The sequence below is a fragment of the Pseudomonas fragariae (ex Marin et al. 2024) genome, assembly GCF_059621105.1.
On record NZ_CM184369.1, the window covers coordinates 2,348,991 to 2,810,363 of the forward strand.

A 461,373-nucleotide genomic window follows, 5' to 3' on the forward strand; every position below is an offset into this window, starting at 1 on the left:
GGTAAAGCGCGACGAGATGCTGGTCGATATCGAGACTGACAAGGTTGTCCTCGAAGTGCTGGCCGAAGCTGACGGCGTGATGGGAACGATCACCAAGGAAGAGGGTGCCATCGTCCTGTCCAACGAAGTGCTTGGGACATTGAATGACGGTGCTACAGCATCTGCAGCTCCGGCACCTGCTGCTGCGCCTGCCGCGGCACCTGCTTCGGCACCCGCCGCTGCACCGGCTGCAACTGCTGGCGAAGAAGACCCGATTGCTGCGCCTGCTGCGCGTCAACTGGCTGAAGAAAACGGCATCAACCTGGCCAGCGTCAAGGGCACTGGTAAAGACGGCCGTATCACCAAGGAAGACATCGTTGCTGCCGTTGAAGCGAAGAAATCCGCTCCGGCCGCTGCGCCTGCTGCCAAGCCTGCTGCTGCCGCTGCTCCTGTCGTCGCCGCTGGCGATCGCACCGAGAAGCGTGTACCGATGACTCGCGTGCGTGCAACGGTTGCCAAGCGTCTGGTCGAAGCCCAGTCGAACATGGCGATGCTGACCACGTTCAACGAAGTCGACATGACCGAAGTCATGGCACTGCGTTCCAAGTACAAGGACCTGTTCGAGAAGTCGCACAACGGCGTACGCCTGGGCTTCATGTCGTTCTTCGTCAAGGCTGCCACCGAGGCGCTGAAACGCTTCCCGGCCGTCAACGCGTCGATCGACGGTTCCGATATCGTTTACCACGGCTATGCCGACGTCGGTGTCGCGGTTTCCAGCGATCGCGGTCTGGTCGTACCGGTCCTGCGTAACGCAGAGCACATGAGCCTGGCTGAAATCGAAGGCGGCATCGCCACCTTCGGCAAGAAAGCCCGTGACGGTAAACTGTCCATCGACGAGATGACCGGCGGTACGTTCACCATCACCAATGGTGGTACTTTCGGTTCGATGATGTCGACGCCGATCGTCAACCCGCCACAGGCTGCAATTCTGGGCATGCACAACATTCTGCAGCGTCCGATGGCAGTCAATGGTCAGGTTGTGATTCGCCCGATGATGTATCTGGCGTTGTCCTACGATCATCGTTTGATCGACGGCAAGGAAGCGGTAACCTTCCTCGTGACCATCAAGAACCTGCTGGAAGATCCTGCTCGTCTGCTGCTGGATATCTGATGGAGTAGCCTCGAGCTGCAAGCTTCAAGCTTCAAGTCAGAAGCGAAAGGCGAGCAGTCGGGGCTGATGTGTTTCACCTAATTCAATAGGTCGCAAGTCGGCCTCGCGATGAAACGCGGACTGACTTGCAGCTTGCAGCTAAAAGCTCGCAGCTATAGAGGAATTCTTTTTTATGTCCCAGAAATTCGACGTGGTAGTGATTGGCGCAGGCCCTGGCGGTTATGTTGCCGCCATCAAGGCTGCGCAACTTGGTCTCAAGACTGCCTGCATCGAGAAGTATCAGGACAAAGAGGGCAAACTGGCCCTCGGCGGTACCTGCCTGAACGTGGGTTGCATTCCTTCCAAGGCACTGCTCGACAGCTCCTGGAAATTCTATGAAGCCAAGAACGGTTTCAGCGTACATGGCATCTCCACCTCCGACGTGAGCATCGACGTTCCGGCGATGATCGGCCGCAAGTCGACCATCGTCAAAGGCCTGACCGGCGGCGTTGCCAGCCTGTTCAAGGCCAACGGCGTGACCACGCTGCAGGGCCACGGCAAACTGCTGGCCGGCAAGAAAGTCGAGCTGACCGCTGCCGACGGCACTGTCGAAATCATCGAAGCGGACCATGTGATCCTGGCTTCGGGTTCGCGTCCTATCGACATTCCACCCGCTCCGGTTGATCAGAAAATCATCGTCGACTCGACCGGTGCTCTTGAATTCCAGCAGGTTCCACAGCGTCTGGGCGTCATCGGCGCTGGCGTGATCGGTCTGGAACTGGGTTCCGTGTGGGCTCGCCTGGGTGCTCAGGTCACCGTTCTGGAAGCGCTGGACAAGTTCATCCCGGCAGCCGACGAAGCGGTTTCCAAGGAAGCACTGAAAACCTTCAACAAGCAGGGCCTGGACATCAAGCTGGGCGCTCGCGTGACCGGTTCCAAGGTCGAAGGCGAACAGGTTGTGGTCAGCTACACCGACGCTGCCGGCGAACAGTCGATCACCTTCGATCGTCTGATCGTTGCCGTGGGCCGTCGTCCGGTTACCACTGACCTGCTGGCTTCGGACAGCGGTGTCGATCTGGACGAGCGCGGTTTCATCTACGTCGATGACTACTGCACCACCAGCGTACCGGGCGTATACGCCATCGGTGACGTGGTTCGCGGTCTGATGCTGGCGCACAAGGCCTCGGAAGAGGGCATCATGGTTGTCGAGCGCATCAAGGGCCACAAGGCCCAGATGAACTACAACCTGGTCCCGTCGGTTATCTACACCCACCCGGAAATCGCCTGGGTAGGCAAGACCGAACAGACCCTCAAGGCCGAAGGCGTTGAAGTCAATGTCGGTACGTTCCCGTTCGCAGCCAGTGGCCGTGCCATGGCAGCCAACGACACCGGCGGTTTCGTCAAGATCATTGCCGACGCCAAGACCGACCGTGTTCTGGGTGTTCATGTGATTGGCCCGAGCGCTGCCGAACTGGTACAGCAGGGCGCAATCGCGATGGAGTTCGGCACCAGTGCAGAGGACATCGGCATGATGGTCTTCTCGCACCCGACCCTGTCCGAAGCGCTGCATGAAGCTGCACTGGCTGTGAATGGCGGCGCCATCCATATCCAGAATCGCAAGAAACGCTAAGACAACAAGAGAAACCACGGCGCAGTGCCCGTCGTTGGCCTTGCAAGCAGGGCTTACCGCGGAATCTGCGCCGGACTCGACCTCTCAGGCGGCTTCATGAGTGTCCCACGGCATTTGCGGAGTCCACCCGGAGTAGCGGTCACAGGTGGTGCGGCACGCTGACGTGCAGCACCGAATGCGCAGTACCTAAACGAAGACGGTAATAAGCATGAATCTTCACGAGTATCAGGGTAAGCAGCTGTTCGCTGAGTACGGCCTGCCAGTATCCAAGGGTTACGCGGTAGACACCCCGGAAGCAGCAGCAGAAGCCTGCGACAAGATCGGCGGGACCGAGTGGGTCGTCAAAGCCCAGGTTCACGCAGGTGGTCGCGGTAAAGCGGGCGGCGTAAAGCTGGTTCGCAGCAAGGAAGACGCTGCAGCGTTCGCTCAACAGTGGTTGGGCAAGCGCCTGGTGACTTACCAGACTGACGCCAACGGTCAGCCAGTGACCAAGATCCTGGTCGAGTCCTGCACCGACATCGCCAAAGAGCTGTATCTGGGCGCTGTGGTCGATCGTTCCAGCCGTCGTATCGTGTTCATGGCTTCCACTGAAGGTGGCGTGGACATCGAGAAGATCGCTCACGACACTCCTGAAAAGATTCTCAAGGCCACCATCGATCCACTGGTCGGCGCTCAGCCGTTCCAGGGTCGCGATCTGGCATTCCAGCTGGGTCTGGAAGGCAAGCAGGTCACTCAGTTCGCCAAGATCTTCACCGGTCTGGCCAAGCTGTTCCAGGACCATGACCTGGCATTGCTGGAAGTGAACCCGCTGGTGATCAAGGCTGACGGCGATCTGCACTGCCTGGACGCCAAGATCAACATCGACGCCAACGCCATGTACCGTCAGCCAAAGCTGAAGGGCTTCCACGATCCTTCGCAGGACGATCCTCGCGAAGCTCACGCAGCCAAGTTCGAACTGAACTACGTTGCGCTGGAAGGCAACATCGGCTGCATGGTCAACGGTGCCGGCCTGGCCATGGGTACCATGGACATCGTCAACCTGCATGGCGGCAAGCCTGCAAACTTCCTTGACGTTGGCGGCGGTGCCACCAAGGAACGCGTTACCGAAGCGTTCAAGATCATCCTGTCCGACGCCAACGTCGCTGCAGTACTGGTCAACATCTTCGGCGGCATCGTTCGTTGCGACATGATTGCCGAAGGCATCATCGGTGCAGTGAAAGAAGTCGGCGTTAAAATCCCGGTTGTTGTGCGCCTTGAGGGCAACAACGCTGAGCTGGGCGCTAAAGTACTGGCAGAAAGCGGTTTGAACATCATCGCTGCTACCAGCCTGACCGACGCTGCTCAACAAGTTGTCAAAGCCGCGGAGGGCAAGTAATGAGCGTCCTGATCAATAAAGACACCAAGGTTATCTGCCAGGGTTTCACTGGTTCGCAAGGTACCTTCCACTCCGAGCAAGCCATTGCCTACGGCACCAAGATGGTGGGCGGCGTGACACCAGGCAAGGGCGGCACCACGCACCTGAACCTGCCCGTGTTCAACACTGTTAAAGAAGCAGTAGACACCACTGGCGCAACCGCCAGCGTGATCTACGTTCCGGCTCCTTTCTGCAAGGATTCCATCCTTGAAGCAGCGTTCGGCGGCATCAAGCTGATCGTTTGCATCACCGAAGGCATCCCGACCATCGACATGCTGGAAGCCAAGGTCAAGTGCGACGAGCTGGGTGTGGTCCTGATCGGTCCTAACTGCCCAGGCGTCATCACTCCGGGCGAGTGCAAGATCGGCATCATGCCAGGTCACATTCACTTGCCAGGCAAGGTCGGCATCGTGTCGCGTTCCGGCACCCTGACTTACGAAGCTGTGAAGCAGACCACTGACGCCGGTTTCGGTCAGTCCACCTGTGTTGGTATCGGCGGTGACCCGATCCCTGGCTCGAACTTCATCGACATCCTGAAGCTGTTCCAGGAAGATCCTAAGACCGAAGCGATCGTCATGATCGGTGAGATCGGCGGTTCGGCTGAAGAAGAAGCGGCTGCCTACATCAAGGCACACGTGACCAAGCCGGTTGTTTCCTACATCGCTGGTGTGACTGCTCCTCCGGGCAAGCGCATGGGCCATGCCGGTGCAATCATCTCGGGTGGTAAAGGTACTGCAGACGAGAAATTCGCTGCACTGCAGGACGCTGGCGTGAAAACCGTGCGTTCCCTGGCAGACATCGGCAAGGCCCTGGCCGAGCTGACCGGTTGGCCGACCAAGTAAGCCTCGCTTGCTTTTCGGGTAATCGACAAAAGCCACCTTCGGGTGGCTTTTGTTTGGGCGGGTGAAAAGGTGGCGGGGCGTCCTGGTCCTGTTTTCGTCTATCGATTGTTATTCATCTGCCATTCCTGACGGGTCAACTCCCATATCTGCTCCTGTGTGGTTCCGCAGACAAACTGCGCTTCCTGAACGGTCACAAGGCGCATGCCTTCGCGCCGCGACAGGCGGCACGACGCTTCATTCAAGGCCGATTTGGCCACGCGCAACACGGGGCGTTTGAGGGTTTCAAACCAGAAACGGTCGATGGCCACGCAGACCTCCGACATCAGGCCCAGCCCCTGATAAGGTGGGGATAGCCAGAACCCGCGATTGTTGTCCTCTTCATCCATCATGCACGCGGCACCGATCAGATGATCCTGTTCGCCGCGAAGGCGAATCGACCAGTGCCATTCCTCACCGTTCTGCATGGCCGGCAAGGCGTCCTCGCGGATATAACGCAGCGCTTCTCCGTCCGGATAAGGCCAGGGCACGTGGTGAGTCAGATAACGCACCACTTCCCACTGGTTGAACAGGCTTTGCATCGCTGCGGCGTCGTCAAGCTGCAAGGGCTGCAGGACCAGGCGCGGCGTGAACAGGGTCGGTGTGGGTATCGCGCTCAGATGGGTGATGTCAGGCATGGAAATAAGCTGCCGGGTATAGAGAGGAGGCCCAATCTATCCGTTAGGAAACGGCTGGTCTGTCAGGCATTTCTGGTTTTACAGCGGCTTTTGCAATTGCCAGTTCAAGGTGCGTCGTCGGGTGGCTCGCCCTGAGACAGTGCATTTTCCAGCGAAGTTGGCTACCCTGTCCGCCGTTTTTGCGTTGCCCTCACGAGGGGCGTTTCGCAAGGTACTGCCACGTCTTACGCCGACGGGCTGCGTCTGCCCCATTCATGGGTGACGTCCCATCCCTTATTTCGATTCCGTGTGGTCCCTCGTAATGAAAGTGTTGAAAGGCCAGGACATCCTGGCACTCGGTTTTATGACATTTGCCCTGTTCGTCGGGGCTGGCAACATCATCTTTCCCCCCATAGTGGGTCTGCAGGCCGGGCCGCATGTATGGATGGCGGCGCTGGGCTTTCTGGTCACCGCGGTTGGCTTGCCGGTCATTACCGTGATCGCTCTGGCCAGGGTCGGGGGCGCGATGGATGCCCTGAGCAGTCCGATTGGCAAGATCGCCGGCGGGGCGCTCGCTGCCGTCTGCTACCTGGCGGTCGGCCCTTTGTTCGCCACTCCGCGTACCGCTACGGTCTCGTTCGAAGTCGGTCTGGCGCCGCTGACCGGCGACACCCCGATGGCATTGTTCCTCTACAGTCTGGTGTATTTTCTGGTGGTGTTCTGGGTTTCGCTGTACCCGGGGCGCTTGCTCGATACCGTCGGACGCTTTCTGGCGCCGCTCAAGATCATCGCGCTGGCAGTGCTGGGCATCGCGGCATTCGCCTTGCCGGCAGGCGGAATAGGGGAGGCGGAGCCCGCGTACGCCGTAGCACCGTTTTCCCAGGGCTTCATCAATGGTTACCTGACCATGGATACGCTGGGGGCGCTGGTCTTCGGTATCGTCATCGTCAACGCGATCCGCTCTCGCGGTGTCGAATCGCCCCGTCTGATCACGCGTTACGCGATCATTGCCGGGCTGATTGCCGGAGTCGGGCTGGCGCTGGTGTATGTCAGCCTGTTTCGCCTCGGTTCCGGCAGCCACGCCGTGGCGGCAGGTGCCAGCAACGGCGCGGCGGTTCTGCATGCCTACGTACAGCACACCTTCGGTTCGCTGGGCAGCGGATTCCTGGCCGTGCTGATTTCCCTGGCGTGTCTGGTCACTGCGGTAGGCCTGACCTGTGCCTGCGCCGAATACTTTGCCAAGGTGCTGCCGCTGTCCTACAGAACGCTGGTGATCATCCTCGCCGTGTTCTCGTTGCTGGTGTCCAATCTCGGGTTGACCAAACTGATCCAGTTTTCGATTCCGGTGCTCACGGCGATTTACCCGCCGTGCATCGTTCTGGTCGCGCTGAGCTTCTGCAAGGAGCTCTGGCAGAGCCAGGGACGCGTGGTGGCGCCTGTGATGCTGGTTTCGCTGGTGTTCGGCCTGATCGATGCGCTGAAGGGCGCCGGTTTCGGCGACGCGCTGCCCGATGTTCTGAGCCATCTGCCGCTGGGTGATCAGGGGCTTGCATGGCTGGTGCCCGCTGTTGTCACGCTGGCAGTTGCTGTGGTGGTAGACAGGGTCATGGGCAAGCGCAGCGAGGCGCTGGCTTGAAGGCCGTGCTTTAGACGATTGCGCAGGAAAAAAACGTGTTGCATGAAGAGGCCCGCTATAAGCGGGCCTCTTTAGTTCTGAGAGCGTCTCAGCCTTACTTGGTGGCTGGTGCTGCTTCTGGCGCCTTGTTGGCGTTTTCATTGGTGCGCTGCTGAGCGGCTTCAGCGTTCTTCTGAGCGGCTTCCTGGCTTTCCTTGGCCGCGTCATTCACTTTTTCCTGAGCCTTTTCCATCGACTCCTGGGATTGCTGAGCTGCCTTGTTGGCATCTTGCTGGGTGTTTTCGGACTTTTTGTCACAGGCGGCAAGGCCCAGGGTGGCAGAAAGCATCAAGGCATAGGCTAAAGATTTACGCATGGGGTGTTTCTCCTTATTGATTATTCACGAGCCTAAGAGCCTGCCCCCGAGGGTTAAGTTCCACCGGTGACGACAATAATGGAGGGCGTTGTTTCACGGTCGTTACAGGCTGATCAAAGCGCGCCGGTCATGAGCCGTTCCGGCAAGCTCCGAGCAGGCTGGTTCGCCTCGTGCCCGATGCACGAAACACGCTCCAGGCATCATTGGCTCTTGAAATCCCCGACCCAGCCCCCACCTTGATGACTACCCGCTGTCACACAGGCTGCTGCCTGACCGTGACGGCTTATACCATCCAGATCGGAGTTTGATGATTATGAGTGTGGAAACTCAAAAGGAAACCCTGGGCTTCCAGACCGAGGTAAAGCAACTGCTGCACCTCATGATCCATTCGCTGTATTCCAACAAGGAAATTTTCCTTCGCGAACTGATCTCGAACGCGTCTGACGCGGTCGACAAATTGCGTTTTGAAGCGTTGTCCAAGCCCGAGTTGCTGGAAGGCGGCGCGGAGCTGAAAATTCGTGTGAGCTTCGACAAGGACGCGAAGACCGTTACGCTTGAAGACAACGGCATCGGTATGAGCCGTGAAGACGTGATCACCCACCTGGGCACGATCGCCAAGTCCGGCACCGCCGATTTCATGAAAAACCTGTCGGGCGACCAGAAGAAGGACTCGCACCTGATCGGTCAGTTCGGTGTGGGCTTCTACTCGGCGTTCATCGTTGCTGATCAGGTCGAAGTGTTCAGCCGTCGTGCCGGCACGCCAGCGAGCGAAGGTGTGCACTGGTCTTCCAAGGGCGAAGGCGAGTTCGAAGTCGCCACCGTCGACAAGGCTGATCGTGGCACCCGTATTGTTCTGCACCTGAAAAACGGTGAAGAGGAATTCGCTGACGGCTACCGCCTGCGCAACATCATCAAGAAATACTCCGACCATATCGCCTTGCCGATCGAGCTGCCCAAAGAGCAGGCTCCGGCAGCCGAAGGCGAGGAGCCTGCGGCGCTGGAATGGGAAACCGTCAACCGCGCCAGCGCGCTCTGGACCCGTCCGCGCACCGAGGTGAAGGACGAGGAGTACCAGGAGTTCTACAAGCACGTCGCGCACGACTACGAGAACCCGCTGAGCTGGAGCCATAACAAGGTCGAAGGCAAGCTGGAATACACCTCGCTGCTGTACGTGCCTGCGCGTGCGCCGTTTGATCTGTATCAGCGCGAAGCACCGCGTGGTCTCAAGCTCTACGTGCAGCGCGTGTTCGTGATGGATCAGGCCGAGTCGTTCCTGCCGCTGTACATGCGCTTCGTCAAGGGCGTGGTCGACTCCAATGACCTGTCGCTGAACGTTTCCCGCGAAATCCTGCAGAAAGACCCGATCATCGACTCGATGAAGTCGGCGCTGACCAAGCGCGTGCTGGACATGCTGGAGAAGCTGGCGAAAAACGAGCCCGAGAAGTACAAGGGCTTCTGGAAAAACTTCGGTCAGGTCCTCAAGGAAGGTCCGGCAGAAGACTTCGCCAACAAGGAAAAAATCGCCGGTCTGCTGCGTTTCGCGTCGACGTCCGACGACAGCGGCGAACAGAGCGTTTCCCTGGCCGAGTACCTGGCGCGCGCCAAGGAAGGTCAGGACAAGATTTACTACCTCACTGGCGAATCCTACGCACAGGTCAAGAACAGCCCGCACCTTGAGGTCTTCCGCAAGAAAGGCATTGAAGTGCTGTTGCTCACCGATCGTATCGACGAGTGGCTGATGAGCTACCTGAGCGATTTCGATGGCAAGGGCTTTGTGGATGTGGCGCGTGGTGACCTGGACCTGGGCAATCTCGACTCCGAAGAGGACAAGAAGGCTCAGGAAGAGATCGCCAAGGACAAGGAAGGCCTGATCGAGCGTCTGAAAGCCGCCTTGGGTGAGTCGGTAAGCGAAGTGCGGGTTTCCCATCGCCTGACCGATTCGCCTGCAATTCTGGCCATTGGCGAGCAGGATATGGGTCTGCAGATGCGTCAGATTCTGGAAGCCAGCGGGCAAAAGGTGCCGGATTCCAAGCCTATCTTCGAATTCAACCCTGCCCACCCGTTGATCGGCAAGCTCGATGCCGAACAGAGCGAAGACCGCTTCGGCGATCTGTCGCACATCCTGTTCGATCAGGCTGCGCTGGCCGCTGGTGACAGCCTCAAGGATCCGGCCGCTTACGTGCGTCGTCTGAACAAGTTGCTGGTAGAACTGTCGGTTTGATAGCCGGTTGACAAGAAACCCGCCTCGGCGGGTTTTTTGTTTCAGTTCCCGCGACACGTCTTTCATCTCTCCAACGATCAGGAGTCAGTAATGAGCAGCACTATCGAAATTCGTTCTGTGGTCTATCAGATTGATGGTCAATCTTATGAAAGCCGCCTGGTATACGACACAAAAGCGACTGCTGCACAGCCAGGTCTGTTGATGGCGCCCAACTGGATGGGTGTCAGCCAGGGTGCCGAAGACATTGCCAAAGCCGTGGCCGAGAAGGGCTACGTGGTATTGCTGGCTGATCTTTATGGCCAGCAGATTCGCCCGAGTAACAATGACGAAGCAGGCGCCGCCATGACGCCGCTGAAGAACGACCGTGGTTTGTTGCGCAAGCGCATGCAGGCAGGTCTCGATCAGTTGCTGAGTCAGGCGGATGTTTCGCTGGATGTAAGCAGAATCGCAACGTTCGGCTTCTGCTTTGGCGGCTGCTGCTCGCTGGAGCTGGCGCGTACCGGTGCCGAGCTGAAAGCCGCGATCTCCTTCCACGGCACGCTGGACACACCCAATCCGGCTGACGCCAAAAACATCAAGGGCTCGGTGCTGGTCCTGCACGGTGCTTCTGACCCGTTGGTGCCGAAAGAGCAACTGCCGGCTTTCGAAGATGAAATGAACGCCGCTGGCGTGGACTGGCAGCTATACAGCTACGGCGGCGCATTCCATTCCTTCACCGATCCGCACGCCAACGTGCCGGGGATGATGATGTACGATCCCAAAGTGTCGAGTCGCGCGTTCAAGTCCATGCATGACCTGCTGAACGAAGTGTTCGGCTGAAGGAACACTGTCCCCGCAGGCGTGCTGGAGAACACTGTCGTGCCCATGCCCCGCGTGGACATGCCGTTCTGGACGCTCTGCGTCCTCTGCTGCATTCCCACGCTGGAGCGTGAGGAACGAGAGGTGTTCGGAAGATCCATCTCTCGCAGGCGCGCCGGAGAACACTATCGTGCCCATGCTCCCCGTGGGCATGCCGTTCTGGACGCTCTGCGTCCTCTGCTGCATTCCCATACTGGAGCATGAGCAGCGAGAGATGTTCTGAAGATCCATTGTCCCCGTAGATATACCGAAGAACACTAGCCACTTTGCCCGACTCACAAAAAAGGCGCCTCGAAAGGCGCCTTCTTTGTTTGCGACAAAAGCAGTATTACTTGCCCGCCCAGCGTTTCAACACCAGCGTGGCGTTGGTGCCGCCGAAGCCGAAGCTGTTGCTCATGACCAGATCGAGCTTCGCATCTTCCTGGGTCTTGAGCAGGATAGGCATGTCGGCAACCACCGGGTCCAGCTCGTCGATGTTGGCCGAACCTGCGATGAAGTTGTTCTCCATCATCAGCAGGCAGTAGATCGCTTCGTGGACACCTGCGGCGCCCAGCGAGTGGCCCGACAGGCTCTTGGTGGAGCTGATCGCCGGAGCGTTGGCGCCGAATACTTCGCGCACGCCCTCCATTTCCTTGGCGTCGCCGACCGGGGTCGAGGTGCCATGGGTGTTGATGTAGTCAATGGCACCGGAGTCGATATCGCCCAGCGCCATCTTCATGCAACGAATGGCACCTTCACCGCTGGGTGCGACCATGTCGTAGCCATCGGAGGTCGCGCCGTAACCGACGATTTCTGCGTAGATCTTCGCGCCACGCGCCAGAGCGTGTTCGAGTTCTTCGACAACCACCATGCCGCCACCACCGGCAATGACGAAACCGTCACGCTTGGCATCGTAGGCACGCGAGGCTTTTTCCGGCGTCTCGTTGTACTGGGTGGACAGCGCGCCCATCGCGTCGAACAGGAACGACTGGCTCCAGTGCTCTTCTTCGCCGCCACCGGCAAAGACGATGTCCTGCTTGCCCAGCTGGATCTGCTCGACAGCGTTGCCGATGCAGTGTGCGCTGGTGGCGCAGGCGGACGAGATGGAGTAGTTCACACCCTTGATCTTGAACGGCGTGGCCAGGCAGGCCGAAACGGTGCTGCCCATGGTCCGCGTGACGCGGTAAGGGCCGACACGCTTGACGCCTTTTTCACGCAGGGTATCCAGCGCTTCCATCTGGTTCAGGGTCGAGGCGCCGCCGCTGCCGGCGATCAGACCGGTACGCACGTTGGAAACCTGCTCGTCGGTCAGGCCCGAATCGGTAATGGCGTCTTTCATCGCCAGATAGGCATAGGCTGCCGCATGGCCGACGAAGCGGAAGATCTTGCGATCGATCAGTTCTTCCAGATTCAGGTCGATGGAGCCGGAAACCTGGCTACGCAGACCCATTTCGGCATATTCCGGGTTGAAGCGGATGCCAGGGCGGTTAGCACGCAGGTTAGCGGTGACGGTGTCTTTGTCATTGCCCAAGCAGGAAACAATACCCAGACCAGTGATAACGACGCGGCGCATGCGAGTACCCTTAGAAATTTTCAGTGGAAGTGAACACGCCGACCCGGAGGCCTTCGGCGGTATAGATTTCGCGACCGTCGACACTCACCGAACCGTCGGCGATGGCCAGGTTCAGCTTGCCCTTCAGGACGCGCTTGATATGGATGTTGTAAGTGACTTTTTTGGCGGTAGGCAGAACCTGACCGAAAAACTTCACTTCGCCTGAACCCAGGGCGCGGCCACGGCCGGGGTTGCCCTGCCAGCCAAGATAGAAGCCAACCAGCTGCCACATGGCGTCGAGGCCCAGGCATCCGGGCATGACCGGATCACCTTCGAAGTGGCAGGCAAAGAACCACAGGTCCGGATTGATATCCAGTTCGGCGACCAACTCACCCTTGCCGAACTTGCCGCCCTCGTCGCTGATGTGCGTGATGCGATCAACCATCAGCATGTTGGGGGCGGGCAGTTGCGCATTACCTGGGCCGAACAGCTCGCCACGACTGCAGCGCAGCAGGTCTTCCCGGGTAAAGGCGTGTTGTTTGGTCATGCGAGCTCCTCAATAATCTTGTGCGGCAGGTTGTGGCGCCACTGGCCCGAACGCCAGTCCTGGCGCGATAATTTCGCCAGGACCCTGTCCGGCAGCCTACTCATAGACTGTTGCGTTGTAATGAAAGTCACAGCGCAGGTGAAATCAAGGTACACCTGTACACTGAATTTTGTCATTCAGCCGATTTTGCTGGCCGATCTGGATGCCAAGACTGCCGTAATTTAACATTTATCGCCAGTCGCAGGTGCTTCAAAGGACAGCCAGCGCTGTAAAACCTGCTGTAAATCAGCATGTTTGAAGGGCTTTGGCAGGTAATCATCCATTCCTGCCTGCAAACAGGCGTCCCGGTCCCCCTGTAACGCGTTGGCTGTCAGGGCAATGATTGGGATTCGTTCCAGCCCGGAAAGTTGCCTGATTCGACGGGTGGCCTCGTAGCCATCCATGACCGGCAGTCGGCAATCCATGAGAATCAGCGCGTGGTTGCCTGCACGTGCCTTCATCACCGCTTCGGCCCCGTCGACGGCGATATCGACCTCACATCCCAGATTACGCAACATGGCCTGCACCACCGTGCGGTTCACCGGGTTGTCTTCGACCAGCAGGATACTGCGCTCCCGGCCATGTGCATCGAGTATCGACAGCGGTTTGGCAATAGCCACCGAGGCATCGCGCGAGAGGGGCAGGGGGATCTGCAGCGTGAACAACGAGCCCGAACCTTCCTTGCTCTCGGCGTACAAGGTGCCGCCCATGCGTTCGGCCAGGGTCCGTGCAATCGGCAGCCCCAGCCCCGTGCCGCCGTAACGCCTGGAAATGGAGCTATCGGCCTGCTTGAACGCATCGAACATCGATTCCAGTCGCTCGGCGTCGATACCGATGCCGCTGTCCTGTACCGCACAGGTAAAGTGCAGCCGCTCATCGTCGAGCATTGCCCACCTGGCGTCCACGCAGACCTTGCCTCGCTCGGTGAATTTAAGTGCGTTGCCGATCAGGTTCACCAGAATCTGGCGAATGCGGGTCGGATCGCCTATGACGTTCATGGTCTCCAGGCCTGGCTGAATGTGCAGCTCCAGCAGCAGGTTGCGTTGCGCGGCGCTGTGGTTGAAGGCGTGGGTCGAGGCGCTGACCAGCTCAGCCAGGTTGAACGGTATGCCTTCCATTTGCAGGGCATCGCGCTCAATGCGGGAAAAGTCGAGGATGTCGTTGATGACCCGCAGCAGATGCTCGGTGGATTCGGTCGCCAGCGTCGCGTACTCGCTCTGCTCATGGGTCATGTGCGTGGTTTCCAGCAACTGCAGCATGCCCAGTACGCCGTTCATGGGGGTACGCAGCTCATGACTCATCATGGCCAGAAAATCCGATTTGGCGCGGTTGGCCTGTTCGGCTTCTTCCCGCGTCTGGATCAGTTGTGCCACCGAGCGCTGCTGCTCGAGGCTGGCGCGATGCAGGTTCTCTGCCAGGTTGTTGATGTGCCGCGCCAGCGCGCCCAGCTCGGCGTCATCGCTGACCGGCATGGGCGTGTGGTAATCGCCCTGTTGAATCGCCTTGAGGGCTTCGCCCATATCGCTGATGGGTCTGGACAGGCTCAAGGCCAGGCTGCGCGCCAGCAGAAAGGCGAACAACAAGGCGACCATCGCCAGGACGCCGGCCTTGAGCAGTATCTCCTGCTGACGTCGGCTGAATGCTTCGCTGGACATGCCCACCAGAACCCGCCCCAGATAACTCTGTGAAGCGCCCTGCGCGGGTTGGCCTTTTCCTGCGGCCGGCGCGCCGGGATTGCCGTGAATGGTGGTGCGCTGCGGTTGGACGGGGGCGAGGAAGACTTCCATCTGCCGGGTCTGCTGCTCGTTTTCACGCGGCTGGTCTATGTAGATCACGGCGGTATTGGAGCTGTCCTGAATTTCCACATAGCGAACGCTGGGCATGGACAGGGTGGCGCGCATCAACGCCTTGAGCCCCTCGATATCGCCCGTGGTCACGCCCGGCTCGACCGCGGTCGCCAGTTGATTGGCGATCAGTTGCCCGGTGTGATTGAGCTCCTGACGCAGGTCCTGAATACGTACGAAGGTAAAAAAGCTGATCAGCAAAGCCGTCAGCAACAGGGCAGGGCCAAGGCTGATGATCTGCGTGCGGGTATTGATGTCCCAGTGCCGAAACTTCATCGGCTGTGCGCCTCGCGCGCAAGGCACGGCGGAGGTAGTTCGATTGATGCGTCCATGCCTGTTCGCCCGGTGGTCGCGAATCGGTCCGGCTGCACAAGGCAGTCCGACCATCGCGATGATTCATGCTGTGCGCGCATGTTAACCGAGATGGCGCGTGTTTCCAGCGAACTTGTTGAATGATGACGTACGGAGTGCGTAACCGAACAGCTTTGTCGCTGGCCGATAACGTGTTGCTCCGTATAATGACGGCATCGCCACTTGAATGGCTCTGGATGGATAGTTTTATGACCACACAGCAACCCGTCGCGGTGCTTGGCGGTGGCAGCTTCGGTACGGCCATTGCCAATCTGCTGGCCGAGAACGGCCATCAGGTTCGTCAGTGGATGCGCGATCCGGAGCAGGCTGAGGCCATTCGCGTCAATCGTGAAAACCCCCGCTACCTCAAGGGCATCAAGATTCGTCCTGAAGTCGAGCCGGTCACCGACCTGACGGCGGTGCTCGACGCCAGCGAACTGATCTTCGTCGCCTTGCCATCGAGTGCCTTGCGCTCGGTGTTGTCGCCTCATGTCGCGCGCCTGAATGGCAAGATGCTGGTGAGCCTGACCAAGGGTATCGAAGCGCAGAGCTTCAAGCTCATGAGTCAGATCCTCGAAGAGATCGTCCCGCAGGCGCGTATCGGCGTGTTGTCCGGGCCCAATCTGGCGCGGGAAATCGCCGAACATGCGCTGACCGCAACAGTGGTTGCCAGCGAAGACGAGGCACTGTGTCAGGAGGTTCAGGCTGCATTGCACGGGCGAACCTTTCGCGTCTATGCCAGCAATGACCGGTTTGGTGTCGAACTGGGCGGGGCCCTGAAGAACGTCTACGCGATTATTGCCGGCATGGCGGTGGCGCTGGACATGGGCGAAAACACCAAAAGCATGCTGATCACCCGGGCGCTGGCGGAAATGACCCGGTTTGCGGTCAGCCAGGGCGCCAACCCGATGACCTTTCTGGGCCTGGCCGGGGTGGGCGATCTCATCGTCACCTGTTCCTCGCCGAAAAGCCGCAACTATCAGGTCGGTTTTGCGCTGGGCCAGGGGCTGACGCTGGATGAAGCGGTCACGCGTTTGGGCGAGGTGGCCGAGGGTGTGAACACCCTCAAGGTGCTTAAGGTCAAAGCGCAGGAAGTGCAGGTCTATATGCCATTGGTCGCGGGGCTGCATGCGATTCTTTTTGAAGGCCGTACGCTCAGCCAGGTCATTGAGGCGCTGATGCGGGCCGAGCCCAAGACGGACGTCGATTTCATTTCGATTACCGGCTTTAATTGAATTCAGTCTGATCAGGAGAAGGTCTTGAACGAGTCGAAAATCCAGCACAACGAATCGATCCTGCTGCGCATTCTGTGGATGCTGCTGTTTCTGGGGGTATGGCACGTCGCCCAGATCATCCTGGCGGGCGTGGTGCTGGTGCAATTGGTCTATCGCCTGATTTACGGCGCGCCGAATGGCGGCCTGATGAACTTCGGCGACAGCATCAGCCAGTACCTGGCGCAGATCGGTCGTTTCGGGACGTTTCACAGCGACCACAAACCCTGGCCTTTCGGCGACTGGCCAGCGCCGCGTGCGCCCGAAGGCGAGGTGGCCCATCATGTCCCGCCAGCGGCACAGCCGGTGCGCAATGAGGCGCCAAAGCCATGAAGGTCTGGGTATTGCGTCATGGCGAAGCGCAGTCGCGGGCGCGCAGTGATGCCGAGCGCGAGTTGACTGCACATGGGCGTGAGGAAGTGCTGAAAAGTGCGCTGCACCTGACAGACAAGCCCGTGCAACGGATCATTGCCAGCCCCTACGTGCGTGCACAACAGACTGCCGAGCTGGTGCGTCAGTCGTTGGCATTCGATGGCTCGATCGTCACCGCGCCCTGGCTTACCCCCGACAGCAGCCCGCGTGAGGTGCTGGCGCAACTGGACAAGCTGGGTGTCGATGAAGTACTGCTGGTCAGCCATCAGCCTTTGGTGGGCGAACTGATCGGGGTACTGGCGCATGGCAGTCCGCAACAGGCCGAGCCGATGAGCACGGCCAGTCTTGCCGAACTGGAAGGCGAGTTCGTAGTGGCAGGCGGCATGCGCCTCAACAGCGTCAGGCACGTCTGAACAGCCTGTACGCGCAATGAATGACCGCCGCGAATGCGGCTCTCCCGGGAAAAGGATTCAGCATGAGCATATGGCGTCAGGCTCCCGATATCGAAGCCCTTATGGCGGCTCAAAAAAACACCATCGGCGAAGTGCTGGATATTCGCTTCGAAGCATTCACCGATGATTCTCTGACGGCCAGCATGGTGGTCGATCAACGTACCCATCAGCCTTTCGGGCTGCTGCACGGCGGTGCCTCCGTGGTCCTGGCCGAGTCGCTGGGCTCGATGGCCAGTTACCTGATCGTCGACCCGAGCAAGTATTTCTGCGTCGGGCTGGAGGTCAACGCCAACCATTTGCGTGGTGTGCGTAGCGGGCGTGTCACCGGTGTGGTCAGGCCTGTGCACATAGGCCGGACCACTCATGTATGGGACATCCGCATCAGCAACGACGAAGGCAAGCCAAGCTGCATTTCGCGCCTGACGGTTGCCGTCCTAGCGCATGGCAAAGAGCCTCCAGTCAATTGAGTGTTCTCAGCTATTAATCCCTCTGCTTAAGCCAAGGCTCTCTTCAGGCAGTCTTTTGGTTTTCAGGTCGCCTATATAAAGGCTTGCCTGGACCGGTTCACCCAGGCTTTATAGGCCTTCATGCTGCTCCGACCGCCGTATCGGGTCATCCTGATGGCCGGAGTGACACCTGCGATGGCGGTTCCAGTCATTGCCGATCTGCGAAGCAACTTGGCACAATCGTGACTCGCCCGCTCATGGAAGTATCGGCATGTCGCAACCGGTGTTTTTTGCTCACGCCAATGGCTTCCCTTCGGCGACGTACAGCAAGCTGTTTTGCGCGCTGGCACCGGAGTATTCGGTGACTCATCTTGAGCAGCATGCCCATGACCCGCGTTTTCCGGTGGATGACAATTGGCTGAGTCTGGTCGATGAGCTGATCCACCATCTGCGTGAGCAGCCGGGCCCGGTGTGGGGGGTAGGGCACTCGCTCGGTGGCGTGTTGCACCTGCATGCCGCATTGCGCTGCCCGGAACTCTACCGGGGCGTGGTGATGCTCGATTCGCCGGTGCTGGGGCTGGCTGACCAGTTGTTCATACGCGCCGCCAAGCGGCTGGGCTTTATCGACCGCATCACGCCAGCGGGTCGCACCCTGGGCCGACGTGAGGCGTTTGACGATCTGCCGTCGGCACGCGCCTACTTCGCGGGCAAGACCCTGTTCAGCCGCTTCGATCCCGACTGTCTGACCGCTTACCTGCAACACGGTCTGCGCGAGGAGGGCGGGCAGTGGCGTCTGCGCTTCGACCCGGCGACCGAGATCAGCATCTACCGCAGCATCCCGCACACCAGCCCGGTGCCGTCACGGCAACTCAAGGTGCCGCTGGCCATGGTGCGCGGCAAACACAGCCGGGTGATCATGCCTCATCATGGTTATCTGGCCCGACGCATGCGCGAAGGCGAATACCTGTCCATGCCCGGAGGGCACATGTTTCCCCTTGAACGACCGGATGAAACCGCATGGCTGCTCAAAACGCTGCTGGCTCGCTGGGACGCGCGTAGCGCCTCAAGGTTGACGGCGTGACGTTTAGCGTGGAGGAAGTGCGTTTCAATCTGGGGCATATCGAACTGGCTGCCCATCTTTACGGCCCCGAGGACGGCCGGCCGGTGATTGCCGTGCACGGCTGGCTCGACAATGCCAACAGCTTTGCCCGCCTGGCGCCGCAACTGGATGGCCTGCGCATCGTGGCGCTCGATCTGGCCGGGCATGGTCATTCAGCGCATCGGCCTGCCGGGGCGTCCTATGCGCTGGCCGACTACGTGTTCGACGTGCTGCAGGTCGCCGAGCAATTGGGCTGGCAGCGCTTTGCCCTGATGGGCCATTCACTGGGCGCGATCATTTCGGTATTGCTGGCCGGGTCGTTGCCGGAGCGTGTCACGCGGCTGGCACTGATCGACGGTTTGATTCCCTTGACCGGCGACCCCGAATCCGCCGCCGAGCGGATGGGCTCCGCGCTGCAGGCGCAGCTCAGGCTGTCGGGCAAGAAAAAGCCGGTTTACGAGGATCAGCAACGCGCTGTTCAGGCGCGTATGAAAGGCGTCGTCCCGGTCAGTCGCGAGGCTGCCGAATTACTCGCGCAACGCGGCCTGATGCCGGTACCCGGCGGCTATACCTGGCGCAGCGACAGCCGCCTGACGCTGCCATCTGCGATACGTCTTACACATCAGCAGGCGATGTCTTTCGTCAACGCTATCCGTTGCCCGACGCAACTGCTGGTCGCTACAGGCGGCATGCTGACGAAAAATCAGCTCATGCTGTCCGGGCTGCCTTTCGACGTCGTGCAGCTTGAAGGCGGTCATCATCTGCACCTGGACGACGAGCAGGGCGCGAGCGCTGTTGCACACTGTATCAATCGCTTCTTCGCTGCTTCTTGACTTGAGCCCGGCAACTGCCGACGCTGGGCAGGTTGAAACAGGAGTCAACCGTGATGGATCAATCCGCAGCCTCTGGTGACCGCCTCGCTGGCGATCTTTTATATTTTCGTTCCCTGCTTGCCTGCCAATGAGAGCACTCATGCGTTTATCAAGTGTTCCCGTTGTCGCCTTGTGCCTGTCGATGTTCAGCGCTGTGCTGTGCGCCGCCGATGTAACAGGCAGCAGCGATCTGCAGATTCTGCCGCGTCTGGCCGACACGGAAATCGTGGATTATCGTCCGGCTGCCGAGCTCGAGCGGGTCTACCCGATGGGCTCGATCCGCAAGATCAGCGGCCAGTTGCGTTTCGACGGCCAGGTCAGTGCGCGCGGCAATCTGACGTCTGTCACCTATCAATTACCTGCCGAGCGCACTGCCGACGACGCTTTTACTGCGGCGCGCGAAGCCTTGCAGCAGCAGGGTGCCGAGCTGCTGTTCTGGTGTCAGGCGCGCGACTGCGGAGAGAGCAGCCTGTGGGCCAACGAAGTATTCGGCAACGCCAAGCTGTACGGCGCGGATGACCGCCAGGCTTACCTGTTGCTGCGTCTGGCAGAACCGCGCAATGACACGCTGGTAGCGCTCTACAGCATCACCCGTGGCAACCGCCGTGCCTACCTGCACGTCGAGCAGTTTGAATCCGCTGCGCCACTGGGCGAACTGCTGCCGACCTCGGCCACCTTGCTGCGCCAATTGCGAAGCACCGGCACGCTGGAACTTCCGCGCCTGGGCGGCGAGCCACAGGATGCCTGGGTTACTCTGGTTTCCCGCGCCCTTAACCAGGACAGTGGCCTGCGCGCCACGGTGTCCGGACCCAGTGCCGGCGCCTGGCTTGACGCCCTGATCACCAAAGGCGTTCGCGCTGCCCGGCTCGAGGCTGGCGTCACTGAAGGCAAGGGGCTCAAGATCGAGGTTATCCGCTAGAACAGCGATGGCGGACTGGCAGGTTCGCCATTATGCTCGCTCTCTCCGATCCTTTTTAGTGAATAGCGCATGTTCAACAATGACCGTCTGTTGGTGCAGATTCTGCTGCTGGCGCTGTTTGGTGCCTGCCTCTGGGTGATGGCGCCGTTCTGGTCGGCGCTGGTCTGGGGCGCGGTGCTGGCCTTCGCCAGCTGGCCGCTGATGCGTTTGCTGACCCGCTGGTTCAAGGGCCGCGAGTCGTTGGCCGCGTTGGTGATGTGCTTGTGCTGGATGCTGCTGGTTGCGGCACCGCTGGTGTGGCTGGGCTTCAATCTCGCCGACCATGTGCGTGACGCCACGGGCCTGATCAAGGACATTCAGGTCGACGGCTTGCCCGATCCACCGCAATGGCTGGCGGGTATTCCGCTGGTGGGCGAAAGACTGGTAGCGCTGTGGACCACCATCGATCAGCAAGGCGCGGCATTCATGGCGACGCTCAAGCCGCATCTGGGTCAGGTCGGTAACTGGATTCTGGCACGCAGTGCGCAGATCGGCAGCGGGATTCTGGAGCTGACTCTGAGCATCGTCTTCGCCTTCTTCTTCTACAGGGACGGTCCGCGGCTGGCCGCCTTCGTGCTCAGCCTGCTGGAACGCCTGATCGGGGAGCGCGCCCAGTATTATCTGGATCTGGTCGCCGGCACCGTGCAACGCGTAGTCAACGGGGTCATCGGTACGGCAGCGGCCCAGGCGGTGCTGGCGCTGATCGGCTTCCTGATCGCGGGCATTCCCGGTGCACTGGTGCTGGGGATTCTGACCTTTCTGTTCAGTCTGATTCCGATGGGCCCGCCCTTGGTCTGGCTGCCTGCCACTGCCTGGCTGGTCTGGCAGGGCGAGTACGGCATGGCGATATTTCTGGGCATCTGGGGGATGTTCATCATCAGTGGCGTGGACAACGTGCTCAAGCCATACCTGATCAGCAGGGGCGGCAATCTACCGCTGGTGATTGTCTTGCTGGGTGTGTTCGGAGGCTTACTGGCCTTTGGCTTCATCGGCCTGTTCATCGGCCCGACGCTGCTGGCAGTCGCTTACAGCCTGTTGACCGACTGGGTCGGCAGCGAGCGTGCCCGCAGCCGCTGACGGCGAAAGTTTCCGCCGCGCCCTGACGCGCGGCGGAGCCTCGCCTTACGCAGCGGTGTCCAGGTACTTGCCGACTGGCTTGCTGCTCTGGGTGTCATATTTTTCGCTGAGTGCGGCGATCATCTTGTTCAAGGCCTGAGTGGCGATCTGGTCGGTATTGCCCTGATCAATGGTGCTGTCACTCTGCTTCAATGCGGCAGACAACTCGGAAGCGCTGATACTGTCGTCGCTATTGCTGTCCAGCGTACTGAACAGGCTGGTGCTTTCAGTGGCACTGGAAGTGCTCACCTGCGCAGACGACATACCGGCAGAAGGCTGTTGCGGCTGCATGCCGGCGACCAGCTCTTCAAGGCTGACTGTGCCGTCTTCGTCAGTGTCCAGTGCATCGAACACCTGGTTGCTGTTTGCCGTGCTGCCCGTATTGCTCAGCCCCGTGGTCAGCTCGTCGCTGCTGATTGCGCCGTCGCCATCGCTGTCCAGCGCGCCGAGCAGGTCTTCTGCCTGCTCGTCGACCGACTGCATGGGCGGCGGCGGAGGTGGTGTCATGGCGGCCAGCTCGTCGGCATCCAGGCTGTCATCGTCATTGCTGTCCAGGTCGCTGAACGCCTTGCTCAGGCTCACCGTGACACCATCCTTGCTGTTCGACGACAGGGCCGAGCTCAGCTCGTTCTTGCCAATGCTGCCGTCGCCGTCGGTATCCAGCTTGGCCAACAGCTCTTCCTGAAACTTCTTGTTGCTGGTGCTGGAGGTTGCACTGGTCGAACTGGTGTAGCTGGAGAAACTGCTGCTTATTCCACTGATCATTGGTCTCACTCCCCTGAGATGAATGTGCCCGATAACGGTGTACCGGCTTTTGCAGCCTCGGGGCGTCAGTTGTCGAGGGAATGTAAGCTTTGTACGTGGCGTGATACAGAATATGTCAGAGGCGTGGCAGGACCAGTATTGCCGTCAGGCCGCCGCCCGGGGTTTGCGCAAGCGACAGCTCGCCGCCGATACGCCGCGCCGCTTCCCGGGCGATACTCATGCCCATGCCGATTCCGCCGGAGTTGCGATTGCGCGAGCTTTCCAGGCGAAAGAACGGTTCGAATACTGTCTCGTGAAACTCGGGCGCAATCCCTGGTCCGTGATCAACGACGGATATGCGCACGTGATCGGCGCTGTCCTCAATCACAATGCGCGCGCTGCCGGCATAACGCAGAGCGTTGTCGACCAGATTCTGCAGGCACGAGCGCAGTGCCATCGGCTGCGTCTTGAGCGGCTTGCACTGGCCTTCGTATTGCACGTCGTCGCCATTGTCCTGGGCATTCTCGGCCTGCGACTCGATCAGCGCCTGCAGGTCGAACTGCTGCAGGCCTTCGCTGCGCCGGTGCTCATTGAGGTAGGCAAGCGTGGCGTCGAGCATGCTGATCATGTCATTGAGGTCCTGAGTCATCTGGCCGTGCAGCCTGGGCTCCTCGATCTGTTCGACACGCAGCTTGAGCCGCGAAAGGGGCGTGCGCAGATCATGGGAGACCGCAGCCAGCATGCGCCCGCGCTGCTGCATCTGTTCGCGGATCTTGCGCTGCATCAGATTGAACGTCTGCGCAGCCTGTCGGGCTTCCTGCGGGCCGCTGATTTCCAGTGGCGGGCTGTCGAGGTCTTCACTCAGGCGTTCGGCGGCTTCGCTCAGGCTCCGCACGGGACGGCTGAGGGCCTTGGCGCCATACCACGCGGCAATGATCAGGGTGATGAACTGGAAGAACAGCAATATGAGCGGGCCACCGAGGATCGGCGGTCTGTGCATGGGCCGCTGATCGAATTGCCCATGCTCGGCGTTGAACTCGTTGGGCGTTGGCGGCGGGGGGCGCATGCCGTACTGGGTGAACCAGATGAAAGCCAGCAGGTGCGCCAGCAGGATAGCCAACAGAGCGCCACCAAACAGTCGCGCGAACAGCGTATCGAATCTGCGGATCAACCCAGCTCCCTGGCATCGAACAGATAGCCTTCACCGCGCACGGTCTTGATCAGTTGCGGATTCTTCGGGTCATCGCCGAGCTTCTGGCGCAGACGCGAGACCAGCAAATCGATACTGCGGTCAAACGCCTCGATCGAGCGGCCTCGGGCTGCATCGAGCAACTGTTCACGGCTCAGCACCCGGTGTGGCCGTTCGAGAAACACGCGTAACAAACGAAACTCGGCGTTGGACAGCGGCACCACCAGACCATCGGCCGCGGTCAACTGACGCAGGACGCTGTTCAGGCGCCAGGCGTCAAAACGAATGGTGGTGCGCTGATCGCTGCGCTCGTCACGGACCCGGCGCAGAATAGTCTGGATGCGCGCGACCAGTTCGCGCGGCTCGAACGGTTTGGCCATGTAATCGTCGGCACCCAGTTCCAGGCCGATGATCCGGTCAGTCGGTTCGCAGCGGGCGGTCAGCATCAGGATCGGGATGTCCGACGTACTGCGCAGCCAGCGGCACAGTGACAGGCCGTCTTCACCGGGCAGCATCAGGTCCAGCACCACCACGTCGAAGGTTTCGTCGGTCAGTGCCTGACGCATCTGCGTGCCATCGGTGACGCCACGGGCGTTGATATTGAAGCGCGTCAGGTAGTCGCAGAGCAGTTCGCGAATGGCCACATCGTCATCGACGATCAGCGCACGAACGCTCCAGCGCTGATCGGTCGATGTGGCATCCAGGGTAGTGTCGGGAAGTGCTTGCATAATGCGTCTGTCGCCTGCTTGTGCCGCCATGGACTGGCTGCTGTTGAAGATCAACGCTGCCCCTCATGCTACTTCGCCCGGAGGCTCGGCGGTAGGGTGGCGCGACCGAATGTCGGGGGCATGTCATAAATGTATCGAGATTGATACGAGACGCCTGTCGAGCGTGCCCTGCGAAGCGCGCCCCTGGTAGTTCTGACAGTATCCAGTGTCGCGCAACTACCGTTTAATCGAACGGGCTACTGGCCTGGATGGCTGGTTCTGGCAGACAAACTTTTGTCGAGAAGGTCAGGGTCTGTTGCCGTTTCATCGCGGCTCGGGATGAAATGGCAGCAGGCCCTGGGCGCATTATCAATCCGCCCGCACGTTTTCTACATAAACAGGGCGGCAATCGGATAGCGAGGGAGTGCTGATGATGGTCGATTCAAAAACAACAGCAACGTTGGATGACAAAAAAAAAGCGCGTATCGCCTACCGGCTGGCGCGCAGTCAACGCGGTTCAGGGCTCGACGCAGACCTTGCCCCGGCACAGGTGGCGGGCATTGTGGACCCGGCCGATGGAACGCTGAACAAGGATGTCCTGGCTGGCGAATTTCTCGAGGTCACCCTGCCTCAGTGGGCAGGACTGGTCACTGACCCGGGTGACTTCGATACGTTTTCAATAGAGTGGGCCATCGGTACGGCGCCAGATGACGACAAGTTTACCGTGGTGTTTACCGATACCGTTACGGCACCGGTGGCCCCTGGTACCTTTCCCAAGAAGATCGAGATTCCGTTGAGCAGTTTTCTGCCCGGCTTCGACAAGCCTGCAGACGGTGCTTACAGTCTGCGCTACCGAATCAGACAGCCGAATGATCAAGAGACCGTCAGCCCATCGATCAACCTGATCGTCGATACCACGCCGCCAGGCGGACATCTTGAGCCTGGACAGATGATTCTGAATACAGATCAGTTGACCCAGGCGTTTCTGGATGATAATCCGGGTGGTCTGGTCGGCACGCTGCCTGACTATGACGACTGGAAACCCGGCGACATGGTAGCCTTTTATTGGGTCGGCACACCGTTGCCAGACGATCCCGCAGATCTGCCAGCTCCGGTGGATTTCGTTGAAGTGGAACGCTCGACGAATAATACGGTGACATACCCCGTTTCGGCCATTGACTCGTCCAGGGACGAGCCCTATTACGTGGCTTACTTCCTCAGGGACAAAGCCACCAACCGTAGCCCGCTCTCCAACTACAAGCGCATAGACGTGGCGCTGGGGCCATTGGCCGACAACCTGCAAGACCCCGAAGTGCCATTGGCAGAGCCACCAGAAAAGTTGATCAACCTGCCTGATGCGAGACTCGGGGTCGAAGTGTTGATCCACTCGTTCGATAACTGGAAGCCGACCGACCGTATCGAAGTCACCTGGGGCACTGAACCGCTACGATCTGAGGAAGTCGGCAGCTTCCCGGAGTTTCCGGTGTCGATCAGGGTCCCTGATCCGGTTCTGCGTGATCAATACAATCAAGTGACTGGCGGCGTCCAGGCCACCGATGTGAGTTATCGAATCCTGCGTGGCGTCGTTCCGTCCGAAGTGAAAAGCACCAGCGTCAATGTCAATTTCGCCACTATCGGACCCGACCCGATCACCGATCCTGAGTGGCCGGATCCGGTCAACGACGCATTACTGCCGGTCGAAGTCCGTGGCCAGACGTCCAATTTAGTGAACGTCCTGACAGCCGCGGACAACAACCAGGCTGCCAAGGTCACTTTCAAACTGTATGAAAAGCTTCAGCCGGGAGAAATTATCGATTTCTACTGGGGCACGAGCCATGTAGCAGAGGCGCAATACACCGTGGCTGTTTCTGACACGGCAGGCTCCGCGCGTGAGGTTGAAATACCCTGGAGTTATATCGATTATGAAGGCAATCGCGCTGATTTGCCGGTTCATTACCGCATCCACGCGTCCGATTCAGAAAACACGACACACTCGCCGGACACGCTGGTCAACGTAAGTGCCATTGTCATCACCCCGGACGCACCGCTCTTTGAGGGCACCAGTTCAAACGGCTGGTTGAACTGCGACTCACTCTTTGCCGATGGCATCGGGAATCCTGGCCCGGATGAACCGGGTATACGGGTTCGCGTTCCAGATCTTTCGAAATATCTGTCGGACGGTGAAACCGTCACTTTGCACTGGTATGGCTCCGGGGGACCTACAGGCGACGATCCTATTGACGGTACCGAAAAAGACGAGGTTATCTCGCTGGGAGCCAGCCATCCTGTCACCGGTTTCACCTGGCTGGTCACCCCCTACGATAAACACATTCTGCCCATCTACGATCCTTCAGGCAGCAGCCCGAACGGGAGCGCGAGGATCAAGTACTCCTTCAGCATGGGAGGCGAAACCATTACCTCGCTGGAAACCACCGCCCGGGTAGGGATGTACGACGCAACCGGGCCTTGTCCTATCGTGCTCAAAACAGGTCAACCAGCGAAAAACTAAGGAGGGTCACCGGCAGAGGGTGCCTGCGGCCTGCCGCAGTCACCCTGCCGGGTATAAGCAGGCTCAGGTTGCTCCCAAACGGTTTAGGAATGTCGGTGCGTACCGGGTCATGTCACCTACGCTTATCGGTATTTTCCCCGACGATCCTCTGCTGTCAGAACCTCCCTACGTTTACCTAGGAAACGTCCTACAGAGCATTCGGTTGGATCCCCGTAGTCTTTCGGCCTCTTTCCCGAGACCGCTTTCGGGCCGTCGTCACGGGGTTCAACCAGGTTTACCTCAAGGTAATGCATCGTCATGAATGCTCCATTCGTGCTGCGTCCGCTTTCATGGACATTGAAAACCGTTATTTTTCTCTCTCCCTTGCTGCCTGGCAGTCATGCCTTTGCGCAAATACTTGTCAATGCGCCGCAGACCATCGATGCAACAGGCCCGCTGGACAGTTATCGGGTTGTCAGCACCGGAAATCTGACAGCCAACGGCGCGACTACCCTGCAAATATCCACGATCACCGGCGCGAAGCTGACGCTCACTGGCAGTCAGGTCAGTGCGGGCACCAGCTCTTCAGCCGTATCGTTGACAGGGGCAGATGCGTTGATTGTCGGTAGCGTGCTGACAGGTGGCGCGGATGGCCTGGGGATGGGCAATGAAAGTGCACGACTGGTCGGTTCCACGGCCACCGTCATCGGCAGCACGATCACGGCCACGAATCGCGGGATAAACGCCGGCTCGCTCAGCAACCTGACCCTGGAAGGTACTTCAGTAACGGCCACTGGCGCCAATGGCAGAGGCATGGAGATGTGGGACTCCACGGTGAAGGCGTCCGGCAGCACCATTACCGGGCAGCAATATGGCGTGCGCTTGCGCGCTGACCCGGCAGTACCCTCAAGCAATCTGTTGGTCCTGGACGGAACCCGGGTCGAAGGCATCACGGGGTCGGCGCTGACCGTCGGAACGCCCACCGGCGCGCCCGCGACTGCCGATATCCAGGTCAACAATGGTTCTACGCTGACCGGCGGCAATGGCAAGATACTGGAGTTGATCAACGGTTCAACGGCGCACATGACCGTGGACAACAGCCATCTGCTGGGCGATGTATCGGCGGATGCGGGCAGTACCGCCAGCCTGTCACTGCAAAATAACGCGACCCTGACCGGGCGCCTGGAGAACGTCTCCAGCCTGTCGCTCAGTAGTCAGGGCCAGTGGGTGATGGTCGAGAACGGTCAGGTGAATGCATTGGCCATGGACGGTGGGTCGGTCAGGTTTGGCGACGCGGCCTCGTTTTACACGTTGTCACTCGCAAGCCTGTCAGGGAGCGGTACGTTCATGATGGACGTGGATTTCGCTGGCAAGGCCAATGACTTTCTTGACATCACGGGCAGCGCGACCGGCAGTCATACCTTGCTTGTCGGTAGCACGGGTGTCGATCCGCTCAGCGATACCAGCCTGCACGTCGTGCATGCGGCAGCCGGCGATGCCAGCTTCTCGCTCGCAGGCGGCGCAGTGGATCTGGGCGCCTGGTCCTATGACCTGATCAAGCAGGGCGACAATGACTGGTATCTGGATACCGCCACCCGAACCATCAGCCCCGGCGCACAGACTGTCATGGCGTTGTTCAACACTGCGCCGACTGTCTGGTATGGGGAGTTGAGTACGTTACGTTCGCGCATGGGCGAGTTGCGCATGGATGAGGCCCGTTCTGGCGGCTGGATACGTACCTACGGCAACAAATTCAATGTGGCCGACGCCTCAGGCTTCGGATATCAGCAGGTTCAGAGTGGTGTCGCGCTCGGCGCAGATGGCAAGCTGCCTGTGGGGGCGGGGCAATGGCTGGCGGGTGTGATGATCGGGCAGAGCACCTCTGACCTCAGTCTGGATCACGGTGCCAGTGGCAAGGTCGACAGCTATTCGCTGGGCGCTTACAGCACCTGGCTGGACAGCGAGAGCGGCTACTACATCGATGGCGTGATCAAACTCAATCAGTTCAAAAACAAGGCCAGAGTCAATCTCAGCGATGGTTCCCGCACGCGCGGCAACTACGACAATCTGGGGGTTGGCGCATCGCTGGAGCTGGGGCGGCACATCAAACTGGACAGCGGTTATTTTCTCGAACCCTACACCCAGCTGGCGGGCCTGGTCGTTCAGGGCAAGGACTACGCACTGGACAACGGTATGCGTGCTGAAGGTGACCGCAGCCGATCGCTGCTCGGCAAGGTCGGTACGACGGCGGGGCGCAGTTTCGACCTGGGCAAAGGACGTACGCTGCAACCTTATGTGCGGGTTGCCGTGGCTCACGAATTCGTCAACAGGAACGAGGTCAAGGTCAATGACAACGTGTTCAACAACGACCTCTCCGGTTCCCGTGGCGAATTGGGGACGGGCGTTTCGGTGTCGCTGTCTGACAACCTGCAGTTGCATGCTGATTTCGATTACAGCAATGGCGATGCCATCGAACAGCCGTGGGGCGCCAGTGCAGGCTTGCGTTACAGCTGGTAGCGACAGCGAAGCGGGGCGGATGATGTCTGATCGCTGGACGCTGATGCGCCAACGGTCCTATCACTTGTGCCAGTATCCGCAGAAAAAAGCAGGGTGTTAACTGATGGGCACGGCGGTCGGCAAACGGGTCGGCCACCGCTTCCTCATGCTGGAGGCCCGGCTCATGTCTGTTATTTCAAAGTGGATCGAACGGATCAGAATCCTGTTCTGGCCGGTTTCAAGGCGCAAGAGCATGTTGCTTGCGCCGCCGATGGTCGCCGAACTTCTTCCTGACATACCTGGCGGTGAGCCTAATTTGCTCCCCAGCAGCGCCTGGCTCGTGCCGTTGCGGGTCGATTTTCCCATGTGGCAAAACTCCGAGCCTACCCCGGGCAATCCCGAGTATCTGCGCGTGTACTGGAATGACGTGCTGCTGGAGGAGAAGACCTGGACCGGACCTGTACAGCCTGTCGATCTGTTCATCATGATCGCGCAGCAATACCTGATCGAAGGCCGGCATCGACTCCGTTATCGCGTCGAGACCTCCAATCAGGTGCAGACCGAATCCGAAACACTGGTCTTTGTCATTGATAAAACGGCACCGGTATTCGAAGACGAAGGGGCGCTGATTTTTCCGGAAGAAATCATCAGGGATGGTCTCACGGCGGCCTGGCTGGATACTCATGGCGATACCGTGCTGGCCGAGGTGCCCGCGTATTTTTCGCCGGGCGCCGGGGACCTCATTATCTGGTACTGGAGCAGCATGCCGACGGGGTCGGAGCACACCGGAACCCTGACGCTTGAAGCGTCCGATATCGGTGGCGCGATCAACATCGGCTTTGACCGGCAAGTGGTTCTCGAGAGCGGCGATGGCATTCGTTATGTGTCCTACAGGCTGAAGGATCGCTCGGGGAATGCCGGGCCTCGTGCGCTGGCTGTTGCGCTGCTGGTGTGCGCTCAGCCAGTGCCGCGTGTGTTGCCACCCCCTCGTGTTCAGAAGGCTGCAGGCTCGGCAAGTGCCAGCAGGCTTGATCCGGTCGATGCCTTTCAGGGCGCAGTGGTATCGATACCGGAGGATGCCGTGATTCTTCCCGGTGAAACCGTCCGCGTCCAATGGGCCGAGCCAGGCAGTGTGGGCTCTTTTCTTACGGAAATCGCAGACTCGAGACTGTTCAGCGTTCCTTCCACAAAAATTGCCCCGCATTTCAGCAAGTCCATCCCGGTGTACTACGAGGTGTTCGAAAATAGCGTCGACTCACCCCATCTTTCGGACCGGCATACGTTGAGTATCCTGGGAATGACAGGCTTTCCGGTCGTGCAGTGTGACAAGGTATCCGGAGGGCGTCTGAGCCTGCAGAGCATTGCCGAGGGAGACTACGCGCGGTTCACGCTCGACAGTTGGTCTTTCATGGGCACTGACCAGTTTGTCAGCGTCGAGGTGCACGGCGTCGGCAGTGCTGATAATGAGTCGTTAGTGGTTAGCGTGCTGGACGACTACCCGGTACCGCTGGTGGGCGATAACATCGACGCCGGTCGTATCAGCAAAACGGATTTGACTAGATTTCTGATCGGCACTCAGCTGGATGTGCGGGTGCGTGTGAGTTTCGACCAGACACTCTCGTGGCAGCCTTTCCCTTCACTGAGACCAACGTTGTATGCCTGAGGAAATCATGGACCGCCAGGTTGGCAGTCCATGGTGCATTGCTACTTGTAGGTCATCGTGAAGCTGAGCGCCCCTTTGGCCTTGCCCGGCCGGATCGCGCTGCTGTCCTGAGTCTGATAGAAGCGGGCGTAGAAGTTCAGCACAACGTTGCCGGGTGTGATCGCGATCAGTGGCACTTCGGTCTGCAACTCCATGGGCGTGACGCCATCACCCTTGAGGACCTGAATCCCCATGCCCTTGGCGTCCGAGTCGCTGGTCAGGCTGAAAACCCCGCTGCCGACGGGGCCCTCGGGAACCGAGCCTTCGACACCATCGAGCTGGATATGCGCCGTGGCCACGAAGCCTGCGCCCGTGTAGGTCTCGCAGTTACTCAACGCAATACTGAATGGCACCGCAGGTGTGGTGAAGCCGGGACCGGTGAAGTCAGCGCTGTCCCACTCACCCAGCTGCACCGGGTCGGCACTGACCGGATCTGCACCGACGCTGCACTGTGCCTGAAGTATCGTGCCGGTTAGCCCGAACTTCATGATCCTGCCAAGCGTTGTCACGCTTGCGGAGAACAGTTCACTGCCATTGAGCACATTGGGTCCGGAGGGAATCGGTCCGGTCTTGACCAGCGTGACGTAGTTGTTCAAATGAAGGAAAGGCAGGCTTGTGAGCATTTTCTGGTGGTCGTTGAGGCCGATGAACGGAACGGAGGCGCTGCCACCTACAGGTGTGAAGCAATTGGGGCAGTTCCTGTCATACGGATACTCCAGTCTTACCCGCACCCCGACGCCCGGAATATTGGTTTGCAGTATCTTGCCGGTGAGGTCTTCCCCGTTTATAGGCTCCACCGTGCCGGAAAAGATCGGAGCCGTTGCCGTTGCGTTGAATTCCAGAAGAGCCGTGCCGTCATTTCTGCAGGCCGCCTCCAGGCCTGCCTGATCTGGTGTGGCGTGAAGCATATCTATGCTGCCGATAAAGGTGCCCACTGCAGCGTCTTTCGGGACGTAGAGCGTGCCGATGTCGCGTCGGTAGTCCTTTATTCCCGGAGAGGAAACCCAGTAGCAATCGTTGCTCGGTGTGTCATCCGGTACGTCGGAATAAGCCGCAGCACTATGGCTGGCTCCCAACAGGATCAGACTGGGGAGCAGGGCATTCAATGCAGTGTTCATGGGTGATTCCTGAAATAACAATGTCGCGGATGGCTCAGACCTGATGTCACTGGGTACACGTCATGTCCTGTATTCGGTAGCCCTGGGCCAAAGGCATGCCAGCGGGGTCTATGTGCAGACGACACTGAGGGTCGCTTTTCTCTCCCCAGTGGACATCGAGGGTTTGTGCCTGCATGTCGGTGGACAGCAAAATCTGCCCGCCCTGGCCTGCGATGCCCAGGATGTTGCCCTGCGCGTCGCTGACCCGGGCGCCGAATGGCAGCGGCTTGCCACTGGGAGTGGTTGCATTGATGACCAGGCGTGTCACCGTGCGTGCAGCGAAGGTGGTCTTGATCACGGCACCCCTGGCAGGCACCACTTGAGCACTGGCGTTATCGATTTCCACCTCGGGGCCAAGCCGGTCGGTCTGCAAGGCGATCGGGTTATAGCGGTAGGGGCGCAGATAGGGCATCAATGCGTAGCCACGACTATTGGTCCTGACACCGGTCGCGTTCTGTATGCCCACGCCTGGTGTATCGGGCACTTCGACCAGGGCGATGGTGTCACCCAGATTCGGGCCGAACTCGATGCCGTCGGCATGCAGCAACAAGGCGCCACTGGCATTGACTGATGTACTTCGATAATCATTGCCCTGAGTTACACCGGCGCCGAGGCTGGCGAAGGGCGCCTGATAGCCCGCCGCAAGGCTGGCACTTTGCTGCTTGCCGTCATCGTTGCTCAGGCTGGCGTGATAATTGACCCGGTTTTCGTAGAGGCTGCCGCTCAGGCTGCCCCGTTGACTGTGGCGATTGGCGCTGCTCTGCAGGTCGAGTGTGGCATTGCTCGAATGGCCGGTGTCGAGGGGCATCGAGATGCTCAGGCCGAACTGCCGGTCGTTGCCGCGGTTACTGGCTACGCTCAGCGACTGTGAGGCGTAGAAGTTATAGGTTATCCCGGCACGATGGGTGTTGAAGTTGAACTGAAATTGTCGTTGCTCGATATCGCTCCCCCAGTAATTCTGTTGCGACAGCGTAAGACCGACGCTGCTGCGTGCGCCGATTCTCTGATGAATCGAAGCCTCCAGTCGGCTTCGGCGGCTACCCCTGAACGCATCGTCGTTGCTGCGCTGACTGACGGCTTCGTCGAAATCCCGATAGCCTGCGGTGGAGTAGCGATAACCTGCGAAGCGCAGATTGGTATGGGTAGTGAACGCCTTGCCGTACTTGATGGCGTAACTCATGCCCTGCACGCTGGACTGACCGGGCTGATCGATGCCGGCGCGTGACCGTGTCACATCGAACGCCATCGCTCCCAGCATACCCATGTCCCGTGACACGCCCAGCGCTGCGGCATGGTAGAAGTCGCTGGTCATCAGTCCGCCATAAAGTGTCGAGTTCCAGCCTGTGCCAACGGCCAGCGTGCCTTGCCATAGCCAGGGATGCTCGGTGGCGTAGGCACCGTTGAAGCGGCCCAGGGCTGCGCTGTATTTCCAGACGCCTTCGCGCAACAGGTTACTCATGGTCGAGTAAGGTTGGGTAAAGCGCCGCACCTGACCATCGGCCTCGGTCAGCACGATCTCCAGTTCGCCGCTGCCCGCCGTGTTCAGGTCATCTATTTCATAGGGGCCGGCACTGACATACGTGGAGTAGATCGGGTATCCGTTCTGCAGGACTTCCAGTTTGGCCCTGCTTTGCGCAACGCCACGGATCACCGGTGCGTAACCCTGCAGGGAATCGGGGAGCATCTCCTGATCGGTTTTGATCAACCCGCCCTTGATCGGCACGCTCCGGAAGACATCGCCGCCGGTGTAGGTTTCACCGAGGGTCAGGTTAGCGTGGGTGCCGGGCAGGTCGCGCTGTGCATAAGCGTAGGCTCTGGTCCACTCGCGATGTCCCTGTGCATCCTGACGCACGCTTTGATTGCTGCGCAACCGCCATGACCCCAGGTTGATACCGGTGTTGAGGTACAGGTCTGCGCTGCTGCTGGTGCCTGTTTCCCTATGGGTCGTCTGTTGCGCCGAGGTCTGGTAATTGATGAAGGCGGCGTTGATGCCGTAATCCCAAAGCGCCGGGTCCACTCGCCCGTTGGCGTCGCGGCGCATGGCGATCTGCGGTATCGAGATCGACAGTTGCAGTCTGCCGCCGTCCAGTACGACCTTGGCGTCCGGAATCAATTGCCCCAGCGCGACACAAGCGACTTGCAACAAGGCCGGGTCGGCCAGACTGTCGAGGCGTACGCCGATCTGCTCCAGCAGTTCCCGCGACAGGCAGGGCAGCAGGCCGTTGCCTTGTGGGTCGGCATCGAAACGGATCTGCCGTTGGCCGAAATGGCGCATATTGACGTGGATTTCTACCCAGTGATCGCCTGGCCCGAGGTTTTCGACAACTGACAACTGGCTCAGCACGCTGGCCGCGGCCTCACTGTCATAGTCCTGGCCCTGACGCAGGAAGCCGGACTGGAACTTGACAGGGGTTGCCGCCTTGGTCAGTTCCAGCGGTACGGTAACGCTGCCGCACACAATCAGCACCTGCATAAAGCGCAGGCGCACTGGTATGAACCCGGAATCGGGTAATAGGGTCATGTTCAATGTCCTGGGGATGAAACGGGCCAGCGCTGTTTCAGTCAGTCAGCGTGGCTGTAGCTGTCAGCGGCGTGCTGTAGCCGCCGTAATCGTTGATCGCGGAAAACACCACCTGCAGGCCCGGTACCGCTTTCGTTTCACTGAGCTCGTAATGGCGAGAGCTGAACGGGCCAAGCATGGCGACTTCCCTGACTTTTTCAGTTCTGCCACCGCCGGAGACGTCGAGGCGAATGAACGACACGTGAAAGGGTGTCGGATTCATCGCGGTCAGTTCTGCCTTGCCCGCAATCTGCCTGACCGACCATTGCAGGTCCTTGAGGCGGGCAATGGGGTTATCAGTCAGCAGCACCGGGCGATAAAACAGTTTGATACGGGTACGCAGGGCAATATTCAGTACGTTGCCCTGCGAAGGGTCGGCTTGAGGTATTTCCTGCACGTTGAAGTAGAACAATGATTCACGATCAGAGGGCAGTTCGTGGGGCAGGCCATTGATCTGTACCTGTTGTTCCTTGCCCGGATTAAGGCGGAAAAGTGGCGGCGAAGGTGCGAACGGAACGACGGTGACAGTGTCGTCTGCCTCCGTATTTACCCAGGTCTGTACCGCGAACGGGCGATCACTTGGATTGGATATGACCACCGACGTACTGCGCTTGTCGCCGTCGAACACGATGCGAGTTGCGTTGACCGTCAGTGCTGCCTGACTGGCTGGTATATAAGCTGCGCACATGAATAACAGCATGCACCCCGCGAGGGCAGGTCTTTTGAAAGCCTGTTGGCAAATCATGGAAAGTTACCTTGTACGTTCAGATCCGAAACGGACCTGAACGTATTGAAGATGCTTCACGTGAAAAGACTATTGATTCTTACACTGTGAGCGAATGGGTCGATGTATCAGTTGATTGCGACAACAAACTGTACATCCGCCGAAGCAGCACCGGCTTGAACGGTAGCCGCTGTCGAACGGTAGTAGGCGTTGAACACCATGTCGGTGGCACCGCCCTCAATCAGTGCATAAGGTGCCGATTGGCTGCCTGGTTTGATGGACGTCAAGGTCTGGTCCTTGATGACAATCGCGACGCCCTTTGCCCCGTCGGCAGTAGGGGTGACAGCGAAGTAGTCGCCGCTGCTGTCAGCGTTACCGATGAAGGTGACTTTGGCCGAATTCGGGTCGCCAGCCGTAAGGCCGCAACTGCCGTCGTCATTGACGCGCAGGGCAAAGCTCTTGCCAGAGAGTTCCTGACCGATGCCGGTAAAGCGGTTGGCCTCGATAGAGCCCATGTTCACCACGTTGCCGATAGAGCCATCGCCCGGATTGACTACTTCGATAGGGCAGGTGGTAGCGGTGATCTTGCCTTCGAAACGAATCGTGCCGGGGCCGGGGTTGGCGGATACGACAGTGCCGGTGAGTGTAGTCGCCAGAGCAAGGCCCAGTACGGATAGCATTTTGTTCACGATGAAAACCCTATTAAAGTTACAGAAGTAAAAATGTAACTATTTATGGTGTCTTGAGAGACGGTTTGTGTTGTGTGTCATGACGGGGCGGGAGTTTACAGCAGGTGAGTTAGTTGCAAAGTCTCTGGAGGGCTTTGGTTAATGGCGGGCGGTGTAGGATATTTCCTAAACTAACGTGATACGTCTGGAGCCTTGAGTTTTAATGTTGTTTCGGGTTTTTACTGGGCGGTGCGTTGTTTATTCAGGCAGAGAATCCAAAAAGGGAAAATGTAAAGGTTGGAGCAGTAAAAACGTCGATCAAAATGCCGCCGACAGCGATGAGCCTTTGTCGGCGGCGGAAAGTCCAGCCTTATCACCGGCGAGGCATGTATTTAAGCACGAAGACGTTTTCCCCGAGTTTGCGAAGCCGTACTAAAAAACCCGTTCTGCCCGCAAACCGTGACGGACCGCTGGACGGTGCTGCTGCAGGGTCATCTGTCGGTGTCCGCGCGCGCCTGGCGAAAGGGCCGCTCTCCGGCCGAGGGTTCGGTGTAGGTGGTTCAGGCCTGTTCACCCGCACTCTTGGAATCCTCACACCCCCAACAGGCCCGGGTGCGTCCATACTCGCTGGAGCAGATCCACGCCGCGTACCCGTTACAGAATCGACCGGTGAATCGTCAATCGTCCCGACTGAAACTCTACTCGCTGTCTCGGAAACTCGCCGGCTGGAAGCCTTGGACGCAGCCTTGATCGCGCTTTTAACCGCACTTCTGAATACCCCCCCAGCGATGTCTAAAGGTATCGCGGCATAGGCCAGGTATTCCCCTAACCGAAAGGCTGTCTCGTTTCCCTTCACCGCACCATAAGTAGTGGCAGCCGTTGATGCAGCCCCCAGAACGGTCCCTGCCGCCAGCAACCCTGTTGCGACGTAGGCCGCCGTCTGTGCGGTCATCGTCATACCCAGGACCGTTACAGGAACCGAGCCGGGCGCGGCCAATCCAAACGATGCAACTGTTGCGTAGGCACCCACTGCCGTGAACACTACGCCAACCGCGAGCATGATCCAGGTCTGTATTCCGATGCCCCCCGGCATCTCTGCAGGTATCGCATCCTCATCGGGCCTTCGCAGCCGGCCGCTCTGGGAGCTGGCGTCATGCCCGGTGGGGTCGCGCCAGGCAATGGGATTGCCCAGGCAATAGGTATAGGGATTGACCCCGCCTGCGCCAAAGGGGCTCAAGGAATCAGGGCTGTGAAAACGCATCATGCCGGGGTTGTAGGCTCTGTAGCCATTGCCCAGCAGGTACCAGCCTGTGTCTTTTTCGCATATTTCGCCGTTGAACCCTGCGACGCTGAGCAGCGCGTCATCGCTGTGACGTTCTCCGTAGGCGCTGTAGACCGCTGTTCGCAGCTTGTCCTGCTGGAACTCAGCGAGCACGCTCTGGTTCGCATCCGTCAGCAACAGCAGGGTTTCTGCCGGTTCTCCGATGGTCTGCTGGCCGACGGGTTGCTCTTCTATGTACAGAAACTGAGTACGTCGGTCGTCCTGCACCGTGCTGCTCAACTGCTGGTCCTGATAAAAACGCAGTATTTCGCTGTGACTGCCATTGCGGGTGGTGGCCAGATGATCATGGCCGTCGTAAGCGTATGTGCTGATCGGCTCACCCGCCGGTTTTTCCACCCGTAAAAGGCGGCTCTGGCTGTCGTAGTACAACCGGTTGCCATGTTCGTCATCGAGCTGATTGCCGTTGGCGTCATAGCGGAACGTCGGGTCCGGTGTGCCCCGTGGAGGCCTGTAGGTGATGCCGAGCAACTGGCATCGGTCCCTGGAGAGGGGATCGGGGTCATCCTCTTTGCCATAATGGAAAACGGCCATCTCAGTGCTGGCGTCAGCAAATTCGGTAGTGGTCAGGGTCATGTTGTCCAGCGCGTCGAAGATGAACGTCTGCTTGAGTATCGCCCTGCCGGATGCGTGCACTGGCAATTTGCTGCCCGAGTAGGTGACGCCGGTCAGACGACCTCGAGCGTCATACTTGAATGTTTCCAGCAGCAGCGTGCTGCCCGCTTCCTGCAAGTGACGGCTTTGCATGAGCCCGTCGGTTTGCCATTGCTGTTCCAGCGTACGTACCGGATGATTGCCTGCAATCTGCGTCCTGAGAATTTCCTGTCCCTGGTCGTCATATTTCAGGCGGTTTACCAGGCGGGTTCCGGCGGCCTGGTCACAGGTTGTCATCTCGCTGGGCTGACCCAGGGTGTCATACAGGATTGTCACCTCCACGTTGCCCTGCACAACGTTTTCGAGTCGGCCGAAATCGTCGTACCGGTAAATCGTTTCCACGCCTTTGACGCCACCTTTGATGCGGCCCTTGACTACGCCTTTAACCGAGTTTTTGACGTCTTTTTGTTCGACGTCGGTGCGATACATCGCACGGCCCTGCAAGGATGTCCGATGCACGGTTTTCCAGGTCCGGCCTTGTAGATCTTTCCAGGTCTCTTTGGTCAACTGGTTGTGCGCGTCATAAGCATAAACGCGCTTGCCCTGCTGATTGGTGGCAGAGGTCAGGCGGGCGCTGACGTTGTCATAGCCAAAACCGACGGTGTCATCCGGTGCAGTACTGGAGACGATCTGGTCGGTGAGTGCCAGGTTGTAGGTGTAGCTGATGTCATCGCCCTTGGCGGTTTTGCGGGTTTTGACCTGCCTGTGACCGTCCTCATACTCGTACTGCTCGATACGTTGCCCTGCCTGCGACAGTGTCAGACGACCCAGCCCGTCGAACGCCTGTTTGCCTGCCAGAGTGTTGGTAATGCCGTCCGAATGCATCATTTTCAGGCCGATCGGCAGCTCGGTGTTGCTGTGCGGTGCATAATCACGGTGCGCCTCGCTTTTATCCGGCAAGCGTGTTGTGACCATGCGCGACCAGGCGTCATAACTGAACAGGGTTGTGTGGTTTGACGCGTCGGTCTGCTCCGTGCAGCGCCCCAGTCCGTCATAGAGGAAGGTTTGTGAACCCAGATCTTTTTTTCCATCTGCGCTCTGGGTCTTGATCTTGTCCGGCTTGCCGAACATGTTCAGCCAGGTCTCGCTGCGACCACTGATCAGCGGTTCTGCTTCACTGCTTTGCACCCAGGTCTTCTGAACAGGGCCTTTATGTTCTTCATTGCCGATGGGGTCGTAGTACTGGTGGGTCTGTACGCCGTGATCCGAGGTAATGACACACTGGACGTTCCAGTCGTCATAGGCGTAAGTGTTTCGCGTGGCGAACCGTTGCTGGCTGGCGAACCAGTCATAATCCGTTTCGTGTTGCACATTGTTCCAAGCGTTGTATTGCGCGGTATGGATTATGCGCATCGCTTGCAGATCGTTGCTGTCGATGTGGTTCCGCTCCTCGAGTATTGCCCGGCCCAGGCCGTCCAGAACAGAGCGGGTCTTGACCTTGCGGGCGTCGATCAGCACTTGTTCTGCCTGCTGCCCCGCAGCGGAACACAGGGTGTACAGATACTCGCGACTGGCTTCATCACTTGAGTCCGGTGCGATCGTTTCCTTGGTCAGCCGGTTCAGCACGTCATAGACATAGCGGGTCTCCACGCCTTCTTCCAGGGTCAGCAGCACCTGACCGGTCAACAGCGACTGTTGTTGCTGCTTGCTTATGCGGGCGTTGTCGAAGCCGATCGTGGTGATGTCTATGAGTTGTACCGGGACCTCCAGTTGCCTGCTCTTGCTCTTGCTGTACTCGTAGACGGTAACGGTGTCGTTTCCATTCAGGGACTCGATATTTTTCCCGGTTCGACCATGCTGGAATGGCGCATCCGGCTGGTTGATGTACTCCAGCAGGACCTTCTGCAACTCTACACAGGTTCCATCGCTTTCAAGCTGCAGCAGCGTTTCGCTTTCCGGCACGATCCAGTCGGGTAACTCGCTGTCGGCTAGTGCAGGCAATGTCTGGTAGCGATAACGTGTGGCCAGGGTCGGGGCCCCGGGCTGCGACGATGGAGCGGGCTTGACCACTTTTTCTTTCAGTCGGGAGACAAACCCTTCCGCGTCGGCCGGGCAACCGTCGCCACCGGCGGCCGGGTACCAGCTGCTGACTTCTTCGATCCCGTCGGCGCGGGTATGCACCAGCAGGTTGCCGTAACTGTCATAGGTATCGGTGACGGTCTCTGTGCGGGTCCGCTCAGGCGCGTCCAGCCGTTGCCAGCGGGTGGTGATTTCGCTGGGTAGCTGACAATCGTTGGGCTGTCTGGAGTAATGCTCGCCCTGCAGGATGTTGTAGGCGGTCGTGACCGTTAGCTGGTTTTTGTTCTGGGTGGTGACTTCAAGGGTCTGCAAGTGGAAGCGGTTGAAGGTCCGCTCTATGCTGCGCACGGCCTTGTTGTCGACCCACAGGCTTTCGGTACAGACATAGTTGTAGTCCTGCAAATATTTATAGAGATTGTCCAGGCCGTTGTCCTCCCAGGCGATGGGCAACCCTGCACCGAGAAAGTTTCGTGAGCGTTGCTGGCCGTCCTTGTAGGTATATCGCACATCGATCTCTGCCTGATTCAGGCCGGGATCGATGACGTGCTTTGTCACCCTGGGCACGGGCATGCGACCGGCGCTGGATGGAAACGCATGGCCCTCGTCCTGGTAGTAAACGTTTTCGCTGCTTCCAGCAGGTGTCTCCACATGCCTGACGCATAATTGATTGCCGTTCTCCAGGCCATATTCGAAGCGCCACGACGCTTTGTTTTCGGTGGGCAGGGTGATGCGCGATACGCGTTTGTCGCTGCCTGCGAGGGTCATTAGAAAGCGCGCCAGCGGAGTATCGCCGGTGCCTTCGTCCGGATGCAGATCCAGCTCGACGGAGGTGGTGCTGCGGGCAATTTTCAGCAGCGTCTTACCCAGGTCGTCAGTGATTGAAGCAAGCCTGTAGGTGCTGCTGTTGAACACCGTGTGCTTGAGCGCAATGCTGTGCCCCGACGGCGCGATGATTTTCACCGGCCAGGCCATTCTCTTATTGCCGCTGCTGTGCAGCTCGAGGATTTCCACCAGACCTGATTTGTGCGCCACCCGGTAAGACTCATCGTCCAGTTTGTAGAAGTGAAAGGTGTCGAGCTTCTTTTCCGTCATCGTCAGTTGGCCGTTGCTGCTGGTGCCGTCGACCCGGAAGGTCTCGCCTGTGCTGAGGGACAGGATCTGAGTGGCAGGGTCGTACTGCGACAACTGCATGTTCCAGCCCAGGCCATAGCCGCTGTCCAGCGTATTGAGCTGGCTGTAGGACAGGTCGAGTCGGAACCCTGGCCCGCGCAGGTCATTGCTTTGCAGATCGGGCAAGCTGATCGATATGTTGTATAGCCCGGTGCGTGGGTCAACGCCGCTTTTCAGACAACTCATGAAATTGAGCGCGTTGGAGTGCACGGAAGTAGAAGCAGCCATGGAGCGGACCTCGCTGATTGATGCGTGACAAGCGCAGCGGTGCCTGACGATTGTGCAGTCCTTGCGCTCTGGTCATTGACGACCCCCAAGCCTGAACGCCCGAAGACGTTCGTGTGGCTGGAGGTCTTGCCTAACCCTAACAGTCCGTACCCGGGCAACAACCTAGCAGTAGTGCTAGTGGGCAACTGATGTGCATCGGCGTAAAAAAATCCTATCCGCATTCTCAGGGGCAACCCTTGCGATATACCCATTTCAGGCGGAAACGAGAAAGGAGTCTCACTCATGGCGCTGGATCTTCCCGCCCCCAAGGTGCCCGACCTGCAGCAGCCCGGGAACTACCTCGATCTTGATCAGTTGGGCGGTGCCGACCTGACCACCTGGATCGACTATCCAGGTATCAAGAACGGCGATCGGTTCATGCCCAACTGGCGAGGTTGCGGTGCCCTGGGCGCAGTGGAGGACTATGTCGGCGATGTTATCGAGGTCGTCGGGTTGCAGCCCGAAGGCATGCCCCTGTTGATCAATAATCCGTTGCTGATGAGGCTTGATAAGGGGTGGGTGTTTTACTCGTACATCGTCGAAGGTCGCCCTGATGAATCCCTGCGCCTGTTCTTCTATGTCGGTAAGCCACCGTCAACGGCCGCCGGGCTGGGGGTGCTGCAATGCAAGGAGTCTCACGATCTGAAGCTTGATCCTGACCTGCTGTGGCAAATCAGTGAAGTGTTGTTCGTGGCGCCGCCGTATCAGGCGATGCGCGTGGGCGACAGGGTGACCCTCACACTGGATCTTTATTTCGATGAAAGCACTTTCTGGTACTCGTTGGTCCGGTCCCGGGAATTGACGGTGAAAGAGGTGGGCCAGCCTCTGCAGTGGCCGATAGGGTCCAACGAACTTGCGCCAATCAGAGATGGCTTCGCTCTGATGAGCTACCGCATCGAGTATGCCGATTCCACATTGACAACGGTTTCGGCCACTCAGTCGCTGGCTTTCGTCGCACCGTCAACGGCGTTATTGCCCGCCTTGACCATCAAGGATTTCAACGGTGGCTCACTGGATCCGGAAGCCTTTCCTGACGGCGTCACCCTGCTGGTCGATCCTTTCGGCATGCAGATCGATGACGATGTCGTGGTTTATGTCTCCAGCGGCAATCGGCTGGTGCAGACCCTGCGGGCCGACCTCTCCAATCTCGACAGTGGCGTACTGCAGTTCTCGCTGGCTCAGGCCTGGCTTTCTGCCAATAACGGCAAGGAAATCGAGCTGGTGTATCAGTACGCGCGACCGGGCAACGCAGCCAGCTCGTTACCGCGCAAGGTCATTCTGAGTCGACCGCTCGATCTACCTGCGCCCGTTATCGAAGACGCCATCATTGACGGCTCCGGTGAAGGGACCGTCACGGGCTATATCTTTGCCTCGCAGCTGCAGAGCGGGGTGACGATTCGCATACCGAAAGAAGCGTTTATCGGCGACGATTACACGGTACAGATGCATTGGGAGGGGTACACAAGCACGGGCAGCTTTATCGCTGATCCGTCGCCGGGCGATCCGCGCCTGTTCGTCATCCCGCCCACAGCGGTCCCGGCCAATATGGGCAAGTGGGTCGCCGTGTACTACAAGGTCGTCTCAGCGTCGCAATCAGGCACTTCGCAAGTATTCAATCTGGAAGTCAGAGCCCTGGGCTCCGTCTGGCCGTACATCCAGATCATGCGACCACGCGTTACCGATGCCCTGCTTGACCTCACCAGGGTCCCGCCAGAAGGTGCAGGTCTGGACCTGGAATCCTGGGCCTACATGGCTCCCAGGCAACGGGTACGCATTAAGGCCACTGGCTTGCTGTCGTCGGGCCTGGAGCAAACGGTCGGGCTACGTACCGGCGCTGCAGAACCGGTCAGCGAGGCGGAACACCAGGCCAGGCAGCTGTCGGTAATCATCCCGAGGGGGTTTCTGGAAAGTCTGCAAAGAAACAGACCGACCAACACCGTGACGGTTGAAGTCAGCTTTGATGAAGGGGCGAATTACACACAGTTTCCGTCTATCGATTTCACGGTGCTGGACGATGTTTTTTCACGGGCCGGCGGGCTGGCGCAGGACGCAACGGTCACCGGCATGACCCCACACTTACACGGACGTAATCCTATGGCTACTAACACGCTGAACAACCTGACCGAGTGGATGAAAGACCCCGCCAATAATGTGATGTGGGGCTGGGATTCCATCGCGGCAATGGCCCGAGGCAAGGTGAATAACCTGTTGCTTCAGGAGTACATCGCGCGTTTTTCGTCGAACGCCTATCTGCAGCCTGTGAGCGGAGAGGTGGCACTGAGCGACGGGTTTAAAGAAAATATTCACAATTTCATTCTGGATGCGCCCAGGCTGGCGTTCACGAACGATAACCTCGGTCAGTCGCATGCGACATTGACCTGTTCGGTTCTGGGCGGAACCCAATTGACGATGAAGAATAACGTCGACAATTGGGAAGCCTACAGAATTATCCATATCGATGCGCTGCAAGGTCCGAAACTGACACTGGATCTCGCGCTGGAAAGGGTCCCGGGTGATGTCCAGAGCGATGGCCGGGTGCGGCTCGACCTCAAGGACAGTGATAATTTCATTCTGACCTTCGCGGTTGACAGGGCTGACCGGGCACTTGGCGGGGATTTCTTCAAAGCCCTGTTCAGTGCGTTGCCGGACGAACAGCGCGTATGGACGCTGGGCGTGATCAAGCATGGCAGCAATAATCTGATGCACCCCCAGTCGTTCAAACTGCGCACCCAGACCAATCCTGCCGCGCCTCTCGACCCGCAGGCCGCCAACTACGGCGACGGGGCCGTGCTGGTGTTCATTCGCCTGGCGGGCAGTCAGGAAGGTGGCGACATCCCGGTAGAGTACCAATACCTGATACCGGATGATGCCGGGAAAGATTATTCGGCCACGGTGTTGTTCAGTGCGGAGCGTACGTTCAAGGCGGCACTGTTCATTGGCGAAGTGACCAAGACCATTGCTTCGATTATTGAAAACGGGGTGTTCAACAGTGTTCATGACGGCTCCGGCCGCTTGATCAAGGCGACGGCCACGTCGGGCAGGCTGACGACGTCCGAAGCGAGCAGCCAGGACGTCAAGGTTGACATCAATGGCGTGGCGGTCTTCGCAAATGTCTACAAAGCCGGGACCTGGCTTGATGTGTCAGGGAGCACGCCTTTGTCTGTGGAGCTCATTGGCGATGGCACGGTGGCACTGACCTGGAAGTCCAAAGCCACCCCCAGCGTTGTGCTTACGTTGCCAGGCCATGGGACGCTACTGGTCATGAGCAAGGTCGTCACGGTCGATGTACGGTGCATTTATACCTTTGCCGAAGAAAACAACGACCTCGTTCTGATCCCCGGTCTCACGATAAACACCACCATCGATGACCTGACTTCCGTGGAGAACCCTCCACCCGCAAACAGCTTTTCATTACTGTTGTTAATAACGTCGGTAAAAAGCAATTTCGAGAAGCTGAACAAGGATCCGTTCGAGTCCGACATCAAAGCCGTACTGGCACGCAAACTCGCTACTCGTGTGCCGATCAGCGCGTTCATCCGGGACAGTATCGATCTCAATTTCAACGAAGCCATTGTGCCTGACGTACTTCGTGCACCCAGAGATATAGCCGCCTTCGGCCGCATCAACAGTTCCGGGGCAGACTTTGTCGTCAGCCCGGCGGAGCACCTGATGGTCGTCGACAGTTCCACCACCTTCTCCATTCAACCGCCGGGTGCGAATGTGACGTGGAGTGTCGAACGTCTGCAAGGTGATGCGCAGAACTTCGGTGCCGTCAACGGCACCGGCCGGTATTACGCGCCGGAATCCTCTTTGACCGAGCTTGCGTTCACGCGTGTTCGGGTAACAGCCACTGACCTGAAATCGAACGATCGAAGTTCGGCCCTGGTCACGATCGTCACCAACCCGATCACCCTCAATCCATTGATTCAGGTGTGTGACGCCGGGCAGACCGTGGAACTGCAGGCAGGTTCGCTAGGCACCGAAGAAATGGACTGGTCGCTCAAGGATCCGGTGGCTGGCGAAAGCGGTGTTCTGGAGCCCAGCGCACTGGCCGATGGTGATCATCGTTACGTCGCGGCGCCAAAGGTGACCGGTAAAACCTATGTTCTGGATCAGATCGTCGTGACCAGCCAGCAGGCGAGTGTTTCGTCGTGGGTACTGGTAAAGCACCAAGTCCCACTGTTAACCGTAAAAGTCGTAAAAACCGTGGAGGTTTCTGAAGTTCTGGACGTTGAGAAAGTCGGGGAGCACGTGGACGTTGTGAACATTCGTGCCGATCAGGTTCAACTGCAAGCGTTTGCCAATGGCCTTACGCCGCCCGGCGTCAAATGGAGAGTGGGCGCCGGGCGCGGGCGCATCGACGACGGCCTGTACACCCCCGACGTAGCGTCAACTGACCGGTTTGTGCTGATTTTTGCCGAGGCCCCGAATGCAATCCTTGGCGTCATAGAAGGGCATATCGTCTTGCCACTACCACTGGACCGGTTTGCCACGGATCTGGAATTGATGAAAGGCAAAAAAGCACAGGCGTTCTAAGCGGACGTGCGCGACGTCTTATCTATATCAACATCACAGGAGGTGATGTCATGGCTGGTTATTCAGCGGAAAGTCTGCTGGCATGGATGAAAAATACCACGCGTCTCAGAGGCTGGGACGCGATCATTGCTCTGGATGGCGACAAGGTCAACGAGCTGCTGGAACATGTTTACCAACAGGGTGTGGCTCAGGGGCTGTCGCGTCCGGTGCCGGACGGAAGTATCACGATTCCCGATACGCATGATGCTCATTTTTTCTCGGGTTGTGTTCTCGGGGCGCCGACCTTGTCGTTCAAGGACAGTGTTCTGGGACATTCCCTGCTGGCCTGGCGCCTGCCAGTTATCGCCGGCATGCATACCGTGGTAGAGAGCGCTCAGGGACAGCACAATGTTCACAGAATCGCTGCCTACGATCCGCTGAACGCGCCGGACCTGGATTTCGATCTGGAACTGAATAGTCAAAGCGCGGATCTGGTGGTAGAGCTTGGCCTGGCTAAAAACCTTTCGCTGGATTTTCCGGGCGGTGCTACTGAACGCAGCAAGATCGGCGAGTTTTTTCAAGGTTGGTTGAGCAACCCTGAAAATCAGGAGCAGAGGTTAAGGCTGGGTATTTTCAATGAGCAGAGCAACGAATTGCTCAACGTGCGCAGAATTGATGTGCGGTCACAGCTTGAAAGCCCCGATGCTGTATCGGTCCATAAAAAAGGCGCCTTGTTGCTGTTCACGACCCTGGAGTACGGGGTGACGGGCGGGATTCCGGATGGCGATTCTGACTTTCGTTACCTGATTCCCAACGATGCTCAGCATTCGTACTCGGCGACCGCCGTGTTTTCCTCCCACGCGCTGCACCGCGCTGCCTTTGGTGGTGCGGTGATACAAATGCTGCAAGCGCCCGACTTCAGCTTCATCGTTCCGGAGGATAAACCGCTGCAGCGAATGGTCGCTCAGGCCGGTACTTTTGCAGTACCGGCCGGAGACTACCGGAGCGCAGAATTTGTCTTCGAATCCGAACCTTTCAGTGTCCAGGCCTTCAACGCCCAGCATCCCCTGACCATTGATTTCGAGTACGCCCAGACTACGCAGACCTGGGAATTCCCCTGCACGCTGGGTTTTCGCTACAGGGCGCTGGACAGCGATCAATGGCAATCGCACAACGCCACCTTCAACATCAGCCTCAAGCACGAGTTTCATCTGATTGAAAGTGAGTCAGATGATCAGGCAGTGGAAGGGCATCTTTATGCACCTTACCTCTTCGACCATGAAGTCAGCGCCGCTCCAGGAACGCTGGACAACCTGAGTGCCAGAGAACTTGAGCAGATCAACGGCTTCGTGGCCTATACCGTCAAACACGCCTTGCTTCAAGGGTTGAGCAAAACCCTGGATGCCACCGGCGCCGAGCGCTTTCTGGCCGGCTGGTCATTGCCTGACGAGCAAGTGCTGCAACCCGTACTCAAACGTCTGCCTTATGACCTCGCGTTGTTCGGTCGTATCGATCCCGCTGCGTCCACGTTCAGTATCGTCGAGCAACAGGCACTGATCAGTACAGGCGAAACGCTGCAATTGACCACCCGGCCTGCGCGCCCGGGCATCGTCTGGTCGCTGGCAAATCCATTGGATGGCGGTACTGACGGTCTGGGGGAAATTGATGCGCAGGGTCGGTATGTGGCTCCCGCAGCACTGCCCGTGAGGCAGGGTTTTCAGCGTGTACTGATCAAGGCGATGGACCCCGTGTCGGGGCATGGCAGTACCGCAGTGTTGACGGTGCTCACCAGCAGCGTCAGCGTCAGCCCGTTGATTCAGGTGTGTAATTACGGTCAACGGATAGCGCTTTCAGCACGCAGTTCGCGCGCAGGCAACCTGAAATGGACGGTGGTCGATCCGGTGCCCGGACAAAGCGGGACGCTTGAGGATGGCGTCGATGCGCCGCATGAAAAATTTTACGTCGCCGGTGCAGGGGGGGCAGGGAATACCTATGTCCTTGACACAATAACGGTCAGCGATGACCAGCACACCGAATCAATCCAGGTACTGGTTCTTCGCCACTCACCGATGCTGCCCATCACGCTTGCCAGCGTCAATGACCAGCGTGCCGAGCTGACAGTCGTCGTCAATGGCCACAAGCTTCCAGTCACCTGGCGTCTGAGCGGGCCGGGCTCCATAGACGCCGCGGGTGTGTACAGCAGCGATTCCAACGCACCCGAACGCTTCGTTGTCGTGTTCGCAGAAATTATGGACGAGTACCTTGGCACGATGGCCGGACACCTGATTCTGCCGCTGCCATTGAGTGGCTCCTCCGGTGTATTGCAGGCACTGACCGGCCCCGCGCTGGGCACGGCGGGTAATACAATGCCCCGTTCACTGAGCGCTATTGTGCAGCAAGCCGGTGCAGGTACCTTGACCCAGGGCTGGGGAGCCGTCGCGGCGGTCAGTCGCAGCGATCTCAACCGGCATATCGAGCAGCAATACATCGAGCGCTATCGGGAGCTGGCCTTCTTGCCGTTGTTCACCGGTGAAATTGTGGTGGATGAGCGACAAGGCGACACTGTTCGTCTGAAGCAGGTCGTACTGGGTGTGCCGGTTCTGTCGTTTGTGGCTGACTCGGCGGGCTCCAGCAGTGTTCTTGTCACGATGAACATCGTGTCGGGCCGTTACAGCGGCTTGCATCAGCCGCAGGGCAGCGCAACCACCGTGTCCGGCAGCTTCATCATCAGCGAGCCCATGGGCTTCAGGCTGGCGATGACGGTCGATCTCTTCGTGGGAGAGGAGGGGCATGTGCTGCTCGATCTGGCTGACGGGGCTGGCGTTGCCTGTAATCTGGGCGGCGTCGATGATGCGATCAATCAGGCACTGGCAGATTTCTTTGCCCGGGAGTTCAAGCAGATTGCGCTTCATTGCCGGGTTTTCTCAGTCCTGCAGGCACAGCTCAATCGTTATCATGTTCAGACGCCAACCCGCTTGCGGCTCCTTACCCGCGCCGCGCCGCGTTCAAGCGACGCGCGCATGGACAACGCGGGTGATGGCGCGCTTATGCTGTTCATGCAAGCGCAGGATAGCGAAGCTGAAGGCTTGTTTCCGTCGGCAGATAATTTCGTTTATCCGATACCTGATGATCGCGGGGCAGACAGTCAGCCAGCATACGGCACGGTGTTGATGCTCTCGCAAGAGACTCAGTCGATGATCGAGCGTGAACGCTTGCAGGTGCTGGACAGCCTGAAGTTCAGCGGTGGACGAGTATTTGAACCGCTTGAGCGACACTGCCCGCACGACCTGTTGTTGTTTGGCAGCCTTCGTTCAACACAGGCCAGCATTACACCGCTGTTCTCGACTGTAACGGCCGGGCAGACCCAGCGCTTTGTCCTGCACAACCCGCAAGGCGAAGAAATACCGGCCACCAGCTGGAGTGCATTAAGCATTCAAAGCCACGTGGCTGCCGGAAGCGGCAGCATCTCTTCCAGCGGCGTTTACACGGCGGCGGGCCTTGAGGCTATCGGCCATGACGCGCTGCGCGTCGTGATCACTGCCGTCTATCAAGAGTCAGGCGCTGTCGTCAAGGTCTCGGCGCTGGTGAGTGTGGTATCGCGGAGCCTGGAGTTGGCGCCACGTGTAACGGTGGTGCCAGGGGGGACTGCGCTGCAACCGGTCTCGCTGGCGGCTTCGACGCATGACGGCAGCCCGGTGAGCTGGGCGCTGCTGGGGGCGGAGCTTGGCAGGTTGAGTGAGGTCGGCAAGGGCGCGCTCTTCAGTCCGGATGCCAGGTCCGGTAAAAGAGCGCTGGCCGTGCAACAGATAGAGGCGTCGGGCAATGACCTTGGCATCGCTACGGTGCTTGTCGCCAACGGGCAGCAAATGCTGCACATCGAGCCGGCTTTTGTACCCAGAGCACGACCAAAGGTAGCGGTGCAGTTACAGGATGACCGCTCACTGCTGCCCGGGCTTGAGCGACGCTGGAAGGTGGTGGGTGGGGCCGGCACTGTTGATCGGCAGGGGCTTTTCATGCCGCCCGACCAGGCGCTTGTCGCCAGTAGCGTGGTGAGCTGTGAAGTGGTGAACAACGGGGTGGTTCTGGCGTGTGGCTATAGCGTCATCGAATTGTCCGAAGTCATCGATGAAGGTACTTGGACCGAACTGTCGATGTTTACCATCACGGTCCCCGGCTCGCCATCGACTGAAAATAATACGGGTATTCTGTACCCCAATGGCTATCAGCAACTCAGGCTGCAGATCAAGACCCAGGTGATGCCGGTCGACGGTGTCGATTACGAGCTGAGCCCCGCCGAAAGGCTCACCATGCGCCTGGTAGACGATGGCACCCAGCAAGAAATCGAGACAGTAGCCCTCCATCTCGATGGCATGTCTGAAGATGATGAGCAGACGTGGCGCGTGCGTAGTCAACATAACCGCTTCGAGTTGTCCGGGGCCGGCGTTTTCGCTGCTGAGCCGGGCCTGGATGCGTCACGGCCAGTCGTGCAGGACTTCTATCTGCACAGTCGACAGGAATCGGGTTCAGTCAGCGTCTTCTACGCGAGATTTCAGGATGCCAACGACAATTGGTGGAACTCTGTGCGGTATGAAGAAGTGAACAGCACGGTCGAAATCACCCCGCGACGCTTGCCCTCGTTCGATAACCAGAATTACAACTTCATTCCGCAGCGTGCCGAGGGGTTAGGCGGAAATCCTCCGGCCGAGCCGCCTGCGGAAGGGGCTCCGGATGACCCTTTCGACTTCAATCTCAACACCATCGATTACTGGAAGCTGAGTGCCGTCAACCCCGATACCCAGCAATGGGTAGGTTTCGAGAGGCTGAAGTTTATGCCCTCCAAGCCTGGCAGTGACGTGATCAATACCTCGATCATTCTCTGGGAGAGCGAACAGGTAGAAGAAAAAATGTTCAGTTGGACGGGTTTTATCTTCGACGACCCGGCTGATGACGGCGATGTGAGCAAGGTGCACTTTGACGAAGCGCTCAAAGACGTGATGGGGGCCGATCACTCGTTGGACATCGACGTCAATATGCAGCTATTCGAGACCGGCAAACTGATCATCAGCCTGCACCGCCTCCGGGGTCTTAAATTCATCCCGAAAGGTCATCCTGCACGCGACAAGTTGACGGGAACATTAGCCGTCCTGTTGATCGATAAGCAGGGCAATGCCCATAAACGGCGAATCAGTTTTCTGGCCGAGGGCCCCGGCAGGCGCAACCGTCTCATGCATACCTTCTATTCGGCAACTCGGTCCGAATGAGGCATTGATGCAACAAACTGACAGGGAGTCATTATCATGAATGCGCTAAGTAAAACCTTTGCCTGCATGGCGCTTGCAGGTTTGACAGGCTGTACGTTCGCCCCGTTCCAAAGGGAGGAGGCTGCGCCCCCGGCACAGGCGATCCGACTCATCATGCTCTCACAAGAAAAAGATGGCGGAGGCAAGAACTGCACCTTTACCGCCCAGGACGACGTGGTTTATCTCAACAGGGGCGATCATGCGTGCACGAACGATCAGATGAGTTATTACAAGCTGGATAACGTGCGCTCCGCAGTAAAAATCCGCCTGGAGTCCAGGGATTGTGATGAAGAGGGAGGCTGGGTATTTGAACTCGAGACCTACATTGACCCCGTTACAACACTCTGGCTCTCCATCGACCAGCTCAGAGGCAAACCGGTCGGCACCTTCATCAGTCGCGGCATTATTTTGACCCAGGCATATAGCGGTGATGAAAACATAAAAGGCAAGTTGTCCTGCGTCCGTGTCGATGTATCGGATTAGTCCTCGGTAACACTGGACCTGTCAAGCCTGCTTGACCGTCACCCGCACGGGGTGACGGTTATCCCACTCTATAAAGTTCGAGGTTCATGGATCATGACAGCATCGACTTCCGTACACTCCAACGCGTTCAACTTCCTGAGTTATGTACAGAGCGGCGTTGACCCCCGTACCGGGCAATACACGGTGGCGATCACCCTGCCCGATGTCAAGACCAACGGATTGCGTGGCCCGGGTATGCCACTGGCACTTAACTACAACCCTCTCAACCGCCAGGACAGCGGCTTTGGTCTGGGCTGGAACCTGCAGTTGTCGCAGTACGATCCGGGTAACCAGATCGTGTCGCTGAGCAGCGGCGAGACATTCAAGGTCGATGGCACCAGCGACGACCAGATGCTGATGTCGGAAAAGAAAATCGACAGTTTTCACTTGTACAAGGAGGACGAGACCCATTTCAGGGTGATGCACAAGTCCGGTCTGGTGGAGCTGCTCGAACTGCGTGGCAGCGGGGCCAACAGGGTCGCACTGCCGGTGCGCGTATTCGCCCCGGAAGGTCACAGTGTCACGCTGGATTACGCCTCTTTCGGCGGGTATCAGATGCTCAGCGAAGTAACGGATGACTCGGGTCAGCTTCTGCTCGGCATCAGCCGCGAAGACACGGCGGTGACGCTGCGCATGACCACTGGCGAAGGCCCGGATGCGACATTCAAGATGGTGCTGGGCGGATCGGATCACCGTGTCAACCGTATCGAGCTGCCGACCGACAATGCTGCCTCGTGGCGTTTTGTATACAGCCTGATCCGTGAGCATCTATGCATGACGTCGGTAGAAACACCCGTTGGCGGTCGGGAAGAGATCTTTTATACCGACGGCGGCCATCAGTTTCCTGCCAGGGCGGCACGTCCCCCTCTGCCCAGAGTCACGCGCCATCGCACGACGCCGGGCTTGGGGCAGGCGCAAATGGACGTTTTTTACAGTTACCAGGACAGCGCCGGGCGCGAGCGCAACTTCCTGGGCGCGGGGCTGGATATCGCCTGGGAAGACAATGGTCTGGACAATCTGTATCGCTATCTCGGGGCGGAGCTGTACGAATATTCGTCGACCGAGACATTGCGTGTCCAGGTCGCGGGCAAGCCTGATGCCGAGCGCAGTATCGAACGGACCTTCAACCAGTTTCACCTGCTCACTCGGGAAACCACGCGCAAGAACCTTACCGTCATGCAGGTGGACACTCGGTACTACATCGTGCCGGGACAACCCTTTTTTACTCAGCCTGCCTACTGTCAATTACCCAAGGAGGTCCAGACCACCTGGCGGCTGTCGTCAGACGGCAGTGTGCCGCGCAGTGAAATGGTCAGCAGCGCCTATGACAAAGACGGCAATCTGCTCACTCAGACTCAGGCCAACGGTATGGTCGAGGTCAGTGAGTGGTATCCGGCCGCCGGCGAGGATGGCTGCCCGCCAGACCCTGAAGGCTTCGTCCGCTGGATGAAAAGCAGCAAGATCATCCCGGCGGCGTCCGACTACGGTAATGCACCGGTCCTGATTACCCGCTATCGCTACACGGCGTTGCCTGCTGTGGATGGCGGTCAGCTACAGCAATGGCTTGCACCGCAAAGCGAGACGTTACTGATGCAGGCCCCTGAAGATGAGTACGAGCAGCGCCTCACGACCTATGAATATTTCGATGAGCCGAACAACGCACTTCTGCACGGTCGGCTCAAACTGCAACGGGTGATCATGGGCGAGAATGCAACCAGCACAGAGTATGCCTACAGCACCCCTGACAGCGAGATTTATGGCAAGACTGTGCTGCAAACCGTACAGACCGTGACCGGCTTCGATGGCGCGAAGAAGGTCATTACCCTGGAGGATTCTCTGCTCAACGGCGAACCCTTGCTCAATCGCGACGACAACAACGTGGAAATCCGTTATGTCTACGACAGCCTGCGGCGTGTACTGAGTGAAACGGTGGCGCCCAATGATGATATCTACCAGGCGACCAGAAGTTATGAGTATCAGCTCTGTGCCAAGGCCACCGATCAGGCCACGCAGACGCTCATCGACGTCAAGGGGGTCAAAACCTGCAGTCACTTTGATGGCCTCAACCGAGTCATCCATGAGGAGCGGGATGACGCAGATAAACCTGCGCGCGTCGACAAACCTCGACAGACCTACGCTGCCGTTTACGACGCATGGGGGCTCATGGTCAACGAGACCGAGTTTGACTGGCTTGGTCAGCAGGATCTGGCGCTGAAGAGCGTCTACGAATATGACGATTGGGGCGAACAGCGCTGCGTCACCGGCCCGGATAATATCAAGACGTTCGAAGAGACCGACCCCATTGGTACGGCGCAATCGCAAGGCCCTGTTCAGCGTAGCTGGATCGAAGGCACCGATGGCAAAGGGAAAAGCGAGTTCACCGAGACCTGGATGAACCTGTTCGAACAGCCGACCCGTAGCGAGCGACAGGATAAGGCCGGCACCTCGGTCAGTCTGAGCCAGTACCATTACGATGGCCTTGGCCGCCGTGTCGAGGAAATTGTCGGGGTGGTAAACAGAAGGCGGCGCACTACCTATGTCTACGACGTCTTTGATCGGGTGATCGAGTCCACATTGCCAAGCGAGGCCATCGTGCGTCGCAGCTATGCAAGCCACAGCAGCGAAGACTTGCCCATCAGTATCGGCATCGAGCACAACGGCAAAAGCATTGTGTTGGGAGAGCAGTCGTTCGACGGGCTGGATCGTCTGGTCAGTTCTGTCACCGGCGGGCGTAAACGTACGCTTGTTTACGACGTCGGTCTGCTGCAACCCAGAACGGTAACCCTGCCCAGCAAGCGGAAAATCGATTACGAATACAAGCCCCAGGTAGGCGACGAGCCGTGGCGCCGGGTGCAGTCCGAAGCTGAGCCCGAACCTGACACCACCCGCGAAGTTGATCCGCTGAAAGAATCCGGGCCTGGGGCAGCGCCTGCCCGGACCGCGGAGCCGGGTGTGGCTGCCGATTACACGTACGATAAGCAGAATGCTCGTCTGATTCATTCCGAGGAGCAGGGTGAGATACTGGATCGCGAGTATTACAGTACCGGCTCGCTGAAAAGCGAGAAGCGCACCTCAGCAGGCAAAACCTACGACATGTTCTACAGCTACAGCCGACAGGGCCTGCTGCTGTCTTACACCGATGTACTGGGACAGGAACAGGTCAATCGCTATGACACCTGCGGTCGTCTCGAGGAAACCCGGCTGGGTGAGGTTTATTCAACGTTTGCCTATGACGTTGTGTTTGGTCGTCTCGCGAAAATCACCACCACCGACCAAACCGACAGCAGCCGCGAAAGAACCGTCGCGATCAGCCTTGAATATGATGATCTGGGGCGAGAAGTAAAGCGTACGTTTGACCTCGATGGTGTCGAGCAGCAGATGGTTCAGGTCTATGACGATGTGGATGACATGGTCCAGCGCACCCTTAGCGAAGGCACGGAAATACTCCGTGACGAACACTACAACTACGATACGTCCGGTCGCCTGACTCAATACCAGTGCACGGGGACTCAACGGCCGGTGGACCCTTATGGCAGGACCCTCCTCGGGCAGAACTTCATTTTCGATGGCGCTAACAACCTGACGTTCGTCACCACCCGCTTCGATGGCGGCAGCAACAATGCCAGGTATTTTTACGAGGGTGACGATCCCGTGCAGTTGAGCCGGGTAACGAACACCAACCACGCGTACTACCCGCCTGAAATCAACCTCCGCTATGACCCGGACGGCAATCTGGACATCGACGAAGCCGGGCGCACGCTCAAATACGATCCCCTCGGCCGCCTGATCGAAGTAGGCACGCTCTCAGCCGGCATTCATTACCAGTATGACCCCCAGGACCAACTGACCGGGGAGACCCGTGGCGGCGACAGGGACCTGCGCTTCTATCGCGACGGAGAGCTGGCCAATCAACTCGGCAGCCAGGGCCAGAGCACCTTCATGCGTGGCGACGACTACCTGCTGGCCGAGCAGCAGGGTGACCGGACGCTGCTGCTTGCCACCAGCGCCAGCGATAGCGTGCTGGGCGAGGTGGCTGCCGACGGGGTCAACCGGAGGTGGTATACGGCATACGGCCACGCCAGCGGTGAAGATCCACCGCACGGCAGACTGGGGTTCAACGGCGAACTGAGCGAGGCGGATACCGGCTGGCAAATGCTGGGCAATGGCTATCGGGCCTACAGCCCGGTGTTGATGCGCTTCAACAGTCCTGATAGCTGGAGTCCGTTTGGCGAGGGCGGGGTGAATGGGTATGCGTATGTCGAGGGGAATCCGGTGGGTAGGCGGGATCCGACGGGGCATACTCCCTGGGGGTTTTTTCTAAGACTTGCAACTGCGCCCCTCAGTTCGAATGTCAAGAATGTTCCCAAGGCTCTTATCCGTACTTTCGATGGCGCACCAGAACATCTGAGAAGGATTAGGCGCAAAGATGTTGTGAGGTTAGAAGCGCATGTGCAGAGGCATAAGGAAAGCGCGGATAAAGCGTACAATAACCTTATTACGAGTAAGAGCGCTTTGGATGACGCTGTTGATAGCGGGCTTGATAGCTCTGCGCTTCGCAGCACGTACGATACCGCAAAGAAAAACTACGACTGGTATGACGATCTAGAAAAATCTCTTAAATTTGCTCGGGAAAACCCTAAGGCACGGGCAATAACCCCGTACGCTAGATCCACTTTCAAAAAATCGGAAGAGCATGTGCGCGTTAACAAAAAACTCTATGCTGACAATCAGAACATCAACCTCAGGAACAATAATAAGATAAATAGAGTTCAAAGGCCGGCAGGTGAAATTAGAGGTTATCTGGGAGAAGGCATGTAGCGAGAATGTGCAGTGGTCTTGCAAAAACCGGGTAACGATCTAGTTATCTTATCGTCGCCCGGTCTTGATTTTAATCACTCCACCAAAATAACCCCCTGCCTGATCGCCATCACCAGCGCCGCCTTCAGCGACGTCACCCCGAACTTGCGGCGGATATTGCTGGTATGAAAGTGCACGGTCGCTTCCGAACACCCTTGTATCCGTGATATTTCCCAGGCGGATTTGCCGAGCGCCACCCATTCCAGGACTTGTCGTTCCTTGGCAGTCAGCTGGACAGTGGCGGGTGTGGTCTGGGAGGGCGGCGTGGTGCCGGGCGGTTTTCCATTGTCGCGAAGCATGGTGAAGTCCTTTCCCTGAAGATCGCCGCACCACGATACCCCTGCAACCCCTAACGCGAACCTGACATAAATGACAGCGCCGCAGGACCGTGAAGGCCTTGCGCCGTCAAGGCTGTAGCGCTTTTTTACAGCTTCTTTACGCCCCGGCCAGCCTGTCGATCTCGCGCCTTTACACCCTGCCTGCGGACAATCACCCCACGCGGCCTGCGCCGTACCGGTGTTGCCTGATGGGGGAAATTTCAATGAGCGTTATGGATGGTATCTCTCTGTTGATGGGAGTCGGGCTGTTCATCTATCTGCTGGTGGCGCTGTTGCGCGCCGACCAGAGTCAGGAGTGATCATGCACAGTTACGATTATCTGTTGATCCTGGCCTTTCTGGTCCTGCTGCTGGCCCCCGCGCCGTGGCTGGGGCGTTTCTATTACCGGGTCATGGAAGGCGAGCGTACCTGGCTGAGCCCGTTGCTGGGGCCGGTCGAGCGCGCCTGCTACCGGATCTCCGGCGTCGACCCGAAAACCGAGCAATCCTGGCAGCAATACGCCTGGGCCTTGCTGGCGTTCAACCTGGCGGGCTTTGTCGTGCTGTTCGCCATCCTCATGCTGCAAGGCGTGCTGCCGCTCAACCCGCAGCAACTGCCGGGCATGGAATGGTCGCTGGCCTTCAACACCACCATGAGCTTTGTCGCCAACACCAACTGGCAGGCCTACAGCGGCGAAGCGTCGCTCAGCTACCTGAGCCAGATGGTCGGCCTGACCGTGCAGAACTTCGTCAGCGCCGCGACCGGCCTGGCAGTACTGGTGGCACTGTGTCGCGGCATCAGTCGTCGCTCATCGCAGAGCCTGGGTAACTTCTGGGCCGACATGACCCGCGCCACGCTCTACGGCCTGTTGCCGATCAGTATCGTGCTGGCGGTGTTTCTGGTCTGGCAGGGCGTGCCACAGAACTTCGGCCACTACATCGACGCGCTGACCCTGCAGGGTGCTGATCAGAGCCTGCCCATGGGCCCTGCGGCCAGTCAGATTTCCATCAAGCAACTGGGCACCAATGGTGGCGGCTTCTTCGGCGTCAACTCGGCGCATCCATTCGAGAACCCGACCGCCTGGAGCAACCTGTTCGAACTGGTGTCGATCCTGCTGATCCCGGCTGCACTGGTGTTCACCTTCGGCCATTACGTCAAGGACATGCGCCAGAGCCGCGCGATCCTCGGCTGCATGCTGGCATTGCTGCTGATCGGCGGTGCGGTCTCGCTGTGGGCCGAGTACCAGCCTAACCCGGCGCTGAACATCGCCGGTGTCGAGCAGACCGCACCGCTGGAAGGCAAGGAAACCCGCTTCGGCACCACCGGCACGGTGCTCTGGTCAGTCGCTACCACTGCGGCGTCCAACGGCTCGGTCAACGGCATGCATGACAGCCTCAACCCGCTGACCGGCATGGTCGCGCTGGTCAACATGATGGTCGGCGAAGTGATCTTCGGCGGCGTCGGTGTCGGCCTCAACGGCATGCTGCTCAACGTGCTGATCGCCGTGTTCCTCGCGGGCCTGATGATTGGCCGCACCCCGGAATACCTGGGCAAGAAGCTGCAGGCGCAGGAAGTCCGGCTGCTGGTCGCGACCTTGCTGGTGATGCCGGTCGGCGTGCTGGTGCTGGGCGCGATTGCCGCGAGCCTGCCCGGCCCGGCCGGTGCCGTCAGCAACCCCGGCCCGCATGGCTTCAGTCAGTTGCTGTACGCCTACACCTCGGCCACGGCCAACAACGGTTCGGCGTTCGGCGGTTTCAGTGCCAACACCGTGTTCCACAACCTGATGCTCAGCCTGGCGATTTTCATCGGCCGCTTCGGCTACATCCTGCCGGTGCTGGCCCTGGCCGGTAGCCTGGCCATGAAGAAGGCCGCGCCGCAGGGCCAGAACAGCTTCCCGACCCATGGCCTGCTGTTCGTCACCCTGCTGACCGTCACGATTCTGCTGGTGGGTGGCTTGACCTTCCTGCCGACCCTGGCACTGGGGCCGATTGCCGAACACCTGAGCCTGGGTTTCTGAGGAACCGATCATGAACTTACCTATTAATCCTGCAAAAAATGCTGCTGCGAAATCTACTGAATCGCAGGCCACCGAGTCGGCAAAAACCGGCATCGCCGCCCTGTGGCGTCCGGCGCTGGTGCAGGCGTTCGTCAAGCTCGACCCGCGTCAGCTCAAGCGTTCGCCGGTCATGCTGGTGGTGGAACTGACCGCCATTCTGACCACCGTGTTGTGCGTGATCCCCAACCCGCAGGTGCCGACTTCGGTTTGCGTGCAGATCGCCCTGTGGCTGTGGTTCACCGTGCTGTTCGCCAACTTCGCCGAAGCGCTGGCCGAGGGCCGTGGCAAGGCCCGCGCCGACAGCCTCAAGGCGGGCAGCGAAGGGCTCAAGGCACGTATCAGGGACGACAACGGCAACCTGCGCATCATCAATGCCAGCGAGTTGCGCAAGGGTGATGTGGTGCGCGTCGAGATCGGCGAAATGATTCCCGGTGATGGCGAAGTCATCGAGGGCATCGCGGCGGTCAACGAGGCTGCGATTACCGGCGAATCCGCGCCAGTGATCCGCGAATCCGGTGGTGACCGCTCGGCCGTGACCGGTAACACCCGGCTGGTCTCCGACTGGCTGCTGATCCGCATCAGCGCCAACCCCGGCGAGTCGACACTGGACCGCATGATCGCGCTGGTCGAAGGCGCCAAGCGGCAAAAGACCCCCAATGAGGTCGCGCTGGATATTCTGCTGATCGGCCTGACCCTGATCTTTCTGCTGGTGGTCATCACCTTGCAGCCGTTCGCCCACTTTGCCGGTGGCAGCCTGCCGCTGGTGTTTCTGGTGGCGTTGCTGGTCACGCTGATCCCGACCACCATTGGCGGTCTGCTGTCGGCCATCGGCATTGCCGGCATGGACCGCCTGGTGCGCCTCAATGTGATTGCCAAGTCCGGTCGCGCCGTGGAAGCCGCGGGCGATGTGCATGTGCTGCTGCTGGACAAGACCGGCACCATCACCTTCGGCAACCGTCGCTGCGCCGCGGTCTACGCTGCACCGGGCGTGACCGCCAAGGAACTGGGTGAGGGTGCCTTGCTGGCCTCGCTGGCCGACGACACGGCAGAAGGCAAATCCATCGTCGAGTTCCTGCGCAACCTGCACCCGATGAACGAGCCGACCCTGAGCTCGGTGACGGCTGTGCCGTTCAGCGCTGATACGCGTCTGTCCGGCGTTGATTATCAGGGCCACGTGTACCGCAAGGGTGCAGTGGATTCGCTGTTGGCCTTCATCGACATGCAGCGCAGCGAGCTGCCGCCTGTACTGGCCCGTGAAGTCGACAAGATTGCCAAGACCGGCGGCACGCCGCTGCTGGTCTGCGCCAACGGTCGGTTGCTGGGCGCGATCCATCTCAAGGACGTGGTCAAGCCGGGTATTCGCGAACGCTTCGAAGAGCTGCGCAAACTGGGTATCCGTACCGTGATGGTCACCGGCGATAACCCGTTGACTGCCGCAGCGATTGCCGCCGAGGCCGGTGTCGACGACGTTCTGGCTGAAGCCACACCGGAGAAAAAACTGGAGCGGATTCGCCAGGAGCAGGGAGAAGGGCGGCTGGTGGCGATGTGCGGCGACGGTGCCAACGATGCGCCCGCACTGGCCCAGGCCGATGTCGGCATGGCGATGAACGACGGCACTCAGGCGGCACGCGAAGCGGCGAACATGGTTGACCTCGACAGCGACCCGACCAAGTTGCTGGACGTGGTGCAGATCGGCAAGGAGTTGCTGGTCACCCGCGGTGCGCTGACCACCTTTTCGATTGCCAACGACGTGGCCAAGTACTTCGCGGTACTGCCTGCGCTGTTTGCCTCGATCTACCCGCAACTGGGTGTGCTCAACGTCATGAAGCTGACCAGCCCGCAGAGCGCGATTGTCTCGGCGATCGTCTTCAACGCGCTGATCATCGTCGTGCTGATCCCGCTGGCCCTGCGCGGCGTGCGTGTACAGGCGGCCAGCGCGGCTCACTTGTTGCGTCGCAACCTGCTGATCTACGGCCTGGGCGGCATCGTTGTGCCGTTTATCGGCATCAAGCTGATCGACATGCTGCTGGTCGCACTCGGCCTTGTTTGAAGCCTGTGCTGCATGCCGGTCGGCGTGCAGCCTCACCTGATTGAGGATGTGCAGATGTCCAATGTATTGCGTCCGGCCTTGAGCCTGATCGTGTTGATGAGCCTGATTACCGGTGTGGCGTATCCGCTGGTGGTCACCGGAGTGGCACAAGTGGCGTTTCCGGCCCAGGCCAATGGCAGCCTGGTGTATGACGCGTCGGGCAAGGTGCGCGGCTCGGCGCTGATCGCCCAGTCATTCACCGGCGATGAGTGGTTTCAGTCGCGTCCTTCGGCTGGCGCATTCGCGACCGTGGCCAGTGGCGCAAGCAACTTCGCACCGAGCAACCCGGCGCTGGCGACACGCGTGAAAGAGGATGCCGCGAAACTGGCCAACGCCTCGCAGGAACCGATACCAATGGCCTTGCTGACCACCTCCGGCAGCGGCCTTGACCCGCACCTCTCGCCTGAAGCGGTGGCCTGGCAGGCCGGTCGCGTTGCAGCGGCCCGCCAATTGCCGCTGGACAAAGTGCAGGCACTGATCGACGCCAATACCCAGCGTCCGCTGATCGGCCCACCCGTGGTTAACGTATTGGCCTTGAATATGAGCCTGAATCAGTTACCGTCTGCACCGCGCAACGCGCAGCTGTAACAAAGTACGCCATGTACGCAGCAGATTCACTAAGCTGTAGCTGATCAGAAAGAGGGTGGTAACCAACGTGAGTGATTCCGGTCGAGCTGACGCACTGCTGGCCCAGCTGCCCCGCGAGGGGCGCGGAAGGCTGAAGGTTTTTCTCGGCGCCGCGCCAGGGGTGGGCAAGACTTACGCCATGCTCCAGGCGGCTCATGCGCAACTGCGCCAGGGCGTTAAGGTGCTGGCGGGCGTGGTCGAAACCCACGGCCGCGCAGAAACCGAAGCGCTGCTCAACGGTCTGCCGCAACAGCCCTTGCTGCGCACTGATTATCGCGGCATGACCCTCGAAGAAATGGACCTCGACGCGCTGCTCAAGGCTGCTCCGAGCCTGGTACTGGTCGACGAACTGGCGCACACCAACGCGCCCGGCAGTCGCCACACCAAGCGCTGGCAGGACATTCAGGAACTGCTCGCCGCCGGTATCGATGTGTATACCACGGTCAACGTCCAGCATCTGGAAAGCCTTAATGACCATGTCCGCGGCATCACCGGCGTGCAGGTGCGTGAAACCCTGCCGGACTGGGTGCTGCAGGAAGCCTTTGAACTGGTGCTGATCGACCTGCCGCCCCGCGAACTGCTGGAGCGCCTGCGCGACGGCAAGGTCTACGTGCCGGAGCAGGCGCGCGCGGCCATCGATGCCTTTTTTACCCAGACCAACCTCACCGCGTTGCGCGAAATGGCCATGCAGACAGCGGCGGCGCAGGTCGATAACGATCTGGCGCAGGGCTACCGGCAATTGGGCCAGTCGGCCCCGGCGGTTCGCGGGCGGATGCTGGTGGGCATCGATGGCGATATCCATGCCGAGCGCCTGGTGCGTCATGCCAGTCGGGTTGCCCAGCGTCGCCATCTGCCATGGAGCGCCGTGCATGTGGACGATGGGCAAACCCTCGACGAGCAGTCACGCGCGCGCCTGCAAAGCGCTCAGCAACTGGCCGAGCGGCTGGGCGGCGAGGCGGTTTCATTGCGTGCCGGGGAGGTTGCCAGAACGCTGGTTCAGCATGCCATCGAACGACGTGCCAGCGTGGTGCTGGTCGGCCAGTCGCGTCGGCATTGGCGTCGCCGCGTGTTTGGTGGCGGCGTCGCGGCGCGCTTGTTGCGTGAAGGGCATGGGCTGGAAATCTCGGTGCTCGACGACAGCGAGGAACTGCCCGATCAGCCGCCGCGTGCGCGCCCGGCCCGCGAAGTCGTGTGGTTCGATTACGGTCTGGCGTTCGTCGCCACGTTGATCGCCAGTCTGGTCGCCTGGGGCGTTGCAGGCGTGCTGGCGCTGCCGAACATTTCCCTGATCTTTCTCGCTGCGGTATTGCTGGTCGCCGTGCGCAGCAGCATGGGCCCGGCGCTGGCCTGTGCCGGGTTATCGTTCCTGGCCTATGATTTTCTGTTCATTCCGCCGAGCTTTTCCCTGAACATCCAGCGCGAAGAAGACGTGCTGACGCTGTTGTTCTTCCTGCTGATGTCGGCCCTGACCGGCAAGCTCGCAGCACGCCAGCGCAGGCAGTTGCAGGCATTGCGCGATACCCAGGAACAGACCAGCGAACTGCTCGACCTGTCGCGCAAGATGACCGCCGCCACCGACCGCAAGGCGGTATTCAGCGCCGCCGAGCAGCATTTTTCCGGCTGGAAGGAACTGCACTTGTGCCTGGTCGGCCGCGACGGAGAGGGCGGCAGGGTGGTCGAAACCGGTGGGCCGCTGACCTTCTCGGAAGCCGAGCGTGCTGCCGCCGACTGGGCCTGGAAGCACGATCAACCTGCGGGCAGTGGCACTGGCACCTTGCCGTCCGGACGCTGGTGGTGGTGGCCGATCACCGCAGAAGAAGGGCCGCTGGCTCTACTTGGGGTCTGCGCGCGGGAAGGCCAGTCGTTCACCGCGCAGCATCGACGTCTGCTGGCGGCACTGACCCAGCCACTGGCGCAGGCGCTGGCCCGTGCGCAACTGGCGCAAGAGCTTGAGGCGGCGCGCCTGCACGGTGAAACCGAGCAACTGCGCAGTGCCTTGCTGGCCTCGGTGTCCCACGACCTGCGTACCCCGCTGACCTCGATGCGCGGCAGCATCGACAGCCTGCTGGCCCTGGGTGAAGCCATTCCACTGGAGGATCGCCGCGAGCTGCTGGAAGGCACCCGCGATGAAGCCGAGCGCCTGGACCGCTATATCCAGAACCTGCTGGACATGACGCGTCTGGGGCACGGTGCGCTGAAGCTGGCCCGCGACTGGGTGTCGCCCGCCGATATCGTCGGTAGCGCGCTCAACCGGCTGCGTGCCGTACTGGCGCCATTGCAGGTCAGCACCCAGGTGACTGGCGAGCTGCCGCTGCTGTACGTGCACGCAGCGCTGATCGAGCAGGCGCTAGTCAATGTGCTTGAGAACGCTGCGCGCTTTTCACCCGTCGATGGACGCCTGCAGGTGGCGGCCGGTGTGGTCGACAGTGAACTGTTTTTCTCGGTCAGTGACGAAGGCCCCGGCATTCCCGAAGACGAACGAGCGAAGATTTTCGACATGTTCTACACCGCCGCCCGCGGCGATCGTGGCGGGCAGGGCACCGGGCTGGGGCTGGCGATCTGTCAGGGCATGATCGGCGCGCATGGCGGACGGCTTTCGGTCGAGGAGGGTATTGATGGGCTGGGTACGCGCATCACGCTGTTTCTGCCGCTGCAGGCGCAGCCGGATGTGGAACTGGAGGAGTCCGCTTGAGCCAGGCGACCACCATTCTGGTCATCGACGACGAGCCGCAGATTCGCAAGTTTCTGCGCATCAGTCTGGTCTCGCAGGGCTACAAGGTGCTGGAAGCCGCCACGGGCGCCGAGGGTCTGGCTCAGGCTGCCTTGAACAAACCCGATTTGCTGGTGCTTGACCTTGGGCTGCCGGACATGGACGGTCAGCAGGTGTTGAGCGAGTTTCGCGAGTGGTCGGCGGTGCCGGTGCTGGTGCTTTCGGTACGCGCCAGTGAGGCACAGAAAGTCCAGGCGCTGGACGCCGGCGCCAACGACTACGTGACCAAGCCGTTTGGCATTCAGGAGTTTCTGGCCCGGGTCAGGGCGCTGCTCAGGCAGGCGTCGGGCAGCGATAAGCCCGAATCTGCGCTTGAGTTCGGACCGCTCACCGTCGACCTGGCCTATCGGCGCGTGCTGCTCGACGGTCTCGAAGTGGCGCTGACCCGCAAGGAATACGCGGTGCTGGCGCAGTTGGCGCGGCATCCTGGGCGGGTCATTACCCAGCAGCAATTGCTCAAGGATATCTGGGGGCCTACGCACACCGAAGACAGTCACTATCTGCGTATCGTGGTGGGGCATTTGCGGCAGAAGCTGGCGGACGATCCGACCGCTCCGCGGTTCATCCTCACCGAGCCTGGAATAGGGTATCGTCTGCTCGCTGATCACTAGATGAAAAAAGCGAGCAGAGCCCCGTGCTGCGGCACTTTTACTGCCGCGCACCGTCAAAGCCGCACACTCCCTGTTCTCTCTTGAGGTAACACCCGCATGAAAGCCCTTATCTGTCTGCCATTGCTTGTTTTGGTTCTTGCAGGTTGTGCTGGCAAGACCGGATATCGCGACAGCTGCGCCACTCAGCTCGACGCGGCCTGGCATGAGCTGGATCTGGCCAAGGCTGAAGGCTTCGCCGGAACGGTCAGTTACTCGAAGGCCTTGTCGCTGTTGACGGGTGCCAAGACTCAGCAGCAGTTCGAGGCGTTTGAAGGCTGCACCGAGAAGTCCGAAAAGGCCCGCTTCTATATCCGTGAGTCCCGCGCTGGCCGTTGATAGCTGACGATACACAGGTCTGCTCTTGATTCTGGCTGAAGGCCGTGGGAGCGAGCTTGCTCGCGAAGAGGCCAGTAAAGCCCCTGAAAATGGGGCGTCTGGACAATGACTATCGTGCTAATGAGTTGGCATGCAGTTCGTGACGCTCTGCGTCACACGGCGGTTTTTCTTTTTCAGGTGGATTGGGGTTCGACTCAGGTCACCTTTTCGCCCCTCGGCGACCTACTTTGATGGGGCCAAAGTAGGCAAACCCCTTGGCTCTGTTTCCGGCCCGACTTCGTCGGGTTCCTTCGCCCTGATACTGATCCGGGGCTCAGCCGTCACTTACGTCGCACTCTGCGTCGTCAGTACCATCGTGTTCGAAAAGCACTTTAGAGTAGTCGGGCTAGAGGGACGGCCCGGAGCCTGATGACTATCGTTCCTCACGCTCCGCGTGGGAGTGCAGTTCGTGACGCTCTGCGTCACACAGCTGTTCTGTGATGCCAGGTAGATTGAGGTTCGACTCAGGTCACCTTTTCGCCCCTCGGCGAGTCACTTTGAAGGGGCCAAAGTGACCAAAGCCCCTGGCTCCGTTTCCGGCCCGACTTCGTCGGGTTCCTTCGCCCTGACACTGATCCAGGGGTCGCCGCAACGGACCATCCATGGTCCGGTGCGGCTAGCCTGGCGTCCTGCCAGGCTACCCCCGGATCAGCGCCAGGCCTCAGCCGTCACTTACGTCGCACTCTGCGTCGTCAGTGCCATCGCGGTTGAAAAGCGCTTCAGAGCAATTTGGCTAAAGGCACGGCCCGGAAACTGATGACTATCGTTCCTCACGCTCCAGCGTGGGAATGCAGTTCGTGACGCTCTGCGTCACACGGCGGTTCTGCGATATCAGTGATGTTTGTTTCTGGCTCAAGTCACCTTTTCGCCCCTCGGCGACCTACTTTGATGGGGCCAAAGTAGGCAAACCCCCTCGCTCCTGTTTCCGGCCCGACTTCGTCGGGTTCCTTCGCCCTGTCACTGATCCGGGGGTCGCCGCAACGGACCATCCATGGTCCGGTGCGGCTAGCCTGGCGTCCTGCCAGGCTACCCCCAGATCAGCGCCAGGCCTCAGCCGTCACTTACGTCGCACTCTGCGTCGTCAGTACCATCGTGGTTGAAAAGAACTTTTGCGGCAGTGGCTGCGGGTAAGGCATGAGATTGTTTTGGCTATCGTGCCGACGCTCCGCGTCGGCATGCCGTTCGTGACGCTCTGCGTCACAAATCTTCAGCCTGTCGAGACAGTAGGCCTAACCAACTCTGGCGAAACGGCCTACGCTCACTTTAAAGTGTTCGGACATTAGCATCGCTTGCAGTCCCACAGTCATGAAGCAGTTGCCGGAAGGGGCTTTCGATGGGTAGAAAACTCGATGCATGCCTGAGCGCGATCAATGAGGTGGTGCTGGGCAAGGAGGCGCAGGTACGCCTGGCGATGACGTGTCTGGTCGGCGGCGGGCATTTGTTGATCGAGGACTTGCCGGGGATGGGCAAGACTACCCTCAGTCATGCGCTGGCGAAAATTCTTGGTCTGAGTTATCAGCGCATTCAGTTCACCTCTGACCTGCTGCCAGGTGACATCCTGGGGACCTCGGTATTTGATCGGGACAGTGGGCAGTTCACCTTTCATCCGGGGCCGATTTTCGCTGAGCTGGTGCTCGCCGACGAGATCAACCGCGCCACGCCCAAGAGCCAGAGCGCGTTGCTGGAAGCGATGGAAGAAGGGCAGGTGTCGATCGAAGGCGCGACGCGTCTGTTGCCCGATCCATTCTTTGTGATCGCGACCCAGAACCCGTTCAGCTCCGGCGGCACTTTTGCCTTGCCCGAGTCGCAACTGGACAGGTTCATGATGCGCATTTCCATGGGCTACCCGGCCAGAGCCGCAGAGAAAGCCCTGCTGCTGGGCGAGTCGCGCCGCGAGCTGTTGCCGCGTCTGCAACCGATTCTGGATCACGCCCTGCTTGGCCAGCTCCAGGCGCAGGCGCGGCAGGTGCGTGCCAGTGATGCCTTGGTTGATTATGTCCTGCGACTGGTCGAGGCGACGCGCAGCCAGCCGCAGTTCGCCTACGGACTTTCACCCAGGGCGAGCCTGGCGATTCTGGCCGCAGCACGGGCCTGGGCGATGTTACTGGGCCGTGAGTATGTGATTCCCGAGGACGTGCAGGCGGTGCTGCCATCGGTGATCGGCCACCGGCTGCGTGAACGCAGCGATCCGACCGGACACGGCGGCGGTGCGCTGGTGCAGTGGCTGTTGCGCGAGGTGCCCGTGCTTTGATCGAACCGCTCAAACCACTCTGGCAACGCTGGCTGTCGAGGCGAATTCCTCCAGCGTCACGCATTACCCTCGACCACCGGCGCATTTTCATCATGCCGACACGCACCGGCATGATTTACGCGCTAGTGCTGGTGCTCATGCTGCTGGTGGCGATCAATTACCAGAACAGTCTGGCCTACGGGTTGACCTTTCTGTTGCTGTCGATAGGCGTGCTGGCCATCCTGCACACCTACCGCAACGTCAGCGGTCTGGTTCTGAGTGCAGGCGTGGCGCGTTCGGTATTTGTCGGCGAGCCGGTGCAATTGCGCCTGCGCCTGGAAAGTGCCGGGCAGGCTCACCACGCATTGGGCTTGGGCTGGAGCGCGACAGCGTTGCAGTCAGGCGATGTGCTACCCCGAGTGCTGACCGACCTGGAGCTGACCCTGCCCGCCGAAAAGCGCGGTTGGCTGCATGCACCAAGGCTGAGGATCGAGAGTGTGTTTCCGCTGGGCATTTTTCGCGCCTGGAGCTGGCTCGATCTGGAGCAGAGCGCCTTGATCTATCCTCGACCCTTGTCCGGGACCCTGCCGCTGCTCAAGGGCGTGCAGCCGCATGCCGAGGACGATGGCCATGCCACCCAGGGGGCCGGTGTCGATGATTATCAGGGCCTGCGCAGCTATCAGCCGGGCGACAATCGCAGTCGCCTGCACTGGAAGGCGTATTCACGCGGGCAGGGGCTGTTGATCAAGGACTTCACCGACCTCAGTGGCCATGACCTGTGCCTGGACTTCATGGCACTGGGCGGAGATAACGAGGAGCGCCTGTCGCGCCTGTGTTATTGGGTGCTGGAGCTGTCGCAGCGGCACCAGCCGTTTGCCCTGCGGTTACCGGGCTTTCTGTCAGCGGTGGACAGCGGTGATGCACACCGCGAAGTCTGCCTGCGCGCCCTTGCGCTGTACGGCCATCGCTCATGAACGACAAGGTCAAGGCAGTTCCCGCCGCGCCCATTCCGCGTGTCAGCCTCACCTGGCTGCTGGTGGCGCAGGCACTGGTGGTGTTGCCGTTCGCGTTGCATGTCCCGGTGTCGATCATGATCCTCTGGCTGGGCTGCACGGTGTGGCGCGTTCAAGCGTTCCGCATGCGCGTGCGCTTGCCTGGCACCTGGGTCAAGTCCGGGCTGCTGGTGGGCACCGCCGGTGGCGTTTATCTGGCGCGCGGCAGCCTGGTCGGGCTGGATGCCGGGGCTGCGTTACTGGTGGCTGCATTCGTTCTGAAAATGCTGGAAATGAACAATCGCCGTGACGCGCGGGTGCTGATTTTCCTTGGCTTCTTCTGCGTGGCGGTCGGCTATCTGTTCGAAGACAACCTGCTGTGGGCGCTCTTCAGTCTGCTGCCGGTCAGCGCGCTGCTGGCTGCGTTGATCGGCCTGCAACACTCGGACCTGGCCGGCAGGTCGGCCGACACGCTCAAGCTGGCGTTCAAGCTGATGGCGCAGGCGCTGCCGTTGATGCTCTTGCTGTTTCTGTTCTTTCCGCGTCTGGACCCGCTCTGGTCGCTGCCGCAGCCGAGCAACAAAGGCGTCACCGGCCTGTCGGACAACATGGCACCCGGCGACATGGCGGAGTTGAGCAAATCGCCCGCGCTGGTGTTTCGCGCCAGTTTCGAAGGGCCGGTCCCGGCGCGCAATCAGCTGTACTGGCGCGGTCTGACCCTTGAGCAGTTCGATGGGCGTCGCTGGTCGCAGTCGGCCCGCGCCCAGACCGTACAGATTGCGCAGTGGGAGAAACGCGGCGAGCCGCTGGCCTACAGCGTTGTCATGGAAGCCAGCGGCCGGCCCTGGCTGCCCAGCCTCGACGTGGCAGAAACCACGTTGCCGGACGTGCGGCAGATGAGCGACTTCCGCCTGCAGCGCAGACGCCCCGTCGAACAGTCGCTGCTCTACGCCGTCAACTCATGGCCACAGAGCGTCCGTGATCCGCTGTCCAGCGAGCAGATCCAGCGTCAGGACCTGCAGTTGCCTGCCAAGGGCAATGATCAGGCGCGGCAATGGGCCGATGAACTGCGCCGCCGCTACACCACACCGGACGCCATGGTCGCGGCGCTGCTCGGTTACTTCAGCGATCAGCCGTTTCACTACACCCTCAAGCCGGTGCCATTGGGCAATGACAGCATCGATGAATTCCTGTTTGCCAGTCGTCAGGGGTTTTGCGCCCACTATGCCGGTGCCATGACCTTTGTCCTGCGCGCGGCGGGCATCCCGGCGCGGGTGGTGGCCGGGTATCAGGGCGGCGAACTGAACCCCGACGGGCAGTACCTGACTGTTCGCCAGTTCGACGCGCATGCCTGGGTGGAATACTGGCAGCCGGGCGTGGGCTGGCGCAGCGTCGACCCGACTGCAGCCGTGGCGCCGCAACGTATCGAGCAAGGTCTGGAGCAGGCGCTGGCGGCGGACGAAGCGTTTCTGCAGGACTCGCCCTATTCAGCGTTGCGCTACCGCAACGTGCCTTGGGTCAACGCCCTGCGCCTCAGTTGGGATAACCTCAATTACGGCTGGCAGCGCTGGGTGCTGGGCTATCAGGGACAACAGCAGTTACAAATTCTCGGTCGCTGGTTTTCAGGGTTCCAGGCGCCGGTTTTTGTCTTGGGAAGCCTGTTTTCACTGGGCCTGGTGGCGTTATGGCTGTTCAAACCCTGGCAACGCGAAAGCGACTCGCAACTGCGCGTGTTCAACGCATTTGAACGCTTGCTCGCCCGCCATGGTCTGCGTCGTATGCCGGGTGAAGGCGCTGACGCATTCTGCCGCAGGGCGGTGCTCTATTTTCCGCAGCATACCGAGGCCATTGAAGGTTTCGTCCGCGAATTTCAAGCGCAGCGCTATGCTGGGCGGCTGGCTTCGGCAAGCCGCTTGAGGCAGGCGCTGAGCACGCTGCGCCGTGGTTTGCCATGGAGGCTGTCAGCCGTCAGGGACAGGCATTCATGAATCAGTTTGTCGAAGGGGAATTGCATGTCTTCAATGGTGGATCATCTGGTCGCCGAAGTGCTGGCGCTGGATGTCAAATTGCTCGCGTGTCAGGCACGTCTCGCCGTTTCGACTGACAGCGAAGCGCTGCACGATTTACGTACCACGGTGCGCCGTCTGCGCAGCGTACTGCGGCCCCTGCGGGAAAACCCGAGTGCGGCAGAGCTGGAAGAGGCGGCCAGGGCGGTCGGCCAACTGACCACGCCGCTGCGTGACATTCAGGTGCTCGCCGGGTTTCTTGAAGAGCAGGGTTTGAACGAGGCCGCATTCACACGCAACCGTTACCTGGAAAGCGCCTGCCCAAAGGTCGCCAGCTCGCCCGAGTTGACCCGCCTGCTCAAGCTGATTGACCGGTTCCCGGAAATGCTGCGCCTGCAACAGCGCCAGGGCATGTTGCGTGGCTTGCGCAAGACCATCGAAAAGCGCATGGACAAGCAATGGCACAAGTTGCGTGTGGCCATCGCCGAGCCCGGTCATGACCGTCATGACCTGCGCCTGCTGATCAAGCGCGTACGTTACGCTGCCGAAGCCTATCCGCAACTCAGCCACCAGCCGAAAAACATGCAGGCGCGGCTCAAGTCCGCACAAGGCGAACTGGGCGACTGGCACGATCATCTGCAATGGCTGGCGCAGGCGGCAGAGCAACCGGATCTGGCTCCCTGCGTGCCGGGCTGGCAGATCGGCATAGTAGGCGCCGAGCGCAAGGCCGAAGCATCGCTCAAACGCTTGGCCAAAGCCTGTTTCTGATCCTGTGATTTGTCGAGAGGCAGGTCATTCAGGCCGCAAAAATGGCCATTATGCGGCCTGTCGTTAACTAAGAGGATGGTTATCATCCATCCACTTGTGTGTTGACGTGTGGAGTGAGCATGACCTTTTCTGAACTGATCGATGCGCTGCGTCGCGATCCGCGCTCTGTCACGATCCCTGCCGAATGGTCTCAAGGGCGTGCCTGCTTCGGCGGGCTGATGGCTGCGCTGACCTACGAAGCGATGCGTGCAGAGGTGCCGGAAGGGCGGCCGGTTCGTTCGTTGGCGATCACCTTTGTCGGGCCGGCCGCGCCCGGTGTGCCGATTGCTTTCGAGGTCGACACCCTGCGCCATGGCAAGGCAGTCAGTCAGGTGCTGGGACGCGCCATGCAGAACGGTCAGGTCATGACCCTGATACAAGGCAGCTTCGGTGCCCCTCGGGAATCGATGATCACCGTTGCCGCAGAGGCCGCGCCGGTCCTTAAACCGGTTGATCAATGTCCGGAGCTGCCGTTCGCCAGCGGCGTGATGCCTGATTACCTGCGCTTCATGGACATTCGCTGGGCGTTGGGCGGCATGCCATTCAGTAATACCCGATCACCGGCGATTGGCGGCTACGTGCGCTTTCGCGATACGCCGCACGCCACGCCCATGGGCGAAGCGCACATTCTGGCGCTGGTGGACACCTGGCCGCCTGCGGTACTGCCGCACCTGGACAAACCGGCCCCCGGCAGCTCACTGACCTGGACCATTGAGTTCGTCCAGCCCCAGCCGTCGCTCGATACCCTGCAGTGGTGCAGCTACCGCGCAGTCATCGAGCATGCCCGCGATGGCTATGGCCATACCGCCGCGGCATTGTGGAGCCCCGACGGCGAGCTGATCGCAATCAGCCGCCAGACGGTTACCGTATTTGGCTGACCGGCAACCGGATCAAGGTTTGCGAGCGGCCCGGGCGGCGTCCTGGCGCTGAAACCCCAGCGCCGCCACCAGGCCGATCACCCCGATGGCAACCGATGAAAGGCTTTCGGAAAACAGCCCGTTGAGGATCAGCAGGGCCGCCAGAATGAACAGCGGCACGGCGATCAGGTACAGAGCCAGACTGGCCGAGTGCTCCTGACTGTCGTTGCTGTCACGCCATTGATTCAACTGCAGATCGGAAAGTGGTTTGTTCATGATGCGGTCCTCTTCAGGTAACGCGTAAAGCGTCGTTCAATGCCTCAAGGATAGGCCCGCGCGCCGATGGCTGACGAGTCAAGCCTGTCTATCGCGGCGATAGCCTGTTACAGCTTGAGCTGGCCAATGGCGGCATTCAGTTCGCCTGCCAGCGTGGCCAGTTCGTCACTGGTGCTGGCCGAGTCAACCGTCTGAATCACCGTGCGTTCGGTGACATCGCGGATACTCACCACCGCACGGTTCATCTCCTCGGCGACCTGACTTTGCTGCTGGGCGGCGACGGCGATCTGCGTGTTGCTTTCGCGCATCTGTGCCACGGCACCGGCAATTGCCGCCAGCGCATCACCCGCTTCCCGGGCCTGCTGCACGCATTCGTCAGCCTTGGACGAGCTTTCCTGCATGAAGTCCACGGCATCGCGAGTGCCGCTTTGCAGGGTCGAGACCATCGTGGTGATTTCATCGGTGGAGGTCTGCACCCGTTTCGCCAGATTACGTACCTCGTCGGCGACCACGGCAAACCCCCGACCCATTTCCCCGGCGCGTGCGGCCTCGATGGCTGCGTTGAGGGCGAGCAGGTTGGTCTGTTCGGCAATGCTGTGGATCACGTTGACCACACCGTTGATCTTCTGGCTGTCTTCGGCCAGACGCTGGATCATTTCCGCCGTTTGCTGCACGCCGCTGGAAAGCCCGGCGATGGACACTTGCACGCGGTCGACCACCACCTTGCCACTGCCCGCCAGTGCGTCGGCGGTCTGCGACTGATCACGGGTGGCCGTGGCGTGCTGGGCAATGTGATGGACCGTGGCAGTCATCTCGTTGATGGCCGTGGCCACTTGGTCGGTTTCGCTTTGCTGGCCGAGCATGCCCTGGCGCACCTCCTTCATGCCTGCCGCCAGATGCGCGGCGCCCTGATCGAGGCGCCCGGCAGTTTGCGAAACGGTGTTGACCACCCGCTGGTAACCGGCCTGCATGGCATTGAAGGCCTTGGCCATTTGTCCGACCTCATCGTCACTGCGGTTGGGAACACGGGCCGCCAGGTCGCCGCTTTTTTCGACGTGCAGCATCACATCCTTGAGCGCGTTGAGCTGGCTGAGCAGAAAGCGGATCAGCAGCTGCGAGGCACAGAGCATCAACAGCATCAGCACGAAAACCGCCATCGCGTAGTGCGTGAAGCGATCCAGCAGGATTTGCATGAAGGTCGGGGTGAATGCCAGTAGCGCAATCCGTTGCTCGGCGCCTCGGGTGATGATCTGCGCACCGCTCAGCCATTGACCGCCAGCGGGCTTGTCCAGCGTCACCCAGTCGCGGGCGTCAGCCAGTTCCGGCAGCGCAAGGCCATCGACGACCGGTGTCTGACCCTGGCGGTACGTCAGCAATGTATCGCTGGAGGGCAGCGCTGTGTCGACGGGCCATGCGGCCAGCAGGCGCGCCTGCGCTTGTGCTGCCTGACGCGACGCATCCGTGCGCGCGTGTTGTTCAGTTTGCATGGCGTACAGCACCAGCAACAGGGTGGTGACGAAAGCGACCGCGTTGACGGCCCAGAACTTATATTTCAGTGACAGGTTGCCAAGCCATGAGCCCATGAGTGGTCTTCTTCGGTGATCGGTTGAGATAGCAGCAAGATGCCATCACTGTGCCTCAGCCAACGAAGAGAGCCTTGATGCGGGTCAACAAAGCTGCAGATTTTCATCCTCTGAGGTGTTCTTCAGCACTGGCAAGGCAAAAAACTGCCGTGCGCAATCTGTGCTGTGGCGTGCGAGGTCTTCCTGCGTTTCGCCCCGGTGCAAGGCTACTTCGCGCAAGACTTCCGGCAGGTAAGCCGGCTCGTTGCGACCGTTTTTCGGCTTGGGACGCAGGCTGCGTGGCAGCAGGTAGGGCGCATCGCTTTCCAGCATCAGCCGGCCGCGAGGGATGTTGCCCACCAGTGCGTGCAGGTGGGTGCCGCGTCGCTCGTCGCAGATCCAGCCGGTGATGCCGATATGCAGATCAAGGTCCAGGTAACTGAACAGCGCGGCGCGCTCACCGGTGAAACAGTGCACGACTGCCGCGGGCAGGCGGTCGCGGTAATCGCGCAGAATTTCCAGCAGCCGCTGGTTGGCATCGCGCTCGTGGAGGAACACCGGTAATTGCAGTTCCACGGCCATGGCCAGGTGCGCCTCCAGGACCTTTTCCTGTTGGGGGCGAGGCGAGAAATCGCGATTGTAATCCAGGCCGCATTCACCCACGGCGCGAACGCGATTTTCCTTGAGCAGGGCATGCAACTGTTTCTCGGTGTCACCGGTCCAATCGCTCGCCGAATGCGGATGGATACCTGCCGTGCAGAACAGGCGTTGCGCGCTTTCATCCCGCTCGTGACACAGCTGCAGGGCGTGTTCGCTGCCCTCGACACTGGTGCCGGTCACCACCAGTTGTTCGACGCCTGCGGCATAGGCGCGGTCGAGTACCGCCTGTCGCTGCGAGGCGAAGCTTGCGTTGGTCAGATTGACGCCGATGTCGATGAGTTGCATGGTGCTACCTCCAGCTGAAGGCTGCCGAGCATACCAGAGCTCTGGCCACAACAAGAAAACGCTGGGTATTCAAGCGATTGAACCTCAAGGTTCAACGATTTCCTTCGCTGTTCGATGCTGCTGCGTGACCTCAAGATTTCCTTTTTCCTGTTTCTTTCCGGCATTGCCCTGGGGAAGTGAATGATCCGATCCGCGCTTGTGTCTTTGATCTGCCTGTTACCGCTGCTGCCCTTGCAGGTTTCTGCTCGGCAGACCGGTCCCGAGGTCGTGCAGCACACGGTGCAGGTGCGCGATTTGCCGGCGATTCGCAGCAGCAAGGTGCTGCGCGTGCTGGTCAATCAGAGCCGTAACAGCTCCGGCGACGTCAAGGGGCAGGAAATCGGCGTCGAATACCATCGTCTGCAAGCTTTCGAGCAGTACCTCAACAGCCATTCCCGTGCCGGGCAGAAGGTCACGATCAAGGTCATCCCCAAGGCCAAGAACCAGCTGCTGACGGCCTTGCAGCGCGGAGAAGGCGACATGATCGCGCCCGGCGAGCTGCTCGATGTCAGCGACGCCAAGGGCATTCAGGCCAGCGCACCGATCGTGCACGACGTGCCTCTGGTGCTGGTCGGCGTTCGTGGTCAGCGCAGTGTGCGCCGTGTGGATCAATTGTCCGGAAAGACCCTGAGCCTGCCCACCGGCAGTGCCGCCGATGAAGCCCTGCATCAGGTCAATCGACAACTGGAGCTGCGCAAGCTGCCCTTGGCGAAAATCGAATGGGTCGACCCCAGTCTGGCCGTCGAGGATGTGCTGGAAATGGTTCAGGCCGGGATTTACCCGATGACGCTGGTCGAGCAGCCGATTGCCGAGCGCTGGGCGAGGATCATGCCCAAACTGCGCATCGAACGCGGCCTGACCTTGCAGACCCACGGGGATATCAGCTGGTTCGTTCGTGACAATGCCACCCAGCTGCGGGCCAGTGTCGACGATTTCCTTAAAGACTATAAGCCGTCGGCCCAGCAGGATCAGGTGTTCGCCAACGCGTACAAGAACACCTACAAGGTCAACAACCCGTTGGTGCGCAACAACCTGCAGCGTCTGGAACAACTGCGTCCGATGTTGCAACGCCATGCCGATGCACAGGGCATGGACTGGCTTGATCTGGCAGCCCTCGCGTTCAAGGAATCCAAGCTAGACCCGTCTGCCAAGGGCAGTGGCGGCGCGACAGGGCTGTTGCAGATCACGCCGTCGGCAGCAAAAAGCGTTGGCGTGCCGAGCATCCAGAGCGCTGACGACAACATCCGTGCCGGGTCGCGCTACATGGCGCTGATCCAGCGCAAGTATTTCTCCAGTAACCGGGTCAACGAACGCGAGCGCATGGCATTCGTGATGGCCGCCTATAACCTGGGGCCTGAGCGCGTGCAGGGCATGCGCGAGGAAGCGCGGCGTCGCGGGCTGAACCCGAACCAGTGGTTCTTCCAGACCGAGCGTGTGGCGATGGAACAGGGCGGTGCCAATGTCGTGGCGTTCGTGAACAGCGTCAACAAGTACTACCTGGCCTTCGACCGCGAGCGTGACTCGCTGGAAAAGAGCGGGCCCAAACCTGCGGTAAAACGCTAAAGATCGATTTATTCGATTTGTATGCGCCGTTATTTGCGGTTTTTACATGAGTGAATTTGATTATCATGGCGCCACTCGCTGTTAATCACCCATCACTCACGGAAAGTCTCGCATGAACACATTGATCAAGTCGGTCCTCACCACTCGCGCCGGTTACGGCCTGACTGTCCTGCGCGTCATCGTCGGTATCGCGTTCATCGCGCACGGCAGCCAGAAACTGTTCGGCGCCTTCGGTGGTTATGGCCTCGAAGGCACTGCGCAGTACATGGAAAGCCTGGGCCTGACGCCGGGTTACCTGATGGCGCTGATGTCGGGCAGCGCCGAATTCTTTGGCGGCCTGGGCCTGCTGCTGGGGCTGCTGGCTCGTCCCGCTGCGGTCGTGGTGATCCTGTTGTTGCTGGTGGCGATCTTCACCGTGCATATCCACAACGGCTTCTTCATGGCCAACAACGGCTACGAGTACGCGCTGGCACTGCTCGGCGGTGCCGTGGCAGTACTCATCGAAGGTGCAGGCAAGTTGTCGCTGGACCGTATCATCGGCCGATAACCGGCTACGCTTGCTGTGCAAGGCCCGCTCTTGTAGCGGGCCTTGTGCGTTTGCAGGCTCCTGCCATGAATGGCAATTGACAACGAATGGGACGTTTCTCTAGGATGCGTGCTCAAGCGCCGATTTAACAACTACTTGCGGGGCGCCTGGCAAGGCTGAAGTCTTGTCGAAATACCGCTAAAACGTTGGTTCGGTGTTGCCTCTCACCGCTGCCCAGCGGATCTTGCGAGGCAGAGAAACCACCATGAACAACCTGCGCCCCCTCATTCGTCTTTCCCCGATCAGCACGGTCTTGTCACGCAAGAATCCGAAAATCCTCCTCAGTGGCTCCCATCAGCCCACGCTGTTGCGCTATCTCGATGGCTGGCCACGTCGGCGTGGCGGTTCCTGTGCGTTTCTGATTCAGTTTGCCGAGACCCACCAGTCGCTGAGCCATTTTGCTGACGATCAATTCGACCTCGCCGTGGTGCAATCGCCGCAGGCAGACGATGTCGGGCAGGTGATTCGAGACCTGACCCGCATCGCCCGGCAGGGCCTGATCACGCTGGGTTGAATCGCCTGATTCAGCCAATTGGCAGAGAAGGCATATTGCTGGCCCCCGGCGCGTGAGCGGACAGGCAAAATCGCCGCCTTATCAAAGGATTAGGTGGTTTTCGCATGCGTTTGGTCTATTGTGCTCTGGCGTGCCTGACGCTTTCCGGGCTGGCTTTTTCCGTTCAGGCCAGAAACGCCACGGAAAACGAGCGTTACCTGTGTCGTTGGGGCTCGGCCATTGCTGGCGGTGCGCAGGCCTCCAAGCTGTCAGGCGTGACTCGCTATGGCGCGCGGCAGAAGCTGCAGGCGCGCAAGTTTGCCAAACAATGGATGCGGCCCATGGCATTGCGTATCACGGAGCAGACTTACGACAGCGAGTCGCGGCTCAAGCCTGATGCGGTGACCAAGGTCTATTACGACGGCTGCATCCAGCATGAGGTGGCGCGACGTTGAGTCTTTATTGCCTGTCGAACTGATTTTTTCAGGGCCGGAGAAACCTCTTGAGTACAAAGATCATCACCCGTGACGGGCATGAAGCCCTGAAGAAAGAGCTCGACTACCTGTGGCGAGAGCACCGGCCGGACATTACGCAAAAGGTCGCCTGGGCGGCATCGCTCGGGGATCGCAGCGAGAACGCCGATTACCAGTACAACAAGAAGCTGCTGCGCGAGATCGACCGACGCGTGCGCTACCTGCGCAAGCGCCTCGAAGACATGCGTGTCGTGCAGTATTCGCCGGAGCAGGAAGGGCGGGTGTTCTTCGGTGCCTGGGTCGAGATCGAGAACGAAGCGGGCGATCTCAAGAGGTTTCGCATTGTCGGCTATGACGAAATCTATGGGCGCAACGACTACATCTCCATCGACTCGCCCATGGCTCGCGCCTTGCTGAAGAAGGAAGTCGGCGACGAGGTGCTGGTCAATACGCCTGAAGGCGAGAAACTCTGGTTCGTGAATTCGATTGATTACGAGAAGTGAGGCCGGACGCAGAGCGTCCGGAATTGCATTCTCACGCGGAGCGCTGATCGCTATACACAACTAGCTCGCTCCCACTGGATTTGTGAGTAGCCTCAACCCTCGCGCAGCACGGTCAGCGGGCTGACGTTCAGTGCGCGGCGGGTGCCGAATACACCGGCACCACCGACCAGCAGGGCGCCGATCACCGGGAGCAGCAGTAGCCACGGATGCGGTTGCCATTCCAGCGAAAAGGCGTAGCGGTACAGCACGAAGCTCACCAGCTCACAACCCAGTGCCGCCAGCACACCGCTCGCGGCCCCCAGCAAACCGAATTCGATACGTCGCGACTTGATCAGCAGCGCTCGCTCTGCGCCCAGTGCGCGCAGCAGTGCGCCTTGCCGTATGCGTTCGTCCAGCGTGGCCTGCAATCCGGAAAACAGCACGGCGATACCTGCGGCCAGCACGAACAGCAGGACGAACTGCACAGCCAGGGTGACCTGATCAAGAATGCTGCGTACCTGCGCCAGCAGAGCCTCTACCCCCAGAATGCTGATGGAAGGGTAGGCGCGCGACAGCTCGACGATCTGCTTGTCCTGGCCGGGTGGCAGGTAAAAGCTGGTCAGGTAAGTGGTCGGCAAGTCGGCGAGGGTGCCGGGTTGGAAAATCATGAAGAAGTTGGGCTGGAAGGTATCCCAGTTCACGTCCCTGAGGCTGGTGACCACGGCTTCGCGGGTCAGTCCGCCGACGATGAAGCTCAGGCGGTCGCCCAGTCTGATTTTCAGGCTGTCGGCCAGTTTGGCCTCGATCGAGACACCGGGCGTCGCGTCGCTCTGCGCGGACGCAGGCAACGCTTTCCACCAACTGCCTGCAGTCAGGGTATTGCCCTCGGGAAGCTCGGCGGCCCAGGTCAGGCTCAGGTCGCGACGCGTGGCATTTTCACCGCGCGAATCCTTGGTCACGAAGTTGCTGACCGGTTCACCGTTGATGCTGGTCAGGCGTCCAGGCACCACCGGGTAAAGGGGCGCCGCGTGAGTGGACAGCTTGCTCAGGGTCTGGGCGAAGTTTTCTTTATCGGCTGGCAGTACGTTGAGCACGAAATAGTTCGGTGCATCCTTGGGCAACTGATTTTGCCAGGTGTCGAGCAGCTCACCGCGCAGCAGCGCGATCAAGCCCATCGACAGCAGAATCAGGCCGAAAGCCAGTGATTGGCCGGCAGCTGCCAGCGGGTAACGCAGCAGTTGTCCCAAACCCAGTCGCCAGGGCAGCGAGGCGCCGGACAGCAGGCGGCGCAGGCTGTTGAGCGCCAGCAGCAACAGGCTGCCGAGCAGCAGCGCGGCTACGATGCCGCCGCCCAGCAGGGCGAAGGTCAGCACCAGGTCCAGGCTCAGACGCCACATGATCAGGCCCAGCGCGAGCAGCGCTGCGCCATACACGAGCCAGGAACTGGCGGGGATCGGCAGCATGTCGCGACGCAACACGCGCAACGGCGGCACGCGACCCAGTGCAGCCAGCGGCGGCAGGGCAAAACCGGCCAGCGCTACCAACCCGGTGCCCATGCCGGCCAGCGCAGGCAGCACGCCCCCCGGCGGAACGGTCGCCGGGAGCAGATTTTGCAGCAGCGCGAACAGTCCGAGTTGTGCAAGCCAGCCCAGCAAGGCACCGCTCAGGCTGGCCAGCAAGCCGATGATCGCCAGTTGCAGGCTGAACAGGGTCATCGCCTCACCGCGCGACAGCCCCAGGCAGCGCAGCAGGGCACTGGCATCGAAGCGCCGTGCGGCGAATCGGGATGCCGACAGCGCGACAGCAACGCCCGCCAGCAAGACGGCGACCAGACTGGCCATATTCAGATAACGTTCGGCCTTGCCCAGTGCGCCGCCGATCTGCTGGCTACCATCGCGGGCGTCCTTGATTTCCTGGTGCGGCTCAAGACCCGGTTCGATGGCTTTGCGATAGGCCGCCAGTGCTTCCGGCGGGCCGCTCCACATCTCTCGATAGCTGACCCGGCTGCCCGGCTGCACCACGCTGGTGGCAGCGAGGTCCTGCAGGTTGATCATCACGCGTGGGGTCAGGCTGTAGAAGTTGCCTGCCCGATCTGGCTCGTAAGTCAGTATGCGGGTCAGTTTCAAGGTTTTGGAGCCGACGTCGAGGTCGTCTCCGACCTTCAGATCGACCGCAGGAAGCAGGCGTGCCTCGACCCAGGCTTCACCCGGATGCGGACCGCTGCCGGCCTGTTCCGGTTGGTACAGGTCTGCGGCGCTTTTCAGTTCGCCGCGCAATGGGTAAGCGTCGTCCACCGCCTTGATGCTCGACAGCTGGATACCTGCGTCGGTCGCGATCACGCTGGAAAACACCACGATCTGCGCATGCTTGAGTTGCAGGCGTTTGCCTGCTTCGACCTGCTCGGCACGCGCCGGGCTCGAGCCTTCGAGGATCAGATCGGCACCCAGGAACTCGGTCGCCCGCAGCAGCATCGCGCCGTTCAGACGGGTGCCGAAATAACCGATGGCGGTGCTCGCCGCCACGGCGACCAGAAGGGCAAAGAACAGTACTCGCAACTCTCCTGCGCGCGCATCACGCATCAGTTGGCGGACAGCGAGGCTCAGCAGGCGGGCAAAAGGCAAACGTGCCATCAAGGCTCCAGCGGGGCGACCAGTCGGCCCCCTTCAAGGCGGATCAGGCGACGGCAGCGATGCGCCAGACGCTCATCGTGAGTGACCAGCACCAGCGTGGTGTTGCGCTCCTTGTTCAGTTCGAAGAGCAGGTCGCTGATGCGTTCGCCGGTGTGGCTGTCAAGGTTGCCGGTGGGTTCGTCGGCAAACAGCACGTCGGGGTCGGCAGCGAAGGCGCGGGCAATGGCGACCCGCTGCTGTTCGCCACCCGACAACTGACGCGGCGTGTGGGTCAGGCGCTGGCCAAGGCCCACCCGTTCCAGCAGGTCACGGGCTTTTTCGCGGGCGTCTTTGCGGCCTTCGAGCTCCATCGGCAGCATGACGTTTTCCAGCGCGTTCAGGCTGTCGAGCAACTGGAACGACTGAAACACGAACCCGACGTGCTCGGCACGCACTCTGGCGCGCTGGTCTTCATCCAGTTCGCTGAGGTTGCGGCCCGAAAGGATGACCGAACCGGCGCTGGGCAGGTCCAGCCCGGCCAGCAAACCGAGCAGGGTGGATTTGCCCGAACCGGAGGCACCGACGATGGCCAGCGTGTCGCCCTTGTTTAGTTCCAGGGAGAGTTCGTGCAGGATGGTCAGGTCACCTTCGGTGCTGGGGACTACTTTGCTGAGGCTTTGGGCACTGAGAATACTTTCACTCATGGAGAATCCGATGCGTGCGTTGTTTTTAAGTGCTGGCCTGGGGTTACTGCTGCTGTCACAGGGCGCGTTGGCGGGCACGGTATTGATCGTTGGAGATAGTATCAGTGCGGCTTTCGGGCTGGATACCCGCGTGGGGTGGGTCAGTTTGCTGGAACAGCGTCTGAGCAAGGAGGGATTCGACGACAAGGTGGTCAATGCGTCGATCAGTGGCGACACCAGTGCAGGCGGCCAGGCGCGTTTGCCTGCGCTGCTTGCAGAGCATAAGCCGGAGCTGGTTATTCTGGAATTGGGCGGCAACGACGGCCTGCGCGGCCAGCAGCCTGCTCAATTGCAACAAAACCTTTCATCGATGATCGACCGCTCGCAGGCGGCAGGTGCCAAAGTACTGTTGCTGGGCATGCGCATCCCGCCCAACTACGGGCCACGCTACACCAAGGCCTTTGAAGAGGTTTACAGCAACCTGGCCCAGGAAAAAAAGGTCCCCTTCGTGCCATTCTTTCTGGAAGGTGTAGGCGGGGTGCCCGAGCTGATGCAGGCCGATGGTCTGCATCCGGCGGCGGCCGCTCAGGGCAAGTTGCTGGAAAATGTCTGGCCGAGCCTGAAACCGCTGCTTTGAGGCTTTCCCGGGCGGGGGCTTTCGGCTAATGTGGCGCCCCCGATCTGGAGCCCCCCATGCCGCGTCCCGCCTGGTCCCTGTATGCCTATCAAATGCTTGAACCCGATGAGCAGCTGGATCTGTTCGCCTGTCAGGAAGTGCGCGTCCATCTGATCGCTCGCCAATTGGAGCTGGGCGGCTCGATCGACCGTACATTATGCGGCACTTTATTGCCGGCCCAGCCGCAAATGCGCGCCGTCGAACTGCAGGCCATGCGTGATGAGCGTCTGTGCCCCTTGTGCAAGGCCATCATGGATGCGCAACGCAGGGGCATGAATCCGATCTGGCCTGAACTCTAGCTGTCATGACTGCCGGAAGGTCGGCCGCAGATATCCCCGATCCGGCAAGGGCCGGTGTACACTTCAGTTCTTGTTTCCATCTCTTTAGTCGTTACCCGAAGGATCTCCCGGATGTTGTCGCGCATTCCAGCCGTTACCCGCTGTCTGTCGCTTGCTGCTCTGTGCGCGGCGAGCTCTGTCCATGCACTGGAGTTTCCGTTGCCGCCGCCCGGCGAAGACATCGTGGGGCAGGTGCAGGTCATCAAGGCCAAATACGAAGACACCTTCGCCGATCTGGGCACCCGATACGATCTGGGCTATCTGGAAATGATCGCTGCCAACCCTGGCGTCGATCCCTGGTTGCCGGGGGCGGGCAAGGACATCGTGCTGCCGACCCGCTTCATTCTGCCGCCGGGTCCGCGCGAAGGGATCGTCATCAACCTTGCCGAGTACCGCATGTATTACTACCCCAAGGGGCAGAATGTCGTGCACACCTATCCACTGGGTGTCGGTCGTGAAGGCTGGGGGTCGCCGATCGGCGTGACCAAGGTGACGGCCAAGACGCCGAACCCGACCTGGACACCGCCGGCCTCGATCAAGGCCGAGCATGCGGCCGATGGCGATCCGCTGCCTGACGTGGTGCCGGCCGGTCCGGACAACCCGCTGGGGCCGTTCAAATTCGGCCTGGGGCTTTCCGGCTACCTGATCCACGGCTCGAACAAGAAGTTCGGCATTGGCATGCGCACCAGCCACGGCTGTTTCCGCATGTACAACAATAACGTGCTGGAACTGGCCGACATGGCCCCGGTCGGCACGACCGTGCGCATCATCAGCGAGCCCTACAAGTTCGGCATCAGTGGCGGCAAGGTTTACCTGGAAGCGCACACGCCGGTTGATGACCTGGGCAACCCGTCGGTGGTCGACAAGCACACGGCGGTGATCAACGCGCTGCTCAAGCGTGACGACCTGGCCAACAATCTGCGCATGAACTGGGACGTGGTACGTGATGTGGTCGCGGCCGAAGACGGCATGCCGGTGGAGATCGCAGAACCGGGCAAAGCGCCTGCGAATGCTGAAGAGCCGGTGATTTTTCAGTAAATCGTCGCCAGCAATTGCTCTCGTGCCAATGCGGAGCGTTGGCATGCGGTTCGTGACGCTCCGCGTCACAAGTCTTCAGCTCAACACACCGTCATGCCGCGCCCGCAGGAGGCCGCCATACGCGCTTTTCGATCACGATGGCACAGACGACGCAGAGTGCGACGTAAGTGACGGCTGAGTCCTGGCGCTGATCCGGGGGTAGCCTGGCAGGACGCCAGGCTAGCCGCACCGGACCATGGATGGTCCGTTGCGGCGACCCCCGGATCAGTGACAGGGCGAAGGAACCCGACGAAGTCGGGCCGGAAACCGGAGCGAGGGGGTTTGCCTACTTTGGCCCCATCAAAGTAGGTCGCCGAGGGGCGAAAAGGTGACCTGAGCCGAACCTCAATCCACCTGACAACGAAAAACCGTCAAAAGAGAGTCATAGGGTCTTGGCCCTGTTCCTGGAGTCATTCAGGCTATTGCACAGGCAATCACCGAGCCAGAAAACAGGCAAAAAAAAGCCGACCCGTTGCCGGGTCGGCTTTCAATAATCCCGAGGGATTATTACTTGCGGCTGGCTTTGTCCAACATGCGCAGAGCGCGCTCGTTGGCTTCGTCAGCAGTTTGCTGAGCTTTTTGAGCAGCAGCCATAGCTTCGTCAGCCTTGCGGTAGGCTTCGTCGGCACGTGCTTGCGAACGAGCTGCTGCGTCTTCGGTAGCGGTCAGACGAGCTTCGGTTTCTTTGGATACGCTGCTGCAACCGGTAGCCAGAACTGCGGCCAGAGCCAGAGCAGAGAATTTCAGAACGTTGTTCATCGTGTTCACCTTCAAGGAATTTTTTTTCAAATTAGTCATCTCTCGAAAATGAGAAAACGACCGGCGTACATAGTACCCATTGTTTGTAGTAAGTAAACGGACCCGGCGCAAGAAGCTGCTAAAATTCCTCGCTTTGAAAGCGTTCCGCGTTACTTCTCAAGCGTTCTGTACAAAAACTATCCACTTTAACGGGACCCCTGCCGTGCTGAAGCGTTCCGGACAGTTCATGCAAGACCATTCCTGATTGACTGTCGGTCGGCACATGAGCGTTTCCGGGTATTTTTACATCGAGCGCGCTTGAGCATAGTCGCTAATGGCGCCTACTATCTCAATGTGATGTCCGTCGAGATCGGCAGTGCCCTACCGGTGTCGAAAACAGGCACTGGGTGGCGTAGATGTTCCTTCGCCTGAAAAAGACCGGTAAGGTAGGGGTCAAATTCCAAGACCCGCGAGGAGTAGCGATGAGCGAGGCGTTGTCCATCCACCATGACGAAGTCGGCCACCATTTCGAAATCATTATCGACGGCCACCGTGCCTATCTGACCTATATGGATCTAGGCAAGCAGACCCTGGACTTCTATCGGACCTTTGTACCGGACGCCTTGCGGGGTCGCGGAATTGCTGCGGCGCTGACCAAGGAGGCGCTCGATTATGCCGACAGCATGGGCTATTCGGTCATACCGTCCTGCTCTTATGTCGAGCGCTACATGGAGCTCCATGATCTGCAGTCGCAGGCGGCCAAGCTCTGACGACCTGTAGCTACCGACAGTCAGCATAAAAAAACGCCGAGCATTTGCTCGGCGTTTTCGTTATTGCAGTGCAGTCGGTCAGGCAATTACTTGCGCTTGCGAGCTGGCAGCACATCCTTGAGTTTCGCGTGCATGCTGCGCAGGGTCTTTTCAGTGCTTTGCCAATCGATGCAGGCATCGGTAATCGACACGCCGTACTGCAATTCCGACAGGTCCTTGGGAATCGCCTGGCAGCCCCAGTTCAAATGGCTCTCGACCATCAGGCCGATGATCGATTCGTTGCCTTCCAGGATCTGGTTGGCGACGTTTTCCATCACCAGCGGTTGCAGGGCCGGGTCCTTGTTGGAGTTGGCATGGCTGCAGTCGACCATGATGTTCGGGCGAATGCCGGACTTGTTCAGCGCCTGCTCGCAGAGCGCAACGCTGACCGAGTCATAGTTGGGCTTGCCGTTGCCGCCGCGCAGCACCACATGACCGTAGGCGTTGCCTTTGGTGGTCACGATCGACACGCCGCCTTCCTGGTTGATACCCAGGAAACGATGCGGGCTCGACACCGATTGCAAGGCGTTGATGGCAACCGTCAGGCCGCCATCGGTGCCGTTCTTGAAGCCGACTGCCGAGGACAGGCCCGAAGCCATCTCGCGGTGAGTCTGGGATTCTGTGGTGCGCGCGCCGATGGCCGACCAGCTGATCAGGTCCTGCAGATACTGCGGGGAGATCGGGTCCAGGGCTTCGGTGGCGGTGGGCAGACCCATCTCGGCCAGATCCAGCAACAACTGGCGACCGATGTGCAGGCCATCCTGGATCTTGAACGAGTCATCCAGGTACGGGTCGTTGATCAGGCCTTTCCAGCCTACCGTGGTGCGTGGCTTCTCGAAGTAGACGCGCATCACCAGATACAGCGTGTCAGACACTTCCGCCGCCAGCGCCTTGAGACGCTCTGCGTACTCCTTGGCTGCCTTGAGGTCGTGGATCGAGCACGGGCCGATCACGATGAACAGGCGGTGGTCATGGCCATCGAGAATGTTGCGAATCACTTCGCGGCCCTGGCTGACGGTCTGCAGGGCAGCATCGGTCAGGGGGATGTCGCGCTTGAGCTGATCCGGAGTGATCAGAGTCTCGTTGGAGGCAACGTTGAGGTCGTCAATCGGTAAATCAGCCATCGTGTTACTCATCAGGTCGCGGGTACTGGCCGCCAACGGTCCCCCGTGCGGCGGTGTCCAGCTGGTTTGAGCGCAGCGGGGAGCCGAACCTTAGCGCGTTATCGCGCTGTTCGACAATAAGTAAACGAGGTATTGGCCAGGTCGTTGCCCGGGATGCGCTGCCTTATTGCAAGACAATCCGCTGCGACGGATAGTGTACGGCCGCAAATAGCGAGACAGTCAAGGGAGAGGTCATGAGTGTTGATTCCCGTGGTCCGCGCGTCGGCATCATTGGTACGGGTGCCATCGGTGGCTTTTACGGACTGATGCTGGCGCGTGCCGGATACGATGTGCATTTTCTGCTGCGCAGCGAGTTTGACACGGTGGCGCGCGAAGGTTTGCAGGTCAAAAGCGCCGTGCACGGCGAGCTGTCCCTCAAGCCCGTTCAGGCGTATCGCTCGGCGGCTGAAATGCCGCCTTGTGACTGGCTGCTGGTCGGCACCAAGAGCACCGGCAATGCCGCGCTCGGTCCGATCATCCTTCAGGTGGCTGCGCCGAATGCCAGCGTGTTGCTGTTGCAAAACGGCCTGGCTGTCGAAGACCAACTGCGTAACGTCCTGCCCGACAGCCTGCACATACTCGGCGGGTTGTGTTTCGTCTGCGTCAACCGGGTTGCGCCCGGCGTCGTCGCCCATGAAGCCTTCGGTGCGGTCAGTGTCGGCTATCACAGCGGCCCGGCGGACGATGAGGCGAGCCGCATGGCGGTCGTCGAAGCCTGCGCGGCCCTGTTCAAGACGGCCGGCATCGACGCGCCGGTCATGGCCAATCTGCAGCAGGCCCGCTGGCAGAAGCTGGTCTGGAATGTGCCCTATAACGGGCTGTCGGCCTTGTTGCAGACCAGTACCGGTCGATTGATGGCCGATCCTGACAGTCAGGCCTTGATCCGGGCGCTGATGGACGAGGTCGTGCAGGGGGCCGAGGCCTGCGGGCACACCTTGCCGCCGGGTTTCGCGCAGCATCTGTTTACAGTGACCGAAAACATGCCGGATTACAGGCCCAGCATGTACCACGACCTGGCCGAAAGACGCCCGCTGGAGCTGGACGCCATTTATGCCCGGCCCCTTGCGGCGGCGCTTGCCGCCGGGTTTGACATGCCTCGCGTGCGGGTGCTTTATCAGGCACTGGCGTTCATCGATCGGGGCAACCGCCCGGCAAGCAAGGAGTGATTCATGACAGAAGCTGAAGACCATAAGCTGGTACTGGCGATTTCATCGCGCGCACTGTTCGATCTGCGCGACAGTCATGAGGTGTACATGGCCGATGGCGTCGAGGCCTACCGCAAGTATCAGATCGAGCATGAGGACGAAATTCTCGCGCAGGGCGATGCGTTCCCGCTGGTGGAAAAACTGCTGAGCCTCAATGCCAGCCTGGAGAAGGCGCGCGTCGAAGTGGTGCTGGTATCGCGCAACAGTGCCGATACCGGCCTGCGGGTCTTCAACTCGATTCAGCATTACGGCCTCGACATCAGTCGCGCCGCCTTTGCCGGCGGGCGCAGTCCTTACCCGTATCTCGCAGCGTTTGGCTGCCACCTGTTTCTCTCCACCCATGCCAAGGATGTACGCAGCGCCCTGGATGCCGGGTTCGCGGCCGCGACCATCCTTTCGGGTGGCGCACGGCGTGCAGCCAGTGCCGAGTTGCGGATTGCCTTCGATGGCGACGCGGTATTGTTTTCCGACGAATCGGAGCGGGTGTACCAGAGCGGCGGGCTGGCGGCCTTTCAGGCCAGCGAGCGTGAGTGGGCTCGCGAGCCGTTGCGCGGCGGGCCTTTCAAGCCGTTTCTCGCCGCACTCAATCAACTGCAGCGCGAGTTTCCCGACGCGAGCTGCCCGATTCGCACCGCGCTGGTCACGGCTCGCTCGGCACCTGCCCATGAGCGCGTGATCCGCACCTTGCGCGAATGGGACATTCGTCTGGACGAGTCGCTGTTTCTCGGTGGTTTGCAGAAATCGGCCTTCCTTGAAGCGTTCGCCGCCGATGTGTTCTTCGACGATCAGCCCGGCCACTGCGAGAAGGCGCGTGATGTAGTGGCGACGGGGCACGTTCCACACGGCATCAGCAACGAAATAGTGCCGCTTGCCGACGGGGGCTGAGAAGTCCGCCGTCGCAGCCGATGATGCGCTGCTACGCTGAGTCAATCTCCGCCATTCGGGTTGTTCGGGAGGTTGTATGGTTCGTTCGATGCTGTATGCCGCAGACCTCGGTCTGTACGCGCCTTATGTAACGCAGCACGCGCTGGCGCTGGCTCGAACGTTCAACGCCGAGCTGTACGTCATCCATGTCGTCGAGCCTCTGGGCCTGTTCGCCGAGTCGGTGCTGCAGAGTTACCTGGGCGAGGAAGCGTTGAAAGAGCTTCGCGGCAAAGGTGTGAATGCATTTTTGAGTGGAATAGAGCAACGAATGCTCGACGGGTTTCGTGAAGAGTTGGGCGAAGGGCACTCGGACCTTTCCCTGATTCGTACGGTGCGCGTCGTGCAGGGCGAGCCTGCCAGCGTGATTCTCGAACAGGCGCACAAGCTGGATGTGGATTTGCTTGTGGTCGGCAGTCACAGCCGCAGCATGGAAGAGGGCTCCTCCATAGGCCGGACGGCTGCCAGGGTTCTGCAGTTTTCCGCTGTGCCGGTCTACATGGTTCCGATGATGTTGAAAAAGGTGCGGGGGTAGGGGAAAGGTCCAATTGGTGGTTTTAATGAAATCGAGCGTGCGATCACCTTACAAAGGTGATAAAAAGTTCTAGAATTATTCGTCTCACCATTAATCCAGTTATATACCGTCGCCGATACCCATAGGGTTTATCTGCTTTGAGGGATACATATGAAGCTCCAACAACTGCGCTACATTTGGGAAGTGGCGCACCACGACCTCAACGTTTCCGCGACGGCCCAGAGCCTTTACACCTCCCAGCCCGGCATCAGCAAGCAGATCCGTCTGCTTGAAGATGAACTGGGCGTCGAGGTTTTCGCCCGCAGCGGCAAGCACCTGACGCGTGTGACACCTGCAGGCGAGCGCATCATCACGACAGCGGGCGAGATCCTGCGCAAGGTCGAGAGCATCAAGCAGATTGCCCAGGAGTTCTCCAACGAGAAGAAGGGCACGCTGTCGATCGCCACCACCCACACCCAGGCGCGCTATGCCTTGCCGTCGGTGATCAGCAACTTCATCAAGCAATACCCTGATGTTGCGCTGCACATGCACCAGGGCTCACCGATGCAGATCGCCGAAATGGCCGCTGACGGGACGGTCGATTTCGCTATCGCCACCGAGGCGCTCGAGCAGTTCAGCGATCTGGTGATGATGCCGTGCTATCGCTGGAACCGTTGCGTTGTCGTGCCACAGGGCCACCCGTTGACCAAGGCACCCAAGCTGACCCTGGAACTGCTGGCCGAATACCCGATCGTGACTTACGTCTTCGGTTTCACCGGTCGTTCCAAGCTGGATGAGGCGTTCAGCCATCGCGGGCTGGTGCCCAAGGTGGTGTTTACGGCGGCGGACGCCGACGTGATCAAGACCTACGTCAGGCTGAATCTGGGTGTGGGTATCGTGGCGAGAATGGCGGTAGACGAGGAAGTGGACAGCGACCTGGTGGTGCTCGATGCCAGTGATCTGTTCGAGTCCAGCGTTACAAAAATCGCTTTCCGTCGCGGCACTTTCCTGCGGGGCTTCATGTGCGATTTCATCGAGAAATTCGCGCCGCACCTGACCCGCGAAGTCATGGCCAAGGCGATTCAGTGCCATAACAAGCAGGAAATGGAAGAGCTGTTTGCCAATGTCGAGCTGCCGGTGCATTAGACGCAGTTTTGAGCTACAAGCTGCAAGCTGCAAGTAAAAGCGCGCAGGCTCTAGCTTGTAGCTTGTAGCTTGTAGCTTGTAGCTTGTAGCTTGTAGCTTGTAGCTTGTAGCTTGAAGCTTGCCGCTCGCGACATTAGTCGCGCACTATCAGATTGCCCGCATGCAGCCCGCATTCCTTCTGCGTGGCTTCTTCCCACCACCAGCGACCTTCGCGCTCGTGCTGGTTCGGCAATACCGGGCGGGTGCAGGGTTCGCAGCCGATGCTGATGAAGCCGCGCTCGTGCAGGCTGTTGTAGGGCAGCTCCAGCATGCGGATGTAGCCCCAGATTTCCTCGCTGCTCATTTGTGCCAACGGGTTGAATTTGTACAGCGTGCGCTCGGCTGTCGAAAAAGCGCTGTCGATTTCCACTGCAGCAACGGCGCTGCGGGTGCCGGGGCTCTGATCACGGCGCTGGCCGGTTGCCCAGGCGCTGACGCCAGACAGTTTGCGACGCAGTGGCTCGATCTTGCGGATGCCGCAGCATTCGCCATGGCCGTCCCGGTAAAAGCTGAACAGGCCCTTTTCCTTGACGAAAGGTTCAAGCGTGCTGTGATCGGGCGAAACGATCTCGATCTCGATCTTGTAGTGCTCGCGGACCTGCTCGATGAAGCGATAGGTTTGCGCATGCAGGCGCCCTGTATCCAGGCTGAAGACCTTGACGTTCTTGTTCAGCTTCCAGGCCATGTCGACCAGAACCACGTCCTCGGCACCGCTGAAAGAGATCCACAGGTCGTCGCCGAAGTGCTCGAAGGCCAGTTTCAGAATGTCTTGTGCAGATTTGGTCGCATAGGTCGTCGCCAGTTCAGCGACGTCGAAAGGTTGGCTCATCAGGCGGCTTCCTAAAATGCAAGAGTGGCGCTTAAGCGCTCGTGATGGCGGCAATGGTAACAAAATCCGCTGTTCAGTGGCCGTTGCCAGCGGCTAGAGTGGCACTTGCGTCGAGAATGAATGGTTTGAGGAGTGTGCTGTGGAAATTGCCTGCCTGGACCTGGAGGGTGTGCTAGTCCCGGAAATCTGGATCGCCTTTGCCGAGAAAACCGGCATCGAATCGCTGCGTGCCACCACTCGGGACATTCCCGATTACGACGTGCTGATGAAGCAACGCCTGCGGATTCTTGATGAACACGGTCTGAAGCTGGCGGATATTCAGGAAGTGATCGGTACTCTCAAGCCGCTGGAGGGCGCCGTGGAGTTCGTCAACTGGCTGCGCGAGCGGTTTCAGGTAGTGATTCTTTCGGACACGTTCTACGAGTTCTCTCAGCCACTGATGCGACAATTGGGTTTTCCGACCCTGCTGTGTCATCGCCTGATCACTGACGAGACCGACCGGGTGATCGGTTACCAGTTGCGTCAGAAAGATCCCAAGCGTCAGTCGGTGCTGGCCTTCAAGAGCCTGTATTACCGGATCATCGCTGCCGGTGATTCGTACAACGACACGACCATGCTGGGCGAGGCCGACGCCGGTATCCTGTTCCACGCTCCTGACAACGTGATCCGCTAATTCCCGCAGTTTCCGGCGGTGCATACTTTCGATGACCTGAAAAAGGAGTTCATCAAGGCCTCGAATCGGGATTTGATGCTTTGAGGGCAAAGCCTCGGTTGCGCGCGACTGGAGACAGGTGACGCAGAGCGTCACGAAATGATCTGGCTATCGTGCCGACGCTCTGCGTCGGTATGCCGTTCTGGACGCTCTGCGTCCTCTTTGCGACGCAGAGCGTTTCAGAGTGCTTCAAGCGTCTCCAGCAGTACACGGACTTTGGTGAAGGTTTCCTGATATTCCGCCTCGCAGTCCGAGTCGGCGACGATGCCGCCACCGCCCCAGCAGGAAATCTGTCCGTCCTTGACCAGCAGGCTGCGGATGGCGATCGAGCTGTCCATTTCGCCACGCACGTCCAGATATATCAGAGAGCCGCAATACAGGCTGCGGCGGGTCGGCTCCAGTTCGTCGATGATCTGCATGGCGCGGATCTTCGGCGCGCCCGTGATGGATCCGCCAGGAAAGCTGCCGCCGATCAGGTCCAGTGCATCGTTGCCGGCGGCCAGCTCCCCGGTCACGCTGCTGACCAGATGGTGCACGTTGGGGTAGCTTTCCAGGCTGAACAGCTCGGGGACTTTCACCGAGCCGATGCGGCAGCTGCGGCCCAGGTCGTTGCGCAGCAGGTCGACGATCATCAGGTTTTCTGCGCGGTCCTTCTCGCTGGCCAGCAGTTCGGCGGCCAAGGCGGCATCCTGCGCCGGGTCCGCGCTACGCGGCCGTGTGCCTTTGATCGGGCGGGTTTCTACCTGCCGGGTGCTGACCCGCACAAAGCGCTCGGGAGAAAGACTCAGCATTGCATCGGCCCCCGGCAGGCTCAGGTAGCCGGCGAATGGCGTCGGACAAGCCGCTCGCAGCGCACGATAGGCGGCCCATGGGTCACCGACGCACTGCGCCTGAAAGCGTTGTGCAAAGTTGACCTGGTAGCAGTCACCGGCCTGGATGTAGGCCTGAATGCGTTCGAACGCCTGGCGATAGTTATCCGCGCTGATACTTGCCTGAAACGGCTGGCTGAGACGGAACTCCGTGCGCGGCTCAGGGATATCGACAGAGAACAGCTCAATCAGCCGTTCGCGTTCGCTTGCGGCCAGGGACGGGTGAAAAATCAGCTGGCTGGTCTGCTCCTGGTGATCACTGATCAGCGCCCAGGCGTAGAGCCCCAGACGGGCCTCGGGCAGTTGCAGGTCATCAATGGCCTGATCCGGCAAAGGCTCCAGGCGTCGACCAAACTCATAGCTCAGATAACCGATCAGGCCGCCAGCGAAGGGCAGCTCGCACCCGTCAGGCAGCTGTGCTGGGCCGAGGGTCTTGAGACTGTCGCGCAAGCGCTGGAGATAGGTCGCTCCGTTCTCACCATCGGCGACGGTCAGTTCCTGCAACGGCCATGCACTGAGCAGGTCATGTCGGCCCCGCACGGCTGCCGGCCTGCCGCTGTCGAGCAGCACCGCACCCGGCGCTTCGCGGATTCGCGCGAAGAACGCGATCGGGTCGGCGCTGTAGGGCAGGGGGTGTATCGAGCAGATCGGCATCGTCGAATATCGGCCTTGGAAACGCGGCTGGCGATTGTAGCCTTGCCGATGCGGCAGTCCTAGCGGTATGTCGGTTCAGACGCCGGGCACATGACCGAACAGGTCCTGAACAAAGTCGACCCGCTCCTGCGCCGATTCCTGACGTCCTTCGAGAGCCAGTTGCTCCAGACGCGCCTCGACGGCCTGAGTGCGATGGGTCAGGCCACTGTCGTTGGCGATCTGAATGTTCAGGCCGGGACGGGCGTTGAGCTCCAGAATCAGCGGGCCTTTGTCCTGGTCCAGCACCATGTCGACGCCGATGTAGCCGAGGCCGCACAATTCGTAGCACTCGGCGGCAAGCTTCATGAAGCCGTCCCAGTTAGGCAGCTGCACGCCATCCACCGAGTGGGTGGTGTCCGGGTGCTTGCTGATGATGTTGTTCAGCCAGGTGCCTTGCAGGGTAACGCCGGTGGCCAGGTCCACACCCACGCCGATAGCGCCCTGGTGCAGGTTGGCCTTGCCGCCTGATTGCCGGGTAGGCAAGCGCAGCATGGCCATCACCGGATAACCCATCAGCACGATGATGCGGATGTCCGGTACGCCTTCGTAGCTGATGCTTTTGAAGATCGGGTCCGGCACGACCCGGTACTCGATCAGCGCGCGGTCGCGGTGGCCACCCAGTGAATAAAGGCCGGTGAGGATGCTGGACACCTGATGCTCGATTTCCGAGTGGCTGATGATGCGTCCCGAGACGGTACGAAAGCGCTCCTCGAAACGGTCGGCGATCACCAGAATGCCATCGCCGCCTGCGCCCTGTGCGGGTTTGATCACGAAGTCGCTGTGCGCGCCGATGATCTCGTCGAGCCTGTCGATTTCCTTTTCCGTGGAAATCACGCCGTACATCTCCGGCACATGAATGCCTGCGGCGATGGCCCGCTCCTTGGTGATGATCTTGTCATCGACGATCGGATAGAGGCTGCGCTTGTTGTACTTGAGCACGTAGTCGGCGTTACGTCGATTGATGCCCATGATGCCGCGGGCTTCGAGCGCCTTCCAGGTTTTCCACCAGCCGATCACTTGGCCTTTTCCTCTTTCAGGAATGCCTTGAAGCGCACCAGTTCGGTCAGCCGGTAGCCACGGTATCTGCCCATCGCCAGCATGAAGCCGACCAGTATCAGCAGCACTGCCGGGAAGGTGAAGACGAAATAGGTCAGTTCCGGCACGCTCATGATCAGGTGTGCCAGCGACGCGGCGAACAGCGTACCGATGGCGACCTTCATGGCATGGCTGCCGCCACGCTCTTCCCAGGTGATCGACAGGCGTTCGATGGTCATGGTCAGAATCACCATCGGGAACAGCGCAACCGACAGGCCGCGTTCCAGCCCGAGCTTGTGGCTGAACAGGCTGATGGCAGCGATCAGCACCACGACGAAGGTCAGTACCACCGACAGGCGCGGCAGCATTTGCAGTTTCAGGTGCTCCAGATACGAGCGCAGTGACAGGCCCAGCGCGGTGATCACGGTAAACAGGGCGATGCCGAAGCCCAGTTGTGTCTCCCGGAATGCCAGCGCGATCAGCACCGGGGTGAAGGTGCCCAGGGTCTGCAGGCCGATCAGGTTGCGCAGGATCAGGATGACCAGCACGCCAATCGGGATCATGACCATGATCATGAAGGTCTGCTGGGTCTGCAGCGGCAAGCCGTACAGCGAATAGGCCAGGAAGTCCGAATCGGTGCTGGCGTCGGTCAGTTTGGCGAGACGCATGGCGTTCATTTCACTGTTGTTGAGGCTGAACGTGACTTGCACCTTCTTGCCGCCCTCGACGCTGACCAGGCCTTCCTCGCCGGTCCACCAGAGCAGGCGATCGTCCGGCAGGCCGGCTTCGCCGGTGTCGGGATTGAAGTACAGCCATTCCTTGCCGTTGAAGCTGCGCAGCCAGAGTTCCGGTGTCTGCTGCTCGGCATCCAGGCGAATGGTGTGGGCTTTTTCCAGCGGTACGTGGGCGATCGACAGCAGCAGCTCGGTGACCCGGGCCTTGTTGGACGCCGAGTTATCACCGGCCAGCAGCAGTTTGACGTTATCGTCATTCAGGTTGTTGACGCGCTTGATGGCCTCGGTGATGAAGGTCTCAACGTCCGCCGAATGCTGGCGAATGGGTGCCAGCAACGCTTCGGCTGCGACCTTTTCCGGGCCTTCGACGGTCATGCTGTCGCGAAAGATAGGCCCTTTGACCTTGGGTTTTTCACCGCTGTAGCGCTTGGTCAGCACCAGTCGGTAGTACAGGGTCTGGTTGCCGGTGGCGCGACGGGCCGACCAGGTGACCTTGCGGTTGCCGTCGGCGCGGTTGACGCTGACGCCGTAATTGTTCGAGATGAAGCTTTCATTGAGGCTGATGTAGTCGTGGGCCAGCGGCGGCACGAACATCTGCACCTTCACCGAATCCTTGGGATTGGCGACGAATTCGACTTTGGCGTCGATGTTCCACAGATCATCGGTTTCGTCTTCGCTGACGGGTATGCCGAGCGCCAGTATCTGATAGGCCGTGATCGCGATGCCGAGAGTCACCAGGGCAGTGATCAGGATCTTCAGATGGAGTGTAAGAGAGCGCATGGATTTACTCTGCGTTTTGAGCGACGGAAGCGCAGCCGGGCTTCCCTGCCGCATATTTAAGACTTGGATCGACCAGCGCATCAAAGCGTTTCAAGGCTTCGGAGCCGATCAAAAGCGGGTATTGGAAAGCACTTCGGTCAGTCAAGTTCACTTCTATGGTGCGCAAAGATTCGCCCATGCAGATATCGAGGCTGATCACCGGGCGTGACGAATACCGATTGTCGTCATCCGGGTCGAGATCGTCGGCACGCCGCTTGATCTTGCTGACCCGCGCCAGAGGGCGCTCGATGGGGTGTACATGCTTGCTGTCGCTGGCCAGATAGAAGCGCACCCAGCTTTCGCCATCGCGCTTGAAATGTTTGATGTCGCGCGCGCTCAGCGAGGCGGTCTTGGCGCCGGTGTCGAGCTTGGCGGCAATCTCGATATCGATTTCGATCAGCCTGGCGTATTCGTTGAGGCCATAGACCGTCTTGTTGGCGGCCAGGGTCAGGCCGGGCAAAAGCAGAAGGCCGAGCAGTGTGGGGAGGGTAGTCAGTCTCATAAATCCTGGCGCGATGAGCGAACAACTTCAGGGTCAGGGCGCAAATGGAATTGACCTGATGATGGTAGGGCAGGCGGTTCGCAGGCGCTGGCTCCGCTGCGGAGCGCGCTGTACGGACGCGACGCATTCTAGCATGAAGCCCTGCGGCTGCCAGTGATCAACCTGCCTGGCTGTTCAGGTTGGTCTGTCGTGCAAGGGGTGCGCGTTTTGGCTGATTGTCGACAATGCAGGGTTTTGTTTTGACTGAGTGGCGAAATATGACTAGATTTAAGCGCATATGGTCATGAGGTGTCGACAATGCTGAAGATGGTCGAAAAAACCATGACGGTTGCGGACGACTCGGAAACGCTCTCCGAGAACGTTTTTCGACGTATTCAATCGGCCATCGTGAAAGGCGAGATTGCTCCCGGCAGCAAGATTTCCGAGCCGGAACTGGCTCGCACCTATGGCATCAGTCGCGGGCCGCTGCGCGAAGCGATTCACCGGCTCGAAGGGCAGCGACTGGTGGTTCGCGTGCCGCATGTGGGCGCCCGGGTGGTCTCGCTCAGTCATGCCGAACTGATCGAACTCTATGAAATTCGCGAGTCACTGGAGGGGATGGCCTGTCGTCTGGCCGCCGAACGCATGACGCAGGCCGAAATCGATGAGCTGCGCGGCGTTCTGGATACCCACGAGCGCGATGCCGCCTTTCAGGCAGGTATCGGCTATTACCAGCAGGAGGGTGATTTCGACTTTCACTACCGCATCATTCAGGGCAGCGGCAATCGCACCCTCAGCCAGATGCTCTGCGGCGAGCTCTACCAGTTGGTGCGCATGTACCGCATTCAGTATTCCACCACGCCCAACCGGCCTCGTCAGGCCTTTGCCGAACATCACCGCATTCTCGACGCCATCGCCGACCGCGACGGTGAGCTGGCTGAATTGTTGATGCGCCGCCATATCGGCGCGTCCAGACGCAACATCGAACGCCACTATCAGGCGGCTTCCCAGACGACTTCCGACCGAGGTAAACAATGAGTCATGACAACAGCACTCCCGGCCAGCGTTTCCGCGATGCAGTTACCAGCGAGCAGCCGCTGCAAGTGGTCGGCGCGATCAATGCCAACCACGCACTGCTCGCCAGGCGTGCCGGGTTCAAGGCTATTTATCTGTCGGGTGGCGGAGTCGCTGCAGGATCTCTGGGCATTCCGGACCTGGGAATCACTGGGCTTGAAGACGTACTGATCGATGTGCGGCGCATCACCGACGTCTGCGATCTGCCGTTGCTGGTGGACGTCGACACCGGTTTCGGCTCTTCGGCTTTCAATGTGGCGCGTACCGTGCGCTCGATGATCAAGGCCGGGGCGGCGGCGATTCACATCGAGGATCAGGTGGGCGCCAAGCGTTGCGGGCACCGTCCCAACAAGGAAATCGTTTCTCAGCAGGAAATGGTCGACCGGATCAAGGCTGCCGTGGATGCCCGGACTGACGACAGCTTCGTGATCATGGCGCGTACCGATGCGCTGGCGGTTGAAGGGCTGGAGTCGGCCCTGGAGCGTGCCGCTGCCTGTATTGAAGCCGGTGCGGACATGGTGTTTCCAGAGGCCATCACCGAACTGGCGATGTACAAGCAATTCGCCAACCGCGCAGGCGTGCCGATCCTCGCCAACATTACCGAGTTTGGCGCCACGCCGTTGTTTACGGTCGATGAGCTGCGCGAGGCGGACGTCTCGCTGGTGCTGTATCCGCTTTCCGCATTCCGCGCGATGAACAAGGCTGCAGAAAATGTCTACGGCGCAATCCGCCGTGACGGCAGCCAGAAAAACGTGATCGACAGCATGCAGACGCGCATGGAGCTGTATGACGCGATCGATTACCACACATTCGAACAGAAGCTGGATGCGCTGTTTGCGCAGAAGAAGGGTTGATGCCTGTGAAATACCGGGCTTCTGGCCGCAGGCCGTAGGAGCGAACTTGTTCGCGAAAGGGTTGTTATATTCTCTGATAATGCAACGTTGGAATCACTATCTTCGCTAACAAGAGAAGCCTCGCTCCGTCCCATCACACAAGAACAAAATTGGAGAACACCATGGCTGAAGCAAAAGTATTGAGTGGTGCCGGGCTGCGCGGGCAGGTTGCCGGGCAGACGGCGTTGTCGACGGTGGGCATGGCCGGTGCCGGGCTGACCTATCGCGGCTATGACGTGCGCGATTTGGCTGCCGAGGCGCGTTTTGAAGAAGTGGCCTACCTGCTGCTGTGCGGCGAACTGCCCAATCAGGCCGAATTGTCTGCCTATATGGACAAGCTCAAGCGCCTGCGCGATCTGCCGCAGGCCCTGAAAGAAGTGCTGGAGCGCATACCCGCCGACACTCATCCGATGGATGTCATGCGCACCGGTGCTTCCATGCTCGGCACCCTGGAGCCGGAGCGCAGTTTCGATCAGCAGCGCGACTCGACCGACCGTTTGCTCGCAGCGTTCCCGGCGATCATGTGCTACTGGTATCGCTTCAGTCACGACGGCAAGCGTATCGACTGCACCTCGGCCGAAGACTCCATCGGCGGGCATTTTCTGCACCTGCTGCTCGACAAGGCGCCCAGCGAACTGCACCGCAAGGTCATGGACGTATCGCTGATTCTCTACGCCGAACACGAATTCAATGCCTCGACCTTCACTGCCCGCGTCTGCGCGTCGACCCTGTCGGACCTGTATTCCTGCGTCACGGCAGCCATCGGCACCTTGCGCGGCCCGCTGCACGGCGGTGCCAACGAGGCTGCAATGGAAATGATTCAGCGTTTCGCCTCGGCTGAAGAGGCAACCAAAGGCACGCTGGGCATGCTGGAGCGCAAGGAAAAGATCATGGGCTTTGGCCATGCGATCTACAAGGAGTCCGACCCGCGCAACGAGGTGATCAAGGGCTGGTCGAAGAAACTCGCCGACGAAGTGGGCGATACGGTGCTGTTCCCGGTCTCCGAGGCCATCGACAAGGTCATGTGGGAGCAGAAGAAACTGTTCCCCAACGCCGACTTCTACCATGCGTCGGCGTATCACTTCATGGGCATCCCGACCAAGCTGTTTACGCCGATCTTCGTCTGCTCACGCCTGACCGGCTGGGCCGCGCACGTTTTCGAGCAGCGCGCCAACAACCGCATCATTCGCCCGAGCGCCGAATACATCGGCGTCGAACAGCGCGCGTTCGTACCCCTGGAACAGCGCTAAAAGGGGGCAGGGGAGCCGCCGACGAGCTCCCCACCCGTATTCCGAACACTCCGTGATCGAGTCCTGCAATGAACAGTGAATTTCGCAAACCGCTCCCTGGCACCCGACTGGATTACTTCGACGCTCGGGCAGCCGTCGAGGCGCTCAAGCCCGGTGCCTATGCCACGCTGCCCTACACCTCGCGGGTGCTGGCCGAGAACCTGGTGCGTCGTTGTGATCCGGCGACCTTGAATGCCTCGTTGATGCAGCTCATCGAGCGCAAGCGTGATCTGGATTTTCCCTGGTTCCCGGCACGCGTGGTCTGCCACGACATTCTGGGTCAGACCGCGCTGGTCGACCTTGCCGGGCTGCGTGACGCGATCGCTGCGCAGGGCGGCGATCCTGCGCTGGTCAACCCGGTGGTTCCGGTGCAACTGATCGTCGACCACTCGCTGGCAGTGGAGTCCGACGGTAACGACCCGCAGGCGTTCGCAAAGAACCGCGCCATTGAAGACCGTCGCAACGAAGACCGTTTTCACTTCATTGACTGGACCAAGCAGGCGTTCAAGAACGTCGAAGTCATCCCGCCGGGCAACGGCATCATGCACCAGATCAATCTGGAGAAAATGTCACCGGTGGTGCAGGTGCTCGATGGCGTGGCCTTTCCCGACACACTGGTGGGCACGGACAGCCACACGCCGCATGTCGACGCCCTGGGCGTGATTGCCATTGGCGTCGGTGGGCTCGAGGCCGAGAACGTCATGCTCGGGCGCGCCTCGTGGATGCGCCTGCCGGACATCATCGGCGTCGAACTGACCGGGCGCCATCAGCCAGGCATCACTGCCACCGACCTGGTGCTCGCGCTTACCGAGTACCTGCGTCAACAGAAGGTGGTCGGCGCCTACCTGGAGTTTTACGGCGCAGGTGCGTCGAGTCTGACCCTGGGCGACCGGGCGACGATCTCCAACATGGCGCCTGAATACGGCGCGACGGCGGCGATGTTCTCCATTGACTCGCAAACCATCGACTACCTGCGTTTGACGGGACGTGAGGACGAGCAGGTCAAGCTGGTCGAGCTGTACGCCCGGCACACCGGTCTCTGGTCGGACAGCCTGAGCGAGGTGCGCTACGAGCGGGTGCTGAGTTTCGATCTGTCCAGTGTAGTGCGCAACATGGCCGGGCCCTCCAACCCCCATGCGCGGGTCGCCACCGCTGATCTGGCGGCCAGAGGGATTGCCGGGCAATGGGATGAGGTGCCGGGGCAGATGCCCGACGGCGCGGTGATCATCGCCGCGATCACCAGTTGCACCAACACCAGCAACCCGCGCAACGTCATTGCCGCCGGTCTGCTGGCCCGCAACGCCAACCGTCTGGGGCTGCTGCGCAAACCCTGGGTCAAGTCATCGCTGGCACCCGGATCGAAAACCGTGGCGCTGTACCTGGATGCAGCAGGGCTGACCTCGGAGCTGGAGCAACTGGGTTTTGGCGTCGTGGCTTTTGCCTGCACCACCTGCAACGGCATGTCCGGCGCGCTCGATCCGCTGATCCAGCAGGAAATCATCGACCGCGACCTGTACGCCACGGCGGTCTTGTCCGGTAACCGCAACTTCGACGGGCGTATTCATCCCTATGCCAAGCAGGCCTTTCTGGCCTCGCCGCCCCTGGTGGTGGCGTATGCCATTGCCGGGACCATCCGCTTCGATATTGAAAACGATGTGCTGGGCATCGCCGAGGGCCGGGAAATCCGTCTCAAGGATATCTGGTCGAGTGATGAAGAGATTGATGCCGTTGTGCAGGCATCGGTCAAGCCGGAGCAGTTCCGCCAGGTCTATATCCCGATGTTTGCCATCGAAGAACACACCGGGCCGAAGGTCGAACCGCTCTACGACTGGCGTCCGATGAGCACCTACATCCGTCGCCCGCCCTACTGGGAAGGCGCGCTGGCCGGAGAACGCACGCTCAAGGGCATGCGGGCGCTGGCCGTACTGCCGGACAACATCACCACTGATCACCTGTCGCCGTCCAACGCGATCATGCTCGACAGTGCGGCGGGCGAGTACCTGGCGAAAATGGGCCTGCCGGAGGAAGACTTCAACTCCTACGCGACCCATCGCGGCGACCACCTGACTGCCCAGCGCGCGACCTTTGCCAACCCGCAACTGGTCAACGAGATGGCAGTGGTCGATGGCAAGGTCATAAAGGGCTCGCTGACCCGCATCGAACCCGAAGGCGTGGTCACGCGCATGTGGGAAGCCATCGAAACCTACATGGCGCGCAAGCAGCCGTTGATCATCATTGCCGGTGCCGACTATGGGCAGGGCTCGTCCCGTGACTGGGCGGCCAAAGGCGTCAGGCTGGCGGGCGTCGAAGCGATTGCTGCAGAAGGGTTCGAGCGTATTCACCGCACCAACCTGGTCGGCATGGGTGTGCTGCCGCTGGAGTTCAAGCCCGGCACCAGCCGTCTGACCCTGAGCATCGACGGCAGCGAAACCTTCGATGTGATCGGCCAGCGCACGCCGCGCGCGACATTGACGCTGGTGATTCAGCGCCGTAACGGCGAGCGCGTCGAGGTGCCGGTGACCTGTCGTCTGGACACCGCCGAAGAGCTCTCTATTTATGAGGCGGGTGGCGTGTTGCAGCGTTTTGCTCAGGATTTTCTGGAGGCCGCTGCATCGTAGTTACGCTGGAGCGTGAGGAACGCCAAGCGTGCGCAAGAGCACTATCGTGCCCATGCTCCGCGTGGGCATGCAGTTCTGGACGCTCTGCGTCCGATTTTGAGCGCGCAGCGCGCTCTTTGAACAGGACAACGAATTCATGGCTCACCCACCACAGATCCGCATCCCCGCCACTTACATGCGTGGCGGCACCAGCAAGGGGGTGTTTTTCAGGCTGACTGATCTGCCCGAAGCTGCACAGGTTCCGGGCGCGGCGCGGGATGCGCTGCTGTTGCGGGTCATCGGCAGCCCTGACCCCTATGAAAAGCAGATCGACGGCATGGGCGGGGCGACGTCGAGTACCAGCAAGAGCGTGATTGTGTCGCGCAGCAGCAGGCCCGACCACGATGTCGATTACCTGTTCGGCCAGGTGTCCATCGACAAGCCGTTTGTCGACTGGAGCGGCAATTGCGGCAACCTGTCAGCGGCCGTGGGGCCATTCGCGATCGCGAATGGTCTGGTCGACCCTGACCGCGTTCCGCAGGATGGCGTGGCGGTGGTGCGCATCTGGCAGGCCAACATCGGCAAGACCATCATCGCTCACGTGCCGGTCAGCAACGGCGCGGTGCAGGAAACCGGCGACTTCGAGCTGGATGGCGTGACCTTCCCGGCAGCTGAAGTGCCACTGGAGTTTCTTGACCCGGCGGCGGACGAAGAGGGCGCGGGCGGCTCGATGTTTCCCACCGGCAATCTGGTGGATGATCTGCAGGTGCCCGGCATCGGCATTCTGAAAGCGACCATGATCAATGCCGGCATTCCGACGATTTTCGTCAACGCTGCCGACATCGGTTACTCCGGCACTGAGCTGCAGGGAGATATCAACAGTGATCCGCAGGCGCTGGCCCGTCTGGAAGCCATTCGCGCCTACGGTGCTGTACGCATGGGCCTGATCGGCAACATCGATGAAGCTGCCGCACGCCAGCACACGCCCAAAGTGGCCTTTGTCGCTGCGCCCGCCGATTACGTGGCGTCGAGTGGCAAGCCTGTCGCTGCGCAGGATATCGAGCTGCTGGTCCGCGCCGTGTCGATGGGCAAGCTGCACCACGCGATGATGGGCACGGCTGCGGTGGCCATCGGCACAGCGGCGGCCATCCCGGGCACGCTGGTCAATCTGGCCGCTGGTGGTCAGGCGCGCAGCGCAGTCAGCTTTGGCCACCCCTCCGGCACACTGCGGGTCGGCGCCCAGGCCGTTCAGGAGGGCGGTGACTGGAAAGTCACCAAGGCCCTGATGAGCCGCAGCGCCCGCGTGCTGATGGACGGCTGGGTGCGGGTGCCGCAGCCAGGCGTCTGAGTCGTCGGTTTGACGGAATGACAGCAGCGTCTACTTGAAACGTCGCTCCACGCCTTTTTCGACCAGCACCTTGGCGGAGATTTCTTCCACCGAAAAATGCGTGGAGTTGATGTGTGCAATGTTCTCGCGGCGGAACAGGCTTTCCACCTCGCGCACCTCGAATTCGCACTGCGCGTAGCTGGAGTAGCGGCTGTTGGGCTTGCGCTCGTGGCGGATCGCGGTGAGGCGGTCCGGGTCGATGGTCAGGCCGAACAGTTTTTCGCGATGCTGCTTGAGCGCTGCAGGCAGTTGCAGCCTTTCCATATCATCTTCGGTCAGCGGATAGTTGGCGGCGCGGATACCGAACTGCATGGCCATGTACAGACAGGTCGGGGTTTTGCCGCAGCGCGAGACGCCGACGAGGATGATGTCGGCCTTGTCGTAATAATGCGTCCGCGCGCCGTCATCGTTGTCCAGCGCGAAGTTGACCGCCTCGATGCGCTCCATGTAATTGGAGTTATGCCCGATCGAATGCGATTTACCCACGGAGTAGGACGAGTGTGAACTAAGCTCCTGCTCCAGCGGGGCCAGGAAGGTCGAAAAGATATCGATCATGAAGCCATTGGACGTTGCCAGAATCTCGCGAATGTCCTGATTGACGATGGTATCGAAGATGATCGGCCGCACATCGTCCTTGTCGGCGGCATTATTGATTTGTTGTACCATCGCCCGCGCCTTCTCGACGCTGTCGATATAGGGCCTGGTGAACTTGTTGAAGGTAATGTTTTCAAATTGTGCCAACAGGCTCTGGCCCAGGGTTTCGGCGGTGATACCCGTGCCGTCCGAGATGAAGAAAGCGGATCGTTTCATTTTTGCCCCAGGCCTTAAGCAGTTGACGAATTCTGGCTATCATAGGCGTGCTGGCCGGTCCTGAGAGCCCGCAGTTCAGCTTTTTTGCACGCATGCTTTTCGAACACTCGGTTTTGCACGCCCGATCTGTACGTCCGGGCAGACACGCCTGAAGCCACACCGCATTTGGCACAGGTGAATGAGCTTTTCCCAACAACAAACACAGTTAGTGGAGAGATCACCTTGGTAGAGTACGTAGTTTCCCTCGATAAGCTCGGCGTCCATGATGTAGAGCACGTGGGGGGCAAAAACTCGTCCCTCGGCGAGATGATCAGCAACCTCGCAGGTGCTGGTGTTTCGGTGCCCGGCGGCTTCGCGACTACCGCCCAGGCTTACCGTGACTTTCTCGAGCTCAGCGGCCTGAACGAGCAGATCCATGCGGCGCTGGACGCCCTTGACGTCGATGATGTCAACGCGTTGGCCCGCACCGGTGCGCAGATTCGTCAGTGGATCATGGAGGCCGAGTTCCCCGAGCAGCTCAACGCCCAGATCCGTACTGCGTTTGCCGAACTGTCTGCCGGTAATCCGAACCTGGCCGTGGCCGTGCGTTCCTCCGCAACGGCCGAAGACTTGCCGGATGCCTCGTTCGCCGGCCAGCAGGAGACCTTCCTGAACATCCGCGGCGTCGAGAACGTGATCCGTGCCGCCAAGGAAGTCTTCGCTTCACTGTTCAACGACCGTGCGATTTCCTACCGCGTACACCAGGGCTTCGACCACAAGCTGGTCGCGCTGTCTGCGGGCGTGCAGCGCATGGTGCGCTCCGAAACCGGTACGGCCGGTGTCATGTTCACCCTCGACACCGAGTCCGGTTTCCGCGATGTGGTGTTCATCACCGGTGCCTACGGTCTGGGCGAGACGGTCGTGCAGGGCGCCGTCAACCCCGACGAATTCTACGTGCACAAGGACACGCTGGCGGCTGGTCGCCCGGCGATCCTGCGTCGCAATCTGGGCAGCAAGGCGATCAAGATGATTTACGGCGAAGAAGCCAAGGCCGGTCGTTCGGTCAAGGTGATCGACGTCGAGCCTGCCGATCGTGCACGTTTCTGTCTGAGCGATGCCGAAGTGTCCGAACTGGCCAAACAGGCGATGATCATCGAGAAGCACTACAAGTGCCCGATGGACATCGAGTGGGCCAAGGACGGTGACGACGGCAAGCTGTACATCGTCCAGGCACGTCCGGAAACGGTGAAGAGCCGTGCGTCGGCCAACGTCATGGAACGTTATCTGCTCAAGGAGACCGGCAAGGTGCTGGTCGAAGGCCGTGCCATCGGTCAGCGCATCGGCGCGGGCAAGGTGCGCATCATCAAGGACGTGTCCGAGATGGACAAGGTCCAGCCCGGTGACGTGCTGGTGTCGGACATGACCGACCCGGACTGGGAACCGGTCATGAAGCGCGCCAGCGCAATCGTCACCAACCGTGGCGGTCGTACCTGCCACGCCGCGATCATCGCCCGTGAGCTGGGCATCCCGGCAGTGGTCGGCTGCGGCAACGCCACGCATACCCTTCAGGATGGCCAGGGTGTCACGGTTTCCTGCGCCGAGGGCGACACCGGTTATATCTTCGAAGGCGAGCTGGGCTTCGACATCAAGACCAACTCGGTCGATGCGATGCCTGATCTGCCGTTCAAGATCATGATGAACGTCGGCAACCCGGACCGTGCCTTTGATTTCGCCCAGTTGCCCAATGCCGGTGTCGGCCTGGCGCGTCTGGAGTTCATTATCAACCGCATGATCGGCGTGCACCCCAAGGCGCTGCTCAACTATTCGGTGCTGCCACCGGAAATCAAGGAAAGCGTCGACAAGCGCATCGCCGGTTACGACGATCCGGTCGGTTTCTATGTCGACAAGCTGGTCGAGGGTATCAGCACTCTGGCCGCCGCGTTCACGCCGAAAAAAGTCATCGTGCGCCTCTCGGACTTCAAGTCCAACGAGTACGCGAACCTGATCGGCGGCAAGCTCTACGAGCCCGAAGAAGAAAACCCGATGCTGGGCTTCCGCGGTGCGTCGCGCTATATCAGCGAGAACTTCCGTGACTGCTTCGAGCTGGAGTGCCGTGCGCTCAAGCGTGTGCGCGAGGAGATGGGCCTGACCAACGTCGAGATCATGGTGCCGTTCGTCCGCACCCTGGGCGAGGCGAGCCAGGTGATCGATCTGCTGGCCGCCAACGGCCTGAAGCGTGGCGAAAACGGCCTGCGCATCATCATGATGTGCGAGCTGCCGTCCAACGCGATTCTGGCGGAAGAGTTCCTTGAGTATTTCGACGGCTTCTCCATCGGCTCCAACGACCTGACTCAGCTGACGCTCGGTCTCGACCGTGACTCCGGTGTGATCGCTCACCTGTTCGACGAGCGTAACCCGGCCGTCAAGAAGCTGCTGTCCAACGCCATTCAGGCGTGCAACAAGGCCGGCAAGTACATCGGCATCTGCGGGCAGGGGCCTTCCGATCATCCGGATCTGGCGCGCTGGCTGATGGATCAGGGCATCGAGAGTGTCTCGCTCAACCCCGATTCGGTACTGGAGACCTGGTTCTTCCTCGCCGAGGCACAGGCGCCTGTCTGACAGGCGGCGGCTCGCCTGAGGCGCATTCCTCGCAACACCGGGCTGCCGTGTGACGCGAACGCGGCCTGAGCCGTCATGTGGTTCAGGTGTTTGAATGAGGCGGTTTCTTCGGAAGCCGCCTTTTTTATGGCGCACCGCGAGACCCCGGAGCGCGTGGTTTCATCCCGTCTGTCAAACCAGATAAAGAGTGATATGCAGAGCAGCAGCCAGCTTTTTCCCGTGGCCCTGATCAGCGCCGAGCGTCGTGGCGATCTGGTCGAGGACGTCTACCGTCTCAAACCGGCCAATAGCCCCGACGCCAGTGTCGAACTGGCGGTGACCCGGCTGGGGTGCGTCGATCAGCCCGACGTGCGTGGTACTCCGGTGATACTGCTGCATGGCAGTTTTTCCAACCGGCGTTTCTGGTATTCGCCCAAGGGCATCGGTCTGGGCGCGTATCTGGCGCGTGCCGGTTATGACGTGTGGATTCCTGAAATGCGCGGCCATGGCCTGTCGGCTCGCAACCTGAGTTACCGCAGCAATTGCGTGGCGGACTACGCGCGTTTCGATTTGCCAGCCATTGCCGCGTTCGTCATCGAACAAAGTGGTCAGATACCGCACTGGATCGGCCATTCGCTGGGCGGCACGAGCCTGGCGGCAGCCTTGGGCGGTCAGTACCTGGGGGCTGATACTGCGGCGTCCGTGGCGCTGTTCGGCAGCCAGGTCAGCCGCACTTACTGGCCGCTGAAAGTCCCGCCCCTGCAATGGTCTGCGAAGTGGCTGCTGAGGTCCTTCGAGCATATCTCCGGACCGCGCTTCAAGCGTGGTCCGGAAGACGAGCCGATCGGTCTGGTTCTGGAAAGCATGCGCTGGCACGGGCTGTTCGGACGTTTCGGTGAGCGTGACAACAACTGGTGGGCAGGGTTGAGCGCGGTTCAGGTGCCGGTTCTGGCTGTCGCTGCGGCCGGCGACCATCAGGATCCGGTGTGGGCTTGCCGTGAACTGTTCGAGCAGATCGGCAGCGCACACAGGCAATTCCTCTGCCTGGGCCGCGAACACGGCTTCAGCGAGGATTTCGGCCATGTGCAGATGCTGGTCAGCAAGGCTGCGCAGCAGCAGGTCTGGCCGCGGGTGATCGAGTGGCTGGGCGAGCGGTCCGTTCCTGAACAGGTTGCAGAGTTTCAGGTCGCGGTGGGCAGTTAGCCGTTAAAGTCGCTATGGTTACCGTCAGCCGGTCGTGTCTATTTCAATGTCTGTATCAAGCGCGACCTCATAGCCGATGACAGGAGTTGCCCCCATGCATTACCTCACCCCCGATCTGTGTGACGCCTATCCGGACCTGATTCAGGTCGTGGAGCCGATGTTCAGCAATTTTGGCGGCCGCGATTCGTTTGGTGGCCAGATCGTCACGCTGAAATGTTTCGAGGACAACTCCAAGGTCAGGGAGCAAGTCGAGCTCGACGGCAAGGGCAAGGTGCTGGTCGTCGACGGCGGCGGTTCGCTGCGTTGCGCGCTGCTGGGTGACATGCTGGCAGACAAGGCTGCAAAGAACGGCTGGGAAGGCATGTTGATCTACGGCTGCATCCGCGACGTGGATGTCATCGCCCAGACCGACCTGGGTGTCCAGGCGCTCGCCAGTCATCCGAAGAAAACCGAGAAGCGCGGCATAGGCGAGCTGAATGTGCCGGTGACCTTTGGCGGCGTGACGTTCCGCCCGGGTGAGTACCTGTACGCCGACAACAATGGCGTCATCATTTCCCCATCAACCCTGACCATGCCGGAATAAGCGAAGTATCCATGTTCGATGAAGCAAACGCGCAGTGGGGGCTGGTTCATGCCCTCGTTTTGGACGGTAAGGGTGGGGCGCGTTTCATCGCTCGAACCGAATTGCAGGACCTTGCGTTGCAGCCAGAGGAAAGCCTCTGGCTGCATTGGGACCGCAGCCACCCGCAGACACATGCCTGGCTGCGCACCGGCAGCGGTCTGAGCGAGTTTGCCTGCGACCTGTTGCTGGAAGAGAACACCCGGCCGCGCTTGCTGCCGTTGCCGGAGCAGGAGCTGCTGCTGTTTCTGCGCGGTGTGAATCTGAATCCCGGTGCCGAGCCGGAAGACATGGTCTCGGTGCGTATCTTCGCCGCCGCGCAGCGGGTGATCTCGCTGCGCCTGCGTCCGCTGCGTGCCACCGAGGAACTGATTGAGCTACTGGGGCAGGGCAAAGGCCCGAAGGGCGCCTCGGAGCTGATCCTGCACCTGGCGCAGCACCTCACTGACAAGGTTCAGGATCTGGTGGGTGAACTGACCGAAATGGTCGATGAAGAGGAAGAAAAGAACGACGCCGACGAACGGTACAATCCCGAGCATGGCAAGCTGCTGCACATCCGTCGACGCGCTGCCGGCCTGCGTCGGTTCCTTGGGCCGCAGCGAGATATTTATGGTCAGCTTTCACGCATCAAGCTGTCCTGGTTTGCCCATGACGACGCTGATTACTGGAATGAGCTGAACAACAGCCTGACCCGTTATCTGGAAGAGCTCGAGCTGACCCGCGAGCGGGTGGGGCTGCTGCTGGAGTCCGAGGACCGGCGCCTGCGCGAGCACATGAACCGCACCATGTACCGCTTCGGGATCATTACCTGTATCTTTCTGCCGATGAGTTTTCTCACCGGTCTGCTGGGTATCAACGTTGGCGGCATTCCGGGTTCGGCCAGTTCGTACGGCTTTCTGGTGGCCTGTCTGCTGATCGTCGCACTGGGCGCAGGGCAGTGGTGGCTGTTCCGCCGTTTGCGTTGGGTATAGGGCGAGCCTGGATGGTTATTTGGCGAGCCTGTGTGACTTGTTGTTTTCGCGTCTCGTCTTTGAATGACATTACGTGAGGTGCCTGATGCACGATCCGTTTGAAGAATCTTTACGCGACATGCTCAATTCTTCATCCTCCAGCCGGGATGATGATGCATGTCTGGGACGCGTCCTGAAGACCGCCAATCGCCAGGTCGGCGCTGGTGTGTTGTTCGGGCTGCTGGGCCGCTGGTCAGAGGCGCTTATGATTGCCGTGAACAACGGCTCGGCCCACGTCTCTCCCGTTTCTCGTCGCACCACGAGTGGTGCGCGTTCTATCGATAAGGCTGATTGAGCATGGAATTGAATCTCTGGACCCAGAGCCTTCTTGCTGCAATGACTGCATTGTGGACCAAAGTCGCAAACTTCATTCCCAACCTGTTCGGCGCCCTGGTTGTGGTGCTGCTCGGTTTTGTCGTCGCCAAGCTGCTCGACGCACTGCTCTCCAAATTGCTGGCCAAGCTGGGCCTTGATCGTCTCGTCGGCGGTACCGGCCTGACCAAGATTATCGGCCGCGCTGGCGTCAAGGTGCCGGTCTCCACGCTGATCGGCAAGGTCGTCTACTGGTTCGTTCTGCTTATATTTCTCGTATCGGCCGCTGAATCATTGGGCCTGCAGAGGGTCTCAGCCACGCTGGACATGCTGGCGCTGTATTTGCCCAAGGTATTTGGTGCCGCGCTGGTGCTGCTGGTCGGAGTGCTGCTGGCGCAACTGGTCAATGGCCTGGTGCGCGGCGCTGCTGAAGGCGTAGGGATCGATTACTCTGCCGGCCTGGGGCGAATTGCCCAGGGGCTGGTCATCATCATCAGTATTTCGGTTGCCATCAGCCAGCTCGAGGTCAAAACCGACCTGCTGAACCACGTTATCGTGATTGCGCTGATTACCGTTGGTCTGACAGTGGCGCTTGCCCTGGGCCTCGGCAGTCGCGAAATTGCCGGGCAGATCATTGCCGGAATCTACGTCCGTGAACTGTTTCAGGTCGGGCAGCAGGTCCAGATAGGGGATACAGAAGGGCAGATCGAGGAAATCGGTACGGTCAAGACAACGCTACTGACAGACGAGGGGGAGCTGGTGTCGTTTTCCAATCGCATCCTGCTCGAGCAGAGAGTAAGCAGCCGTTAAGCGGTTAACCTGCTAATGTATGCCGCCAGGTTGCCGATACAGGCCATGGCGGACATTGACCTGACTGTCGGCAAGATTTGTTTTGAATAAACCTCAACCGTTTTCGACGCGCTATGATCCACACGAGCTCTCAGACGAGGAGCTGGTTGCGCGCGCCCACGTTGAGCTGTTCAATGTGACGCGGGCCTACGAAGAATTGATGCGCCGTTACCAGAGAACACTTTTTAACGTCTGTGCACGTTATCTGGGGAACGATCGCGACGCTGACGATGTCTGTCAGGAGGTGATGCTTAAAGTGTTGTATGGGTTGAAAAATTTTGAAGGTAAATCTAAATTTAAAACCTGGCTGTACAGCATCACCTACAATGAATGCATCACGCAGTACAGGAAGGAACGGCGTAAGCGTCGCTTGATGGACGCGCTGAGTCTGGATCCACTTGAGGAAGCGTCGGAAGAAAAGGCGCCCAAACCTGAAGAACGGGGCGGACTTGATCGCTGGCTTGTGTATGTGAACCCGATCGATCGGGAGATTCTGGTCCTGCGGTTTGTTGCAGAACTTGAATTCCAGGAAATCGCTGACATCATGCACATGGGCTTGAGCGCAACGAAAATGCGTTACAAGCGGGCTTTAGATAAATTACGAGAGAAATTTGCGGGAATCGCCGAAACTTAATACGGTGCAAATATCTCTAACAAACTGGCAAGGTCTGGTAGACTTGCCGCTGAGTTGTCCCCCTGTGTGGGACTGCTTAATAATCATCAGATGGGGATTTAACGGATGAAACTGAAAAACACCTTGGGCTTGGCCATTGGTACTATTGTTGCCGCAACTTCGTTCGGCGCGCTGGCTCAAGGCCAAGGCGCGGTCGAAATCGAAGGCTTCGCCAAGAAAGAGTACTACGACAGCGATCGTAACTTCAAAAACGACGGCAACCTGTTCGGCGGCTCCGTTGGCTACTTCCTGACTGACGATGTTGAGCTGCGTCTGGGCTACGACGAAGTCCACAACGTTCGTAGCGACAGCGGCAAGAACATCAAGGGCGCAGACACTGCTCTGGACGCTCTGTACCACTTCAACAACCCAGGCGACATGCTGCGTCCATACGTATCTGCCGGCTTCTCTGACCAGAGCATCGGTCAAGACGCTCGCCGTGGCCGTGACGGCTCCACCTTCGCCAACATCGGCGGCGGCGCCAAGCTGTACTTCACTGACAACTTCTATGCCCGTGCAGGCGTTGAAGCTCAGTACAACATCGACCAAGGCAACACCGAGTGGGCGCCTAGCGTCGGTATCGGTGTAAACTTCGGCGGCGGCAGCAAGAAAGTTGAAGCGGCTCCAGCTCCAGTAGCTGAAGTGTGCTCCGACAGCGACAACGACGGCGTGTGCGACAACGTCGACAAGTGCCCGGACACCCCAGCCAACGTTACCGTTGACGCTGATGGCTGCCCAGCAGTTGCCGAAGTGGTTCGTGTTGAGCTGGACGTGAAGTTCGATTTCGACAAATCCGTAGTCAAGCCTAGCAGCTACGGCGACATCAAGAACCTCGCTGACTTCATGCAGCAGTACCCACAGACCACCACCACTGTTGAAGGTCACACTGACTCCGTCGGTCCTGACGCTTACAACCAGAAACTGTCCGAGCGTCGTGCAAACGCCGTTAAACAGGTTCTGGTTAACCAGTACGGTGTTGGCGCCAGCCGCGTAAACTCGGTTGGTTACGGCGAAACCAAGCCAGTTGCTGACAACGCAACTGAAGCAGGTCGCGCAGTTAACCGTCGCGTAGAAGCAGAAGTAGAAGCTCAAGCTAAGTAATTAGCCGCTTGTACTGAAAAGCCCGGCTCAGGCCGGGCTTTTCTTTGCCTGCGATTTGGCAGGGTGCTTGCTCAGACGGGCCTGGTGTCAGCCGGCATTCAGCTGCGCGTGGTCCATCAGGGTTTGATTCAGCAGCTCATTGCTGTAAGCCGCAACCGCGCCGATCACCAGAATGGCGGGGCTCTTCAGCTGGAAAGCGGCTGCGTCCTGTTGCATGGCATTCAGGGTGCTACGGCATTCGCGCTGCCATGGCAGCGAAGCGTTCTCGATCATCGCCACCGGCATCTCGCCACTCATTCCGCCTGCCAGCAGGCTCTCGCGAATTTCCGCCAGTTTCGCCACGCCCATGTAAACCACCAGGGTGGTTCCGCCTTGCGCGAGCGCTTGCCAGTTGAGCGTGCTGTCATCCTGAGTGTGGGCGGTGACCAGTGTCACGCCACGGCTTATACCGCGCAGGGTCAGCGAAATGCCGCACTGTGTTGCACCAGCAAGACCCGCTGTAATGCCGTTGACCAGCTCCACGGCCACACCGTGTTCCTGCAGCCATTGAGCCTCTTCACCACCACGTCCGAAGATGCACGGATCGCCGCCTTTGAGGCGGACCACACATTTGCCCTGACGGACGTAGCGCAGCATCAGGCGATGGATAAACGCTTGCGGCGTCGAGCGGCAACCGCCGCGCTTGCCGACCGCGATCACCCGCGCCCCCGGACAATGCTCCAGCACTGCGGGGTTGACCAGATCGTCGATCAGCACCACGTCGGCTTCATGCAAGGCGCGTACTGCCTTGAGGGTCAGCAATTCCGGGTCGCCGGGGCCCGCGCCTACCAGCCATACTTTTGCGCTCATGCCGCATTCCTCATTCTGTAACCGCCACGGTATGGATCAGTCTTCTTATTTCCGGCACGCAGGAGCCGCACTGGGTGCCGCAGCCCAACTGTGTCTTGAGTTGATTCAGGTTCAGCCCACGCTCGATAGCGCTCATGACTGCGTTCTGGCTGACATTCATGCAGTTGCACAAGGTCTTGTCGCGAGTCTGTGTCGAGTCTTTGCCCGGTTCGCTGCTCAACGGTGCCAACAGCCAGCGTCGCAACGAAGCCTCAACGCGCTCTTCCAGCCACAACGTCTGCAACCAATGCCGGGCAAGTGTTTCGCCGGCCAGGCGAATAGCGGTAATACGATCATCGTCAATCCGTACCCGCTTGCCGATCGAGCGTTTGGGGTCGTCATACGCCATGACCGGTCCCTCATCCAGGCCCAGTACACGATCAATCTGCTGCAGCAGCGCTGAATCGGGTGCTTCTGCGCTGGCGGCGCGTATTACCAGAGCCGGTCGCCCGCGTCCGGCAAGGCCCATGCTCAGGTAAGTGAAGGTGTCACACAAGGCGCGCAGCGTTTCCATCCGTTGCTGCACGTTGCCCTCGACCAGCGCAAAGAACTGCCAGGGCAGGTGGGCTTTTTCGATCCTGACGCCGGCGTGCTTGAGTTCCGGTTGTTTCGAGATCGGATCGAAGGCCGGCTGGGTGAGAACGTTGACACCCCCCTTGAGGAACCTGTCGCCCCAATGCATCGGCACAAAGGCCTGGCCGACTGCAACGCTGTCCTCACTGCTGACCGGCAACAGCAGCTCGCCGCGCCGGCTGATCAGTTTGACCAGATCGCCGGGCTGCAGGTCATGGCTGAGCATGTCCTGCGGATTGATGCTCAACACAGCTTCGCTGACATGCCCGAACAAGCGCGCAGCGGTGCCGGTGCGGCTCATGCCGTGCCATTGATCACGCAGCCTGCCGGTATTGAGCGTCAGTGGGTAGTCGGCATCGCGCAATTCCCTGGCGGCGATGTAAGGCTCGGACAGAAACTGCGCGCGGCCTGAATCGGTGGGAAAGATACCCTCGCTGTACAGGCGCTGTGTGCCGCTGCTGGCGCCACGCGGGAAGGGCCATTGCTGCGGGCCCTGCTGGTCGATGAGCTCGCGGTCGATCCCGGACATGTCCAGATCGCGCCCGACTGTCAGGCCCTTGAACTCATCGAACAAGGCTTTGGGTGTCGCGAAATCGAACAGCGCGGGGGCGTCGGGTTGCAGGCGTTGTTGCAGGCGCTGGGCGAAATCCACCGTGATTGCCCAGTCGGAGCGCGCTTCGCCGGGCGCCTGGATGGCCTTGCGCACGTTGGAGATGCGCCGTTCGGAGTTGGTCACCGTGCCTTCTTTCTCGCCCCAGCTGGCAGCAGGCAGCAACAGATCGGCGTAACGCGCAGTTTCGGTGGTTTTGAACGCTTCCTGGAGTACCACGAACGGGCAGGTTTCCAGCGCTTGCCTGATGCGGTTCTGGTCGGGCAGTGACTGTGCCGGGTTGGTGCAGGCAATCCACAGGGCTTTGATTGTCCCGTTTTGCAATTGCTCGAACAGTTCGATGGCGGAAAGGCCGGGGCTGGCGGGCAGACTGTCGACGCCCCAGTAATCTGCAACCTCCTGACGATGCTGAGGATTTGCCGCGTCGCGATGGCCAGGCAACAGGTTGGACAGGCTGCCGGTTTCGCGTCCGCCCATGGCGTTGGGCTGGCCGGTGAGCGAGAAGGGACCTGCGCCAGGTTTGCCAATCTGGCCGGTCGCCAGGTGCAGGTTGATCAGCGCGCTGTTTTTCGCACTGCCGGCCGTAGACTGATTCAGCCCCATGCACCACAGCGACAGAAAAGCCGGCGCTTCGCCCACCCAACGGGCGCAGGTGTGCAGCTGTTCCAGAGTAATGCCGCAGAGGGCGGCCACGTGCTCAGGCGGGTAATCATGGACCAGCGTGGCCAGTTCCTCATAGCCCTGCGTGTGCGCGGCAATGAACGCCGGGTCGATCAGCCGTTCGCTCATCAATATATGCAGGATGCCGTGAAACAGCGCGACGTCTGTGCCGGGCTGAATCGCCAGGTGCAGGTCGGCCAGTTCGCAGGTGTCGGTGCGCCGTGGGTCGATGACGATGAGTTTCATCTGCGGACGATGGTTTTTTGCTTCTTCCAGACGACGAAACAGAATCGGGTGCGCGTACGCCATGTTACTGCCGACGATCATCACGCAGTCGCTCAGTTCGATATCTTCGTAGCTGCAGGGCGGTGCATCGGCACCCAGGCTGCGCTTATAGCCAGCCACGGCGGAGGACATGCACAGCCGTGAGTTGCTGTCGATATTGTTGGTGCCGATCAGGGCGCGCGCCAGCTTGTTGAACGCGTAGTAGTCTTCGGTCAGCAACTGGCCGGAAATGTAGAAGGCAACGCTGTCCGGGCCGTGTTCGCGAATGGTCTCGGCAAACACATTGGCCGCGTGTTCCAGTGCGGTATCCCAATGGGTGACGCTGCGCGCCAGGCCTTTGCTCAGGCGCAGTTCCGGGTACAGCGCGCGGGCTTCGATGTCGCCGGTCAGGTGCAGGCTCGAGCCTTTGCTGCACAGCTTGCCGAAGTTGGCCGGGTGCTTCGGATCGCCGCTGACGCCGAGAACATGCTCGCCGTCATGTTCGATCAGTACGCCGCAGCCCACGCCGCAATAGCAGCAGGTCGATGCCGTGATCCGAGGGGTGTGAAGGGCAAGGCTGTTCATGCGCAGGCCGCCTGCGCAGCAGCGGGTTTGCCGAACATCAGATGATCGCGTATGGCGTCGATTCCCTGGCCATCACGGATCTGCTGCAAGTACCAGTTGCCGTCGGCGGTGTCGCCGTACAGGCAGGCGCCGACCAGTACGTCGTTCTTGATCACCAGCTTCTTGTAGACGCCGCCAATGGGATCGGAAAGGGTGATGCTTTCAGTGCCTTCACCGCCGAGGAAATCCCCGGCGGAAAACAGGTCGATGCCGGTGACTTTAAGCTTGGTCGAGGTGACCGAACCCGGATAACGCGCGAAGCCCAGTTGCGCAAGGTGATTGGCGCAGACCCGCGCCTGCTCGAACAGCGGCGCCACCAGCCCATAGGCAATGCCGCGGTGGCTGACGCATTCGCCAATCGCGTAGATGCGCGGGTCGTAGGTCTGCAAGGTGTCATTGACCAGAATGCCGCGGTTACAGGGCAGGCCGGCTTGCTCGGCCAATTCGGTATTGGGCCGTATGCCTGCGGCCATGACCACCAGATCGGCATCGATCCTGTCGCCGTTGTTGAATTGCACCGCGGTTACGCGGCCCTGATCATCGCCGAGCAGGGCGTTGGTCTGTTCGTCGAGGCGAAAGCTCAGGCCGCGCTTTTCCAGTGCCGCTTGCAGCATCCGTCCGCTGGTCTTGTCCAGTTGGCGCTCCAGCAGCGTCTGGCCATTATGAATAACCGTGACTTGCATGCCGCGCAGGCTCAAGCCGTTGGCCGCTTCCAGGCCGAGCAGGCCGCCGCCGATGACGACTGCGCGTTTGTGCGTGACGGCGGTGTCGATCATCTGCCGCGTGTGGCTGATGTCGCGATAGCCGATGACGCCGTTCAGCGTGTTGCCGGGGATCGGCAGTATGAACGGCCGCGAACCGGTGGCAATCAGCAGCCGATCATAATGGGCCTGGGTGCCGTCATCGGCGATCACCAGGCGTTTGATGCGATCGATCTTCACCACGCGGCGGTTGAGCAACAACTCGATTCCGTTGCGTTGGTACCAGTCGAGATCGTTGAGCACGATGTCTTCGAAATTCTGTTCACCAGCCAGCACCGGCGACAGCAGGATGCGATTGTAATTGGGGTGTGGCTCGGCGCCGAAGACCGTGATGTGGTAAAGGTCTTCGCTCAGTTTCAGCAACTCTTCGAGTGTGCGCACGCCGGCCATGCCGTTGCCGATCATCACCAGTTTGAGTTTGGTCATCTTGCCTCCGAGTCACTGCAGCGCGTGCTCGACACGTTTCGCGCAAACAAAAAAAGGCGTCCCGTCAGTGGCCTGACGAGGACGCCTTTGTCCGGTCCCGTTCTCTCGGGAGACGCAGCCTTCATCGTTGAGGGCTGCGTGTTATGAATTATCTGCAAGAGACCATGCAGTGCTTGTGCCAACTCGCATCTGCCGGCCTGTGCGGCCTGCAGTCGATAACCCAGGCCTTTTCTGCACTGCGTTGAGGCGCGTTGCACAGAAGCGGGGCGCAAGGGCTCAGTGGCGGCCCAGCAGCACGATCACCAGCACCAGATTGAACAGCAGGGAGAGTAGCGCCAGTGTTCGCCAGACTTTCAGTGGTTCACGTTCCAGCAGCGGACGCGGTTTTGTCACCAACGGACGATGCTCGGCTTGCTCCAGTTCCAGCAACCACTGTTCAGCGGTTTCGTAACGCTGGTTCGGGTCGGCGTGCAGTGCTTTGTCAAGGCTGTGGCTGAGCCACTGCGGCAGATCCGGCCGATAACGGCTGGCAGGTATCGGTGCGCCGAAGCGACGGTGCTGAAAGGCTTCGATCTCGCCGTAAGGGTATTGCCCTGTCAGCAGGTAATACAAGGTGACGCCCGCCGCGTAGAGGTCCTGCTGTGGATGCGGTTCGGCACCGTTGAAGGCCTCCGGTGCTATATAGCTCGGTGTGCCGGGCAGGTCTTCGGTGTTGACCGCCGAAAGGCCCGGGCAGAACGCCAGGCCAAAATCCAGCAGGCGCAACTCGCCGTCGTCGGCCAGCAGCAGGTTTTCCGGTTTGATATCGCGATGGATGATGTTGCGTCGATGCAGCAGGCCCGTGGCCCGTAGCAGTCGGGTGGCGAGGTCCTGCCACTGGGCCAGCGGCAACGGCCCGTTGCCAGTGAATAGCTCGGCCAGCGTGTGCCCGCGATACTCGCGCATCACGTAATACAGATGCTGGCGGTCTGGCAGCGGGTGTATCTCGGGAAAGAAGCGCCCGGCGACCCGGCGCAGAAACCACTCCTCCAGCAGCAAACCCTGACCGGCGCCGGTTTCGTCATGGCGACTGGCCGGCAGGGTTTTCAACAGCCAGGGTTGCTCATGGATATCGGTGACCCGATATACGATGGACTGGCGCGATTGCGCCACGACGTTGCCGACTTTCCAGCCCTCGAATGCCTGATCGGCCTTGAGCGCGGGTGGCAGCGGCCATTGTTGCAACTGCAGCAACGCGTCCCCCAGATCATCCTCGCCGAGCGTGTCGACCTGAATCAGCAGGGCGCTGGCATTGTCCTGACTGCCGGCCAGGTGTGCCGCGCTGACCAGGGTTTTCACCGCCGCGTCGAGGTCGTGCTGTTCGCTCAGAATCGAGCGGATACTCGCATCGCCCAGCGTCGCCCAGACCCCGTCGCTGACCAGCAGCAGGCGCTCGCCTTCACACAGTTCGCCGTCCAGGTAATCCATGACCACGTACTGATCCAGGCCCAGGGCACGCTTGAGCACATGCTGCATGTCGGCCTGTTCCCAGACGTGATCTTCACTGATGCGTTTGAGCGTCCCGGTTTGCCAGCGATAAGCCCGGCAGTCGCCGACATGGGCGAGGGTGAAGCGCCGACCGCGCAGTACCAGAGCGCTGAGGGTGGTCAACAGGCCGTTGGCCAGCAGCCAGCGATTCTGCGCCAGCAGCAGGCGATCAAGGGACTGCGCCACGCCCCAGGTTTCCGGCGTGGCGTAATAGTCGAGGGCCAGCGCCTGGAGGGTGGACTGCGCGGCCAGTGCGCCGTCGGCACACTGGCTGACGCCGTCGGCAAGGGCGAACAGATAGCCTTTGCTGGCCGCCAGCGCCGGGACTGGCGTGACCAGGCGCACGGCGTCCTGATTCTCCGCTCGCGGTCCGCTGGCGCTGAATTGCGCGAACTGCAGTTGCAGGGTCATCGGCGCTTCAGACCCGAGCCGCCGTGACTGCGGCCGAACCCCAGGTGGTTCTCCAGCGACGCTTGACGTTCAGCAGGCCGAACCAGGCCAGTACCGCCAGGCCGGCGAACAGCCACAGGCCCAGCTGGTAGTCGCCGGTGTTCTGTTTGATGGTGCCCAGGCCGGCTGCCAGCAGGAAACCACCGATGCCACCCGCCATGCCGATCAGGCCGGTCATGACCCCGATTTCCTTGCGGAAGCGCTGCGGTACCAGCTGGAATACCGCGCCGTTGCCGGCTCCCAGGCCCAGCATGGCGGCCACGAACAGCGCCAGTGCTGCCCACGAACTTGGCAGGTTGAAGCCCACGGCGGCGATGCCGATGGCGGCAACCGCATACATCACGGTCAGCGTGCGAATCCCGCCGAAACGGTCGGCCAGCGCGCCACCCAGCGGACGCATCAGGCTGCCGCCGAAGACGCAGGCAGCGGTGTAGTAACCGGCAGTGATCGGGCTCAAACCGTATTGGTCGTTGAAATAGCCGGGCAGGGCGCTGGCCAGGCCAATGAAACCACCGAACGTCACGCTGTAGAAAAACATGAACCACCAGCTGTCACGATCACCCAGCGCCTTGAGGTAGTCCGCCATGGATTTGGGTTTGCTGCGTTGCGGGGCGTTGCGTGCCATCAGGGTGAAGGCGATCAGGGTCAGGACCAGCGGGATCAGCGCCAGGCCGAAGACGTTGCTCCAACCGAAACTGGCGGCCAGCACCGGCGCGATCAGCGCGGCCAGTACAGTGCCGGAATTGCCCGCACCGGCGATGCCCATGGCCTTGCCCTGATGCTGCGCTGGATACCATTGCGACGCCAGGGGCAGCGCGACGGCGAACGAAGCACCGGCCATACCGAGGAACACACCCAGCACCAGCACCTGGCCGTAGGTGTGAATGCCCAGTTGCCAGGCAGCCAGCAGCGCGCCGATGACTATCACTTGGCCGATGATTCCGGCGGTCTTGGGCGACAGCTGGTCGGCCAGCAGGCCCATGAAGAAGCGCAGCACCGCACCCGCCAGAATCGGTGTGGCGACCATCAGGCCACGTTGCTGAGTGGTCAGCTGCAGGTCAGTGGCAATCTGCACCGCCAGCGGACCAAGCAGGTACCAGACCATGAAACTCAGGTCGAAATAGAGAAAGGCCGCGAACAGGGTCGGTTTGTGGCCTGCCTTCCAGAAGCTTGTATCCATGTGCACACCTCATCATCTGCTAGTTAGTCAGTCGGGCCATGACCACGACACGGGTTATTCAGACGCTGTGGTGGAGTGTTCCGAATGACGGCGACTCCACCGGCCCCTGCGCCGGGGCCAAAACGCAAAAAACGTCGCCTCTCTGTCCACTGGCGTGGAAAGGGATGAGCGACGTCTTTGTCGTAAAAGGTGATAGCCGCCGTTGGCTACCGGTGCGATTGCTTTAGCAATAGACGGGCCAAGGGCCGTGCAAGCGCGCCGGCCGCACGTTGCAGGCAGGTTGTAGGGTCTTCAGCGGTTGGGTGGTGAGTTGATGTATGACCTTGAACCGGGCGTCGGCCAGCAGACGCGCTGCAAAAAAGGGCATGGCGGCGAAAAGCCAGATAAACATTTGCGCAGTCCGTATCAAGCAACAGGCACGGGCATGTTAATAAAATCAGGATTGGTTCATTAACATTGGAGTTATTTAATATTATTTAATGTGCCATCGGTTTTAGGCGTAAGTACTGTCATTGTGATGCTGTTTCAATGCGTCTCTATGACGGCCTTAATATATATGAATTAATACGCGGCCCGTCGCGGTTGTACGATAACAGCGCCTTAAATATTTAATTTACTTTGTGGAGTATCTCTGAGAGCATCGCTTCTGTCGCAACGTGTGACGCTTGATCAACATAAAGTGTTTTCACTTTTCAATCCGGTAATCTGTAGTTGCAGTTTGCCAGTCAATTTCGATAAATGCTTACTGTGTAAGAAGTTATCGGCTACTCGCTCTTTTCTCGGTTTCCGGTTGTCCTCGACACCTGAATGCCCGACACACTCTGCACCTCGGCATTGCACCCATGCCTGCCGTGTTGTCTTCCTATACGCGCTGCTTGTACAGGCGCCTGCAAAGGACATCATCATCATGAGTAACATCAATTACGCCCCTACCGTCTGGTCCCGTGCCGATGCGTTGAAGGTCAATGAAAATGACCCGACCACCACGCAGCCGCTGGTAAAACCGGACTTCCCGGTCATGAGTGATAAGGTCTTCATCTGGGACACCATGCCGTTGCGCGAGCTTGACGGCACGGTGGTCTCAGTCAACGGCTGGTCGGTCATCGTCACGCTGACAGCTGATCGCCACCCCGACGACCCGCAGTATCTCGGCGCCAACGGCCGCTACGACATCAAGCGCGACTGGGAAGATCGTCACGGGCGGGCGCGCATGTGCTACTGGTATTCGCGTACCGGCAAGAACTGGATCTTCGGTGGCCGGGTCATGGCCGAAGGCGTGTCGCCCACCACTCGTGAGTGGGCGGGCACGCCGGTACTGTTGAATGACAAGGGTGATATCGATCTTTACTACACCTGCGTGACACCGGGGGCGACGATTGCCAAAGTACGCGGCCGTATCGTGACCTCCGATCAGGGCGTGGAGTTGAAAGACTTTACCCAGGTCAAGAAACTGTTCGAGGCCGATGGCACTTATTATCAAACCGAAGCGCAGAACTCGACATGGAACTTCCGCGACCCGAGTCCGTTTATTGATCCCAATGATGGCAGGTTGTATATGGTCTTTGAAGGTAATGTTGCCGGCGAACGCGGTACGCATACCGTTGGTGCTGCAGAACTTGGCCCGGTGCCAACCGGCCATGAAGAAGTTGGGGGTGCGCGTTTTCAAGTGGGCTGTATCGGTCTGGCGGTTGCGAAAGATCTCAGCGGTGAAGAATGGGAAATATTACCGCCACTGGTGACTGCGGTGGGTGTCAATGATCAGACCGAACGTCCGCATTATGTCTTTCAGGACGGCAAGTATTATTTGTTCACCATTAGTCACAAGTTTACGTATGCCGACGGTGTGACCGGGCCGGATGGCGTTTACGGTTTTGTGGGCGAGCATTTGTTCGGGCCTTACCGGCCGATGAATGCATCCGGACTGGTGCTGGGCAATCCGCCTGCACAGCCTTTCCAGACGTACTCCCACTGCGTGATGCCGAACGGTCTGGTGACATCGTTCATCGACAGCGTGCCCACCACCGGCGATGACTACCGTATCGGCGGCACCGAGGCGCCGACGGTCAGGATCCTGTTGAAAGGCGACCGCTCGTTCGTGCAGGAAGAGTATGACTACGGCTACGTGCCGGCGATGAAGGATGTGCAACTGAGCTGACAGGCTGCGCCCCTGTAACCTGTGAAGAACGCCTGTACGTACAGGCGTTCTTCCTGGCTTCAGCCCAGCAGTTCGCTCATCGCGATAATCTGCTCGGCCACCTGAATCAGCTTCTGCTGGCGGCTCATCGCCTGACGCCGCATCAGCGTGTAAGCGTCTTCTTCGTTGCAATCCTTCATCTTCATCAGCAGCCCCTTGGCCAGTTCGATGCGCTTGCGCTCGGCCAGTTGCTGATCGCGTGCATGCAGTTGCGCGCGCAGCGCCTGATCGCTTTCAAAGCGCGCCATCGCCACATCCAGAATCGGTTGCAGCCGTTGCGCCTGGATACCCTCTACGATATAAGCGCTGACTCCGGACTTGATCGCCTGGCGCATCACGCCCGGATCGTGCTCGTCGGTGAACATCACTATGGGCCGTGGCTGGTCGCGGCTGACCAGCACCACTTGCTCCATCACGTCGCGACCAGGTGATTCAGTGTCGATCAGGATGACGTCCGGGCGCACGGCTTCAACGCGCGCGGGCAGGTCGATGATCAGTCCGGATTCGTCGATCACGTCGAAACCGGCCTCTATCAAGGCTGACCTGAGGCGGCCGACCTTTTTGGCGGTGTCATTGATAAGCAGGATACGCAGCATGGTTACGTTCTCCGTCAACGACTGGCCACAGCGGGCACGTCGTCGGCCAGCGAGTGGAGCTTGAAGCTACGCGCGTAGCCCGCCGGATCGCTGCCGTCCCAGACCCTGCCATCGATCAGCTGGCTGCTGCGCAAGGTTGCGGCGGGTACGTCGATACCCAGCGCACTGGCTGCCTGACGGTACAGGTCGAGTTGCTGAACGCGGCTGGCCACCGCCAGGTAATCCGGGTCTTCGCGCAACAGGCCCCAGCGTCGGAACTGGGTCATGAACCACATGCCGTCGGACAGCCAGGGGTAGTTGACCTGTCCCTGGGCATGGAAGCTGACCGCGTGAGGGTCTTGCCAGTGATTGCCGAGACCGTCGCTGTACTGGCCGAGCAAACGCGGCTCGATGCAGTCCACTGAGGTGTCCAGGTAATCGGCACCGCTTAGGAGTTGTGCGGTGCTGCGCCGGTTATGATCGTTTTCCTCGATGAAGCGGCTCGCTTCCAGTACGGCCATGATCAGCGCTCTGGCGGTGTTGGGGTTCTGCTCGACAAACTCTCGGGTACAGCCGAGCACCTTGCCCGGGTGATCCGGCCAGATCGACTGGCTGGTCGCCATGGTGAAGCCCAGTTGCTGCTGTACGGCGCCGGCGCCCCAGGGTTCGCCGACGCAGAAACCGTCGATGCGCCCGGCCTGCAGGTGTTGCGCCATTTGCGTGGGCGGCACCACGACACTGTTCACATCATCGAGCGGATGAATGCCCTGACTGGCCAGCCAGTAGTAGAGCCACATGGCATGGTTGCCGGTGGGAAAGGTCTGCGCGAAGGTCAGCTTTGAGCCGCTTTGGTGCGCGTGCTTGTCCAGTGCTTCAGGAGTGATCACGCCGGCCTGCTGCAACTCGCGGGACAGGTTGATGCACTGCCCGTTCTGGTTGAGTCCCATGAGGATGGCCATGTCGGTCGCCGGGCCACCGCTGATGCCCAGTTCCACCGCGTAGATCAGGCCGTACAGGCTGTGTGCCGCCTGCAGCTGCCCGCTGACCAGTCTGTCGCGCAGCCCGGCCCAGGAGGTCTGACGCTCGAGGTTCAGGCTCAGGCCGTAAGGCTGGGCGAAACCCTGCGTGGCCGCGACCACCAGCGGGGCACAGTCGGTCAATGCCATGAAGCCCACGTCCAGGCTGTTCATTTCCGGAGCGTCGCTACCGGCCACCCAGTCCAGCGCATTACCGGTTTGTTCGTTCATCGCGCGTGCTTCATCAAAGGTCCGTCCAGAAAAAAGGCGTCGTCCGACCCGATGCCGAGTCGCCCTTCGTTATATACAAGTCTGTTTTTGATTCTGGCCGGAGGCGGTAGGAGCGAACTTGTTCGCGAAAGGGCCGGTACAATCGCTGAAAATCTATCGTCTGAAACACGGTCTTCGCGAACAAGTTCGCTCCTACGCCCTTCTGGCAGAAGCGTGAAAAACCCTGTAATTCGGGCTTTCCAGGGCTGTATATAACGCTGAGTGCCAGTGCAAGGGGCTAAAGCGACGCCGTTGTCCATGCACCGCTCCGCCGTTGGAGTGAGTGCCGATAGCGGTTTCAAGCAAGGCATATGCCATCGCCGGGGGAGGGCGAGCAACAAGTTTGTCGCGCGCCTCGCCTGACAGGCCCGCACACGTCTATAATCGCCAGCCTGAATTCAGCTGCTCACGAGCCCATCCCGCCATGTATAACCTGGCCCGCCAGTTACTGTTCAAACTTTCCCCGGAAACCTCTCATGACCTGTCGCTGGACCTGATCGGTGCAGGCGGGCGGCTGGGCCTCAACGGCCTGCTGAGCAAGTCCCCGGCGAAGTTGCCGGTCAGTGTGATGGGCCTTGAGTTTCCCAACCCCGTGGGGCTGGCAGCCGGCCTGGACAAGAATGGTGCGGCCATTGATGGCTTCGCGCAACTGGGCTTCGGTTTCGTCGAGATCGGCACGGTGACGCCACGTCCGCAGCCGGGCAATCCCAAGCCGCGTATTTTCCGCCTGCCCAACGCCGAGGCGATCATCAATCGCATGGGCTTCAACAATCTGGGTGTCGACAACCTGGTGTCCCGTGTCGAAGCGGCAAAGTATCGCGGCGTTCTGGGCATCAATATCGGCAAGAACTTCGACACGCCGGTCGAGCGCGCGGTCGACGATTACCTGATCTGCCTGGACAAGGTCTATGCCCATGCCAGCTACGTCACGGTCAACGTCAGTTCGCCCAACACGCCGGGGCTGCGCAGCCTGCAGTTCGGCGATTCGCTCAAGCAACTGCTCCAGGCCCTGAGCCTGCGCCAGCAGGAACTGACGCAACGGCATGGCAGGCGTGTGCCGCTGGCGATCAAGATTGCCCCGGACATGACCGACGAAGAGACCGTGCTGGTGGCCGCAGCGCTGATCGAATCGGGGATGGACGCAGTCATTGCCACCAACACCACGCTGAGCCGCCAAGGCGTCGAAGGCCTTCCGCATGCTGATCAGGCGGGCGGCTTATCGGGAGCGCCGGTTCGGGAAAAAAGCACGCACATCGTCAAGGTTCTGGCCGGTGAGCTCGCGGGTCGTCTGCCGATCATCGCCGCCGGAGGGATCACCGAAGGCCGGCATGCCGCCGAGAAGATCGCGGCGGGTGCCAGTCTGGTGCAGATCTATTCGGGGTTCATCTACAAGGGCCCTGCGCTGATTCGCGAGTCGGTGGATGCCATTGCGGCAATGCCTCGCGCCGCACGCTGAACCCGGGGTAAAAAAAGGGGCTCTGCAAGAGAGCCCCTGGGCGTTGGCCCGCCGCCCGGGTCGGGCGTGCATGGTGCAGGTGTGAATCAGTCAGTCATGTATGGCCCGACAGAGGCCTGAAAGTCTTTGATGTGAATCGCCTCATCCGACCGCGTGAAGTTCGTTGAGTCTGTGGATGCCCGCAGTGCCGGTCATACCGTCCCAGTTGTCGCCGCGTCCTTCGCGCCAGCCATTGATCCATGCCTGGCGTACTGACGGTAGAGTAAAAGGGCAAAGCTCACGGGATTTACCATGAACGCCGTATTGATAACCGCGTAAAAATGCTCTTTCCAACGGATCACGCTTAAGTCTTCTCATAGGGTAATGCCCTCGTCTGTTGACTGTAATATCCCTGAGACCCCGTGTTGAGGTCGGGCAGAATCTTCTGCCGTTGGGGCCCGCTGCCGGCGTCGCGGGCCTTGATGCCATCACCATTGCAGCGATGACCTGAGACGATTTCTAACCAAAGCGCAGGGCGGTGTGAATGATCGTTTTGTCATAAGCACGTCACATTCAGGTCTGTCGAGCAATAAGCGCAGACCTGTTTCAACCCTGATTTTTTCTGCAGCCCCGTGAACATGGGGTGTTGCGAGCCCATTGAGATCGCTTATCAGGCTCATATACTGGCTCAATGCCTTGGCAGCTTAAGCGACGAAGGGTCATAAAGAGGCTGCAAAAATGTGACTTTTCAAAACACGACTTTTGATTGCGTGCTTTTATTGCCGACGTCGCCCTGCCTGATATCTGTTCTAATACGCGCCAAAACTGCCGCAATGACATGACAGGATCATGCGGTGGACCGGCACACATCACGTGCCACGCAGGCGTTCTCTATGAAAGACGCCTGTTCAAATCTGGCAGGGCAATGCGTTGCCCGCCGCAGACGGCTCAGGCCCTGGAATACACATGTCGGATCGCTACGAACTTTTCCTCACTTGCCCCAAAGGCCTTGAAGGCCTGCTTGCCGAGGAAGCCACTGCGCTGGGTCTGCAAGAGACCCGTGAACACACCTCAGCCATTCGCGGCTCGGCGGACATGGAGACCGCTTACCGGCTGTGTCTCTGGTCGCGCCTGGCCAACCGCGTGTTGCTGGTGCTCAAGCGCTTCCCGATGAAGGATGCCGAAGACCTGTACCACGGCGTACTGGATGTCGAGTGGCAGGATCATCTCGAATCCGACGGCACCATTGCGGTGGAATTCAGTGGTCATGGTTCGGGCATAGACAACACCCATTTCGGTGCACTGAAGGTCAAGGATGCGATCGTCGACAAGCTGCGCACCCCGGATGGCGAGCGTCCGTCGGTCGACAAGATCAACCCCGATCTGCGCGTGCACCTGCGTCTGGATCGCGGCGAGGCCATTCTGTCCCTCGACCTTTCCGGGCACAGCCTGCACCAGCGCGGTTACCGTCTGCAGCAGGGCGCTGCGCCGCTGAAGGAAAACCTCGCCGCCGCCATCCTGATCCGCGCTGGCTGGCCGCGTATTGCTGCCGAGGGCGGCGCGCTGGCTGACCCGATGTGCGGTGTCGGTACCTTCCTGGTCGAGGCCGGGATGATCGCCGCCGACATCGCGCCGAACATCAAGCGTGAACGCTGGGGCTTCTCGGCCTGGCTGGGCCATGTCCCGGCGCTGTGGCGCAAGCTGCACGACGAAGCGCTGGCCCGCGCCGAGGCCGGGTTGGCCAAAACACCTTCGTGGATTCGCGGTTACGAAGCCGATCCACGGCTGATCCAGCCGGGACGCAACAACATCGAACGTGCCGGCCTGAGCGACTGGATCAAGGTCTATCAGGGCGAAGTCGCGACCTTCGAGCCGCGTCCCGACCAGAACCAGAAAGGCCTGGTGATCTGCAACCCTCCGTACGGCGAGCGTCTGGGAGATGAAGCCAGTCTGCTGTATCTCTACCAGAACCTTGGCGAGCGCCTGCGTCAGGCGTGCCTTAACTGGGAAGCTGCGGTGTTCACCGGCGCGCCGGACCTGGGCAAGCGCATGGGCATTCGCAGCCACAAACAGTATTCGTTCTGGAACGGCGCCTTGCCGTGCAAACTGCTGCTGATCAAGGTCACGCCTGATCAGTTCGTGACCGGCGAGCGACGCACCCCCGAGCAGCGTCAGATCGAACGCGAAAACCCTGTCGAGGTTGAAGTCGTTGAGCGCAAACTCAACAAGAACGGCAACCCGATCAAGCCGGAACCGGTGGTGGTCGAACAGGCGCGCCTGAGCGAAGGCGGGCAGATGTTTGCCAATCGCCTGCAAAAGAACCTCAAGCTGATGGGCAAGTGGGTGCGTCGCGAAGGGATCGATTGCTACCGCGTGTATGACGCCGACATGCCTGAATACTCGCTGGCGATCGATCTGTATCACGACTGGGTGCATGTTCAGGAATACGCAGCACCCAAGTCCATTGATCCGGAAAAGGCGTCAGCGCGGCTGTTCGATGCGCTGGCGGCCATTCCGCAAGCACTGAACATCGACAAGAGCCGCGTGGTGATCAAGCGTCGCGAGCGTCAGAGCGGCACCAAACAGTACGAGCGCCAGAGTGCTCAGGGCCAGTTTCTGGAAGTCAGCGAAGGCGGCGTCAAGCTGCTGGTCAATCTGACCGACTACCTGGACACCGGGCTGTTTCTCGATCACCGGCCGATGCGCATGCGTATTCAGCGCGAGGCGTCCGGCAAGCGCTTCCTGAACCTGTTTGCCTATACGGCGACGGCCAGTGTGCATGCTGCCAAGGGCGGTGCGCGCAGCACCACCAGCGTCGACCTGTCGCGGACCTATCTGGACTGGGCGCGTCGTAACCTGTCGCTGAACGGTTTCTCCGACAAGAATCGTCTGGAGCAGGGCGACGTGATGGCCTGGCTGCAGGCCAACCGCGACGAGTACGACCTGATCTTCATCGACCCGCCGACGTTCTCCAACTCCAAGCGCATGGAAGGCATTTTTGATGTCCAGCGTGATCAGGTCGAGCTGATCGATCTGGCCATGGCGCGTCTGGCGCCGGGTGGCGTGTTGTACTTCTCCAACAACTTCCGCAAGTTTGTGCTCGATGAAAACCTGAGTCAGCGTTATGCGGTCGAGGACATTACCGCGCACACCATCGACCAGGACTTTGCCCGTAACGGCAAGATCCACCGCGCCTGGAAAATCATGGCGCGTAGCTGATCCGGTGCGCGATGAACCGATCGGTAACGGTCCGGTCATCGCGCCTCGCGACACTTCCTGCACTCGTTTGCATGCCCGTGTGCTCAAACGCGTTTGAGCCCTGGGCAAATGCCCGATTTGTGGTTGCGTATAAACGGCATATTAATCAATAAGTTGATGTGAAAAGCCTGAGCGTATGGACTTTGATGAAAATTATTTCACAAAGGCTGAAGCTTTTGCATTGCACGGAGTTGCGCGGTGTTATACTCGTGATATCAGATGGCTATACAACTTTTAGTTGTTAGTATTTAGATCGTAATCCTACGGTTATGCAATTGCTGTCTTATTGCATCTCTTGTCTGTTTTCGTTTCCTCGGATTGTGCACTTTTATTCCCGATATGATTTCCTCGGGAAAGCGGTATATCGAATTTCAATTGTCGACCTCTTGAGTGACGTCCCTGTTCAATCGGGCGACTGAAGGTATCGACTGTGTTCCGAGATTGTCCACGCCGTACCCACCTCCGAAGGTAACAAGATGAGAAACGTCAAGGTCGCTGTTCGTGCCGGGATGAGCTTTATGCTGATCACCTGCCTGCTCATCGCGCTGGGAGGGATCGCGCTATGGAAAATGGGCGAGTTACGGGCCAGCATGGAATCGCTGGAAAAGGACGCGATGGCCAGCATCATACAGGCTAACAAAATAAGCAGCGCCACGCTGCGTTTGCGACTGGATGCCCGGCGATTGATTGCACAGACTGACCCGCAGGCTCAGACAATTACCGTGACTCGATTGAAAGCTGCGCGAGAAGACATGCTCAAACAATCTGCTGCATATGCGCCGCTGGCAAGCGCTGCCGATGAGGCAAGTCTCTATCAAACCGTCACTGCGTCCGCCCAGAAGTTTGCGTCACTTCTGGATACGGTGCTCGAATTGATTCAGAAAGGTGCCAACGCTGATGCGGTGACGTTTACCGACACCAATATAGTGCCCGTCACCGGTGAGTTGCAGACCGCCATCGATGCGTTGGTGCAGATGAATATTGATCAGGCCGATCAACTGAGTGTGCGTGCAGAAGCCGCCTATGAAAGTGGTTTTATGTTCACAGTGGTTATTATTATAGTGTCATTGATTATTACCATATTTCTCGCGATTCTGTTGACGCGCAGTATTGTCACGCCTTTGAAATCATTGTTGTCGGTCAATGAGCGTATTGCCAGCGGTGATCTTCGTGGTGATATTCCGGTCACCGGTGACGATGAGTTTTCCGAACTGCAACGCGCGACACTGGCCATGCAGAAGAACCTGCGACAAACCATTGGCCTGATCGGCAACTCGTCACAGCAACTGGCTTCCGCTGCCGAAGAAATGAACTCCATCACCGTGCAGTCCAGCACCGGGTTGGGGCGTCAGAATCAGGAGATCGAGCAGGCCGCCACGGCGGTCAACGAAATGACCGCAGCGGTCGATGAGGTCGCACGCAACGCAGCAGCTGCGTCTGACGCAGCGAAAGAATCCAACGCCTCCACCGTGCGCGGGGCTGAGCGAGTGGCCAGTACCGTCACCGCGATCGAAAAACTGAGCGCCACGGTGCTTGCCACCAGTGCTGACGTGCAGCGTCTGGCCGGACAATCCAACGACATCAGCAAAGTCCTCGCGGTGATTCGTACCATCGCCGAGCAAACCAACCTGCTTGCTCTCAACGCCGCTATTGAAGCCGCTCGTGCCGGCGAGCAGGGGCGCGGTTTTGCGGTGGTGGCGGATGAGGTCCGGGCACTGGCGCATCGCACCCAGCAGTCCACCCAGGAAATCGAGCGAATGATCGGCGCCGTTCTAGAGGGCTCCGAACAAGCCACCCGGTCGATGCAGGAAAGTTGCATGGGCGCGCAGGATACTCTGGGGGTTGCACATGAGGCCGGTGCAGCGCTTGACGATATTGCCCGGCGTATCGAAGAAATCAATGACATGAACACGCTGATCGCCACAGCTTCCGAAGAGCAGGCGCAGGTGGCTCGTTCCATCGACCACAATCTGATCAGTATTCGCGACCTGTCCGTGCAGAGTACCGAGGGCGCCAATCAGACTTCCCTTGCCAGTGGCGAACTGTCGAGACTGGCCATTGAAATGAATGGCGTCGTTACACGATTCAAGATGTAACTTGATTGGCTGTCCGCAAGGCGAGGCCATGTCTTCAAGCTTGCGGACAGACCAACGGATCGTCCTGAAACAGGCATAAGCCTATGAAAATTATTGGCGAATAGCTATAACAGAAGTCATAGCCAGCCTGACGCTTCCGTATGTTGGCGTCATGAGTTTGTGTGTATGACAGTGAAACGGTTCAAGCTCAGAGTTCTGAGTTTCATCAATGGCCAGCTTTCAGCGTGGCTTATCGCTGTCGTGGCATTGCTGGTCGGTGTGGCACTTACGATCATGCTGGCGCTGGCCGACAACGAGTTGTATCAGCGCCAGTTGCGTCAGCGTTTCGATACTGTTGCCGCGGAGCGCTTCAGTCGCCTGCAGGAGCGTCTGGACCGGCAGACTACCCGGCTCGACACCCTCGCTCGCTTCTTTATCTACTCCCATCAGGTTGAACTGTCCGAATTCAACGGCTTTGTCGCGCCGTTACTGATTGGTACCCAGGCGTATGCCTGGAACCCTAGAGTGTCGCAGGCCGAACGGACGGCTTTTGAAAGACAGTTGCGTGAGGAAGGCTCAGCCGCGTATGCCATAAGCGAAATGGATGAAAACGGCGCCTTGAAAGCCGCCGCCGTGCGAAATGAGTATTTCCCGGTTCGATTCATCCAGACGCTCAGTGACATTCCGACGCCAGCAGGGTTCGATATCGCCTCGGAGCCGGTACGCCGTGCCGCGCTGGAGCGTGCGCGGTTGCTGAAACGAACCGTCGCAACGCCTCGTATCCGCCTGCTTTCCCTGGAGCCGTCGGACACGTATGGCATTCTGCTGGTCGCGCCGGTGTTCTCGACTGGCCAGCCGGTTCCACCGTTGCGGGGCTATGTCACCGCCGTGATCAGCCTGACGCAATTGATGAATGTGCGCACCGCAGAGCAGGACAATCTTGCCGTGACCATGCTCGACCTCAGTTCGCCGGAAAAGCCCGAGCAGGTTTATCAGTCGCCGCTCCCTGCGATACACAATCAGTTGTATGCCAGCAGCCTGCTGAACCTGGGTGACAGGGATTATCTGGTCGAGGTTCGCCCTACGCAGATTTTCAGCCTGAACAACCAGATCATGATGCCCGGCCGGGTGTTGTGGCTTGGAGGGCTTTTGAGCCTGATGCTCAGCGCCTTGCTCTACAGTCTGATCAGCCAGCGTCAGCGCGCCTTGCAACGGGTGGCGCAGCGCACCCGCGAGCTGCGCCAGCGCGAGCACCAATTGAGGGCCGCGCATGGGCAGTTGCGCAGTGTGCTGGACGCGGCGACCGAAGTGGCGATCATCGCCACCGATCTGGACGGGCTGATCAAGACGTTCAACGTCGGAGCACAGAAAATGCTCGGCTATGCGCAAGAGGATGTGCTGGGCAGGTTCCGGCTGATGGACTTTTATCAGTCTGCCGATCTGGAGGCCCGCGCGAGCCGCATGAGCAAGAGCCGCGGGCAACCCATCAGCGCCTCGCAGCTGATGTTTCTCGATGCTGTGCAGGATGGTAATCACCCTTCGCAGGAGTGGACCCTGCAGCGCAGCGATGGCAGCACGCTGGTGGTGAACATGCTGGTCACTGCGGTGCGTGACGATCAGGGGCTGTGGACCGGGTATCTGGCGGTATGCATCGACGTCACCGAGCACAAGCGCGTCAACCAGGCCCTTGCCGAGCAGGGACAGTTGTTGAAAAAGCTCGGCTCGCAAGTGCCTGGCGGCATTTACCAGTACCACCTGGCCGTCGATGGCAGCGCATGTTTCAGGTACGCCAGCGCCGGCATGTGCGAGCTGTTCGAGGTGGACGAAGAGCAGTTGCTGGGCGATTCCGAAACTATCCTGCAACGCATACAGCCGCTGGACCTGGCACGGGTCAGAAGCTCCATTCTGATCAGCGCCACACACCTGACACCGTGGAGCCAGGAGTACCGCGTCAATCTGCCACGCAAGGGGCAGCGCTGGTTACGCTCGGCCTCAACGCCTGAGCGCCTGGCCGATGGCAGCGTGCTGTGGCATGGCTTTGTGTCCGATATCACCGACCTCAAACGCGTCGAGCAGGAGTTGCGTGCGCTGTCGGTCACCGACGTGCTGACCGGCGCCTATAATCGTCGCTACTTTCAGGACCGGATGCAGGCCGAGCTGAAAAGAATCGACCGGCACGGCGGTAACCTGTCGATCATCATGCTCGATATCGATCACTTCAAGCGGATCAATGACCGCTTCGGGCATGCCGCAGGCGATCAGGTGCTCAAGGCCATCTCGGAAAAGATCAGCCAGCGGCTGCGCAGCGACGATGTGTTCTGCCGTCTGGGTGGCGAAGAGTTTATGGTGATCTGTCCGGGAACGCGGGGTGCCCAGGCCTATCAACTGGCACTGAGCCTGCGCGAGGAACTGCGCAATCAGGCTATCGAAGGCGTCGACCAAGTGGTCACAGGCAGCTTCGGGATCGCCAGCTGGCGAGAGGGTGAGGGGATCGACGAGATGTTGCTGCGTGCCGACTCGGGCGTCTACGCCGCCAAACAGGCCGGTCGCGACCGGGTCGAGCCCGAGCAGGGTTGATGCAGACAGACCCGCTGCGATAGCGGGTCTGCCGATGGCCGGTATCGGCTGGTTATTGCTGGATCGAGACGGTGGTGTTGGTCAGCTTGGGCTGCCGGTACAGATCGACCAGTACTTCGTCGAGTATCGAGGATGCGCCGAACGGACGCGGGTCGTTGAGGATCGCCACGACGGCCCAGGTGTTGCCGTTGCTGTCGCGGCTGAAGCCGGCAATCGCGCGCACGGTATTCAGGGTGCCGGTCTTGATGTGCGCCTCGCCGAGCAGCGGAGTGCGCTTGAGTCGCTTGCGCATGGTTCCGTCGAGACCGGCCAGCGGCATCGAGCTCATGAATTCCGCAGCATAGGGGCTGCGCCAGGCCGCTTGCAGGATCACCGCCATCTCGCGCGCGCTGACACGCTCGGCCCGCGACAGCCCGGAGCCATTCTCCATGACCAGATGCGGCGCGGTGATGCCTTTCTTCGCCAGCCACTGACGGATGACACGCTGGGCGGCCTTGCCGTCGTCACCGTCAGCTTCGTTGCGGAACTCTTCGCCCAGGCTCAGGAACAGTTGCTGAGCCATGGTGTTGTTGCTGAATTTGTTGATGTCACGAATGACTTCCACCAGGTCCGGAGAAAAGGCCTTGGCCAACAGCTTGGCATTGCCGGGCAGCACGCCAACGCGATCTTTGCCTTGAATGGTACCGCCCAGTTCCTGCCAGATGGCTCGCACTGCGCCGGCCGCATAGGTAGGGTGGTCCAGCAGTGACAGGTAGGTCTGTGAGTTGCAGCCATTGCCCAGCTGGCCGGTGACCGTCACGTTGACGCTGCCATCCGCCTGGGTGACCGGGTTGTAGCGCACATCCCCGGTGCATTGTTTCGAGGCGCTTGCCTTGACCTGATTATCAATGCGAATGCTGGCAATCGGCGGCTCGACCGAGACCAGAATCCTGCCGTCATCATTGCGGGTCACGAAGCGTAGCGCCTTGAGGTTGACCATCAGCGCGTCGGGCTTGACCAGAAACGGCTTGTTGTCGTCATTGCCGTCATCGTTGAACACCGGCAATTGCGGTTGCACAAAATGACTGCGGTCGAGAACCAGATCGCCGGTCACCTGCTGTACACCATTGGCGCGCAGGTCACGCATCAGCAGCCAGAGCTTTTCCATATTCAGCTTGGGATCGCCGCCGCCCTTGAGGTACAGGTTGCCGCGCAGCACGCCGTTGCTCAGGGTGCCGTCGGTGAAGAATTCGGTTTTCCACTGGTGGGTCGGGCCGAGCATTTCAAGGGCCGCGTAGGTGGTAATCAGCTTCATGGTAGACGCCGGATTGACCGATACGTCGGCGTTGAACACGGTCGGTGTACCTGGGCCGTTGAGCGGCAGCATCACCAGCGAGAGTGCGTCATCGCCGAGTTTGCTGGCTTTCAGGGCCTGTTGAACCTTGGGGGGCAGCGTGGTGTTGATGACGGCAGCGTAGGAGGGTAGGGCCAGGGGCAAAAGGAGTGACGCGAGCAACAATGGACGTAGCGACTTGATCATTGACTAAAACCCTACTGCAAAGAGGGAAACGAAAAAGAGGGCATGGATGAATTCCCTCGGTAACTATTGCAAATGTAGATTCGATTTCGATAACTATAGTAGTGAATGCGCGGCGGGCTTTTTTTGTAACACAGAATGCCACGCATGATACGAGCCGCATTATGCCCCAAGCGGGGCAGGCTTGTGACCGGGGGGCAAGCCGGTAAATGCTATTTTTTATTGATTCGGTATCCATGGCCGTCGCAAGGCCGGATATCCACTCCACGCCGCAATTGTCGGGCTTTTAAATCGCCAAGCTGGTAAAGTGCCGCCCGATATTTATTGATGAGGATTGTCCCATGGCCACTAACCGCTCCCGCCGTCTGCGCAAAAAACTGTGTGTGGACGAGTTCCAGGAATTGGGTTTTGAACTGAACCTGGACTTCAAGCAAGAGCTGGACGACAAGGCAATCGATGCTTTCCTTGACGCTTTCCTGAAAGAAGCAATGGAAGCCAACGGTCTTGGCTATGTGGGCGGCGACGACTTCGGTCTGGTTTGCCTGAGCAAGCGTGGCTCGGTCAGCGAAGAGCAGCGTGCTGCTGTCGAAGCCTGGCTCAAGGGCCGCAGCGAACTGACAGAAGTCACTGTCAGCCCGCTGATCGACGTCTGGTACCCGGAAAAGGAAATCAATCCGGCCGCCTGATGTAACGGGAAGCAGGCCAGCGCCTGCTTCCCTTGCCTGTTCCCGCACGTCCCCTCGTACACCCCCTCGCTATACCGTCTTTAACGCTCAGTCAGGCTTGGCCTGCTGCAGCATCAGCGCGTCCTCAAGCTCGATCATGGCCAGTTCGACGGTCTGCTGGCAGGTGTAGAACTGCTCATCCGGTGTGTCCGGTTCGCAGGCCAGTTCAAGCGCATCACAGGCATCAACCACCCTTGAAGCTGTGATGATCCGTGCCGCGCCCTTGATCCTGTGCGCCAGATCGCGGGTTTTCTGGCGATTGTTCTCCGGCATCAGTCTGGCCAGTAATAGCCGGTCTTCGTGGTTGCTGTGCAGCAGTTGCGCGAGCAGGCGTTCAACCATTTCAGGACGGTCACCGGTCAGGTTGCTGACGCTGTCGAGGCTGAAGGGCAGGGCACGTGCGGGCGCCAGCGGGGCAATGGCTGTCAGCCGTTCGCTGAGCATCGAGAGGCTGATGGGTTTGAACAGGCAATCGTCCATGCCCGCCGCCCGGCAGCGCTCGATTTCGTCAGGCTGCGCGTTGGCCGTGAAGCCCCAGACAGGGCAGCGTTGGCGTTCGCAGGCGCGCTCCTGTTCGCGGATAGCAGCGGTCATGTCGTAGCCGTTCATGATCGGCATGTTGCAATCGGGAACACCACGATGGTGTAACTGATTGATTTTAAAGGGAGTAAAATCCTCCCCAAAACTCCCCCAATAGATCCCTAAAACGAATCACGCGACGTCAATCCACTCCGACCCGCGACCATCCTTATACATTTCAGTCATCGCTGCGTTGCGGTGACCCAGCAGCTTCTGAGGATCGCGGCCTTCTAACGCATGAAGGCGTGCGGCCAACGATCGCATTTCATGGAAGCTGGGCGGGTTCGCGCCTAAGTCAATGCCAAGAGCTGCCGCACCCTTGTCCCTGGCTTCGGCGAACGCAAGCGTCAGAGTGTTCAGCTTTACTGGGGTGCCTGCTTTTGCGACGGCGACCGTTCTTGTGTGATGTACCAGGTGCTTGGACAGGACTCGGTCTCTGCACGCTTTGATTACGCTTGATAGATCAAGGTCTATTGCTTCAAGTCTCAGGCTGGTGCTGATCCGCAGCCGAGCGCCAGTTTTCGACTGGATGACATGCAGGAAGCCGTCGTGCTCATCCTTGAACAGCATCGACCCGATGTCGTCTCTGCGCTGCCCTGTGAGAAGTGCAAGTTCCATCGCCCGCTTCAGCCAGGGCCTGTCAGTCGCTGCATGAGCTGCCTTCCAAAGCTCGAGACTTAGGCGTCCACGTTTCACTTTTGACCGCGCCGCCTTTGTCGCGTCGACTGGGTTCAGGTCACACCAGCCAGCTGCAATGGCTTCGGTGAAGACATCCCGTAGCAGCGACCGAAGTGCTTTTGACATGGGCGCTTTACCGGCTTTGGAAAATGTGGCGAGGAACGTCGCGATATCCATCGTTCGAATACTGCGTATGCCTTTGCCGCCGAAAGCATTGTTGAGGGTCTTGAGTCTGCTTTTGATGCTTCTGGCCGTGTGCGCGCTCAAGCCTCGTTCTGTGTAGATCAGGTCGTACTCGTCCAGCCAGTCAGCAAATGTGCGGTCATCCACTGCTACTGGCTCTGCGATCCGTTGCGTCAATGTCGGCTTCAGCACGTCTGCATGATTGGCTGCGACAGCCTCCATGATCGCTGCCGCCTTATCCTTGCCCAGGCCGAACATTCGACCGGTCACCGGGTCACGATACGTGTAGTAGGTGTGCCCGTTACGCTTGTCGGTCTTCCGATACAAGTTAGGAGGGAGGTCTTTTGACCCGGCGTTACGCGGCCTTGGAACCATTACGTGCACTCTCTATTCGGCTGATCAGGCTTCCGCCCGTAATACGGACAATCGGTTTTTCGGGTTCGCTGTATTGCGCCTCGGCTTCGACATAGTAGCTCCGGCCATGCTTAACGGGGGCTGGCGCTATTCGGCCTTCGCGAGCCCACTTGCGCAACGTGTTCAGGCTGGGCGGCGTCCGGAACTGGTCGGCCGCCCACTCGTCGAGGGTAACTTTGCTCATGATATTGCTCCGGGCCGCGCTTGGCGGCGGAAGTAGTTTTAAGGCGGGTTTTGCTGTTCACTGCTATGGTCCACGCAGCCAGCAGGAGCTGGGACGGCACCAAGGAGAGGTCATGGAATGCACCACAACGGCGGATGAGGTTTATGGCCCGCGCAATGCCAGGCTCGGCAAGCGGGCGGTGGACGGCAATATCTGGTCAGGCACCACGATGATTTTCAGAATCATCGATGACCGGGTCTACTCAATGCACGAGCAGTACCTGGGCAGGCTCGAGTACGGGATGGCGATGACTGACAGGGGAGAGCTGATTTTCATGGTGCGGTAGGGTCACGGTGTAACGCGCTTGAACTCGACGACCCAGACCCACGGGTTGGCGTTCCAGTTGTCGGCGCCATTGATCGATACCCACAACTCACGCCACGCGTCGAAAGGATCGGTCCAGTTGCCTGGGCCCGGTTCATTCTTGAAAGGGTGAAAGTAATAATCACCGTCACCGTGGTGGATGCGGTGAATACCTTCGGCAACGTAGCGGCTTTCGAACGCTGTTTCGCCGTCGCCCTGCTGCAAGCGCTCGACCCGCACGTCGGTTATCTCCAACAGGATGCGGCTGGCCCAGCGCGGGATATGGATGGACGGGCGCCACCGGCCTTCTTTGCCGCCGAGCAAATCTTCTGACCAGCAGGCAAATTGGTAGGGCTTCGAGCGCGGATCGTCGTAGTTGAATGCGCCGTCCTCATCGAGGAAGCTGGCATCTTCCATCAAGTCGCGCACGTCGCCGTCTGCTCGATACGCGATGCCTGGTGCGCCCTGCAAATTCACGTCTGACCACGTCTCTCGCACCCATAGCCGGTCGCCGCCCTTGCCGTATGGACATAGGTCGGCGTTGCCAGGCAGTACCAGAAAGGCAGGCTCGAAACCGGCAGCCAGACAATCCAGCGCGGCTGACTTCTTCACCTCGCGCCGCGTGACTGTCTTCCGGCCTTCCAGGATGGCGCGCACCATCGGCGCGCTGAACAGGATCGGTCTTTCCTTGGCCTGGTTCATGGCGTCACCAGCCGCCGTGCCCACCAGCAGACTGGGCCGTCGTCGGTGTCATGAATTGACAGGCAGAACCAGCCTTCGCCGTTCGGGCGATCTGGCTCCCAGTAGCTGCAATCAGGGGCGCCCGCTTCGAAGTAGCGATCGGCCACAGCTTGGTCGCTTGCATATTCAAGTTCGACCTTGCGCACCTCTAGAGCCTGCTCAGCGACCCACGCTTTGCATTTTTCGCCGTCGCCCTCATCGAAGGCCGGCATATCAGGGTGTTCAAAGAAGCCGTTTTCGTCACGAATGACCGGCGCTGGCTGGATGAACACGATCTTTTGTTCGGGCATGACTTCGTCCTTGCCGCAGATGCGGCTGACATTGAATTGATTGAGAGGGGGTGGTTACTGCGGGGTGTTCGGGCGCACCGGGCAAAAGTGAGGCCCTGTCAAACCCTTGGAGAAGCGCTTTATGAGTTCAAGTATCGGCTTTTCGGCGGTGATACTCGGTTGTTTCGGCACTGCCTGGGCCGCTGCGCGCCAGCAGGTTGGCCTGTTGGTCATGATTTCAGAATCTCTTCCGGGTCATATCCGAAACGCAGGCACAGCGCAGTGCCGACGCCAGAGCCGCATCCGAACGCATCACGCACCAGTGCCCAGCGCGGCATAGTGTTGCGTCGGCTGCCGCCAACTGCGCGCACCGCTCGCCTGAGTAGATCGTCTTCTGTGAATTCGCAACCAGAGAGCTTTATGGTGCGGCTTGGAATCTCCCGAGGTTTTGCCTGCTCACTCTCGGCTGGCCTGGAGAGGGCAGCCCTTATTCTGCGTTTCAAGGGCGTGCCCAAATCAAACGGCCATACGTCATGCAGCAGCTCTTCCAGCTCGTAACGCTGCGCCATCAGATTTTCAATCATTGATTCCTGAGACATGGATGTTTCGGACAATTGCTCCGCCTCGGCCTTGAGCTGGTCGCGCTCTTTTTCAGTTCCGGTTAGCTCATTGCGAAGTCGTTCGATCTTTTTGATTGCGTTGTCACGGTAAGTCGTAACCTCGCGCACGTTGTCTTTCAGCCGCTCAAGCTCGGCCTGTAGCGGGTCGAGGTGGGCCTGCAAGATTGCTTCAAGCTCGCTTACCCGCAAATGCACAGCGTCTGTGCCGAACGCTGGCACAGTCTCACAACGGTCGCGAATCATCAGGCTTGCCAACTCCCCGCCGAGCGCTGGCGGTTGAGGGGCTGCGCCAGACATACGTGCTTCGATAGCCTTCCATGCTGGCTCGTACTCGGGCCAGTCGCTTTCTATGACCAGGCACTCACGGTTCGGCAGGTGTGCGAGCAAGGAGAACATCGGATCAACCAAGTGGCTGCGATAAGACGCCGGCACCTTCTTCAGGTCGCTGCGTTTTATGACGATGTAGCGGTCTTCACGCTGGAACTCGCCGACCGGTTTGCGGCAGTTTTCTAGATGCTTGCGAAGTTCGTTGCTCATGTTATGGCTCCGCATGGGCGTCAGCCTTTCGAGGCGCGCCGTGAATTGCGTGATGGGTAGTCTTGGGTCAGGCGCTGGCAGAAAGGGCTGGTGCATGCTCGGTGCCATTGGCCAAGCCTGCATGCAAGTCGACCTTTGTACCGGCGAGCATCCCGGCGATCTGGGCGTTGAGGTCGAGCTCTGCCTCTCTGGCCTTCCTGGCTTTGCCGATCTGCTTGTCTGCGAGGTAGCTATCGATCAGCGCTTGGTGCTGGGCTTCTACTGCCACCAGCCCGTGTCCTGCGCTTTGGTGTTCTGGCGTTGTCGGGTCTTCGCCACGCGGCACAAGCTCTTGCAACTTGCTCTCAACCGCGAACACCCAAGCTATGGCGAAGTGATCGCCGGCAGTGGGGGCGGAATAGCAGCTCCGGTACTTGCCGGCACGCACCCCGGAAACATATGCGTTCCGAGCCTGCGTCAGCTTCGCAAGAAGAGTTTCGTAGGCGTAGAGAGCGATGTGCTGGGCAGGGCTCACCCCCACAAACTTCGCACGCTCGACGCGATTCTTTTTGGTCTCGCACCAATGGGTGTAACGCAGGGCCTTGACGTTGAACACCTTGGCCACGACGGCGCTCAGTTGTTGATCCCATAATGGGCGACGTGCAGCTCGCGACATCGAGGATTCGGCCTCGCCAACGTCGCTGACCTTTACGTCCGTTTCGCTGAGGTGGTATTCACGCATCAGCGCCTGCGCCTGGCGCATTGCTGTAGCCGCTTCGTTCTCGTTCGAGCTTTGCGAAAGCGCCAGGCAATGCTTGATCTTGCGGATAGCCCGCTCAAGCTTTTTCGGATCGATCTGTTTTTCGGACATGGTTCATCCTCGCCGGGGTGGCGTGAGTCTGTGAGTTTTAGATAATACGTTTGGGCAGTTGAATGGTGCTTTATAGTCCTCGCACTAAATGCCTGGATTTTTTCAAAAATATATTGTCTTATATAAGCTCAAGTCATGGAGGAAAAGAAGGTCATGAGCAGTCAGTTAGAACTACGACCCTACGAACCATTGGTCGAGAGCTTGAGTAAGTACATAGGGCTGTTTGGGCTTTTTATAGGGTGTTCGTTTATATATGGATATTTTTATCAATTGTTTTTCTTCATTCAATTCGATGCGGGTTGGGTGGTGTCGATGTATGCAACTGAAGCTTTAGTTAGGGTTGGGATTCCCTGGACTTTAACGCTCGCAGCAATAGCGCTCGCTTTGTTTTATGTCTTTCCTAAGGCTGAATCATATAATCTAGGGATTTTGGCTATTGCTCTTGTAGGTGTCATTATTGAGTTGTCTCTGACGTCTGTCTTACAGTATTTTGGAACTGACATTGCTAGCTCGTCGGTATTTTCTATAATGGAGTTTGTTTTTTACGCGTTCTGCGGCGTAAGCTTTATACCTTGGGGGCTAAAGAAGTATAGAGAAAAACACAGTGCTGCATCAGTAGCGTCAGATTTGATTATCGGCGTGGGTTTTTCATGCGTATTCGTTCCTTTTATGACGTCATCTTCCGAAGCTACCGACATAAAATATTTGTTCAGTAAAACACCACTTGTATGGTCCGATGGTAAGGCTGCTGGAGTACTGTTGGGTATAGCGGATTCAAAGTTTATAGCCCTGTCGTGCTCTGATATGAAAACTATTAAGATCTATGAACCCTCTGATCAACACTCTGTAGCTAAGAAAAAGCCGTCAGAAGACTGTCAAGGTAGGCGTTGAGGGTCTGCACGTCATGAGTTGCGCCGTAATCGGCCAGGGCCAGTTTCGTGGCCACCGCCGAGGCAGCACCGCAGCTGAACTGGCAGACGATGCGCGGTAAATGATCAGGCATGGTTCATCCTCGCCGGGGTGGCGTGAGTCGTTGAAGTGGGTGGGCTGTTGCTTTACTGGGCTAGTGCGTGAGAGTAGAGTGCGTGCACCCTGGCGCTCCCTATAGACAGAGCTAAAGTCATCCGTGCTGGTCGTATCTGCATGGTGGACCGATGATCGTATGTACTAGATCAACGTCGCGGGCCGAACGTGATCACGTCATGTTCGAACCCATACCTTGTCTCGTCATTCGGAGGTTCTCATGCAAATCGAGATCGTTATCAGGCTAGACCTGACAGCGCTGATCATGCTGCTAAAAGCTGCATTCTTAGGCCTGTAAGTGTCGCCCCGGGTAGGAGAGACCCTCCCGGGTTCTATTTATCAAGACCTGTGAGCCAAGTTAGTCACCGCAGAAGCACGCTATGGCTTCGTCGTGATCCGCGAACATGTCGAACTGGGTGTCGGAGTAGTCGAGCATCTGCTGATAGCTCGGCCGGTCGAAGCGGAACAGCGCACCGTCTGTTGTGGCGGCGCTGCTCTGGGTGGCGGTGCGTTCCATCCGAGCCCACCAGTCTGCCTTGCTCCGGTCGCTGGCTATGATCGAGTAGACCTGCTTTGCACCTTTGAGAAAGCACAGGTCGCAGTTGCCCTCCAGAGTGCGGCCATTGATCGTCGGTAGTTCCAGATCAAACGGCTGCACCTTCCAGAACTCTCCGATCTGCTGCACGCCGACGCCTGCATCTGCCAGCGGCATCACCATCGTGGCGTGTTTGCTCTCTGTCGTGGTCTTGCGATGCCGTATCTTGGCGACCCGGCGCGGTTCATCAGCTCGGATGCCGGTCATCATGTCGACCGGTGTTTCCTCTGTGGAGCATCCAACCATCCGCAGGTACTTGTGGATCACCCTGATTTTGAGGTCAATGGTGCAGAACCGTGTGACCGGATTCGGCAGGTAGCTGCGTTTCCTGATCAGCGCTTCGAACGGCTCGCCGTACCTGCTGGCGGTTTCGTAGGTAACGATGGCGAAGCCTCGATCATCATCGCGGTACTCCAGCCAGACAATGGGCACCTGCCAGCGCCGCGCGCACTCGTTCACAAAGTCGAGGGTGGCGGGGTGTTCCTTGCCGGTGTTGGCGAACGTGACGATCAGATCGTCCAGATCATCGTTGGCGTCCAGCACCTGGCGCAGCATGTAGGCGCTGGACCGGCCACCGGAAAAGCTGACAACCGTCGTCCCGGACATTTTGTAGGGAGACATGGGGATTCCTCGCCGGGGTGGCGTGAGTCGTTGAAGTGAGAAGGGGATTCCGGCTTAAGCGGCCGGTACCGAGTCGCGAAATACGTCCATCTGCGCAGCGCCATCCAGCCAGGCCGCGTCGATCCGGGCGCGTGCCAGGGCCGCGTACTCTGGGTTCAGTTCACAGATGATTGACCGGCGACCTTCCTGCATCGAAACCAGTGACGTGGTGCCGGCACCGCCGAATGGGTCCAGCACCACACCACCGCGCGGTGCCCCGGCCAGGATGCAGGGCCTGATCAGGTCGGGCGGGAAGGTGGCGAAGTGGGCGCCCTTGAATCCCTGTGTTGGAACCGTCCACACGCTGCGCTTGTTCCGCATATCCAGCGGGTAGTCGCTGTCAGTTCGATCAGGTCGATGAGTTCCGACTGTCTGGCCTGGAATCACCTGCTCGCGCTTCGAGTCTTCCCGCTTGAAGCTGTCCCGCCTGCTGCGCACTGCCTTCATTGGCCCGTTCGACTTGCCCGGCACCCGATCACTGCCATGTTGTTGCTCGAGATCCTGAGCCATTCGCACGATCGAGCTGAGTGCTACAGGTTCCTTGATCGCATTCTGGTCGTAGTAATAGCGAGGCGACTTGCTCAGCAGGAACAGGTATTCGTGAGCTTTGGTGCAGCGGTCGCGCGTCGACTCCGGCATAGGGTTTGGCTTGTGCCAGATGATGTCCTGCCGGAGATACCAGCCGTCGTCTTGCAGCGCGAAGGCAAGACGCCAGGGCATGCCCATCAAGTCCTTGTGTTTAAAGCCAGCGGGTGCTGATCGCCAGCCCGTTGCGCTACCTTTTCCCTTCCAGGCTGCGTCACCACGCTCTGCCATGTAGCTTCCGCCCCCGCCACGCCCGCCAGTGGCATAGCTGTCGCCCATGTTCACCCAGATCGTGCCGTCAGCGCGCAGCACCCGGCGGACTTCCCGAAACACGTCGACCAATCGAGCGATGAACTCGGCAGGGGTTTCCTCAAGGCCGATCTGGCCGTCTACGCCATAGTCACGCAGACCGTAGTAGGGCGGGCTGGTCACGCACGTATGCACGCTTTCATCTGGCAGCGTGCGCATCATGTCGATGCAGTCGCCTACCAGTATCTGGTGGAGCTGGCTCATATCGAATTCCAGGCATGCGCCTGCCGAGGCGTTTAGCGCAATAGGTGAGGGTGGGTGTTAAGGGTGGTTGTCCGTGCCGCAGTTTTGGCAATCGGCCAAGTAGCAATCAGCGACCGCAATGAATCGCCCGCAGCCTTGGCAGTTGAATACCTGTTTGCGGATGCGGCGCGGCTTGGGTGGCGTGATACCGGTGCCGCGCAGAGCTTGTTTAAGGTCCACATCTTGCCGATGCACCAAACGCCTGGCGCGCGCGACGATGTAATCCAGCGGCCAGATGATCAGCTCATCGTCGCCGATAGCGGTGGCCGCTTCCAGGGTCAGCCTGTGCGCGCGCTCAAGCCGGTCAGTGCCGCCGATGGGCCACTTGGCAAAGAAAATGTCGTTGCCGTTCCATTGCTGCTGGATCTGCAAAACGCACTGGCATCCCTCAGTCGGCTGCGCTGCCGGGTCGGTCTTGCTGATGTACTGATGATCGACGCCCAGATGCGCGCGCTCGTCGATATAGGATTTTGGCCACGGGATATCGGTGTCGCGGTGCCTGGTTGCCTGCTCTGCGGTGAACAGCTCGGCTTTGTCCAGGTTGGTCGTATAACCGCCGCCCAGCGCCCAGAACGTCAGGCCGTCGCCAACGTAGCTTCGGCTGTCCTGCAGGTAGAACTGGCTCATGGCGTTTCTCCATGCATGCGCCGCCCTCCGTGTCCGGTGGTGGCAAATTGGTTGGGGGTGAGCTATAGATGATGACCGGCATAGGGCCGGGTCGTGGAGCTTTAGAAATGAGCAATCAGGCGCAAACGGATGCACTGGAACACTTATTGATCGCTGTTTTGAACAGCACTTCAGGGGCGCCAAAAGAATCTCTGATAAAAAAGGCCGAAATTACGCTGTTAGGACGTGACGGTCCTCTCGGGCCAGACCAGAAGTCTGAGGCGGTGAAGTACCTTGAATACATTGCCTCGCGCTTACGCTGATTGATGACCTACGTGTCCGGCGATGGCTATGACGATTTCGTTGAATTCTGTTTATATGACGCGTCAGTTCCAAGCATTCGATCCTGCTCGGCAGCGCTGGCGCGCATGAAGTACAGCCCCAGGTTCTGCCAAGCTTCCTGCGGGCTGTTGATTCCGTTGCGCTTCATCGCCGCTGACATGCCGGCCTTCACGCCAAACGCCAAGCTGATGGTTACCTTCTCAATCCCGAGCCTTTCCGCTTCGGCTTTCTTGCGGTCCCGATAGTCCTTTGAGTGCTGCGCCTGGGTCTTTGGCGGACGCTTCATTTCGGGCTTGGCCCTTGCAGCGGGTAGTCGATGTTGAAGTCACGAATCAGCCGATTGATCATCGTGTTGCTCAGTCCGAGCTCTCTGACAGCTGCCTTCTGCGATATGCCGCGATCGCGTGCGGCTTTGATCCGGACCACGTTCAATGCGTCAGCCACCGGATCGTGTTGATAAGGAATGAGGTTCGAAGCCGGGCTGAACGCTTTGTATTCGAAGCCATGCACGCGGGCCATTTTCCGAAGCCTGTAGATGCTCAGGCTGGTTTCGCGCATGACATCGGTGATCGTCATCGTCTCGGCCAGCTTGCGGACGACTTCAACCTGTTCAGAGCGAGCGTGGCAGCGGTCTTGGATGGCGTTTTGAGGGGCGGCGGCGCGCATAGCTTCCTTTGTGCGGCGTCGTGGTGCGGGCTGGGGAGCACTTGGCGCGATCATGCGGCCGTATGGCTTCGGCTCCGGCCTGACCGGGAAGCCTTTGAGCGTCCCGATCACGCCGCCGCGCTTGAGGAACGCAGCCACCTCAGCCTCGAGGATGGCGGACCGCTCTTTGTTGCGCTGAATCGTGCTCAGCTCTGGACTGATCATCAGCTGGCACCGTACAGGGCGAACAGTGCCAGGCCGGTGGCGATGGCAGCAGTCCAGCGCAGCATGTGAGTGGCGAACGACCGCTGACGTGCAGGCTGGGCTTCCAGTTGCTCAGCGATTTTGCACGCCGCGCAGTGGCCTCGATGCACGCCACGTACATTGCCGGTCGAGCGCTCGACGATGCCGAACTCGTTATTGCCGTTTGGCACGACCGTGAAACGCGGCAGAGCTGCCGGGTTCTTGCGGCCGACCTTGTCGTAAAACTCGGCAGTGGAAAGGGTGCAGCGTTGGCGCAGGCCTTCGTAGATTGCACGACGCTGGCTGATTGTCTGATGCATATGAGGCTCCTTGACCGCATTGGCCAGATGCCAGGCACGGGTGACTAAACCCAGCCGTGAGACTGGCCTGGCACCTGCCGATGCGGACGTTTGATTTAGGGGAGGGGGTACTACAGGCTTGAAGCTGCATTGGAATGTCGGGCCGCACCATTTTTTGCAATCGACGTCCGGGCTTCGCCACAATCTGATTGCTCTGGAGACGCTTTTTTCATGTCCCGCCGACATTCCGATGCAGCCTCATTGGAGGCGATCGGGCCGTTCTTTCATTCCGACTGGCAGCTGTACGCAGCTTGCTCGCGAGTGGTTTCCTGACGTAAAGGACGTTCAGCTACCACCAAAGCCACCACCTTTCGTTTTGGCTCGCGCCATGTTTTTTGTAGAGTTTTCAGCAGCAGTTTTCGCAATAACAACTGACGTTCTACCGCTCCGGGGTACGATCCCCGCTTGGGTCATACAACATTTGGACCCTTACCTTTTTTGTTGACCCGGTTATGGTTGCGCAATCTGTCCGGGGGTGCAGGGGGCCGCTTTCGCGGTGTGTACTCATCCGCATCGGGGTGTGATCTGTCGTCCGGTCTGGGCTGCCCGGCTTACTGGCTTTCGCCTCCCACATTCCGCCGCTCCGGTTCCCATCACGGGGCCGTCCATTGCAGGGCAAACAGATCACACTCCGATGCAGCCTGGCGCTATGACAGGGTTCGGGCAGTTTGCGTCAAGCTGACGTCGGTTCCGGTTGTGGCCAGAACCAAATGGTTGAGTCCGGCTTTAATGCCGAGCCTCGCTCTCATTCGTGGAGCGAGCCGACTGCAGAAGTTTTTCTTGAGCTTTTGACCTTTCTACTCGCGCCCCGCCAAGGGTAGTAAGCGCCAGCTCAAGAGCGGTGCTTGCTTCCTCGTAGGCTCGCTGTGCCTCGTCTTCTTGTTTCGCTGCTGCCGCCAGTTCGTTGAACGCGGCTAATTGGGCCTCTGTCATTGCGGTTCCTCCGGTTGATTTCCAGTCTGGCTCTGTCGCCAAGGCCAGCCCTTTAATTTGCTGCTCAGCAGATCGCTGCCACTGGCCGAATCTTGTCCGAGCCCTTACGGCTGATCTTCTGTTCGTACCCGCCCCGGCGTGACTCGGGGGCTCTGCGCTCGCGCCTCATCGATTCATCGCCCAGCACTGCGTGCAGAACGATCACCGACATGAACAACATGCAGAGCGGGGAAATGATCTGCCGGCGCATGGCCTCGGCGATCATCGCTGTCTGGCGATTCACGCCCAGCTTGAACATAGCGACCGACAGCCGTTTGACCACGGTGCCCGGCGCGATGCCGAACGTGCGGGCGATTTCCTTGGCTGTGCAGCCTTGGGCGGCTGACAACAAATACTGCAACTCTCGCGGCGCAAGACCACGGCCGAGGTGGCCTCTCCATGCCCCACATACGATGGTGGTGTCCATTACGTTTTACTCGGTGGTTGTCATCCCAAAGCACCCGGCAAGCCAGGTGCTTTGGTGATGATGTGCACCGCGACCCGCTACTGGCGTCGGTCGCGGCTTGCTGCGTTAGCGATGTTGGTCAGTTGCCCGCTGTTGATTGCAGGGCTAACCGGTCGTTTTCGTAGGTTGGCGGTGAGCTTCCTCCCCAGGGCGTCAATCAACATCTGTATCTGTTCGCCGTGGATCACAGGTCCCTACAACATGCACGCTGCAGCTCGTTTGCCCGGTTAGGTGGGCAGGGTGCATGAGGTCCGGCACCCCTCATCGCCGAAGCTCGGGGGGCTAATTCAAATCTGGTGATGCTCACTCCAAGAAGCCTATAGATGCCCTTTTTGCTGGACCTTTCAGGGAGAGTTCTTGAAGTGCGCCTTTCGGCTTTGCTCGCGTGGCTGATCCTGTATTGCTGGTCGGCTGACGTTTGCTCGGCTTCGAGTCGGCGGGTTCTCCCGCAATAGCCAGTTCCAGAGCTGGCATGGAGATCGAAATTTATTACTCGCGCTTTGCCGTTTCCGGGATCGATCTGCGAGGGTTCTGGGTTTTTAAAGAGCGGTGTCGTAGCGGTTGATCGCTGTGATGGATTAAAATTACCTTACGGTAATACATATGGTCAATACCATTTGGTAATAAATGTTCCGGAGGCGCAAAAAAAACCTGCTCGCGGCAGGTTTTATTTATCGCTTGGCGGTATTTCGAGGGGCTAGGGGGTCTCGCCTGTCGTGATCAGGCTTAGGAATTCGTCGGCGTCAATTATGAATGATCCGGCATCCAGCGCCTTCTCTACCTTGCTCGGCCCTGCGTTCTCGCCGTAACAGAGAAAGGTGAGGTGCTTGCCAGGAGTTTTCATGACCTTCAGGCCGAATTGCACGGCCTTTGCCTCAAGATCTGCTCTAGACGCTGCGCTAAAGCCAGTAAAAAGGATCTGATTTTGACCGCCAGATGGGAGTATTGGGATCTTCCGTTCTGCCAGAGCAGCGGCTCGAGCTAGTTGATCTGGCGTCACTTTTGGTAATGGGGGCGGGGGTGCTGCTTCGTTCAGCAGGTGTTCTGTCCCTGACAGAAACTCAATGATTCGATCCTTCTTGAAGGTCTTTGGAAATGTGTCTTGCGTTGATCGACCCTGAATGTAGAGTGACGTCTCGGACCACCGAATTAGCTCTCGCTCGGTTTCGTCGCCTTTCGCATCGCGGTAAAGAAATCTCAATATCTTCAAAATGCTTACTTCCTTGTCGTCGTTACGAATCCAACATCAGCTAAATCAAGGTGAGTCAGAGGTGTCCGAGTATTTTGCTCGGTGCAAGAATTGTCCCCACGTAATCAATGCGCTCAATCTCAGCCCAGGCGAGTGTTGTGCGCTCGCCATAAGCGGAATTTACCGACATGAGGCTCACGCCATCCTCGGTTTCGAACAGCAGCTCTTTGACCATGCTTTGACCGTCACGTAGCGTCACCATGACGTATTCGCCAGGCACGAGCCTATGACTGGGCTCGCAAACCGCGACCCATCCGCTTCTGATGGCTGGTGCCATCGAGTCACCCTTCAAGCGAAGAGCGTATGCATCTTCATCCCGTGACCATGTTTCGACCCACCCATCGGTAGTGTCCAGCCCTGCCCAGTAACCGTTAGGACCAAGCTGCGCTGTACCCACGATTGCGATCCTTCGAGTAGGTGAGGTGATAGGTGGCCCGACCTCGACGTTGTTACTGAAGTTCTCCGGGATATCAGATCCCTCCAAAGCGTCCAGGGAATACCTTGGAAGCTTGAAAGCCTTCTCCACCTCTCGTGCAAAATCTTCGCCTATCGTCTTTGCGCCCGCTTTCTCTGGTGACGAAAGGTATCTAGAAAGCAGGTTTTGGGGCTTCCCCAGCATTTCTGCAAGACGCGATTGGGCGCCACGTACACCGGTGCCGAATTTCGAATCCATAAGCTTCTGCAGGTTGAGCCTGCGCACTTCACGTATGTCCATGTGGCGATTCTCTTTCGACTATTACTTCTTGGTAAATGACCGGGTGGTATTGATTTAGCTATTACCGATGGGTAATACTTTGACTTCGAAGAGGAGATTCGTGATGCGAATCAAAAACACAGAGATGCTGGACTGGCTTAAGAGCACTCCAGATGAAGTCATTTCCCGGACGGGCACGACTCGCGGTTACCTGCGACAGATCGCCTACGGAAACAAACAGGCCTCAGCAACAGTCGCGTCCGTCCTGGAGCGAGAGACTGAAGGTCTGCTGACAAGAAAGTCACTGCGCCCGGACGACTGGCATGTGATTTGGCCAGAGCTGGCAGAGGCCGCTTGATACGAATTATCCGCTCAGGCGGGAAGGGCAGGTAGTACAGCGGTTGGGCTGTTGATTCATCCAGTATCAAATCCCAGACGAAAAAAAGCCGGTGGCTAGACCGGCTTCTTCAACAACAAACAACGTGAGGTAGCTGGATTATGCACACCACACCACTCCCATGCAATACCGGCCATGGTGCGGCCCCTGGATCTGTCGAGCAACAAAACCTGACGCGCCAGTTAATGTCGTCGCGTGAAATTGCAGAACTGACTGGCAAGCAACACAAGAACGTCAAGCGCGACGTCGCCGCCATGCTCGCCGAGTTGAAGATAGGTGCGCTCAATTTTGAGCACACCTATCTGGACGGGCAGAACCGTAAGCAGACCGAGTACCTCCTTGATCGCGAGCACACTGACTGCTTGCTAACCGGGTACAGCGCCGAGTTGCGAATGAAGGTGATCTTGCGCTGGCGGGAGTTAGAGGGTCAGCTGATCGGCCGACTGCGTATACCGACTTCATTCGCCGAAGCTCTGCGGCTGGCTGCCGACCAAGTCGAACAGAACCGGAAACTGCAATTCGTCATCGACAAACAGGCTCCGAAGGTCGCAGCCATCAATCGCCTGGCCAACGCCGGCGGCGCCATCTGTATCAGCGATGCGGCCAAGCAACTGCAACTTGCCCCGTCAGCGCTATTTGCGTGGCTGCACCAGCACCGATGGATATTCCGGCGCGGTGGCTCTGGTCGTTGGACTGCGTACCAACCCCGCATCACAACTGGCTTGATGGTGCACAAAGTCACTGCGCTCAAGCCCGATCCAGAAACAGGCGCAGACCGCGCTGCATTTGATCCTCTCATCACAACCAAAGGCTTGGCATTGCTGGCTGAACAAAATATTGGAGCGTCTTCGTGAGCGTTCAGGCAATGGCGTGGGCGCTACAGATCCCGCGCGTGACCCTTTCTGATTCCAGCGCCCGGCACGTCCTGCTTTGCCTGGCCAACTACGCCGGTACGGACGGACGCGGGGCGTTCCCTTCGGCCACTACCCTGAGCGAAGACACTGGCCTTTCCGAGCGCACAGTTCGTTCCAAGCTTGAGCTGTTGAGGGCGTCTGAACTGATCGTTCCAGGCAACCAAGCGCTGGCCGCCGTGTACATCGAACGTCATGACCGACGCCCAGTCGTCTATGACTTGCCGATAAAGCGGGGTGCAAATACCGCACCCCGCACTGAACGGGGTGCAGATGACGGCACGGGGTGCAAATTACAGCAGAACGGGGTGCAGAATTCGGCAGAACGGGGTGCGAAATCTGCACCCAATACGTCACTTAACCATCAATTAACCGAACAGCAGCAGCCGCGCGAGATTTCGGACGTTATCGATCAGCAGGACAAGCAGGCCCTGGAGTCGACCGATGATCGCCAGCGCTTCGCCATGTTCGCCGACTGGGCACCGGACAGCCGTTACCTGATCGCCCAGGCTCAGATTGCTGGCGTCAAGCCTGCCGATATCCCTGACGCACTGATCCGCAGCTTCATCGGCTGGTTTGTGGCCAAGCAGAACACCGTAGACACATCCGCCGGTTGGTGTAACCGCTTGGTGGGTTGGTACGTGAAAGAGCGTGCCAAAGGCTCACTGTCAGCCGATGAAGAATCGGCAGTCGGCGGCGACTGGGCGTCCAAGGGGGTGATCCTGTGAATGGGCCTGTTCGAGCTGGTTATCTGGTCCAGAATCGGCGAACCGATCCGACCTACACCCCATCGCCTGCGGTCTCTGTCGAGATCGACCCGGCCACCCGCCAAGTGATCGACGAATTGTTTCTGCGGCTGCGCGGAGCTTGCGGCGCATGGAGGCAGTCTTGGCCGACCGAGGAGGTGATGAACGCCGCAAAGCTGGAGTGGCTGGCGGAATTCATGCGCTCTGGGATCAACTCAATGGATCAACTGCGCCACGGTATGCGCATGGTCAGCGCGAGCAAATCGGCATTCGTGCCGGCGCCTGGCGTGTTCGTGAGCTGGTGTTTTGCTCCAGAGGGTCTTGGCCTGCCCAGCGTCGAGGTCGCGTATTCCCAAGCTCTGCGTAACTCACACCCAGGCATGGAAGGGCGCGGTAAGTGGTTTCACCCGGCGATCTACCACGCCACTGCTGCCGCTGGATTCCTGAGCCTGCAAACGCTTCCTCGCGACTTGGGTATGACCCGCTTTGAGCAGAAATACCTCGAGCAGTGCCGCAAGATCTGGCGGGGCGAAGAGTTGCCGCCAGTGCCTGTTGCGCAGCTCGCCGCGCCCGGCAAATCAATCACTCCCGAAGTGGGTAACAAGGCGTTGGCCGAACTCCGTGCCAAGCGCAGCGGAGACACGAAATGAGCAAACTCACCAACGCAGCGCGTGACCGCGAATGCCAGATCCGTTACCCAGGATGCTCGAGCGAATCCTCGACCACCGTGCTCGCCCATTACCGACTGGCTGGTACTTGCGGCATGGGCATCAAGCCAAACGACCTGCAGGCCGCTTGGGCGTGTGCGTACTGCCACGACATCGCCGATGGCCGCCTGAGCGCCCCGGCGGTTCTGAGCCGCAATGAAGTCCGCCTGTTCCACGCCGAGGGTGTCATGCGTACTCAGGACGCGCTCATTCGTGAAGGGAAGGTGTCACCGTGAAGCCCGCCGAAATGACGTTGTTCAAACCGAAGCGCACCCGCGCCAAGTCCGTCGACCGTGAAGGCCTGGAGCAGGCAGCGCTGCTGCGCGAGCTCAAGCTGCGTATGCCTCTGGTGGCGGCGCTGATCTACCACGTTCCCAACGGTGGCCATCGGCACAAGCTGGTTGCGATCAAGCTGAAAGAGCAGGGCGTGCGTGCTGGTGTTCCCGATCTGGTGCTGCCCATGGCCCGAGGTGGTTACTTCGGCCTTTACATCGAGTTCAAGGCCACACCACCGCACGACGCCGCTGTATCGGGCAGCCAGTACGAGTGGATACGCCAACTCGGCGAGCAAGGCTATCTGGCGATCGTCTGCCGTGGGCACTTCGACGCGATGGAGCAAATCCGCGCATACCTCCGACTTCCTCAGACCGTGGTGGCTGCATGAGAAATTTCTACATTCGCTGGGCAATGAGCACTTGGTTCGGCTTGGTCCAACTGTACAAGTACTGCCCTGAGTGGGATGCGGCATTGAATCGCCTTATCGACAAACACTGGCAAACGGTTTCGATTGAAGGATGCACAGCCAGGTTCGGCACGGTCGACGTATGGATTGCGAACCGGTATTACGCGTTCGGGCATGAATGGGGCAGTGGCCAACACTTCAGGCCGTCAGTTCACACTATGCGTCGACTGGCTTCCTTGATCAGCCATTTGGAAGGTCTGCAACTGGAGAAGGAAAAAGAAACCCGCCGCAAGAGAATGGAGCGCTACTGATGAGCAATCAATTCAAGCCTGGTGATCTGGCTATCATCGTTGGTGCCAACTCGCTGACCCAAAACATCGGCAAGCAGTGTGAGCTGCGCGAATTCGTTACCAGCGGCGACTTTTACGTGGCCCCGAACGGCGAGGTTTATCGCCATGACGACGTCCCGTGCTGGACGCTGGTGGGTGACGGATTGGTTGCGGTGGTTGAGGGCGAGGTTGTGGACCTTGATTTAGGCATTCACGAGCCGCGGCACCTGATGCCCCTACGCGACGACTTTGCCTCGGAGCAGCAGAAGGTCAAGGAGGCGCAGCCAGCATGACGGCCGCCGTTCGCATCACCGACGCCGAAATCAAGCGCCAGGCTGCTGGCACCGAGCGGGACCTGCGCGACGTGGAGAACCGTGGCCTGTACCTGCGCTTCACCCGGGACCGTGCGCGGGCGTCGTGGTATTTGGTCAGCAAGGGCAAATGGAACCTGGTCGGACGCTTTCCCGATCTGTCAGCGAAACAGGTCGTTGCGGCTCTTCCTGGCATTCGCCTTCGCATTGATGCCGGTGACAACTCCACGCTATCCAAATGGGCAACGACAGGCGAGCTGCTGGGCTGGTTCGCCGAGCGGTATTCGCTCGACCGAAGCCTGTCGAAGAAACGCAAGGACACCAGTGCGTCGATGCTCAGGTGTCACCTCATACCATGCTTGGGGGACGTTGCGCTGGCCAGCATCGACAAAGCCACGCTGGACAGCCAGCTGATTTGGCCGATGCAGCAGACCGTTGAAATCGACTACGTCCGATCCGCCTTCCAGCTGCTTGCCTTGGCGTTCCGGCAGGCATTCAAACTGCGGTTGATATCGGCCAACCCGATGCAGGACATCAAGTTCAAAGACTTCTCAACAGCCAAGGTCGGCATTAAGGCGTCCAGGCTTCGCGGCACTCAGTTGCAGGACCTGCTCCACCATTTGGCCGAGGTCATAGAGTGCAATCCGCTCGACGGCATGTTGGCCGTGATGATGCTCTGCCACGGCACCCGCATTGGCGAGACGCGGCAAGCGCGCTGGTCGCACATCAGCCTGGCAGAGCGCGAGTGGTTCATTCCAGGCGAGAACACCAAGACAGGCGTCGAGCATCATCTGCCTCTCACAGATCAGGTGCGGCAGTTGCTGATCTGGTATCGCGACAGGCAACAGGCTGCCGGGTATGACGGACAGTTCCTGTTCCCGGGGCGCGCAGGTGAAGGACTCAGCGAGGGCCGCGCCAGCGCGGTATTTGCTCGGATAGGGAAGGGCGATTGGACCAGCCACGATCTGCGCAAACTGGCTCGCACCTGCTGGGCAGACATCGGTATCGACCACCTGATCGGTGAGCTGCTGATCAACCACGCCATGGGCCACAACGTGAAGGTTTACGTTCAGTCGGGCGTGATGGCGCGCAAGCGGGATGCACTGGAGAAGTGGAACGCCCATCTAGACGGAAAGGGCTTTGGCCGCATTCACGCATTGACCGGCTTTAGATTCGAAGATTCTGATAATCGCCTACAGACCACGGATGACGTGGCTTGCAGCGCAGATGCCAACACCACCATAGGCGAGGTTTAAAAATGATGATTTCGCACGATAGCGCCTTGGCTTTGGCATATGCGCTTCAGAAAACCGATACAGGAATTTCCTCTCCGTCGACCTTCCGTCGCGAGTTCGACCGCTCAAAAGTCTTCATGGTGATGAAGCAGAACGTCGACGACTTCACCCGGCTGACGGTCGTAATGGATGGCGGTCACCGTTTCGATATCGACAGCGACAAGGTCACGTTCAATATCGACCTCGCTGCCGATTGGCTGGTTGGTGAAGGATGAGGAAGAGTCACGGGCCTGACCTGCGTCGTCGAGTGATCCCACTAAAGACTTGCGATATGTGTCGTGGTCGCGCAGTCATCAAAGGCGTTTTCCACGATCTTGACTGCATCGCCTGCAATGCATCGGGCTGGGTACGGCAAGACAACGGCGAAGCGTTGGAGGCTCAGGAATTGATTACTCAACTGAGCTTCAATCTTCAGAAAGCCATGAAACAGCTTGCCCAGTTCGTTGACCTTAATCAGACCGTCGATGCCGCTACCGCCAGGCATTACCAACAGAACAACCGTCTGGGTGCAGGCGGAACACATTACACAGGGGATTGACCATGAAAAAGCGTACATACGTCGACAAGCCATTGGGCGACACCGAATACCTGCTGGAAAACTGGGGCTCCTGGCGGATGTCTGGCATGGGCGTGCCGCGCTATGTCTCCCCACTGGCAGCGTTGAGGAACCAGTGCTGCCCAGAGCCGAGCGCAATGACTTATGTCATCACCGACGACACGGCAATGCTTGTGGATTCCGCTATCGCAAGGCTGATCGCGCGCAACCAGCAGATGGGTGATTTCATCTGGTGGTATTTCGGTTCGAAGTGGACGATGGTCCGTATCGCTGAGACTCACAAGATGTCGGAGCGGTCAGCACGCGAAATCATCCGTCAAGGGGTGGCATGGCTTGACGGTGCTTTGGGGAATTTTTGCGAGGCAGCGTAAAAAGTTCTTTCAGGCCTGATAAACACCTGTTTTGATGGCACGGTGTTTAGCTGTTCCAGCGCGGCACCCACCCAATTCCAAAGGCTCGCCATATCGGCGGGCCTTTTTCATTTCTGGAGTAACGATGGACCCGACCGACCTCGGCCCAGGCACAGCTACCTGGCTGGGCGGAACGGGCACCATTCTGCTGGGTGGCTTCCTGTGGTTGAGGAAGTTCCTCTCAAGGGATGCGACCGATCGCGCCATGGACAACGCCGATATCGGCACCGTCCGCAGGCTTAACGAACTGCTCGACTCGGAGCGCCAGGCCCGCAAAGAAGCCGAGGCCCGAGCCGATCAGTTCGCCAAAGAACGCAACGAGCTGGCTGCCGCTGTTGGCCGTATGGAAGGGAAGATCGAAGCCCTGACCGGCCAGGTTGCCCAGCTCACTGACAAGGTGACCAGCCAAAGCGCTGAGATAGCACGTCTGCGTTCACAGCTCGGAGGTATCAACTGATGGAAAGATGCGTTAGAGACTTCATCGCCCGGCGGTGGTGGCGTCGCCTTGAAGTATGGGTGATTGCCTCGCTGCTGGTGACTGGATCGTTTGCTCTGGGCTTCGGCGCGTCGCAATGGTCGCTTGCCAGTTGGTACAGCGCCCAGGTCGCCGAGGTGCGCAGGGGTTACGACGAGGCCACGGTGCAGCGCGACATGCGCCTGAACAAGTTGGCCAAGACCGCGACCGATGCAGCCGTAAAGGTTGAGGGTGCAGCAGGGAAGGCCACGGAGGCGGCAGAGGTGGCCAGCAAGGCGGCCGACAAGGTCAACGAGGCGGTAGAGCGGCAGACGCCTTAGCGCGCCACAGATTCAGACACTGCCATTTCGTGGCGCGAACGACAGAGGAAAAATCATGGATAACCAGCACAAGAAAATCACCGGCTACCGCGACCTGAGCCAGTCGGAGATCGATGGTATGAACTCGATCAAGGTCTTGGAGGCTGACACCGGCGAGCTGTTCAAGCAGATCGGCCAGATTGAAGGCGTTGATCCTCGATTGCTAGCTTTAGCCAAGACGAACCTGCAACAGGGCTTCATGTGGTTTGTGCGATCCATCGCCAAGCCTGCTGACCCGTTCAGTTGAAGAAGTCTTGGCTCGTCCATGCGCCTGGCTACCCACCTTTCCCAATGATCCCCATGGGTTCAGCACTCACTCATGCCGAGGCACTGGCATGCGCCCGGGTGATCTGGCCGACCGCAACCGTAGAGTGAGTAGATATGAAGAGTTCCACCCAAAGCAATCTCAGCTACCTGCTGTCGTCCCGGCCACTGGTCGTGAAGCGCAGCGGCCAGCATGTGTGCCTGCATGACGCTTTCAGTGGCGAGGTGCTGGGTGGGCAGAGCAGCGTCAAGCTAATCCAGAATCCTGGCGAAGCAACCCGTCTGGTCGTTGAGTTCGTCTGCGATGGCACCCATGTGCGCATGGATGGTGAGTGATGGCATGTGGTGGATGCGCAGCCCGGCGCGAGTGGATCAAGAAGTGGAGCAAGGTGGCATATGAACGAGCACAGCAACTCATTGCTAAGCCAGATACAAAAGCTGACACCGAGCAAGGGCGATCTGCTGGTGATCTACCCAGAGAAACCTATGACAATCCTCCAGCACGAACGAGTGACCAAGAGCCTTGAGCCATTTGCTAAGCGGATTGGGTGCAACCTGCTGGTAAGTCAACCTGGCATTCAGGTGGTTCTGCAGCCGAACGGTGCTGCGATCCTTGAAGAGATGCGCAAGCAAACTGAATTACTTCGGCTGATGACAGAGCAACAGATGCTTCTGATCAACGCCCTGAGTGAAGAAGAGCCAGAAGACCCTGATGCACCGGCCCACACTTACCTGGACGGCACACCATGCCTTTGAGGCCGCAGAAGCCATGCAATGCCCAAGGCTGCAACACATTGACCCGCAACCCTCGGTACTGTGACGCCCACAAGGATGTAAGCAAGCAGTTCGAAGTGAAGCAGCGTGAGAAGCAGCGCGAGACCAGCAGCCAGCGCGGCTACAGCTATAAGTGGCAGCAGGCACGTAAGTCCTACCTTGCCAAACATCCGCTGTGCGCTGAGTGCGAACGCCAAGGATTGGTAGTCGTGGCAACTGACCTCGATCACATCGTGCCTCACGGCGGTGACAAGGATGCCTTCTGGGTTCGATCCAACTGGCAAGGCCTGTGCCACGCATGTCATAGCAGGAAGACGGCGGCAGAGGACGGCGGATGGGGCAACCCCCAGGCTGTCCGGCCCCGATGAGCGAAACGAGAACGATTCTCGTCAGATTTCACGAAAACGCACCGATATGGTGCGTGCACCAGTCTGGTGCGGTGGGGGAGGGTCATAAGTCTGGTGCCTTTGGCTTCTAGACCGCGCCCTCAGTCGTTTTTTTACACCCGCGAAATTAAAAATTCTGGAGTTGCGCGATGGGAGGTACCGCCACGGTCGCCGGCCGTGGTCGCAAACCCAAGCCGACCGCCAAGAAAGCACTAGCCGGAAATCCCGGCAAACGCGCGCTGAATAAGGCCGAGCCCGCTTTTTCGAAGATCACAAATGTTGATCCGCCCGAATGGCTCAGCGACCGCGCTTCGCAGATGTGGAAGATGATTGTTCCCGAGCTTCTGCGCGAAAACGTGGTTGCGATAACTGATTTACACAACGTCGAAGCGTTCTGCGTTGCATACGACAACTGGCGAATGGCGCAGCAGTCAGTCCAGGCCCACGGCATCGTGGTTACCGGTGCCACCGGCGGACCGATGAAAAACCCGGCACTGACCGCGGCGAACGAAACGATGCGGCAAATGGTTACGTTCGGGTCGATGCTCGGCCTTGATCCAGCCAGCCGCACACGTCTGATCGGAGGAAACAAGGAAAAAGAGACCAACGAATTCGCCGAACTATTGAGATCCTGAATGGCCAAGTCCGCCCACCCCAACGTTGATAAAGCGATGGTGTGGGGTAGGTCTCTGCTGCGTGGGAAAGTGCCAGCTTGTCGCTACATCCATCAAGCAGTGCAGCGCCATTTCGATGACATGGCAGCCAGCCGCAAGCGCGGGTTCAGATTCAAGTTCGATCCAGCGAAGGCTGAGAAAAAACTCAAGCTGATTCAGCTATTGCCGCATACCAAGGGTGAATGGGCGTTCAAGCGTCAGCGAATCAGCCTTGAGCCATGGCAGCTTTTCGGTCTCGCCGTCACCTTCGGCTGGGTCAAGAAGAAGGGCGGGTACCGCCGGTTTCGTGAGAGCTACTGGGAGATTCCCCGCAAGAACGGAAAGTCGGTAGTTGCGGCCGGTGTCGGCATCAGCATGTTCGTTGCGGATGGTGAGTACGGCGCCGAGGTGTACGCAGGTGCCACCACTGAGAAGCAGGCTTGGGAGGTTTTCCGCCCTGCGAAACTGATGGTGGCCAAGTCACCGATGCTGGTCCAGGCGGCGGGCATTGAGGTCAACGCCTCGAACATGAATATTCCGTCCGACTTCAGTCGCTTCGAGCCACTTATTGGCGACCCTGGTGACGGCGCATCACCCAGTTGCGCGATCGTGGACGAATATCATGAGCACCGCACCTCGGCCCAGTACGACACCATGCTCACCGGTATGGGCGCCCGCCGGCAACCGCTGATGTTCATCATCACCACTTCCGGCGCCGATATCGAGGGGCCTTGCTACGACAAGCGTCGCCAGGTCATTGAGATGCTGGAGGGCACTGTCCCAGACGATGAACTGTTCGGCTGGATCTGGACGCTTGATGAGGGCGACGATTGGACCGACCCCAAGATGTTGGCCAAGGCCAACCCCAACCACGGCGTGTCAGTGTTCCAGGAATACCTGGAAAGCCAGCAGGCGCGGGCGATCCGCTCGGCTCGGTTCACCAACACCTTCAAAACGAAGCACCTCAACCTTTGGGTGAGCGCCAAGTCTGGCTTCTTCAACATGCAGGACTGGAAGTCCTGCGAGGACACCTCCCTTACGCTCGATCGATTCGAGGGGCAAGAGTGGATCGCCGGTTTCGACCTTGCGCGAAAGCTGGACATGAACTCGAGGGCGCGCCTGTTTTGGAAGGTGATCGACGGAAAGACTCACTACTACAGCGTGGCTCCCAAGTTTTGGGTGCCATACGACACCGCTTATGACAGCGACAACAAGCGCATGTCCGAGCGCTTCCAGGCCTGGCTGAACTCGAAACACCTTGAGGTCACCGATGGAGCCGAGATCGATTACCGCGAAATCCTCGAAGACACCAAAGAGGCAAACAAACACGCACCGCTGCGCGAGTCGCCGATTGACCCACACGGTGCTACTGGGTTGAGCCATGACCTCGACGACGAGGGTTTCAACCCGGTCACCATCACCCAGAACTACACCAACATGTCCGACGCCATGAAAGAGCTGGAAGCGGCTATCACCGCTGGAAGGTTCCACCATGACGGCAATCCGATCATGACCTGGTGTATCGGCAACGTGATCGGCAAAAACATGCCCGGTAACGACGACGTAGTACGGCCCATCAAACAGGGCGATGACAACAAGATCGATGGCGCTGTTGCACTGATCATGTCGGTCGGGCGGGCGATGATGCAAGTCGTTGCCGGCGATGGCGGCGTGGACCGATTCATGGATTCAATCCGGGACCCAATATTCGAATGAACACAGCATCAATTATTTACCTGCTGACTGCAGTGCTGGGCTTTGCCCTTGCTGTGGCAGGCGTTTACGTGCTGCTTGGCGTGGGCTGGGCGCTCCTTGCCGCCGCTTCGTCGTGCTTCGTAGCGGCAGCTTTCATTCGAAGGGGGCTGACCGGTGGCTAAGTCTTTCAAATCCGTCTTGAGCGGTGCAATCAACGCGCCTCGGTCATCGATAATCGATTGGGTGGGCAGGTCTCTCTCCGGCAGCGCGTCCGGAATTTGGGCTCAAACCGTGGGCAGCACATCCGCCAACGGCAAAACCGTGACGATCAACAAAGCCATGCGCCTGGCCGCTTGCTGGTCTTGCGTGCGCCTCATCTCCGAAACGATCGCAACGCTGCCGCTCGGCCTATACCGGCGCATGCCTGATGGCGGTCGTGAGGTGGCCGGTGACAATGACCTGCACTGGATTCTCAACACCAACCCGAACAGTCGCATGACTGCTGTGCAGTTTTGGGAGGCCGTAGTAGCTTCGATGCTGCTGCGGGGTAACGCTTTTGTCGAGATCATACGTATAAGCGGCCGGATCGTAGCGCTTGAGTTTCTGCTACCCAACCGCATGGATTTGGATGTCGCGGACAACGGCGAGATTCTTTACCGGTACCGGGAAAAAAACGGGCAGCTCCGCGATATTGCTGGCAGCAACATGATGCATATTCCGGCGTTCTCTCTGGATGGACAAATCGGGCTCTCACCCATCGCCTACGGCGCAGACGTGTTCGGCGCGGCAATGTCGGCCGAGGACGTTGCAAGCTCCACGTTCAAAAACGGCATGCACCAAACCGTGGCCTTTGAGGTGGATGCAACGCTGAACAAGCAGCAGCGCGACGATTTTCGCGACTATGTTCAACGCATCAGCGGGGCGATGAATGCCGGCAAATCACCGGTGCTGGAAAAGGGTGTATCCGCCAAGGTGATTGGTATTAATCCAGTGGACGCTCAGCTGTTGGAGTCTCGAGAGTACAGCGCCGAGGAGATCTGTCGCTTTTACATGGTGGACCCGACGCTGGTCGGTTACAGCGATAAGGCATCGAATTGGGGGACAGGCCTTGAGCAGAAACTGCTTCGATTCCTGACCTTCACGCTGCGCAGCTACATGCGCCGCATCGAGGAAGGTATCAGTCGCAGTTTGCTGGCGCCTGCGCAGCGCCGTCAGATTTACCCCGAGTTTTCCATCGAAGGCTTGATGCGGGCCGATAGCGCCGCACGAGCAGCGCTGTATTCGGGCATGGTGCAGAACGGCATTTACACGCGCGACGAATGCCGCATGAAAGAGAACCTGCCCAAAATGGGCGGAAATGCCGGTGTGCTAACTGTGCAAACCAACCTTTCGCCGATCGACAAACTGGGTCAGGGCGATGACGGGCAAGCCGCAAGGGCTGCTCTACAGAACTGGCTAGATCAGCCGGCAAACTCGAAGGAATAAGCCATGCAACCAAAATCCAAGGCTGGCAGTTTTAACTGCGAGCTGAGCCCGCGCGCGCTCGACAAATGGAATCCCGCCATCAAAGCGGCCGTGGAGTCCACCAGCGATACCATCACCATCTACGGCGTTATCGGCCAGGACTGGTATGGGGAAGGCGTTACCGTCTCGCGCATCGACGCGGCCCTTCGCTCAATCGGCGACAAGCCCGCCACCGTGTACATCAATTCGCCAGGTGGCGACATGTTCGAAGGCCTGGCCATCTACAACCGGCTCCGAGAGCACAGCCAAGCGATCACCACCAAGGTTCTGGGCTTGGCCGCATCGGCTGCATCGGTGATTTACATGGCCGGCGCCAAACGGGAAGTGGCCAGCAGCGGGTTTCTCATGATCCACAACTGCTGGACGCTTGCAGTCGGCAACCGCCATGACTTGCGCGATGTCGCGAACACCATGGAAGAGTTCGACGCTGCGATGGCAGACCTTTACTCGGAAGGCAGCGGCCAGGCCGTTGCTGACATTGCCGAGATGATGGATGACGAGACGTTCATACGCGGCCGACGAGCAGTTGAGCTCGGCTTTGCAACTGCCGTTCTCTCTTCTGACGAAATCACCGAGCGTGAAGACGAGCAGTCCCAGCAGAGTAACGCGCTGAAAGCCATGGATATCGCTTTGGCAAAAGCCGGAATGGCCCGCAGCGAACGCCGCGAACTCTTCGCCAATTTCAAGTCCAGCACGCCGCGCGCTGCTGGCGGGGGTACGCAATACGCTGCCTCGTCCGATAAGCCCCGCGCTGTCGAGCTGGACCTGTCACCCCTGCCAAAACTCAACTTTTCCTTTCCCGTATGAGGCTTCACACAATGATGAAATTTCGTCTGTCCCCGGCATTCTTGATGGCTGTGTTGTCCATCGCTGCCTTGATCCCGCTGACCTTCGGTGCCACGCCCCAAGCAGTTATGGGTTCGCTTTTGCTGGTGGGTGTTTCCACTGCGCTCGTAAAACGTGGAACCTCTCAATATCGCGGCTGGAATGCTCAGATGGGGAAAATCGGTGAGGATGACATCGAAACCCAGTACAAGCAGACCCAGGCCAACCTCAAGGACATCGGTGATCAGCTCAAGGCACATGCCGAGCAGGCGCAGAAGAATGTCGATCGCCATGAGGGCCTGAGCAAAGAAACGTCGGCCAAGGTTGACGAGTTGCTGATGAAGCAGGGCGAACTGCAGGCTCGCGTGCTGGAAGCCGAGCAAAAGCTTGTCAATGCCAATCGCGACACACAGCGTAACGAGTCCCCGAAGTCCGCTGGCGAGTTGGTTGTTACCAGTGAACACATGGAAGGCGTCAATTCGTCTTTCCGTGGCTCCCGTCGTGTTTCCGTGCCTCGCGCCGCTATCACCACCACATCCGCCGGTGGCTTAGCGGCCACGGAGCGCCTGGACACTGTCGCGCTGCCGGGCATGCGTCGGGCCACCATTCGCGATCTGGTTGCCCCCGGCCAGACCGAAGCTGGCTCGCTTGAGTACGTCCGCGAGACAGGCTTTACAAACAATGCCGCGACCGTAGCGGAGGGCTCTGCAAAGCCGTATTCCGAAATCACGACTGCCTTGGTAACGGCATCGGTTCGTACTATCGCCCACCTGTTCAAAGCGTCGCGTCAGATTCTGGATGACGCGAAGGCTTTGCAGAGCTACATCGATGCGCGCGCTCGCTATGGCTTGCTGCTCACTGAAGAGTCGCAGTTGCTGTACGGCAGCGGTGCCGGTGCAAATCTGCAAGGTCTCGTTCCGGTTGCAAACGAATACGCGTCTCCAGCTGGCTGGACCGTAACCGGCGAGCAGCGCATCGATCGGCTTCGCCTGGCCCTTCTGCAAGCCGAGCTGGCAGAGTTCCCTTCGGATGGCATCGTGCTCAACCCAACTGACTGGGCTCTGATCGAGTTGATCAAAGACAGCCAGGGTCGCTATCTGATCGGTCAACCGCAGGAAGGCACTGCGGCTCGTCTGTGGAATCGCCCTGTAGTCGCAACCCAAGCGATGAAGCAAAACGACTTCCTGGTGGGGGCCTTCAAACTCGGCGCGCAGATCTTCGACCGGATGGAAGTTGAAGTATTGATTTCCACGGAGAATGACAAGGACTTCGAGAACAACATGGTCACGCTTCGCGCTGAAGAGCGCTTGGCGTTTGCCATCTACCGTACCGAAGCCTTCGTCACTGGCAAGCTCACGGCTGCGGCCGCTGCGGCTTAAGCTGCCCCAACCCCTAAAGTGGCCGGCACCCCCGGCCCACCGAGGTGAGACATGTCAGATGTATTGATCAAGCCGCTGCGGGCTTACGAGGACCGCGGCACCATCCGTGACACCGACAACGAGCCTTATGCCGCGCCTGTATGGCTGGCCAAGGAGCTGGAGCAACTCAAGCTTTGCAAGATCGTAGGCGAGGCTGGCGCAGCGCTGACCAACAATTCCAGTGACCGCTCGGCGCTGACGATTGCCAAGAAGGGGCAGCGCTGGATTATCGTCGACGCTGAGGGCGCTCAGGTCGGTGACTTTATCGGCAAGAAAGAAGAAGCCGAAAGCGAGTTGGCCAAACTTTTGACCTCCACCACACCGGATCCCGTTGGCAATCCTGAACCTGATGTTCCTAGCGAAGGACCGCCGGTTCAGGACGAGAATTCGCCTCCACAAACCGAGCAGAACCAACCGCCTCAGGAGTGATACATGCCCGTCATCAGCATAGAAACGGCCATGCATCACCTGCATGCAGAATCCGAGGATCAGCCGCTCGTGGAGGAATTTCTGGGCGCCGCGGAGGAAGCTGTTATGCAGTTTTTGCAGCGCCGGTTCTATGCCGATCAGGCTGATGTGGATAAGGCGAAGGCTGACACCATTCAGCGAACTCAAGCCGCGAGAGCTGCATACCGGGCTGCGCTGGAGTTGGCCGACGACCCAGAAAACTCTGATATTCGCTGCCGTCTTCGCGAGCGCGCTCGCCAATCATTGTCTGAAAGCTTTGAGCAGATCGATATGGACGACTTCGGCATCGTGATCAACAAGGCCATACAGGCAGCATGCCTGCTCAAGCTAGGCAACCTCTTCGCCAACCGCGAGGAAGTGGTGATCGGCACGATTGCCGCGGAGCTGCCGCTGGCCTCCAAGTCGCTGCTTATGCCATACCGCATCGGGATGGGCGTGTAATGCGTGCCGGTCGACTTCGTCATCGCATCACGTTCCAGGCGTTGGGCAGACTGCAGGACCCTAAAACCGGTGAAGAGCTGGAGAGCTGGCAAACGGTTTGGGACAAGGTGCCCGCAGCGGTCGAGCCGCTGAGCGCCAGGGATTTTATTGCTGCGCAGGCCAGCCAGTCGGAGGCGACCGCGCGTATGGTGATTCGCTACCGAGCCGGCGTGCTGCCGACGATGAGGATCCTTTACCGAGGGGATGTCTACGACATCAAAGGCCCGGCGCTGCCCGATCCCGATTCAGGTCTGGACTATCTCACCATCTTGGTGGCCAAGGGGGTCAATGATGGCTGACTCAGTGGATTTCCAGCTGGAGGGGATTGACTCTCTCGTTGGAAAACTCGAATCGATCACTCAGGACATGAAGCGTAAGGGCGGGCGGTCGGCGCTGCGTAAGGCTGCCCAGCTGGTGGCCAACAAGATGAAAGAAGGCGCGCAGCGGATAGACGACCCTGAAACAGGCCGATCTATCGCGGACAACGTCGCGCTTCGCTGGAACGGGAAATTGTTCAAGTCGAGCGGGGACCTGGGTTTCCGGGTTGGTGTTCTGCAAGGCGCCGTCCTCAAGAAGGGCGGCGACAAATCTGCGAACGCTGCGACGCCTCATTGGCGCCTGATCGAATTCGGTACATCCAAAATGCGTGCAGATCCATTCGCGCGAAAAGCCTTGGCCGACAACATAGCCGAGGCAACTAATACATTCATCACCGAATACGAGAAGGCCATTGACCGCGCGATTAAACGAGCGGCCAAGGCTTCAGGGGGGGCGTGATGCCATATGCACCCATATTCGCCGTATGCGCTGCTGACGAAGGGGTAACGGCACTACTGGGCGTCAGCCCCACCAGGCTTTATCCGTTCGATGATGCACCCGAAGGCGTGGCGAAGCCGTATGCAGTCTGGCAACTCATCACCGGCAGTCCAGAAAACTACCTCGCAGGCCGTCCTGATGCTGACAGCTTCACGCTGCAAGTCGACGTGTATGCCGCCACGGGCAGCGACGCGAGGGCTGTGACAGCTGCAATCAGCAACGCCATTGAGCTGCAAGCTTACGTGGTCCGCTGGGGTGGCGAGAGCAAAGACGCCGAAACAAAGTTGTACCGGTCGAGCTTCGATGTCGACTGGATAGTGCTCAGGTAGTCCCAACCAACTTTTCAGCCCGCCATGTGCGGGTTTTTTATGCCCGTCATTTGGAGAAAATTATGGCGATTTTGACTCAAGGCACACAGCTATTTGGGCTGATGCCAACCATCGCAGACCCAACGAAGCTGGAAGTAGTGGAAGTTGAATGCATCACTGCGTTCAATCCAGGCGGCAACCCGGCGGATCAAATCGAGGTTTCGTGTCTCAGCAAGAAAAGCCGGGAATATCTGCGCGGCATGCGCACTCCCGGACAGGCATCCTTTTCGTTGGATGCTGACCCCCGGAATCTGTCGCATGTCCGCTTGTATGACCTTTCGGAAAATGACGATATCGAAAGCACTGCATGGGCACTTGGCTGGGCTGACGGTAAAAGCACGCCAACCCTGAATGCGGCCGGCGATGATTTCGAGCTTCCGGCTGATCGCACCTGGTTCTTGATCGACGGCTACGTCTCGGACTTCCCGTTCGACTTCGGGGGCAACTCTGTCGTCAAAACCGCCGGCACCATTCAGCGCTCCGGCGGCTCTGTCTGGGTTCGCAAAACCACTGCTCCAGCAGCGTAAGGGATTCCTATGAAACTCAGCCTTGAAAGCTTGAGGGGCGTCGGTGCGTTCACCGGTCGCCCGGTCGAGAAAGAAATCAAATGGCAGCAGGGCGAAGAAGAAATCGTCGCCACGGTCTACGTCAGGCCGCTGGGGTTTCAAACGGCGGTCAACGATGTGCTTTCCGCAGCAGGCAGGCTTGAGATTCATGCCGGCCGGATCGCCGCCAGCATCTGCAATGAAGAGGGCAAGCCTGTCTTCACAGTCGATGACATCACCGGTGAGGCCGATCCCGAGCGCGGCGCGCTGGACGGCAACCTGACCATGGCGCTGATGAAGGTCATTGCCGAGGTCAACAACCTGGGAAAGACGAAGCCCTCTCCGACGACGAAGAGTTCTGGCACGAGCTCGTCCTCGCCGGCATCGGTGGGCGCACCATCGCGGAAGCGAAGGAAACCCTCAGCCTGAACGAGTTCAGGTCCTGGCTGAAGTACCGGGCGCTACGTGGCTCTCTGAACATCGGCATGCGGGTAGAACGCGGATCGGCATTGCTCGCAATGATGTACGCCAACGTGAATTACAAGGACGGTCCGTACAAGATGTTCGACTTCATGCCGCATGAGGCTGAGCAACCCATCAGTCTCGAGCAGGCTATGGAAAGCTGGGCATAGGCTTTGTCGGAATGTTGCGTACTGATACTCTGTGCCTCACTGACCAAGAGGGATCACGTATGCGCAGGACGGCGATAATGTTTATTTCAGCTTTGGCTCTATCCGGTTGCGGACAGCCAAAGCTCGATGGAAGCTCAGACGAAGCTCTTCAAAAGTCGATTACAAAAGTTTCAGAAAGTCTGTCTGGAGAAAAAAAGGAGCAATTTAAAAGTGATGTGCAATTAGTTGCATTAAGCCAGCTGGACCTCGGTCGCATGCTTAAAGGCGAAACTAATGCTACGACAGCAAGAATGAATATGCTGTCCGTATTGGATGGGAAAACCGCTGATGAGGTCGCTGCGGAAGCGAGGCGTATAACTGAAGAGCGTGAGGCTAGGGAACGCACGCAAGCGGTTGCAGAAATAAACGATCTGACAGATAAAAATAAAAAGTCGGAAGCGGCGAAATCGCAGCTTGCAAAGTTTACAGTCGTGAAGTCTCGTTTTTATCTGCAAGAAGAAAAGTATTCGTATAAGCCGAAGCCTTATATAGAGCTTACAGTCAGAAATGATACTGATAAGGCCATTTCGCGAGCTTATTTCAAGGGTACGATTGCTTCGCCAGGTAGGTCGGTTCCATGGTACGTAGATGATTTTAACTACGAGATCAGCGGAGGCCTGGAGCCCGGCGAAACTGCTGATTGGGTGCTAGCTCCTAACATGTTCAGCGACTGGGCCAAGGTGAGAGCGACTGATGATGCTGTGTTTACAGTTGAAGTTACCCGGCTTGACGGGGCAGACAAAAAAGCTTTGTACGATGCCACAGGGTTGACTGAGCGCGAACAGAAAAGACTGCAAGAGCTTAAAACCAAATATGCTGGGGGCTGACTCCATCATTTAAGAAACCCGCTCCGGCGGGTTTTTTTTCGTCTGGAGATAATTGAATGAGCAAATCACTGGGCACGCTTACACTGGATTTGGTGGCCAGGATTGGATCGTTCACCGGGCCACTGGACCGGGCTAGTCAAGAGGCCAAGAAGCGCAACGCGGAAATCGCCAAATCCTTTGAAAGCCTGGCCAAAGGCGTGGGGGTTGCCATCGCTGGCGTCCCTGCAGCTCTGACAGGGCTGGTTGCCTACACCGCCGGCAGCGCTAAGGAAATCTCTAACCTTGCAGCGCTGGCCGGTCTCGGAACAACTGAATTCCAGAAGTACGCTGCGGGCGCGAAAACCGTTGGCGTTGAGCAGGACAAACTCGCGGACATCTTCAAGGATACCAACGACAAACTGGGCGACTTCTTCAACACCGGCGGCGGCGAGCTGAAAGACTTCTTTGAGGTCATCGCGCCGAAGGTTGGCGTGACAGCGGAGAGTTTCAAAAAGCTGAATAGTGCCGAAGCACTTCAACTTTATGTATCCAGTCTAGAAAAGGCCAATGTCTCCCAGGCGGAAATGACTTTCTATATGGAAGGTATTGCCGACGAGGCTAGTGCACTCGTTCCTTTGTTGCGGAACGGTGGAAAGCAATTCAAGGATCTTGGTGAGGCGGCAGAGTCCGCTGGCGCTATCCTCAGCGTTCAAACTATAGCCATCTCGAAAGAGTTCTCGAGCGAGCTCGCTGGGCTAATCCAGAACCTGCAGGGTGCAAAAAATAAGATAGCCGATGACTTCATGCCCGTGGTTCAGCAGATGACCAAGGATCTTAATGACTCTGTTAAGGCGGGCGGGGGCGTGACGAAGGTTGTGGGAGAAATTGGTGAGTCAATGGTGACCGCCACAGCGTTCGTTGTCAGCGCAGGCGACGGCGTTGTCCGAGTTTTTAAAATCGTATCTGACACGCTGATAGGGATGTTCTCGACTGCTGTGGGATACATTCAAAGGCTCGACTCTTCCGGGCAGGCAGCCCTTTCGCAACTCAGCTTTGGTGATGTCTCTAAGGAATTCGCGGCCAATGCCAAAGAGATGGAAGAGGCAGCCAGGATAAGCTTTGGTGTTGCCGCACAGGCTGCGTCAGGGCTTAAGGAGACGATAGAGGCTCCAATGGCAGGAGAGGCGATTAAAAAGTACATCTCCGATGCTCGTGGTGCGGCAGCCGAGTACCAGCGGCTTTTCGGCGGCACCGGTTTTAGTAATGAGGGTGGCAAAGGCAGCAATGTAGATCGTAAAGCGTTGGACGCGGCTAAGCAGGCTGCAAAAGACGCTGCGGCTGCAGCGAAGAAACTGAGCGATACCTTCAAGGGTTCAGAGACCGACCTGCAGCGCCAGATCGCGCTGATCAATACCAGCGCGGATGCGCAGAAAAACGCCACGGAAGTGGACAAGATCCGCTTCGAAGTTGCATCGGGCAAGCTGGTCGGGATCAACGCTGTTCAGCAGAAGCGCCTCGAGGGTCTGGCATCTGAACTGGATGCCCTCCAAAAACTCAAAGTCGCGAACGAGGAAGAGGCCAAGGCCGTCAGCTTCCTTGCGACCCTCAAGGATGATAACGCTGCCACTCGCGGCGGCTTCGATATGGAGCTTGCTGGCGCAGGGATGGGCGACAAGGCCCGGGACCGCCTGAAGCAGGATATGGCCATTCAGGAGGATTATGCGCGCAAGGCTGCGGACCTCCAGGCGCAGCGCAACTCCGGGGATATCAGCGCCGAGCTGTACGCCAAAGAGACAGGCATGCTCTCCGAGGCGCTGGCCGAACGAATGGTCATCCAGCAGGATTATTACAATCGGATTGACGAGGCCCAGTCCAACTGGATGGCGGGCGTGAGCGATGCCTGGCAGAACTACGTTGATGCGGCCGAAGACTACTCGGCGATCGCGGCCGATTTCGTGTCCGGCAGCCTGAATGATTTGACCGGCGGCCTGGGCAACGTGTTCTCCGACGTGGTCACCGGTGCAGAGGACGCTGGAGACGCTATCGCTGACTTCGCTGGGAACATGTCCAAGTCGGTTATCAATGCTCTGAGCGACATGGCGGCGCAGTGGCTGATCTATCAGGGCATTCAACTGCTCGTTGGTAAAAGCGGGCAATCGGCGGCGGCCACCGGCTTGATCGCCAACGCACAGGCAGCGTCTGCGCAGGCAGCGCTGAACGCTTACGCATCGACCGCCGGTATTCCGCTGATCGGCCCTGAGCTTGCGCCTGCCGCAGCTCTCGCTGCTACTGCGGCAACCACGCCAATGGTCGCCGCCGTATCCGCATCGGCACTCGCCGGTATGGCCCACAACGGTATGGACAACATCCCGAAGGAAGGCACCTGGCTGCTCGATGGCGGGGAGCGCGTGCTCAACCCGAACCAGAACCGGGACCTGACCAAGTACCTGGCTGACAAGTCTGGCAGCGGTGGTGGAGGTGCATCTACGCCAATCAGCATCACCGTGCCGGTGACCGTCCAAGGCCAGCCGGGCATGAGCGATGCTGAGGCAGCCAGCCAGGGACGGGCAATAGGTGACAGTGCTGCCGCGCAGGTTCGTCAGGTTCTCCAGCAGGAGATGAGACAGGGCGGCTTGCTCTGGAGGCGCACGTAATGGCTGAGACATTCGATTTTGACGTACAGGTCGGCGCGTCCGGCGACGTGAAGCAGCGCACTTGGTCGAACGACTTCGGCGACGGCTACACCCAGGCAGGTGGCGTAGGCATCAACACCAAGTCGCAGGCCTGGGACGTGACAGTCACCGGAAGGTTCGGCGCTGGCCAGAAGCTCCAGCAGGTGCAGGACTTTCTGGACCGGCATGAGGGCTTCAAGTCATTTATCTGGACGCCGCCTGGCAGCGGACAAGGCCGATACACCGCCAACGGCTACAAGTTGTCGACCCTCGGCAACGGTCTGCACTCGTTGTCCACGAACTTCAAACAAACATTCAAACCATGAAACAAAATTATGCGGCATGGCCGCAGGAGCGCGCATGTCTAATAAAGAAGTGAACCATACATCAGTTGAAACACCATTCTTTATCGGAGGCGATGGTCGGCTGTATATACGAGAGAAAATCGTAGAACAGTCGACCCTCACCAAGGGCAAACTTACTTGCCCTGTTCGCCAAACCTCTTAGCGTACTCTTCATCCGACAAAGCTATAGGGAGAGGCTTTCCTGGGAAAACCTTTTCAAATATCTGCAGCGAATAGGTGTCGCCGTATCCTTGATTGCGGCCTGCAATGACTGCGGCTCCGAGTCTTGCAAGTGTAAGGTCTGGCTGCTGCGCTGCTTGTGTGTGGGCAAGAGCGAGCACAACGGTTGTGAGTTGGTTTATGGCGTCGACGATGCTTGTGTTTTCTGACATTTGACCTCCTAGGTCACTTGATACCCCGGTCCGTGGGTTTGTAGGCAACGGACCGAGGCGGTTCGTTGGAGGCGCAAAGCTACTACGTGATCAGCAGCTCGCGTTACTGGCCTTTTGTCCACGCTGTACAACCGATCAGCTGCCGTCCAATCCCTGACCCTGCCAAGTGCGGGGTTTTTCGTAGGTAACCACCATGATTTACAGCGCGGACATCCAGAAGCTGGAGCCCGGCAACCAGATTCGCCTGTACGAACTGGATGCGACGAGGCTGGGAGCCACGCTCTGGCGCTTCCACGGGCATGAGCATGAGGGCGACATCATCTGGCAGGGCCAGCTGTATTCGCCTATCCAGATCGAGGTCACCGGTTTAGACATCCGTGGTGATGGCCGCCCAGCCACACCCAAGCTCAGGCTGGCCAACGAGCTGTCGGGTATTCCGCGAGCTGTTTCTGCTCTCTGCCTGCAGTTCAAGGATCTGGCCGGGGCAAGCTTCAAGGTGATCGAAACGTTCAAGCACTTCCTGGATGCCGCGAACTTCGACGGGGGCAACCCAGATGCCGCAGATCAAAGCCGCACCAGCCTTTGGAGGATCGAGCAGAAGACCGAAGAGAACTTTTCGGCGGTCGGCTTTGAGCTTTCCAGCCCCATCGACATGGAAGGCCAGCAGTTGCCGTCCCAGCAGATCACCAAGTTATGCCGCTGGGCGATGCGCGGCCAGTACCGGCAGGAGGCCTGCGCCTACACAGGCACCGCCTATTTCGACAAGAAGAACGAACCCACCGACAACCCTGCGCTTGACCGCTGCGGGGGCTGGTGGAGCAGTTGCAAATTGCGCGGCAATACCCGCCGGTTCGGCGGCTCAATGGGCGCAAGCCTGATCGCCAAGGGGTAACCATGCGAATCAATCAAAAGCTTCAGGACGCCATGCGGGCGCACGCCGAGCAGTCACACCCGGCCGAGGCCTGCGGGCTGCTGATCAAGACCGAGGCAGGGCGTGAGTACGTGCCGTGCGGCAACGTGGCCACCAACCCGCTTCAGCACTTCCTGATCGACAAGCACGACGCTGCGGCGGCAGAAGACAGGGGCGAGGTGCTGGCCATCGTGCACAGCCACCCGGACCGCGCCGCAACACCGAGCATGACCGATCTGGTTAGCTGCGAGCTGCATGAGTTGCCCTGGGCGATTGTGGGCTGGCCTGGTGGTGACATTCAGTGGTTCAAGCCGAGCGGCTTCCAGGCACCCTTGCTGGGCCGGGACTTCTCGCATGGCCTGCTCGATTGCTGGTCGGCCTGCCGCGACTGGTACGCCCGCGAGGCCTTACTGCCGCTGCCGAATTTCGAGCGAAAGGAACTGTGGTGGGAGGATCCGGAAAGCCCGAGCCATTATGAAGAGAACTTCGAGGCCTGTGGCTTCGTTCGGGTTGAGCAGGCCCAACGCGGCGACCTGCTGGTGTTCCAGATCCCGACAGTGGGCAGGCCTTGCCACTTCCCGAACCACGCCGCGATCTACCTCGGCGCCGATGCCAGCCTGCACAGCGAGGACGCGCCGGCACTCGGCGGGTCTGGTCCGTTCATCTATCACCACATGCCCGGTCGCCTGGCTGCCCGTGAGGTCTACGGCTGGTCGATGGCTAACCGCGTGAAACTGATCCTGCGCCACAAGGAATACACCCCATGACCATGCGCACCATCGTGCTCTACGGCGTTCTGCGCAAGCATTTCGGCCGGGAGTACCGCATCGATGTACACAGCGTGCGCGATGCCGTGAATGCCCTTTGCGCGATGAAGCCTGGCTTCGAGAAGTTTCTGCGGACCGGCGAAGAGCGGGGCTTGGTGTTCAGCGTCTTCTGCGGCAAGCGCAACGCCGGCGAGGCCGAGTTCGATATGCAGGGAAGCGACAACACCGATATCCGCATCGTGCCGCTGATCCAAGGCAGCAAGCAGGCTGGCCTGTTCCAGGTGGTGCTGGGCGTCGCGCTGGTTGTGGGCGGCCTTGTCTCCGGCGGTACGAGTACAGCGCTCGGCCTGGGCCTGCTCGGCGCGGGTGCGGCCACAGGTCTTGGCGGCGTGGTGCAGATGCTTTCACCGACGACCACCGCCAGCGTCGGCAGCAACAATGACGACGGAAACAACCCCAGCTATGGCTTTGGGGGCGCGGTGACCACCGTTGCCCAGGGCAACCCCTATCCCGTGCTCTACGGCGAACGAGAGATCGGCGGTGCCGTCGAGTCGGGCGGCATTTACACACAAGATCAGATTTGATCATCAGGTAATACCAGACCCGCTTCGGCGGGTTTTCTTTTTTCTGGGGGCGGTATGGGAAGTGCGGTAGCAGCGCGAAGCATTCGCGGGAGCAAGGGCGGCGAGGCCACGCAGAAGCAGCCGACGATTGCGTTAAACAGCACAGCTTCCATTGCCACCGCGCGCATCGTCTACCTGTGGAGCTGGGGGCCGATCGTCGGCCCAGTGGACGGCCTGCGCTCGGTAAAGCTCGACGGTACGCCGTTGGTGGCCGAGGACGGAACGGTCAATTTCCCAGGCGTGAAGTGGCAGTTCCGCAATGGCGAGCTGAACCAGCAGCGTCTTGAGGGCATTGCCGAGTCCAGCAACGAAGTCGACGTAAACCAGCAGTTGCTCAGCACCACGCCTTACCTGCGCACCGTGAATAACCCGGTGCTGGATGCGCTTCGCATCCGGTTCAGCTGGCCACAACTCCAGTCGCAGGACCAGAGCGGCAACATCAACGGCGTGCGAATCGATTACGCGATCGACCTGGCCACTGACGGCGGGCCGTTCGTTCAGATCCTGGCGGACTACGTAGACCGAAAGAACGTCACCAAGTACGAACGCAGTCACCGCATAAACCTGCCTGCGGGCAGCCGCTGGACTATGCGCGTACGCCGGATCACGCCCGAGGCCAACAGCTCGCTGATTCAGGACAGCATGTTTATCGAGGCGGTCGCAGAGGTCGTAGACAGCGATCAGGAATTTCCGCTCACCGCCGTGGGCTGTGTGGAATATGACGCCCAGCAGTTCGGTGGAGATATCGCCAAGATCGCGGTGCTGATGCGCGGCCGCATCGTGCGCGTGCCGACCAACTACGACCCCGAGACGCGGACCTATGCAACGTCCGGCGCGGGCACCAGCAACGGGATATGGGACGGTACGTTCAAAGAGGCCTACACGAACAACCCGGCCTGGGTGTGCTACGACATTGCGCTGAACCCGTATTACGGCCTCGGACACCGGATCGATGCCACGATGGTGGACCGCTGGAACCTGTACCGCATTGCGCAGTATTGCGACCAGATGTTGCCAAACGGCATGGGCGGTATGCACCCCCGGATGACTTGCAATATCTACCTGCAAAAGCAGGCGGATGCCTACGCGGTGCTGCAGGACCTGTCGGCCATCTTCCACGGCATGAGCACCTGGGATGGCAGCCAGATCACGTTCAACGCCGACATGCCAGGCGACCCGGTCTACACCTACAACCCGTCGCAGATCCTGAACAACGGTGAAATCCAGTATTCGGGCACCCGGGCGCGCGACCGCCACAACCTGGCAATGGTGACGTGGGACAACCCGGACCAGAGTTTTGCGACGGACAAAGAGCCGGTCTTTGATGACGTGGCGATGGCCGAATCTGGATCGGTCAACGAGCTGTCGGTGGACGCCTACGGCTGCACTTCACTCGGGCAGGCGCAGCGCGCAGGCCAATACGCTCTGATCACCGAACAGACGCAGACAAGGCCCGCGACCTTCCGGGTAGGCCTGGATGGTGGCATTCCGAAGACAGGGCAGATCATTGCCGTGGCTGACCCCATGTTGGCCGGTCGTGCGAACGGCGGGCGGATCAGCGCGGTGGCGGGGCGCGTCATTACCGTTGACCGCGACATCGATCTGTCGACCGGTGCCAAGCTGCGGGTGAACTTGCCCAGCGGCAAGACCGAGGCGCGCGTTATCACCTCGCTCACCGGCCGACGGGTAACTGTGGCGGCCAGCTTCAGCGAAGTGCCAGAAGCCGAATGTGGCTGGATACTTGAATACGAAGACCTGAAAACCATGCAGTTTCTGGTGCGCAACATCACGCGCCCGGAATGGCACCAGTACCAGCTCGAGTGCATCCAGCACGAACCGAGCAAGTTTGACGCCATCGACTTCGGCGCCGTCGTGGATATCCGCCCAATCAGCGGCATTCCAGTGGGCGTGCAGCCTGCGCCGGGCGCAGTGTTCGTGACGCAACACGTGGTGATCGAGCAGGGCATCGCGGTTACCAACATGACCATCAGTTGGGACGCTGCGCCAGGCGCGGTTGCGTATGACGTGGAATGGCGCTGGGGCTCGCGCGAGTGGGTCAAGGTGCCGCGCACTGGCGAGCAGTCTGTGGATGTGCCGGGTATCTACTCCGGTCAGTACATGGCCAGGGTGCGCGCTGTCAGCGCCTTGAACGTTTCGTCCTTGCCGGCCACCTCGCTGCTCACGAACTTGCAGGGCAAGACCAGCTTGCCACCTGCCGTCACGTCGCTGACTGCCGCGTCGCTGATCTTCGGCATTAAGCTGAAATGGACTTTTCCGCCGGGCGCAGAGGACACGCAGCGCACGGAAATCTGGTACGGGCCGACGACCGACCTGGCCAAGGCCACGAAGCTCAGCGACCTGGCGTATCCCCAATCGGAATACGTCATGCAGGGCCTGCTCGCGGGTGTGACGTTCTTCTTCTGGGCGCGGCTGGTGGATCGGACCGGCAACGTGGGGCCGTGGTATCCGACTGGCGTGGGTGTCATGGGGCAGACCAGCAGTGATGCTGGGGCGATCCTTGAAATGATTGCCGACCAGATATCGGAAACGGAGTTGGCCAAGCGACTGTTGGACCGGATCGACCTCATCGATGGCGACGGAGCTGGCTCAGTCAATGAGCGCCTGGAAGAGCTGAAGGCCAACATCGGAGAGATCACCGACGCGCTGGTATATGTGCCGATCGATGCCTACGTGCGCGACAACACCGTGCGCGTGGGCGACAACCTCTGGACGGCCATTGCGGCGGTGCCAGCGGCTGCCAACGGGTCGAATGGTCCGCCGAACCCGACGTACTGGGTCAACACCGGTCAGTCGATTCGGTCGGCCAACGCGCAGGCGGCGCAGGTAAGCAAGAACACCGCCGATATCTCGACGGTCGACGGCAAGACCAGTGCAAACGCGAGTCAGCTTCAGGCAGTGCAGGCTCAGTACCGCGCCGACAGCGGGGAGGGCGATCTGCTGGATGCACTCAAGGGCTGGGACAGCACAGCCAGTGTGGCGCAGGAAGTGAAGGTCAGGACGGAGCAGGACTTCGCCCTGGCTCAGCGTACAACCCTGCTGGATGCTCGAGTCGGCGGCAACGAGTCGAAAATCAGCATTGTTGAAACTACGCAGGCCACGGATAGGGAGGCCACCGCCCAGCAGATCACGAACCTGACGGCAACGGTCACCACAAACCAGACAACGGTTCAGTCGGCTATTCAGTCTGAAGCTACCACTCGCGCAAATGCGGACGGGGCTCTGTCGACGACGCTATCCCAGGTTCAGGCAACAGCCAACAACGCGAGCGCAGCGGTTCAGACAGTTAGTTCGGCTCAGGCGACCACGGACGGCAAGTTGACGGCGATGTATACCGTCAAATTGCAAGTCAACTCCAACGGACAGTACGTAATGGCCGGGATCGGCGCTGGCATTGAGAACGTTGGCGGTGTGCTGCAAAGCCAGATCCTCATGTCGGCCGACCGGTTCGCACTGGTGAACACGCTGGCGGGCGGTGCGATATCGACGCCGTTCGTTGCCCAGAACGGCCAGTTGTTCCTTGGCCCTACGTTCATTCAAGACGGCACGATTACCAACGCCAAGATCGGTAGCTATATCAGCTCAACAAACTATATAGCTGGTCAGTCTGGGTGGATTTTGAGCAAGGACGGTACGTTTGAAATCAACTCGCCGCTTGCCGGAGGTGGTAGGCAAGTCATTAACGGCCAAGGCGGCAAAGTTTATGACGAGAGAGGCCAGCTTCGTTACCAATGGGGGAATTTGGCCGCATGAGTTACGGAGCCAGAGTTTGGGATGAAAACGGGAACCTGGTCATGGATACGACCACGTTCACTTATCAGGTGATTTGGCAGGGGGTGATTGATTTCAGTGACACGTCCGGATCAACGGCAAAGGTAATCACGCTGAGCATCCCTGCCTTTGATCCGGCGAACTGCGTCTTCATGGTCATACCCACAAGGGCGCAGGACATTCAGTCAGCTGAAGGCGATGCCACCGGCAACACCAAGTCCTACCCCTACGTTACAACATCGGCCGGTCAAGTTGTTTTGAGGTCGGCCAATCCGTCCGCAAATCTGGGCAACACCAACCAGACTCGCATTGTCGCGAAAGGCTTCGCAGTGAGGTTCAAGACATGAGTTTTGGCGTCATAAGCATCAACGACAGCTCTTTCGTGCAGATTGATTCGGAAACACCTCGGCTTTGCGTGCTCACGAAGGGCGGCTATTCAGGCACCACAAATGCGAATGTGACATTCCCGCGCGCAGTAACAAGCGCAGATCCGCCCATCGTGTTCATCAGGCCTGACCAGAACGGCATCGTCCAGGTGCCTATATCGGTGTGGTTCACTGGTGGGCCGGGTAACTGGACAGGCTTCGCAATGAAGGCTTCAAACGTCCAGAGCACGCTGAGCGGTCAATACTTCATTGCCGCATGGGCGTCTATGGGTACGGCTTCTTTCGGAATGCGTATTTGGGGGGCTGGCGGCGAGCTTGTATATGACAGCGGGGCACCGCCAGTCGTCGTCACGTTCGCTGCTGGTAACTGGACATATGTGGGCAGTGAACAACTAAGCGTTGGCCAGCGCTATAGGTGGAGCATCGACAAAGCGCTTGGAGTAGGGGAGTTCATATCCATAAACTCGTTTGCATTTCATTGCCACAACGGCGCGAACGGTGGTGGGTGTGGCATCGCCGTGGATTACGCGAACTCGAAAATCATGCTGTACAGCCTCGCAACAACGGCGTGGACCGATCAAGGTCATCGCCCATTTCTTTGTGCAAAACTTACCGCCTAAATCAAGGCGCTTAGATTAGGAGTTTTAAATGCCTTGGCTTAGAGGTGGGACTGTATCCGTAACAAACGGATCAACAGCTGTGACTGGCGTGAACGCCGCATTTGACGCAAATGCACGAGTGGGTGATGCCTTTGTGGGGCCTGACGGCCTCAATTACGAGATCGCCAACGTAGCCAGCCCCACGGTTATCTCCATTCTGCCACCCTACAAGGGCGCGACAGTCAGCGGAGCCGCATACGCAATCATGCCCGTGCAAGGCTACGATAAAATGCTGCGCGACGCTTTCAACCAACTGCGGGTGCAGTTTGGCGACAAAATGGCCGCACTCGGCACCACTGGCAACTACGACACGCTGCCACTGGCGAAAGGAGGAACAGGTCGCACTGACGGAAGGGCGCTGTTCTCAGAGGTAGGGGTGCAGCAGGCCAGCGCGCTTTACAATGTCCAAGGCTTGTATCTGGGCTGGAACGCCTCTGGCACCGGCGAAGGACATTTCATCGTCAACCGTGGTGGCGGCACCGGCGGATTCACTTGGCGCTCTGTCAACGGGGCAAACACCGCGACCGGGCCGAGCATGAGCTACAGCTACGACGGGTTGTTGTCGGTCCCATCAATCACTGTGACGGCTGCGCCTATCGCAATTGCTTCCGGCGGCACTGGTGGTAACACTCAGGCCACAGCGCGTAATTCGTTAGGTATCGGCCCGGCCTCTGCTCCCACGTTTGCGGGCTTGGAACTCAGCAACAACGCTCCCTATATCGACTTTCATTACAACAACACTGCAGCAGACTATGACGTCAGGCTGATCAACCAAGCAGGGGGCGTGCTGACACTACAGGGTGCGATGCAGATCACAGGGCGACTTGAGTCAGCAGGAACCTGGTGCAGGGCAGGGCTGAGCGCCGGTCGTGGCGGGACTGTCTACAACTACAACTGGACCGGCTCTAACGTCGACGTCTGGATCGACAACACCTACGTCGGGACCATGACGCTGTTCGGGTCTGACTACCGGTTCAAGAAGTACATCGCCAACGCGAAAGTGCCGTCGTACCTTGATCGAATCGACGCTTACAGGATCGTCACCTACCAGCGCAAGATTTTCGGCGCGGTCTTTAGCGGCGATGGCACCACCTACCAGGGCCTGATTGCCCATGAGGCCCAAGAGGTAAACCCGCTAGCCGTTACGGGTGTGAAGGATGGGACTGACGAGAGCGGCAACGCACGTATCCAGCAGCTCGACCCGATGGCCTTGATCACCGACCTGATGGGAGCCGTCAAGGAACTGCGCGCCGAGGTTATAGCGCTCAAGGCTGCTGCACAGCCAGCGCCCGAACCTGCCGCCGCGTAACACCTGCACAGCAACACCCGCACCCCGCCATCGAGCGGGTATTTTTTTGCCTGGAGAAACACTGATGCCTATCACTGCGCAGCAACTATTGCAGATCCTCCCGAACGCCGGCCAGAAAGCCGGCGTTTTTGCACCCGTCCTCAATACGGCGATGAGCAAGTACCAGATCGTGACCCCGGTGCGCATCGCGGCGTTCATCGCCCAGGTCGGCCATGAGTCCGGTCAGCTGCGTTATGTCCGCGAGATTTGGGGGCCGACTCCGCAGCAGTTGGGGTACGAGGGGCGCAAAGACCTAGGCAATACCGTGCCGGGCGATGGCTCCAAATACCGTGGGCGCGGCCTGATCCAGATCACTGGTCGGGCGAACTATGCCGAGTGCGCCGAAGCGCTGGGCCTGGATCTGATCAACCATCCCGAATTGCTCGAGCTGCCGCAGCACGCAGCGATGTCGGCGGGGTGGTTCTGGCACCGGGCCGCGCTCAACACGCTGGCGGACAAGGGCGATTTCCTGACGATCACCCGTCGCATCAACGGCGGCACGAATGGCCTGGCTGATCGGCAGGCGCTGTATGCCCGAGCGCTTGAGGTGCTGGCGTGAAGGCCCTGCCGTGGAAGGCAGTCGGTCTGCTGCTGATCCTGCTGTCGCTGGCCGGTGCGTTGTACGGGGCATACCTGCACGGCGTGACCGTCACCGATCTGGCCTGGAAGGCGAAGTGGGCCGAGGAAGCCAGCACCCAATCCGAAGCGGTGGCCACCACGACCACCGAATACCGAACCGAAGAGCAACGCCGCCAGAAGGCGGCCAACCAGGTGGCGAACGATGCAAGACAAGAACAGACCGCTGCGCTTACTGATGCTGCTGTCGCTGACGCTGCTGGCGACCGGCTGCGCGTCGAAGCAGGAAAGCTGGCAGCCACGGCAAGTTGTGTGCCCGGCGATACCGGAGCTGCCAAACGAGGCAAGGCAGCCACCCGCGCCGCGATGGTGCTCTCCGACCTGCTCGGCCGGGCTGACGCGCGAGCGGGAGAGCTGGCAAAGGCTTATGACGAATCCCGAGTAGCCGGGCTGGCGTGTAACCGCTTTGTCGAAGAGCTATCCAACACCACCAATTCAGCCAGGCCGTAGGCCGCCGGGGAAGCACTGTGCAGACAGCAACGAAGCAAGAAACCTACGACCGCACGATGAAAGTGACGTTGGCAGTGAAGGCGAACGGTGGGTCCGTGACGGTCCAGATCCAGGCCGGTGATAACTGGATCACCACCGACACGTTCTGGAAAGACGGTGCCTATCAGTTGAGCATTCCGCCCGCGACGATCCGCTACGTGCCAACTGGTGGCGCTGCATTTGAGGTATACGCATGAGCCTTCTGGTCAATCCGGTTCCGCGCCGCCAACCGATCCGGCGTGGTCTGGGCCTGCTCGGCGACAGCTTCTCGGGCAACTGCCATACCATCGCCGCGACAGCATTCGGCACCGAGGCCTACGGCTATGCGGCCTGGATCGCGGCGCGCACCGGGCTGTTTCCCAGCTACGTCGACAACCAGGGCAAGCTCGGCGACCACACCGGGCAGTTCCTGGCCAGGCTTCCGGCCTGCATTGCGTCGGCCACTGCCGACCTGTGGCTGCTGCTGTCGCGCACCAATGACAGCACCACGGCAGGTATGAGCCTGGCTGACACGAAAGCCAACGTGATGAAGATCGTCACCGCGTTCCTGAACACGCCCGGCAAGTACCTGATCGTCGGCACTGGTACGCCGCGCTTCGGTAGCAGGGCGTTGACCGGGCAGGCGCTGGCCGATGCGATCGCTTACAAAGACTGGGTGTTGAACTACGTCAGCCAGTTCGTGCCGGTCGTGAACATCTGGGACGGCTTCACCGAAGCGATGACAGTCGAGGGCCTGCATCCCAACATCCTGGGCGCCGAGTTCATCAGTTCGCGGGTGGTGCCGATCATCACCGCCAACTTCGAATTCCCCGGCATCCCGCTGCCCACTGACGCTGGCGACGTTTACTCGGCCATACGCCCGTTCGGCTGCCTCAATGCCAACCCTCTACTGGTGGGCACTGGCGGCGCGCTACCGGCGGGCGTGAACGCTGTGGCCGGGTCAGTGCTGGCGGACGGCTACAAGGCCGTTGGCTCTGGCCTGACCGGGATCACCACGCGGTGGTACAAGGAGCCTGCCGCTTATGGTGATGCGCAGTGCATCGAACTGCGTGGCAACATGGCGGCGGCGGGCGGCTACATCTACGTGCAACCCACGGCCAACGTAGTACAGACCAACCTGGCGGCCGGCGACGTTATCGAAATGGTGTCGGCGGCGGAAATCATGGGGTCGTCGCGCGGCATCCTGGCCTGGGAGGCTGAGTTGACCGTCACCAAGACGGTCAACGGCGCGTCGTCCACGTTTTACTATCGGTCAATGGACAAGTACCAAGAGTCGTTCACCATGCCGGCCAGCTTTGCCGGGGCGTTGGAAACGCAGCGCGGCACGATTGACCTGAGTGAAACCGTGATCACCTCGCGCATGGGCCTGTACCTGGCTGCAGGCGTGCAGCAGGACTCGACGGTCAAAGCCGCGCAGTTCGGAATACGCAAGGTGTAGATGGGGGAGACGGCGCTCCGCTACTCTGTCGGAACGCCCCGTTGGCGGCTGAGTGAATGCGGCAGCTTGTTCGGGCAGTGCGGGTCTTCGATAAAGCCTCGCCCGTCACAGTGCGTGCAATCGTCACGCACTGCGAATCCATCCAAGCAGTGAAGACATCTTATAAATATCGAGTAGCTATGACGCTCCCATAGCGAAACGTAGGCGTTGAAATCGCCTTGGTCGAGGGCCACCGCTGAGGCGTCGACGAGCGCTCGATATTGATCCTCATCGCTCAGGCGTTGATAGCTCACACCGTTGATCTGCCTGGATTGCTCAACCAGTGTCAGCGTCTGGCCGGTTTCGGTATAGATGTAGCGACCCTCGAGCACGCCGTACTTCTTGTAGTCCCGCATGATGAGGTCGTTTTTCTCGTTGAGAAAAGCGAAGTGGGCGGCGTGATAGGGCGACTGGTCGGCCTCATGAAGCACGTATCGGGAGTTCAGCAGGCTGCCGACTACGATGCCGCCCTTGTTGTAGGCCAGATAGTCCGACGCCTGATGCCGCCATTCATGGTTGCCTTCCTCGGTGAAATGGCAGAAGGCAGCGCTGGCCAGTTCGAATAGCTCAAAGCGCTCCAATGGATCGATCAGCCCGCCGGCCTGCATGTCTTCGGCCATACGCGCCAGAAATCGGTAGGTGACTGCAGGGTTCGTCCATTGCCTCCTGTCGTTGAGCCTTTTGTGCCATTCGGCCAAGGCGTCTGAGCTGTTGCTCTCGTTCATGGGGGTGATTCTCAATTGCTGTATGGGCATACAGTAGTTGAGTCTTTCAGATTTGGGGAGTGGTGTTCGTCGGCAGGACGCCGGGGGAGGGACAGTTGCGTGCGCTTTCCTTCTAAATCTTCCCCAAAACGCAACCATAAACATCTGATTTCATTGGGATAGGAAAGTTGGGAAAGCACGGTTAAAAATATAGCGTTTTTCGATTTAACTGTTTGATTTAAAAAGGATATTTGGGATTTATTGGGGCATTCCAATCGGCGACGACCAGATCGAAGGCATCGTTTTTCCAGCGATCGAGCCCTTGCGCGCCGTTTTCGGCCATTTCGCAGTGATGGCCGAGAAACCTCAGTTGCTGGCAAAGCAGCAGTCGATTGGCAGGATGATCGTCGACGATCAGGATTCTGAGGGTCTGATGAACGACGGCTGCCGGTTGCGCAACGACGGGCTGCCCGGTCAGCGGTTCAAGTGTGGTCAGCACCAGGTTCATGCTGATCCGGGTGCCGTGCCCTGGCGTGCTGTCGAGCGAAAGGTTGCCGCCCATCATCATGCACAGGCTGCGGCAGATCACCAGCCCGAGTCCGGCGCCGGTACGCGCCATTTGTCCGGTGTTATCGGCCTGGGCGAACGGCTCGAACAAACGTTGCTGGTCTTCGACACTGATGCCGATGCCGCTGTCCTGAACGGTGATGTGCAGATGCAGCAGTTGCGGGTCCGGACTTTCGGCTGCCAGCAGTACGACCTTGATCCGCCCCATCGGGGTGAACTTGATGGCGTTGCTGACCAGATTGGACAGTATCTGTTTGAAGCGCAACGGGTCGATCAGTACGTCGGCGTTGATCCTGCTGTCCAGTTCGAGCACCAGCTCGAGGTCCTTCTGCCGCGCCAGACCGTCGAATACCCGGAGCACCGCCTCCACCAGCCGACGCAGATTCGCACGCTCGGGGTTGAGTGACAGCCGCCCGGATTCGATGCGGGCGATGTCGAGGATGTCGCCGATCAGGTCCAGCAGGTCATTGGCCGAACTGTAGGCGACTTCGATGGCGGAGCGATCCAGTTCGCCATGATCGGCACGTTTGAGCGCCAGTTCCAGCATGCCGATCACCGCATTCATGGGCGTGCGGATTTCATGGCTCATGGTGGCCAGGAAGGTGCTCTTGGCCCGGCTGGCGGCGTCGGCCTGTTCCTTGGCAGCCTGCAAGTCTTCGATGAGCTGGCGACGCTCGCTGATGTCGATCCAGCCGCCGATGATGCCCTGTACTTCGCCCAGAGAGTCACGAAACGGCAGGATCCAGTGGTAGATGGTCAGCCGTCGATCGCCAATGCGCAGAGGGCGGTCGAGGATCAGCGCGGTATTGCTGGCCATGACCCGCTGATAGTCGGCAGCGTATTCCCGGGCTTCGAAGGCATTGCCCAGTACCCCTTCGGTAGCGCTCTTGCCGATGATGTCTTCCCGTTTCGCGGAGAACACCCTGAGGTAGCTGTCATTGCACATGCGCAGCATACCTTCGCGATCCCGAACATAGATCGGATGCGGCGTACCCTCGACCAGGGCGCGCATGAATTCGAACTGATCGCCCAGCGCCCGCTCCGCAGCTTCGCGCTGACGTATCTGCCGCCGCATCCACGCATTCCAGGCCAGCAGGCCCAGCAGCAACAGGCCTGCACCCACCACAATCTGATAGATCAGCCGTTCATAGTCGTGCCAGTTGGCGCGTGAAGGGGTATAGACGCGCCAGCGGTTGTTGATCGCTGCCAGATCCTGCGGCGCGATGCTCGCCAGCGCCTTGTCGAGAATCGAGCTCAGCTCGATGGCGTTGCGTGAGGTCGCCATGGAAATCAGCGCCGGATCCTCGCCGACGGTGGCGGTCATCTGCAAACGCTCCTCGAAGATCCCGGACGACAGGAAATAGTCTGCGCTGAGCAGCGAGATGACCGCACCTTCCGCTCTGCCCAGTGACAACATGTCCAGCGCCTGGAACGGGTTGTCGATTTCCAGCGGCACCACCCTGGGGTATTTGCGGCTTAGCCAGTCGAGCACCGGGCTGCCCTGGGTAATTGCCAGACGCTTGCCGTCCATCTGCTCCAGATAGCTGGGGGCGCCCGGTTCCTTGCGGGTGACCAGCACGAACGAATTGTCGATGTAGGGACGGGTGAAGCTCAATCGGTCCTCGCGTGCATCACTGGACACCAGCGCACCGATCATGTCTGCCTGGCCTTCGCTGACCTGATTCAACATGTCGGTCAGGCTGGGCGAGCGTTTGACGTCGAACCTGAGCCCGGTACGCAGACGTACCAGTTCGAGCAAGTCTGCGGTGATGCCGCGAAAGTTCCCCTTGGCATCGAAGAATGTCAGCGGTGCATACGCTTCGTTGACGACTACGCGCACGGTAGGGTGCTGAGCGATCCAGCGCTCCTCGCGTTGCGTCAGTTGCAGCTTCTGGTCGGTGAGCATCAAGTCGCTGCCCGTGCTCCAGCGTCTGGAGATATTGACGCGTTCATCAACCGGGATCGCCTTAAGCGTCTGATTGATGATGCCCAGCAGTTGCGGGTTTTCACTGCTGACCGCGAAGCTGAAGCCGTTGGGCTCGTGCTTGCCGAAATTCGACATCTGCACGTTGTTCAGATACCCCTTATTGATGATGTATTGGGTGGAAATCGTATCGCCCAGGAACACATCCGCCTGATTGAAGGCGACTGCATTGATGGCGTTCTGAAAAGAGGGATAGGTCTTCAGTGTCGCGCCGGGATAGGACGCTTCGACCTCGGCAGGCGGCAGGTAGTGATAGACCATGCTCAGCCGCATGCCTTTCAGGCCCTCGTTCAGGGGGCGGTTGTCTCCGACCCGGGTGACCAGGACGGGCTGGTCCACCGAGTAGGGCTGTGAAAGCCTGATGGTGCGATCGACTGCTTCAAAACCGTTTGCGGTGCCCAGCAGATCGATCTGGCCTGCGCCGAGGGCCTTGATTGCAGCATCACGGGTTTCGAAACGCTGAACCCTGATCGGCAGGTCCAGCGCATCCGAGATGATCCCTGCGTAATCGGCAGTGATGCCTTCGTAATCGTTACCCGACATCGTGATATCGAAGGGTGGGTAATCAGGGTTGGAGGTGCCGAGAATCAGTTCGCGTTGCCCGCGCACCCACTGCCACTGGTTATTGTCCAGTTTCACGTCCATGTGCGCCGGACTCGAGCGACCGAGCAGGGTATAGTGATCGGCCGCATGAACACCGGCCTCAGCACCCCAGCCTATGCACAGGCTTGTGGCCAGTATTAATAATTGTCTGAAGCGCTTGGACATCCGTTTTCTCACACTAGCGCGTTGCGTTTTGCCATCTCGATAAGTTCTACCAAGGTTCTGGTTTTCAGTTTTTGCATAAGCCGCGTTTTGTAAGTACTGACGGTTTTGTTACTGAGAAACATGCCCTTGGCTATTTCCTTGTTGGAACGGCCCTGGGCAAATAACTGCAATACCATCAGTTCACGGTCATTGACCAACTTGAACAGCTCCAGCTCGTCGGTCTGGCCATCTTCACGAACTGCGCACGTCAACGCCTGACTGGGAAAGTAATTGTAGCCGGATAATACCGCTTTCACCGAACTGAGCAGTTCACTGAGGTCTTCCTGTTTGCACACATAACCCGAGGCGCCCGATTGCATGCAGCGAATGGCAAACAGGTTGGGGGTCTGCGACGTCAGCACCAGAATCTTGGAGGGCAGCCCCATCGTATTGAAGCGGGCCAGCACCTCGAGGCCGTCGAGCTTGGGAATGCTGATGTCGAGGATGATCAGGTCGGGCATGCACTCACGCACCATTTGCATGGCGTCGACACCGTTATCGGTCTCGCCGACCACCTCATAATTTTCGTTCTCCAGAAGCATTCTTACCGCCATCCGGATGACCGGATGGTCGTCGATGATAAAAACTGAGTTCATATTCCATTCCATAACAAGCAGTGAAGAAAGCGCGCACCTTAGCTCAGATGTTCGGGCAGGCACATAAAGAGACTTGCTCGGCAGGCATATATAGGAAAAGTCCTACAAAAATTAGCGTATCGGAGTACGTAAAAGCCTACGTAGAACATAAGTGTGTTTAAACGTTAACGCTTATTTCAATGTGTGTTTGGCGAGTGCTGCCCCGAATGTTTATTACTTTCTGGAATCATCATTCATGTTGACTGATGATTTCCTACGGGTCTGAACGTCGAATTAATCAATCCAGTTTGCCGGCGTCTGGCATGTACCTGTTTTTGCCCGGCATATTTGAAGCCGAATAAAGCCGGCTGGCCGACGTCAGTCAACGAGGTTCCCCAGCAGGCGGCTGAGGTCGGGCCCGTGCAGGGGTTTGCTCAGGCAACCGAGCAGGGGGAGATCGCGCTGCAGGGCGAGTTGCTGCAGGTTTTCAAGCTGTGTATCAGGCAAGCCGCTGAGCAGAATGGCCTGGCGCAGCCAGCCGTGTCGGGCGGCCTCGTCGATCAGGTCGAGGCCTGACATGTCCGGCAGGCACTGATCGCACAGCACAAGCCCGTAGGGTTCCGCGCTGCGTTGCATGGCGGCCATGGCCTCGGCCGCCGTCAGCACGGGAGTCAGCAGGAAGTAGCCATGGTTGTTGAGCAGCACCTGAGTGGCGATCAGTTGAAACGGGTGATCTTCCACCAGAAGGATGCGCAGGCTATGTGTGGACATGAGCGTTCCGGAAAGGCCCTGGCGAAGCGTTCAGGCATCGGCAGGCGGCGTGCGGACCCGTGAGTATCGCAGGCGGATGGATGATGTGCCGGATGGCAGTTGAAGTGGCTGGAATTATTGAGGGATGCAAGAAAAGCTGCGATAGGACCCGTCTGACATGCATGTAGGGCCTGTCTGAGTTTTGCGAGGCAATCAGTCTGACCAGCCTTTTGCCTGCACCCATTCAGGCAGCGGGCTGGTCGATGGAAGCTATATCTGTCCGGAGCGGCCGGTCATTTCCCGGGCCATTTCGCTGGCGTAGCTGTCGGTCATCCCGGCGATGAAATCGATCATGCGCAGGAACGAGGCATGCAGCGGTGCCTTGGGATCGGGCGCGCTGTTACCCAGCAAGTCGAGGATGCGTCGATGCTTGAACGAGGGTGTCCTGCCGCCAAACTGTTCGACGGCCGCGCCGCAGAACGCGTTGAGGAGGATTTCCAGCGTGGTGTAGGCACCGATTTCATGCAGTGTCTTGCGCTTGTCCTGAAAGATTTTCTTGCGCGCCATGTCCTTGGCGTTGAGCACACAGCGTTTGGCCGGACCGTGCATGTGCTCGACCAGGTCTCCAGGCAGGGTGCCGGCCAGCAAGGCGTCCTGCTGCTCGACGAAGGCTCTGGCGGCCGCGTTGGTCAAGTGCTCGATAGCCTTGCCACGCAGGATTGCCAGTTTGCGCCGTCGTGAGTCGCCCGGGCCCAACTGTCGGTAGGTTTCCGGCAGATCATCGCCGACCAGCCCGAGCAAAAGCGATTCCACTTCCGCGTAATTGAGCAGGTCCATCTCCAGACCGTCTTCCAGATCGATCAGGGCGTAACAGATGTCGTCGGCGGCTTCCATCAGATAAACCAGCGGATGACGCGCCCAGCGCTGATCTTCGAGCTGCGGCAAACCCAGCTTGCCGGCGATCTGCTCAAGGATTGGCAGTTCGCTCTGATAGCAGCCGAACTTGTGCTTCTTGTAGCCCAGCGAGTCCGCATGGCGGGCGGTCCACGGGTATTTGAGGTAAGTGCCCAATGTGGCGTAGGTCAGGCGGGTGCCGCCGTCGAACTGGTGGTATTCCAGCTGCGTCAGCACCCGGAACCCTTGGGCATTGCCTTCGAAATTGAGGAAGTCATTGCGCTCGGTCTCGCTCATCGCGTCGAGCCAGCCACGCCCGGCCGCCTGATTGAACCAGTTGCGAATCGCATCTTCGCCCGAGTGACCGAACGGCGGATTGCCGATGTCGTGCGCCAGACAGGCCGACTGCACGACCATGCCCAGGTCGCTCGGATCGCACCAGTCGGGCAGGGCAGAGCGCAGCGTTTCGCCGACGCGCATCCCCAGCGAGCGGCCGACACAACTGACTTCCAGCGAATGGGTCAGGCGCGTATGGATATGATCGTTGCTGGACACCGGATGCACCTGGGTCTTGCGTCCCAGGCGGCGGAAGGCCCCGGAAAAGATGATCCGGTCATGGTCCTTGTGAAACGGACTGCGCCCCAGTTCCTCGGGGCTGTGCAGGGTCTTGCCCAGTCGTTCGCGGTTAAGCAGTGTTTGCCAATCCAATGCGTTCACTCCGTCAATAATAGGGGCGTAGCTTCCCGGTTCGACACGCCTGCCGCAAGGGCCGCATTGATGAAATCAGGCCCCGTAGAAAAACAAATGCCTGCTCCGGAATACCGGAGCAGGCATTTACATTCAGGCCGGGAGATTCGAGCCTGGGTCACGCGAGACGCAGGGTGCAATCAGACTTTGCGATTGCGATTCTGCAGGGTGCGTGCTTGCATGGCGACCTTGACCAGGGGCGTCAAGGTGATGCCCAGCTTCAACAGGCGTCCCAGCAGGCTGGTACGTCCGGTTTTGGCACGTTTACCGCTCAGGAAGCCCAGCAGGGCCACCGAGCCCACGCCCCAGAGCGGCGCGTGGCGAAAGCCCAGCGCGCTTTTCCAGTCATGGCGGATGCCGCGAAAGCGTTGCAACGGCTGCATCAGTTGCGTCGATTCGTGGCGAATTTCCTGGCGGTGCATTTCCATGCGCAAGCGAATCAATGCCTTGCGCAGTTCTCGACGGGTATTGCTCTGGTGCGACTTGGGTTCACTCATGGCATCAATCGCTCACGGTCATTGGCCAGTTCTTCGAGGGTCGCATGGAAAGGCGAGGACTCGTCGAAGATCGCTGCCTTGAGGCGCAATCCACAGAAGATCGCGGCCAGCAGGTAAAACGTACACAGGCCGACGATGCCCGCCAGACGATAGCTGTCCCACAGAACGATCAGCAGCAAGGCCGAGAGCCCGGTGAGCAGCAGCAGGCCGAAAACCAGGGCCAGACCGGCGAACAGCAGCAGGCTGACGGTTCGCGCTTTCTGTTCCTGCAATTCGATGCCGAACAGCTCGACGTGAGTGTGCAACAGGCCAAGGAATGCAGCGCCCAGGCGCCGCGGTGAAGAGCCCGGAGTTCCCTCGGGCGGTGCTGATTCCGTTCCCAGAGTCATGATGTTAGCGCCTTGTAGCCAGCAGACCGATCAGAAAGCCGACACCTGCGGCGATACCGACGGACTGCCAGGGGTTGTTCTGAACGTAATCTTCGGTGGCGACCACTGCGGCTTCGCCGCGCTCGCGCAGCGAGTCTTCGGTGGTCTTCAGGGTTTCCTTGGCACGCAGCAGACTTTCACGGATCTGGGCGCGCAGTTCATCGGCCTGATCACCCGCCAGAGAGGCGGTATGCGCCAGCAATTTCTCAGTGTCGGCAACCAGTACCTGGAAGTCGGCTCTCAGGATTTCCTGAGCATTCTGTGCAGTTTCGCGGGCCATGATGTTCTCCGTTTGGTGGGCGTATGAATGTTTCGAGTACAGGTGATTCCTGAAGGTTCACTTCGATTGCCGTATCGTGTTCGATCAGGCTTTACGCTGCCGCTGCACCTTACTCCAAAACTATCTGCCAGGAAAAACCGCAAGCACTGGAAGATTGGGGTTCCGTATTTCTGGCCATTGGCTATGCTCCACACGCGTGACCACGGGATGGCCTGGCGCGCGCGACATCCGTTGAATGGAGAGAGGCATGGAGCGGCTGTATTCCCTGCAGGGGCTCAGGGGCGTAGCGGTCCTTGGCGTTGTGTTGTTTCACATGATGTCGGTAGAGAGCAAGTTTTCCGGTGGCGATATCCTTCTGCCGCCCTGGCTCGATTTTTTTCAGCTGGGCGTCGATCTGTTTTTCGTCATCAGCGGATTCGTCATGGTGATTGTCAGCCGTGGACGTTTTCAGAGCGCAATCGAGGCTCAGCGCTTTCTGTTCAATCGAGTATCGCGGATCTATCCCACGTACTGGCTGTACTTTTTCATCACCCTGGCGGTTTATCTGGTGCAGCCGGGCATGGTCAACAGCGGGCATGGCTCGTCCAACCTGATCATGTCGTTCCTGTTGTTGCCCAACGACAAGGTGCTGCTGGTGATGGTCGCCTGGTCGCTGCTGTTCGAGTTGTGGTTCTACGTGGTGTTCTCCGGCTTCCTGCTGTTTCGCGAGCGCAGTCTGCCGTTTCTGCTTGGCGGCTGGGGCGTGATCATCGTGGTGTTCAATACGCTGGCAGACTGGCAGGACTATTCCTCGGCAGTGAAGATCATCCTGCATCCCTATGCCCTCGAGTTCATGCTGGGCGCCGCGCTGGCCCTGTTCTTTTACGGTCGCCACAGTGCCCGCGTACCGACGGCTGCGGTCTGGTTACTGCTCGGTGTCGCGCTGTTGGCGGCGGTGCCCCTGATCGGCTATTACCGGTTGTATGAAAGTCAGGGCCTGCTGCGCATGCTCATGGTCGGGGGCTCGTTCGGCGTGCTGGTCCTGACGCTGGCCTTGCTCGAACGACGCCGACACCTGCTGGTGCCCGGGTTTCTGGTTGCCGTGGGCGATATGTCCTACACGATCTATCTGTCTCATCTGCTGGTGCTGGGGGTGATCGGCAGGGTCTGGAGCCTGGTGGGGGCCTGGCCCGAAAGCTATCTGGACAACCTGTTTTTCGCGCTGCTGATGCTGGCTGCGGCGGTGTGCTATGGCTGGGTAGGTTATCGTTACTTCGAGAAACCGGTACTGGACCGCGCCAACGCATTCAGCAAGGCGCATTTCCGGGTGTCGACGTGATCCCGGTGCGCGCCTAGAATAATTTCCGCTCACCGAGGATTCGCCGAGGATTGACTCATGCCCCCCGAATGCCAGCTGTTCAGCACCCTGGGATGTCCGCTGTGCGAGGTTGCCGAAGCGGTTTTACTGCCGTTTGCCATTGAGCACGGCCTGCTGGTTGAGCTGGTCGACATCTGCGAGGATGAGCAACTGCTTGAACGCTACGAGTTGCGCGTTCCTGTGTTGCGTCGAGTCGACACCGGTGACGAGCTGGACTGGCCATTTGACGCGCCTCAAGTGGCGTCGTTTCTGAGTCGCTGAGCTGTCTTGTCGTTGAGTTGCATTCCCTTTCATTTACCGGACACGACGCGCAGTGAATATCGATACACGCATCAAATTTCGCCATCTGGTCTGCTTTCTCGAAGTGGCCCGGCAGGGCAGTCTGGCGCGTGCCTCCGACGTTCTGGCGATCAGTCAGCCTGCGTTGTCGAAAAGTCTCAAAGAGCTGGAAACCCTGCTCGACACCACGTTGTTCGTGCGCAGCAAGAGCGGTGCGGCACTTACCGAAGCGGGTGTGGCGTTCATGCGCTTTGCCGGGCCGAGCGTTCAGGCCCTGCGCGAGGGTGTCAGCAGCCTGAGATCCGGTGAACATGACACCGTTACTGCACGGCTGGGCGTACTGTCGACGGCCGAAAGCCTGCTGGTGCCTGAGGTCGTTCATCGCCTGCACCAGCGGCACCCGGCGCTGATCGTCAGCGTGATGACCGGGCCCAGTGCCTATCTGCTGTCGCAATTGAGGGTAGGGGAGCTGGATCTGGTGGTCGGGCGCATGACTGACAGCCCGCAGATTCAGGGCCTGACGTTCGAGCACCTGTACAACGAGTCGATGACACTGGTGGTGCGCAGCGATCACCCGCTGCTGGCTGCGCCGCTCAAGCCCGAAAGCCTGGAGCAATTCCCGCTGGTGTTGCCGCTGGCAGGCACGACCATCCGCAAGTTTGCCGACAGCCTGTTCGTGCAGTGCGGTATTCGCATGCCGCGGCAACGCCTGGAAACCCTCTCGCTTACCCTCAGTCGGCGCTATGTGCAATGCAGCGATGCGGTGTGGATCGCGCCACTGGATGCCGTGTCGCTGGAGTTGAAAGGTGGCACGCTGGTCGAACTGGACATGGGTATTCGTGAGCCGGGCGGCTCGGTCGGTTTGTGCAGCAACCCGGCCTTGCCACTCACACGCGCAGCACAGTGGTGCGTGGACGAGCTGCGCAGTCTTGGAGAAGCCTGTCGCAAAGTCTAGCATCCATAACCAAATGGTTATGGATCATGGGGTTTATTTCAGTTCTCTATAAGCATGGATCGCGCGACACTTCGCCGCAGCCTGTAGCGCATGTGATCGACGCCTGCGCGCCCCATAAGAAAGAAAAAAGAGGAGAACGCCATGTCTGCCGCGGACAACAGTCGCTTCGTCATTCGTGACCGAAACTGGCATCCAAAAGCGCTCACACCTGATTACAAGACCTCGATCCTGCGCTCGCCGCGCCAGGCGCTGGTCAGTATCCCGCAGTCCATTTCCGAAACCACCGGCCCGGATTTCTCGCATTTGAAATTCGGCCAGCACGATAACGACCTGCTGCTCAATTTCAACAACGGTGGGCTGCCCATCGGTGAGCGTATTCTGCTGGCCGGGCGGGTCTGCGATCAGTATGGAAAGCCGATCCCGCATACCCTGGTGGAGATCTGGCAGGCCAACGCCGGCGGGCGTTATCGCCACAAGCGCGATGCCTATCTGGCGCCCATCGATCCCAATTTCGGCGGCGTCGGACGTGCGTTGACCGACAGCGAAGGCAATTACAGCTTCCGTACCGTCAAGCCAGGGCCTTACCCATGGCGCAACGGTCCCAACGACTGGCGCCCGGCACACATTCATGTGTCGATCAGCGGGCCGTCGATTGCCACACGGCTGATCACCCAGTTGTATTTCGAAGGCGATCCGCTGATTCCGATCTGCCCGATCGTCAAGGCCATCGCCAACCCGGACGCCGTGCAGAGCCTGATTGCCAGGCTCGACCTGGGCATGGGCAATCCAATGGATTGCCTGGCGTATCGCTTTGATATCGTGTTGCGCGGCCAGCGCAAGACTCACTTCGAAAACTGCTGAGGAGGCCCGACATGCCCGTTCAATTGCTGCAGGAAACCCCTTCGCAAACCGCTGGCCCCTACGTCCACATCGGTCTTGCACCGCAGGTGGCCGGCAACCCGACCCGCGAGCTGGAAATCTGGAACGAGATGGCCAGGCCCGAGGCGCCCGGCGAGCACATCGTGTTGCTGGGCAACGTCTTCGACGGCAACGGCCATCTGATCCGCGATGCCTACCTGGAATTCTGGCAGGCGGATCATCAGGGCGCGTATCACAGCGAATTCCACCCGGACAGGCCGTTCAACGGCTTTGGTCGCACGGCAACCGCGGACGATGGCCAGTGGATCCTGAAGACCATCAAGCCAGGCTCTGCGCGCAATGCGGCGGGTGTGCCGATGGCGGCGCACATCAATGTTTCGCTGTTTGCGCGTGGCATCAATATTCATCTGCAGACGCGGTTGTATTTCGACGACGAAGCCCAGGCGAATGCGCAGGACCCGGTGCTCAATCTGATCGAGCAGCCCCCGCGTCGCGAAACCCTGGTGGCGCGCCGCTGCACGTACGAGGGGCAGACGGCCTATCGTTTTGATATCCGTGTGCAGGGTGAAGGCGAGACAGTGTTCTTCGATTTCTGAATCGCTTGTCGATTGCGAAATCAATGTGCGTGCGATTCAAGGCGCCTGCATCGGCAGGCGACCCTATAAAAATAAAAGGACACCTCCATGACGCTTTCCGCCGGCAGCCCCACGCCGAGTACGCTCGACGTTCAGGCCTTCATCAATGCGCAGCCGCTATCCGGGTATCAATGGCGAGTGGTTGCGCTGTGTTTTCTGATCGTGTTTCTCGACGGCCTCGATACTGCTGCAATGGGCTTCATTGCCCCCGCGCTCAGCCAGGATTGGGGGATTGATCGGGCCAGTCTGGGGCCGGTGATGAGCGCTGCGCTGATCGGCATGGTGTTCGGCGCGCTGGGTTCCGGCCCGCTGGCGGACCGCTTCGGACGCAAGGTGGTGCTGGTGGTCGCGGTGCTGCTGTTCGGTCTATTCAGCCTGGCATCAGCCTACAGCAGCAACATCGATCAATTGCTGGTTCTGCGCCTGTTGACCGGGCTCGGGCTTGGCGCAGCGATGCCCAACGCCACCACGTTGCTGTCGGAATACACCCCCGAACGGCTCAAGTCGTTGCTGGTGACGAGCATGTTCTGCGGTTTCAATCTGGGCATGGCCTGCGGCGGTTTTGTGTCGGCCAAGCTGATCCCCAGCATGGGCTGGCACAGCCTGCTGATGCTGGGCGGTATCCTGCCCCTCCTGCTGGGGTTGGTGCTGATGGTCTGGCTGCCGGAGTCGGCGCGGTTTCTGGTGGTTCGCAATCGCGGTGCGGAGCGGATCCGCAAGGTACTGGCACCGATCGCGCCGAAGGCACTGGCCGGCATCACTGACTTCAGCGTTCCCGAACAGAAAACGGTCAGCAGCCGCAACGTGCTGAAAGTGATTTTTTCCGGCACCTACAGCGCCGGCACGCTGTTGCTGTGGCTGACGTATTTCATGGGCCTGGTCATCGTCTACCTGCTGACCAGCTGGCTGCCGACGCTGATGCGCGAGAGCGGCGCGAGCATGGAACAGTCGGCTTTCATCGGCGCGCTGTTTCAGTTCGGCGGCGTGTTGAGCGCTGTGGGCGTGGGCTGGGCGATGGATCGTTACAACCCGCACAAGGTCATTGGTTGTGCCTATGCGCTGGCGGGTGTGTTCGCCTGGCTGGTCGGGCAGAGTCTGGGTAACGTCGCGCTGTTGGCGACACTGGTGCTGCTGGCCGGTATGTGCATCAACGGCGCGCAGTCGGCGATGCCGTCACTGGCAGCGCGTTTTTACCCCACCCAGGGGCGTGCCACGGGGGTGTCGTGGATGCTCGGGATCGGCCGTTTCGGCGCCATTCTCGGCGCCTGGGCCGGTGCCACGCTGCTGGGCCTGGGCTGGACGTTCGAGCAGGTGCTGACCGCGCTGGTGATTCCGGCGGCGCTGGCCGCGATTGCGGTGCTGATCAAGGGCTGGGTCAGTCATTCGGACGCTACCTGAAACCTTTCAATCTGGAGTGGTGATGTGAACAGAGCGAGCAATCAACTTTTCGATGCCTACTTCATGCAACCCGAAATGCGCGAGATTTTTTCCGACGAAGGTCGGGTGCAGGGCATGCTCGATTTCGAGGCTGCGCTGGCGCGGGCGCAGGCACGGGTCGGCCTGATCCCGCCTGAAGTGGTCGCCGACATCGAGCTGAGCTGCGACGCACGGCTGTTCGATTTCGACGCGCTGGCAATCGCCATCGGCAGTGCCGGCAATTCGGCGATTCCGCTGGTCAAGGCGCTGGGCAAACAGATTGCCGCACGCAGTGCTGAAGCCGAGCGCTACGTGCACATGGGCGCGACCAGTCAGGATGTGATGGACAGCGGGCTGATCCTGCAACTGCGTCGAGCCATCGTGCTGCTTGAGCATGACCTTACCCGACTGGCCGATGCGATGGCTGAGCAGGCGCAGCATCATGCTGGCACGCCGCTGGCCGGACGCACCTGGCTGCAGCAGGCCACGCCGGTCACCCTGGGGATGAAAATCGCCGGCTGGCTGGGCGCGGTCACTCGCCATCGACAGCGTTTGAACGAGATCAAACCGCGCCTGCTGTGCCTGCAGTTCGGCGGCGCTTCCGGCAGCCTCGCGGCGCTGGGCGATCAGGCCTTTTCGGTGGCCGAAGCGCTGGCCGGTGAACTGCAGCTGGAGTTGCCCGAGCAGCCCTGGCACACCCAGCGCGACCGACTGGTGGAGTTTGCCAGCCTGCTGGGCCTGATCGCCGGCAGTCTCGGCAAACTCGGGCGCGACGTGAGCCTGCTGATGCAGACCGAAGTGGGCGAGGTCTTCGAGCCTTCGGCACCGGGCAAGGGCGGGTCTTCGACCATGCCGCACAAACGCAACCCGGTCGGCGCTGCGGTCATGATCAGCACTGCCACCCGCGCACCGGGGCTGGTGGCCACGATGCTGGCGGCCATGCCGCAGGAACATGAACGCAGTCTGGGCCTGTGGCATGCCGAGTGGGAGACCTTGCCGGAGCTGTGCTGTCTGGTCTCCGGTTCGCTGCAGCAGGCATTGCAGGTGATACCCGGTCTGCAGGTCGATGCCGAGCGCATGGCGGTCAATCTGCAATCCACCAAAGGCCTGGTTCTTGCCGAGGCAGTGAGCATTGCGCTGGCTCAGCGCATCGGGCGCGATGCAGCCCACCATCTGGTTGAACAGTGCTGCCGGCGTGCGGTGGAGCAGGGCGCGCATTTGCGTCAGGTGCTCGGCGAAACCCCGCAGGTCAGCGAGCAGTTTTCTTCTGACGAGCTGGATCGTCTGCTCGATCCGGCCCATTACCTTGGCCAGGCTCGCCATTGGGTCGAGCGCGCCGTGGCCGAACACACAAGGATTTCCCGATGACCGAAGACGAACGTTACGAAGCCGGCATGCAAGTGCGCCGCGCGGTGCTGGGCGACGCGCATGTCGATAACAGCCTGAGCAAACTGACGCCGTTCAATGAAGAATTCCAGGAGATGATCACCCGTCACGCCTGGGGTGATATCTGGACGCGTCCGGGGTTGCCGCGCCATACGCGCAGCCTGATCACCATCGCGATGCTGATCGGCATGAATCGCGAAGGCGAGTTGCGCCTGCACCTCAAGGCCGCGAAAAACAACGGGGTGACCCGTGAGGAAATCAAGGAAGTGCTGATGCAGAGCGCGATCTACTGCGGCATTCCAGCGGCCAATGCGACATTCCACCTGGCGGAGGCAGTGTGGGATGAAATGGGCGTGGAGTCATTGCAGGACAATTGAGAGCGCTGATCGAGAACGCCGCCGCAGCGCCCTCGGCCACGGCGGCGTCCTGTCTGGGTCAGAGCAGCGACAACGGGTAGCTGACGATCAGGCGGTTTTCGTCGAACTGGTTGGTGCTGTAGTCGCGACGCATGGTGGAGTTGCGCCATTTGACCGACAGGCTTTTGAACGCGCCGTTCTGGAACACATAAGCCAGCTCGGTTTCCCGTGCCCACTCTTCGCCGTCGGTGATGGCCCCGGTATGCACGTTGTCGCCGCTGATGTAGCGGTTCATCAGGGTCAGGCCGGGAACGCCCAGGGCTGCGAAGTCATAGTCGTGGCGCAGCTGCCAGGATTTTTCCCTGGCGTTGTCGAAGCTGGAGTTGTAACTGTCGTTGGCCAGGGTTCCGCCGCTGGTGCCGTTGACGCGCATCCAGGCGCTGTCGCCGCTGACTTTCTGCAGGCCCAGGTAAAAGGTGTTGCCACCGTGCCGTGCCGAAAGCAGCGCTGACCAGGTCTTGTTGTCCAGATCGCCGGCCAGCGACTGACCGTCGTCCTTGCCCTGGAAGTAGCCAAGGTTGGCCCCCAGCGTCCAGCTGCCCAGCGGCTGGCTGTGCAGCAGGTTGAAATATTGCTGGTGGTAGATGTCTTCAAGCTCGGCGTACCACACGCCGACCTGGGTGCGATTTTGGTTGAACACGTATTCGCCGCCGCCAAAGTTGAAGCGGTCGGAAGTGAACGCGGTGCGGCCATTCAGGGACATGTCTTCCATGCTGGCGTCGTTGCGCGGGCTGTTGCCACGGAACTGGCCACCGTAGAGGGTCAGGCCGTCGATCTCCTTGGAGGTGATCTGCCCGCCCTGAAAGGTTTGCGGCAGCGAGCGGCCGTCATCCGAGCGCAGGATCGGCAGCACTGGCATCCACTCGCCGACCTTCAATTCGGTCTTCGAGAAGCGCGCCTTGCCGGCCACCGCCAGTCGGCCGAAGTCGTCGGCCGGGCGTCCATCGCCATGGATGGGCAGCAATTGCGTACCGCCGGTACCCTTGCCGCCGTCGAGCTTGAGCGAGTAGAGGCCAAGCGCGTCGACACCGAAGCCGACGGTGCCCTGGGTGAAGCCGGAGCGGGCGTCGAGAATGAAGTTTTGCGTCCACTCCTCGGCGTAGTTCTGCGCGTTGGCCGGGTCGACGAAGTTGCGGTTGATGTAGAAGTTGCGTAGGTTCAGATTGACCTTGGCGTCTTCGACAAATCCGGCGCTGTGGCCGCTGATGGGCGCCAGACTTGCAGCGACGGCCGCCGACAGACCGCAAAGGAGTTTGCAGGGAGAATTCACGCGCATGGAACAGACCTTTTTTGTAGTTATTGAGTCGTTTAGCTGGCTGCGATAGTGAAATGCCGGAACGCGGTGTGCAATTGTGAAACAGTTGTTTTGGGCGATTATCGAACGTTAATGAACCGGTTCGAACATTTTCTGCGAGAAGCCGCAAACGTGTGTGCGATGCTCACGGGTAACTATGGGTAGAGAGCGTGTTCGGCCACGGTGTCGGCTGCTGAAACTTGAACAAGGAAGCGTAATGAGCACTGCCAGCACGCCGTCGTCCGGCGTCAATCAACCTCTCAAAGGTATAGGCTTCATTCTTCTGGCGACCTTCCTGTTTGCCAGTCACGACACCCTGTCCAAGTACCTGTCCGGCTTCTATCCGATCATTCTGGTGGTTTGGGCGCGCTATCTGGTGCACACGCTGTTGATGGCCTGCATTTTCATGCCTTCAGCGGGGTTGCGAGTGTTGCGCACCAAAAGGCCCGGCCTGCAGGTCTTGCGCGCACTGGCGCTGCTGGGCACCAGTCTGCTGTTTACCAGCAGCCTGATGTTCATCCCGCAGGCAGAGGCGACCGCGGTCAACTTTCTTGCGCCGTTGCTGGTCACCGCGTTATCGGTGCCGCTGCTGCACGAGCGTGTAACGCGCGGCCAGTGGATTGCGGTGGTGGTAGGGTTTGTCGGGGTGATGATCATCATTCATCCGGGCGGCGAGCTGTTTACCCCGGCAATTCTGCTGCCGCTGTCGTCAGCCTTGTGTTTTGCGCTGTATCAACTCCTGACGCGGCTGGTCAGCCCGTTCGACAGCCCGACCACCAGCAACTTTTTCGCCGGGCTGTTCAATACCCTGTTGATGAGTGCGCTGGTGCCGTTCTTCTGGGAAGTGCCAGCGCTCAAGCACCTGCCGTTTCTGCTGGCGCTCGGCGCGTGTGGCATGTCGGCGCATTTGCTGCTGACCCAGGCCTTCCGCTTCGCCGCCCCGGCCATGCTTGCGCCGTTCAGTTATTGCCAGATCGTGTTTGCCGGACTGCTGGGCTACCTGGTCTTCGACCACACCCCGTCCCCGACCGCGCAGGCCGGCATCGCCATCATCTGCCTCAGCGGTCTGGCAGCAGCGTGGCAACAGCGACGTAAGGGTGGGTAACTACCGGAGCTGAAGATCCGATTGACGCGTATGCCGATGTTCAGTTGGCATGTTTTTCCTGACGCCCTGCGTCGCAGCACAATGTCATGCTGCGTCTGCAGGAGGCCGCCATACGTGCTTTTCGATCACGGTGGCACTGACGACGCAGAGTGCGACGTTAGTGACGGCTGAGTCCTGGCGCTGATCCGGGGGTAGCCTGGCAGGACGCCAGGCTAGCCGCACCGCGCCATGGATGGCGCGTTGCGGCGACCCCCGGATCAGTGCCAGGGCGAAGGAACCCGACGAAGTCGGGCCGGAAACAGGAGCGGGGACTTTGCTCACTTTGGTCCCTCAAAGTGAGTCGCCGAGGGGCGAAAAGGTGACCTGAGCCGAACGCCAATCCACCTGACAAAGAAAACCCGCTGTGTGACGCTGGGTTTTCGGGCTGCGTCAGACGATTACTCGCTGAGCGTCGGAACCTTGCGAGGGGCCATGAAGTACATCCAGATCAGGGCAATGAAATACATCGCCGGGATCATCGTGAACAACACGTTGTAGTTGTTATTGGTGGCGGTCAGCACCGCACCCACGATCTGCGTCATGAACATACCGCCGATGGCCGCACACATGCCGCCGAAGCCGAACACGGTACTCATCATGTGCTTGGGGGTGTAGTCCATCACCAGGCTCCAGATATTCGCCGTCCAGGCCTGATGCGCACCCACGGCAAGCGAAATGGCCAGTACCGCTACCCACAGCCCGCTGGCATTGGCGGCGAACACCACGCTGCAGATCGTGATGGCAAAGATCAGCATCGACAACAGCCGCGCAGTCGTCGCACGCATGCCACGACCAATCAGCCAGGACGACAGGATACCGCCACCGACACTGCCGAAATCGGCCGTCAGCCAGATCAGAATCAGCGGAACACCCATCTGCGTCACGCTGATCCCCAGGTTGTATTGCTGATTGAGGAACGGCGGCAGCCAGTACAGGTAAAACCAGAACACCGGAGCAGTGATCGCATACGCCAGCGCGAACGCCCATGTGCCACGCATCTTCAGAATGCCGGTGAATGGCACCTTGACCGGAGCCGGTTCGACTTCCTGATTGATGTAATCCAGCTCGGTCTTGCTGACGGTCGGATGTTCTTCGGGGTTGTAGTACTTCAGGCGCCAGGTGATAGCCCAGAGCAGCCCCAGCGAACCCATCGCCACGAAGGCGGCCTGCCAGCCCCAGACCGTGAGGATCACCGGCAGCAGGGCCGGGGTCAGCATGGCACCAACGTTGGTGCCGGCGTTGAAGATACCGGTGGCCACCGCGCGCTCACCGGCAGGGAACCACAGCCGCGTGGTCTTCACACAGGCCGGGTAATTGGCGGCTTCGGTCAGGCCCAGAATGAAGCGGCAGACCATGAAGCCCACGGCGGAAGTGGCCAGGCCGTGAGCACCGGTCGCCAGGCTCCACAGCAGCACCGCGAGGAAGAATGCACGCTTCACGCCGACCTTGTCGATGAAGCGGCCCTGCAGCACAAAGCCGACCGCGTAACCCACCTGAAACCAGAAGTTGATGTTGGCGTAGTCCATCGCCGTCCAGCTCATTTCCTTGGCAAGGATGGGCTGCATGACGCCGAGCGCGGCACGGTCGATGTAGTTCAGCGTAGTGGCGAAGAACACCAGGGCGAGCATGCCCCAGCGAGTCTTGCCGACGGCGAGTGCGCCGCGGATCTTTTCGCCCATCCCGGCACGGGCGGCCTGGGCGACAGGGTTGGTCTGGGTGTTAAGCATGATGTTCTAACCATCCGTTCCAGGACTGTGCTGCTGGCAACAGTCGGACTGAGAAGTCCACTCGATGCAGGCGTTGTGCAGGTAAAGTGAAGTCGTAGAACCGCGATTCGACTGGCCTCTAGACTCAGGCTGTCCTCGAAACGATCCGTCGGGCCGACAATTTACAGGTTGAGCCGCGTAAGTGTGTTGGAATGTTTCAGGCGACGCGGACCCAGACCGGGCTTTTGGCCGGGTGGGTTCGTCGAACATGTCGTCTGATAAGACGGACGGGCGATCGGGCGAGCAAAGCGAGAAGGGTGCACATGAGCAATGTTCCTGTTTTTTGAATTGTTATGGGTTTGCTGCTGATGAAGCGAAGATCAAAATGTTTGGCTGCGGGTCTATCCTGCAATGTGATGCTGATGTTGAGCATTGCGAGATACAGCGTCAATTGAGTAAAACGGCTTTTGTTCGATAATCGAACGTAAAACTAACCGGTTCGTACACTTTATGTTGCTGTAGTATTTTCACAGGCAAATACTTTACTCGCACCTCTGAATAAGGCCGGGAAAGGCCAGGAATGCGGTGCTGTCCAGTCGCGATCCAAGCAGGTCGCGTTCATCCAGGAGCTGAAAAGCATGCAGCGTTCAATTGCTACCGTATCCTTGAGCGGTACTCTGCCCGAAAAGCTCGAAGCCATCGCCGCAGCCGGCTTTGACGGCGTCGAGATTTTCGAAAACGACTTGTTGTATTACGACGGCAGCCCACGCAACATCAGGCAAATGTGTGCCGACCTGGGCATCGCCATCACCCTGTTCCAGCCGTTCCGCGATTTCGAAGGCTGCCGCCGTGATCGTCTGCAGCGCAATATCGACCGTGCCGAACGCAAATTCGATCTGATGCAGGAGCTGGGCACCGATCTGGTGCTGGTCTGCAGCAATGCGTCTGCCGATTCGGTGGGCGACGAAAACATTCTGCTCGATGACCTGGGCCTGCTCGCCGAGCGCGCGGGTGCCCGTCACCTGCGCGTCGGTTATGAAGCGCTGGCCTGGGGCAAGCACGTGAACACCTGGCAACAGGTCTGGAACCTGGTGCGTCAGGTTGACCACCCGGCACTAGGCGTGTTGCTCGACAGTTTTCATACCCTGTCACTGAAGGGCGATCCGAGCGCCATCGCGCAGATCCCGGGCGACAAGATCTTCTTCGTGCAGATGGCCGACGCGCCGCTTCTGGCGATGGATGTACTGGAGTGGAGCCGCCATTTCCGCTGCTTCCCGGGTCAGGGTGAATTCGATCTGGCCGGCTTCCTCGCGCCGATCCTGCGCAGTGGCTATACCGGGCCTTTGTCGCTGGAAGTGTTCAACGATGGCTTCCGTGCAGCGCCGACACGCGCCAATGCCGCGGACGGTCTGCGTTCGCTGCTTTATCTGGAAGAGAAAACCCGCCAGCTGATGGCGCGTGACGAGCCGGCCGCGGTTCCCGAAATCCTCTTCAATCCGCCTGCGGCCAGTACCTACAATGGCGTCGAGTTCCTCGAGTTTTCCGTTGACGAGAGCCACGGCGCTCGCCTGTCGGGCTGGCTGCAACGGCTGGGCTTTGCCAAGCTGGGTCAGCATCGCTCCAAGGCGGTCAGTCTGCTGGGGCAGGGCGATATCAGGATTGTGCTCAATGCCGAACCCTATTCCTTCGCCCACAGTTTTTTCGAGGCGCACGGCCCTTCGTTGTGCGCCACCGCCTTGCGCGTCGACGACGGTCATCAGTCGCTGGAACGCGCGCGTGCTTTCAAGGGCCAGCCCTATCGTGGCCTGGTCGGTCCCAATGAACGGGAGATTCCGTCGGTCCGCGCGCCCGACGGCAGCCTGATCTATCTGGTGGATAACGCCGCACCGGGAGAATCGATTTACGACAGCGATTTTGTCGTCGATCCGCAAGCCGTCGCCAAGGGCGGGTTGCAGCGTATCGACCACATGGCCATGGCGCTGCCGGCCGACAGTCTGGACAGCTGGGTTTTGTTCTACAAAAGCATTCTGGATTTCGAGGCTGACGACGAAGTGGTCTTGCCCGACCCCTACGGCCTGGTCAAGAGCCGGGCGCTGCGCAGCCGTTGCAGCACCGTGCGCTTGCCGTTGAATATTTCCGAAAATCGCAACACGGCCATTTCCCATGCGCTGTCGAGCTATCGCGGCTCGGGTGTGCACCACATCGCATTTTCCTGCGAAGACATCTTTGCCGAGGTAAGCCGCGCCAAGGAAGCGGGCGTACCGTTGCTGGACATCCCGCTCAACTACTACGATGACCTGGCGGCGCGCTTCGATTTCGACGAGGAGTTTCTCAGCGAACTGGCGTATTACAACGTGCTCTATGACCGCGATGCGCAGGGTGGCGAGTTGTTCCACGTCTACACCGATGCGTTCGACGGGCGCTTCTTCTTCGAAATCCTGCAGCGCAAGAACGGTTACGCAGGGTATGGCGCTGCCAACGTCCCGGTGCGTCTGGCTGCGATGGCCAAGGCGCGCAATGTGGCAGCACGTCAGGCGCGTCTGTAAGGCGAATCCGATTGCAGGGCCGCTGCGAGGGTTCGACGCCCTCGCGGCTTCCCTCGGTTGCCGGTCGGCTTCATACTCCGCGCATCACTCGTGGTCATGAGCCAACAATGAAAACAACTGACGACTCCGTTGCCGTTGCGTCGAAAGGGCGCAAGAACAATCCGGAAAAGACCCGCGAAGACATTCTGCAGGCCGCCGTTGCCGAGTTTGTCGCCCATGGCCTGTCGGGTGCGCGTGTCGATGCCATTGCCGAGCGCACCAAGACCTCGAAACGGATGATCTATTACTACTTCGGCAGCAAGGAGCAGCTGTACGTCGAAGTGCTGGAAAAACTCTACGGCGCGATTCGCAACACCGAGAGCCAGCTCAATCTGTCCGAACTCGAGCCTGTGGAAGCGATTCATCGCGTGGTCGAGTTCACCTTCGATCACCACGACAGCAATGTCGATTTCGTGCGCATCGTGTGCATCGAAAACATCCATAACGGCGAGAACGTCAAACAGTCCGAGTCGATTCAGGCCAAGAGCCAGAACATCATCAGGGCGCTCGACGGCATCCTGCGTCGTGGTGAAGCCAGCGGCCTGTTTCGTGACGGCGTTCATCCGGTTGACCTGCACCTGATGATCAGCTCGTTCTGCTTTTACCGGATCTCCAACCGCCATACCTTCAGCGAAATCTTTCAGATCGAGCTGTGGAGCGAGGAGGTCAAACAGCGTCACAAGGCAATGATCTGCGACGCTGTGTTGCGTTATCTCAAGCGCTGATGTTTACAACGTGTGGAAGTGCGCCATCATCCGCTCTGCATCGGCGGACTGGCCACTGAACAGTTCGAAGGCCTTGACCGCCTGAAACACCGCCATGGTGCTGCCATCCAGGGTGCGGCAGCCCAGTGCGCGGGCATGCCTGAGCAGTTCGGTTTCCAGCGGAAAGTAAATGATTTCCGCCACCCACAGTTCAGGCCGCAGCAACTCGACCGGCAACGGCGTACCCGGCAGTTTGGTCATGCCGACCGGCGTGGTATTGACCAGTCCGTCGGCTTCGGCCATCGCCGCAGGCAGGTCGGTACCCACCTGCGCGCGTCCGGCACCGAAGTGCTGGTTGAGGTTGTCCACCAGCCCCTGGGCGCGTTGCGGCTCGACCTCGAACACGCTGAGGCGCTCGACGCCTGCGCTCAGCAGCGCATGAGCCACGGCAGCGCCCGCGCCACCTGCACCCATCTGCACTACCTGTTGGCGTGGGGCCTTGTCCAGGCCGCGCTGAAAGCCTTCGGCAAAGCCCAGGCAGTCGGTGTTGTGACCGATGCGCTTGCCGTCCTTGAACACCACCGTATTCACCGCGCCGATACCGCGCGCTTCGTCGGACAGCTCGTCCAGTAACGGGATGACCGCCTGCTTGCAGGGGAAGGTGATATTCAGGCCGGTGAAGCCGCACTGCCTGGCACCTTCCAGCAGTTGGGGCAGGGCATGGATGTCCAGTTGCAGGGCGTCGATATCGATCAGCCGATACAGATAGCGCATGCCTTGTGCATCGCCTTCATGCTCGTGCATGGCAGGTGTCCGCGAGGCCTGGATGCCCGAGCCGATCAGGCCGGCGAGGATGGAGGGTTTTTCAGCATGAGTCATAAAAATACGTCTCTTGTTTTTGTGTCACTGCCCGGTTGGCGGCAGGTGTTAAACAGAATGTACCAGATGGTTAATAGTGCCGCAGGCAGGAGTCGATTACCACGCAGCGATGTTGTGCGGTGATCGCACTAATCAGTGATAATCCACGGCCAGCCGCTTCAGGCTTACACGAGTTCGAGTCCCCGCATGTCCGAGTCCGTCTTCAGCGCCGCACAGCAGCAAGCCAGTACGTTGTACCTGCCACCCGGCTCGTGGGCCACGGTGCTCGATTGCCTGTGCGCGAAATTTCCGGCCATCAGTCGTGAACAATGGCTGGATCGTTTTGCTCGCGGCCGGGTGCTGGACGAAAACGGCAAGGCCATCGCGCCTGATCTGGCGTACCGGGAAGGGCTGCGGGTTCACTACTTTCGTGAGGTTGCCAACGAAACGCCGATTCCCGTAGTTGAAACGATCCTCTACGCCGACGAGCATCTGGTGGTGGCTGACAAGCCGCACTTCCTCCCGGTGACACCCGCAGGCGAGTACGTCGAACAAACCTTGCTGCGCCGCTTGATCCATCGCCTGGACAATCCTGATCTGGTGCCGCTGCACCGCATCGACCGGCACACCGCAGGGCTGGTGCTGTTTTCCGCCAACCGGCAGACGCGCTCGGCTTATCAGGCCTTGTTTCCCACCCGGCGCATCGACAAGTTTTACCAAGCCATTGCGCCAGCGCTGCCGGGGCTGGCGTTTCCGCGTCTGCACGAGAGCCGTCTGGTCGAGGGCGAACCGTTCTTTCGCATGCAGGAAGGTATCGGCGCGAGCAACACCCGCACGCAGATCGAGGTGCTCGAACGGCAGGATAAATTGTGGCGTTACGGGCTTTACCCGGTGACCGGCAAAAAGCATCAGCTGCGTGTACACATGGCTGCACTGGGTGCTGCCATCTGCAACGACCCGTTTTACCCGGACGTGGTGAAAGACCCGGTGGACGACTATCAAAATCCTTTGAAGCTGCTGGCCAGCAGCTTGCGCTTCGTCGATCCGCTCAGTGGCGAGCAGCGCCACTTCGAGAGCCTGTTGACGCTCGACTGGTAGTACAGGGACAGTGAAATGACAGGCAAAAAAACCCGCACTCGGCGGGTTTTTTCAAATCAGTAACGCGACGCCCGGATCACAGATCCTTGACGGTACGTACCTGATCCTTGTTGATGCGGGTCTGCTTGCCGTCAAGTTGCTTGAACTCGTAGAAGCCCGAGTCTTCATCGTACTTCGGCGTGTCGACAGCCTGGATTTCACGACCATCATTCAAGGTGATCACAGTGGGCGATGCGCAGCCGGCGAGGGAGGCAATGCTCAGTGCAAGCAGGAAGGCAGCGGGAAGGGTCCGTTGTTTCATTACTGTGTCTCCAGATGGATTCTTGATTTGCTGAACTCTCAGACGGATACACCGTCAGCAAGTTCCGTATACACCCGCAGCAACTTCAATGACCAGTCACTTGTTGCGGTTTTCACTGATCCCGGTCAACAGACAGGGAGTGTTCAGGTTGGCCAGGCGTGGATCGCCGGCTTCCAGTTGCAGGGCGACCGGTTGCAGCGGCTCCAGAGCCCGTCTCGGGCTGCGCTCGCCCGCCTGCCATGCGGCTTCCAGCGTTGCGGCGTGAGCGACAGGGATCATACCTAAAAGCGGCTGCCAGTGCTGACCTTCACGCACCATTATCGGTCGCTCCGGGTATTCAGAGGCTTTTTCACGCAATGCGTGCAGCAACGCTGCATCGACCAAAGGTACGTCGCAGGGCAGGATCAGCAACCATAGATGTCGCGCCAGAGGCAGCGCGGCACGTATTCCGGCCAGAGGCCCGTTGAAATCGGTATCGTCGTCCTGCACCAGTCGATCGGCGTAACGCGCATAGCGATCGATATTGCGATTGCAGGAAATGATCAGGTCGTCGGTCAGCGGTCGGGTCAGCCGGTGCAGGTGCTCGATCAGCGCAGTGCCCTGCCATTCGATCAGGCCCTTGTCACGCCCGCCCATGCGCTGTCCCCGGCCTCCGGCCAGCAGCAGAATAGAGCAGGGCGGCAGTGGGGCAGGAACATTCATCGAACACTCGTCGGGCAGTCAAAAGGAGGGCTGTGATATAACACCCGCCTGTTTTCTTAACAACTGGATGAGGCCATGAAAGCCAAGGCTGACACACCGTTCGTAGCCCTTAATATCGCCGTACTGACCGTCAGCGATACCCGCACCCGTGAAACCGATACCTCGGGCCAGATGTTCGTCGATCGCCTGACCGACGCAGGCCACGGCCTGATCGAGCGCGTGCTGCTCAAGGATGACCTGTACAAGATCCGCGCGCAGGTAGCGACCTGGATTGCCGACGATCAGGTGCAGGTGGTGCTGATCACCGGTGGCACCGGCTTCACCGGCCGTGACAGCACGCCTGAAGCCGTGGCCTGCCTGCTGGACAAGCAGGTCGATGGTTTCGGTGAGCTGTTCCGGCAGATATCGGTGCCGGATATCGGCACCTCGACCATTCAGTCCCGCGCGCTGGCCGGCCTGTCCAACGGCACGCTGGTGTGCTGCCTGCCGGGCTCCACCAATGCGGTGCGCACGGCATGGGACGGCATTCTTGCCCAGCAACTGGATTCGCGCTTCCGGCCTTGCAACTTTGTGCCTCACCTCAAGCAGGCCGAGCCCTGTGCGACCCGTGGTTGAGTGCTCATGAGCCACGAGCCGAAAACCCTGCTGCCTGTTGAAGATGCCATTGCACGGCTGCTGAAGATGGCCGAAGCCACGCCGATCACCGAGCGCCAACGCGTCTCGCTGGCCGATGCCGAGGGCCGGGTACTGGCAGTCGATCTGGTCTCCACGCTGGATCTGCCGCCCTGGCCGAACAGCGCCATGGACGGTTATGCCTTGCGCGCGGCGGACTGGCGCGGCGAGCCGTTGAGCGTCAGTCAGCGCATCTTCGCCGGTCAGGCCCCCGAGCCTCTGGCCCCTGGCACCTGTGCGCGTATCTTCACCGGCGCGCCGATGCCTGAAGGCGCTGACTGCGTCGAGATGCAGGAAAACGCCGAGGTGCAGGCGGATCAGCGTGTGCGCTTCAACGAGCCGCTGGGCGCCGGGCAGAATATTCGTCCGCAAGGCCAGGAAACCCGGGTCGGCGATACCGTGCTGGCCGCCGGCACGCGGCTGGGTCCGATCGAACTGGGTCTGGCGGCCTCGCTGGGCCTCGCCGAGCTGGAGGTCATTCGTCGCGTGCGGGTCGCGGTGTTGTCCACGGGCGACGAGTTGATTGAGCCCGGTCAGCCATTGGGGCCGGGGCAGATCTACAACAGCAACCGGGTGTTGCTGTGCAGCTGGTTGAAACGACTGGAATGCGAGGTCGTGGATGCAGGCATCCTGCCTGATGATCTGGACAAGACTCGCGCTGCGCTGGCGAATCTGCAGGGCGTCGATCTGATTCTCTCAACAGGCGGAGTGTCCGTGGGCGAAGCGGATTTCCTCGGCCACGCATTGCGTGAAGAGGGCGAACTGACCCTCTGGAAGCTGGCGATCAAGCCTGGCAAGCCGCTGACCTTCGGGCATTTCCGGGGTGTGCCGGTGATCGGTCTGCCTGGCAATCCGGCCTCTACGCTGGTCACCTTCGCCTTGCTGGCCAGGGCTTACCTGCTGCGTCGCCAGGGCGTGATCGACGTCGCCCCCTTGCAGTTTCCGGTGCCTGCCGGGTTTGTCTGGACGCGTCCTGGCAATCGCCGCGAGTACCTGCGCGGCCGTCTGGAGCAGGGCCGGGCCGTGGCTTATCGCAATCAGAGTTCGGGCGTATTGCGCAGCGCTGCATGGGCCGATGGTCTGATTGAAGTCCGCGAAGGCTCGACCGTGGCCGAAGGCGACTGGGTCAACTTCATTCCGTTGAGTGAAGTGCTCGGCTGAGTGCATTCGAATGGTGGGGCGGGTACGCATGAGCTACTCTCAACAACGCTGACACAGTGGGCAACCGGACTTCGCCCTGGAGTATTGTTATGGCGCCATTGAGAGTGGCTTGTGTGATCCCGACCTACAACGGACGCAAGGATCTGGAACGTCTGCTGGATTCACTGGCTGCGCAGACTGCCAGCTTCGATACGCTGATCGTGGACTCCAGTTCCTCGGATGGCACGCTGGAGCTGGCGCAAGCGCGATGTGCCAATGTGCTGCGCATCGACAGCAAGGATTTCAACCACGGCGGCACCCGGCAGATGATGGTCGATCTGCATCCCGACTATGACGTGTATGTCTTCATGACCCAGGATGCGTACGTTGAAGACATCAATGCCATTGCCAACATTCTGTTGCCCTTCGCCGACCCGAAGGTCGGTGCTGTGTGCGGGCGACAGCTGCCGCACAAGGATGCCAACCTGCTGGCCCAGCATGCACGGTTGTTCAATTACCCGCCGACCTCGCAGATCAAAACGCTGGCCGATGCCGGTACGCTGGGCATCAAGACGCCATTCATGTCCAACTCGTTTGCGGCCTATCGGGGCGAAGCGTTGCGGGCCATTGGCGGTTTCCCGCGGCATGTGATTCTTTCGGAAGACATGTACGTCACCGCGAAAATGCTCATCGATGGCTGGAAAGCGGCTTACGAAGGCTCGGCGGTCTGCCGTCACTCCCACAATTACAGCCTGCGCGAAGAGTTTCGCCGTTACTTTGATATCGGCGTGTTCCAGGCCCGCGAAGCGTGGATCTACGAAACCTTTGGCGGCATTGGTGGCGAGGGCATGCGTTACGTCAAGTCCGAGCTGAAATTCCTCGGTCCCCGGCGAATCCTCTGGTGGCCTGTGTCGTTCGTGCGTAATGCGCTGAAGCTGCTGGCCTACAAGCTGAGCCGGCAGGAAAAACGCTTGCCCCGCGGCGTGAAGAAGAAGCTCGGCATGTACGCGCGTTACTGGGACAGCCCCTACGCCTGAGTTGCGCCGCAGACCAGCCTGCGGCGCATGAGCAGGTCAGCTTTTCGCGGCTTCTTCGTCCAGACGGTCTGCCTCGAACAGTTGCGCGAGGTCGGCCCTGGCTTCGCGGGCGGTCTGCAGGACCTTGGCGTCGTCGTCATACACCTCATGCTGAGCGGCCAGCACCTGTTCGTCGTGACGTTTGAAGCGACTGATGCGTGCGTCGGCCTGTGTTTCGCTGAGGCCCAGGCCCATGAGGGTCTGGCGACTCATTTCCAGGCTTGAATAGAACGTTTCGCGAACCGCGTGAGCGCCCAGGTCCATCAACCGATGAACATGCTGGCGGTTACGTGCGCGGGCAATGATCTTCATGTGCGGATACAGCTTGCGGATCAGCTCGGCAGTCTTGATGTTGGTGTCAGGATCATCGGTCGCGATGACGAAGTATTCGGCCTCATCGACTTTGGCGGCACGCAGTATTTCCGGGCGCAACGGGTCGCCATAGAAGACCGGTACATTGCCAAAGCTACGGGAGAACTCGATGGACTCGACGGCGGTATCCAGGGCGATGAAAGGAATCTTCTGCGCGCGCAGGATACGCGCGACAATCTGTCCCATACGGCCCATGCCGGCAATGACGACGCGTGGTTTGTCGGTCTGGATATCGCGGTATTCCTCCGGCACCTCGACAGGCTTGACCTTGGGTTTGATCCAGCGCGCCAGAGCAATGAACAGCAACGGCGTGACCGCCATCGACAAGGTGATGGTCAACACCAGCATGTCGTATAGCCCGGCCTCGAACAGCCCCTGAGCGCTGCCGATCTTGAACACCACAAAGGCAAACTCGCCGCCTGCGGCCAGTACCAGACCCAGCTGCAGCGCGCTGCGGTTGTTGAGTTCGCCAAGGGTGCGACCGATCAGGAACAGCATCGGCAGCTTGATTGCGATCAGCAACAGCGTCAGGCCCAGCACGATCAGCGGCGAGCTGAGCAACAGGCCAACGTTGGCGCCCATGCCGACACTGATGAAGAACAGCCCCAGCAATAACCCTTTGAACGGTTCGATCTGTGCTTCCAGTTCGTGACGGTATTCGGAGTCGGCCAGCAACAGGCCAGCAAGAAACGCGCCCAGCGCCATGGACACTCCCACCAGTTCCATCAGCCACGCTGTGCCTATCACCACCAGCAAGGCCGTGGCGGTCGAAACTTCCTGGATTTTGGTCTTGGCGACGATCCGGAACACCGGGCGCAGCAAATAGCGCCCGCCAATCACCACAATGGCAATGCTGCCCAGCACGCGCAGACCGTGGTTGATGCTTTCGCCGGTGTCCATCGCGTGGTCAGCCCCGGCCAGAAACGGCACCATGGCAATCAGCGGGATCGCCGCAATGTCCTGAAACAGCAGAATCGCGAACGCCATCCTGCCGTGCGGGCTGTTCAGCTGTTTGCGTTCCGCCAGGCTCTGCAGGCCGAAGGCCGTGGACGACAGGGCAAGGCCCAGGCCCAGAATGGCCGCGGTGTTCAGCGACTGGCCGAAGGCAGCGAAGGCGACCCCGCCGATGATCAGGCCGGTCAGCAGTACCTGCGCCATGCCTACGCCAAACACGGATTTGCGCATGACCCATAAACGTTTGGGCGAAAGCTCCAGGCCAATGATGAACAGCAGCAGTACCACGCCAAGTTCGGAAATATGGCTGACGCTCTCGGTATCACCGATCAGGCCCAATACCGAAGGGCCGATGACCACGCCGGCGAACAAATAGCCGATCACCGCGCCCAGCTTCAACCGCTTGGCCAGCGGCACAGTCAGCACGGCGGCGAGCAGGAATACCACTGCGACCTGCAGCAGGCTGCCTTCATGGGGCATGTAAAACTCCTTGGTAATAATTGAACACACTGTTGAAGCAGGGGCGGTATTAAAGCATGGGAGTTTTACACGGCAACGCGCATCGCAGCATGACGATAATCAACGTCGTTGATAGAACCTGCAGGAAAGGGCGCGCGTGAGGGGGGGACAAGGCGCGCGACGATGCCATCTGTCGCGCATCGGCGTAAGATATGCCCGCAAACAGGCAGCGTCAGTTGCCTGCTCATGAGCATTCAGGAAACCGTTATGACCAACAAGCAGCGTTTGATTTACTCGATTCTGATCGCCCTCGGCGTTCTGGCGATCATGCTGGGCTTGTCGCATCTGCAAAACAGCGGTGCCATCACCGAAAAGACCTTTCAGTACATTGCAATCAGCGTGGCGGTGCTGGTGGTGATCCTCAACGGCATCATGCGTCGCAAGGTCAAGCGCTAAGCGCTGGTGACCGGTGCGGTTACCGGGCGCTGTCCTTGCCAATTTCTCCCAGCCATTCCCGGGCGCGGGGGTGCAGGCTGTAGGTCTTGTCGTCGTTGAGGTCGATCACGCCCTCGTCGCACAGACGCTTGAGCACCTCGCGCACGCTCAGAAACGATAGCGGCACATCGAGCCTGAGCAACTGGCTGTGTACGCCGCGCACTCCCAGAGGGTGGCCTTCTTCACTCGAGACCATTAGCGCGTCGAGCACCTTGAGCCTGACCAGGCTGGTGCGCAGGCCGAAGCTTTTCAGGAGCATCCGGATGTGCTCGTTTCCGGGCCGCTCGGTCTCCAGAGCGGGCGACTGTGCCTGCGCAGCCACTGCGGTTTGCCGCAGCAGGGTGCGAGTCGTGATTCCTTGGCGATTGAACATCCGCAAACTCCTTTTCAGGCTTTTTAAACACTCTCAATTACTAAGACGAACGAGCTCGGCAAAACCTCAGTTATCAGTGGAAAAAAATACGCCGCCCAGCCTGTACAGGCTCGCTGCAGTGAGGTGCGCTTGAGGTTAGATGAAGAATCGACGGGCGCGAGAAGAGATCGTTCCGACGATGGGCGCAGCCGAAATTACCGCGCGTCAGCAAGACCGCGAGTGCGATCAGCCTTTCGGAGCGTCGGCGGTGCGACGGTTGAGTACCGGGTTGCCGTTCTGATTCTGCGTCACATACACCGGCAACACCTTGGGCAGAGAGCCCAGCAGGCTCGACAGGTCGTGAGTGTTGTAACTGCCGCCCAGGCGCATGGCTCCGGTTGCACTGTCCGCCAGCAGAATGGGGGTTTGCAGGTAGCGATTGATCAACGGCAGTGCCTGGCTGAGCGGCAGGTCATTGAAGATCAGCTTGCCATTGCGCCACGCCAGGCTGGTATCGCGTGCTTCGGTCTGGCTGATCAGTGGAGCGTCGTCGCCTGCCTTGTAACTGGCCTGCATGCCGGGGGCCAGGGCGTGGCTCGAAGAAGGATGTGCACGATCACTGTTGATCTGAACCGAACCCTCGACCAGCGTCACGCGTACCTGATCCTGATACATCCATACGTTGAAGCGTGTGCCGGTGACCCTGATGCTGCCTGCGCCGGCATCGACCACAAAAGGGTGCGAGCTGTCGTGGCTGACCTCAAAGAACGCCTCGCCCTTTGTCAGCGTGACGCTGCGTCGATCCCGGTAATTGGCGTAGGTCAGCTCGGTACCCAGGTTCAGCTCGGCGCGGCTGCCGTCTTCCAGCATGACCAGGCGTGTGGCGGTGTCGGCGTTGTAGGTTTCGTAGGCGTCAGGCAGCCAGCCCTGATGCCAGCCGACATACCCGGCGATCGGCAGTGCCAGAGCAACGACCGCTGCGGCTGTGGCCAGTTTTGCCCAGCGGCGACCGCGACGAGGCCGAACGTGATCGGGCAGGGCAGCCTGGGTTTGGCGCGCAGGTGGCGGGTTGAGCGGTTCGATTTGTCCGGTGATGTCCCAGACTTCCAGCATTGCGTTGTATTCGATCGCATGCAGGGGGTGGGCCTTCAGCCATTGCTCGAATTCTTTCCGTTCTGCTGCGGTACAGTCTTCTGCATGCAGGCGCATGCACCAATGCGCAGCGGCATCGGTGATCGCGTCGTGTTCTGCCTTGCTGAAAAGAGGGTCGCTCATGGGCGCTCCAGCCTATACCTTCGGCGCATTCTACCCTTTGATTTCAAGCAGAGAGAACATTTGCAGGCCATTGCCCATGAAGGTGCTGCGTATTTTCTGGTGAATGCAAGCGGCTCTCATTGAAAACTCCCCGTCGCATCCTGAGTGCTATTGCCCGGGGAGTGTCCTTGCAGCGTCCGCAGCGCTACTCTCGGGGCTTGCATTCGCCTTGTCGTTCTCGCTAGCGTTCTCGATCTACCGCCATGAACAGGAGTTCCAAATGCGCGCCAATCCTGCCGATCAGTCGACCCGGGCCGTTTCCCTTGAGCAACTGACAGATTTGTTGCGCCGAATCTTCCTCGCCCATGGCACCAGTGCGGAAGTTGCCGGCGTGCTTGCCGAGAACTGCGCCAGCGCCCAGCGTGATGGCTCGCACAGCCATGGCATCTTTCGCATTCCCGGCTATCTCTCATCGCTGGCCAGCGGTTGGGTGGATGGCAAGGCTGTGCCGGTGGTCGAGGATGTCGGCGCTGCGTTTGTCCGGGTCGACGCCGGAGGCGGCTTTGCCCAGCCTGCACTGGCGGCGGCCAGAGCCTTGTTGATCGACAAGGCGCGCAGTGCCGGGATTGCGGTACTGGCCATTCGCAACTCTCATCACTTCGCTGCGTTATGGCCGGATGTCGAGCCTTTCGCCGAACAGGGGCTGGTCGCCCTGAGCATGGTCAACAGCATGACCTGCGTTGTGCCGCATGGCGCGCGTCAGCCCCTGTTCGGCACCAACCCGATTGCTTTCGCTGCACCCCGTGCAGGCGGCGAGCCTGTGGTTTTCGATCTGGCGACCAGCGCCGTTGCCCACGGTGATGTGCAGATCGCCGCACGCGAAGGTCGATTGCTGCCAGCAGGCATGGGCGTCGATCGCGACGGCCAGCCCACTGAAGAGCCCCGCGCCATTCTCGAGGGTGGCGCGTTGTTGCCCTTCGGCGGGCACAAGGGCTCAGCACTGTCGATGATGGTCGAACTGCTGGCCGCAGGGCTGACTGGGGGCAATTTCTCATTCGAATTCGACTGGTCGAAGCATCCCGGGGCACAGACACCCTGGACCGGTCAGTTGCTGATCGTCATCGATCCTGACAAGGGCAGTGGTCAGTCGTTTGCGCAGCGCAGCGAGGAGCTGGTACGACAGCTCCATGGGGCAGGGCAGGAGCGTCTGCCGGGGGATCGGCGTTATAGCGAACGCGCGCGATCAATGGCACACGGTATCAGCATCGCCCAGACTGACCTGGAGCGCCTGCAAGCACTGGCGGGTCATTGAGGCATTTACAAATTCACTGACCATTCGTCGCGACCAGTCTTGTATCAGCGCGCTGTTCAAAATACTGTATGCATGAACAGTAAAAAACGAATGAGGTCTGTCATGTCCCTTAAGTCAGCGCAAAGTCCGATTGCTCAACAACATCGTACGCTCTCTGCAGTCAACGAAATGCAGCGCGAGGATTTTCTCCGGCTGGCGGCCGCACTGCGCCAGTTCAATGCCTACGAGCCGGAGGTGTCGATAGTCATCGCGGCCGCCCGCGCGGGCGGTGAATACCGCCAGGCCAGCGCGATGGAGTAAAGCGGCTGAATGCAGCCACGGCACGTCTCGGGTTGATTGTGAGTATACGTAACGTATATGCTTCATATATTCAACTTGAGGTGAATCATGGGTCTGGTAAAAATTTCCGAAAACATGCACGCCAATCTGCGCTCTGCCAGCGTTGCGCTCAGCCGTTCCATCAATGCGCAGGCCGAGCACTGGATGCGTGTCGGTATGCTCGCTGAACTGCACCCGGCGCTGGATTACAGCGAGATCTGCCAGATGCTGATCCGTCTCGAAAATGCCGGTGAGACCGTGTTGACCGCTTCGAACTTCAACGTCTCGGAGCTTGCAGCTTCCAGCCTGTCCAAGGCGGCCTCATGAGCAGCGCTATCGGTATCAAGACCGAACAGGACCTCGTGCAGTTGCGCATAGCCGGCAGGCTGGCTGCCGATGTGCTCGCGATGATCACGCCTTACGTCAAGGCTGGCGTCAGCACCGAAGCGCTCGACGACATCTGCAATGAATACATCGTCAAAGAGCTGAAAGTGATTCCCGCGAATGTGGGTTATCACGGTTTTACCAAGACCACCTGCATCTCCCCGAATGCCGTAGTGTGCCATGGCATACCTTCTGCCACCGATATCCTCAAGGAAGGCGATATCGTCAATATCGACGTTGCAGTGATCAAAGACGGCTGGTACGGCGATACCAGCCGTATGTACCTGGTGGGTGAGGTCAGCCCGCTGGCCAGGCGTCTGGTCGAGACGACCTATGAGGCAACTCGCGCCGGTATTCATGCCGTGCGTCCGGGGGCAACCCTGGGTGATATCGGTTACGCCATCCAGAGCGTCGCTCATCGCGAAGGCTTCAGCGTGGTACGTGAGTATTGCGGGCACGGTATCGGGCGCAAGTACCATGAAGAACCGCAGGTTCTGCACTATGGTGCGCAGGGCAAAGGCCTCAGGCTCAAACCGGGCATGGTGTTCACCATCGAGCCGATGATCAATGCGGGCAGGGCGGGCACCCGGACGTTGCCGGATGGCTGGACGGTTCTGACCAGCGACCTCTCACTGTCTGCGCAGTGGGAGCATATGGTTGCCGTCACCTCGACCGGTTTCGAGCTGCTGACGCCGTGGCCTGACGGTACGGGTGATTACCCGGCCATCTGATCCAGTAGGGTCTGGCAATGTATATGAACAATGGCCTTTTCGAAGGCCATTGCTTTGTTGGAAAGGGCGATGCCTCAGGCTTGTAGCGAAGACCTTCTCCAATGCACCTGCGTCACGCCAAAACGCTTGGCCTGCAAGGTTGCGACGCCTATCGGGCCTGCGGATATATTGCCGCTCACTGTCCCGACACCTGCATGCAGGGTCGCACAATGCAATGCATCGCTCTGGCACAGTTGCTTTGCATGATGCAGAAAGCAGTAAGGTTGGCCATTGAACTGATAGTGAATTTCAAATTCCGTTTGATGATTCATCTTCCCTGCCTGCGAACGTGATGATTAGCCTGGCTGTTTTGACGTATGCACGAGAAGGATCGTCCCCGACTACGCCCTTGTTTTCAAAGAGTAGAACGAAAATCATTCTGCTTATGGGCTAGTTAACAGTTGACCGATGAGTGGTTTTGGATTCACTCAGATGCATTCATCAATGGCCGAGCAATCATCCGTATGAGGGCTCGGCCTTTGATCAACTTCGTTATTTACACGACTTCAGGTCTACCGGGCCTACAAAATCATTGCCACGCCCCATGACACAGGCGACCTGCTGGTTACGCTGGCGCTCCCATGCCTGGGGCGGATAGGTTTTGTCCCAGGCTTGATAAAGCTGTTGGTCCTGGCGCGAGAGACGCAAGTTGTATTGTTTGCTCATGTAGAAGTAGGTGCGCGCAATCATGCCGCGTATCGAGGGGCGGGGCATGACCTTTTTGGCCTTGAAATCCACTTGCGTCAGGCAAGAACCGTACTGACCCTTTTGTTCGGGTATCCAGCCAAAACTGAAATTGCTGCGGTCGCCGTTGACCTCGCCGATGCTGGGCACCAGATTATGCAGGTCCGCCTCGGCGCGTTTGTAGACCGGGTCGGTTTTTGTGCAGTTCTTGCGCCCGCCGTTCTGCCAGCATTGGCGCAGGTGGCCGATCTGCCAGGCAGGCACAATGTGCTCCCATTCAATACGACTGGCGCGTTTGGCGCTCTTGCGCGGGACGTAGCCGCAGCCAGCGAGATCGACTCGATTGCCGGTGTATTTGCAGCCGCAGTAAAACTCGGTCGACTGCGGCGCATACAAGCCCCAGGCAACTTTCTTGGCTTCGCTGAAGGTGCGCGGGGCTTGTGCCTGGGCGGCGAACGATGCGGTGATGAGCAGGGCGGTGCAAAGCAGTTTAGAGAATCGAAACGTCATGCCGTCAATCTTCCTTCGGCAACGTCCAGAAGATTTGCACGCCACCGTCGTCGCGCCAGGCGAGGGTGACATTATCGTTCTCGGCTATTTCTTCAAGCAGTTGCGCCCAGTCGTCTTCTGCCTCGTCCGGCTGACGAAAGAGCAGGGCAGCCCTGGATTTCTGCGCGGTGGGCGAGTTGATGATCTTCTGTACCCGCATGCCCATGCGCTCGTAAGGGCCGGGAGTGGAGGGGGTCGCTGCGCTTTGTTTTGCCACGGAAAAAGGTCCCTGAATATTGCTGTACGGGCATACAGTATTTGAGTGTCGGATCTTTCGCAACATCTATGTAAGATAAAGCCTTCCAAATGGCACACTGTTGCCTTGAAAAAAACCTGACGTTTCCGGAGTCACGCATGAATATCAAGTCACTGGCATTTCCGTTACTGGCCTCGGCAGTTGTGCTGCTGGCAGGCTGTTCCACGCCCTCGGTCGTCACGCTGCAAAACGGTACTCAGTACGTGACCAAAGATATGCCCAAGACCAAGACGCGCGACGGTTTCTACGAGTTCGAGGATATCTCCGGCAAGACCATCCGGATCAAGGCCGATGATGTGGCGACGGTCAAACCCGAGGAGTGAAACCCTGCTCATCGTGACGCCCGCTCCCTGCGTTAGCGGGGACGGGCAGCTCGGGCATATTTAATTTCCGGTGGATTGACAAAGGCTGCAGCTTTTTCCATAGTTCGCTCCTCGCAAACGTTTGCGCGACGATGCCCGGCATCGATTCTGCGCCGTTCGCCCGAACAATAATCACAAGATCGGAGATGAACTCATGAAGCTGCCATTCGCTGGACGCCTTCTCGCTGTCGCCATGTTTGCTGCCGTTACGGCAGTCATGCCCCTCTCTGCGGCTTACGCCCAGACGCCTGAAAAACCCAAGGTCGCACTGGTCATGAAGTCGTTGGCCAACGAGTTCTTCCTGACCATGGAAGACGGTGCCAAGGCCTACCAGAAAGAACATGCCACCGAATTCGACCTGATCTCCAACGGGATCAAGGATGAGTCCGACACGTCGGCGCAGATCCGCATCGTCGAACAGATGATCGCCTCCAACGTGAATGCGCTGGTGATCGCGCCAGCCGACTCCAAGGCGCTGGTGCCGGTGCTCAAGAAAGCCACCGATGCCGGAATCAAGGTCGTCAACATCGACAACCAGCTCGATGTCGACGTGCTCAAAAGCAAGAACCTGCAAATCCCCTTCGTAGGGCCTGACAACCGCAAGGGTGCCAAGCTGGTGGGCGACTATCTGGCCGGGAAACTGACCGCTGGCGACGAGGTGGGCATCATCGAAGGGGTGTCGACCACCAACAATGCTCAGCAACGCACCGCCGGGTTCAAGGACGCCATGGACGAAGCGAAAATGAAAGTGGTGTCCACGCAGTCCGGTAACTGGGAAATCGACAAGGGCAACGCTGTGGCCTCGGCGATGCTCAACGAATACCCGAATCTGAAAGCCTTGCTGGCCGGTAATGACAGCATGGCGCTGGGCGCCGTCTCTGCAGTGCGTGCGGCAGGCAAGGCTGGCAAGGTCATGGTTGTGGGCTACGACAACATCAATGCGATCAAGCCGATGCTCAAGGATGGCCGGGTTCTGGCCACGGCCGATCAGTACGCAGCCAAGCAGGCGGTCTTCGGCATCGAAGCTGCGCTCAAGCTGGTCAAAGGCGAGAAGGTCGATACCAACGACAAGGGCGTGATCGAAACGCCGGTACAGCTCGTTACTCAACCTTGATCCACGCCGTGTAAAGGTGCCCGTCCGCAGAGGACGGGCGCTGGGAGAAATGTATGTCAGCGTCTGCTCAGACAGCTGTTCTTTCGGTCAGTGGCATCGGCAAAACCTACGCACAGCCCGTACTCGGTGACGTCGACCTGACGTTGATGCGCGGCGAAGTGCTGGCGCTGACCGGGGAAAACGGTGCCGGTAAAAGCACCTTGTCGAAAATCATCGGCGGGCTGGTAACGCCTACCACCGGAAACATGGAATTCCAGGGCCAGCCTTATCAGCCTGCAAGTCGTACCCAGGCCGAAAAGCTCGGCATTCGCATGGTCATGCAGGAACTCAACCTGCTGCCGACCCTGACCGTGGCCGAAAACCTGTTTCTTCACGACCTGCCCCGCAGGGCCGGCTGGATCGACCGCAAGCGCTTGCGCGAAAACGCGACCGATGCCATGGCCCAAGTGGGGCTCGACGCCATTGATCCCGATACGCTGGTCGGCGAGTTGGGGATTGGCCACCAACAGATGGTCGAGATCGCCCGCAATCTGATCGGCGACTGTCACGTACTGATTCTCGACGAACCCACTGCCATGCTCACCTCGCGCGAAGTGGAAATGCTCTTCGAGCAGATCACACGGCTGCAGGCGCGGGGCGTCTCGATCATCTACATCTCCCACCGGCTTGAAGAGCTGGCCAGGGTGTCCCAGCGCATCGCCGTGCTGCGCGACGGCAAGCTGGTGTGTGTCGAGCCGATTGCCCGCTACAACAGTGAGCAACTGGTGACCCTGATGGTCGGCCGTGAGCTCGGCGAGCATATCGACATGGGCGCCCGGCAGATTGGCGAGGTGGCGCTGTCAGTCAAGGGGCTCAGTCGCGCCGGCAAGGTTCAGGATGTGTCCTTCGACGTGCGTCGAGGTGAAATCTTCGGTATTTCCGGACTGATCGGTGCCGGGCGTACCGAGTTGTTGCGTTTGATTTACGGTGCAGACGTTGCCGACAGCGGTGACATCGAAGTCGGAAGTCCGCTGCAAAAAGTCAGCATTCGCTCGCCAGCCGACGCGGTGGCGCAGGGTATCGCGCTGATCACGGAAGACCGAAAGAGCGAAGGCCTGCTGATGTCGCAATCGATCAGCGCCAACATTGCGCTGGGCAACATGCATTCGATTTCCAGCGCGGGCGTGGTCAACAGCGAAGATGAGCTGAAACTGGCGCAGCGCCAGGTGGCGGCCATGCGCATTCGCAGCTCCAGTCCGGGCCAGCTGGTCTCCGAGTTGTCGGGTGGCAATCAGCAGAAGGTGGTGATCGGTCGCTGGCTGGAACGTGACTGCACGGTGATGCTGTTCGACGAGCCGACACGGGGCATCGACATCGGTGCCAAGTTCGATATCTACGCGCTGCTGGCCGAATTGACCCGTCAGGGCAGGGCGCTGGTGGTGGTGTCCAGCGATCTGCGCGAACTGATGCTTATCTGTGATCGTATCGGCGTGCTGTCTGCCGGTCGCCTGATCGACACGTTCGAGCGCGATAGCTGGACCCAGGACCAATTGCTGGCCGCTGCCTTCGCCGGTTATCAGAAACGTGACGCGCTGCTCAATGATGCGGCGCCCAGGAACAACTCATGAAAAATACTCCTTCTCCGACGCTGACTGTGCCAGTCCGTCGCGGCGGCAACTACTTTGGCCTGGGTACCTACATCGGGCTGGCCGGTGCGTTGCTGGTGATGATCGTGCTGTTCTCGCTGCTCAGCGATCACTTCCTGTCCTACCAGACCTTCAGCATGCTCGCCAACCAGATCCCGGACCTGATGGTGCTGTCGGTCGGCATGACGCTGATCCTCATCATCGGCGGCATCGACCTGTCGGTCGGCTCGGTGCTGGCGCTGGCTGCTTCGGCGGTCAGTGTGGCAATCCTCGGCTGGGGCTGGAGCGTGTTTCCGGCGGCGTTGCTGGGCATTGCCTGTGCGACGCTGGCGGGTACGATCACCGGCTCGATTACGGTTGCCTGGCGCATCCCTTCGTTCATCGTGTCTCTGGGCGTGCTGGAAATGGCTCGTGGTGCGGCCTATCAGATGACCAATTCGCGTACCGCCTACATCGGTGATTCGTTCGCCTGGCTGTCCGATCCGATTGCCTTTGGCATTGCGCCGTCTTTCATCATCGCGTTGCTGATCATCTTCGTCGCTCAGGCGGTACTGACCCGGACCGTTTTCGGTCGCTACCTGATCGGCATCGGCACCAATGAAGAGGCCGTGCGTCTGGCGGGTATCAATCCCAAGCCTTACAAGATTCTGGTGTTCTCGCTGATGGGGCTGCTGGCCGGTGTCGCGGCACTGTTTCAGATATCCAGGCTGGAAGCGGCCGATCCGAATGCCGGTGCCGGGCTTGAGCTGCAGGTCATTGCGGCAGTGGTGATTGGCGGTACCAGCCTGATGGGCGGACGCGGTTCGATCATCAGCACCTTTTTCGGTGTGCTGATCATTTCCGTGCTGGCCGCGGGCCTGGCGCAGATCGGTGCGACCGAGCCGACCAAGCGGATCATCACCGGTGCGGTGATCGTGATTGCTGTGGTGCTGGACACCTACCGCAGCCACCGGGCTCGGCGCCAGGGCTGATATGGCAACCATCAAGGATGTCGCGGCCCTGGCGGGGATCTCGTACACCACGGTCTCCCACGTGCTGAACAAGACCCGGCCGGTGAGCGAGCCGGTCAGGCTCAAGGTCGAAGCCGCCATTGCACAGCTCGATTATGTGCCCAGTGCAGTGGCGCGTTCGCTGAAGGCCAAGACCACCTCGACCATCGGCCTGTTGATTCCCAACGGCATGAACCCGTATTTCGCCGAGTTGGCGCGGGGCATCGAGGATTACTGCGAGCGTAATGGCTTTTGCGTGATCCTCTGCAACTCCGATGACAATCCGGAGAAACAGCGTGGCTATCTGCGCGTGCTGCTGGAAAAGCGCGTGGACGGTCTGATTGTTTCTTCGGTGGGTGGCGACGCGGGTATTGCAGGCGGCCTTGCCGAGGTACGTACGCCGCTGGTGATCGTTGACCGGGAGCTGGACGGTATCGATGCCGACATGGTCCGTATCGACCATGAACAGGGTGCTTATCTGGCAACCCGGCACTTGCTGGACCTGGGACATCGCGCCATTGCCTGTATTGGTGGGCCATTTCACAGCACAGTGGCCGAGATGCGTCTGGCGGGTTATAGGCGCGCCTTGCAACAGGCGTCCGTTCAGGTCCGTGCCGAATGGGCGCTGCACAGTGAGTTCACCAGCTCTGCCGGTCATGAGGCAGCGTGTCAGCTTCTGGCAGCGCATCCGCCGACCGCGATTTTTGCTGGCAACGACGTCATCGCCATCGGTGTGCTGCGTGCCGCCGCCGAGCGCTTGATTCGTGTGCCTCAGGACCTGTCGGTGATCGGTTTCGATGATATCCAGATGAGTCGCTACGTTTATCCGGCGCTGACCACCGTGGGGCAGTCGATCATGCAACTGGGCGAAACCGCTGCAGAAATGCTGCTGAGCAGAATCGCCACACCCCATGCGCTTCCTGCCGAAAAAAGACTCGTGACGCCCAGCGTCGTGGTGCGCGAGTCTACGGCAGCGCCAAACACTTTATCCAACGAATGACGCGCAAGCACAGCAACGGATTAATCAGCCATGCAAGCAAAAATAGTGATAGTAGGCAGTCTGAACATGGATCTGGTCATCCGCGCCCAGCGTCTGCCACGTCCTGGCGAGACCTTGAGCGGGGAGACATTCGACACCGTACCTGGCGGCAAGGGTGCGAATCAGGCGGTCGCTGCGGCACGTCTTGGCGCCAGTGTGGCAATGATCGGTTGTGTCGGGGCGGATGCCTACGGCGAACAACTGCGTGCAGCGCTGCTGGCCGAGCAGATCGATTGTCAGGCGGTGACCGTCGTTGAGGGAGTGTCCACCGGGATCGCCTCGATCGTGGTCGACGCCAACAGCCAGAACGCCATTGTCATCGTGGCCGGTGGCAATGGTCGGCTCAGTCCGGCATTGATCGAGCGCTTCGACGCGCTGCTGGCAGATTCGCAAATCGTCATCTGCCAGCTCGAAGTGCCGACCGAAACCGTTTTCCACACCCTGGCCCGCGCCCGTGCGCTGGGCAAGACCGTCATTCTCAATCCTGCCCCGGCCAGCGAGCCCTTGCCGGCAAGCTGGTATGCCCTGATCGACTACCTGATCCCCAATGAAAGCGAAGCGCAGACCCTGACCGGTGTGAACGTCGACTCGCCGGCCGCCGCTGAAAATGCGGCATCGGTCATGCTGGCGGCCGGCGCGCGCAACGTGATCATTACCCTCGGCGAGCGCGGAACCCTGTTCGCCAGTGCGTCTGGCATGGAGCATATTCCAGCGCGTCGTGTGCAGGCCGTGGACACCACCGCTGCAGGTGATACCTTTGTCGGCGGTTTTGCGGCGGCGCTGTCCGCAGGCCATGGCGAATTGCAGGCAATTCGTTTCGGTCAGGCTGCGGCGGCCATCTCCGTCACCCGAGCAGGTGCCCAGCCGTCCATCCCGACGTTCGAGGAAGTACAGGAATTCAATTCGCTATGAAAAAGACCCCGCTACTCAATATTGCCCTGTCCCGCGTGATCGCATCGCTGGGCCACGGCGACATCCTGATGATCGTCGACGCCGGCATGCCAGTACCGGCAGGCGTCGAACTGATCGACCTCGCGCTGACCCGCGGTGTGCCGGATTTCATCAGTGTGCTGGATGTCGTGCTGAGTGAAATGCAGGTTGAAAGCCACGTATTGGCCAATGAGATGGCCGAGGTCAAACCGCCTGCGTTGCAGGTGATCGAAAGCCTGAATCTCGACGACCAGTTGGGGCAACAACGCTGGATAAGCCACGAAGACCTCAAGGTCTTGAGTCGCAAGGCCAAGGCAATCATCCGTACCGGAGAATGTCAGCCGTACAGTAATGTGGCGCTGGTGTCCGGAGTCGTCTTCTAATAATTCAATAAAGGGAGTTTCATATGACATTGATACAGTTTTCCAGACAGTTCATTCGTGGAGCGTTGCTCTTGTCCATTCTCGGTACTGCTGCTGTCCATGCGGCTGAAAAGCGTGATCTGATCATCGATACGGATCCAGGTGCGGACGATGTCGTTGCGCTGTTACTGGCGCTGGCGTCACCTGAAGAGCTCAACGTGATGGCTATCACCACGGTGGCCGGCAATGTGCGGCTCGACAAGACCTCGCGTAATGCCAGGCTGGCGCGTGAGTGGGCCGGGCGCGAAGAGGTGCCTGTGTATGCCGGTGCGCCCAAGCCGTTGGTGCGTACCCCGATCTATGCCGAGAACGTTCACGGTCAGGAAGGTCTGCCGGGCGTGCCCGTGCACGAGCCCGCCAAGGGCCTTGCCGAAGGCAATGCCGTCGATTACCTGATCCGCACCCTGAGCAAGGCCAAGCCGCATAGCATCACCATCGCCATGCTCGGCCCGCAGACCAACCTGGCGCTGGCCTTGGTACAGGCTCCGGAAATCACTCAGGGCATCAAGGAAGTGGTGGTCATGGGTGGCGCGCATTTCAACGGCGGCAATATCACCCCGGTTGCCGAATTCAATCTGTTCGCCGACCCGCATGCCGCGCAGATCGTTCTGGCCAGCGGTGTGAAGCTGACGTATGTGCCGCTGGATGTGACCCACAAGATTCTCACCAGTGAACAACGCCTCAAGCAGATCGCCGCACTGGGCAACAATGCTGGCAAGCTGGTCGACGGCATTCTCAATGAATACGTCAAGCTGGACATGGAGCATTACGGTTTGCCCGGCGGGCCGGTACACGACGCCAGCGTGATTGCCTGGCTGCTCAAGCCCGAGCTGTTTTCCGGGCGGCAGATCAACGTGACCGTGGACACGCGTGAGGGCATCGGTTTTGGTCAGACAGTGGCCGACTGGTACGGCACGCTCAAGCAGCCGCAGAATGTATTCTGGGTCGAGAACGGCGACGCTCAGGGGTTCTTCGATCTGCTGACCGAGCGTCTGGCGCGTCTCAAGTAAGTACGCAACCTGAGGCCGCGTATCAGGCGGGCAGTCCGGCCGCGGCATAGCGGCTCAGCACCTGGCTGATGAAGGCACGGGCACCCTCGGTGCCCAGTTCCTTGATCAGCAGGTCGACTGCGATGATCATCAGTTCTTCCGGATTCCCGGGGCTGTGCGAGCAGTGCCCCTGAGGCCATCTGGCCTTGATGTCCGCGTCTAGGGTTATGGCTGTCATGTCTGTCTGATCTCCACTGAAGGGTCACGCACACGCTGCTCGCTTCCCGGCGTTTGTGTCCCTGGCAGTAAACCATCCCGCGCGCATTTTGACACTTCTACTTAGATATGATCCTGATAGCCCGATTCAATGAGCTGCGGCGATAAACGTTTTGTGACGATTTCCTCGCACGCCCTGTTTCATGCCAAGGCAGACTCCCGTTCCAGGCAGATCAACAGGTTACACAAGGCATGTCGGTCGGACCGTGCAACCAACGCGCCTGAGCGCGGTCGGACAGGTCTGGAAATGTTCATTGGCAGAGGAGGGTGTATGCCCCGGAAATTCGCAACATTGGGTTTTATGGTCGTGGCTTCATTGATGGCAGGCTGCAGCAGTACGGCGTCTGATAGCAGTGCCAGTGCTGAAGCGCCCGTCAAGGCCGACGCGCCAGCCAGCAACGCGATACCTGGGCGCTGTGATGCAGGGCTTGCCCAGTTCGCCATTGGCAAGCAGGCGTCCATCGACCTCCTTTCTCAAGTCCGCGCCCGTTCCGGTTCGCAGGATGCGCGCATTCTCGGCCCTGACGACATGGTTACGCTGGAATACCGATCCGAGCGGGTAAACGTCAACACCGACGCGTCGGGGAAGGTGACCCGTATCAATTGCGGCTGAGCCGGTACTTTCTTTTGCGCATAAAAAAACCCCGTCAGTGACGGGGTTTTTTTTGTGTCAGGTGAATCAGGCCACCTGAACTTCTTCTGCCTGCATGCCTTTCTGGCCTTTAGCAGCAACAAAAGTAACGGTCTGGCCTTCTTTCAGGCTTTTGAAACCGTCGCTCTGGATTGCTTTGAAGTGTACGAACAGGTCGTCACCGCCACCTTGTGGAGTGATAAAGCCGAAGCCTTTTTCATCGTTGAACCATTTTACGGTGCCGGTTTGGCGATTAGACATGGTGTATCTCCAGAAACATAATTTTCAGTAACGTGCTGCTCAGGCCAACTGGGCACACCGGGCTATCATAGTCGAAATGGGCAAAAAAACAGCTATTAAGGTGGGCCCTTTGCGTAAAGGTACCGTATATGCAGTTCACCATACTCTGCAAACCGCCCTCAGAGGTGCCAGGCTCAGCGCAGAACGGGCCGTATCAATAGCGCTTAAAGCCATGATTTTCATGGCTTTCAGAAGTGCCGGGGCCAACTGCTATCAGTGCTTGGCACGTGCATTTTACCCCGGCTGAAAAAAATGATTATTTTGTCGCTGTGCAGTTCTCTGCGACCAGTTTTTGCAGTTTTGCCGTCAATGCAGCGGGTGGCGCTGCCTTGGTATCCTTGAGCGAGGCTATTTCCTTGTTGGTGAAGTGACTGTCCACCTGTTGTGCTCCGCATTCGCAGTGAGTCGTTGCGGTCTTGTCATTCAGCCCCTGTTTCTTGGCCGCAGCCACGCATTCCTGACTGAAGGTGGTGCGTGTCGCTCCATCCATCGCAGCGTGAGCACCCAGCGGGATGAGGGCGGCGCTGCAGACGAGGAGGCTGGTCAGGCGTGAAAACTTCATGGTGTTCTCCTTATTGCTGGAAAAAACGTACGGGGTCTTGCTGGTTTCTGACGCCCATGAAGCCAGCCAGTTCAGGCGGCGTGCCAATTCCATTTCATTTGCGTGGATGTGCATCCCGGCCGGCCTGGCTGTGTTAGGATGCGCGTCCTGTTATTTTCCAGCGCCCCATGGCCAATGGCTTTCGGTGCCGCGCAGGCAGGTTTTTTCGTACATTCCAGTCATCTGGTCCGGTTCAAGGTTGGCCCCAAGGCTCCTGCCACTGTGAGGCAGGCATACCACCGGATCACGTACTGGCTCATCCCAACCCACGTGACCTTTGGTAGGGGTCACCACTAGGAGAGGAGGCGCCATGCCAACTATTACTCTTCCCGACGGCAGTCAACGTTCATTCGATCAGGCGGTTTCCGTAGCCGATGTCGCGCTTTCAATCGGTGCCGGTCTGGCCAAGGCCACCGTCGCCGGCAAGGTCGACGGCAAGCTCGTCGACGCCTGCGACCTGATCGAAAACGATGCCAGCCTGCAGATCATCACCCCCAAGGATCAGGAAGGACTGGAAATCATCCGTCACTCCTGCGCGCACCTGGTAGGGCACGCGGTCAAGCAGTTGTATCCGACTGCAAAAATGGTCATCGGCCCGGTGATCGACGACGGCTTCTATTACGATATCGCCTACGAGCGCCCGTTCACGCCTGACGATATGGTGGCGATCGAACAGCGCATGCAGCAGTTGATCGAAAAAGATTACGACGTCATCAAGAAAGTCACGCCGCGCGCTGAAGTGATCGAGGTGTTCACCGCCCGTCACGAAGATTACAAGCTGCGTCTGGTCGAAGACATGCCGAACGAGCAGGCCATGGGCCTGTATTACCACGAAGAATACGTCGACATGTGCCGCGGTCCGCACGTGCCGAACACGCGCTTCCTGAAGTCATTCAAGCTGACCAAACTGTCTGGCGCTTACTGGCGCGGCGACGCCAAGAACGAGCAATTGCAGCGCGTCTACGGCACTGCCTGGGCCGACAAGAAACAACTGGCAGCCTACATCCAGCGCATCGAAGAAGCCGAAAAACGCGACCATCGCAAGATCGGCAAGCGTCTTGGCCTGTTCCATACCCAGGAAGAAGCGCCGGGCATGGTTTTCTGGCACCCGCAGGGCTGGACCCTGTATCAGGTGCTTGAGCAGTACATGCGTAAAGTGCAGCGTGAGAATGGCTACCTCGAGATCAAGACCCCGCAAGTGGTCGATCGCTCGCTCTGGGAAAAATCCGGGCACTGGGCCAACTACGCCGACAACATGTTCACCACCGAGTCCGAAAGCCGCGACTACGCGATCAAGCCGATGAACTGCCCTTGCCACGTGCAGGTGTTCAATCAGGGCCTGAAGAGCTACCGCGAGCTGCCGATGCGTCTGGCCGAGTTCGGTGCCTGTCACCGTAACGAGCCGTCGGGTGCCTTGCACGGCATCATGCGCGTGCGTGGCTTCACCCAGGACGATGCGCACATCTTCTGTACCGAAGACCAGATGCAGGCCGAGTCTGCCGCGTTCATCAAGCTCACGCTGGATGTCTACGCCGATTTCGGTTTCAAGGATATCGAACTCAAATTGTCCACTCGCCCTGAAAAGCGTGTAGGCTCCGACGAGCTTTGGGACCGTGCCGAATCGGCGCTGGCTTCCGCACTCGACAGCGCAGGTCTGCCTTACGACCTGCAGCCGGGCGAGGGCGCGTTCTACGGTCCGAAAATCGAGTTCTCCCTCAAGGATTGTCTCGGTCGGGTATGGCAGTGCGGCACCTTGCAGCTGGACTTCAATCTGCCGATCCGCTTGAGTGCCGAGTACGTTTCGGAAGACAACAGTCGCAAGAATCCGGTCATGTTGCACCGCGCAATTCTTGGGTCCTTCGAGCGGTTCATCGGAATTCTGATCGAGCATTACGAAGGCGCGTTTCCGGCCTGGCTGTCGCCTACCCAGGCAGTGATCATGAATATCACTGACAAACAGGCCGATTTTGCCCTCGAAGTGGAAAAAACTCTGGCTCAAAGCGGGTTTCGTGCCAAGTCCGACTTGAGAAATGAAAAGATCGGCTTTAAAATCCGTGAGCATACTTTGCTCAAGGTTCCTTATCTCCTCGTGATTGGAGATCGGGAGGTTGAAATGCAAACTGTCGCTGTGCGTACACGTGAAGGCGCTGACCTTGGCTCGATGCCGGTCGCCCAATTCGCTGAATTCCTCGCACAAGCGGTTTCCCGGCGTGGTCGCCAAGATACGGAGTAATTATTATTAAGCGTGAAATGAGACAAGATAAACGAGCTGCACCCAAGGCCCCGATCAATGAAAATATCTCGGCCCGCGAGGTTCGTTTAATTGGCGCTGACGGCGAGCAGATTGGCATCGTCTCGATTGATGAAGCGCTTCGTATTGCCGAAGAGGCGAAGCTGGATCTGGTAGAGATTTCTGCCGACGCAGTCCCTCCGGTCTGCCGTGTGATGGATTACGGCAAATCGATCTTCGAGAAGAAGAAGCAGGTTGCTGCAGCGAAGAAGAACCAGAAGCAGATCCAGGTTAAAGAAATCAAGTTTCGTCCAGGGACGGAGGAAGGGGATTACCAGGTAAAACTACGCAACCTGGTACGTTTCCTGAGTGACGGGGACAGGGCCAAGGTATCGTTGAGATTCCGCGGTCGTGAGATGGCCCACCAGGAGCTGGGTATGGAGCTGTTGAAGCGGGTTGAAGGTGACCTGCTCGAATACGGTTCCGTCGAACAGCATCCTAAGATGGAAGGACGCCAGCTGATCATGGTCATCGCCCCGAAAAAGAAGAAATAACCACCAGGGCACGGCAGGCCTTGCGGTTATATTTATCAACTGAATGCGGAGTATCCGAACATGCCAAAGATGAAGACTAAAAGTGGTGCAGCTAAGCGGTTTTTGAAAACCGCCAACGGCATCAAGCACAAGCACGCTTTCAAGAGCCACATCCTGACCAAAATGTCGACAAAGCGTAAGCGTCAATTGCGCGGTAGCAGCTTGCTGCATCCGTCTGACGTGGCAAAAGTCGAGCGCATGCTGCGCCTTCGTTAATTTTGATCAAGATATAGAGGAAGTAACTCATGGCTCGTGTAAAGCGTGGCGTCATTGCCCGTAAGCGTCACAAAAAAATTCTGAAACTTGCAAAAGGCTACTACGGCGCGCGTTCACGCGTATTCCGTGTTGCCAAGCAAGCGGTAATCAAGGCAGGCCAATACGCCTACCGTGACCGTCGTCAGAAAAAACGTCAGTTCCGCGCTCTGTGGATCGCTCGTATCAACGCTGGTGCTCGTGTTAACGGTCTGTCCTACAGCCGTTTCATTGCCGGCCTGAAAAAAGCGTCCATCGAGATCGACCGTAAGGTTCTGGCTGATCTGGCAGTGAACGAAAAAGCGGCGTTTGCTGCGATTGTCGAGAAAGCTAAAGCCACCTTGGCCTAAGTCCCCGACAATCACTTGCCCCGGTTCTCCGGGGTCGGTGTTAAACGTCATAAATAGGGGAAGAGCCTTCAGCTCTTCCCCTATTTTGTATCTGGAGTCTGTACATGGAAAACCTGGACGCGCTGGTCTCTCAAGCTCTTGAGGCTGTGCAAAGCGCCGAAGATATCAATGCCCTGGAGCAAATCCGGGTTCACTACCTCGGCAAGAAAGGCGAGTTGACTCAGGTGATGAAGACCCTGGGGAACCTGCCAGCTGAAGAGCGTCCGCAAGTCGGTGCGCTGATCAACGTTGCCAAGGAACGTGTCACAGAGGTTCTCAATGCACGCAAGGCATCGTTTGAGCAGGCAGAACTGACTGCCAGGCTCGCAGCCGAATGCATCGATGTGACCCTGCCGGGCCGCGGTCAGACCTCAGGTGGTCTGCACCCGATTACCCGTACTCTGGAACGTATCGAACAATTCTTCACGCACATCGGCTACGGCATCGCCGAAGGCCCTGAAGTGGAAGACGATTACCACAACTTCGAGGCGCTCAACATCCCAGGCCACCACCCGGCCCGGTCGATGCACGACACCTTCTATTTCAACGCGAACATGCTGCTGCGCACCCACACCTCGCCGGTACAGGTACGCACCATGGAATCGCAGCAGCCGCCGATCCGCATCGTCTGCCCAGGCCGTGTGTACCGTAGCGACTCGGATATCACCCACTCGCCGATGTTCCACCAGATCGAAGGTCTGCTGGTCGATCGCGACATCAATTTTGCCGATCTGAAAGGCACCATCGAAGAATTCCTGCGTGTGTTCTTCGAGAAAGAGCTGGCCGTGCGCTTCCGTCCTTCGTATTTCCCGTTCACCGAGCCCTCGGCGGAAGTGGATATGGAATGCGTGATGTGCAGTGGCAAGGGCTGCCGCGTCTGCAAACAGACCGGCTGGCTTGAAGTCATGGGGTGCGGCATGGTCCACCCGAACGTGCTGCGCATGTCCGGCATCGATCCTGAAGAGTTTCAGGGCTTTGCGTTCGGCATGGGCGTAGAGCGTCTGGCCATGCTGCGTTACGGCGTCAATGATTTGCGCCTGTTCTTCGACAACGATTTGCGGTTCCTCGCGCAATTTCGCTAAGTCGTACGAACCCATCAGGAGAGCAGGATGAAATTCAGTGAACAATGGCTGCGCGGCTGGGTAAGCCCGCAGGTTTCCCGCGACGAGCTGGTTGCTCGTCTGTCGATGGCCGGTCTTGAGGTTGACAGCGTGACGCTGGCCGCCGGCGTTTTCAGCGGCGTGGTAGTGGGGGAGGTGCTGAGCACCGAGCAACACCCCGATGCCGACAAGTTGCGTGTGTGTCAGGTCAGCAATGGCAGCGAAACCTTTCAGGTCGTCTGTGGCGCGCCAAACGTGCGTCCGGGCCTGAAAATTCCATTCGCCATGATCGGCGCCGAGCTTCCGGGCGACTTCAAGATCAAGAAAGCCAAGCTGCGCGGCGTCGAGTCCAACGGCATGTTGTGTTCGGCTGCCGAGTTGCAGGCCGGCGAGGGCAATGATGGCTTGATGGAGCTGGCAGCCGATGCGCCAGTCGGTCAGGACATTCGTGTCTATCTGAGCCTGGACGATGCCAGCATCGAGGTCGACCTGACCCCGAACCGTGGCGACTGCCTGTCGGTGGCCGGTCTGGCGCGTGAAGTCGGTGCGCTTTACGCCGCTGAGGTCACCCGTCCGCAGGTCGCTGCTGTCAGCGCTGTACACGATGAAGTGCGCCCGGTCGAAGTGCTGGCGCCGGCTGCATGCCCGCGCTACCTGGGCCGTGTGATCCGCAACGTCGACCTGTCGCGTCCGACCCCGCTGTGGATGGTCGAGCGTCTGCGTCGTTCCGACGTGCGCAGCATCGATGCCGCTGTCGACATCACCAACTACGTGATGCTGGAACTGGGTCAGCCTCTGCATGCGTTCGATCTGGCCGAAATCAACGGCGGGATTCGTGTGCGTATGGCCGAGGAGGGCGAGAAGCTCGTTCTGCTCGACGGCCAGGAAGTCAGCCTGCGTGCCGACACGCTGGTCATTGCCGATCACCAGCGCGCGCTGGCAATCGCCGGTGTCATGGGTGGCGAGCACAGCGGTGTGACTGCCGGTACTCGCGATATTTTCCTGGAAAGCGCGTTCTTCGACACCATTTCGGTGGCCGGCAAGGCGCGTTCCTATGGCTTGCATACCGACGCTTCGCACCGCTACGAGCGTGGTGTGGACTGGCAACTTGCCCGTGAAGCCATGGAGCGGGCCACTGGCCTGCTGCTGGATATCACCGGTGGCGAAGCCGGCCCCGTGATCGAAGTGGTCAGCGAGCAGCATTTGCCGTCGATCGCCCCGGTTACGCTGCGCGCCAGCCGCGTCGAGCAGATGCTCGGTCTGGTGATCGAAAACGCTGAAATCGAACGCCTGCTGAAAGGTCTCGGTCTGGCTGTGACTGCCGAAGCCGATGGGCAATGGCGTGTCGAAGTGCCAAGTCATCGTTTCGACATCAGCCTTGAAGTCGACCTGATCGAAGAGCTGGCACGTCTTTACGGCTACAACCGTCTGCCGGTCCGCTACCCGCAGGCCCGTCTGGCTCCTCAGGCCAAGGCCGAAGCCAGGGGCGATCTGCCTGAGCTGCGCCGCCTGCTGGTTGCCCGCGGTTATCAGGAAGCGATCACCTACAGCTTCATCGACCCGAAATGGTTCGAGCTGTTCACGCCGGGCGTCAAGCCGTTGTTGCTGGCCAACCCGATCTCCAATGACATGGCGGCCATGCGCGCCTCGTTGTGGCCGGGTCTGGTCAAGGCGCTGCAGCACAACCTCAACCGCCAGCAGGATCGCGTACGCATGTTCGAAAGCGGCCTGCGCTTCGTCGGTCAGCTCGACGGCTTGAAGCAGGAGCCCATGCTGGCGGGCGTTGTCTGCGGCAGCCGCCTGCCGGAAGGCTGGGCGCAAGGTCGTGATGCAGTCGATTTCTTCGACGTCAAGGCTGACGTTGAAGCGGTTCTGGGCTTTGCCGGTGCACTGGGCGAGTTCACCTTCACGCCCGGTCAGCATCCTGCCTTGCACCCAGGCCAGACGGCGCGCATCGAGCGTGATGGCCGTGAGGTCGGTTTCCTGGGCGCCATTCACCCGGAACTGTCGAAAACCCTGGGTCTGGATCGTCCGGTGTTTGTTTTCGAGCTGGTTCTGGCGGAAGTGTCGACCGGCCGTCTGCCGAAATTCCACGAGCTGTCGCGCTTCCCTGAAGTGCGCCGCGACCTGGCACTGCTGGCTGATCGGGATGTTTCGGCCAGTGCGGTTCTGGACGTTATTCGTGAAAATGCAGGCGAGTGGCTCACAGACCTCAGGTTATTTGATGTTTACCAGGGTAAAGGCATTGATCCGCATAGAAAAAGCCTTGCAGTCGGCTTGACCTGGCAGCATCCATCACGCACTCTTAATGACGATGAGGTAAACGCAACGACACTTGCTATCCTCACCTCGCTTGAGGAGAGGTTAAACGCCACGTTAAGGAAGTAGCGTATGGGGGCTCTGACGAAAGCTGAGATGGCCGAACGTCTGTACGAAGAGCTGGGCCTGAATAAACGGGAAGCCAAGGAACTGGTCGAACTGTTTTTTGAAGAAATCAGGCACGCTCTGGAAGATAACGAGCAGGTGAAGTTGTCAGGTTTCGGCAACTTCGACCTTCGAGACAAGCGCCAGCGGCCTGGGAGAAATCCCAAGACCGGTGAAGAGATTCCGATTACGGCGCGCCGTGTGGTCACCTTTCGTCCAGGGCAGAAGCTGAAGGCCCGAGTTGAGGCATATGCTGGAACCAAGTCATAACGACGAGCTGCCGCCGATCCCCGGCAAACGCTACTTCACCATTGGTGAGGTCAGCGAGCTCTGCGCGGTAAAACCGCACGTTCTGCGTTATTGGGAGCAGGAGTTTCCTCAACTCAACCCCGTCAAGCGACGCGGAAACCGTCGGTATTATCAGCGCCAGGACGTGCTGATGATCCGCCAGATCCGCGGCCTGCTATACGATCAGGGCTTCACCATCGGTGGCGCCCGACTTCGTCTTACCGCCGGTGAACCAAAGGATGACACCCAGCAGTACAAGCAGATGATTCGCGAGATGATTGCGGAGCTGGAAGACGTACTCGTCATGCTCAAGGCGTAATTGAGCAGTCAGGATACTTCCAAAATTCAAATGCTTAGGGTATATTCCTCAACGTTTTCGCACGTTGCAAAACAGATACACGCCTAGTCGGGGCGTAGCGCAGTCCGGTAGCGCACTAGCATGGGGTGCTAGGGGTCGAGTGTTCGAATCACTCCGTCCCGACCATATTTTTCAATGAGTTAGCCCGATCTGAGAAGATTGGGCTTTTTCATGTGCGTGAGTTTTGAGTGACTCGCTGTCTCTCGATGGTTTTCAACTTTTCCAAAATGTCACAAACGGCCCGTGTGATCATTTTCTGACACCCTCTTTGCTGCCTACATCAGATATCCAGGTCCGAGCACTAGTCCCGTCCTAAACCATCTCATGGATCAATAGGTGATGCCGTCAGGCCCCAGTCAATCCTGTTTCCTTGCTGATCTGACGCTCCCACTTTTCACGCATTGGCGTGAGGTGGCCCCGCCGCTGAGGCTGAGTTAGAGAGGGCTATTGGAGCTTTGCGATTCGGTTCAGCTACTATCGCGTATCGCGCGAATCAATTTACGTATGGATGCACTGATGCTCAACGATTCCGATACCGTGGGAAGTGCTTTCAAGCGTGCCTTTTACCGGGTTGACGGTATAACGATGTATGCGTGTTGGATGGTGTGGGCGGGGATACTGATCTGGGACCTGCTTGGTTCGGAAAGCTCAGGTATCCACACGGTTGTCCTGATTCTGATAGGCCTTTTAAATCCTTTCCTGTTTCTGCTGCTTGGCCTTTGGCGTTTACCCGGTTTGCTGACGGCGTTGATTATCATCGGTATCAATATCAGGTTTTTATTCGCTTGGCTTTGGGCCTGACGATCTATGTAAGACGCAGTATTGACGTCTGAAACCTTCTCCCGCGCCAACGCTTTACCCGTAGGCCCGCGACACGAGCTCCCGCTGAGCACCCACGGTCTCCAAAAAACAATTTGACATATGTTATTTGTGATCACATATTCGCTTCATAAGAAAGCCAATATGAGTCACTCCCCATGACAGACCGTCCCATCCTCCTGCCGCCCATGCGCCAGGTCTCTCGCGATACCCTCCAGGACCAGGTCTACCGGCAGATCCGTGAAGCACTGATGAGCGGGCGCTTTCAGCCGGGTCAGAAGCTGACGATTCGTGGTCTTGCCGAGGCGCTAGGCTCCAGTCCGATGCCGGTGCGCGAGGCGTTGAATCGTCTTAGCGCCGAGAACGCCTTCGAAGTCACCGAAACCGCCCGGCTGCGTGTGCCCATGATGACCCCGGAGCGGCTGCGCGAGATTCGCGACGCGCGGGTGGCGCTGGAAGGTCTGTTGGCCGAGAAAGCGGTGGTTCTGATCAACGACGCCGATCTTGCCGACATCAGCCAGCTCTGCGGGCAGATGCAGAAGGCTGCCGACAGCGTTGATGTCGCGCTCTATCTGTGGACCAACTTTGCCTTTCACCGGCGCATTTACGCGGTGGCCAAGGCTGAGCTGATCGTTGCGGCAGTAGAGAATTTCTGGCTGCACATCGGCCCGTGTTTCGCGCTGGTTGCGCCTGACCGGGCGCACCTTCAGCGTTCGATGGAAGCACACAACCGTATCGTCGAGGCTCTGGCGGCGCGTGATGGGGCGGCGGCTCGTGCAGCTGTCACCGACGACATCATGCAGGCTGCCGACTCTCTGACGCGCCTGATCGCAAAGAGCGACCGCTCCAGGTCGCGTGTCTCGGGAGGGAAAAAAGCATGAGTGTTCTCAATCGGCTGGTTCCCTATGCAGGGCTGCGTGTCCTGATTTCCGGCGGTGCAGCCGGGATCGGTGAGGTGTTGGCGGCGGCTTACCTGGAAGCGGGGGCAAAGGTACACGTGTGCGATGTCAGCGAGGCGGCCATTGCGGCATTCCTCGATCGCCATTCAGGCAGCGTCGCCACCCACGCAGACGTCGCTGATCCGGCGCAGATCGAAGCGGTATTCAGGGTGCAGCGGGCACGCTTCGATGGTCTTGATGTGCTGATCAACAACGCCGGGATCGCCGGTCCGACGGCAGGGATCGATGCCATTAGCGAAGAAGAGTGGCAGCGCACCATCGACATCAATCTCACCGGGCAGTACCGCTTCGCTCATCACGCTGTGCCGTTGCTCAAGGCCTCACCCAACGCTCACCTGATTCATATCGCCTCGGTCGCCGGTCGCCTGGGCTATGCCTGGCGCACCCCGTATGCCGCGACCAAGTGGGCGATTGTCGGGCTGATGAAGTCGCTGGCGTCCGAGTTGGGTGAAAGTGATATCCGCGTCAATGCCTTGCTGCCCGGTATCGTCGAAGGCCCGCGCATGGACGGAGTGATCCGGGCCCGTGCGCAACAAATGAACGTGCCGGAGGAGGAGATGCGCGAGGAGTACCTGAAAAAGATCTCGCTCAAGCGCATGGTCACCGCCGAAGACGTCGCCGCGATGGCGCTCTTTTTATGCTCGCCGGCCGCCCGCAACGTCACGGGGCAGGCCATCAGTGTGGATGGCAACGTCGAGTACCTCTGAGGATTCGCCCGATAGCAACGATGACCGGACCTCGTCCGAGTCATGTTCCACATCAGACTTCTCGCCAACAACAAGAATGGAGAATGCTCATGCCCAAAAAACGTCCGGTCATCATTACCTGCGCCGTAACGGGTGCAATTCACACGCCGTCGATGTCGCCTCATTTGCCGATCACGCCGCAGGAAATCGCCGATGCAGCCATCGGTGCCGCCGAGGCCGGGGCCTCGATCGTTCATTTGCACGCCCGCGACCCGCAGGACGGAAGGCCCAGTCAGGATGTCGACCTGTTTCGGCAGTTCCTGCCGCAGATCAAGGCCAAGAGCGACGTGGTGATCAATATCACCACGGGCGGCGCGCCGACCATGGGCGTGGAAGAGCGCTTGCAACCGGTGGCGCAGCTCAAGCCGGAACTGGCCTCGTTGAACATGGGGTCAATGAACTTCGGTCTGTATGAAATGCTGGATCGCTACAGCGAATTCAAGCACGACTGGGAGCGGCCCTATCTGGCCGAGAGCGACGACCGGATTTTCCGCAACACCTTCCGCGACATCGCGCACATTCTCAATACCTGTGCCGAGAACCGTACACGCTTTGAAATTGAATGCTATGACATCGGCCATCTGTATACCGCAGCACACTTCCTGCAGCGTGGGTTGCTCAAGGCGCCGATTTTCATCCAGTCTGTATTCGGTTTGCGCGGCGGGATCGGCGGGCACCCTGAAGACCTGGCGCACATGCGCCGTACGGCTGACCGCCTGTTTGGCGATGCCTATCAATGGTCGATCCTGGGTGCCGGTCGCAATCAGATTCCGCTGGGCACCATGGGCCTGTCGATGGGCAGCCATGTACGGGTCGGTCTGGAGGATTCGCTGTGGGACGGGCCGGGCAAACTGGCGGCGTCCAATGCCGATCAGGTCAAGCGTATCCGCACGGTGATCGAAGCGCTGGGCGGGCAGGTGGCAACGCCGGACGAAGCCCGTGAAATGCTCGATCTGAAGGGGCAGGACAAGGTTGATTTCTAGTCGCCGCAAAAATGTGTCATCTCAATAACAACAAGACAGAGGTGAAAAATGCGTATCGAAATCGTTGTCGACGTGAAGACTACGCTGGGCGAAGGCCCGGTCTGGGATGTCGAGCAACAGCGCCTGTACTGGATCGATAGCTTCGACGGCCGTGTCCTGCGCTGCACGGACGACGGGCGCGAACTGCGCGCTTGGGAGGTCGGCCAGAAAATCGGTTCCATGGCCTTGCGCAAGCACGGTGACGCGGCGCTTGTGGCGCTGCAGACGGGCATCTATAACCTCGACCTGCCGAGCGGCGATCTGGAGCTGATCGTCGACCCTGAGCCCGGTTTGCCGAACAATCGGCTCAATGATGGCAAGGTCGATCGGCAGGGCCGGTTCATTGTGGGGTCGATGGACACGCAGGAAGATCAGGCCAGCGCGAAGCTGTATCGCCTCGATCCTGACCTGAGCCTGCACACACTGGATGAAGGCATTATCGTGTCCAACGGTCCTTGCTGGAGTCCGGGCGGGGACACCTTTTATTTCGCCGACACCTGGTCCGGGGAGATCTGGACCTACGATTACGACAACGCCAGCGGCGCAGTCGCCAACAGACGCACCTTTGCCAAGGTCGATACCTCAACGGGAGGCGCGGCGGATGGCTGCACCGTGGACGCCGAAGGCTGTCTGTGGCAAGCGCTGGTGTATGCCGGAAAACTGGTGCGTTACACCCCCGACGGCCAGGTGGATCGCATCATTGACATGCCCGTAAAGAAAGTGACCAGTCTGACCTTCGGCGGCCCGAATCTGGACACACTGTTCGTCACCTCCATGGCCAAGCCGCCGTTGCCGCGCTTTCCTGACGATGGCCAGCAGCGCGGTGCCTTGTTCGCCATCACCGGGCTGGGTGTGAAAGGCATCGCCGAGCGGCGCTTTGCCAGTTAACCCTTCTACAGACCGACCCTGAACGTTAAGGACGACTGAACCCTTTCTCGCTGGGGCGTGTGCGGCACGCCTGGAGATTTCCCATGCCAAATAACAAAAATGCATCGCTGGGCAAGATTCATCGTTTTTCGTGGGTGTCGTTGCTGGTCTGCTGGATGATCTGGATTTTGAATGCCTATGACCGCGAGATCGTCTTGCGTCTGGGGCCGACGATTTCCAAGCATTTCGACCTGTCTGCAGACCAGTGGGGCACGGTGGCCACGGTTGTCATGCTGGCGCTGGCCGTTCTCGATATTCCTGGCTCCATCTGGAGTGATCGCTACGGCGGAGGGTGGAAGAGGGCGCGCTTTCAGGTGCCGTTGGTACTGGGTTATACCGCGCTGTCCTTTCTGTCGGGTTTCAAGGCATTGAGTGGCAGTCTTGCCAGTTTCATCGCCTTGCGCGTTGGGGTGAATCTGGGCGCTGGCTGGGGTGAGCCGGTCGGCGTCAGCAACACGGCCGAGTGGTGGCCAGTAGAACGTCGTGGTTTTGCCTTGGGCGCGCACCATACCGGTTACCCCATCGGCGCGATGCTCAGCGGCATTGTCGCCAGTTTCGTAATCAGCACTTACGGAGAGGAAAACTGGCGTTATGTGTTCTTCTTCGCCTTCGTGGTAGCACTGCCATTGATGATCTTCTGGGCGCGCTACTCGACGGCCGAGCGCATCACCCAGCTGTACGTGGACATTGCTGCCAAAGGCATGACCCCGCCGGACAGCACGCCGTCGACCAATGTAAAAGGCCAGGTCTGGAAGTCGGTGAAGGCGACGCTGAGCAACCGCAATATCGCCCTGACTGCCGGTAACACCCTGCTCACGCAAGTGGTGTACATGGGCGTCAACATTGTCCTGCCGGCCTACCTGTACAACATCCTCAACCTGTCGCTGGCCGAGTCTGCGGGAATGAGCGTGGTGTTCACACTGACCGGCATCCTCGGGCAACTGATCTGGCCGTCGCTGTCGGACATCATCGGCCGGCGCATCACCCTGATCATCTGTGGCATATGGATGGCGGTCAGTGTCGGGGCCTTTTACTTCGCCAACACCATCCTGATCGTCATCGCCGTACAGTTGCTTTTCGGCCTGGTCGCCAATGCCGTCTGGCCCATCTACTACGCGGTCGCCTCCGACTCGGCGCAACCTTCGGCGACCTCCACAGCCAACGGGATCATCACCACGGTGATGTTCATCGGCGGCGGCGTTGCCCCGGTACTGATGGGGACGCTGATTTCCATGGGCGGCGGCTGGACCAGCCTCAGCGGTTATACCGTGTGCTTTTTCGTCATGGCCGGTTGCGCGTTGGGCGGGGCGTTCCTGCAGCTGTTTTCTCACCGTCCCGAAGGATTGGCGGTGCAGGGGAGCGTGTGATGCCGGCATTCTGAAGAAAGTTGCCAGAGTGAGCAGAGTGTCCGATCTCCACCGTCAAGACGCTTGATGACGCGGGGGCCCCTGCGTTGCCGTGAGCGGCGACATCACTCTGGCACTAATTGGTCTGCTCTCATCTCGTTGCTCCAGCGTATTTCAAGCATTGAAAGCCCAGGCATGCATTCTGTAATGTGTTCAGTAGCAGAATCGTCGATTTGAATGAACTAACTACAGAAAGCCTAAACCCTGGAACAGTAAGGACACGTCATGGACTCGAACAATCTTCTGTACGGATTCTTCTTCGCCGGCACGGTGACCGGCTTGAGCATGCTGGCTTCACTCAGTCATGCCGATACGGCTTTTAACCCGGCTACTGCGTCTGTCCAGATGTTTCACTGGCGGTGGAATGATGTGGCCAAAGAATGTTCAAGCGCAATAGGGCCAATAGGTTATGGGGCGGTACAAATATCTCCGCCTCAGGCATCCAAGGTGGCGGGACACTGGTGGGATATTTATCAGCCGGTTAACTTTAACTCATTAGACAGCCGCATGGGGACGGAGTCAGAGTTAAAGGAAATGATCAGTGCCTGTCACGCTGCCGGGGTCAGGGTCTATGCAGATATCGTTATTAACCAGGTAGCGGGGGATTCGAGCGCAACCTTTAAAAGCACCGATGGTTCTGCATGGGATGCCCAGTCATTGGCCTACCCGCAGTTTAGCCAAAATGACTTCCATAGCCTCTGTTATATAGAGTCTGCTGATTATCAGAGTAATGCAGCGAAGGTAAGAGACTGCAGGCTCAACAACCTTCCTGACTTGAATCAGTCCAGCAGCTATGTACAGGGCGTGGCGGCGAATTACATGAAGAAGTTACTCTCGCTCGGGATCGATGGGTTTCGACTGGATGCTGCGAAACATCAAAATTCCGACGACATAAACAAGATTCTGGCGGCGGTAAAAACAGCCTATCCCACGACCGTTTCCGGAGAAAAAATCTGGGTCACGCAGGAGATAATCCCCGACGGCAGCTCCAGTCGCTCAGACTACTATAAGAACGGAACGGTGAATGAGTTCAATTACACCACAGCCCTTCTTAAAGCCTTTCGGCAAAAAGACGGATTTAACCTGGCCTCCATTCCGGCGATGATAGGGATATTCGGAAACTGGGGCGGGTCTTTTCGCCTGATGCCGCCAGAACGATCTACGGTGTTCGTTAATAACTGGGACACCGAGCGAAATCAAGACGCATCCTTGAATGCCAGCAATCAGTCGTATAACGACAGGTATAATTCCAAGCGCTATGACCTCGCGAATGTGTTCATGTTGGCATTGCCCTATGGTGAGGCTCAGGTTCACTCGGGATTCAATTTCAGTGACCCTGAAGCGGATGCCCCCGCAGCAAGCCCATTAGACGCAAGCGGCAATCCCAATAACAGCTCAGGGTGGGACTTCATACACCGTGCGAGTGCAATTGCGAGCATGGTCAAGTTTCGCAGTGCCACTGACGGGCAGGACGTGAATAACTGGGTTACGGGCTCTGGCAATCAGATCGCATTCAGTAGAGGCAATGTCGGGTTTGTTGCCCTGAACAACAGTGCCTCTGCATGGCTAAAGACGTTCAATACAGGGCTTCCAGAAGGGATTTATTGTGATGTCATCACAAAAAAACTCTCTACCCCCAACGAAATGTGCACTAATAAAATCGCCGTTGACGGGAAAGGGAATGCAAGCCTGACGGTGCCGGGTGATAGTGGAAGTGTTGTGCCGGCAATTGCCATTTATTCAGGTTCTAAACTCTAGCGAGACCGGGGTAGGCGTCATGGACGACGCTTATCCTGCTACTTGACTGCGCCTTCCTGACATCCCGGGCTAATGGCGCATCAGCGTGATCTCGCAAAGCGTCTCCTCCATTGCCGGGTCGCTCATCGAAAACCGGTTCTGCAGCAGATGGATGCGCAGCATGGTTTCCAACGGTTTCGGTCCACGCCTGCCGCCAGCTACCTGTTGTGGTGGGAGATGAGTCACTTCAGTACAGGGTAGGGTGGGCAGTGAGCGCAGATTTGATCGGTGAACCCTTAGGCTCTGTACGAAAAGTGGCTGCGCTCGGTGAGGCTGCGTTGAAAACGGGCTAGAGCGCGAGTCCGATCGGAATACTCATTGACAACACGCAGAGTCGAACGCGGCCCCGGCCGTTCCTCGCCTGTTTTTTGCCTTGCCTGACCTTCGCTCGCCGACTTTTCGTACTGACCCCAGGACACTAGTGTTTTCATTACTAATGAATGGCGCTAGTTGCGCTATTTCAGGTGTCGCAAACGGATAAGTTATGAATATGACAGACAATAATTTGACAGTCTATTCGTCAGACTTTTGGAGTTTTCGCTCTCCGAGACGTTTGAATGCCAACTGTAATTAAAAATTTTTATCCTTTAAGATCATATACTTAGACAGTTTTAGGGCTTTTACTCAGTGTCGAGGCAGTTGGGGCCACTAAAGTTACTGCGCAGGCGGGCGACATGAGTGGTATCTCAATGACATCATTCGTATGAAGTGGGTTAAACCATTTTTGCAAGTGATAGCGCCCACCATGCAAGCCACGGAACGGCTATGTTCAGGATCGACATCATGTTCAGCAAGCTCAGCATCTCGCAAAAGCTGTACTTCAGCTTTGCCGCGATCATCCTATTTATCGCCGTTCTGGTCGCGAGTGCTTACAGAGGCTTTGAGCAGGTCGAAGAGGCAACTAACAGCAATGTCCATACGTATCAGGTACTGAGCGAAGCACAACTAGCCCTTGAACAGCTGATCAATATCGAAACCGGGATGCGCGGCTTTGTCATTGCCTCAAAGGATGCGTTTCTGGAGCCATTGGTGGCGGGGGAGAAGCGCTTCATCGAAGAACTCGATTCGCTCAAGCGTCTGACAGCCGACAATGCGGAGCAACAGCGCCGCCTGGCCGCACTGGGTGACACCCAGAAGCGTTGGCTTGATGAAGATGTCAATCCGATCATCGCCCTGCGCCGCGAACTGACTGCACGCAATATGCCTGATGATGAACTGGATGCACGCATCACCTCGGGGGCCGACAAGGCCAAGATGGACAGCATGCGCGCTTTACTTGCCGAGATCAGCGGTGCCGAGCAGAAGTTGCTGGTTCAGCGTAGCCAGGACATGACGGACGCCAAGCATTTGGCGATCCTGATCCTGATGTGCGGCGGCCTGGCCGCGGCTGTTCTCGCGATGATCCTTGCCGCTGTATTGGGGCGCAGTACCACGGCGCGTTTGCAACTGGCCATTGATGCCGCAACGGCAATTGCCAATGGCAAGCTGGACACCGTGATCGATACCAGCAGCCACGACGAACTGCCGAAAGCCTTTGATCGTATGCAGAATCGCCTGCGCGAGATGATTCAACAGATCAGCCAGGCTGCCAATCAGCTGGTCGTTGCCGTACAACAGATTTCCGGTGCGTCCGAGCAACTGTCCGGTGCTATCCAGGAACAGTCGACGTCCGCCTCGGCGATGGCGGCCACGATCGAAGAGCTGACCGTCAGCATCCATCACGTTTCCGAAAACGCCGACGAGGCGCATGAACTCGCCAGTCGTTCAGGGCAACAGTCGAAGGACGGTGCGCAGGTCATCGAAAATACCCTGTCCAGCATGAATGGCATCGCCCGGACCGTGCAGCTTTCCTCTACTCAGGTCGCAGGCCTGGGTCAGCACTCCGAGCACATTTCATCGATCGTCAGCGTGATTCAGGGCATTGCCGACCAGACCAACCTGCTGGCCCTCAACGCTGCCATCGAAGCTGCTCGTGCCGGTGAACAAGGCCGTGGCTTCGCAGTGGTTGCCGACGAAGTGCGCCTGCTGGCGCAGAACACCGGCAAGTCCACCAAGGAAATCGCCGGGATGATCGAGAAAATTCAGGCGGGTGTACGGGAAACCGTCGAGAGCATGCGTAGCGGCGTTCAGGAAGTGAACGAAGGCGTCGAAATGGCGGGCACCGCCGGTCAAGCGATCATCGAGATTCGCGACAGTTCGGGCAAGGTTCTGCAAGTGGTCGACCAGATATCCTTCGCGCTGCGTGAGCAAACCGCAGCGAGCCAGGATGTCGCACGTAGCGTCGAGCGCTCCGCGCAAATGGCTGAACAGAACAACATATCGGTTCAGGAATTGCTCAAGACCAGCGGCGGCCTGAAGAACCTCGCTACCAGTCTGCAGACGGAAGTGGGCAAGTTTCGGCTTTAAGGTCTGAAGACGCATCTCGTCAGCAGGATCACCCTGCTGAAACCCCCGGTATTAGTCGAAGCGCTGATACCGGTTTTTTTGCATATTCAAAAAACGCGCCTAACCTTTGATGCGCTGGATGACGATCCCGAGCAGCGCATCGAAATTCATGCAATGAAATGGCAGCGCGGATTCTCTCAGGGCTGACGATTTTTTACGTCAATGCTGAGCCAGAATACTGTCCAGCAGACCCGGGAAACGGCTCTCAAGCACCTGTTTGCGAAGCGAGTTCATGTGCGTGGTGCCAACATTGCGCGTCTGTACAAGCCCGGCGTCGCGCAGCACGCGGAAGTGATGGGACATGCTGGATTTGGGGCGTCCGCCGTCCAGTTCGCCGCAGGTGGCCTCTGCAACGCCGGCCAGGCAGCGCACGATTCCCATGCGAACGGGATCACTCAAGGCATAGAGTAAGCGTTCGAGTGTGAGGTCTTCAGGATCGGGGTGTTGGAAGGTTCGCATGGTGGGGATGATATCAAGGCTTCCGTTTATTGCCATAGTTCGATTACCATCGAACAACTGAAATCAAAAGTCATCTGGCCTACGGGAGCTTTCCAATGTCTGCATTGTTCGAACCCTTCAAACTGAAAGACGTCACGCTGCGCAACCGAATCGCCATTCCTCCGATGTGCCAGTACTCGGCAACCGAAGGTGTTATCAACGACTGGCACCACGTGCATCTGGCCAGCATGGCACGCGGTGGTGCGGGTCTGTTGGTGGTCGAAGCTACCGCCGTTGCGCCGGAAGGGCGTATTACCCCCGGTTGCACCGGTATCTGGAATGACGAACAGGCGCAGGCATTCGTGCCTGTCGTCAAAGCCATCAAGGCCGCAGGGTGCGTACCGGGTATTCAGATTGCTCACGCCGGTCGCAAGGCCAGCGCCAATCGTCCATGGGAAGGCGATGACCATATCGCGGCGTCCGATTCGCGCGGCTGGGACACCATCGCGCCGTCCGCCATCGCGTTCGGTGCCAACCTGCCGAAAGTCCCGCGCGCCATGACCCTGGACGATATCGCGCGTGTTCGCCAGAACTTCGTCGATGCTGCGCGTCGCGCACGCGATGCCGGCTTTGAATGGATCGAGCTGCATTTTGCCCACGGTTATCTGGGGCAGAGCTTCTTCTCCGAGCACTCCAACCAGCGCACCGATGAGTACGGCGGCAGCTTCGATAACCGTAGCCGTTTCCTGCTGGAAACCCTGGCTGCAGTGCGTGAAGTCTGGCCTGAGAACCTGCCGCTGACCGCACGTTTTGGCGTGATCGAATACGACGGTCGCGACGAGCAGACTCTGGCAGAGTCGATCGAACTGGCGCGCCGCTTCAAGGCTGGCGGGCTGGATCTGTTGAGCGTCAGCGTCGGTTTCAGCACCCCGGACGCCAACATTCCGTGGGGGCCTGCGTTCATGGGGCCGATCGCCGAGCGTGTGCGTCGTGAGGCGGACATTCCCGTGACCAGCGCCTGGGGTTTTGGCGAGCCCAAGCTCGCTGAAGAAGCGGTCAAGTCAGGCCAGCTCGATCTGGTCTCGATTGGTCGTGCACATCTGGCCGACCCTCATTGGGCCTACTTCGCAGCGAAAGAACTGGGCGTTGAAAAATCGGCCTGGACCTTGCCTGCACCTTACGCTCACTGGCTTGAACGTTATCGCTGAGTAAGCCTGATCTGAAAGGATGCACTCTTTGGTGGCGCCTACAGTGTATGCATCTTCTCGTCAGATGAAGTGGTGGGAGGCATTTGCCAACCACCACCCAGCGCTTTGAATACGGCGACCGCCGCCTGCGCGGATTCGACCTGGGCCTGCGCCTTGGCGTCAGCGACCTGCAGCATTTTCTCGTCGGCGCGCAGCACCTCGATCAAGCTGGCGGCACCTTTGCTATAGCTTGCGAATGACGATTGCCGGGCTGAAGCAAGTGCAGTTTCGCCTTTACCCAGCATTGCAGCTTGAGTTTCGCGACTGGCCAACGAAGAAAAAGCATTTTCAACGTCCTCAGTGGCGCGCAAAACTGACTGTCGATAAGCCGCCAGAGCCTCTGCCTCTTGTCCTTTGGCTTGACTGATCCGGGCGTCCACCCGGCCGAAATCAAAAAGCCTCCAGCGAAGCCCCAAAATACCTGCTGACTGACTGGCACCACCGGTAAACAGATTGCCGCTCGACACGGCTGTGGCGCTGCCCAGCAATGCGCTGAGTGAGAGTTTGGGGTAATACTCGCTGATCGCCACGCCGATACGCGCGTTCGACGCGGCGAGGCGCCGCTCGGCCACGATCAGATCAGGTCTGCGACGGAGGAGATCGGCTGGCGTCCCTATCGACGTCAGCTCGGGTGCGTGTGGGATTCGACCTGTTTCAGCCAGAGAGCCCCGATGAGTTCCAGGTGGTACGCCCAGCACCACGTCAAGCGCGTTCATGGCAGCGTCGAGACCTGTTTGCAGAATCGGCACTGTTGCCTGCACCTGTAAAAGCTCAGCTTCGATCTGACGGACTTCATATTCAGGCGACAGACCACGCTCATGAAGGAGCTGGACTTTTTCCAGCAGGTCTTGCCGAGTTTTAACCTGTCGGTTTGTGATCGCCAGCCTGGCTTGCAGACCACGGATGGTTATGTAGGTATCGGCGGTCCGGGCTGCCACAGCGAGCCTCGCAGCCGCAACACCTGCCTGCGAAGCCTGGTATTCAGCCAGTGCAGTCTGTCGGCTGCGTCTCAAACCGCCAAAAACATCCAGCTCCCAGCTTGCGGTCAGATTGGCTTCATAGGAATTGCCATAACGATCGTAGCCAGGTGCCGAGTTCAGCACCTGGCCGAGCAGAGTCTCTACCGATTGATGAGCCCGCGCCGTCTGTGCATCAATGTTGCCCGACGGGAGCAGGGCGGCGGTTGCCGCATCTGCTCCGGCGCGTGCCTGAGCCAGTTGCGCGCTGGCTTGAGCGAGATCGAGATTCTGCGCCAGTGCGCGTGACACGAAGCTGCTCAGTAACGGATCATCAAAACCGTCCCACCACGCGGCACTGACCGGCGGATGCGCGGTAATATTCGCAGCGCCACGTGGCTGAGTCAGATAGCGGTCAGCCAGGGGCGCATCCGGGCGCTGGTAATCCGGACCCACGGCGCAGCCCGACAGCAGGCCGGTGCTCATGACCAGTACATAAGTACAAAGCGGGCGCATGGAAATTCCTTGAGGTGATCAGGTCGTGACTATATTACGATTTGGTCACTTGTTGTCAACGAGTGTTCACATAGCTAAGCTGGAAACATGACTAATCAAATCAAGACATCGCCAATGCGCGGTCCCTCCGACCACAGCGTTCGCGACCAGGTTGTCGAAGCGGCAACACAGCATTTCGGCCACTACGGCTATGAGAAAACCACGGTCTCCGATCTGGCCAAGGCCATTGGTTTTTCCAAGGCCTACATCTACAAGTTCTTTGACTCCAAGCAAGCTATCGGCGAAGTGATCTGCTCGAACCGGCTGGCGATGATCATGGCGCTGGTGAACTCGGCCATCAGCGACGCGCCAACAGCCTCCGAGAGGCTGCGGCGCCTGTTCCGCTCGCTTGTGGAGGCGGGTAGCGATCTGTTTTTTCACGACCGGAAGCTGTATGACATAGCCGCTGTCGCAGGCCGTGATCAGTGGCCTTCTGCTGCCGCGCACGACGAACGTATTCGCCAGCTCATCCAGCAAATCGTTCTTGAGGGCAGGGAGTCCGGAGAGTTCGAGCGCAAGACACCTCTGGATGAGGCCGTTCAGGCCATTCATCTGGTCATGCGTCCGTACATCAACCCGGTGCAATTGCAATACAACCTCGACATCGTGTCGACGGCCCCGGTCCATCTGTCGGCGTTGATACTGCGAAGTCTGGCACCCTGAATTTGTGACCATTGACTAATTTGGTCACTTTACGGAGAATCGTTTCCCTGCTCACTTGATTTCAAGTAAGGGATCCCATGCTCCTGTCCAGACCCAACACTACCGTCTTGTTGTTATTGCCTCTCTTCCTGGCTGCGTGCAGCGAGTCATCCGGCGTGCGCGATCCACGTACCCAGCCGCCTCTGGTAAGGGCGGCCACTGTTGCAAGTGCTGACCAAGCTTCCCGTTCGTTCACCGGGGTTGTGGTCGCTCGGGTTCAGAGCGAACTGGGGTTTCGGGTTTCCGGGAAGGTGCTCGAGCGCCTGGTTGATACCGGCCAGACCGTCAAGCGCGGTGAGCCGCTGATGCGCCTGGATCCCGTTGACCTTGGTCTTCAGGCTCAGGCCCAACAGCAGGCGGTTGCCGCTGCTGTGGCGCGCGCCAGGCAGACCGCCGATGACGAAGCGCGCAACCGTGACCTGGTCGTCGCTGGTGCGATATCCGCTTCCGCTTACGACAGGATCAAATCCCTGGCCGACACCGCCAAGGCAGAACTGAATGCTGCACAAGCGCAGGCCAGCGTGGCACGTAACGCAAGCGGGTACGCCGTCTTACTGGCGGACGCCGACGGCGTGGTGGTCGACACTTTGGTCGAGCCTGGGCAGGTCGTCAGCGCAGGCCAGCCCGTGGTCAGGCTGGCAAAGGCCGGGCCACGCGAAGCCATTGTCCATCTGCCTGAAACCTTGCGGCCGGCGATGGGTGATCGGGCTGAGGCCAGACTGTATGGCGACAGTGCGCGCGTCATACCGGCAAGGTTGCGGCTGCTCTCTGACGCCGCAGACCCGCTGACGCGTACGTTTGAAGCCAGGTATGTGCTTGAAGGCTCAAACGTCAGTGCGCCTCTGGGGTCAACGGTGTCCCTCGATATCGCCGCTGGCAAGCCTGCCCGGCAGTCGCTGGCGATACCCATTGCCGCTCTGCATGACCCCGGTCGAGGCCCAGGTGTCTGGGTCATTGCAGGTACGCCTGCACAAGTCACCTGGCGCGCCGTACAGCTGCTGGGTGTGAGTGACGATTCGGCAAACGTGAGTGGTGGTCTCGAGGCCGGTGAGCAGGTCGTGGCATTGGGCACGCATTTACTTCACGACGGTGAGCAAGTGCGCGTGCAGCAGGGTGGTATCACCGCTGAGGCGCAACCATGAATCCGGGACGCTTCAACCTTTCTGCACTGGCCGTTCGCGAACGCGCCATCACGCTGTTTCTGATTATTTTGATCGGCGTGGCCGGTACGCTTTCATTTTTCAAACTGGGGCGTGCGGAAGATCCGCCTTTCACCGTCAAGCAAATGACCGTTATTTCTGCGTGGCCTGGCGCAACCGCTCAGGAGATGCAGGATCAGGTCGCCGAGCCGCTTGAAAAACGTATGCAGGAATTGAAGTGGTACGACCGTAGCGAGACCTACACCCGGCCAGGTCTGGCATTCACTATGGTTTCATTCCAAGACAAGACGCCACCTTCTCAGGTGCAGGAAGAGTTTTATCAGGCGCGCAAGAAACTCAGTGATGCCGCGAAGTCATTGCCCGCAGGGGTCATTGGTCCGATGGTCAATGATGAATTCTCGGATGTGACCTTTGCGCTGTTTGCGTTGAAAGCCAAAGGTGAGCCGCAGCGACTGCTGGTACGCGATGCCGAGTCACTGCGCCAGCGTCTGCTGCATGTGCCGGGCGTGAAGAAGATCAATATCATCGGCGAGCAAGCCGAACGAATTTTCGTGTCGTTCTCCCATGAGCGGCTGGCAACGTTGGGTATCGCTCCTCAGGACATTTTTTCGGCGCTCAACGACCAGAACGTCCTGACGCCTGCCGGTTCGATTGAAACCAGCGGACCGCAGGTGTTTCTGCGTCTTGACGGTGCCTTCGACACGCTTGAGAACATCCGCAACACGCCGATTGTGGCGCGGGGTAAAACGCTGAAGCTTCAGGATGTGGCGACAGTGGAGCGCGGCTATGAAGACCCCGCGACCTTTCTGGTCCGCAATCAGGGTGAGCCGGCCCTGTTGCTGGGCATCGTGATGCGCGACGGTTGGAACGGTCTGGACCTGGGCAAGGCGCTGGACGCAGAAACGGTCAGAATCAACCAAGGCATGCCATTGGGAGTGACGCTTTCCAAGGTCACTGACCAGTCGGTGAACATCGGTTCGGTCGTTGACGAGTTCATGATCAAATTCTTCGTCGCCTTGCTTGTGGTGATGCTGGTGTGCTTTCTCAGCATGGGCTGGCGAGTCGGTGTGGTGGTCGCTGCAGCCGTACCGCTGACGCTGGCCATGGTCTTCGTCGTGATGGAAGCGACGGGCAAGAACTTCGATCGTATTACCTTGGGATCACTGATCCTGGCGCTGGGCCTGTTGGTGGACGACGCAATCATTGCCATCGAAATGATGGTGGTGAAGATGGAGGAGGGCTACGACCGGATCAAGGCGTCAGCCTATGCCTGGAGCCACACAGCGGCGCCCATGCTTGCCGGTACCCTGGTGACCGCTGTCGGCTTCATGCCCAATGGCTTTGCGCAGTCGACTGCCGGCGAGTACACCAGCAACATGTTCTGGATTGTCGGCATCGCCCTGATTGCTTCCTGGATAGTTGCAGTGGTCTTCACACCTTATCTGGGGGTGAAGATGCTGCCGGAAATCAAGCCGGTTGAAGGCGGACACGCCGCCATCTACGACACGGCGCATTACAATCGTTTCAGACGGGCTCTGGCCCATATCATTGCCAGGAAGTGGTGGGTGGCGGGTGCGGTGATCGCTGCATTTGTGGTGGCGATTCTCGGAATGGGGGCAGTCAAGAAACAATTCTTCCCGACCTCCGATCGCCCGGAAGTACTGATCGAAGTGCAGATGCCCTATGGCACGTCCATCGAGCAGACCAGCGCCACCACCGCCAAGGTCGAGGCGTGGCTGCACAAGCAGGATGCCGCGAAGATCGTCACGTCCTACATCGGCCAGGGCTCGCCACGGTTTTATCTGGCAATGGCGCCGGAGCTGCCCGACCCGTCGTTTGCAAAGATCGTTGTACTGACTGAAAGCCAGGAAGCACGTGAGGCGCTCAAGCTGCGGATTCGTCAGGCGGTTGCTGACGGGCTTGCACCTGAAGCCCGGGTCCGGGTCACACAGCTCGTGTTCGGTCCTTACTCACCGTTTCCCGTGGCGTATCGCGTGAGCGGGCCAGCCCCTGACACATTGCGCGAGATCGCCACGCGGGTCGAAACCGTGATGGCGGCGAGTCCGATGATGCGTACCGTTAACAGCGATTGGGGAACACGGGTGCCCACGCTGCATTTCTCTCTGGATCAGGACCGTTTGCAGGCCGTCGGGCTGACCTCGAGCGCAGTTGCCCGGCAATTGCAGTTCCTGCTCTCAGGTATCCCTGTCACGTCTGTCCGCGAAGATATCCGTTCAGTGGACGTGATGGGCAGGGCGGCAGGTGACATCCGCCTGGACCCTGCGAAGATCGAGGGTTTTACGCTGGTGGGGGCTGCCGGTCAGCGTATTCCTTTGTCGCAGGCCGGAGTGGTCGAAGTGCGCATGGAAGACCCGATTCTGCGCCGTAGAGATCGTGTGCCGACCATCACCGTGCGCGGTGATATTGCGCAAGATCTGCAACCGCCGGATGTCTCCGCCGGGATCATGAAAGCACTGCAGCCGATCATCGACAGTCTTCCGCAGGGCTATCGGATCGAGCAGGCCGGATCGATAGAGGAGTCGGCAAAGGCCACTGTGGCATTGGCCCCGCTGTTTCCGATCATGATTGCCGTCACCTTGCTGATCATCATCCTTCAAGTGCGTTCGATGTCGGCGATGATGATGGTGTTTTTCACCGCGCCGCTCGGGTTGATCGGTGTTGTACCGACACTGCTTCTGTTCAATCAGCCGTTCGGTATCAACGCCCTGGTCGGGCTGATCGCGCTGTCCGGCATTCTGATGCGCAATACCTTGATCCTGATCGGGCAAATCGACCATAACGAAAAGCAAGGGCTCGACCCGTTTCATGCGGTGGTTGAAGCGACCGTACAGCGCGCACGCCCGGTGCTGCTCACGGCACTGGCGGCGATCCTGGCGTTCATTCCTCTGACCCATTCGGTGTTCTGGGGCACGCTTGCCTACACGCTGATCGGAGGCACTCTCGGCGGTACAGTCATGACGCTGGTCTTCCTGCCAGCGATGTATTCGATCTGGTTCAAAATCCGTCCGGACAGCGGATCGCTACCCCGAAATTCCAGCAGTCATGCCTCAACTGGCACAGAGATGAAGAGAATCTGATCATGAATCAATATGGCCAAAAGCGGATTGTCGTAACGGGTTGCGGCATAGTCAGTCCCTTGGGATGCGGAGTCGAAAAGGTCTGGCACAGATTGTTGGGTGGCCGCTCGGGCATTAGCTTGCTGCCGGGCAGCGTCAGTGATGGCACCGGTGTTTCAGTCGCAGGTCAGGTGCCGGCCCTTGGAGAAGACCCGGTTGCCGGGTACGCCCCGGACAGCGTGATCCCGATGAAAGAGCGCAAGAAAATGGACCGCTTCATCGAGTTCGCACTCGTTGCTGCTCATGAAGCGCTCGCGCAGGCGGGTTGGCATCCTGACTCTGAAGTGCAACAACAGCGCACGGCGACCGTCATTGCTTCGGGGGTTGGCGGTTTTGGTGCCATTGCCGACGCTGTGCGTGTCACGGATACCCGTGGACCTCGAAGGCTGTCGCCATTCACTGCTCCTTCCTTTCTGGCGAACATGGCGGCTGGACAGATTTCCATCCGTTATGGTTTCAAAGGGCCGCTGGGCGCCCCCGTGACTGCCTGTGCAGCCGGCGTGCAAGCCATTGGCGACGCAGCGCGGTTGATCAGAAGCGGTGAGGCCGACATTGCAATCTGCGGTGGTGCCGAGGCCGCCATCGATCGCGTCACCCTGGGATGCTTTGCTGCGGCCCGTGCGCTTTCCACGAGCTTTGCGGGTCGACCGCAAGAGGCTTCACGCCCGTTTGACCGGGACCGTGACGGTTTCGTCATGGCTGAAGGCGCGGGCTTGCTGGTCATTGAATCACTGGAGCATGCCCTGGCGCGGGGCGCGACGCCGCTTGCGGAGCTGACTGGCTATGGCACCAGTGCGGATGCCTATCACCTGACGGCCGGGCCGGAAGACGGTCGCGGTGCGCGCAGGGCCATGGAGCAGGCACTGCATCAAGGTGGCACTAGGGCCGATGAGGTGCAGCATATCAATGCTCACGCCACTTCCACACCTGTCGGTGACAAGGGGGAACTGGCTGCGATTCGCTCATTGTTCGGCACTCGATCAGGCGTTGCCATCAGCTCGACGAAATCGGCCACCGGACATTTGCTGGGCGCTGCCGGCGGAATCGAAGCAGTGTTCACAGTGCTGGCACTAAGAGATCAAATCGTGCCACCCACATTGAACCTCACGCACCCGGACGAGGCTGCTGAAGGGCTTGACCTGGTGGCCATGGTCGCCCGAGAGACCCCAATCGTTCATGCCCTTTCAAACGGCTTCGGATTTGGCGGGGTCAATGCCAGCGTTCTCTTTCGGCGCTGGGAAGGCAAGCCGTAAGTCGTTTGAGCCTGGAAAGTGCTCTGTAACGGCCTGAGTGCTCACTTGCGCCGCACCCGCGGCGCAAGTCCTGTCAATTGCTGCCGAACGCATGCCCAGGCCAGATGCAGCGCATTACGCAACGCCACTGCATCGGCGCTCATCACGCGTAACGACACGCCGCAATCGTTCGGCAGTGCGCTGACGCCCTGGTAGCTATCGGCAACGTCGTGTAACGCTTCGCGCAACGTCCGTTTCAAATCCTCTATCGGCAAACCCTGACCCACCAGCATGAACGTTGCCAAGGCTTGCCGTTGTCCGCTCACGCCGGGCAGTCGGCGTTGCAGGTCTGCGCCGGTAATTGCCAGTCGGTCACCGGCCAACAGTTTTCCGGCCGGGCTGTAGACCTGCAGGTCGGCGCGGTAAAAGTCGGGCAGTCCCTCGCTGCCGTGAGGTGTATGCAGGCAGAATGCATCACACAGCAGCACTCTTGCACCGGGGTGCAATGTCACGTTTACCTGGCTATGCAGCCGCGTCTGTGGAAACAGAATGGTGGCCATCGGCAGGTACTCCAGCAGCACATCGGCTTCGGCGACCAGTGTCACGGTCTGCCGCGCCGACTGCTCGAGCATGCTGTGCGCGACCGTCGCAGCGCCGGTGCTGACGTGCACTTGGGTGCCTGGTCCTGCGTGCAGATGCAGGTGCAGTTGTTCCCCGGCGAACAGGCCTCCCGAACACGATTGCAGGTAGACCGCCGCCATGCCGGGCGGGTCTTGCGGCAGGGTCAGGGTACGTCCCAGATGGAAGGGGTAGCCGACTTCCTGACGAGACACATAACTGGCCCCGGAAGGCGCTTTGCTGAAGGCGATATGTGCCGTGCTTTTCGTCTGTGCGGGCAGTGACGATTGATGGGCGTTCATGTGCGGTCGAACAACACGGCACGGCTTATCGCGTCCACCACCGCGTCGACGCCTTCGCCGGTGTTGCAGTTGGTAAACAGCACCGGCTGGCCGTTGCGCGCTTGCGCTGACTCGCGCCGCATGCGCGGCAGGTCGACGCCCACATAGGGTGCCAGGTCGTATTTATTGACCACCAGCAGGTCGCAGCTCAAAACGCCGGGGCCGCGTTTGCGCGGGATATCATCGCCGCCTGCGACATCGATGACGAAAATCCAGTAGTCCACCAGATCCAGCGAAAAGGTCGAGGCCAGGTTGTCGCCGCCCGATTCGATCAGCACCAGATCAAGATTACCGAAGCGCGCTTCCAGCTCATCGGCCATTTGCAGGTTGAGGGTCGGGTCTTCGCGAATGGCGGTGTGCGGGCAGGCACCGGTTTCCACCGCACGAACCCGCTGCGGGTCGATCAGCCCGCTGCGCTGCACACGCTCGGCATCTTCACGGGTCGCAAGGTCATTGGTGATGATCGCCAGCTCGGTACCACGCGCGATGAAGCGCGGAATCAATTGTTCCAGCAGGCGGGTCTTGCCCGAGCCCACCGGGCCGCCGATGCCCACGCGAGCAGCGCCGGGATGGGGTTGGGCATCGGTGTGCGGGGCAGATGCGTTCAAGGGCAGGCTCATTGTCGGGTTTCCTCTGCGGGGTGGGTTTCAACGCAGCATGTAGCGCTGCGCAAGTGGCACTTCGCTGACCGGCTCGCAGTGCAGGCGCTCGCCGTCGGCGTACACATCGAAAGTCTGCGGGTCGACGCGGATATCCGGGCAGGCATCGTTGTGCAGCATGTCGGACTTGCGCAGGGTGCGAGTGCCGAACGCGGGCAGCAGTTGCTTCTTGAGCCCCAGTCGCGTGGCGGTGTCGGCTTCGACGGCAAGACGATTGACGAAGTTGACCGACAGCGCCTGTTTGGCCTCGCCAAACGCGCCCCATTGCGGGCGCATCACCAAGGGTTCGCAGGTGTACAGCGAGGCGGCGGAATCACCCATTACGGCGTGCACGATGAAGCCACCCTTGACCACCAGTTCCGGCTTGATGCCGAAGAAGGCCGGCCGCCAGAGCACCAGATCGGCCAGCTTGCCGGGCTCCAGAGAGCCGATGTAGCTGTCGATGCCGAATACCCGCGCGGCGTTGATGGTGTATTTGGCGATGTAACGCTTGATCCGTTCGTTATCGCCCAGTGCCGTGGTTTCTTCCGGCAGGCGACCGCGCTGGTCTTTCATTTTCGACGCCAGTTGCCAGGTCCGGCAGATCACCTCGTTGATACGGCCCATGCCCTGGCTGTCGGAGCCCAGGATCGAAATGGCGCCGGTGTCGTGCAGGATGTCCTCGGCGGCGATGGTCTGCGGTCGTACCCGCGATTCGGCGAACGCCACGTCTTCCGGCACATCCGGATTGAGGTGGTGGCAGACCATGATCATGTCCAGGTGCTCGTCGAATGTATTCACGGTGTAGGGGTTGGTCGGGTTGGTCGAGGAGGGGATGCAGTTGCTTTTTCCGGCGACGCTGATGATGTCCGGCGCATGCCCGCCGCCTGCACCCTCAGTGTGGTACATGTGAATGGTGCGGTCGCCGATGGCCGCCAGCGTGTCTTCGAGAAACCCGGATTCATTGAGCGTGTCGGTGTGCAACTGCACCTGAAAGTCGTATTCGTCGGCGACTTTCAGGCAGGTGTCGATCACTGCCGGCATGGCGCCCCAGTCCTCATGGATCTTCAGCCCCAGGCAACCGCCACGCAGTTGCCCGAGCAGCGATTCGGGCTTGCTGGAATTGCCGCGTCCGAGAAAGCCGAAGTTGATCGGCCAGGCCTCGGCGGCTTGCAGCATCTTGCCGACGTTCCACTCCCCGCCACAATCGATGCCGACCGTGATCGGCCCCAGCGAGCCGCCGATCAGTGTGGTCAGGCCTGCCGCCAGCGCGTGATCGCAGAGTTGCGCAGAGTCGAAATGCACGTGCACGTCGATGCCGCCGGGGGTGACGATCAGACCCTCGGCATCGCGTACGGTCGTGGCGACGCCGCAGATCAGTTGCGGGTGTACGCCGTCCATGATCTGCGGGTTGCCGGCCTTGCCAATGGCCACGATCTTGCCGTCCTTGATACCGATGTCGCCTTTGACGATGCCGATCACCGGGTCGATGATCAGCGCGTTGCAGATCAGCATATCGAGGGCACCGTCGGCGCTGTCATGTCCGGGCATCAGGCCCATGCCGTCACGCAGCGTCTTGCCACCGCCGTGCAGGCACTCATCACCGGGTACCGAGTGGTCGAACTCGACTTCGGCCAGCAGCGAGGTGTCGCCCAGGCGCACGGCATCGCCAGTCGTGGGGCCGTACATGGCGGCGTATTCCTTGCGCGTCATCGTTGCCATGCCTCAGGCTCCTTTGAAGAATTGGGCGCGGGCACGCTCCAGCGCTGCGAGCTTGCAGGCCGGATCGTGCAGGTTGCCATTGGTCAGGCCACTGAAGCCGTGGATGTCGCCAGTTCCGCCAAACTGCACCAGTTGCACTTCGCGCAGCTCGCCGGGTTCGAAGCGCACGGCCGTGCCTGCGGGAATATCCAGGTGCATGCCGAAGGCACGTTCACGCGGGAAATCCAGCGCCTTGTTGACCTCGAAAAAGTGATAGTGACTGCCGATCTGCACTGGCCGGTCGCCGGTATTGATCGCGCGCAGGGTGGCGGTCGGTCGGTCGCCGTTCAGGTGGATATCGCCGTCAGGTGCAAGAATCTCCCCCGGTGTGGGCATGACTGCCAGCGGCAGTTGGCCCGGGCGGATTGGTTGATGCACAGTGACCAGTTTGGTGCCGTCCGGAAACGTGCCCTCGACCTGCAGCACCGGCAGCAGGTCGGCGACCCCTGGCATCACGTCATCGGTGTTGAGGATCGTTGAGCCGAAACCGATCAGCTCGGCGACGCTGCGACCTTCACGCGCGCCTTCGAGGATTTCGTCGGCGATCAGTGCTGAGGCCTCCGGGAAGTTCAGGCGCAGGCCCTTGCTGCGGCGTTTGCGTGACAGCTCGGCGGCGGTGTACAGCGTGAGTCGTTCAAGTTCGGTCGGGGTCAACAACATGAGGGGGCTCCAGAGCTGTCAGTAGAAGGCCGGTCAATTGGCAAACAGGCGCAGGTCCTGGGTTTCGTGGCGCATCACGGCGATTTCTCCCATGGGTGTGAAGCCGCACGCGTCGTCCGGCTCAGGCGGCTCCTGCGCCAGCAGCTCGGTGATCAGCGGTTGAATATCGGTCAGCACCCGTTGCGCATCGATGTGGCCCATGACCCCGAGCCGCACCGCGGCGCTGACCAGCCCGGTACACAAAGCGTGCGCGGCAGCCAGTTGGCAGTGATCGCGGTGCATGCCCAGGTGGTTCCAGAGCAGGCCCTGCACCACGGGCAGATGGCCCGGTGTGTTGCCTGTCAGAATCTGCTGCTGATAGGACGCCGCGCCCGATGTGCCCAGCGCGACATGCACGCCCAGCAATGCCTGGCCGACACGTCGTGAGCCCTGGCGCAGTTCCTCGGCCAGGGTCAGCGCTTCGATCCGGGCGTCCAGAGCCATCAACGTCGGCAGGTCATCAGCCGCGTGCCAGGCGGCGAGCAGAAACACTCGATCAAAACTGTTCCAGCGATGGCGCAACTGGCCCTCGACGAAGCCATGCACTTCGGCACTGCGGCTATGGCGAACAGTCCGTTGCCGACGTCGTGGCGCGATGATTTCGCCGTGGCCGAGGTGCCCGTCAGCGACCAGCGTTTCCAGACCCCACGACCACGCCACTGCGCCGCCGGGAAAGAAACTGTCGGCCTGTTGCAGCGCCAGCAACAGGCTGCTCGAGGCATTCATGCGCGCTGCACCCGGCCGTCCGCGAGCATGGGCGCCAGACGCTCGAGGTAGTCAGCTTCCGGGCCATTGAGCAGGATCTGCAAGGTGTCTCCGGCAAAGCGCACCGCCCAGTGCATGTTGCCGGCGAAATAACCCAGTTCCAGCGCGGCGGCCGCGTCGCGCGGCTGCAGGTCGAGGTATTGCTGATCCTGCATTTGCACGACGATGGCGCGTTGACTGTCGAGCATCAGCACCGAGCCGTTGCGCAGCTGTTGGTGACGTTCCAGGCGGATCGCGCAGTCGGTGCCGCGGTCGCTGGCCAGGCGCAGGCGATGACGCTGGATGTCACTGCCGGACAGGCTCAGGGTTTCCACCTGACCGGCGTGGCTCAGGTCATGCAAACGGTCGGCGAGGGCAGGGTCGCTGGCCTGGCCGAGAATGCGGTCGAGTATCAGCATGGCGATGGCTCCTGTGCGTTGTTCAGATTGTCAGGTAGCGCAGGATGCGCTCGCGGTCGACGGTTTCGCGGACTTCGCTGTGCACGAATTCGCCTTTTTCGATGATCAGGTAGCGGTCCGCCACCGCCATGGCGAACGACAGCACCTGCTCGGAAACAATCAGCGAAAAACCGCGTTCCTTTTTCAGCAGGTTGAGGGCTTTGGCGATGTCCTTGATGATCGACGGCTGGATGCCTTCGGTGGGCTCATCGAGGATCAACACCTTGGGGTTGGAGACCAGCGCGCGGGCGATGGCCAGCTGTTGCTGCTGGCCGCCGGACAGGTTGCCGCCCTTGCGTCGGCGCATGTCGAACAGCACCGGGAAGTATTCGAAGATGTAGTCGGGAATCGGCGCAGCGGGCGCGCCCTGCATGCCGGTCAGAATGTTTTCCTCGACGCTCAGGTAGGGAAAGATCATCCGCCCCTGGGGCACGAAGCCAACTCCGGCGGCGACCCGCTCGTAGCTCTTGCTGCCGGTCAGTTCCTGCCCGGCCAGGGTGATGCTGCCGCTGCGGGTCGGCAGCATGCCCACCAGGCTTCTCAACAGCGTGGTCTTGCCCATGCCGTTGCGGCCCATGATCGCCAGCGACTCGCCTGGCGCCAGGTCCAGGCTCAGGTCTCGCAGCACGTGGCTGTCGCCGTAATACACGTTGAGGTTGGAGACATTCAGCATGTTCAGTGCCCCAGATAAACGTCGATGACCCGTGGATCGTTCTGCACCTGATCCATCGAGCCGTAGGCCAGGGTCTTGCCCTGATGCAGGACGGTGACCTTGTCGGCCACCGATTTCACGAACTCCATGTCGTGCTCGATGATGACCATCGCGCGACCCTTGGCGATGAGCTTGAGCAGGCCAGCGGTTTTCTCCCGCTCGCCGGCGCTCATGCCGGCGACGGGCTCGTCGAGCAGCAGCAGTTCCGGGCGCTGCATCAACAGCATGCCGATCTCCAGCCACTGTTTCTGGCCGTGGGACAACAGCCCGGCCTTGCGTCCCAGCTGATCCTTGAGAAAGATCATTTCGGCGGTCTGATCGATTTCGGCGTTCAGCGCCGCGTTCTTCCCGGCGAACAGGCAGTTGAAGATGCCGCGCTTGTCCGGCGAGGAAATGTCGAGGTTTTCGCGCACGGTGAGGTCTTCGTAGACCGACGGGTTCTGAAACTTGCGGCCCACGCCAGCGCGGGTGATCTGGTACTCGATCATGTTGGCCAGTTGCAGGTCCTTGAAACGGATGCTGCCGGCACTCGGGCGGGTCTTGCCGCAAATCATGTCGAGCAGGGTGGTCTTGCCCGCGCCATTGGGCCCGATCACCACATGCACCTGGTTTTCCTCGACATAGAAATTGAGGTTGTCGACCGCCTTGAAACCGTCGAATGACACGGTCAGGTCTTCGACACTCAGTAACATTGCACTCATGACTGCGTCTCCTTGTTGCTCAGGCGCTGCAGCAGCCCGGCCAGCCCGGTGGGCAGGAACAGCACCACGGCCATGAACAGGAAACCGATGAAGTACTGCCAGAAACTGACGAAGTTTTCCGACAGCCAGGTTTTTGCCGTACCGATCAACAGCGTGCCGTACACCGCACCCACCAGCGACAGGCGCCCACCCAGTGCGGCATAGATGACGATCTCGGTGGACGGAATGATGCCCACCAGCGAGGGCGACGCCAGGCCGACCTGCAAGGTGAACATCACCCCGCCCAGCGCGGAAATCAGCGCGGCCACGGCAAAAATGAAGGCCTTGAACAGCGCAGTGTTGTAGCCCGAGAAACGCACCCGGTCTTCGCGATCACGGATCGCCACGATCACCTTGCCCAGGCGGCTGCGCAGAATGAAACCGCACATCGCGACGCTGGCCAGCAGCAACAGTGTGGTGATCAGGTAGAGAATCCAGGGTGTCTGGGGCGCCTGCAAGCTCAGGCCGAAGGCCGTCTTGAAATCGGTCAGGCCATTGACGCCGCCGGTGTAGCCCTGTTGGCCGATGATCATGATCGACATGATCGAGGCCAGTGACAGGGTAATGATCGAGAAGTACACGCCGCCCACGCGTTTTTTGAAGTAGGCATAACTGAACAGAAACGCCAGCAGTGCAGGCAGGATCAGGATCGCGGCCAGGGTAAAGGTCGCCGACTCGAACGGCTTCCACCACCAGGGCAGGGCTTCGACGCTGTTCCAGATCATGAAGTCCGGCAGTGCCGAGCCGTAGAAAGCGGCGAGGGCGCTGGCCGCTTCGTCCGTGGCGGTGGCTTCGAGTTTGAGGTTCATCGCCATCATGTAACTGCCCAGGCCGAAGAAGATCCCCTGGCCGAGGCTGAGGATGCCGCCGTAGCCCCAGATCATCACCATGCCCACTGCGCAGAACGCCAGGCTCAGGTATTTGCCGGCCAGACCGAGGCGAAAATCCCCCAGTATCAGCGGCAATGCCACCAGCAACAGCAGCGACAGCCAGATCAGGCTGTAGCGCTCGATCAGCGTCAACCAGCCACCCGCTGGCTTGCCGGCGCCGGACACCGAGGCCTGCGGCCGCAGCGTCGGCTTTTCAGTCATGTCATTCATCTCAACGTCTCACTTTCGTGGCGAACAGGCCGTTGGGGCGGAAGAACAGCAGCACGATGACCACCAGCAGGGTGATCGCCTTGGCCATGGAACCGGTGGTCAGGTATTCCAGCGAAACCTGGGTCTGGCCGATGGCGAACGCCGAAAGGAAGGTGCCCAGCAGGCTTTCCACGCCGCCGAACACGACGACGATAAAAGTGTCCACCAGGTACTGCTGACCGCTGACCGGGCCGGTGGACGCAAGCATGGTGAACGAACTGCCGGCAATGCCCGCAAGGCCACAGCCCAGCGCGAAGGTCACCGAGTCGACCCGCGCAGTGTTGATCCCGGCTGCACCGGCCATGGCGCGGTTCTGGGTCACGGCGCGAATGCGCAGGCCCCAGCGGCTGCGGTAGAGAAACAGGAACACCGCAGCGGCTATCACGAAGGTCAGACCGATGATGAAAATCCGGTTGAGGGGCAGCTCCAGCCCGTCGCTGATTTTCCATGCGCCCTGCAACCACTGTACGGTGGGCACGCTGACTTCCTTGGGGCCGAAGACCTGGCGGAACAGCTGCTGCAGGACCAGAGACAGCCCCCAGGTCGCCAGCAGGGTGTCGAGCGGCCGGTTGTACATGAAGCGGATGCAGCAGCGTTCCAGCAGTAGACCGAAGGCAAAGGTCACCACAAAGGCCATCCCGATGGCGATGATGAAATACCAGCCCATGAGCTCGGGAAAGTAGCGCTGAAACACCACGGAGGTGACGTAGGTCATGTATGAGCCCATCGCCATCAGTTCGCCGTGCGCCATGTTGATCACGCCCATCAGGCCGAACACGATGGTCAGCCCGAGTGCCATCAGCACCAGCACGGAAAACAGCGAGAACCCGCTGAAGACTTGCATTACCAGCGTATCGAGAGTCATGCCGTCGCTACCTGTTGCTGCACATTGACGAAAGCGGGCGCGAAGCGGATCGCGCCCGGGCCGGAATCAGAGTTTCGGAAAGGGGTTGGGCTCGATCGGTGCCGACTCGTAGATCACGTCGACCTGGCCCTGCGCATTGAGGGTGCCGATGCGCGCACGCTTCCACAGGTGGTGGTTGTCCTTGTGCACCTTGATCTCGCCTTCAGGCGCATCGAGGGTCATTTCCGAGGATGCGGCGATCACCTTCGGCACCTCGAAACTGCCTGCTTTCTCGACGGCCTTTTTCCACAGGTATACCGCGGTATACGCCGCTGCCATCGGGTCACCGACCACGCGCTGCTGCCCATAGCGTGTTTTGAAGGCCTGGACGAATTTCTCGTTGACCGGGTTTTTCAGGCTCTGGAAATAGCTCATGCAGGTCAGGAAGCCGACGAGGTTTTCCGCACCGATGCCGGTGACTTCCTCTTCGGTGATCGCCAGCCCCATCAGCGTCTGGTTACTGCTGTCGATACCCGCAGCCTTGAGCTGTTTGTAGAACGCTACGTTGGAGCCGCCGACGATGGTCGACAGCACGATGTCCGGCTTGGCCGCCTTGATCTTGTTGATCACCGAGGAAAACTCGATGGCGCCCAGCGGCAGATAGTCTTCGCCGACGATGGAGCCGCCCTGTTTGGTCACCGACGCCCGCGCCAGCTTGTTGGTGGTGCGTGGCCAGATGTAGTCGGAACCGACCAGATAGACGCTCTTGCCCTTGTTGGCCATCAGCCAGGTAACGGCCGCCAGGGTCTGCTGCGAGGCCTCGGCGCCGGTGTAGATAATGGCCGGGGATTTCTCCAGCCCTTCATAGAAGGTCGGGTAGTAGAGCAGGCCTTTGTTGCGCTCGAAGACCGGCAGCACCGCTTTGCGCGAGGCCGAGGTGAACGCGCCAAAGGTGACCGCGACGTGGTCGTTTTCCAGCAACTTGCGCGCCTTCTCGGCGAAGGTCGGCCAGTCGCTGGCACCGTCCTCGACGATCGGCTCGATGGTCTTGCCCATCACGCCGCCACTGGCGTTGATCTCTTCGATGGCGAGTTTTTCCGCGTCGACCACCGAGGCTTCACTGATGGCCATGGTGCCGGTCAGCGAGTGGATGATGCCGACCTTCACGGCCTCGTCCGCCTGCGCCTGACCGATCAGGGCAAACGGCAGCAGGCTGATCGCGCCCAGCAACAGAGCATGCTTGATCAAACGGCGTTTGTCGTTGTGCATTCACTTATCTCCCAGGAATGAAAAAAGCCCGACGTCCCGGCCAAATCAATGGGCGGGAGGTCAGGCTTTTGTGCCGAATCTGGCGGGACAACTGCGTCCGATCCAGTCGTACGCGAGGTGTCTCCCTACTTGCCAAGAGGGGCGTAGGGCAAACAGCTGGCGCGATGTCACAGGGTGAACTTAGCAAGGGCAATGCCAACTGGCGAAACGGCTCTTGGCGCGCGTTTCGAAACCCTCAGGCAGAGCCCCCCTGCATTAATTGCACGCACAAGTCGACATGCGCCGCTTTGGCGCGAACAGGGCTCCTACGCACCAAAAGCGTGATGCAGAAGACCCTTTTTTCTCGCGATATGTACTCATGCATAGACTGAGATATTGTGCTTTTGCAGGAGCGAACCTGTTCGCGAAGGCACTGTTCGAGGCGACCTGAACCTCACGAATGCACGGCCGTCTTCGCCAACGAATTCGCTTCTCCCCGACGCGCCTCGTCACGCATGGCCCGCTCCCTGCATGAGCCTGCCCGACACCCTCGCAGGGTCTCTTGCCACACGCCCATTCTCGGCAGGTGTGGAAGGCCCCTCGCACGACTGGTCCTGACACTGCCGTCACGCCAGCCCCAGGCACAACCGCCTGAGAGCCACCGTTGAATCCACGGTTATTCGCTCAGTCTTCTTTTCAGGCTCCCGGCCACCTGCGGGCGCCTCATCTCACGTGAAAGGTTTATAGGCATGACTGACCCGTCGATCCGTATAGGAGGTCTGTTTTCCAATACCGGCGTCACCGCTGCCGGTGAGTGTTCAACAATGCGCGGCGCACAGTTTGCAATTCATCAGATCAATGCCGCCGGGGGCGTGAATGGCCGTTCTCTGGAACTGATCACCCGCAATCCGGATTCCACGCCTGCGCTGTTTGCCATGCATGTCGAATCGCTGATTCGCGAAGAGAACCTGCGGTTTTTCTTCGGTTGCTACACCTCGGCGGCACGCAAGGCCGTATTGCCTGTCGTCGAACGTTACAACGCTTTGCTGCTCTATCCGGTGTACTACGAGGGCTTCGAGTATTCGCGCAACATCATCTACACCGGCGCCACGCCGAACCACAACGCGGTGCCACTGGGCAGCTACATGTTCGATCACTTCGGCAGTCGCGTGCTGATGATCGGCTCGGAGTACGTCTATCCCTACGAAACCAATCGGTTGATGAGCGACCTGCTTTACGAGCGGGGTGGCAGCAAGCTGGGTGAATACTACTTGCCACTGAAAAACGCCAGGGCAGAGGACTTCGCCAGGCTCATGGTCAAGGCCAGAGAGCTGAAACCCTCGTTCATCTTTTCGACAGTGGTCGGCGACACCATGGCGCACCTGTATCAGGCCTACGCCGATGCCGGTTTCGACCCTGCGGTCATGCCGATCGCCAGTGTCACCACCAGCGAAACCGACATTCAGCAGATGGGCGTCCATCTGGGCACCGGGCACATTTCGGCCGCGACCTATTTCCAGTCGATCGACACGCCGCTCAATCGCCAGTGCATCGCCCAGTACCGGGAAATGTTTGGCCAGCATCAGGTGACCGACCGCTGCTGGGAGGCCGCTTACTTTCAGGTCCATCTGCTGGCCAAGGCGATCGCCCGCGCAGGCAGTACCGACGTGGAGAGTGTGTTGCAGACCATGCGCGGTCTGGAATACGACGCACCGCAGGGGCGGGTGCGTATCGATGAACACAACCACCATACCTACCTGTACTCGCGGATCGGCCGTGCCAATGCCGACGGGCAGTTCGACATCCTTTACGAGAGTCAGAAAGCGCTGAAGCCCGACCCTTATGCGGTGGCGCCTGACTTCAATGGCTGGTCCAGCCTGACCGGGAGGCGTCCATGACCCTGCGTGCCGCCAAGAAACGTTTGCGCAACGATAGCGCAGGCGGCATCAAGGACCTGCGCGATGTCAGCGTGCTGGTGATGCATCCCGATGACGAAGACGGTCGCAACCTGATCGCTCAGTTGCAGCGCATCGGGTGTCAGGTGCGGGTGCAGTGGCCGATACCCGAGCGTCTGCACAGCGAGGCTGACGTGATCGTGCTGGCGGTATCGCCGGAGAGTCTGTCGACCAACACGCCCTGGCTGCTGCACCACTCGACGCCACCGATCATTCCGGTAATCGCCTATGAAAACCCGATCATTGTCGAGGCGCTGGTGCAGCTCAACGCCTGTTCGGTGATTCCGTCGCCAGTCCGCTCGTTCGGCCTGCTGACTGCCCTGGCCATCACCCTCAGTCAGGCCCGCAAGACGCGGGAACGGGAAAAGCACGTCAAGCGCCTGGAAGGGCGCATGGCGGTGATGCGCACCGTGCAGCAGGCCAAGATCATCCTGATGGAAACCAAGGGCCTGTCTGAAACGGACGCCTACAACGCGCTGCGTGATCAGGCCATGGCCAAGCGCGAACCGGTGGAAAAAATCGCCGAGGCGCTGGTCAAGGCTCATGAATTGTTTCAACAAGCCTGTTCCTGACAGGTTGCAGACAAGCTTCGAGTGTCGGGCGCCACGCCTGATCCTCTTCTGCGCGGAAGGTTGCCATACGCCCTGACCCGGCAGGTATGGAACACCGCGTGGCGACCGGCGTGGACAACGACGTCCTCCGGATCGAGCCCAGGCCTGTGCGCCCTGCGCAGGCGGCTCCAGTCAATGACTGCCTGAACCCGGGCTGTCCTTACCGTTATCTGGAGAACACCATGTCCGTAAAACGCCCCAGCAAAGCCGACTTTCTGATTGCCGCCCAGGACCATGGCTACGACCTGTCAGACAGTCAGATGGAGTCGTTCCTGAGTCTCGCAGACGAAACTCTGGGTTCCTACGAAGCCATCGATGCCTTATACGCTGCCCATGTCGCCCAGCCGGCGCCGTTGCGCGAACACAGCAAACCGGCTGCGGCCGAGAACCTGTACGGGGCCTGGTACGTCAAGACCCACATTGCCGGTGCTGCCAGTGGCCCGCTGGCAGGCAGAACGGTGGTCATCAAGGACAACGTATCGGTGGCCGGTGTGCCCATGGCCAATGGCTCGCTGAGCCTTGATGGTTACGTGCCGTCCGAAGACGCCACGGTGGTCAAGCGCCTGCTGGCCGCCGGTGCGACGGTGATTGGCAAGTCGGTGTGCGAAGACCTGTGTTTCTCCGGAGCCAGTTTTACCTCGGCCACCGGCGCGGTGAAAAACCCCTGGGACCTGACCCGCAACGCAGGTGGTTCATCCAGCGGCAGCGCCGTGCTGGTCGCCCTGCAGGAAGTGGACATGGCCATCGGTGGCGATCAGGGTGGATCGATCCGCATGCCGTCGGCCTGGAGCGGCATCGTCGGACACAAACCCACCTACAGCCTGGTGCCTTACACCGGCGCCTTCCCGATTGAACGGACCATCGACCATGTCGGCCCGATGGCCAATAACGTGCGCGACTGCGCAATCATGCTCGATGTGATCGCTGGCGCCGACGGGCTCGATTCAAGACAGAAAAACCCGCCAGCCGTCAGCTGCGTCGCGACCCTCGATCAAGGCGTTGCAGGCCTGAAAATAGGCCTGCTGCGTGAAGGCTTCGCGATTCCCGGCATGTCCGAGCCGCAGGTCGACGCACTGGTTCGTGCTGCCGTGGCGCAACTGGAAAGTCTCGGTGCGACGGTCGGTGACGCCAGTGCGCCGTGGCACCGCGGAGTGGCGCTGGACATGTGGAATGTCATCGCCACCGATGGCGCGGCCTACCAGATGTTGCAAGGCAACGGTTATGGCATGAATGTCGACGGCTATTACGACCCCGAGATCATGAGTTACTTCGGCGCCAAGCGTCGCGAACACGCCGATGCGTTATCCAGCAGCGTGCGTGCCGTGGCGCTGACCGGGCATTACAGCCTGAAAAACCTGCACGGTGCGTACTACGCCAAGGCGCGGATGCTGGTGCCGGAACTCACCCGCCAATACGATGAAGCCTTCAAGCAATTCGACGTGCTGGTAATGCCGACCATGCCGTTCGTGGCCACCACACTGACCGCCGCCGACGCGCCGATTGAAGAGTACGTGCACAGCGCGTTGAACATGCTGGCCAACACCGCACCGTTCGACCTGACCGGCCACCCGGCCACGTCGATACCGGCTGGTCTGGCCGAGGGCCTGCCGGTCGCCATGATGATCGTCGCGCCGCGCTTCAAGGATGCCCTGGCGTTGCGTGTCGCGCAGGCTTATGAAACCGCCCGCGGAGCGTTTCCCACGCCACCAGGGGTTTGAGTCCGGAGACTGATCGAGGGGCATGCTCGCTCCATGCGAGCGGGTGTGCCCCTTCATCCCTCAAGGCTTCCAGACCTCCACATCCTGCGCATCCACCGCCTTGGGCAGCAGCCCGGCAGCGAAGAAGGCGTCGGCGATATGCTGTTGTTCGTCCAGTTGATCGTGCGTGACTGGCTGGATCTGATAAGCCCGGTTGCTGTTGGCGATTTCAACCGTTTCGATATCCAGATTGCCCCACAAAGGACTCAGCACCTTTGCGGCGTCGCGGGGATTGGCCTTGAGCCAGATGCCTGCCTTGTGCAACTGCTCGTAAACCACGCTGAGCACTTGTGGGTGTTCCTTGGCATAGCCGGTGCCGGTCAGGTAATAGCGCTTGTAGCTGGCCAGCCCTTTGCCGTCAGCCAGAGTGCGCGTTGGCAATTGCCGTTGGGCGCTGGTCAGGAAGGGTTCCCAGGTGACCCAGGCGTCAACCTTGTTGTTCTCGAAGGCTGCGCGGCCGTCGGCGGGCGACAGATAGGCGGGCTGAATATCGGAAAATGCCAGACCGGCCTTTTTCAATGCCGCGATCAGCAGGTAGTGAGAACCCGCCGCCTTGGTGACCGCGACCTTTTTGCCTTTCAGATCCCATAGCTGCCGCACGGGCGAGTTTTTGTGGACGATGATTGCCTGCGCGGAAGGCGAGGCCGCTTCCTGGGCAAAGTAGGTCAGCCGGGCCTGTGCCGCCTGAGCGAAGATCGGTACGGTGTCCGCCACATCCGCGCTGATGTCCACGTTGCCGACATTCAAGGCCTCCAGCAGTGGCAGGCCACTCGGAAACTCATGCCAGGTCACCGCAACGTGCTGTGCGGCGAGGGCTTTTTCCAGAGTGCCCTGTGTTTTCAGCAGCGTGATCAGCGTCGACGACTTCTGGTAACCGATTCGCAGCGTTTCCTGTGCTTCGGCGGGAAGGGTGATGCACAGGGCCAACCCCGCGAGCAGACCTGCCAGCAGCGCACGGCGATAGTCGGTTTGTGTGTGTTTTATCGGTTTGGGCATGGCACGCTCGGTATTTGAAGGTGGCACTGAGTGTCAGGAGTGGTATCCCCACGCAGCGCAATGGAGATGATTTTCGTCAGTAGCCACGCTGGTGATCAGCCTGATTCTGCAAGGCCTGCCCGCTGAGGAAACGGTCAAGGTTGGCCAGAAAGCTGTCGGCTATTTCGTGGCGGCTATTGCTGGAGATCGCCGAGGTGTGGGGTGACAGGCGTACTCTGGGGTGTGCATACAGGGGATGACCGTCCGGCAGGGGCTCGGGTTCGGTGACGTCCAGCGACGCGAGGCCAATGTTTCCCTGGTCCAGTGCATTGAGCAGCGCCTCATGATCAAGCAGCCCACCACGGGCGATGTTGATCAGGTGCAGGCCGGGTTTGGCGCTGTTCAGTACGTCAGCGTTGACGATGTGCCGTGTGGCAGGTGTCAACGGTGCGGCCAGCACCAGATGGTCGGCGCGGGAGAAAAGCTCGTGAATGTCGCGTGTACTTTCGACGCCATCAACCTCGAACGGTGTCTGGCTCTGCCGCAATGCCACAACGTTGATGCCCAGTGCCAGCGCTTTACCGGCCAGGCTGCTACCGATGGCGCCGAAGCCGAGAATTCCGAGCGTAGTGCCCTTGAGTGGCGTCAGTGCAGTGAAATTCCATTGCGAGTCATGCACCCAGATGTCCGGCAGGTGTTTGGCAGCAGCGAAAATGGCGGCCAACGAGAACTCGGCAATGTTTTCTGCCGCGCTGCCCCGCGAGGTGCTGACCGGCGGGCCGTCGAACAGCCAGCCAGGATAGAAGTCGATGCCCGAAGACACCACCTGAATCCATTTCAGGCCATAAGGCCAGCCCGGAGGCGGCGAGGCAGGGGCTTCATAACCATGCACATTGATAGGGCGCGCCAGCAGAATGCTGACCTCGGCAGGCAGGTCGCTCGGCACGCCGGCCGGTACGCCGATGACCCTGGCTTCTGGATGGGTCACTGCAAGCCGCTCGCGGATGACCTGATTGAAGTCATTATCCAGTTGGCTGGCTATCACGAGTCGGGTCATGCCACAGCCTCGTCCGATTGATGGGCGACAGCCTTTGCATAACGATTGGCCGGCACTTCAAGACCGAGATTGTCACGCAGCGTATTGCCAGTGTATTCGGTACGGAACAGGCCGCGCTGCTGCAGCACCGGCACCACCTGTTCAGTGAAGTACTGCAAACCATCGGGCAGAACGCTGTTGATGATGAAGCCATCGGCCGCCCCTGCTTCGAACCATGTCTGTATCGCGTCGGCAACCTGTTCCGGCGTGCCGACGAAGTCGCGGCGGGGCAGGGAGAAGCGCAGGGCGACTTGACGCAGGCTCAGGCCTTCATCTCTGGCCAGTTGCTTGATCCGGTCCGAACCGCCTTTCTGGCTGTTGGAGCCCAGATCGCCCAGTTCCGGGAAGGGTTCGTCCAGGGGGTACTGGCTGAAGTCATGATCATTGAACGGTCGGCCAAGGGCGACGATGGCATCTTCGATCGTCACCAGATCCACGGCCTGGCGATAGCGGCTCTCCACTTCGGCCTCATCACGCCCGACAATCGGGCGAATGCCCGGCAGAATCGACAGCGCGTGCGGATCGCGGCCAAAGCCGCCAGCCCGTTGTTTCAGGTCCTGATAATAGGCGCGTGCCTCATCGAAGCTCTCGGCGTGAACAAAGATCGCATCCGAGTTCTGAGCGGCGAAGTTACGCCCGGCCTCGGAAGTGCCTGCCTGAAAAATCACCGGCTGACCCTGCTTCGACCGGGCGATGTTGAGCGGGCCTTTCACCGAGAAAAATTCGCCCTTGTGGTTCAGCGCGTGCAGTTTGCCTGGCGTGAAGAACTCGCCTTTCTGCTTGTCGTAGGCGAAAGCGTCGTCTTCCCAGGAATCCCAAAGGCCCTTGACCACGTCGATATGCTCCTTGGCGATGCGGTAGCGCACCGCATGTGGCGGGTGTTCGCCCTTGCTGAAGTTATCGGCGGTGCCACTGAGCCACGACGTCACCACGTTCCAGCCAGCCCGGCCGCCGCTGATGTGATCCAGCGAGGCAAACTGGCGAGCGACCTGGAACGGCTCGGTGTAACTGACCGTGACCGTTGCTACCAGGCCGATGTGCCGGGTGGTGGCTGCGAGTGCGGACAGAATGGTCAAGGGTTCGAAGCGATTCAGGTAGTGCGGGCTGGATTTCTCGTGAATGTGCAGGCTGTCGGCAATAAACACAAAGTCGAAGCGGGCCGCTTCTGCCAGATGGGTCTGTTGCTGATAAAAACCTAAATCAACACTGGCATTGGCCAGCGCTTGCGGGTGGCGCCATTCGCCCCAGCCATGGCCGACCCCGTGGACCATGGCGCCAAGTTTAAGGTGTTGTCGTCTACTCATGGAGTGTGCCCCGGACGTGATGAAGAAGGTAGATTCACCTCCGCCTGGCGAAAGGGGTCGGTAATGGGGTCACGGTATGCCTATAAAAAACCGCCGTGAAATTCTTTTTTGTTATAGGTTTATTATTAAATTAAATAATTATTTATGTGATGAGTATGCATAAATTGAATTTTATCCGCTGATTCAGGAGTAAGACTCATGGGTTGGCAGCCCGGTCGCCGAGCAGCGGCAGTTTCATCAGCATGTTCTTCAACGCCAGAGCATCCCATGGCAGGTGTTCGGCAATGCCAAGTCCGACCACGTCCACGACGCTGGCGACGTCTGTCAGCAAGCGGACCACCTGCTCGATAGTCATCTTGCCCTGAGCAACGCCTTCAAAGTCACTGGCCGGGACACCGGGTTGGGCAAACAGCAGAGAACGAAACAGTGCCGGGTCCAGCACGTCCAGGTCCAGATGGATCGCCAGGTGCCTTGCCCCGATGTCCTCAAGCCACTGCAGCACCGGCTCGCTGGAGTGGGCCAGCGCCTGGGCACCTGCACTGCGCAGCCGGAGACGTTTGATGAACGCGGTTTCTACCTCGAGGGTCTCCTGCAGGCCTGCATACATCACATTGGCCGGCTTGACAGGGCGTTTCACCGCGTCGACGAAATCCTTGTCACCTTCGCCCAGCAGATTGCCCATGACCATCGCATGCGCATGCTGGAAGTCTCTGGGTGTCATGACGTCCGGGTGAGCGTCGACCCACAGCACCGCAAGGTCACCGTCGTAACGTTCATTCAGGTAGGCGAATGGCGCGAGGTCGACCAGACAGTCGCCACCCAGAACCACCAGCCGATCCGGCTGATGCCGGTCGATCAGGTGCCGTGCTAGGTCAAGCTGCGCGAGCAACGCATGGCGGGCGATAATGCCGTTTTCCAGTTCAAGTGGTTGATCATCGGGTTCGGTTACGGCCACGTGCTCGACAGGCCCTGACGTGTCCGGTGTCAGCCACGCCAGCAGTTGTGCGCCAAAATGATAAGGTGCGTTGTTGCCGCCCTGCCACTGGGGAAAGATCAGGCGCAGGGTTTTATCGGGGTGGGTAGTCATCGAGGTTTGCCTTCATCACCGTTCATTGGCACGGCGCGCAGAAAGCGCCGTCAGTAGGGCGGTGATACTGATCGACCCGGATGCGGCGTGCTTTGCCTGAACGGTCAATCGCTGTGCCGAAGACGCCAGTCGTCTTATCGTGGCTCCAGCAACTGCTGGGGAGGAATGCCATAAGCGTTTTTGAAGGCTCGACTGAAATGCGAAAGGTTGGTGAAGCCGAAATTCAGCGCAGCGTCGCTGACCCGGTGAACGTGGCGTTTGAGCAGTGCGTCATGGCACGCCGAAAGCCTTTGCTGCCAGAGCCAGCGAATGGCCGTAGTGCCTTCCCGTGCGAACAGTCGATTGAGTGTGCGTGGGGAGACATGAGTCGCCAAGGCAATGTTTTCGGCCGTCAGCCCTGTGTCGGGCAGATTATTCAGCAGGAATTGCTTGATGCGCTGCAGTTGTTGCATTTGATGAGACTGACGTCGGATATCGGTGTCGCCAAACACCGAGTCGAAGGCGGTAGACAGTACGTCCAGCAGTGATGCATTGAGTCGTTCGCTCAGCGGCTCCGATAAACCCTCTGCGTTCCAGGCTTCGGTCAACACGACGGAGGCAACACGACCCAATGCCGAACGGCCATCCAGCGTCCGGCACACCAGTCGTTCGGCACTGGGGATGTGTTGCAGCAACAGCTTGCGGGGCACCGTCAGGACAATCTGATCGTCCCCTTCGGGGTAACGGCATGCGTAAGGCTGTGCGCTATCGTAAAGGACGATATCGCCAGCGCCTTGCCGGGACTCCCTGTCGTTCTGCACGACAAGCGCGTCGGGACACAAAGAGAGCGTGAGGAGGAAGTGATCGCTTTCCCTGTCTTGCTGCAAGCGCCGGTAATGCAGGGGGGATGACTGGATCCGGGTGAAAGTAACGCTACCCTGACCCCTGACGTTCAGTCTGCCGTCAAACGGCGCTTCGTTCAGGGGCTGGCTGGCGACCAGGCCATACGTCGAACTCACAACCTCCTGCCAGGCGTCGAAACGATCCTCGGGTCGTAGTGGTTCGGCTGGGAAAATCATGGCCATGTCTGCCTCTGCGAAGAGCGTTTTTCACGAAGTGATAGGCTTCAAGGTTATCAGACGTTGATCCAGAGCAAGACCCCTGCGTCTACAGTGCTCCAGTGTGACGAAAATAATTGATATGTCGGTGATCCGGCCGATATAGGCCTACGTATGCTGCGCTCTGCTTATCCAAGCCTTCCAGAACAGGAGTTCCATGGATCCGCGTCTTGCTGGACTTTCCTTCTTGCTGACCCTGGGCTGGACTGGCGCAGTCATTCTTGTCATCTGGTTCTATTACTGATGACGGCGAGTTGTTCAAAGCAGGTAAAGGAATGGTGTACCAGGCGCGCTTAGCCGACTACCGGCCAGGCCAAGGGGTGTCTGTGTGTGTGGTGGCGAACCAGTTGCCCTAAAGCTGTTCCGTTTGATGCCGATGTTAATGCTACAGCTACCTGCCAAGTGGAGTCGGTCATTCCATCCGACGCTGATGAACTGCAGTTTGCGCTATGGACGGCATTGAGAAAGACGATTAACCGGCTTGATCGGCAGCCTCCATAGTCCACACATCGGTGTGTCTGACAGGGCTCGCGGAAACCGGCGCTTTATAACAATACTTCCATAGATGCTTACTCGCAGAGTATTTCCACATGTCGACCACAATTGAAACCACCCACAGGGACAAGGCCGGGCTGGAACTTGATCTTCACTCGCTGATGACGGCCATTGACCGCTCCCAGGCGATGATCGAGTTCGATCTTGATGGCAATATCCTGCGGGCCAATACCAATTTTCTGGATTGCGTCGGTTATCGGCTGGATGAGGTCCAAGGTCGGCATCACCGCATGTTCTGCACGCCGGAACATGCATCCAGCGTCGAATATGTGACGTTTTGGGAAAAACTCGGCAAGGGCGCTTTCGACGAAGGGCAGTACAAGCGCCTGGGCAAGAACGGGCGCGAGATCTGGTTGCAGGCGACTTATAACCCGGTGTTCGACGAGCAGGGCAACCCGTTCAAGGTGGTGAAGTTCGCCACAGACGTCACTGCGCAACGCAAGTCCAATGCCGAGTACGAAGGCAAGGTTGCGGCCATCGATCGCTCGCAGGGCATCATCGAGTTCGACCTGAACGGTCGCGTGCTCAACGCCAACGAAAACTTTCTCAAGGTCCTGGGCTATCGTCTGGACGAGATTCAGGGTCAGCACCATCGCATGTTCTGCGAAGACGACTACCTGAACAGCCCTGCATATCGTGCCTTCTGGGCCAAGCTGGAACGTGGCGAGTATGACTCAGGCGAATACAAGCGCATCGGCAAGAACGGTCGCGAGCTGTGGATCAGCGCCACTTACAACCCGATCTTCGACCCGGATGGTCGTCCTTACAAGGTCGTGAAGTTCGCCAACGATGTGACCGAGAGCCGCATTCGTCAGGCTGAGTCCGCAGGCAAGGTGACGGCCATCGAACGTTCTCAGGCGGTGATCGAATTCGATCTGACGGGCAAGGTGCTGCACGCCAATCGCAATTTTCTGGCGGTATTCGGCTACGAACTCGATGAAATCGTCGGTGAACACCACCGTATGTTCTGCTCCGAGGAATTCGTCAGCAGCCTGCAGTATCGTGAGCTCTGGGAGAAGCTGGGGCGCGGCGAGTACGACGCCAACGAATACAAGCGCAAGCGCAAGGACGGTAAGGAGATCTGGATTCAGGCCACCTACAACCCGATTTTCGATGCACAGGGCAAACCCTACAAGATCGTCAAGTTCGCGCTCGACGTGACTGTGGCCAAGGAAACCAGCGTCGAGGACCAGGGCAAGGTGAATGCCATCGACCGCGCCCAGGCCGTCATCGAATTCGACATGGCCGGCAACATCATCACCGCCAATGCCAACTTCCTCAAAGCGCTGGGTTATGGCCTGCTGGAAATCAAAGGCAAGCATCACCGTATCTTCTGTGAGGAAGAGTATGTGCGCGGCACCGAGTACCGTGAGTTCTGGCACGGGCTGGGGCAGGGCGAGTTCTACTCCGGGCGCTTCATGCGTGTCAGCAAATACGGGCAGAAAATCTGGATTCAGGCGACGTACAGCCCGATTTTCGACCACGACGGCTTGCCGTTCAAAGTGGTGAAATTCGCCACTGATATTACCCGTCAAGTCGAGATGGAACAGGCGATAGAGGCCAAGACCCGCGCCATGGGCGAGTCGGTGAAAGCACTGATGAACGCCATTTCCTACGTCGCACAAAGCACCGAGACAGCCACCGATCTGGCCAGAATGACGCGTGAGCAGGCCAGTTCCGGTTCGCAGACGCTGGTCAAGGCGTCCGACGCGATGGGCATGATTGCCAAGTCCGCCGAGGGCATTCAGGACATCATTCAGGTGATCAGCGAGATCGCCAGTCAGACCAACATGCTGGCCTTCAACGCGGCCATCGAAGCGGCCAGGGCCGGTGAGCATGGCCTGGGCTTTTCGGTAGTCGCCGACGAGGTGCGCAAGCTGGCCGAGAAGTCCTCGCGTGCGACCAAGGAAATCAACAAGCTGATTCTGGAAACGGTCAGCCGGATCGAGTCGGGCAACGAGATTTCGCGCAGTGCCGGCGAAGCCTTCGAACACATCGTGGAAGGCGTGATGCAGACCACTCAGGCGATCGACGGGATCAATACTGCCACCGAGAAGCAACGCCTGTCGGCGCAGGAAGTCGAGACCCTGATTGTCGAGCTGCATAAAGCCAACCTGACTGGCTATACCGAAACGCTGAACAAGGTATCCATCGGACAACCTGCATGAGCAGCCTGAATGCCTATGGCGTCGTGCAGGTCAATGGCGTGTATCTGGCGGTGGTTGCCGATGCGTTGATGGAGGCCGTGCACTGGCCCGCTGATCTGAATCCCCATCCGTTGACCCGGGGAGCGCTGCGCGGGGTGTTTACCTTGCGTGGCAAACCGGTGCCATTGGTCGACCTGCGGGCTCAACTGGCGGAGGGCGGCGATATGTCTTCGCCGACGCCACTGGTCGCGATTCTCAAGTATGGCGGCGGTTACCTCGGGCTGGCGATCGATGCGGTGTGCGACATTCTCAAGGCCCGTGATTCTCAGTTCAGCCCACTGGGGCCCGAGGGCAGCGCTGTCGGGCTGCTGCCCTCTCTGCTGCTCGGCTCTGAAGAGTCGCGGATGATCTACAAGCTTGATCTTGCCTTCATGAGTGGTTTGCCAGGCGTACTGTTCGCTGCCGATCCCAACGCGCAAGTGCTCAAGGACGAGGCGCTGGCCGCCAAGAACCGTTTGCTGCATTACCTGGTGTTCGAGTGCGACGGCCGTAACTTCTGTATCGATGCCAGCGTTGTGACCGAGTTGGTGGACGAACCCGAGATCACGGCGTCGGATTTTGCCAGTGACTGCTGCTTTGGCGTCACCTCGGTGCGTGGCACCAAGGTCCCGGCGCTCAACCTGTCCGAAGTGCTTGGCCTGGACCACCAGCGTCAGACGTCCAAGCCGCAGTTGCTGCTGTTGACTGCGCCGGACGGGCGGGTCTGCGGGTTCGGCTACGACCGCATGGTCGCCATTCAGCGTCAGGATCCGGACAGTCTGTTGGCGGCGCCGGGCTATGGCCTGCCGCATCCAGAGCTGCTCGCCGGGGTAATGAACCTGGAGGAGGGGCAGCAAGCCTTGTTGCTTGATCATCCGATGCTGTTGCAGCGTCCGGAAGTCAAAAGCTACACCCAGGTTTACCAACACGACGTCAAACCTGCCCAGGCCTCGCACGATGTGACCAAGGCCATGCTGCGCCACGCCTGCCTGCTGTTCGATGCGCCGACCCGCTTCGTCGCACCGTTGAGCCAGATCGTGGAAATCATGAGCATGCCGCAGCAACTGATCGGCCTGTCGCAGCCGGAAACGCATTTGCTGGGACAGTTCAATCTGCGCGGCGAACAGGTGCCGCTGATCTGCCTGAGCAGCCTGTTGGGCGAAGTGGCACAGGTCCAGGGCGAAGCGTCGCGTGTATTGATCGTGCGTGGCGAGCGGCTGTGCTTCGGTTTTGCCGTGAACCGCGTCGATGCGATCGACGCCTTCAATCAGTTCGATCCGGCCATGCTGGAACAAGGCTGGCAAGCCAGTACCAGCAAGGGCATTTCGGTCAATGACCGGGTCCGTTCGCTGGTCAGCGTCGGCAGTCAGGAGCGCAGCTGGCGCGCGACCCTGCTCGATCTGCAGGGCCTGGCCCGACAGTTGGAATGCAACGTTGATCAGCGCCGCACTGTGCAATCAGTCTGAACCGAATGCTCCGCGCGTGGCCTTATTTGAGTGTTCACCAGCGGAGTCAACGACCATGACTGACAAGAAAGACGAGAAAAAACCGGAACCGCAAAGCGACGTGCCCGCGCACTCGACGCCCGAAGAAAAGGAACGCCTGAAAGACTTCAACAAGGACGGCATCCCGCCTGGGGTTTGCTGATCAGCCTGCGGTAGTGTTCACGTGACGCCCGGTCTGTTCAGGCCGGGCGTTTTCGTTTCTGAAAGCCTGACTGGGCTTTGTCTAGACTCACGCGTCGCGCAGCAGGTCGTTGGCGTTGAGCAACTGATAGGCGATCTGTGGACGTGCTTCCAGGGCGCGGCGGATGGCGGCGGGTATCGATTGGCGCGTCTTGCGGCACAGCCCGACCTTTTCCTCGACGACAATGCTGATGCCGCGCATGGTGCGCACTTCATTGAAGCCCGGCGCGACGTCGACACGCACGCCCAGTTGCTGGAAAATCTTGCGCTGCATGTGCTCCAGGTCTTCCAGACTGTCGATACGCTCCAGGCGATCCAGCAGGCTTTTCTCTGCGTCGCGGGACAGCAGCAGAATCCGCAGGTCTGCATCTTCCGCGTCCAGCAGCTCGCGCTTGCAGTCGCAAGCGCCGGGCGGGCAAGGGTTACGGATTTTCAAAGGCGCGTTCATGGGCGCAGCATAGCGACTGATATGGGCGTCTGACCATAGCTGAGTGCATGTGCGCCGCGCAGTTAAAAAGCCTGGCCCCTGCCGATATTCGCAGCGCTCCGCCGGGGCCTTACAGGTGCCGGATCAATTCGGCCACTTCATCTCGCCCTTGATGACTTTTGCGCTCATCTCCAGCGAAGCCGGCTCGGCCAGTTGCGGCCAGGCTTTCTGCATGGCGTCGATCAGGGCGGCGGAATCCTTGGCCTTGGCGGCCTGTTCTTCGAAGGACTTCAGGTAGTCGGCGGTGAACGTCACAGCCTGGGTGCCTGACGGGATCTCGCCCAGATAATGACCCGGAATCACGGTGGCCGGTTTCAGCGCCTCGATGCCCTTGAGTGTCGCGAGCCAGTCCTGACGCGATTTCGTGCTTTGCGTGTCAGCGATCCAGACATGGATGCCGCTGGAGACCACGACACCACCGACTACCGCCTTGAATGAGGGAATCCATACGTAGCTGCGCTCGGGGGCCGGGCCGTTCAGGCCTTTGATCTGCAACGGTTGGCCTTCAAGCGTCAGGTGGTCGCCCTTGAGTACTTCCGGCACAACCAGGCTGGCTGGCGCATTGTCCTTGAGAATCGGGCCCCAGTAGGCGAGTTTGCCCTGCATCGACGCCTTGATCGCCTTCACGGTAGGCGCGCTGGCGACGATCTTCGCTTTGGGGAACGCAGCTTTGATGACGTCCAGACCGAAGTAGTAGTCCGGGTCACTGTGGCTGATGTAGACCGTGGTGAGTTGCTTGCCGCTGGCCTTGATCTTTTGCACCAGGGCCTCGGCGTCGTTGCGCTGGAACTGCGCATCGATGAGCACCGCGTCATGCTTGCCGGTGATCAGTTCGGATGACACCGGGAAGACGGCTTTTTCAGCCGGGTTGTACACCTCGATGGCCAAGGGGGCGGCGGCCTGGGCTGCGAGAGGGAACAGAGCAGCGAAGGACAGGGCAAGCAGGGATTTACGCAACATGGGTACGACCTTCGTTCGGGCAGGACTGAGGTGGTTATCTTAGGTTGCCTCAGGTGAAACAAAACCCTCAGTATTGGCAACTATTGATTGCTTATATCGGACGAATCGTGGATCGGATCATAGCGGCAAGGGTATTCATCGCCATCAACGACAGGGGCAGCCTCATTGCCGCCGCCGAGGCGCTGGATATGTCTCGGGCAATGGTCACGCGTTATCTGGCGCAGATGGAAAGCTGGGCCGGAGCGCGACTGCTGCACCGGACTACGCGCAAGCTCGGCCTGACCGCCCCCGGGCAGGTGACGCTGTTGCGGTGTCAGCAATTGGTCGAGCTTGCCGACGCGGTGCCGCTGGCGGCCGATACGCAAGTCGACGAGCCGCGCGGCATGCTGCGCATCGCCTGTTCGCAGTCACTGGCCCTGGCCGTTCTGGCACCCGCGGTGACGGCTTACCTGCAACGCTATCCCGGCACCTCGGCAGACCTGCTTATCGGTAACGAGGCCGTGGATCTGGTCAGCGAGCGAATCGATCTGGCGATCCGCATCACCAATCAGCTGGACCCCAATGTAATTGCCCGTCCACTGGGGCAGTGCGCTTCGGTGGTGTGCGCTGCTCCAGCCTATCTTGCCGTGCACGGCACGCCGTCCAGGCCACAGGAACTGCCTGCCCACAATTGCCTGACCTATTCGTACTTCGGCAAGAGCCTCTGGGAATTTACCCGCCAGCAGATGCCGCTCAGTGTGCCGGTCGGCGGCAACCTGAGTGCCAACGATTCAGTGGTGCTGCTGGAGGCCGCAGTGGCGGGCGCCGGTATCAGCCTGCAACCGGTGCATTCGGCAGCGCCGCTGATTGCGAGCGGCAAGCTGATCGCCCTGATGCCGGAGTACCAGCCACGGGCACTGGGGATACACGCGATCTACACTTCGCGGCACCACCAGTCGGCAACGCTGCGCACTTTTCTGGATTTTCTGACTGAATGGTTTGAGAGGGACGGAGATTAGATCACCTGCTGCGTCCAGAACGGCATGCCCGCGTGGAGCATGGGCACGATAGGGGATGCCCATCGTTCCTCACGCTCCGTGTGCGCGGTATCAGGTCTTGAACTTGCGTACCAGGCCGTCCAGTTCGCTGGACAGCATCTCCAGACTTCTGGAATCCGCGCGGGCCGAGTCCGAGAGTTGAGCGATCAACTGCGCATCACCATGGATCTGGCTGATGTGCCGGTTGATGTCTTCGGCCACCTGATGCTGTTCTTCGGCGGCAGTTGCGATCTGGGTGTTCATGTCGCGAATCACATCCACTGACTCACGGATTTGCCCGAAGCTGCTGCGTGCCTGTCCGATCTTGGTCACCGACTGCTGCGACACGTCGAGGCTGGCATGCATCTGTTGCGCCACCGAGGCAGTACGTTTGGCCAGGTTGCCCAGCAGGCTGTCGATTTCGGCGGTCGAGTCCGAGGTGCGTTTGGCCAGTGCGCGGACTTCGTCGGCTACGACGGCGAAGCCGCGGCCCTGTTCGCCCGCACGTGCTGCCTCGATGGCGGCGTTGAGCGCCAGCAGGTTGGTCTGCTCGGCAATCGAGCGGATGGTGTTGAGGATCGACTGAATGCCTGCGCTGTCTTTTTCCAGTTGCGTCATGTCCTTGGCCGAGCGGGTGAGTTCTTCGCTGAGCTGGTCGACGCTGCGCACCGCATCGTCGATCTGCCGCTGACCTTCACGCGCCTGTTGCTGACCGTTGTCTGCCGAGTCGGCGGCCTGGCTGCAGGAGCGGGCGACTTCATTGGAGGTGGCGACCATTTCATGAAACGCCGTGGAGACCATATCCACCGCTTCGCGCTGCCGGCCAGCAGCTTCGGCCATGTCGTTGGAGACACGTGTCGAGCTGTGTGAGGCTTCGAGAATCTTCCCGGCGGCCTGACCGATGTGCTGGATCAGGCTGCGAATCGCGGTCAGGAACTTGTTGAACCAGCCCGCCAGTTGCGCGGTTTCATCCTTGCCGCGCACGGCGAGGTTCTGAGTCAGATCGCCTTCACCGCCCGCGATGCCTTCCAGGCCGCTGGAAACGCTGTGGATCGGACGCACGATAACGCGGGCAAAACTGGCACCGACAATCGCAAAGACCACCGCCAGCACCGCCGCGATGATGCCGATCAACCAGGTCAGGCGGGTGGCCGAGGCCATCACTTCGTCCTGTTTGATCAGGCCGATGAAGTTCCAGCCCAGTTGTTCGGACGAGTAAACGTTGGCCATGTAACGTTCGCCGTTGAGTGTCACCTCGACCAGACCACTGGCGGTTTTCGCCAGCTCGCTGAAGCCGTCGCCCAGTTCACCCAGTTTCTTGAAATTGTGCTCGGGCTGTTTGGGATCGACCAGCACCGTGCCGTTCTTTTCCATCAGCATCAGATAGCCGCTTTCGCCCAGTTTGATCTGCTTGACGATGTTGGTCAGCTGCTTGAGCGATACGTCGATATTGACCACGCCGCCAGGGTTGCCCAGTTTGTTGGGAATCGCCCGGATGGTGCTGACCAGTACAGCATCGTCGTTGGCCCAGTAATAGGCATCGCTGCGCACAGTCTTGCCGGCATTGGCCATTGCAGTCTTGTACCACGGCCGCACACGCGGGTCGTAGTTGCTCATTTTCGGGTCTTCCGGCGTCATGATGTAGCTGCCGTTGATCAGACCATAAGAGACGTAGGAGTAGGCCGGGTGAGCCTTGGCGATACTGGCGAACAGCTCGGTCGCCTGCCTGTCATTCTCGGACTGCGGAGGAGGCGTTGCGCCCATGTAGTTGCGGAAATCGTCGCTCGCCCCGGCGATCAGCGGGTGCGCCGCGATGTAATTGACGTTCTGCGTAATGCCGTCGAAAAACAGCTGCATGGCGTTGTCGACCTGGCGAATTTCACGCGCGCTGCTGTCCACGAAATCACTGGTCGCCTTGTCACGCAGGTTCACGACCACGATGGCGGCGACGACTAATATGGGCAAGCACGCAATGACTGCGAACGCCCACGTCAATTTTTGTTTGATATTCATTCGAGCTCCGGGATGTCCGTTACTGCCGCAAGTGTTGGGCGCTGCATGGGTGCAGTCTGCGCCCCGAGGCGTTGGCCTGAAGGGCGCTCTTATGGTCTACCAAGAGTTCAACGGCTTTATGCCAGCATTCTTTAGGTGGCGTGGCGGTAACAGACACTTGTTGTCGTTCATGAGCACGAAACGACCTTTACTCACTGATGCAGTAACCTGTTGTTCATAGGTAGCGCCCTCCAAACTCGGTCATGGCATCCAGCATTGCGTCCTTAAAGTAAGCCAGTGAAGCCCGGTCAAAGAGGATCTGGAAACAGGGTTCGGCCTGCGCGCCGAGGTTGATGACGATCACATTGATGCGCGCTGCCGAGGTCTGCGCCACCGAACCGGGAGCAAAAGCCCCCGGGCGCAGATCCACGCCACACAGTTTGGCCATCACCTCGGCGATGCACGGGCCACTCAGTTGCAGCCAGGCATGGCTGTCTTCGCGCGGCAGCAGGTAGTTGGCGCTGTGGTCCAGCTCCCAGCGAGCTTCTTCATCAGCGATGCGCTGCCCGTCATCCAGCGGGCTGCCCAGCAGCAGGTATTCGGTCTGCGAAAGGCGTGCGACATGGCTGCCGTCCGCCTGTGTGATGGCGCGGTTCGGTGCCTCGGGCAGGCTGAAACCGCGTGCCGTCAGGTAGTCAGCGCTTTGCGTGCCGCGAAATCCCACGCGTGGCCGATCGGTCAGGTCTTGCAGTGTGCACAAGGCCCGCGGGTTGGCGCCGACAGGACTGTTCTGGATAAGGCTGGTCATGGGTCAGAGCTCCTGGCGCTGGTTTTCAGGGTCGAAGAACGGCAGTTTGACGACGGTTGCCTGAACCACCACACCGTCTTCGACGCGGATCGGAATCTGCTGGCCGGGTGTGCTCTGGTCGAACGCGGCATAGGCCATGCCGATGATCATGCCCAGGGTCGAGGAGTACTCGCAGGACGTCACGTTGCCACTGATGTCCGGGCCTTTGAGCACCAGATGCCCCTCAAGCGGCAGCGGGCTGGCTTTGGGCAAGGTGAAGCCAACCAGCTTGCGCTTCTGCGGCTGGGCTTCGAGGATGTCCACCGAGCGGCGGCCGACGAAGAAAGGCTTGCTGCGGCTGACCGCCCAACCCATGTCGATCTCGGCCGGATGGGTCATGCCATCGGTGTCCTGACTGATGATGACGTGGCCTTTTTCCAGACGTAACAGCCGTTGCGTCTCGACGCCGAACGGACGCATGTCGAAGGCCTTGCCAGCCTCGACAAGTGCATCCCAGAGCCTCAGCGCGTGACGAGCGGGGACGTGGATCTCGTAGCCCAGTTCGCCGACGAAACCGACCCGCAACAGCCGCGCCTTGATGCCGGCGACCGTGCCCAGGCGCACGCCAAGATAAGGGAAACCCTCGGCAGACAGATCAAGGTCGGTACAGACCTGCTCCAGCACCTTGCGCGAATCCGGGCCCGCCACGTTGACCGCAGCAATGGCCGCCGTGACGTTGGTGATGTCCACGTTCAGACGCCACTGGGCATTCCACTTGAGCATCTGCTGATAAATGCGATCCACACCGCTGGTGGTCGCGGTGACGTAGAAATGCTGTTCGGCAAAGCGCGCGCAAACGCCGTCGTCGATGACCACGCCTTGCTCGTTGGTCATCAGCGCATAACGCGAACGCCCGACCGGTTGTTTGAGAAAGGCGAAGGTGTACAGGCGGTTGAGCAGCTCGGCGGCATCGGGGCCGCGTACGTCCAGGCCGCCGAGTGTCGACACGTCGATGATGCCGACCTTGTTGCGTACGTGCAGCGCTTCATGCTGCATGCATGCGTCGCGTTGCGAGGGTTTGCCATAGAACGCCGGACGCTGCCAGATCCCGGCAGGCATCATTTTCGCGCCTGCCTGCACATGACGCTGGTGCATGGGCGTCTGCCGATACGGATCGAAGGCACGGCCTGCAACGTGTGCCAGTTTCTCTGCCTCGAAGGGCGGCCGGGCTGTGGTCACGCCGGTTTCACTGATACTGCGCTGGGTCGAAGCGGCCACCAGTCTTGCAGTCGGCAGTGCCGAGTGACGACCTTGCGACGGGCCCATGCCCACCGTGGAATAGCGTTTTACCAACTGGATGTCGCGATAGCCGATGCGCGTGGCATTGACGATATCGCGTACCTGAAGGTCTTCGTCGAAGTCGACAAAATCCTTGCCGTCAGGGTGCGGGAAGATCGGCCAGGCGAAGTTGACCTGCGCTTCGCTGCGCAGCGCGGCTGGGGTGTCAGCCGAGGTCAGGCCCAGTGCCGAGACCACGCTGGCGGCGGCATGCGCCGCATCGGCCATTACGTTGTCCAGCGCGTGGTAACCGTTGACCGAGCCTGCGATGCTCAGGTTCTGCGGCAGGCTGCTGATGGCGAATTCGGCCTGTTGATCGTCATAGGCCAGCTTGCCGCCGGCCTGACACAACAACTGGTAGACCGGCATATAGCCGCCGGACATGCACAGCAGGTCGCAGTCGACACGCGAACCGCTGTTCGCCACCTGCCCCTGGCCGGTGATCTTGCGCAGCTCGGCGCCGCTCACATGGCGCATGCCTTTCTCATGCAGCGCTTCATAGACCGTTGTGTTCACGTGGCAGACGATGCCGCGCTTCTCCAGCGCAAGCCGCAGCGTCCGGTCCGACGGGCTGTTGCGCATGTCGGCAACTGCGACCACGTCGACGCCCTGATCGTGCAAATCCAGTGCGGCGAGGTAACCGTCATCATTGCCGGTCAGCACCACCGCGCGTTTGCCGGGCTTGACGGCGTACAACTTGATCAGACGCTGTGCAGCACTGGTCAGCATCACGCCGGGCAGGTCGTTGTTGCGGAAAATCACTGGCTGATCGAATGAGCCGCTGCACACCAGACAGTGTGTGGCGCGCACCTTGTACAAACGCTTGCCCTGAATCACCGGCAGGTAGTTGTCGGTGAACCAGGCATTGCAGGTCGCCTGTTTGAGCACCTGGATATTGTCATGTGCTTCTACCGCAGCGACCAGTTCACGCCGCAGTTGCTCGGCGCGCAGGCCGTCGACATCGAAGCGGGCATACGCCAGTGAACCGCCGAGGATGGGCTGCTGTTCGATCAGCAACACCTTGGCGCCGGCATTGGCAGCGCTCAGTGCCGCCTGCAAGCCGGCAGGTCCTGCGCCAATCACCGCCAGATCAGTGAACAGGTAGGCCTTGTCGTAGTACTCGGGCTGGAAGGTCAGGTCCAGCACGCCAAGGCCGGCCTTCTTGCGAATGATCGGCTCCCAGACCTTCCACATGCCCTTGGGCTTGTAGAACGAGCGATAGTAGAAACCCACCGGCATGAACTTCGAGAACTTGCCCAGGTACGCGTCCCGATCGTTGTCCAGCGAGCCGTTGAAGTTCTGGCCGGAGGCCTGCAAGCCTTCCTGCAGGGCAACGGTGTCGGCCATTACGTTGGGCTCGTGAGGCAACTGGATAAGGCTGTTGGCATCCTGCCCGGCCATGGTCAGCGGGCCGCGCGGGCGGTGGTACTTGAACGATCGCGAAAGCAGGAAGCGACCGTTGGCCAGCAGGGCACTGGCAATACTGTCGCCCTGCAGGCCCTGATAGGTTTTGCCATCGAAGCTGAACGTGAGCGGCCGGGTGCGATCGATCAGCAGGCCCATGGGCGCGGGCAGGCGGGCGGGGGTGGTCATCCTGCGATCTCCTTGGAGGCGAGAGGTGTGAAGTCGATGCGTGCGGTAAATAGTTCGCGTGGGTCGAAGGTGCGGATGATCTCGTCGCTGCCAGTGTGGCGCTCGGCCAGGAACCAGTAGCTGGAGGGGGTGTGCATCCACCACTCGCGCACCACGCCCAGCGTGTCCTCACTGTTGAACACGTAATCGGCCCACTCGCTGTCGCTGCAGGTTTGCGGGTCGGGCATGTGTTTGAATTCCCCGCCGTAGGTGAACTCGCTGATGTTGCGCGGCCCGTTGAGCGGGCAGGTCATGATTTTCATGTGTCGCTCTCCGTCAGTGGCTGGCCGCTGTTGCGCCCATTTCGTTGACTTGCTGAAAGGTCGAGAAGCGGTCGAGCGCGAACGGCCTGATCAACTCGGGCACCTTGCCGCCGCTGGCCACCAGTTCGGCCATGGTCTTGCCGCAGATCGGCGTGGCCTTGAAGCCCCAGGTGCCCCAGCCCGCATCCAGGTAGTAATTCCTGACCGGCGAAAGGCCCATGATCGGGCTGTAATCCGGGGTCATGTCGGTGATCCCGGCCCATTGGCGCATCAGTTTGGCGTTGGCCAGAAACGGAAACATCTCGATGGCGTGGGCCAGCAGGCTTTCCTTGAGTTCCAGCGTCGAGCGGCTGTTGAACAATGGGTAGGGATCAGAGCCACCGCCAAACACCACTTCGCCACGGCTGGTCTGCTGCACATAACAATGCAGGGCGGACGAGCTCACCAGCGGGTCGAGGAACGGCTTGAAGGGTTGCGTGACCATCGCTTGCAGCGGGAAAGTCTGGATCGGCGAACGAATCCCGGCCTTCTTCATCATCTGCGAACTCATGCCCGCCACCGCCTGCACGGCGCAACCGCACTGGATGGTGCCGCGATTGGTCTTCACCGCCTTAATGGTGCCGTTCTCGATCACCAGTTCCTGCACTTCGGTCAGTTGATGAATCTCCACACCACGCTTGGCCGCCTGCTTGGCGTAACCCCAGGCGACCGCGTCATGCCGGGCGGTGCCGCCGTCGATGTGCCACAGGCCGGCGAGCACCGGCAGATGGCCGGGGTCCAGATTGAGGCTCGGCACCAGTTCGCGGATCTGCTGGCGGTCGATCATCTCGGTGCGGCCGCCGAAATGCTTGTTGACCTCGGCGCGCTGGCGGAACGAACGGACCGTGGCATCGGTATGCGCGAGGGTCAGTTGGCCGCGCTCGGAGTACATAATGTTGAAGTCGAACTCGTTGGACAGGCCCTGAAACATCTTCACCGACTCGGTATAGAACTTCACGCCTTCGCTGGTCAGGTAATTGGAGCGGATCACCGCCGTGTTGCGCGCTGTGTTGCCGCCGCCCAGGTAACCTTTTTCCAGCACGGCAATATTAGTGATGCCGTGGTATTTCGACAGGTAGTAAGCGGTGGCCAGGCCATGCCCGCCGCCGCCGATGATCACCACGTCGTAGGAGGACTTCAGTTCCTTGGGCGCAGGCAGATCCACCTCGACCGGGTACTGCGAGCTGAGCCCGTATTTCAACAGGTTGAAAGGCATACGGCCTCCGGTTGGCTGCGTTGCGCGTGGGCCTGCTGCAGGGCAGCAGTCACGGTGTTTTTCATCAGAAAGGCGATAGTCATCGGGCCGACCCCGCCGGGGACCGGGGTGATGGCAGAGGCGACTTCGGTGGCGCTGGCGAAATCGACATCGCCCACCAGGCGGCTGCGGCCATGGTCCTCGATGCGGTTGATGCCGACGTCGATCACCACCGCGCCGCGCTTGAGCCAGCTGGCATCGATCAGGCGCGGACGGCCAACCGCCGCCACGACGATGTCGGCCAACTGGCACAAGGCCCTGGCGTCGGTACTGCGCGAATGCACCACCGTCACCGAGCAATGCGCTTGCAGCAGCAGAGCCGCCATGGGTTTGCCGACGATGTTGGAGCGACCGATCACCACCGCATGCTTGCCGCTCAGATCGCCGCAGGTTTCTTCCAGCAAGTGCAGGCAACCGCTGGGGGTGCAGGGCGTCAGTACGTTGCGCCCCTGGCTCAGGCCACCGACGTTTTCACTGTGAAAACCGTCAACGTCCTTGTCCGGGTCGATAGCCTGCAGGACGCGGTTTTCATCGATGTGAGCGGGCAAGGGCAGTTGCAGGAGAATGCCGTTTACCGTGTTGTCGGCGTTCAATTCGGCAATCAACGCCAGTAAGCGTGCCTGGCTGCTGTCGGCCGGCAGGCGGTGCTCCAGCGAGCGAATGCCGGCTTCCCCGGCGCGCAGGATCTTGTTGCGTACGTAGACCTCACTGGCCGCGTCATTACCGACCAGAATGACCGCCAGCGCCGGTTCGATGCCTTCGGCCTTCAGGGTTTCTACATCGTGTCTGACCTGTTGCAGAACGCGAGCGGCGGCGGCCTTGCCGTCGATGATGTGTGCGCTCATCGGAACACCACCGTTCGATCCGTGTTGAGAAACACGCGGTGCTCCAGGTGATATTTGACGGCCCGCGAGAGCGCGATGGTTTCGTTATTGCGTCCCGCCGCGACCAGGTCGGCCGGCAGGTAGACGTGATCGACGCGCTGCACTTCCTGCTCGATGATCGGACCTTCGTCCAGGTCGCTGGTGACGTAATGCGCGGTGGCACCGATCAGCTTCACACCGCGCTCGTAAGCCTGGTGGTAGGGCTTCGCGCCTTTGAAACCCGGCAGAAACGAGTGGTGGATATTGATCGCCCGGCCCGCCAGTTGCTGGCACAGGTCGTCGGAGAGAATCTGCATGTAGCGGGCCAGCACCACCAGCTCGGTGCCGGTTTCATCGACCACCTTCATCAGCGCGGCTTCCTGCGCAGCCTTGGTTTCCCTGGTCACGGGCAGGTAAATGAAACGAATGCCCTCGCGTTCGGCCATCGGTCGCAAATCCAGGTGATTGGAGACGATGGCGGTGATGGTCATGTCCATTTCGCCCTTGTGGTAGCGGTACAGCAGGTCGGTCAGGCAGTGATCGAACTTGCTGACCATCAGCAGCACACGCATCGGCCGGCGCGTGTCATGCAGTTCCCACTGCATGGCAAAGTCGCTGGCCACGGCATCGAAGCCGACTTTCAACTGCTGGATGTCACCCTCATGACCATCGTTGAAACGAAACACGGCGCGCATGAAAAAGGTGCCGCTGTACTCATCGTCGAACTGGGCCATTTCACCGATGTAGCAGCTGTTGCCAGCCAGGTAGGAAGTCACCGCCGCGACAATGCCGGAGGTCGCCGGGCAGCTGATCTTCAGGATGAAATGGTTCTTCTCGTGTTGCATGGCGTGTCCTCTGAAGGGTGGCGGCAGTTCGGCGCAGGGCGAAAAAGGTCAGATGCAGAGGTTTTTCGTCGACGAATAAAATTCTCTACAGGAATTTAATATTCTTGAAGGCTGTTTTATAGGCGAAAGGAAATCCAGCGTCCAGAGGTTTCTGGAAACTTTGTTTGCTAAAGGGAATATTGCGGGTTTCTAGGGGGGGCGCGCGGCGTTGCCAGATTTTACTGTGCTGGCAAGCTGCTATTCCGGCGGAGCATTGCGCCCGCTGGAAATATTCAGGGCCCGGTCGATGCGTGACGCCTATTTCATCCCGATCAGGCCCTTGGCCTGGCTACGGCTGTCGGAGTCCATATTATTGGACGACATCGCGTTATTCAGCGCGCTCGTGGCTTGGGACAACGCTGATTGCATGCTTCTGATGGTGGAGGTCAAAAGCTCTCTCTGCCGTTTCCTCTCATCTTCCGACAGGGTCTTGTCGTTCAGCAGTTCCATCAATTCCTGGTTCTTTTCAGCGATCTGATCCTGAAGCTTGCGGATGTTTTTCAAGACTTCCTTGACGTCCTCAGGCAGGCCGGACTGATCGATGTCTGCGTTCTTTTCACTTTCGAGTTTTTCCTGACCTTCATTCGAGATCTGAACCTTAACAGCTGAAGGTGTGACACTTGACACTGCGGAGCTTTCTGTCACCGAAGCTGGCGTTGAGGTCACGACCTGAATACTCATGATCGGAGTGGTGTCGAAAGGTGTGATTTTCATTGAGGTTCCGGTCCCGGAGCATTTGTGGAGTCTTGTCTAATACGCCTATCGGCCCGCAACAGCGGGGCCTTTAGCTTGATGTATCTATTTTGTACAAAATTGTATAGTCGCGCACGCATCCGATGGTCAGGCTCTTGGGGAATGGTCTGCACACCTCTACTGGACGGGGTCTTTGATTGATCCCGACTGCCTGACCAAGGCGTCGACCTTGTTTGCTATGACTTGACCGAACTCGGCCACTCATTGAAACCGCAGCTGGAAATGCTGTCCGCATGGGCAAGCAATAACAGACAGGCAATCGAGCAGGCACGCGCAAGGTTCGATCAGCAAAGTTCTCCGGCAACGTCGGCCGAAGATACTTTGCGTACCTGAATAGAAGCAATTTGCTACTGCGCGTCATCAGTCGTGATGCGCCTCACCGACAAACGTCAGCGAGGTAAACAAGCCGCGTTCGGCGATGTCGGCGTTGTCCTTGACGGGCAGCGTGACTTCGGCGGCGATGATGTTCAGCCCCTCGTTACGCACGATGACGCTGGCCAGACCCTGTGCATCGGTTTCAGCGCTGACGGCGTCCGGTGCGCTGCGGTAATCGCCGATCAGTTTGATGCCGGCGGCGGGTTTGCCGTCGATCAGTACGCGCACCGGCAGTGGTTTGCCTGCGCCGACTTTCAAGGGATCGGTCTGCGGCACGATCACGAAATTCAGCTTGTTGAACGCTGGCAGGTGCGCGCCTTCTGCGTATATCGCCACGCTGTATTTGAAGGTATGGATGGAGTCGGTGCCGTTGGGCACTTTGCTGCGGCCCTCATTGATCCATTGCTTCTCGGCGTTGCGCGTCCACATGCCGTTATCCAGCGCAATGCTCATGACCGCAGGCGGCTTGAGCGGCACCAGACGCGCGTGGTCTTCAAGACGTTGTACCGTCACCGGGATCATTTTGCCTTGCAGGTCGTAGGCCCACGCGCCGCTGACTTTCTGCGCCTTGAAGGCGTTGTCTTCGGCGCCATGGCCGTAGACCACTTCGATATTGCCGCGACGCTGTTCGGTCCATAGGCCGTGCGCATTGACGTGACTGGCGAATAAAGCGCCGAGCAGGCTCAGGGCCAGGAAAGGTTTGCTTGAAAGCATGATGCGTCCTTGTTGATGTGAGCGAGGGTCTATTGAATCGGGTGTCATGGGCGTCAGAGGCTGAGGGTCAGGCTCACCGTAACGTTGCGCGGTTCGCCAGGCGCGACCCAGTAGTTGCTGTAGGAGCGCTCGTAGTATTTTTCATCGAAAATGTTGTTCAGGTTCAAACCCACCGTGACGTTGTCGCTGGCTTTGTAATGCGCCAGCAGGTCTACGGTCTGGTAGGCCGGCAACTCGAAGTCAGCGCCCGACTGCCCCGAGCGGTCGCCGACGTAGGTGTACGCCGCGCCCACGTCCGAGCCGCGCAACGCGCCTTCCTGGAACTCATAGACGCCCAGCAGGCTGCCGCTGTGTTTGGCGACGCCAAGGATGCGACTGCCCGTGGGGATGCTCTGGTCGCCCTTGGTCACTTCGGCGTCAATGTAGGCGAAGGCACCGATGAGCCGAACGGCTTCGCTGACCTGCCCGGTAAATTGCACATCGAAGCCTTGGCTGCGAGCCTTGCCCACCGCGCGATTGGTGTCGGTGCCGGGGTCCAGGGCCAGAACGTTTTCCTTTTCGATATGAAAGGCGGCGAGGGTCGTGCTCAGGCGATCGTCGAACAGTTCGCTCTTGATTCCGACTTCGTAGCCGACGCCTTCTTCCGGGTCGAAGGTTTTGCCTGCGGCATCCAGGCCATTGTTGGGCTTGAACGAGGTGGAGGCGTTGGCGAACAGGCCGACCTGCGGTGTGAGTTGATAAAGCAACCCGGCGCGCTGAGTGAAAGCGTCCTGGCGCTGCCCGGAGGTGGCGTTGGTGGTGAAGTCATCGACCTGCTGATCGAAGTGTTCGTAGCGTGCCCCGATCATGCCGCGCAGCTTGTCGGTAAAGACAATCTGGTCCTGCAGGTTCAGCGCGCGGCTTTCGACATGCTCGTAAAAATCAGTACCGGAGCGTGCGCCAGCGGGTTTCGGCTGGCCGTAGACCGGGTTGTAGATGTCGATGGCGTAAGGGCTGCCGGCGATGGTCGTGACGCGTTCGTTCTTGCGATAGTTCTCGTACTCGGTGCCGATCAGCACCTCGTGCTCGACGCCCAGGCCATCGAAACGGCCGCGTAACTCCAACTGGGTGATGCTGTCATGCCAGTTGTTGTCGCGCTCACGGTAACGGCGATTGACCGTGTGCCCGTCGGCATTCAGCGGGCGCGCCTCGCTGGCAAAACCCGACATATCGCCCTGTTTGTAATGGCTGGCCAGACGCAGCGACCACACATCGTTGAGCTGGTGGTCCAGGGCGAACTGCATCATGTTGTTGTCATTATCGATGTCATCGTCCGGCTCACCGAGGAAGGTCGAGCGCGACACGCCACTCCACTTGTTGTTGGGGGCGACCACGCCTCGGTCGAACGTCGATGTGTGGCGCACGAACTCGGTTTCCACCAGCAGACGGGTGTCAGGGTTCAATTGCCAGCTGAAGGACGGGGCGACAAACACCCGTTTGCTCTCTACATGGTCACGAAAGCTGTTGTTGTCTTCGACGGCCAGATTGACCCGCGAAAGCAGATTGCCTTCTTCATCCAGCGGCGTGTTGACGTCCAGCGCGGTGCGATAGCGATCCCAACTGCCTGCGCTGGTCTGCAAGGTGGTAAAGGCTTCACGCTGGGGTTTTTTGCTGACGATGTTGACCGTGCCGCCCGGATCGCCACGCCCGTACAGGCTGGCGGCGGGGCCTTTGAGCACTTCGATACGTTCGATATTTGCGGCATCCGGCGTGGCTGGGTAACCGCGGTTGGCGCTGAAGCCGTCCTTGTAGAACTCGGACGTGGTGAAGCCGCGGATGCTGTACTCGTAAAGCGTCAGACCGCCGAAGTTATTCTGCTTGGATACGCCGCCGGCAAAATCCAGCGCGCGCTCGACATTGCTGCTGCCAAGGTCCTTGAGTACTGAGGCAGGTACGACGCTGATCGACTGCGGGATATCCGCGATGGCGGTGTCGGTCTTGGTGGCCGTGGCCGAGCGGGTGGCGCGATAGCCCTGGACCGGGCTGGTCGCCGTCTCGTACTGATAGTCGGAAGTGACGTTGACGCTTTCCAGTTCAATGGTCTGCGGGCTTTCCTCCGCGTAACCCGTGTTGCCAAAAACCCCGATTGCCAAGCCTGCCAGAGACACGATTCTACGAGACGACATGTGAGACTTCCTGATAGTAATAGATACAATATAACATCCCCGTTGAGAATTATTGCTGTTTGTTGAAGGGGAGATGTAACCGTCGCATCTATCAGCAGGCGTCCCGGGCTTGAGGACCAGGATTCAGGTAGTGGGAATAGGGATAACGCGTGAGGTCCATCTCTGTTGAGGAAATGGACCTTGCTCACTCACGCCAGCAACTCTGTCCCGAGTTGAAACGCCACCCACAACGCCAGTCCGGTGGCGAAGGTCAGCGCGATGTTTTCGAACCAGTTGTTGCGGTATTCCTTGCTCAACAGTGACTTCTGATTGGACATGATCAGTAGCCCCAGCGAGATGACGGGCAACCCGATGATATTCAGCGCGTTGACGCCCAGGGTCAGGGTCACGAAGTCCGGCATGCCGGGCAGCGACCAGATCAGCGGGGTGACCAGAATGAACAGCATGAACCACCGGTGCATCGGGTCGTTGTGGAACACTTTGCCGTAGCGTTCGCGGCGCTTGGGCTGGATGTGCTGGAAAGCATCGGTGATCAGCATCGGAAAGGCTGTGGTCTTGCCGGAAATACTGGCGAACAGCGTGGCGAATACGCCGATGAAGAAGATGTACCAGCCCAGCGGGCCGAAGAAGATCTCCAGCGCCTTGCCCAAGTCCGCCAGGGTGTTGACCTGAATACCGTTGGGCCGCAGGATTTCGACACCCACCACCCAGATGGCCAGGTTGATGACGATGCCGACGATCACCGCGAACAGCAGATCGTTGCGCTGGATGCGCTTGTGCTCGGGGCCGGTCCAGCCTTTTTCACGCATCACGTAAGGGTGGACGAAGTTGGCGATCGACCCGGCCACGGCGCCGATCACCGAGACCGCCACCAGCAGCGCGCCGTGTACGCCTTCATCAGGCGGAATACTGAAGCCGATGGTGCCCTTGATGATGCCGGTGACGTCGGGCCCGGACATGATCGCCAGGGTCAGAAACGCCAGGGTCATGATCGCCAGCAGCACCTTCATCACGCCTTCGATCATTGCGTAGATATTGCGGCCCACCAACAGCCACACGGCAATTACCACTGCGACGGAGCAGAGCAGTGGCTGGTCGATGTGCAGCAGCATGGCAAGTGCCTCGCCGGCGCCCTTGATCATGTAGGCGTTGATCAAATGCCCCATGAGCAATGCGTAGCCAAGCATGAACCAGGCGAACAGCGGGTGCAGTTGCGCGTAACCCTGGAGGATGGTCATGCCCTGGTTATTGCAGAGCTGGAAGCGGGCGATGATGTTGACGATCAGAAACCTGAGCAGCAGCGAAATCGCCAGTACCCACATCATGGCGTAACCATAACTGGCGCCTGCCACCGATGAGGTGATCAGATCGCCCGCGCCCAGCCAGGACAGCACGGCGATGATGCCGGGCCCCAGTAATTTTGCAAATTTCTTGAGACGAGGTTCGGCTACTGGCGTGGCCGTTTCTTTGAGAGACGGGGTAGGCGGCATGCGGTGAATCTCCGTTTTTTATTGTAATGAGATGTCAGTCACTGCCAGACAAGATAAGACGTCGTACAACATGGGTCGTTGGTAAAAATGTAACTATGTGTGAACCGGCTGTGATGCAGGCTAAGCTCGCGTCTGTCAACCCCGTTTATCTGGAGAGCCCATGACGTTTCCAATGCTCGCCGCTGCTCAATTCTGTTCTGCACGGGGAGATATCGAAAGCAATCTCTCCGGGCATCTGGCGTTCATGCAGCGGGCATCTGAGCTGGGCGCCAGTTACTTGCTGTTTCCCGAGTTGTCACTGACAGGCTACGAGCCGGAATTGGCTCTTGAGCTGGCTTTGCTTGCAGACGATGCGCGTCTGGCACCGCTCGTGGCACTGGCTAAAAAATTGCGATTGACCACCACGCTTGGCATGCCGCTCAGGGGGCCGAACGACAGCGTCTTGATTGGCGCGCTGACCTTCACCGCCGGGGGCGATGTCATCGCCTACGCCAAGCAATATCTGCATCCCGGGGAAGACGTCGTGTTCAGCGCCGGCAACCAGGACTGCTATCTGCCACTTGATCAGCACCGTATCGGTCTGTGCGTGTGTGCAGACTTCGCCCACGCCGAGCACGCGCAACGCATGGCGCAAGGCGCAGCCTGGGTGTACGCAGCCAGTGTGCTGATCTCGCCGGGAGGCTATGAATACGATGCCCGACTGCTTTCGGGGCATGCCCGCCGTCACTCGCTGCCGGTGTTGATAGCCAATCATGGCGGGCCGACCGGCGGCTGGCAGTCGGCGGGGCGCAGTGGTCTGTGGGACGAGGCAGGGCGCTGGGTTGGCGGGATGCAAGGTGAAGGAGGTGGTCTGGTAATCGCAACCCGCCAGCGCGAGGGCTGGCGGGTGAGGGCGGTTACGGTGGACTAAGGGTGGTCACGCGCCCACGGCATTGTCCGCTTTGAGCTCGGGCTCATTATGCGAGCGCGAAAGGGTCTCCGGCACGGCCAGCCACAACAGGCAGAACGCTACCGCTGCCACGCCGGCGAGGGTCAGAAATGCCGCGCTGTAACCTGCTGCATGCACGACAAAACCCGCCAGGCTGTTGCTCAGCGCTGCACCCAGTCCGAACAGCGTGGACAGCGCACCCAGACTCACGTTGAAACGCCCGCTGCCTTGGGTGAGGTCCTTGACCATCAAGGGGAACAGGGCACCGAACAGGCCCGCGCCGATGCCGTCGAGCATCTGCACCGCCACCAGCCAATAGGGATCATCGGAAAAGGTGTAGAGCACACCGCGAATCGGCAAGAACAGAAAACCGGCCAGCAACAGCGGCTTGCGCCCCCAGACATCCGCTTTCATGCCGACCAGCAGCGCGGCCGGCACCATCACCAGCTGGGCCGCGACGATGCACGCCGAGGTCAGCGGTGTGGCCATCTGCATGTTGATCTGTGAGAGCTTTTGACTCACCAGCGGCAGCATCGCCGCGTTAGCCAGATGGAACAGCGCGCAGCAAATACCGAACATCAGCAGCGGCTTGTTGCTCAACAGCGCAGAAAGGCCCGACGGTTGATGACCACTGACGTCGTGGCTGGCATCGAAACCCCGCGCCACGTCGTGATCGATGGCGTCTGCGGAAACGAAGCTGACCGCGACAATACTCGCCAGCGCCATAGCGGCCATCAGGTAGAACACCGCAATAGGTCCGAAGAGGTAGGCGAAGCCGCCAGCCAGCAGGGCTGCGCAGGCATTACCGGCGTGGTTGAACGTTTCGTTGCGCCCGGTACGGCGGGTAAACGCTTTGGGCCCGGTGATTCCCAGGGAAATGGCCGCGATGGCCGGTGCAAATACCGAGGCCGCAATGCTGCTCAACGCCTGGGTCAGGGCGACAACGGAAAAAGACGAGGTGAAGGGCAGAATCAGGCAACTCAGCGTCACCAGCAAGGCCGCCACACCGATCATGGCGCGCTTGTAGGGCGTACGGTCGATCAGCGCCCCGGCAGGTGTCTGGGTCAGCAGCCCGGCAATGCCGGCAATGGTCATCACCACGCCGATGCTGGCCGGGTCCCATTTGTGCACCGCCAGCAGATAGATCGCCAGATACGGGCCCAGGCCATCGCGGACATCGGCAAGGAAGAAATTCAGGCTATCCAGTGAAAGGGTGTTGCGGCGATCTGCATGACTGACCAAGAGTGAGATTCCTGTAATTCGTCCGACCCCAGGCAACCGAGTCACGGGTAATACTGACCCGGGCCGTTTTAAAGAAGTTTCCGCACCCAAGATGAAATTTAGGCTTCAAATGCTCTTTTTCTGCAGGCTTTTCAGTCGCTGGGTCGCGCGTTGCACGGCAGCCATTTTTTCGGGCCGTTTCATGCGCTTCCACTTGCGGATATCGTCTTTGGTACGCCCGCAGCTCACGCACAGATCGCCGCTGAGCTGGCACACGGAAATGCACGGGTTTTCGATGTCCTTGGCCATGCTCAACCTCGGCTGGCGTATTTGCGTTTGATGCGCTGCTGCCAGTTGCCCGCGTTCTCGCGCAGGCACTGCTCTTCGCAGTCGACATGCACATGCGCCGCTGCATTCGACAGGCTGACCTGGGCATCGTCAAGTGCCTCTACCGTGAGACCGATCATCCGCTCGTCCAACCCGCGCTGCAGCGCAGCGTTCTTGTCGGCCAGCGTATCGAACACCCACACCACCTGCAGGCTGGCCGGGAACGCCGCGTAATCGACTTCATGAGTCAGCCAGCAGAAACCGGGCATCTCGGCCTTGGCGGTCTCGCAGGCGTGCGTCAATGCGCTCACCAGACGCCGATCTGTCTGGGCCTGTTCGCGTTTGCTGGAGGGCATGGTGGACCTTGGGGCGTTGAAAAGGAGTGGCGCAAGATACCTTATCGCGAGTGTGTGTCGAAGCATGGGAGGCGGTATATCTGCAGGCGAAGTCTGATCGCAAACGGCCATTATTCAAGCCGCCCAGCGGTATCTTGTAGGATGACGTGCGGCCGCAAGACGCGCGCCTTTCCGACAATAAATATAATGGATGCTCATCATGGAACTCTCATCATCAGGCAGCACACCCGATCAAAGCCGCAGGGGCTTTCTCAAGCAGTCGCTGGCCGTTTCGGCAACCGTTGCCGCCATTGGCGCATTGCCGCGTCTTTCCAGCGCTCAGCCGCTGACCCAGCGTTATCCCGACCCTTTGGTCAGTGTGCTGGACGACAGCTTTACCCACATACGAATATTCAATGCCAGCGTCGAGAAACTGGCCAGCGGCATGCGCTGGGCCGAAGGGCCGGTGTGGATCGGTGACGGTCGCTACCTGCTGGTCAGCGATATTGCCAACAATCGCATCATGCGCTGGGACGAGGTGACGGGTGAGCTGTCGGTGTACCGCGAGCACTCGAACTTTTCCAATGGCATGTGTCGCGACCGTCAGGGCCGGCTGCTGGTTTGTGAGGGCTCCAGCACGACCACCGAGGGGCGGCGCGTGACGCGTACCGAGTACAACGGGCGCATCACTGTGCTGGCCGACAGATTCGAGGGCAAACCTTTCAATTCGCCCAATGACATCGCCTGCAAACGTGATGGGTCTATCTGGTTCACCGATCCCACCTTCCAGGCCGAAAGCAACTACGAAGGTCAAAAGGTCAAGCAGGAGCAACCCTTCGGCGTCTATCGCATAGACCCCGCGAACGGCAAAGTCTCCAGGGTGATCGATGATCTGGCCGGTCCGAATGGCTTGTGCTTTTCGCCGGATGAAAAAACCTTGTATGTGGTCGAGGGGCGCGCCAAACCCCACGGCCTCATCTGGGCGATAGCGGTCAACGAAGACGGCACGCTGGGCGAGCGGGGCAAGCTCATCGAAGGCCTGGACTACGCGGCGATCGACGGCATCAAGTGCGACGAGAGCGGCAATCTGTGGTGCGGCTGGGGCGGTAACGGTGATCCCAAGGCGGATATGGAGAAACTCGACGGTGTACGAGTGTTCAACCCTCAAGGCAAGGCCATCGGCCATATCAGCCTGCCCGAGCGCTGCGCCAACGTCTGCTTCGGCGGGAGAGAGGGCAATCGGCTGTTCATGGCCAGCAGCCATTCGCTTTATTCGGTGTTCGTGAACGCGCGCGGTGCCACGTTTGCCTGACAGCGCGTGATCCGATGACGGCGTATGACACGACGCGTCGTCAATCGGGTCGAACCCCTCGGACTATGCCCGGTCTGTTCCTGTAATTACTTTCAGGGATAGTTATTTATGTCGGCGCAACGCGGCCTTGTTCTACTTGCGCGAGGCGGTTATGCCGCCCGTGGGGTTGTTTATCTGATTATTGGTCTGTTCGCGGTACTGGCGGCGCAGGGCTCCTCGCAGCCGGCCGACAGCCACAGCAGTCTTGAAGCGCTGTTGAGTCAGCCTTTCGGCGGCGTTCTGGTCGGAGTGGTGATCGTCGGTCTGCTGGCGTTTGCGGCATGGCGTGTCTTGCAGGCTACCCGGGACGTTGACCATCATGGCCGCGAATTCAAAGGGCTGGTGATTCGCGGCGGTCTGTTGGTGGGCGGCTTTACTTACGGCGCACTGGCGTTCTTTGCCCTGGGCCTGCTGGTCAGTGGGCTGAAGAGCTCCGGAGGCTCATCGGGTGGTGGTCAGGCCAAGGACCTGCTGGCAGCCATTCTGTCCTGGGATCACTCCAATCTGCTGGTCTATGTGGTCGCCCTGGTGCCCCTGGGGTTGGGCATTGTGCACATCATCAAGGGCTACAAGGCGTCCTTCGAGAAGTATTTCGAGGCCGATGAAGACGTCATGAAGTACGTGCGTCCGGTATCGCGCTTCGGCTTGATCGCCCGCGGCGTGGCGTTCATCGAAATTGCCGTGCTACTGGCAGTGAGCGGTTCCAGTTATCAGGCCATGCACCCGCCGGGCATGAAAGATGCGCTCAACGGTTTGCAGGATCTGCCCGCAGGCGGCCTGGTATTGCTGATCGTGGCACTTGGGCTGATTGCGTTTTCGGTGTACAGCTTCGCCCAGGCGGCCTGGCGCAGGATCAATATGGACGTGCCTGACGCGCCGGAGGCTGTAGCGCGCCATTTCCGCTGATCCCGTATTCTGGTAGAGGACTGCGTGACGTCTCAGGTCAGGCAGTCCCTTAGTGGCGCCTGCCAGTAAAAATAATGTGATCTACGTCTCAAGTCGTCCTTGGTGCGGCCGACATTCTCTTTAGCGCTGCGATCATTTTCCGGACTGACGTTCTCCACGCGGGCCCGGATCAGATTCAGCGCAATAAAAATAAAAGAGGATAGCCATGACCATTCTTCAGCGAGTGATCGGTGGGTTTGCTGTGCTGGTGTTACTGCTGCTCGCCATGGCAGGTATCAGCTATCAAAGCACCCATTCCATAAGCGATCGGATCAGCGTCATCACAGGGCAGTCCGCACCCTTGAGCAGGGCGGCGAGCGAGCTTTACGTGCATGTGCTGCGCGCCAACCAGGCACTGCTCGGGATTCTGGTCAGCACTGATCCCAAACAGATCGATGATGGCAAGCAGCCGTTCAACGACAGCATGACCCGGTTCAATCAGTTGCTGGACAGCACGCCTGCCTACATTGGCGATCGTGCCGAACTGCGCGACAACCTGAACCAGCAACGCCAACTGAGTGCGGCTTATGCCGAGCAGGCGCAGACGCTGATTGCCAGCCATCGACAGCACGTTCTGCAGGCACTTCAGAGCCGAGTGTTGCAGGGCTACAGCAGCACTCAGGGCGCGCAACTGACCGGTTATCTTCGTGACTATATTGCCCGCGAGCGCAACGCCGGCTCCGCCGAGACGGTGGCGGCGGGGGAAAAGCTGTTACTGGACGTCGGCAAATCCTACGAAGGTCTGGCTGCCCATGCCGCCACACCGAATATTCAGACCTTGCAGCGCGTGCTCAACCTGCAGGATGAGGTGATCAGCAGCCGCACACGGGAGCTCATCGCAGTCGACCCGCGCGCTGGCCGGATTGCCAGCGTGATGGTCAACCGCTTGCTGAACGACCTGACCGGCAGCGACGGCGTTTATCAGGCCTACAGGCAGGAAGCGGCACTCGCCGAGCAGGTCGACAAACAGCGCCAGGCAGCGGAAACCCGTCTTCAAGCAACGCTGGGCAAGATTGGCGAGTTCGGCAATCAGTCACTGGCGGTGGCCAACGAGGCCAAGGCCGGGGCTGATTCGACCATCGCCACCAGCCTCAGCCTGTTGCTGATCGCCTGTCTGCTGGCCGTCATGGCGGCAGCGATCATCGGCACATGGGTCGCCTTCAGCCTGCGTCGCCCTCTGGCGGCGTTCCGCGAGGTTTTGAAGACGCTCACCAGTGGCGACATGCGGGTACGTTTCGACGTCAGCCGCCGCGATGAGTTTGGTGAGTTGGGGGGTTATCTCAATGAATTCACCCAGTCGTTGCAACAGACGTTTCGTCAGCTGATCGGGTCGGCCGATGCCCTGGCGCTGACCGCCAGCCAGAACGCGCAGATCAGTGAGCAGACTACCCGCGTGGTCGACGAGCAGAAGGATCGTCTCAACTCTGCCGCGTCAGCCATGAATGAAATGGAAAGCACGGTCGAGGAAGTCGCCCGTCGGGCTCAGGACACCCGTGGCGCGGTGGACAGCACCAGTGAGTTGACCGGGAAAGTGCAAAAGCGCGTGGCTGAAACCATCGTCAACATTCGCCAGCAGGCTGAGCAGGTCAACAAGGCGTCTGCGGTGACCGACGAGTTGCAGAAATACGGGCAGAACATCGACGGCATCGTCGACGCCATTCGCACCATTGCCGAACAGACTAACCTGCTGGCGCTCAACGCAGCCATCGAAGCGGCGCGGGCTGGTGAGCAGGGCAGGGGCTTTGCGGTGGTGGCCGATGAGGTGCGCTCGCTGGCCAGTCGCACTCAGACCTCCACCAGCGAGATCCAGGAAATGATCGGGCAGATGCAGAGCAAGATCCATTCGGCGGTAGAGGTGATGAACGAAAGCCAGATCCAGTCCGACCATTGCGTGACACTGGCCTCCGGCGCTGATCAATTGCTGGTGGAAATGGGCGAGGCGGTGGATGTGATTCGCGACATGAACATTCAGATCGCTGCGGCCACCGAACAGCAAAGCGCGACCGTGCAGGAGACCAGTCGCATGGTCACGCACATCAACGATTCCGCCCAGCAGGCCGCCGACGGTGCCGAGCAATCGGCAATCAGCAGTCAGGACCTGTCGAAAATGGCCAGGGATCAGCGCGAGCTGCTCCATCATTTCAGCGTTTAACGCCCCGGGAGTCAGAACATGAAACAGTGGTTATCGATTTCCCTGAGTGCGAGCCTGCTGTTCGCTGGCCTGGCGCAGGCGGCCACGCCGCTGATCGGTGTAGGCATGGCCAAATATAACGACAACTTCCAGACCATCCTGCGCCACGGCGTGGAAAAACAGGTAGCCCTGCTGGACGCCGACATTTTCATGGAAAACGGCCAGGACGACGTGGAGCTGCAGATGCGGCAGTTTCGCAATCTGGTGAACTCGAAAGTCGATGCCATCGTTGTCGCGATGGTGAGTGGCAAAAGTGCACCGGAAATGATGCGTCTGGCCAACGAGGCCAAGGTTCCGCTGGTATTCGTCAATCGCAATCCTGAGCCTGCCACGTGGCCTGCACTGACGGCGTTCGTCGGCTCCGACGAACTGGAATCCGGCACATTGCAGATGGAAGAGCTGGCTCGCCGTGCCAATTACAAGGGCAATGTGGTGATTCTGGTCGGCGACCCGAGCAACAAATCATCGGTCATGCGCACCGAGGACGTGGAGAAGGTGGTCGCCAAGTACCCGGACATGAAGGTTGTGCAGAAGAAAATCGGCAACTGGGAGCGCAGTCAGGCTGCGACCATCGTGATTGAATGGGTCAAACAGGGCGTTGACTTCTCCATCATCGCCGCCAACAACGACGAAATGGCCATTGGGGCAATCATGGGGCTGGAAAAAACCGGTAAAAAGGCGGGTGATTACCTGGTGGGCGGGATCGACGGCACCCCGGACGGTTTGAAGCTGATGGCCGAAGGCAAGATGGCGGTGAGCGTGTTCCAGGATGCGCTCGGGCAGGCTAACGGCGCAGTGGATGCCGCGATGCGCATGGCGCGCGGCGAAACCCTGGCGTCCCCGGTCATCTGGGTGCCGTTCAAGCTCATTACTCCGGAAAATCGTCAGCAGTTCGAGTAGTGCTCAGGTTACAAACGTGTGGCGCTGGGCGTCACACGTTTGTGTCCTTGCTGCACACTCGGGGTCGAACATGGAGCAGGGCGCGCTTACCGGCAAGTCAGACTCGAATATCCTGCGGTCCGCGGATCTGGGCTTCGATGCGTGTGCCGGTCAGGCGTTCTTCGTTGGAGAAGCCGTCGTAGCTGGACAGGTCGCCAAAGCGAATGCCGGTGAGTTGTTCGATCTGCGCGACGCTGCGTTGCCAGGTTTTGAGTGGGCCGAACATGATGTCCAGCTTACCCAGCTCGCGGGTCTGGTCGATCATGTAGGCACTGGCCGAAGGCTTGCCGTCATCACCGAGAAACGCCACGACCTTCCAGAATGCAGAAGGGATTTTGACGTTGCGGTAGCTGCGGTCGTCGTCGCGCAGCACCGGGCCGGTGAACACCGTTACCCGTGATTTCCAGCGTCGTGTGTTGTCGAGAATGTAGTCCTCGAGTTCCAGCCAGGTCTTCTGGTTGAACGCGCCCATCTGCGGCGAGCAGTTGGTGAAGTGGAAGGTGTCGCTGTTGGCAACTTCGGCTTCCTTGCCCCAGTTAGGGTCCTGACGCCGAACCAGATGGCCGCGATCCAGCAGGTTGTCGGCATACACGCTCTCGCCAATCTGCGCCTCGGCGGGCAGACGGCCGTCAAATGCCCAGGAATCCTTGCTGCGCTTGACCTCTACACTGTTGGCACCGTCAATGTTGACGCCGACATACAGCGCCAGACGCCGACTGCGCGACATGGTGATGGAAAAGTGCGTGTAATCGAGGCGATCGCCGGCGTTCTTCAAAGGATAGACGTCAGGCGCAAGCTCCTCGTCGGCAGTCGGCCAGGGCACGATAAAATCGCCGAGGAAGTTCTCTGCATAGCCGGTGCGTTTTTTCAAGTCGCTTGCTGGTGTGGTGCGTCCTGCGGCAAGCGCCTGTGGTTCGAGCAATGGGGTCGTCGACGTCAGCGGTTTGAGGTCGGCAAGGCGGGGACGGTAGGCGAGATCGATGGCGAACTTCTTGTCAGGCACAGTGCTTGCTCCTGTGGGGGATTGAATGTGTTTAGTTCACCATAGACGCGTTACAGAGTGGCGTCAGGCCGGACGTTCGACATGATCGACTGCCGATTCGGCAAATTCCGTTAAATAGGCTTAAGTATCTGGCAACGTGCGTCGATAAGCTGTTGATAAGAGCAATCCGCAGCTCGCGTTATTTCATTGACCGGAGGGCTACAGGATGTCGATAAAGCTACGTCTGTTCTTGCTGATAGGCACCAGTGTACTGACCGTCATGATCATCAGCCTGGTCAACTACCTGGGTAACACGCGCATGGAGGCGGCGATGCTCGACAGTGAAGTCAGCATGGCTGCGCTGGGCAATCACCTGGAAGCCGACATGATGCATGACGCGCTGCGTGCCGATGTGCTGTCGGCGATGCTGTTTGGTCTGGGCAGGAGCAACAGCACGCGTGACGAAGTGCAGACATCCCTGAAAGAGCATGCCGCACTGTTTCGCAAGGTCGTGAGCGATAACCTGCAACTGCCGCTCACCGATGCCATCAAGGCGGAGCTGAGCAGGATAAAGCCAAGCCTCGACGCTTATATCAGCGCAGGCGAGCGGATTGTCGGGCTGGCCATCGACAGCCCGGACCGTGCGCAGCAAGATCTGGGTACGTTCTCCAGCGCCTTCACGCAACTGGAGGGGCAGATGTCGACCTTGAGTGACCTGATCGAGGACAACTCCAAAGCCAGCGGCGAACGCACCCGTCAGACCACCCGCAGTGCCAATCTCACCTTGGCGGTCGTGCTTTCGATCAGTATTTTGCTGCTGCTGGTCCAGGGGCATTGGGTGACGCGCAGCATCATGATCCCGCTTGCGTCCGCCAGTCGTATTGCCGACAGCATTGCTCATGGCAACCTCAGCGAACCCATTGCCGAGTCCCGTGGCCGTGACGAAGCCAGCATGCTGATTCGCAGCCTGGCGATCATGCAGCGTGACCTGCGCAGCATGATCGAAGTGGTGCGCAGCAATGCCAATGACGTCAGCGGCATGAGCCGTCAGCTCAGCAGTGGTTGCCATGAGGTGGCCGACAGCAGCCGGCAACAGAGTTCGGCAGCCGGCACCATGTCGGCGGCGACCAGCGAGATGACCGCAAGTATCGAAGAAATCACCCGGCATGCCGGGCAGGCACTGGAAATGGCCAGTCAGGCCGAATCCCTGGCCAAGAACGGCGGTCGGGTGATTCATCAGGTGGTCAGTGACATGGACAGCATTGCCCGTTCGGCACAGCAGTCGGCTCAGGTGATCCGCACGCTGGACAAGGACTCGGAAGGCATCTTCAATATTATTCAGGTGATCAAGGGGATTGCCGACCAGACCAACCTGCTGGCGCTCAACGCGGCCATCGAGGCTGCCCGTGCTGGCGAGCAGGGCCGTGGTTTTGCCGTGGTGGCCGACGAGGTGCGCAGCCTGGCCGGACGCACCAGTGCGTCTACCCAGGAAATCACCGCTATGGTTGCGCGCATTCAGCAGAGCACCCGCGAAGCGGTTACCAGCATGGAAGCCGGTGTCGCTCAGGTCGACAAGGGCATGGCGGTCACCGCCGAAGTGGAACGTGCGATCAGCGACATCCTGGATGCTACGTTGAGCACCACGCAGTTGGTCAACGACATCACCCGTACCATTGGCGAGCAAAGTCTGGCCAGTAATGAAATCGCCCATCAGGTAGAAATGATTGCCAGCATGTCCGAGGGCAATAGCCGGGTCATCGGCCAGACCGCCAGTACCACCGACGAACTGTCGGTAATGGCCGGACAGCTTTCACAATCGGTCGATCGCTTTCAGCTGTGATATCAAATTGCCCAGGTCTGCAGTACTCTGCGGCGCTAAAAGCGCCGTGAACTGCGTGGCTGAAGTTTTTCCGCCTGCGCTGAAGGCGAACGCATTAAAGCTTTGGTAGCGACAGACGTTAACCATCGCACCGGAATCACCCTTGTACCCAGGAGCAGCAAAATGCAGACGTTAAAGGCTTTGTACGAGTCAGTTGAAAAGCAGTTTTTCAACACGCTGACCAAGAAGCTATCAAGCCTTTTCCTGCTGGTCCTGGTCAGCGCCTTGCTGTATTGGGTGGCGCTGAATATTCGTTCCGACATCATGCTGCAATTGCGCGGCACACAAACGGACCCGGCCGCGCTGGGCGTGATCCAGAGTCAGCTGGATCTGCTGAGCAATGCGATTTTGCTGAGCACGCTGTTCACGCTGGTCATGGTCAGCTTCATGGTCTGGTATTTCCGCCACCTGATCGTGCGCCCGGTGATGTCCATGACCCGCGCGCTCGAAGATGTCGCCAGCGGTGAAGGTGATCTGTCGAGGGATCTGCCGTTGCTCACTCACGATGAAATTCGCGGGCTGGCCAGTACCTGCAATCTCTTTCTGGCCAAACAGCGCGAGATCATCAGCAGCATTCAGGGGCTGACGGTACAGATTGCCGTCGAGTCGGCGCGTTCGCTGAAGAACATCAGTGATTCCAGCGACAGCGCGACCGATCAGGCCCGCTTCGCCAGAGAAGTGATGGACCAGAGCAACATGGCAGTGGGCAGCATCGAGGATGTCTCGCAGCAGACTCAGGGCATTTCCAGCACCACCGCGCAGAACCTGAGCATGGCGCGCGACTCTTACGCCGAATTGCTGGAAGTGACCGGAAACATCAGCCAGATATCCAGCAGCCTGAATGAGTTCGGCGGGTTGGTCTCCGGCTTGAATGAGCGTTCATCAAGCATCAAGTCGATTGTCGGGCTTATTCAGCAGATCTCTTCGCAAACCAACCTGCTGGCGCTCAATGCGGCCATCGAAGCGGCGCGGGCGGGGGAGAGTGGTCGAGGTTTCGCGGTGGTGGCCGACGAAGTACGCACGCTGGCGCAAAACGTCAGCAAAGCCACTGACGACATCTCGCGCAACATCGACGCCATGCTTCAGGAAGTCAGCTCCACACACGAACAGACCATTCAGATCAGCCAAAGCGCCCGCGAAACCCAGCTGGTGGTGGAGCGTGCGTCCGGCCATTTCGAAAGCATGATCGGCGATTTCGAGTCGACCAACGACAAGCTCGCCGACATCGCGGCGCACATTCAGCAGTTTGCCTCTACAAACACGGGGATCAATGAACGGGTAACGCGGATTTATTCCGATAGCCAGGCCATCGACCAGCGCATGCAGCACTCCGCGACGGCCACCCGGGATCTGTCCAGTGTGGCCGAGCAGGTGCAGGCGTTGCTGGGGCGATTTGTGCTTGGGCATGGCGAACTGGATGCGGCGATTACTCGCGCCAGTCAGTGCCGTGACATTCTGCAAGTCCGTCTGGCCGAGCTGCACAAGCAGGGTGTCAATCTGTTCGATCAGAGTTACAAGCTGATTCCGGGCACAGACCCCAAACAATACACGACCGGTTACACCGAGCGTTTTGCGCAAATCTGCCAGGAAGAATGCGACAAGCTGACCAAGGGCACACGCGGCGGCAAGGTCACCTTCATTGTCGACAGCAAAGGCTATTGCCCGGTCAATAACAGCTGGGTATCGCAAAAACCTACCGGCAATCGCGAAGTCGACCTGCCGGTGTGCCGCAACAAACGCATGTTCTCCGACCCGATCGGCCTGCGTGCTGCAGGCAACAAGCAGCGTTTTCTGTTGCAGACTTACTTGCGCGATACCGGCGAGATCATGACCGAAATCGATGTGCCGTTCTTTTTCGAGGGGCGCCACTGGGGCAACTTGCGGATGGGCTTCGATGCCGCGCTGCTGCTGGGGAAATAAGCGGGGGCGCGACGTGCGCGCCCGATGCTCGATGCCGACCCACAGTAATATCGCCTAACCCGTTTCATGTACCCATGGCAGAACGCATGCAGGCTGGCCTGATCCGAAACGACTGAACGTTTGTGCCAATAAAAGCTCCATTTTCAAGCGGCGCTGATTTCCAGAACGCCACCGGAGGTGTGACTTTGAACATTCAAGACCTGACCAAGCATGTAAAGGATCAAACGGTTCGTGAACTCGATCTGATCTCCATGGAAGGCGGTTCCTACGTGCTCCACGCGAAGATCGACGGCAAGTCCGTGCCGGTGGAGGACTCGAGTGGAAAAACCCTGCACGTTGCCTCGGTGGAAGAAGCGCGCAAGGTGCTGTCTTCGGTGTCTGACGTGAAGCTGTTCATGACCCAGGCCGTGGCGCATGACGAGATGGTCGGTCTGGATGACGTTCGGGCACAGGCTTCGCGGCACGAGATACCCTTGCGCTCCAGCCTGTAACTGCCGATCAGGCGTTGTTGCGCCTGACCGCAATGCACTTGATCTCCAGAAGCAGCCCTGGATGTGCCAGCTCAGCCACGCCGATGCAGGTCCAGGCGCACTGGCCACGCGGGAAGATGCGGTTTTTCACCTCGCGAAACACCGCCATGTGTTCGCTCATGGCGACGTGATAAGTGGTCATGTCGACGATATCGTCGAAGGTGCAGCCGCCCTCGGCGAGTACCGTGCGCAGATTCTCCCAGCAGGCGATGAATTGCGCCTCGGGGTTGAGAATGACCTCCATATCCCGTGTACGTCCCACCTGGCCCGCGCAGTACAGGGTATCGCCAACCCTGACCGCAGGCGCATAGCCTGCACGGTCCATGATCGACTGCATGGTGGGCGGGATGATGAGCTCTCGGTCTGACATGTTGTAACACCTGTTCGTAACGCTTGAATGTGCAATGGCTGGTCTGGCTATCGCTGTTGCGGCCTACGCCTTGGCGGCCGGTCTGACAGCACGCCGCGGCTTTTTCGCCGCAGTGTCCGTTGTGGCGGTCTTGGCGACGCGCGTTGTGGTCTTGCGTTTTTTCTTCCAGGGCGGTTTAACGCCTGCCGGGCTGGCCGGTCCGCTGATGCTCATACGCATGCCGACGCAACGGCTCACCTGTTTGCTCATCCACGCCGCCTGTTTGGCGACGAACTCTTCAAGGCTCATTTCGCCGCTCTGGACCATGTCCAGCGCCTGTTCCCAGATGGCGGTGGTGCCCGGATCGGCGATGGCACGGGGCACGGCGTCGATCAGGCTGAAGGCTGCCGGAGCTGCGCACAGCGACTTGCCCTGCTTGGTCAGGTAGCCACGGTCCAGCAGGCCTTGAATGATCCCGGCGCGGGTGGCTTCGGTGCCGATGCCGGTGGTGTCCTTGAGCTTCTGTTTGAGCAGCGGGTCTTCCACCAGTTTGGCGACGTTCTTCATCGCCTTGATCAGGTCTCCCTCGGTGAACGGCTTGGGCGGCTGGGTCCAGAGGTCCTTGAGGATGACCTCGGCGACTGCACACTCGCAGCCCTGAAACAATGCCGGCAACGGCTGCGGGGCAGGCGCTTCGCGACCCTTGGCCGGGGCCAGCGCTTCGGGCATTGCACGCTTCCAGCCCGGCTCGACAATCTGCTTGCCCACCGCACGCAGCGCGTGGCCTGCACAGTCGAAATCGGCCTGGGTGCGGTCGTATTCATGGTTGGGCAGAAACTGAGCCAGATAACGCGCCCTGATCAGGGTGTACACCGCTCGCGGTTTACCGCTCAGACGTTCTACGCCGCGTACAGCTGCGGTGGGAATGATGCCGTGGTGGGCCGTCACTTTGCTGTCATTCCAGGCCCGTGACCGACGTTGTGGGTCGAGGTGCGGCGACAGGTTTGCCAGCGCAGGGTCGGCCTTGCACAGCGCCGCGATGATGCCTGCGGCTTCACCGTGCTGACTGTTCGGCAGGTATCCGCAATCGCTGCGCGGGTAGGTGATGACCTTGTGGGTTTCATACAGGGACTGGGCGATGTCCAGGGTTTCCTGCGCGCCGAGCCCAAGCTTTTTCGAGCAGATTTCCTGCAGGGTGCCCAGGTCGAACGGCAAGGGCGCCGCTTCGCGAATGCGCTCGGTGCGCAGCTTGACCAGCCGTGCGCTGGCTGCGGCGCGCATCGCTTGCGCAGCCTGTTGCGCCAGCGCCTGATTCAGGCAGCGGTCCTGATCGTCGCAGGCATCCGAGGGTGCGCGCCACTGGGCAATGAACGCCTGATTGTCATGCAGCAGCCTGACGTCGATAGCCCAATAGGGCGCCGGGACAAAGTTGGCGATACTGCGATCACGGTCCACCACCAGTCGCAGGGTCGGGGTTTGTACCCGGCCGACCGGAAGGACGCCCTGATAACCGGATTGCCGACCCAGCAGGGTGAACAGGCGGCTCATGTTCATGCCGATCAGCCAGTCGGCACGTGATCGGCCCAGTGCCGAGTGATACAGGCTGAACGTATCGGCACCGGGCTTGAGCGCCGCCAGTGCCTTGCGGATCGAGGCGTCATCCAGTGCCGACAGCCACAAACGCTGAATCGGCCCGCGATAGCGACAGTGCTCGATCAGTTCGCGGGCGATCATTTCACCCTCACGGTCGGCGTCGGTGGCAATCACCAGCTCCGTCGCTTCACCCAGCAGCCGCTTGACTGCCTTGAACTGGCTGGCGGTTCTGGGCTTGACCAGCATCTTCCATTTTTCCGGCACGATGGGCAGGTCTTCCAGTACCCAGCGTTTGTAACGTGCATCGTAGGCATCGGGCGGGGCGGTTTCCAGCAGGTGGCCGATGCACCAGGTTACCGTCGCATTGGCACCCACCCAGCAGCCGTCGCCACGCCGGGTTGCGCCGAGCGCAGCCGCAATATCTTTGGCCTGGGAGGGTTTTTCGCAGAGAAACAGCCGCATGACTACCGTCGTCGATTACCGGTGCAAGGGCTGCAAGGATGAACGTTGAATGCGTAGCGGGCAAGTTTTATCTGTATGGATATACAGATAAACGCACTGTGCGGCCGCTGCAATCGACCGCTTGACGCCATGCCCGCTTGCGCGGTTCAGCCTCTAGAGTTGCCGTTGGCTCAGCTCAACAATTCGGAAAATGCCTTGTCGGCTTCCAGCACCGCCGGCAGCCCGGCAAACAGCGCGTCCAGATCGATGCCTTCCATCAGCGGCCCGCCTGACGCCTGCTGCGCCTGAGGTGTCGCGCCGCCGTGAGCTTCCAGGGCATCCGAAATGGTGATGGCCTGGGCGACGATCCTCGGCAGCGATGCGTCAGCCGGTGCCTTCATCGGCGTTGCCTGATAGGCGATAGCCTGTTGAATGACCTTGGGCAGATGCCAGCGACTGGCCAGTTCTGCACCGACCTCCGGGTAGCTGAAACCCAGTTGCAGGGTTTCGCTGGCCGCACGCCCTGGCGTTCCGGCTTTGGCGGCGTTGTTCAGACGCTCGGCAACATCGGGTGCGCCAGTCTGGATCAGTAACTCACCGATGTTATGCATGACCCCGCAGGTAAAGGCGATTTCAGGGTCGACGCCGGTCTGTTTCGCCAGCATCCGGCAGATTCCTGCCACCTGAAAGCTTTTGAGCCAGAACCCCTTGAGATCAAAACTCGGCCCGGCCTTGAATGCACCGGTCACTGCCGAGGCCATGACCAGCGTACGCAGCGTATTGAAACCCAGGCGCATGGCCGCGTCTTCGATACTTGAGGATTCCCTCGAGCCGCGAAAGCGTGCCGAGTTGGCCAGGCGCAGTACCTTGGCGGCAATCACCGGGTCCTTCTCGATGTTGCGGGCGATGCTTTCCAGGTTCGAAGAGGGATTGTCAAATTGCAGCATCAAGTCCTGAGCCACTTTGGGAATACTCGGGAGGCTGTGCAAACCGTCAAAAAGTTGCTCGATACTTGGCATGGCGGGGCCATCCTGTGCAGGGCGGGGGATGATTTCAACCATAGCCAGTTTTTCCTGTTCTGCACGCTTGAGTGTCAATTGTGGGAGGGATGTCTCGACGCACGATGAAAAAAATAATCAAGGACTCGTGGATCGCGCCGATATGGCGATACAAGCGTCTCTGTAAGGTTTCGATACTCGCACCTGTCTGGTGATTGACGCCGCGGCAGGTGTATCGGCTCCGGTTGCTGAACGGCCTGTGGGTTGTAACGTGAAATAGACGGCACTGTTGTGAAGTTTGATTGGCGATCCAGAGATCGTCCTTATTGGTTTTTTGCCGTGGAAGTAACCGCTATGAAAAGTCTGGGTTTCAGCAAAAAGATCCTTCTCGCCGCCGCATTGATTGTGGTCGTGGCGTTCAGTGTGTTCATTGTCGTCAATGACTATCGACAACGTCAGTCGCTCAAATCCAGCGTCAAGTCCGAGTTGCAACAACTGGGTACGCTCACCACACAAAACATTCAGACCTGGCTGGAAAGCCGCATGCAATTGCTGCAGTCGATGTCGCAGCAAATCGCCGCGGATGGCAAGGAACTGCCCCAGTTGCAGCGCGCCATCGGCCTGCCTGCCTACAGCGAAAGCTTTCAACTGAGCTACTTTGGCAGCACCGAAGGCGTAATGTTCTCGGTGCCGTCGGCCAATCGCCCGGCTGACTACGATCCGCGTGCGCGTGGCTGGTACAAGGCGGCACAGAATGCGCCGGGCACCATTGTGACCGAACCCTACATCGCGGCATCCTCCGGCAAGCTGGTCATGACCATGGCCACCCCGGTCAAGTTTCAGAATCAGTTCGTGGGCGTGGCCGGTGCTGATATCGCTCTGGACAACGTCACCAAGATCATCAACTCGCTGAACTTCGATGGCCATGGCTATGCATTTCTGGTCAGTGCCGACGGCAAGATTCTGGTGCATCCGGACAGCAAACTGGTGCTCAAGAACATCAGTGAAGCCTACCCGACCAATACTCCGAAAATTACTACCGGCGTGACTGAAATCGACTCCGGTAAAAAGCCGGAGATCATTTCCTTCACGCCTGTTCAAGGTGTTTCGACGGCCAACTGGTACGTGGCACTGGTCCTCGAGCAGGATTCCGCCTATGCCATGTTGGCCGAGTTCCGTGCCTCGGCCATCACGGCCATGGTGGTAGTGGTGGTGGTGATCATCCTGCTGCTGGGCCTGTTGATTCGCGTGCTGATGCAACCCTTGCATCAGATGGGTCGGGCGATGCGTGACATCGCTGACGGCGAGGGCGATCTGACCAAGCGTCTGGCAATCACCTCGCAGGATGAGTTCGGCGAACTGGCCGAGTCGTTCAACCGTTTCGTCGAGCGTATTCACACCTCGATCCGTGAAGTGGCTTCGACTGCCGCGCAATTGGGTGAGGTTGCCACCCGGGTGGTCAAGGTCTCCAACGCCTCGATGGGCAACTCCGACCAGCAGGCCAACCGTACCGAAAGCGTGGCGGCGGCGATCAACGAACTGGGCGCAGCAGCCCAGGAAATCGCCCAGAATGCGGCACGCACCTCGCAGCAGTCGAGCGATGCGAGCGGCCTGGCCAGCGACGGCCAGAACGTCGTGCAGCAGACCATCAAGGCGATGAACGAGCTGTCCGGGAAGATCAGCGAGTCGTGCGTGAACATCGAAAGCCTGAATGGCAAGACTGCCAACATCGGGCAGATTCTCGAGGTGATCACCAGCATTTCCCAGCAGACCAACCTGCTGGCGCTCAACGCAGCCATCGAAGCAGCGCGTGCCGGTGAAGCAGGGCGCGGGTTCGCGGTAGTGGCCGACGAAGTACGCAACCTGGCGCATCGCACTCAGGATTCTGCCCAGCAAGTGCAGACCATGATCGAAGAGCTGCAGGTCGGCGCTCGCGACGCAGTGACCAACATGACCGAGAGCCAGCGTCAGAGCGAGGACAGCGTCGGCATCGCCAACCTGGCCGGCGAGCGTCTGGGCAGCGTGACCCGCCGTATCGAAGAGATCAACGGCATGAACCAGTCGGTCGCGGCGGCAACCGAGGAACAGACCTCGGTGGTCGAGTCGATCAATGTCGACATCACTCACATCAACACCCTCAACCAGCTGGGTGTCGACAACCTGCGCCAGACCCTGGAAGCCTGCAACTCGCTGGAAGAGCAGGCTGCCCGTCTGCAGCAACTGGTAGGCAGCTTCCGGATCTGATCCGGCCACTCTCTGCGCCGTTGCTCATACCCGGGCGGCGCAGACAGAGCATCTGGAATCGCATCCCGACGCCCTGCATCGCTGACCATGTGCGCATCGCAACAACATCTGCGACAAACTGTTATGACCCCGTCATTCGAGCTTCATGAGGCTGCAACAACACAGGTTCAGTTTGGTTGACAACCGAATGCGACCTGTCCCGGGTTGTGTGCAGACCGAGAAGCCTCATGAACGAAGCCATTCATGTACAAGGCCTGAACAAGACCTTTTCCCACAAAAGCGCGCTCATTGACCTTGCGTTGTCTATACAACCCGGCGAGATGGTTGCGCTGATTGGCGCTTCCGGTTCGGGCAAGTCAACGCTGCTTCGGCATCTCGCCGGCCTGGCGTGCTGTGATCGCAGCAATGGCGGTCAGGTTCAGGTACTGGGGCGCGAGGTTCAGTCCTCCGGTCGCCTCAACAGCCAGGTGCGACGTTTGCGCGCCGATATCGGCTATATCTTTCAGCAATTCAATCTGGTCAACCGCCTCAGCGTGCTCGACAACGTCCTGCTCGGTTGCCTGGGGCGCATGCCGCGCTGGCGCGGCAGTCTGGCGCTGTTCAATAACGAGGAAAAACAGCGTGCGATGGTCGCGCTGGAAAGGGTCGGGCTGGCAGACCTTGCTGCGCAACGGGCTTCGACCCTGTCCGGCGGACAGCAGCAGCGGGTGGCGATTGCCCGTGCCTTGACCCAGCGCGCCGAAGTGATCCTCGCCGACGAACCGATTGCCTCGCTGGACCCGGAATCGGCCCGACGTGTCATGGAAATTCTCGCCGACATCAACCGCCGCGACGGCAAGACGGTCGTGGTGACCCTGCATCAGGTCGATTATGCCGTGCGCTATTGCCCGCGTGCTGTGGCCCTCAAGTCCGGGCGCATCCATTTTGATGGCCAGGCGCAGGACCTCAGCAAACAGTTCCTCAACGACCTCTACGGTGCTGACGCGGATGCGAGTCTGATGATCACCGAGCGAAGCCAGCGCGTGCGGCAAAAAGCCCGCCTCACGCTGGCCAAGGTCTGACGTCGCTTCAACATCCCCCACCTGACATTTTCCGGAGAGCCTGCATGTTCAAGCGTATCGGTCGTCTTCTCGCCTCTGCCGCCTTGCTGACTGCCTGCGCGTTGGGCACGGTCCAGGCCGCAGAAGAAAAAGCCATCAATTTCGGCATCATGTCCACCGAGTCTTCGCAAAACCTGAAAAGTATCTGGCAGCCGTTTCTCGATGACATGAGCCGCAAGACCGGTCTTAAGGTCAACGCCACCTTCGCCTCGGACTACGCCGGCCTGATTCAGGGCATGCGCTTCAACAAGGTGGACGTGGCCTGGCTGGGCAACAAGGCGGCGATGGAAGCGGTGGACCGCTCCAACGGCGAGATCTTTGCCCAGACCTCGGCCGCCAACGGTGACGCGGGCTACTGGAGCCTGCTGATCGTGCGCAAGGACAGCCCGATCAATAGCGTCGAAGACATGCTCAAGAACGCCAGGAGCCTGACCTTCGGCAACGGTGACCCGAACTCCACTTCGGGCTATCTGGTGCCAGGTTATTACGTGTTTGCGAAAAACCACGTCGATGCGTCCACCGCCTTCAAGCGCACCTTGAACTCCAGTCATGAAGTCAACGCCCTGAGTGTTGCCAAGGGGCAGCTGGACGTTGCGACCTTCAACACCGAAAGCTGGGATCGCCTGGCCGTGACCCAGCCCGACAAGGTCGAGCAACTCAAGGTGATCTGGAAATCGCCGCTGATCCCGGCCGACCCGATTGTCTGGAGCAAGGCGCTGTCGGACCAGGACAAGGCCAGGATTCGTGAATTCTTCACCAGTTACGGCGATACCGATGAAGAGAAAACCGTCCTGAAGAACATGCAGATGGGCAAGTTCCTCAAGTCCAGCGACGACCAGTTGTTGCCCATTCGCCAGCTCGAACTGTTCAAGCAGCGCACCGAAGTGGTGGCCAGCACCACGCTGGATGAGCAGGAGAAAGCCACCCGTCTCAAGGAGATCGATGCCAGCCTGAGCAAGTTGCAGGAGCGTATCACCGAGCTGAACCAGAAAACCGCAGGCAGCTCCGCAGGTTGAGCCCGCCGTTCACGATCAGGAGTTCGTCATGACCACTCACGTTGCCTATACCCAGGTTGCGGGCAAACCCAACAGGTCCCGTTATCTGGGCTGGGGCCTGTTGCTCGCTGCACTGGCCTGGGCCTGGCACGGCGCAGAAATGAACCCGATGGCACTGGTTCGCGACTCGTCGAACATGGCCACATTCGCCGCCGATTTCTTTCCCCCAGACTTCCGTGAGTGGCGCAGTTACCTCAAGGAAATGCTGGTGACTATCCAGATCGCTCTGTGGGGCACGGCGCTGGCGATTGTCTGCTCCATACCGCTGGGCATTCTGTGCGCCGAGAACATCACGCCGTGGTGGATTCATCTGCCGCTGCGGCGCTGCATGGACGCTTTTCGTTCGATCAACGAGATGGTCTTTGCGATGCTGTTCGTGGTCGCCGTCGGGCTGGGGCCGTTCGCCGGGGTGCTGGCGCTGTGGATCAGCACCACCGGGGTCCTCGCCAAACTGTTCGCTGAAGCTGTCGAAGCCATCGAGCCCGGACCGGTCGAAGGGGTGCGCGCCACCGGTGCCAGCGCCTTGCAGGAAGTCATCTACGGAGTCATTCCGCAGGTCATGCCGCTGTGGATCTCCTATGCTCTATACCGGTTCGAGTCCAATGTGCGCTCGGCAACCGTGGTAGGAATGGTCGGCGCAGGCGGCATCGGGGTTATTCTCTGGGAAAATATCCGCGCCTTTGCGTTCGTCCAGACCAGCGCCGTGCTGCTGGTGATCATCGTTGTGGTAAGCGTCATCGACATCATGTCGCAGCGCCTGCGCAAGCAATTCATCTGACAGAAGAGGGGTGTTCAATGAACACTTTTTTTAATCATGCAGTTGTCTAGACAAGATAGTCCGATGTACCGCGAGCTCGCCAACATTTTGCGTGAAGAGCTGACCACCTATCAGCCCGGCGATTTCCTGCCCGCCGAATTCCAGCTGGCCGAGCGCTTCAGCGTCAACCGCCACACCATTCGCCGCGCGGTCGATGAACTGGTGCGTGAGGGCAGCGTGTTGCGACGTCAGGGCAAAGGCACTCAGGTGCTGGAGCGTCCGCTGATTTACCCGATGCAGGCTGACAGCGCCTACAGCAAATCCTGGTCGGCGCAGGGCCTGGGCGTGGAAGCGATCCTGCTGCGTCGTCAGGAATGTCAGGCCAGCCGTGAAGATGCCCGGCATCTGGGAGTGGACGAGCACGCGCCGCTGATCGAACTGCAGACACTGCGCAAACTGGACGGCCAGGCGGTCAGCCTGATCTTCCACCGCTACAGCGCCCGCTACAGCGATTTGCTGGCCGATTACCGCGGCGGCTCGGTGCGCCAGTACCTGGCCGAGCGCGAGTTGCCGTTGAGCCGTGCGCAGAGCCTGATCGGCGCCCGCCTGCCGTCCCGTGAAGAGGCCGCGTGGTTGCTGATGCCCCGACACATGCCGGCGCTGACCGTACTGACGGTTTCCTGCGACGCGGCGGGGCTGCCGGTGGAGCTTTCCCGCTCGGTCAGCCGCGCCGATCGCTTCCAGTATCAAGTGGCGACTCCTTTCAAGACGACCTGACACCGAGGTGTTCCATGCAAGCAACTCCCGAAACAACGGCGCGTCAGCACTGGATGGGCGTACTGGCCCGCGCTCATGCCGATCAGCCGAGCCGCGAGCAGTTAAACCGCCACGAAGGGGCGCTGCGCGACACCGATTACCAGATGATCCGCGCCCCGGAAATCGGCATGACCCTGGTGCGTGGCCGTATGGGCGGCACCGGTTCAGCCTTCAACCTTGGCGAAATGAGCGTGACGCGCTGTGTGGTGCGTCTGGCTGATGGGCGCACCGGCTACAGCTATCTGGCGGGACGCGACAAGCGCCACGCTGAACTGGCGGCGCTGGCCGACGCGCATTTGCAAGGCGCGCAGCAGGCCTGGTGGCTGTCCGAACTGATCGAGCCGCTGGCGCGTGCACAAGCCGAGCGTCGGGCGCGCAAGGACGCCGAGGCCGCGGCAACCAAAGTCGAATTCTTTACCCTGGTCCGAGGAGAAGACTGATGAACGCCGTTCTTTTGCAACCTGCCTTCAGCGATCCGGTACTGGATGCCCAGCGCAGTTTTCGTGTCGCCCTCAAGGCGTTGTCCGGGCCGGGCGTGATCCAGACCTTGCCCACCGCGCATCAGCCGCCGGCCTTGCAGGGCCTGGACAGTGCAACCCACGCCTTGTGCCTGGCGTTGCTGGACCTGGACACGCCAGTGTGGCTGGCACCGGCATTCGATACCCCGGCGATTCGCGCGAACATTGCCTTTCATTGCGGCAGCCCGATTGTCACTGAGCGGCACGCAGCGCGCTTCGCGTTGCTCGATGCGGCGACGGCCCTGCAACTGCACGATTTCGATACCGGCAATGACCGCTACCCGGATCAGTCCTGCACCTTGCTGATCCAGCTGCCTGACCTGCAAGGCGGGCGGATGCTTGCCTGGAGCGGTCCGGGCATCGAGCGACACCATTCGGTGGCCCTGCCGCTGGATCAAGGTTTCTGGGCCGCACGTGAAGCGCGTAATGTTTTTCCTTGCGGGCTGGATGTGTTCTTGGTCTCGGGCAATCGACTGCTCGGCTTGCCACGCAGCACTCGCGTGCAGGAGTGTGCCTGATGTACGTCGCGGTCAAGGGTGGCGAACAGGCCATCGATAACGCTCACCGCCTGCTGGCCAGCAGGCGTCGTGGCGACACCGGCATCGCTGAACTCGACGTCGAGCAGATCCGTCAGCAACTGCCGCTGGCGGTAGCACGGGTCATGAGCGAAGGGTCGCTTTACGACCCGCAACTGGCTGCACTGGCGATCAAGCAGTCGGCGGGCGATCTGATCGAAGCGATCTTCCTGCTGCGCGCCTACCGCACCACGCTGACGCGCTTCTGCGCCAGCCTGCCCATCGACACCTCGGACATGCAGCTCAACCGTCGCTTGTCGGCCACGTTCAAGGACCTCCCCGGCGGTCAATTGCTGGGGCCGACCTTCGACTACACCCACCGTTTGCTGGATTTCACCTTGCTGGCCGAAGGTGAGCACCCGGGCCCGGAAGTCACCCCGCACGCCACGCTGGAGCCCTGTCCGCGAGTGCTCGGGTTGCTGGCCAAAGAAGGGCTGATGAAGCCCGAAGTCGACGATGGCGAACGCGTAGCGGACATCACCCGCGAGCCCCTGGAGTATCCCGCCACTCGTGCCCAGCGCCTGCAGGCGCTGGCGCGTGGCGATGAGGGGTTTCTGCTGGCGCTGGGTTATTCGACCCAGCGCGGTTATGGCCGCAATCACCCGTTCGCCGGGGAAATCCGTATCGGTGAGGTGGAAGTCTGGATAGAACCTGAAGAACTGGGCTTCCCGATCGTGATTGGCGACATCGAAGTCACCGAATGCGAGATGGTCAATCAGTTCGTCGGCTCGGCCAGCGAACCCGCGCAGTTTACCCGCGGTTACGGTCTGGCGTTCGGCAACGCGGAGCGCAAGGCGATGGGCATGGCACTGGTGGACCGTTCGCTGCGCGCTGAGGAATTCAATGAAGAGATCGTCTCACCAGCCCAGCAGGAAGAGTTCGTCCTGGCGCACTGCGACAACGTTGAAGCGGCGGGTTTCGTCTCGCACCTCAAGCTGCCGCATTACGTGGACTTCCAGTCCGAACTGGAGCTGATTCGCAAGCTGCGCACGTCTGCACCGAAACCGGGGAGCGACCAATGACTCATGCACCGACGAACACCGCACAGCAAAGGCCTGCACGGGACGAGGCCTACAACTTCGCTTATCTGGACGAGCAGACCAAACGCATGATTCGCCGCGCCTTGCTCAAGGCGGTGGCGATCCCCGGTTATCAGGTGCCGTTCGGCGGCCGCGAAATGCCGCTGCCGTATGGCTGGGGCACCGGCGGGATGCAACTGACCGCGGCGATCCTGGGCGCCGATGATGTGCTCAAGGTCATCGACCAGGGCGCTGACGACACCACCAACGCGGTCTCGATCAGGCGTTTCTTTGCCCGCACGGCCGGCATCGCCACCACCGAACGCACGCCCGAGGCGACGGTTATCCAGACCCGTCACCGGATCCCGGAAACACCGCTGCACGCCGATCAGATCATGGTCTATCAGGTGCCGATTCCCGAGCCGCTGCGTTTCATCGAGCCCTCGGAAACCGAGACCCGGACCATGCACGCGCTGGATGATTACGGCGTCATGCACGTCAAACTCTACGAGGACATCGCCACTTTCGGCCATATCGCCACCAGTTACGCCTACCCGGTGATGGTCGATGAACGCTATGTGATGGACCCGTCGCCGATTCCCAAATTCGATAACCCCAAGCTGCACATGAGCCCGGCATTGATGCTGTTCGGTGCGGGGCGCGAAAAGCGTCTGTACGCCGTGCCGCCGTATACGCAGGTGGTGAGTCTGGACTTTGAAGATCACCCGTTCGAGGTGCAACGCTGGGAGCAGTGCTGTGCTATTTGCGGCAGCCATGATTCCTTTCTCGACGAGCTGATTCTCGACGATGCCGGGACGCAGAGCTTTGTCTGTTCCGACACCGATTACTGCGCCCAGCGCGTCAAACAGCAGGAGAACGACCGATGATCAGTGCACGTTCACTGGACCCGGCGGGCGAGCGCCTTCCCGAGGCTGTGCAGCCGCTGCTCAAGGTACGCGGTCTGACCCGTCTGTACGGTGTGCAGAAGGGCTGTCAGGACGTCAGTTTCGATCTGTATCCCGGTGAAGTGCTGGGCATCGTTGGCGAGTCCGGCTCGGGGAAATCCACGCTGCTCTCGCTGTTGAGCGGACGTTGCCCGCCGGACCGCGGCAGCATCGACTATCGCAGCAAGGAGGGCGACTGGTTCGACCTGTACAGCGCCAGTGAGGCGCAGCGGCGCACGTTGCTGCGCACCGAGTGGGGCTTTGTCGAACAGAATCCGCGCGATGGTCTGCGCATGGGCGTGTCGGCCGGCGCCAATATCGGCGAGCGTCTGATGGCGCAGGGGGTACGCAATTATCAGCAGTTGCGCGGTGCCGCGCTGGACTGGCTGACCCAGGTGGAGATCGATCCGCAGCGCATCGACGACTTGCCGCGGACCTTTTCCGGCGGCATGCAGCAGCGCCTGCAAATCGCCCGCAATCTGGTCTCCAGCCCCAGGCTGGTGTTCATGGACGAACCCACCGGCGGGCTCGACGTGTCGGTGCAGGCCCGCTTGCTCGATCTGTTGCGCGGGCTGGTGCGCGAACTGGATCTGGCCGTGGTCATCGTCACCCATGATCTGGCGGTCGCGCGGCTGCTGGCTGACCGGCTGATGGTCATGCGTCGCTCGGAAGTGGTCGAAAGCGGCCTGACCGACCAGATTCTCGATGACCCGCAGCACCCGTATTCGCAACTGCTGGTGTCCTCGGTATTGCAGCCATGAGCCGCACTGTCCGAACAGCCTGTACAGAAGAGGTGAGCCCGATGACAACGTTGATCGAGGTCCGTGACCTGTCGAAAACCTTCACCCTGCATCAGCACAACGGCGTGGTCCTCAATGTGCTGCGCGGTCTGAATTTCTCGGTGCGCGCTGGCGAGTGCCTGGTGCTCAGCGGGCAATCCGGCGCGGGCAAAAGCACGCTGCTGCGCACCCTGTACGGCAATTACCTGCCTGCCGCCGGCAGCATTCGCGTGCAGCATGAAGGCGAGTGGACTGAACTGGTTGGCGCAACCCCGCGCCAGGTGCTTGAGGTGCGACGCAAGACACTCGGCTACGTCAGCCAGTTCCTGCGCGTGATCCCGCGTGTGTCCAGCCTGGACGTGGTCATGGAACCGGCCCTGGCGCGCGGCTGGTCCCGTGAGCAGGCGCAGGATCGCGCGCAACTGCTGCTGGGGCGGCTGAACATTCCGCAGCGTTTGTGGCCGCTGGCGCCCAGTACGTTTTCCGGTGGCGAACAGCAGCGCATCAACATCGCGCGCGCATTCATGGTGCCATGGCCGGTGCTGCTGCTCGACGAACCGACTGCGTCGCTGGACGACGCCAACCGCCGGGTGGTGCTGGAGCTGGTCGACGAGGCCAAACAGGCCGGTGCAGCCCTGATCGGTATTTTCCATGACCGCGATGCCCGCGAGGCAGTCGCCAATCGTCAACTCGACATGACCCCGGTGGACCTCACCGCCAAGGAGTTGCTGCAATGCTGAACGAACAGGTTTTCAGTAACGCCCGCGTGGTGACGGCCGAGCAGGTATTCACCGGCACTGTGGTGGTCCGTGACGGCCTGATTGCCGAGGTCGAGAGTGGATGCAGCCAGTTGAGTCAGGCTCAGGACATGCAGGGCGATTACCTGCTGCCGGGGCTGGTGGAATTGCACACCGACAACCTCGAAAAGCACCTGTCGCCGCGTCCGGGTGTCGACTGGCCGTCGATGTCGGCGGTGATCAGCCACGATGCGCAAATCGTCGCGGCGGGGATCACCACGGTGTTCGACGCACTGTCGATCGGCGACATCAACCCCAAAGGCAAGCGCATGCAACAATTGCCCGCCATGCTGCAGGCGATTGCCGACGCCAACGCGGCAGGCCTGACTCGTGCCGAGCACCTGCTGCACCTGCGCTGCGAGGTCAGCCACCCGGATACCTTGAGCGTGTTTCGCGATCTGGTGGACCAGCCACTGGTGCAACTGGTCTCGGTGATGGACCACGCGCCCGGCCAGCGTCAGTTTGCCCTGGAGTCCAAGTACCGCGAGTACTACATGGGCAAGTACCACATGAACAACGAGGAAATGGACCGTTTCATCGTTGAACAGGTGGCCAACTCCAACGAGTACGCCGACCGTTACCGGCGTGCGATCGTCGAACTGTGCCTGGCGCGCGGCCTGTCGATTGCCAGCCACGACGATGCAACCATGGCGCATGTCGAGGAGTCGGCGGGTTTCGGCATGAACATCGCCGAGTTCCCGACCACACTCGAAGCGGCCCGTGGCTGTCGGCAACTGGGCATGAGCGTGTTGATGGGCGCACCGAACATCGTGCGCGGCGGCTCGCACTCCGGTAACGTGGCGGCAGCATCGCTGGCCACGGACGGGCTGCTGGATATTCTGTCCAGCGATTACTACCCGGCCAGCTTGTTGCAGGCTGCATTCATGCTCGCCGCTCAGGACAACGCATGTGACCTGCCGCAGGCGATCAACATGGTCAGCCACACGCCGGCCGTGGCTGCCGGGTTGGCGGATCGTGGTGAAATACGTGTCGGGCTGCGCGCAGATCTGATCCAGGCACGTGATCATGCCGGCCTGCCGGTTATCGACAAGGTCTGGCGACAAGGCAAGAGGGTGTTTTGATGGTTGGCAGGTTGATCTATCTCATCGGGCCGTCCGGATCAGGCAAGGACAGCCTGCTGGACGCGGCCCGGGATACCTTGGCGCAACGTGATTGCCGGATCGTTCGGCGGGTCATCACCCGTTCCGCCGAAGCGGTGGGCGAGGCGGCGCAGGCGGTGACTGTCGAGCAGTTCGAGCAGATGCGCGAGCGAGGCGCGTTCGCCCTGAGCTGGCAGGCCAATGGTCTGCACTACGGCATTCCCGTCGAGATCGATCAGTGGCTGCTGGAAGGCCATGACGTCCTGATCAACGGCTCCCGGGCGCATCTGCAAAAGGCGCAGGCGCGCTATCCCACGCTGCTGGCGGTGTTGCTGACGGTCAATCAGGAGGTGTTGCGCAAGCGCCTGCTGGCACGCAACCGGGAAAGCCTCGCGGAAATCGAGGAGCGCCTTGCGCGCAACTCGCGCTTTGCCGGAGATTTGCTGGCGAGCAACCCGCAGGTCTTCCCGCTGGATAATTCCGCTGACCTGCAACACACCGTTGCCACGCTGCTCGGCCTGCTCGACAAGCGTCACGCATGCGCCTGACCCTGTTGGGCACCGGTGACGCCCGGCAGGTGCCGGTCTACGGTTGTCAGTGTGTGGCGTGTGCTGCCGCGCGGACCAATCATGATCTGCGCCGCTTGCCGTGCAGCGCGCTGATCGAGTGCGCCGACCAGCGCTGGTTGATCGACAGTGGCCTGACCGACCTCACCGAGCGTTTCCCGCCGCGCAGCCTGAGCGGGATTCTGCAGACGCATTACCACGCCGACCATGCGCAGGGGCTGTTGCACCTGCGCTGGGGCCAGGGGCTGGTGATTCCGGTGCACGGCCCGGCGGATCCGGAAGGCCTGGCCGACCTCTACAAGCACCCTGGCATTCTGGATTTCAGCCAGCCATTCGCGGCCTTCGAACGCCGTGCACTGGGCGCGTTGCACGTCACAGCGCTGCCACTGACGCACTCAAAGCCTACGTTCGGCTACCTGTTCGAAGGTGACGGGCAACGTTTTGCCTACCTGACCGACACCGTCGGCCTGCCCGACGACACCCGCGAGTACCTGCAACGTGCACCGCTGGATCTGCTGGTGCTCGACTGCTCGATGCCTCCACAGCCTCAGCCGCCGCGTAATCACAACGACCTGACCCTGGCGCTGCAAACCATCGAGTGGCTGCGACCGGGCAGGGCGGTGCTGACGCACGTCGGCCATACGCTGGATGCGTGGTTGATGAGGCACTCCAAACAGTTGCCGGGCAATGTAGTGGTGGGGAGGGATGGTATGACGGTGGTCTGAGCGACGTCTTCACATCGCCCCGATCTCCGGCTTGCCCGTTCTCGACCCGCCATAAATCGGCGGATGCGTGACGATGTGGGTCAGGTCGACCGCCGAGGCCAGCAGTTTCTGCAGGTCGGGACGCGGACGTGACAGGCGTGGATCATTCAGTGTTGCCTGCTCGATCGCTGCAGCGCAGGCCAGCAGCTTCGCATCGCTACGAAACCCGCCGATGACCTGCAGCCCGAACGGCATGCCGTTGTGGTCGGTGCCGCAGGGCAGGGACAGCGCCGGGTTGGTGGTCAGGGTGATGGTGTAGCACAGCGCCAGCCAGCGGTAGTAATTGTCCAGGGGCACGCCGTTGACTTCGCGCAGGTACAGCTCGCTCCAGGGGAAGGGCGAGACTGGCGTGGTGGGCGCGAGGATCAGGTCGTATTCCTCGAATTGTTTCTGAAAACCGCGAAAGATCCGGCTTTGCTCGCCATGCGCCTTGACGCAGTCCTGCAAAGACATCGCGGCACCCATGTCGAAATTGGCGCGGGTGTTGGGCCCCAGTGCATCAGGATCGCAGTCGTGAGCGTCCTGCAGCCCGGCGACGAAGGCTTCGGCACGCAGGACGTCGAAGGTGCGATGGGCGCTGGTCAGGTTCAGGTCGATGGCTTCGCAGGACTTGAACAGCGATTTCAGGGCGCTGATCTTTTCCCGAAAGACGGCACGGATTCTGTCATCCACAGCACACGCGCCGAAGTCTTCGCTGTAGCCGACGCGCAACTGGCTGAGGTCGATCGGGCGCGGTGCGAACTCGTCGGCGGCGATGGCATAACTCAACGGGTCGGACTGCCCCAACCCGGCGCTGGCGCGCAGTTGCAGCAGGGTATCGGCAACATTGCGGCCCATGGGGCCTACCACTGAAATCGGTGTCCAGCCGAGCTTCTTGCGTTCGCTCGGCACCAGCCCAGGTGAAGGACGCAGGCCGACGATACCGCACAGCGCTGCGGGAATGCGCAGCGAACCGCCGGTGTCCGAGCCGCTGCACAACGGCACCATGTCCACGGCCAGTGCGGCGGCTGATCCACCCGAGGAACCGCCGGCATTCAGTTCAGGATTGAACGGGTTACCGGTCGCGCCCCACACCACATTGCGGGTATTGGCGCCTGCGCCCAGTTCCGGAACATTGGTCTTGCCGACCATTATTGCCCCGGCCGCACGCAGGCGCGCGACGAACAGGTTGTCCTGCGCGGGAATGTTGTCGCGAAACAGTTGCGAGCCGTAGGTGGTGAGGACCCCGGCGGTTTCTTCCAGGTCCTTGATGCCGATTGGCAGGCCATGCAGCAGCCCCAGCGGTTCGCCTTGCATAACGGCCTGTTCGGCCAGCAGTGCCTCGTCGCGGGCGCGCTCGAAACAGGTTGCGGCGAACGCATTGATCTTCGGGTTCAGGCTTTCAATCCGCTCGATACAGGCGTCCAGCAACTCCACCGGAGAGAGCTGTTTGTTGCCGATCAGCGCACGCAGTTCGGTGGCGGATTTACCGAGCAGCTCGGACGAGTTTTGCATGGAGTGTTCCTCGCTGGAGTTAGGTATAACGCTGGGTGCGGAGTAAGGGTACGATACTGGCCCGAATGTTCATCGTTCCGCACGCTCCGCGTGGGAATGCAGTTCGTGACGCTCTGCGTCACACATCCCCCAGCGCCAGAATCGTCGCGACCAGTGCCTGGCCTCTGGGCACCAGGGTGTTCAGTTCCAGGTACTCGCGGTCGGTGTGGACCTTGCCGCCCACCGGGCCGAGGCCGCACAGGGTCGGGATCCCCAGGCTGGCGGTGAAGCCCGAGTCGGCGCAACCTCCGGTGAATTCGCCCTCCACGCTGAAACCCAGCTCCTGCGCGAGGCCCTGATAAATACTCAGCAACTCGGTACTGTGCCGGGCTTCCATCGGCAGGAAGGTGGTGGCTTCCAGCAGTCTGGCCGACGTGCCGGACAGTTCCTCTTCGGCGACGATAGCCTGCACGGCTGCAAGTATTTCCGCCCATTGGCGAAGCTCGACAAAACGCACGTCGAGCTTCGCCGTGGCGCTGGGCGCTACCGTATTGCTGGAGGTACCGCCGGAGATCAGCCCGACATTGGTGGTGATGCCCGCCGCGTAATCAGTCAACGCATGCAACTTGATTATCTTGTGCGCCAGCGCCTGAATGGCGCTGGCGCCGTCGGCATGATTGACCCCTGAATGCGCCGCGCGGCCGCTGACTTCGATGATCAGCGTGGCACCGCCTTTGCGCGCGCTGACCACATTGCCACTGGCGCGTCCCGGCTCGGGGTTGAGCACCGCGCGCGCCTGGCGGGCGTAGTGTTCGATGTGATTGCGAGCGCTGGCGGAGCCGATTTCCTCGTCGCCGGTATACAGAATCTGCACCGGGAACGGCAGCGGGCCTGCGCGCTTCAACGCCTTCAGCGCAAAGCAGTTGAGCACCAGTCCGCCTTTCATGTCGGCCACGCCAGGGCCGTAGGCCAGCTCGGCGTCCCTGGTATAGCCGCGGGTGGACGTGGTGCCTTTCGGAAACACCGTGTCGCGGTGCCCAAGCAATAGCACCGGCTTGCCGGGTCCACCGGGCAGTTCAGCTAGCAGCACATCGCCGAAACCCTCGACCGGGATACGCTGGACGCTGATTCCGTCAGCCTGCAATTGCGCGCAGAGCAGCTCACCGACTGCGTCGACGCCGACCTTGTCATAACTGTTGGAATCGGTATCGACCAGGCGCTGCAGCAGCGCTTCCATCGCCTCATATTGCTCAGCCAGCCACGCAGTGGCGTGCAGTTGTGCTTCATTCATTCACTCAGCTCCTGTGCCCGTTGTTCCCGGGTCAGTCGTGCGCCGTCCGTGCCCAGGTCCCAGAACAGTCCGGCCATGATTTGCAGGCTCTCCTTGACCACCGGAGCCAGCAAGTGCTCGTCAGGTGCATGCTGCGAGCACGCCGGGTATGAGTGTGGCACCCAGACCGTCGGCAGGCCCAGCACTTCAGCGAACACGTCATTGGGCAGCGAACCGCCCAGATTGGGCAGCAGCGCAGGTTTCTTGCCCGTGGTGGCGGCCAGCGAATCCAGCGCCCAGCCGACCCACGGGCTGTCCGGCGACAGGCGCGTGGCGTGCATCACGTCCATGCGGGTCTGCCTGACCTCGACGCGATCGAAGCCATGGGCATCCAGGTGCGCGCGCACCGCGGGGATGAAGGCGTTGTAATCGCTGTCGACCACAAAGCGAATGTGACACAACGCGTGAGCCTTGCCGGGAATGGCGTGTACCGGGGCGTCCGGGTTGCCGGTCTTGAAAGCGAGCACGTCGAGGGTGTTCCAGCCGAAGACTTTTTCGCTGAGCGACAGCGCCGGGTTGCCCCAGTCGGCGTCGATGTCCGGGTCGCCGGGGCCGCCGCCGACCTCGATATCCGCCAACGCGGCCTTCACTGCGTCAGGGATGGCTTTGGGCATCAGCCCTGCAACTTTCACCCGGCCATGCTCATCGACCATGCTGGCGATGGCATTGGTCAGAATGATGCCCGGGTTAGCCAGCAGGCCGCCCCAATTGCCGGAATGGTGCGCGCCTTCGCGCAGGTTCACCGTCAGCTCGAAGTTGAACACCCCGCGCGAGCCGAGAAACAGGGTAGGGCGTGCCGCTGCGAGGCGCGGGCCATCGGAGGCGATAAAGATGTCGGCGGCGAGCTCTTCAGAATGGGCCTGGCAGAACGCGCTCAGGCCGGGAGAGCCATCTTCTTCGCCCATTTCCAGAAGCAGTTTGACGTTGAAGCCCAGCTTGCCATCGCGAGCCTTGAGGGTCTGCTCCAGTGCCGTCAGGTTGATCAGGTGCTGGCCCTTGTTGTCGGCGGTGCCGCGCCCGTACCAGCGCTCGCCACGTTCGATCACCTGCCATGGCGACAGGCCGGTCTGCCACTGTGCGTCATAGCCGCGAACCACGTCGCCGTGGCCGTAACTGAGCAGCGTCGGCAGTTCAGCGGCTTCGATGCGCGTGGCGATCATCAGCGGGCCACGCCCGGCGACCGGGTTGTCATGCACGGTAACGCTGAAACCCAGGCGCTCGACATGCGGGGTGATGAACTCATGAAGATAACGATACAGCTCGGGCAGGCTCTCGGCCTCCTGGCTCTGGGTCGGGTAGGCAACGCTTTTGCCGAGCAGGGCGAAAAACGCGCCGTTGTCGAACTGTTCAGTGACGTTTTCGATGGCGTGCGAACGGCTACTCATGAGGGTATCTGCTCCAGAGGTTTCGAGGTGTCGTGCAGGTGGCAGCGAACGGTTCCGCCTTCCATGCGGCCAATGGCCGGGGCTTTTTCCTTGCACACCGGCATGCACGCCGGGCAGCGCGGATGAAAGGCGCAGCCGGACGGCGGCGACATGGGATTGGGAAAGGTCCCGTGCAAACCCAGGTCGGGAATGCCCAGGTGCGGGTCCGGGGTCAGCACCGAGTCCAGTAACGCCTGGGTGTAGGGATGGCCGGGCCGGGCGAACAAGGATTCGCGGCTGCGCTCTTCAACGATCCGCCCCAGGTACATGACCGCCACGCGGTCGGCCAGATGTTCGATGACGGCCAGGTTGTGGCTGATCAGCAGGTAAGTCAGGCCGAACTCCTGCTTGAGGTCCTGCAACAGATTGAGGATCTGCGCCTGCACCGAAACGTCCAGCGCCGAAGTCGGCTCGTCGCAGATCAACACATCCGGACGCATCACCAGCGCCCGGGCAATCGCCACACGCTGGCGCTGGCCACCGGAAAGCTGGCTCGGGTAACTGTCGATCACGCGTTTGGGCAAGCCGACCACGTCCATCATCGCTTCGGCGCGCTGGCGACGTTCTGCCGGGGTGCCGATGCCATGCACGATCAGCGGCAGCGTGACGATCTCGCGCAGGGTCTTGCGCGGGTTGAGTGACGAGTAGGGGTCCTGAAAGATCGGCTGAATGCGCCGCGCCATCTCCTTGCGGTCGGTGCCGGCGAGGTGCTTGCCGTTGACCAGTACGTCGCCGCTGCTGGGCGCAAGCAGCCCCAGCAGCATCTTCGCCAGGGTACTTTTACCGCAACCCGATTCGCCGACCAGCCCGAGTGTTTCGCCGCGCATCAGGCGCAACGACACACCATCGACGGCTTTGAGCGTGGCATCGGGTTTGAAAAAACCACGACTGATGCTGAATTCGCGGCGTATATCGCACAGCTCCAGCGCAATGTCTTTCTTGACGCTGGCAGTCGGAACCTGTTTCACGGCGGTATTCATGACGGTGCGCCCTCACGGTGAAACACAGGTTCGGCGCCCGCTGCGGCAAACAGGCAGCGAGTCATGTGGTTGTGGCTATTGATCGGCGGGACGTCGTCGGCGCAGGCCGGGATCGCCTGCGGGCAGCGATTGCGAAATGCGCAGCCGTGTTGCTCGCCCACCAGACTGGGCACCAGCCCTGGAATCGACCCCAGCGGCTGGCCCGGCTGAGTGCGTCCGGGGATCGGAATGCTCGCCAGCAAGCCGCGGGTATAGGGGTGTTGCGGGTTCTCGAACAACTCGATGGCCGGGGCGGTCTCGACGATCTGTCCGGCGTACATCACCGCGACCCGGTCGGCGATACGTGCCACCAGCCCCAGGTCGTGGGTGATGAAGATCACGGCCAGACCCAGCTCCTTCTGAATGTCGCGGATCAGGCGCAGGATCTGCGCCTGAATGGTCACGTCCAGCGCAGTGGTCGGTTCGTCGGCGATGATCACGTCCGGTTCGCACATCAGGGCCATGGCGATGATCACCCGCTGGCGCAGGCCGCCGGACAATTGGTGCGGATACTGGCGCAAGCGCTCGCCCGCGTTGCTGATTCCGACTTTATCGAGCATCTGCGCGGCGCGCTGCAGTGCCTCCTTGCGCGACACCTTGCGGTGTCGGGTGAGCACTTCGCTGAGCTGATCGCCAATGCTGTAGGCCGGGTTCAGCGAGGTCATGGGCTCCTGAAAGATCATCGCCAGACGGTTGCCGCGCAGGTCGCACATCTGCCGCTCGCTCTGGGTCAGCATGTCGATGCCGTCCAGGCTCAGTGTCGTTGCGGTACGCCGGGCCTTGCGCGGCAGCAGGTCCATGAGCGCCAGCGAAGTCAGGGATTTGCCGCAGCCTGACTCGCCGACGATGCACAGCATTTCGCCGCGCTCGACCTGAAAGTCCAGGCCGCGCACTGCGTGAAGCGTGTCTTGCCCGAGAGGAATCTCGACGCGCAGGTTTTCAACATGTAACAGCGCCATGTGCGTATCTCCTCTGTCAGTTGCGCCCGTCGGGCAGGATCAGGTCGCGCAGGCCGTCACCGACCAGGTTGATGCCCAGCACCAGCACCATCAGGGCGACGCCGGGGATGGCGATGACCCAAGGGGAAAAGAACATGTACGGTTTGCCCTCGGCGATCATCAGCCCCCATGAAGGAATGGGCGGCTGCACGCCGACCCCGAGAAACGAAAGCGCCGACTCGAGGAGGATCGCGTGAGCCATTTCCAGCGTAGCGACGACGATCAGCGCACCGACCAGATTGGGCAGGATTTCACTGGCCAGAATGCGCAGCGTCGAACAACCCAAGGCCTGGGCCGAGGCGACGTATTCAGCGTCGCGAATCTGCTGCACGGCAGCGCGCACCACCACGGCAAAGCGGTCCCAGAGCAGGCAGCCAAGCAACACGATCACCACTTTCAGCGAGCCACCGATCAAGGATGCCGAGGCCAGCGCGATCATCACCACCGGCATCGCCAGGCGGGTGGTGATCAGGTAGCTGATCAGTGCATCGGTCTTGCCGCCAAAGTAGCCGGCCAACAGGCCCATGATGGTGCCGATGATCCCGGAGATCAGCGCGGCCGAGAAGCCGATGAACAACGAGATGCGTGCGCCGTAGAGCAGGCGCGACAGGTAATCGCGGCCCAGTTTGTCGGTGCCCAGCACGTAGTCCCAGGTGCCGTTGGCCATCCACACCGGCGGTTTCATGCGCAGCATCACGTCCTGCGCATAAGGGTCGTAGGGTGCCAGCCAGGGCGCGAATAGCGCGCCAAGCAGGATGACCAGCAGCAGTACCGCGCCGATGGCGAAGCCGCGATGCGCAAAGCTGCTGCGTAACGTGCGCCAGACGCTGCGCGCCGGAGGCTGGTAATCGTTGATCAGCAGCGGCGATGAGGTGGTTGTGCTCATGGGGCCTCCTATTTCACGCGGATGCGCGGGTCGAGCAGTGCGTTGAGCACGTCGGCCAGCAGGGTGAGGACGATGTAGATCACCGCGATCAACAGCACGACCGCCTGCACCACCGGGAAGTCGTCACGGGCAATTGCGTCCCAGGCCAGCTGGCCAATGCCCTGCAGCGAGAAAACCGTCTCGATGACCACCGAACCGCCGAGCATGAAACCGAATTCCACGGCGGCGAGGGCCACCACCGGAATCAGCGCGTTGCGCAGCGCATGCTTGAACAGCACGGTGGCAGGGCGCAGGCCCTTGGCTCGTGCGGTGCGGATGTAATCGGAGTTGAGCACGTCGAGCATGCCCGCACGGGTCAGGCGCATGATCGCCGGCGTGGCGTAATAACCGAGGGCGATGGCCGGCATCACGAAGTGCGCCCAGGTCGAATTGCCGGATACCGGCAGCCATTTCAGGGTGACCGAAAACACCACGATCAGCATCAGTGCGAACCAGAAACTCGGCATGGCCTGACCCAGTACTGCGATGCTCAGTGCCAGGCGATCAATCCACGTGTCACGTTTCACCGCGGCCAGCACGCCCAGCGGAATGGCGATCAGCAGCGCAATACTCAGGGCCATCGCACCCAGCCCGAGGGTGATCGACAGCCGTGAGGCGATCAGGTTGTAGACCGACTCCTGAAAGAAGAACGAGTCGCCCAGATCAAGACGCACCACGTCGGCCAGCCATTCGAAATACTGCGTAACCAACGGCTTGTTGAGGCCGTACTGCACGCGGATCTGTTCGATCTGCTCGCTGCTGGCTTCCGGCCCGCCGATGGCAGTGGCCAGATCGCCGGACAGGTGCAGCAGGGAAAAGCTGATCACCGACACGGTAATCGCTACGCACAGGGCAATACCCAGGCGGCGCAAGAGAAATCCGAACATGGCAAGTGACCTTGTGTTCAGGGAATGACGGGGTGGCTGACCCTGCTGCAAGGCGCGGCATGCGCCTTACAGCCAGGCTGGCCGACTGGCCTGGGCAAGTGCTTATTTCCAGCTCGACAGTACGAAGCGCGGCAGCTCGTCCGGGTAAGGCTTGAAGTTCAGGTCCGAGACGTATGCGTAGTTCATCGAGTAGTTGAACAGCGGCGCCCAGTAGGCCTGCTCGCTGATGCGCTGCAACGCCTTGCGGTAGTTATCCTTGCGCACCTGCGGGTCCAGCGCGTTGTCGGCGGTCTGCAGCCAGCCCTGGACTTGCGGGTCCTTGATGTTGTCGTCGGGGTTGCCCTTGAACCAGGTACCGGCCGACGCCGAGGTGTCGAGGATCGAGAACGATCCCCACGCCTGGAACGACATCGGTACCTTGCCGCCGCGCTGCTGATCACGCAGGGCGGCGTATTTCAGGTAGCGCAGCTTGGCGTTGATGCCCACGGCGCGCAGGTTGCCGATGATGGCTTCAACGTAGTCGCGGTCGCGGTAAGCGAAGATTTCGGTTTCAAAGCCGTTCGGGTAGCCGGCTTCGGCGAGCAGCGCCTTGGCCTTTGCCGGGTCGTAGTTGTAGACCGTGGCGGCGGTGGTGTCACAACCGAACTGGCCAGGGTAGCAGGCGACTTGCAACGGCTTGCTTTCGCCGCCGACCAGTTGCGAAGCCAGCCCGTCCCGATTGATCGCGTAGTTGATCGCCTGACGTACTTTCAGGTGCTTCATCGGCGAATCGGCGCTGGAGGTGCCGCGCGCGTCGAGAATCAGAAAGCCGATGCGCATGGTCGCACCGCTGGTGACCACCAGATTGGGCATGGCCTTGAGGTTTTCCGCCTGATCCGGCGCCACCCGCCAGGTCCAGTCGACGCCACCGGTCATCAGCTCGGCCAGACGCGTTTCGGCATCGGCGATCACCCGAAAGTTGATGTGCCCGATCTTTGGCTGACCTTGCGGGCTGTCCTTGAAGTAGTCCGGGTTCTTGTCCATTTTCACGCCTTCGCCGGTGGCGATGGCCGTCACCTTGTAAGGCCCGGTGCCGATCGGTTTACGGCTGAAGCCTGCCAGCCCGACTTCTTCGAAATATTTTTTCGGAAACATCGGTACGGCGTTGGAGAGGTATTCCAGCGCAGGCGGGAAGGGCTTTTTCAGGTGCAGACGAACACTGTAATCGCCCAGTTTTTCGGCGCTCTTGATCCAGTCGACGTTTTGCACGGTGACCACCTTGGACTCGGGAGACACCACATAATTGAGGGTGAACACCACGTCATCTGCGCTAAACGGGTCGCCGTTGTGAAACTTCACGCCCTGGCGCAGCTGGAAATCGATGGTGGTGTCGTCGACCTGTTTCCAGCTGGTGGCGAGCATCGGTTGGTACTCGCCATTGTCCGGGTTGCGATAGACCAGGTTGTCCCAGATCAGGCGACCGAGGATCACGCCTTCGCGCAAGTCGTTGTGATAGGGGCTGATGTTTTCCGGTTCGCTGTCGGAGGCGTAGACCAGTGTGTCGTCAGCCTTGCCGGCCAGGACGGAGAAACTGCTGAACAGGCTCAATAGCGCGATGCTGCGAGCGAAACCCTTGATTCCCATGCCGTCGTCTCCAAAAGGCAAAGTGGATGTATCAAAGGGCAGTGGGTCGCAAATGCGAGAAGGAGGAAGCAACGAGGCCGCAGTGTTCTTTTGATTGGGTTGTTTTGATGAGTTGCGCCTCGACACGACTCTAGGCAAAGCGTATCAATGCCACAAGCACAATATTTCGAACCTTTCATTGCTGAAAAGGCAACGCAGGAGCAGCGATGCAACTCTACGGCGTACAGTCCACGGCCTTGCGCTACTTCCTCGAAGTGGCGCGGTGCGGATCGATCAGCGAAGCCTCGATCCGCCTCAATGTTGCGTCTTCGGCGGTCAGTCGACAGATCAGCAAACTGGAGCGGGAACTGGATGCGCTGCTTTTCGAGCGTCAGGCGCGCGGCATGATGCTCAGCGAGGCGGGCGTCCGCCTGGCGGCCTATGCGCGCAAATCACAGCTTGAGGCCGAGCAGGTGGTGCTGGAAATCACCGAGCTGCAAGGCCTGCAGCGTGGACATGTGCGCATCGCCTGCTCGGAGGGCTTTGCCCTGGATTTTCTGCCGCAGTGCATTGCGCGCTTTCGGCGACAGTATCAGGGCATCCATTTCTCGATGGAGGTCTGTGCCCCGGCGCAGGCCACCGAACGGGTGCGCTCGGGCGATGCAGACCTGTGCCTGACCTTCAGCCTGACGCCGCAGAACGAAATCAAGGTCGAGCACATCCACAGCGGCGCGATCTGCGCAGTGGTCAGTCATAACCATCCGCTGGCCGCACGCAAGGAGGTCACGCTGGCCGAATTGCAACCTTATGCCATCGCCCTGACCAATACCGACACGACCTTGCGCCAGTTGTTTGATATCTGTTGCGGTGTGCAGGGTCTGCTGTTCGATCCGGTGCTGACCAGCAATTACATCGGCGCCTTGTTGCGGTTTGTTCGGGAGGAGGGCGGGATCAGCCTGTCCAGCGAGATGACGCTGGACAAACGCGCCCATGAAAAACAGCTCAAATCGCTGCCGATCAGTGACGATGGTATGAAGGCACGGCGTATCGAGTTGCAAAGCATGGCCGGGCGCAACCTGCCGGCGGCAGTCGCTGCCTTTCGTGATTTTCTGATCGAGGAGCTGGCAAAGACCTGAGCCGCTGGTGGTAGTGCGGGAGCGCTGTGTGGAGTAAGTGACCTTTGGTTGATGAAGCTGGCGAGCTTAATGTTATAGTGTAACGAATTTATGGCCGTGCACTGTACGGCTGTGAACCGCCAACTTCAGGCTTCGCCCGCGTGGTGAAGTTCGCCAACGAGACGAACGACGCACATGAACAAACCTCTCCCGGATGTTGCCCTGACGGAAATTTCCCCGGCGCTGGTGTCACTCGACTGGGTCGGCATGCAAGGTGTGGAAGTGCCGATCAGACTGGCTGAAGCAAGCATTCGTCATCCTGTTCACGCGCATGTCGATCTGCAGGTCGATCTGACCGACCCGAGCGTCAAGGGCATCCACATGTCGCGACTCTATCGGCTGCTCGACGGCTATGCCGAGCGCCAGATCGTCAGCCCCGATACGCTGGCTGCCTTGCTGGAAGCCATGGTCGAGAGTCACCTCGACTGCCATTCCAGCCACGCCCGGTTGACGCTGAGCTTCAATCTGCTGTGCCGTCGACCGGCGTTGATTACAGAAGGGCTCAGCGGCTGGAAATCCTACCCCGTGAAGCTCGATGCCACCTGGCATGCCGGTCGGCTGTGCCTCGACAGTTCGGTGGATATCACCTACTCGTCCACCTGCCCGTGCTCGGCCGCACTGTCTCGCCAATTGCTGGAAGAGGCATTTGCGGCGCGCTTCGGCAGGCAGTCGTTTGTCGATCCGATGCAGGTCGCGACCTGGCTGCGCGAGAACGCATCGTTCGCCACGCCGCACAGCCAGCGCAGCGTTGCGACGGTGCAGGTACGGGTGGCAGAGCAGGCGGCCGAACTGGGCTTGATGACGCTGATCGACCTGGTAGAGCAGGCGCTGGGCACCCCGGTGCAAACCGCCGTCAAGCGTGCCGACGAACAGGCCTTTGCGCGGCTCAACGGCCAGAACCTGATGTACGTCGAAGACGCCGCACGCAAGGTCCAGCAAGCACTCGAAGGCCGCTATGCAGCTTCCAGCGTCAGTGTCCGTCACTTTGAAAGCCTGCATCCGCACGATGCAGCCGCCCAGACTTCCAACTACCTGTCCTGAGGTTTCATTCCGTGATCCGTAAAAATCCTTCCGGCCATCTGCCGGTCATTGCCGAGTCCGCCTACATCGATAAAACCGCGATCATCTGCGGTAAGGTGATCATCAAGGACAACGTGTTTGTCGGCCCCTACGCCGTGATCCGCGCCGACGAAGTCGATGCCACCGGGGACATGGAACCGATCGTCATCGGTGCCAATTCCAACATCCAGGATGGCGTGGTGATCCATTCGAAATCAGGTGCTGCAGTCACCATCGGCGAGTTCACCTCGATTGCCCACCGCTCTATCGTGCACGGACCTTGCATAGTCGGAGATCGCGTGTTCATCGGTTTCAATAGCGTGCTGTTCAATTGCCAGGTCGGCAAGGGCAGCGTGGTCAGGCACAATTCGGTGGTCGACGGTCGCGATTTGCCGGAGCACTTCTATGTGCCGTCCACCACCCGGATCGGGTCGGGCACTGACCTTTCGCAATTTCCGCCGGTGAGCATTTCGGCTTCGGAATTTTCCGAAGATGTGGCGCGCACCAACATTGATCTGGTACGCGGCTACAAGGCGCTTCAGAACGAGTTTTGAAGCGCTGCGCGCCAGCGGCAAGCGGCAAGTTATAAGCTGCAAGCTAGAGGCTAAAAGCTTGAAGCTTGAAGCTTTCCACTTGCAGCTTGCAGCTTGCAGCTACAAGCCATTAGCCCCCCCATCACGGACCTTGGACTTTTCATGACAACAGCTGTTCACCCCCCTCGAGCGCCGGCATCCCGGCTTCGCTCAATCGATGCTCTGCGCGGGCTGATTATTCTTTTCATGTTGCTGGACCATGTGCGGGAAACCTTCTTTCTGCACCGTCAGGTGCTGGACCCTATGGACATCACGGCCACCGAGCCTGAGCTGTTCTTCAGCCGCACGCTGGCGCATTTGTGTGCGCCATTGTTCGTGCTCCTTACCGGGCTTTCCGCGTACCTCTACGGCGAGAAATACCAGGGCAGAAGCGACGTGTCGGCGTTCCTGCTCAAGCGCGGGCTGTTTCTGATCGCGCTGGAATTCACCCTGGTGAGCTTCGCCTGGACCTTCGAGTTCCCGCCAACCGTCATCTACCTGCAAGTGATCTGGGCCATCGGCCTGAGCATGGTGGCGCTGTCGCTAATGGTGTTCCTGCCGCGCTGGGCACTGGTGGTCATCGGTGTGGTGATCATTGCCGGACACAACCTGCTGGACACGCTGCATTTCGGCGTCGAGTCGGCCATGCACATCCCGTGGGCGATTCTGCATGATCGCGGCTGGATCGAGGTGTCGGACAACCTGCGTTTCCGTACCTCATACCCGCTTTTGCCGTGGATCGGCATCATTGCGCTGGGCTACGCTGCCGGGCCATGGTTTGTCTCCGGTTTCGATGCCGCAACGCGTCAGGCGAAACTCTGGACCTGGGGCCTGGGTGCGCTGGCGGGTTTCGTGATTCTGCGCATGATCAACGGCTACGGCGAAAAGCCGTGGAGTGTTGGCGAGACCGGCCTGCAAACCGTCATGAGCTTTTTCAACATCACCAAATACCCGCCATCGTTGCTGTTCATCAGCCTGACGCTGGGGATCGGCATGCTGATCCTGATCGGGTTCGAGCGCAGTCAGGAGAAAAGCTGGTTGCGGCCGTTGGTAGTACTCGGTTCAGCACCGATGTTTTTCTACCTGCTGCACCTGTACGTGCTGAAGATTCTGTACCTGATCGCTCTGGCCATCTGGGGTGCGAATCAGGGCAAATACTTCGGCTTTGACCACATGTGGGGCGTCTGGCTGACCTCGGTGGTACTGGCTGTTCTGCTGTTCCCGGCAGTGCGCTGGTTCGCCGCGCTCAAGGCCCGGCGTCGGGATATCAGCTGGCTGAAGTACTTCTAGTCCCGGCAACAGCGGTGCGCCTGCTGGCGTACCGCTTCTCGCCTGGCGTCAGTCTCCGTGCGCCCCGTAATTCATGATCGACAGCAGTTTGATCGGCACCTGCACCAGTTGCTCGGGGCCATGGGGGATGTCGCCGTCGAAGGTCAGGCTGTCACCGGCCTGCATCGGATACAGCTGGTTGCCGTGGCGGTAGATCAGTTCGCCTTCCAGCAGGTGTAGAAACTCCGTGCCGGGGTGTGAAAAGGTCGGAAACTCTTCGCTGGCATCGTCCATCGTCACCATGTACGCCTCGAAACTCTTCTTCGGCCCACGGGTATGGTTGAGCAGGTGATAGGTGTGGCCTTTCTCGGTGCCGCGCCTCACCACTTCGAGTCCTTCATCGGCCTTCACCAGCAGGGCACTGCTGCCTTGCTGGTCGTACTGGCTGAACAGTTTGGACATGGGCATGCCCAGCACGTCGCACAGGCGGCTGAGGTTGTCGAGACTGGTAGAGACCTGCGCGTTCTCGATCTTGCTCAGCATGCCCTGGCTGATACCGGCGATGCGCGCCACGTCGGCGAGCTTCAGTTCCTGAGCCTGGCGCTGACGCTTGATCTGAATGCCCAGGTACTGCTCGAGCTTCAATTTCGGATGAGGGTCGGTCGGCATGTTCATCGGCTTTGCACGGTTTCCGTTCAATAATTTTTATTTCGCACTGGGAATGTGCATTTCGATGCGGCCGTGGTGTGGCCGGGTTGCAGATTATTCCCAGAGGGAAAACGAGTTTCCCATATAAACAGCTGAATTACCCCTCCTGAGTGGCTTCGTTCGATTGGCATACCAAACTGGCAAGCGCCTTGCATTCCTAAAGAGAAAGTAACTTTCCTGCTCGGAATATATCCCGAAAGGCAGTGAACAGCGGCCCTTCCCTGAAACGTTTTGCTTTTGCCAGGAGACACGTCCCATGTTGCCACCCGAAACACAGCGTCTGATCGAACAGCACGGCATCAAGTACGTACTGGCTCAGTTCGTCGACATTCATGGTTCGGCCAAGACCAAATCGGTTCCTGTGACAGGTCTGGAAATGGTTGCAGAGGACGGTGCCGGCTTTGCCGGTTTCGCGATCTGCGGCATGGGCATGGAGCCTCATGGGCCGGACTTCATGGCCAGGGGTGATCTGTCGTCGCTGACCCCGGTGCCATGGCAGCCGGGCTATGGACGGGTGGTGTGCATCGGCCATGTGGATGGCAAACCCTGGCCCTATGACAGCCGCTATGTGCTGCAGCAGCAGGTCGAACGCCTCAGTCAGCGTGGCTGGAGCCTCAATACCGGCCTGGAGCCCGAGTTCAGCCTGTTCAAGCGCGATGTCACCGGCAGCCTGCAGATGGTCGATGCCAGCGATAACCTCGACAAGCCTTGCTACGACTACAAGGGGCTGTCGCGCTCTCGCGAGTTTCTCGAGCGCCTGACCGAGGCATTGCAGCCGGTGGGTTTCGACATCTATCAGATCGATCATGAAGACGCCAACGGCCAGTTCGAGATCAATTACACCTACAGCGAGGCCATGGAATCGGCTGACCGTTTCACCTTCTTCCGCATGGCCGCCGGTGAGATCGCCAATGACATGGGCATGATCTGCTCGTTCATGCCCAAGCCCGATCCCAAACGGGCCGGCAATGGCATGCACTTTCACTTGTCGATCGCCAGTGCCAGTAACAAGAACCTGTTCCACGATGCCAGCGATCCGAGCGGCATGGGGTTGTCGACGCTGGCCTATCACTTCGCTGCGGGCCTGCTGGCTCACGGGCCTGCGCTGTGCGCCTTTGCGGCACCCACGGTCAACTCCTACAAACGCCTGGTGGTCGGCAATTCACTCTCGGGCGCCACCTGGGCCCCGGCGTTTATTGCCTTCGGTGCCAACAACCGCTCGGCGATGGTGCGCGTGCCTTATGGCCGTCTGGAGTTTCGTCTGCCCGACGCCGGGTGCAATCCGTATCTGGTCAGCGCCGCAATCATTGCCGCAGGCCTGGACGGTATCGACCGGCAACTGGAGATCGATCACGTCTGCAACGAGAACCTCTACAAATTGAGCCTCGAAGAGATCGCCGCACGGGGCATCAAGACCCTGCCGCAGTCGCTCAACGAAGCCTGCGACGCGCTGCAAGCCGACCCGTTGTTTGGCGAAGTGCTGGGCAGCGAGATTGTCGATGAATTCATCCGCCTCAAGCGCATGGAGTGGGTGGAATACAGCCGCCACGTGAGCGATTGGGAAGTGAAGCGCTATATCGAATTTTTCTAGCGGCAAGTTTCAGAGAGCAGCTGCAAGTTTCAAGCGGCAAGCTGCAAGAAGAGGCTGGATTGCGGCGTGTTTGATTTCTCTGTCTACGCGGTTGGTTTTTAGCTTGCAGCTAAAAGCTTGCCGCTCCCGAACAAGGTGAGGCGTATGTGCGGAATCGTTGGTTTGTATCTGAAAAACCCGGCGCTGGAGTCGCAACTCGGCAAGTTGTTCGAGCCGATGCTCGAAGCCATGACCGACCGCGGACCGGACAGTGCCGGGTTCGCCATCTATGGCGATGAAGTGGCGCAGGGCTGGGTCAAGCTGACCTTGCAGGCCACCAGCGAACAGTATGATTTCACGGCGCTGATTGCGGCGCTGCAAGACAGGTTGAGCGCGCAGCTGGACTGGTTTCAGAACGCCAGCGCCGTGGTCTTGAAGATTCAGGCAGAAGAAGCCCCGGTGCGCGCCGCGCTGGCGGAACTGGCACCGACCGTGCGCATCATGAGTGCCGGGCAGAGCATCGAGATCCTCAAGGGCATGGGCCTGCCGCGGGAGATTTCCGAACGCTTCGGTCTGGCGTCCATGAAAGGCAGTCACATCATCGGCCACACGCGCATGGCCACCGAAAGCGCCGTGACCATGGAAGGCAGTCACCCATTCTCGACGGGCTCCGACCTGTGCCTGGTGCACAACGGCTCGTTGTCCAATCACTTTCGTCTGCGCCAGAACCTGCGCCGCGAAGGCATTCACTTCGAGACCGACAACGACACTGAAGTGGCCGCCGGTTATCTGGCCTGGCGTCTGCAACAGGGCGACAGCCTGAAACAGGCGCTCGACAAGTCGCTCGAAGACCTCGATGGCTTCTTTACCTTCGCCATCGGCACACGCAATGGTTTTGCGGTGATTCGCGACCCGATCGCCTGCAAACCGGCGATCCTTGCCGAAACCGATGACTACGTCGCCATGGCCTCGGAATACCAGGCGCTGTCCAGCCTGCCGGGGATCGAAAACGCCAGGGTCTGGGAACCGGTCCCGGCCACCATGTACATCTGGGAACGCGAGCCAGCCGAGGGAGCACGCCCATGAAAACCGTCGATCTTTCCAGCGCCACCGTGCGTGATCTCAATCAGGCCCTGCACGATCAGGTCAAGGAACTGCAGGACCGCGAATGGCTGGTCACGCATCCCGATGGCGCGCACAACCTGGCGGTCGGCGTCAACGAAGCCATCTCCATCGATATCCAGGGCCACGCGGGTTACTACTGCGCGGGGATGAACCAGAAAGCGTCGATCACCGTGCACGGCAACGTCGGTGTCGGCTGCGCGGAAAACATGATGTCCGGCGCTGTGCGGGTCAAGGGCAGCGCCTCGCAGGCAGCCGGCGCAACGGCACACGGTGGCTTGCTGGTGATTGAAGGCGATGCCGGGGCGCGCTGCGGGATTTCCATGAAAGGCATCGACATCGTGGTCGGCGGCAGCATCGGCCACATGAGCTGCTTTATGGGCCAGGCCGGTCGGCTGGTGGTCTGCGGCGACGCCGGCGATGCGCTGGGCGACTCGCTGTATGAAACGCGGATCTACGTCAAAGGCAAGGTCGAGTCACTGGGCTCCGACTGCATCGCCAAGGAGATGCGTGAAGAGCATCTGCAGGAGCTGCAGGAGTTGCTCAATCGCGCGGGCTTCAACGAGAAGGCAGCGGATTTCAAACGCTACGGCTCGGCCCGTCAGCTGTACAACTTCAAAGTCGATAACGCCTCCGCGTACTGATCCAGGAGCATTACCATGAGCGACCCTATCAGCCACAAACCTGCTCCAGTCCTGCGCGAGTCGGCCACCTTCGATCGCCTGACCATTCAGGAAATCCAGCGCGCTGCGGAAACCGGCATCTACGACATTCGCGGTGGCGGCACCAAGCGCAAGCTGCCGCACTTCGACGACCTGTTGCTGCTCGGCGCCAGCGTGTCGCGCTACCCGCTGGAAGGCTATCGCGAGAAATGCGGCACTGACGTGGTGCTCGGCAATCGTTTTGCCAAAAAGCCGTTGTACCTGAAAATCCCCGTGACCATTGCCGGCATGAGCTTCGGCGCGTTGTCGGCCAACGCCAAGGAAGCACTGGGCCGTGGCGCAACCATCGCGGGCACCAGCACCACCACCGGCGACGGCGGCATGACCCCGGAAGAGCGTGGCCAGTCGCAGCATCTGGTCTATCAGTACCTGCCATCGCGTTATGGCATGAACCCGGACGACCTGCGCAAGGCTGACGCGATCGAGATCGTGCTGGGGCAGGGCGCCAAGCCGGGCGGCGGTGGCATGTTGCTGGGCATGAAAGTCACCGAACGGGTGGCTGGCATGCGTACCTTGCCAGTCGGTGTCGATCAGCGTTCGGCCTGCCGTCACCCGGACTGGACCGGCCCTGACGATCTGGCGATCAAGATTGCCGAGATTCGCGAGATCACCGACTGGGAAAAACCGATCTACGTGAAGATCGGTGCCAGCCGTCCCTACTACGACGTGAAACTGGCCGTGAAAGCCGGCGCCGACGTGATCGTGCTCGACGGCATGCAGGGCGGTACGGCGGCGACTCAGGAAGTGTTCATCGAACACGTCGGCATCCCGATTCTGCCTGCCATCCCGCAAGCCGTGCAGGCGCTGCAGGAAATGGGCATGCATCGCAAGGTGCAGTTGATCGTCTCCGGTGGCATCCGCAACGGCGCCGACGTGGCCAAGGCCATGGCGCTGGGTGCCGACGCAGTGGCGATCGGCACAGCGGCCCTGATAGCACTCGGCGATAACCATCCGCGGCTCGACGAAGAACTGAGAAAGATCGGCTCGGCAGCGGGTTACTACGACGACTGGCAAAACGGCCGCGACCCGGCGGGCATCACCACCCAGGACCCGGAACTGTCCAAACGTCTTGACCCGGTCGAAGGCGGACGACGGCTGGCCAACTACCTGCGCGTACTCGTCCTCGAAGCCCAGACCATGGCCCGCGCATGCGGTAAATCACACCTGCACAACCTCGACCCGGAAGATCTGGTGGCACTGACCGTCGAGTCAGCAGCCATGGCCCGCGTGCCCCTGGCCGGGACATCGTGGATTCCCGGGTCTGGTTCTGGTTACTGACGCCATACCGGGCTTTTCGATCACGATGGCACTGACGACGCGGAGTGCGACGTCAGTGACGGGGCGAAGGAACCCGATGAAGTCGGGCCGGAAACCGGAGCGGGGATTTTGCTCACTTTGGTCCCTCAACGTGAGTCGCCGAGGTGCGAAAAGGTGACCTGAGCCAGACACCAATCCACCTGACATCACAGAACCGCTGTGTGACGCAGAGCGTCACGAAAGGCATTACCACGCGGAGCGTGGGAACGAGCGTCGCAATGTGATTTTTGATTCTGGCCGAAGGGCAGAAGCCTGGAAGCCTTTTATTTGTAGCCTCCAGGACGATGAACCCTCAAGAGGCCAAAGAGCCTCGCCTTTCTGAATAACCCTCTTTGCTGCCAGACACTTTCCATTCATTTGCGGGAGCTTTGAACATGGTCAATCGTCTACACGGCAAATCCCTTACAGCCTTACTCGCGCTCGGCGCCTTTGCCCCGATTGCGCAGGCAGCTGACGCCCCCGTTCTGAACACCGGCAGCACGGCCTGGATGGTCACCGCAGCCGTGCTGGTGCTGTTCATGTGCCTTCCGGGGCTGGCACTGTTTTACGGCGGTCTGGTACGGGCCAAGAACATGCTCTCGCTGTTCACCCAGTGTTTCGGCATTGCCGGAGTCGTGGGCGTGCTGTGGGTCATCTATGGCTACAGTATGGTGGTCGACACCAGCAACATGGTCGAAGGACAAGTGAGTTTCAATAGTTTCGTGGGCGGTCTGAGTCGTGCGTTTCTGGCCGGCATGACCCCCGACAGCCTGGTCGGCGATATCCCTGAAGGGGTATTCGTAACCTTCCAGATGACCTTCGCCATCATCACCCCGGCGCTGATTGCCGGGGCCTTCGCCGAACGCATGAAGTTCTCTGCGGCGCTGCTGTTCATGGCGCTGTGGTTCACCCTGGTGTATGCGCCGGTCGCGCACATGGTCTGGGGGGGCGCCGGCGCCTTGATGCACAACTGGGGCGTGCTGGACTTCGCTGGCGGCACCGCGGTGCACATCAATGCCGGTGTCGCGGCACTGGCGGCATGTCTGGTACTGGGCAAGCGCAAGGGTTATCAGAACACCCCGATGCCGGCGCACAACCTGAGCCTGACCATGGCCGGCGCAGCGATGCTCTGGGTCGGCTGGTTCGGTTTCAATATCGGTTCCGGTGGTGGCCTGAACGGCACGTCCGGCATCGTCATGCTCAACACGCAAGTGGGGGCGTGCGCCGGGATACTCGGCTGGATGTTCACCGAGTGGTTCAAGGTCGGCAAACCCAGCGCGCTGGGTCTGGCCAGCGGTGCATTGGCGGGTCTGGTCGGCATCACCCCGGCGTGTGCCTACGTCGGAGTCGGCGGGGCACTGGCCATCGGCGTGCTGTGCGGAGTGTTCTGCTACCTGAGCGTGACCGTGCTGAAAAAACGCCTGGGCTATGACGACAGCCTCGACGTCTTCGGCCTGCACGGCATCGGCGGCATGATCGGTGCAATACTGACCGGCGTGTTCTGCGTACCCGCACTGGGCGGTCTGGTGCCCGATGTCAGCATGGGCGCCCAAGTGATTGCCCAGATCAAAGGCGTGCTGTTCACCACCGCCTACTGCTTCGCGGTCAGCTGGATCATCCTCAAAGCCGTGCAGGCACTGATCGGCCTGCGCGCGCATGAGTCAGTCGAAGAAATGGGCCTGGACCTGGCCGAGCACAACGAACGGGCCTACAACCATTGAGAGGGCTGTCTTGCCCATAATAAAAGCGCCTTTTAATCGCGATGGTACTGACGACGCAGAGTGCGACGTTAGTGACGGCTGAGTCCTGGCGCTGATCCGGGGGTAGCCTGGCAGGACGCCAGGCTAGCTGCACCGGGCCATGGATGGCCCGTTGCAGCGACCCCCGGATCAGTGACAGGGCGAAGGAACCCGACGAAGTCGGGCCGGAAACGGAGCTGCGGGCTTTGCCTACTTTGGCCCCATCAAAGTAGGTCGCCGAGGGGCGAAAAGGTGATCTGAGCCGGACCCCAACCTACCTGATATCACAGAACCGCTCTGTGACGCAGAGCGTCACGAAAGGCATTACCACGCGTGGGAACGAGAGTCGCAATGTGATTTTTGATTCTGGCCGAAGGCCGTAGGAGCGAACTTGTTCGCGAAGAAGGCTTCTCAATCGACGTATTTTTGCCGATTACACTCGCGCTTTCGCGAACAAGTTCGCTCCTACGCCCTTCGGGCAGAAGCCTGGAAGCTTTTTATTTGGAGCCTCCAGGACTTGCGCATAACGATGAGTGCAGAGCGTGTGGAGGATCAATATTGTGGTCTGAGCAGCATTTTCCTGGGCTTCTCAGGCAATCTCAACACTCAACGAAACACCGGCACCACGTGCTTGATGAACAGCTCAAGCGACTTTTTCTTCTCGGCATGCGGCAGGCTGTTGTCGCACCAGAAGCTGAACTCGTCGACACCCAACTCCTGATAGTGACGAAGGCGCGGAATGATCTCCTCCGGGGTGCCGATCATAGTGTTCTTGCGGATATTCTCCAGCTCGAACTCCGGACGTTCCTTGAATTTCTCTTCCGGGCTGGGGGCCAGAAAACCGTTGACCGGCGTCTGTTTGTTGCCGAACCAGGCGTCGAAGGTACGGTAGAACTTCGCGATGGCGGTGGCGCCCACTTTCCAGCCTTCAGGATCATCTGCGGCATGCACATGCGTGTGGCGCAATACCATCAATTGCGGGCGGCGCACTTCGGGATTGTTGGCCAGCGCGGCTTCGAACTTGTTCTTCAGGTCGACAACTTCTTCATCACCCTTCATCAATGGGGTGACCATCACGTTACAGCCGTTCTGCACGGCGAAATTGTGCGAGTCAGGGTCGCGTGCAGCGATCCACATCGGTGGCGTGCTGATCGGCTTGGGCACGGAAGTCGAGGTCGGGAATTTCCAGATGTCGCCATCGTGAGCGTAGTCACCCTGCCACAGCGCACGTACCACCGGGACCATCTCACGCAACGCCTTGCCACCTTCGGAGGCTGGCATGCCACCGGCCATGCGGTCGAACTCCACCTGATAGGCGCCGCGTGCCAGGCCGACTTCCATTCGCCCGTTGCTGATCACATCCAGCAGCGCGCATTCTCCCGCGACCCGCAATGGATGCCAGAACGGCGCAATGATGGTGCCGGCGCCCAGATGAATACGCGTGGTCCTGGCCGCCAGATAGGCCAGCAGCGGCATCGGGCTTGGCGAGATGGTGTATTCCATCGCGTGGTGTTCGCCGATCCAGACGGTGCTGAAGCCACCTTGCTCGGCCATCAGCGTCAGCTCGGTCAGGTCCTCGAAAAGCTGGCGATGACTGACACTGTCATCCCAGCGTTCCATGTGCACGAACAACGAAAACTTCATGACACTTACCTCGCTTAAATCCTGGCGCCTGCACCGGCGTGATGAGTTATTGTTGTCTGATGGTATACCGTAATACTTTCGGTGCAAGTGTTTTTTGCGCCGCTGCTCCTCGTTGCAAAATGCAACGGCAGAAACGAAAAAAGCGCCTCAAAGGAGGCGCTTTCGGATGTTGCGGATTCAGCCGGGGCAGGCTCGATCAGTCGGCTTCAACTGCAGGCTTCGGATTCAATATAGTCAGCCGTGGAGTCGCGAATCACCGGTCCCATGCCACTCACGGCCTTAGCCTGCTCCATGATTTCCAGCGTGGAACCGGTGCCGACCAGGTTCACCGTATGGTTGGCGCAGTTATACACCCGCTTGGAGTAGATCACCCCAAGCATGCCTTCACGCCGGGTGATCACCACGCGTTCCTTTGCGCTGCCGCTTTTTTCTACCAGTGCGTGATGACCGGTCGGATCATGGGGGATGGATAGGGTTTTGCCTTCGGCATGCGCCGACAGGGCAGGGATCATCAGGGCCAGAAAACAGGCATGCAATTTCATCAGTGCTCCTGCGGATGAATGCGGGTTCGTTGGATCCAAAATTTACTACTGCAACACGATTCTGGATAGCAGGGCGAGCTGCCTCTCGTCGGCTTGTTTTCATCAAATCACACCCTGCGCCATGCCAAAAAAACCGTGAAGCTGTTGCTCCGGCAACAGCCATTCCACACCCTGGCATGGCACGGACAGTTGACGCCGCACCTTAGCCGTCGCAACGCCTTGATCTGCCTGTATTTTATTCAATGGCACGGTTGCTGCTCTGTGGATGTGCAGGCCCTTGTGCTTAATGCGCTCGGGAAGCTTGCAGCCAGAGGAGTACCGATATGAGCCAATCGTCCATAAAATTTGCGTACTGGGTCCCGAACGTCAGTGGCGGGCTGGTCGTCAGCAAGATCGAACAGCGCACCAGCTGGACCATCGACTACAACCGCAAGCTGGCGCAGATCGCCGAGCAGTCCGGCTTCGACTACGCGCTGACGCAAATCCGCTTTACCGCCGGCTATGGCGCCGAATTCCAGCACGAATCCGTAGCCTTCAGCCACGCACTGTTGGCGGCGACCGAAAAGCTCAAGGTCATTGCCGCGATATTGCCCGGGCCATGGACCCCGTCGGTTGCCGCCAAGCAACTGGCGACCATTGATCAGCTCACTGCCGGGCGCGTGGCGGTCAATATTGTCAGCGGCTGGTTCAAGGGCGAGTTTCAGGCCATCGGCGAGCCCTGGCTGGAGCATGATGAACGTTATCGGCGCTCCGAGGAGTTCATTCGCGCGCTCAAGGGGATCTGGACCACCGACAACTTCACCTTCAAGGGTGATTTCTATCGCTTCCACGATTACAACCTCAAGCCCAAGCCGATCCAGCGTCCTCACCCGGAGATCTTTCAGGGCGGCAGCTCCCGTGCTGCACGTGACATGGCGGCGCGGGTGTCAGACTGGTATTTCACTAACGGCAATACTGTCGAAGGTATCAAGGCGCAGGTCGATGACATTCGAGCCAAGGCAGCCGCGAACGGGCATTCGGTGAAGATCGGCGTGAATGCCTTCATCATTGCCAGGGATACCGAAGAGGAGGCGCGGGCCGTGCTGGCCGAAATCGTCGACAAGGCTGACCCGGAAGCCGTCAACGCCTTTGGCGATGCCGCGAAACAGGCCGGCCAGTCGAGTCCGGAAGGCGAGGGTAACTGGGCCAAATCCACCTTTCAGGATCTGGTGCAGTACAACGATGGCTTCAAGACTAACCTGATTGGCACACCCCGGCAGATTGCCGAGCGCATCGTGGAACTCAAGTCCGTTGGCGTAGACCTGGTGCTTTCGGCGTTCCTGCATTTCCAGGAAGAAGTCGCCTATTTCGGCCAGTACGTATTGCCTCTGGTACGCGAACTGGAAGCTGCTGCACAACGCAAACCTGTCGCCGAGACGGCTTGACCCCGGCCAATACCGACAACCCCGCCTTGCCCCTGTAAGCCGGTCGCGCTTACCGCCCGCCATAAAATCAGGCGCCACTGTGATCCAGTGTGCGCCTGTGTCCGTATGTTCAACCCCGATCAACCCATAGACAGTTGTACGTGGCATTATGATGCCACTCTCTGGCATGCTTTTATCGATGCCAGGCCTTCCAGGTATGGCCGAGCACTTGCCGACAACGGCAGTTGATAGCGAAAGGATTGTCGATGGCCCCTGAGCAATCAGGTCCGGTTTTCAGAAAAACCAGATGCACTGGTTCTCACCTGTTGTGGAGGCAAGTTTTGAAACGCGACCTTCGGCTTGCGTCATGGCTGATCTTCGTAGTGTGCGCCTGCGTGGTGATGTTGATGGCCTGGCAAGCATGGACCGCACGCCGCAACACCCTGGAAAACATCCAGACCAGCACGATCAATCTGGCTGGAGCGCTGAGCACCTACACGGATGGTATTTTCAAGCAAAGCGAGCTGATGCTGATCGGCCTGACGGAGCGTGTCGAAAAGGACGGCGTCGGGCCTGAACAGATCGAGCGTCTCAGGTGGGTCATTGCGCGTGAAATGGGCGCGCTGCCGCAGATCGATACCGTGTCGCTGTACAACGCCGACGGGTACTGCATCTTCTCGAGCAATCCCAAGGTCATTGGCATCAACAGCGGGCAGCGCGAGTTCTTTCAGCACCACCTGCAGACGCCTGACAAAACCCCTTATATCGGCCCGACGATTCGCAGCCGTGCCTCCGGCGAATGGGTCATATCAGTCAGCAGGCGCATCAATAATCCCGACGCGAGTTTTGCCGGGCTGATGGTTGTGACCATCGGTGTCGATCACCTGTTGAAGTTCTATTCCGATATCAAGGTTGGTCGAACCGGCATCATCAGTCTGACGTCGACCGCCGGGCAATTGCGAGTGCGCTATCCCCATCTGGAGCAGGAGATCGGTCGCGATCTGTCATCGACGCCTATTTTCAAGTCGGAACGCGCCCAAGTGTCCGGTACCGCCCAGTTCGTTTCCAGGATTGACGGTGTTGCGCGTTTTTATGCGTTCAAACGCAGTGATGTCTACCCGATCGTCACCGTGGTTGCGCTGGGTCAGAAAGAAGCCATGCTCGACTGGCTGGGTCAGACCAAACAGTCCATTCTGGTCATGCTGGTGCTGCTCGGACTGGTGGTCGGACTCGGCGTTCGTCTGATCGGGCATATTCACAGTCGCATACGCGCAGAAGACCAGTTGCTCGATTCCCAGGCGGCCCTGATCCAGCTGAACCAGCACCTGGAGTTGATCGCCTCCGAAGACAAACTGACCGGGCTGGCCAATCGCAGACGTTTCGATCAGTTTCTGGAAGTCGAATTCAAGCGCGCCAGACGCGAGCGCAGCCCGCTGTCGTTGATTCTGATCGATGCCGATCATTTCAAGCGCTATAACGATCATTACGGTCACCTGGCCGGTGACGAATGCCTGATTGCGCTGGCCAGAGTGGTCGAGCAGTTCATTCGTCGTCCCAGTGACGTCGCCGCCCGTTATGGCGGTGAAGAGATTGCGGTGGTGTTGCCCGGTACTGATGAGTCGAACGCTCGCCAGGTGGCCGAGAAGATCCTGCGGGCGATCCGTGACGAGCAGATCGAGCATCCCGCCAGCCCGTTTGGCATCGTGACGATCAGCCTCGGTGTTGCGACATTCGTCGGCACGGATCGCCAACTGGATCAGCGCGGCCTGATCGAGCTTGCCGACCGAGCGTTGTATGCCGCCAAGTCGCAGGGGCGCAACCGGGTGAATGTGGCGTCGGAAATCGCGACCAGTACGTTACCGGCCTGGACCCGCGTCAAGTCCGCTACGGACGCGCAAGCCGACACGGAGCCAAGGTCGGGCCAGCGGGATTGATGCCCGCCGGCCGTCTCTGGCCTAGCGCTTCTCAGGCAGCTGCTGGTCTTCGGTAGCCTGTTGCGCATGCGGTTTGCGGCGCAGCACGGACAGGACCCAGACGAAGAATATCGGCACCAGAACCACGCCCAGCAGCGTCGCGCTGAGCATGCCGCCGATGACGCCGGTGCCGATGGCGCGCTGGCTCGCCGCCCCCGCACCGGTGGCCAGGGTCAGCGGCACCACGCCAAGGATGAAGGCCAGCGAGGTCATGACAATCGGCCGAAAGCGCAGTCGCGCAGCCTGAAGCGCCGCGTCGCGCAGTGAATGGCCCTGATCCCACAGCTCCTTGGCGAACTCGACGATGAGAATCGCGTTTTTCGCCGCCAGCCCGATGATGGTGATCAGGCCGACTTTGAAATACACATCGTTGGGCATGCCCACGGCTGTCACGGCCAGCACGGAACCCAACGCGCCGACGGGTACGATCAGCATCACCACCAGCGGGATCGCCCAGCTCTCATACAGTGCGACCAGCAGCAGAAACACCACCAGCAGCGCCAGGCCGAACAGTCCGGCCGCCTGGCCGCTGGCGACTCTTTCCTGATAGGAGAGGCCGGTCCATTCGTAACCGATGCCTTGCGGCAGCTTGGAAACGATCCGTTCGATTTCCGCCATGGCCTCGCCGGTACTGACCCCCGGCGCTGCGTCGCCGGAAATCCTGAACGCGGGGTAGCCGTTGTAGCGGGCGATCTGCACCGGGCCTTGTTCCCAGTGCGTCGAAACAAAGGCACCCAACGGCACCAGCGTGCCGCTGCTATTGGGCACGTAGAGTTTGAGCACGCTTTCCGGGGTCATTCGCGCACTTTGCTCGGCCTGCACGACCACGCGCTGCTGACGTCCGGCATTGGCAAAGTCACTGATCACCGAGGATCCGAAGGCGGTGGACAGGGCGTTGTTGATCGACTCGAAACTCACGCCAAGCGCCCGGGCTTTTTCGCGGTCGATGCTCAGGCGCAATTGCGGCGCTTCGGCCAGACCTTCCATCATCGCGTAGAGGATCTTCGGATTGCCGTTGGCCTCGCCGAGCAGCTTGTCGCGTGCCGCCAGCAAGGCTTCACGGCCCAGGCCAGCGCGGTCCTGCAGACGCAGCGAGAAACCGCCCGAGGTGCCCAGGCCGTCGATGGGCGGTGGCGTTACCGCCATCACCGTGCCGTCGCCAAGCCCGGCAAAATGCTGGTTGAACGCCACCGCTTCTTCAGCCGCCGACTGGCCCTTGCCGCGCTCCGACCAGTCCTTCAGGGTCGGGAACGCAAGACCGGCGTTTTCACCCATGCCCGAGAAGCTGAACCCCAGCAGCATGGTCACCGCGCCCGTGGCTTCACGGGACAGCATGTAGTTCTCGAGCAATTGCGCGGTGAGGTCGGTACGCGACCGGGTGGCACCGGGAGGCAGTTGCACGTCGATGATCAGATAGCCCTGATCTTCCACGGGTACAAAGGACTCCGGCAGGCGCAGGTAGAAAAAGCCCAGCAGACCGACGATACCGACGTACAGCAGCATGTAGCGTCCGGCGCGCTTGATCATGCTGGAACTGACGCGCTCGTAACGGTGGGTGAACTTGCCGAACAGACGATTGAAACCACCGAAGAAACCACGCTTTTCATGGTGCCCGGCCGGGATCGGCTTGAGCAGCGTGGCACACAGCGCCGGGGTGAACGTCAGGGCCAGGAAACCCGAAAACAGAATCGACACGGCCAGCGACAGCGAGAACTGCTGGTAGATGACCCCGACCGAGCCGCCCATGAACGCCAGTGGCAGAAACACGGCGGCCAGGACCAGCGTGATGCCGAAAATCGCTCCGGAAACCTGCTGCATCGCCTTGACCGTGGCGGCGGCGGGAGAGAGGCCTTCTTCAGCCATGATCCGCTCGACGTTCTCCACCACCACAATGGCGTCGTCGACCAGAATACCGATGGCCAGCACCATGCCGAACATGGTCATCATGTTCACCGAGAAGCCCATCAGGTACATGATCGCCAGTGTCCCTGCCAGACACACCGGGACCACGATGGTCGGGATCAGCGTGTAACGGATGTTTTGCAGAAACAGGAACATCACCAGAAACACCAGCACCATGGCTTCGATGAGGGTGTAGATCACCTTGTCGATGGCCACGTCGACGAAGCGCGAGGTGTCGTACGGTATCGAAAACCCGACGCCTTCCGGGAAATTGACCGATAGCTCGGTGAGCCGCTGCTCGACGGCTCTGGCCGTCTGGATCGCGTTGGCACCCGGCGACAGTTGCACGGCACCGGCGACGGCGCGTTGCCCGTTCAGGCGTGATTCGAAGCTGTAATCCTGGCTGCCGACCGCCACACGCGCCACATCGGACAGGTGCACCGCAGAGCCGTCTTCGTTGGCACGCAGAACGATGCGCCCGAACTCTTCCGGGTTGTCCAGCGTGCCCTTGACCGCCAGGGTGGCGGTCAACTCCTGCAGTGACGAGGTCGGGCTGCTGCCGAAACTGCCTGCCGGAACCTGCACGTTCTGCGCCCGGATGGCGGCATTCACGTCGTCGATGGACAAGCCGAAGCCCACCAGCTTCTGCGGATCGATCCAGACCCGCATCGCGGCTTCGGCGGCGAAGAATTGCAGCCTGCCGACACCGTTCACCCGGCTGATTTCGTTATTGACGTTGCGTGCCGCGTAGTCGGCCAGCGCGACAGTATCCTTGCTGGCCGCGCCGTCCTTGTAGTTCAGGGTGTAGATCAACAGAAAACCGGAGCTGGCCTGTTCGACCTGCAGGCCCTGGCTGAGGACCGTCTGCGGCAGGCGCGCTTCGGCTTTCTTGATACGGTTCTGCACCTCGACCTGAGCCAGGTCCGGGTTGGTGCCCGGCACGAACGTCACGTTGATTTCCGCGCTGCCGGTCGAGTTGCTGGTCGACTCGTAATACAGCATCCCCTTGGCACCGTTGAGCTCGTCCTCGATAACGCTGGTCACCGAATCGACCAGCACTTTCGCGGATGCGCCGGGGTAGGTCGCGGTGATGGTGATCTGCGGTGGCGCCACGTCCGGATACTGCGCCACGGGCAGGGACGGCAGCGCCATCAGCCCGGCGAGCAGGATGAACAGGGCGAGTACCCAGGCGAAGTTGGGGCGCTTGATAAAGAAGAGAGACATGGACAATGATCCTCGGTCGCGCTGAAGGCGGCTTTATTGCGCCTTGGCCTGCGGCTGGGCGGAGGGCGATTTGCGGGCGACCTTGTCACCGGCGCTGAGCCCGGTCATGTTGCCGACAATGACCTGTTCGCCTGCCTTCAGGCCTTCGGTGATCTGCCAGCGCGAATCCTGCATCGCCCCGGTTTTGACCGGACGCGCTTCGACCGTGCCGTCCTGGGCAATCACCAGCACGCGGGCGGCACCGTCACCGGAGCGCTGAACGGCACGTTGCGGAACAAGAATGGCGTTGCTGTCGACGCGTTGCGGTGTGCGTACCCGCACGTACATACCGGGCAGCAGCACGCCCTTGGGATTGGCAAAGCGGGCCCGCAACGACACCTGGCCGGTGGTCCGGTCTACTGCGACATCGGTAAACAGCAGGGTGCCGGTGCTCGTGTAGTCAGTGCCGTCGACACTCAGCGACAACGCGTCTTCGCCACCCTTGGGCAAGCGGCCTTCCTGTATTGCAGCGCGCATCTGCAAGGTCTCGGCAGCCGGCTGGGTGAAGTCGGCGTAGACCGGGTCGAGTTGTTGAATGGTGGCCAGCAGGGTGGTTTCGCCCTGACCGACCAGCGCGCCCTCGGTGACCATCGCGCGGCCGATGCGGCCCGAAATCGGCGCCTTGACGGTGGCATAGCCCAGGTTCAGTCTGGCTGTTTCCACATCGGCCTCGGCTGAACGCTTCGCTGCGACAGCGTTTTGCAGCGCGGAGCGGGCCGTGTCGAAGGTCTGACGACTCACCGCTTCAATTTCCACCAGCGACTCATAGCGCTTGACCGTAGCCTGAGTCTCGAACAACGTGGCCTGGGTCCGTGCCAGATCTCCCTGCGCCTTGGACAGCGCGGCCTTGAACGGCGCCGGATCAATCTGGAACAGCACTGCGCCGGCTTTCACGTCGGCGCCTTCCTCGAAGTTGCGGCTCAGCACGATACCGGCCACCCGGGCACGAACCTGCGCCACACGCACGGGTTCGATACGGCCCGGCAATTCGTCAACCACTGTGAACGATTCGGTGTTGACGGTAATGGCTTCCACCTCTTTGGGCACTGTCGATGCAGCGTGATCCTGCTGCTGTTTCTGCTCGCACCCGGACAGACCCAACGCTGCCAGCAGGGCTACTGCAGGCATGACACGCCAATCGCTGAAACTACTCATCGTTCACCCGGCCGCAGCCATCAGATGCTAAAGCCGCGAATGATCCACTCTGAAAGGCGATGAGTCAATATTGACTCACATGAGGCTTTAGTGACTAATTGTGTATAGGCTTTGAGAACGCGGTAAGGTTTCTGCACAATGCGCCGCCTGCCACTTAGACGAGTTGAAGACGTACCAATGGAATTACCTGCTGACGACAAATTTCTGAAGGCCCTGGCCGTTGCGCTGGTTGACCATTCCAACGGTACGCTCAAGGATATTGCTCAGGCAGCTGGCGTCAGCAAGGCGACGCTCAACCGCTTCTGCGGCACCCGCGCCAACCTCGTGGAACTGCTGCTCAATCACGCCTCGGACCTGATGAACCAGATGGTTGCCGACGCGGATCTGCAGCATGCTCCGCCGCTGGAAGCGCTTCAGCGGCTGGTCGACAACCACCTCATGCACCGCGAAATGCTGGTCTTTCTGGTATTTCAGTGGCGCCCGGATTCGCTCGATGAAAGCAGCGGTGGGCGCCGCTGGTTGCCTTACTCCGACGCCCTCGATGCGTTTTTCCTGCGCGGTCAGCGTGAAGGTCTGTTCCGGATCGACGTCGGTGCCACTGTCCTTACCGAAATGTTCGCAGCGCTGCTCTCCGGGATGGTCGACGCCGAACGCCGCGGCCGTGTGGCACGCGTCGGCATGGGCGCTTTGGTGACCCAGTTTTTCCTGCAGGGCGCGGCGGCACGATAAGCAGGCCTGTGCTGTTTTGTCGCATGACCTATTGCAGCCCATGAGCGCGACGTTTGCGCGTCTGCTCATGCCTTGATACAGGATTGGCGGTATTCCCCATTGTCCTTGAGTGGTAAATTCGCCGCCTTTGAATTTGTCTGAATCCACGCGCCTTATCCTCAGGGGACGCATGACATGACGCAATATCTGACACGCCGCGAGGTGGTCGCCGGCCTCTCGTTGCTGAGCCTTGGCCTGCTGACCGGCTGCGGCAGTTCCAACGCATTGCCGTTCAAGCACGGCAAGGACATGAGCAACGAGATTGTCGGCCGCAACTTCCGGCTCAAGGATTCGCAAGGCAACGTCAAGACCTTGTCCAGCTTTCGCGGCCTCATGCCGATGATCTTCTTCGGTTTCACCCAGTGCCCGGCCATCTGCCCCACGGCGCTGGCGCGGGCTACGCAGATCAGGAAACTGATGGGCGAGGAGGGCAAAACGCTGCAGGTGGTGTTCATTACCCTGGACCCGGAGCGCGACACGCCCGAAGTGATCGACGCCTACGTGAAGGCCTTCGATCCGACCTTTGTCGCACTGTCCGGCACGCTTGAAGAAACGGCGGCAACGGCCAAGGAGTTCGGCGTATTCTTCGAGAAGGTCCCGCTGGGTGACACCTACACGATCTCGCACACTGCCACCAGTTACGTTTACGACACCCGCGGTGTATTGCGCCTGGGGTTGTCGCACAGGCTGTCCGCCCAACAATGCACCGAAGATCTGCTCACTTTGATGGAAGTATGCTGATGACCGTTCTGATTCGTAACGTCGCAAAACCGCTGTTGCTGACCCTTTCGCTGTTGGGCCTGAGCGCTCAGGCCCTGGCCGAAACACACGTCGATGACGCCTGGGTGCGTGCCACTGTGCCAGGCCAGTCAGCCACGGGCGCGTTCATGCGCATCACTGCGGACACCGACAGCAAGCTGGTCGACGTTGCTTCACCTGTTGCGAAAACCGTGCAGATCCATGAGATGAGCATGAAAGGCGATGTGATGAGCATGCAGCGCGTCAACTCGGTCGACCTGCCAGCCGGCAAACCGGTGATGCTCGATTCCGACGGCTATCACGTGATGTTCATGGGCCTGGCCGCCCAGGTCAAAGAGGGCGACCAAGTGCCCCTGACCCTGACCGTGGAAGACGCCAAGGGCGCGAAGCAATCGATCCAGGTCAGCGCAGTCGCCAAGTCACTGACCAGCGACGAGCACAGCAGCCACGGCGATCACAGCGGCCATTGAGGCTTGCAGAATCGGACGCGGAGCGTCGAGTGATCTACCTGACGACTATCGTTCCTCACGCTCCAGCGTGAGAACTCCTCTCGTGACGCTCTGCGTTACAACTCTGTGCCACGCTGCTCATTCAAGAGAGGACGCAGAGCGTCCAGAACGGCATGCCCACGCGGAGCGTCGGCACGATATGATCTGCCTGACGACTATCGTTCCTCACGCTCCGGCGTGGGAATGCCTTTCGTGACGCTCCGCGTCACAACTCTGCGCCGCACTGCACATTCAAGAGCTGACGCGGAACGTCGGCACCCTAGTCTTTTCCGTACACTCATGCCGCATTCCGACCGAGTCCAAGAAAGCAGTCAATCAGGTCTTTATATGTATTTAAGATCTAACAGACGAACCAAATATTCTTTTCAGGAACAAGCCTTTTTCGGCGATGATTGCCTCGCCACTTCGGCCTTAGGAAGGTGACTGATACCAACAGAACCTGGATTTTTATCATGAAAATGCAGGAGTGTATCAATGGGCAATGTCCAGACCGCAGCCAGTGCACATGACGTGCCCTGGCGCCAGACGCCGAGTGGCGACCTGGTCGATCTTGGGCGTCCTTTCCGTGCGCCGCTGGCGTTAGCGCGGCTGCAAAGCACCCCCAAGCCGATTCTGGGGCGGCGCGAAGCCATTTTGCTCGGTGCGCTGGCGCTGGTGTTCCATGGCGCGATCATTTACTGGCTGAGCCAGAACCCGACGCCAGCGTTGCCGGTGGTGCCACCTGAAATTCCGCCGATGACCATCGAGTTTTCCCAGCCTGCGCCACCGGTTGTGGAAACACCGCCGCCAACGCCCGAGCCTGTCGTGCAGCCGGTGGTCGAGCCGCCGCCTCCGGTCGAGGACGAACTGGCAGTCAAACCACCACCGCCCAAACCGATTCCCAAGCCCAAGCCACAGCCGCCCAAACCGGTGTTCAAGCCAGCTGTAAAACCAGTGGCCAAACCGGTTGAGCAGCCACCCGCACCTCCTGTACCTGCAGCCCCTGTCGCCGCGCCTGCGCCACCGGCAGCGCCCGCACCAAAGCCGGTGACCCCGGCCTCGGCCAGCGCGGGTTACCTGCGCAACCCGGCCCCGGAATACCCATCGCTGGCCATGCGTCGTGGCTGGGAAGGCACTGTGCTGTTGCGCGTACATGTATTGGCCAGCGGCAAACCCGGCGAGATTCAGATACAGAAGAGCAGTGGCCGCGACCAGCTCGACGACGCCGCGCTGGCGGCGGTGAAACGCTGGAGTTTCGTTCCGGCCAAGCAGGGCGATGTCGCCCAGGATGGCTGGGTCAGCGTGCCCATTGATTTCAAGATCAAATGAGGCTTCAAGATCAAATAACGTTTCAAGATCAAACCCGGCTATTCGAATGACCTGGCGAGCTACCTGAACCAAAGGCGCATCGCGACACAACCCATGCCTTGTTCAGACTTTGTTCATAGAGAGAGCTGCGCCATGAACCTGATTGCTTCGCCTTTTGAATCCATCGAACACGCGGTCATCTGGCTGCTGGTCATTTTTTCCGTCGCGACCTGGGGCCTGGCCCTGCTCAAGGGCGTGCAGTTTTCGCGCCTGAAGTCTCAGGATCGCAAGTTCCACAAGCAGTTCTGGGCGGCATCGAGCCTGGATTCAGCCGCGCAACTGGCCCACGAGCAACCGGGCGCTGCCGCTCGGGTCGCGCTGGCCGGTTACGCCGCCATTCAGGTGGCGGATGGCGCGCAGGCCCATGACCTCAGTCAGTCCATCAACCATCAGGACCGCCTTGAGCGCGCCCTGCGTCAGCAGATCGTCCGCGAGCGCCGCTCGCTGGAAACCGGTCTGGCCATCCTCGCCAGCATCGGCAGCACTTCGCCTTTCATCGGTCTGTTCGGTACGGTCTGGGGCATCATGTCGGCCCTCAAGGGCATCAGTGCGGCCGGTTCCGCGAGCCTGGAAACGGTGGCCGGGCCGATCGGCGCGGCGCTGGTGGCAACCGGTGTCGGCATTGCCGTCGCAGTGCCTGCAGTGCTGGTCTACAACTACTTTCTGCGACGCCTGAAACTGACGGCTGCCGATCTGGATGACTTTGCCCATGACTTCTATAGCCTGGCGCAGAAGAGTGCCTTCCGTGTGCTGCTGCATCCGGTATTGAAGTCCGGCGCTGCAGGCGCACACGCCGGGCAGAAAGTGCAGGAGGCCTCCTGAGATGGCTTTTTCCACGCAAGACACCGATGAAGTGCTGAGCGAGATCAACGTCACGCCGCTGGTAGACGTGATGCTGGTGCTGCTGGTGGTGTTCATCGTTACCGCGCCGCTATTGACAAACTCGATCCCGATCAACCTGCCCAAGACCGAATCGGTCGCGCCAGTGGAGCAGAAAGACCCATTGGTGGTGAGCATCGACGGGCAGGGCAAGCTGTTCATCAACAAGGACGAAATCCAGCCGGACTTGCTGGAAAGCAACCTGAAGGCGGCCAGGGACAAGGCCCCTGACGTGCGCGTGCAATTGCAGGCGGACAATGGCGTCAACTACGGGGAAGTCGCGCGCGCCATGGCCTCCATCGAACGTGCCGGGATTACCAAATTGTCGGTAATCACTGCCAGGTAAAAGATTCATACCACCTACAGTTTCAACAGTTTCGGGCCGCATCCTCAGGCAGGTGCGGCCTTTTTTTGTCTGCATCGCAGGCATTTTTCAGTACTGACACAAATGCAGATGCTTATTCGTTATTGATATTTAAATATTTAAATCAATGTCATTAAGCTATATCGCATCGGACTACCGGAACATTAATCAGACACCGTAATGATCGCCACCGTCCGCCGCACGGATCGCTCGTTGTAACCAGAACAGAGTTTCTGGATCAGGGATTTTCAAGGGGTAGTGGTATGGGGAATTTCAAACGCAGTGTATTGGCCACGGCGATTTTTTCAGCCAATTTGCTGAGCGTCGCGGGCATCAGTGCAAGTGCATTCGCCGCAGAAGCGACAGATGAAGCAAACACTCAGGGTGCGTCCACCCTGGGTACAGTGATCGTGACCGGCACCCGTGCGCAGGAGCGTACCGCCAGCGCCTCGCTGTCGCCTATCGATGTGATTTCCGGTGACAGCCTGCGCAGTTCCGGCTCCAGCGAACTGGGCACCGTGCTGGCACGTTTGATCCCTTCGATCAATTTCCCCCGGCCGAGCCTGGTGGACGGTGCGGAGCTGACGCGTCCGGCGCAACTGCGCGGCCTGTCGCCGGATCAGGTGCTGGTGCTGGTCAATGGCAAGCGCCGCCATACATCCGCCTTCGTCAATCTGGGCGGGGCGGTCGGACGCGGTTCGGCACCTGCCGACCTGAATGCCATCCCGCTGTCGGCCATCGACCATATCGAAGTCCTGCGCGACGGTGCGTCGGCACGTTACGGGTCCGATGCCATCGCCGGGGTGATCAACATCATTCTCAAAAGCGCCGACCACGGCGGGTCGATTTCCAGCCAGTACGGCCAATACAAGAAGGGCGACGGGATCCAGCGCCAGGTGTCGGGCAATACCGGTTTTGCTTTAGGCGACAATGGCACGTTCAACCTTTCCGGTGAAGGTGCCAACAATGACTACACCAACCGTGCCGGTGACGACTTTCGAGCGTCCAGTGTCGGGTCCACCACTTACGGTCAGCAGGTGTTTCGCCAGGGCGAGCCACAGACGCACGAGGGCAAGCTGCAGTACAACGCTGAATACAGCTTCAATGATGCGGCGGAGTTCTATAGCTTCGGGGGCTACAGCAAGAGGCGTGGCGAAACCGCCGGATTTTATCGGCCGAGCAATGCCTCGAATAACATTGCGGCGATTTATCCCAACGGCTATCTGCCGCTGATCAATGGCACGCTCGAAGACATCTCGCTGGTCGCGGGCCTGCGCGGAGAGCTGGCGTATGACTGGCACTACGACGTGTCCGCCAACTATGGCAAAAACTCCTATGAGCTGCGCACCAAAACCATCAACACCTCATTGGGACTGAACACGCCGCGCTCGTTCTACAACGGCACGCTGACCAATGATCAGAAGCAACTGAGCCTCGATCTGTCCAGAGAATTCAATACAGCGTGGTTGCCTTACCCGGTATCGGTTGCGTTTGGCGCGGAATACCTGCGTCAGGGCTATCAGATCGAGGCAGGGCAAGCGGAGTCGTATTTCCAGACCGGCAGTTCCGGGCTGGGCGGTTTCCGTGCGGCGGATGCCGGCAGTTACTCGCGACACAACTTCGCCCAGTATCTGGACCTGGAAACCAATCTGACCGAGAAACTGGGCGTGTCGGCGGCCGTTCGCCACGAGGACTACAGCGATTTCGGCTCCAATGTCAGCGGTTCACTCTCGGCGCGCTACGATTTCACTCCGCAGGTGGCCTTGCGAGGCAGCGTATCGACAGGCTTCCGCGCGCCTTCGCTGGCGCAGCAGAATTTTGCCTTCACGTCGTCGCAGCTGATTGGCAACACCCTCCAGGAAGCGGGCACGTTTCCGGCCGGCAGTAACGTTGCACAACTGTTGGGCGCCGAAGACCTCAAACCGGAAAAGTCCCGTAACTACAGCCTTGGCCTGGTACTCCAGCCGCTGAACAGCCTGACCTTGACTGCCGACGTCTATCGCATCGACATTCAGGACCGTATCTCGCTGTCTTCCAATCTGGTGCTCAATGACACCGCCATCAATTACCTGCGCAGCAATGGCGTAGGCGATATCAACTACACCAGTGCCCGCTATTTCACCAACGCCACGGACACCAGCACCGATGGCGTCGATCTGGTCGCCAGTTACCGCTATCAGTTCGACAACGGCGTGCGCTGGAACAGCACGGTGGGTTACAACTACAACCACACCAAAGTCACCGACGTGAAGGCCAACCCGGCGATTCTCGATCAGTTGGGGGTGAATCTGGTACGGGTAGACCGCAGGGAACGCATCGGTTTGCTGGGCGACACCACGCCACAACACAAACTGACACTGGGCAATGACCTGACGTTCGGTAACTGGGCGTTGCACTCCAACCTGGTCCGCTACGGCGAGTTCACCAGCTATCAGGCCGACAAGGTCAACGACCAGACCTTCAGCGCCGCCTGGCTGCTGGACCTGGCGGTCGACTACAAGCTCAAGAGCTGGGTCTTCACCCTGGGCGGCGACAACGTCACCGACAAATACCCGGAGAAGCTCAACGACTTCTCCTCCAGCGGCGGCAACCTGGCCTACAGCACGTTCTCACCCTACGGGTACAGCGGCGCTTATTACTACGGCAAGGTCACGTATAACTGGTAGCGCGATTTGCCGCTGACTGTCGTTCCAATGCGTTGAGTTTGTATAAAGCTCGTGATGCTGCAACACGACGCTATGCCTTGCTCCTGGGCACTGCACATAAACGAAAGCGCTTTTTTGGCGCGATAGCACTGACGACGCAAATTGCGACGTAAGTGACGGCTGAGTCCTGACGCTGATCCGGGAGTAACTCGGCAGGACGCCGAGTTAGCCGCGCCGGGCCCAGACTGTGTAAAAACCCAAGGTAAACCTTTGCTATGATTCCCCAGGATTTCATTGCAAGGGTTGCCCATGAAACGCTTCATTCAAGGTGAACACAGAGGTCAAAGTACCTTGCTTCCCGAGAGTCTCGACGATTACGTCAGCGACACCAATCCGGTGCGCGTTGTCGATGTCTTTGTGGATGAGCTCGACCTGATCACCTTGGGTTTTGAAAGCGCTGTCCCCGCTGAAACGGGCCGACCGGCCTACCATCCTGCAGTCATGCTGAAGATCTACATCTACGGCTATCTCAACCGTATCCAGTCAAGCCGACGCCTTGAGCGCGAGGCGCAGCGCAACGTCGAGCTGATGTGGTTGACCGGTCGCCTGATGCCGGATTTCAAGACCATCGCCAACTTTCGCAAAGACAACGCAAAGGGCATTCGAGGAGTCTGTCGGCAGTTTGTCGTGCTGTGTCAACAATTGGGGCTTTTCTCGGAGCATTTCGTTGCCATCGATGGCAGTAAATTCAAGGCGGTCAATCACCGCGATCGCAATTTCACCAGTGCCAAACTGAAGCGTCGGATGGAAGAGATTGAATCAAGCATTGCCCTTTATCTAAAGGGGCTGGATGCGGCTGATCGGGAAGAGCCCAAGACTGCAGGCCCCAAAGGCGGCCTAGAGGAGAAGATCGCCAAATTGAAGGAGCAAATGAAGGCGTTGCAGACCATCGAGGTACAGCTTGAAGAATCCCCGGACAAACAAATTTCGCTGACCGATCCGGACGCGCGCTCAATGATGAGCAGTGGGGGAAAAGGTATCGTGGGTTACAACGTACAGACCGCGGTGGATACCAAGCACCATTTGATCGTCGCGCACGAGGTGATCAATGTGGGTCACGACCTTGATCAACTTAGTTCGATGGCCCAGCAGGCCCGTGAGGTGATGCAAGTCGAATCGTTGTCGGTGGTGGCGGACCGCGGGTATTACAAAAGCGGAGAAATCCTGGCCTGTCACGAGGCAGGGATCACAGCTTATGTGCCAAAAACGCTGAGCTCGCGGGCCAAATTTGATGGCCGTTTCGGCAATGACGAGTTTGTTTACGACGCGGACAACGATGTGTACGTCTGCCCCGCCAATCAAGTGCTGATCTGGCGCAACTCTTACATCGACAAGGGCAAGAAGCTGGACGTTTACTGGCGCTCCAACTGCCAGGCCTGCTCGATAAAGGCGCAATGCACACCGGCCAGAGAGCGAAAAATTCGGCGCTGGGAACATGAGGCAGTACTGGAAGAAATGCAGGCCCGCCTGGCTAACGCGCCGCAGGTAATGACCATCCGCAAGCAGACCGTCGAGCACCCCTTCGGGACTCTCAAGCAGTGGATGGGTGCAACGCATTTTCTGACGCGACGGCTTGGCGGAGTGAGCACCGAAATGAGTTTGAACGTGCTTGCTTATAACTTGAAGCGGGTAATGAACATCCTCGGCACGCAGAATCTTGTAAAAGCGCTGGCGGCTTGAAAAGCCTCCATTGCGCCCGATAAAAGGGGCTGTAAAGCGCTATTAACGGCCTTAAGGGCGGATTAGAGCGATGGCAGGACTTTCAAGGCGTTCCGGCTAGCCAAGTATCGTCTGCGCTACGCGCAGCCGATACTTGGGCTGGTTTTTACACACTCTGGGCCATGGAGGGCCCGTTGCGGCGACCCCCGGATCAGTGTCAAGGCGAAGGAACCCGACGAAGTCGGGCCGGAAACGGAGCCAGGGGCTTTGGTCACTTTGGCCTCATCAAAGTAACTCGCCGAGGGGCGAAAAGGTGACCTGAGCCGAACCCCAATCCACCTGACAAAGAAAAACCGCCGTGTGACGCAGAGCGTCACGAACTGCATTCCCACGCGGAGCGTGAGGAACGATAGTCAAAAGCGCAGCCACTGCCGCAAAAGCGCTTTTCAACCACGATGGCACTGACGACGCAGAGTGCGACGTCAGTGTCAGGGCGAAGGAACCCGACGAAGTCGGGCCGGAAACGGAGCCAGGGGCTTTGGTCACTTTGGCCCCATCAAAGTGACTCGCCGAGGGGCGAAAAGCTGACCTGAGTCGGACCTCAATCCACCTGACATCCCGGAACCGCCGTGTTACGCAGAGCGTCGGCCGCTGTGAGGCAGCTGATACGGGGCAGAAATCTTGCAGTCTTCGGCGTGCGATGCTCCAGCGGGGATTTAGAATGCTCTGGAGCATGTCGCTATACAAAAAGTTATTTAAATAGCCTTTAGGAATAATCATAGACCGTCGTGCACACGCGCAAAGCAGATGACCAAGCAGATTTCAATATTCTGATTTTTTATAATTAGCTTAGAAGTAAATGTGCTTTTTAATTGGATTGCCATACGCCTAGTCTTGTTGATCAGTCAGCAGTCATCAAGGAGCAATACCATGAGCAACGTCAGCGCTTTGCCAGTCCAGTCAGGTACGACGCAGTCGGGTGGCGGCAGCGTGCGCGACAGAGTGTCGCCGGAGGAATGGGACGTCCGGGTCAAACTGGCGGCAGCCTATCGGCTGGCGGCGCTCAAGCGTTGGACCGATCATATCTATACGCACTTTTCGGCACGTGTGCCGGGCCCGGACGAGCACTTTCTGATCAACGCGTTCGGGCTGTTGTTTGATGAAATCACCGCGTCCAACCTGGTCAAGGTCGATATTGACGGGACGATTGTCGATGACCCCACCGGGCTGGGTATCAACTACGCCGGTTACGTGATTCACAGCGCCATTCATGCAGCGCGCCACGACCTGCAGGCGGTGCTGCACACTCACACCCGTGACGGTATCGCCGTGTCGGCCCAGAAGCACGGCCTGCTGCCCATCTCCCAGCACTCGATTGCCTTCTCCGGCCGGGTGGCTTACCACGGCTATGAAGGTATTGCGCTGGATTTGAGCGAACGCGAACGGCTGGTGGCGGACCTGGGTGACAAGAGCGTGATGATCCTGCGTAACCACGGGTTGCTGACTGGCGGGGTGAGTGTCGAGCATGCGTTTCAGCAGCTTCATGCCCTCGAGTACGCCTGCAACATTCAGATTGCAGCGCAGTCGGCGGGTAACGCCGAACTGGTGTTTCCGCCGCGCGAGGTGATTGCCAAGGTGGAGCAGCAGGCAAAGGCCATCAAGGACGGCCATGCGCCGGGTGTCGCACGGCACTGGAATGCCCTGATTCGCGAGCTGGAGCGTAATGACACCGACTACAGGACCTGAGCCTGCAACGCAGTGATGCGAGGCGCTTGAGGTTGGTGTAGTGTGCGCAGCCAAAACAAGGGGCGCACACATGCAAGACCTGCTGAACGAAATCCTCGACGAAGTAAGACCCTTGCTTGGTCAGGGCAAGGTTGCCGATTACATCCCGGCACTAGGCGAGGTCCGGCCTGATCAACTGGGCATCGCGGTGTACGGCAACGATGGCCAGGTGTTCAGCGCCGGCGACGCCGAAACGGCGTTTTCGATACAGAGCATTTCCAAGGTGTTCAGCCTGGTGCAAGCCATCAATCACTCGGGCGAGGAGATCTGGCAGCGCCTCGGGCACGAGCCTTCCGGCCAGCCGTTCAACTCGCTGGTGCAGCTGGAATTCGAGCAGGGCAGGCCACGCAACCCGTTCATCAATGCCGGTGCGCTGGTGATCTGCGACATCAATCAGGCGCGGTTTGCAGCACCGTCGCTGTCGATGCGCGACTTCGTTCGACGCCTGTGCGGCAATCGGGCGATCACCTCCGACTCCAAAGTCGCCGAATCCGAATACCAGCACCGTTCGCGCAATGCCGCGGCGGCCTATCTGATGAAGTCCTTCGACAATTTCCACGGCGATGTGGAAGACGTGCTGCGCAGCTACTTCCACCATTGTGCGCTGAGCATGAACTGCATCGATCTGGCCAAGGCATTCGGCTTCCTGGCGCATCAGGGCTTTTGCGCGCACAGCGGCGAGCAGGTCCTCACTGCGCGGCAAGCCACCCAGGTCAACTCGATCATGGCCACCAGCGGCTTGTACGACGAGGCCGGCAACTTCGCCTATCGCGTAGGCCTGCCGGGCAAGAGCGGGGTAGGCGGTGGTATCGTTGCGATCGTGCCCGAGCGTGCTTCGGTCTGTGTGTGGTCCCCGGAGTTGAACGCAGCGGGCAATTCCCTTGTCGGTATGGCTGCGCTGGAAAAACTCAGCGCGAGGGTCGACTGGTCGGTCTTTTGAGGTAAAAAGCCTTCTGAAGTGAACCGCGCGTCGAAGCGCGAACCAGACAGGAGTCATGGATTGAATAGAAGGCTATGCAAATCGCTCATGCTGAGCGTCGGGCTGCTGGTGCTGGCAGGCTGCGGCACGCAACGGGTTCTGGAACCCGAGTTGACGCCTGAACAGGCGCGCGCGCGGATCGTGCGCCTGATGCCGGTAAATGTCACGGATCGCCAGGCATGGGCCACGGATATTCATGCCGCGTTTGCCGCGCAGAAAATCCCGCTGACCACCGAAAACCTGTGTTCGGTGATGGCCGTTACCGAGCAGGAGTCGACCTTTCAAGTCGATCCTGCAGTGCCGGGCATGGGCCACATCGCCCGCGCTGAAATCAACCGCCGCGCCGCGCGACTGCACATTCCCGATGCGCTGATCGCCACGGCGTTGCGCGTGCGCTCGCCGGACGGCAAGACTTACGGCAAACGCCTTGATTCTGCGCGCACCGAGAAAGACCTCAGCGCGATCTTTGATGATTTCATCGGTATGGTGCCCTTGGGTCAGACGTTGTTCGGCAACTTCAACCCGGTCAAGACCGGCGGGCCGATGCAGGTCAGCATCGCCTTTGCCGAGAAACACGCCGAGGATTATCCCTACACAGTCGATGGTTCGATCCGTCGCGAAGTCTTCACCCGCCGTGGTGGCATGTACTTCGGTATCGCCCACCTATTGGGCTACCCGGTCAACTACACCGAGTCGCTGTACCGCTTTGCCGACTTCAATGCCGGCTGGTACGCCAGCCGCAATGCTGCGTTCCAGAATGCCGTGAGTCGGGCAACCGGGATCGAGCTGGCGCTGGATGGCGACCTGATCCGCTTTGACTCCACCTCGCCAGGCTCCACCGAGCTGGCGGTGCGCACCCTCGGTGATCGGCTGGGGATGAACAAGTCGCAGATATGGAACCAGCTCAAGCAGGGCGATACGCTGGAGTTCGAGGAAACCGATCTGTACAGCAAGGTCTTCGCCCTGGCGGACAGGGCGGCGGGCAAGCCTTTGCCCAGAGCCATCCTGCCCGGCATCACCCTGAAAAGTCCGAAAATCACCCGCAACCTTACTACCGCCTGGTTTGCCGAGCGCGTCGACGACCGACGCGAACGCTGCGTGCAGCGTGCGCCCAAGTGAAGTTGAATCATCGTGACAGGAGGTTCACCGTCATTGCATCCCGCTCGCCCCCGAAAAACGTATCCAGCACCTTTTGAAACACAGGCCGCTCGGGTGCTGCGATGCTGAACAGGGTCATGCTCGAATGCAGTTTCATGTCATCCGGCGAACTGAAGATCTGTCGCGCCGAACGTTCTACCTGAGGCGCAATGATGCCGGCGCACTGTTCCAGGCGCGGGCCCAGCACGGAGTGTTGCAGGTAAGCCCGCGCTTCATCGAGATCGGTGACTGCGTAGTGTCGCGCCGTGTCGCTGCGCCCCAGCCCCTGGATCTGCGGGAACACAAACCACATCCAGTGGGAGCGTTTCTGCCCGGCTTCGAGTTCCGTTAACACCTGCTGGAACAGCGGCTGCTGGGCATCGACAAAGCGTTGCAGGTTGTAAGTATCTTTCATGATGAGTTTCCTGTTTTTCAACAAACCTGTGGTCGTATGATGGCCGCCCCTCAAGGGGGTTCGACCTGTCTGAAGAGTTTTTAAGCGTATGCCGGTTTTCAAACGTTTCATTTCGTTCATGCAGCAGGCCTTGCGCGCCATGCATCTGGTCTGGACCACTTCCCGAGCGCTGTCCATCGGCCTGATCGTCGCCACGCTGATCGCCGGCCTGCTGCCCGCGCTGGCCGCCTGGCTCGGCCAGCGCATCGTCGATGCCGTGGTCGCTGCCATGCAGTTGCACGCCAGCGCAGGCGAAGCGCCGTTGTGGCCGGTGTTGCGCTATGTGTTGTTCGAAGCCGGTGTGCTGGCTCTGCTGGCGGCAGCACAGCGTGGGCTTTCGGTGCAGCAGGCATTGCTGCGGGTGCTGCTGGGGCAGAAGGTCAATACCCTGATTCTGGAGAAGGCCCAGACCCTGTCGCTGTCGCAGTTCGAAGACTCCGAGTTCTACGACAAGCTCGTGCGCGTCCGGCGTGAAGCCTCGACACGGCCGCTGGCACTGGTGACCAAGTCGTTGGGGTTGCTGCAAAACCTTATTTCGCTGATCAGCTTTGCCGTACTGCTGGTGCATTTCTCGCCTTGGGCGTTGCTGATTCTGGTGCTCGGCGCGTTGCCGGTGTTCTTTGCCGAGGCGCATTTTTCCGGCGATGCGTTCCGCCTGTTTACCCGGCGCGCTCCGGAAACCCGTCGGCAGAATTACATCGAAACACTGCTCTCCCACGAGGGCTATATCAAAGAGGTCAAGCTGTTCGGCTTCGCGCCGCTGCTGCTCAAGCGTTACCGCGACACCTTCGAGCGTCTGTACGCCGAAGACCGGCGCCTGACGGTGCGCCGTGATGGTTGGGGCTTCCTGCTCGGCCTGCTCGGCACGGCTGCGTTTTACCTGGCCTACGCCTGGGTGGTGGTCGATGCGGTGCATGGGCGGATCACCCTGGGGCAGATGACCATGTACCTGGTGCTGTTCAAGCAGGGGCAGGCCGCGGTCAGCAGCAGTCTCAGCGCCATCAGTGGTCTGTACGAGGACGGCCTGTATCTGGCCGACCTGTATGTCTACCTCGGTCAGCCGGTCACGCCGTCTGCCGGCAGCCTGACCGTGGGCGCGCAGCCCGGCGATGGCATGCGCTTCGAAAACGTCAGTTTCACCTACCCGGGGACCAGCCGTCCGGCACTGGAAAACATCGATCTGCACCTGGCGCCGGGGCGCAGCGTGGCCCTGGTGGGCGAGAACGGCTCGGGAAAGACCACGCTGATCAAGCTGCTGACGCGCCTCTATCAACCCGATCAAGGCCGTATTCTGCTGGATGGCAGCGACTTGCAGGAGTGGGACGAAGAGGCCTTGCGATCGCGTATCGGCGTGATTTTTCAGGACTTCATTCGCTATCAGTTTCTGGTCGGCGAGAACCTTGGAGTCGGCGACACTCAGGCCTTCCATGATGAAGGCCGTTGGCGCGAAGCGGCGGCGCAGGGCATGGCCGCGCAGTTCATCGAACAGCTCGACAAAGGCTACGCCACCCAATTGGGTCGCTGGTTTGCGGGAGGTCAGGAGCTGTCGGGCGGGCAGTGGCAGAAAATCGCGCTGTCACGCGCCTACATGCGCCGCGACGCCGATATTCTGATTCTCGACGAGCCGACTGCTGCGCTGGATGCAGGCGCAGAAGCGGCGGTATTCGAGCATTTTCGCGAGTACGCCAAAGGGCGCATGACGCTGCTCATATCGCATCGCTTTTCCAGCGTGCGCAATGCCGAACACATCGTGGTACTGGAGCACGGGCGGGTGCTGGAACGCGGTGATCATGACAGCCTGATCGCCGCCGCAGGGCGCTACGCCGCGCTGTTCGATCTGCAGGCACAGGGTTATCGCTAGGTAAAACCGGATAAAAAGTGTTGCAGTGAATGACCAGTCGGCGTTTTATGGGAGCCCTGTTTCAAGCTGTATCTTTTTGAATCAAACGGAGACATCGATGCAATTTCGTAAATTGGGCAAAACCGATCTGTCGGTCAGCGCGATCTGTCTGGGCACCATGACCTGGGGCGAGCAGAACACCCAGGATGAAGCATTCGAACAGATTCGTATGGCCAAGGATGCCAAGGTCAACTTCCTCGACACGGCAGAAATGTACCCGGTGCCGCCGCGTGGCGAGACCTACACCAAGACCGAAAGCATCATCGGCGAGTACTTCAAGAAGTACGGCGACCGCAACGACTGGGTACTGGCCAGCAAGGTCGCCGGTCCAGGTCGCATGGATCACATCCGCGATGGCAATCCGCGTCTTGACCGCAAGAACATCACTGCGGCGCTGGAAGCCAGCCTCAAGCGTCTGAACACCGACTACCTGGACCTGTACCAGCTGCACTGGCCGGATCGCAAGACCAACTTCTTCGGCGTGCTCGGTTACACCCACGACCCGGATGATCAGGCCGTCGAAATCGAAGAAACCCTGTCGGTACTGGGCGATCTGGTCAAGGCGGGCAAGATTCGCCACTTCGGCCTGTCCAATGAAACGCCGTGGGGCACTCAGCGTTTTCTGCACCTGGCCGAAACCCTCGATCTGCCACGTGCCGTCTCCATCCAGAACCCCTACAACCTGCTTAACCGCACGTTTGAAGTCGGTCTGGCGGAAATCGCCATTCGCGAACAGATCGGCCTGCTGGCGTACTCGCCACTGGCGTTCGGTGTGCTGGCGGGCAAGTACCTGGACGGCGCACGTCCGGCCGATGGCCGTCTGACCCTGTTCGAGCGTTTCCAGCGCTACAACAATCCGCAGGCCGTCACCGCCACGGCCAGGTACGTCGCGCTGGCTCGCGAGCATGGTCTGGATCCTTCGCAGATGGCGCTGGCCTACGTGACCAGCCGACCGTTCGTGACCAGCAACATCATTGGTGCCACGAAACTCGATCAACTGAAGATCAATCTGCAGAGCATCGACGTCACGCTGTCCGATGAGGTCATCGCCGGTATCGAGGCCATTCACACCTCGCAGCCCAACCCTGCGCCATAACCTGCACTGAACTTAATTTCAGCCTCGCCAGTCAGCACTAATACGCTTACTCCGAGGCTGAAATTGATGCACATCTCACTCAAGCAACAAGTTGCAATCGTTACCGGCGCCAGTTCCGGTCTGGGCGCAGGTGCCGCACGCGCGCTGGCAGACGCCGGTGCCGCCGTGGTGATCAACTACAACTCCAAGCCTGAACCTGCCGAGAAACTCGCCGAAGAGATTCGTGCGGCCGGGGGCAAGGCGCTGGCTGTGGGTGCCGACGTTTCGAAGGAAGAAGACGTCGAGCGGCTGTTTGCACAGACCATCGAACATTTCGGCGCGCTGGATATTCTGGTCGCCAATTCCGGCTTGCAAAAGGACGCGTCGATCGTCGACATGTCCCTCGAAGACTGGAATACCGTCATCAACGTCAACCTGACCGGGCAGTTTCTCTGCGCCCGCGCAGCATTGCGTCAGTTCATCAAGCAGGGCATGCGCCCTGAAGTGTCACGGGCCATGGGCAAGATCATTCACATGAGCTCGGTGCACCAACTGATTCCGTGGGCCGGGCACGTCAATTACGCAGCGTCCAAGGGCGGCGTCGACCTGTTGATGCGCAGCATCGCCCAGGAAGTCGGCGAACTGAAGATTCGCGTCAACAGCGTTGCACCGGGCGCCATCCGCACGCCGATCAATGCCGATGCACGCAAGGGCGACGCCGAGAAGGAAATGCTCAAGCTGATCCCTTATGGTCGTATCGGCGAGCCGGAAGACGTCGCCAATGCCGTGCTCTGGCTGGCTTCCGATGCCTCGGATTATGTGCACGGCACCACCCTGTTCATCGACGGCGGCATGACCCTCTATCCGGAGTTCCGTGGCAATGGCTGACTTTCCCGCAGAGGCGCAAAACCGTATCGAGGATCACGGCATCATCGGCGACATGCGCAGTGCTGCGCTGATTGCCAACACCGGCAGTATCGATTTCTGCTGCTGGCCGGACTTCGACAGCCCGTCGATTTTTACCGCGCTGCTGGACACCCCCGACGCCGGGATCTTTCAGCTGGCGCCCGATCTGCCTGACGCCAGGCGGCTGCAGATCTACCTGCCGGACACCAACGTTCTGCAAACCCGCTGGATTTCCGAGGACGCGGTGGTGGAAGTCACCGACCTGATGCCGATCGGCGAGGATCAGGATGATCTGCCGCGTATCGTGCGCCGCGTTCAGGTGCGTTTTGGCGAGGCCACGCTGCGCATGCGCTGCCGGGTGCGCATGGATTACAGCCGTGCCGACACCGCTGCGCGAGTCGATGGTCAGGACATCTGCTTCGAAGCCGCCGGGCAACCGGGCATGCGTTTGTCGGCAACGACGCCGTTGCGTCTCGAGCAGCACGACGCCGTTGCCGAATTTCATATGCACAAGGGCCAGACCATCGAGTTCATTCTCGGCGGAATCGATGATTCGAATGTCGCTGCTGGCCGCTGCTCGCGCTATTTCGATGACACCTTGAAGTTCTGGCGGCGCTGGTCCGGGCAATCGCAATACACCGGCCGCTGGCGTGAAATGGTCACTCGTTCGGCGCTGGCCCTCAAGCTGCTGACCTCGCGCAAGCATGGCGGCATTGTTGCCGCTGCGACGTTCGGTTTGCCGGAAACCGAGGGCGGCGAGCGCAACTGGGATTACCGCTACACCTGGATACGTGACGCGTCGTTCACCGTGTATGCATTCATGCGCCTGGGCTACACCGATGAAGCCAATGCCTTCATGAGCTGGGTACGCGGACGACTGGATGACTGCTGCGAACAGACCGAGAAGCTCGGCATTCTCTATGCGCTGGATGGCCATGCAGAGCTGCCGGAAGAGCATCTCGATCACCTGTCCGGCTACGGCGGTGCGCAGCCGGTACGTATTGGCAACGAAGCGTACAAGCAGGTTCAGCTGGACATCTACGGCGAGCTGATGGACGCCGTGTACCTGGCCAACAAATACGGCGACGCCATCTCCCATGACGGCTGGCAGCATGTGGTGCGCCAAGTCGACTATGTGTGCGAGCACTGGAACGACCGGGACGTGGGCATCTGGGAAATGCGCGGCGGCGATCAGCACTTCCTGCACTCGCGGCTGATGTGCTGGGTAGCGCTGGACCGGGCACTGCGCCTGGCCTTCAAGCGTTCGCTGTCGGGGCCGTTCGAACGCTGGACCAAGGTGCGCGAGGAGATCCACAACGATATCTGGAAGAACTTCTGGAACGACGACCTGAGGCACTTCGTGCAGCACAAGGGCAGCCGCAATCTGGATGCCTCGATGTTGCTGATGCCATTGGTACGTTTCGTCGGTGCCAACGATCCCAAGTGGCTGGCGACGCTGGATGCCATCGAGGCCGCGCTGGTGCGTGACGGGATGGTGTTCCGTTACCGCAACGACGACGATCATGATGACGGTCTGGCAGGTGAAGAGGGCGCCTTCGTGGCTTGCTCGTTCTGGTACGTCGAGTGTCTGGCCCGTGCCGGCCGGGTCGAACAGGCGCATCTGGAGTTCGAGCAGTTGCTGCGTTACGCCAATCCGCTGGGCTTGTACGCCGAGGAATTCGACGCGCATGCTCATCACCTCGGCAATACGCCGCAGGCCCTGAGCCATCTGGCGCTGATCAGTGCGGCCAGTTTTCTGGACCGCAAACTGGGCGGTGGACAGGCGCTCTGGCAGCCTTGACACGGTGAAGAAACGGATCATGAAATGAACGTTCAACGCTTCAGCCATGATTCGTTTCACTTGGCGTGCAATGAATACCCCACTGGCTGTTCTTCAAGTCGGTGGTCTTGCGCCACAGTCGCGCAATAACTCAACCGCGGCAGATAAACGCCGTTGCTGCGCATGGCTGCCCGAATCGCCACGTCGTCATCACAGGTCGCCAGCGTGCGTCCGGCAAGCAGCCCGATCGCTTGCCCCGAGCGCATCGCGCCCATCGGTGTCCAGTCGGCAATGATCAACGCACCTTTGGGCACTACCGGCTCGTAGGCGCGCACGAAATGCTCAGCGGACCGGTCGCGCAGGTAGGGCACCATGAAGTAGCGAATATCGTCACGATAGGGCAGCTGCTCCTTGTGCGCCGGAAGGGTGATGACCCCGTTGGCGTAGAGTGAATACGTCAGCAGGATGACTGCCGGTGCCGACAATGCCGAGAGATTGAGCAACGTGCCGCGTGCCGCTGTGCGGGGCAGGATACGCCGCAACTGAATCATGCCGAGGATCGTCAGTATCGCTGCACCGGGTAGAAAAAAGGTAAAGCGGTCGGTCACATTGTAGGAGATGGCGAACACCAGATTCAGCAGCGCGGCGCTCCATAACAAGCGCAGCCGGCTTCCCCTGGGAAACAGCAGCAGCCCCGCCATTTGCGGCCCGATCAGCGACAGCAGCAACAGCGCTACCGCGCTCTTCTCCTCGAGGAGTTTGTCGAAACGCAACAGACTGCCTTCCCACTCCGGCCCTGCAACGGTCGCGCTGGCCCCGGTCATGTAACGATGCGCAATGTCCAGCAGGCCCATCCCGGCGTTCAGGTCATTGATTACCGCAACAGCGGCCGCCGCGAAACCAAGCATGAAACCGGGCAGGGTGATCAATACTTGCGCCTTGTGCTGAAACAGCAGGTGCACGTAAAGCGGCAGCAGAACCACGAACGTCAGTTGATGAACCGAGGCCGCCAGCCCGGTGAGTACGCCAATCGCGAAGAGTTTTTTCAGCGGCGTCAGAAGCGGACTGTCATTGAAGTAAAGCGCATAGGCCAGTAGCACGATCAGCGTGTGCAACAGGTAGACCTCAGCCTTGGTCGACACCCAGAACACACCATGGGCCAGTGTTGTCGCCGCGGCAGCGAGCAGCGCCTGGCGTGCACCCGCGCCAACGCTCTGCGCCAATCGGTAGACGACCCAAGCCAGCGGCAGGAGAAGCACCGAATTCAGCAGGCTGAGCGAACGTGCACCGAACAGGTTGGAAAAAACCGTATTGAACAGCTGATAAAACGGATGCTCCAGTGGCCCGAGCGACTGGCTGAAATACAGACCCTCATGGGCGTTGGCCAGGAACATGCCATTGTCCATCCATTGCACGGGACCACTGGAGGCCAGAAAACTTGCCGTGATGGCGGCACCTAGCAAAAACAGGGGGATACACATCGATGTGCGCGAATCGAGTGGCATTGAACCGCTCCTCCGTGAGGTGAACAAAAATGTCGAGCGTCTGAGTTATGGCCTCAAGACTGAGGATTCGGTACGGGTTTCGCGCCGGTAAAGCGCGAGAGCATCACGGCGCCGATGGCCACCGCAAACCACAGGGTCGCCAGACGTATCAGCACTGTGGCAGCCACCGCATCCGCCCCCGGCATGCCCTTGAACATCAGCAGCCCGACCATCACCGCTTCGGCGCTGCCCAGGCCGCCCGGCATGAAGCTCAACGCTCCCGCGAGCATCGCCAGTGCGTAGGCAAATACGGCAAAGGTCAGCGGGATCTGTGCGCCCATCCAGCCAAGCATCCAGTAAAACGCCAGTGCCTCGGCGCTCCAGGCCAGCAGACTGAGCAGGCTGGCGGTCAGCAGCACGTTGCCATGCAGGCACTGGCGAGCGGCAAGCAGCACGTTGAACAGCTGCTGCCACAGGCTACTGACGCGCGTGTTTTTTGTGGGCAGTGAAGCCTGTAAACGCTCCAGCAAGTGACGGCGAGACAGCACCAGCGAGCCCGTCAGAACCAGTGCCAGGCCGAGCAGGATCATTGGCTGCGCCTGCGGATACCACGACAGGCCGAACAGCGTGAGCAGTACGATGGCCAGCAGATCGGAAAGACGCTCGCTGACAAACGCGGCAAAGCTTTGCGGGTATGGCACGCCCAACGGCCTGAGCAATACCCCACGCAGCGCTTCACCGGCCTTGCCGGGAGTCGTGGTCAGGGCGAAGCCAGCCAGATAGATCCGCAGGCTTTTTCGCCAGGCCAACGGATGCCCCAACACTGAAAGGTAGAGTTGCCAGCGGACGAAGCGCAGCGCGTAGTTGATTGCAGACATCAACAACGCCACGCCGATGCCGAGCAGCCCGACCTTGCCCGTCGCTGCGCTGACCGCCTGCCAGCCGCCCCACAGCGAGAAACCCAGATACCCCATGGCCGAGACGACGATCGACAGAAGCACTGCCCGATAGCGCCATCCGGACAGCAACAGCAAGCCGCTCACAGGTTGAGCCTTTTGAACAACGGCTGCGGGATCGAGCGAATCACCCACATGATCCATGCCCAGAAGCCCGGCGCGTAAAGGCTTGTTGATTGGCGTGCGATGCCATTGACGATGCGTTCAGCAACGTCTTCCGGTTGCGCCACCAGCCAGGCCGGCAGTGGCAGACCCCGGGTCATGGGCGTGTCGACGAAGCCTGGTTTTATGGTCACTACGTGTACGCCCAGCTTGAACATCCGCGCCTGTAACCCGTCGCAGAACGTCGAGACGGCAGCCTTGGCCGAGCCGTACAGATAATTGGAAGGGCGCCCGCGATCGCCCGCGACCGAGGAAATCACCGCCAGTGTGCCGCAACGCTGAACCTCGAACTGCCTGGCCAACACGGTCAGCAAGGCAATCACCGATGCGCCATTGGTGATGAATTCCTGCACGGCCAGCCCTGCGTTCTGCTCGCAGGCCTTCTGATCGGGCAAGGTGCCGTGAGCCAGAAGCACGACATCGATCTGCTGCAGTACAGCCAGACAATCAGCCAGCATCGCCGGGTGCTCCGAGAAGTGCGTGACGTCCATTTGATAGGTATCTACGTGTCCGGCACCGCGAGCCCTGAGGTCGGCGGCATTGCTCACGAGCTTGTCCGTATTACGCGCCACCAGGAAAAAATCACAGCCTTGCGTGGCCCAGCGTCGGGCGCAGGCATGGGCAATGGTTGATGTAGCGCCAATGATCAGAATCTTTTTCATGACATCACTCGTTTCCAGAAGCGGGACATCAAAGAGGGGTCGCGCAGGGCTTCCAGTTGTTCCCACGCCGGATAGGCCTGACGGAAGTCGCTGCCGCTCATGTGTGCATCCTTGGCCGGGTACAGTCGTCCACCCGCGTCACGGACAATGGCATCCAGACGCGGGAACAGTGACTCGGCCAGATCGCGCGTTTGCGCAAAGTCCAGTGCCAGCGAGGTGCCCTGCATCGGAAAAGACAGCAGCCCGGGCGAGGCGATGTCACCGCAGCGCTTGAGCACTGCGAGGAATGACCCCTGTCCCGAGGCTGCGATGGCATCGAGCAGCAGCTGCATGGCCTGGGGTGCACAATGCTCGGGAATCACGCACTGGTATTGCTGAAACCCCTTGCGACCATAAAGACGGTTCCAGTGCAGCACTCGATCCAGCGGGTAGAAGAACGCCTCGCAGGCGCTGCGGCGGGGCCTCGGCAGGTCTGAGTGCGCGTACCAGTACAGCGAATTGAACGCACGCAAGGACAGGCTGTTGACCAGCGACACCGGAGGCGTGAACGGCACGTTCAGGCGATTGCGCGCCTCAATCGACAGTGACCCGTAACGGGCGTGGTCGCCGACGATGTAGACCCCGCGGCCGCTATGCGCACCACGGGCCAGGCAGTCGATCCAGGCCACGCTGTATTCATGCTGCGCATCCAGCTCTTGCGACAGCGTAAAGAACTCCGCCAGATTGGCGAAGCGCACTGCCGTACTGTCGATCTGGCTGCTGCGGATCGGCATCAGTTGCAGCTCGACCCAACTGATAACACCGGTCAGACCGAGGCCGCCAATGCTGGCGGCGAAAAACTGCGGATTGTCCACGGCCGAGCAGACCATGGGCGGCTGGTCATGACGGATCAGCTCGAAGCGCATGACATGACAGCCAAAGGTGCCGCGCCGATGATGGTTCTTGCCGTGTACATCATTGGCCAGCGCGCCGCCTATCGTCACGTACTTTGTGCCAGGCGTGACCGGTAGAAACCAGCCGTGCGGGATCGCTGCCGCGAGCAGTTGCGACAGTGTCATGCCCGCTTCCAGTTGCACCACGCCGCGCTGCCAGTCGGCAGCAATGAAGCGATCCAGCCCGCGCATGTCCAGTACGTGAGCGCTGCTGGCCAGACAGCTGTCGCCGTAGCTGCGGCCGTTGCCGAAGGGCAGGCTGGTGTGATGGTGTGCAACGGTTTGCGAGATGTACGCGGGCAAGCGTTTTATCGAGTCACATTCGTGACCCTGCTGGGCAACCTGCGGGTAGCGACCCCAGGAATAGAGAGGCCCGCTCATGCTGCGACCCAGAACACCAGCAGGAACAGCAAGCCGATCCCCTGGCTGATCCGGTCGCGAATCGCGAAAACCACCGGGTCCTCGTTCATTTCGCCGCGATGGGTGAGCATCCAGATCCGGGTGATCCAGAACAACAGCAATGGGCAGGCCAGCCAGATAACGTGCGGGTGCTGATACAAGGCCACCGTCGCACCTTCATGGATGTAAAGCGCCAGCACCATCACTGCCAGATTGCCTGACGAGGCCCCCAACGAGGCGATCATGTCCAGATCGCCCGGGTAGTAACCACGGCCAGCCGTCTTGCCTGTTACAGCGCGCAGTCGTGCCTCGCGCAGTTCGGCATAGCGCTTGACCAGCGCCAGGCTGAGAAACAGAAACATCGAAAACGCCAGAATCCAGAACGTCAGTGGCAATTGAAACGCTGCCGCACCGGCCAGGATGCGCGTGGTATAGAGCATCGCCAGAACGATGACGTCGACGGCCATGTGGCGCTTGAGGTAAAGCGAATAAACCAGCGTCAGCAGGTAATAGGCTGCCAGCACCGCCGAAAACTGCCACGGCAATCCTGTTGCCGCAGCGGAGAAGGCTGCGGCGAGCAACAGCGGTATGACCAGCAGGCCGGATTTTATCGACAGCGCACCACTGGCGAACGGGCGCTCGCGCTTGCTTCTGTGGTGGCGGTCGTCTGCCAGGTCAAGGAGGTCGTTGAGCAGGTATACACTGGATGCGCACAGCCCGAAACACAGAAAGGCCAGCAAACCGTCGAGCAGCAACTGCGTGTTCTGGACCTGATGGGCAGCCAGCAGGGGCACAAAAATCAGCGCGTTCTTCAGCCATTGGTGCAGGCGCAGCGCCTTGCGCCAGGCGCTGGTCCCGGACGTTGCCGATTGGATAACCTGCTCGACATTGCCTTGTGCCCGCGCCTTGCGCTCCACGCCGGCAAGCGGGCTGGCGACGATGGCCTTGCGTGAGACACCCCAGATGCACAGATCGTCCCGGGAGTTGCCGATGTAATCGAAGCCCTGCTCACCATAGTGGCTAACCAGCAAATCGCGTTTACGATGCGCGGAAAGGTTGGTTCTACCGTCCGAGGCCCACACATGATCGAACAGTTGCAGATGTGCCGCGATCCGGTTGGCGAGGGTTTCGTGCGAGGCGGTGGCCAGAATCACGCTTCTACCGGTCTGCCGCTCGGTCTGAATGTAATCAATGACGTCAGCGTTGAACGGCAGTAACGCAACGTCAATGTCGGTACCCAGCGCCAGGCCTTGCTTGAGAGACGCCTTGCCCTGCAGCAGCCAGGCGAAAAGACTGAACAGCTTTAACGGATGACCACGGATAAACGCCACGGCGGTTTCAAACAGCATGTCGGATCGCAGCAATGTTCCGTCGAGGTCGACAACCAGCGGTGTATGAACCTCAAGAATTCTTCCTTGAATACCGGGCATGAATAGTTGCTCCTGTGAACGTGAGCGCACTATGGAACGAAAACGGACATTCGCCACTTCAATAAAGTTAAACGCTATCGATAATTCAGCCGTGCCGATGGCGTCAGAAAAATCAGCTGTTTGACACTATTCGCCACACGACGGCTATTGATCCGTTATTCGATCAAAGACCGGAATCTGGCGGTGGCAACGGTAATGGCTGGCGAGTGCCGCGCCACCCATCGCGATCTGGCCGGGGCAGTGCGCTTTCGGCGATTCTCTGCCGATCGGTACCAGCGACTGCGCGTGACCCGTTGCAGATCCCGGCCCCGCGCGGACTGCGCTTGAGGTGTTCATTGGTCGCAGACATCAAAAAAATAATGAATTTCTTTGCCACGAATACAGTCACCTATACTTCAAGCCACTGCTGAAAAAGGATCAGACTTTCAATGGCACTTCCAAAGCATTACCGCATTGATTATCTGCTGAATGGTTCGTTCAAGAGTTTTTATATACGAACCGAGAATATGGATAACGCTGAAGCATGGCACTGTGCAAGTGTCGACGCAGGTCTCGCACGCATACCGAAATACCGTTTGGAGAAGGTCGCGCGGGTGTCGAAACCGTACGCCGAGCACTTCGGTGTCACCAATGTTGAGTGGGCTCAGGCCTGAGCCCACTCAACCTGCACTCGTCAGCGGTGAGCGATCTGCTCCAGCGCAAGATTGCGTGTGCGTGGCCCGAACCGGCCGATGGTGACGATCACGATCAACATGCTGCCGACGATGAAGGCCAGTACGCCCGGCGTGCCGAAGTGGTCGAGAAATATCCCGATCAGCAGGCTGCTGAACACCGTTGACAGTCGGCTGAACGAGTAACAGAAGCCCACTGCGCGAGCGCGGATGTTGGTCGGGAACAGCTCACCCTGATACGAGTGGTAGCTGAAGCTCAGCCATGCGTTGCAGAACGTGATCATGATCCCGCAGAAAATCAGTCCTGCCGCGCTGGTCTGAAAGGCGAACAGGCTGCCGAAGATCATCGCGCCCAATGCTGAGCCGACGATTTGCCATTTGTTCTCGAAGCGGTTGGCAAACTTCACGAACAGTAACGGCCCCAGCGGATAAGCCAGCGTAATCACGAACGCATAGGCCAGGCTGTGGGTGACGCTCAGGCCCTGACCCGAGAGCAGGGCAGGCAGCCAGTTGCCGAAGCCAAAGAAACCGATGGCCTGAAAAACGTGAAACACGATCAGCATCAAGGCGCGGCGACGATAGGGTGGCTGCCACATGTCGGCAAATCGACCGTTGCCTGACAGCGCTACGTTTTCCGGTTCAGGCTCATCCAAGGGCTTGCCGTGGTCTCTGATACAGCGTGCTTCAATGCCGTCCATGATGCGCTCGGCTTCATCGAAGCGTCCCTTCTGTGCCAGCCAGCGCGGCGATTCCGGCAGCGCCGAGCGTAGCCACCAGACGAACAGGGCGAAGACTGCACTGCTGATCACTACCCAGCGCCAGCCGGAAAAACCGAAAGGGTCCTGGGGCACCAGCCACCATGACATCAGCGCGACGCTGGGCACTGACAGAAACTGAATGAAGAAGGCAAAGGCGAACGCCGAACTGCGTATGCGCTTGGGCACCAGTTCCGACAGGTAGGTGTCGATGGTGACCAACTCGACCCCCAGGCCGATACCCACGACGAAGCGCATGCCTATCACGCCCAGCGCAGAGGTCTGCAGGCCCATGATCACGGTGGCAACGGTGTACCAGATCAGCGCGAAGGTGAAGATCGCGCGGCGTCCGTAACGATCGGCAACCGGGCTGACGAGGCTGGCTCCGAAAAACAGTCCCAGAAAGGTTGCCGAAGCAAAGGCTGCCTGATCGGAAAAGCCGAACAGACCCTGACTGCCCGTGGCGAAGATCCCGTCGCGAATCAGACCGGGACTGATGTAGGCGGTCTGGAACAGGTCGTAGAGCTCGAAAAAGCCGGCGATGGACAGCAGGGCGACCAGTCGCCAGATGGTCGCGACCGCAGGCAGTCGGTCAATACGCGCCGAGATGTACGCTGCCCGCAACGGCTCGTTCGCGGTTGCCTCGGTATGAGGTAATGAGGTCATGGATGGCCATCCTGAGTTCTTGTTAAGGCCTGAATACTACTCCTTACAATTTGTAATCATTGGTCTTTTAATGCAGTTATCGGGGTATAAAAGATGAAAAATTGTTTACTGGATCGGTTTTTTGACTTTTTATATCGGATCCATTAGGTCGCTGGAATTAAGTGAACATGAGGACGGTGCAGCGGTGACCGTGTCAGGCAGGGAGGTACGCGAAAAACAGCAGGCATGAAGCCATCAATGATGTATCAACATGTGTCGCAAAACTTTAGGATTGGGCCTTAACTATCTGCATGCCGGGTTCCCGTGACGTACAAACTGCCCACTACTGCCACCGCTCCTTTCTGCCCTTCGGCGACCACGGACAGTGTGGCCATTCCGCCGAACGCGTCCTTGCTGCGCAAGATGATGCTGTTTGTCGGGCCTGGCCTGCTGGTTTCCATCGGCTATATGGATCCTGGCAACTGGGCGACCGCCATCGAGGCCGGGTCGCGCTTCGGCTATTCGCTGCTGTTCGTGGTGGTCCTGGCCAGCCTCTCGGGCATGGTCTTGCAGAACCTTTGTTCGCGGCTGGGCATCGCGACCGGCCGTGATCTGGCGCAACTGTCCGCCGCACGCTACAGCCGCAAGGTCGCCAAGGGCCAGTGGTTGCTGGCAGAACTGTCGATCATTGCCACCGATCTGGCGGAAGTGCTGGGCGCTGCGCTGGCGTTTCATCTGTTGCTCGGCGTTTCCATCACCACCGGTGTGGCGCTGACCGCTTTCGATACGCTGATTGTGCTGGCCTTGCAGGGCGCCAATTTTCGTCGTCTGGAAGCCATTGTACTGGGGCTGATTGCAACCATCGCCAGTTGCTTTGCCGTCGAGTTGTTTCTGATCAAGCCATTCTGGCCGGATGTCGTCGCGGGTCTGAAGCCGAGCTGGGATGTGTTGAGCAGCCAGGAGCCGCTGTACATCGCCATCGGCATTCTGGGCGCCACCGTCATGCCGCATAACCTTTATCTGCATTCGTCTGTGGTGCAGACGCGGGTCAACGGTTCGGACCAGGCCAGCAAGGCCAGCGCCATTCGCTACGCGCGGCTGGACACCATCGGTTCGCTGAGCCTGGCGCTGCTGATCAATGCGGCGATTCTGATCCTCGCTGCTGCAGCGTTTCACAAGACCGGGCATACCGAGGTGGTCGAGATTCAGGACGCCTATCACCTGCTTGATCCGCTGGTGGGTGGTGCGATCGCCAGCGTGCTGTTCGGTATTGCCTTGCTGGCGGCGGGGCAGAGCTCGACCTTCACCGGCACCATTGCCGGGCAAGTGGTGCTCGAAGGTTTTCTGCAGGCAAAGATCCCGTGCTGGCAACGGCGCTTGATCACCCGCGCACTGGCACTGATTCCGGCGCTGATTGGCGTGATCTGGCTGGGTGACAGCTCGGTGGGGCAGATGCTGGTGCTCAGTCAGGTGGTGTTGAGCCTGCAACTGCCTTTTGCGCTCTGGCCGTTGATTCGTTTCACCAGTGACCCACAACTGATGGGGCCTTTCGTCAACAGCCGTCTGGTTAAAACGGCGGCCTGGGGGCTATTCGGACTGATCTCGGCGGCCAATCTGACGTTACTGTGGTTCTGGATCAGCTGAACTTGATCGGCTGCCGCGACTCTCACACCTGACACCAATGTCAGCCGTCAGGTAGCCGGACATGAGCACATCGAGCGACAAAGGCACCGTCTTCGAAACCGATTTGCCCGCGCGTCTGGACCGCCTGCCCTGGGGACGGTTCCACACCTTGCTGGTGGTTGCGCTGGGGATCACCTGGCTGCTGGACGGCCTGGAAGTCACCCTTGCAGGCTCCGTCGCCGGGGCCTTGAAAGCCAGCCCGGCGCTCAATCTCAGCAACAGTGACATTGGCCTGGCGGGTGCCGCCTATATTGCCGGTGCCGTGCTGGGCGCGTTGTTCTTTGGCTGGCTGGCGGACCGTCTCGGGCGTCGCAAGCTGTTCTTCATCACCTTGCTGCTGTATGTCGGCGCAACGGCCGCCACGGCGTTTTCTTTCAGTGTGTGGAGCTTCATGCTGTTCCGCTTCCTGACCGGCATGGGCATCGGCGGCGAATACACGGCAATCAATTCGACCATTCAGGAATTTACCCCGGCCCGCTACCGTGGGTGGGTCGACCTGACTATCAATGGCACGTTCTGGCTGGGTGCCGCGCTCGGTGCGATTGGCTCGATTGTCTTGCTCGACCCGCTGTGGGTCGGCGCCGAGCTGGGCTGGCGCCTGTGTTTCGGGATTGGTGCGGTATTGGGCCTGCTGGTTCTGCTGATGCGACTGTGGCTGCCAGAGAGCCCGCGCTGGCTGTTGATACACGGCCAGGCTGAACAGGCCAGGCAGATCGTCGAGCAGATAGAAGCAGACTTGCAGCGTCAGGGCCACGTACTGCCCGCAGTGTCGGGAAAACCCCTGCGCCTGCATGCCCGTGACCACACGCCGCTGGGCGAGGTCGCCAGAACGTTACTGGTGACGTTTCGACAGCGTTCGCTAGTAGGCCTGACGCTGCTAACGGCCCAGGCGTTTTTCTACAATGCGATTTTTTTCACTTACGCACTGGTGCTGACCGACTTCTATGATGTGCCGGCCGAGCGCGTCGGCTGGTACGTGCTGCCACTGGCGCTGGGCAATTTCTGCGGTCCGCTGCTGCTGGGCAGACTGTTTGACGTGGTCGGTCGACGGGTGATGATCAGCCTCACCTATGGCGTGTCGGGCGTGCTGCTGGCGATCAGCGGCTACCTGTTCCAGCAAGGCGTGCTGGACGTCACCCAGCAGGCCATCGCCTGGATGGTGATTTTCTTCTTTGCATCGGCAGCGGCCAGCTCGGCCTACCTGACCGTCGCCGAAACCTTTCCACTGGAAATCCGTGCCCTGGCGATTGCGGTGTTTTACGCATTCGGTACCGGGCTGGGCGGGATGATTGGCCCGACGCTGTTCGGCGAGCTGATCGAAACCGGCGAGCGCAGCAATGTGCTGATCGGCTATCTGATCGGAGCAGGGCTGATGCTGCTGGCGGCGGTTGTGCAATCGATATGGGGCACGGCTGCCGAGCGCAAATCTCTGGAAGATGTGGCCAGACCGTTGTCGCAGGCCGGGGACCGATAGGGTTCTTTAGCGGAATATGCCGCGCAGGCTGTCCACGGACGCCCGCAGGCCGATGATTCGCTCACTGACCTCTTGCGCTTCGTGTGCGCGGGAAGTTCGCTCGAGGTACAGGAGATGTCCTGCCAGGTTGGCCGAAACAAGTTCCAGGTCGTCGGCAGTACGCCTGATGTAAGCCTGCATGTCTTGCAACTGTTCGATCTGCACGGATGGTGCCCTTATAGGTCGCATCCGAGCGCACTAAATGAATGGGTGACTATCATCAATCCACCCGGTCGGGTTGTCGGCGGCAAGGTCATCTTTCTTTAATGCCGCAGGTAAATAAATAATCCAATCAGTTTTCGCACTGTGCCGAGCAGCCTAATCGTCTTCCTGATCATCGTGTTCCGAGTAGGAGTCCAGCAACTCGGCCAGTGCCAGGGTGCGGTCCAGCCCACTGCGGGTGGACATGATTTCGGCCACCGCCTGCGTGGCGGCAACTCTGGCAGCTTCGCGTTCGGCATCGGTGTTATTGGGCGTGGCGGCCTGCGCAGCCTCAATAATCGATTGCTCAAAGGTATTCATGGTGCTCGCTCGTGAAATTCAAGTGCCTGTGATACCGAGAATGGCGGATTGTTTCAAGGCCGATCAATCACCTTCGTAGGGAAATTCCTCCAGGCTCTGCATCAATGCAACGCCCTGTGGCCCCTGAACATTCTCCAGCACCCAGCAACTGTTGGCATTTTTGGCCAGCAGCAGGCGTGTTGTCTGGCGGTTGACCGGCTGCTGCGGGGCATCCTTGTAACCCAGGTTATAGGTCATTTCGACCACGGCCTGCTTGTCCGAGTTGGACACCAGCTTCCAGTCAACTGGCTTTTGCACATCACCGTCCGGCGCGTCGGTCCACGGGTTGGCACTCACGGCGCATTGATCGCCGTTCTGGCACGCCCAGTCCTTTTTGAGCAGGCTCAGCAGAGGTTTTGACAAATAATCAGCGCTACCTTTGCCGTTCAGATAGAAATCCTGGTGCTTCTCATAGATCCAGCCCGCCGTGTCGACCGGGGTCGCAGCCGGGCAGGCCGCATGGGCAGTGGTTGAAAGCAGGCAGGCGAAGGCAATGGCGACGGTTCTGGACATGGAGCGGGCTCGCAGAGAAGGTGGCAGTGAGGTTACAAGCTGACAACACTGCATTTGTAAGGCATGCGGACAAAAAAGCAATGGTTTCGGTCATGCGTCAGAGGGTCGGGCAGACTAAACCGGATTGAGGGTCATTTCATTCAATACGCGGTTCGCGGCCGTCACTACCTTGATCCGGTCATTTCCGATCGTGTTCAAGGGGTTTTTCATGAGTCTGCTCATTTCCACGACCGCGTTTGCGCGGGAGGAACCATCGAGACGAGCTCTGCGCCGGACATGCCCTGCATGGCGCTCTGCGGCGCATGGGGCATGCTCACGCAGAGCGTCGGCGAAGAAGGCTTAGCCTTACTTCTTGATTGGCACGATTTCCATCATTTGCCCATTAACCTTCTGGAAACGCACGTATTTGTCGTTGATTTTTACCCATTCGCTTTCTTTCGCAGGCTCTTTCAGGCCTTTGCTTTTCCAGTCCTTCACTTCCAGATCGCTGCGGCGATATTTTTCCGGAACGCGGGAGCCTACTTCCAGCTCATGGACATTGTCCTTGGATTCGCTGACTTTCGGTTCCGCCGTCTCTGCTGCGTGAACGGGCAGGGTGACGGCGGAAAAGCAGCCGAGCAAGGTCATGCAGGCGATCAATGATTTGCTATTCATGTGAAGACTCCCGGTCTTTGGTATAAGGCGATGGCTTAATGCCTCGTAATAACTCGGACCCTCACTGTTGCAAATCATTCGATCGGGTTTGCTGTGCTCAGCCTTTCAGTGTCTCGGCGATGGTTGCCGAGAGCGGGGTGGTCGGGCGGCCGATCAGCGCGCTCAACTGGCGACTGTCATCGAACAGGGCGCCCTTGGCAGCAGCGGCATCGGAATCGGCCAGCAACTGGGCCACGAAGTCCGGCAGGCCTGCCTGGATAAGCGCGGCCTCGAATTCGGCCTGTGGCAGGTTGACGTAAGGCAGGGACTTGCCGCTCTGCGTAGACAACTGCGCTGCAAATTCGGACAGCGTATAGGACTCGTCGCCTGCCAGTTCATAGACTTTACCGGCTTGTGTCGTTTCCGAAGTCAGCAGCACAGCGGCCGCCTCGGCGTAATCCAGACGCGAAGCAGAGCTGATACGACCCTCATCGGCACAGCCCATGACCGCCCCATGCGCCAGTGCGCCCGGAATGCCCGCCGTGTAGTTCTCGGTGTACCAGCCATTGCGCAGCAAGGCGAAGGGCAGGCCGCTGGCACGCAGGTAGGCTTCGGTTTCGCGGTGCTCGCTGGCCAGGCTCAATGCCGAGGTGTCGGCATGCAGAACACTGGTGTAGGCCAGCAGCTGGACCCCGGCGCGTTTGGCCGCATCGATCACTGCCTTGTGCTGCGGCAGACGCTGACCCACTTCGCTGGAAGAAATCAGCAGCACCTTGTCGGCGCCGGTAAATGCGCTGTCCAGCGTCGCAGGCTGTGAATAATCGGCCTGACGAACCTGAATACCCTGCCTGGACAGATCGGCGGCCTTTTCCGGACTGCGCACGGCGGCAATGATTTGCGAAGCAGGTACGCGGCTGAGCAACTGTTCAATGACGAGGCGGCCAAGCTGGCCTGTGGCACCGGTGACAACGATCATGGAATGATTCCTTGAATCAGGTTGAAAGGAAGCGCCAGCATAGTCATGATGCTTACCTTTAGTAAGTACGTACAAAAAGGTAAGTGTCATGAGCGAATCCGCTTCGCAATCAACTGCCCCGCGATCAAGCGTTACGCCGCAAGGCCTCCAGTCTGAAGCGGTCGAGACGCTATTGGCGCTGGTTCGTCAGGGCCAGGTGCTGGCCAATGACTGTCCTTCGCGGGTGGTGCTCAATCACGTCTGCAGCCGTTGGGGCGTGCTGGTGCTGGTGGTGCTGCGGGGTGGCATGCATCGCTTCAGTGAAGTACGCCGCAAGATTGGCGGGGTGAGCGAGAAAATGCTCGCGCAAACGCTCCAGCATCTGGAGCATGACGGTTTTGTCAGTCGCAAGTCGTTGCCCGTGGTGCCACCGCATGTGCAATATCGGCTCACCCCGATGGGCGAAGAGGTCGCCTTGCAGGTTGAAAGCCTCGTCACCTGGATCGAGACCAATCTGCCGCGCATCATGCAGGCTCGAGAAGCGTCAAACACACTGCAGACCACGCCCGAATGAACCTTTTCTGACAGAATTTTCATCCTGCGATTGTCGGCTTGATCGCCTGCAATCCGCCGCTTCTTGGTATGGTGCGCGCCGAAATCTTTATATACACCTTCAGTTGCGCCGTTTGCCCTTCACCGAGAAGCTGTAGAAATGCCCAATCCCATTCCCCTGAAAGACCACGAAAAAGAGACGCGGCTGGTCAATCAGCGTCTGATTGCCTGCGCAGTGCTGGTCGGCCTGCTGGCTGCCTGTCTGGTCGCACGCATGTATTTCCTGCAGGTTACCGAGTTCGACTATCACTCGACCATTTCCGAAAACAACCGTGTTCACGTACTGCCGATCCCGCCCGAGCGCGGTTTGATCTTTGACCGCAATGGCGAAGTGCTTGCCGACAATCGTCCCAGTTTCAACCTGACCCTGACCCGCGAACGCGCTGGCGACTGGCACAAGGTGATCGATGAGCTGATGACCCTGCTGGAATTGCCCGATGAAGACCGGATTCTGTTCGACAAGGAGCTTAAGCAGGTTCGTCACCCGTTCGAGCCGGCAACATTGCTCTATGAACTCACCGAAGAGCAGATCGCCATTCTGGCGGTCAATCAGTACCTGCTGCCGGGCGTGGACGTGGCGGCGCAGTTCGTTCGCCATTATCCGTTGGGCGCCCATTTCGCTCATTCGATCGGCTACGTCGGGCGTATCAACGAAAAGGAAGCGGCGCACCTCGACAACGAGTATCGCGGCACACAGTCGATCGGCAAGACCGGTGTCGAGCGCTTCTACGAATCCGAGCTGCACGGCCACGTAGGCTATGAAGAGGTCGAAACCAATGCCCAGGGCCGCGTGCTGCGCGTGCTGAAACACACTGACCCGGTGCCCGGCAAGAACATCACTCTCACGCTGGACGCGCACTTGCAGGCCGCGGCGGAAAACGCGCTGGGTGATCGACGTGGTTCGGTGGTCGCACTGGACCCGGAAACCGGCGACGTGCTGGCGATGGTCAGCAAACCCAGCTTTGACCCCAACCTGTTCGTCACCGGCATCAGCTTCAAACAATACGCGGCGCTGCGTGATTCCATTGATCGGCCACTGTTCAACCGTGTGCTGCGTGGCCTGTATGCGCCGGGCTCGACGGTCAAGCCGGAAGTGGCGATTGCCGGTCTCGACAGCGGCGTGGTGACGGCCTCGACAAAGGTCTTCGACCCCGGCTATTTCCAGTTGCCGGACTTCGACCACAAATACCGTAACTGGAACCACAGCGGCGATGGCTGGGTGGACATGGACACCGCGATCATGCGTTCCAATGACACTTATTTCTACACCGTGGCGCACAAGCTCGGCATCGACCGCCTGCACGACTACATGACCATGTTCGGCATCGGCCAGAAGGTGTCGCTGGACATGTTCGAGGAGTCTGCAGGGTTGATGCCGTCCCGGGAATGGAAGCGGGCCACGCGTCGCCAGGCATGGTTCCCTGGCGAAACGGTGATTCTCGGCATCGGCCAGGGCTACATGCAGGTCACGCCGTTGCAACTGGCCCAGGCCACGTCACTGATTGCCAGCAAGGGTGTCTGGCATCGACCGCACCTGGCGATGGAAGTCGGTGATACGGCGCCCGTTGACGAGCATCCGATGCCAAATATCGTGCTGCACGATCCCAACGAATGGAATCAGGTCAATACCGGCATGCAGATGGTTATGCACGACCCGCGCGGCATTGCGCGGGATGCCGCCAAGGGCGCTCAGTACCGCATCGCCGGCAAAAGCGGTACGGCGCAGGTGGTGGCTATCAAGCAGGGCGAGCGCTACAACCGTCTGAAGACTCTGGAGCGTAACCGTGACAACGCCTTGTTCGTGGGCTTTGCGCCAGCCGACCATCCCAAGATTGTCGTGTCGGTGACCATCGAGAACGGCGAGGCGGGTGGCCGGGTAGCGGGCCCGGTGGTGCGGGAGATTCTCGATGCCTGGCTGCTGGACAGCGAAGGCAAGCTCAAACCGGAGTACGCCACACCCGCCAAGGCACCGGGCAACCCGCACGCCTGATCAGCCTTTTAAAGCGCTGGCCGAGTGATCGAGCCCTGAACAGGGCTCAGGTTTTCTGAACTGTCGAGAATGCATCGGGTCGACCACAACAGGCGTGGCAGAGCGCTGCGCGCGTTTTACCGAATTCATTATCATTGCCTCGACAAGGAACCCCGCATGTCCAAGACCATTGCCGACCATCTCGCGCAAACCCTCGCAGCGGCAGGTGTTTCGCACATCTGGGGGGTGTCCGGTGACAGCCTCAACGGCCTGACCGACAGCCTGGAACGCACCGATTCGATTCGCTGGATGCACACCCGTCATGAAGAAGTCGCAGCCTTTGCTGCCGGTGCCCAGGCCGCGTCCAGCGGCAAGCTGGCGGTCTGCGCCGGCAGCTGCGGGCCGGGCAACCTGCACCTGATCAACGGCCTGTATGACTGCCACCGCAACCGTGTACCGGTACTGGCAATTGCTGCGCATATTCCGTCCTCGGAAATCGGTCTGGATTACTTTCAGGAAACCCATCCGCAAGAGCTGTTCAAGGAGTGCAGCCACTTCGTCGAGCTGGTCAGCAACCCCGAGCAGTTCCCGCGTGTGCTGGAACGTGCCATGCGTGCCGCGATCAGCCAGAAAGGTGTGGCGGTGATTGTTTTGCCGGGCGACGTGGCGCTCAGCGACGCGCCGGATGTCGCGGCAAAATGGATCGAGGCTACAGCGCCCAAGGTCGTGCCTGCCGAAAACGATCTGCAGTCGATGGCCGACATGCTCAACGCTTCCAAAGCCGTCACGCTGCTGTGCGGTGCGGGTTGCGAGGGTGCCCACGAGCAGCTTCTGGCATTGGCGGATACGCTGGGCGCGCCAATCGTTCACGCATTGCGCGGCAAGCAGCACGTCGAGTACGACAACCCGTTCGACGTCGGCATGACCGGCCTGATCGGTTTCAGCTCCGGCTACCACGCCATGCTGTCCTGCGACACACTGGTGATTCTGGGCAGCAGCTTTCCGTACCGGAATTTCTACCCTGAAAAAGCCGATATCATCCAGATAGACCTCGATCCGACTCAGATCGGTCGCCGTACGCCGGTGGCGCTGGGTCTGGTTGGTGGGGTACGGGAAACACTTGAAGCGCTTCAGCCAAAACTGAAGCCGCATACCGATCGCCGTTTCCTCGACAAGGCCCTGAAGCATTACGCCAAGGCCCGGGAAGAACTGGACGAGCTGGCCACTCCGACGCCAGATGGCGCGCCGATTCACCCGCAGTACCTCACTCGACTGGTCGACGAGCAGGCGGATGCCGATGCGATCTTTACCGTCGACGTCGGTACGCCGACGCTGTGGGCTGCGCGCTATCTGCACATGAACGGCAAGCGCAGTCTGCTCGGCTCGTTCAACCACGGCTCGATGGCCAATGCCTTGCCGCAAGCTCTGGGGGCCAAGGCTGAACACCCGGATCGTCAGGTCATCGCCCTGTGTGGCGACGGTGGCCTGTCGATGTTGCTGGGCGACCTGCTAAGCATTCGTCAGCTGAACCTGCCTATCAAGATGGTGGTGTTCAACAACAGCTCGCTGGGCTTTGTCGACATGGAAATGAAAGCCAGTGGTTATGTGCCGCACGGCACTGATCTGCATGAAACCAACTTCGCCGGTATTGCCCTGGGCGCAGGCATTCTGGGCCTGCGTGTCGAGAACGCCGAAGAGCTGCCCGCCGCCTTGCGCAAGGCGTTCGATCATCCCGGTCCAGTGCTGATCGACGTTGTCACCGCCAAGCAGGAGCTGGGCATTCCACCGAAAATCAAGCTGGCCCAGGCCAAGGGCTTCAGCCTGTACATGATGCGCGCGATCATGAGCGGACGCGGCAGTGAAGTGCTGGAGCTAGCGAAAACCAACCTGCGTTAATACATTATAAAAACGTATGGGATGAATAGAAAAAGTTGCAACTTCTATCCACCGAGATTGTCGTCGCTGTTACAGGTGATACGCTCGGTGTCTTTATATTTCCCTTCTCATCATGACCGCCCAAGGCGGTCATTTCTTTGTGGATCCAAACTTCGCTCACTCTGTGCTTATTGAGTTCGCTATTTGAACTAACAAATTCAAATAGTGGGTAAAGCTTCCCGGCAGACAGCCGAGACAGTGATACGGGAGCAAGACCGGCTACGGCAGGCTGATTACCGAACAGTCCCTGGCGACAAAAAAACGTCGACGCTACAGAACGTTACGCCCTGGATATTCTTTATAGAAAAGTCTGCATGTCATGAGGTCTGCAATGCTTAGAAATGCTCCTTTGAGTATGAAACTGCTGCTTATTTTAATATTCCCCTTATTGGGCTTCCTGGCCTTCGCAGGCCTGTTCGTTGCTGACAAAAGCGAAAATCTCGGTGATATGAGGCGCGCGGTGACAGCCACCGCGGTTGCACAGAAACTGAGTAACGTGGTCACCACCATTCAGCGTGAGCGCGGCGCCAGCGGCGTGTTTCTGGGCAGCGGCGGCAAGTCCATGCAGGACAAGCTGAAGGCCTTTCGTCAGGAAACCGACAAGGCGATAAGCGAGATGCGCACCCAGTCGACCGACGGTATTCCCAGCCCCGACAAAGTCTACCGCGCACTGGATGACCTGACCGCGCTGCGCCTCAAGATCGATACGCTGGGGATCAACAACACCGAGTCCTCTACGCGGTTCACCGACGTTATCAAAACACTCGTCGGGTTCTCCTATTCGCTGGAAGCGAGTATCGAAGATCCGGAAATACTGCGTGGCCTGAGTTCGCTCAACCAGTTCGTGGATATGAAGGAGCGTGCCGGTCGCGAGCGCGTACTGCTCGTTCAGGCGTTCAACCAGAACCGCTTTGATGCGCCACTGTTATCGCGCTTCAGTCGTAACCTCGGAGAGTTCTCCGGCTACCTCGAAGCCTTTCAACGCTGGTCCCCTGAAGTATTCAAGACCAAACTCAATGATGTCATGCAGCAGCCGGGCTCGCTGGAAGTGGCCCGCTTGCAACGTCTGGGCTTCGATACCCCGATGGGTGATCCGCTCAACGTCAAGCCGGAAGACTGGTTCAACCTTTCCACCGCACGTATCGACATGATGGCCAATGTAGAAGCAGAGCTTGGCCAGAACGTCGTCGGCCTGGCAACGGATGCGCGCAGCTCCGCTCAAAGCAGCCTGTACGTGGCGGTTGCCATCGTTGTCCTGATGCTGATCGTGGTGCTGTGGCTGGCGTCGGTGATCATCCGCAACATCAAGGTTGCGGTTGTCGATGTGAACCGCACGCTGATGGCACTTTCCACTCGCGACCTGACCGCGCGGACCCGCTATATCGGCAAGGATGAGTTTGGCGAGATCTCACGCAATCTTGACAACATGGCGCATCAGATCAGTGAGGTTATCAGCGAAATCGGCAGCGCCACGGCGCAGGTTGCCACCGCTGCCGAACAGTCTTCCGCAGTGGCGTTGCAAACCAATCAGAACGTGGCGCAACAACGCCAGGGCACTGATCAGGTCGCCACTGCCATCAGCGAGATGAGCGCCACGGTCAAGGATGTAGCACGCAGCACCACCGACGCGGCCGAGATGTCGCAGCGCGTCAACAGCAGCACCGTGCAGGGCAAGACCGAAATCGACAACACCATCGGCCTGATACAGGAGCTCTCGGTGCAGGCTGAAGAGACTTCTCGGATCATTGACGAGCTCAAGGGCGAGAGCAACTCGATCTCCTCGGTGCTTGATGTCATCCGTGGCGTCGCCGACCAGACCAACCTGCTGGCGCTCAATGCAGCCATCGAGGCTGCACGTGCCGGCGAGCAGGGGCGTGGTTTCGCGGTGGTGGCCGACGAAGTACGCAATCTGGCCAAGAAGACTCAGGACTCTACCGTCAGCATCCAGAAAATGATCGCCAACCTGCAGTCCGGCTCGGAACGCGCTGCCGCGTCGATGCAGGAAACCCTGGGCAAGGCGCAGGAGGGTGCCAGCAACGTCGTGCGCGCTGGCGAACTGCTGGAAGAAATCGCCGAAGGCATCGCGACCATCAGCGACCGCAACATCCAGGTCGCTTCGGCCGCTGAAGAACAAAGCCTGGTGGCCGAAGAGATCCACCGCAACGTCGACGACATCAACTCGCTGGTCATCCAGGTCAGTGCCGGTGCCGAGCAGACTGCCGTCACCAGTCGCGAACTCGCGCGTCTGGCGGAGCACCAGCAGGGGTTGGTCGGTCGCTTCAAGGTGAGCTGACAGCAAGCTGTTTGTGTATTGTGAAAAGGCCTGGAAGCGAAAGTTTTCAGGCCTTTTTGTTGGTCTGCGGATACTGTCGTGCCGCGGTCTCTGATCACCATCGATAGTCCGTCAGCCATGACCCTTCAGTCACCTTTTCACGTAACCCCACGTCCCGCTTACGATTATGTAGTGACTAAAAATAATCACTACATAATCGTTGACGCACTCCATTTGCCCTTGCATTATGCAGCTGTCTCCCTGATCGGGAGCGCTGCAAAAGGTGTGATGAACAGGCTCGGCAAGCCGTCGAGATGTTCCCGGATGTAGGCTGCCCACAAGGCAGATTGATGGAGCTGAACTGGCATTTGTCGTCGATAAGGGCGAGAAGCTGGCGAAATGTCCTCATGATGCTTGTAACGGATCGATTGCCGATCCTGGGCCGGGTCTTTGGGTTTCGTGACTTCTTCTCTCTACGCTGATGCCGCTGTGTAGCGGCTCTTCATCAAGGCTACCTGCATGTCCTTGAGGGCTGGAACGGTATTCAACGCACACTCAATCGTGTTGCGTTGCTGAAGTTCTGGCGCATGAACTTGATGTATCAATTATTGAACAGTCTATGAGCGAAGGGGCATCAACATGAATATCAACACACAACCGACTATTGATGAACTGGCTCGTCTGTTTGCTGCGTGCAAAGACACGCTGGATAACCATATCGCCTGGGTTGCCGAGTCGGGTGAAGTGCGCGTCGACGCCATGTCGCCGTTCACGCAAGAGCACGAGTTTCGTGATGCGCACCCGCAACTGCGCGCATCCCTGAAGATGTTCCGTCGTGGCCAGGGTTATGTCGGCAAGAAAGCCGCTGCCGATCGTGCCTACATGGAGAATACGCTGCAGGCGTTGAAAGGTGAGTGGCAGAAGACTCGTCGGCAGGCGCATTCGCAGGTTGCCTGAGCAGGTCATCGCATGTCTTGAAGCCTGTTTCCGACCGCGATCGGGAACAGGCTTTTTGGTTTTCGGCATCGAGAGGGCGAAGACCTTATCGGTTGTACAAAGTGATTTTGCTGGTATAGATTCCGGGAGTGAGTCAGTGCATCTGACTCGTCTCATTCCCAGCCTGCCATTGAAGTCGTGGCAGTGCCTATACAGAGGTTACCGATGCGTGCGCCACGATGGTTATGGTTGGTGATGTTGCTCAGCGCCGGGGCTTCGGCGGACTGGCGCGAGGCATTGCCCAATGCTCAGGTCGTCGGCGGCGGAGACCTTAGTCTGTTCGGCTTTCGTGTCTATACCGCCAGGTTGCTCAGCCCGGTCAAACCTTTCGTGGCAGACGCGCCACTGGCACTTGAACTGACTTACCATCGCGACATTGACCGGGAAGATCTGGTCGATGCCAGTATCGATGAGATCAAACGTATTTCCGGCTCGAAGGTGACCGAACAGCAACTGACTGAATGGCGTCAGCAGATGAACCAGTCATTTGTCGACGTCCAGCCCGGCATGAAGATTACCGGCGTCTACCTGCCTGGCCGCGAAGCGCGTTTTTATGTTGGCGACAAGCTCCAGCATGTGGTGCCCGACAGCCAGTTCGCCAAGGCTTTCTTTTCCATCTGGCTTGACCCGAAAACCCGTAACCCTGAACTTCGCGAGCAGTTGCTCGGCAGTACCGGCTCATGACCCATCAAGGAGGGCGCATGCTGAGAAAGTGGATGTTGATGCTGTGTGTGGGGCTTGTACTGAGCGGCTGCGGTGGTGTGCCGGTAACCCGTTACAGTCAGGAAGCGCCGAAGCTCGATCTGCGCCAGTACTTCACCGGACGTGTCGAAGCCTGGGGAATGTTTCAAAAACGCTCCGGTGAAGTCACCAAGCGTTTTACCGTGGTGATCGACGGGCACAGTGAAGGCGAAGTGCTGGTCATGCACGAAGCGTTCAGCTACAGCGATGGTACCAAACAGGTCCGGGAGTGGCGCTTGCGTCCCGATGGTCCGGGGCGCTGGAAGGGCACGGCTGGTGATGTGGTCGGCGAGGCCTATGGCGAAGTGTCGGGCAACAGCTTCCACTGGAACTATGTGCTCAGGTTGCCGGTGGATGGCACCGAGTATGACGTGAGCCTGGATGACTGGATGTACCTGATCGACGAGAAGACCATGGCCAATCGTTCGTCGATGACCAAGCTGGGTGTCGAGGTCGGGCAGATCACTTTGTTCTTTCGCAAGGCCGGCAAATAAATAACGCCTCGTATGAGGCGTCATCCTTCAGGGCGGCGGTCAGCCGCCCGTCATATTCATGAAGCGCACCACCTGCACGCCATCGTCGTGGGTGAAGTTGTGGCTCCACGGCTTGAGCTGCATGGCGTCGATGATGGCTTTTTCGAGTTTTTCCGGCTGGCCGGGATTGGCGCGCAGTACCGCTTTCAAATCCACGGAATGCTCGTTGCCCAGGCACAGCAGCAAGCGACCTTCAACGGTCATGCGCACGCGGTTGCAGGTGCCGCAGAAGTTATGGCTGTGCGGGGAAATGAAGCCAATGCGAATTTCCGGTGCCTCGGCCAGACGCCAGTAGCGCGATGGCCCCTGAGTCGAGTCAGTGGAAGGCACCAGCGTGTAACGTTCGGCAATGCGTTCGCGCACCTGATCGCTGGAGTAGAAGGACTCGGCGCGGCTGTGTTCGCTGATGATGCCCAGCGGCATTTCTTCGATGAACGAGACGTCCAGGTTGCGATCGATGGCGAACGCCAGCAGGTCGTTGATCTCATCATCGTTGCGGCCGTGCATCACTACGCAGTTGAGCTTGGTGTGCACAAAACCGGCGGCGTTGGCGGCATCGATACCGGCAATTACCTTGTGCAGATCGCCTGTGCGGGTCAGCTCGCGGAAACGCTGCGGGTCAAGGCTGTCCAGGCTGATGTTCAGGCGCGTGACGCCGGCCTCGAACAGCGGGGCAGCCAGTTTGTCCAGCTGCGAACCGTTGGTGGTCATGCACAGTTCGCGCAGGCCGGGCAGGGCGGCGATCTTTTCACAAAGCCCCACCACGCCTGCACGTACCAGCGGCTCACCACCGGTCAGACGAATCTTGCGCGTGCCCAGTGCCACGAAGCGCTCGGCCACCTGGAGGATCTCCTCCAGCGACAGAATCTGTTGCCGAGGCAGAAACGTCATCTCTTCGGCCATGCAGTACACGCAGCGAAAATCACAGCGGTCGGTGACCGACATGCGCAGATAATCGACTTTACGTGCAAAGCGGTCCATCAGGACGGGTTCTGACATTTCACCTTCTAAATAATCAAGTGGGATGTATTACCGGATTTGGAGGCCAGTGCTTTACAAGGGTTCAGCCAAATTGCAGTGTGCCGATTTCAGGCCTGATCGCAGGCTGGCAATGTGCCCTGTACGGATTACAGAGTAGCTGCGCGCATCGCTGTTTGCATCGGCTGGATGACGCCACGCTAACCGAGTCGAAATGCCGCAGTCCAATTGCTTGTTCCAATACCCTCATCGACACGCTCTATGGCGCTTGGCCTTGATGGCCGATCAGTCAGGACTGGCGGCAGCACTGCGCTCGTAACGCTCCAGCAAAGGCTGGATACTGATGCCGTGTACCAGGATGCTCAGCGCGACAACCGACAGGGTCATGCCGATCACCACATGGCCGACGTCGTGTGCCAGACCATGTGACAAGGCGAAGCACAGGTAATAAAGACTGCCGATGCCACGAATGCCGAACCAGCCAACCAGTGCTTTTTGCCTGACGTTGAGCAGGCGACGACTCACCAGCAACCAGACGCTGGCAGGACGAATCACGCAAAACAGCGCAATGCCCAAGCCGATGGCGCGCCAGTCCCAGTACATCGCCAGCGCCGCGCCCAGCAGGGTGATCAGCAGGACTTCCATGGCGCGCTCCACCAGGCTGCCGAACGCCAGCATATCGCCCATCATCACGCCGGCAGCCAGTTGCGAATCGCTCATGTCGTCGACCTGCGCGACCGTGCCCTGTTCGAGGGATGACGTCATATGCCCGAGGACTGGCTGCGCGACGTGCTCGGACGGCAGCTCTGAACGCGTGACACGTACCTCGGCCTGACGCAGCCCGAACCCGGCGGCAAATACCGAAAGAAAGCCAAAGGCCCCGACGCTTTGCGCGACTACGTAAGCCAGGGCGATCAATGCCAGCGCCAGAAAATCATTGGGCGAGGTGGTGCTGTCGGCGTTCTTGATGCGCAGAAAGATCATCAGATGACCGACCCCGCGGCCCATGCCGTAGCCAATCAACAAACCGGCCGGCACCGCCCAGATCAGGTCCTTGATCAGCCATCCCTGGACCCAGTCGCTCATCGCGCCCCCGGAACTCAGGTACAGCAAGGCAAAGATCACGAATGGAAACGCGGTTCCGTCGTTGAGGCCCGCTTCGCCGGACAGGCCGAAGCGCAGGCGGTCCTGATCCTGGGCGTTGTTGACCTGGACCATACCGGCCAGCACCGGGTCGGTCGGCGACAGCATTGCGCCGAGCAACAACGACACACCCCAGTCCAGGCCGATGATGTAATGCCCCGCGACGGTTACGCCAGCGATGGTCGCCAGCATCACCGGCCCGGCCAGCCAATAGGCTGAGTGCCAGGCTTTGCCGCGCAAGGGCAGGCGCAACTTGATACCTGTACCGAACAGCGAAAACAGCACCGCCACTTCGGTCAGGCGTTCCAGCCACTCGTAGGATTTCTCGAAATCCAGATCGACGATATCCAGGCCCATCGGGCCGATGCCGAAGCCGAATCCCAGGCACACGGCAGATGTGGTCACTGGCATCCAGCGCAGGTAAGAGGAAGTGAGCGCCAATAGCATCAACAGCACGCCAAGCACGCCCATGCAGACAATAAAACTCATAGAGAAAGAACCACCGTCAAAATGCGCCCGAAGAAGGGGGCGTAACGGTGGGACTCCCGTGCACGGTAATAAGTTGAAATAATTTGCCGGATGGCAATCAGCGTGCGTCTTTTACGCACGGCGATGCCTTTCGGTGCCGCCGCCGAGGCCTAGCGCTCGATACTGCGGCTCCAGCGTGCGTTCCACTCGGGACGGATCTGATTGACCTGATCCCAGTCGATGGTCACCGCCGTTTCCAGATACTTCTCCATGGCCTCGACCTGACTGCGTGTCTTGTCAGTGGTCGGGGTTTTCGGGTTCGACGGGATCTGGTCACCGAACTCCAGCGCAGGCGCCTGTGCTTCCGGCGTCAGCAGATAAGCGGCCAGCTTCTGCGCCAGCTCCGGCTGGTTGTTGTTGGCTATCGCGCATTCAGCCACGTTCAACACCACGCCGCCTTCCTTGGGCGATGCGTATTCCACCGGTACGCCCTTGATCTTCAGCGCGGTGACCTGGGTCGGCGTCAGCGGGAACAGGGCAGCTTCGTCGGTCTGGACCATTTCCGAGATCTTCGCCGAGCTGGCGATGTATTCCAGCACGTTCGGGCCGATGGTTTTCGGCCAGGCCTTGAAGCCGGGTTCGACGTCTTTCTCGCTGCCGCCCTGGATACGGTTGAACATTAGAAAGCCATGCAGGCCGAAGGTCGAGGAGGCCAGTGACTGGAACACCACCTTGTCCTTGAAACGTTTGTCGGCAAGGTCCATCCACGAGGTGGGCGCGCTCCAGCCCTGTTCCTTGAACATCCGCGTGTTGTAGGCCAGGCCGGTCACACCCAGGCTGACGGCTGCTGCCTGTTCCTTGATTTTGGCCTTGGCAGGCAGGTCGGCCAGGCTGGTGCTGGGTTGCAGCGTGTCGCACAGGCCCATGGAGATGGCCCGGTACATGATGCCGTCGTCGAGAAAGATGACGTGCATCTGCGGGTTGTCCTTGCTCGCCTGAACCTTGGCGAGGATATCGGCCGACGTGCCAGGCACGATCACCACCTTGACGTTGTTGGCCTTCTCGAAAGCCGGCAGCACCTGATCGGCATACAGGCGCTCCATGGTCCCGCCGTTCATGCCCAGATACAGCGTGGTTTCGGCCAGCGCTGGCGTTGACAGGAGTGCGGCGGCCAGCGGCAGGCAGGACAGCCCGGCGAGGGCCAGACGTTTGGTGCTTTTCATAGTGACGACCTTCCTCTGTGCAATGGGATGACGTTGGTAACAGGTTCGATAGCAGGGGGTTGCAGGACGATTTGCTGAAAGCGGCCGATGGAAAAGGCATCGAGCGAGATCCGTGAGGCGCCGTCGCAGACCCATTCGGCCAGCGCTTCACCCGCTGCCGGGCCGATCTGAAAGCCCGCCCCGGCAAAACCGAAGCCATGCAGCAGGCCAGGCCGGTTCAGGCTCGGGCCCAGCACCGGCTCGCGATCCGGCAGATAGCCTTCGGTGCCACTCCAGGTGCGGATCGCCTGGGCGCCGGCGAGTGGCGGGTAGAGTTCGACGGCGTTGCGCAGGATATCCAGCACCGCCGCCTGTCCCGGTCTGGCGCGCGCCGGGTCGAGGGCAAAGCCTTGTCCGCCGCCCAGCACGCAATTGCCGCGTGCCACTTGCCGGGCATAAATGCCGCCGCCTTCGACACCGGTGCTGACATCCATGAACATCGGCAGCGGTTCGGTCACCAGCATTGCCGGGTACCCTGAATACATCGGCACCGGTTCGTTGAATTGTGCGGCCAGCGCTGCGGCCCACGCCCCGGCGCAGTTGAGCAGCCAGGTGGCACGCAGTGTCAGGCCGGTGGCGGTGGTGACGACGAAAACGTTGCCGTCGTGGCTGACGTCGCTGACCGGCGCCTGCTCGAACACCAGCGCGCCTGCCTGACGCGCAGCGCGGGCGAAGGCCGGCGAGACCAGGCGTGGATTGGCGTGCCCGTCGTCGGCGCACAGCGATGCACCGACAGCGACATCGCCTGCCCAGGGATAACGCGCGCGCAGTTGATCGCGATCAAGCAACTGCAAATCCAGGCCGAATCCCTGGCTGGCTTCGGCGTAGGCGCGCAAGGCATTCATGTCCTGTTCGCTGCGCGCCAGTTTGAGGTGGCCCGAGCGCTGATACTCGCCGTCGATGCCGATCAGCTCGCGCAGGTTGCCCCAGATCTGGTGCGCCCGCTGCGACAAGGGCAACTGCGACAATGGACGACCCTGACGCCGCACGCCGCCGTAATTGACACCGCTGGAGTGCGATCCGCAAAAATCGCGTTCCAGCAAGGCGACCCGCTTGCCCTTCAGGGCCAGCGTCAAGGCTGCCGAGGCGCCGACAATGCCGCCGCCGATGACAATCGCATCGGTTTCAATCAGCGTGCTCATGGTTGCGTCTCCACTGATTGCTTCTCCATGGGCTGCATCCCCAGACCAAACGGCAGCGGCTTGATCGGTGCCTGGCCGCGCAGTCGGCCGACGTGCTCGACGGGCCGGCCGCTCTCGCGGGCGATGATCTCTGCCGCTGCCAGACCACACATCCGGCCCTGACAGCGACCCATACCGACCCGGCACATGGCCTTGACCCGATTGATCTCCCAATGACCGTCCTGCACGGCACTGCGAATCTCGCCGGCAGAGACTTCTTCGCAGCGGCACACCAGCGTGTCATCCGCTACCTTGGCGACCCAGTCCTCAGGGAACGGAAACGCGGTTTCCAGCCCGTGGCGGAAGCGTTCGATGCGTCGCAAGGCAGTTTTAAGCGTGTCGATACGTGCGGTGTCTGCGACCACACCGATGTCTTGCAGCAGCCCGAGCGCGGCCAGTTCGCCGGCCATTTCCGCAGCGTCTGCGCCCATGATTCCCGCGCCGTCGCCCGCCAGATAGATACCTGACACGCTGCTGCGTCCACAGTCATCGCGGGTCGGCAGCCACGCCCGGTTCAGCGCGCTCCAGGCGAATTCACAGCCCAGCAGGTCGGCCAGTTGCGTCTCGCTGCGCAGTGCATGGGCAAAGGCGACAGCGTCACAGGCCAGGTGGCCCGTTTTGCCGTTACGTTGCCATTGAATGCCGTCTACGCGTTTTTCCCCATTGATGCGTGTCAGCTGCGCACCTTGATGCACCGGAATGCCGTGCGCGCTCAGCCACGCGCGGTAATACATGCCTTTGGCCAGCGTTGCCGGTTGGCCCAGCAGCGCCGGCAACGCCTTGCATTGCGCCGAAAACGGCGCGCTGTCGAGCACCGCCAGCACCTTCGCGCCCGCCTTGGCGTACTGATAGGCGACCAGGTACAGCAACGGGCCAGTGCCACAAAACACCACGCGCTGACCGATCGCGCAGCCCTGGTATTTGAGCGCGATCTGCGCTGCGCCGAGGCTGTACACGCCGGGCAGGGTCCAGCCGGGCACCGGCAGAATGCGATCCGTGGCACCGGTGGCGACAATCAGGTGGCTGAAGTCGAGGGTGGCGGCGGTACCGTTTTGCAGGGTATCGAGTTGATGGTCTTCGGCGTTCCAGACCAGCGTCTGCGGCCGGTAGTCGATCTGCGCGGCCAGCGTGTCGAGTGCGTTGTGCACCGCGACTGCCTTGGCGCTTTCAAAGCCGTAGAGCGCCTTGGCCGAGCGCTGAAAGTTGGCCGGCTGGCGACGGTAGACCTGGCCGCCGCCGCGCAGCCCTTCATCGATCAGGCAGGCCTTGATGCCGTGGGCCAGTAGCGTCTGGGCGGCACGAATCCCTGCCGGTCCTGCGCCGATAATGGCAATGGCCTGACCGCTCATACGCAACGCCCCGGTTCACGAATCACCGCCTGACCGGCCTCCAGCAGTGTTGAACAGGCACGCACGCGCTGACCGTCACCCAGCCTTACCCAGCAGTCCTGACAGGCGCCCATCATGCAGAAGCCGGCGCGAGGTTCGGCACTGAAATCACTGCCGCGCAAGTGTTCGCTGGCGGTCAGTACCGCGGTCAGCAAGGTGTCGCCCAACAAACCGCTGGCCGGTTGGCCGTCAAGGGTAAAGGGCAGAACCGGGCGGTCATGTTCGGTCAGTCGTTTCAGCAATGCCATAACGTCAAAGCTCCGGTTAGTGTTTGCCGACCAGCACGCGATCCAGCCCATAGACCCTGTCGAGCAGGATCATGGTGGCGGCGGTGAGGGCGATGACCAGTGCCGATACGGCGGCCATCATCGGGTCGATGGATTCGGTGGCGTAGACATACATGCGCACCGGCAGGGTCTGGGTCGCGGGCGAGGTGACGAAGATCGACAGCGTGACTTCATCGAAGCTGTTGATGAACGCCAGTAACCAGCCGCCTGCCACGCCGGGCAGGATCATTGGCAGGGTGATCTGCCGAAACAGCGTGAAACGATCGGCCCCCAGTGACTCGGCGGCGTGCTCGGCGCTGCGGTCGATGCCAATTGCCGCCGCCAGTACCAGGCGCAGTACGTAAGGCGTGATGACCAGCACATGGGCGAAGATCAGCCAGGTGAAGCTGCCGTTCACGCCCATCAGCGCAAACAGTCGCAGCATCGCCACCCCCAGTACCAGATGCGGAATGATGATCGGCGACAGAAACAGGGCGTTGAAAAAATTGCGGCCCGGGAATGTATGGCGCGTGATCGCCAGAGCGGCGGGCACCGCGATCAGGGTGGCCAGCGTCGCCGATACGAACGCCAGGAGCAGGCTGTTGTAGAACGAATCGATAAAGTCGGCGCGCTCGAAGACGGCCTTGAACCAGCGCAGCGAGAAGTGGGTGGTGGGCAGGCTCAGGGTGTTTTCCGGGGTGAACGCCACCAGGCACACCACCACCAGCGGGGCCATCATGAAGATCACCACCAGCGCATGAAACGAGAGGGCCAACGGACCGTTCTTGGACATGGATCATTCCCCCAGAGTTTTTTTGTAACGGCCTTCGATCATGCGGTTCCAGGACAGCATGACCAGCAGGTTGACCAGCAGCAGCGCCACGGCAAGGGTTGCGCCCATCGGCCAGTTCAGCTCCGAGAGGTACTGGTCGTAGATCACTGTGGCGACCATCTTCAGGCGTCGTCCGCCGAGCAGGCCGGGAATGGCGAACGAACTGGCGGCCAGACCGAACACGATCAGCGAGCCGGACAGCACGCCGGGCATGACTTGCGGCAGCACGATCAGACGCATGACTTTCGCCTGGCTGGCGCCCAGCGACAGCGCGGCCTGTTCGGCAGTAGGGTCGAGCTTTTGCAGCGAGGTCCAGACCGGAATGATCATGAACGGCAACATGACGTGGACCAGCGCAATGACCACGGCAAACGGGGTGTACAGCAGTTTCACCGGGCGACCGCCCATGAACTGGATGACCTGATTGATCAGACCGTCCGCGCCCAGCAGCAGGCTCCAGCCGAACGCCCGGACCACCACCGAGATCAGCAGCGGCGTGAGAATCAGGATCAGGAAGATCGAGCGCCACGGCGTGCCCATGCGGCTGAGAATGTAGGCTTCGGGGACGCCGATCAGCACGCACAGCAGGGTGACCAGCGCACTGATCCAGAAGGTGCGCAGGAAGATTTCATAGAAATACGAGTCGGTGACCACGGCCACATAGTTGGCCAGCGTGTAGCTGTCGCTTTTCACCCCGACCTGATAGTCGAACACGTTGAACGACAGCACCAGGGTCAGACCCAGCGGCAGCACCAGCAAGCCGATATACAACGCCAGCGCCGGAGCTGACAGCCAATAGCCGCGGCCGCCCTGACGCATTTCGCTCAGCAGGCTCATGCGCGCACCTCGTCGGCATCCAGCACGCGCAGCAACTCGTCGGGCCAGTCCATGTCGACCGCCGCGCCTTGTTCCAGCGGCGCCTGGCCGTCGTTGCGACGTACTACCGTCACTTCGCCAATGCCGGTCTCAATCCGATACAGCCACTGGCTGCCAAGAAAATAACGCGTGACGATGCGTCCGGACAGTCGTCCGCAGCCAGGTGTCACCAGATCGATCTTCTCGGGACGCAGGCTGAGGGTCAGGCTGCCATCGCCGGGCACCTGACGAATCTGCGGAATGCCGCTGCTGTCCAGATCACCCTGCAACATGTTGGCCTTGCCGACAAAACCCGAGATGAAGCGGGTGCGCGGGTGTTCGTAGAGCTTGTATGGCTCGTCGATCTGGGTGATACGACCGGCCTGCATCACCACCACCCGATCGCTGATCGACAGGGCTTCGGCCTGATCGTGGGTGACCATCAGCGTGGTAATGCCGACTTCGTTCTGAATGCGGCGGATCTCGAACTGCATCTCTTCGCGCAGGTTGGCGTCCAGGTTGGACAGCGGCTCGTCGAGCAGCAGCACTGGCGGCTCGATTACCAGTGCGCGGGCCAATGCGACCCGCTGGCGCTGACCACCGGACAGCTCGCGCGGGTAGCGCTCGGCATGCTGACCGAGGCGCACCAGCTCCAGCACCCGTTTGACACGCGGGTGCAACTCGGCGGCAGCCACCTTGCGCATCCGCAGGCCAAATGCAACGTTGTCGGCCACGGTCATGTGCGGAAACAGCGCATAGCTTTGAAACACTACGCCGAGGCCTCGGCTGCTGGGTTTGGCGTGGGTGATGTCGCGCCCGTCGAGCACAATGCGCCCGTCACTGACTTCAACGAAACCGGCGATCATTTGCAGGGTGGTGGTTTTGCCGCAGCCGGAAGGGCCGAGCAGTGAAACGAATTCGCCCTTGTCGACGGCCAGGTTGGTGGCAACCACCGCGTCAATGGAGCCGTAGCGTTTGGAGAGACCTTCGAGCTGCAGAAATGCCATGCCTGCTTCCACCTTTGTGCATGCGCGCCGAAGCACGCGTTTGTCATGGGCAGATGCGAAATGAAGTCATGCAGTTCTGTGGACGTTGGCGCTCGCTCTGAGTCGGCTACCGATGATTGTTCAAATCGCCCCTGTGGACTGAGAGTAGGGCGAAGGCTAGGATGGGCTCAACAAGGAATTTCACTGAATAATATCTTTCTTTGAATTAATTCTTTTGGTGGAAATATAAAGAGATATTGTCATGGATAATTCCACTGATCGGAATAACGTGAAGGCCGAGGTCGGAGTGGGAGCTGTTTCCCGGCTGTTCGCGGTACTGCGCTGTCTGGGCGATTGTGATGAAGGCGGTGAGCGGGTCACGCAACTCGCCCAGCGTGTCGGGCTGTCGCAACCCACCACACACCGCTTGCTGCGTAGCCTGATGGAGGAGGGAATGGTCGAGCAGGATCTGCTCAGCAAACGTTATCGGTTGAGCATCGAGTTCTTCGCCCTGGCCGCCAAGGCGGGTAATACCGGCAACCTGCGTGACGTGGTGCGCCCAAGCCTTTTGCGCCTGTCCGCCTCACTGGGTGACTCGCTGTTTCTGCTGGCACGCAGCGGTTTCGACGCGATCTGCCTGGACCGCAGCGAAGGCCCGTACCCGATCCGCACGTTCACCGGCGACATCGGCGGCCGTGTTGCCTTGGGCGTCGGGCAGGGCAGTCTGGCGATTCTCGCCTTTCTGCCCGAGGACGAGCGGGAAACGGTCATTGCCTACAACCTGCCACGGCTCAAGGATTTTCACCTGTACGACGAGGTGTTTCTGCGTTCGGAGGTGGAAAACGTGCGGCGCCTGGGCTATGCCGGGCGCAACACCGGCGCGTTACCGGGCATGGCCGGGCTGGCAGTGCCGATCCTGGACCGCAGCGGTCGTGCAGTGGCTGCGCTCAGTGTGGCGACCATCTCCGACCGTCTGGGGCCCGATCGCCTGATGACCGTGGTCGAACTGCTCAAGCGCGAAGCCACGGCCATCAGTGCCAGAATCAACCCGTTCGACCCGTCGCTGCGGCGGCCCAGCCAGGTGTTCGGGCAGGTTGATTAGGCAGCATTCCTTTTCCGGCAGTTTTTGATCTTTTATCGGGTATATTGCCGACCATCGCTGTTTTTAAAGAAAAAGTCTTGTGGGCCGATGTTGATTCCAAGGGGCCACACATACCTGATCCACAAGATCGGTCTACAGGGACGTGCCTGCAACTTTCGCGTATCCCGCGGATTCTTTTTCTCCAGAGATCGTCCCGATGTCCAAATCCCTGCGGCTGCAAATTTTAGGTCTGCTCGGCGGTAGTCTTGCGCTTGTGCTGGTCATTGCGTTGGCCTGCTTCAACTTTCTCTCCGACAACGTGCAGGCTTATCGCGGCCTTATCGACGGTCCGGTGCGGGCGTCGCAGTTGGTTGACGAAGCCAACCTGCAATTCAAGATTCAGGTGCAGGAGTGGAAAAACGTCCTGTTGCGTGGCAAAACGCCTTCCGAGCGTGACAAGTACTGGGGGCAATTCGAAGAACAGGAGCGCAAGGTGCAAGGCACACTGGGTCGGCTTGCTGAAATGCACGGCACCGACGCTGCATTGAAAAGCCAGGTGCAGACGCTGCAGCAGGCACACCAGGCGCTGGGTACGGCCTACCGGACCGGTCGTGATGCGTTTGTTGCTGCGGGCGGTGACGCTGGCGCGGGTGACATGGCGGTCAAAGGCGTCGACCGTCCGACCAGCGAGCAGATGGCTGGTCTGGTCGATCAATTGCACAAGAGCAGCGACGCTCAGTCCGTTGCCATCAGCCATGAAGCCCAACGTACCATTCTGGTCGGTGCCGTGGTGATGCTGGTGTCTGCGCTGCTGGTCGGTTTGTTGGCGCTGTGGATGGTCAATCGCAACCTGATTGCGCCCATTCGCATGCTTATCGAATACGTCGCCCAGTTGAGCGAAGGCAAATTCGGGGCGCGTGTCGAGGTCACGCGACAGGACGAACTGGGTCGTCTGGCCGTTGCCGCAAATACCCTGCGGGATTTTCTGGCCGACACCTTCAACCGCCTCAAGCGCAGCAGCACCGATCTGGACACGGCGGGCGGCGAGCTGAATGCCATTGCCGAGTTGATGGCGCAAGGCACTCATGAGCAGTTCGAGCGTACCGATCAGGTCGCGACCGCCATGACCGAGATGTCTGCCACCGCTCAGGACGTTGCCCGACATGCCGCCGATGCTGCGCGAGCTGCGGATGAGGCCGACCAGAGCGCTCAGGATGGCGAGAGGGTCATGCAATTGACCATTGCGACGATCACCCGCATGCGCAACGAGATCGCTTCTACGGCCGATGTCATCGGGCGGCTGGAAACTGACAGCGGCCGTATCGGCAAAGTGCTGGAGGTGATTCGCAGCATTGCCGATCAGACCAATCTGCTGGCGCTGAATGCCGCCATCGAAGCTGCACGTGCCGGTGACGCCGGACGCGGTTTCGCGGTGGTGGCTGACGAGGTTCGTACACTGGCGCAGCGTACTGCCGTTTCAACCTCCGAAATCAATCAGATCATCAATTCGGTGCAGACCGGAGCCAGTGATGCAGTGCAGGCCATTCAGGGCGGTCAGGCGCGGAGTGAAGAGAGCGTCGAGCAGGTCGCGAACGCTGGCGCAACCCTGCAGCGTATTACCATGGCCGTGGAGAATATTCGCGACATGAATCGCCAGATTGCGACGGCTGCCGAAGAGCAGACTTCCGTGGCAGAGGACATCTCGCGCAACCTCACTGAAATCACCGCCATCGCCGTGACCAATCAGGACAACGTCAAACGCACTCAGAACGCCAGTCAGGAACTGCGGGGCCTTTCTAATGGCCTCAGTGATGTGATCTCGCGTTTGGGTGCCTGATTTGGGTGCTTGAGTAGTTTGAGAACCTGACAGCCTTTTCGGCGTTGAAGAGGCTGTCAGTCCTTGCTCGCTATGCCCACCCGCTGCGGCTCAGGCCTTCTGCCTTGAACACCAGCGCCTTCAAGCCGCCCTCGGCGCGAGCGTCGGGGAACTCCGGCGGATTTTCCAGGCGCTGCTCGAAGCGCAGGCAAGGTGCTTCGACTGCGGTGTGCTGAATCAGAAAGTCCGGTCCCAGCGCGGGATCGTTCATGCACGCCAGCACCGAGCCGTTCTCGTCCAGCAACTCCGGCAGGCGGCGCAGGACACGCTGGTAGTCCTTGTCGAGCATGAAACTGCCTTTCTGGAAGGACGGCGGGTCAATGATGATCAGGTCATAAGGGCCGCAGCGGGTGACCTTGGCCCAGGATTTGAACAGGTCATGGCCCAGAAAGGTCACGCGGCTGAGGTCCTGATCATTGAGGCGATGATTCTCGCGGCCGCGATTCAACGCAGCACGGGCCATGTCCAGATTCACGACGTGGTCGGCACCCCCGGCCAGGGCGGCGACCGAGAAGCCGCAGGTGTAGGCGAACAGATTGAGGATGCGCTTGCCCTTGGCCTGAGCCTGCACCCATTCACGGCCGTAGCGCATGTCCAGAAACAGCCCGCTGTTCTGTTTTTTGCCGAAATCGACTTTGTAGCGCAGGCCGTTTTCGGTGATCACCCATTCATCCACGACCTCGCCAGTCAGCCATTGCGTCGTGCTCTGCGGCAGATAACGATGTTGCAGCAGCAGGGTGTGAGCCTGGCTCTGCTGCCACTGGGGTGAGTCGATCAAGGCGTGCAACAGCTGCGTCAATGCTGCCAGCTCGGATTCAAGAGGTTCCTTGAACACCGAGACCAGCACCACGCCCTGCATCCAGTCAACGGTGATGTGCTCCAGCCCCGGCCACACACGACCACGGCCGTGAAACAGGCGGCGGGTTTCATTCGGGACGTTGTTCAACGCGTCGATCAGGTGCTGTTGCAGAATCGCGAGTGCTTCAGGGGTCATGGCGCAGGTCAGTCAGGAAAAGCGGCGTATGGTAAACGTATTTCAGCAGATGGGCATCGCAGGGTTCAGCGTGGCATGTATTGACGTTGCCAGCGGTGCGGGATTTTCAGCGAAACCAGCCCCAGCAACGTCGACAGACTGCCGCTGATCAACAGGGCGTTGAGTCCCAGGCGATGCTCGAGTAGCGCACCTATCACGGCGCCGATGAACATGCCGACCCAGGGGACCAGTTGCACGCGCCAGCCGTCCCGGCGTTCCCCGAGCATCCAGCGACCCAGGCCACGACCGAACCGCGACAGCGCGCCGGTTACATAAGTCAGGCCGACCGGCAGCCCGTTGACCTGCTCGACGGCGGCGTTGAGCATGCCCATGGCCAGAATCGCCCAGATCAGTGCGAGCATATTGCTTTCCAGTGGCCATGCGGCAGCGGCACACAGCAGCGTGGCGATGCCCAGCAGCAGGGGCAGGGCGCGCCGCCCGCCAAGGCGCGCAACCACCACGCCCAGCGCGTTGCCGGCAATGAAAACAAGGATTGCAAGGGTCAGACGCACCGCCACGCTCAGGTCGCCATCACTGATCGCGACGGCAAGCCGGGTGGTGTTGCCACTCATGAACGAAACGAAGTCGCCGGTGGCCATGAAGCCGATGGCATCGGTCATGCCGGCCAGAACCGACAGGCTCGCAACCAGCCCCATACCGACCCGGCCACGCCATTTCTGCATGCTCAGGTGCCTGGGGCTGACGCTGGAAGTGGCGGGCTGTGGCAGCATCGAAGGCCCTCTGGAGCGAAGAACGCGCGTCTGAACGCAGCGATTTACAGCGGCTTGGCGCGCACGATTCGCTTGGCCTTGACCTCATCAGCATAGGCTTTGAGCTGGTCGGCATCGCTGTAAAGACGGTTGACCATCTGCAGCACTGCAGTGACATCCACATCGTTCATCTGTGAGGCGAGTTTGAGAATTTCTTCCGCCGTGTTTTCCAGGTTGGTTGCTGTCCCTTTCAGGTGTCGCTTCAGCTCCTGAGTCGACTTATTGAGCGCCATACGTGTTCCTGTGCCAAGACCTTGAATTCCATACCCGGAGCATGGCTTTTTCTGCGATAACAAGCAATCAGGCGTGTGCCCGTGTGTCAGGGTATCGGCCGATGCAGGCTGATCTGCAAGGCAAGCTGCTCAATCGTCGCGGGTCAGCACTTCCAGCAGTTCTATTTCGAACGTCAGGTCGGCACCGGGCTTGATGTGCGCGCCCATGCTTCTGTCGCCGTAGGCCAGGTGGGCAGGGACGAACAGTTGACGCTTGCCGCCGACTTTCATGCCCATCAGGCCTTGGTCCCAGCCCTTGATGACGCGACCGGTGCCGATCACGCACTGAAACGCCTTGCCACGCTCGTGGGAGGAATCGAACACAGTCCCGTCTTCAAGAGTTCCGGTGTAATGCGTGGTGATCAGCGCACCCTTTACCGCTGCCTTGCCCTCGCCGATATGCAGATCGGTAATCTGTAATTCTTTGCTCATTGCGATGCTTCCGGTTGCTGCGCGCTCTGTCATTGGCGCGAGCGGGCTTTCTCGCAGAAAAGCCGCTTCATGACAAGCCGCCTCATGACAAACCGGTGAAACGAAAACGGGGGAAGCTTTCGCTTCCCCCGTTGGGTCGAATCCAGTGCCTCTCAGAGATTCTGCGAGCTGACTACCATGGCCTGCGCGATATTGTCTTTCTGCTCCTGAGTGAAGCCGTCCCAGATATTGGTCTTGGCGTAGTAACCCAGGCCAGCCAGGCAATAAAGGCTGAGGGTCAGAACGATGACGATCGAAACAAAGGTCCAGCGGCCTTCGTCATCGTTTTCGCGTGTGAAGCTGCGCGAATAGTTGTCCTCTGCGCTGCGGAAGAACAGCGCGGACGACAGACGCTTGAGCCACTGGAACAAATGAACAACAACGATGCGCAGCATGGGTAAATCACCTCAAAGGTCAAGAAAACGGGTTGCCCTGATGCCGTCGAGGACATCGGATGCAAAAGCTGAAAACGAAAAAAGCCCGTCTATGACGGGCTTTCTTTTTATGATTCTGTTCAGGCGAGCAGTGAAGGGCGATGTGAAACGGATCGCGAGAAGCACTGCGCATGCCTGACGTTATGGAAACATTTTAAAACAAATGGATTGGCGCATCTACCCGCGCCATTCTGTTGTCAGACAACTGGTAGTGCCTGGAGGTGTGACAAAACGTCGCCCCGTGCTCATTTGCTGCTCAGCAAGCAGCATGCTCCGTGGTCAAGTCTTGTAATACTTTCTCAACGTACGAAACATCTATGGGTATTGTACGATCAGCGCCCGTATTGATTTTCAGGACTGTATGAATACCCTCCAGGAGCCTCCGAGTTGTCCTCCTTCCATCGCGTATGGCTGGCCGGTGATTTCACTGTTACCGAGCAGACCGCTTCATTCGAACGTCTCTCTACTTAACCTCTTGCACTGTATGGATTCCGGCAGACCTTCGCGTCCTGACGCTGCAACGCCATGCCTGATGTTCAGCCATGGTGTCTGGTCTACAGTGACCAATAACCACTCCTGCCATTTTTATCGTGAGGCTGCATAACCCATGGAATGGATCGCTGATCCCACGGCATGGCTTGGCCTGCTGACCCTTATCGTGCTGGAACTGGTGCTGGGCATCGACAACCTGGTGTTCATCGCCATCCTGGCCGACAAGCTGCCCCCTGAACAACGCGACAAGGCGCGCGTCATTGGCCTGTCGCTGGCGTTGATCATGCGTCTTGGCCTGCTGGCGAGCATCTCGTGGATGGTGACCCTGACCGAGCCGTTGTTCGAAATATTCGGCAAGACGTTCTCCGGTCGCGACCTGATCATGCTGTTTGGTGGTGTGTTCCTGCTGTTCAAGGCCACCATGGAACTGCACGAGCGTCTGGAAGGGCATGTCGCCCAGCGCGCCGGTAATGCGGGCTATGCGTTGTTCTGGCCCATCGTTGCGCAGATCGTCGTACTGGACGCCGTGTTTTCGCTGGATGCGGTGATTACCGCCGTCGGCATGGTCGAGCACCTGTCGGTGATGATGATCGCGGTGATCTTCTCCATCGGCCTGATGATGATTGCCAGCAAGCCGCTGACCAAATTCGTCAACAGCCGCCCGACGGTGATCATGCTGTGTCTGGGCTTCCTGATGATGATCGGTTTCAGCCTGACCGCCGAAGGCCTGGGTTTCCATATTCCCAAGGGCTATCTGTATGCGGCCATCGGCTTCTCGATTCTCATTGAGGTGTTCAACCAGATCGCCCGCAAGCGCAGCAAGAAGTCGTCTCATGGCCACCTGCCGCGCCGCGAGCGGGCGGCTCACGCGGTGATGCGCCTGTTGGGCGGTCGCAAGCTGGAGTCTGGTGACGTCGATGAGGAAATCACCGACATGTTGGATGGTGAAAGCAGCGAGCCGGTGTTCGACCGTCGTGAGCGTGTGATGATCAGCGGCGTACTGCAGCTGGCAGAGCGGCCGATTCGCACGGTGATGACGCCGCGGGCGGAAGTCGACTGTATCGACCTGAACGACAGCGCCGAAAAGATCCGTCTGAAACTGATGCACTCGTCCTACTCGCGTCTGCCGCTGATTGGCGAGCGCGGTATCGATGAGCCGCTGGGCTTCGTGCACAAGAAAGAGCTGTTCAAGGAGCTGTTGTCCGGCAACGAGCCCGACTTGAAACTGATGTCGCGCAAGGCGATCAACCTGCTGGAAAGCTTCACCATCCTTAATGCCCTGGAGCAGATGCGCAAGGAATCGACGCACATCGCCTTTGTGGTCAACGAGTTTGGTGACTTCATCGGCGTGTTGAGCATGACCGACATTCTCGAGTCCATCGCCGGTCAGTTGCCCGACGCCAGCGAAGTGGAAGGTCCGGACATCGTCGAGCAGGGCGAGGACTTCGTGGTATCAGGAGCCTTGAACCTGAGCCTGATTCGCGAGCGCACCGGCTTCCAGGCCAAAGCGACCGAGGATTATCAGACCCTGGCCGGACTGGTCATGAGCCTGCTGGATCGCCTGCCGTCTACCGGCGACAGCCTCAGCTGGCAGGGCTGGAACCTGCACGTCGTCGGTGTGGAAGAGCGCCGAGTGACTCGGGTATTGCTGCAGAAGCAGCCCGACATGGGGGCTGGCAAATAAGCACCGAGCTGTAATGCAAAACGGGGCCTGCTCATGCTGAGCAGGCCCCGTTTTCATGTGCGCGTCATGCTTATTTTCGACGCGGACGCGACACCACGGATTCGATATTCTTGCGGCCGATCAGCTTGGGCTGCGCAGGCTCTTTGGCCACTGGCTCATCAGCCAGCCACTTGAACATCACCAGACAATCCACCAGGCCCAATCGGGCATGACGATAAGCCTTGGGCAACCGCCCGACCGTCTCGAAACCCAGCTTGCTCCACAACCCGACCGCCACCTCATTGCTGGCGACCACCGAATTGAACTGCATCGCCAGGAACCCGCTGTCGCGCGCCAGTTGCTGCGAATGCTCGCACATCAACCGCGCCACACCACGACCCCGCGCCGCGTCCGTCACCATATAGCCACAGTTGCAGACATGACCACCCGGGCCTGCCGCATTGGCCTTCAGGTAATAGCTGCCCAACAGCTGGCCATCTTCCTCGGCAATCAGCGTGTGCAGCGGCGCCTTCATCCACAGATCGCGAGCCTGCTCCTGAGTGAGTGCAGGGTCGTAGGCGTAGGTTTCCTGAGCGATGACGACAGCCTGAAAGGTGGGCCAGAAGCGCTCGAAATCTTCCGGTGTCATGGGGCGGATCTGGATCATGGTGAGGCCTTGTTGGGTAGGGCTTGAAGTCCGGCGTGTACGTTAGGCTCTGTACGAAAAGTGGCTGCGCTCGGTGATGCTTCGTAAAAACAGGCTCGGATGCGAGTCCAATCGGAATGCTCATTTACAACACGTAGAGTCGAACGCGACCCCGGCCGTTCCTCGCCTGTTTTTGCCTCGCCTGACCTTCGCTCGCCGACTTTCGTACAGAGCCTAGCGTGGGTGTGCTACCACTTCCAGGCTTTTTCGGTGAACTCGGCCGTGGAGGGGAGCACGGTTTGGAGAAAGCTCAGGTACTTGTTGAACAGTACTTCGTGCTGGAAGCGGGCTTCGAAGCCGAGAGTGACGTCCGTGCGGTGCGTGATGATCATCAAGCGTTTGCGGTCGACAGTGACGAAGTTGTACTCGCCCCATGGCAGGCTTTGTTCGTGGTGGATGGGGTTTTCCCAGTTGAGTAGCTTGATGGCTGCGATAAAGGCCATGGCGACAGGGCCGACCAGGAAGAGCAGTGAGCCGGTGAGTATGGCGACGAATACGAACAGCATGATCACGGCGATGGCGATGCCTTTGAAAAAGGAAGAGGCGAAGTCGGGGTAGTGGAGGTAGTACTCTACGAAGGCGTGGTGGGTGGTGATGGTGTAGTTGTAGATGGTTTTTTGGCGGATGAGGAGGCATAGGTAATAAGCAAGAATTCCGGCAAGCGCGAGTATCGTGCCCACTAATGAGTAGAGGCTGTCTGAAAACATTATCCAGCCTCCCCACATGTAAAGTGTGCTTCCTGTCATGTAGATCGCAATGAATATGGACTGAGTTATCATCATTTCTCTAGGCGATCTCGCAAATGTTTTGATCTTCCAGTTCAGAACGTCTTTACTTTTTGGCAGGTACAAGGCTTTTTCTTGCTGATTCATACAGGTGTACCCTCTGCTACTTCCAGAGTCAGTGTGCCAATCCTGCTTGATGCCTTCACTTCAAGCTCCACAGCAGCCAAACCATCGATAGCAGTATCGCCTCTTGTGCCAAGTTTCATCTGAAACAGATAGCTTCTATCGTCCTCGCCAGGATTGATCAGATTGGCCGGGTACCAGATTTGCAACTCAAGATATGTTGCGTCCTTGTCGAGCGGCACCCAGGTTTCCCAGATGAGGTCTTCATTTTCAGGTGGCATGAGAGGATAGGTGAAATCTTCACTCGCCTTGCCAGCTGGATTGTTGGTAAGCGTCCCGAATTGTTCGGCCTTCCTGAATTGCCCACGGTCCAGAAAAGCTTGATGCAGTGGGTCGTCTATTTTTTCTACAGGTAGCACGCCCCATGGTCGCTTGCTGCTGACCATGTTGAAGTGCACGGACTCCCCGCGTACCAGCTTTGGCAAGCGTACTTGTACTCCAGCGCCATTTTGTACCGCTACGCTGTAGTAATCGCCTTTGCCAAGATAACGATTCTCATAATGCACGGTGCTTTTAACATGAATCTGCGGAGACAATTGAATTTCCATCAATGCGCGTACTTCTTCACTCTCGCCTTTGGCAGTCTCGGGGTAGCGATAGTCTAGGGTTCTCGACCAACAGCACTTGCGTAGCCACCAGCCCACACTGTCTTGCTTGAAATAACTCAAAGCCATCGTAGTAAAAAGATATATCGATCCTATTACGAGCAGCGCAACACTGAACCATGGACTCATCGCAACAATTGTGAAGGTGCTTGCAGGGGACAACCCTGCCATCAATTGAAAAGTTGAGCCTACTCCCATTGCGAATATAGAAATGCCCTTTACAATAATTGCGTTTTTTTCCTCTGATGTTTTCGCTGCGTAAAAATCATTTGTGACATCAAATAGTTCAAGCGTAACCGCCGCCAGTCCAAACCCACCCATCGCCACCATCGAAACCTTGAACCCCCGTATCGCACCACTCCACGCCGCATTTCCCTTCGCCCTCCAGTAACCCGCGGAGCGATCCAGAATCCCGACATTCTTGCCATCGATCAGCACCGGCGTCGCATCCCTGATAACCGCCCATGGCGCTTCAACAAATACCGCCATCAACAGGTTAAAGCTATATCCCAATCCATACATCACCTTGCCTATGTCCTTGGTGCTGAAGTTTCCGTCTTGAGTAAGGTCGCGATAGGTAAAGGCGGTGTTGATCAAGTTGAGCATGATCACGCCCCAGGTGATCGAGCCGGCAATCCCACCCAGTCCATCGAACCAGCGCCTGGCGGTGCTCAGCCATTCTTTGGTGATGGCTTTGCCGGACTGGAAGTGCAGGCGAATCTCGTCCTGCAACTGCCTGGCGTATTGGTTGTTCTGAAAGTCGAGCAGGGCCGGCATGCTCAGTTCGTGCAGGCGAAGCTTTTGCTCGAGGGCGCGCAGGTGGCTGGCGATGCTTTTGCGGGGGTTGTAAGCGGTTGGGTAGAGCCAGCTGCGACGGGTATCACTGATCTGTTTGTTGAGTACCCGCCATTCGCTGATCCAGTTTTTCAGCTTCGCGAGCATGTTGTGATCGATCGCGATACGCGCCTTTGAATCGAGCAAAATCTGGCCGATCAACAGCGTGCGTATCAGTGCGACGATGTTCTGCTGCTTGCCCACCGCCATGCGGCTGTCGATAGGCACCCAGGCCAGCAGGATGCTTTCGAACGTCGCCTTGCCTGCGCTGCTGGCCAGTTGGCCGAGAGCTTTGAAGGTGTCCTGAACAGGTTGTTTCAGCGCCTTCATCCACGGCTTGTCGGCAAAGCCCTGATGATTGAGCGTGCCGTTGAGTTCACCGATGCGGGTGGCCAGGTTGGTGATGTCGCCGAGGCCGTTCAGCAGTGCGTTAGCTTCCTGGTGTAGGGCGTGTTTGAGCGCCGGTGAGAAGCCGTAGCGCAAGGTGCCAAACAGGCTGCTGTCGTTGGCTTCCTGCTCGGCGAGCCAGGCGCTGGCGGCGCTGTCCTGAGCGTAAATGATCTGCAGATTGAGCATGACCGTTTGCAGGTACAGCAGACTTTCTGGGTGGGTGGTGTCGACAAAAAGCTTGAGCGGTTCCGTGCCCAGATGGGTCGACCATTGCCGAAAGTCGCTTTGCGTGTCTCGCACCTGCTGCAGCAGTGTGTCGCCGGTTGGCAGGTGCTGCTGAAGGTACGCACGCGCACCACTCAGATCGACCTCGCGCCGCCATTTGTGGCGATCTTTCCAGGCTTGCAGGGCCTCGTCGGAGGGCGCGCTGCCATAACGCATTTCAAGCGATCTGCGCATCTCCGGACTCTTGAAAATATCCGGTAGCAATAGCACGCCTCCGGGAGCGGTGTTGTTGCCGATCTGCTCTTGTTCAAAAATGCATTGTTCAAAATAGGCTTCGACGTCGCTCAGGTACTGATGGGTGAGCGCCGCATTGCCGCGCACCGATGCCGGCAGTTTCTCCGGTTCACTTTCAGCGCCACATAGCGCGGTGACGGTCTGGGCGATCTGGATCTTGTGTTCGTGCTCGGCTTGCCAGTTGCGGTAAGCGGCCTGATCGGCGGCCAGTTGCATGCCCAGATCGTTGAAAATGGCCAGCGGATCTTCGAGGGCGATGAGCAGAGAGCTGTCCTGATCTTCAACGCTGCCCTGCCAGAAAACGTCAGCGCCGATTGGCGAAAACAGTGCCTTAACTTCATCGCTATCCGAAGGCGGGCGAGCAGCAGGAATCGCCGAGTCTGCAAACCGGTCATCATCGACCACATACTCCTTGTCGATGTCCGCCACCGCCTCGGCGATACGGTTCAATGGCAAGGTATCCGGCTCGGCCATGGTCGTGCAGTAGCGTTTCAGATCCAGCGCTTTCATCCATGAAGCGCGGCTTTCCGGACTGGAGCGCAGGTGTTCGCAGATTCGCCACGTCCACTGCTGCGCTGAAAAAGCGATGTGAAGCCGGTTGTTTCGCGGATACAGCAGAAAAGGCTTGCCGTCGCTGCCGCCACTGCGCTGGTCACTGCCAAGCTGCGCATCGGTCCAGACAATACGGCTCAGGTTGCCTGTGGCGGCTGACACCGCGTACTCATGCAACGTCTCGGCTGTTTCGTCGTAGACATACACATAGCCGTCATACAGTTGGCGAAGGGTATAACTGCGTGTTTTCAGCTTCGGCATCACCGCCCAGCGGCTGCCCTTGAGTAGCGGTTTCAGCTTCTCGGGCGCGGCATCGTAGCGGGAGCGGTCCAGCGCATAGCGCACTGGCACGATGGCGACCTCAGGTTTTCGGAAGGGGCACAGACTGGTGGCCGTGGCGGGTATCTTGGCGAACGTTGCAGCACGTCGTTGCGAATGTGTGCCGGATTTATCGGTCATGCGTGGCATCCCTGTCTATACGAACTTTCTGACGGTATTCATCGAGTCCGGTTACGCGGAGTTCCGGGGGCAAGCGCTGTTGCTCGGGGTGTTGAGCACACCAGGATTGGTAGTGGCCCTGTGGCGAGCTCGCAAAGCCAAGACCCCAGTCGTGGCAGATGTCTGCCCAGGTCGCCAATGCATATTCACTGACCAGCCCCCACTCAATTGCGCTGTCCACGACATGCGTCAGCCAGATTTCGATCTGATCGTCGCTCTGGTCCAGAAAGGCCAGCGGATCCTGCTTTTTGACCCATTCATAAATTCGCCCTTCGAAGAGCCATCGATAGCAGCTTTCGAAGGCTTGCAACTGACGTTCGCTCACCAGAGAAAAATGCGATCGAGAGACTTTTTGCGCACGTTCGTTAACAAATGTCGTGATCGCTGGATCGAGGTTTTGTTGCCAACTGCGCTGGGGGCTCTGAACCCAAAGTTGATCGATTGGGCCTAGCGTCGAGCTCAAATGTTCAGGGTCATAGCTCGATAGCCAGTAGTGCATCACCAGCGGATCTGCGAAGCGCAGCAGACTTGAATGACCGAGATAATCAAGGGGGCTCAGGAAACGCTGCAAATGTTCAGAGACGATTTTCAAGGACGCATTGCTGGAAAAAATGCAGGCGTCGATACGTTGTTCAGGATGTCGATGCCACTGCGCAATGAGTTCGGAGGGATGAGCCGTGCGCACAAGTACAGGGCCTAAATCCATGATCTCCGCCCACCGTGTGCCGAGATAAAGCGGAGCGATCTCGATAGGCTCGTCGTACTGGTATAGCTGCTTTACGGCGTCAGGTCTCAGCACTCCGTCAATCAACAGGTAATTGGCTTGATTCATTTTTTCGTTTCTTCGGTTGCTTGCGAGCATTGGCTACAAAGTGGGCTGCGTGTCATTGCCTGTCGCTGTGCGGAGATCAGCATGTCACCTGATTCGCCAGCTTCTGGTCGCTCTGCATTACCTGGAAGTAGCGGGGTTGCTCCAGAGCCGTTTCCGGGGCTGCCCCCCGAATTGAGCTTTATCTGAGACCCGTTCACGGTCACGCCACTGGCATCGATCTTGATAAAGGAGCCGGCTGCTTTTAGCGTGATTTCAAGCCCCGCCTCAATGATCAGTTTGTTACCGGCTTTGAGGTGGATTTCCTGTCCGGCGTGGGCCAGTAATCCATCACCCACTCTGATGTGCCGGGTTCCGCCCACCGTGACGTGATCGCTCGCTTTTACCTCGGTCAGCCGGTCGCCATCGACAGTCCGATGTTCCTCGGTCTTGAACTCGCTGTAGCTGTTGCCTTCGATCCGCTCATGCCGATGATGACCGACCCGGATTTTCTGCTCATGCTCGATGTTCTGCTCCCAGTCGCGCTGGGCATGAATGTAGATCTGCTCCTGACCGGCCCGGTCTTCGATGCGCAGTTCGTTGGAACCGTTGCCACCGGGGCTGCTCAGGGTCTTGAATACACTGCGCGTCTGATGTGCAGGCAGGTCGTAGGGCGGGACGTGCTCTGCGTGGTACAGGCAGCCGCTGACCAATGGACGGTCAGGGTCGCCGTCAAGGAACGTCACCAGTACTTCCATACCGACTCGCGGGATGACCATGCTGCCGTAGTGATTACCGGCCCAACCGGACGAAACCCTTACCCAGCAACTGCTCCGATCATTGGCCTGCCCCTCGCGGTCCCAATGAAACTGCACTTTGACCCGACCGTGCCGGTCGCAGTGTATTTCCTGATCTTTCGGACCGGTGACCACAGCAGTCTGGCTGCCGAATATTCTTGGCTTGGGATGATGCCGGGGAGGGCGATACGAGGCTTGCCACGGTGTAGCGAGAAAGGTATTGCGATAGCCCTGATGAAAGTCACCCTTGTCCTGTAATGCATAGGCGGACTCCTCAAGCCCCTGCGGCTGGCGGCCCTCGTGACGAACCTCGGTCAACAGCCACAGGTCGTTCCATTCCTCGTTGGGGTGCTCGCGCAAAGGTAGAAAATGGCCGCTGACCAAGGTGGGTTGATCACTTTGGCCATCGCCCAGCCGGTAATCCTGGCGATGGCGCTCAAGTGCGCGGCTCGCCAGATGCGCGCCCCGACCCCGGTGAGTGAAGCCGCCCGGATATTCATAGTTCTCCAGCTCCGGCCAGGCGTTGTCATACGCCGAACCTTCCATTTTCAGAAGCGGTTTTTCAAAGTGATAATCGCGGCGGGTAACGCTGTTTGTACGTGTTTCCAGGCGCAACCTGAAGCGCTTGATGACCGAATCACCGGGCACCAGGCCGCTGTCCTGCTTATAGATAACCGGCCTTAGTTTCGGAAATACGGTCTGGTCATCACCAAACACCAGTTGATGTGCCGTGTGGCTGTGTTTGAAGTGGTAATGCAGGCCTTCCTCTTCGCAAAGCCGCTGGATGAAGTGCAGGTCCGACTCGCCATACTGAACGCAGTATTCGCGCTCCGGGTAAGTCGTACCAAGCTGGAAGCTGTAGGCATCGCCCATCAGGTGATGTTCTTCCAGTACCTGCTCAATGATCTTCTGTACCGTGCGATTCTGAAAAATACGCTGATTGGTACGGTGTCTGAGCCGTGCCAGGTTCGGTCGCAAGGTGACTGAGTAGTGTGTAAGACGCCTGCCGGAATCGCCTTGGGAAACCTGATCGATCATTCCATGAATGCCGTTGCCCCTGGATGTGTACTGCAGAAATGCGGGGCAATTCAGCAGGCTTTCGAGATCCATCGACGTGCGCTCGCTGACCAGCTCAAGCTTGAAACAGAAGGGCTGATTGATAGCTTCGTGGCCGGTAAAGGAAAGGATTTGAAAATCATGCTCAGGGCCGTCGACGCTCAGGCTGAAGTAAGGTCGATCAGCGGGGTTCAGCATCATAGGGACCACCGTGTCTAGCCGGTTTATAAAAACCCCGCCGATCCTGTCGAACCGCCGGGGCAGCGGAGTTATGCCGACTTCGGACTTCTCCAGTCATCAGACCCGGTAGTAGTGGCCTTTACGTGGTCCCAGGTTATTTTGCGATAGCTGAATTGAACGTCCTCCAGGTGTCCAAAGTGCGAGTTCTGCGGATCCTGGCAGTTGTGCATGTAGGACTTGATGTTGACGATGACCGCATCCTCCAGGGTGGTGGTGTAATAGTGTTCCTGCTTGCCATCGATGGACGTCCGGTACCACTTGATTTCGACTTTGCTTAGTGTTGAGCCTGAGCAAAGAGCCTCCAGAAGCAATGGCGAGGTCTTGTCGAAAATTTTCGTGACACACGCAGGACCATGAATGCGTTGGCCAGTAGGCTGCCCTGACTGAGGATCACAGGGTGTAATGATGTTATGGCTGAATGCCTGGATTATTGCTTCATCTTCATGGCCTTCCTGATAGACGTTGCCGACAGAGTCTGCTGTGAAAGCTCCTGCTGTCAGTATTTTCTGATTGGCGTCTATGACAGTCATATAGGCGGGTGTAGGCATTAACGTCCTTCCTTACAGTCGGTGGCGCCTCACAAGCGAATTGGCTTGGAGATCGAAGCATCGCTATAACAAGTTACGTGCCAGGTATCTCTTAAGTCAGTATTGTCAGCTGATTTGGCTATGAGGGTGACGCTCGTTGTGAATTTTTTCGAGTAACTTGCGCAAGTTTCTGCACACTATTTTCATTTTTTTGCGCAGCTTTCCAGGATTCTATCCAAATATATCCATATTTCTATATCTGGTCTTTTTGTGCGGAAGGTCATGGATTTTGTACGTGCTATTGGCAAGGTTGCTGGCCGTTTAATGGCGCCTCCTGGGTGAGTTTTAAGCCAAATATATATGTGTGTTCTGATGAGCATGTGATAGCGTGTTTAGTCAATAGATAGTTAGGTTGTTAAATATTTTGGTACATAAATTATATGCGTTCCTACGTATTCTCTTCGTTTGTTTGTAAGAATTTTCCGAAAGTCTACTATCTATCAAGTGTCATCTTGCTTGCTGGTTTTTATGACGATAAGGTCTGCCTGGCTTTATGAGTGGTTAGACAATTCGTTCACAATGAAATGCACGGCGTGCGGGAATATGAGCAGTGGCCAGTAAAGACAAGCTCTCTATTCGATATCTGGATCTGGCCCGGCATCCTGTCGCAACGGGTGATTATGCAGGCGAAGACATCCGTTTTTCTACGGCGTTTGAAGCCTTGGAGCGTGAGTTGGGCGGTGCACAGGCCATTCTCGGGGAAGTGAATGTAGACTGGCTGCGGATCAGAGAGGGCTGCGAACATATCCTTTCAAATCAGTCCAAAGACCTGCGCGTCGCCAGCTGGCTGGCGTGGGCTCTATATGAATGCGAGTCTGTTAACGGATTATCTGCGGGGCTGGGATTGATTCATTATGTGTGCAAAGAGCATTGGCTGCTTTTTCATCCCAAAAAATTACGAACACGTTCAGCGGCCATGCAATGGCTCTTGCTGAAACTCGACAAGGCGCTGGGAGAGGATATTTCCATTACTCACCAGCTTCCTGAATTCCAGCAACTGCTCAGACAGCTTGATGGCCTGGATGAAATATTTAATCTGTATCTGGGAAGTGATGCCCCGTTGCTGCTGCCGTTGCGAAGACGGCTCGCCCGTATGATTCAGCGCGCTGAGCAAGTTGAGAAAGAGCCTGTCAAGGTGGTGGAGCGCGTCAAGCAGGCTGCGGTCCAGTTATTTTCAAGTGACTCTCACATCGACAACGAGAAAGACGCCCAGCGGACTTTAAGTGTGCAGGAGTACTCCGTACGTAGCCTTTGCAGATGGTGGCTTAAGCAAAAAACGACAGATCCGCGAGCTTTCCGCCTGGGTCGTTCGCAGACCTGGTATGCAGTGGACAGTCTTCCTGAAAGAAACAGTGAAAAAATAACCCCGTTAAGGAGGTTGCCCGCTGACAAATTAAGCAATTACCAAGAGCGATTCGAACAGGGTCTTTACGCAGACCTTATTGTGGATGTTGAAGCAAGTCTTGCGGGGTCGCCTTTTTGGTTTGATGGTCAGCGAATGGTCTGGAACTGTCTGAAAGCCCTGGGGGGCGAAGCGGCAATGCGCGAAGTGGAAGCTCAGTTTGCTTTGCTTTTAAAGCGCATTCCAGACCTTGTTGAACTTCGCTTTCACGACGGTGTGCCGTTTGCAGACGCGGAGACATTACAGTGGATCGCCACTTATATCCTGCCTGCCGAGGTCCATGTCGGAAATGCGTATGGCAGCGAAAGTCAGCATGACGCCTCAGAACGAAATTCGTTGTACCACGATGCACTGCCGGTTTTGCAGACAAAAGGGCTGAAAGCTGCTGTGCAATTAGTGAGTGATCGAATGAATGGTTTAGAGGGCGGGCGAGAGCGATTTTTCTGCAAACTATGCATCGCACGTCTCTGTATCGATGCAAATAAATATGAGTTAGCGAAGGTTCAACTTGAGTCTCTTGATCAGGAGTTTCAATCAGCAAGCCTCCCGGCATGGGAACCCACGATCTTCCTCGACGTGTCGCGCTTGTTATATAGCTGTTATGAGCGAATGGCTCTTAACGATAAGGCAGCAGCGCGCAAAGAAGTGATTTACCAGAGGTTGTGTCATCACGACCTTGAAAGATTTATTGATGGCTAACGTACAGTTTAATAAATTGAGGGGAAATGGAATGGCCAGAGAAGGCTCTGTAGCGCCCAAAGAGCGGATCAACGTGACGTTCAAGCCTGCTGTTGGTGGTGCGCAGGAAGAAATAGAGCTGCCACTTAAGTTGCTGGTTCTTGGCGATTTCATACAGCGCGCGGACGAGCGAAAGCTTGAGGACCGTAAATCAATCAGTATCGACAAGAACAATTTCGATGATGTGTTGGCGAAGCAGGAGCTTGAGCTGGTACTGAATGTACCTGACCGCTTGCAGGCTGAAAGCGGGGCTGACGATCTCACTGTCAGCATCAAGGTCTCTTCGATGAAAGACTTCAACCCTGCCAGTCTCGTCGAACAGATTCCTGAGCTTAAAAAATTGATGGAGCTGCGCAACGCCCTCATGGCGCTCAAGGGGCCGTTGGGGAACATGCCTTCTTTTCGTAAGGCCATCGAGCAGGTCATTACGGATGAAACATCGCGTAAGAACGTGCTGGATGAGCTTGGCCTGGATGTCGCGGCGCAACAGTAACATCGGACCCATTGTCAGGAATTAACATATGAACACAAAAGCCATACCGCAGCGCGATGCAAGTGAACTTCACCATGGAATTCTCGATCAGATTATTGCACATACCCGATTAGAGCCTTGTGACGACGCCTATGGTATTGCCAAGCGAGGGGTGGCTGCATTTATTGAAGAACTGCTGAAACCGCGTAATAACAACGAGCCGGTCAAAAAAGCGCTGGTTGATCGGATGATTACCGAGATTGACGTCAAGCTGAGTCGCCAGATGGACGAGATCATCCATCATGCAGAATTTCAGGCGTTGGAAGCATCATGGCGCGGGCTGCAGTTACTGATTGATAGAACCGATTTTCGCGAAAATATAAAAATTGAGTTGTTAAGTGTTTCCAAGCAAGATCTTCTGGACGATTTTGAAGACTCGCCTGAAGTGGTTCAATCGGGCCTCTACAAACATGTCTATACCGCTGAATATGGTCAGTTTGGCGGTAATCCCGTAGGCGCGATCATTGCCAATTATTTCTTCTCGCCAAGCGCTCCCGATGTGAAGACCATGCAGTACGTTTCAAGCGTTGCCTGCATGGCGCATGCACCTTTTATTGCGGCCGCAGGCCCCGATTTTTTCGGGCTTGAGCAGTTCACCGGTCTGCCCGACCTAAAGGATCTGAAAGATCACTTCGAAGGGCCGCAGTTCGCCAAATGGCAAAGCTTTCGGCAGCGGGAAGACGCGCGTTATTTCGCACTGACAGTACCGCGTTTTCTTTTACGCAGCCCCTACGGGCCGAAGGAAAATCCGGTGAAGACGTTTGCCTATGAGGAAAACGTCTCGAACGACCACGAGCACTATTTGTGGGGCAATACGGCCTATGCATTTGCTACCAAGCTGACAGACAGCTTCGCCAGATTTCGGTGGTGCCCCAACATCATTGGTCCTTTGAGCGGTGGTGCTGTTGAAGACCTGCCTTTACACCACTTCCACAGCATGGGTGAAATCGAGACCAAGATTCCGACTGAGGTACTGGTGTCTGACCGTCGTGAATACGAGCTGGCGGAAGAGGGCTTTATCGCATTAACCATGCGCAAGGGCAGCGACAACGCAGCGTTCTTTTCTGCCAGCTCAGTACAGAAGCCCAAGTTTTTTGGCAACAATCCAGAGGGGAAAATAGCCGAGCTTAATTACAAGCTAGGCACTCAACTGCCCTACATGATGATCGTCAATCGCCTCGCACATTACCTCAAGGTGCTGCAGAGAGAGCAGATAGGTTCCTGGAAAGAGCGAGCGGACCTGGAGAGTCAGCTTAACAAATGGATACGTCAGTACGTTGCGGATCAGGAGAATCCGAGTTCAGAAGTGCGTGGCAGACGACCGCTGCGCACGGCACAGGTCATTGTCAGTGATGTTGAGGGTGATCCTGGCTGGTACCGGGTCAGTCTGAATGTTCGTCCTCATTTTAAGTACATGGGCGCTGACTTTACGCTGTCGCTGGTCGGCAAAATGGATAAAGAGTAGATCATCTATTGATGATGAATCCAAAAGGTAGCCTCTTTCAACGCTTGGCAGGTGACGTACTGCAACAGCAGTCTTTTGACAAGGAAGAGCAGTTAATGATGTTGATATCAGCTCATCTGACCAAGATGCTGGGTACGCGCGCCAGTAGCGTAAAGATGCTGCCTGATTATGGTCTCCCTGACTTGAACAATATGGGGCTGAGCCTTGACGATACGCTGAGGCACTCTCGCATGATCATCGAAAAGATGATTCGAACATATGAACCACGATTGTTCGATGTTCACGTGACGGTGGAAGAACACGAAGGTTGTCTGCTGAGGCGAACATTCTCGATCGGTGCGGCTCTGGACATTGCAGGTGTAAAGAAGTCCATTCGATTTTCTGCAATGCTCGGTGGCGACGGCAAAATAAGCATTATTTGAGTAAGTTTTTCGCCTCGCGAGGCGGTGCGCCGATTATCTACAGTTTTATACCCAGATTTTTCATTATCGATTTACGACCGGCCAGGTAGAAAAACGGTGTCATTTAACCTCTATTATCAAGAAGAACTGACGGCTCTCCGAGAGTCTGGGCGTCGCTTCTCCGAGCGTAATCCGGCGCTGGCTCCTTTTTTAGGGCAGGCGGGCAAGGACCCGGACGTAGAACGTTTACTTGAGGGGTTTGCTTTCCTGACGGGCCGTTTGCGTCAAAAGCTGGATGAAGATTTACCTGAGCTGACCCACTCCCTCATGCAGTTGTTATGGCCCAACTACCTTCGACCTCTGCCCTCGGTGAGCATGCTTCAGTTTGACGCTCTGGACGGCTCCGGCCCGGGTTTCGTTGTGGAGCGAGCAACACCTGTAGAAAGCGAACCAGTGAATGATCAGGTGTGCCATTTCCGTACCTGCTTTGCCACTCAGGTATTACCGTTGAAACTGACTCACCTCTATTGTTCGTCAAGCGGGGGCGGGACAACGCTGAAGCTGTGTCTGGCGATGAATGGAGACAGCCATTTAGGCGAGGTAAAGTTCAGTCAGTTGCGCTTGCACCTGGCGGGTGAGCGTCGCGTCAGCCAAGCTATTTACTTCGCGATAATGCAGAAGCTCAAGGGCATCACATTATTGCCTCTTGATGCGATGGGCGAACCGTTACTGAACTCTTCAGGTAAAGCGATCGAACTGATCATTCCTGTGGAACACGTGAAACCTGTAGGCTTCGCTGAAGAGGAGTCGTTGATTCCCTACCCACTCAATACCTTTCGGGGCTATCGCTACCTGCAAGCGTATTTCTTTTTCCCTGAGAAGTTTCTTTTTGTCGATGTTCTCGGTTTCGATGTCATTCACTCATTGACTGACGACCTGGTGAAGCGCGCGCGCGGGCTACAACTTGTTTTTGATGTGCAAGGAAAGGACATGCAACTCCTTCGTCCTACCCTCGAAAACATCAAGCTTTACTGCACGCCGGTCGTGAACCTGTTCAAACAGGATGCCTTGCCCATTCTTGCGGATGCCCGGCAGGACGAATATCTGCTCATTCCTGCGCATTACGCACACGGCGGTTGTGGTGTGTACTCGGTCGATAAGGTGGTTGGCTGGCAGCCTGGAGGGCTGGGCTATCAGAATTACGTACCCTTCGAATCGTTTGAACATGACGCTGCGGTCGATGTGGATAGTGACTCGCCTTACTACAGCGTGAGGCATCGTACTTCGCCGCAGCACAAGGGGCTTGATACATTTTTAAGCTTCGGTCTTCGAGCTGGGCGAACTGACGAGACAATGTCCATTGAGATGACATGCACTAACGGCGACCTTCCGTTGCAAATCAAGGCAGGAGGCCTATGTAAACCCTGTGAGGGCACCCCTGACTTTTTGCGTTTCAGAAATATAACGCCTGCCACGAAAACATTTGCGCCACCCATGGACGGGGATTTTCTCTGGCGTGTGATCAGTAACATGTCGCTCAACTACTTGTCGCTCGAAAATATCGAAGCACTGAAAGTGATTCTCGAAACGTACGATTTGCCTCGGTATTACGATTCGCAGGCAGAGAAAGTCAGTAAGCATCTCCTGGGCGGGTTGAAGTCCATTCGGCACCAACATATCGACTGCCTGCATGACGGGCTGCCTGTAAGGGGAGTCAGGACGGAGTTGACCGTCGAACCTGACGGCTTTGCAGGGGAGGGCAGTTTGTTCTTGTTCGCCTCCGTCCTAAACGAATTCTTTGCGCTCTACGCGAGCCTGAATTCCTTTCACGAACTTCATGTAAAGAGCACACAAGGTGGAGGATACGAATGGGCACCGCGCATGGGCATGCAACCGCTGCTTTAGCCAGGCTGAGTCAGGACATACGGCGGTACTCTGTTTATCAGGCGATACCGCTGATTCTCAATACTTTGCGTGAAATCCATCCCGATACGGATGAGCGCCGCGTTCATGATTTTCTCGAATTGCGGGCAAATCCGGGTCTTGGATTTCCTGGCAGTGATATTGAATGCATGGAGCTTTTTTACGAGCAGGGTCAGCTGCACGTACGACTTGATCTAAATGTGATGAGCCTGGTCGGTTCCGGCTCTCCATTACCCGCTTTTTATGCTGAACAAGCCTTGGGTGAGCGGGACAAGCCTAATGTGACTCGCGATTTTCTGGATATTTTTAATCGTCGATTGCAGATGTTAATGCTCCCCGTATGGCGCAAGTATCGCTATCACGCCATGTTCACCCGTGGCGCGACAGATCCGTTTTCCGAACAGCTGTTTGCACTGATCGGCCTGCACGGGCAGCGCATTCGCGAAACTCCCGAATTGAACTGGAAACGGTTGTTGCCGTATCTGGGGCTCTTGAGCCTGCGCGCTCATTCGGCCGCCTTGATCGAGTCGGTGCTTCGTTATTACTTCAAGCACGCTCAGCTGTTTATCGAGCAGTGCGTTGAGCGAACCGTCGATATTCGCAGCTCTCAGCTTAATTGCCTTGGAGTGACCAATCATCAGTTAGGACGCACTGTTGTTCTGGGTAATCGGGTCCCTGATCGGAGTGGCAAGTTTCGCGTCCACGTGAAAGAACTCGATTGGGAGCGGTTCCACGAATTTTTACCCATCGGCCCCGGCTACCGTCCGTTGGGCGCTCTTGTCCGATTCACGTTACGCGATCCTTTGGACTACGACGTTTGTCTTGAGCTGCGCCATGAAGACATCAGAGAACTGCGCATTGGCCAATCGAACACCTGTCACCTGGGCTGGACCACCTGGCTCGGGCGCGAGCATGCCCTGGGTCTGGTCATGCTCAACAGACCGATACATTAAGGATGACTCATGATCGATGGAGATTTGCAGCAACTCGTCAATGCCCTCGATGCGCCTACACGCGGAGAACTGGAGGGAACGGCCGAACGCTGCGTTTCGAGAGGCAGCAGCAAAATTCTGGTTGAAGACCTGTTGCTTGCCCTGTTGGAAAGACCTGATGGGATACTTGCCCGTGCGTTACTGGACGCCGAGGTTGGGGCTGACGAACTTGCAGGGTTTCTTCACCCGCCAGTCGAGCAAAGTGCTACCCGGAGCCCGGCATTTTCTGCCGAACTTGTTCAATGGCTTCAGGACGCGCTGTTGATTGCCAATCTGGATCTGGGCCAAAGCCTGATTGATCAGTCTGCGTTGATTCTTGCCTTGCTGCGTAATCCCTTGCGCTATGCCGACCGTCCATACCAGCCATTATTGGCGAAGATTAATATCGAGCGCTTTCGCGATCATGCCCTTGCCGAACAGATGCCGGAGGTAACAAAACCGTCAGTGAATCAATGTGATTCGCTGCTCGAACGCTTCACTCATAATCTGACGCAGCAGGCCAGGGAGGGGGTGCTCGATCCTGTGCTGTGCCGTGATGACTGTCTGCGTCAGATGATCGATATCCTGTCTCGTCGACGCAAGAACAACCCCATTGTGGTGGGCGAGGCGGGTGTCGGCAAGACTGCGGTTGTCGAAGGGCTGGCGCTTAAAATCGTTCACGGGGAAGTCCCCGATCTATTGGAAAACGTTGAATTACTGTCTCTGGATATGGGGCTGCTCCAGGCGGGTGCCAGTATCAAGGGCGAGTTCGAGCGTCGTTTGAAGGGCGTGATTGACGAGGTCAAATCCTCATCCAGTCCGGTTATTCTTTTCATCGATGAAGCTCACACACTCGTCGGCGCCGGTGCGCAGGCGGGTGGTTCGGATGCGGCCAATCTGTTGAAGCCGGCATTGGCACGCGGCGAGTTACGGACCATTGCAGCGACGACGTGGGCCGAGTACAGACAATATTTTGAAAAGGATCCGGCGCTTGCACGTCGCTTTCAACCGGTCCGGGTGCTGGAGCCGACAGTAGAGCAGGCCATCACCATTCTGCGCGGGCTTGCTCCGCTATATGAACGTACTCATGGTGTCTATCTGCGCGATGATGCTGTAGTCGCCGCAGCCCGGCTTTCGGCACGCTATCTCACCGGGCGCCAGTTGCCGGACAAGGCAATCGATCTGCTTGATACAGCTTGCGCTCGAGCACGAATCGCTCTGGTCGCCGTGCCTGAGCGTCTTGAATATCTACGAAGCGAGATGGCGCGTCAGCAGAGGCATTTCGAAGCAGCACGGCGTGATGCCAATGCCGGTCTGTCGGTTGATGACAAGGCATTGGATACGCTGGCTGCCGATCTGTCACGGCTGCGGAGCGAGGCTGTAGTGCTGGAGTGTACGTGGGCTGATCAACGGAAAGCCGTCGAGCGTCTGCTGGACCTGCGCAAGCGACTGGCTGACCGAACAGCACAGTCGGCTGAGGCGAATGAGTGTGAGTCCATACGCGCGCTTGCGTCCGAGTTGGCCCAGGTTCGACAGACCCTGATCGATATTCAGATGAACGAGCGTCTCGTGAGCTTTGAGGTATGCCCCAGGCTGATAGCTGAAGTAGTGGGTGGTTGGACTGGAATTCCTGTATCGCGTCTGGCTCAGGAGCACAGCCCGGCAATCAACAGCTTTTCCTCAGAACTGCGTATGCGCATCCGGGGTCAGGAGCCGGCGATGCTGACCATTGAAAAGGCAGTCCGGGCATCGGCTGCGGGTTTGAATGCACCCGGTGCCCCAACAGGGGTATTTCTTCTGGTCGGACCCAGCGGAGTGGGCAAGACGGAAACAGCCATTGTTCTGGCTGATCTGTTGTATGGCGGCGAACGTTTTCTCACGACGATCAATATGTCCGAATTTCAGGAGAAGCATACCGTTTCCCGATTGATCGGCGCCCCTCCGGGCTATGTCGGTTATGGCGAAGGGGGGATGTTGACCGATGCCGTTCGATGCAAACCGTATTCAGTCATTCTGCTCGATGAGGTGGAGAAGGCTGATCCGGATGTACTGAATCTGTTCTACCAGATTTTCGATAAAGGCACGGCCAACGACGGAGAGGGCCGGGAAATCGATTTCCGCAACACTCTCATTCTGATGACCTCCAACCTGGGTGCCGATCTGATCCATGCAAGCTGCCAAGAGGGCAGACGACCTGATGTCACGGAGCTGAAAAACAGGCTGAAACCGATACTGAGTGCGCATTTCAAACCGGCATTGCTGGCTAGAATGCGGGTTGTGCCTTATTACCCGATCATGGGGTCGGCGCTGCGTGAACTGGTCGAGTTAAAGTTGGCTCGTCTTGGCGAGAGGCTTCAATCCCGTGGCCTGACCTTCAGCTATTCGCATGATCTGGTTTGCTATCTGCTTGAGCAGTGTACGCAAGACGACAGCGGCGCCCGGCTGATCGATCAGTTACTGGAGTCCAGTCTGACCCCCTTGATAGCAGACCATTTACTTGGCGCCATGAGCCGTGGTGACAAGGTCGTCAGGGTTCACGCAACACTGGACAGTTCAGGTGGTGTTGTCTGTGAGTTCGAATAAGGTGGTCTCGTCCTTTCATTCGCTACACGACTCATTAGGCTATGCGCAAACATTGGTTTCGCGATACTCGGCGCTCTCCCGATCAGCCGATAGCCAGTCGTTGCAGCATGATTTTGTACTATCTGCTGCCGAGCTCAGTAGCTGCCAGGCAAGCCAGTTGTTTTTGCTCGACGCGAGCCACAAACGCCTCTGCCTTGCTGCGCAGACCGTCGATAGCATCATTCAGCCTGATCAGAAAACGATTTCACTTAAAGACTACTACGACGAGCCTTTACTGCAGTTCTGTCTGCTTCAGAACCGGGTTGTCAGCGTGCCGAAAATCAGCAGCAGTCTTTACGGAACCCGCTTTCTACCGGTAGAGGCGCAAGAGTGGAAATCACTGCTGTGTATTCCGCTGCACAATCGTGAGCGGACAACCGTCGGGGTGCTGGTATGTGTGAGCAGGCATCCTGCAGAGTTGGAAAGCTATGCAGAATCGCTAGGTGCTCTGGGGTCGTTCGTGATTTGCCAATTATCCGTTCTGCAGTCATCAGCCAGGCCTGTGGGCGCAAAGCTGCATCCGCGCTGGCGCGCCCTACCGGCAGAGCGCTTTGGACTTATAGGGCGTAGCGCTGCCCTGGATCGAACCACCCATCTTCTGAGCAAGATTCTCGACAGTACTTGCACGGTACTGCTGACGGGTGAGACAGGGACAGGCAAGGAGATAGTGTCTCGTGCCATTCACGAACACGGACCTCGTCGCTCCAACGCGCTCGTGGTACAGAATTGCGCCGCCTTTCCGGAAGCCCTTTTGGAAAGCGAACTCTTTGGTTATCGCAAAGGCGCGTTTACCGGCGCCGATCGTGATCGGCTTGGCCTGTTCGACGCAGCGCATGGCGGCACGCTGGTACTCGACGAAATTGGCGATATGCCGCTGCAATTACAGGCAAAGCTTCTGCGGGTCTTGCAGGAGGGCGAGATTCGTCCACTGGGCGGCAACGACGTTCGCAAGGTAGATGTGCGAATCATCGCGGCGACTCATCGCCATCTACCGACATTGGTCGCCGAAGGGCGCTTTCGAGAAGACCTCTATTACCGTCTGGCGCAGTTCCCTATCGAGCTTCCTCCGCTACGTCATCGCGTGGAAGATATCGAAATACTGGCCCGGCATTTCTCCGACATGGCTTGCCAGAATTCACAGCGAGAGCCTGTGCTGTGGTCGGAAGCTGCGTTGAGAGCGTTATCGGGTTACGCCTTTCCTGGAAACGTTCGAGAGCTGAAAGGATTCGTCGAGCGTGCCGTATTGTTATGCGACGACGCGGAGCTGAGACCGGAACACTTTCCCATTGCCACCGACTCGACAAGCCATCCGGCTGGTCTTTCACTGCGTGAGCGCATCGAACAGTTCGAGCGTGGCGTTCTGCTTGAGAGTCTGCGCGACAGCGGCGGTAACCGGAGCCTTGCAGCACGCACGTTAGGGGTGTCGCGGCGCACGCTGCTTTACCGCCTGGCACATCTGAAGATTGGTGCTGCTCATGGACGGCGTACCTAGCCACTCAATAATCACGTTTTAGTTAATTTCTTGTCTGGAGACGTTCCAATGAACTTTCATTGTTGGCGCACTGTGCCTATCACATTCGTTGCGCTGATGTGCCTTGGAGGGTGCAAAGGTCATTTCAAGTTCAGTGATGATCAATACCGCGCGCTGGGCTGTCCAGAACCCTCCATCCCACTGAATGCGTTGCGGCAGGACTCGACTCCTGAAAAAGAGATGTCGGCGTCGCGTGCTTTTTCGATTGCTGCCCTGCGTCAGGATTTCCAGAAATGATCTCGGTGAGCTCTTGTGTTACCCGAGTCTTCCAAAAGGTACTGATAGTACTTTTGGTTTTGATCTCAGGTTGCTCTGCACTGTCGCCGTACTCAACGCAGACACGTCTGGATATCAGACTGAGCGCGAATGATCGACTGAATCCCGATGTGAATGGCAGACCGTCTCCGGTTGTTTTCAAGCTGCTTGAACTTCGGCGTCCCGTGACGTTTGAGAGCATGGATTTTCTCTCGCTTTATAAACGCACCGGGCAGGCGTTGGGAAATGATCTGGTGGCCAGCGAAGAGTTTGAACTTCGTCCTGGCGACAGTATTGAGTTGAAGCTGAAGCTCGACCACAGCAGTCGTTATATCGCTGTGCTAGCGGCTTATCGCAACCTGTCCGAGGCTCGCTGGCGTCAGGTGATTCAAATACTCCCCAACCAACAGAACAGCGCTGTTTTTGTATTGGGGGATTCCGGCCTGCAACGGGCAGACAGCCCAACTCGCACAGGAAATTCACTATGAATTCGCACAAGGTTATCTGGCAGGAAGGCATGCTGCTTCGCCCGCAGCACTTTCAGCATCACGATCGTTACTATGACGATCAATTGCGGATTCGGACTCAGTTGGCAGGCGCCTACAACTGGGGCTTTACAGCTCTGGAAATTGATCCGCAATTTCTGGGTTCGGGGCAGATCGTGATTGCCCAGGCCTCGGGCATCCTGCCGGACGGCAGTGTCTTCGATATACGCGGCCATGAGAGTCCTTTGGCGCTGGATATTCCTCCCAATACTTCAAACGTGTCGGTGTACCTGGCACTGCCGATCGTGGCGGGCAATTGCATTGAGTCTCGCAGTCATGAACAGCCGGATGTGGTCGCACGGTTTACAAGCTATTCAGCGAGCATCCGCGATTCAAACGCCGGTGAAGACCGTTCCACGCCAGTGCTGTGCGCCCGTCCGGAGTTTCGGTTGTTAATGGGGGAGCCCCAGGGAGAGCACACCTACAGCATGCTCAAGGTCTGCCACATTCTGATCTGCAGCCCTGACAAGGCGCTGTCGCTGGATCTCGAATTTTCACCTGCGTTTATGAGCGCCAGCGGTTCCCGCTTTCTTATGTCATGCCTGAGGGAAGTGGCAGGTTTGCTTAATCACCGTGGGGACGCGATTGCCGAGCGTATAGGTGTTCGCGGTCAGGCCAGTGGCGCAGAGGCAAGCGATTTGATGATGTTGCAACTGGTCAACCGCAATGCTTTGGTTTTCCAACATTATCTCAATATTCGAAGCGTCCACCCTGAAGAGCTATACCGTGCACTGCTGTCGCTGTTGGGCGAGTTATCGACATTTGGCGATGAAAGCAGACGTTCTCGATTGGAGTTGACTTATCAGCACGGTGACCAAGGCAGCACATTCAGAGGCGTAATGTCCGAGATTCGACAAATGCTGTCGATGGTTCTCGAACAGCAGGCTCAGGAACTGGAGTTGCAGCCCCGGCAGTATGGAGTTCTGGTTTCGCCTCGGGTGGATCGTGAGCTATTGGGGGATGCCTCGTTCATTATTGCTGCCCGTGCAGATTGCGATGCCGAAGAACTGCGTCTGCGACTGCCTTCACATCTTAAAGTCGGCTCGGTGGAACGTATTCGCGAGCTGGTAAGCCTGCATTTGCCGGGTTTACGTATCAGGCCTCTGCCTGTGGCGCCTCGGCAAATACCTTTTCATGCTGCCAAGAGCTATTTCATTCTCGATGTCGATGACCGGGAACAGACCGGAATCGATCAGTCGGGAGGATTCGCTTTCCATGTATCAGGTGAATTTCCCGGTCTTGAACTGCAGTTCTGGGCGATCAGAAATTGAACAGGGTGGCGGATGTGCGAAGCGGCCTCGAAGATCATGCTGCTTTCGACCGGGATAATAGCGGGTCGGGAAGCGGCTACTTCACCGACAACCACCACACGAATCTTTTCGAAGGTCTGCAGGAGCAGTTGCTTTACAGCACCCGTCGAGTATCGGAAAGAAAGGTCGGTAGCCACGTCAATCCACTGGTTGCTGCAGCCAGCGAATTGTTGGCTCAGGTGGCAAAGCTGGGTGCAGCAGATGACGTTGGAGATATCCATCTTCTGAACGTACAGCTTTCCGATCAGGTGAAACTGTTCGAAGCCAGGGCAAGGCGAAACGCGATAGCGAACGATGAACTGCTGGCCGCGCGCTATGTGCTGTGTACGGTAGTGGATGAAGCTGTGCTGAACACGGTTTGGGGTAGCCAGAGTGACTGGTCGAAGATCAGTCTGCTAAGCCGCTTTCACAAGGAAACCTTCGGCGGCGAAAAATTCTTTCAACTGCTTGAAAAGCTCTCCGCAAACGCTTTCAGGCATCTCTCGATGCTTGAGTTGATGTACCTGTGCCTGGCACTCGGTTTTGAGGGGAAGTACCGCTCCCATCGTCGCAATGGCAATGAGCTGGAAGATATCCGGCATAACCTCTATCTACAGATAAAACACGTAAGAGGCGATGTTTCGCGAACGCTTTCGCCTCACTGGCAGGGCGCACGCTCCGGCGCAGCCGACCGGCTGCGCATTATGCCTGCCTGGCTGATTGTGTTGTTCACCGCCATAAGTCTGACCGCGCTGTATTGCGCATTTGCCTGGGTACTCGGCGAGCAGCGTGATGCCGTACTCAGGTCCTATCAGTCAGCTGATCCGGTCGTCATCGAGCGACGGTCTTGAAATGAGAGATGCAGTGAAAACCTTGTTTAAAAAACTCATGACGCTATTGGGCAGCAGCTGGTTCTGGTCGCTGTTATTGGTACTGACGCTGGCCGCCTGTATCTGGATATTTGGCCCATTGTTGGCGATGGCCGATAACAGGTTCTGGGAGAGTCCCGTTGTGCGTCTGGCAACTATCAGTGCGTTGTTGCTGATTTGGGGGCTCGGGGTTGTATTTTCCAACTGGCGCAGCGGCTGGCAGAAAAGGAAGACGGAGGAAAGCGCGGCAGGCCAGGAGCATCTGCGTAAAACTGTTGCGGTGGAAAAAGAGCGCCTGGAACTCGTGGGCCGGTTCAAGGATGCCTTGCGCGTGCTCAAGGATTCGGACCTGTATGGCGTATTGAGCGCTCGGGGCCGAAATGAACTGCCGTGGTATGCAGTGATCGGACCCCAAGGTAGCGGCAAGACCAGTCTGCTGGATTTTTCCGGGCTCGATTTTCCCTTGGACAGGCGAGGGCGCAAGCTGACGCACGATATGCGCAGCACCAGCAGTTGTGGCTGGTATTTCACTGAGCAGGCAGTCCTGCTGGACACATCCGGGCGCTATCTCGAGCAGCCCGTGCCTGAGGTCGACGGCAGTGCTTGGACCACGTTATTGGAGTTGTTACGAGGCCGCCACCGCACGCATCCACTCAGCGGGGTGCTGGTCACATTGCCGGTCGACACTCTGCTTGATGAGCACGACAAGCGCCTGGAGAAAATCGCTGAAGACGTGCGTGCTCGCCTGGACGACGTATTTCATCAGTTGCATGTCGATGTGCCGGTTTATCTGGTACTGACCAAGAGCGACTTGATCGCAGGCTTCGACGCCTTTTTCGATCAACTCTCCCGCGAAGAAAGTGAGCAGGTCCTCGGCACTACGTTTCAGCAAGGCGAGCGAGGTAGCGATGTCGATGTTATCGGTAAGGCGTTCGATACGTTGCTGCAACGCCTTGGCAGTCAGGTGATCACCCGCATTCATCAGGAGCGGGATAGCCGACGCCGAGGGGAAATGCTTGAGTTTCCCAACCAGCTTGGAGGCATCGCGTATCGACTGAGCGTCTTTGTAGAATTGGCATTTTCCGGAAATCGCTATCAGCGGGCCAGTCAGTTGCGTGGATTTTACCTGACCCGAGCGCCGCAATTTTTGCAGAATGATCAGCCATCCGATGGGCAAAGCGATACTGGATCACTGACCCGCTACAGCGGAAAAGCGCGGTTCATTCATGATTTGTTACGACATGTGATTTTCCCTGAGGCCGATCTCGCGATTCTCGATAAAACAGCACGCCGAAAGATTCAGTGGCGTCAGCGGGGTATGTGTTGCGCGGCGTTGTTGCTCCTGTCTGTGTTCGGTGTGCTGTGGGCGACCGGTTTCAGTGCCAATCATGACCGGCTGGAAAGACTGCGTGTTCTGGGCGAGCAGTGGGCGCAACAACGATCATCACTTAGCGCCGAGGACGATCTGCTGACGGTTCTTGATAGCTTGAACACGCTTTATCTGGCAGCCCAAGTATTTCCGGATGGCGATGAGGTCCTTCTGTATGAACGAAGTGGCCTCTACCAGGGCGAACCTGCCAACGATGTTCTGATGCGCACCTATCATGCGGAGCTGCAGAGGCAGTTGCTGCCACGCGTGGCCCACATGATCGAGGCGCGCATAATGGCCAACCTGGGGGATCGCGAGCAGTTGCTGGATAGCCTGCGCGCCTACCTGATGCTGGTCAAGGACGAGCACCGGGAACCCTCTGCGCTGAAGGCGTGGGTAGCGACCGACTGGTCAGTTCGTTATGTCGGTCATGCGCAGGCTCAGAACCAGCTGACTCAGCATTTCGAGCGTCTGCTTGCTCAGTCCTTTGCCTACCCTGTAAACGACGCGCTAGTGGCACAGGCTCGACAGGTTCTGCGCAACGAGTCCTTTGCCAGCGTCGTTTATCGAGTGTTGCGCGAAAGGGCAAGTACACTCCCGGACTACAGTCTGGCCCACCACGTCGGCTCTCAGGCAGGTTTACTGGCGGGTACTGACTACCGAATTCCCGGGCTCTATACCCGCCATGGTTATGAGCAATATTTCGTCACTCGTGGCACGGGTTTGGTGACCGAACTCATGCATGGCAATTGGGTTCTGGGTGAGGGCGCGCTGCTCAATGCCCAACAATTGCGGGCCCTGATGGTCGAGCTGGAAAAGCTGTATTTCCGGGATTATGCGGATCATTGGGCCGAGGCCATCGGACGGGTTTCGCTGCAACCCTTCGAGGGGCCTGGTGCGGCCGCAGTGCAGATGGCCGGACTGACGGCAGCCCATTCGCCGTTGTTGCAATTACTGATCGAAGTACGTGACAACACGCTTTTCCCGGTCCTCGCAGACAGTATTGACGCTATGAAGGCTGACGCTGACAAAGCAGTATCGAGACCTTCGGCCCTCACTCAGGTGGCCGCGATCGGCGAGACAATGCAGCAGGCGGTTACTGCCAGTCTGCCCGGGACGGCAAAGAAAGCATTGCAGCGCCGTTTTGATCCCTTGCATCGGTTACTGGATGGCGATAATGGTCCCACTCCCGAACTGATTGCCGCACTTAACGCGATCAATGAATTGCAGATGCAAATGGCTGCCTTGGGACGCTCCGGTCAGCCCGACCTTGCCGCCTACGAGATGGCAAAGGGACGAATGTCCGGACAGCGGGATGCACTGAGCAACCTGCGCAACGCGGCGACCGGTCTGGCGCAGCCTCTGGGCGGGTTGCTCAATACGCTTGCGGAGGATACCTGGAGCTTTGTGCTGTATCAGTCTCATCGGTACCTTAACCAGCGCTACAAGGCCGAGCTTTACAGTTTCTATGAGCAATCGCTCGACAAGCGCTATCCGTTTCATGCACACAGCAGCAGTGATGTGGCGCTTAATGATTTTCGTGAGTTCTTCGGCTCGCAGGGGATAGCCGAACGCTTCTTTGATAGCTACATGAGGCCATTCGTCAGTGGCGATCCGGGGCGATACAAACTGCGCAGCATTGACGGCTACAGCCTGCCCATGAGCCGTGCGTATCTGGATCAGATGGCAGGTGTGCATCGAATCCGCAAAAGTTTCTTTGCCCATCGCGCGCAAGAACTGCAGGTGCAGTTTACCCTTGAACCCTATACGCTCGACCCAAGTGTTCGCCGCGCAGAGTTCCGGCTCGGCGAGCAGTCACTGGAGTATCGGCATGGTCCCATCGTGCCGACCTTGTTCAAATGGCCTGCCGATGCGGAAGAGGGGCGTACGAGTCTGGTAATGGAAGGCATGGTTGGCAGGCCACTGGGGATTGAAAAGAACACCGGTCCCTGGTCGCTGTTTCGCCTTCTGGATCTGATGCAGACCGAGCCTTTGAAAGGGCGCGATGTTCTGCTGCTCAAGGCCGACGTGGGCGGCATGCGCGCCAACTATCTGTTGTCGAGCCAGCGGGCACCCAATCCATTTGATATGAGTGCGTTGCGCGATTTTCGTATGCCTGCGCAGCTGTGATGCCAGTGAATGGACTGGAACGCTGATTAATAGAAATGACCTTGTATAAGTCGCAGGATCTCTATAGGTCCTGTGTTGCATCGGTACTTGGAGCGCTTATCGTTACGGGGATGAGTCTCGAGCAGAGGCTTGACTATCGTGCCAATGCTCCGCGTTGGCATGCATCGGGTGACGCTCTGCGTCACAAATCTTCAGGCTTGCGCAGTATCAAGCGCAAAGGAGTCTCAGGCTCTGACGCTGCCTGTATCTCGGGCCGAATCGAATAATGCGCCATGGCTGCAAGGTGACGCAGAGCGTCACGAAATGCATTACCACGCGGAGCGTGGGAACGAGAATCATCGGGGTGTCAGCCCTGTATTTAGGACTCTTCAAGGCTTGTGTATAACGATGAGCGCGGAGCGTGGGGACGATAATCATTGCTCGAAACTCCGTTTTCTTGCTGAAGAAATACTCAGCGTCAGCCCCGTTGTCAGTCAACCAACTGCACCAGGCTCGGCTCAATCGCATCTGAATTCATTTCAAGTATTGCCAGCGTCACCGGCAGTTTGAAACGCCGCCGTCCGGCGCTGCCCGGATTCAGATACAGCGTGTCGCCGCGCCAGTCGATGAGGGGTTTGTGTGAATGGCCGGTAACAACCAGTTTCACGTTGTCATCCAACAGCGCTGGAACGTCGGCGATGTCGTGGACCAGCAGGACCTCCCAGCCCTCGATGTCGAAGCGCAGGTGATCGGCGATGGGGGTTGCCCAGTCTGCATCCATGTCGTTGTTGCCGCGCACGATGTGCAGGGGGGCGATGGCGGTCAGTTGCTCGACGATGTCCTGGCTGCCGATGTCACCGGCATGGATGATCTGTGCGCAGCCCTGTAGCGCAGCGATGGCTTCAGGACGGAGCAGTCCGTGGGTGTCGGAAATCACACCAACTTTCATACGGGGGCCTCGGGTCGGGGCTGGGTAGAAGCGCAGTGTAACGCGTTGCGCTTCTACGGCCAGTTACAGGATGGGGGGTTATTGGCCGCACCCAAGCGCCAATACCAGCCTCTCCAGGCCGATGCCAAACCCGGCACCCTCCCGATAGGCGCCGCCGCCGACCACTTGTTGCTGCGCACCCAGGCGCGAACATCGCACCTCGAAGCCGTTGCCTTCCAGGTAGTAGCTCAGGCCCCGTTTCACGGCGGTATTGAGTTCATAGTCAAGGCCCAGCGAATCCAGAAAACCGGTGCAGATGGCCTGGCTGCGCAGCAACGCCTGCTGCGGTGAAGGGCTGAGGATTTCCAGCCCCAGCTGGGTGAATTCGCGGTAGCGTCCGGCTTGCGGGCGCTCGTAGCGATAACAGCGTGCGACGTAGAAAAACATTGCGTCACGTCGCCCCTCAAGCAGCGCTTCACTGCGCTCCTGAAACAGCGCCGTGGCTTCGGGTATCAGGCAACAGGCGCGTCCGGCCTTGTCCTCGAAGGCCCACATCTGGCCGATGATTTCGCTGCCGCCGGCTTTTTCGATAAAGGTGTCCTGGCCCCATAAGGCCGGCACTATCGCTTCCTCAGCCCCGGCTTCGATGAAGATAGCTCCGGAAACGGTTTTCTGTGTCACGCAGGGTTGCGGCTTCTGTTCCGGTCACGATGCGGGTTCCGCGTAGCATGGTCATGGGTGATGATCTCCAGTTTTTTCAGGCAATAAAAAAGGCGCCATGGGCGCCTTGGTCGGTTTCACTGATGGGTCAGAATGTGGATCTGTGTCTGGCCAATCGATGAGCACAAGCAACCGCAGCACCTTGAAGCGGGCTGTGGTGGTGATGTCGGTTGCTTCGGGGAAATTGATTCATGGCTGATCCTTGCATGCTTTAACGCAGCGCTCAAATAGCGGTGTTGAAGGACACGGTTTATCTGAGCCGCGCCATGCTGAAGGCATCAACGAACAGGCCATCGCGCACCGCGTAGTTGCGCAGCCGGCCCTCTGTTTCGAAACCGAATTTTCGATACAGACCCTGGGCAGCTTCGTTGTCGACATACACGGTCAATTCCACTCGGCGCAGGTTCATCCAGTTGTCTGCGATGTCCAGTGCTGTTGCCAGCAACTTCGAGCCGACGCCCTTGCTCTGCCAGGCCGATGCGACGCCCATACCGATAGCGCCGACATGGCTTTGCCGACTGCGCGAATACTGCTCCAGGCCAATGCTGCCAATCACCTCGTTGCCATGGAGAGCCACCAGTTTCACGTGTCGCTCGGTACTGGCAGCCAGGCGTTTGCGCCAGACTTCGATGGACTGATAAGGCATCTGCAACACCTGACGGCACACCGCAGGCTCGTTATAGAGTGCTGTGACACCTTCGAGGTGAATGTCGGCCATGCGCTGGATGAGGATTTGCGGGGCAGGGGCGTGCACGTTGATTCTTTCCTTGAATTGCATATCAGGCGTTCGTTCGAGGTACTTTGGCAGCGGATTATCCTGGCCGCAAGCAGGTAATATCGAGATTGGCGCCACAGTGACTCAAGAAGTAATGTATTTGAAACAGCCGAATTGAATGAGGGCCAGCGACACCGCCATTCTGTTCGCACTCATCAAACAAGGAATGACCCTGCCAATGACGGAGCAAAAAATTTACGGTGTTGAAGGCGAGAGCGAGGACTTTCGTGTCGCGGTTGCCAGTGCGCAGCGCACCTTCAGATTCTTCTGGCGCGAGATGTCCTGGGAGCGTCGCCGAATTGTGAAAGCGCTGGACCTGGCTGCGGTAAAGGTGTCCTTCACGACTGACTCAGCCGATCCCGACAGCCCGTCGGTTGAGAACATGTGGGTCACGGATGTCGATTTCGACGGCCTGACCCTCTCGGGCATTCTCATGAATGAGCCTGTATGGGTGAGTTCGATAAATGCCGGGGACCCTGTGTCGGTTTTCCTGGACCGCTTGAATGACTGGGTCTATGTATTTGGCGGTCGCGCATTCGGCGGTTTCACTATCGATGCCCTGCGGTCCGGCATGTCTGCGGCCGAGCGCGTCGAGCATGACCAGGCGTGGGGGTTGGACTTTGGTGAGGCGGGGACCGTTATGCTTGTTCCGCCAGCAGAGGGCAAGTCACCGGTCTGCTTCTCTCGCGCACTGGACAGTGCATCGGATAAACGTGCCTTGAACAAGCTGGAGCGGCTTGAGCATCCGATGGGACTCAACGCACAGGGTGCCGTGGAAGAGGGCCTTCGTGATGACCCGGGTCTGGCCACTGACTACGACGACTCGGGCTGGCAGATGATCCATCGCGAAACCCTCGCCGGTAATTGCAATTTCGTCGCCACGCTTCTGTACATGGGGGCAGATTCTGCGGCGACCAACAGCAACGGCCATGACGTACTGACGCTTGCTCGCATCGCAGGATGGCCGAGAACCATCGAGCTCTTGGAGGGGGATCGGTCGAACCTTGAAAAGCACGTACAGCGTCGTGGCTTTCCAGCCTGGCCCATTGGGCTGGTGATGGCGGTCATCGGGGTGGTCGGCCTTTATTTTGCTGCCTTGAGTCAGTCGACAGGTTCTCTGATTGTCAGAAACGATAGCCTTTTAAGCACTGGGCTTTTCATTGCCCTTGTCTGGTTCCTGGGGCAGGGTCTGATTCTCTGTACGGGCCCCTGGTATTTTCGACTCCGGGAGCGCACGCCGATATGGGGCAAGGCCAGAGCGCTGGATTTGCTGGCAATGCTTATCGGAGTATTGCTCGCTTTCTTCCTGCACGATCACTTGGGTAATTACCTGCATTCCCTTTAAAACGTCCCGCGGCAAAACAGGGCTATTGCTTCCATTTCTTCATAAGTGTACCGTTGTGTTCACTTATGAGGAGGGTCGCACCATGTTAGCCACTTCGCTCGTTCAGCTGTCGCAGGAACCCATAAAGCCAGGTATTGGCTCGCGTATTTTCAACGGCAAGCAGGAACTGCTGTCGGGTCGATTCGCTGGGGAGATCCGGGAACTGCTGGAGCAGCGAGGGGTGCTGGTGTTCCCGCAGATTCATTTTTCCGACGCAGAGCAGATTGCCTTTACTCGCACCCTGGGTACGTTCTGCCCTGAACCCGGCGATGGGCAGAACATCACCCGGATCAGCCTGGATGTGAGAGAGAATCCGGCAGGTGCGGAGTTTCTCAAAGGTTCGCTCTACTGGCACATCGACGGTACGAGCAGCGATTCACCCATTCTGGCGTCGTTGTTGTCCTGCAAGGTGCGCGCCAGTTGGGGAGGCAACACGGGTTTCTGTAACACTTACGCGGCGTACGAGGGGTTATCGAGCGCTGACCAACAGCATTACGACGGTCTGCGCGTCATTCATGCCCCATGGGCATCGTTACTCTATTACAATCCGGAGCCTGGCCTTGCAATGCTTGAGGCCATGCAGGCGATCGGCGAGAAGGAGTTGCCGCTGGTCTGGAAGCACCGATCCGGTCGCAAGTCGCTGATTCTGGGCTGCACCGCGCAGCAGGTCGTTGGCCTCAGCCTGGCGCAAAGTGCGCGGATTCTGGTCGGCCTTCGCGAGTGGGCCACGTCCGAGGCGTTCAGTTACAGCCATGCGTGGCAGGTCGGTGATCTGGTGATCTGGGACAACACCGGCACCATGCATCGGGCGCAAGCCTATGACCCCGAGTGCGGGCGGATGATGCATCGTACCAAGTTGCAGGGCGAAGAGCCCTTCGCCTGATGCGCCGACTGCGAGAGCCGGTTGACGCCCAGGCTTTTATACTGAATGGCTCATTGTGAGCCGGATCGTTTTGCCGGATTGGAGAAACGAGAATGTGCAGACCCAAAGAACCCATTGCGGGTATTTTTCTATTGTTGGTTCTGGCCGCTGGCGGTTGGTTGGCTCAGGAGCCATTTCCTCATTTCGGGATTGATCTGCCTGCAGAAGCCTTGCTGGACGGCGATCACCCGGTCACACCTGTACCGTCCCGACATCGCCTGCAACTCGACGAAGGCCAGTTCAGCAGCGACTTGCTCGAGTCTTAGCCGCTGCATGCGCTGGCAGAGCAGCCCGTGAGTCGACAGCGTTGCTTCAGGACGCAGCCCCGGATCAGCTGCCTTCGTTGATGTTGGCGAAGAAAATGCACCCGATCAATCGGGCGAACAGGGTCAGGGTTTCCGCCAGATCTGGGTCGTCGAACAGTGTCGTTCTTGAGTCCAGAGCGCATAACGCACCATACAGCTGTCCGTCGGGAAGGTAGATCGGCACGCCAGCATAGCTTTCGATGGCGTAGCGCTTCACAACTGGCAGGTTCGCATACCGGCCGTTCGTGCTGATCTGCGGCACGAACAGTGCCTGGGGATTGGTACAAAACTCGTTACAGAGCGTGGTCTCGAGTTCGAACACGTCGCCGTCGTCGATACCCAGGTCAGTGGGGTCATAGACAGAACAGGCGATCCAGTCTGCGTCGGTAAATTTGGCGATACCAGCGAAGCGCATGCCTGTCAGGCGAGTGACAAGTCGCAGCACATTGGTCGTGGCCTCGATCTCGGCAATCGCAGCGCGCTCCTCGATGGTCAACAAGCTGCTTTTTGAGGCGATCAATTCCAGACTCATGTACTTCTCCAGAATACCCAAGTGTGGGTAACGGCCCATGCTAACTGACTGCAATGAAAATGCCATCGGGGTTGGTCGCGCCTGCGAGGATTTATTTTCAAGCGAAATATTGACGCCAGTTTTAAAGTTTGAAGCCTCGCTGCCGACATTTGTGGATTGTATAGATGGCAAGGACAAGCCTCTTGTATTCCACTGATGACCAACGAAAGAGCGACTCCCTGTGATAAATACTCTGCGCAATATTTCTGTCAGGTCCAAGCTTGTGCTCGGGTTTGCTTTGGTCATCGTACTGACGGTGCTGATCGCGCTGACAGGCTGGACAGGCATCACCTCACTGAGCGAACGAAGCGAGCGGATTTCCGACATCGGCAAGCTGAGCGCACTCACGCGAGATGTCCGCATTGCCCGATTGGCCTATTCGGTCAACTATGACGCCGAGCGCGCCAGCAACTGGTTGAAAGCGCTCGAAGGTCTCGAAAATCATGTGAAGTACGCGCAGAAGGTGTTCGATTCTCCGTTGAACGTACCGTTGGTGAATACTGCCGCAGACGCCTTGAAGGATTACCGTATTCACTACGACAACCTCATGCAGGCAACCGCTGCCCGTGAGGCGACCCGTTCGGTGTTTGGCCAGTACGCCGATGCAGGCGCTGATGATTTGCAAAAGCTCAACGCCGTTGCCCGATCCGATGACGGGACTCCCGCGCAGCGCGATGCCATCGTGCAGGCGATGACGCTGTTCCAGAAAATGCGCTTCGACTTGCGTGGCTACACCTATTCGCTGAAGGCGGAAAACCGTGCTCCAGCGGAAACATCGATGAACACGGTTATCGAGTTTGTCAGAAATCTGCAGGGTTTCGATGGCCAGTCGGCGATCATCAAGCACCTTGTGGACTCGATGATCAGCTACCAGAACACCTTGAATCAGTTCACCGCGGCGCAGGCCAGGATTGATCTGGCTCAGGCAGGCATCACCAAAGACATCGGCATCCTGTTTGAATGTGCTGACAAGCTGTCCGAGAACCAGGTCAACCTGAGAGTGGAGGATGTGAGTCAGGCCAAGATGCTGCTCTCTGTCTGGCTGATTGCAGCGTTGATCATGAGTGCCCTGGCGGCGTGGGTCATTACCAACCTTATCGTTGGCCCGCTGCGTGACACACTGAAACTGGCCGAGCGTGTCGCTGATGGTGATCTGACGCACAACCAGGTGGTTACCCGCAAGGATGAACTGGGCCAGCTGCAGGGCAGCATGATGCGCATGACCGGTAACCTGCGCGAGCTGATTGGTGGTCTGCGCGATGGCGTGACACAAATCGCCAGTGCCGCCGAACAGTTGTCGGCCGTCACCGAGCAGACCAGTGCCGGCGTCAACAGCCAGAAGAACGAAACCGATCAGGTCGCCACTGCGATGCACGAAATGTCTGCGACCGTTCAGGAAGTCGCACGCAACGCAGAGCAGGCTTCACACGCTGCGGTCAACGCCTCGAAAGAAGCTCGCGAAGGCGACGGCGTGGTGTCCAAGGCTGTTGCGCAGATCGAGAAGCTTGCGACTGAGGTCACTCACTCCAAGTCCGCGATGGACGATCTCAAGAACGAAAGCAACAAGATTGGTGGCGTGCTCGATGTCATCAAGGCCGTTGCCGAGCAGACCAATCTGCTGGCCCTCAACGCTGCAATCGAAGCAGCGCGTGCGGGCGAAGCAGGCCGAGGCTTTGCGGTGGTGGCTGACGAAGTGAGAAGCCTGGCCCAGCGCACGCAGACGTCGACCGAAGAGATCGCGGCCTTGATCAGCGGCCTGCATACCCGCACGGCGCAGGTGGCGACGATCCTCGACAACAGCCAGGCACTGACTGCAAACAGTGTCGAGCTGACGCGCAATGCGGGTGTTTCCATCAATAACATGACGCAGGCAATCTCGACGATCGAGACGATGAACCATCAGATCGCCGCTGCCGCCGAAGAGCAGAGCGCCGTTGCCGAAGAGATCAACCGCAGTGTCCTGAATGTGCGAGACATCTCCGAACAGACGGCTTCCGCCAGTGAAGAGACCGCTGCGTCGAGCGTCGAGCTCGCTCGTCTGGGCGTGCATCTGCAAAGCCTGGTCAGTCGATTCCGGGTCTGACGTTCATTCCCGGTAAACCCCGGCGCGCACCGCAAAGGCCGCGCGCAGGGGGCGACCCGGTGACCCTCCGGCGGTAAGTCCTTACCGCCCCCAAAGCCCCGTCGCGTACTCCACAAAACTTCTCAGCTTGGGCAGTCGATAACGGTCCTGCACATACAGCAGGTTCATCGGTCGTCGGGGCAAATGGTAGTCCGGGAACAACGCAAACAGCCGGCCTTCCTGCAGGTCGCGCTGTACCAGTGCATCCGGAAGCATCACGACGCCCATGCCTGCACGAGCCGCCTGATAAAGACCGGCGGAAGTGTTGGCCACCATCGAACCGCTGACCTCCACCAGCACGTCGCCGTCTGCGCCGGTCATACGCCATTGTGTACCGGCAGTCCGCCATTCGTCTCCCGCCGGGTAGGCGAACGCCAGGCAATTATGCTCACGAAGATCCTCGGGATGGGTCGGCGTGCCGTGGCGGGCGAGATAGTCCGGCGCGGCGCAGATGGTCAAGGTGTAATCCTGCAGGGGACGGGCGATCAGTGGCGACGATTCTGGAATGTTGCCCAAGCGAATGGCGACGTCAAAACCATTGTCGATCATGTCCAGACGTTGATTGGTCAGTACAAGGTCGAGCCTGACTTCGGGAAAACGCCGCGAGAATTCGACCAGCGCAGGCGCCAGCACTTCCGAACCGAATGTCAGTGGTGCGGTGATGCGCAGCGTACCTGTGGGATCGCCATGAGCCTGCTCGGCCAGTTGCTCGGACTCGGCCACCAGCCCCAATACTTCCAGGCAACGCTCGTAATACGCGGTACCGAATTCCGTCAATCGCTGACGGCGTGTGGTGCGCTGCAAGAGGCTGACGCCCAAGCGCTCCTCCAGTGCGCGCAAGTGATTGCCGACCATGGTGGTGGAAATCGAACACGCTTGCGCCGCTGCCGTCAGGCTGCCTGCCTCGACCACTTTCACGTACACGCGCATTGCCTGAAACAAATCCATTATCAATCCTGGCTTTAAAATGATTGAAGTATTTCGCTGTTTATCCATTTGAGGTGGTTAACGATACTGCAAAAACCGAAACATACCCAAGGAGCTTCACCTCATGACCGCCACCTGCCTGATGAGCACTTACCAACCTCTGGCCCTGAGCTTCACACATGGTCTGGGCACACGTCTGTGGGACCAGAGCGGACGCGAGTACCTGGACGCCGTGGCGGGCGTAGCCGTGACCAATGTGGGGCACTCGCATCCACTGCTGGTCGAGGCGATTCGCGATCAGGCGGGTCTGCTGTTGCACACCTCCAACCTGTACACCATCGACTGGCAGAAGCGCCTGGCGCAGAAACTGACGGCCTTGTCGGGGCTGGACGCGGTGTTTTTCAACAACTCCGGTGCCGAGGCCAACGAGACTGCGCTCAAGCTGGCGCGCCTGCATGGCTGGCACAAGTACATCGAACGGCCCTTGGTCGTGGTCATGGAAAACGCCTTCCACGGCCGCACCCTGGGCACATTGTCGGCCAGTGACGGGCCGGCCGTACGCCTGGGTTTCAGTACCTTGCCGGGCGATTACATCAAAGTGCCATTTGGCGATCTGGCAGCGTTCGACAAGGTTTGTACGACGTATGGGCATCGGATCTGCGCCGTGCTGGTCGAACCGATTCAGGGCGAGGGCGGCGCGCAGGTGGCCCCCGCCGGGTACCTCAAGGCCTTGAGGGAGCGTTGCACGCGGCGTGACTGGCTGTTGATGCTCGACGAAATCCAGACCGGTATGGGCCGGACAGGCAAGTGGTTTGCCTTTCAGCATGAGGGCATCGTTCCGGACGTCATGACCCTGGCCAAGGGATTGGGCAATGGTATACCGATAGGTGCCTGCCTGGCGCGGGGCAGGGCGGCGCAACTGTTCACGCCCGGCAGCCACGGCAGCACCTTCGGCGGTAATCCGCTGGCCTGTCGGGTCGGCTGCACGGTGATCGACATCATCGAACGGCAGGCGCTGGTGGAAAACGCCGCACTGCAAGGCCGGCAGTTGCTGGAAGGGCTGCGCACTGCGCTGGGTGCCCACCCGAACGTGCTGGAAGTTCGTGGCCAGGGTTTGATGATAGGGATCGAGTTGCGCCAGGCGATACCCGAACTGACGCGCATCGCAGCCGAGCAACATGGCCTGTTGATCAATGTCACCCGGGGCAAAATCATCCGCCTGTTACCGCCCTTGGTGCTGGACGCCGCTGAAGTGGGGCAGATTGTCCAAGGCCTGACGGCGAGCCTCGACAGCGCCTGTGATCGGTCGTTTGCACGCTCTGCCTGACGCAACGGATTAAGGAAAAGGACTACATCGGGCTGTACCGGGATGACCCATATGCGGTAGAACAGATCAGCATCGTGTCGGTCTGTACGCGATGGCTACCCAATGGATTTGAAAGGAGCCCACCATGTTAATCCGGTCCCTGACCCTCGCCACCCTGCTTGTCGCTGCCGGTACAGCGCTGGCTGCTGACAGCGATGGCCCTCTGGCACAGGAGCGCGGCAAGTCGCGTCCCTTGATCATCATCGCCCCCAGCAGCATCGATCCGGTGCTGATCAAGCTCAAGAAGTCACTGGACGAGCCTGCCAACCGTGAGGCTTTTGCGCAGCGCAATATGGTGCTGTTCACGGTGGTCAACACCATGGGCGAGCGCGACGGCAAAAGCATGGACCCGCAGTCGACCATGGCATTGATCCGTGAGCTGAAGCTGGGGGCGGGTGTGGGGACCAAGGTCATTCTGGTGGGCAAGGACGGCGAGAAAAAGATCGATAAGACTGTCGGAAAGTCGGAATCGATAGAGCCCAAGGAAATCTTCGCCACTATCGATCAGATGCCGATGCGCGAGCAGGAAGCTGCCGCACCGGCTCCCGAGCCGCCAGCCAAACCCGCGCCTGCCGAAAAACCCGGCAAGCCGGTCAAGGGCGCGGCGCCTGGCAAGACGCTGGACGACTGAATGAACGGCGTGGCGCGCGGCAATCGCGCGCTGCGCATGATGTGTTGCTCAGGTCATTCGCCGCGAATGTACTGCTCGAGTTGTTGAATGAGGTTCGCCTGTTCTGCAATGGCTTCCTTCACCAGGTCACCGATGGACAGCAGGCCCAGCAACTGGCCGCCTTCCACGACCGGCAGGTGGCGCAGATGGCTGTCGGTCATGATCCCCATGCACGCTTCGACGCTGCGTTGCGAGTCGACAGTGATCACTTTGCTGCTCATGATGTCCCTCACCGGTGTCCCCACCGACGAGCGTCCCTTGAGCACTACCTTGCGCGCATAGTCGCGCTCGCTGATGACGCCGACCACCACGTTGCCCTCGACCACCGGCAGCGCACCGATGTTCTTTTCAGCCATTAACTTGAGTGCGTCGAGCACCATCTGATCCGGTCCGATGGTATGCACTTGCTGGTTCTGCAGGTCTTTCAATTTCAGTAGCTGGGCGACGGTTTTCATGGGGCTCTCCGTGATCGGGACCTGGGTGGCTGTAGTGCATTGCCAGAACCACTACAGAATCATCCAGCGCGCAGAATCGAGCAAGCAGTAAATAAGGATCACGGGAATAGGAGGAATCAATTGTCCATGCCCCTCAATGTGCCGCTAATTCGCCTCCAGACGCGCCTTTAGCCTCATAGCCAAGTAGAATCATTTGTTTCACCGGGCGGTCGAGGTAACAGCGTTGGATGTACAGCAGGGCTTTATCCTGAGTCGGCACTGGCAAGATACGCCCGCCGGGACCGAGGTCGACTTCTGGTTGGCCACCGATCAGGGCCCGCGCCATATTCGCCTGCCTTGCCAGCCCTCTGTCGCCTTTATTCCTGCCGAACAGGGTGAGCGGGCCCGATCGTTGTTGCGTACCGAACGTGGCGTAGAACTGCGTCCGCTTGAGCTCTGTGATTTTCGTCACCGTCCGGTGCTGGGTGTGTATTGCCAGCAGCACCGCCAGTTGATGAACATCGAAAAGTTGCTGCGCAGAGGCAATGTAGACGTCTATGAAGCGGACATTCGCCCGCCGGAACGCTACCTGATGGAACGCTTCATCACCGCGCCGGTGCAGTTTGGCGGCACGCCGGATGCCGATGGGGTGCTGTGCGACGCGCAGATCAGACCATCGCCCGATTACCGTCCTAATCTGAGGCTGGTCTCGCTGGATATCGAAACCACCGCCCGCGGCGAGCTGTATTCGATTGCACTGGAGGGCTGTGGGCAGCGCCAGGTCTACATGCTGGGGCCGGCCAACGGTGGTGACGAGACGCTGGATTTTCAGCTCGATTATTGCGATACCCGCGCGCAGTTGCTCGAACGCCTGAACGACTGGCTGGCGCTGCACGACCCTGATGCGATTATCGGCTGGAACGTTATCCAGTTCGATTTACGCGTGCTGCATGAGCATGCCCAGCGCCTGCAAGTGCCGTTAAGGCTTGGGCGTGGCGGTGAAGCGATGGGCTGGCGTGAGCATGGCAGTCGCAACAACCATTTTTTTGCCGACGTGAGCGGGCGGCTGATCATCGACGGAATCGAGGCATTGCGCTCGGCGACCTGGAGCTTTCCGTCGTTCAGCCTCGAATACGTCGCGCAGACTCTGCTGGGCGAAGGCAAGGCCATCGACACGCCTTATCAGCGTATGGACGAAATCAACCGCATGTTCGCCGAGGACAAACCGGCGCTGGCGCGTTACAACATCAAGGACTGCGAACTGGTCACGCGCATCTTTGCCAAGACCCAATTGCTGACCTTTCTGCTCGAGCGCGCCACGGTCACCGGTCTGCCTGCCGACCGCAGCGGTGGTTCGGTTGCGGCTTTCTGCCATTTGTATATCCCGCTGATGCATCGCCAGGGTTTCGTGGCGCCCAACCTGGGCGAGCGCCTGCCAGAGGCCAGCCCTGGCGGTTTTGTCATGGATTCCCAGCCAGGGCTGTATGAGTCGGTGCTGGTACTGGACTACAAGAGCCTTTATCCGTCGATCATTCGTACCTTTCTGATTGATCCGGTGGGCTTGATCGAAGGCCTGCGCCATCCAGCGGACAGCGAGTCGGTGCCGGGCTTTCGCGGCGCGCGCTTCTCGCGCACCCGTCACAGCCTGCCAGCCATCGTCGAGCGCGTGTGGCAAGGTCGGGAAGCGGCCAAGCGCGAGCAGAACGCCCCCTTGTCCCAGGCGCTGAAAATCATCATGAATGCCTTCTACGGCGTGTTGGGCTCGAGCGGCTGTCGCTTTTTCGATCCGCGCCTGGCTTCATCGATCACCCTGCGTGGGCATGAAATAATGCTCAAGACCCGCGACCTCATTCAGGCGCAGGGCTACACGGTGATCTATGGCGATACCGACTCGACATTCGTCTGGCTGGGCCGTCCTCATGGGCAAGAGGAGGCAGCAAGCATCGGCAAGGCGCTGGTGCAGCAGGTCAATCAGTGGTGGCGCGAGCACTTGCACGCCGAGTACGGTTTGCACAGTGCCCTTGAACTGCAATACGAAACGCATTTTCGGCGCTTCCTGATGCCCACCGTGCGCGGTGCGGAGGAGGGCAGCAAGAAGCGTTACGCCGGCCTGGTGACCCGTGCTGACGGTTCCGAGGAGATGGTCTACAAGGGCCTCGAAACGGTACGCACCGACTGGTCGCCACTGGCTCAGCAGTTTCAGCAGGAGCTGTACCTGCGGATCTTCAAACGCCAGCCGTATCAGGATTACGTGCGTGACTACGTGCAATGCACCCTGTCAGGCGAGCTGGATGACCTGTTGATTTACCGCAAGCGCTTGCGTCGCAAGCTCGATGACTACCAGCGCAACGTGCCGCCTCATGTACGCGCTGCACGGCTGGCCGACGAATACAACGACCAGCAGGGGCGACCGCGTCAGTACCAGAGTGGCGGCTGGATCAGCTACGTGATGACCACCGCCGGGCCGGAACCGCTGGAGATTCGTCACGCCCCGATTGACTACGATCACTACGTGACTCGCCAGTTGCAACCGCTGGCAGATGCCATCCTGCCGTTCGTTGACGACGATTTCAGCACCCTGATCGGTGGGCAGTTGGGGCTGTTTTAAAACGAAACCAACTGTTCGGCCAGCCACGGCAAGGCCTGCTCACAGGACGCTTCGATCTTCATTTCAAGCAGCTCGTCCGCCCGGGTCTTGCCATGGTTGATGGCGATGACCGGTTTGCCCTGTTCGGCCATGGCCTTGCACAGACGGAATGCCGACCAGGCCATCAATGACGTGCCCACCACCAGCAGACCTTCTGCGTCCTCGACACTTTGCGTAGCCCTGGCAGCGGTCTGCGCGGCGACGTTTTCACCGAAGAACACGACGTCCGGCTTGAGCCTGTCGCCCCCACAGTGCGGACAGCGGGGCACCTCGAAACTGGCTTCGAACGCCGGGTCTAGCAGGGTATCGCCGTCCGGTGCCTGTGTCGCGTGGACGCCGATCAGATAAAGGTTGTGCGCCAGCATCTGCTCTTGAATTCCTGCACGGTCGCTGCGCTGCTGGCAATCCAGACACAGCACCCGGTGCAGGCTGCCGTGCAGCTCGATGACGTCCCGGCTTCCGGCCTGTGTGTGCAGTGCATCGACGTTCTGGGTGATCAGTCCGGTAATGGCGTGTTCAGCCTGCAGCGCAGCCAGGGCCAGATGCGCGGCATTGGCCTGTGCCGCGCGGATCCGCGGCCAGCCGAGCATGGCGCGTGCCCAGTAGCGCTGGCGCGCTGCAGGGTTGCCGAGAAATTCCTGATACATCATCGGCTGCTTGCCGCGCCGCACGCCATTCTTGTCGCGGTAGTCCGGAATGCCGGATGCGGTGCTGATGCCTGCGCCGGTCACCACCAGAAACGGTTTGTCGGCCATTACCTGGCATAGCGTGTCGAGCAGATCTCGGATTGGGCTGTCGAGCATGTTTGAACCTCGGGTGGCCTGCCTCTTGTGACTGGACACATTATCATCTGGCATGCAGGTAGCGTTGCGACTGCCACAGCTGTGAGCCGCCGTGGCCGACGTTGGTTCAATATCCCGTTGTTCACCCGGCTGTGGACGTGGCACTCTGGTTTTTTATACCGGAAAGGACGCCCCGATGCGCTCGTTCGATTTCAAGCAACTGGATGTCTTCACTGATCAGCCTCTGCTCGGCAATCCGCTGGCGGCGGTGCTGGGCGCTGACGGGCTGAGTGACGAGCAGATGGCCGCCTTTGCCCGCTGGACCAACCTGAGTGAGACCACGTTTCTGCTCAAGCCGACAGACCCGCGTGCCGACTATCGCGTGCGTATTTTCACCACCCTTGAAGAGCTGCCGTTCGCTGGCCATCCCACCCTGGGCAGTTGCCACGCCTGGCTGGAAAGCGGTGGCGTGCCTCGCGGTGAGGAAATCATTCAGGAATGCGGCATCGGCCTGGTGCGTATCCGCAAGGATGCCGCCGGGCTGGCATTTACCGCGCCGCCGCTGTTGCGCTCAGGCGCCGTGGACGCCACGTTTGTCGAGCGGATTCGCCTCGGTCTGAAGCTGGCTT

General features: G+C 59.4%; 418 protein-coding genes, 1 tRNA gene and 11 pseudogenes (2 of these 430 running past the window's edge). 259 read left to right on the top strand and 171 right to left on the bottom strand.

Translation table 11 applies throughout. The annotated features are described in order from the left end of the window. From odhB to sucD, 4 genes are all read left to right on the top strand, one after another. Positions 1-1,150 carry the 3' portion of a 2-oxoglutarate dehydrogenase complex dihydrolipoyllysine-residue succinyltransferase gene (odhB, locus tag AC54XV_RS10370; protein ID WP_011267377.1) on the top strand. It extends 86 nt beyond the left edge of the window, so 1,150 of the gene's 1,236 nt are visible here — the last part of the coding sequence; its start codon lies off the left edge, out of view; the stop codon is at positions 1,148-1,150. A gap of 172 nt (positions 1,151-1,322) precedes the next feature. Continuing rightward, positions 1,323-2,759 carry a dihydrolipoyl dehydrogenase gene (lpdA, locus tag AC54XV_RS10375; RefSeq protein ID WP_011267378.1) on the top strand — a complete coding sequence of 479 codons (1,437 nt, stop codon included), beginning with the start codon at positions 1,323-1,325 and terminating at the stop codon, positions 2,757-2,759. Positions 2,760-2,967: 208 nt separating this feature from the next. Further along, positions 2,968-4,134, top strand: a complete 1,167-nt coding sequence (gene sucC, locus AC54XV_RS10380; RefSeq protein ID WP_003316561.1) for an ADP-forming succinate--CoA ligase subunit beta — start codon at positions 2,968-2,970, stop codon at positions 4,132-4,134. Next, positions 4,134-5,015, top strand: coding sequence for a succinate--CoA ligase subunit alpha (gene sucD, locus AC54XV_RS10385; RefSeq protein ID WP_003316562.1), 882 nt, complete (start codon positions 4,134-4,136; stop codon positions 5,013-5,015). Before sucC ends, sucD begins: the two co-directional genes overlap by 1 nt. Positions 5,016-5,113: 98 nt before the next feature. Here the strand turns inward: sucD and AC54XV_RS10390 are convergent, their stop codons facing one another. Further along, complete coding sequence (locus tag AC54XV_RS10390) at positions 5,114-5,689, bottom strand: GNAT family N-acetyltransferase (RefSeq protein ID WP_058398553.1); 576 nt, start codon at positions 5,687-5,689, stop codon at positions 5,114-5,116. Between the two features lie 301 nt (positions 5,690-5,990). Between AC54XV_RS10390 and brnQ the strand changes: the two genes are divergently transcribed. Continuing rightward, a complete protein-coding gene (gene brnQ / locus AC54XV_RS10395; RefSeq protein ID WP_003406141.1) occupies positions 5,991-7,304 on the top strand; it encodes a branched-chain amino acid transport system II carrier protein in 1,314 nt (437 codons plus the stop codon). 94 nt (positions 7,305-7,398) lie between these two features. On the opposite strand, the gene AC54XV_RS10400 is transcribed toward brnQ, so the two are convergent. Then, positions 7,399-7,659, bottom strand: coding sequence for a lipoprotein (locus AC54XV_RS10400; RefSeq protein ID WP_002552985.1), 261 nt, complete (start codon positions 7,657-7,659; stop codon positions 7,399-7,401). Between the two features lie 313 nt (positions 7,660-7,972). On the opposite strand from AC54XV_RS10400, the gene htpG reads away from it, so the two are divergent. Beyond that, positions 7,973-9,880 carry a molecular chaperone HtpG gene (gene htpG / locus AC54XV_RS10405; RefSeq protein ID WP_003406139.1) on the top strand — a complete coding sequence of 636 codons (1,908 nt, stop codon included), beginning with the start codon at positions 7,973-7,975 and terminating at the stop codon, positions 9,878-9,880. Positions 9,881-9,970: 90 nt separating this feature from the next. After that, complete coding sequence (locus AC54XV_RS10410) at positions 9,971-10,699, top strand: dienelactone hydrolase family protein (protein WP_003406137.1); 729 nt, start codon at positions 9,971-9,973, stop codon at positions 10,697-10,699. 367 nt (positions 10,700-11,066) lie between these two features. On the opposite strand, the gene fabB is transcribed toward AC54XV_RS10410, so the two are convergent. The 3 genes from fabB to AC54XV_RS10425 all read right to left on the bottom strand — a co-directional run bounded on the left by fabB (position 11,067) and on the right by AC54XV_RS10425 (position 14,975). Continuing rightward, positions 11,067-12,290: a beta-ketoacyl-ACP synthase I gene (gene fabB / locus AC54XV_RS10415; protein ID WP_003406135.1), complete on the bottom strand. Its 1,224-nt coding sequence runs from the start codon at positions 12,288-12,290 to the stop codon at positions 11,067-11,069. Positions 12,291-12,300: 10 nt separating this feature from the next. Continuing rightward, positions 12,301-12,816, bottom strand: a complete 516-nt coding sequence (gene fabA / locus AC54XV_RS10420; protein ID WP_003316569.1) for a 3-hydroxyacyl-[acyl-carrier-protein] dehydratase FabA — start codon at positions 12,814-12,816, stop codon at positions 12,301-12,303. 221 nt (positions 12,817-13,037) lie between these two features. Further along, a complete protein-coding gene (locus AC54XV_RS10425) occupies positions 13,038-14,975 on the bottom strand; it encodes an ATP-binding protein (RefSeq protein WP_011267381.1) in 1,938 nt (645 codons plus the stop codon). Positions 14,976-15,259: 284 nt separating this feature from the next. Here AC54XV_RS10425 and AC54XV_RS10430 point away from each other — a divergent pair, with 284 nt between their 5' ends. The 8 genes from AC54XV_RS10430 to AC54XV_RS10465 all read left to right on the top strand — a co-directional run bounded on the left by AC54XV_RS10430 (position 15,260) and on the right by AC54XV_RS10465 (position 21,597). Next, positions 15,260-16,285: an NAD(P)H-dependent glycerol-3-phosphate dehydrogenase gene (locus AC54XV_RS10430; RefSeq protein WP_003406131.1), complete on the top strand. Its 1,026-nt coding sequence runs from the start codon at positions 15,260-15,262 to the stop codon at positions 16,283-16,285. Positions 16,286-16,309: 24 nt separating this feature from the next. Further along, positions 16,310-16,654: a DUF4389 domain-containing protein gene (locus AC54XV_RS10435; protein ID WP_003343544.1), complete on the top strand. Its 345-nt coding sequence runs from the start codon at positions 16,310-16,312 to the stop codon at positions 16,652-16,654. After that, positions 16,651-17,106, top strand: coding sequence for a phosphohistidine phosphatase SixA (gene sixA, locus AC54XV_RS10440; RefSeq protein ID WP_003406129.1), 456 nt, complete (start codon positions 16,651-16,653; stop codon positions 17,104-17,106). Before AC54XV_RS10435 ends, sixA begins: the two co-directional genes overlap by 4 nt. A gap of 62 nt (positions 17,107-17,168) precedes the next feature. Then, a complete protein-coding gene (locus tag AC54XV_RS10445; protein ID WP_058398554.1) occupies positions 17,169-17,612 on the top strand; it encodes a hotdog fold thioesterase in 444 nt (147 codons plus the stop codon). 250 nt (positions 17,613-17,862) lie between these two features. After that, positions 17,863-18,672, top strand: coding sequence for an alpha/beta fold hydrolase (locus AC54XV_RS10450; protein WP_011267383.1), 810 nt, complete (start codon positions 17,863-17,865; stop codon positions 18,670-18,672). Continuing rightward, a complete protein-coding gene (locus AC54XV_RS10455) occupies positions 18,669-19,523 on the top strand; it encodes an alpha/beta hydrolase (RefSeq protein WP_003406126.1) in 855 nt (284 codons plus the stop codon). The genes AC54XV_RS10450 and AC54XV_RS10455 overlap by 4 nt, the downstream gene beginning before the upstream one ends. 139 nt (positions 19,524-19,662) lie before the next feature. Next, positions 19,663-20,481: a DUF4892 domain-containing protein gene (locus AC54XV_RS10460; protein WP_024640735.1), complete on the top strand. Its 819-nt coding sequence runs from the start codon at positions 19,663-19,665 to the stop codon at positions 20,479-20,481. A gap of 69 nt (positions 20,482-20,550) precedes the next feature. Further along, positions 20,551-21,597: an AI-2E family transporter gene (locus AC54XV_RS10465; RefSeq protein WP_003406124.1), complete on the top strand. Its 1,047-nt coding sequence runs from the start codon at positions 20,551-20,553 to the stop codon at positions 21,595-21,597. 45 nt (positions 21,598-21,642) lie between these two features. On the opposite strand, the gene xopAW is transcribed toward AC54XV_RS10465, so the two are convergent. From xopAW to AC54XV_RS10480, 3 genes are all read right to left on the bottom strand, one after another. Next, positions 21,643-22,401 carry a XopAW family type III secretion system calcium-binding effector gene (gene xopAW, locus AC54XV_RS10470; RefSeq protein WP_058398555.1) on the bottom strand — a complete coding sequence of 253 codons (759 nt, stop codon included), beginning with the start codon at positions 22,399-22,401 and terminating at the stop codon, positions 21,643-21,645. Positions 22,402-22,516: 115 nt separating this feature from the next. After that, complete coding sequence (locus AC54XV_RS10475) at positions 22,517-23,551, bottom strand: sensor histidine kinase (protein ID WP_011267386.1); 1,035 nt, start codon at positions 23,549-23,551, stop codon at positions 22,517-22,519. Next, complete coding sequence (locus AC54XV_RS10480) at positions 23,548-24,297, bottom strand: response regulator (protein WP_024640732.1); 750 nt, start codon at positions 24,295-24,297, stop codon at positions 23,548-23,550. The genes AC54XV_RS10475 and AC54XV_RS10480 overlap by 4 nt, the downstream gene beginning before the upstream one ends. A gap of 409 nt (positions 24,298-24,706) precedes the next feature. Here AC54XV_RS10480 and AC54XV_RS10485 point away from each other — a divergent pair, with 409 nt between their 5' ends. The 3 genes from AC54XV_RS10485 (at position 24,707) to AC54XV_RS10495 (ending at position 30,923) form a co-directional block, all read left to right on the top strand. Next, the gene (locus AC54XV_RS10485; protein ID WP_054092933.1) at positions 24,707-26,785 is read left to right on the top strand and encodes a hypothetical protein; all 2,079 of its coding nucleotides are present in this window, start codon (positions 24,707-24,709) and stop codon (positions 26,783-26,785) included. 297 nt (positions 26,786-27,082) lie between these two features. Further along, the gene (locus AC54XV_RS10490) at positions 27,083-29,281 is read left to right on the top strand and encodes an autotransporter outer membrane beta-barrel domain-containing protein (protein ID WP_058398556.1); all 2,199 of its coding nucleotides are present in this window, start codon (positions 27,083-27,085) and stop codon (positions 29,279-29,281) included. A gap of 103 nt (positions 29,282-29,384) precedes the next feature. Further along, a complete protein-coding gene (locus AC54XV_RS10495) occupies positions 29,385-30,923 on the top strand; it encodes a hypothetical protein (protein ID WP_058398557.1) in 1,539 nt (512 codons plus the stop codon). A gap of 41 nt (positions 30,924-30,964) precedes the next feature. Here AC54XV_RS10495 and AC54XV_RS10500 read toward each other — a convergent pair whose 3' ends face one another. From AC54XV_RS10500 to AC54XV_RS10520, 5 genes are all read right to left on the bottom strand, one after another. Continuing rightward, a complete protein-coding gene (locus AC54XV_RS10500) occupies positions 30,965-32,080 on the bottom strand; it encodes a fimbrial protein (protein WP_024640729.1) in 1,116 nt (371 codons plus the stop codon). 46 nt (positions 32,081-32,126) lie between these two features. Then, a complete protein-coding gene (locus AC54XV_RS10505; protein ID WP_496718549.1) occupies positions 32,127-34,640 on the bottom strand; it encodes a fimbria/pilus outer membrane usher protein in 2,514 nt (837 codons plus the stop codon). A 37-nt stretch (positions 34,641-34,677) separates the two neighbouring features. Further along, positions 34,678-35,424, bottom strand: a complete 747-nt coding sequence (locus AC54XV_RS10510; RefSeq protein ID WP_003406110.1) for a fimbrial biogenesis chaperone — start codon at positions 35,422-35,424, stop codon at positions 34,678-34,680. Positions 35,425-35,531: 107 nt separating this feature from the next. Next, on the bottom strand, positions 35,532-36,092 hold the full coding sequence (locus AC54XV_RS10515; RefSeq protein WP_024640726.1) for a fimbrial protein: 561 nt from the start codon (positions 36,090-36,092) through the stop codon (positions 35,532-35,534). 352 nt (positions 36,093-36,444) lie between these two features. Further along, positions 36,445-41,481, bottom strand: coding sequence for an RHS repeat-associated core domain-containing protein (locus AC54XV_RS10520; protein WP_496718552.1), 5,037 nt, complete (start codon positions 41,479-41,481; stop codon positions 36,445-36,447). Positions 41,482-41,763: 282 nt separating this feature from the next. Here AC54XV_RS10520 and AC54XV_RS10525 point away from each other — a divergent pair, with 282 nt between their 5' ends. The 4 genes from AC54XV_RS10525 to AC54XV_RS10540 all read left to right on the top strand — a co-directional run bounded on the left by AC54XV_RS10525 (position 41,764) and on the right by AC54XV_RS10540 (position 56,675). Next, entirely contained in the window at positions 41,764-46,056 is a 4,293-nt protein-coding gene (locus AC54XV_RS10525; protein WP_080395986.1) for a hypothetical protein, read from the top strand. A 50-nt stretch (positions 46,057-46,106) separates the two neighbouring features. Further along, positions 46,107-51,296, top strand: coding sequence for a hypothetical protein (locus tag AC54XV_RS10530; protein ID WP_058398560.1), 5,190 nt, complete (start codon positions 46,107-46,109; stop codon positions 51,294-51,296). Positions 51,297-51,332: 36 nt separating this feature from the next. After that, a complete protein-coding gene (locus AC54XV_RS10535) occupies positions 51,333-51,818 on the top strand; it encodes a hypothetical protein (RefSeq protein WP_058398561.1) in 486 nt (161 codons plus the stop codon). 93 nt (positions 51,819-51,911) lie between these two features. Beyond that, positions 51,912-56,675 carry an RHS repeat domain-containing protein gene (locus AC54XV_RS10540; protein WP_058398562.1) on the top strand — a complete coding sequence of 1,588 codons (4,764 nt, stop codon included), beginning with the start codon at positions 51,912-51,914 and terminating at the stop codon, positions 56,673-56,675. Positions 56,676-56,749: 74 nt separating this feature from the next. Here AC54XV_RS10540 and AC54XV_RS10545 read toward each other — a convergent pair whose 3' ends face one another. After that, positions 56,750-57,013, bottom strand: a complete 264-nt coding sequence (locus AC54XV_RS10545; RefSeq protein WP_003406091.1) for a LuxR family transcriptional regulator — start codon at positions 57,011-57,013, stop codon at positions 56,750-56,752. A gap of 242 nt (positions 57,014-57,255) precedes the next feature. Between AC54XV_RS10545 and kdpF the strand changes: the two genes are divergently transcribed. The 12 genes from kdpF to AC54XV_RS10605 all read left to right on the top strand — a co-directional run bounded on the left by kdpF (position 57,256) and on the right by AC54XV_RS10605 (position 72,511). Then, entirely contained in the window at positions 57,256-57,351 is a 96-nt protein-coding gene (gene kdpF / locus AC54XV_RS10550; protein WP_003406089.1) for a K(+)-transporting ATPase subunit F, read from the top strand. 2 nt (positions 57,352-57,353) lie between these two features. Then, positions 57,354-59,048 (top strand): potassium-transporting ATPase subunit KdpA, encoded by a 1,695-nt coding sequence (gene kdpA / locus AC54XV_RS10555; RefSeq protein WP_024660645.1) that lies wholly within the window; start codon positions 57,354-57,356, stop codon positions 59,046-59,048. 10 nt (positions 59,049-59,058) lie between these two features. Next, the gene (gene kdpB, locus AC54XV_RS10560; protein WP_057457111.1) at positions 59,059-61,137 is read left to right on the top strand and encodes a potassium-transporting ATPase subunit KdpB; all 2,079 of its coding nucleotides are present in this window, start codon (positions 59,059-59,061) and stop codon (positions 61,135-61,137) included. A gap of 54 nt (positions 61,138-61,191) precedes the next feature. Next, positions 61,192-61,764, top strand: coding sequence for a potassium-transporting ATPase subunit KdpC (gene kdpC / locus AC54XV_RS10565; protein ID WP_024640717.1), 573 nt, complete (start codon positions 61,192-61,194; stop codon positions 61,762-61,764). Between the two features lie 67 nt (positions 61,765-61,831). After that, the gene (locus tag AC54XV_RS10570; RefSeq protein ID WP_060409608.1) at positions 61,832-64,495 is read left to right on the top strand and encodes a DUF4118 domain-containing protein; all 2,664 of its coding nucleotides are present in this window, start codon (positions 61,832-61,834) and stop codon (positions 64,493-64,495) included. Beyond that, positions 64,492-65,184: a response regulator gene (locus AC54XV_RS10575; protein WP_024642333.1), complete on the top strand. Its 693-nt coding sequence runs from the start codon at positions 64,492-64,494 to the stop codon at positions 65,182-65,184. Before AC54XV_RS10570 ends, AC54XV_RS10575 begins: the two co-directional genes overlap by 4 nt. Positions 65,185-65,280: 96 nt before the next feature. Beyond that, positions 65,281-65,559, top strand: a complete 279-nt coding sequence (locus AC54XV_RS10580) for a lipoprotein (RefSeq protein WP_003316607.1) — start codon at positions 65,281-65,283, stop codon at positions 65,557-65,559. 1,372 nt (positions 65,560-66,931) lie between these two features. Next, positions 66,932-67,849, top strand: a complete 918-nt coding sequence (locus tag AC54XV_RS10585) for an AAA family ATPase (protein ID WP_003406805.1) — start codon at positions 66,932-66,934, stop codon at positions 67,847-67,849. Continuing rightward, a complete protein-coding gene (locus tag AC54XV_RS10590; RefSeq protein ID WP_152999872.1) occupies positions 67,819-68,802 on the top strand; it encodes a DUF58 domain-containing protein in 984 nt (327 codons plus the stop codon). The genes AC54XV_RS10585 and AC54XV_RS10590 overlap by 31 nt, the downstream gene beginning before the upstream one ends. Further along, complete coding sequence (locus tag AC54XV_RS10595) at positions 68,799-70,808, top strand: transglutaminase TgpA family protein (protein WP_060409210.1); 2,010 nt, start codon at positions 68,799-68,801, stop codon at positions 70,806-70,808. Before AC54XV_RS10590 ends, AC54XV_RS10595 begins: the two co-directional genes overlap by 4 nt. A gap of 24 nt (positions 70,809-70,832) precedes the next feature. Next, positions 70,833-71,594: a CHAD domain-containing protein gene (locus tag AC54XV_RS10600; RefSeq protein ID WP_060409211.1), complete on the top strand. Its 762-nt coding sequence runs from the start codon at positions 70,833-70,835 to the stop codon at positions 71,592-71,594. A gap of 119 nt (positions 71,595-71,713) precedes the next feature. Continuing rightward, the gene (locus AC54XV_RS10605) at positions 71,714-72,511 is read left to right on the top strand and encodes an acyl-CoA thioesterase (protein ID WP_058399426.1); all 798 of its coding nucleotides are present in this window, start codon (positions 71,714-71,716) and stop codon (positions 72,509-72,511) included. A 12-nt stretch (positions 72,512-72,523) separates the two neighbouring features. On the opposite strand, the gene AC54XV_RS10610 is transcribed toward AC54XV_RS10605, so the two are convergent. The 3 genes from AC54XV_RS10610 to AC54XV_RS10620 all read right to left on the bottom strand — a co-directional run bounded on the left by AC54XV_RS10610 (position 72,524) and on the right by AC54XV_RS10620 (position 75,273). Further along, positions 72,524-72,766 (bottom strand): hypothetical protein, encoded by a 243-nt coding sequence (locus AC54XV_RS10610; protein ID WP_011267409.1) that lies wholly within the window; start codon positions 72,764-72,766, stop codon positions 72,524-72,526. 107 nt (positions 72,767-72,873) lie between these two features. After that, entirely contained in the window at positions 72,874-74,349 is a 1,476-nt protein-coding gene (locus tag AC54XV_RS10615; RefSeq protein ID WP_058399427.1) for a methyl-accepting chemotaxis protein, read from the bottom strand. An 84-nt stretch (positions 74,350-74,433) separates the two neighbouring features. After that, entirely contained in the window at positions 74,434-75,273 is an 840-nt protein-coding gene (locus tag AC54XV_RS10620; protein WP_058399428.1) for a TatD family hydrolase, read from the bottom strand. Positions 75,274-75,453: 180 nt separating this feature from the next. On the opposite strand from AC54XV_RS10620, the gene AC54XV_RS10625 reads away from it, so the two are divergent. The 5 genes from AC54XV_RS10625 (at position 75,454) to greB (ending at position 78,930) form a co-directional block, all read left to right on the top strand. After that, positions 75,454-76,875, top strand: a complete 1,422-nt coding sequence (locus AC54XV_RS10625) for an MltF family protein (protein WP_058399429.1) — start codon at positions 75,454-75,456, stop codon at positions 76,873-76,875. Between the two features lie 112 nt (positions 76,876-76,987). Continuing rightward, entirely contained in the window at positions 76,988-77,422 is a 435-nt protein-coding gene (locus AC54XV_RS10630; protein WP_003406787.1) for a DoxX family protein, read from the top strand. A 244-nt stretch (positions 77,423-77,666) separates the two neighbouring features. Continuing rightward, complete coding sequence (locus tag AC54XV_RS10635; protein ID WP_003406785.1) at positions 77,667-77,975, top strand: hypothetical protein; 309 nt, start codon at positions 77,667-77,669, stop codon at positions 77,973-77,975. A 104-nt stretch (positions 77,976-78,079) separates the two neighbouring features. After that, the gene (locus tag AC54XV_RS10640) at positions 78,080-78,409 is read left to right on the top strand and encodes a hypothetical protein (RefSeq protein ID WP_003316621.1); all 330 of its coding nucleotides are present in this window, start codon (positions 78,080-78,082) and stop codon (positions 78,407-78,409) included. Between the two features lie 47 nt (positions 78,410-78,456). Then, on the top strand, positions 78,457-78,930 hold the full coding sequence (gene greB, locus AC54XV_RS10645) for a transcription elongation factor GreB (protein ID WP_057457677.1): 474 nt from the start codon (positions 78,457-78,459) through the stop codon (positions 78,928-78,930). A gap of 92 nt (positions 78,931-79,022) precedes the next feature. Here greB and AC54XV_RS10650 read toward each other — a convergent pair whose 3' ends face one another. Continuing rightward, the gene (locus AC54XV_RS10650; protein ID WP_496718562.1) at positions 79,023-81,539 is read right to left on the bottom strand and encodes an ABC transporter permease; all 2,517 of its coding nucleotides are present in this window, start codon (positions 81,537-81,539) and stop codon (positions 79,023-79,025) included. Further along, positions 81,539-82,222: an ABC transporter ATP-binding protein gene (locus AC54XV_RS10655; RefSeq protein ID WP_003406778.1), complete on the bottom strand. Its 684-nt coding sequence runs from the start codon at positions 82,220-82,222 to the stop codon at positions 81,539-81,541. The genes AC54XV_RS10650 and AC54XV_RS10655 overlap by 1 nt, the downstream gene beginning before the upstream one ends. A 10-nt stretch (positions 82,223-82,232) precedes the next feature. On the opposite strand from AC54XV_RS10655, the gene AC54XV_RS10660 reads away from it, so the two are divergent. From AC54XV_RS10660 to AC54XV_RS10670, 3 genes are all read left to right on the top strand, one after another. Then, positions 82,233-82,838, top strand: a complete 606-nt coding sequence (locus AC54XV_RS10660; protein WP_003406776.1) for an arylesterase — start codon at positions 82,233-82,235, stop codon at positions 82,836-82,838. Between the two features lie 56 nt (positions 82,839-82,894). Continuing rightward, entirely contained in the window at positions 82,895-83,176 is a 282-nt protein-coding gene (locus AC54XV_RS10665; protein ID WP_003315714.1) for a hypothetical protein, read from the top strand. Positions 83,177-83,287: 111 nt separating this feature from the next. Further along, positions 83,288-84,253, top strand: a complete 966-nt coding sequence (locus tag AC54XV_RS10670) for a L,D-transpeptidase family protein (RefSeq protein WP_011267417.1) — start codon at positions 83,288-83,290, stop codon at positions 84,251-84,253. Between the two features lie 546 nt (positions 84,254-84,799). Here the strand turns inward: AC54XV_RS10670 and AC54XV_RS10675 are convergent. Beyond that, positions 84,800-85,051, bottom strand: a complete 252-nt coding sequence (locus tag AC54XV_RS10675) for an Lpp/OprI family alanine-zipper lipoprotein (RefSeq protein WP_003347084.1) — start codon at positions 85,049-85,051, stop codon at positions 84,800-84,802. Between the two features lie 461 nt (positions 85,052-85,512). Between AC54XV_RS10675 and AC54XV_RS10680 the strand changes: the two genes are divergently transcribed. Continuing rightward, positions 85,513-85,800, top strand: a complete 288-nt coding sequence (locus tag AC54XV_RS10680; protein WP_003315710.1) for a GNAT family N-acetyltransferase — start codon at positions 85,513-85,515, stop codon at positions 85,798-85,800. A gap of 86 nt (positions 85,801-85,886) precedes the next feature. Here AC54XV_RS10680 and AC54XV_RS10685 read toward each other — a convergent pair whose 3' ends face one another. Continuing rightward, positions 85,887-86,963 carry a 3-deoxy-7-phosphoheptulonate synthase gene (locus AC54XV_RS10685; protein WP_003406774.1) on the bottom strand — a complete coding sequence of 359 codons (1,077 nt, stop codon included), beginning with the start codon at positions 86,961-86,963 and terminating at the stop codon, positions 85,887-85,889. 233 nt (positions 86,964-87,196) lie between these two features. Between AC54XV_RS10685 and AC54XV_RS10690 the strand changes: the two genes are divergently transcribed. The 4 genes from AC54XV_RS10690 (at position 87,197) to cysB (ending at position 90,788) form a co-directional block, all read left to right on the top strand. Next, on the top strand, positions 87,197-88,168 hold the full coding sequence (locus AC54XV_RS10690) for a putative 2-dehydropantoate 2-reductase (RefSeq protein WP_024650840.1): 972 nt from the start codon (positions 87,197-87,199) through the stop codon (positions 88,166-88,168). 3 nt (positions 88,169-88,171) lie between these two features. Then, on the top strand, positions 88,172-89,092 hold the full coding sequence (locus AC54XV_RS10695) for a 5'-nucleotidase (protein WP_496718567.1): 921 nt from the start codon (positions 88,172-88,174) through the stop codon (positions 89,090-89,092). Positions 89,093-89,168: 76 nt separating this feature from the next. Beyond that, positions 89,169-89,663 (top strand): universal stress protein, encoded by a 495-nt coding sequence (locus AC54XV_RS10700; RefSeq protein WP_003406771.1) that lies wholly within the window; start codon positions 89,169-89,171, stop codon positions 89,661-89,663. Between the two features lie 150 nt (positions 89,664-89,813). Continuing rightward, on the top strand, positions 89,814-90,788 hold the full coding sequence (cysB, locus tag AC54XV_RS10705) for an HTH-type transcriptional regulator CysB (RefSeq protein WP_003406770.1): 975 nt from the start codon (positions 89,814-89,816) through the stop codon (positions 90,786-90,788). 133 nt (positions 90,789-90,921) lie between these two features. Here the strand turns inward: cysB and AC54XV_RS10710 are convergent, their stop codons facing one another. Beyond that, positions 90,922-91,656 (bottom strand): phosphoadenylyl-sulfate reductase, encoded by a 735-nt coding sequence (locus AC54XV_RS10710; protein ID WP_104653165.1) that lies wholly within the window; start codon positions 91,654-91,656, stop codon positions 90,922-90,924. A 139-nt stretch (positions 91,657-91,795) separates the two neighbouring features. On the opposite strand from AC54XV_RS10710, the pseudogene thrH reads away from it, so the two are divergent. Next, positions 91,796-92,413 (top strand): annotated as a pseudogene (thrH, locus tag AC54XV_RS10715) (bifunctional phosphoserine phosphatase/homoserine phosphotransferase ThrH). Positions 92,414-92,547: 134 nt separating this feature from the next. On the opposite strand, the gene pabB reads toward thrH, so the two are convergent. The 4 genes from pabB to rloA all read right to left on the bottom strand — a co-directional run bounded on the left by pabB (position 92,548) and on the right by rloA (position 97,020). After that, positions 92,548-93,891 carry an aminodeoxychorismate synthase component I gene (gene pabB, locus AC54XV_RS10720; RefSeq protein WP_058822255.1) on the bottom strand — a complete coding sequence of 448 codons (1,344 nt, stop codon included), beginning with the start codon at positions 93,889-93,891 and terminating at the stop codon, positions 92,548-92,550. Positions 93,892-93,966: 75 nt separating this feature from the next. Continuing rightward, positions 93,967-94,944 (bottom strand): alpha-L-glutamate ligase-like protein, encoded by a 978-nt coding sequence (locus tag AC54XV_RS10725; protein ID WP_161632394.1) that lies wholly within the window; start codon positions 94,942-94,944, stop codon positions 93,967-93,969. Beyond that, positions 94,944-96,479: an osmotic stress tolerance membrane protein RloB gene (rloB, locus tag AC54XV_RS10730; protein WP_024650843.1), complete on the bottom strand. Its 1,536-nt coding sequence runs from the start codon at positions 96,477-96,479 to the stop codon at positions 94,944-94,946. Before rloB ends, AC54XV_RS10725 begins: the two co-directional genes overlap by 1 nt. Before the next feature lie 4 nt (positions 96,480-96,483). After that, positions 96,484-97,020: a retropepsin-like aspartic peptidase RloA gene (gene rloA / locus AC54XV_RS10735; RefSeq protein WP_011267424.1), complete on the bottom strand. Its 537-nt coding sequence runs from the start codon at positions 97,018-97,020 to the stop codon at positions 96,484-96,486. 297 nt (positions 97,021-97,317) lie between these two features. On the opposite strand from rloA, the gene AC54XV_RS10740 reads away from it, so the two are divergent. The 5 genes from AC54XV_RS10740 (at position 97,318) to prpF (ending at position 104,200) form a co-directional block, all read left to right on the top strand. Beyond that, positions 97,318-98,037 carry a GntR family transcriptional regulator gene (locus AC54XV_RS10740; protein ID WP_011267425.1) on the top strand — a complete coding sequence of 240 codons (720 nt, stop codon included), beginning with the start codon at positions 97,318-97,320 and terminating at the stop codon, positions 98,035-98,037. Beyond that, positions 98,034-98,927 (top strand): methylisocitrate lyase, encoded by an 894-nt coding sequence (gene prpB / locus AC54XV_RS10745; RefSeq protein ID WP_011267426.1) that lies wholly within the window; start codon positions 98,034-98,036, stop codon positions 98,925-98,927. Before AC54XV_RS10740 ends, prpB begins: the two co-directional genes overlap by 4 nt. Before the next feature lie 161 nt (positions 98,928-99,088). Further along, positions 99,089-100,216: a bifunctional 2-methylcitrate synthase/citrate synthase gene (gene prpC, locus AC54XV_RS10750; protein WP_058398716.1), complete on the top strand. Its 1,128-nt coding sequence runs from the start codon at positions 99,089-99,091 to the stop codon at positions 100,214-100,216. Between the two features lie 68 nt (positions 100,217-100,284). After that, positions 100,285-102,873 carry a Fe/S-dependent 2-methylisocitrate dehydratase AcnD gene (gene acnD, locus AC54XV_RS10755; protein ID WP_058398717.1) on the top strand — a complete coding sequence of 863 codons (2,589 nt, stop codon included), beginning with the start codon at positions 100,285-100,287 and terminating at the stop codon, positions 102,871-102,873. A gap of 136 nt (positions 102,874-103,009) precedes the next feature. Beyond that, positions 103,010-104,200 carry a 2-methylaconitate cis-trans isomerase PrpF gene (gene prpF, locus AC54XV_RS10760; protein ID WP_058398718.1) on the top strand — a complete coding sequence of 397 codons (1,191 nt, stop codon included), beginning with the start codon at positions 103,010-103,012 and terminating at the stop codon, positions 104,198-104,200. Between the two features lie 30 nt (positions 104,201-104,230). Here prpF and ppsR read toward each other — a convergent pair whose 3' ends face one another. Both ppsR and AC54XV_RS10770 read right to left on the bottom strand, forming a co-directional pair. Beyond that, positions 104,231-105,049, bottom strand: a complete 819-nt coding sequence (gene ppsR, locus AC54XV_RS10765) for a posphoenolpyruvate synthetase regulatory kinase/phosphorylase PpsR (RefSeq protein WP_003347114.1) — start codon at positions 105,047-105,049, stop codon at positions 104,231-104,233. Positions 105,050-105,124: 75 nt separating this feature from the next. Beyond that, positions 105,125-105,325, bottom strand: a complete 201-nt coding sequence (locus AC54XV_RS10770; RefSeq protein ID WP_374954528.1) for a hypothetical protein — start codon at positions 105,323-105,325, stop codon at positions 105,125-105,127. Between AC54XV_RS10770 and ppsA the strand changes: the two genes are divergently transcribed. The 8 genes from ppsA (at position 105,272) to AC54XV_RS10810 (ending at position 113,393) form a co-directional block, all read left to right on the top strand. Next, on the top strand, positions 105,272-107,647 hold the full coding sequence (ppsA, locus tag AC54XV_RS10775) for a phosphoenolpyruvate synthase (RefSeq protein ID WP_003406749.1): 2,376 nt from the start codon (positions 105,272-105,274) through the stop codon (positions 107,645-107,647). The genes AC54XV_RS10770 and ppsA overlap by 54 nt on opposite strands. 192 nt (positions 107,648-107,839) lie before the next feature. Further along, positions 107,840-108,829 carry an alpha/beta fold hydrolase gene (locus AC54XV_RS10780; protein ID WP_058398719.1) on the top strand — a complete coding sequence of 330 codons (990 nt, stop codon included), beginning with the start codon at positions 107,840-107,842 and terminating at the stop codon, positions 108,827-108,829. Between the two features lie 94 nt (positions 108,830-108,923). Then, the gene (gene rraA, locus AC54XV_RS10785) at positions 108,924-109,412 is read left to right on the top strand and encodes a ribonuclease E activity regulator RraA (RefSeq protein ID WP_003406747.1); all 489 of its coding nucleotides are present in this window, start codon (positions 108,924-108,926) and stop codon (positions 109,410-109,412) included. A gap of 11 nt (positions 109,413-109,423) precedes the next feature. Continuing rightward, on the top strand, positions 109,424-110,419 hold the full coding sequence (cmaX, locus tag AC54XV_RS10790; RefSeq protein WP_011267432.1) for a divalent cation transporter CmaX: 996 nt from the start codon (positions 109,424-109,426) through the stop codon (positions 110,417-110,419). Positions 110,420-110,504: 85 nt separating this feature from the next. After that, positions 110,505-110,753 (top strand): crfX protein, encoded by a 249-nt coding sequence (locus AC54XV_RS10795; protein ID WP_003406745.1) that lies wholly within the window; start codon positions 110,505-110,507, stop codon positions 110,751-110,753. Between the two features lie 2 nt (positions 110,754-110,755). Continuing rightward, a complete protein-coding gene (locus AC54XV_RS10800) occupies positions 110,756-111,580 on the top strand; it encodes a mechanosensitive ion channel family protein (protein WP_003315687.1) in 825 nt (274 codons plus the stop codon). An 82-nt stretch (positions 111,581-111,662) separates the two neighbouring features. Further along, positions 111,663-112,253 (top strand): RNA polymerase sigma factor SigX, encoded by a 591-nt coding sequence (gene sigX / locus AC54XV_RS10805; protein ID WP_003406744.1) that lies wholly within the window; start codon positions 111,663-111,665, stop codon positions 112,251-112,253. Between the two features lie 105 nt (positions 112,254-112,358). Next, entirely contained in the window at positions 112,359-113,393 is a 1,035-nt protein-coding gene (locus AC54XV_RS10810; protein ID WP_003406743.1) for an OmpA family protein, read from the top strand. 87 nt (positions 113,394-113,480) lie between these two features. Here the strand turns inward: AC54XV_RS10810 and cobA are convergent, their stop codons facing one another. The 6 genes and pseudogenes from cobA to AC54XV_RS10840 all read right to left on the bottom strand — a co-directional run bounded on the left by cobA (position 113,481) and on the right by AC54XV_RS10840 (position 121,747). Next, the gene (gene cobA, locus AC54XV_RS10815; RefSeq protein ID WP_024650848.1) at positions 113,481-114,242 is read right to left on the bottom strand and encodes a uroporphyrinogen-III C-methyltransferase; all 762 of its coding nucleotides are present in this window, start codon (positions 114,240-114,242) and stop codon (positions 113,481-113,483) included. Between the two features lie 10 nt (positions 114,243-114,252). Then, on the bottom strand, positions 114,253-116,973 hold the full coding sequence (locus tag AC54XV_RS10820; RefSeq protein ID WP_058398720.1) for a nitrate reductase: 2,721 nt from the start codon (positions 116,971-116,973) through the stop codon (positions 114,253-114,255). Between the two features lie 19 nt (positions 116,974-116,992). Beyond that, positions 116,993-118,199 (bottom strand): annotated as a pseudogene (locus AC54XV_RS10825) (NAD(P)/FAD-dependent oxidoreductase); the annotation flags it as partial. A 276-nt stretch (positions 118,200-118,475) separates the two neighbouring features. Beyond that, complete coding sequence (locus AC54XV_RS10830; protein ID WP_058398721.1) at positions 118,476-120,137, bottom strand: bifunctional protein-serine/threonine kinase/phosphatase; 1,662 nt, start codon at positions 120,135-120,137, stop codon at positions 118,476-118,478. Between the two features lie 7 nt (positions 120,138-120,144). Further along, the gene (locus AC54XV_RS10835; protein ID WP_011267436.1) at positions 120,145-121,356 is read right to left on the bottom strand and encodes a nitrate/nitrite transporter; all 1,212 of its coding nucleotides are present in this window, start codon (positions 121,354-121,356) and stop codon (positions 120,145-120,147) included. Positions 121,357-121,579: 223 nt separating this feature from the next. Continuing rightward, on the bottom strand, positions 121,580-121,747 hold the full coding sequence (locus AC54XV_RS10840) for a hypothetical protein (RefSeq protein ID WP_003406736.1): 168 nt from the start codon (positions 121,745-121,747) through the stop codon (positions 121,580-121,582). Between the two features lie 516 nt (positions 121,748-122,263). Here AC54XV_RS10840 and AC54XV_RS10845 point away from each other — a divergent pair. Next, positions 122,264-123,511, top strand: a complete 1,248-nt coding sequence (locus AC54XV_RS10845) for a glycoside hydrolase family 68 protein (protein ID WP_058398722.1) — start codon at positions 122,264-122,266, stop codon at positions 123,509-123,511. 59 nt (positions 123,512-123,570) lie between these two features. Here the strand turns inward: AC54XV_RS10845 and AC54XV_RS10850 are convergent, their stop codons facing one another. Together AC54XV_RS10850 and AC54XV_RS10855 are read right to left on the bottom strand one after the other, a co-directional pair. Further along, positions 123,571-124,146, bottom strand: coding sequence for an ANTAR domain-containing response regulator (locus AC54XV_RS10850; RefSeq protein WP_003406734.1), 576 nt, complete (start codon positions 124,144-124,146; stop codon positions 123,571-123,573). 14 nt (positions 124,147-124,160) lie between these two features. After that, positions 124,161-125,372 (bottom strand): CmpA/NrtA family ABC transporter substrate-binding protein, encoded by a 1,212-nt coding sequence (locus tag AC54XV_RS10855; protein WP_058398723.1) that lies wholly within the window; start codon positions 125,370-125,372, stop codon positions 124,161-124,163. 463 nt (positions 125,373-125,835) lie between these two features. On the opposite strand from AC54XV_RS10855, the gene AC54XV_RS10860 reads away from it, so the two are divergent. Next, positions 125,836-126,867 (top strand): quinone-dependent dihydroorotate dehydrogenase, encoded by a 1,032-nt coding sequence (locus AC54XV_RS10860; RefSeq protein ID WP_003346110.1) that lies wholly within the window; start codon positions 125,836-125,838, stop codon positions 126,865-126,867. A gap of 141 nt (positions 126,868-127,008) precedes the next feature. Here AC54XV_RS10860 and rmf read toward each other — a convergent pair whose 3' ends face one another. Beyond that, complete coding sequence (gene rmf / locus AC54XV_RS10865) at positions 127,009-127,224, bottom strand: ribosome modulation factor (protein WP_002553055.1); 216 nt, start codon at positions 127,222-127,224, stop codon at positions 127,009-127,011. 588 nt (positions 127,225-127,812) lie between these two features. On the opposite strand from rmf, the gene rlmKL reads away from it, so the two are divergent. The 3 genes from rlmKL (at position 127,813) to AC54XV_RS10880 (ending at position 134,756) form a co-directional block, all read left to right on the top strand. Next, positions 127,813-130,065, top strand: a complete 2,253-nt coding sequence (rlmKL, locus tag AC54XV_RS10870) for a bifunctional 23S rRNA (guanine(2069)-N(7))-methyltransferase RlmK/23S rRNA (guanine(2445)-N(2))-methyltransferase RlmL (RefSeq protein ID WP_024641994.1) — start codon at positions 127,813-127,815, stop codon at positions 130,063-130,065. A 515-nt stretch (positions 130,066-130,580) separates the two neighbouring features. After that, the gene (locus tag AC54XV_RS10875) at positions 130,581-132,200 is read left to right on the top strand and encodes a methyl-accepting chemotaxis protein (protein WP_058398724.1); all 1,620 of its coding nucleotides are present in this window, start codon (positions 130,581-130,583) and stop codon (positions 132,198-132,200) included. Positions 132,201-132,365: 165 nt separating this feature from the next. Beyond that, positions 132,366-134,756: a sensor domain-containing diguanylate cyclase gene (locus AC54XV_RS10880; protein ID WP_496718584.1), complete on the top strand. Its 2,391-nt coding sequence runs from the start codon at positions 132,366-132,368 to the stop codon at positions 134,754-134,756. Positions 134,757-134,808: 52 nt separating this feature from the next. On the opposite strand, the gene dacB is transcribed toward AC54XV_RS10880, so the two are convergent. Beyond that, positions 134,809-136,275, bottom strand: a complete 1,467-nt coding sequence (gene dacB, locus AC54XV_RS10885) for a D-alanyl-D-alanine carboxypeptidase/D-alanyl-D-alanine endopeptidase (protein ID WP_004408519.1) — start codon at positions 136,273-136,275, stop codon at positions 134,809-134,811. 338 nt (positions 136,276-136,613) lie between these two features. Here dacB and AC54XV_RS10890 point away from each other — a divergent pair, with 338 nt between their 5' ends. Continuing rightward, positions 136,614-136,958, top strand: a complete 345-nt coding sequence (locus tag AC54XV_RS10890) for a YggL family protein (protein ID WP_003346101.1) — start codon at positions 136,614-136,616, stop codon at positions 136,956-136,958. A gap of 87 nt (positions 136,959-137,045) precedes the next feature. Here AC54XV_RS10890 and AC54XV_RS10895 read toward each other — a convergent pair. From AC54XV_RS10895 to AC54XV_RS10905, 3 genes and pseudogenes are all read right to left on the bottom strand, one after another. Continuing rightward, a pseudogene (locus AC54XV_RS10895) lies at positions 137,046-137,630 on the bottom strand (response regulator); the annotation flags it as partial. Between the two features lie 78 nt (positions 137,631-137,708). Then, the gene (locus AC54XV_RS10900) at positions 137,709-138,812 is read right to left on the bottom strand and encodes a phage integrase Arm DNA-binding domain-containing protein (RefSeq protein ID WP_496718587.1); all 1,104 of its coding nucleotides are present in this window, start codon (positions 138,810-138,812) and stop codon (positions 137,709-137,711) included. Next, positions 138,793-139,035, bottom strand: a complete 243-nt coding sequence (locus AC54XV_RS10905; protein WP_002553062.1) for an excisionase — start codon at positions 139,033-139,035, stop codon at positions 138,793-138,795. The genes AC54XV_RS10900 and AC54XV_RS10905 overlap by 20 nt, the downstream gene beginning before the upstream one ends. Positions 139,036-139,147: 112 nt before the next feature. Here AC54XV_RS10905 and AC54XV_RS10910 point away from each other — a divergent pair, with 112 nt between their 5' ends. Next, positions 139,148-139,360 carry a hypothetical protein gene (locus AC54XV_RS10910; protein ID WP_496718589.1) on the top strand — a complete coding sequence of 71 codons (213 nt, stop codon included), beginning with the start codon at positions 139,148-139,150 and terminating at the stop codon, positions 139,358-139,360. Between the two features lie 2 nt (positions 139,361-139,362). Here AC54XV_RS10910 and AC54XV_RS10915 read toward each other — a convergent pair whose 3' ends face one another. From AC54XV_RS10915 to AC54XV_RS10930, 4 genes are all read right to left on the bottom strand, one after another. After that, positions 139,363-140,079, bottom strand: coding sequence for a hypothetical protein (locus AC54XV_RS10915; RefSeq protein ID WP_496718591.1), 717 nt, complete (start codon positions 140,077-140,079; stop codon positions 139,363-139,365). Next, positions 140,076-140,408, bottom strand: a complete 333-nt coding sequence (locus AC54XV_RS10920; RefSeq protein ID WP_496718593.1) for a hypothetical protein — start codon at positions 140,406-140,408, stop codon at positions 140,076-140,078. The genes AC54XV_RS10915 and AC54XV_RS10920 overlap by 4 nt, the downstream gene beginning before the upstream one ends. 209 nt (positions 140,409-140,617) lie before the next feature. Next, complete coding sequence (locus AC54XV_RS10925; RefSeq protein ID WP_496718594.1) at positions 140,618-141,544, bottom strand: hypothetical protein; 927 nt, start codon at positions 141,542-141,544, stop codon at positions 140,618-140,620. A gap of 67 nt (positions 141,545-141,611) precedes the next feature. After that, entirely contained in the window at positions 141,612-142,394 is a 783-nt protein-coding gene (locus tag AC54XV_RS10930) for a DUF2786 domain-containing protein (protein ID WP_496718596.1), read from the bottom strand. A 153-nt stretch (positions 142,395-142,547) separates the two neighbouring features. Here AC54XV_RS10930 and AC54XV_RS10935 point away from each other — a divergent pair, with 153 nt between their 5' ends. Further along, positions 142,548-143,285 (top strand): hypothetical protein, encoded by a 738-nt coding sequence (locus AC54XV_RS10935; protein WP_496718598.1) that lies wholly within the window; start codon positions 142,548-142,550, stop codon positions 143,283-143,285. On the opposite strand, the gene AC54XV_RS10940 is transcribed toward AC54XV_RS10935, so the two are convergent. The 4 genes from AC54XV_RS10940 to AC54XV_RS10955 form a co-directional block, all read right to left on the bottom strand. Next, positions 143,245-143,397: a hypothetical protein gene (locus AC54XV_RS10940; RefSeq protein ID WP_496718599.1), complete on the bottom strand. Its 153-nt coding sequence runs from the start codon at positions 143,395-143,397 to the stop codon at positions 143,245-143,247. The two genes, AC54XV_RS10935 and AC54XV_RS10940, sit on opposite strands and share 41 nt — an antisense overlap. Positions 143,398-143,775: 378 nt before the next feature. Beyond that, positions 143,776-144,633 carry a phosphoadenosine phosphosulfate reductase domain-containing protein gene (locus tag AC54XV_RS10945; protein ID WP_496718601.1) on the bottom strand — a complete coding sequence of 286 codons (858 nt, stop codon included), beginning with the start codon at positions 144,631-144,633 and terminating at the stop codon, positions 143,776-143,778. Positions 144,634-144,687: 54 nt separating this feature from the next. Continuing rightward, positions 144,688-145,770, bottom strand: coding sequence for a DNA-methyltransferase (locus tag AC54XV_RS10950; RefSeq protein WP_496718603.1), 1,083 nt, complete (start codon positions 145,768-145,770; stop codon positions 144,688-144,690). A gap of 57 nt (positions 145,771-145,827) precedes the next feature. Continuing rightward, complete coding sequence (locus AC54XV_RS10955) at positions 145,828-146,436, bottom strand: hypothetical protein (RefSeq protein WP_496718605.1); 609 nt, start codon at positions 146,434-146,436, stop codon at positions 145,828-145,830. Between the two features lie 107 nt (positions 146,437-146,543). Between AC54XV_RS10955 and AC54XV_RS10960 the strand changes: the two genes are divergently transcribed. Beyond that, entirely contained in the window at positions 146,544-146,738 is a 195-nt protein-coding gene (locus AC54XV_RS10960) for a hypothetical protein (RefSeq protein ID WP_496718607.1), read from the top strand. A 26-nt stretch (positions 146,739-146,764) separates the two neighbouring features. On the opposite strand, the gene AC54XV_RS10965 is transcribed toward AC54XV_RS10960, so the two are convergent. From AC54XV_RS10965 to AC54XV_RS10995, 7 genes are all read right to left on the bottom strand, one after another. Further along, complete coding sequence (locus tag AC54XV_RS10965) at positions 146,765-147,043, bottom strand: hypothetical protein (protein ID WP_496718609.1); 279 nt, start codon at positions 147,041-147,043, stop codon at positions 146,765-146,767. After that, complete coding sequence (locus tag AC54XV_RS10970; protein ID WP_496718611.1) at positions 147,040-147,627, bottom strand: hypothetical protein; 588 nt, start codon at positions 147,625-147,627, stop codon at positions 147,040-147,042. Before AC54XV_RS10970 ends, AC54XV_RS10965 begins: the two co-directional genes overlap by 4 nt. Beyond that, positions 147,627-147,965, bottom strand: coding sequence for a hypothetical protein (locus AC54XV_RS10975; RefSeq protein WP_496718613.1), 339 nt, complete (start codon positions 147,963-147,965; stop codon positions 147,627-147,629). The genes AC54XV_RS10970 and AC54XV_RS10975 overlap by 1 nt, the downstream gene beginning before the upstream one ends. Positions 147,966-148,730: 765 nt before the next feature. Further along, a complete protein-coding gene (locus AC54XV_RS10980) occupies positions 148,731-148,937 on the bottom strand; it encodes a hypothetical protein (RefSeq protein WP_496718615.1) in 207 nt (68 codons plus the stop codon). A 64-nt stretch (positions 148,938-149,001) separates the two neighbouring features. Beyond that, complete coding sequence (locus AC54XV_RS10985; protein WP_496718617.1) at positions 149,002-149,403, bottom strand: response regulator transcription factor; 402 nt, start codon at positions 149,401-149,403, stop codon at positions 149,002-149,004. A 736-nt stretch (positions 149,404-150,139) separates the two neighbouring features. Then, complete coding sequence (locus AC54XV_RS10990; protein ID WP_496718619.1) at positions 150,140-150,652, bottom strand: BRCT domain-containing protein; 513 nt, start codon at positions 150,650-150,652, stop codon at positions 150,140-150,142. A 55-nt stretch (positions 150,653-150,707) separates the two neighbouring features. After that, positions 150,708-151,406 carry a S24 family peptidase gene (locus AC54XV_RS10995; protein ID WP_496718621.1) on the bottom strand — a complete coding sequence of 233 codons (699 nt, stop codon included), beginning with the start codon at positions 151,404-151,406 and terminating at the stop codon, positions 150,708-150,710. A gap of 103 nt (positions 151,407-151,509) precedes the next feature. Here AC54XV_RS10995 and AC54XV_RS11000 point away from each other — a divergent pair, with 103 nt between their 5' ends. The 35 genes from AC54XV_RS11000 (at position 151,510) to AC54XV_RS11170 (ending at position 173,254) form a co-directional block, all read left to right on the top strand. Further along, positions 151,510-151,743, top strand: a complete 234-nt coding sequence (locus AC54XV_RS11000) for a transcriptional regulator (RefSeq protein WP_162863760.1) — start codon at positions 151,510-151,512, stop codon at positions 151,741-151,743. A 224-nt stretch (positions 151,744-151,967) separates the two neighbouring features. Continuing rightward, positions 151,968-152,636 (top strand): Rha family transcriptional regulator, encoded by a 669-nt coding sequence (locus tag AC54XV_RS11005; protein WP_024639038.1) that lies wholly within the window; start codon positions 151,968-151,970, stop codon positions 152,634-152,636. An 11-nt stretch (positions 152,637-152,647) separates the two neighbouring features. Further along, positions 152,648-153,421: a helix-turn-helix domain-containing protein gene (locus tag AC54XV_RS11010; RefSeq protein ID WP_496718937.1), complete on the top strand. Its 774-nt coding sequence runs from the start codon at positions 152,648-152,650 to the stop codon at positions 153,419-153,421. After that, positions 153,418-154,089 carry a replication protein P gene (locus AC54XV_RS11015; RefSeq protein WP_496718623.1) on the top strand — a complete coding sequence of 224 codons (672 nt, stop codon included), beginning with the start codon at positions 153,418-153,420 and terminating at the stop codon, positions 154,087-154,089. The genes AC54XV_RS11010 and AC54XV_RS11015 overlap by 4 nt, the downstream gene beginning before the upstream one ends. Then, positions 154,086-154,382, top strand: a complete 297-nt coding sequence (locus AC54XV_RS11020; protein ID WP_496718625.1) for a DUF1364 domain-containing protein — start codon at positions 154,086-154,088, stop codon at positions 154,380-154,382. The genes AC54XV_RS11015 and AC54XV_RS11020 overlap by 4 nt, the downstream gene beginning before the upstream one ends. After that, complete coding sequence (locus AC54XV_RS11025; protein WP_053481295.1) at positions 154,379-154,810, top strand: VRR-NUC domain-containing protein; 432 nt, start codon at positions 154,379-154,381, stop codon at positions 154,808-154,810. The genes AC54XV_RS11020 and AC54XV_RS11025 overlap by 4 nt, the downstream gene beginning before the upstream one ends. Further along, the gene (locus tag AC54XV_RS11030; RefSeq protein WP_149036721.1) at positions 154,807-155,139 is read left to right on the top strand and encodes a hypothetical protein; all 333 of its coding nucleotides are present in this window, start codon (positions 154,807-154,809) and stop codon (positions 155,137-155,139) included. Before AC54XV_RS11025 ends, AC54XV_RS11030 begins: the two co-directional genes overlap by 4 nt. Further along, the gene (locus tag AC54XV_RS11035; RefSeq protein ID WP_496718628.1) at positions 155,139-155,450 is read left to right on the top strand and encodes a hypothetical protein; all 312 of its coding nucleotides are present in this window, start codon (positions 155,139-155,141) and stop codon (positions 155,448-155,450) included. The genes AC54XV_RS11030 and AC54XV_RS11035 overlap by 1 nt, the downstream gene beginning before the upstream one ends. Then, positions 155,447-156,724 carry a tyrosine-type recombinase/integrase gene (locus tag AC54XV_RS11040; RefSeq protein ID WP_496718630.1) on the top strand — a complete coding sequence of 426 codons (1,278 nt, stop codon included), beginning with the start codon at positions 155,447-155,449 and terminating at the stop codon, positions 156,722-156,724. Before AC54XV_RS11035 ends, AC54XV_RS11040 begins: the two co-directional genes overlap by 4 nt. Before the next feature lie 2 nt (positions 156,725-156,726). Further along, entirely contained in the window at positions 156,727-156,978 is a 252-nt protein-coding gene (locus tag AC54XV_RS11045; protein WP_198709337.1) for a hypothetical protein, read from the top strand. A 56-nt stretch (positions 156,979-157,034) separates the two neighbouring features. Continuing rightward, entirely contained in the window at positions 157,035-157,301 is a 267-nt protein-coding gene (locus AC54XV_RS11050) for a hypothetical protein (protein ID WP_332873717.1), read from the top strand. Positions 157,302-157,303: 2 nt separating this feature from the next. After that, entirely contained in the window at positions 157,304-157,690 is a 387-nt protein-coding gene (locus AC54XV_RS11055; protein ID WP_024664848.1) for an antiterminator Q family protein, read from the top strand. A gap of 124 nt (positions 157,691-157,814) precedes the next feature. After that, a complete protein-coding gene (locus tag AC54XV_RS11060; RefSeq protein WP_016568950.1) occupies positions 157,815-158,186 on the top strand; it encodes a DUF3450 domain-containing protein in 372 nt (123 codons plus the stop codon). Continuing rightward, positions 158,186-158,524, top strand: a complete 339-nt coding sequence (locus AC54XV_RS11065) for a hypothetical protein (protein WP_024650633.1) — start codon at positions 158,186-158,188, stop codon at positions 158,522-158,524. The genes AC54XV_RS11060 and AC54XV_RS11065 overlap by 1 nt, the downstream gene beginning before the upstream one ends. A gap of 55 nt (positions 158,525-158,579) precedes the next feature. After that, a complete protein-coding gene (locus tag AC54XV_RS11070; RefSeq protein WP_346394631.1) occupies positions 158,580-158,810 on the top strand; it encodes an Acb2/Tad1 domain-containing protein in 231 nt (76 codons plus the stop codon). Positions 158,811-158,944: 134 nt separating this feature from the next. Beyond that, entirely contained in the window at positions 158,945-159,163 is a 219-nt protein-coding gene (locus tag AC54XV_RS11075; protein ID WP_024642334.1) for a hypothetical protein, read from the top strand. A 60-nt stretch (positions 159,164-159,223) separates the two neighbouring features. Further along, entirely contained in the window at positions 159,224-159,583 is a 360-nt protein-coding gene (locus tag AC54XV_RS11080; protein WP_346394632.1) for a hypothetical protein, read from the top strand. Further along, on the top strand, positions 159,574-159,969 hold the full coding sequence (locus tag AC54XV_RS11085; protein WP_346394633.1) for an HNH endonuclease: 396 nt from the start codon (positions 159,574-159,576) through the stop codon (positions 159,967-159,969). The genes AC54XV_RS11080 and AC54XV_RS11085 overlap by 10 nt, the downstream gene beginning before the upstream one ends. A 167-nt stretch (positions 159,970-160,136) precedes the next feature. After that, positions 160,137-160,622 (top strand): phage terminase small subunit P27 family, encoded by a 486-nt coding sequence (locus AC54XV_RS11090; RefSeq protein ID WP_010436441.1) that lies wholly within the window; start codon positions 160,137-160,139, stop codon positions 160,620-160,622. Continuing rightward, entirely contained in the window at positions 160,623-162,356 is a 1,734-nt protein-coding gene (locus AC54XV_RS11095; RefSeq protein ID WP_496718636.1) for a terminase large subunit, read from the top strand. It abuts the gene before it with no gap. After that, complete coding sequence (locus AC54XV_RS11100; protein ID WP_085990167.1) at positions 162,353-162,517, top strand: hypothetical protein; 165 nt, start codon at positions 162,353-162,355, stop codon at positions 162,515-162,517. The genes AC54XV_RS11095 and AC54XV_RS11100 overlap by 4 nt, the downstream gene beginning before the upstream one ends. Next, positions 162,510-163,820, top strand: coding sequence for a phage portal protein (locus AC54XV_RS11105; RefSeq protein WP_060404360.1), 1,311 nt, complete (start codon positions 162,510-162,512; stop codon positions 163,818-163,820). The genes AC54XV_RS11100 and AC54XV_RS11105 overlap by 8 nt, the downstream gene beginning before the upstream one ends. 3 nt (positions 163,821-163,823) lie before the next feature. Continuing rightward, a complete protein-coding gene (locus AC54XV_RS11110) occupies positions 163,824-164,666 on the top strand; it encodes a head maturation protease, ClpP-related (RefSeq protein ID WP_496718639.1) in 843 nt (280 codons plus the stop codon). A gap of 11 nt (positions 164,667-164,677) precedes the next feature. Continuing rightward, positions 164,678-166,063, top strand: a complete 1,386-nt coding sequence (locus tag AC54XV_RS11115; protein WP_496718641.1) for a phage major capsid protein — start codon at positions 164,678-164,680, stop codon at positions 166,061-166,063. A 51-nt stretch (positions 166,064-166,114) separates the two neighbouring features. Then, positions 166,115-166,531, top strand: coding sequence for a hypothetical protein (locus AC54XV_RS11120; protein WP_496718642.1), 417 nt, complete (start codon positions 166,115-166,117; stop codon positions 166,529-166,531). Between the two features lie 3 nt (positions 166,532-166,534). Further along, positions 166,535-167,011 carry a head-tail connector protein gene (locus AC54XV_RS11125; RefSeq protein WP_054986377.1) on the top strand — a complete coding sequence of 159 codons (477 nt, stop codon included), beginning with the start codon at positions 166,535-166,537 and terminating at the stop codon, positions 167,009-167,011. Continuing rightward, positions 167,011-167,349 (top strand): phage head closure protein, encoded by a 339-nt coding sequence (locus AC54XV_RS11130; RefSeq protein WP_054986376.1) that lies wholly within the window; start codon positions 167,011-167,013, stop codon positions 167,347-167,349. The genes AC54XV_RS11125 and AC54XV_RS11130 overlap by 1 nt, the downstream gene beginning before the upstream one ends. Then, entirely contained in the window at positions 167,342-167,827 is a 486-nt protein-coding gene (locus tag AC54XV_RS11135; RefSeq protein WP_003370677.1) for an HK97-gp10 family putative phage morphogenesis protein, read from the top strand. Before AC54XV_RS11130 ends, AC54XV_RS11135 begins: the two co-directional genes overlap by 8 nt. After that, the gene (locus AC54XV_RS11140; protein WP_103713459.1) at positions 167,827-168,195 is read left to right on the top strand and encodes a DUF3168 domain-containing protein; all 369 of its coding nucleotides are present in this window, start codon (positions 167,827-167,829) and stop codon (positions 168,193-168,195) included. Before AC54XV_RS11135 ends, AC54XV_RS11140 begins: the two co-directional genes overlap by 1 nt. A 62-nt stretch (positions 168,196-168,257) precedes the next feature. Beyond that, positions 168,258-168,761, top strand: coding sequence for a phage tail tube protein (locus AC54XV_RS11145; RefSeq protein ID WP_024639067.1), 504 nt, complete (start codon positions 168,258-168,260; stop codon positions 168,759-168,761). Positions 168,762-168,770: 9 nt separating this feature from the next. Continuing rightward, the gene (locus AC54XV_RS11150) at positions 168,771-169,208 is read left to right on the top strand and encodes a phage tail assembly chaperone family protein, TAC (protein WP_024639068.1); all 438 of its coding nucleotides are present in this window, start codon (positions 168,771-168,773) and stop codon (positions 169,206-169,208) included. 50 nt (positions 169,209-169,258) lie between these two features. Next, complete coding sequence (locus tag AC54XV_RS11155) at positions 169,259-169,411, top strand: phage tail assembly protein T (RefSeq protein WP_470381903.1); 153 nt, start codon at positions 169,259-169,261, stop codon at positions 169,409-169,411. 77 nt (positions 169,412-169,488) lie between these two features. Beyond that, positions 169,489-170,277, top strand: coding sequence for a DUF6694 family lipoprotein (locus tag AC54XV_RS11160; protein WP_496718646.1), 789 nt, complete (start codon positions 169,489-169,491; stop codon positions 170,275-170,277). 56 nt (positions 170,278-170,333) lie between these two features. After that, entirely contained in the window at positions 170,334-172,910 is a 2,577-nt protein-coding gene (locus AC54XV_RS11165; RefSeq protein WP_496718647.1) for a phage tail tape measure protein, read from the top strand. Further along, complete coding sequence (locus AC54XV_RS11170; protein ID WP_103713434.1) at positions 172,910-173,254, top strand: phage tail protein; 345 nt, start codon at positions 172,910-172,912, stop codon at positions 173,252-173,254. Before AC54XV_RS11165 ends, AC54XV_RS11170 begins: the two co-directional genes overlap by 1 nt. 152 nt (positions 173,255-173,406) lie before the next feature. On the opposite strand, the gene AC54XV_RS11175 is transcribed toward AC54XV_RS11170, so the two are convergent. Next, the gene (locus tag AC54XV_RS11175; RefSeq protein WP_103713433.1) at positions 173,407-173,664 is read right to left on the bottom strand and encodes a hypothetical protein; all 258 of its coding nucleotides are present in this window, start codon (positions 173,662-173,664) and stop codon (positions 173,407-173,409) included. A 193-nt stretch (positions 173,665-173,857) separates the two neighbouring features. Here AC54XV_RS11175 and AC54XV_RS11180 point away from each other — a divergent pair, with 193 nt between their 5' ends. The 11 genes from AC54XV_RS11180 to AC54XV_RS11230 all read left to right on the top strand — a co-directional run bounded on the left by AC54XV_RS11180 (position 173,858) and on the right by AC54XV_RS11230 (position 184,709). Then, positions 173,858-174,556, top strand: coding sequence for a phage minor tail protein L (locus AC54XV_RS11180; RefSeq protein ID WP_496718649.1), 699 nt, complete (start codon positions 173,858-173,860; stop codon positions 174,554-174,556). A gap of 2 nt (positions 174,557-174,558) precedes the next feature. Beyond that, positions 174,559-175,341: a C40 family peptidase gene (locus AC54XV_RS11185; RefSeq protein ID WP_244391366.1), complete on the top strand. Its 783-nt coding sequence runs from the start codon at positions 174,559-174,561 to the stop codon at positions 175,339-175,341. Continuing rightward, complete coding sequence (locus tag AC54XV_RS11190) at positions 175,338-175,925, top strand: tail assembly protein (protein WP_024639076.1); 588 nt, start codon at positions 175,338-175,340, stop codon at positions 175,923-175,925. Before AC54XV_RS11185 ends, AC54XV_RS11190 begins: the two co-directional genes overlap by 4 nt. A gap of 54 nt (positions 175,926-175,979) precedes the next feature. Continuing rightward, positions 175,980-179,735, top strand: coding sequence for a TipJ family phage tail tip protein (locus AC54XV_RS11195; protein ID WP_496718651.1), 3,756 nt, complete (start codon positions 175,980-175,982; stop codon positions 179,733-179,735). Continuing rightward, positions 179,732-180,100, top strand: coding sequence for a hypothetical protein (locus tag AC54XV_RS11200; protein WP_004408587.1), 369 nt, complete (start codon positions 179,732-179,734; stop codon positions 180,098-180,100). Before AC54XV_RS11195 ends, AC54XV_RS11200 begins: the two co-directional genes overlap by 4 nt. Beyond that, positions 180,097-180,759: a hypothetical protein gene (locus AC54XV_RS11205; protein WP_496718653.1), complete on the top strand. Its 663-nt coding sequence runs from the start codon at positions 180,097-180,099 to the stop codon at positions 180,757-180,759. Before AC54XV_RS11200 ends, AC54XV_RS11205 begins: the two co-directional genes overlap by 4 nt. Positions 180,760-180,787: 28 nt before the next feature. Continuing rightward, positions 180,788-182,107, top strand: coding sequence for a tail fiber domain-containing protein (locus AC54XV_RS11210; RefSeq protein ID WP_496718655.1), 1,320 nt, complete (start codon positions 180,788-180,790; stop codon positions 182,105-182,107). 64 nt (positions 182,108-182,171) lie between these two features. Further along, positions 182,172-182,705, top strand: a complete 534-nt coding sequence (locus AC54XV_RS11215; RefSeq protein ID WP_496718657.1) for a glycoside hydrolase family 19 protein — start codon at positions 182,172-182,174, stop codon at positions 182,703-182,705. After that, entirely contained in the window at positions 182,702-183,232 is a 531-nt protein-coding gene (locus tag AC54XV_RS11220) for a DUF2514 domain-containing protein (protein ID WP_496718659.1), read from the top strand. Before AC54XV_RS11215 ends, AC54XV_RS11220 begins: the two co-directional genes overlap by 4 nt. Before the next feature lie 56 nt (positions 183,233-183,288). Next, the gene (locus AC54XV_RS11225; RefSeq protein ID WP_496718939.1) at positions 183,289-183,468 is read left to right on the top strand and encodes a hypothetical protein; all 180 of its coding nucleotides are present in this window, start codon (positions 183,289-183,291) and stop codon (positions 183,466-183,468) included. Further along, entirely contained in the window at positions 183,465-184,709 is a 1,245-nt protein-coding gene (locus AC54XV_RS11230; RefSeq protein WP_496718661.1) for an SGNH/GDSL hydrolase family protein, read from the top strand. Before AC54XV_RS11225 ends, AC54XV_RS11230 begins: the two co-directional genes overlap by 4 nt. Before the next feature lie 20 nt (positions 184,710-184,729). On the opposite strand, the gene AC54XV_RS11235 is transcribed toward AC54XV_RS11230, so the two are convergent. The 8 genes from AC54XV_RS11235 to AC54XV_RS11270 form a co-directional block, all read right to left on the bottom strand. Further along, a complete protein-coding gene (locus tag AC54XV_RS11235) occupies positions 184,730-185,368 on the bottom strand; it encodes a hypothetical protein (protein WP_116830814.1) in 639 nt (212 codons plus the stop codon). A gap of 322 nt (positions 185,369-185,690) precedes the next feature. After that, entirely contained in the window at positions 185,691-188,771 is a 3,081-nt protein-coding gene (locus AC54XV_RS11240; protein WP_496718663.1) for a transporter substrate-binding domain-containing protein, read from the bottom strand. 8 nt (positions 188,772-188,779) lie between these two features. Next, positions 188,780-189,406: a response regulator transcription factor gene (locus tag AC54XV_RS11245; RefSeq protein WP_004408514.1), complete on the bottom strand. Its 627-nt coding sequence runs from the start codon at positions 189,404-189,406 to the stop codon at positions 188,780-188,782. A 357-nt stretch (positions 189,407-189,763) separates the two neighbouring features. Next, entirely contained in the window at positions 189,764-190,156 is a 393-nt protein-coding gene (locus tag AC54XV_RS11250) for a response regulator (protein WP_004408512.1), read from the bottom strand. A gap of 249 nt (positions 190,157-190,405) precedes the next feature. Beyond that, positions 190,406-191,737 carry a deoxyguanosinetriphosphate triphosphohydrolase gene (locus AC54XV_RS11255; RefSeq protein ID WP_057458264.1) on the bottom strand — a complete coding sequence of 444 codons (1,332 nt, stop codon included), beginning with the start codon at positions 191,735-191,737 and terminating at the stop codon, positions 190,406-190,408. Between the two features lie 179 nt (positions 191,738-191,916). After that, positions 191,917-192,273, bottom strand: a complete 357-nt coding sequence (locus tag AC54XV_RS11260; protein WP_004408508.1) for a hypothetical protein — start codon at positions 192,271-192,273, stop codon at positions 191,917-191,919. Further along, positions 192,270-192,662 carry a phage holin family protein gene (locus AC54XV_RS11265; protein ID WP_002553117.1) on the bottom strand — a complete coding sequence of 131 codons (393 nt, stop codon included), beginning with the start codon at positions 192,660-192,662 and terminating at the stop codon, positions 192,270-192,272. The genes AC54XV_RS11260 and AC54XV_RS11265 overlap by 4 nt, the downstream gene beginning before the upstream one ends. Positions 192,663-192,666: 4 nt before the next feature. Beyond that, positions 192,667-192,981, bottom strand: a complete 315-nt coding sequence (locus AC54XV_RS11270; protein ID WP_003315618.1) for an ElaB/YgaM/YqjD family protein — start codon at positions 192,979-192,981, stop codon at positions 192,667-192,669. 247 nt (positions 192,982-193,228) lie between these two features. On the opposite strand from AC54XV_RS11270, the gene AC54XV_RS11275 reads away from it, so the two are divergent. The 8 genes from AC54XV_RS11275 (at position 193,229) to pcaC (ending at position 200,265) form a co-directional block, all read left to right on the top strand. Continuing rightward, positions 193,229-194,299: an acyltransferase family protein gene (locus AC54XV_RS11275; protein ID WP_058398725.1), complete on the top strand. Its 1,071-nt coding sequence runs from the start codon at positions 193,229-193,231 to the stop codon at positions 194,297-194,299. Between the two features lie 57 nt (positions 194,300-194,356). Further along, complete coding sequence (locus AC54XV_RS11280; protein ID WP_003315616.1) at positions 194,357-194,599, top strand: glutaredoxin family protein; 243 nt, start codon at positions 194,357-194,359, stop codon at positions 194,597-194,599. A gap of 52 nt (positions 194,600-194,651) precedes the next feature. Then, positions 194,652-195,572, top strand: coding sequence for a pca operon transcription factor PcaQ (gene pcaQ, locus AC54XV_RS11285; RefSeq protein WP_011267444.1), 921 nt, complete (start codon positions 194,652-194,654; stop codon positions 195,570-195,572). Between the two features lie 141 nt (positions 195,573-195,713). After that, positions 195,714-196,433, top strand: a complete 720-nt coding sequence (gene pcaH / locus AC54XV_RS11290) for a protocatechuate 3,4-dioxygenase subunit beta (protein ID WP_003366939.1) — start codon at positions 195,714-195,716, stop codon at positions 196,431-196,433. 11 nt (positions 196,434-196,444) lie between these two features. Further along, the gene (pcaG, locus tag AC54XV_RS11295; RefSeq protein ID WP_011267445.1) at positions 196,445-197,047 is read left to right on the top strand and encodes a protocatechuate 3,4-dioxygenase subunit alpha; all 603 of its coding nucleotides are present in this window, start codon (positions 196,445-196,447) and stop codon (positions 197,045-197,047) included. Between the two features lie 87 nt (positions 197,048-197,134). Then, on the top strand, positions 197,135-198,484 hold the full coding sequence (pcaK, locus tag AC54XV_RS11300) for a 4-hydroxybenzoate transporter PcaK (protein ID WP_058398726.1): 1,350 nt from the start codon (positions 197,135-197,137) through the stop codon (positions 198,482-198,484). Between the two features lie 24 nt (positions 198,485-198,508). Then, the gene (locus AC54XV_RS11305; RefSeq protein WP_024642884.1) at positions 198,509-199,870 is read left to right on the top strand and encodes a 3-carboxy-cis,cis-muconate cycloisomerase; all 1,362 of its coding nucleotides are present in this window, start codon (positions 198,509-198,511) and stop codon (positions 199,868-199,870) included. Next, positions 199,867-200,265 (top strand): 4-carboxymuconolactone decarboxylase, encoded by a 399-nt coding sequence (pcaC, locus tag AC54XV_RS11310; RefSeq protein WP_003315610.1) that lies wholly within the window; start codon positions 199,867-199,869, stop codon positions 200,263-200,265. Before AC54XV_RS11305 ends, pcaC begins: the two co-directional genes overlap by 4 nt. A 58-nt stretch (positions 200,266-200,323) precedes the next feature. Here pcaC and AC54XV_RS11315 read toward each other — a convergent pair whose 3' ends face one another. Continuing rightward, entirely contained in the window at positions 200,324-201,580 is a 1,257-nt protein-coding gene (locus tag AC54XV_RS11315; RefSeq protein WP_011267448.1) for an OprD family porin, read from the bottom strand. 235 nt (positions 201,581-201,815) lie between these two features. Between AC54XV_RS11315 and AC54XV_RS11320 the strand changes: the two genes are divergently transcribed. Beyond that, positions 201,816-202,703 carry a DMT family transporter gene (locus tag AC54XV_RS11320; protein ID WP_011267449.1) on the top strand — a complete coding sequence of 296 codons (888 nt, stop codon included), beginning with the start codon at positions 201,816-201,818 and terminating at the stop codon, positions 202,701-202,703. 437 nt (positions 202,704-203,140) lie between these two features. On the opposite strand, the gene AC54XV_RS11325 is transcribed toward AC54XV_RS11320, so the two are convergent. Next, on the bottom strand, positions 203,141-204,469 hold the full coding sequence (locus AC54XV_RS11325; protein ID WP_011267450.1) for an MFS transporter: 1,329 nt from the start codon (positions 204,467-204,469) through the stop codon (positions 203,141-203,143). 617 nt (positions 204,470-205,086) lie between these two features. On the opposite strand from AC54XV_RS11325, the gene quiC reads away from it, so the two are divergent. Continuing rightward, positions 205,087-206,994 (top strand): 3-dehydroshikimate dehydratase QuiC, encoded by a 1,908-nt coding sequence (gene quiC, locus AC54XV_RS11330; RefSeq protein ID WP_058399454.1) that lies wholly within the window; start codon positions 205,087-205,089, stop codon positions 206,992-206,994. Between the two features lie 107 nt (positions 206,995-207,101). Then, positions 207,102-207,758, top strand: a complete 657-nt coding sequence (locus AC54XV_RS11335) for a TetR/AcrR family transcriptional regulator (protein WP_003416207.1) — start codon at positions 207,102-207,104, stop codon at positions 207,756-207,758. A 3-nt stretch (positions 207,759-207,761) separates the two neighbouring features. Here AC54XV_RS11335 and AC54XV_RS11340 read toward each other — a convergent pair whose 3' ends face one another. Continuing rightward, complete coding sequence (locus AC54XV_RS11340; RefSeq protein WP_011267452.1) at positions 207,762-208,616, bottom strand: shikimate dehydrogenase; 855 nt, start codon at positions 208,614-208,616, stop codon at positions 207,762-207,764. Between the two features lie 186 nt (positions 208,617-208,802). Between AC54XV_RS11340 and AC54XV_RS11345 the strand changes: the two genes are divergently transcribed. Then, positions 208,803-209,693: a pseudouridine synthase gene (locus tag AC54XV_RS11345; RefSeq protein WP_057458501.1), complete on the top strand. Its 891-nt coding sequence runs from the start codon at positions 208,803-208,805 to the stop codon at positions 209,691-209,693. A gap of 76 nt (positions 209,694-209,769) precedes the next feature. On the opposite strand, the gene AC54XV_RS11350 is transcribed toward AC54XV_RS11345, so the two are convergent. Together AC54XV_RS11350 and mobA are read right to left on the bottom strand one after the other, a co-directional pair. Beyond that, positions 209,770-209,994: a YgdI/YgdR family lipoprotein gene (locus AC54XV_RS11350; RefSeq protein ID WP_003315600.1), complete on the bottom strand. Its 225-nt coding sequence runs from the start codon at positions 209,992-209,994 to the stop codon at positions 209,770-209,772. 96 nt (positions 209,995-210,090) lie between these two features. Then, positions 210,091-210,696 (bottom strand): molybdenum cofactor guanylyltransferase MobA, encoded by a 606-nt coding sequence (mobA, locus tag AC54XV_RS11355; RefSeq protein ID WP_004408481.1) that lies wholly within the window; start codon positions 210,694-210,696, stop codon positions 210,091-210,093. 75 nt (positions 210,697-210,771) lie between these two features. Here mobA and moaB point away from each other — a divergent pair, with 75 nt between their 5' ends. The 3 genes from moaB (at position 210,772) to AC54XV_RS11370 (ending at position 213,545) form a co-directional block, all read left to right on the top strand. Next, entirely contained in the window at positions 210,772-211,311 is a 540-nt protein-coding gene (gene moaB, locus AC54XV_RS11360; RefSeq protein WP_004408480.1) for a molybdenum cofactor biosynthesis protein B, read from the top strand. Between the two features lie 6 nt (positions 211,312-211,317). Then, complete coding sequence (locus tag AC54XV_RS11365) at positions 211,318-212,529, top strand: molybdopterin molybdotransferase MoeA (RefSeq protein ID WP_011267455.1); 1,212 nt, start codon at positions 211,318-211,320, stop codon at positions 212,527-212,529. 89 nt (positions 212,530-212,618) lie between these two features. After that, positions 212,619-213,545, top strand: coding sequence for a glycosyltransferase family 2 protein (locus AC54XV_RS11370; protein WP_011267456.1), 927 nt, complete (start codon positions 212,619-212,621; stop codon positions 213,543-213,545). A gap of 36 nt (positions 213,546-213,581) precedes the next feature. Here AC54XV_RS11370 and AC54XV_RS11375 read toward each other — a convergent pair whose 3' ends face one another. After that, complete coding sequence (locus AC54XV_RS11375) at positions 213,582-215,390, bottom strand: monovalent cation:proton antiporter-2 (CPA2) family protein (RefSeq protein WP_004408474.1); 1,809 nt, start codon at positions 215,388-215,390, stop codon at positions 213,582-213,584. Positions 215,391-215,636: 246 nt separating this feature from the next. Between AC54XV_RS11375 and AC54XV_RS11380 the strand changes: the two genes are divergently transcribed. After that, on the top strand, positions 215,637-215,825 hold the full coding sequence (locus tag AC54XV_RS11380) for a hypothetical protein (protein ID WP_003393013.1): 189 nt from the start codon (positions 215,637-215,639) through the stop codon (positions 215,823-215,825). Between the two features lie 19 nt (positions 215,826-215,844). Here AC54XV_RS11380 and AC54XV_RS11385 read toward each other — a convergent pair whose 3' ends face one another. Both AC54XV_RS11385 and AC54XV_RS11390 read right to left on the bottom strand, forming a co-directional pair. Continuing rightward, on the bottom strand, positions 215,845-216,237 hold the full coding sequence (locus AC54XV_RS11385; RefSeq protein ID WP_004408469.1) for a hypothetical protein: 393 nt from the start codon (positions 216,235-216,237) through the stop codon (positions 215,845-215,847). A 225-nt stretch (positions 216,238-216,462) separates the two neighbouring features. Next, on the bottom strand, positions 216,463-217,491 hold the full coding sequence (locus tag AC54XV_RS11390) for a FecR family protein (protein WP_058399455.1): 1,029 nt from the start codon (positions 217,489-217,491) through the stop codon (positions 216,463-216,465). Between the two features lie 259 nt (positions 217,492-217,750). On the opposite strand from AC54XV_RS11390, the gene AC54XV_RS11395 reads away from it, so the two are divergent. The 4 genes from AC54XV_RS11395 to map all read left to right on the top strand — a co-directional run bounded on the left by AC54XV_RS11395 (position 217,751) and on the right by map (position 220,215). After that, entirely contained in the window at positions 217,751-218,782 is a 1,032-nt protein-coding gene (locus tag AC54XV_RS11395) for an Ldh family oxidoreductase (protein WP_058399456.1), read from the top strand. A 102-nt stretch (positions 218,783-218,884) separates the two neighbouring features. Next, positions 218,885-219,082 carry a hypothetical protein gene (locus AC54XV_RS11400; protein WP_011267459.1) on the top strand — a complete coding sequence of 66 codons (198 nt, stop codon included), beginning with the start codon at positions 218,885-218,887 and terminating at the stop codon, positions 219,080-219,082. Between the two features lie 87 nt (positions 219,083-219,169). After that, complete coding sequence (locus AC54XV_RS11405) at positions 219,170-219,427, top strand: ParD-like family protein (protein WP_004408456.1); 258 nt, start codon at positions 219,170-219,172, stop codon at positions 219,425-219,427. Next, a complete protein-coding gene (gene map / locus AC54XV_RS11410) occupies positions 219,424-220,215 on the top strand; it encodes a type I methionyl aminopeptidase (RefSeq protein WP_003346035.1) in 792 nt (263 codons plus the stop codon). Before AC54XV_RS11405 ends, map begins: the two co-directional genes overlap by 4 nt. A 74-nt stretch (positions 220,216-220,289) precedes the next feature. On the opposite strand, the gene AC54XV_RS11415 is transcribed toward map, so the two are convergent. The 3 genes from AC54XV_RS11415 to AC54XV_RS11425 all read right to left on the bottom strand — a co-directional run bounded on the left by AC54XV_RS11415 (position 220,290) and on the right by AC54XV_RS11425 (position 221,704). After that, complete coding sequence (locus AC54XV_RS11415; protein ID WP_011267460.1) at positions 220,290-220,526, bottom strand: DUF6555 family protein; 237 nt, start codon at positions 220,524-220,526, stop codon at positions 220,290-220,292. Between the two features lie 220 nt (positions 220,527-220,746). Continuing rightward, positions 220,747-221,448: an endonuclease gene (locus AC54XV_RS11420; protein ID WP_011267461.1), complete on the bottom strand. Its 702-nt coding sequence runs from the start codon at positions 221,446-221,448 to the stop codon at positions 220,747-220,749. A gap of 4 nt (positions 221,449-221,452) precedes the next feature. Continuing rightward, on the bottom strand, positions 221,453-221,704 hold the full coding sequence (locus AC54XV_RS11425; protein WP_003416220.1) for a DUF1654 domain-containing protein: 252 nt from the start codon (positions 221,702-221,704) through the stop codon (positions 221,453-221,455). Positions 221,705-221,841: 137 nt separating this feature from the next. On the opposite strand from AC54XV_RS11425, the gene AC54XV_RS11430 reads away from it, so the two are divergent. From AC54XV_RS11430 to AC54XV_RS11465, 8 genes are all read left to right on the top strand, one after another. Continuing rightward, on the top strand, positions 221,842-222,066 hold the full coding sequence (locus AC54XV_RS11430; protein ID WP_003315580.1) for a YgdI/YgdR family lipoprotein: 225 nt from the start codon (positions 221,842-221,844) through the stop codon (positions 222,064-222,066). A gap of 193 nt (positions 222,067-222,259) precedes the next feature. After that, positions 222,260-223,219 carry a sugar ABC transporter substrate-binding protein gene (locus AC54XV_RS11435; protein WP_004408447.1) on the top strand — a complete coding sequence of 320 codons (960 nt, stop codon included), beginning with the start codon at positions 222,260-222,262 and terminating at the stop codon, positions 223,217-223,219. Between the two features lie 53 nt (positions 223,220-223,272). Beyond that, entirely contained in the window at positions 223,273-224,826 is a 1,554-nt protein-coding gene (locus AC54XV_RS11440; RefSeq protein ID WP_060405991.1) for a sugar ABC transporter ATP-binding protein, read from the top strand. Beyond that, complete coding sequence (locus tag AC54XV_RS11445) at positions 224,823-225,815, top strand: ABC transporter permease (protein ID WP_004408445.1); 993 nt, start codon at positions 224,823-224,825, stop codon at positions 225,813-225,815. The genes AC54XV_RS11440 and AC54XV_RS11445 overlap by 4 nt, the downstream gene beginning before the upstream one ends. Before the next feature lies 1 nt (position 225,816). After that, positions 225,817-226,833, top strand: coding sequence for a LacI family DNA-binding transcriptional regulator (locus tag AC54XV_RS11450; RefSeq protein ID WP_004408443.1), 1,017 nt, complete (start codon positions 225,817-225,819; stop codon positions 226,831-226,833). 30 nt (positions 226,834-226,863) lie between these two features. Then, positions 226,864-227,784, top strand: a complete 921-nt coding sequence (gene rbsK, locus AC54XV_RS11455) for a ribokinase (RefSeq protein WP_058399458.1) — start codon at positions 226,864-226,866, stop codon at positions 227,782-227,784. Beyond that, complete coding sequence (gene rbsD / locus AC54XV_RS11460) at positions 227,781-228,185, top strand: D-ribose pyranase (RefSeq protein WP_024639017.1); 405 nt, start codon at positions 227,781-227,783, stop codon at positions 228,183-228,185. The genes rbsK and rbsD overlap by 4 nt, the downstream gene beginning before the upstream one ends. Positions 228,186-228,208: 23 nt before the next feature. Continuing rightward, a complete protein-coding gene (locus AC54XV_RS11465; RefSeq protein ID WP_024639018.1) occupies positions 228,209-229,234 on the top strand; it encodes a nucleoside hydrolase in 1,026 nt (341 codons plus the stop codon). 22 nt (positions 229,235-229,256) lie between these two features. Here AC54XV_RS11465 and AC54XV_RS11470 read toward each other — a convergent pair whose 3' ends face one another. Beyond that, complete coding sequence (locus AC54XV_RS11470) at positions 229,257-229,451, bottom strand: hypothetical protein (protein WP_011267467.1); 195 nt, start codon at positions 229,449-229,451, stop codon at positions 229,257-229,259. Between the two features lie 309 nt (positions 229,452-229,760). Here AC54XV_RS11470 and AC54XV_RS11475 point away from each other — a divergent pair, with 309 nt between their 5' ends. Further along, positions 229,761-230,102 (top strand): lipoprotein, encoded by a 342-nt coding sequence (locus AC54XV_RS11475; RefSeq protein WP_011267468.1) that lies wholly within the window; start codon positions 229,761-229,763, stop codon positions 230,100-230,102. Positions 230,103-230,168: 66 nt separating this feature from the next. Here AC54XV_RS11475 and AC54XV_RS11480 read toward each other — a convergent pair whose 3' ends face one another. Further along, a complete protein-coding gene (locus AC54XV_RS11480; protein WP_003315566.1) occupies positions 230,169-230,381 on the bottom strand; it encodes a cold-shock protein in 213 nt (70 codons plus the stop codon). A gap of 295 nt (positions 230,382-230,676) precedes the next feature. Next, positions 230,677-230,982 (bottom strand): hypothetical protein, encoded by a 306-nt coding sequence (locus AC54XV_RS11485; RefSeq protein WP_058399490.1) that lies wholly within the window; start codon positions 230,980-230,982, stop codon positions 230,677-230,679. Between the two features lie 349 nt (positions 230,983-231,331). Between AC54XV_RS11485 and thrS the strand changes: the two genes are divergently transcribed. From thrS to AC54XV_RS11565, 16 genes are all read left to right on the top strand, one after another. Further along, complete coding sequence (gene thrS / locus AC54XV_RS11490; protein ID WP_058399459.1) at positions 231,332-233,254, top strand: threonine--tRNA ligase; 1,923 nt, start codon at positions 231,332-231,334, stop codon at positions 233,252-233,254. Then, on the top strand, positions 233,254-233,805 hold the full coding sequence (gene infC, locus AC54XV_RS11495) for a translation initiation factor IF-3 (RefSeq protein WP_170846037.1): 552 nt from the start codon (positions 233,254-233,256) through the stop codon (positions 233,803-233,805). Before thrS ends, infC begins: the two co-directional genes overlap by 1 nt. Before the next feature lie 60 nt (positions 233,806-233,865). After that, complete coding sequence (gene rpmI, locus AC54XV_RS11500) at positions 233,866-234,060, top strand: 50S ribosomal protein L35 (RefSeq protein ID WP_002553160.1); 195 nt, start codon at positions 233,866-233,868, stop codon at positions 234,058-234,060. Positions 234,061-234,089: 29 nt separating this feature from the next. Further along, complete coding sequence (gene rplT / locus AC54XV_RS11505; RefSeq protein ID WP_002553161.1) at positions 234,090-234,446, top strand: 50S ribosomal protein L20; 357 nt, start codon at positions 234,090-234,092, stop codon at positions 234,444-234,446. A 104-nt stretch (positions 234,447-234,550) separates the two neighbouring features. Beyond that, complete coding sequence (pheS, locus tag AC54XV_RS11510; protein WP_003367019.1) at positions 234,551-235,567, top strand: phenylalanine--tRNA ligase subunit alpha; 1,017 nt, start codon at positions 234,551-234,553, stop codon at positions 235,565-235,567. 27 nt (positions 235,568-235,594) lie between these two features. Then, on the top strand, positions 235,595-237,973 hold the full coding sequence (gene pheT, locus AC54XV_RS11515; protein ID WP_053275551.1) for a phenylalanine--tRNA ligase subunit beta: 2,379 nt from the start codon (positions 235,595-235,597) through the stop codon (positions 237,971-237,973). A gap of 3 nt (positions 237,974-237,976) precedes the next feature. Further along, positions 237,977-238,279: an integration host factor subunit alpha gene (ihfA, locus tag AC54XV_RS11520; RefSeq protein ID WP_002553164.1), complete on the top strand. Its 303-nt coding sequence runs from the start codon at positions 237,977-237,979 to the stop codon at positions 238,277-238,279. After that, positions 238,260-238,616, top strand: a complete 357-nt coding sequence (locus tag AC54XV_RS11525; protein ID WP_004408375.1) for a MerR family transcriptional regulator — start codon at positions 238,260-238,262, stop codon at positions 238,614-238,616. The genes ihfA and AC54XV_RS11525 overlap by 20 nt, the downstream gene beginning before the upstream one ends. 88 nt (positions 238,617-238,704) lie before the next feature. Then, positions 238,705-238,781: transfer RNA gene (locus tag AC54XV_RS11530), tRNA-Pro, on the top strand. Positions 238,782-239,171: 390 nt separating this feature from the next. Further along, complete coding sequence (locus AC54XV_RS11535) at positions 239,172-239,456, top strand: hypothetical protein (RefSeq protein ID WP_003407367.1); 285 nt, start codon at positions 239,172-239,174, stop codon at positions 239,454-239,456. A gap of 176 nt (positions 239,457-239,632) precedes the next feature. Continuing rightward, positions 239,633-240,355: a GntR family transcriptional regulator gene (locus AC54XV_RS11540; RefSeq protein WP_003407364.1), complete on the top strand. Its 723-nt coding sequence runs from the start codon at positions 239,633-239,635 to the stop codon at positions 240,353-240,355. Continuing rightward, entirely contained in the window at positions 240,352-241,140 is a 789-nt protein-coding gene (locus AC54XV_RS11545; RefSeq protein WP_003407362.1) for an SDR family oxidoreductase, read from the top strand. Before AC54XV_RS11540 ends, AC54XV_RS11545 begins: the two co-directional genes overlap by 4 nt. An 89-nt stretch (positions 241,141-241,229) precedes the next feature. Beyond that, on the top strand, positions 241,230-242,162 hold the full coding sequence (kce, locus tag AC54XV_RS11550) for a 3,5-dioxohexanoate:acetyl-CoA acetone transferase (RefSeq protein WP_003407360.1): 933 nt from the start codon (positions 241,230-241,232) through the stop codon (positions 242,160-242,162). A 48-nt stretch (positions 242,163-242,210) separates the two neighbouring features. Beyond that, positions 242,211-243,089, top strand: a complete 879-nt coding sequence (locus tag AC54XV_RS11555; RefSeq protein WP_024638481.1) for an SMP-30/gluconolactonase/LRE family protein — start codon at positions 242,211-242,213, stop codon at positions 243,087-243,089. Between the two features lie 83 nt (positions 243,090-243,172). Next, a complete protein-coding gene (locus tag AC54XV_RS11560) occupies positions 243,173-244,495 on the top strand; it encodes an MFS transporter (RefSeq protein ID WP_058399460.1) in 1,323 nt (440 codons plus the stop codon). A gap of 264 nt (positions 244,496-244,759) precedes the next feature. Beyond that, the gene (locus AC54XV_RS11565; RefSeq protein WP_003407356.1) at positions 244,760-246,292 is read left to right on the top strand and encodes an alpha-amylase; all 1,533 of its coding nucleotides are present in this window, start codon (positions 244,760-244,762) and stop codon (positions 246,290-246,292) included. Between the two features lie 75 nt (positions 246,293-246,367). On the opposite strand, the pseudogene AC54XV_RS11570 reads toward AC54XV_RS11565, so the two are convergent. Next, positions 246,368-246,484 (bottom strand): annotated as a pseudogene (locus AC54XV_RS11570) (transposase); the annotation flags it as partial. Between the two features lie 630 nt (positions 246,485-247,114). On the opposite strand from AC54XV_RS11570, the gene AC54XV_RS11575 reads away from it, so the two are divergent. Beyond that, positions 247,115-248,737, top strand: a complete 1,623-nt coding sequence (locus tag AC54XV_RS11575) for a methyl-accepting chemotaxis protein (protein WP_058399491.1) — start codon at positions 247,115-247,117, stop codon at positions 248,735-248,737. 198 nt (positions 248,738-248,935) lie between these two features. Here the strand turns inward: AC54XV_RS11575 and AC54XV_RS11580 are convergent, their stop codons facing one another. Next, positions 248,936-249,271: an ArsR/SmtB family transcription factor gene (locus AC54XV_RS11580; RefSeq protein WP_024641379.1), complete on the bottom strand. Its 336-nt coding sequence runs from the start codon at positions 249,269-249,271 to the stop codon at positions 248,936-248,938. Between the two features lie 59 nt (positions 249,272-249,330). Between AC54XV_RS11580 and AC54XV_RS11585 the strand changes: the two genes are divergently transcribed. Beyond that, complete coding sequence (locus tag AC54XV_RS11585; protein WP_024641380.1) at positions 249,331-250,422, top strand: NADH:flavin oxidoreductase/NADH oxidase; 1,092 nt, start codon at positions 249,331-249,333, stop codon at positions 250,420-250,422. Between the two features lie 38 nt (positions 250,423-250,460). On the opposite strand, the gene AC54XV_RS11590 is transcribed toward AC54XV_RS11585, so the two are convergent. Continuing rightward, positions 250,461-251,933, bottom strand: a complete 1,473-nt coding sequence (locus AC54XV_RS11590; RefSeq protein WP_496718702.1) for an efflux transporter outer membrane subunit — start codon at positions 251,931-251,933, stop codon at positions 250,461-250,463. Positions 251,934-252,020: 87 nt separating this feature from the next. Here AC54XV_RS11590 and AC54XV_RS11595 point away from each other — a divergent pair, with 87 nt between their 5' ends. The 4 genes from AC54XV_RS11595 to fabF all read left to right on the top strand — a co-directional run bounded on the left by AC54XV_RS11595 (position 252,021) and on the right by fabF (position 258,224). Beyond that, positions 252,021-252,635, top strand: coding sequence for a TetR/AcrR family transcriptional regulator (locus AC54XV_RS11595; protein WP_024641382.1), 615 nt, complete (start codon positions 252,021-252,023; stop codon positions 252,633-252,635). A gap of 77 nt (positions 252,636-252,712) precedes the next feature. Further along, on the top strand, positions 252,713-253,816 hold the full coding sequence (locus AC54XV_RS11600) for an efflux RND transporter periplasmic adaptor subunit (protein WP_011267493.1): 1,104 nt from the start codon (positions 252,713-252,715) through the stop codon (positions 253,814-253,816). After that, the gene (locus AC54XV_RS11605) at positions 253,813-256,932 is read left to right on the top strand and encodes an efflux RND transporter permease subunit (protein WP_058399462.1); all 3,120 of its coding nucleotides are present in this window, start codon (positions 253,813-253,815) and stop codon (positions 256,930-256,932) included. The genes AC54XV_RS11600 and AC54XV_RS11605 overlap by 4 nt, the downstream gene beginning before the upstream one ends. 2 nt (positions 256,933-256,934) lie before the next feature. Further along, complete coding sequence (gene fabF, locus AC54XV_RS11610) at positions 256,935-258,224, top strand: beta-ketoacyl-ACP synthase II (RefSeq protein ID WP_496718705.1); 1,290 nt, start codon at positions 256,935-256,937, stop codon at positions 258,222-258,224. 41 nt (positions 258,225-258,265) lie between these two features. Here the strand turns inward: fabF and AC54XV_RS11615 are convergent, their stop codons facing one another. From AC54XV_RS11615 to urtA, 11 genes are all read right to left on the bottom strand, one after another. Then, the gene (locus tag AC54XV_RS11615) at positions 258,266-259,123 is read right to left on the bottom strand and encodes an urease accessory protein UreD (protein WP_496718707.1); all 858 of its coding nucleotides are present in this window, start codon (positions 259,121-259,123) and stop codon (positions 258,266-258,268) included. Beyond that, complete coding sequence (ureG, locus tag AC54XV_RS11620; RefSeq protein ID WP_054092276.1) at positions 259,120-259,782, bottom strand: urease accessory protein UreG; 663 nt, start codon at positions 259,780-259,782, stop codon at positions 259,120-259,122. The genes AC54XV_RS11615 and ureG overlap by 4 nt, the downstream gene beginning before the upstream one ends. A gap of 27 nt (positions 259,783-259,809) precedes the next feature. Beyond that, complete coding sequence (gene ureC, locus AC54XV_RS11625; RefSeq protein ID WP_003367057.1) at positions 259,810-261,522, bottom strand: urease subunit alpha; 1,713 nt, start codon at positions 261,520-261,522, stop codon at positions 259,810-259,812. Between the two features lie 3 nt (positions 261,523-261,525). Continuing rightward, complete coding sequence (locus AC54XV_RS11630) at positions 261,526-262,221, bottom strand: urease subunit beta (RefSeq protein WP_011267498.1); 696 nt, start codon at positions 262,219-262,221, stop codon at positions 261,526-261,528. A gap of 33 nt (positions 262,222-262,254) precedes the next feature. Beyond that, positions 262,255-262,986 (bottom strand): urease accessory protein UreF, encoded by a 732-nt coding sequence (locus tag AC54XV_RS11635; RefSeq protein WP_024638474.1) that lies wholly within the window; start codon positions 262,984-262,986, stop codon positions 262,255-262,257. Next, entirely contained in the window at positions 262,983-263,423 is a 441-nt protein-coding gene (gene ureE / locus AC54XV_RS11640; RefSeq protein WP_011267500.1) for an urease accessory protein UreE, read from the bottom strand. Before ureE ends, AC54XV_RS11635 begins: the two co-directional genes overlap by 4 nt. A 22-nt stretch (positions 263,424-263,445) precedes the next feature. Then, positions 263,446-264,135 (bottom strand): urea ABC transporter ATP-binding subunit UrtE, encoded by a 690-nt coding sequence (gene urtE / locus AC54XV_RS11645; protein WP_058822650.1) that lies wholly within the window; start codon positions 264,133-264,135, stop codon positions 263,446-263,448. Between the two features lie 2 nt (positions 264,136-264,137). Beyond that, a complete protein-coding gene (gene urtD, locus AC54XV_RS11650; RefSeq protein ID WP_003367067.1) occupies positions 264,138-264,875 on the bottom strand; it encodes an urea ABC transporter ATP-binding protein UrtD in 738 nt (245 codons plus the stop codon). Then, positions 264,872-266,014, bottom strand: coding sequence for an urea ABC transporter permease subunit UrtC (gene urtC / locus AC54XV_RS11655; RefSeq protein WP_058399466.1), 1,143 nt, complete (start codon positions 266,012-266,014; stop codon positions 264,872-264,874). Before urtC ends, urtD begins: the two co-directional genes overlap by 4 nt. A gap of 1 nt (position 266,015) precedes the next feature. Further along, positions 266,016-266,918, bottom strand: a complete 903-nt coding sequence (gene urtB, locus AC54XV_RS11660) for an urea ABC transporter permease subunit UrtB (RefSeq protein ID WP_058399467.1) — start codon at positions 266,916-266,918, stop codon at positions 266,016-266,018. Between the two features lie 66 nt (positions 266,919-266,984). Further along, entirely contained in the window at positions 266,985-268,166 is a 1,182-nt protein-coding gene (gene urtA, locus AC54XV_RS11665; protein WP_011267505.1) for an urea ABC transporter substrate-binding protein, read from the bottom strand. Positions 268,167-268,894: 728 nt separating this feature from the next. On the opposite strand from urtA, the gene AC54XV_RS11670 reads away from it, so the two are divergent. From AC54XV_RS11670 to AC54XV_RS11680, 3 genes are all read left to right on the top strand, one after another. Further along, a complete protein-coding gene (locus AC54XV_RS11670) occupies positions 268,895-270,043 on the top strand; it encodes a transporter substrate-binding domain-containing protein (protein WP_024638470.1) in 1,149 nt (382 codons plus the stop codon). Beyond that, on the top strand, positions 270,040-270,672 hold the full coding sequence (locus tag AC54XV_RS11675; protein ID WP_024638469.1) for an ANTAR domain-containing response regulator: 633 nt from the start codon (positions 270,040-270,042) through the stop codon (positions 270,670-270,672). Before AC54XV_RS11670 ends, AC54XV_RS11675 begins: the two co-directional genes overlap by 4 nt. A gap of 86 nt (positions 270,673-270,758) precedes the next feature. Next, positions 270,759-272,429, top strand: coding sequence for an amidase (locus tag AC54XV_RS11680; protein WP_003407309.1), 1,671 nt, complete (start codon positions 270,759-270,761; stop codon positions 272,427-272,429). A 60-nt stretch (positions 272,430-272,489) separates the two neighbouring features. On the opposite strand, the gene AC54XV_RS11685 is transcribed toward AC54XV_RS11680, so the two are convergent. From AC54XV_RS11685 to AC54XV_RS11705, 5 genes are all read right to left on the bottom strand, one after another. Then, a complete protein-coding gene (locus AC54XV_RS11685; protein ID WP_024642893.1) occupies positions 272,490-273,464 on the bottom strand; it encodes an aliphatic sulfonate ABC transporter substrate-binding protein in 975 nt (324 codons plus the stop codon). Between the two features lie 76 nt (positions 273,465-273,540). Continuing rightward, positions 273,541-274,500 carry a D-isomer specific 2-hydroxyacid dehydrogenase family protein gene (locus tag AC54XV_RS11690; protein WP_011267509.1) on the bottom strand — a complete coding sequence of 320 codons (960 nt, stop codon included), beginning with the start codon at positions 274,498-274,500 and terminating at the stop codon, positions 273,541-273,543. Next, on the bottom strand, positions 274,497-275,843 hold the full coding sequence (locus AC54XV_RS11695; protein ID WP_024642892.1) for an LLM class flavin-dependent oxidoreductase: 1,347 nt from the start codon (positions 275,841-275,843) through the stop codon (positions 274,497-274,499). Before AC54XV_RS11695 ends, AC54XV_RS11690 begins: the two co-directional genes overlap by 4 nt. A gap of 196 nt (positions 275,844-276,039) precedes the next feature. Further along, complete coding sequence (locus AC54XV_RS11700) at positions 276,040-276,930, bottom strand: arginase family protein (RefSeq protein ID WP_024638468.1); 891 nt, start codon at positions 276,928-276,930, stop codon at positions 276,040-276,042. A 134-nt stretch (positions 276,931-277,064) separates the two neighbouring features. Continuing rightward, positions 277,065-277,994: an AraC-like ligand-binding domain-containing protein gene (locus tag AC54XV_RS11705; RefSeq protein ID WP_058822649.1), complete on the bottom strand. Its 930-nt coding sequence runs from the start codon at positions 277,992-277,994 to the stop codon at positions 277,065-277,067. 716 nt (positions 277,995-278,710) lie between these two features. On the opposite strand from AC54XV_RS11705, the pseudogene AC54XV_RS11710 reads away from it, so the two are divergent. From AC54XV_RS11710 to AC54XV_RS11725, 4 genes and pseudogenes are all read left to right on the top strand, one after another. Further along, positions 278,711-280,075, top strand: a pseudogene (locus tag AC54XV_RS11710) (PAS domain-containing protein); the annotation flags it as partial. Positions 280,076-280,282: 207 nt separating this feature from the next. Next, a pseudogene (locus AC54XV_RS11715) lies at positions 280,283-280,750 on the top strand (methyl-accepting chemotaxis protein); the annotation flags it as partial. Then, positions 280,747-282,234 carry a chemotaxis protein CheW gene (locus AC54XV_RS11720; protein WP_058822648.1) on the top strand — a complete coding sequence of 496 codons (1,488 nt, stop codon included), beginning with the start codon at positions 280,747-280,749 and terminating at the stop codon, positions 282,232-282,234. The pseudogene AC54XV_RS11715 and the gene AC54XV_RS11720, both read left to right, overlap by 4 nt. Positions 282,235-282,289: 55 nt before the next feature. Continuing rightward, entirely contained in the window at positions 282,290-282,415 is a 126-nt protein-coding gene (locus AC54XV_RS11725; RefSeq protein ID WP_003315538.1) for a hypothetical protein, read from the top strand. Positions 282,416-282,502: 87 nt separating this feature from the next. On the opposite strand, the gene AC54XV_RS11730 is transcribed toward AC54XV_RS11725, so the two are convergent. Both AC54XV_RS11730 and AC54XV_RS11735 read right to left on the bottom strand, forming a co-directional pair. Further along, a complete protein-coding gene (locus AC54XV_RS11730) occupies positions 282,503-282,901 on the bottom strand; it encodes a hypothetical protein (RefSeq protein ID WP_024642887.1) in 399 nt (132 codons plus the stop codon). Positions 282,902-283,024: 123 nt separating this feature from the next. Next, positions 283,025-283,900 (bottom strand): MBL fold metallo-hydrolase, encoded by an 876-nt coding sequence (locus tag AC54XV_RS11735; protein WP_058822647.1) that lies wholly within the window; start codon positions 283,898-283,900, stop codon positions 283,025-283,027. 107 nt (positions 283,901-284,007) lie between these two features. Here AC54XV_RS11735 and AC54XV_RS11740 point away from each other — a divergent pair, with 107 nt between their 5' ends. Further along, positions 284,008-284,898, top strand: a complete 891-nt coding sequence (locus tag AC54XV_RS11740) for a LysR family transcriptional regulator (RefSeq protein ID WP_058822659.1) — start codon at positions 284,008-284,010, stop codon at positions 284,896-284,898. Between the two features lie 90 nt (positions 284,899-284,988). On the opposite strand, the gene AC54XV_RS11745 is transcribed toward AC54XV_RS11740, so the two are convergent. The 12 genes and pseudogenes from AC54XV_RS11745 to AC54XV_RS11800 all read right to left on the bottom strand — a co-directional run bounded on the left by AC54XV_RS11745 (position 284,989) and on the right by AC54XV_RS11800 (position 299,466). After that, the gene (locus AC54XV_RS11745) at positions 284,989-285,756 is read right to left on the bottom strand and encodes a methyl-accepting chemotaxis protein (protein ID WP_370661140.1); all 768 of its coding nucleotides are present in this window, start codon (positions 285,754-285,756) and stop codon (positions 284,989-284,991) included. 90 nt (positions 285,757-285,846) lie between these two features. Next, positions 285,847-286,929, bottom strand: a pseudogene (locus tag AC54XV_RS11750) (HAMP domain-containing protein); the annotation flags it as partial. Positions 286,930-287,143: 214 nt separating this feature from the next. After that, the gene (locus AC54XV_RS11755; RefSeq protein WP_003407283.1) at positions 287,144-287,716 is read right to left on the bottom strand and encodes a sarcosine oxidase subunit gamma; all 573 of its coding nucleotides are present in this window, start codon (positions 287,714-287,716) and stop codon (positions 287,144-287,146) included. Between the two features lie 3 nt (positions 287,717-287,719). Then, entirely contained in the window at positions 287,720-290,626 is a 2,907-nt protein-coding gene (locus AC54XV_RS11760) for a 2Fe-2S iron-sulfur cluster-binding protein (protein WP_058822646.1), read from the bottom strand. Beyond that, positions 290,623-290,928: a sarcosine oxidase subunit delta gene (locus AC54XV_RS11765; RefSeq protein ID WP_058822645.1), complete on the bottom strand. Its 306-nt coding sequence runs from the start codon at positions 290,926-290,928 to the stop codon at positions 290,623-290,625. The genes AC54XV_RS11760 and AC54XV_RS11765 overlap by 4 nt, the downstream gene beginning before the upstream one ends. Before the next feature lie 13 nt (positions 290,929-290,941). Beyond that, a complete protein-coding gene (locus AC54XV_RS11770; protein WP_057457805.1) occupies positions 290,942-292,183 on the bottom strand; it encodes an FAD-dependent oxidoreductase in 1,242 nt (413 codons plus the stop codon). Continuing rightward, positions 292,165-293,067 (bottom strand): bifunctional methylenetetrahydrofolate dehydrogenase/methenyltetrahydrofolate cyclohydrolase FolD, encoded by a 903-nt coding sequence (gene folD, locus AC54XV_RS11775; protein WP_058822644.1) that lies wholly within the window; start codon positions 293,065-293,067, stop codon positions 292,165-292,167. Before folD ends, AC54XV_RS11770 begins: the two co-directional genes overlap by 19 nt. Next, positions 293,064-293,930 (bottom strand): formyltetrahydrofolate deformylase, encoded by an 867-nt coding sequence (purU, locus tag AC54XV_RS11780; protein ID WP_058822643.1) that lies wholly within the window; start codon positions 293,928-293,930, stop codon positions 293,064-293,066. Before purU ends, folD begins: the two co-directional genes overlap by 4 nt. A 297-nt stretch (positions 293,931-294,227) precedes the next feature. Continuing rightward, entirely contained in the window at positions 294,228-294,683 is a 456-nt protein-coding gene (locus AC54XV_RS11785; protein ID WP_024652292.1) for a hypothetical protein, read from the bottom strand. A 399-nt stretch (positions 294,684-295,082) separates the two neighbouring features. Beyond that, the gene (locus tag AC54XV_RS11790; protein WP_024652293.1) at positions 295,083-295,811 is read right to left on the bottom strand and encodes a DUF4198 domain-containing protein; all 729 of its coding nucleotides are present in this window, start codon (positions 295,809-295,811) and stop codon (positions 295,083-295,085) included. A 53-nt stretch (positions 295,812-295,864) separates the two neighbouring features. Further along, positions 295,865-297,976 carry a TonB-dependent siderophore receptor gene (locus tag AC54XV_RS11795; RefSeq protein WP_496718719.1) on the bottom strand — a complete coding sequence of 704 codons (2,112 nt, stop codon included), beginning with the start codon at positions 297,974-297,976 and terminating at the stop codon, positions 295,865-295,867. Positions 297,977-298,164: 188 nt separating this feature from the next. Continuing rightward, positions 298,165-299,466, bottom strand: coding sequence for an Nramp family divalent metal transporter (locus AC54XV_RS11800; RefSeq protein ID WP_058399476.1), 1,302 nt, complete (start codon positions 299,464-299,466; stop codon positions 298,165-298,167). A 160-nt stretch (positions 299,467-299,626) separates the two neighbouring features. Here AC54XV_RS11800 and AC54XV_RS11805 point away from each other — a divergent pair, with 160 nt between their 5' ends. After that, positions 299,627-300,376 carry a carbon-nitrogen hydrolase family protein gene (locus tag AC54XV_RS11805; protein WP_060405974.1) on the top strand — a complete coding sequence of 250 codons (750 nt, stop codon included), beginning with the start codon at positions 299,627-299,629 and terminating at the stop codon, positions 300,374-300,376. A 6-nt stretch (positions 300,377-300,382) separates the two neighbouring features. Here AC54XV_RS11805 and AC54XV_RS11810 read toward each other — a convergent pair whose 3' ends face one another. The 3 genes from AC54XV_RS11810 to AC54XV_RS11820 form a co-directional block, all read right to left on the bottom strand. Beyond that, entirely contained in the window at positions 300,383-301,636 is a 1,254-nt protein-coding gene (locus tag AC54XV_RS11810) for an MFS transporter (RefSeq protein ID WP_032653840.1), read from the bottom strand. Positions 301,637-301,741: 105 nt separating this feature from the next. Continuing rightward, positions 301,742-301,924 (bottom strand): DUF1289 domain-containing protein, encoded by a 183-nt coding sequence (locus AC54XV_RS11815; RefSeq protein ID WP_003315517.1) that lies wholly within the window; start codon positions 301,922-301,924, stop codon positions 301,742-301,744. A 2-nt stretch (positions 301,925-301,926) separates the two neighbouring features. Next, positions 301,927-302,298 (bottom strand): hypothetical protein, encoded by a 372-nt coding sequence (locus AC54XV_RS11820; protein WP_011267529.1) that lies wholly within the window; start codon positions 302,296-302,298, stop codon positions 301,927-301,929. 190 nt (positions 302,299-302,488) lie between these two features. Between AC54XV_RS11820 and AC54XV_RS11825 the strand changes: the two genes are divergently transcribed. From AC54XV_RS11825 to AC54XV_RS11840, 4 genes are all read left to right on the top strand, one after another. Next, positions 302,489-303,589 (top strand): SMP-30/gluconolactonase/LRE family protein, encoded by a 1,101-nt coding sequence (locus tag AC54XV_RS11825; RefSeq protein WP_011267530.1) that lies wholly within the window; start codon positions 302,489-302,491, stop codon positions 303,587-303,589. A 108-nt stretch (positions 303,590-303,697) separates the two neighbouring features. Continuing rightward, positions 303,698-304,534 (top strand): DUF1206 domain-containing protein, encoded by an 837-nt coding sequence (locus AC54XV_RS11830; protein ID WP_024647903.1) that lies wholly within the window; start codon positions 303,698-303,700, stop codon positions 304,532-304,534. 205 nt (positions 304,535-304,739) lie between these two features. After that, positions 304,740-306,725: a methyl-accepting chemotaxis protein gene (locus AC54XV_RS11835; protein WP_053275516.1), complete on the top strand. Its 1,986-nt coding sequence runs from the start codon at positions 304,740-304,742 to the stop codon at positions 306,723-306,725. Positions 306,726-306,743: 18 nt separating this feature from the next. Further along, entirely contained in the window at positions 306,744-307,664 is a 921-nt protein-coding gene (locus AC54XV_RS11840) for a substrate-binding domain-containing protein (RefSeq protein WP_003407888.1), read from the top strand. A 97-nt stretch (positions 307,665-307,761) separates the two neighbouring features. Here AC54XV_RS11840 and AC54XV_RS11845 read toward each other — a convergent pair whose 3' ends face one another. Next, positions 307,762-308,706: a DNA/RNA non-specific endonuclease gene (locus AC54XV_RS11845; RefSeq protein ID WP_003407890.1), complete on the bottom strand. Its 945-nt coding sequence runs from the start codon at positions 308,704-308,706 to the stop codon at positions 307,762-307,764. A gap of 205 nt (positions 308,707-308,911) precedes the next feature. On the opposite strand from AC54XV_RS11845, the pseudogene AC54XV_RS11850 reads away from it, so the two are divergent. From AC54XV_RS11850 to AC54XV_RS11865, 4 genes and pseudogenes are all read left to right on the top strand, one after another. Continuing rightward, a pseudogene (locus tag AC54XV_RS11850) lies at positions 308,912-309,667 on the top strand (MCP four helix bundle domain-containing protein); the annotation flags it as partial. Positions 309,668-309,799: 132 nt separating this feature from the next. Further along, the gene (locus AC54XV_RS11855) at positions 309,800-310,525 is read left to right on the top strand and encodes a methyl-accepting chemotaxis protein (RefSeq protein ID WP_371834301.1); all 726 of its coding nucleotides are present in this window, start codon (positions 309,800-309,802) and stop codon (positions 310,523-310,525) included. Positions 310,526-310,687: 162 nt separating this feature from the next. Then, positions 310,688-312,484, top strand: a complete 1,797-nt coding sequence (locus AC54XV_RS11860) for a methyl-accepting chemotaxis protein (RefSeq protein ID WP_058399479.1) — start codon at positions 310,688-310,690, stop codon at positions 312,482-312,484. Between the two features lie 179 nt (positions 312,485-312,663). Next, positions 312,664-312,975: a DUF6482 family protein gene (locus tag AC54XV_RS11865; protein ID WP_024638445.1), complete on the top strand. Its 312-nt coding sequence runs from the start codon at positions 312,664-312,666 to the stop codon at positions 312,973-312,975. Between the two features lie 7 nt (positions 312,976-312,982). Here the strand turns inward: AC54XV_RS11865 and AC54XV_RS11870 are convergent, their stop codons facing one another. The 3 genes from AC54XV_RS11870 to AC54XV_RS11880 all read right to left on the bottom strand — a co-directional run bounded on the left by AC54XV_RS11870 (position 312,983) and on the right by AC54XV_RS11880 (position 316,416). Further along, the gene (locus AC54XV_RS11870; protein WP_011267535.1) at positions 312,983-313,384 is read right to left on the bottom strand and encodes a RidA family protein; all 402 of its coding nucleotides are present in this window, start codon (positions 313,382-313,384) and stop codon (positions 312,983-312,985) included. 63 nt (positions 313,385-313,447) lie between these two features. Next, on the bottom strand, positions 313,448-315,418 hold the full coding sequence (locus tag AC54XV_RS11875; protein ID WP_011267536.1) for a DNA topoisomerase III: 1,971 nt from the start codon (positions 315,416-315,418) through the stop codon (positions 313,448-313,450). A gap of 170 nt (positions 315,419-315,588) precedes the next feature. Next, a complete protein-coding gene (locus AC54XV_RS11880) occupies positions 315,589-316,416 on the bottom strand; it encodes an HDOD domain-containing protein (RefSeq protein ID WP_024638442.1) in 828 nt (275 codons plus the stop codon). Positions 316,417-316,749: 333 nt separating this feature from the next. On the opposite strand from AC54XV_RS11880, the pseudogene AC54XV_RS11885 reads away from it, so the two are divergent. The 15 genes and pseudogenes from AC54XV_RS11885 to phnP form a co-directional block, all read left to right on the top strand. Beyond that, a pseudogene (locus AC54XV_RS11885) lies at positions 316,750-317,781 on the top strand (HAMP domain-containing protein); the annotation flags it as partial. A 93-nt stretch (positions 317,782-317,874) separates the two neighbouring features. After that, positions 317,875-318,639 (top strand): methyl-accepting chemotaxis protein, encoded by a 765-nt coding sequence (locus AC54XV_RS11890; protein WP_370661143.1) that lies wholly within the window; start codon positions 317,875-317,877, stop codon positions 318,637-318,639. A gap of 227 nt (positions 318,640-318,866) precedes the next feature. After that, positions 318,867-319,700 carry a phosphonate ABC transporter ATP-binding protein gene (phnC, locus tag AC54XV_RS11895; protein WP_011267538.1) on the top strand — a complete coding sequence of 278 codons (834 nt, stop codon included), beginning with the start codon at positions 318,867-318,869 and terminating at the stop codon, positions 319,698-319,700. Positions 319,701-319,744: 44 nt separating this feature from the next. Continuing rightward, positions 319,745-320,755, top strand: coding sequence for a phosphonate ABC transporter substrate-binding protein (gene phnD / locus AC54XV_RS11900; protein WP_011267539.1), 1,011 nt, complete (start codon positions 319,745-319,747; stop codon positions 320,753-320,755). A gap of 28 nt (positions 320,756-320,783) precedes the next feature. Beyond that, entirely contained in the window at positions 320,784-321,572 is a 789-nt protein-coding gene (phnE, locus tag AC54XV_RS11905; protein ID WP_011267540.1) for a phosphonate ABC transporter, permease protein PhnE, read from the top strand. Positions 321,573-321,608: 36 nt separating this feature from the next. Then, positions 321,609-322,328 (top strand): phosphonate metabolism transcriptional regulator PhnF, encoded by a 720-nt coding sequence (gene phnF, locus AC54XV_RS11910; protein ID WP_024642913.1) that lies wholly within the window; start codon positions 321,609-321,611, stop codon positions 322,326-322,328. Between the two features lie 14 nt (positions 322,329-322,342). Further along, positions 322,343-322,807 carry a phosphonate C-P lyase system protein PhnG gene (gene phnG / locus AC54XV_RS11915; protein ID WP_058399482.1) on the top strand — a complete coding sequence of 155 codons (465 nt, stop codon included), beginning with the start codon at positions 322,343-322,345 and terminating at the stop codon, positions 322,805-322,807. Then, positions 322,807-323,403 carry a phosphonate C-P lyase system protein PhnH gene (gene phnH / locus AC54XV_RS11920; protein ID WP_058399483.1) on the top strand — a complete coding sequence of 199 codons (597 nt, stop codon included), beginning with the start codon at positions 322,807-322,809 and terminating at the stop codon, positions 323,401-323,403. Before phnG ends, phnH begins: the two co-directional genes overlap by 1 nt. Continuing rightward, positions 323,403-324,482 (top strand): carbon-phosphorus lyase complex subunit, encoded by a 1,080-nt coding sequence (locus AC54XV_RS11925; protein ID WP_024638435.1) that lies wholly within the window; start codon positions 323,403-323,405, stop codon positions 324,480-324,482. Before phnH ends, AC54XV_RS11925 begins: the two co-directional genes overlap by 1 nt. Then, a complete protein-coding gene (locus AC54XV_RS11930) occupies positions 324,479-325,366 on the top strand; it encodes an alpha-D-ribose 1-methylphosphonate 5-phosphate C-P-lyase PhnJ (protein ID WP_003403604.1) in 888 nt (295 codons plus the stop codon). Before AC54XV_RS11925 ends, AC54XV_RS11930 begins: the two co-directional genes overlap by 4 nt. Next, positions 325,363-326,184 carry a phosphonate C-P lyase system protein PhnK gene (phnK, locus tag AC54XV_RS11935; protein WP_003403603.1) on the top strand — a complete coding sequence of 274 codons (822 nt, stop codon included), beginning with the start codon at positions 325,363-325,365 and terminating at the stop codon, positions 326,182-326,184. The genes AC54XV_RS11930 and phnK overlap by 4 nt, the downstream gene beginning before the upstream one ends. A 41-nt stretch (positions 326,185-326,225) precedes the next feature. Beyond that, on the top strand, positions 326,226-326,942 hold the full coding sequence (gene phnL, locus AC54XV_RS11940) for a phosphonate C-P lyase system protein PhnL (protein ID WP_058399484.1): 717 nt from the start codon (positions 326,226-326,228) through the stop codon (positions 326,940-326,942). Then, entirely contained in the window at positions 326,936-328,081 is a 1,146-nt protein-coding gene (locus tag AC54XV_RS11945) for an alpha-D-ribose 1-methylphosphonate 5-triphosphate diphosphatase (RefSeq protein WP_003403601.1), read from the top strand. Before phnL ends, AC54XV_RS11945 begins: the two co-directional genes overlap by 7 nt. Then, the gene (phnN, locus tag AC54XV_RS11950; protein ID WP_003403600.1) at positions 328,081-328,647 is read left to right on the top strand and encodes a phosphonate metabolism protein/1,5-bisphosphokinase (PRPP-forming) PhnN; all 567 of its coding nucleotides are present in this window, start codon (positions 328,081-328,083) and stop codon (positions 328,645-328,647) included. Before AC54XV_RS11945 ends, phnN begins: the two co-directional genes overlap by 1 nt. Then, a complete protein-coding gene (gene phnP / locus AC54XV_RS11955; protein WP_496718731.1) occupies positions 328,638-329,390 on the top strand; it encodes a phosphonate metabolism protein PhnP in 753 nt (250 codons plus the stop codon). The genes phnN and phnP overlap by 10 nt, the downstream gene beginning before the upstream one ends. 9 nt (positions 329,391-329,399) lie before the next feature. Here phnP and AC54XV_RS11960 read toward each other — a convergent pair whose 3' ends face one another. The 8 genes from AC54XV_RS11960 to AC54XV_RS11995 all read right to left on the bottom strand — a co-directional run bounded on the left by AC54XV_RS11960 (position 329,400) and on the right by AC54XV_RS11995 (position 339,108). After that, positions 329,400-330,923: an amidase gene (locus AC54XV_RS11960; protein WP_058399485.1), complete on the bottom strand. Its 1,524-nt coding sequence runs from the start codon at positions 330,921-330,923 to the stop codon at positions 329,400-329,402. 118 nt (positions 330,924-331,041) lie between these two features. Then, positions 331,042-332,193, bottom strand: a complete 1,152-nt coding sequence (locus tag AC54XV_RS11965; RefSeq protein ID WP_096134881.1) for a M20 family metallopeptidase — start codon at positions 332,191-332,193, stop codon at positions 331,042-331,044. Further along, on the bottom strand, positions 332,190-333,617 hold the full coding sequence (locus AC54XV_RS11970; RefSeq protein ID WP_496718733.1) for a M20 family metallopeptidase: 1,428 nt from the start codon (positions 333,615-333,617) through the stop codon (positions 332,190-332,192). The genes AC54XV_RS11965 and AC54XV_RS11970 overlap by 4 nt, the downstream gene beginning before the upstream one ends. After that, positions 333,614-334,636, bottom strand: a complete 1,023-nt coding sequence (locus AC54XV_RS11975) for an ABC transporter ATP-binding protein (protein ID WP_054092302.1) — start codon at positions 334,634-334,636, stop codon at positions 333,614-333,616. Before AC54XV_RS11975 ends, AC54XV_RS11970 begins: the two co-directional genes overlap by 4 nt. Further along, positions 334,633-335,634: an ABC transporter ATP-binding protein gene (locus tag AC54XV_RS11980; RefSeq protein ID WP_024652364.1), complete on the bottom strand. Its 1,002-nt coding sequence runs from the start codon at positions 335,632-335,634 to the stop codon at positions 334,633-334,635. The genes AC54XV_RS11975 and AC54XV_RS11980 overlap by 4 nt, the downstream gene beginning before the upstream one ends. A 16-nt stretch (positions 335,635-335,650) precedes the next feature. Beyond that, positions 335,651-336,559 carry an ABC transporter permease gene (locus AC54XV_RS11985; RefSeq protein ID WP_003408073.1) on the bottom strand — a complete coding sequence of 303 codons (909 nt, stop codon included), beginning with the start codon at positions 336,557-336,559 and terminating at the stop codon, positions 335,651-335,653. An 8-nt stretch (positions 336,560-336,567) separates the two neighbouring features. Beyond that, entirely contained in the window at positions 336,568-337,485 is a 918-nt protein-coding gene (locus AC54XV_RS11990) for an ABC transporter permease (protein WP_003348343.1), read from the bottom strand. Between the two features lie 102 nt (positions 337,486-337,587). Then, positions 337,588-339,108, bottom strand: coding sequence for an ABC transporter substrate-binding protein (locus tag AC54XV_RS11995; protein ID WP_058399486.1), 1,521 nt, complete (start codon positions 339,106-339,108; stop codon positions 337,588-337,590). Between the two features lie 206 nt (positions 339,109-339,314). Here AC54XV_RS11995 and AC54XV_RS12000 point away from each other — a divergent pair, with 206 nt between their 5' ends. The 4 genes from AC54XV_RS12000 (at position 339,315) to AC54XV_RS12015 (ending at position 343,183) form a co-directional block, all read left to right on the top strand. Next, a complete protein-coding gene (locus AC54XV_RS12000) occupies positions 339,315-340,223 on the top strand; it encodes a LysR substrate-binding domain-containing protein (RefSeq protein WP_058399487.1) in 909 nt (302 codons plus the stop codon). A gap of 174 nt (positions 340,224-340,397) precedes the next feature. Beyond that, positions 340,398-341,303, top strand: coding sequence for a GTP cyclohydrolase FolE2 (gene folE2 / locus AC54XV_RS12005; protein WP_058399488.1), 906 nt, complete (start codon positions 340,398-340,400; stop codon positions 341,301-341,303). Positions 341,304-341,314: 11 nt separating this feature from the next. After that, positions 341,315-341,875, top strand: coding sequence for a gamma carbonic anhydrase family protein (locus AC54XV_RS12010; protein ID WP_003408086.1), 561 nt, complete (start codon positions 341,315-341,317; stop codon positions 341,873-341,875). A 141-nt stretch (positions 341,876-342,016) separates the two neighbouring features. Continuing rightward, positions 342,017-343,183 carry an acetyltransferase domain-containing protein gene (locus AC54XV_RS12015; RefSeq protein ID WP_003408090.1) on the top strand — a complete coding sequence of 389 codons (1,167 nt, stop codon included), beginning with the start codon at positions 342,017-342,019 and terminating at the stop codon, positions 343,181-343,183. 48 nt (positions 343,184-343,231) lie between these two features. On the opposite strand, the gene AC54XV_RS12020 is transcribed toward AC54XV_RS12015, so the two are convergent. After that, positions 343,232-343,837 carry a helix-turn-helix domain-containing protein gene (locus tag AC54XV_RS12020; RefSeq protein WP_003423969.1) on the bottom strand — a complete coding sequence of 202 codons (606 nt, stop codon included), beginning with the start codon at positions 343,835-343,837 and terminating at the stop codon, positions 343,232-343,234. A 289-nt stretch (positions 343,838-344,126) separates the two neighbouring features. Between AC54XV_RS12020 and glnT the strand changes: the two genes are divergently transcribed. The 5 genes from glnT to AC54XV_RS12045 all read left to right on the top strand — a co-directional run bounded on the left by glnT (position 344,127) and on the right by AC54XV_RS12045 (position 350,301). Next, the gene (gene glnT / locus AC54XV_RS12025; RefSeq protein ID WP_011267555.1) at positions 344,127-345,461 is read left to right on the top strand and encodes a type III glutamate--ammonia ligase; all 1,335 of its coding nucleotides are present in this window, start codon (positions 344,127-344,129) and stop codon (positions 345,459-345,461) included. Between the two features lie 144 nt (positions 345,462-345,605). Then, positions 345,606-346,526 carry a class II glutamine amidotransferase gene (locus AC54XV_RS12030; protein ID WP_011267556.1) on the top strand — a complete coding sequence of 307 codons (921 nt, stop codon included), beginning with the start codon at positions 345,606-345,608 and terminating at the stop codon, positions 346,524-346,526. Further along, positions 346,523-347,206 (top strand): GltB/FmdC/FwdC-like GXGXG domain-containing protein, encoded by a 684-nt coding sequence (locus tag AC54XV_RS12035; protein WP_003367221.1) that lies wholly within the window; start codon positions 346,523-346,525, stop codon positions 347,204-347,206. Before AC54XV_RS12030 ends, AC54XV_RS12035 begins: the two co-directional genes overlap by 4 nt. Before the next feature lie 15 nt (positions 347,207-347,221). Then, positions 347,222-348,562: an FMN-binding glutamate synthase family protein gene (locus AC54XV_RS12040; protein WP_003367224.1), complete on the top strand. Its 1,341-nt coding sequence runs from the start codon at positions 347,222-347,224 to the stop codon at positions 348,560-348,562. 413 nt (positions 348,563-348,975) lie between these two features. Continuing rightward, a complete protein-coding gene (locus tag AC54XV_RS12045; RefSeq protein ID WP_011267557.1) occupies positions 348,976-350,301 on the top strand; it encodes an ammonium transporter in 1,326 nt (441 codons plus the stop codon). A 624-nt stretch (positions 350,302-350,925) separates the two neighbouring features. Here the strand turns inward: AC54XV_RS12045 and AC54XV_RS12050 are convergent. Further along, entirely contained in the window at positions 350,926-351,963 is a 1,038-nt protein-coding gene (locus tag AC54XV_RS12050; RefSeq protein WP_011267558.1) for an LLM class flavin-dependent oxidoreductase, read from the bottom strand. 206 nt (positions 351,964-352,169) lie between these two features. After that, positions 352,170-352,505: a hypothetical protein gene (locus AC54XV_RS12055; RefSeq protein ID WP_003407971.1), complete on the bottom strand. Its 336-nt coding sequence runs from the start codon at positions 352,503-352,505 to the stop codon at positions 352,170-352,172. A 323-nt stretch (positions 352,506-352,828) separates the two neighbouring features. On the opposite strand from AC54XV_RS12055, the gene sfnG reads away from it, so the two are divergent. Together sfnG and AC54XV_RS12065 are read left to right on the top strand one after the other, a co-directional pair. Beyond that, positions 352,829-353,929, top strand: coding sequence for a dimethylsulfone monooxygenase SfnG (gene sfnG, locus AC54XV_RS12060; protein WP_060400696.1), 1,101 nt, complete (start codon positions 352,829-352,831; stop codon positions 353,927-353,929). A 320-nt stretch (positions 353,930-354,249) separates the two neighbouring features. Continuing rightward, a complete protein-coding gene (locus AC54XV_RS12065; protein WP_024640656.1) occupies positions 354,250-355,842 on the top strand; it encodes a sensor domain-containing diguanylate cyclase in 1,593 nt (530 codons plus the stop codon). A 21-nt stretch (positions 355,843-355,863) separates the two neighbouring features. Here the strand turns inward: AC54XV_RS12065 and AC54XV_RS12070 are convergent, their stop codons facing one another. Next, complete coding sequence (locus AC54XV_RS12070; protein ID WP_096126775.1) at positions 355,864-359,007, bottom strand: multidrug efflux RND transporter permease subunit; 3,144 nt, start codon at positions 359,005-359,007, stop codon at positions 355,864-355,866. A gap of 33 nt (positions 359,008-359,040) precedes the next feature. Continuing rightward, positions 359,041-360,201 carry an efflux RND transporter periplasmic adaptor subunit gene (locus AC54XV_RS12075; protein ID WP_496718742.1) on the bottom strand — a complete coding sequence of 387 codons (1,161 nt, stop codon included), beginning with the start codon at positions 360,199-360,201 and terminating at the stop codon, positions 359,041-359,043. Positions 360,202-360,378: 177 nt separating this feature from the next. On the opposite strand from AC54XV_RS12075, the gene AC54XV_RS12080 reads away from it, so the two are divergent. The 11 genes from AC54XV_RS12080 (at position 360,379) to AC54XV_RS12130 (ending at position 373,074) form a co-directional block, all read left to right on the top strand. Further along, on the top strand, positions 360,379-360,930 hold the full coding sequence (locus AC54XV_RS12080; RefSeq protein WP_054092309.1) for a TetR/AcrR family transcriptional regulator: 552 nt from the start codon (positions 360,379-360,381) through the stop codon (positions 360,928-360,930). A gap of 174 nt (positions 360,931-361,104) precedes the next feature. Then, entirely contained in the window at positions 361,105-361,710 is a 606-nt protein-coding gene (locus AC54XV_RS12085) for an SCO family protein (RefSeq protein ID WP_496718745.1), read from the top strand. Further along, the gene (locus AC54XV_RS12090; protein WP_024641309.1) at positions 361,704-362,198 is read left to right on the top strand and encodes a copper chaperone PCu(A)C; all 495 of its coding nucleotides are present in this window, start codon (positions 361,704-361,706) and stop codon (positions 362,196-362,198) included. The genes AC54XV_RS12085 and AC54XV_RS12090 overlap by 7 nt, the downstream gene beginning before the upstream one ends. Positions 362,199-362,711: 513 nt before the next feature. Then, positions 362,712-363,545 carry an energy transducer TonB gene (locus tag AC54XV_RS12095; RefSeq protein WP_011267565.1) on the top strand — a complete coding sequence of 278 codons (834 nt, stop codon included), beginning with the start codon at positions 362,712-362,714 and terminating at the stop codon, positions 363,543-363,545. Positions 363,546-363,677: 132 nt separating this feature from the next. Continuing rightward, positions 363,678-364,406, top strand: coding sequence for a MotA/TolQ/ExbB proton channel family protein (locus AC54XV_RS12100; protein WP_003407988.1), 729 nt, complete (start codon positions 363,678-363,680; stop codon positions 364,404-364,406). Position 364,407: 1 nt separating this feature from the next. Continuing rightward, positions 364,408-364,809 (top strand): ExbD/TolR family protein, encoded by a 402-nt coding sequence (locus AC54XV_RS12105; RefSeq protein WP_003407991.1) that lies wholly within the window; start codon positions 364,408-364,410, stop codon positions 364,807-364,809. 281 nt (positions 364,810-365,090) lie between these two features. Then, on the top strand, positions 365,091-367,493 hold the full coding sequence (locus AC54XV_RS12110; protein WP_003407998.1) for a TonB-dependent receptor plug domain-containing protein: 2,403 nt from the start codon (positions 365,091-365,093) through the stop codon (positions 367,491-367,493). A gap of 288 nt (positions 367,494-367,781) precedes the next feature. Continuing rightward, positions 367,782-369,212 carry an IS1182 family transposase gene (locus AC54XV_RS12115; protein WP_060409751.1) on the top strand — a complete coding sequence of 477 codons (1,431 nt, stop codon included), beginning with the start codon at positions 367,782-367,784 and terminating at the stop codon, positions 369,210-369,212. Positions 369,213-370,121: 909 nt separating this feature from the next. Continuing rightward, entirely contained in the window at positions 370,122-370,937 is an 816-nt protein-coding gene (locus AC54XV_RS12120) for a class II aldolase/adducin family protein (protein WP_024651520.1), read from the top strand. A 70-nt stretch (positions 370,938-371,007) separates the two neighbouring features. After that, positions 371,008-371,916: a glutaminase B gene (gene glsB, locus AC54XV_RS12125; RefSeq protein ID WP_003408001.1), complete on the top strand. Its 909-nt coding sequence runs from the start codon at positions 371,008-371,010 to the stop codon at positions 371,914-371,916. An 87-nt stretch (positions 371,917-372,003) separates the two neighbouring features. After that, positions 372,004-373,074, top strand: coding sequence for a DUF1615 domain-containing protein (locus AC54XV_RS12130; RefSeq protein ID WP_058399072.1), 1,071 nt, complete (start codon positions 372,004-372,006; stop codon positions 373,072-373,074). A 7-nt stretch (positions 373,075-373,081) separates the two neighbouring features. Here AC54XV_RS12130 and AC54XV_RS12135 read toward each other — a convergent pair whose 3' ends face one another. After that, on the bottom strand, positions 373,082-373,507 hold the full coding sequence (locus AC54XV_RS12135) for a DUF1810 domain-containing protein (protein ID WP_058399073.1): 426 nt from the start codon (positions 373,505-373,507) through the stop codon (positions 373,082-373,084). Between the two features lie 88 nt (positions 373,508-373,595). Between AC54XV_RS12135 and AC54XV_RS12140 the strand changes: the two genes are divergently transcribed. The 4 genes from AC54XV_RS12140 to AC54XV_RS12155 all read left to right on the top strand — a co-directional run bounded on the left by AC54XV_RS12140 (position 373,596) and on the right by AC54XV_RS12155 (position 379,228). After that, positions 373,596-375,407 carry an ABC transporter ATP-binding protein gene (locus AC54XV_RS12140; RefSeq protein WP_024642564.1) on the top strand — a complete coding sequence of 604 codons (1,812 nt, stop codon included), beginning with the start codon at positions 373,596-373,598 and terminating at the stop codon, positions 375,405-375,407. Positions 375,408-375,504: 97 nt separating this feature from the next. Then, positions 375,505-376,542, top strand: a complete 1,038-nt coding sequence (locus AC54XV_RS12145; protein WP_011267571.1) for an NADP(H)-dependent aldo-keto reductase — start codon at positions 375,505-375,507, stop codon at positions 376,540-376,542. A 66-nt stretch (positions 376,543-376,608) separates the two neighbouring features. Next, positions 376,609-377,409 (top strand): SDR family oxidoreductase, encoded by an 801-nt coding sequence (locus AC54XV_RS12150; protein WP_058399074.1) that lies wholly within the window; start codon positions 376,609-376,611, stop codon positions 377,407-377,409. Beyond that, positions 377,402-379,228: a glycoside hydrolase family 15 protein gene (locus AC54XV_RS12155; protein ID WP_058399075.1), complete on the top strand. Its 1,827-nt coding sequence runs from the start codon at positions 377,402-377,404 to the stop codon at positions 379,226-379,228. The genes AC54XV_RS12150 and AC54XV_RS12155 overlap by 8 nt, the downstream gene beginning before the upstream one ends. A gap of 56 nt (positions 379,229-379,284) precedes the next feature. Here AC54XV_RS12155 and AC54XV_RS12160 read toward each other — a convergent pair whose 3' ends face one another. The 5 genes from AC54XV_RS12160 to AC54XV_RS12180 are packed head-to-tail and all read right to left on the bottom strand — an operon-like array spanning position 379,285 to position 385,232. Beyond that, positions 379,285-380,712: a DUF2723 domain-containing protein gene (locus AC54XV_RS12160; RefSeq protein WP_058399076.1), complete on the bottom strand. Its 1,428-nt coding sequence runs from the start codon at positions 380,710-380,712 to the stop codon at positions 379,285-379,287. 53 nt (positions 380,713-380,765) lie between these two features. Next, the gene (locus AC54XV_RS12165; RefSeq protein WP_058399077.1) at positions 380,766-381,734 is read right to left on the bottom strand and encodes a lysylphosphatidylglycerol synthase transmembrane domain-containing protein; all 969 of its coding nucleotides are present in this window, start codon (positions 381,732-381,734) and stop codon (positions 380,766-380,768) included. Next, the gene (locus AC54XV_RS12170; protein ID WP_011267576.1) at positions 381,731-382,471 is read right to left on the bottom strand and encodes an SDR family oxidoreductase; all 741 of its coding nucleotides are present in this window, start codon (positions 382,469-382,471) and stop codon (positions 381,731-381,733) included. Before AC54XV_RS12170 ends, AC54XV_RS12165 begins: the two co-directional genes overlap by 4 nt. Continuing rightward, positions 382,468-383,784 carry an FAD-binding oxidoreductase gene (locus AC54XV_RS12175; RefSeq protein ID WP_496718752.1) on the bottom strand — a complete coding sequence of 439 codons (1,317 nt, stop codon included), beginning with the start codon at positions 383,782-383,784 and terminating at the stop codon, positions 382,468-382,470. Before AC54XV_RS12175 ends, AC54XV_RS12170 begins: the two co-directional genes overlap by 4 nt. Next, on the bottom strand, positions 383,781-385,232 hold the full coding sequence (locus tag AC54XV_RS12180; protein WP_011267578.1) for a UbiA family prenyltransferase: 1,452 nt from the start codon (positions 385,230-385,232) through the stop codon (positions 383,781-383,783). Before AC54XV_RS12180 ends, AC54XV_RS12175 begins: the two co-directional genes overlap by 4 nt. A gap of 428 nt (positions 385,233-385,660) precedes the next feature. Here AC54XV_RS12180 and AC54XV_RS12185 point away from each other — a divergent pair, with 428 nt between their 5' ends. Next, positions 385,661-385,885, top strand: a complete 225-nt coding sequence (locus tag AC54XV_RS12185) for a DUF6555 family protein (RefSeq protein WP_003407519.1) — start codon at positions 385,661-385,663, stop codon at positions 385,883-385,885. Between the two features lie 20 nt (positions 385,886-385,905). Here the strand turns inward: AC54XV_RS12185 and AC54XV_RS12190 are convergent, their stop codons facing one another. After that, positions 385,906-387,324, bottom strand: a complete 1,419-nt coding sequence (locus AC54XV_RS12190; protein ID WP_024639487.1) for an MFS transporter — start codon at positions 387,322-387,324, stop codon at positions 385,906-385,908. 315 nt (positions 387,325-387,639) lie between these two features. Between AC54XV_RS12190 and AC54XV_RS12195 the strand changes: the two genes are divergently transcribed. After that, positions 387,640-388,947, top strand: a complete 1,308-nt coding sequence (locus AC54XV_RS12195) for an Nramp family divalent metal transporter (protein ID WP_161632413.1) — start codon at positions 387,640-387,642, stop codon at positions 388,945-388,947. Between the two features lie 61 nt (positions 388,948-389,008). Then, the gene (locus AC54XV_RS12200; RefSeq protein WP_024660403.1) at positions 389,009-390,460 is read left to right on the top strand and encodes an MFS transporter; all 1,452 of its coding nucleotides are present in this window, start codon (positions 389,009-389,011) and stop codon (positions 390,458-390,460) included. A gap of 6 nt (positions 390,461-390,466) precedes the next feature. Here the strand turns inward: AC54XV_RS12200 and AC54XV_RS12205 are convergent, their stop codons facing one another. From AC54XV_RS12205 to AC54XV_RS12225, 5 genes are all read right to left on the bottom strand, one after another. Beyond that, a complete protein-coding gene (locus AC54XV_RS12205) occupies positions 390,467-390,664 on the bottom strand; it encodes a hypothetical protein (protein WP_003407534.1) in 198 nt (65 codons plus the stop codon). A gap of 153 nt (positions 390,665-390,817) precedes the next feature. Beyond that, entirely contained in the window at positions 390,818-391,021 is a 204-nt protein-coding gene (locus AC54XV_RS12210; protein WP_003367271.1) for a hypothetical protein, read from the bottom strand. Positions 391,022-391,084: 63 nt separating this feature from the next. After that, the gene (locus AC54XV_RS12215; RefSeq protein ID WP_058399080.1) at positions 391,085-391,573 is read right to left on the bottom strand and encodes a hypothetical protein; all 489 of its coding nucleotides are present in this window, start codon (positions 391,571-391,573) and stop codon (positions 391,085-391,087) included. A 345-nt stretch (positions 391,574-391,918) separates the two neighbouring features. Beyond that, positions 391,919-392,227, bottom strand: coding sequence for an RcnB family protein (locus tag AC54XV_RS12220; protein WP_003407540.1), 309 nt, complete (start codon positions 392,225-392,227; stop codon positions 391,919-391,921). 97 nt (positions 392,228-392,324) lie between these two features. After that, positions 392,325-393,182, bottom strand: coding sequence for an SDR family oxidoreductase (locus AC54XV_RS12225; protein WP_058399081.1), 858 nt, complete (start codon positions 393,180-393,182; stop codon positions 392,325-392,327). Positions 393,183-393,270: 88 nt separating this feature from the next. Here AC54XV_RS12225 and AC54XV_RS12230 point away from each other — a divergent pair, with 88 nt between their 5' ends. From AC54XV_RS12230 to AC54XV_RS12260, 7 genes are all read left to right on the top strand, one after another. Then, positions 393,271-393,735, top strand: a complete 465-nt coding sequence (locus tag AC54XV_RS12230) for a winged helix-turn-helix transcriptional regulator (RefSeq protein ID WP_058399082.1) — start codon at positions 393,271-393,273, stop codon at positions 393,733-393,735. Between the two features lie 138 nt (positions 393,736-393,873). Further along, positions 393,874-395,763 (top strand): penicillin-binding protein 2, encoded by a 1,890-nt coding sequence (gene mrdA / locus AC54XV_RS12235; RefSeq protein WP_011267586.1) that lies wholly within the window; start codon positions 393,874-393,876, stop codon positions 395,761-395,763. A gap of 156 nt (positions 395,764-395,919) precedes the next feature. Beyond that, on the top strand, positions 395,920-397,638 hold the full coding sequence (gene poxB, locus AC54XV_RS12240) for a ubiquinone-dependent pyruvate dehydrogenase (protein WP_032653763.1): 1,719 nt from the start codon (positions 395,920-395,922) through the stop codon (positions 397,636-397,638). Between the two features lie 370 nt (positions 397,639-398,008). After that, entirely contained in the window at positions 398,009-399,970 is a 1,962-nt protein-coding gene (locus AC54XV_RS12245; RefSeq protein ID WP_046722244.1) for a methyl-accepting chemotaxis protein, read from the top strand. Positions 399,971-400,588: 618 nt separating this feature from the next. Then, a complete protein-coding gene (locus tag AC54XV_RS12250; RefSeq protein WP_003367294.1) occupies positions 400,589-400,906 on the top strand; it encodes a hypothetical protein in 318 nt (105 codons plus the stop codon). 204 nt (positions 400,907-401,110) lie between these two features. Beyond that, the gene (locus tag AC54XV_RS12255) at positions 401,111-401,629 is read left to right on the top strand and encodes a chalcone isomerase family protein (RefSeq protein ID WP_032698425.1); all 519 of its coding nucleotides are present in this window, start codon (positions 401,111-401,113) and stop codon (positions 401,627-401,629) included. Between the two features lie 17 nt (positions 401,630-401,646). After that, complete coding sequence (locus tag AC54XV_RS12260) at positions 401,647-402,180, top strand: DUF3833 domain-containing protein (protein WP_003407549.1); 534 nt, start codon at positions 401,647-401,649, stop codon at positions 402,178-402,180. Between the two features lie 39 nt (positions 402,181-402,219). Here AC54XV_RS12260 and moaA read toward each other — a convergent pair whose 3' ends face one another. From moaA to AC54XV_RS12305, 9 genes are all read right to left on the bottom strand, one after another. Beyond that, the gene (gene moaA, locus AC54XV_RS12265; protein ID WP_058399083.1) at positions 402,220-403,218 is read right to left on the bottom strand and encodes a GTP 3',8-cyclase MoaA; all 999 of its coding nucleotides are present in this window, start codon (positions 403,216-403,218) and stop codon (positions 402,220-402,222) included. Between the two features lie 264 nt (positions 403,219-403,482). Continuing rightward, positions 403,483-404,829: a cation:proton antiporter gene (locus AC54XV_RS12270; RefSeq protein ID WP_011267596.1), complete on the bottom strand. Its 1,347-nt coding sequence runs from the start codon at positions 404,827-404,829 to the stop codon at positions 403,483-403,485. Positions 404,830-404,978: 149 nt separating this feature from the next. After that, entirely contained in the window at positions 404,979-406,031 is a 1,053-nt protein-coding gene (locus tag AC54XV_RS12275) for an ABC transporter substrate-binding protein (protein WP_011267597.1), read from the bottom strand. Beyond that, positions 406,028-407,212: an NAD(P)/FAD-dependent oxidoreductase gene (locus AC54XV_RS12280; RefSeq protein WP_011267598.1), complete on the bottom strand. Its 1,185-nt coding sequence runs from the start codon at positions 407,210-407,212 to the stop codon at positions 406,028-406,030. The genes AC54XV_RS12275 and AC54XV_RS12280 overlap by 4 nt, the downstream gene beginning before the upstream one ends. After that, positions 407,209-408,600 (bottom strand): FAD/NAD(P)-dependent oxidoreductase, encoded by a 1,392-nt coding sequence (locus AC54XV_RS12285; RefSeq protein ID WP_058399084.1) that lies wholly within the window; start codon positions 408,598-408,600, stop codon positions 407,209-407,211. Before AC54XV_RS12285 ends, AC54XV_RS12280 begins: the two co-directional genes overlap by 4 nt. Beyond that, a complete protein-coding gene (locus AC54XV_RS12290; RefSeq protein WP_003407557.1) occupies positions 408,597-408,887 on the bottom strand; it encodes a (2Fe-2S)-binding protein in 291 nt (96 codons plus the stop codon). Before AC54XV_RS12290 ends, AC54XV_RS12285 begins: the two co-directional genes overlap by 4 nt. A 16-nt stretch (positions 408,888-408,903) precedes the next feature. Continuing rightward, complete coding sequence (locus AC54XV_RS12295; RefSeq protein ID WP_024640999.1) at positions 408,904-409,698, bottom strand: ABC transporter permease; 795 nt, start codon at positions 409,696-409,698, stop codon at positions 408,904-408,906. 3 nt (positions 409,699-409,701) lie between these two features. Then, complete coding sequence (locus AC54XV_RS12300; protein WP_011267600.1) at positions 409,702-410,574, bottom strand: ABC transporter permease; 873 nt, start codon at positions 410,572-410,574, stop codon at positions 409,702-409,704. Further along, positions 410,571-411,599, bottom strand: coding sequence for an ABC transporter ATP-binding protein (locus AC54XV_RS12305; RefSeq protein ID WP_058399085.1), 1,029 nt, complete (start codon positions 411,597-411,599; stop codon positions 410,571-410,573). The genes AC54XV_RS12300 and AC54XV_RS12305 overlap by 4 nt, the downstream gene beginning before the upstream one ends. 241 nt (positions 411,600-411,840) lie before the next feature. Here AC54XV_RS12305 and AC54XV_RS12310 point away from each other — a divergent pair, with 241 nt between their 5' ends. Together AC54XV_RS12310 and AC54XV_RS12315 are read left to right on the top strand one after the other, a co-directional pair. Beyond that, complete coding sequence (locus AC54XV_RS12310) at positions 411,841-412,680, top strand: IclR family transcriptional regulator (protein WP_003407563.1); 840 nt, start codon at positions 411,841-411,843, stop codon at positions 412,678-412,680. Positions 412,681-412,876: 196 nt separating this feature from the next. Then, complete coding sequence (locus tag AC54XV_RS12315; RefSeq protein WP_058399086.1) at positions 412,877-414,496, top strand: methyl-accepting chemotaxis protein; 1,620 nt, start codon at positions 412,877-412,879, stop codon at positions 414,494-414,496. 70 nt (positions 414,497-414,566) lie between these two features. Here AC54XV_RS12315 and AC54XV_RS12320 read toward each other — a convergent pair whose 3' ends face one another. The 5 genes from AC54XV_RS12320 to AC54XV_RS12340 form a co-directional block, all read right to left on the bottom strand. Further along, complete coding sequence (locus AC54XV_RS12320) at positions 414,567-415,529, bottom strand: class I SAM-dependent methyltransferase (protein ID WP_024641450.1); 963 nt, start codon at positions 415,527-415,529, stop codon at positions 414,567-414,569. A gap of 65 nt (positions 415,530-415,594) precedes the next feature. After that, the gene (locus AC54XV_RS12325) at positions 415,595-416,299 is read right to left on the bottom strand and encodes a YoaK family protein (protein ID WP_496718762.1); all 705 of its coding nucleotides are present in this window, start codon (positions 416,297-416,299) and stop codon (positions 415,595-415,597) included. A gap of 44 nt (positions 416,300-416,343) precedes the next feature. Further along, positions 416,344-416,571 (bottom strand): hypothetical protein, encoded by a 228-nt coding sequence (locus tag AC54XV_RS12330; RefSeq protein ID WP_003317903.1) that lies wholly within the window; start codon positions 416,569-416,571, stop codon positions 416,344-416,346. A gap of 129 nt (positions 416,572-416,700) precedes the next feature. Beyond that, positions 416,701-417,042 carry an FKBP-type peptidyl-prolyl cis-trans isomerase gene (locus AC54XV_RS12335; protein ID WP_162496673.1) on the bottom strand — a complete coding sequence of 114 codons (342 nt, stop codon included), beginning with the start codon at positions 417,040-417,042 and terminating at the stop codon, positions 416,701-416,703. Positions 417,043-417,194: 152 nt separating this feature from the next. Further along, a complete protein-coding gene (locus AC54XV_RS12340) occupies positions 417,195-417,476 on the bottom strand; it encodes a hypothetical protein (protein WP_003407574.1) in 282 nt (93 codons plus the stop codon). A gap of 646 nt (positions 417,477-418,122) precedes the next feature. Between AC54XV_RS12340 and AC54XV_RS12345 the strand changes: the two genes are divergently transcribed. Beyond that, entirely contained in the window at positions 418,123-419,691 is a 1,569-nt protein-coding gene (locus tag AC54XV_RS12345) for a TerC family protein (protein WP_024648908.1), read from the top strand. Positions 419,692-419,761: 70 nt separating this feature from the next. On the opposite strand, the gene AC54XV_RS12350 is transcribed toward AC54XV_RS12345, so the two are convergent. The 6 genes from AC54XV_RS12350 to AC54XV_RS12375 form a co-directional block, all read right to left on the bottom strand. Further along, a complete protein-coding gene (locus AC54XV_RS12350) occupies positions 419,762-420,337 on the bottom strand; it encodes a GNAT family N-acetyltransferase (RefSeq protein WP_024639499.1) in 576 nt (191 codons plus the stop codon). Positions 420,338-420,564: 227 nt separating this feature from the next. Next, positions 420,565-421,248: a hypothetical protein gene (locus tag AC54XV_RS12355; protein ID WP_024641452.1), complete on the bottom strand. Its 684-nt coding sequence runs from the start codon at positions 421,246-421,248 to the stop codon at positions 420,565-420,567. After that, complete coding sequence (locus tag AC54XV_RS12360; RefSeq protein WP_496718766.1) at positions 421,245-424,643, bottom strand: toxin VasX; 3,399 nt, start codon at positions 424,641-424,643, stop codon at positions 421,245-421,247. The genes AC54XV_RS12355 and AC54XV_RS12360 overlap by 4 nt, the downstream gene beginning before the upstream one ends. After that, a complete protein-coding gene (locus AC54XV_RS12365; protein WP_024643128.1) occupies positions 424,633-425,514 on the bottom strand; it encodes a DUF4123 domain-containing protein in 882 nt (293 codons plus the stop codon). The genes AC54XV_RS12360 and AC54XV_RS12365 overlap by 11 nt, the downstream gene beginning before the upstream one ends. Continuing rightward, positions 425,511-427,541, bottom strand: coding sequence for a type VI secretion system Vgr family protein (locus tag AC54XV_RS12370; RefSeq protein ID WP_058398523.1), 2,031 nt, complete (start codon positions 427,539-427,541; stop codon positions 425,511-425,513). The genes AC54XV_RS12365 and AC54XV_RS12370 overlap by 4 nt, the downstream gene beginning before the upstream one ends. A 71-nt stretch (positions 427,542-427,612) precedes the next feature. Then, positions 427,613-428,131, bottom strand: coding sequence for an Hcp family type VI secretion system effector (locus AC54XV_RS12375; protein WP_024643126.1), 519 nt, complete (start codon positions 428,129-428,131; stop codon positions 427,613-427,615). A gap of 589 nt (positions 428,132-428,720) precedes the next feature. Between AC54XV_RS12375 and tssA the strand changes: the two genes are divergently transcribed. From tssA to tssM, 12 genes are all read left to right on the top strand, one after another. Then, positions 428,721-430,271, top strand: coding sequence for a type VI secretion system protein TssA (tssA, locus tag AC54XV_RS12380; RefSeq protein ID WP_024643125.1), 1,551 nt, complete (start codon positions 428,721-428,723; stop codon positions 430,269-430,271). A 31-nt stretch (positions 430,272-430,302) separates the two neighbouring features. After that, entirely contained in the window at positions 430,303-430,803 is a 501-nt protein-coding gene (gene tssB, locus AC54XV_RS12385; protein ID WP_003405674.1) for a type VI secretion system contractile sheath small subunit, read from the top strand. Positions 430,804-430,831: 28 nt separating this feature from the next. Then, entirely contained in the window at positions 430,832-432,307 is a 1,476-nt protein-coding gene (gene tssC, locus AC54XV_RS12390; RefSeq protein WP_058398488.1) for a type VI secretion system contractile sheath large subunit, read from the top strand. Positions 432,308-432,318: 11 nt separating this feature from the next. Further along, entirely contained in the window at positions 432,319-432,729 is a 411-nt protein-coding gene (gene tssE, locus AC54XV_RS12395; RefSeq protein WP_080395978.1) for a type VI secretion system baseplate subunit TssE, read from the top strand. A 96-nt stretch (positions 432,730-432,825) separates the two neighbouring features. After that, positions 432,826-434,613 carry a type VI secretion system baseplate subunit TssF gene (gene tssF, locus AC54XV_RS12400; protein WP_496718769.1) on the top strand — a complete coding sequence of 596 codons (1,788 nt, stop codon included), beginning with the start codon at positions 432,826-432,828 and terminating at the stop codon, positions 434,611-434,613. Further along, the gene (gene tssG / locus AC54XV_RS12405) at positions 434,577-435,584 is read left to right on the top strand and encodes a type VI secretion system baseplate subunit TssG (RefSeq protein ID WP_058398490.1); all 1,008 of its coding nucleotides are present in this window, start codon (positions 434,577-434,579) and stop codon (positions 435,582-435,584) included. The genes tssF and tssG overlap by 37 nt, the downstream gene beginning before the upstream one ends. Positions 435,585-435,593: 9 nt before the next feature. Next, the gene (tssH, locus tag AC54XV_RS12410; RefSeq protein ID WP_496718771.1) at positions 435,594-438,185 is read left to right on the top strand and encodes a type VI secretion system ATPase TssH; all 2,592 of its coding nucleotides are present in this window, start codon (positions 435,594-435,596) and stop codon (positions 438,183-438,185) included. After that, complete coding sequence (locus AC54XV_RS12415; RefSeq protein WP_371834290.1) at positions 438,172-439,716, top strand: sigma-54 interaction domain-containing protein; 1,545 nt, start codon at positions 438,172-438,174, stop codon at positions 439,714-439,716. The genes tssH and AC54XV_RS12415 overlap by 14 nt, the downstream gene beginning before the upstream one ends. A gap of 272 nt (positions 439,717-439,988) precedes the next feature. Beyond that, positions 439,989-440,498, top strand: coding sequence for a type VI secretion system lipoprotein TssJ (tssJ, locus tag AC54XV_RS12420; protein WP_024638850.1), 510 nt, complete (start codon positions 439,989-439,991; stop codon positions 440,496-440,498). Further along, positions 440,495-441,826, top strand: coding sequence for a type VI secretion system baseplate subunit TssK (tssK, locus tag AC54XV_RS12425; RefSeq protein WP_058398492.1), 1,332 nt, complete (start codon positions 440,495-440,497; stop codon positions 441,824-441,826). Before tssJ ends, tssK begins: the two co-directional genes overlap by 4 nt. Further along, the gene (gene icmH / locus AC54XV_RS12430; protein ID WP_024643119.1) at positions 441,808-442,695 is read left to right on the top strand and encodes a type IVB secretion system protein IcmH/DotU; all 888 of its coding nucleotides are present in this window, start codon (positions 441,808-441,810) and stop codon (positions 442,693-442,695) included. The genes tssK and icmH overlap by 19 nt, the downstream gene beginning before the upstream one ends. 13 nt (positions 442,696-442,708) lie before the next feature. After that, entirely contained in the window at positions 442,709-446,212 is a 3,504-nt protein-coding gene (tssM, locus tag AC54XV_RS12435; RefSeq protein ID WP_058398493.1) for a type VI secretion system membrane subunit TssM, read from the top strand. 469 nt (positions 446,213-446,681) lie between these two features. On the opposite strand, the gene AC54XV_RS12440 is transcribed toward tssM, so the two are convergent. The 3 genes from AC54XV_RS12440 to AC54XV_RS12450 form a co-directional block, all read right to left on the bottom strand. Then, positions 446,682-447,140 carry a metallophosphoesterase family protein gene (locus AC54XV_RS12440; protein WP_024659618.1) on the bottom strand — a complete coding sequence of 153 codons (459 nt, stop codon included), beginning with the start codon at positions 447,138-447,140 and terminating at the stop codon, positions 446,682-446,684. 78 nt (positions 447,141-447,218) lie between these two features. After that, a complete protein-coding gene (locus tag AC54XV_RS12445) occupies positions 447,219-447,800 on the bottom strand; it encodes an ATP phosphoribosyltransferase regulatory subunit (RefSeq protein WP_011267614.1) in 582 nt (193 codons plus the stop codon). Positions 447,801-448,089: 289 nt separating this feature from the next. After that, positions 448,090-448,593, bottom strand: coding sequence for a GNAT family N-acetyltransferase (locus AC54XV_RS12450; protein ID WP_024651495.1), 504 nt, complete (start codon positions 448,591-448,593; stop codon positions 448,090-448,092). 139 nt (positions 448,594-448,732) lie between these two features. Between AC54XV_RS12450 and AC54XV_RS12455 the strand changes: the two genes are divergently transcribed. The 3 genes from AC54XV_RS12455 (at position 448,733) to AC54XV_RS12465 (ending at position 451,186) form a co-directional block, all read left to right on the top strand. Then, positions 448,733-449,959 carry a YegJ family protein gene (locus AC54XV_RS12455; RefSeq protein WP_011267616.1) on the top strand — a complete coding sequence of 409 codons (1,227 nt, stop codon included), beginning with the start codon at positions 448,733-448,735 and terminating at the stop codon, positions 449,957-449,959. Positions 449,960-450,041: 82 nt separating this feature from the next. After that, positions 450,042-450,881, top strand: coding sequence for a TauD/TfdA dioxygenase family protein (locus AC54XV_RS12460; protein WP_024659616.1), 840 nt, complete (start codon positions 450,042-450,044; stop codon positions 450,879-450,881). A 92-nt stretch (positions 450,882-450,973) separates the two neighbouring features. Next, positions 450,974-451,186, top strand: a complete 213-nt coding sequence (locus AC54XV_RS12465) for a hypothetical protein (protein WP_003405632.1) — start codon at positions 450,974-450,976, stop codon at positions 451,184-451,186. 64 nt (positions 451,187-451,250) lie between these two features. On the opposite strand, the gene AC54XV_RS12470 is transcribed toward AC54XV_RS12465, so the two are convergent. Then, the gene (locus AC54XV_RS12470; protein WP_011267618.1) at positions 451,251-451,757 is read right to left on the bottom strand and encodes a GAF domain-containing protein; all 507 of its coding nucleotides are present in this window, start codon (positions 451,755-451,757) and stop codon (positions 451,251-451,253) included. 220 nt (positions 451,758-451,977) lie between these two features. On the opposite strand from AC54XV_RS12470, the pseudogene AC54XV_RS12475 reads away from it, so the two are divergent. Both AC54XV_RS12475 and AC54XV_RS12480 read left to right on the top strand, forming a co-directional pair. Beyond that, positions 451,978-453,024 (top strand): annotated as a pseudogene (locus AC54XV_RS12475) (methyl-accepting chemotaxis protein); the annotation flags it as partial. A 255-nt stretch (positions 453,025-453,279) separates the two neighbouring features. Further along, positions 453,280-453,879 (top strand): annotated as a pseudogene (locus AC54XV_RS12480) (methyl-accepting chemotaxis protein); the annotation flags it as partial. Positions 453,880-453,960: 81 nt separating this feature from the next. On the opposite strand, the gene AC54XV_RS12485 reads toward AC54XV_RS12480, so the two are convergent. Beyond that, on the bottom strand, positions 453,961-454,866 hold the full coding sequence (locus AC54XV_RS12485) for a LysR family transcriptional regulator (protein ID WP_003405623.1): 906 nt from the start codon (positions 454,864-454,866) through the stop codon (positions 453,961-453,963). Between the two features lie 103 nt (positions 454,867-454,969). Between AC54XV_RS12485 and AC54XV_RS12490 the strand changes: the two genes are divergently transcribed. Continuing rightward, complete coding sequence (locus AC54XV_RS12490) at positions 454,970-456,172, top strand: aspartate aminotransferase family protein (protein ID WP_058398495.1); 1,203 nt, start codon at positions 454,970-454,972, stop codon at positions 456,170-456,172. Positions 456,173-456,296: 124 nt separating this feature from the next. Then, a complete protein-coding gene (locus AC54XV_RS12495) occupies positions 456,297-456,842 on the top strand; it encodes a DUF4174 domain-containing protein (RefSeq protein WP_011267621.1) in 546 nt (181 codons plus the stop codon). 53 nt (positions 456,843-456,895) lie between these two features. On the opposite strand, the gene AC54XV_RS12500 is transcribed toward AC54XV_RS12495, so the two are convergent. Further along, positions 456,896-457,336, bottom strand: a complete 441-nt coding sequence (locus tag AC54XV_RS12500; protein WP_003405616.1) for a CBS domain-containing protein — start codon at positions 457,334-457,336, stop codon at positions 456,896-456,898. Positions 457,337-457,559: 223 nt separating this feature from the next. Here AC54XV_RS12500 and AC54XV_RS12505 point away from each other — a divergent pair, with 223 nt between their 5' ends. After that, positions 457,560-459,923 (top strand): DNA polymerase II, encoded by a 2,364-nt coding sequence (locus AC54XV_RS12505; RefSeq protein ID WP_058398496.1) that lies wholly within the window; start codon positions 457,560-457,562, stop codon positions 459,921-459,923. Here AC54XV_RS12505 and AC54XV_RS12510 read toward each other — a convergent pair. Then, the gene (locus AC54XV_RS12510; RefSeq protein ID WP_058398497.1) at positions 459,920-460,765 is read right to left on the bottom strand and encodes an NAD-dependent protein deacetylase; all 846 of its coding nucleotides are present in this window, start codon (positions 460,763-460,765) and stop codon (positions 459,920-459,922) included. The genes AC54XV_RS12505 and AC54XV_RS12510 overlap by 4 nt on opposite strands. Before the next feature lie 175 nt (positions 460,766-460,940). On the opposite strand from AC54XV_RS12510, the gene AC54XV_RS12515 reads away from it, so the two are divergent. After that, positions 460,941-461,373 carry the 5' portion of a PhzF family phenazine biosynthesis protein gene (locus AC54XV_RS12515; RefSeq protein WP_011267624.1) on the top strand. It continues 410 nt past the right edge of the window, so the window shows 433 of its 843 coding nt (coding positions 1-433); the start codon lies at positions 460,941-460,943; its stop codon lies off the right edge, out of view.

Coding starts and splice junctions, on each gene's coding strand:
- lpdA (WP_011267378.1), top strand. CDS start 1,323: ATGTCCCAGAAATTCGACGTGGTAGTGATTGGCGCAGGCCCTGGCGGT.
- sucC (WP_003316561.1), top strand. CDS start 2,968: ATGAATCTTCACGAGTATCAGGGTAAGCAGCTGTTCGCTGAGTACGGC.
- sucD (WP_003316562.1), top strand. CDS start 4,134: ATGAGCGTCCTGATCAATAAAGACACCAAGGTTATCTGCCAGGGTTTC.
- AC54XV_RS10390 (WP_058398553.1), bottom strand. CDS start 5,689: ATGCCTGACATCACCCATCTGAGCGCGATACCCACACCGACCCTGTTC.
- brnQ (WP_003406141.1), top strand. CDS start 5,991: ATGAAAGTGTTGAAAGGCCAGGACATCCTGGCACTCGGTTTTATGACA.
- AC54XV_RS10400 (WP_002552985.1), bottom strand. CDS start 7,659: ATGCGTAAATCTTTAGCCTATGCCTTGATGCTTTCTGCCACCCTGGGC.
- htpG (WP_003406139.1), top strand. CDS start 7,973: ATGAGTGTGGAAACTCAAAAGGAAACCCTGGGCTTCCAGACCGAGGTA.
- AC54XV_RS10410 (WP_003406137.1), top strand. CDS start 9,971: ATGAGCAGCACTATCGAAATTCGTTCTGTGGTCTATCAGATTGATGGT.
- fabB (WP_003406135.1), bottom strand. CDS start 12,290: ATGCGCCGCGTCGTTATCACTGGTCTGGGTATTGTTTCCTGCTTGGGC.
- fabA (WP_003316569.1), bottom strand. CDS start 12,816: ATGACCAAACAACACGCCTTTACCCGGGAAGACCTGCTGCGCTGCAGT.
- AC54XV_RS10425 (WP_011267381.1), bottom strand. CDS start 14,975: ATGAAGTTTCGGCACTGGGACATCAATACCCGCACGCAGATCATCAGC.
- AC54XV_RS10430 (WP_003406131.1), top strand. CDS start 15,260: ATGACCACACAGCAACCCGTCGCGGTGCTTGGCGGTGGCAGCTTCGGT.
- sixA (WP_003406129.1), top strand. CDS start 16,651: ATGAAGGTCTGGGTATTGCGTCATGGCGAAGCGCAGTCGCGGGCGCGC.
- AC54XV_RS10445 (WP_058398554.1), top strand. CDS start 17,169: ATGAGCATATGGCGTCAGGCTCCCGATATCGAAGCCCTTATGGCGGCT.
- AC54XV_RS10450 (WP_011267383.1), top strand. CDS start 17,863: ATGTCGCAACCGGTGTTTTTTGCTCACGCCAATGGCTTCCCTTCGGCG.
- AC54XV_RS10460 (WP_024640735.1), top strand. CDS start 19,663: ATGCGTTTATCAAGTGTTCCCGTTGTCGCCTTGTGCCTGTCGATGTTC.
- AC54XV_RS10465 (WP_003406124.1), top strand. CDS start 20,551: ATGTTCAACAATGACCGTCTGTTGGTGCAGATTCTGCTGCTGGCGCTG.
- xopAW (WP_058398555.1), bottom strand. CDS start 22,401: ATGATCAGTGGAATAAGCAGCAGTTTCTCCAGCTACACCAGTTCGACC.
- AC54XV_RS10480 (WP_024640732.1), bottom strand. CDS start 24,297: ATGCAAGCACTTCCCGACACTACCCTGGATGCCACATCGACCGATCAG.
- AC54XV_RS10485 (WP_054092933.1), top strand. CDS start 24,707: ATGATGGTCGATTCAAAAACAACAGCAACGTTGGATGACAAAAAAAAA.
- AC54XV_RS10490 (WP_058398556.1), top strand. CDS start 27,083: ATGAATGCTCCATTCGTGCTGCGTCCGCTTTCATGGACATTGAAAACC.
- AC54XV_RS10495 (WP_058398557.1), top strand. CDS start 29,385: ATGGGCACGGCGGTCGGCAAACGGGTCGGCCACCGCTTCCTCATGCTG.
- AC54XV_RS10500 (WP_024640729.1), bottom strand. CDS start 32,080: ATGAACACTGCATTGAATGCCCTGCTCCCCAGTCTGATCCTGTTGGGA.
- AC54XV_RS10505 (WP_496718549.1), bottom strand. CDS start 34,640: ATGACCCTATTACCCGATTCCGGGTTCATACCAGTGCGCCTGCGCTTT.
- AC54XV_RS10510 (WP_003406110.1), bottom strand. CDS start 35,424: ATGATTTGCCAACAGGCTTTCAAAAGACCTGCCCTCGCGGGGTGCATG.
- AC54XV_RS10520 (WP_496718552.1), bottom strand. CDS start 41,481: ATGGCTGCTTCTACTTCCGTGCACTCCAACGCGCTCAATTTCATGAGT.
- AC54XV_RS10525 (WP_080395986.1), top strand. CDS start 41,764: ATGGCGCTGGATCTTCCCGCCCCCAAGGTGCCCGACCTGCAGCAGCCC.
- AC54XV_RS10530 (WP_058398560.1), top strand. CDS start 46,107: ATGGCTGGTTATTCAGCGGAAAGTCTGCTGGCATGGATGAAAAATACC.
- AC54XV_RS10535 (WP_058398561.1), top strand. CDS start 51,333: ATGAATGCGCTAAGTAAAACCTTTGCCTGCATGGCGCTTGCAGGTTTG.
- AC54XV_RS10540 (WP_058398562.1), top strand. CDS start 51,912: ATGACAGCATCGACTTCCGTACACTCCAACGCGTTCAACTTCCTGAGT.
- AC54XV_RS10545 (WP_003406091.1), bottom strand. CDS start 57,013: ATGCTTCGCGACAATGGAAAACCGCCCGGCACCACGCCGCCCTCCCAG.
- kdpF (WP_003406089.1), top strand. CDS start 57,256: ATGAGCGTTATGGATGGTATCTCTCTGTTGATGGGAGTCGGGCTGTTC.
- kdpA (WP_024660645.1), top strand. CDS start 57,354: ATGCACAGTTACGATTATCTGTTGATCCTGGCCTTTCTGGTCCTGCTG.
- kdpB (WP_057457111.1), top strand. CDS start 59,059: ATGAACTTACCTATTAATCCTGCAAAAAATGCTGCTGCGAAATCTACT.
- kdpC (WP_024640717.1), top strand. CDS start 61,192: ATGTCCAATGTATTGCGTCCGGCCTTGAGCCTGATCGTGTTGATGAGC.
- AC54XV_RS10580 (WP_003316607.1), top strand. CDS start 65,281: ATGAAAGCCCTTATCTGTCTGCCATTGCTTGTTTTGGTTCTTGCAGGT.
- AC54XV_RS10585 (WP_003406805.1), top strand. CDS start 66,932: ATGGGTAGAAAACTCGATGCATGCCTGAGCGCGATCAATGAGGTGGTG.
- AC54XV_RS10595 (WP_060409210.1), top strand. CDS start 68,799: ATGAACGACAAGGTCAAGGCAGTTCCCGCCGCGCCCATTCCGCGTGTC.
- AC54XV_RS10600 (WP_060409211.1), top strand. CDS start 70,833: ATGTCTTCAATGGTGGATCATCTGGTCGCCGAAGTGCTGGCGCTGGAT.
- AC54XV_RS10605 (WP_058399426.1), top strand. CDS start 71,714: ATGACCTTTTCTGAACTGATCGATGCGCTGCGTCGCGATCCGCGCTCT.
- AC54XV_RS10610 (WP_011267409.1), bottom strand. CDS start 72,766: ATGAACAAACCACTTTCCGATCTGCAGTTGAATCAATGGCGTGACAGC.
- AC54XV_RS10615 (WP_058399427.1), bottom strand. CDS start 74,349: ATGGGCTCATGGCTTGGCAACCTGTCACTGAAATATAAGTTCTGGGCC.
- AC54XV_RS10620 (WP_058399428.1), bottom strand. CDS start 75,273: ATGCAACTCATCGACATCGGCGTCAATCTGACCAACGCAAGCTTCGCC.
- AC54XV_RS10625 (WP_058399429.1), top strand. CDS start 75,454: ATGATCCGATCCGCGCTTGTGTCTTTGATCTGCCTGTTACCGCTGCTG.
- AC54XV_RS10630 (WP_003406787.1), top strand. CDS start 76,988: ATGAACACATTGATCAAGTCGGTCCTCACCACTCGCGCCGGTTACGGC.
- AC54XV_RS10635 (WP_003406785.1), top strand. CDS start 77,667: ATGAACAACCTGCGCCCCCTCATTCGTCTTTCCCCGATCAGCACGGTC.
- AC54XV_RS10640 (WP_003316621.1), top strand. CDS start 78,080: ATGCGTTTGGTCTATTGTGCTCTGGCGTGCCTGACGCTTTCCGGGCTG.
- AC54XV_RS10650 (WP_496718562.1), bottom strand. CDS start 81,539: ATGGCACGTTTGCCTTTTGCCCGCCTGCTGAGCCTCGCTGTCCGCCAA.
- AC54XV_RS10655 (WP_003406778.1), bottom strand. CDS start 82,222: ATGAGTGAAAGTATTCTCAGTGCCCAAAGCCTCAGCAAAGTAGTCCCC.
- AC54XV_RS10660 (WP_003406776.1), top strand. CDS start 82,233: ATGCGTGCGTTGTTTTTAAGTGCTGGCCTGGGGTTACTGCTGCTGTCA.
- AC54XV_RS10665 (WP_003315714.1), top strand. CDS start 82,895: ATGCCGCGTCCCGCCTGGTCCCTGTATGCCTATCAAATGCTTGAACCC.
- AC54XV_RS10670 (WP_011267417.1), top strand. CDS start 83,288: ATGTTGTCGCGCATTCCAGCCGTTACCCGCTGTCTGTCGCTTGCTGCT.
- AC54XV_RS10675 (WP_003347084.1), bottom strand. CDS start 85,051: ATGAACAACGTTCTGAAATTCTCTGCTCTGGCTCTGGCCGCAGTTCTG.
- AC54XV_RS10680 (WP_003315710.1), top strand. CDS start 85,513: ATGAGCGAGGCGTTGTCCATCCACCATGACGAAGTCGGCCACCATTTC.
- AC54XV_RS10685 (WP_003406774.1), bottom strand. CDS start 86,963: ATGGCTGATTTACCGATTGACGACCTCAACGTTGCCTCCAACGAGACT.
- AC54XV_RS10690 (WP_024650840.1), top strand. CDS start 87,197: ATGAGTGTTGATTCCCGTGGTCCGCGCGTCGGCATCATTGGTACGGGT.
- AC54XV_RS10695 (WP_496718567.1), top strand. CDS start 88,172: ATGACAGAAGCTGAAGACCATAAGCTGGTACTGGCGATTTCATCGCGC.
- AC54XV_RS10700 (WP_003406771.1), top strand. CDS start 89,169: ATGGTTCGTTCGATGCTGTATGCCGCAGACCTCGGTCTGTACGCGCCT.
- cysB (WP_003406770.1), top strand. CDS start 89,814: ATGAAGCTCCAACAACTGCGCTACATTTGGGAAGTGGCGCACCACGAC.
- AC54XV_RS10710 (WP_104653165.1), bottom strand. CDS start 91,656: ATGAGCCAACCTTTCGACGTCGCTGAACTGGCGACGACCTATGCGACC.
- pabB (WP_058822255.1), bottom strand. CDS start 93,891: ATGCCGATCTGCTCGATACACCCCCTGCCCTACAGCGCCGACCCGATC.
- rloB (WP_024650843.1), bottom strand. CDS start 96,479: ATGCGCTCTCTTACACTCCATCTGAAGATCCTGATCACTGCCCTGGTG.
- rloA (WP_011267424.1), bottom strand. CDS start 97,020: ATGAGACTGACTACCCTCCCCACACTGCTCGGCCTTCTGCTTTTGCCC.
- AC54XV_RS10740 (WP_011267425.1), top strand. CDS start 97,318: ATGCTGAAGATGGTCGAAAAAACCATGACGGTTGCGGACGACTCGGAA.
- prpB (WP_011267426.1), top strand. CDS start 98,034: ATGAGTCATGACAACAGCACTCCCGGCCAGCGTTTCCGCGATGCAGTT.
- prpC (WP_058398716.1), top strand. CDS start 99,089: ATGGCTGAAGCAAAAGTATTGAGTGGTGCCGGGCTGCGCGGGCAGGTT.
- acnD (WP_058398717.1), top strand. CDS start 100,285: ATGAACAGTGAATTTCGCAAACCGCTCCCTGGCACCCGACTGGATTAC.
- prpF (WP_058398718.1), top strand. CDS start 103,010: ATGGCTCACCCACCACAGATCCGCATCCCCGCCACTTACATGCGTGGC.
- ppsR (WP_003347114.1), bottom strand. CDS start 105,049: ATGAAACGATCCGCTTTCTTCATCTCGGACGGCACGGGTATCACCGCC.
- AC54XV_RS10780 (WP_058398719.1), top strand. CDS start 107,840: ATGCAGAGCAGCAGCCAGCTTTTTCCCGTGGCCCTGATCAGCGCCGAG.
- rraA (WP_003406747.1), top strand. CDS start 108,924: ATGCATTACCTCACCCCCGATCTGTGTGACGCCTATCCGGACCTGATT.
- cmaX (WP_011267432.1), top strand. CDS start 109,424: ATGTTCGATGAAGCAAACGCGCAGTGGGGGCTGGTTCATGCCCTCGTT.
- AC54XV_RS10795 (WP_003406745.1), top strand. CDS start 110,505: ATGCACGATCCGTTTGAAGAATCTTTACGCGACATGCTCAATTCTTCA.
- AC54XV_RS10800 (WP_003315687.1), top strand. CDS start 110,756: ATGGAATTGAATCTCTGGACCCAGAGCCTTCTTGCTGCAATGACTGCA.
- AC54XV_RS10810 (WP_003406743.1), top strand. CDS start 112,359: ATGAAACTGAAAAACACCTTGGGCTTGGCCATTGGTACTATTGTTGCC.
- cobA (WP_024650848.1), bottom strand. CDS start 114,242: ATGAGCGCAAAAGTATGGCTGGTAGGCGCGGGCCCCGGCGACCCGGAA.
- AC54XV_RS10820 (WP_058398720.1), bottom strand. CDS start 116,973: ATGAACAGCCTTGCCCTTCACACCCCTCGGATCACGGCATCGACCTGC.
- AC54XV_RS10830 (WP_058398721.1), bottom strand. CDS start 120,137: ATGACCCTGCAACTGCAGTTCGCGCAATTCAGCGCCAGCGGACCGCGA.
- AC54XV_RS10835 (WP_011267436.1), bottom strand. CDS start 121,356: ATGGATACAAGCTTCTGGAAGGCAGGCCACAAACCGACCCTGTTCGCG.
- AC54XV_RS10840 (WP_003406736.1), bottom strand. CDS start 121,747: ATGTTTATCTGGCTTTTCGCCGCCATGCCCTTTTTTGCAGCGCGTCTG.
- AC54XV_RS10845 (WP_058398722.1), top strand. CDS start 122,264: ATGAGTAACATCAATTACGCCCCTACCGTCTGGTCCCGTGCCGATGCG.
- AC54XV_RS10850 (WP_003406734.1), bottom strand. CDS start 124,146: ATGCTGCGTATCCTGCTTATCAATGACACCGCCAAAAAGGTCGGCCGC.
- AC54XV_RS10855 (WP_058398723.1), bottom strand. CDS start 125,372: ATGAACGAACAAACCGGTAATGCGCTGGACTGGGTGGCCGGTAGCGAC.
- AC54XV_RS10860 (WP_003346110.1), top strand. CDS start 125,836: ATGTATAACCTGGCCCGCCAGTTACTGTTCAAACTTTCCCCGGAAACC.
- rmf (WP_002553055.1), bottom strand. CDS start 127,224: ATGAGAAGACTTAAGCGTGATCCGTTGGAAAGAGCATTTTTACGCGGT.
- rlmKL (WP_024641994.1), top strand. CDS start 127,813: ATGTCGGATCGCTACGAACTTTTCCTCACTTGCCCCAAAGGCCTTGAA.
- AC54XV_RS10875 (WP_058398724.1), top strand. CDS start 130,581: ATGAGAAACGTCAAGGTCGCTGTTCGTGCCGGGATGAGCTTTATGCTG.
- AC54XV_RS10880 (WP_496718584.1), top strand. CDS start 132,366: ATGACAGTGAAACGGTTCAAGCTCAGAGTTCTGAGTTTCATCAATGGC.
- dacB (WP_004408519.1), bottom strand. CDS start 136,275: ATGATCAAGTCGCTACGTCCATTGTTGCTCGCGTCACTCCTTTTGCCC.
- AC54XV_RS10890 (WP_003346101.1), top strand. CDS start 136,614: ATGGCCACTAACCGCTCCCGCCGTCTGCGCAAAAAACTGTGTGTGGAC.
- AC54XV_RS10900 (WP_496718587.1), bottom strand. CDS start 138,812: ATGGTTCCAAGGCCGCGTAACGCCGGGTCAAAAGACCTCCCTCCTAAC.
- AC54XV_RS10905 (WP_002553062.1), bottom strand. CDS start 139,035: ATGAGCAAAGTTACCCTCGACGAGTGGGCGGCCGACCAGTTCCGGACG.
- AC54XV_RS10910 (WP_496718589.1), top strand. CDS start 139,148: ATGGAATGCACCACAACGGCGGATGAGGTTTATGGCCCGCGCAATGCC.
- AC54XV_RS10915 (WP_496718591.1), bottom strand. CDS start 140,079: ATGAACCAGGCCAAGGAAAGACCGATCCTGTTCAGCGCGCCGATGGTG.
- AC54XV_RS10920 (WP_496718593.1), bottom strand. CDS start 140,408: ATGCCCGAACAAAAGATCGTGTTCATCCAGCCAGCGCCGGTCATTCGT.
- AC54XV_RS10925 (WP_496718594.1), bottom strand. CDS start 141,544: ATGAGCAACGAACTTCGCAAGCATCTAGAAAACTGCCGCAAACCGGTC.
- AC54XV_RS10930 (WP_496718596.1), bottom strand. CDS start 142,394: ATGTCCGAAAAACAGATCGATCCGAAAAAGCTTGAGCGGGCTATCCGC.
- AC54XV_RS10935 (WP_496718598.1), top strand. CDS start 142,548: ATGAGCAGTCAGTTAGAACTACGACCCTACGAACCATTGGTCGAGAGC.
- AC54XV_RS10940 (WP_496718599.1), bottom strand. CDS start 143,397: ATGCCTGATCATTTACCGCGCATCGTCTGCCAGTTCAGCTGCGGTGCT.
- AC54XV_RS10945 (WP_496718601.1), bottom strand. CDS start 144,633: ATGTCTCCCTACAAAATGTCCGGGACGACGGTTGTCAGCTTTTCCGGT.
- AC54XV_RS10950 (WP_496718603.1), bottom strand. CDS start 145,770: ATGAGCCAGCTCCACCAGATACTGGTAGGCGACTGCATCGACATGATG.
- AC54XV_RS10955 (WP_496718605.1), bottom strand. CDS start 146,436: ATGAGCCAGTTCTACCTGCAGGACAGCCGAAGCTACGTTGGCGACGGC.
- AC54XV_RS10960 (WP_496718607.1), top strand. CDS start 146,544: ATGAGCAATCAGGCGCAAACGGATGCACTGGAACACTTATTGATCGCT.
- AC54XV_RS10965 (WP_496718609.1), bottom strand. CDS start 147,043: ATGAAGCGTCCGCCAAAGACCCAGGCGCAGCACTCAAAGGACTATCGG.
- AC54XV_RS10970 (WP_496718611.1), bottom strand. CDS start 147,627: ATGATCAGTCCAGAGCTGAGCACGATTCAGCGCAACAAAGAGCGGTCC.
- AC54XV_RS10975 (WP_496718613.1), bottom strand. CDS start 147,965: ATGCATCAGACAATCAGCCAGCGTCGTGCAATCTACGAAGGCCTGCGC.
- AC54XV_RS10980 (WP_496718615.1), bottom strand. CDS start 148,937: ATGACAGAGGCCCAATTAGCCGCGTTCAACGAACTGGCGGCAGCAGCG.
- AC54XV_RS10985 (WP_496718617.1), bottom strand. CDS start 149,403: ATGGACACCACCATCGTATGTGGGGCATGGAGAGGCCACCTCGGCCGT.
- AC54XV_RS10995 (WP_496718621.1), bottom strand. CDS start 151,406: ATGGACATACGTGAAGTGCGCAGGCTCAACCTGCAGAAGCTTATGGAT.
- AC54XV_RS11000 (WP_162863760.1), top strand. CDS start 151,510: ATGCGAATCAAAAACACAGAGATGCTGGACTGGCTTAAGAGCACTCCA.
- AC54XV_RS11005 (WP_024639038.1), top strand. CDS start 151,968: ATGTCGTCGCGTGAAATTGCAGAACTGACTGGCAAGCAACACAAGAAC.
- AC54XV_RS11010 (WP_496718937.1), top strand. CDS start 152,648: ATGGCGTGGGCGCTACAGATCCCGCGCGTGACCCTTTCTGATTCCAGC.
- AC54XV_RS11020 (WP_496718625.1), top strand. CDS start 154,086: ATGAGCAAACTCACCAACGCAGCGCGTGACCGCGAATGCCAGATCCGT.
- AC54XV_RS11030 (WP_149036721.1), top strand. CDS start 154,807: ATGAGAAATTTCTACATTCGCTGGGCAATGAGCACTTGGTTCGGCTTG.
- AC54XV_RS11035 (WP_496718628.1), top strand. CDS start 155,139: ATGAGCAATCAATTCAAGCCTGGTGATCTGGCTATCATCGTTGGTGCC.
- AC54XV_RS11040 (WP_496718630.1), top strand. CDS start 155,447: ATGACGGCCGCCGTTCGCATCACCGACGCCGAAATCAAGCGCCAGGCT.
- AC54XV_RS11045 (WP_198709337.1), top strand. CDS start 156,727: ATGATGATTTCGCACGATAGCGCCTTGGCTTTGGCATATGCGCTTCAG.
- AC54XV_RS11050 (WP_332873717.1), top strand. CDS start 157,035: ATGTGTCGTGGTCGCGCAGTCATCAAAGGCGTTTTCCACGATCTTGAC.
- AC54XV_RS11055 (WP_024664848.1), top strand. CDS start 157,304: ATGAAAAAGCGTACATACGTCGACAAGCCATTGGGCGACACCGAATAC.
- AC54XV_RS11060 (WP_016568950.1), top strand. CDS start 157,815: ATGGACCCGACCGACCTCGGCCCAGGCACAGCTACCTGGCTGGGCGGA.
- AC54XV_RS11065 (WP_024650633.1), top strand. CDS start 158,186: ATGGAAAGATGCGTTAGAGACTTCATCGCCCGGCGGTGGTGGCGTCGC.
- AC54XV_RS11070 (WP_346394631.1), top strand. CDS start 158,580: ATGGATAACCAGCACAAGAAAATCACCGGCTACCGCGACCTGAGCCAG.
- AC54XV_RS11075 (WP_024642334.1), top strand. CDS start 158,945: ATGAAGAGTTCCACCCAAAGCAATCTCAGCTACCTGCTGTCGTCCCGG.
- AC54XV_RS11080 (WP_346394632.1), top strand. CDS start 159,224: ATGAACGAGCACAGCAACTCATTGCTAAGCCAGATACAAAAGCTGACA.
- AC54XV_RS11085 (WP_346394633.1), top strand. CDS start 159,574: ATGCCTTTGAGGCCGCAGAAGCCATGCAATGCCCAAGGCTGCAACACA.
- AC54XV_RS11090 (WP_010436441.1), top strand. CDS start 160,137: ATGGGAGGTACCGCCACGGTCGCCGGCCGTGGTCGCAAACCCAAGCCG.
- AC54XV_RS11095 (WP_496718636.1), top strand. CDS start 160,623: ATGGCCAAGTCCGCCCACCCCAACGTTGATAAAGCGATGGTGTGGGGT.
- AC54XV_RS11100 (WP_085990167.1), top strand. CDS start 162,353: ATGAACACAGCATCAATTATTTACCTGCTGACTGCAGTGCTGGGCTTT.
- AC54XV_RS11110 (WP_496718639.1), top strand. CDS start 163,824: ATGCAACCAAAATCCAAGGCTGGCAGTTTTAACTGCGAGCTGAGCCCG.
- AC54XV_RS11115 (WP_496718641.1), top strand. CDS start 164,678: ATGATGAAATTTCGTCTGTCCCCGGCATTCTTGATGGCTGTGTTGTCC.
- AC54XV_RS11120 (WP_496718642.1), top strand. CDS start 166,115: ATGTCAGATGTATTGATCAAGCCGCTGCGGGCTTACGAGGACCGCGGC.
- AC54XV_RS11125 (WP_054986377.1), top strand. CDS start 166,535: ATGCCCGTCATCAGCATAGAAACGGCCATGCATCACCTGCATGCAGAA.
- AC54XV_RS11130 (WP_054986376.1), top strand. CDS start 167,011: ATGCGTGCCGGTCGACTTCGTCATCGCATCACGTTCCAGGCGTTGGGC.
- AC54XV_RS11135 (WP_003370677.1), top strand. CDS start 167,342: ATGGCTGACTCAGTGGATTTCCAGCTGGAGGGGATTGACTCTCTCGTT.
- AC54XV_RS11140 (WP_103713459.1), top strand. CDS start 167,827: ATGCCATATGCACCCATATTCGCCGTATGCGCTGCTGACGAAGGGGTA.
- AC54XV_RS11145 (WP_024639067.1), top strand. CDS start 168,258: ATGGCGATTTTGACTCAAGGCACACAGCTATTTGGGCTGATGCCAACC.
- AC54XV_RS11150 (WP_024639068.1), top strand. CDS start 168,771: ATGAAACTCAGCCTTGAAAGCTTGAGGGGCGTCGGTGCGTTCACCGGT.
- AC54XV_RS11160 (WP_496718646.1), top strand. CDS start 169,489: ATGTTTATTTCAGCTTTGGCTCTATCCGGTTGCGGACAGCCAAAGCTC.
- AC54XV_RS11165 (WP_496718647.1), top strand. CDS start 170,334: ATGAGCAAATCACTGGGCACGCTTACACTGGATTTGGTGGCCAGGATT.
- AC54XV_RS11170 (WP_103713434.1), top strand. CDS start 172,910: ATGGCTGAGACATTCGATTTTGACGTACAGGTCGGCGCGTCCGGCGAC.
- AC54XV_RS11175 (WP_103713433.1), bottom strand. CDS start 173,664: ATGTCAGAAAACACAAGCATCGTCGACGCCATAAACCAACTCACAACC.
- AC54XV_RS11180 (WP_496718649.1), top strand. CDS start 173,858: ATGATTTACAGCGCGGACATCCAGAAGCTGGAGCCCGGCAACCAGATT.
- AC54XV_RS11185 (WP_244391366.1), top strand. CDS start 174,559: ATGCGAATCAATCAAAAGCTTCAGGACGCCATGCGGGCGCACGCCGAG.
- AC54XV_RS11190 (WP_024639076.1), top strand. CDS start 175,338: ATGACCATGCGCACCATCGTGCTCTACGGCGTTCTGCGCAAGCATTTC.
- AC54XV_RS11195 (WP_496718651.1), top strand. CDS start 175,980: ATGGGAAGTGCGGTAGCAGCGCGAAGCATTCGCGGGAGCAAGGGCGGC.
- AC54XV_RS11200 (WP_004408587.1), top strand. CDS start 179,732: ATGAGTTACGGAGCCAGAGTTTGGGATGAAAACGGGAACCTGGTCATG.
- AC54XV_RS11205 (WP_496718653.1), top strand. CDS start 180,097: ATGAGTTTTGGCGTCATAAGCATCAACGACAGCTCTTTCGTGCAGATT.
- AC54XV_RS11210 (WP_496718655.1), top strand. CDS start 180,788: ATGCCTTGGCTTAGAGGTGGGACTGTATCCGTAACAAACGGATCAACA.
- AC54XV_RS11215 (WP_496718657.1), top strand. CDS start 182,172: ATGCCTATCACTGCGCAGCAACTATTGCAGATCCTCCCGAACGCCGGC.
- AC54XV_RS11225 (WP_496718939.1), top strand. CDS start 183,289: ATGAAAGTGACGTTGGCAGTGAAGGCGAACGGTGGGTCCGTGACGGTC.
- AC54XV_RS11230 (WP_496718661.1), top strand. CDS start 183,465: ATGAGCCTTCTGGTCAATCCGGTTCCGCGCCGCCAACCGATCCGGCGT.
- AC54XV_RS11235 (WP_116830814.1), bottom strand. CDS start 185,368: ATGGCCGAAGACATGCAGGCCGGCGGGCTGATCGATCCATTGGAGCGC.
- AC54XV_RS11240 (WP_496718663.1), bottom strand. CDS start 188,771: ATGTCCAAGCGCTTCAGACAATTATTAATACTGGCCACAAGCCTGTGC.
- AC54XV_RS11245 (WP_004408514.1), bottom strand. CDS start 189,406: ATGAACTCAGTTTTTATCATCGACGACCATCCGGTCATCCGGATGGCG.
- AC54XV_RS11250 (WP_004408512.1), bottom strand. CDS start 190,156: ATGTCCACACATAGCCTGCGCATCCTTCTGGTGGAAGATCACCCGTTT.
- AC54XV_RS11260 (WP_004408508.1), bottom strand. CDS start 192,273: ATGAGTGAACCCAAGTCGCACCAGAGCAATACCCGTCGAGAACTGCGC.
- AC54XV_RS11265 (WP_002553117.1), bottom strand. CDS start 192,662: ATGACTCTGGGAACGGAATCAGCACCGCCCGAGGGAACTCCGGGCTCT.
- AC54XV_RS11270 (WP_003315618.1), bottom strand. CDS start 192,981: ATGGCCCGCGAAACTGCACAGAATGCTCAGGAAATCCTGAGAGCCGAC.
- AC54XV_RS11275 (WP_058398725.1), top strand. CDS start 193,229: ATGGAGCGGCTGTATTCCCTGCAGGGGCTCAGGGGCGTAGCGGTCCTT.
- AC54XV_RS11280 (WP_003315616.1), top strand. CDS start 194,357: ATGCCCCCCGAATGCCAGCTGTTCAGCACCCTGGGATGTCCGCTGTGC.
- pcaH (WP_003366939.1), top strand. CDS start 195,714: ATGTCTGCCGCGGACAACAGTCGCTTCGTCATTCGTGACCGAAACTGG.
- pcaG (WP_011267445.1), top strand. CDS start 196,445: ATGCCCGTTCAATTGCTGCAGGAAACCCCTTCGCAAACCGCTGGCCCC.
- pcaK (WP_058398726.1), top strand. CDS start 197,135: ATGACGCTTTCCGCCGGCAGCCCCACGCCGAGTACGCTCGACGTTCAG.
- pcaC (WP_003315610.1), top strand. CDS start 199,867: ATGACCGAAGACGAACGTTACGAAGCCGGCATGCAAGTGCGCCGCGCG.
- AC54XV_RS11315 (WP_011267448.1), bottom strand. CDS start 201,580: ATGCGCGTGAATTCTCCCTGCAAACTCCTTTGCGGTCTGTCGGCGGCC.
- AC54XV_RS11320 (WP_011267449.1), top strand. CDS start 201,816: ATGAGCACTGCCAGCACGCCGTCGTCCGGCGTCAATCAACCTCTCAAA.
- AC54XV_RS11325 (WP_011267450.1), bottom strand. CDS start 204,469: ATGCTTAACACCCAGACCAACCCTGTCGCCCAGGCCGCCCGTGCCGGG.
- quiC (WP_058399454.1), top strand. CDS start 205,087: ATGCAGCGTTCAATTGCTACCGTATCCTTGAGCGGTACTCTGCCCGAA.
- AC54XV_RS11335 (WP_003416207.1), top strand. CDS start 207,102: ATGAAAACAACTGACGACTCCGTTGCCGTTGCGTCGAAAGGGCGCAAG.
- AC54XV_RS11340 (WP_011267452.1), bottom strand. CDS start 208,616: ATGACTCATGCTGAAAAACCCTCCATCCTCGCCGGCCTGATCGGCTCG.
- AC54XV_RS11345 (WP_057458501.1), top strand. CDS start 208,803: ATGTCCGAGTCCGTCTTCAGCGCCGCACAGCAGCAAGCCAGTACGTTG.
- AC54XV_RS11350 (WP_003315600.1), bottom strand. CDS start 209,994: ATGAAACAACGGACCCTTCCCGCTGCCTTCCTGCTTGCACTGAGCATT.
- mobA (WP_004408481.1), bottom strand. CDS start 210,696: ATGAATGTTCCTGCCCCACTGCCGCCCTGCTCTATTCTGCTGCTGGCC.
- moaB (WP_004408480.1), top strand. CDS start 210,772: ATGAAAGCCAAGGCTGACACACCGTTCGTAGCCCTTAATATCGCCGTA.
- AC54XV_RS11365 (WP_011267455.1), top strand. CDS start 211,318: ATGAGCCACGAGCCGAAAACCCTGCTGCCTGTTGAAGATGCCATTGCA.
- AC54XV_RS11370 (WP_011267456.1), top strand. CDS start 212,619: ATGGCGCCATTGAGAGTGGCTTGTGTGATCCCGACCTACAACGGACGC.
- AC54XV_RS11375 (WP_004408474.1), bottom strand. CDS start 215,390: ATGCCCCATGAAGGCAGCCTGCTGCAGGTCGCAGTGGTATTCCTGCTC.
- AC54XV_RS11380 (WP_003393013.1), top strand. CDS start 215,637: ATGACCAACAAGCAGCGTTTGATTTACTCGATTCTGATCGCCCTCGGC.
- AC54XV_RS11385 (WP_004408469.1), bottom strand. CDS start 216,237: ATGTTCAATCGCCAAGGAATCACGACTCGCACCCTGCTGCGGCAAACC.
- AC54XV_RS11390 (WP_058399455.1), bottom strand. CDS start 217,491: ATGAGCGACCCTCTTTTCAGCAAGGCAGAACACGACGCGATCACCGAT.
- AC54XV_RS11395 (WP_058399456.1), top strand. CDS start 217,751: ATGCGCGCCAATCCTGCCGATCAGTCGACCCGGGCCGTTTCCCTTGAG.
- AC54XV_RS11400 (WP_011267459.1), top strand. CDS start 218,885: ATGTCCCTTAAGTCAGCGCAAAGTCCGATTGCTCAACAACATCGTACG.
- AC54XV_RS11405 (WP_004408456.1), top strand. CDS start 219,170: ATGGGTCTGGTAAAAATTTCCGAAAACATGCACGCCAATCTGCGCTCT.
- map (WP_003346035.1), top strand. CDS start 219,424: ATGAGCAGCGCTATCGGTATCAAGACCGAACAGGACCTCGTGCAGTTG.
- AC54XV_RS11415 (WP_011267460.1), bottom strand. CDS start 220,526: ATGAATCATCAAACGGAATTTGAAATTCACTATCAGTTCAATGGCCAA.
- AC54XV_RS11420 (WP_011267461.1), bottom strand. CDS start 221,448: ATGACGTTTCGATTCTCTAAACTGCTTTGCACCGCCCTGCTCATCACC.
- AC54XV_RS11430 (WP_003315580.1), top strand. CDS start 221,842: ATGAATATCAAGTCACTGGCATTTCCGTTACTGGCCTCGGCAGTTGTG.
- AC54XV_RS11435 (WP_004408447.1), top strand. CDS start 222,260: ATGAAGCTGCCATTCGCTGGACGCCTTCTCGCTGTCGCCATGTTTGCT.
- AC54XV_RS11440 (WP_060405991.1), top strand. CDS start 223,273: ATGTCAGCGTCTGCTCAGACAGCTGTTCTTTCGGTCAGTGGCATCGGC.
- AC54XV_RS11445 (WP_004408445.1), top strand. CDS start 224,823: ATGAAAAATACTCCTTCTCCGACGCTGACTGTGCCAGTCCGTCGCGGC.
- AC54XV_RS11450 (WP_004408443.1), top strand. CDS start 225,817: ATGGCAACCATCAAGGATGTCGCGGCCCTGGCGGGGATCTCGTACACC.
- rbsK (WP_058399458.1), top strand. CDS start 226,864: ATGCAAGCAAAAATAGTGATAGTAGGCAGTCTGAACATGGATCTGGTC.
- rbsD (WP_024639017.1), top strand. CDS start 227,781: ATGAAAAAGACCCCGCTACTCAATATTGCCCTGTCCCGCGTGATCGCA.
- AC54XV_RS11465 (WP_024639018.1), top strand. CDS start 228,209: ATGACATTGATACAGTTTTCCAGACAGTTCATTCGTGGAGCGTTGCTC.
- AC54XV_RS11470 (WP_011267467.1), bottom strand. CDS start 229,451: ATGACAGCCATAACCCTAGACGCGGACATCAAGGCCAGATGGCCTCAG.
- AC54XV_RS11475 (WP_011267468.1), top strand. CDS start 229,761: ATGCCCCGGAAATTCGCAACATTGGGTTTTATGGTCGTGGCTTCATTG.
- AC54XV_RS11480 (WP_003315566.1), bottom strand. CDS start 230,381: ATGTCTAATCGCCAAACCGGCACCGTAAAATGGTTCAACGATGAAAAA.
- AC54XV_RS11485 (WP_058399490.1), bottom strand. CDS start 230,982: ATGAAGTTTTCACGCCTGACCAGCCTCCTCGTCTGCAGCGCCGCCCTC.
- thrS (WP_058399459.1), top strand. CDS start 231,332: ATGCCAACTATTACTCTTCCCGACGGCAGTCAACGTTCATTCGATCAG.
- rpmI (WP_002553160.1), top strand. CDS start 233,866: ATGCCAAAGATGAAGACTAAAAGTGGTGCAGCTAAGCGGTTTTTGAAA.
- rplT (WP_002553161.1), top strand. CDS start 234,090: ATGGCTCGTGTAAAGCGTGGCGTCATTGCCCGTAAGCGTCACAAAAAA.
- pheS (WP_003367019.1), top strand. CDS start 234,551: ATGGAAAACCTGGACGCGCTGGTCTCTCAAGCTCTTGAGGCTGTGCAA.
- pheT (WP_053275551.1), top strand. CDS start 235,595: ATGAAATTCAGTGAACAATGGCTGCGCGGCTGGGTAAGCCCGCAGGTT.
- ihfA (WP_002553164.1), top strand. CDS start 237,977: ATGGGGGCTCTGACGAAAGCTGAGATGGCCGAACGTCTGTACGAAGAG.
- AC54XV_RS11525 (WP_004408375.1), top strand. CDS start 238,260: ATGCTGGAACCAAGTCATAACGACGAGCTGCCGCCGATCCCCGGCAAA.
- AC54XV_RS11535 (WP_003407367.1), top strand. CDS start 239,172: ATGCTCAACGATTCCGATACCGTGGGAAGTGCTTTCAAGCGTGCCTTT.
- AC54XV_RS11540 (WP_003407364.1), top strand. CDS start 239,633: ATGACAGACCGTCCCATCCTCCTGCCGCCCATGCGCCAGGTCTCTCGC.
- AC54XV_RS11545 (WP_003407362.1), top strand. CDS start 240,352: ATGAGTGTTCTCAATCGGCTGGTTCCCTATGCAGGGCTGCGTGTCCTG.
- kce (WP_003407360.1), top strand. CDS start 241,230: ATGCCCAAAAAACGTCCGGTCATCATTACCTGCGCCGTAACGGGTGCA.
- AC54XV_RS11555 (WP_024638481.1), top strand. CDS start 242,211: ATGCGTATCGAAATCGTTGTCGACGTGAAGACTACGCTGGGCGAAGGC.
- AC54XV_RS11560 (WP_058399460.1), top strand. CDS start 243,173: ATGCCAAATAACAAAAATGCATCGCTGGGCAAGATTCATCGTTTTTCG.
- AC54XV_RS11565 (WP_003407356.1), top strand. CDS start 244,760: ATGGACTCGAACAATCTTCTGTACGGATTCTTCTTCGCCGGCACGGTG.
- AC54XV_RS11575 (WP_058399491.1), top strand. CDS start 247,115: ATGTTCAGCAAGCTCAGCATCTCGCAAAAGCTGTACTTCAGCTTTGCC.
- AC54XV_RS11580 (WP_024641379.1), bottom strand. CDS start 249,271: ATGGCAATAAACGGAAGCCTTGATATCATCCCCACCATGCGAACCTTC.
- AC54XV_RS11585 (WP_024641380.1), top strand. CDS start 249,331: ATGTCTGCATTGTTCGAACCCTTCAAACTGAAAGACGTCACGCTGCGC.
- AC54XV_RS11590 (WP_496718702.1), bottom strand. CDS start 251,933: ATGCGCCCGCTTTGTACTTATGTACTGGTCATGAGCACCGGCCTGCTG.
- AC54XV_RS11595 (WP_024641382.1), top strand. CDS start 252,021: ATGACTAATCAAATCAAGACATCGCCAATGCGCGGTCCCTCCGACCAC.
- AC54XV_RS11600 (WP_011267493.1), top strand. CDS start 252,713: ATGCTCCTGTCCAGACCCAACACTACCGTCTTGTTGTTATTGCCTCTC.
- AC54XV_RS11605 (WP_058399462.1), top strand. CDS start 253,813: ATGAATCCGGGACGCTTCAACCTTTCTGCACTGGCCGTTCGCGAACGC.
- fabF (WP_496718705.1), top strand. CDS start 256,935: ATGAATCAATATGGCCAAAAGCGGATTGTCGTAACGGGTTGCGGCATA.
- AC54XV_RS11615 (WP_496718707.1), bottom strand. CDS start 259,123: ATGAACGCCCATCAATCGTCACTGCCCGCACAGACGAAAAGCACGGCA.
- ureG (WP_054092276.1), bottom strand. CDS start 259,782: ATGAGCCTGCCCTTGAACGCATCTGCCCCGCACACCGATGCCCAACCC.
- ureC (WP_003367057.1), bottom strand. CDS start 261,522: ATGGCAACGATGACGCGCAAGGAATACGCCGCCATGTACGGCCCCACG.
- AC54XV_RS11630 (WP_011267498.1), bottom strand. CDS start 262,221: ATGTTGTTGACCCCGACCGAACTTGAACGACTCACGCTGTACACCGCC.
- AC54XV_RS11635 (WP_024638474.1), bottom strand. CDS start 262,986: ATGAATGCCTCGAGCAGCCTGTTGCTGGCGCTGCAACAGGCCGACAGT.
- ureE (WP_011267500.1), bottom strand. CDS start 263,423: ATGCTGATACTCGACCGCATTCTCGGCCAGGCCAGCGACCCTGCCCTC.
- urtE (WP_058822650.1), bottom strand. CDS start 264,135: ATGCTGAATGTCTCCAACCTCAACGTGTATTACGGCGACAGCCACGTG.
- urtD (WP_003367067.1), bottom strand. CDS start 264,875: ATGAGTGCAATGTTACTGAGTGTCGAAGACCTGACCGTGTCATTCGAC.
- urtC (WP_058399466.1), bottom strand. CDS start 266,014: ATGAATGACATGACTGAAAAGCCGACGCTGCGGCCGCAGGCCTCGGTG.
- urtB (WP_058399467.1), bottom strand. CDS start 266,918: ATGACTCTCGATACGCTGGTAATGCAAGTCTTCAGCGGGTTCTCGCTG.
- urtA (WP_011267505.1), bottom strand. CDS start 268,166: ATGCACAACGACAAACGCCGTTTGATCAAGCATGCTCTGTTGCTGGGC.
- AC54XV_RS11670 (WP_024638470.1), top strand. CDS start 268,895: ATGACTGACCCGTCGATCCGTATAGGAGGTCTGTTTTCCAATACCGGC.
- AC54XV_RS11675 (WP_024638469.1), top strand. CDS start 270,040: ATGACCCTGCGTGCCGCCAAGAAACGTTTGCGCAACGATAGCGCAGGC.
- AC54XV_RS11680 (WP_003407309.1), top strand. CDS start 270,759: ATGGAACACCGCGTGGCGACCGGCGTGGACAACGACGTCCTCCGGATC.
- AC54XV_RS11685 (WP_024642893.1), bottom strand. CDS start 273,464: ATGCCCAAACCGATAAAACACACACAAACCGACTATCGCCGTGCGCTG.
- AC54XV_RS11690 (WP_011267509.1), bottom strand. CDS start 274,500: ATGACCCGACTCGTGATAGCCAGCCAACTGGATAATGACTTCAATCAG.
- AC54XV_RS11695 (WP_024642892.1), bottom strand. CDS start 275,843: ATGAGTAGACGACAACACCTTAAACTTGGCGCCATGGTCCACGGGGTC.
- AC54XV_RS11700 (WP_024638468.1), bottom strand. CDS start 276,930: ATGACTACCCACCCCGATAAAACCCTGCGCCTGATCTTTCCCCAGTGG.
- AC54XV_RS11705 (WP_058822649.1), bottom strand. CDS start 277,994: ATGGCCATGATTTTCCCAGCCGAACCACTACGACCCGAGGATCGTTTC.
- AC54XV_RS11720 (WP_058822648.1), top strand. CDS start 280,747: ATGAGCAGCCTGAATGCCTATGGCGTCGTGCAGGTCAATGGCGTGTAT.
- AC54XV_RS11725 (WP_003315538.1), top strand. CDS start 282,290: ATGACTGACAAGAAAGACGAGAAAAAACCGGAACCGCAAAGCGACGTG.
- AC54XV_RS11730 (WP_024642887.1), bottom strand. CDS start 282,901: ATGAACGCGCCTTTGAAAATCCGTAACCCTTGCCCGCCCGGCGCTTGC.
- AC54XV_RS11735 (WP_058822647.1), bottom strand. CDS start 283,900: ATGTTGCGTAAATCCCTGCTTGCCCTGTCCTTCGCTGCTCTGTTCCCT.
- AC54XV_RS11745 (WP_370661140.1), bottom strand. CDS start 285,756: ATGGCCGAAGCTGCTGGCCGGCAGCGCGAAGCGGTGGATATGGTCTCC.
- AC54XV_RS11755 (WP_003407283.1), bottom strand. CDS start 287,716: ATGACCAGCCTTATCCAGAACAGTCCTGTCGGCGCCAACCCGCGGGCC.
- AC54XV_RS11760 (WP_058822646.1), bottom strand. CDS start 290,626: ATGACCACCCCCGCCCGCCTGCCCGCGCCCATGGGCCTGCTGATCGAT.
- AC54XV_RS11765 (WP_058822645.1), bottom strand. CDS start 290,928: ATGAAAATCATGACCTGCCCGCTCAACGGGCCGCGCAACATCAGCGAG.
- AC54XV_RS11770 (WP_057457805.1), bottom strand. CDS start 292,183: ATGCCTTTCAACCTGTTGAAATACGGGCTCAGCTCGCAGTACCCGGTC.
- folD (WP_058822644.1), bottom strand. CDS start 293,067: ATGAGCGCACACATCATCGACGGCAAGGCCGCCGCCGCTCGCGTTCTG.
- purU (WP_058822643.1), bottom strand. CDS start 293,930: ATGCAACACGAGAAGAACCATTTCATCCTGAAGATCAGCTGCCCGGCG.
- AC54XV_RS11785 (WP_024652292.1), bottom strand. CDS start 294,683: ATGAAAATCACACCTTTCGACACCACTCCGATCATGAGTATTCAGGTC.
- AC54XV_RS11790 (WP_024652293.1), bottom strand. CDS start 295,811: ATGCTTTCAAGCAAACCTTTCCTGGCCCTGAGCCTGCTCGGCGCTTTA.
- AC54XV_RS11795 (WP_496718719.1), bottom strand. CDS start 297,976: ATGTCGTCTCGTAGAATCGTGTCTCTGGCAGGCTTGGCAATCGGGGTT.
- AC54XV_RS11800 (WP_058399476.1), bottom strand. CDS start 299,466: ATGCCGCCTACCCCGTCTCTCAAAGAAACGGCCACGCCAGTAGCCGAA.
- AC54XV_RS11805 (WP_060405974.1), top strand. CDS start 299,627: ATGACGTTTCCAATGCTCGCCGCTGCTCAATTCTGTTCTGCACGGGGA.
- AC54XV_RS11815 (WP_003315517.1), bottom strand. CDS start 301,924: ATGGCCAAGGACATCGAAAACCCGTGCATTTCCGTGTGCCAGCTCAGC.
- AC54XV_RS11820 (WP_011267529.1), bottom strand. CDS start 302,298: ATGCCCTCCAGCAAACGCGAACAGGCCCAGACAGATCGGCGTCTGGTG.
- AC54XV_RS11825 (WP_011267530.1), top strand. CDS start 302,489: ATGCTCATCATGGAACTCTCATCATCAGGCAGCACACCCGATCAAAGC.
- AC54XV_RS11830 (WP_024647903.1), top strand. CDS start 303,698: ATGTCGGCGCAACGCGGCCTTGTTCTACTTGCGCGAGGCGGTTATGCC.
- AC54XV_RS11835 (WP_053275516.1), top strand. CDS start 304,740: ATGACCATTCTTCAGCGAGTGATCGGTGGGTTTGCTGTGCTGGTGTTA.
- AC54XV_RS11840 (WP_003407888.1), top strand. CDS start 306,744: ATGAAACAGTGGTTATCGATTTCCCTGAGTGCGAGCCTGCTGTTCGCT.
- AC54XV_RS11855 (WP_371834301.1), top strand. CDS start 309,800: ATGTCGGCGGCGACCAGCGAGATGACCGCAAGTATCGAAGAAATCACC.
- AC54XV_RS11860 (WP_058399479.1), top strand. CDS start 310,688: ATGCAGACGTTAAAGGCTTTGTACGAGTCAGTTGAAAAGCAGTTTTTC.
- AC54XV_RS11870 (WP_011267535.1), bottom strand. CDS start 313,384: ATGTCAGACCGAGAGCTCATCATCCCGCCCACCATGCAGTCGATCATG.
- AC54XV_RS11875 (WP_011267536.1), bottom strand. CDS start 315,418: ATGCGGCTGTTTCTCTGCGAAAAACCCTCCCAGGCCAAAGATATTGCG.
- AC54XV_RS11880 (WP_024638442.1), bottom strand. CDS start 316,416: ATGCCAAGTATCGAGCAACTTTTTGACGGTTTGCACAGCCTCCCGAGT.
- AC54XV_RS11890 (WP_370661143.1), top strand. CDS start 317,875: ATGGGCAACTCCGACCAGCAGGCCAACCGTACCGAAAGCGTGGCGGCG.
- phnC (WP_011267538.1), top strand. CDS start 318,867: ATGAACGAAGCCATTCATGTACAAGGCCTGAACAAGACCTTTTCCCAC.
- phnD (WP_011267539.1), top strand. CDS start 319,745: ATGTTCAAGCGTATCGGTCGTCTTCTCGCCTCTGCCGCCTTGCTGACT.
- phnE (WP_011267540.1), top strand. CDS start 320,784: ATGACCACTCACGTTGCCTATACCCAGGTTGCGGGCAAACCCAACAGG.
- phnF (WP_024642913.1), top strand. CDS start 321,609: ATGCAGTTGTCTAGACAAGATAGTCCGATGTACCGCGAGCTCGCCAAC.
- phnG (WP_058399482.1), top strand. CDS start 322,343: ATGCAAGCAACTCCCGAAACAACGGCGCGTCAGCACTGGATGGGCGTA.
- phnH (WP_058399483.1), top strand. CDS start 322,807: ATGAACGCCGTTCTTTTGCAACCTGCCTTCAGCGATCCGGTACTGGAT.
- AC54XV_RS11925 (WP_024638435.1), top strand. CDS start 323,403: ATGTACGTCGCGGTCAAGGGTGGCGAACAGGCCATCGATAACGCTCAC.
- AC54XV_RS11930 (WP_003403604.1), top strand. CDS start 324,479: ATGACTCATGCACCGACGAACACCGCACAGCAAAGGCCTGCACGGGAC.
- phnK (WP_003403603.1), top strand. CDS start 325,363: ATGATCAGTGCACGTTCACTGGACCCGGCGGGCGAGCGCCTTCCCGAG.
- phnL (WP_058399484.1), top strand. CDS start 326,226: ATGACAACGTTGATCGAGGTCCGTGACCTGTCGAAAACCTTCACCCTG.
- AC54XV_RS11945 (WP_003403601.1), top strand. CDS start 326,936: ATGCTGAACGAACAGGTTTTCAGTAACGCCCGCGTGGTGACGGCCGAG.
- phnN (WP_003403600.1), top strand. CDS start 328,081: ATGGTTGGCAGGTTGATCTATCTCATCGGGCCGTCCGGATCAGGCAAG.
- phnP (WP_496718731.1), top strand. CDS start 328,638: ATGCGCCTGACCCTGTTGGGCACCGGTGACGCCCGGCAGGTGCCGGTC.
- AC54XV_RS11960 (WP_058399485.1), bottom strand. CDS start 330,923: ATGCAAAACTCGTCCGAGCTGCTCGGTAAATCCGCCACCGAACTGCGT.
- AC54XV_RS11965 (WP_096134881.1), bottom strand. CDS start 332,193: ATGAATGAAGCACAACTGCACGCCACTGCGTGGCTGGCTGAGCAATAT.
- AC54XV_RS11970 (WP_496718733.1), bottom strand. CDS start 333,617: ATGAGTAGCCGTTCGCACGCCATCGAAAACGTCACTGAACAGTTCGAC.
- AC54XV_RS11975 (WP_054092302.1), bottom strand. CDS start 334,636: ATGAATACCGCCGTGAAACAGGTTCCGACTGCCAGCGTCAAGAAAGAC.
- AC54XV_RS11980 (WP_024652364.1), bottom strand. CDS start 335,634: ATGGCGCTGTTACATGTTGAAAACCTGCGCGTCGAGATTCCTCTCGGG.
- AC54XV_RS11985 (WP_003408073.1), bottom strand. CDS start 336,559: ATGAGCACAACCACCTCATCGCCGCTGCTGATCAACGATTACCAGCCT.
- AC54XV_RS11990 (WP_003348343.1), bottom strand. CDS start 337,485: ATGTTCGGATTTCTCTTGCGCCGCCTGGGTATTGCCCTGTGCGTAGCG.
- AC54XV_RS11995 (WP_058399486.1), bottom strand. CDS start 339,108: ATGGGAATCAAGGGTTTCGCTCGCAGCATCGCGCTATTGAGCCTGTTC.
- AC54XV_RS12000 (WP_058399487.1), top strand. CDS start 339,315: ATGCAACTCTACGGCGTACAGTCCACGGCCTTGCGCTACTTCCTCGAA.
- folE2 (WP_058399488.1), top strand. CDS start 340,398: ATGAACAAACCTCTCCCGGATGTTGCCCTGACGGAAATTTCCCCGGCG.
- AC54XV_RS12015 (WP_003408090.1), top strand. CDS start 342,017: ATGACAACAGCTGTTCACCCCCCTCGAGCGCCGGCATCCCGGCTTCGC.
- AC54XV_RS12020 (WP_003423969.1), bottom strand. CDS start 343,837: ATGAACATGCCGACCGACCCTCATCCGAAATTGAAGCTCGAGCAGTAC.
- glnT (WP_011267555.1), top strand. CDS start 344,127: ATGTTGCCACCCGAAACACAGCGTCTGATCGAACAGCACGGCATCAAG.
- AC54XV_RS12030 (WP_011267556.1), top strand. CDS start 345,606: ATGTGCGGAATCGTTGGTTTGTATCTGAAAAACCCGGCGCTGGAGTCG.
- AC54XV_RS12035 (WP_003367221.1), top strand. CDS start 346,523: ATGAAAACCGTCGATCTTTCCAGCGCCACCGTGCGTGATCTCAATCAG.
- AC54XV_RS12040 (WP_003367224.1), top strand. CDS start 347,222: ATGAGCGACCCTATCAGCCACAAACCTGCTCCAGTCCTGCGCGAGTCG.
- AC54XV_RS12045 (WP_011267557.1), top strand. CDS start 348,976: ATGGTCAATCGTCTACACGGCAAATCCCTTACAGCCTTACTCGCGCTC.
- AC54XV_RS12050 (WP_011267558.1), bottom strand. CDS start 351,963: ATGAAGTTTTCGTTGTTCGTGCACATGGAACGCTGGGATGACAGTGTC.
- AC54XV_RS12055 (WP_003407971.1), bottom strand. CDS start 352,505: ATGAAATTGCATGCCTGTTTTCTGGCCCTGATGATCCCTGCCCTGTCG.
- sfnG (WP_060400696.1), top strand. CDS start 352,829: ATGAGCCAATCGTCCATAAAATTTGCGTACTGGGTCCCGAACGTCAGT.
- AC54XV_RS12070 (WP_096126775.1), bottom strand. CDS start 359,007: ATGTCTCTCTTCTTTATCAAGCGCCCCAACTTCGCCTGGGTACTCGCC.
- AC54XV_RS12075 (WP_496718742.1), bottom strand. CDS start 360,201: ATGAGTAGTTTCAGCGATTGGCGTGTCATGCCTGCAGTAGCCCTGCTG.
- AC54XV_RS12080 (WP_054092309.1), top strand. CDS start 360,379: ATGGAATTACCTGCTGACGACAAATTTCTGAAGGCCCTGGCCGTTGCG.
- AC54XV_RS12085 (WP_496718745.1), top strand. CDS start 361,105: ATGACGCAATATCTGACACGCCGCGAGGTGGTCGCCGGCCTCTCGTTG.
- AC54XV_RS12090 (WP_024641309.1), top strand. CDS start 361,704: ATGCTGATGACCGTTCTGATTCGTAACGTCGCAAAACCGCTGTTGCTG.
- AC54XV_RS12095 (WP_011267565.1), top strand. CDS start 362,712: ATGGGCAATGTCCAGACCGCAGCCAGTGCACATGACGTGCCCTGGCGC.
- AC54XV_RS12100 (WP_003407988.1), top strand. CDS start 363,678: ATGAACCTGATTGCTTCGCCTTTTGAATCCATCGAACACGCGGTCATC.
- AC54XV_RS12105 (WP_003407991.1), top strand. CDS start 364,408: ATGGCTTTTTCCACGCAAGACACCGATGAAGTGCTGAGCGAGATCAAC.
- AC54XV_RS12110 (WP_003407998.1), top strand. CDS start 365,091: ATGGGGAATTTCAAACGCAGTGTATTGGCCACGGCGATTTTTTCAGCC.
- AC54XV_RS12115 (WP_060409751.1), top strand. CDS start 367,782: ATGAAACGCTTCATTCAAGGTGAACACAGAGGTCAAAGTACCTTGCTT.
- AC54XV_RS12120 (WP_024651520.1), top strand. CDS start 370,122: ATGAGCAACGTCAGCGCTTTGCCAGTCCAGTCAGGTACGACGCAGTCG.
- glsB (WP_003408001.1), top strand. CDS start 371,008: ATGCAAGACCTGCTGAACGAAATCCTCGACGAAGTAAGACCCTTGCTT.
- AC54XV_RS12130 (WP_058399072.1), top strand. CDS start 372,004: ATGCTGAGCGTCGGGCTGCTGGTGCTGGCAGGCTGCGGCACGCAACGG.
- AC54XV_RS12135 (WP_058399073.1), bottom strand. CDS start 373,507: ATGAAAGATACTTACAACCTGCAACGCTTTGTCGATGCCCAGCAGCCG.
- AC54XV_RS12140 (WP_024642564.1), top strand. CDS start 373,596: ATGCCGGTTTTCAAACGTTTCATTTCGTTCATGCAGCAGGCCTTGCGC.
- AC54XV_RS12145 (WP_011267571.1), top strand. CDS start 375,505: ATGCAATTTCGTAAATTGGGCAAAACCGATCTGTCGGTCAGCGCGATC.
- AC54XV_RS12150 (WP_058399074.1), top strand. CDS start 376,609: ATGCACATCTCACTCAAGCAACAAGTTGCAATCGTTACCGGCGCCAGT.
- AC54XV_RS12155 (WP_058399075.1), top strand. CDS start 377,402: ATGGCTGACTTTCCCGCAGAGGCGCAAAACCGTATCGAGGATCACGGC.
- AC54XV_RS12160 (WP_058399076.1), bottom strand. CDS start 380,712: ATGCCACTCGATTCGCGCACATCGATGTGTATCCCCCTGTTTTTGCTA.
- AC54XV_RS12170 (WP_011267576.1), bottom strand. CDS start 382,471: ATGAAAAAGATTCTGATCATTGGCGCTACATCAACCATTGCCCATGCC.
- AC54XV_RS12175 (WP_496718752.1), bottom strand. CDS start 383,784: ATGAGCGGGCCTCTCTATTCCTGGGGTCGCTACCCGCAGGTTGCCCAG.
- AC54XV_RS12180 (WP_011267578.1), bottom strand. CDS start 385,232: ATGCCCGGTATTCAAGGAAGAATTCTTGAGGTTCATACACCGCTGGTT.
- AC54XV_RS12185 (WP_003407519.1), top strand. CDS start 385,661: ATGGCACTTCCAAAGCATTACCGCATTGATTATCTGCTGAATGGTTCG.
- AC54XV_RS12190 (WP_024639487.1), bottom strand. CDS start 387,324: ATGACCTCATTACCTCATACCGAGGCAACCGCGAACGAGCCGTTGCGG.
- AC54XV_RS12200 (WP_024660403.1), top strand. CDS start 389,009: ATGAGCACATCGAGCGACAAAGGCACCGTCTTCGAAACCGATTTGCCC.
- AC54XV_RS12210 (WP_003367271.1), bottom strand. CDS start 391,021: ATGAATACCTTTGAGCAATCGATTATTGAGGCTGCGCAGGCCGCCACG.
- AC54XV_RS12215 (WP_058399080.1), bottom strand. CDS start 391,573: ATGTCCAGAACCGTCGCCATTGCCTTCGCCTGCCTGCTTTCAACCACT.
- AC54XV_RS12220 (WP_003407540.1), bottom strand. CDS start 392,227: ATGAATAGCAAATCATTGATCGCCTGCATGACCTTGCTCGGCTGCTTT.
- AC54XV_RS12225 (WP_058399081.1), bottom strand. CDS start 393,182: ATGATCGTTGTCACCGGTGCCACAGGCCAGCTTGGCCGCCTCGTCATT.
- AC54XV_RS12230 (WP_058399082.1), top strand. CDS start 393,271: ATGAGCGAATCCGCTTCGCAATCAACTGCCCCGCGATCAAGCGTTACG.
- mrdA (WP_011267586.1), top strand. CDS start 393,874: ATGCCCAATCCCATTCCCCTGAAAGACCACGAAAAAGAGACGCGGCTG.
- poxB (WP_032653763.1), top strand. CDS start 395,920: ATGTCCAAGACCATTGCCGACCATCTCGCGCAAACCCTCGCAGCGGCA.
- AC54XV_RS12245 (WP_046722244.1), top strand. CDS start 398,009: ATGCTTAGAAATGCTCCTTTGAGTATGAAACTGCTGCTTATTTTAATA.
- AC54XV_RS12250 (WP_003367294.1), top strand. CDS start 400,589: ATGAATATCAACACACAACCGACTATTGATGAACTGGCTCGTCTGTTT.
- AC54XV_RS12255 (WP_032698425.1), top strand. CDS start 401,111: ATGCGTGCGCCACGATGGTTATGGTTGGTGATGTTGCTCAGCGCCGGG.
- AC54XV_RS12260 (WP_003407549.1), top strand. CDS start 401,647: ATGCTGAGAAAGTGGATGTTGATGCTGTGTGTGGGGCTTGTACTGAGC.
- moaA (WP_058399083.1), bottom strand. CDS start 403,218: ATGTCAGAACCCGTCCTGATGGACCGCTTTGCACGTAAAGTCGATTAT.
- AC54XV_RS12270 (WP_011267596.1), bottom strand. CDS start 404,829: ATGAGTTTTATTGTCTGCATGGGCGTGCTTGGCGTGCTGTTGATGCTA.
- AC54XV_RS12275 (WP_011267597.1), bottom strand. CDS start 406,031: ATGAAAAGCACCAAACGTCTGGCCCTCGCCGGGCTGTCCTGCCTGCCG.
- AC54XV_RS12280 (WP_011267598.1), bottom strand. CDS start 407,212: ATGAGCACGCTGATTGAAACCGATGCGATTGTCATCGGCGGCGGCATT.
- AC54XV_RS12285 (WP_058399084.1), bottom strand. CDS start 408,600: ATGAGCGGTCAGGCCATTGCCATTATCGGCGCAGGACCGGCAGGGATT.
- AC54XV_RS12290 (WP_003407557.1), bottom strand. CDS start 408,887: ATGGCATTGCTGAAACGACTGACCGAACATGACCGCCCGGTTCTGCCC.
- AC54XV_RS12295 (WP_024640999.1), bottom strand. CDS start 409,698: ATGTCCAAGAACGGTCCGTTGGCCCTCTCGTTTCATGCGCTGGTGGTG.
- AC54XV_RS12300 (WP_011267600.1), bottom strand. CDS start 410,574: ATGAGCCTGCTGAGCGAAATGCGTCAGGGCGGCCGCGGCTATTGGCTG.
- AC54XV_RS12305 (WP_058399085.1), bottom strand. CDS start 411,599: ATGGCATTTCTGCAGCTCGAAGGTCTCTCCAAACGCTACGGCTCCATT.
- AC54XV_RS12310 (WP_003407563.1), top strand. CDS start 411,841: ATGGATAATTCCACTGATCGGAATAACGTGAAGGCCGAGGTCGGAGTG.
- AC54XV_RS12315 (WP_058399086.1), top strand. CDS start 412,877: ATGTCCAAATCCCTGCGGCTGCAAATTTTAGGTCTGCTCGGCGGTAGT.
- AC54XV_RS12320 (WP_024641450.1), bottom strand. CDS start 415,529: ATGACCCCTGAAGCACTCGCGATTCTGCAACAGCACCTGATCGACGCG.
- AC54XV_RS12325 (WP_496718762.1), bottom strand. CDS start 416,299: ATGCTGCCACAGCCCGCCACTTCCAGCGTCAGCCCCAGGCACCTGAGC.
- AC54XV_RS12330 (WP_003317903.1), bottom strand. CDS start 416,571: ATGGCGCTCAATAAGTCGACTCAGGAGCTGAAGCGACACCTGAAAGGG.
- AC54XV_RS12335 (WP_162496673.1), bottom strand. CDS start 417,042: ATGAGCAAAGAATTACAGATTACCGATCTGCATATCGGCGAGGGCAAG.
- AC54XV_RS12340 (WP_003407574.1), bottom strand. CDS start 417,476: ATGCTGCGCATCGTTGTTGTTCATTTGTTCCAGTGGCTCAAGCGTCTG.
- AC54XV_RS12345 (WP_024648908.1), top strand. CDS start 418,123: ATGGAATGGATCGCTGATCCCACGGCATGGCTTGGCCTGCTGACCCTT.
- AC54XV_RS12350 (WP_024639499.1), bottom strand. CDS start 420,337: ATGATCCAGATCCGCCCCATGACACCGGAAGATTTCGAGCGCTTCTGG.
- AC54XV_RS12355 (WP_024641452.1), bottom strand. CDS start 421,248: ATGAATCAGCAAGAAAAAGCCTTGTACCTGCCAAAAAGTAAAGACGTT.
- AC54XV_RS12360 (WP_496718766.1), bottom strand. CDS start 424,643: ATGACCGATAAATCCGGCACACATTCGCAACGACGTGCTGCAACGTTC.
- AC54XV_RS12365 (WP_024643128.1), bottom strand. CDS start 425,514: ATGAATCAAGCCAATTACCTGTTGATTGACGGAGTGCTGAGACCTGAC.
- AC54XV_RS12370 (WP_058398523.1), bottom strand. CDS start 427,541: ATGCTGAACCCCGCTGATCGACCTTACTTCAGCCTGAGCGTCGACGGC.
- AC54XV_RS12375 (WP_024643126.1), bottom strand. CDS start 428,131: ATGCCTACACCCGCCTATATGACTGTCATAGACGCCAATCAGAAAATA.
- tssB (WP_003405674.1), top strand. CDS start 430,303: ATGGCCAGAGAAGGCTCTGTAGCGCCCAAAGAGCGGATCAACGTGACG.
- tssC (WP_058398488.1), top strand. CDS start 430,832: ATGAACACAAAAGCCATACCGCAGCGCGATGCAAGTGAACTTCACCAT.
- tssE (WP_080395978.1), top strand. CDS start 432,319: ATGATGAATCCAAAAGGTAGCCTCTTTCAACGCTTGGCAGGTGACGTA.
- tssG (WP_058398490.1), top strand. CDS start 434,577: ATGGGCACCGCGCATGGGCATGCAACCGCTGCTTTAGCCAGGCTGAGT.
- tssH (WP_496718771.1), top strand. CDS start 435,594: ATGATCGATGGAGATTTGCAGCAACTCGTCAATGCCCTCGATGCGCCT.
- tssJ (WP_024638850.1), top strand. CDS start 439,989: ATGATCTCGGTGAGCTCTTGTGTTACCCGAGTCTTCCAAAAGGTACTG.
- tssK (WP_058398492.1), top strand. CDS start 440,495: ATGAATTCGCACAAGGTTATCTGGCAGGAAGGCATGCTGCTTCGCCCG.
- AC54XV_RS12440 (WP_024659618.1), bottom strand. CDS start 447,140: ATGAAAGTTGGTGTGATTTCCGACACCCACGGACTGCTCCGTCCTGAA.
- AC54XV_RS12455 (WP_011267616.1), top strand. CDS start 448,733: ATGAGGGCCAGCGACACCGCCATTCTGTTCGCACTCATCAAACAAGGA.
- AC54XV_RS12460 (WP_024659616.1), top strand. CDS start 450,042: ATGTTAGCCACTTCGCTCGTTCAGCTGTCGCAGGAACCCATAAAGCCA.
- AC54XV_RS12465 (WP_003405632.1), top strand. CDS start 450,974: ATGTGCAGACCCAAAGAACCCATTGCGGGTATTTTTCTATTGTTGGTT.
- AC54XV_RS12470 (WP_011267618.1), bottom strand. CDS start 451,757: ATGAGTCTGGAATTGATCGCCTCAAAAAGCAGCTTGTTGACCATCGAG.
- AC54XV_RS12485 (WP_003405623.1), bottom strand. CDS start 454,866: ATGGATTTGTTTCAGGCAATGCGCGTGTACGTGAAAGTGGTCGAGGCA.
- AC54XV_RS12490 (WP_058398495.1), top strand. CDS start 454,970: ATGACCGCCACCTGCCTGATGAGCACTTACCAACCTCTGGCCCTGAGC.
- AC54XV_RS12495 (WP_011267621.1), top strand. CDS start 456,297: ATGTTAATCCGGTCCCTGACCCTCGCCACCCTGCTTGTCGCTGCCGGT.
- AC54XV_RS12500 (WP_003405616.1), bottom strand. CDS start 457,336: ATGAAAACCGTCGCCCAGCTACTGAAATTGAAAGACCTGCAGAACCAG.
- AC54XV_RS12510 (WP_058398497.1), bottom strand. CDS start 460,765: ATGCTCGACAGCCCAATCCGAGATCTGCTCGACACGCTATGCCAGGTA.